General features: G+C 67.8%; 416 protein-coding genes, 6 tRNA genes, 12 pseudogenes, 2 riboswitches and 1 other annotated feature (2 of these 437 running past the window's edge). Of the genes and pseudogenes, 287 read left to right on the plus strand and 147 right to left on the minus strand.

Features of this window, described 5'->3' with window-relative positions; all coding sequences use genetic code 11:
* From ACWPXE_RS11990 to ilvC, 6 genes are all read left to right on the plus strand, one after another.
* A protein-coding gene (locus ACWPXE_RS11990; RefSeq protein WP_454018056.1) for a cupredoxin domain-containing protein crosses the window boundary here: on the plus strand, positions 1-67 show its 3' end. It extends 422 nt beyond the left edge of the window; the window shows 67 of its 489 coding nt (coding positions 423-489); its start codon lies off the left edge, out of view; its stop codon occupies positions 65-67.
* Between the two features lie 80 nt (positions 68-147).
* Positions 148-1,140 (plus strand): tRNA (adenosine(37)-N6)-dimethylallyltransferase MiaA, encoded by a 993-nt coding sequence (gene miaA, locus ACWPXE_RS11995; RefSeq protein ID WP_454018057.1) that lies wholly within the window; start codon positions 148-150, stop codon positions 1,138-1,140.
* 18 nt (positions 1,141-1,158) lie between these two features.
* Positions 1,159-2,373: an aminotransferase-like domain-containing protein gene (locus ACWPXE_RS12000; RefSeq protein WP_454018058.1), complete on the plus strand. Its 1,215-nt coding sequence runs from the start codon at positions 1,159-1,161 to the stop codon at positions 2,371-2,373.
* Between the two features lie 304 nt (positions 2,374-2,677).
* Positions 2,678-4,441, plus strand: a complete 1,764-nt coding sequence (locus ACWPXE_RS12005; protein ID WP_237903892.1) for an acetolactate synthase 3 large subunit — start codon at positions 2,678-2,680, stop codon at positions 4,439-4,441.
* 50 nt (positions 4,442-4,491) lie between these two features.
* A complete protein-coding gene (ilvN, locus tag ACWPXE_RS12010; RefSeq protein ID WP_014239995.1) occupies positions 4,492-4,998 on the plus strand; it encodes an acetolactate synthase small subunit in 507 nt (168 codons plus the stop codon).
* Between the two features lie 175 nt (positions 4,999-5,173).
* On the plus strand, positions 5,174-6,193 hold the full coding sequence (gene ilvC, locus ACWPXE_RS12015; protein ID WP_014239996.1) for a ketol-acid reductoisomerase: 1,020 nt from the start codon (positions 5,174-5,176) through the stop codon (positions 6,191-6,193).
* Between the two features lie 184 nt (positions 6,194-6,377).
* Here ilvC and phoU (ACWPXE_RS12020) read toward each other — a convergent pair whose 3' ends face one another.
* Positions 6,378-7,082: a phosphate signaling complex protein PhoU gene (gene phoU / locus ACWPXE_RS12020; protein WP_454018059.1), complete on the minus strand. Its 705-nt coding sequence runs from the start codon at positions 7,080-7,082 to the stop codon at positions 6,378-6,380.
* A 182-nt stretch (positions 7,083-7,264) separates the two neighbouring features.
* On the opposite strand from phoU (ACWPXE_RS12020), the gene ACWPXE_RS12025 reads away from it, so the two are divergent.
* The 5 genes from ACWPXE_RS12025 (at position 7,265) to mrdA (ending at position 12,716) form a co-directional block, all read left to right on the plus strand.
* Positions 7,265-7,807 (plus strand): TIGR00645 family protein, encoded by a 543-nt coding sequence (locus ACWPXE_RS12025; protein WP_454018060.1) that lies wholly within the window; start codon positions 7,265-7,267, stop codon positions 7,805-7,807.
* A gap of 465 nt (positions 7,808-8,272) precedes the next feature.
* On the plus strand, positions 8,273-9,313 hold the full coding sequence (locus tag ACWPXE_RS12030; RefSeq protein WP_014240000.1) for a rod shape-determining protein: 1,041 nt from the start codon (positions 8,273-8,275) through the stop codon (positions 9,311-9,313).
* Between the two features lie 90 nt (positions 9,314-9,403).
* A complete protein-coding gene (gene mreC / locus ACWPXE_RS12035) occupies positions 9,404-10,273 on the plus strand; it encodes a rod shape-determining protein MreC (protein WP_038528588.1) in 870 nt (289 codons plus the stop codon).
* Entirely contained in the window at positions 10,270-10,782 is a 513-nt protein-coding gene (mreD, locus tag ACWPXE_RS12040) for a rod shape-determining protein MreD (protein WP_454018061.1), read from the plus strand. The genes mreC and mreD overlap by 4 nt, the downstream gene beginning before the upstream one ends.
* 56 nt (positions 10,783-10,838) lie before the next feature.
* Positions 10,839-12,716, plus strand: a complete 1,878-nt coding sequence (gene mrdA, locus ACWPXE_RS12045; protein WP_149167937.1) for a penicillin-binding protein 2 — start codon at positions 10,839-10,841, stop codon at positions 12,714-12,716.
* Between the two features lie 24 nt (positions 12,717-12,740).
* Here mrdA and ACWPXE_RS12050 read toward each other — a convergent pair whose 3' ends face one another.
* Positions 12,741-14,441 carry a methyl-accepting chemotaxis protein gene (locus tag ACWPXE_RS12050; RefSeq protein WP_454018062.1) on the minus strand — a complete coding sequence of 567 codons (1,701 nt, stop codon included), beginning with the start codon at positions 14,439-14,441 and terminating at the stop codon, positions 12,741-12,743.
* Between the two features lie 222 nt (positions 14,442-14,663).
* On the opposite strand from ACWPXE_RS12050, the gene ACWPXE_RS12055 reads away from it, so the two are divergent.
* Positions 14,664-15,341 (plus strand): DedA family protein, encoded by a 678-nt coding sequence (locus ACWPXE_RS12055; RefSeq protein WP_454018063.1) that lies wholly within the window; start codon positions 14,664-14,666, stop codon positions 15,339-15,341.
* A gap of 17 nt (positions 15,342-15,358) precedes the next feature.
* Here ACWPXE_RS12055 and ACWPXE_RS12060 read toward each other — a convergent pair whose 3' ends face one another.
* Positions 15,359-16,021, minus strand: a complete 663-nt coding sequence (locus ACWPXE_RS12060; protein ID WP_237904943.1) for a LysE family translocator — start codon at positions 16,019-16,021, stop codon at positions 15,359-15,361.
* 230 nt (positions 16,022-16,251) lie between these two features.
* Between ACWPXE_RS12060 and ACWPXE_RS12065 the strand changes: the two genes are divergently transcribed.
* From ACWPXE_RS12065 to deoA, 8 genes are all read left to right on the plus strand, one after another.
* The gene (locus ACWPXE_RS12065) at positions 16,252-17,250 is read left to right on the plus strand and encodes a BMP family lipoprotein (protein ID WP_454018064.1); all 999 of its coding nucleotides are present in this window, start codon (positions 16,252-16,254) and stop codon (positions 17,248-17,250) included.
* Positions 17,251-17,401: 151 nt separating this feature from the next.
* Entirely contained in the window at positions 17,402-18,937 is a 1,536-nt protein-coding gene (locus tag ACWPXE_RS12070) for an ABC transporter ATP-binding protein (protein WP_454018065.1), read from the plus strand.
* A 115-nt stretch (positions 18,938-19,052) separates the two neighbouring features.
* On the plus strand, positions 19,053-20,201 hold the full coding sequence (locus ACWPXE_RS12075) for an ABC transporter permease (protein WP_454018767.1): 1,149 nt from the start codon (positions 19,053-19,055) through the stop codon (positions 20,199-20,201).
* Positions 20,194-21,168 carry an ABC transporter permease gene (locus ACWPXE_RS12080; protein ID WP_454018066.1) on the plus strand — a complete coding sequence of 325 codons (975 nt, stop codon included), beginning with the start codon at positions 20,194-20,196 and terminating at the stop codon, positions 21,166-21,168. The genes ACWPXE_RS12075 and ACWPXE_RS12080 overlap by 8 nt, the downstream gene beginning before the upstream one ends.
* A complete protein-coding gene (gene cdd / locus ACWPXE_RS12085; RefSeq protein ID WP_454018067.1) occupies positions 21,168-21,596 on the plus strand; it encodes a cytidine deaminase in 429 nt (142 codons plus the stop codon). Before ACWPXE_RS12080 ends, cdd begins: the two co-directional genes overlap by 1 nt.
* Before the next feature lie 15 nt (positions 21,597-21,611).
* Positions 21,612-22,445, plus strand: a complete 834-nt coding sequence (locus ACWPXE_RS12090; RefSeq protein ID WP_349595438.1) for a purine-nucleoside phosphorylase — start codon at positions 21,612-21,614, stop codon at positions 22,443-22,445.
* Entirely contained in the window at positions 22,442-23,305 is an 864-nt protein-coding gene (gene deoC / locus ACWPXE_RS12095; protein WP_454018068.1) for a deoxyribose-phosphate aldolase, read from the plus strand. The genes ACWPXE_RS12090 and deoC overlap by 4 nt, the downstream gene beginning before the upstream one ends.
* Before the next feature lie 37 nt (positions 23,306-23,342).
* On the plus strand, positions 23,343-24,665 hold the full coding sequence (deoA, locus tag ACWPXE_RS12100) for a thymidine phosphorylase (protein WP_454018069.1): 1,323 nt from the start codon (positions 23,343-23,345) through the stop codon (positions 24,663-24,665).
* A gap of 9 nt (positions 24,666-24,674) precedes the next feature.
* On the opposite strand, the gene ACWPXE_RS12105 is transcribed toward deoA, so the two are convergent.
* Positions 24,675-26,729: an FAD-dependent oxidoreductase gene (locus tag ACWPXE_RS12105; RefSeq protein ID WP_454018070.1), complete on the minus strand. Its 2,055-nt coding sequence runs from the start codon at positions 26,727-26,729 to the stop codon at positions 24,675-24,677.
* A 213-nt stretch (positions 26,730-26,942) separates the two neighbouring features.
* Between ACWPXE_RS12105 and ACWPXE_RS12110 the strand changes: the two genes are divergently transcribed.
* Positions 26,943-27,836 carry a DMT family transporter gene (locus ACWPXE_RS12110; protein WP_454018071.1) on the plus strand — a complete coding sequence of 298 codons (894 nt, stop codon included), beginning with the start codon at positions 26,943-26,945 and terminating at the stop codon, positions 27,834-27,836.
* Positions 27,837-27,840: 4 nt separating this feature from the next.
* Here the strand turns inward: ACWPXE_RS12110 and ACWPXE_RS12115 are convergent, their stop codons facing one another.
* Positions 27,841-28,218: an STAS domain-containing protein gene (locus tag ACWPXE_RS12115; RefSeq protein ID WP_454018072.1), complete on the minus strand. Its 378-nt coding sequence runs from the start codon at positions 28,216-28,218 to the stop codon at positions 27,841-27,843.
* A 161-nt stretch (positions 28,219-28,379) separates the two neighbouring features.
* A riboswitch (TPP riboswitch) is annotated at positions 28,380-28,477 on the plus strand.
* Positions 28,478-28,546: 69 nt separating this feature from the next.
* Between ACWPXE_RS12115 and ACWPXE_RS12120 the strand changes: the two genes are divergently transcribed.
* The 6 genes from ACWPXE_RS12120 to ACWPXE_RS12145 all read left to right on the plus strand — a co-directional run bounded on the left by ACWPXE_RS12120 (position 28,547) and on the right by ACWPXE_RS12145 (position 36,277).
* The gene (locus ACWPXE_RS12120) at positions 28,547-29,689 is read left to right on the plus strand and encodes an ABC transporter substrate-binding protein (RefSeq protein ID WP_454018073.1); all 1,143 of its coding nucleotides are present in this window, start codon (positions 28,547-28,549) and stop codon (positions 29,687-29,689) included.
* A 7-nt stretch (positions 29,690-29,696) separates the two neighbouring features.
* Positions 29,697-30,581 (plus strand): branched-chain amino acid ABC transporter permease, encoded by an 885-nt coding sequence (locus ACWPXE_RS12125; RefSeq protein ID WP_014240019.1) that lies wholly within the window; start codon positions 29,697-29,699, stop codon positions 30,579-30,581.
* Positions 30,574-32,313 carry a branched-chain amino acid ABC transporter ATP-binding protein/permease gene (locus ACWPXE_RS12130; RefSeq protein ID WP_454018074.1) on the plus strand — a complete coding sequence of 580 codons (1,740 nt, stop codon included), beginning with the start codon at positions 30,574-30,576 and terminating at the stop codon, positions 32,311-32,313. The genes ACWPXE_RS12125 and ACWPXE_RS12130 overlap by 8 nt, the downstream gene beginning before the upstream one ends.
* Complete coding sequence (locus ACWPXE_RS12135; protein WP_454018075.1) at positions 32,313-33,020, plus strand: ABC transporter ATP-binding protein; 708 nt, start codon at positions 32,313-32,315, stop codon at positions 33,018-33,020. Before ACWPXE_RS12130 ends, ACWPXE_RS12135 begins: the two co-directional genes overlap by 1 nt.
* 148 nt (positions 33,021-33,168) lie before the next feature.
* Positions 33,169-34,377, plus strand: a complete 1,209-nt coding sequence (locus tag ACWPXE_RS12140; RefSeq protein ID WP_454018076.1) for a hypothetical protein — start codon at positions 33,169-33,171, stop codon at positions 34,375-34,377.
* Between the two features lie 151 nt (positions 34,378-34,528).
* On the plus strand, positions 34,529-36,277 hold the full coding sequence (locus tag ACWPXE_RS12145; RefSeq protein WP_454018077.1) for a chloride channel protein: 1,749 nt from the start codon (positions 34,529-34,531) through the stop codon (positions 36,275-36,277).
* Positions 36,278-36,299: 22 nt separating this feature from the next.
* On the opposite strand, the gene ppk2 is transcribed toward ACWPXE_RS12145, so the two are convergent.
* Both ppk2 and ACWPXE_RS12155 read right to left on the minus strand, forming a co-directional pair.
* On the minus strand, positions 36,300-37,262 hold the full coding sequence (gene ppk2 / locus ACWPXE_RS12150) for a polyphosphate kinase 2 (protein ID WP_454018078.1): 963 nt from the start codon (positions 37,260-37,262) through the stop codon (positions 36,300-36,302).
* 114 nt (positions 37,263-37,376) lie between these two features.
* Positions 37,377-38,204 carry a polyphosphate kinase 2 family protein gene (locus ACWPXE_RS12155; protein WP_454018079.1) on the minus strand — a complete coding sequence of 276 codons (828 nt, stop codon included), beginning with the start codon at positions 38,202-38,204 and terminating at the stop codon, positions 37,377-37,379.
* Positions 38,205-38,434: 230 nt separating this feature from the next.
* On the opposite strand from ACWPXE_RS12155, the gene ACWPXE_RS12160 reads away from it, so the two are divergent.
* Together ACWPXE_RS12160 and ACWPXE_RS12165 are read left to right on the plus strand one after the other, a co-directional pair.
* The gene (locus ACWPXE_RS12160; protein ID WP_454018080.1) at positions 38,435-41,782 is read left to right on the plus strand and encodes a maltotransferase domain-containing protein; all 3,348 of its coding nucleotides are present in this window, start codon (positions 38,435-38,437) and stop codon (positions 41,780-41,782) included.
* A gap of 90 nt (positions 41,783-41,872) precedes the next feature.
* Positions 41,873-42,196: a hypothetical protein gene (locus ACWPXE_RS12165; RefSeq protein WP_454018081.1), complete on the plus strand. Its 324-nt coding sequence runs from the start codon at positions 41,873-41,875 to the stop codon at positions 42,194-42,196.
* Between the two features lie 13 nt (positions 42,197-42,209).
* Here the strand turns inward: ACWPXE_RS12165 and ACWPXE_RS12170 are convergent, their stop codons facing one another.
* Entirely contained in the window at positions 42,210-42,923 is a 714-nt protein-coding gene (locus ACWPXE_RS12170; protein ID WP_454018082.1) for an EAL domain-containing protein, read from the minus strand.
* A 201-nt stretch (positions 42,924-43,124) separates the two neighbouring features.
* Complete coding sequence (locus ACWPXE_RS12175) at positions 43,125-45,443, minus strand: xanthine dehydrogenase family protein molybdopterin-binding subunit (protein WP_454018083.1); 2,319 nt, start codon at positions 45,441-45,443, stop codon at positions 43,125-43,127.
* A gap of 154 nt (positions 45,444-45,597) precedes the next feature.
* On the opposite strand from ACWPXE_RS12175, the gene ACWPXE_RS12180 reads away from it, so the two are divergent.
* The 3 genes from ACWPXE_RS12180 to ACWPXE_RS12190 all read left to right on the plus strand — a co-directional run bounded on the left by ACWPXE_RS12180 (position 45,598) and on the right by ACWPXE_RS12190 (position 47,799).
* Positions 45,598-46,296 carry an SOS response-associated peptidase gene (locus ACWPXE_RS12180; RefSeq protein WP_454018084.1) on the plus strand — a complete coding sequence of 233 codons (699 nt, stop codon included), beginning with the start codon at positions 45,598-45,600 and terminating at the stop codon, positions 46,294-46,296.
* Positions 46,297-46,435: 139 nt separating this feature from the next.
* Positions 46,436-46,825 carry a thermonuclease family protein gene (locus ACWPXE_RS12185; protein ID WP_454018085.1) on the plus strand — a complete coding sequence of 130 codons (390 nt, stop codon included), beginning with the start codon at positions 46,436-46,438 and terminating at the stop codon, positions 46,823-46,825.
* 194 nt (positions 46,826-47,019) lie between these two features.
* The gene (locus ACWPXE_RS12190; RefSeq protein ID WP_035672802.1) at positions 47,020-47,799 is read left to right on the plus strand and encodes a PhyR family response regulator anti-anti-sigma factor; all 780 of its coding nucleotides are present in this window, start codon (positions 47,020-47,022) and stop codon (positions 47,797-47,799) included.
* A gap of 95 nt (positions 47,800-47,894) precedes the next feature.
* Here ACWPXE_RS12190 and ACWPXE_RS12195 read toward each other — a convergent pair whose 3' ends face one another.
* From ACWPXE_RS12195 to ACWPXE_RS12210, 4 genes are all read right to left on the minus strand, one after another.
* Positions 47,895-48,152 (minus strand): GlsB/YeaQ/YmgE family stress response membrane protein, encoded by a 258-nt coding sequence (locus tag ACWPXE_RS12195; protein ID WP_014240033.1) that lies wholly within the window; start codon positions 48,150-48,152, stop codon positions 47,895-47,897.
* 143 nt (positions 48,153-48,295) lie between these two features.
* Entirely contained in the window at positions 48,296-48,952 is a 657-nt protein-coding gene (gene rpe, locus ACWPXE_RS12200) for a ribulose-phosphate 3-epimerase (RefSeq protein WP_454018086.1), read from the minus strand.
* A gap of 125 nt (positions 48,953-49,077) precedes the next feature.
* Positions 49,078-49,497, minus strand: coding sequence for a winged helix-turn-helix domain-containing protein (locus ACWPXE_RS12205; RefSeq protein ID WP_454018087.1), 420 nt, complete (start codon positions 49,495-49,497; stop codon positions 49,078-49,080).
* A 139-nt stretch (positions 49,498-49,636) separates the two neighbouring features.
* Entirely contained in the window at positions 49,637-50,650 is a 1,014-nt protein-coding gene (locus ACWPXE_RS12210) for a zinc-binding alcohol dehydrogenase family protein (RefSeq protein WP_454018088.1), read from the minus strand.
* 132 nt (positions 50,651-50,782) lie between these two features.
* On the opposite strand from ACWPXE_RS12210, the gene ACWPXE_RS12215 reads away from it, so the two are divergent.
* From ACWPXE_RS12215 to ACWPXE_RS12240, 6 genes are all read left to right on the plus strand, one after another.
* A complete protein-coding gene (locus tag ACWPXE_RS12215; RefSeq protein ID WP_454018089.1) occupies positions 50,783-51,160 on the plus strand; it encodes a winged helix-turn-helix transcriptional regulator in 378 nt (125 codons plus the stop codon).
* The gene (locus ACWPXE_RS12220; protein WP_454018090.1) at positions 51,157-52,275 is read left to right on the plus strand and encodes an NnrS family protein; all 1,119 of its coding nucleotides are present in this window, start codon (positions 51,157-51,159) and stop codon (positions 52,273-52,275) included. Before ACWPXE_RS12215 ends, ACWPXE_RS12220 begins: the two co-directional genes overlap by 4 nt.
* 92 nt (positions 52,276-52,367) lie before the next feature.
* Positions 52,368-53,288, plus strand: a complete 921-nt coding sequence (locus ACWPXE_RS12225) for a hypothetical protein (RefSeq protein WP_454018091.1) — start codon at positions 52,368-52,370, stop codon at positions 53,286-53,288.
* A 122-nt stretch (positions 53,289-53,410) separates the two neighbouring features.
* Positions 53,411-54,277, plus strand: a complete 867-nt coding sequence (locus ACWPXE_RS12230) for an NAD(P)-dependent oxidoreductase (protein WP_454018092.1) — start codon at positions 53,411-53,413, stop codon at positions 54,275-54,277.
* A gap of 6 nt (positions 54,278-54,283) precedes the next feature.
* A complete protein-coding gene (locus ACWPXE_RS12235) occupies positions 54,284-55,039 on the plus strand; it encodes an SDR family oxidoreductase (RefSeq protein WP_454018093.1) in 756 nt (251 codons plus the stop codon).
* 3 nt (positions 55,040-55,042) lie between these two features.
* Positions 55,043-56,038, plus strand: a complete 996-nt coding sequence (locus tag ACWPXE_RS12240; RefSeq protein WP_454018094.1) for a threonine ammonia-lyase — start codon at positions 55,043-55,045, stop codon at positions 56,036-56,038.
* Here the strand turns inward: ACWPXE_RS12240 and ACWPXE_RS12245 are convergent.
* Positions 56,010-56,891, minus strand: a complete 882-nt coding sequence (locus ACWPXE_RS12245; protein ID WP_454018095.1) for a class I SAM-dependent methyltransferase — start codon at positions 56,889-56,891, stop codon at positions 56,010-56,012. The two genes, ACWPXE_RS12240 and ACWPXE_RS12245, sit on opposite strands and share 29 nt — an antisense overlap.
* A 165-nt stretch (positions 56,892-57,056) precedes the next feature.
* Entirely contained in the window at positions 57,057-57,197 is a 141-nt protein-coding gene (locus ACWPXE_RS12250) for a hypothetical protein (protein WP_237903857.1), read from the minus strand.
* A gap of 167 nt (positions 57,198-57,364) precedes the next feature.
* Here ACWPXE_RS12250 and ACWPXE_RS12255 point away from each other — a divergent pair, with 167 nt between their 5' ends.
* Positions 57,365-58,123: an HAD family hydrolase gene (locus ACWPXE_RS12255; RefSeq protein ID WP_454018096.1), complete on the plus strand. Its 759-nt coding sequence runs from the start codon at positions 57,365-57,367 to the stop codon at positions 58,121-58,123.
* Here ACWPXE_RS12255 and ACWPXE_RS12260 read toward each other — a convergent pair.
* The 6 genes from ACWPXE_RS12260 to ACWPXE_RS12285 all read right to left on the minus strand — a co-directional run bounded on the left by ACWPXE_RS12260 (position 58,075) and on the right by ACWPXE_RS12285 (position 63,278).
* A complete protein-coding gene (locus tag ACWPXE_RS12260) occupies positions 58,075-59,283 on the minus strand; it encodes an NnrS family protein (RefSeq protein WP_454018097.1) in 1,209 nt (402 codons plus the stop codon). The two genes, ACWPXE_RS12255 and ACWPXE_RS12260, sit on opposite strands and share 49 nt — an antisense overlap.
* A 143-nt stretch (positions 59,284-59,426) precedes the next feature.
* Positions 59,427-59,993: a hypothetical protein gene (locus ACWPXE_RS12265; RefSeq protein WP_038528507.1), complete on the minus strand. Its 567-nt coding sequence runs from the start codon at positions 59,991-59,993 to the stop codon at positions 59,427-59,429.
* 129 nt (positions 59,994-60,122) lie between these two features.
* Entirely contained in the window at positions 60,123-60,662 is a 540-nt protein-coding gene (gene mog, locus ACWPXE_RS12270) for a molybdopterin adenylyltransferase (RefSeq protein WP_454018098.1), read from the minus strand.
* Between the two features lie 32 nt (positions 60,663-60,694).
* A complete protein-coding gene (ccoG, locus tag ACWPXE_RS12275) occupies positions 60,695-62,158 on the minus strand; it encodes a cytochrome c oxidase accessory protein CcoG (RefSeq protein WP_454018099.1) in 1,464 nt (487 codons plus the stop codon).
* A gap of 184 nt (positions 62,159-62,342) precedes the next feature.
* The gene (locus ACWPXE_RS12280; protein ID WP_454018100.1) at positions 62,343-62,834 is read right to left on the minus strand and encodes a YbaN family protein; all 492 of its coding nucleotides are present in this window, start codon (positions 62,832-62,834) and stop codon (positions 62,343-62,345) included.
* A gap of 18 nt (positions 62,835-62,852) precedes the next feature.
* A complete protein-coding gene (locus tag ACWPXE_RS12285; RefSeq protein ID WP_454018101.1) occupies positions 62,853-63,278 on the minus strand; it encodes a YqaA family protein in 426 nt (141 codons plus the stop codon).
* A gap of 202 nt (positions 63,279-63,480) precedes the next feature.
* Here ACWPXE_RS12285 and ACWPXE_RS12290 point away from each other — a divergent pair, with 202 nt between their 5' ends.
* Complete coding sequence (locus tag ACWPXE_RS12290) at positions 63,481-65,811, plus strand: PAS domain S-box protein (RefSeq protein ID WP_454018102.1); 2,331 nt, start codon at positions 63,481-63,483, stop codon at positions 65,809-65,811.
* A gap of 11 nt (positions 65,812-65,822) precedes the next feature.
* Here ACWPXE_RS12290 and pyk (ACWPXE_RS12295) read toward each other — a convergent pair whose 3' ends face one another.
* On the minus strand, positions 65,823-67,265 hold the full coding sequence (pyk, locus tag ACWPXE_RS12295; protein ID WP_454018103.1) for a pyruvate kinase: 1,443 nt from the start codon (positions 67,263-67,265) through the stop codon (positions 65,823-65,825).
* 334 nt (positions 67,266-67,599) lie between these two features.
* On the opposite strand from pyk (ACWPXE_RS12295), the gene rpsM reads away from it, so the two are divergent.
* From rpsM to ACWPXE_RS12320, 5 genes are all read left to right on the plus strand, one after another.
* A complete protein-coding gene (gene rpsM, locus ACWPXE_RS12300; RefSeq protein ID WP_454018104.1) occupies positions 67,600-67,968 on the plus strand; it encodes a 30S ribosomal protein S13 in 369 nt (122 codons plus the stop codon).
* A gap of 15 nt (positions 67,969-67,983) precedes the next feature.
* Positions 67,984-68,382: a 30S ribosomal protein S11 gene (gene rpsK / locus ACWPXE_RS12305; protein WP_012974490.1), complete on the plus strand. Its 399-nt coding sequence runs from the start codon at positions 67,984-67,986 to the stop codon at positions 68,380-68,382.
* Between the two features lie 131 nt (positions 68,383-68,513).
* Positions 68,514-69,533: a DNA-directed RNA polymerase subunit alpha gene (locus tag ACWPXE_RS12310; RefSeq protein ID WP_094304322.1), complete on the plus strand. Its 1,020-nt coding sequence runs from the start codon at positions 68,514-68,516 to the stop codon at positions 69,531-69,533.
* Positions 69,534-69,701: 168 nt separating this feature from the next.
* Positions 69,702-70,124: a 50S ribosomal protein L17 gene (gene rplQ, locus ACWPXE_RS12315; RefSeq protein ID WP_094304321.1), complete on the plus strand. Its 423-nt coding sequence runs from the start codon at positions 69,702-69,704 to the stop codon at positions 70,122-70,124.
* A 161-nt stretch (positions 70,125-70,285) separates the two neighbouring features.
* Positions 70,286-70,864 (plus strand): YqaA family protein, encoded by a 579-nt coding sequence (locus tag ACWPXE_RS12320; RefSeq protein WP_014240057.1) that lies wholly within the window; start codon positions 70,286-70,288, stop codon positions 70,862-70,864.
* A gap of 61 nt (positions 70,865-70,925) precedes the next feature.
* On the opposite strand, the gene ACWPXE_RS12325 is transcribed toward ACWPXE_RS12320, so the two are convergent.
* Entirely contained in the window at positions 70,926-71,189 is a 264-nt protein-coding gene (locus tag ACWPXE_RS12325) for a hypothetical protein (protein ID WP_014240058.1), read from the minus strand.
* A gap of 124 nt (positions 71,190-71,313) precedes the next feature.
* Between ACWPXE_RS12325 and ACWPXE_RS12330 the strand changes: the two genes are divergently transcribed.
* The 3 genes and pseudogenes from ACWPXE_RS12330 (at position 71,314) to ACWPXE_RS12340 (ending at position 73,622) form a co-directional block, all read left to right on the plus strand.
* On the plus strand, positions 71,314-71,706 hold the full coding sequence (locus ACWPXE_RS12330) for a hypothetical protein (RefSeq protein WP_454018105.1): 393 nt from the start codon (positions 71,314-71,316) through the stop codon (positions 71,704-71,706).
* 28 nt (positions 71,707-71,734) lie between these two features.
* Positions 71,735-72,196: pseudogene (locus ACWPXE_RS12335) on the plus strand (AAA family ATPase); the annotation flags it as partial.
* A 121-nt stretch (positions 72,197-72,317) separates the two neighbouring features.
* Positions 72,318-73,622, plus strand: coding sequence for a replication-associated recombination protein A (locus ACWPXE_RS12340; protein WP_454018106.1), 1,305 nt, complete (start codon positions 72,318-72,320; stop codon positions 73,620-73,622).
* 410 nt (positions 73,623-74,032) lie between these two features.
* On the opposite strand, the gene ACWPXE_RS12345 is transcribed toward ACWPXE_RS12340, so the two are convergent.
* Complete coding sequence (locus ACWPXE_RS12345; RefSeq protein WP_454018107.1) at positions 74,033-74,389, minus strand: helix-turn-helix domain-containing protein; 357 nt, start codon at positions 74,387-74,389, stop codon at positions 74,033-74,035.
* Between the two features lie 156 nt (positions 74,390-74,545).
* Between ACWPXE_RS12345 and ACWPXE_RS12350 the strand changes: the two genes are divergently transcribed.
* Both ACWPXE_RS12350 and ACWPXE_RS12355 read left to right on the plus strand, forming a co-directional pair.
* Positions 74,546-74,806: a hypothetical protein gene (locus ACWPXE_RS12350; protein ID WP_454018108.1), complete on the plus strand. Its 261-nt coding sequence runs from the start codon at positions 74,546-74,548 to the stop codon at positions 74,804-74,806.
* A gap of 816 nt (positions 74,807-75,622) precedes the next feature.
* Positions 75,623-76,531 (plus strand): recombinase family protein, encoded by a 909-nt coding sequence (locus tag ACWPXE_RS12355; RefSeq protein WP_454018109.1) that lies wholly within the window; start codon positions 75,623-75,625, stop codon positions 76,529-76,531.
* Positions 76,532-76,809: 278 nt separating this feature from the next.
* Here ACWPXE_RS12355 and ACWPXE_RS12360 read toward each other — a convergent pair whose 3' ends face one another.
* Positions 76,810-78,588: an SLC13 family permease gene (locus ACWPXE_RS12360; protein ID WP_454018110.1), complete on the minus strand. Its 1,779-nt coding sequence runs from the start codon at positions 78,586-78,588 to the stop codon at positions 76,810-76,812.
* 561 nt (positions 78,589-79,149) lie between these two features.
* On the opposite strand from ACWPXE_RS12360, the gene ACWPXE_RS12365 reads away from it, so the two are divergent.
* The gene (locus tag ACWPXE_RS12365) at positions 79,150-83,781 is read left to right on the plus strand and encodes a chemotaxis protein CheB (protein WP_454018111.1); all 4,632 of its coding nucleotides are present in this window, start codon (positions 79,150-79,152) and stop codon (positions 83,779-83,781) included.
* A gap of 40 nt (positions 83,782-83,821) precedes the next feature.
* Here ACWPXE_RS12365 and ACWPXE_RS12370 read toward each other — a convergent pair whose 3' ends face one another.
* A complete protein-coding gene (locus ACWPXE_RS12370; RefSeq protein WP_454018112.1) occupies positions 83,822-84,313 on the minus strand; it encodes an OsmC family protein in 492 nt (163 codons plus the stop codon).
* A gap of 81 nt (positions 84,314-84,394) precedes the next feature.
* Entirely contained in the window at positions 84,395-86,968 is a 2,574-nt protein-coding gene (gene mgtA, locus ACWPXE_RS12375) for a magnesium-translocating P-type ATPase (protein ID WP_454018113.1), read from the minus strand.
* Between the two features lie 261 nt (positions 86,969-87,229).
* Between mgtA and ACWPXE_RS12380 the strand changes: the two genes are divergently transcribed.
* Both ACWPXE_RS12380 and ACWPXE_RS12385 read left to right on the plus strand, forming a co-directional pair.
* Entirely contained in the window at positions 87,230-87,817 is a 588-nt protein-coding gene (locus ACWPXE_RS12380; protein WP_454018114.1) for a recombinase family protein, read from the plus strand.
* A gap of 7 nt (positions 87,818-87,824) precedes the next feature.
* Entirely contained in the window at positions 87,825-88,625 is an 801-nt protein-coding gene (locus ACWPXE_RS12385; protein WP_454018115.1) for a DUF4158 domain-containing protein, read from the plus strand.
* On the opposite strand, the gene ACWPXE_RS12390 is transcribed toward ACWPXE_RS12385, so the two are convergent.
* Entirely contained in the window at positions 88,593-89,183 is a 591-nt protein-coding gene (locus ACWPXE_RS12390) for a recombinase family protein (RefSeq protein ID WP_454018116.1), read from the minus strand. The genes ACWPXE_RS12385 and ACWPXE_RS12390 overlap by 33 nt on opposite strands.
* A 131-nt stretch (positions 89,184-89,314) precedes the next feature.
* On the opposite strand from ACWPXE_RS12390, the gene ACWPXE_RS12395 reads away from it, so the two are divergent.
* On the plus strand, positions 89,315-92,308 hold the full coding sequence (locus ACWPXE_RS12395; protein WP_454018117.1) for a Tn3 family transposase: 2,994 nt from the start codon (positions 89,315-89,317) through the stop codon (positions 92,306-92,308).
* 202 nt (positions 92,309-92,510) lie between these two features.
* Here the strand turns inward: ACWPXE_RS12395 and ACWPXE_RS12400 are convergent, their stop codons facing one another.
* Positions 92,511-92,699 (minus strand): hypothetical protein, encoded by a 189-nt coding sequence (locus tag ACWPXE_RS12400; protein ID WP_454018118.1) that lies wholly within the window; start codon positions 92,697-92,699, stop codon positions 92,511-92,513.
* Positions 92,700-92,773: 74 nt separating this feature from the next.
* On the opposite strand from ACWPXE_RS12400, the gene ACWPXE_RS12405 reads away from it, so the two are divergent.
* Positions 92,774-93,700, plus strand: a complete 927-nt coding sequence (locus ACWPXE_RS12405; protein WP_454018119.1) for a DUF1003 domain-containing protein — start codon at positions 92,774-92,776, stop codon at positions 93,698-93,700.
* A gap of 163 nt (positions 93,701-93,863) precedes the next feature.
* Positions 93,864-95,095 (plus strand): IS3 family transposase gene (locus ACWPXE_RS12410; RefSeq protein ID WP_454018120.1). Its coding sequence is split into 2 segments (ribosomal slippage): positions 93,864-94,158 and positions 94,158-95,095, totalling 1,233 coding nucleotides; the frame shifts between segments, so codons are not numbered across the junction.
* Positions 94,148-94,264 (plus strand) — a sequence feature (AL1L pseudoknot). It overlaps the preceding gene by 117 nt.
* A gap of 29 nt (positions 95,096-95,124) precedes the next feature.
* Here the strand turns inward: ACWPXE_RS12410 and ACWPXE_RS12415 are convergent.
* Positions 95,125-95,307, minus strand: a pseudogene (locus ACWPXE_RS12415) (IS5/IS1182 family transposase); the annotation flags it as partial.
* 68 nt (positions 95,308-95,375) lie between these two features.
* Here ACWPXE_RS12415 and ACWPXE_RS12420 point away from each other — a divergent pair.
* A pseudogene (locus ACWPXE_RS12420) lies at positions 95,376-96,607 on the plus strand (IS256 family transposase).
* A gap of 37 nt (positions 96,608-96,644) precedes the next feature.
* Here the strand turns inward: ACWPXE_RS12420 and ACWPXE_RS12425 are convergent.
* Positions 96,645-97,605, minus strand: a pseudogene (locus ACWPXE_RS12425) (IS256 family transposase); the annotation flags it as partial.
* 738 nt (positions 97,606-98,343) lie between these two features.
* On the opposite strand from ACWPXE_RS12425, the gene ACWPXE_RS12430 reads away from it, so the two are divergent.
* A complete protein-coding gene (locus ACWPXE_RS12430) occupies positions 98,344-98,928 on the plus strand; it encodes an ABC-three component system protein (RefSeq protein ID WP_454018768.1) in 585 nt (194 codons plus the stop codon).
* Positions 98,929-98,974: 46 nt separating this feature from the next.
* Complete coding sequence (locus ACWPXE_RS12435; protein ID WP_372441577.1) at positions 98,975-99,154, plus strand: ABC-three component system middle component 8; 180 nt, start codon at positions 98,975-98,977, stop codon at positions 99,152-99,154.
* Between the two features lie 757 nt (positions 99,155-99,911).
* On the opposite strand, the gene ACWPXE_RS12440 is transcribed toward ACWPXE_RS12435, so the two are convergent.
* Positions 99,912-100,970 (minus strand): IS630 family transposase, encoded by a 1,059-nt coding sequence (locus ACWPXE_RS12440; protein ID WP_454017415.1) that lies wholly within the window; start codon positions 100,968-100,970, stop codon positions 99,912-99,914.
* 94 nt (positions 100,971-101,064) lie between these two features.
* On the opposite strand from ACWPXE_RS12440, the gene ACWPXE_RS12445 reads away from it, so the two are divergent.
* Both ACWPXE_RS12445 and ACWPXE_RS12450 read left to right on the plus strand, forming a co-directional pair.
* Positions 101,065-102,117 carry a DUF2326 domain-containing protein gene (locus tag ACWPXE_RS12445; protein WP_454018121.1) on the plus strand — a complete coding sequence of 351 codons (1,053 nt, stop codon included), beginning with the start codon at positions 101,065-101,067 and terminating at the stop codon, positions 102,115-102,117.
* Positions 102,118-102,323: 206 nt separating this feature from the next.
* Complete coding sequence (locus tag ACWPXE_RS12450) at positions 102,324-103,160, plus strand: universal stress protein (RefSeq protein ID WP_454018122.1); 837 nt, start codon at positions 102,324-102,326, stop codon at positions 103,158-103,160.
* Positions 103,161-103,399: 239 nt separating this feature from the next.
* Here the strand turns inward: ACWPXE_RS12450 and ACWPXE_RS12455 are convergent, their stop codons facing one another.
* The 6 genes from ACWPXE_RS12455 to ACWPXE_RS12480 form a co-directional block, all read right to left on the minus strand.
* The gene (locus ACWPXE_RS12455; RefSeq protein WP_454018123.1) at positions 103,400-105,151 is read right to left on the minus strand and encodes a hypothetical protein; all 1,752 of its coding nucleotides are present in this window, start codon (positions 105,149-105,151) and stop codon (positions 103,400-103,402) included.
* Positions 105,138-105,506 (minus strand): hypothetical protein, encoded by a 369-nt coding sequence (locus ACWPXE_RS12460; protein ID WP_454018124.1) that lies wholly within the window; start codon positions 105,504-105,506, stop codon positions 105,138-105,140. The genes ACWPXE_RS12455 and ACWPXE_RS12460 overlap by 14 nt, the downstream gene beginning before the upstream one ends.
* Positions 105,503-105,958, minus strand: a complete 456-nt coding sequence (locus tag ACWPXE_RS12465) for a hypothetical protein (RefSeq protein ID WP_454018125.1) — start codon at positions 105,956-105,958, stop codon at positions 105,503-105,505. Before ACWPXE_RS12465 ends, ACWPXE_RS12460 begins: the two co-directional genes overlap by 4 nt.
* An 86-nt stretch (positions 105,959-106,044) precedes the next feature.
* Positions 106,045-108,372, minus strand: a complete 2,328-nt coding sequence (locus ACWPXE_RS12470; RefSeq protein WP_454018126.1) for a hypothetical protein — start codon at positions 108,370-108,372, stop codon at positions 106,045-106,047.
* Positions 108,373-108,437: 65 nt separating this feature from the next.
* Positions 108,438-110,648, minus strand: a complete 2,211-nt coding sequence (locus ACWPXE_RS12475; RefSeq protein WP_454018127.1) for a hypothetical protein — start codon at positions 110,646-110,648, stop codon at positions 108,438-108,440.
* Between the two features lie 404 nt (positions 110,649-111,052).
* A complete protein-coding gene (locus ACWPXE_RS12480; RefSeq protein ID WP_454018128.1) occupies positions 111,053-112,111 on the minus strand; it encodes an IS630 family transposase in 1,059 nt (352 codons plus the stop codon).
* 332 nt (positions 112,112-112,443) lie between these two features.
* Between ACWPXE_RS12480 and ACWPXE_RS12485 the strand changes: the two are divergent.
* Positions 112,444-113,358: pseudogene (locus ACWPXE_RS12485) on the plus strand (replication-associated recombination protein A); the annotation flags it as partial.
* Between the two features lie 7 nt (positions 113,359-113,365).
* On the opposite strand, the gene ACWPXE_RS12490 reads toward ACWPXE_RS12485, so the two are convergent.
* The gene (locus ACWPXE_RS12490) at positions 113,366-113,842 is read right to left on the minus strand and encodes a hypothetical protein (RefSeq protein ID WP_454018129.1); all 477 of its coding nucleotides are present in this window, start codon (positions 113,840-113,842) and stop codon (positions 113,366-113,368) included.
* 84 nt (positions 113,843-113,926) lie between these two features.
* Here ACWPXE_RS12490 and ACWPXE_RS12495 point away from each other — a divergent pair, with 84 nt between their 5' ends.
* The 3 genes from ACWPXE_RS12495 (at position 113,927) to ACWPXE_RS12505 (ending at position 116,326) form a co-directional block, all read left to right on the plus strand.
* Entirely contained in the window at positions 113,927-114,838 is a 912-nt protein-coding gene (locus ACWPXE_RS12495; protein ID WP_454018130.1) for a hypothetical protein, read from the plus strand.
* 67 nt (positions 114,839-114,905) lie between these two features.
* Complete coding sequence (gene crcB, locus ACWPXE_RS12500) at positions 114,906-115,307, plus strand: fluoride efflux transporter CrcB (RefSeq protein ID WP_014240063.1); 402 nt, start codon at positions 114,906-114,908, stop codon at positions 115,305-115,307.
* Positions 115,307-116,326: an RluA family pseudouridine synthase gene (locus tag ACWPXE_RS12505; RefSeq protein ID WP_454018131.1), complete on the plus strand. Its 1,020-nt coding sequence runs from the start codon at positions 115,307-115,309 to the stop codon at positions 116,324-116,326. The genes crcB and ACWPXE_RS12505 overlap by 1 nt, the downstream gene beginning before the upstream one ends.
* A 10-nt stretch (positions 116,327-116,336) precedes the next feature.
* On the opposite strand, the gene ACWPXE_RS12510 is transcribed toward ACWPXE_RS12505, so the two are convergent.
* Complete coding sequence (locus tag ACWPXE_RS12510; protein ID WP_454018132.1) at positions 116,337-117,026, minus strand: GntR family transcriptional regulator; 690 nt, start codon at positions 117,024-117,026, stop codon at positions 116,337-116,339.
* An 83-nt stretch (positions 117,027-117,109) separates the two neighbouring features.
* Between ACWPXE_RS12510 and ACWPXE_RS12515 the strand changes: the two genes are divergently transcribed.
* The 4 genes from ACWPXE_RS12515 to ACWPXE_RS12530 all read left to right on the plus strand — a co-directional run bounded on the left by ACWPXE_RS12515 (position 117,110) and on the right by ACWPXE_RS12530 (position 120,305).
* Positions 117,110-118,333, plus strand: coding sequence for a benzoate/H(+) symporter BenE family transporter (locus ACWPXE_RS12515; RefSeq protein ID WP_454018133.1), 1,224 nt, complete (start codon positions 117,110-117,112; stop codon positions 118,331-118,333).
* 57 nt (positions 118,334-118,390) lie between these two features.
* Positions 118,391-119,086, plus strand: a complete 696-nt coding sequence (locus ACWPXE_RS12520) for an HAD-IA family hydrolase (RefSeq protein WP_454018134.1) — start codon at positions 118,391-118,393, stop codon at positions 119,084-119,086.
* A 21-nt stretch (positions 119,087-119,107) separates the two neighbouring features.
* The gene (locus tag ACWPXE_RS12525) at positions 119,108-119,806 is read left to right on the plus strand and encodes an ATP12 family chaperone protein (RefSeq protein ID WP_014240068.1); all 699 of its coding nucleotides are present in this window, start codon (positions 119,108-119,110) and stop codon (positions 119,804-119,806) included.
* A 100-nt stretch (positions 119,807-119,906) separates the two neighbouring features.
* A complete protein-coding gene (locus ACWPXE_RS12530) occupies positions 119,907-120,305 on the plus strand; it encodes a COG4315 family predicted lipoprotein (protein WP_454018135.1) in 399 nt (132 codons plus the stop codon).
* A gap of 70 nt (positions 120,306-120,375) precedes the next feature.
* On the opposite strand, the gene ACWPXE_RS12535 is transcribed toward ACWPXE_RS12530, so the two are convergent.
* The 3 genes from ACWPXE_RS12535 to ACWPXE_RS12545 form a co-directional block, all read right to left on the minus strand.
* Positions 120,376-120,969, minus strand: a complete 594-nt coding sequence (locus ACWPXE_RS12535) for a PRC-barrel domain-containing protein (RefSeq protein ID WP_454018136.1) — start codon at positions 120,967-120,969, stop codon at positions 120,376-120,378.
* Positions 120,970-121,129: 160 nt separating this feature from the next.
* Entirely contained in the window at positions 121,130-122,035 is a 906-nt protein-coding gene (ygfZ, locus tag ACWPXE_RS12540) for a CAF17-like 4Fe-4S cluster assembly/insertion protein YgfZ (protein WP_454018137.1), read from the minus strand.
* A gap of 157 nt (positions 122,036-122,192) precedes the next feature.
* Positions 122,193-122,600: a GreA/GreB family elongation factor gene (locus tag ACWPXE_RS12545; protein WP_454018138.1), complete on the minus strand. Its 408-nt coding sequence runs from the start codon at positions 122,598-122,600 to the stop codon at positions 122,193-122,195.
* Between the two features lie 318 nt (positions 122,601-122,918).
* Between ACWPXE_RS12545 and ACWPXE_RS12550 the strand changes: the two genes are divergently transcribed.
* The 4 genes from ACWPXE_RS12550 (at position 122,919) to ACWPXE_RS12565 (ending at position 127,863) form a co-directional block, all read left to right on the plus strand.
* The gene (locus tag ACWPXE_RS12550) at positions 122,919-124,454 is read left to right on the plus strand and encodes an ABC transporter ATP-binding protein (protein ID WP_454018139.1); all 1,536 of its coding nucleotides are present in this window, start codon (positions 122,919-122,921) and stop codon (positions 124,452-124,454) included.
* Positions 124,455-124,662: 208 nt separating this feature from the next.
* Positions 124,663-125,763: an ABC transporter permease gene (locus ACWPXE_RS12555; protein ID WP_454018140.1), complete on the plus strand. Its 1,101-nt coding sequence runs from the start codon at positions 124,663-124,665 to the stop codon at positions 125,761-125,763.
* Positions 125,760-126,692 carry an ABC transporter permease gene (locus tag ACWPXE_RS12560; RefSeq protein WP_174438170.1) on the plus strand — a complete coding sequence of 311 codons (933 nt, stop codon included), beginning with the start codon at positions 125,760-125,762 and terminating at the stop codon, positions 126,690-126,692. Before ACWPXE_RS12555 ends, ACWPXE_RS12560 begins: the two co-directional genes overlap by 4 nt.
* A 94-nt stretch (positions 126,693-126,786) precedes the next feature.
* Entirely contained in the window at positions 126,787-127,863 is a 1,077-nt protein-coding gene (locus ACWPXE_RS12565; RefSeq protein ID WP_014240078.1) for a BMP family ABC transporter substrate-binding protein, read from the plus strand.
* 76 nt (positions 127,864-127,939) lie between these two features.
* Here the strand turns inward: ACWPXE_RS12565 and ACWPXE_RS12570 are convergent, their stop codons facing one another.
* Positions 127,940-128,350, minus strand: a complete 411-nt coding sequence (locus tag ACWPXE_RS12570; protein WP_454018141.1) for a hypothetical protein — start codon at positions 128,348-128,350, stop codon at positions 127,940-127,942.
* 262 nt (positions 128,351-128,612) lie between these two features.
* Between ACWPXE_RS12570 and ACWPXE_RS12575 the strand changes: the two genes are divergently transcribed.
* Together ACWPXE_RS12575 and ACWPXE_RS12580 are read left to right on the plus strand one after the other, a co-directional pair.
* Positions 128,613-129,092 carry a hypothetical protein gene (locus ACWPXE_RS12575; RefSeq protein WP_237903830.1) on the plus strand — a complete coding sequence of 160 codons (480 nt, stop codon included), beginning with the start codon at positions 128,613-128,615 and terminating at the stop codon, positions 129,090-129,092.
* Between the two features lie 68 nt (positions 129,093-129,160).
* Positions 129,161-129,757, plus strand: coding sequence for a hypothetical protein (locus ACWPXE_RS12580; RefSeq protein WP_237903829.1), 597 nt, complete (start codon positions 129,161-129,163; stop codon positions 129,755-129,757).
* A gap of 16 nt (positions 129,758-129,773) precedes the next feature.
* Here ACWPXE_RS12580 and ACWPXE_RS12585 read toward each other — a convergent pair whose 3' ends face one another.
* On the minus strand, positions 129,774-130,325 hold the full coding sequence (locus ACWPXE_RS12585; protein ID WP_454018142.1) for an NUDIX domain-containing protein: 552 nt from the start codon (positions 130,323-130,325) through the stop codon (positions 129,774-129,776).
* Between the two features lie 68 nt (positions 130,326-130,393).
* Positions 130,394-131,296: a GGDEF domain-containing protein gene (locus ACWPXE_RS12590; RefSeq protein ID WP_454018143.1), complete on the minus strand. Its 903-nt coding sequence runs from the start codon at positions 131,294-131,296 to the stop codon at positions 130,394-130,396.
* A gap of 187 nt (positions 131,297-131,483) precedes the next feature.
* On the opposite strand from ACWPXE_RS12590, the gene prs reads away from it, so the two are divergent.
* The 4 genes from prs to ACWPXE_RS12610 all read left to right on the plus strand — a co-directional run bounded on the left by prs (position 131,484) and on the right by ACWPXE_RS12610 (position 137,634).
* Positions 131,484-132,377: a ribose-phosphate diphosphokinase gene (gene prs / locus ACWPXE_RS12595; protein ID WP_454018144.1), complete on the plus strand. Its 894-nt coding sequence runs from the start codon at positions 131,484-131,486 to the stop codon at positions 132,375-132,377.
* A 77-nt stretch (positions 132,378-132,454) separates the two neighbouring features.
* Positions 132,455-134,062, plus strand: a complete 1,608-nt coding sequence (locus ACWPXE_RS12600) for an MBL fold metallo-hydrolase (RefSeq protein ID WP_454018145.1) — start codon at positions 132,455-132,457, stop codon at positions 134,060-134,062.
* Between the two features lie 100 nt (positions 134,063-134,162).
* A complete protein-coding gene (locus ACWPXE_RS12605; RefSeq protein WP_454018146.1) occupies positions 134,163-134,669 on the plus strand; it encodes a hypothetical protein in 507 nt (168 codons plus the stop codon).
* Positions 134,670-134,793: 124 nt separating this feature from the next.
* Positions 134,794-137,634, plus strand: a complete 2,841-nt coding sequence (locus ACWPXE_RS12610) for a bifunctional diguanylate cyclase/phosphodiesterase (protein ID WP_454018147.1) — start codon at positions 134,794-134,796, stop codon at positions 137,632-137,634.
* A gap of 6 nt (positions 137,635-137,640) precedes the next feature.
* Here ACWPXE_RS12610 and ACWPXE_RS12615 read toward each other — a convergent pair whose 3' ends face one another.
* Positions 137,641-138,810, minus strand: coding sequence for an SDR family oxidoreductase (locus ACWPXE_RS12615; protein ID WP_454018148.1), 1,170 nt, complete (start codon positions 138,808-138,810; stop codon positions 137,641-137,643).
* A gap of 179 nt (positions 138,811-138,989) precedes the next feature.
* On the opposite strand from ACWPXE_RS12615, the gene egtB reads away from it, so the two are divergent.
* The 6 genes from egtB to thiD all read left to right on the plus strand — a co-directional run bounded on the left by egtB (position 138,990) and on the right by thiD (position 145,408).
* Positions 138,990-140,261 carry an ergothioneine biosynthesis protein EgtB gene (egtB, locus tag ACWPXE_RS12620; RefSeq protein ID WP_454018149.1) on the plus strand — a complete coding sequence of 424 codons (1,272 nt, stop codon included), beginning with the start codon at positions 138,990-138,992 and terminating at the stop codon, positions 140,259-140,261.
* Positions 140,261-141,235, plus strand: a complete 975-nt coding sequence (gene egtD, locus ACWPXE_RS12625) for an L-histidine N(alpha)-methyltransferase (protein ID WP_454018150.1) — start codon at positions 140,261-140,263, stop codon at positions 141,233-141,235. Before egtB ends, egtD begins: the two co-directional genes overlap by 1 nt.
* A gap of 78 nt (positions 141,236-141,313) precedes the next feature.
* Positions 141,314-141,772 carry a hemerythrin domain-containing protein gene (locus ACWPXE_RS12630; protein WP_454018151.1) on the plus strand — a complete coding sequence of 153 codons (459 nt, stop codon included), beginning with the start codon at positions 141,314-141,316 and terminating at the stop codon, positions 141,770-141,772.
* A 120-nt stretch (positions 141,773-141,892) separates the two neighbouring features.
* Positions 141,893-143,053 (plus strand): dihydropteroate synthase, encoded by a 1,161-nt coding sequence (gene folP / locus ACWPXE_RS12635; protein ID WP_454018152.1) that lies wholly within the window; start codon positions 141,893-141,895, stop codon positions 143,051-143,053.
* Positions 143,054-143,183: 130 nt separating this feature from the next.
* Positions 143,184-144,551: a phosphoglucosamine mutase gene (glmM, locus tag ACWPXE_RS12640; RefSeq protein ID WP_454018153.1), complete on the plus strand. Its 1,368-nt coding sequence runs from the start codon at positions 143,184-143,186 to the stop codon at positions 144,549-144,551.
* 41 nt (positions 144,552-144,592) lie between these two features.
* Positions 144,593-145,408, plus strand: coding sequence for a bifunctional hydroxymethylpyrimidine kinase/phosphomethylpyrimidine kinase (thiD, locus tag ACWPXE_RS12645; RefSeq protein ID WP_454018154.1), 816 nt, complete (start codon positions 144,593-144,595; stop codon positions 145,406-145,408).
* A gap of 21 nt (positions 145,409-145,429) precedes the next feature.
* Here thiD and ACWPXE_RS12650 read toward each other — a convergent pair whose 3' ends face one another.
* Entirely contained in the window at positions 145,430-146,824 is a 1,395-nt protein-coding gene (locus ACWPXE_RS12650) for an aminotransferase-like domain-containing protein (RefSeq protein ID WP_014240095.1), read from the minus strand.
* 180 nt (positions 146,825-147,004) lie between these two features.
* Between ACWPXE_RS12650 and ACWPXE_RS12655 the strand changes: the two genes are divergently transcribed.
* On the plus strand, positions 147,005-147,331 hold the full coding sequence (locus ACWPXE_RS12655; protein ID WP_454018155.1) for a YgaP family membrane protein: 327 nt from the start codon (positions 147,005-147,007) through the stop codon (positions 147,329-147,331).
* Between the two features lie 13 nt (positions 147,332-147,344).
* On the opposite strand, the gene ACWPXE_RS12660 is transcribed toward ACWPXE_RS12655, so the two are convergent.
* On the minus strand, positions 147,345-147,668 hold the full coding sequence (locus tag ACWPXE_RS12660) for a hypothetical protein (RefSeq protein ID WP_454018156.1): 324 nt from the start codon (positions 147,666-147,668) through the stop codon (positions 147,345-147,347).
* A 443-nt stretch (positions 147,669-148,111) separates the two neighbouring features.
* Between ACWPXE_RS12660 and ACWPXE_RS12665 the strand changes: the two genes are divergently transcribed.
* From ACWPXE_RS12665 to ACWPXE_RS12690, 6 genes are all read left to right on the plus strand, one after another.
* Entirely contained in the window at positions 148,112-148,837 is a 726-nt protein-coding gene (locus tag ACWPXE_RS12665) for a Bax inhibitor-1/YccA family protein (protein ID WP_454018157.1), read from the plus strand.
* 264 nt (positions 148,838-149,101) lie between these two features.
* Positions 149,102-149,350 carry a DUF1127 domain-containing protein gene (locus ACWPXE_RS12670; RefSeq protein ID WP_454018158.1) on the plus strand — a complete coding sequence of 83 codons (249 nt, stop codon included), beginning with the start codon at positions 149,102-149,104 and terminating at the stop codon, positions 149,348-149,350.
* Positions 149,351-149,354: 4 nt separating this feature from the next.
* On the plus strand, positions 149,355-149,771 hold the full coding sequence (locus ACWPXE_RS12675; RefSeq protein ID WP_454018159.1) for a GNAT family N-acetyltransferase: 417 nt from the start codon (positions 149,355-149,357) through the stop codon (positions 149,769-149,771).
* 9 nt (positions 149,772-149,780) lie between these two features.
* Entirely contained in the window at positions 149,781-150,575 is a 795-nt protein-coding gene (locus tag ACWPXE_RS12680; protein WP_454018160.1) for a PhzF family phenazine biosynthesis protein, read from the plus strand.
* Positions 150,576-150,617: 42 nt separating this feature from the next.
* A complete protein-coding gene (locus ACWPXE_RS12685) occupies positions 150,618-151,073 on the plus strand; it encodes a MaoC family dehydratase (RefSeq protein ID WP_014240103.1) in 456 nt (151 codons plus the stop codon).
* Between the two features lie 92 nt (positions 151,074-151,165).
* A complete protein-coding gene (locus ACWPXE_RS12690) occupies positions 151,166-152,449 on the plus strand; it encodes an Hsp70 family protein (protein WP_454018161.1) in 1,284 nt (427 codons plus the stop codon).
* Positions 152,450-152,603: 154 nt separating this feature from the next.
* Here ACWPXE_RS12690 and glnA read toward each other — a convergent pair whose 3' ends face one another.
* Positions 152,604-154,013: a type I glutamate--ammonia ligase gene (glnA, locus tag ACWPXE_RS12695; protein WP_014240105.1), complete on the minus strand. Its 1,410-nt coding sequence runs from the start codon at positions 154,011-154,013 to the stop codon at positions 152,604-152,606.
* A 272-nt stretch (positions 154,014-154,285) separates the two neighbouring features.
* Complete coding sequence (locus ACWPXE_RS12700) at positions 154,286-154,624, minus strand: P-II family nitrogen regulator (RefSeq protein WP_014240107.1); 339 nt, start codon at positions 154,622-154,624, stop codon at positions 154,286-154,288.
* Between the two features lie 326 nt (positions 154,625-154,950).
* Here ACWPXE_RS12700 and ACWPXE_RS12705 point away from each other — a divergent pair.
* The 38 genes from ACWPXE_RS12705 to ACWPXE_RS12890 all read left to right on the plus strand — a co-directional run bounded on the left by ACWPXE_RS12705 (position 154,951) and on the right by ACWPXE_RS12890 (position 191,550).
* A tRNA-His gene (locus tag ACWPXE_RS12705) sits at positions 154,951-155,026 on the plus strand.
* 109 nt (positions 155,027-155,135) lie between these two features.
* Positions 155,136-155,211 (plus strand) — tRNA-His (locus ACWPXE_RS12710).
* Between the two features lie 129 nt (positions 155,212-155,340).
* A complete protein-coding gene (locus ACWPXE_RS12715) occupies positions 155,341-156,807 on the plus strand; it encodes an NAD(P)H-hydrate dehydratase (RefSeq protein ID WP_454018162.1) in 1,467 nt (488 codons plus the stop codon).
* A 105-nt stretch (positions 156,808-156,912) separates the two neighbouring features.
* Positions 156,913-158,478, plus strand: a complete 1,566-nt coding sequence (locus tag ACWPXE_RS12720; RefSeq protein ID WP_454018163.1) for a malonyl-CoA decarboxylase — start codon at positions 156,913-156,915, stop codon at positions 158,476-158,478.
* A gap of 173 nt (positions 158,479-158,651) precedes the next feature.
* A tRNA-Leu gene (locus tag ACWPXE_RS12725) sits at positions 158,652-158,736 on the plus strand.
* Positions 158,737-158,827: 91 nt separating this feature from the next.
* Positions 158,828-160,162, plus strand: a complete 1,335-nt coding sequence (gene tig, locus ACWPXE_RS12730; RefSeq protein ID WP_454018164.1) for a trigger factor — start codon at positions 158,828-158,830, stop codon at positions 160,160-160,162.
* Between the two features lie 102 nt (positions 160,163-160,264).
* Positions 160,265-160,900, plus strand: a complete 636-nt coding sequence (clpP, locus tag ACWPXE_RS12735) for an ATP-dependent Clp endopeptidase proteolytic subunit ClpP (RefSeq protein ID WP_145684838.1) — start codon at positions 160,265-160,267, stop codon at positions 160,898-160,900.
* 216 nt (positions 160,901-161,116) lie between these two features.
* Positions 161,117-162,385, plus strand: a complete 1,269-nt coding sequence (clpX, locus tag ACWPXE_RS12740; protein WP_145625755.1) for an ATP-dependent Clp protease ATP-binding subunit ClpX — start codon at positions 161,117-161,119, stop codon at positions 162,383-162,385.
* Positions 162,386-162,670: 285 nt separating this feature from the next.
* The gene (gene lon, locus ACWPXE_RS12745) at positions 162,671-165,085 is read left to right on the plus strand and encodes an endopeptidase La (protein ID WP_237903809.1); all 2,415 of its coding nucleotides are present in this window, start codon (positions 162,671-162,673) and stop codon (positions 165,083-165,085) included.
* 164 nt (positions 165,086-165,249) lie between these two features.
* The gene (locus ACWPXE_RS12750) at positions 165,250-165,522 is read left to right on the plus strand and encodes an HU family DNA-binding protein (protein ID WP_237903808.1); all 273 of its coding nucleotides are present in this window, start codon (positions 165,250-165,252) and stop codon (positions 165,520-165,522) included.
* 106 nt (positions 165,523-165,628) lie between these two features.
* Positions 165,629-165,703: transfer RNA gene (locus tag ACWPXE_RS12755), tRNA-Val, on the plus strand.
* 164 nt (positions 165,704-165,867) lie between these two features.
* Positions 165,868-165,944: transfer RNA gene (locus ACWPXE_RS12760), tRNA-Asp, on the plus strand.
* A gap of 344 nt (positions 165,945-166,288) precedes the next feature.
* Entirely contained in the window at positions 166,289-166,657 is a 369-nt protein-coding gene (locus tag ACWPXE_RS12765; protein WP_014240120.1) for an NADH-quinone oxidoreductase subunit A, read from the plus strand.
* Entirely contained in the window at positions 166,648-167,190 is a 543-nt protein-coding gene (locus ACWPXE_RS12770) for a NuoB/complex I 20 kDa subunit family protein (protein ID WP_014240121.1), read from the plus strand. The genes ACWPXE_RS12765 and ACWPXE_RS12770 overlap by 10 nt, the downstream gene beginning before the upstream one ends.
* A gap of 24 nt (positions 167,191-167,214) precedes the next feature.
* Positions 167,215-167,844, plus strand: a complete 630-nt coding sequence (locus tag ACWPXE_RS12775; RefSeq protein WP_454018165.1) for an NADH-quinone oxidoreductase subunit C — start codon at positions 167,215-167,217, stop codon at positions 167,842-167,844.
* Between the two features lie 68 nt (positions 167,845-167,912).
* Positions 167,913-169,061 (plus strand): NADH-quinone oxidoreductase subunit D, encoded by a 1,149-nt coding sequence (locus ACWPXE_RS12780; protein ID WP_038531004.1) that lies wholly within the window; start codon positions 167,913-167,915, stop codon positions 169,059-169,061.
* Positions 169,058-169,675, plus strand: a complete 618-nt coding sequence (nuoE, locus tag ACWPXE_RS12785; RefSeq protein ID WP_137114334.1) for an NADH-quinone oxidoreductase subunit NuoE — start codon at positions 169,058-169,060, stop codon at positions 169,673-169,675. The genes ACWPXE_RS12780 and nuoE overlap by 4 nt, the downstream gene beginning before the upstream one ends.
* A 10-nt stretch (positions 169,676-169,685) precedes the next feature.
* Positions 169,686-170,978 carry an NADH-quinone oxidoreductase subunit NuoF gene (gene nuoF, locus ACWPXE_RS12790; protein WP_014240125.1) on the plus strand — a complete coding sequence of 431 codons (1,293 nt, stop codon included), beginning with the start codon at positions 169,686-169,688 and terminating at the stop codon, positions 170,976-170,978.
* 15 nt (positions 170,979-170,993) lie between these two features.
* On the plus strand, positions 170,994-173,066 hold the full coding sequence (nuoG, locus tag ACWPXE_RS12795) for an NADH-quinone oxidoreductase subunit NuoG (RefSeq protein ID WP_454018166.1): 2,073 nt from the start codon (positions 170,994-170,996) through the stop codon (positions 173,064-173,066).
* The gene (gene nuoH / locus ACWPXE_RS12800; protein WP_014240127.1) at positions 173,059-174,069 is read left to right on the plus strand and encodes an NADH-quinone oxidoreductase subunit NuoH; all 1,011 of its coding nucleotides are present in this window, start codon (positions 173,059-173,061) and stop codon (positions 174,067-174,069) included. The genes nuoG and nuoH overlap by 8 nt, the downstream gene beginning before the upstream one ends.
* Before the next feature lie 94 nt (positions 174,070-174,163).
* Complete coding sequence (gene nuoI / locus ACWPXE_RS12805) at positions 174,164-174,652, plus strand: NADH-quinone oxidoreductase subunit NuoI (protein WP_014240128.1); 489 nt, start codon at positions 174,164-174,166, stop codon at positions 174,650-174,652.
* Between the two features lie 36 nt (positions 174,653-174,688).
* Positions 174,689-175,303 (plus strand): NADH-quinone oxidoreductase subunit J, encoded by a 615-nt coding sequence (locus tag ACWPXE_RS12810; RefSeq protein WP_035673018.1) that lies wholly within the window; start codon positions 174,689-174,691, stop codon positions 175,301-175,303.
* A 2-nt stretch (positions 175,304-175,305) separates the two neighbouring features.
* The gene (gene nuoK, locus ACWPXE_RS12815; protein ID WP_014240130.1) at positions 175,306-175,614 is read left to right on the plus strand and encodes an NADH-quinone oxidoreductase subunit NuoK; all 309 of its coding nucleotides are present in this window, start codon (positions 175,306-175,308) and stop codon (positions 175,612-175,614) included.
* Between the two features lie 9 nt (positions 175,615-175,623).
* Positions 175,624-177,726, plus strand: coding sequence for an NADH-quinone oxidoreductase subunit L (gene nuoL / locus ACWPXE_RS12820; RefSeq protein ID WP_454018167.1), 2,103 nt, complete (start codon positions 175,624-175,626; stop codon positions 177,724-177,726).
* 24 nt (positions 177,727-177,750) lie between these two features.
* Complete coding sequence (locus ACWPXE_RS12825) at positions 177,751-179,277, plus strand: NADH-quinone oxidoreductase subunit M (protein WP_353859098.1); 1,527 nt, start codon at positions 177,751-177,753, stop codon at positions 179,275-179,277.
* A gap of 10 nt (positions 179,278-179,287) precedes the next feature.
* Positions 179,288-180,736 carry an NADH-quinone oxidoreductase subunit NuoN gene (gene nuoN / locus ACWPXE_RS12830; protein ID WP_454018168.1) on the plus strand — a complete coding sequence of 483 codons (1,449 nt, stop codon included), beginning with the start codon at positions 179,288-179,290 and terminating at the stop codon, positions 180,734-180,736.
* Entirely contained in the window at positions 180,733-181,530 is a 798-nt protein-coding gene (locus tag ACWPXE_RS12835; RefSeq protein ID WP_454018169.1) for a biotin--[acetyl-CoA-carboxylase] ligase, read from the plus strand. The genes nuoN and ACWPXE_RS12835 overlap by 4 nt, the downstream gene beginning before the upstream one ends.
* A 3-nt stretch (positions 181,531-181,533) precedes the next feature.
* The gene (locus tag ACWPXE_RS12840; RefSeq protein ID WP_454018170.1) at positions 181,534-182,307 is read left to right on the plus strand and encodes a type III pantothenate kinase; all 774 of its coding nucleotides are present in this window, start codon (positions 181,534-181,536) and stop codon (positions 182,305-182,307) included.
* Positions 182,304-184,022 carry a ribonuclease J gene (locus ACWPXE_RS12845; protein ID WP_454018171.1) on the plus strand — a complete coding sequence of 573 codons (1,719 nt, stop codon included), beginning with the start codon at positions 182,304-182,306 and terminating at the stop codon, positions 184,020-184,022. Before ACWPXE_RS12840 ends, ACWPXE_RS12845 begins: the two co-directional genes overlap by 4 nt.
* Positions 184,023-184,055: 33 nt before the next feature.
* Positions 184,056-184,460, plus strand: coding sequence for a methylmalonyl-CoA epimerase (gene mce / locus ACWPXE_RS12850; protein ID WP_094306013.1), 405 nt, complete (start codon positions 184,056-184,058; stop codon positions 184,458-184,460).
* Between the two features lie 17 nt (positions 184,461-184,477).
* Positions 184,478-184,726, plus strand: a complete 249-nt coding sequence (locus tag ACWPXE_RS12855) for a DUF1467 family protein (protein ID WP_454018172.1) — start codon at positions 184,478-184,480, stop codon at positions 184,724-184,726.
* A gap of 25 nt (positions 184,727-184,751) precedes the next feature.
* Complete coding sequence (locus tag ACWPXE_RS12860; protein ID WP_454018173.1) at positions 184,752-185,351, plus strand: DNA-3-methyladenine glycosylase I; 600 nt, start codon at positions 184,752-184,754, stop codon at positions 185,349-185,351.
* A 413-nt stretch (positions 185,352-185,764) separates the two neighbouring features.
* Positions 185,765-186,649 carry a hypothetical protein gene (locus ACWPXE_RS12865; RefSeq protein WP_454018174.1) on the plus strand — a complete coding sequence of 295 codons (885 nt, stop codon included), beginning with the start codon at positions 185,765-185,767 and terminating at the stop codon, positions 186,647-186,649.
* Between the two features lie 8 nt (positions 186,650-186,657).
* A complete protein-coding gene (locus ACWPXE_RS12870; RefSeq protein WP_454018175.1) occupies positions 186,658-187,056 on the plus strand; it encodes a hypothetical protein in 399 nt (132 codons plus the stop codon).
* 124 nt (positions 187,057-187,180) lie between these two features.
* Positions 187,181-188,494 carry a proline--tRNA ligase gene (gene proS / locus ACWPXE_RS12875; protein ID WP_454018176.1) on the plus strand — a complete coding sequence of 438 codons (1,314 nt, stop codon included), beginning with the start codon at positions 187,181-187,183 and terminating at the stop codon, positions 188,492-188,494.
* Between the two features lie 151 nt (positions 188,495-188,645).
* Positions 188,646-189,893, plus strand: a complete 1,248-nt coding sequence (locus tag ACWPXE_RS12880) for a lipoprotein-releasing ABC transporter permease subunit (protein ID WP_454018177.1) — start codon at positions 188,646-188,648, stop codon at positions 189,891-189,893.
* Positions 189,886-190,581, plus strand: a complete 696-nt coding sequence (locus ACWPXE_RS12885) for an ABC transporter ATP-binding protein (protein ID WP_454018178.1) — start codon at positions 189,886-189,888, stop codon at positions 190,579-190,581. Before ACWPXE_RS12880 ends, ACWPXE_RS12885 begins: the two co-directional genes overlap by 8 nt.
* A gap of 111 nt (positions 190,582-190,692) precedes the next feature.
* Entirely contained in the window at positions 190,693-191,550 is an 858-nt protein-coding gene (locus ACWPXE_RS12890; protein ID WP_454018179.1) for a dienelactone hydrolase family protein, read from the plus strand.
* Positions 191,551-191,565: 15 nt separating this feature from the next.
* Here ACWPXE_RS12890 and ACWPXE_RS12895 read toward each other — a convergent pair whose 3' ends face one another.
* Complete coding sequence (locus tag ACWPXE_RS12895) at positions 191,566-192,453, minus strand: EamA family transporter (RefSeq protein ID WP_454018180.1); 888 nt, start codon at positions 192,451-192,453, stop codon at positions 191,566-191,568.
* Positions 192,454-192,534: 81 nt separating this feature from the next.
* Positions 192,535-193,137: a hypothetical protein gene (locus ACWPXE_RS12900; protein WP_454018181.1), complete on the minus strand. Its 603-nt coding sequence runs from the start codon at positions 193,135-193,137 to the stop codon at positions 192,535-192,537.
* Positions 193,138-193,326: 189 nt separating this feature from the next.
* Between ACWPXE_RS12900 and dnaE the strand changes: the two genes are divergently transcribed.
* The 18 genes from dnaE to gloA all read left to right on the plus strand — a co-directional run bounded on the left by dnaE (position 193,327) and on the right by gloA (position 211,576).
* The gene (gene dnaE, locus ACWPXE_RS12905; RefSeq protein WP_454018769.1) at positions 193,327-196,809 is read left to right on the plus strand and encodes a DNA polymerase III subunit alpha; all 3,483 of its coding nucleotides are present in this window, start codon (positions 193,327-193,329) and stop codon (positions 196,807-196,809) included.
* Positions 196,810-196,857: 48 nt separating this feature from the next.
* Positions 196,858-197,037 carry a hypothetical protein gene (locus tag ACWPXE_RS12910; protein WP_454018182.1) on the plus strand — a complete coding sequence of 60 codons (180 nt, stop codon included), beginning with the start codon at positions 196,858-196,860 and terminating at the stop codon, positions 197,035-197,037.
* Complete coding sequence (locus ACWPXE_RS12915) at positions 197,034-197,309, plus strand: type II toxin-antitoxin system RelE/ParE family toxin (RefSeq protein ID WP_454018183.1); 276 nt, start codon at positions 197,034-197,036, stop codon at positions 197,307-197,309. Before ACWPXE_RS12910 ends, ACWPXE_RS12915 begins: the two co-directional genes overlap by 4 nt.
* Before the next feature lie 199 nt (positions 197,310-197,508).
* Positions 197,509-198,303 carry a 30S ribosomal protein S2 gene (gene rpsB, locus ACWPXE_RS12920; RefSeq protein WP_145678218.1) on the plus strand — a complete coding sequence of 265 codons (795 nt, stop codon included), beginning with the start codon at positions 197,509-197,511 and terminating at the stop codon, positions 198,301-198,303.
* A 115-nt stretch (positions 198,304-198,418) separates the two neighbouring features.
* Positions 198,419-199,348 (plus strand): translation elongation factor Ts, encoded by a 930-nt coding sequence (gene tsf, locus ACWPXE_RS12925; RefSeq protein WP_183180758.1) that lies wholly within the window; start codon positions 198,419-198,421, stop codon positions 199,346-199,348.
* A gap of 54 nt (positions 199,349-199,402) precedes the next feature.
* Complete coding sequence (pyrH, locus tag ACWPXE_RS12930) at positions 199,403-200,158, plus strand: UMP kinase (RefSeq protein ID WP_454018184.1); 756 nt, start codon at positions 199,403-199,405, stop codon at positions 200,156-200,158.
* A gap of 4 nt (positions 200,159-200,162) precedes the next feature.
* Positions 200,163-200,720 carry a ribosome recycling factor gene (gene frr / locus ACWPXE_RS12935; protein WP_014240153.1) on the plus strand — a complete coding sequence of 186 codons (558 nt, stop codon included), beginning with the start codon at positions 200,163-200,165 and terminating at the stop codon, positions 200,718-200,720.
* Positions 200,721-200,724: 4 nt separating this feature from the next.
* Positions 200,725-201,462, plus strand: a complete 738-nt coding sequence (locus ACWPXE_RS12940) for an isoprenyl transferase (RefSeq protein ID WP_454018185.1) — start codon at positions 200,725-200,727, stop codon at positions 201,460-201,462.
* Positions 201,407-202,255, plus strand: a complete 849-nt coding sequence (locus ACWPXE_RS12945; protein ID WP_454018186.1) for a phosphatidate cytidylyltransferase — start codon at positions 201,407-201,409, stop codon at positions 202,253-202,255. Before ACWPXE_RS12940 ends, ACWPXE_RS12945 begins: the two co-directional genes overlap by 56 nt.
* Before the next feature lie 7 nt (positions 202,256-202,262).
* Entirely contained in the window at positions 202,263-203,453 is a 1,191-nt protein-coding gene (locus tag ACWPXE_RS12950; protein WP_454018187.1) for a 1-deoxy-D-xylulose-5-phosphate reductoisomerase, read from the plus strand.
* Between the two features lie 54 nt (positions 203,454-203,507).
* Positions 203,508-204,641, plus strand: a complete 1,134-nt coding sequence (gene rseP, locus ACWPXE_RS12955) for an RIP metalloprotease RseP (protein WP_454018770.1) — start codon at positions 203,508-203,510, stop codon at positions 204,639-204,641.
* 29 nt (positions 204,642-204,670) lie between these two features.
* On the plus strand, positions 204,671-207,040 hold the full coding sequence (gene bamA / locus ACWPXE_RS12960) for an outer membrane protein assembly factor BamA (protein WP_454018188.1): 2,370 nt from the start codon (positions 204,671-204,673) through the stop codon (positions 207,038-207,040).
* Between the two features lies 1 nt (position 207,041).
* Positions 207,042-207,620 (plus strand): OmpH family outer membrane protein, encoded by a 579-nt coding sequence (locus tag ACWPXE_RS12965; RefSeq protein ID WP_014240159.1) that lies wholly within the window; start codon positions 207,042-207,044, stop codon positions 207,618-207,620.
* Between the two features lie 196 nt (positions 207,621-207,816).
* Positions 207,817-208,287, plus strand: coding sequence for a 3-hydroxyacyl-ACP dehydratase FabZ (gene fabZ / locus ACWPXE_RS12970; RefSeq protein ID WP_035673111.1), 471 nt, complete (start codon positions 207,817-207,819; stop codon positions 208,285-208,287).
* Complete coding sequence (gene lpxA / locus ACWPXE_RS12975; RefSeq protein ID WP_454018189.1) at positions 208,284-209,072, plus strand: acyl-ACP--UDP-N-acetylglucosamine O-acyltransferase; 789 nt, start codon at positions 208,284-208,286, stop codon at positions 209,070-209,072. The genes fabZ and lpxA overlap by 4 nt, the downstream gene beginning before the upstream one ends.
* Positions 209,073-209,124: 52 nt before the next feature.
* Positions 209,125-209,967 (plus strand): LpxI family protein, encoded by an 843-nt coding sequence (locus ACWPXE_RS12980; RefSeq protein WP_454018190.1) that lies wholly within the window; start codon positions 209,125-209,127, stop codon positions 209,965-209,967.
* Positions 209,964-211,184 (plus strand): lipid-A-disaccharide synthase, encoded by a 1,221-nt coding sequence (gene lpxB / locus ACWPXE_RS12985; RefSeq protein ID WP_454018191.1) that lies wholly within the window; start codon positions 209,964-209,966, stop codon positions 211,182-211,184. Before ACWPXE_RS12980 ends, lpxB begins: the two co-directional genes overlap by 4 nt.
* Entirely contained in the window at positions 211,181-211,576 is a 396-nt protein-coding gene (gene gloA, locus ACWPXE_RS12990) for a lactoylglutathione lyase (RefSeq protein WP_014240164.1), read from the plus strand. Before lpxB ends, gloA begins: the two co-directional genes overlap by 4 nt.
* Before the next feature lie 6 nt (positions 211,577-211,582).
* Here the strand turns inward: gloA and ACWPXE_RS12995 are convergent, their stop codons facing one another.
* Positions 211,583-212,110, minus strand: a complete 528-nt coding sequence (locus tag ACWPXE_RS12995; RefSeq protein WP_454018192.1) for a GNAT family N-acetyltransferase — start codon at positions 212,108-212,110, stop codon at positions 211,583-211,585.
* A 122-nt stretch (positions 212,111-212,232) separates the two neighbouring features.
* Between ACWPXE_RS12995 and ACWPXE_RS13000 the strand changes: the two genes are divergently transcribed.
* Positions 212,233-213,153: a LysR substrate-binding domain-containing protein gene (locus tag ACWPXE_RS13000; RefSeq protein WP_454018193.1), complete on the plus strand. Its 921-nt coding sequence runs from the start codon at positions 212,233-212,235 to the stop codon at positions 213,151-213,153.
* Between the two features lie 56 nt (positions 213,154-213,209).
* Positions 213,210-213,818 (plus strand): glutathione S-transferase family protein, encoded by a 609-nt coding sequence (locus tag ACWPXE_RS13005; protein WP_454018194.1) that lies wholly within the window; start codon positions 213,210-213,212, stop codon positions 213,816-213,818.
* Between the two features lie 4 nt (positions 213,819-213,822).
* On the opposite strand, the gene ACWPXE_RS13010 is transcribed toward ACWPXE_RS13005, so the two are convergent.
* The 3 genes from ACWPXE_RS13010 to gltX form a co-directional block, all read right to left on the minus strand.
* The gene (locus tag ACWPXE_RS13010) at positions 213,823-214,029 is read right to left on the minus strand and encodes a hypothetical protein (protein WP_454018195.1); all 207 of its coding nucleotides are present in this window, start codon (positions 214,027-214,029) and stop codon (positions 213,823-213,825) included.
* Positions 214,022-215,335, minus strand: coding sequence for a citrate synthase (gene gltA, locus ACWPXE_RS13015; protein WP_038528311.1), 1,314 nt, complete (start codon positions 215,333-215,335; stop codon positions 214,022-214,024). Before gltA ends, ACWPXE_RS13010 begins: the two co-directional genes overlap by 8 nt.
* Positions 215,336-215,429: 94 nt before the next feature.
* A complete protein-coding gene (gltX, locus tag ACWPXE_RS13020) occupies positions 215,430-216,842 on the minus strand; it encodes a glutamate--tRNA ligase (RefSeq protein WP_454018196.1) in 1,413 nt (470 codons plus the stop codon).
* Positions 216,843-217,021: 179 nt separating this feature from the next.
* Between gltX and ACWPXE_RS13025 the strand changes: the two genes are divergently transcribed.
* Positions 217,022-219,184 (plus strand): ComEC/Rec2 family competence protein, encoded by a 2,163-nt coding sequence (locus ACWPXE_RS13025; RefSeq protein ID WP_454018197.1) that lies wholly within the window; start codon positions 217,022-217,024, stop codon positions 219,182-219,184.
* A gap of 25 nt (positions 219,185-219,209) precedes the next feature.
* Here the strand turns inward: ACWPXE_RS13025 and lexA are convergent, their stop codons facing one another.
* The 8 genes from lexA to ACWPXE_RS13065 all read right to left on the minus strand — a co-directional run bounded on the left by lexA (position 219,210) and on the right by ACWPXE_RS13065 (position 225,334).
* A complete protein-coding gene (gene lexA, locus ACWPXE_RS13030; protein WP_035680784.1) occupies positions 219,210-219,908 on the minus strand; it encodes a transcriptional repressor LexA in 699 nt (232 codons plus the stop codon).
* 156 nt (positions 219,909-220,064) lie between these two features.
* A complete protein-coding gene (locus tag ACWPXE_RS13035; RefSeq protein WP_454018198.1) occupies positions 220,065-221,282 on the minus strand; it encodes a molybdopterin molybdotransferase MoeA in 1,218 nt (405 codons plus the stop codon).
* On the minus strand, positions 221,282-221,776 hold the full coding sequence (gene moaC / locus ACWPXE_RS13040) for a cyclic pyranopterin monophosphate synthase MoaC (RefSeq protein WP_137114364.1): 495 nt from the start codon (positions 221,774-221,776) through the stop codon (positions 221,282-221,284). Before moaC ends, ACWPXE_RS13035 begins: the two co-directional genes overlap by 1 nt.
* Positions 221,773-222,234, minus strand: coding sequence for a GNAT family N-acetyltransferase (locus tag ACWPXE_RS13045; protein WP_454018199.1), 462 nt, complete (start codon positions 222,232-222,234; stop codon positions 221,773-221,775). The genes moaC and ACWPXE_RS13045 overlap by 4 nt, the downstream gene beginning before the upstream one ends.
* 35 nt (positions 222,235-222,269) lie before the next feature.
* Positions 222,270-223,058, minus strand: a complete 789-nt coding sequence (gene trpC / locus ACWPXE_RS13050; RefSeq protein ID WP_454018200.1) for an indole-3-glycerol phosphate synthase TrpC — start codon at positions 223,056-223,058, stop codon at positions 222,270-222,272.
* Positions 223,055-224,128: an anthranilate phosphoribosyltransferase gene (gene trpD, locus ACWPXE_RS13055; RefSeq protein ID WP_454018201.1), complete on the minus strand. Its 1,074-nt coding sequence runs from the start codon at positions 224,126-224,128 to the stop codon at positions 223,055-223,057. The genes trpC and trpD overlap by 4 nt, the downstream gene beginning before the upstream one ends.
* Positions 224,125-224,715, minus strand: coding sequence for an anthranilate synthase component II (locus tag ACWPXE_RS13060; RefSeq protein WP_454018202.1), 591 nt, complete (start codon positions 224,713-224,715; stop codon positions 224,125-224,127). The genes trpD and ACWPXE_RS13060 overlap by 4 nt, the downstream gene beginning before the upstream one ends.
* Before the next feature lie 154 nt (positions 224,716-224,869).
* Entirely contained in the window at positions 224,870-225,334 is a 465-nt protein-coding gene (locus ACWPXE_RS13065) for an STY0301 family protein (protein ID WP_454018203.1), read from the minus strand.
* Positions 225,335-226,013: 679 nt separating this feature from the next.
* On the opposite strand from ACWPXE_RS13065, the pseudogene ACWPXE_RS13070 reads away from it, so the two are divergent.
* Together ACWPXE_RS13070 and ACWPXE_RS13075 are read left to right on the plus strand one after the other, a co-directional pair.
* Positions 226,014-226,657: pseudogene (locus ACWPXE_RS13070) on the plus strand (divergent polysaccharide deacetylase family protein).
* 27 nt (positions 226,658-226,684) lie between these two features.
* Positions 226,685-226,840 (plus strand): heavy-metal-associated domain-containing protein, encoded by a 156-nt coding sequence (locus ACWPXE_RS13075; RefSeq protein ID WP_454018204.1) that lies wholly within the window; start codon positions 226,685-226,687, stop codon positions 226,838-226,840.
* A gap of 86 nt (positions 226,841-226,926) precedes the next feature.
* On the opposite strand, the gene ACWPXE_RS13080 is transcribed toward ACWPXE_RS13075, so the two are convergent.
* The 6 genes and pseudogenes from ACWPXE_RS13080 to ACWPXE_RS13105 all read right to left on the minus strand — a co-directional run bounded on the left by ACWPXE_RS13080 (position 226,927) and on the right by ACWPXE_RS13105 (position 232,090).
* The gene (locus tag ACWPXE_RS13080; RefSeq protein WP_454018205.1) at positions 226,927-227,619 is read right to left on the minus strand and encodes a hypothetical protein; all 693 of its coding nucleotides are present in this window, start codon (positions 227,617-227,619) and stop codon (positions 226,927-226,929) included.
* A 229-nt stretch (positions 227,620-227,848) separates the two neighbouring features.
* The gene (locus tag ACWPXE_RS13085; protein ID WP_454018206.1) at positions 227,849-228,094 is read right to left on the minus strand and encodes a hypothetical protein; all 246 of its coding nucleotides are present in this window, start codon (positions 228,092-228,094) and stop codon (positions 227,849-227,851) included.
* The gene (locus ACWPXE_RS13090; protein WP_454018207.1) at positions 228,076-228,651 is read right to left on the minus strand and encodes a hypothetical protein; all 576 of its coding nucleotides are present in this window, start codon (positions 228,649-228,651) and stop codon (positions 228,076-228,078) included. The genes ACWPXE_RS13085 and ACWPXE_RS13090 overlap by 19 nt, the downstream gene beginning before the upstream one ends.
* 7 nt (positions 228,652-228,658) lie before the next feature.
* Positions 228,659-230,168 (minus strand): annotated as a pseudogene (gene trpE, locus ACWPXE_RS13095) (anthranilate synthase component I).
* 891 nt (positions 230,169-231,059) lie between these two features.
* Positions 231,060-231,269: pseudogene (locus tag ACWPXE_RS13100) on the minus strand (peptidylprolyl isomerase); the annotation flags it as partial.
* The gene (locus ACWPXE_RS13105) at positions 231,203-232,090 is read right to left on the minus strand and encodes a SurA N-terminal domain-containing protein (protein WP_454018208.1); all 888 of its coding nucleotides are present in this window, start codon (positions 232,088-232,090) and stop codon (positions 231,203-231,205) included. The gene ACWPXE_RS13105 and the pseudogene ACWPXE_RS13100, both read right to left, overlap by 67 nt.
* 215 nt (positions 232,091-232,305) lie before the next feature.
* Between ACWPXE_RS13105 and tpiA the strand changes: the two are divergent.
* From tpiA to ACWPXE_RS13135, 6 genes and pseudogenes are all read left to right on the plus strand, one after another.
* Positions 232,306-233,059 (plus strand): annotated as a pseudogene (gene tpiA / locus ACWPXE_RS13110) (triose-phosphate isomerase).
* A 127-nt stretch (positions 233,060-233,186) separates the two neighbouring features.
* Positions 233,187-233,594 carry a preprotein translocase subunit SecG gene (secG, locus tag ACWPXE_RS13115; RefSeq protein ID WP_454018209.1) on the plus strand — a complete coding sequence of 136 codons (408 nt, stop codon included), beginning with the start codon at positions 233,187-233,189 and terminating at the stop codon, positions 233,592-233,594.
* A 78-nt stretch (positions 233,595-233,672) separates the two neighbouring features.
* Positions 233,673-235,300, plus strand: a pseudogene (locus tag ACWPXE_RS13120) (CTP synthase).
* A 141-nt stretch (positions 235,301-235,441) separates the two neighbouring features.
* The gene (locus ACWPXE_RS13125) at positions 235,442-236,140 is read left to right on the plus strand and encodes a dienelactone hydrolase family protein (RefSeq protein WP_454018210.1); all 699 of its coding nucleotides are present in this window, start codon (positions 235,442-235,444) and stop codon (positions 236,138-236,140) included.
* 102 nt (positions 236,141-236,242) lie between these two features.
* Positions 236,243-237,070, plus strand: a complete 828-nt coding sequence (gene kdsA / locus ACWPXE_RS13130; RefSeq protein ID WP_454018211.1) for a 3-deoxy-8-phosphooctulonate synthase — start codon at positions 236,243-236,245, stop codon at positions 237,068-237,070.
* 280 nt (positions 237,071-237,350) lie between these two features.
* Positions 237,351-237,752 carry a ComEA family DNA-binding protein gene (locus tag ACWPXE_RS13135; protein ID WP_454018771.1) on the plus strand — a complete coding sequence of 134 codons (402 nt, stop codon included), beginning with the start codon at positions 237,351-237,353 and terminating at the stop codon, positions 237,750-237,752.
* Here the strand turns inward: ACWPXE_RS13135 and pqqE are convergent.
* The 6 genes and pseudogenes from pqqE to pqqA form a co-directional block, all read right to left on the minus strand.
* The gene (gene pqqE / locus ACWPXE_RS13140; RefSeq protein WP_454018212.1) at positions 237,731-238,837 is read right to left on the minus strand and encodes a pyrroloquinoline quinone biosynthesis protein PqqE; all 1,107 of its coding nucleotides are present in this window, start codon (positions 238,835-238,837) and stop codon (positions 237,731-237,733) included. The genes ACWPXE_RS13135 and pqqE overlap by 22 nt on opposite strands.
* Before the next feature lie 4 nt (positions 238,838-238,841).
* Positions 238,842-239,123 (minus strand): PqqD family peptide modification chaperone, encoded by a 282-nt coding sequence (locus ACWPXE_RS13145; protein ID WP_454018213.1) that lies wholly within the window; start codon positions 239,121-239,123, stop codon positions 238,842-238,844.
* Between the two features lie 8 nt (positions 239,124-239,131).
* Positions 239,132-239,908: a pyrroloquinoline-quinone synthase PqqC gene (gene pqqC / locus ACWPXE_RS13150; RefSeq protein WP_454018772.1), complete on the minus strand. Its 777-nt coding sequence runs from the start codon at positions 239,906-239,908 to the stop codon at positions 239,132-239,134.
* Positions 239,905-240,348, minus strand: coding sequence for an MBL fold metallo-hydrolase (locus ACWPXE_RS13155; protein WP_454018214.1), 444 nt, complete (start codon positions 240,346-240,348; stop codon positions 239,905-239,907). The genes pqqC and ACWPXE_RS13155 overlap by 4 nt, the downstream gene beginning before the upstream one ends.
* Before the next feature lie 220 nt (positions 240,349-240,568).
* Positions 240,569-240,832, minus strand: a pseudogene (locus ACWPXE_RS13160) (pyrroloquinoline quinone biosynthesis protein B); the annotation flags it as partial.
* A gap of 69 nt (positions 240,833-240,901) precedes the next feature.
* On the minus strand, positions 240,902-240,982 hold the full coding sequence (gene pqqA / locus ACWPXE_RS13165) for a pyrroloquinoline quinone precursor peptide PqqA (protein ID WP_014240199.1): 81 nt from the start codon (positions 240,980-240,982) through the stop codon (positions 240,902-240,904).
* Positions 240,983-241,304: 322 nt separating this feature from the next.
* Here pqqA and eno point away from each other — a divergent pair, with 322 nt between their 5' ends.
* The 6 genes from eno (at position 241,305) to ACWPXE_RS13195 (ending at position 248,413) form a co-directional block, all read left to right on the plus strand.
* On the plus strand, positions 241,305-242,582 hold the full coding sequence (eno, locus tag ACWPXE_RS13170; protein ID WP_454018215.1) for a phosphopyruvate hydratase: 1,278 nt from the start codon (positions 241,305-241,307) through the stop codon (positions 242,580-242,582).
* Positions 242,583-242,805: 223 nt separating this feature from the next.
* Positions 242,806-243,711 (plus strand): tol-pal system protein YbgF, encoded by a 906-nt coding sequence (ybgF, locus tag ACWPXE_RS13175; protein WP_454018216.1) that lies wholly within the window; start codon positions 242,806-242,808, stop codon positions 243,709-243,711.
* Between the two features lie 8 nt (positions 243,712-243,719).
* Positions 243,720-244,826: a tRNA lysidine(34) synthetase TilS gene (gene tilS / locus ACWPXE_RS13180; RefSeq protein WP_454018217.1), complete on the plus strand. Its 1,107-nt coding sequence runs from the start codon at positions 243,720-243,722 to the stop codon at positions 244,824-244,826.
* A gap of 338 nt (positions 244,827-245,164) precedes the next feature.
* A complete protein-coding gene (gene ftsH / locus ACWPXE_RS13185) occupies positions 245,165-247,102 on the plus strand; it encodes an ATP-dependent zinc metalloprotease FtsH (RefSeq protein ID WP_014240204.1) in 1,938 nt (645 codons plus the stop codon).
* Positions 247,103-247,289: 187 nt separating this feature from the next.
* Complete coding sequence (locus tag ACWPXE_RS13190) at positions 247,290-248,081, plus strand: rhomboid family intramembrane serine protease (protein ID WP_454018218.1); 792 nt, start codon at positions 247,290-247,292, stop codon at positions 248,079-248,081.
* A gap of 107 nt (positions 248,082-248,188) precedes the next feature.
* Positions 248,189-248,413 carry a DUF2061 domain-containing protein gene (locus tag ACWPXE_RS13195; protein WP_454018219.1) on the plus strand — a complete coding sequence of 75 codons (225 nt, stop codon included), beginning with the start codon at positions 248,189-248,191 and terminating at the stop codon, positions 248,411-248,413.
* Between the two features lie 61 nt (positions 248,414-248,474).
* Here the strand turns inward: ACWPXE_RS13195 and ACWPXE_RS13200 are convergent, their stop codons facing one another.
* The gene (locus ACWPXE_RS13200) at positions 248,475-249,005 is read right to left on the minus strand and encodes a redoxin family protein (RefSeq protein WP_454018220.1); all 531 of its coding nucleotides are present in this window, start codon (positions 249,003-249,005) and stop codon (positions 248,475-248,477) included.
* A gap of 110 nt (positions 249,006-249,115) precedes the next feature.
* Entirely contained in the window at positions 249,116-250,642 is a 1,527-nt protein-coding gene (gene hutH / locus ACWPXE_RS13205) for a histidine ammonia-lyase (RefSeq protein ID WP_454018221.1), read from the minus strand.
* A 243-nt stretch (positions 250,643-250,885) separates the two neighbouring features.
* On the opposite strand from hutH, the gene ACWPXE_RS13210 reads away from it, so the two are divergent.
* Positions 250,886-252,577 carry a type I secretion system permease/ATPase gene (locus tag ACWPXE_RS13210; RefSeq protein WP_269145343.1) on the plus strand — a complete coding sequence of 564 codons (1,692 nt, stop codon included), beginning with the start codon at positions 250,886-250,888 and terminating at the stop codon, positions 252,575-252,577.
* A 55-nt stretch (positions 252,578-252,632) separates the two neighbouring features.
* A complete protein-coding gene (locus tag ACWPXE_RS13215; RefSeq protein ID WP_454018222.1) occupies positions 252,633-253,994 on the plus strand; it encodes an HlyD family type I secretion periplasmic adaptor subunit in 1,362 nt (453 codons plus the stop codon).
* Between the two features lie 102 nt (positions 253,995-254,096).
* Here ACWPXE_RS13215 and ACWPXE_RS13220 read toward each other — a convergent pair whose 3' ends face one another.
* Together ACWPXE_RS13220 and ACWPXE_RS13225 are read right to left on the minus strand one after the other, a co-directional pair.
* Complete coding sequence (locus ACWPXE_RS13220; RefSeq protein WP_454018223.1) at positions 254,097-254,603, minus strand: response regulator; 507 nt, start codon at positions 254,601-254,603, stop codon at positions 254,097-254,099.
* A 157-nt stretch (positions 254,604-254,760) separates the two neighbouring features.
* Positions 254,761-255,549 (minus strand): hypothetical protein, encoded by a 789-nt coding sequence (locus tag ACWPXE_RS13225; RefSeq protein WP_454018224.1) that lies wholly within the window; start codon positions 255,547-255,549, stop codon positions 254,761-254,763.
* 276 nt (positions 255,550-255,825) lie between these two features.
* Here ACWPXE_RS13225 and ACWPXE_RS13230 point away from each other — a divergent pair, with 276 nt between their 5' ends.
* On the plus strand, positions 255,826-257,199 hold the full coding sequence (locus ACWPXE_RS13230) for a hypothetical protein (RefSeq protein ID WP_454018225.1): 1,374 nt from the start codon (positions 255,826-255,828) through the stop codon (positions 257,197-257,199).
* 73 nt (positions 257,200-257,272) lie between these two features.
* On the opposite strand, the gene ACWPXE_RS13235 is transcribed toward ACWPXE_RS13230, so the two are convergent.
* The gene (locus tag ACWPXE_RS13235) at positions 257,273-258,052 is read right to left on the minus strand and encodes an alpha/beta fold hydrolase (protein ID WP_454018226.1); all 780 of its coding nucleotides are present in this window, start codon (positions 258,050-258,052) and stop codon (positions 257,273-257,275) included.
* Between the two features lie 171 nt (positions 258,053-258,223).
* Between ACWPXE_RS13235 and murJ the strand changes: the two genes are divergently transcribed.
* Positions 258,224-259,774, plus strand: coding sequence for a murein biosynthesis integral membrane protein MurJ (gene murJ / locus ACWPXE_RS13240; protein WP_454018227.1), 1,551 nt, complete (start codon positions 258,224-258,226; stop codon positions 259,772-259,774).
* 3 nt (positions 259,775-259,777) lie between these two features.
* Here murJ and ACWPXE_RS13245 read toward each other — a convergent pair whose 3' ends face one another.
* Positions 259,778-260,620, minus strand: a complete 843-nt coding sequence (locus tag ACWPXE_RS13245) for a sulfurtransferase (protein WP_454018228.1) — start codon at positions 260,618-260,620, stop codon at positions 259,778-259,780.
* 196 nt (positions 260,621-260,816) lie between these two features.
* Here ACWPXE_RS13245 and fliN point away from each other — a divergent pair, with 196 nt between their 5' ends.
* Complete coding sequence (gene fliN, locus ACWPXE_RS13250; protein ID WP_014240218.1) at positions 260,817-261,119, plus strand: flagellar motor switch protein FliN; 303 nt, start codon at positions 260,817-260,819, stop codon at positions 261,117-261,119.
* Between the two features lie 112 nt (positions 261,120-261,231).
* On the opposite strand, the gene ACWPXE_RS13255 is transcribed toward fliN, so the two are convergent.
* Positions 261,232-261,513: a DUF2312 domain-containing protein gene (locus ACWPXE_RS13255; protein WP_014240219.1), complete on the minus strand. Its 282-nt coding sequence runs from the start codon at positions 261,511-261,513 to the stop codon at positions 261,232-261,234.
* A 187-nt stretch (positions 261,514-261,700) separates the two neighbouring features.
* On the opposite strand from ACWPXE_RS13255, the gene ACWPXE_RS13260 reads away from it, so the two are divergent.
* Complete coding sequence (locus ACWPXE_RS13260) at positions 261,701-262,933, plus strand: diaminopropionate ammonia-lyase (protein WP_454018229.1); 1,233 nt, start codon at positions 261,701-261,703, stop codon at positions 262,931-262,933.
* Between the two features lie 127 nt (positions 262,934-263,060).
* Positions 263,061-264,242, plus strand: a complete 1,182-nt coding sequence (locus tag ACWPXE_RS13265) for an aminotransferase (RefSeq protein WP_454018230.1) — start codon at positions 263,061-263,063, stop codon at positions 264,240-264,242.
* A gap of 6 nt (positions 264,243-264,248) precedes the next feature.
* Here the strand turns inward: ACWPXE_RS13265 and ACWPXE_RS13270 are convergent, their stop codons facing one another.
* Positions 264,249-264,914 (minus strand): ATP-dependent Clp protease proteolytic subunit, encoded by a 666-nt coding sequence (locus ACWPXE_RS13270; protein ID WP_014240222.1) that lies wholly within the window; start codon positions 264,912-264,914, stop codon positions 264,249-264,251.
* Positions 264,915-265,132: 218 nt separating this feature from the next.
* On the opposite strand from ACWPXE_RS13270, the gene ACWPXE_RS13275 reads away from it, so the two are divergent.
* The 10 genes from ACWPXE_RS13275 to ACWPXE_RS13320 all read left to right on the plus strand — a co-directional run bounded on the left by ACWPXE_RS13275 (position 265,133) and on the right by ACWPXE_RS13320 (position 279,997).
* On the plus strand, positions 265,133-265,921 hold the full coding sequence (locus ACWPXE_RS13275) for an alpha/beta hydrolase family esterase (RefSeq protein WP_454018231.1): 789 nt from the start codon (positions 265,133-265,135) through the stop codon (positions 265,919-265,921).
* A gap of 101 nt (positions 265,922-266,022) precedes the next feature.
* Entirely contained in the window at positions 266,023-266,877 is an 855-nt protein-coding gene (locus ACWPXE_RS13280) for an ABC transporter ATP-binding protein (RefSeq protein WP_454018232.1), read from the plus strand.
* Positions 266,878-266,884: 7 nt separating this feature from the next.
* The gene (locus ACWPXE_RS13285; RefSeq protein ID WP_454018233.1) at positions 266,885-267,694 is read left to right on the plus strand and encodes an ABC transporter permease; all 810 of its coding nucleotides are present in this window, start codon (positions 266,885-266,887) and stop codon (positions 267,692-267,694) included.
* Positions 267,695-267,727: 33 nt separating this feature from the next.
* Positions 267,728-268,747, plus strand: a complete 1,020-nt coding sequence (locus tag ACWPXE_RS13290; RefSeq protein ID WP_454018234.1) for an ABC transporter substrate-binding protein — start codon at positions 267,728-267,730, stop codon at positions 268,745-268,747.
* 121 nt (positions 268,748-268,868) lie between these two features.
* Positions 268,869-269,300, plus strand: a complete 432-nt coding sequence (locus ACWPXE_RS13295; RefSeq protein WP_035673230.1) for an ArsC/Spx/MgsR family protein — start codon at positions 268,869-268,871, stop codon at positions 269,298-269,300.
* A gap of 51 nt (positions 269,301-269,351) precedes the next feature.
* Complete coding sequence (locus ACWPXE_RS13300; RefSeq protein ID WP_454018235.1) at positions 269,352-271,442, plus strand: ATP-binding protein; 2,091 nt, start codon at positions 269,352-269,354, stop codon at positions 271,440-271,442.
* 13 nt (positions 271,443-271,455) lie between these two features.
* Positions 271,456-273,408 carry a response regulator gene (locus tag ACWPXE_RS13305; RefSeq protein ID WP_454018236.1) on the plus strand — a complete coding sequence of 651 codons (1,953 nt, stop codon included), beginning with the start codon at positions 271,456-271,458 and terminating at the stop codon, positions 273,406-273,408.
* A gap of 145 nt (positions 273,409-273,553) precedes the next feature.
* Positions 273,554-276,175, plus strand: coding sequence for a response regulator (locus ACWPXE_RS13310; protein ID WP_454018237.1), 2,622 nt, complete (start codon positions 273,554-273,556; stop codon positions 276,173-276,175).
* A gap of 14 nt (positions 276,176-276,189) precedes the next feature.
* Complete coding sequence (locus ACWPXE_RS13315) at positions 276,190-278,079, plus strand: response regulator (protein ID WP_454018238.1); 1,890 nt, start codon at positions 276,190-276,192, stop codon at positions 278,077-278,079.
* 232 nt (positions 278,080-278,311) lie between these two features.
* On the plus strand, positions 278,312-279,997 hold the full coding sequence (locus tag ACWPXE_RS13320) for a cache domain-containing protein (RefSeq protein ID WP_454018239.1): 1,686 nt from the start codon (positions 278,312-278,314) through the stop codon (positions 279,995-279,997).
* A 19-nt stretch (positions 279,998-280,016) separates the two neighbouring features.
* Here the strand turns inward: ACWPXE_RS13320 and ACWPXE_RS13325 are convergent, their stop codons facing one another.
* Together ACWPXE_RS13325 and ACWPXE_RS13330 are read right to left on the minus strand one after the other, a co-directional pair.
* Complete coding sequence (locus tag ACWPXE_RS13325; RefSeq protein ID WP_454018240.1) at positions 280,017-280,892, minus strand: alpha/beta hydrolase; 876 nt, start codon at positions 280,890-280,892, stop codon at positions 280,017-280,019.
* Positions 280,893-280,969: 77 nt separating this feature from the next.
* Positions 280,970-281,614 carry a dienelactone hydrolase family protein gene (locus tag ACWPXE_RS13330; RefSeq protein ID WP_454018241.1) on the minus strand — a complete coding sequence of 215 codons (645 nt, stop codon included), beginning with the start codon at positions 281,612-281,614 and terminating at the stop codon, positions 280,970-280,972.
* A 155-nt stretch (positions 281,615-281,769) separates the two neighbouring features.
* Between ACWPXE_RS13330 and ACWPXE_RS13335 the strand changes: the two genes are divergently transcribed.
* Entirely contained in the window at positions 281,770-282,273 is a 504-nt protein-coding gene (locus ACWPXE_RS13335; protein ID WP_454018242.1) for a cupin domain-containing protein, read from the plus strand.
* Between the two features lie 19 nt (positions 282,274-282,292).
* Here ACWPXE_RS13335 and ACWPXE_RS13340 read toward each other — a convergent pair whose 3' ends face one another.
* The gene (locus ACWPXE_RS13340) at positions 282,293-283,744 is read right to left on the minus strand and encodes an FAD/NAD(P)-binding protein (RefSeq protein WP_454018243.1); all 1,452 of its coding nucleotides are present in this window, start codon (positions 283,742-283,744) and stop codon (positions 282,293-282,295) included.
* Between the two features lie 220 nt (positions 283,745-283,964).
* Between ACWPXE_RS13340 and ACWPXE_RS13345 the strand changes: the two genes are divergently transcribed.
* From ACWPXE_RS13345 to ACWPXE_RS13355, 3 genes and pseudogenes are all read left to right on the plus strand, one after another.
* Positions 283,965-284,279: a hypothetical protein gene (locus ACWPXE_RS13345; RefSeq protein ID WP_454018244.1), complete on the plus strand. Its 315-nt coding sequence runs from the start codon at positions 283,965-283,967 to the stop codon at positions 284,277-284,279.
* Between the two features lie 910 nt (positions 284,280-285,189).
* A pseudogene (locus ACWPXE_RS13350) lies at positions 285,190-287,190 on the plus strand (PAS domain-containing protein); the annotation flags it as partial.
* Between the two features lie 160 nt (positions 287,191-287,350).
* On the plus strand, positions 287,351-287,686 hold the full coding sequence (locus ACWPXE_RS13355) for a response regulator (RefSeq protein ID WP_454018245.1): 336 nt from the start codon (positions 287,351-287,353) through the stop codon (positions 287,684-287,686).
* A 16-nt stretch (positions 287,687-287,702) separates the two neighbouring features.
* On the opposite strand, the gene ACWPXE_RS13360 is transcribed toward ACWPXE_RS13355, so the two are convergent.
* Positions 287,703-288,230 (minus strand): isopentenyl transferase family protein, encoded by a 528-nt coding sequence (locus ACWPXE_RS13360; RefSeq protein ID WP_454018246.1) that lies wholly within the window; start codon positions 288,228-288,230, stop codon positions 287,703-287,705.
* A 95-nt stretch (positions 288,231-288,325) separates the two neighbouring features.
* Positions 288,326-288,610 (minus strand): hypothetical protein, encoded by a 285-nt coding sequence (locus tag ACWPXE_RS13365; RefSeq protein ID WP_454018247.1) that lies wholly within the window; start codon positions 288,608-288,610, stop codon positions 288,326-288,328.
* A 92-nt stretch (positions 288,611-288,702) separates the two neighbouring features.
* On the opposite strand from ACWPXE_RS13365, the gene cutA reads away from it, so the two are divergent.
* Complete coding sequence (gene cutA / locus ACWPXE_RS13370) at positions 288,703-289,017, plus strand: divalent-cation tolerance protein CutA (protein ID WP_454018248.1); 315 nt, start codon at positions 288,703-288,705, stop codon at positions 289,015-289,017.
* A gap of 121 nt (positions 289,018-289,138) precedes the next feature.
* On the plus strand, positions 289,139-290,353 hold the full coding sequence (locus ACWPXE_RS13375) for an MFS transporter (protein ID WP_454018249.1): 1,215 nt from the start codon (positions 289,139-289,141) through the stop codon (positions 290,351-290,353).
* 4 nt (positions 290,354-290,357) lie between these two features.
* Here ACWPXE_RS13375 and ACWPXE_RS13380 read toward each other — a convergent pair whose 3' ends face one another.
* The 4 genes from ACWPXE_RS13380 to ACWPXE_RS13395 all read right to left on the minus strand — a co-directional run bounded on the left by ACWPXE_RS13380 (position 290,358) and on the right by ACWPXE_RS13395 (position 293,808).
* A complete protein-coding gene (locus ACWPXE_RS13380; RefSeq protein WP_454018250.1) occupies positions 290,358-291,020 on the minus strand; it encodes an SPOR domain-containing protein in 663 nt (220 codons plus the stop codon).
* A gap of 157 nt (positions 291,021-291,177) precedes the next feature.
* Positions 291,178-292,467, minus strand: coding sequence for an O-acetylhomoserine aminocarboxypropyltransferase (locus ACWPXE_RS13385; protein WP_038528179.1), 1,290 nt, complete (start codon positions 292,465-292,467; stop codon positions 291,178-291,180).
* A 19-nt stretch (positions 292,468-292,486) separates the two neighbouring features.
* Positions 292,487-293,005, minus strand: coding sequence for a CoA-binding protein (locus ACWPXE_RS13390; RefSeq protein ID WP_454018251.1), 519 nt, complete (start codon positions 293,003-293,005; stop codon positions 292,487-292,489).
* Positions 293,002-293,808: an enoyl-CoA hydratase gene (locus ACWPXE_RS13395; RefSeq protein WP_454018252.1), complete on the minus strand. Its 807-nt coding sequence runs from the start codon at positions 293,806-293,808 to the stop codon at positions 293,002-293,004. The genes ACWPXE_RS13390 and ACWPXE_RS13395 overlap by 4 nt, the downstream gene beginning before the upstream one ends.
* A 259-nt stretch (positions 293,809-294,067) precedes the next feature.
* Between ACWPXE_RS13395 and ACWPXE_RS13400 the strand changes: the two genes are divergently transcribed.
* From ACWPXE_RS13400 to ACWPXE_RS13425, 6 genes are all read left to right on the plus strand, one after another.
* Entirely contained in the window at positions 294,068-294,538 is a 471-nt protein-coding gene (locus tag ACWPXE_RS13400; RefSeq protein WP_145678146.1) for a PaaI family thioesterase, read from the plus strand.
* 196 nt (positions 294,539-294,734) lie between these two features.
* Positions 294,735-295,199, plus strand: coding sequence for a 50S ribosomal protein L13 (gene rplM / locus ACWPXE_RS13405; RefSeq protein ID WP_014240247.1), 465 nt, complete (start codon positions 294,735-294,737; stop codon positions 295,197-295,199).
* A 4-nt stretch (positions 295,200-295,203) separates the two neighbouring features.
* On the plus strand, positions 295,204-295,686 hold the full coding sequence (gene rpsI, locus ACWPXE_RS13410) for a 30S ribosomal protein S9 (protein ID WP_014240248.1): 483 nt from the start codon (positions 295,204-295,206) through the stop codon (positions 295,684-295,686).
* A gap of 134 nt (positions 295,687-295,820) precedes the next feature.
* Positions 295,821-296,873 carry an N-acetyl-gamma-glutamyl-phosphate reductase gene (argC, locus tag ACWPXE_RS13415; protein ID WP_454018253.1) on the plus strand — a complete coding sequence of 351 codons (1,053 nt, stop codon included), beginning with the start codon at positions 295,821-295,823 and terminating at the stop codon, positions 296,871-296,873.
* Between the two features lie 35 nt (positions 296,874-296,908).
* The gene (locus ACWPXE_RS13420) at positions 296,909-297,427 is read left to right on the plus strand and encodes a gamma carbonic anhydrase family protein (protein WP_183182090.1); all 519 of its coding nucleotides are present in this window, start codon (positions 296,909-296,911) and stop codon (positions 297,425-297,427) included.
* A 213-nt stretch (positions 297,428-297,640) separates the two neighbouring features.
* Entirely contained in the window at positions 297,641-298,228 is a 588-nt protein-coding gene (locus ACWPXE_RS13425) for an OmpA family protein (protein ID WP_454018254.1), read from the plus strand.
* Positions 298,229-298,395: 167 nt separating this feature from the next.
* Here ACWPXE_RS13425 and ACWPXE_RS13430 read toward each other — a convergent pair whose 3' ends face one another.
* Positions 298,396-300,195 carry a PHA/PHB synthase family protein gene (locus ACWPXE_RS13430; RefSeq protein ID WP_454018255.1) on the minus strand — a complete coding sequence of 600 codons (1,800 nt, stop codon included), beginning with the start codon at positions 300,193-300,195 and terminating at the stop codon, positions 298,396-298,398.
* Positions 300,196-300,452: 257 nt separating this feature from the next.
* On the opposite strand from ACWPXE_RS13430, the gene ACWPXE_RS13435 reads away from it, so the two are divergent.
* From ACWPXE_RS13435 to glpX, 6 genes are all read left to right on the plus strand, one after another.
* The gene (locus ACWPXE_RS13435; RefSeq protein WP_454018256.1) at positions 300,453-300,821 is read left to right on the plus strand and encodes a hypothetical protein; all 369 of its coding nucleotides are present in this window, start codon (positions 300,453-300,455) and stop codon (positions 300,819-300,821) included.
* A gap of 361 nt (positions 300,822-301,182) precedes the next feature.
* Positions 301,183-301,635 (plus strand): MarR family winged helix-turn-helix transcriptional regulator, encoded by a 453-nt coding sequence (locus tag ACWPXE_RS13440; RefSeq protein WP_454018257.1) that lies wholly within the window; start codon positions 301,183-301,185, stop codon positions 301,633-301,635.
* Positions 301,632-302,978, plus strand: a complete 1,347-nt coding sequence (locus tag ACWPXE_RS13445) for a multidrug effflux MFS transporter (protein WP_454018258.1) — start codon at positions 301,632-301,634, stop codon at positions 302,976-302,978. The genes ACWPXE_RS13440 and ACWPXE_RS13445 overlap by 4 nt, the downstream gene beginning before the upstream one ends.
* Before the next feature lie 154 nt (positions 302,979-303,132).
* Positions 303,133-304,407, plus strand: a complete 1,275-nt coding sequence (locus ACWPXE_RS13450) for an LL-diaminopimelate aminotransferase (protein WP_035673297.1) — start codon at positions 303,133-303,135, stop codon at positions 304,405-304,407.
* Entirely contained in the window at positions 304,407-305,714 is a 1,308-nt protein-coding gene (locus ACWPXE_RS13455) for a homoserine dehydrogenase (RefSeq protein WP_454018259.1), read from the plus strand. The genes ACWPXE_RS13450 and ACWPXE_RS13455 overlap by 1 nt, the downstream gene beginning before the upstream one ends.
* A gap of 44 nt (positions 305,715-305,758) precedes the next feature.
* On the plus strand, positions 305,759-306,751 hold the full coding sequence (glpX, locus tag ACWPXE_RS13460; RefSeq protein WP_014240259.1) for a class II fructose-bisphosphatase: 993 nt from the start codon (positions 305,759-305,761) through the stop codon (positions 306,749-306,751).
* A gap of 60 nt (positions 306,752-306,811) precedes the next feature.
* Here glpX and ACWPXE_RS13465 read toward each other — a convergent pair whose 3' ends face one another.
* Positions 306,812-307,906 (minus strand): glycerol dehydrogenase, encoded by a 1,095-nt coding sequence (locus tag ACWPXE_RS13465; RefSeq protein ID WP_454018260.1) that lies wholly within the window; start codon positions 307,904-307,906, stop codon positions 306,812-306,814.
* A gap of 212 nt (positions 307,907-308,118) precedes the next feature.
* Between ACWPXE_RS13465 and recJ the strand changes: the two genes are divergently transcribed.
* The 4 genes from recJ to ACWPXE_RS13485 all read left to right on the plus strand — a co-directional run bounded on the left by recJ (position 308,119) and on the right by ACWPXE_RS13485 (position 311,517).
* Positions 308,119-309,918 carry a single-stranded-DNA-specific exonuclease RecJ gene (gene recJ, locus ACWPXE_RS13470; protein ID WP_454018261.1) on the plus strand — a complete coding sequence of 600 codons (1,800 nt, stop codon included), beginning with the start codon at positions 308,119-308,121 and terminating at the stop codon, positions 309,916-309,918.
* Between the two features lie 123 nt (positions 309,919-310,041).
* Positions 310,042-310,117 (plus strand) — tRNA-Glu (locus ACWPXE_RS13475).
* A 232-nt stretch (positions 310,118-310,349) separates the two neighbouring features.
* Positions 310,350-311,189, plus strand: coding sequence for an aldo/keto reductase (locus tag ACWPXE_RS13480; RefSeq protein WP_454018262.1), 840 nt, complete (start codon positions 310,350-310,352; stop codon positions 311,187-311,189).
* 121 nt (positions 311,190-311,310) lie between these two features.
* A complete protein-coding gene (locus ACWPXE_RS13485; RefSeq protein ID WP_454018263.1) occupies positions 311,311-311,517 on the plus strand; it encodes a hypothetical protein in 207 nt (68 codons plus the stop codon).
* Positions 311,518-311,611: 94 nt separating this feature from the next.
* Here ACWPXE_RS13485 and oxlT (ACWPXE_RS13490) read toward each other — a convergent pair whose 3' ends face one another.
* Entirely contained in the window at positions 311,612-312,913 is a 1,302-nt protein-coding gene (oxlT, locus tag ACWPXE_RS13490; RefSeq protein WP_454018264.1) for an oxalate/formate MFS antiporter, read from the minus strand.
* Between the two features lie 488 nt (positions 312,914-313,401).
* On the opposite strand from oxlT (ACWPXE_RS13490), the gene ACWPXE_RS13495 reads away from it, so the two are divergent.
* From ACWPXE_RS13495 to ACWPXE_RS13525, 7 genes are all read left to right on the plus strand, one after another.
* Entirely contained in the window at positions 313,402-314,331 is a 930-nt protein-coding gene (locus ACWPXE_RS13495) for a histone deacetylase family protein (protein WP_454018265.1), read from the plus strand.
* 156 nt (positions 314,332-314,487) lie between these two features.
* Positions 314,488-314,958, plus strand: coding sequence for a GNAT family N-acetyltransferase (locus tag ACWPXE_RS13500; protein WP_174451724.1), 471 nt, complete (start codon positions 314,488-314,490; stop codon positions 314,956-314,958).
* A 260-nt stretch (positions 314,959-315,218) separates the two neighbouring features.
* On the plus strand, positions 315,219-316,244 hold the full coding sequence (locus ACWPXE_RS13505) for a 2-dehydropantoate 2-reductase (protein WP_137114415.1): 1,026 nt from the start codon (positions 315,219-315,221) through the stop codon (positions 316,242-316,244).
* A gap of 99 nt (positions 316,245-316,343) precedes the next feature.
* Positions 316,344-316,799, plus strand: coding sequence for a CBS domain-containing protein (locus tag ACWPXE_RS13510; RefSeq protein WP_014240276.1), 456 nt, complete (start codon positions 316,344-316,346; stop codon positions 316,797-316,799).
* Between the two features lie 261 nt (positions 316,800-317,060).
* Positions 317,061-318,233 (plus strand): Re/Si-specific NAD(P)(+) transhydrogenase subunit alpha, encoded by a 1,173-nt coding sequence (locus ACWPXE_RS13515; RefSeq protein WP_454018266.1) that lies wholly within the window; start codon positions 317,061-317,063, stop codon positions 318,231-318,233.
* 13 nt (positions 318,234-318,246) lie between these two features.
* Positions 318,247-318,696 (plus strand): NAD(P) transhydrogenase subunit alpha, encoded by a 450-nt coding sequence (locus ACWPXE_RS13520; RefSeq protein ID WP_454018267.1) that lies wholly within the window; start codon positions 318,247-318,249, stop codon positions 318,694-318,696.
* A 2-nt stretch (positions 318,697-318,698) separates the two neighbouring features.
* Positions 318,699-320,093 carry an NAD(P)(+) transhydrogenase (Re/Si-specific) subunit beta gene (locus ACWPXE_RS13525; protein ID WP_237903699.1) on the plus strand — a complete coding sequence of 465 codons (1,395 nt, stop codon included), beginning with the start codon at positions 318,699-318,701 and terminating at the stop codon, positions 320,091-320,093.
* Positions 320,094-320,169: 76 nt separating this feature from the next.
* On the opposite strand, the gene ACWPXE_RS13530 is transcribed toward ACWPXE_RS13525, so the two are convergent.
* Positions 320,170-320,871 carry a CBS domain-containing protein gene (locus ACWPXE_RS13530; RefSeq protein ID WP_454018268.1) on the minus strand — a complete coding sequence of 234 codons (702 nt, stop codon included), beginning with the start codon at positions 320,869-320,871 and terminating at the stop codon, positions 320,170-320,172.
* 522 nt (positions 320,872-321,393) lie between these two features.
* Between ACWPXE_RS13530 and ACWPXE_RS13535 the strand changes: the two genes are divergently transcribed.
* The 5 genes from ACWPXE_RS13535 to sucD all read left to right on the plus strand — a co-directional run bounded on the left by ACWPXE_RS13535 (position 321,394) and on the right by sucD (position 327,580).
* Complete coding sequence (locus ACWPXE_RS13535; protein ID WP_035673347.1) at positions 321,394-322,083, plus strand: GntR family transcriptional regulator; 690 nt, start codon at positions 321,394-321,396, stop codon at positions 322,081-322,083.
* 41 nt (positions 322,084-322,124) lie between these two features.
* Positions 322,125-323,882, plus strand: a complete 1,758-nt coding sequence (gene oxc, locus ACWPXE_RS13540) for an oxalyl-CoA decarboxylase (protein WP_237903697.1) — start codon at positions 322,125-322,127, stop codon at positions 323,880-323,882.
* Positions 323,883-323,994: 112 nt separating this feature from the next.
* Complete coding sequence (gene frc, locus ACWPXE_RS13545) at positions 323,995-325,272, plus strand: formyl-CoA transferase (RefSeq protein WP_454018269.1); 1,278 nt, start codon at positions 323,995-323,997, stop codon at positions 325,270-325,272.
* A gap of 234 nt (positions 325,273-325,506) precedes the next feature.
* Positions 325,507-326,703 (plus strand): ADP-forming succinate--CoA ligase subunit beta, encoded by a 1,197-nt coding sequence (gene sucC / locus ACWPXE_RS13550; protein WP_454018270.1) that lies wholly within the window; start codon positions 325,507-325,509, stop codon positions 326,701-326,703.
* A gap of 1 nt (position 326,704) precedes the next feature.
* Positions 326,705-327,580 carry a succinate--CoA ligase subunit alpha gene (gene sucD, locus ACWPXE_RS13555; RefSeq protein WP_454018271.1) on the plus strand — a complete coding sequence of 292 codons (876 nt, stop codon included), beginning with the start codon at positions 326,705-326,707 and terminating at the stop codon, positions 327,578-327,580.
* Between the two features lie 276 nt (positions 327,581-327,856).
* On the opposite strand, the gene ACWPXE_RS13560 is transcribed toward sucD, so the two are convergent.
* Complete coding sequence (locus tag ACWPXE_RS13560) at positions 327,857-328,744, minus strand: LysR family transcriptional regulator (RefSeq protein WP_454018272.1); 888 nt, start codon at positions 328,742-328,744, stop codon at positions 327,857-327,859.
* Between the two features lie 104 nt (positions 328,745-328,848).
* Here ACWPXE_RS13560 and ACWPXE_RS13565 point away from each other — a divergent pair, with 104 nt between their 5' ends.
* Together ACWPXE_RS13565 and oxlT (ACWPXE_RS13570) are read left to right on the plus strand one after the other, a co-directional pair.
* Complete coding sequence (locus ACWPXE_RS13565) at positions 328,849-330,066, plus strand: MFS transporter (protein ID WP_454018273.1); 1,218 nt, start codon at positions 328,849-328,851, stop codon at positions 330,064-330,066.
* 456 nt (positions 330,067-330,522) lie between these two features.
* Complete coding sequence (gene oxlT / locus ACWPXE_RS13570; protein ID WP_454018274.1) at positions 330,523-331,785, plus strand: oxalate/formate MFS antiporter; 1,263 nt, start codon at positions 330,523-330,525, stop codon at positions 331,783-331,785.
* A gap of 91 nt (positions 331,786-331,876) precedes the next feature.
* Here oxlT (ACWPXE_RS13570) and ACWPXE_RS13575 read toward each other — a convergent pair whose 3' ends face one another.
* Complete coding sequence (locus ACWPXE_RS13575; protein WP_454018275.1) at positions 331,877-332,065, minus strand: hypothetical protein; 189 nt, start codon at positions 332,063-332,065, stop codon at positions 331,877-331,879.
* Between the two features lie 204 nt (positions 332,066-332,269).
* Positions 332,270-332,382: riboswitch (TPP riboswitch) on the plus strand.
* 116 nt (positions 332,383-332,498) lie between these two features.
* Here ACWPXE_RS13575 and thiC point away from each other — a divergent pair.
* A complete protein-coding gene (gene thiC, locus ACWPXE_RS13580; protein WP_454018276.1) occupies positions 332,499-334,340 on the plus strand; it encodes a phosphomethylpyrimidine synthase ThiC in 1,842 nt (613 codons plus the stop codon).
* An 84-nt stretch (positions 334,341-334,424) separates the two neighbouring features.
* Here the strand turns inward: thiC and oxlT (ACWPXE_RS13585) are convergent, their stop codons facing one another.
* The 5 genes from oxlT (ACWPXE_RS13585) to gcl all read right to left on the minus strand — a co-directional run bounded on the left by oxlT (ACWPXE_RS13585) (position 334,425) and on the right by gcl (position 341,253).
* Positions 334,425-335,723 carry an oxalate/formate MFS antiporter gene (oxlT, locus tag ACWPXE_RS13585; protein WP_454018277.1) on the minus strand — a complete coding sequence of 433 codons (1,299 nt, stop codon included), beginning with the start codon at positions 335,721-335,723 and terminating at the stop codon, positions 334,425-334,427.
* 254 nt (positions 335,724-335,977) lie between these two features.
* Positions 335,978-337,240 carry a glycerate kinase type-2 family protein gene (locus tag ACWPXE_RS13590; protein ID WP_454018278.1) on the minus strand — a complete coding sequence of 421 codons (1,263 nt, stop codon included), beginning with the start codon at positions 337,238-337,240 and terminating at the stop codon, positions 335,978-335,980.
* 232 nt (positions 337,241-337,472) lie between these two features.
* The gene (gene glxR, locus ACWPXE_RS13595; RefSeq protein WP_454018279.1) at positions 337,473-338,381 is read right to left on the minus strand and encodes a 2-hydroxy-3-oxopropionate reductase; all 909 of its coding nucleotides are present in this window, start codon (positions 338,379-338,381) and stop codon (positions 337,473-337,475) included.
* 79 nt (positions 338,382-338,460) lie between these two features.
* The gene (gene hyi / locus ACWPXE_RS13600) at positions 338,461-339,258 is read right to left on the minus strand and encodes a hydroxypyruvate isomerase (RefSeq protein ID WP_454018280.1); all 798 of its coding nucleotides are present in this window, start codon (positions 339,256-339,258) and stop codon (positions 338,461-338,463) included.
* 225 nt (positions 339,259-339,483) lie between these two features.
* Positions 339,484-341,253 carry a glyoxylate carboligase gene (gcl, locus tag ACWPXE_RS13605; protein WP_454018281.1) on the minus strand — a complete coding sequence of 590 codons (1,770 nt, stop codon included), beginning with the start codon at positions 341,251-341,253 and terminating at the stop codon, positions 339,484-339,486.
* 198 nt (positions 341,254-341,451) lie between these two features.
* Here gcl and ACWPXE_RS13610 point away from each other — a divergent pair, with 198 nt between their 5' ends.
* Positions 341,452-342,072, plus strand: a complete 621-nt coding sequence (locus ACWPXE_RS13610; protein ID WP_454018282.1) for a thiamine phosphate synthase — start codon at positions 341,452-341,454, stop codon at positions 342,070-342,072.
* 170 nt (positions 342,073-342,242) lie between these two features.
* Entirely contained in the window at positions 342,243-342,932 is a 690-nt protein-coding gene (locus ACWPXE_RS13615; RefSeq protein ID WP_449225961.1) for a GntR family transcriptional regulator, read from the plus strand.
* 64 nt (positions 342,933-342,996) lie between these two features.
* Here the strand turns inward: ACWPXE_RS13615 and pyk (ACWPXE_RS13620) are convergent, their stop codons facing one another.
* Entirely contained in the window at positions 342,997-344,472 is a 1,476-nt protein-coding gene (pyk, locus tag ACWPXE_RS13620) for a pyruvate kinase (RefSeq protein ID WP_454018283.1), read from the minus strand.
* A gap of 192 nt (positions 344,473-344,664) precedes the next feature.
* Here pyk (ACWPXE_RS13620) and ACWPXE_RS13625 point away from each other — a divergent pair, with 192 nt between their 5' ends.
* Both ACWPXE_RS13625 and ACWPXE_RS13630 read left to right on the plus strand, forming a co-directional pair.
* Positions 344,665-345,417 (plus strand): NUDIX hydrolase, encoded by a 753-nt coding sequence (locus tag ACWPXE_RS13625; RefSeq protein ID WP_454018284.1) that lies wholly within the window; start codon positions 344,665-344,667, stop codon positions 345,415-345,417.
* Between the two features lie 247 nt (positions 345,418-345,664).
* Positions 345,665-347,413, plus strand: coding sequence for a pyruvate, phosphate dikinase (locus ACWPXE_RS13630; RefSeq protein ID WP_454018285.1), 1,749 nt, complete (start codon positions 345,665-345,667; stop codon positions 347,411-347,413).
* A gap of 86 nt (positions 347,414-347,499) precedes the next feature.
* On the opposite strand, the gene ACWPXE_RS13635 is transcribed toward ACWPXE_RS13630, so the two are convergent.
* Positions 347,500-347,949 carry a CBS domain-containing protein gene (locus tag ACWPXE_RS13635; protein ID WP_454018286.1) on the minus strand — a complete coding sequence of 150 codons (450 nt, stop codon included), beginning with the start codon at positions 347,947-347,949 and terminating at the stop codon, positions 347,500-347,502.
* A 344-nt stretch (positions 347,950-348,293) separates the two neighbouring features.
* Here ACWPXE_RS13635 and ACWPXE_RS13640 point away from each other — a divergent pair, with 344 nt between their 5' ends.
* A complete protein-coding gene (locus tag ACWPXE_RS13640; protein WP_454018287.1) occupies positions 348,294-349,043 on the plus strand; it encodes a sulfite exporter TauE/SafE family protein in 750 nt (249 codons plus the stop codon).
* Between the two features lie 22 nt (positions 349,044-349,065).
* Here ACWPXE_RS13640 and ACWPXE_RS13645 read toward each other — a convergent pair whose 3' ends face one another.
* Positions 349,066-349,617, minus strand: coding sequence for a gamma carbonic anhydrase family protein (locus ACWPXE_RS13645; RefSeq protein WP_454018288.1), 552 nt, complete (start codon positions 349,615-349,617; stop codon positions 349,066-349,068).
* Between the two features lie 137 nt (positions 349,618-349,754).
* Here ACWPXE_RS13645 and ACWPXE_RS13650 point away from each other — a divergent pair, with 137 nt between their 5' ends.
* Positions 349,755-349,985 (plus strand): FmdB family zinc ribbon protein, encoded by a 231-nt coding sequence (locus tag ACWPXE_RS13650; RefSeq protein ID WP_237903676.1) that lies wholly within the window; start codon positions 349,755-349,757, stop codon positions 349,983-349,985.
* Positions 349,986-349,993: 8 nt separating this feature from the next.
* On the opposite strand, the gene ACWPXE_RS13655 is transcribed toward ACWPXE_RS13650, so the two are convergent.
* Positions 349,994-351,535, minus strand: coding sequence for a sigma 54-interacting transcriptional regulator (locus ACWPXE_RS13655; protein ID WP_454018289.1), 1,542 nt, complete (start codon positions 351,533-351,535; stop codon positions 349,994-349,996).
* Positions 351,536-351,686: 151 nt separating this feature from the next.
* Between ACWPXE_RS13655 and ACWPXE_RS13660 the strand changes: the two genes are divergently transcribed.
* Positions 351,687-353,117 (plus strand): D-amino acid dehydrogenase, encoded by a 1,431-nt coding sequence (locus ACWPXE_RS13660; protein WP_454018773.1) that lies wholly within the window; start codon positions 351,687-351,689, stop codon positions 353,115-353,117.
* A gap of 5 nt (positions 353,118-353,122) precedes the next feature.
* Here the strand turns inward: ACWPXE_RS13660 and ACWPXE_RS13665 are convergent, their stop codons facing one another.
* Positions 353,123-353,872 carry a hypothetical protein gene (locus ACWPXE_RS13665; protein WP_454018290.1) on the minus strand — a complete coding sequence of 250 codons (750 nt, stop codon included), beginning with the start codon at positions 353,870-353,872 and terminating at the stop codon, positions 353,123-353,125.
* Positions 353,873-354,001: 129 nt separating this feature from the next.
* Here ACWPXE_RS13665 and ACWPXE_RS13670 point away from each other — a divergent pair, with 129 nt between their 5' ends.
* Positions 354,002-354,574 carry a type 1 glutamine amidotransferase domain-containing protein gene (locus tag ACWPXE_RS13670; protein WP_454018291.1) on the plus strand — a complete coding sequence of 191 codons (573 nt, stop codon included), beginning with the start codon at positions 354,002-354,004 and terminating at the stop codon, positions 354,572-354,574.
* Positions 354,575-354,620: 46 nt separating this feature from the next.
* On the opposite strand, the gene ACWPXE_RS13675 is transcribed toward ACWPXE_RS13670, so the two are convergent.
* On the minus strand, positions 354,621-355,283 hold the full coding sequence (locus ACWPXE_RS13675) for a LuxR C-terminal-related transcriptional regulator (protein WP_237903671.1): 663 nt from the start codon (positions 355,281-355,283) through the stop codon (positions 354,621-354,623).
* A gap of 353 nt (positions 355,284-355,636) precedes the next feature.
* Between ACWPXE_RS13675 and ACWPXE_RS13680 the strand changes: the two genes are divergently transcribed.
* From ACWPXE_RS13680 to ACWPXE_RS13755, 16 genes are all read left to right on the plus strand, one after another.
* Complete coding sequence (locus tag ACWPXE_RS13680) at positions 355,637-356,338, plus strand: LuxR C-terminal-related transcriptional regulator (RefSeq protein ID WP_237903670.1); 702 nt, start codon at positions 355,637-355,639, stop codon at positions 356,336-356,338.
* 121 nt (positions 356,339-356,459) lie between these two features.
* On the plus strand, positions 356,460-357,926 hold the full coding sequence (xdhA, locus tag ACWPXE_RS13685) for a xanthine dehydrogenase small subunit (RefSeq protein ID WP_454018292.1): 1,467 nt from the start codon (positions 356,460-356,462) through the stop codon (positions 357,924-357,926).
* The gene (gene xdhB, locus ACWPXE_RS13690) at positions 357,919-360,273 is read left to right on the plus strand and encodes a xanthine dehydrogenase molybdopterin binding subunit (protein WP_454018293.1); all 2,355 of its coding nucleotides are present in this window, start codon (positions 357,919-357,921) and stop codon (positions 360,271-360,273) included. Before xdhA ends, xdhB begins: the two co-directional genes overlap by 8 nt.
* A complete protein-coding gene (locus ACWPXE_RS13695; RefSeq protein WP_454018294.1) occupies positions 360,266-361,108 on the plus strand; it encodes an urease accessory protein UreD in 843 nt (280 codons plus the stop codon). The genes xdhB and ACWPXE_RS13695 overlap by 8 nt, the downstream gene beginning before the upstream one ends.
* A gap of 42 nt (positions 361,109-361,150) precedes the next feature.
* Entirely contained in the window at positions 361,151-362,416 is a 1,266-nt protein-coding gene (locus ACWPXE_RS13700; RefSeq protein ID WP_454018295.1) for a glycosyltransferase, read from the plus strand.
* Positions 362,417-362,453: 37 nt separating this feature from the next.
* Positions 362,454-362,756, plus strand: a complete 303-nt coding sequence (locus tag ACWPXE_RS13705; RefSeq protein ID WP_014240308.1) for an urease subunit gamma — start codon at positions 362,454-362,456, stop codon at positions 362,754-362,756.
* A gap of 11 nt (positions 362,757-362,767) precedes the next feature.
* Positions 362,768-363,073 (plus strand): urease subunit beta, encoded by a 306-nt coding sequence (locus ACWPXE_RS13710; protein ID WP_454018296.1) that lies wholly within the window; start codon positions 362,768-362,770, stop codon positions 363,071-363,073.
* A 26-nt stretch (positions 363,074-363,099) separates the two neighbouring features.
* Positions 363,100-364,809, plus strand: a complete 1,710-nt coding sequence (ureC, locus tag ACWPXE_RS13715; protein ID WP_454018297.1) for an urease subunit alpha — start codon at positions 363,100-363,102, stop codon at positions 364,807-364,809.
* Between the two features lie 18 nt (positions 364,810-364,827).
* A complete protein-coding gene (locus ACWPXE_RS13720) occupies positions 364,828-365,691 on the plus strand; it encodes a glutamate racemase (RefSeq protein ID WP_454018298.1) in 864 nt (287 codons plus the stop codon).
* Positions 365,688-366,281: an urease accessory protein UreE gene (gene ureE, locus ACWPXE_RS13725; protein ID WP_454018299.1), complete on the plus strand. Its 594-nt coding sequence runs from the start codon at positions 365,688-365,690 to the stop codon at positions 366,279-366,281. The genes ACWPXE_RS13720 and ureE overlap by 4 nt, the downstream gene beginning before the upstream one ends.
* A 49-nt stretch (positions 366,282-366,330) precedes the next feature.
* A complete protein-coding gene (locus ACWPXE_RS13730) occupies positions 366,331-367,077 on the plus strand; it encodes an urease accessory protein UreF (protein WP_454018300.1) in 747 nt (248 codons plus the stop codon).
* Complete coding sequence (ureG, locus tag ACWPXE_RS13735) at positions 367,074-367,712, plus strand: urease accessory protein UreG (RefSeq protein ID WP_014240314.1); 639 nt, start codon at positions 367,074-367,076, stop codon at positions 367,710-367,712. The genes ACWPXE_RS13730 and ureG overlap by 4 nt, the downstream gene beginning before the upstream one ends.
* A gap of 100 nt (positions 367,713-367,812) precedes the next feature.
* Positions 367,813-368,697: a PRC-barrel domain-containing protein gene (locus ACWPXE_RS13740; protein ID WP_454018301.1), complete on the plus strand. Its 885-nt coding sequence runs from the start codon at positions 367,813-367,815 to the stop codon at positions 368,695-368,697.
* Positions 368,698-368,725: 28 nt separating this feature from the next.
* Entirely contained in the window at positions 368,726-369,148 is a 423-nt protein-coding gene (locus ACWPXE_RS13745; RefSeq protein WP_454018302.1) for a YgaP-like transmembrane domain, read from the plus strand.
* Between the two features lie 302 nt (positions 369,149-369,450).
* Complete coding sequence (fabI, locus tag ACWPXE_RS13750) at positions 369,451-370,236, plus strand: enoyl-ACP reductase FabI (protein ID WP_014240318.1); 786 nt, start codon at positions 369,451-369,453, stop codon at positions 370,234-370,236.
* Positions 370,237-370,597: 361 nt separating this feature from the next.
* Complete coding sequence (locus ACWPXE_RS13755) at positions 370,598-371,008, plus strand: bacteriohemerythrin (protein ID WP_237903660.1); 411 nt, start codon at positions 370,598-370,600, stop codon at positions 371,006-371,008.
* Between the two features lie 15 nt (positions 371,009-371,023).
* Here the strand turns inward: ACWPXE_RS13755 and hutG are convergent, their stop codons facing one another.
* Complete coding sequence (gene hutG, locus ACWPXE_RS13760) at positions 371,024-371,848, minus strand: N-formylglutamate deformylase (RefSeq protein WP_454018303.1); 825 nt, start codon at positions 371,846-371,848, stop codon at positions 371,024-371,026.
* 174 nt (positions 371,849-372,022) lie between these two features.
* Entirely contained in the window at positions 372,023-372,373 is a 351-nt protein-coding gene (locus ACWPXE_RS13765) for an ArsR/SmtB family transcription factor (protein ID WP_014240322.1), read from the minus strand.
* 301 nt (positions 372,374-372,674) lie between these two features.
* Between ACWPXE_RS13765 and ACWPXE_RS13770 the strand changes: the two genes are divergently transcribed.
* The 5 genes from ACWPXE_RS13770 (at position 372,675) to ACWPXE_RS13790 (ending at position 377,559) form a co-directional block, all read left to right on the plus strand.
* The gene (locus ACWPXE_RS13770; RefSeq protein ID WP_454018304.1) at positions 372,675-373,145 is read left to right on the plus strand and encodes a hypothetical protein; all 471 of its coding nucleotides are present in this window, start codon (positions 372,675-372,677) and stop codon (positions 373,143-373,145) included.
* Positions 373,146-373,247: 102 nt separating this feature from the next.
* Complete coding sequence (locus ACWPXE_RS13775) at positions 373,248-374,450, plus strand: hypothetical protein (protein ID WP_454018305.1); 1,203 nt, start codon at positions 373,248-373,250, stop codon at positions 374,448-374,450.
* 49 nt (positions 374,451-374,499) lie between these two features.
* Positions 374,500-375,747: a glycosyltransferase family 4 protein gene (locus ACWPXE_RS13780; RefSeq protein WP_454018306.1), complete on the plus strand. Its 1,248-nt coding sequence runs from the start codon at positions 374,500-374,502 to the stop codon at positions 375,745-375,747.
* A gap of 127 nt (positions 375,748-375,874) precedes the next feature.
* On the plus strand, positions 375,875-376,711 hold the full coding sequence (locus ACWPXE_RS13785) for a hypothetical protein (RefSeq protein ID WP_454018307.1): 837 nt from the start codon (positions 375,875-375,877) through the stop codon (positions 376,709-376,711).
* Positions 376,708-377,559: a glycosyltransferase family 2 protein gene (locus ACWPXE_RS13790; RefSeq protein WP_454018308.1), complete on the plus strand. Its 852-nt coding sequence runs from the start codon at positions 376,708-376,710 to the stop codon at positions 377,557-377,559. Before ACWPXE_RS13785 ends, ACWPXE_RS13790 begins: the two co-directional genes overlap by 4 nt.
* Before the next feature lie 23 nt (positions 377,560-377,582).
* Here ACWPXE_RS13790 and ACWPXE_RS13795 read toward each other — a convergent pair whose 3' ends face one another.
* The 3 genes from ACWPXE_RS13795 to ACWPXE_RS13805 form a co-directional block, all read right to left on the minus strand.
* Positions 377,583-378,050, minus strand: coding sequence for a helix-turn-helix domain-containing protein (locus ACWPXE_RS13795; protein ID WP_014240329.1), 468 nt, complete (start codon positions 378,048-378,050; stop codon positions 377,583-377,585).
* A 120-nt stretch (positions 378,051-378,170) separates the two neighbouring features.
* Positions 378,171-378,968, minus strand: coding sequence for a colanic acid biosynthesis glycosyl transferase (locus ACWPXE_RS13800; protein ID WP_454018774.1), 798 nt, complete (start codon positions 378,966-378,968; stop codon positions 378,171-378,173).
* 29 nt (positions 378,969-378,997) lie between these two features.
* The gene (locus tag ACWPXE_RS13805; RefSeq protein ID WP_454018775.1) at positions 378,998-382,072 is read right to left on the minus strand and encodes an SLBB domain-containing protein; all 3,075 of its coding nucleotides are present in this window, start codon (positions 382,070-382,072) and stop codon (positions 378,998-379,000) included.
* Positions 382,073-382,277: 205 nt separating this feature from the next.
* On the opposite strand from ACWPXE_RS13805, the gene ACWPXE_RS13810 reads away from it, so the two are divergent.
* The gene (locus tag ACWPXE_RS13810) at positions 382,278-382,925 is read left to right on the plus strand and encodes a putative metalloprotease CJM1_0395 family protein (protein ID WP_454018309.1); all 648 of its coding nucleotides are present in this window, start codon (positions 382,278-382,280) and stop codon (positions 382,923-382,925) included.
* Positions 382,926-382,949: 24 nt separating this feature from the next.
* Here ACWPXE_RS13810 and aguB read toward each other — a convergent pair whose 3' ends face one another.
* A complete protein-coding gene (gene aguB, locus ACWPXE_RS13815; RefSeq protein WP_454018310.1) occupies positions 382,950-383,846 on the minus strand; it encodes an N-carbamoylputrescine amidase in 897 nt (298 codons plus the stop codon).
* A 384-nt stretch (positions 383,847-384,230) separates the two neighbouring features.
* Here aguB and ACWPXE_RS13820 point away from each other — a divergent pair, with 384 nt between their 5' ends.
* Entirely contained in the window at positions 384,231-384,755 is a 525-nt protein-coding gene (locus tag ACWPXE_RS13820) for a MarR family winged helix-turn-helix transcriptional regulator (protein WP_454018311.1), read from the plus strand.
* 56 nt (positions 384,756-384,811) lie between these two features.
* Here ACWPXE_RS13820 and ACWPXE_RS13825 read toward each other — a convergent pair whose 3' ends face one another.
* Complete coding sequence (locus ACWPXE_RS13825) at positions 384,812-386,122, minus strand: pentapeptide repeat-containing protein (RefSeq protein ID WP_454018312.1); 1,311 nt, start codon at positions 386,120-386,122, stop codon at positions 384,812-384,814.
* Positions 386,123-386,304: 182 nt separating this feature from the next.
* Here ACWPXE_RS13825 and phoU (ACWPXE_RS13830) point away from each other — a divergent pair, with 182 nt between their 5' ends.
* Positions 386,305-387,015 carry a phosphate signaling complex protein PhoU gene (gene phoU, locus ACWPXE_RS13830; RefSeq protein WP_014240338.1) on the plus strand — a complete coding sequence of 237 codons (711 nt, stop codon included), beginning with the start codon at positions 386,305-386,307 and terminating at the stop codon, positions 387,013-387,015.
* A 39-nt stretch (positions 387,016-387,054) separates the two neighbouring features.
* Here phoU (ACWPXE_RS13830) and ACWPXE_RS13835 read toward each other — a convergent pair whose 3' ends face one another.
* Both ACWPXE_RS13835 and ACWPXE_RS13840 read right to left on the minus strand, forming a co-directional pair.
* Complete coding sequence (locus ACWPXE_RS13835; RefSeq protein ID WP_237903649.1) at positions 387,055-387,279, minus strand: ChaB family protein; 225 nt, start codon at positions 387,277-387,279, stop codon at positions 387,055-387,057.
* Positions 387,280-387,501: 222 nt separating this feature from the next.
* Positions 387,502-388,317 (minus strand): helix-turn-helix domain-containing protein, encoded by an 816-nt coding sequence (locus ACWPXE_RS13840; protein ID WP_454018313.1) that lies wholly within the window; start codon positions 388,315-388,317, stop codon positions 387,502-387,504.
* A gap of 515 nt (positions 388,318-388,832) precedes the next feature.
* Here ACWPXE_RS13840 and ACWPXE_RS13845 point away from each other — a divergent pair.
* From ACWPXE_RS13845 to ACWPXE_RS13865, 5 genes are all read left to right on the plus strand, one after another.
* Entirely contained in the window at positions 388,833-390,401 is a 1,569-nt protein-coding gene (locus tag ACWPXE_RS13845; RefSeq protein ID WP_454018776.1) for a Do family serine endopeptidase, read from the plus strand.
* Positions 390,402-390,504: 103 nt separating this feature from the next.
* Complete coding sequence (locus ACWPXE_RS13850; protein ID WP_454018314.1) at positions 390,505-391,263, plus strand: glycosyltransferase family 2 protein; 759 nt, start codon at positions 390,505-390,507, stop codon at positions 391,261-391,263.
* A 31-nt stretch (positions 391,264-391,294) separates the two neighbouring features.
* Positions 391,295-391,630: a lipid-A-disaccharide synthase N-terminal domain-containing protein gene (locus tag ACWPXE_RS13855; protein WP_014240342.1), complete on the plus strand. Its 336-nt coding sequence runs from the start codon at positions 391,295-391,297 to the stop codon at positions 391,628-391,630.
* Positions 391,627-393,312 carry an ArnT family glycosyltransferase gene (locus ACWPXE_RS13860; RefSeq protein ID WP_454018315.1) on the plus strand — a complete coding sequence of 562 codons (1,686 nt, stop codon included), beginning with the start codon at positions 391,627-391,629 and terminating at the stop codon, positions 393,310-393,312. Before ACWPXE_RS13855 ends, ACWPXE_RS13860 begins: the two co-directional genes overlap by 4 nt.
* Before the next feature lie 155 nt (positions 393,313-393,467).
* Positions 393,468-393,851: a hypothetical protein gene (locus ACWPXE_RS13865; protein ID WP_175426363.1), complete on the plus strand. Its 384-nt coding sequence runs from the start codon at positions 393,468-393,470 to the stop codon at positions 393,849-393,851.
* Here the strand turns inward: ACWPXE_RS13865 and ACWPXE_RS13870 are convergent.
* The gene (locus ACWPXE_RS13870) at positions 393,823-394,791 is read right to left on the minus strand and encodes an ROK family protein (RefSeq protein ID WP_454018316.1); all 969 of its coding nucleotides are present in this window, start codon (positions 394,789-394,791) and stop codon (positions 393,823-393,825) included. The genes ACWPXE_RS13865 and ACWPXE_RS13870 overlap by 29 nt on opposite strands.
* 256 nt (positions 394,792-395,047) lie before the next feature.
* On the opposite strand from ACWPXE_RS13870, the gene ACWPXE_RS13875 reads away from it, so the two are divergent.
* From ACWPXE_RS13875 to ACWPXE_RS13905, 7 genes are all read left to right on the plus strand, one after another.
* Entirely contained in the window at positions 395,048-395,842 is a 795-nt protein-coding gene (locus ACWPXE_RS13875; protein ID WP_454018317.1) for a hypothetical protein, read from the plus strand.
* A 401-nt stretch (positions 395,843-396,243) separates the two neighbouring features.
* Complete coding sequence (locus tag ACWPXE_RS13880) at positions 396,244-397,149, plus strand: branched-chain amino acid ABC transporter permease (protein WP_014240349.1); 906 nt, start codon at positions 396,244-396,246, stop codon at positions 397,147-397,149.
* A gap of 4 nt (positions 397,150-397,153) precedes the next feature.
* Complete coding sequence (livM, locus tag ACWPXE_RS13885; protein ID WP_454018318.1) at positions 397,154-398,671, plus strand: high-affinity branched-chain amino acid ABC transporter permease LivM; 1,518 nt, start codon at positions 397,154-397,156, stop codon at positions 398,669-398,671.
* Entirely contained in the window at positions 398,671-399,555 is an 885-nt protein-coding gene (locus tag ACWPXE_RS13890; protein WP_059398775.1) for an ABC transporter ATP-binding protein, read from the plus strand. Before livM ends, ACWPXE_RS13890 begins: the two co-directional genes overlap by 1 nt.
* 3 nt (positions 399,556-399,558) lie before the next feature.
* The gene (locus tag ACWPXE_RS13895) at positions 399,559-400,269 is read left to right on the plus strand and encodes an ABC transporter ATP-binding protein (protein ID WP_014240352.1); all 711 of its coding nucleotides are present in this window, start codon (positions 399,559-399,561) and stop codon (positions 400,267-400,269) included.
* Positions 400,269-400,628 (plus strand): DUF6867 family protein, encoded by a 360-nt coding sequence (locus tag ACWPXE_RS13900; protein WP_035673562.1) that lies wholly within the window; start codon positions 400,269-400,271, stop codon positions 400,626-400,628. Before ACWPXE_RS13895 ends, ACWPXE_RS13900 begins: the two co-directional genes overlap by 1 nt.
* Before the next feature lie 173 nt (positions 400,629-400,801).
* The gene (locus ACWPXE_RS13905; RefSeq protein ID WP_149165791.1) at positions 400,802-401,902 is read left to right on the plus strand and encodes a branched-chain amino acid ABC transporter substrate-binding protein; all 1,101 of its coding nucleotides are present in this window, start codon (positions 400,802-400,804) and stop codon (positions 401,900-401,902) included.
* Positions 401,903-402,016: 114 nt separating this feature from the next.
* Here the strand turns inward: ACWPXE_RS13905 and ACWPXE_RS13910 are convergent, their stop codons facing one another.
* Positions 402,017-402,268 carry a hypothetical protein gene (locus ACWPXE_RS13910; RefSeq protein WP_035673567.1) on the minus strand — a complete coding sequence of 84 codons (252 nt, stop codon included), beginning with the start codon at positions 402,266-402,268 and terminating at the stop codon, positions 402,017-402,019.
* 136 nt (positions 402,269-402,404) lie between these two features.
* Here ACWPXE_RS13910 and ACWPXE_RS13915 point away from each other — a divergent pair, with 136 nt between their 5' ends.
* The 3 genes from ACWPXE_RS13915 (at position 402,405) to ACWPXE_RS13925 (ending at position 405,063) form a co-directional block, all read left to right on the plus strand.
* Complete coding sequence (locus tag ACWPXE_RS13915) at positions 402,405-402,680, plus strand: hypothetical protein (RefSeq protein ID WP_454018319.1); 276 nt, start codon at positions 402,405-402,407, stop codon at positions 402,678-402,680.
* Positions 402,681-403,103: 423 nt separating this feature from the next.
* Complete coding sequence (locus tag ACWPXE_RS13920) at positions 403,104-404,144, plus strand: OmpA family protein (RefSeq protein WP_109068296.1); 1,041 nt, start codon at positions 403,104-403,106, stop codon at positions 404,142-404,144.
* Positions 404,145-404,418: 274 nt separating this feature from the next.
* A complete protein-coding gene (locus ACWPXE_RS13925) occupies positions 404,419-405,063 on the plus strand; it encodes a response regulator transcription factor (protein ID WP_237903639.1) in 645 nt (214 codons plus the stop codon).
* On the opposite strand, the gene ACWPXE_RS13930 is transcribed toward ACWPXE_RS13925, so the two are convergent.
* Positions 405,040-406,503 (minus strand): ATP-binding protein, encoded by a 1,464-nt coding sequence (locus tag ACWPXE_RS13930; protein WP_454018320.1) that lies wholly within the window; start codon positions 406,501-406,503, stop codon positions 405,040-405,042. The genes ACWPXE_RS13925 and ACWPXE_RS13930 overlap by 24 nt on opposite strands.
* A gap of 151 nt (positions 406,504-406,654) precedes the next feature.
* Here ACWPXE_RS13930 and ACWPXE_RS13935 point away from each other — a divergent pair, with 151 nt between their 5' ends.
* Both ACWPXE_RS13935 and ACWPXE_RS13940 read left to right on the plus strand, forming a co-directional pair.
* On the plus strand, positions 406,655-406,954 hold the full coding sequence (locus ACWPXE_RS13935) for a 4Fe-4S dicluster domain-containing protein (protein ID WP_454018321.1): 300 nt from the start codon (positions 406,655-406,657) through the stop codon (positions 406,952-406,954).
* A gap of 85 nt (positions 406,955-407,039) precedes the next feature.
* Entirely contained in the window at positions 407,040-407,480 is a 441-nt protein-coding gene (locus ACWPXE_RS13940; RefSeq protein ID WP_454018322.1) for a DUF4383 domain-containing protein, read from the plus strand.
* A 19-nt stretch (positions 407,481-407,499) separates the two neighbouring features.
* Here the strand turns inward: ACWPXE_RS13940 and ACWPXE_RS13945 are convergent, their stop codons facing one another.
* The 5 genes from ACWPXE_RS13945 to radA all read right to left on the minus strand — a co-directional run bounded on the left by ACWPXE_RS13945 (position 407,500) and on the right by radA (position 412,725).
* Positions 407,500-408,189, minus strand: coding sequence for an RluA family pseudouridine synthase (locus ACWPXE_RS13945; RefSeq protein ID WP_454018323.1), 690 nt, complete (start codon positions 408,187-408,189; stop codon positions 407,500-407,502).
* 42 nt (positions 408,190-408,231) lie between these two features.
* The gene (locus ACWPXE_RS13950; protein ID WP_454018324.1) at positions 408,232-408,942 is read right to left on the minus strand and encodes an SDR family NAD(P)-dependent oxidoreductase; all 711 of its coding nucleotides are present in this window, start codon (positions 408,940-408,942) and stop codon (positions 408,232-408,234) included.
* A 90-nt stretch (positions 408,943-409,032) separates the two neighbouring features.
* A complete protein-coding gene (purF, locus tag ACWPXE_RS13955) occupies positions 409,033-410,481 on the minus strand; it encodes an amidophosphoribosyltransferase (protein ID WP_449225803.1) in 1,449 nt (482 codons plus the stop codon).
* Between the two features lie 100 nt (positions 410,482-410,581).
* A complete protein-coding gene (locus ACWPXE_RS13960; RefSeq protein ID WP_454018325.1) occupies positions 410,582-411,268 on the minus strand; it encodes a CvpA family protein in 687 nt (228 codons plus the stop codon).
* Positions 411,269-411,324: 56 nt separating this feature from the next.
* Positions 411,325-412,725 carry a DNA repair protein RadA gene (gene radA, locus ACWPXE_RS13965; RefSeq protein ID WP_454018326.1) on the minus strand — a complete coding sequence of 467 codons (1,401 nt, stop codon included), beginning with the start codon at positions 412,723-412,725 and terminating at the stop codon, positions 411,325-411,327.
* Between the two features lie 158 nt (positions 412,726-412,883).
* Between radA and map the strand changes: the two genes are divergently transcribed.
* Positions 412,884-413,711 (plus strand): type I methionyl aminopeptidase, encoded by an 828-nt coding sequence (map, locus tag ACWPXE_RS13970; protein ID WP_454018327.1) that lies wholly within the window; start codon positions 412,884-412,886, stop codon positions 413,709-413,711.
* Positions 413,708-414,298, plus strand: a complete 591-nt coding sequence (locus ACWPXE_RS13975) for an NUDIX hydrolase (RefSeq protein WP_454018328.1) — start codon at positions 413,708-413,710, stop codon at positions 414,296-414,298. The genes map and ACWPXE_RS13975 overlap by 4 nt, the downstream gene beginning before the upstream one ends.
* A 3-nt stretch (positions 414,299-414,301) precedes the next feature.
* Here ACWPXE_RS13975 and ACWPXE_RS13980 read toward each other — a convergent pair whose 3' ends face one another.
* The 10 genes from ACWPXE_RS13980 to rpsF all read right to left on the minus strand — a co-directional run bounded on the left by ACWPXE_RS13980 (position 414,302) and on the right by rpsF (position 422,808).
* The gene (locus ACWPXE_RS13980) at positions 414,302-414,520 is read right to left on the minus strand and encodes a hypothetical protein (protein WP_145626600.1); all 219 of its coding nucleotides are present in this window, start codon (positions 414,518-414,520) and stop codon (positions 414,302-414,304) included.
* A gap of 116 nt (positions 414,521-414,636) precedes the next feature.
* Positions 414,637-415,428, minus strand: coding sequence for an ABC transporter ATP-binding protein (locus ACWPXE_RS13985; RefSeq protein WP_454018329.1), 792 nt, complete (start codon positions 415,426-415,428; stop codon positions 414,637-414,639).
* A gap of 8 nt (positions 415,429-415,436) precedes the next feature.
* Entirely contained in the window at positions 415,437-416,213 is a 777-nt protein-coding gene (locus ACWPXE_RS13990) for an MlaE family ABC transporter permease (protein ID WP_014240372.1), read from the minus strand.
* Entirely contained in the window at positions 416,213-417,349 is a 1,137-nt protein-coding gene (gene alr, locus ACWPXE_RS13995) for an alanine racemase (protein ID WP_454018330.1), read from the minus strand. Before alr ends, ACWPXE_RS13990 begins: the two co-directional genes overlap by 1 nt.
* The gene (locus ACWPXE_RS14000; RefSeq protein WP_035673601.1) at positions 417,327-418,859 is read right to left on the minus strand and encodes a replicative DNA helicase; all 1,533 of its coding nucleotides are present in this window, start codon (positions 418,857-418,859) and stop codon (positions 417,327-417,329) included. Before ACWPXE_RS14000 ends, alr begins: the two co-directional genes overlap by 23 nt.
* 182 nt (positions 418,860-419,041) lie before the next feature.
* Positions 419,042-420,295, minus strand: a complete 1,254-nt coding sequence (locus tag ACWPXE_RS14005; protein ID WP_454018331.1) for a class I SAM-dependent methyltransferase — start codon at positions 420,293-420,295, stop codon at positions 419,042-419,044.
* 246 nt (positions 420,296-420,541) lie between these two features.
* Entirely contained in the window at positions 420,542-421,108 is a 567-nt protein-coding gene (rplI, locus tag ACWPXE_RS14010; protein WP_454018332.1) for a 50S ribosomal protein L9, read from the minus strand.
* Complete coding sequence (locus ACWPXE_RS14015; protein ID WP_454018333.1) at positions 421,108-422,064, minus strand: DUF2232 domain-containing protein; 957 nt, start codon at positions 422,062-422,064, stop codon at positions 421,108-421,110. Before ACWPXE_RS14015 ends, rplI begins: the two co-directional genes overlap by 1 nt.
* Positions 422,065-422,097: 33 nt before the next feature.
* Positions 422,098-422,370 (minus strand): 30S ribosomal protein S18, encoded by a 273-nt coding sequence (gene rpsR / locus ACWPXE_RS14020; RefSeq protein WP_014240379.1) that lies wholly within the window; start codon positions 422,368-422,370, stop codon positions 422,098-422,100.
* Positions 422,371-422,808, minus strand: coding sequence for a 30S ribosomal protein S6 (rpsF, locus tag ACWPXE_RS14025; RefSeq protein ID WP_014240380.1), 438 nt, complete (start codon positions 422,806-422,808; stop codon positions 422,371-422,373). It abuts the gene before it with no gap.
* A 393-nt stretch (positions 422,809-423,201) separates the two neighbouring features.
* Here rpsF and fabD point away from each other — a divergent pair, with 393 nt between their 5' ends.
* From fabD to mltG, 5 genes are all read left to right on the plus strand, one after another.
* Positions 423,202-424,158, plus strand: a complete 957-nt coding sequence (gene fabD / locus ACWPXE_RS14030; RefSeq protein WP_454018334.1) for an ACP S-malonyltransferase — start codon at positions 423,202-423,204, stop codon at positions 424,156-424,158.
* 8 nt (positions 424,159-424,166) lie between these two features.
* Positions 424,167-424,904, plus strand: a complete 738-nt coding sequence (gene fabG, locus ACWPXE_RS14035) for a 3-oxoacyl-[acyl-carrier-protein] reductase (RefSeq protein ID WP_454018335.1) — start codon at positions 424,167-424,169, stop codon at positions 424,902-424,904.
* A 169-nt stretch (positions 424,905-425,073) separates the two neighbouring features.
* Positions 425,074-425,313 carry an acyl carrier protein gene (locus ACWPXE_RS14040; protein ID WP_014240383.1) on the plus strand — a complete coding sequence of 80 codons (240 nt, stop codon included), beginning with the start codon at positions 425,074-425,076 and terminating at the stop codon, positions 425,311-425,313.
* Positions 425,314-425,400: 87 nt separating this feature from the next.
* Positions 425,401-426,663 (plus strand): beta-ketoacyl-ACP synthase II, encoded by a 1,263-nt coding sequence (fabF, locus tag ACWPXE_RS14045; protein ID WP_454018336.1) that lies wholly within the window; start codon positions 425,401-425,403, stop codon positions 426,661-426,663.
* Positions 426,664-426,689: 26 nt separating this feature from the next.
* Positions 426,690-427,691 carry an endolytic transglycosylase MltG gene (mltG, locus tag ACWPXE_RS14050; protein ID WP_454018337.1) on the plus strand — a complete coding sequence of 334 codons (1,002 nt, stop codon included), beginning with the start codon at positions 426,690-426,692 and terminating at the stop codon, positions 427,689-427,691.
* 49 nt (positions 427,692-427,740) lie between these two features.
* Here the strand turns inward: mltG and ACWPXE_RS14055 are convergent, their stop codons facing one another.
* Together ACWPXE_RS14055 and ACWPXE_RS14060 are read right to left on the minus strand one after the other, a co-directional pair.
* Complete coding sequence (locus ACWPXE_RS14055; RefSeq protein WP_149165813.1) at positions 427,741-427,968, minus strand: hypothetical protein; 228 nt, start codon at positions 427,966-427,968, stop codon at positions 427,741-427,743.
* Between the two features lie 263 nt (positions 427,969-428,231).
* Complete coding sequence (locus ACWPXE_RS14060) at positions 428,232-430,208, minus strand: lytic transglycosylase domain-containing protein (protein WP_454018338.1); 1,977 nt, start codon at positions 430,206-430,208, stop codon at positions 428,232-428,234.
* A 78-nt stretch (positions 430,209-430,286) separates the two neighbouring features.
* Between ACWPXE_RS14060 and dapA the strand changes: the two genes are divergently transcribed.
* From dapA to ACWPXE_RS14075, 3 genes are all read left to right on the plus strand, one after another.
* Entirely contained in the window at positions 430,287-431,162 is an 876-nt protein-coding gene (gene dapA / locus ACWPXE_RS14065; protein ID WP_454018339.1) for a 4-hydroxy-tetrahydrodipicolinate synthase, read from the plus strand.
* A 66-nt stretch (positions 431,163-431,228) separates the two neighbouring features.
* Positions 431,229-431,696, plus strand: coding sequence for an SsrA-binding protein SmpB (gene smpB, locus ACWPXE_RS14070; protein ID WP_454018777.1), 468 nt, complete (start codon positions 431,229-431,231; stop codon positions 431,694-431,696).
* Entirely contained in the window at positions 431,693-432,721 is a 1,029-nt protein-coding gene (locus ACWPXE_RS14075) for a methyltransferase (RefSeq protein WP_454018340.1), read from the plus strand. The genes smpB and ACWPXE_RS14075 overlap by 4 nt, the downstream gene beginning before the upstream one ends.
* Here the strand turns inward: ACWPXE_RS14075 and ACWPXE_RS14080 are convergent, their stop codons facing one another.
* The 5 genes from ACWPXE_RS14080 to ACWPXE_RS14100 all read right to left on the minus strand — a co-directional run bounded on the left by ACWPXE_RS14080 (position 432,722) and on the right by ACWPXE_RS14100 (position 437,228).
* Positions 432,722-433,588, minus strand: coding sequence for a helix-turn-helix transcriptional regulator (locus ACWPXE_RS14080; protein ID WP_454018341.1), 867 nt, complete (start codon positions 433,586-433,588; stop codon positions 432,722-432,724).
* Positions 433,589-433,653: 65 nt separating this feature from the next.
* Positions 433,654-434,205, minus strand: coding sequence for a YbhB/YbcL family Raf kinase inhibitor-like protein (locus ACWPXE_RS14085; RefSeq protein WP_454018342.1), 552 nt, complete (start codon positions 434,203-434,205; stop codon positions 433,654-433,656).
* A 91-nt stretch (positions 434,206-434,296) separates the two neighbouring features.
* A complete protein-coding gene (gene hemB, locus ACWPXE_RS14090) occupies positions 434,297-435,310 on the minus strand; it encodes a porphobilinogen synthase (RefSeq protein ID WP_035673731.1) in 1,014 nt (337 codons plus the stop codon).
* A 63-nt stretch (positions 435,311-435,373) separates the two neighbouring features.
* Positions 435,374-436,222: a metallophosphoesterase family protein gene (locus ACWPXE_RS14095; RefSeq protein ID WP_237903618.1), complete on the minus strand. Its 849-nt coding sequence runs from the start codon at positions 436,220-436,222 to the stop codon at positions 435,374-435,376.
* A 25-nt stretch (positions 436,223-436,247) separates the two neighbouring features.
* Positions 436,248-437,228, minus strand: a complete 981-nt coding sequence (locus ACWPXE_RS14100) for a diacylglycerol/lipid kinase family protein (RefSeq protein ID WP_454018343.1) — start codon at positions 437,226-437,228, stop codon at positions 436,248-436,250.
* Between the two features lie 167 nt (positions 437,229-437,395).
* Between ACWPXE_RS14100 and ACWPXE_RS14105 the strand changes: the two genes are divergently transcribed.
* The 8 genes from ACWPXE_RS14105 to ACWPXE_RS14140 all read left to right on the plus strand — a co-directional run bounded on the left by ACWPXE_RS14105 (position 437,396) and on the right by ACWPXE_RS14140 (position 445,112).
* Positions 437,396-438,472, plus strand: a complete 1,077-nt coding sequence (locus ACWPXE_RS14105) for an enoyl-CoA hydratase/isomerase family protein (protein ID WP_454018344.1) — start codon at positions 437,396-437,398, stop codon at positions 438,470-438,472.
* A 408-nt stretch (positions 438,473-438,880) separates the two neighbouring features.
* A complete protein-coding gene (locus ACWPXE_RS14110) occupies positions 438,881-439,354 on the plus strand; it encodes a MarR family winged helix-turn-helix transcriptional regulator (protein WP_014240398.1) in 474 nt (157 codons plus the stop codon).
* Positions 439,355-439,684: 330 nt separating this feature from the next.
* Positions 439,685-440,440 carry an ABC transporter ATP-binding protein gene (locus ACWPXE_RS14115; RefSeq protein WP_454018345.1) on the plus strand — a complete coding sequence of 252 codons (756 nt, stop codon included), beginning with the start codon at positions 439,685-439,687 and terminating at the stop codon, positions 440,438-440,440.
* Entirely contained in the window at positions 440,433-441,155 is a 723-nt protein-coding gene (locus tag ACWPXE_RS14120; RefSeq protein ID WP_454018346.1) for an ABC transporter ATP-binding protein, read from the plus strand. The genes ACWPXE_RS14115 and ACWPXE_RS14120 overlap by 8 nt, the downstream gene beginning before the upstream one ends.
* Positions 441,156-441,198: 43 nt before the next feature.
* Positions 441,199-442,413, plus strand: coding sequence for an ABC transporter substrate-binding protein (locus tag ACWPXE_RS14125; protein WP_454018347.1), 1,215 nt, complete (start codon positions 441,199-441,201; stop codon positions 442,411-442,413).
* Between the two features lie 107 nt (positions 442,414-442,520).
* Positions 442,521-443,408, plus strand: coding sequence for a branched-chain amino acid ABC transporter permease (locus ACWPXE_RS14130; RefSeq protein ID WP_149165824.1), 888 nt, complete (start codon positions 442,521-442,523; stop codon positions 443,406-443,408).
* A 3-nt stretch (positions 443,409-443,411) separates the two neighbouring features.
* Positions 443,412-444,395 (plus strand): branched-chain amino acid ABC transporter permease, encoded by a 984-nt coding sequence (locus ACWPXE_RS14135; protein ID WP_454018348.1) that lies wholly within the window; start codon positions 443,412-443,414, stop codon positions 444,393-444,395.
* Positions 444,396-444,434: 39 nt separating this feature from the next.
* Positions 444,435-445,112 (plus strand): L-2-amino-thiazoline-4-carboxylic acid hydrolase, encoded by a 678-nt coding sequence (locus tag ACWPXE_RS14140; RefSeq protein ID WP_454018349.1) that lies wholly within the window; start codon positions 444,435-444,437, stop codon positions 445,110-445,112.
* 50 nt (positions 445,113-445,162) lie between these two features.
* Here the strand turns inward: ACWPXE_RS14140 and ald are convergent, their stop codons facing one another.
* On the minus strand, positions 445,163-446,281 hold the full coding sequence (ald, locus tag ACWPXE_RS14145) for an alanine dehydrogenase (protein WP_454018350.1): 1,119 nt from the start codon (positions 446,279-446,281) through the stop codon (positions 445,163-445,165).
* Between the two features lie 365 nt (positions 446,282-446,646).
* On the opposite strand from ald, the gene ACWPXE_RS14150 reads away from it, so the two are divergent.
* Positions 446,647-447,213, plus strand: coding sequence for a phasin family protein (locus tag ACWPXE_RS14150; RefSeq protein ID WP_237903608.1), 567 nt, complete (start codon positions 446,647-446,649; stop codon positions 447,211-447,213).
* A gap of 79 nt (positions 447,214-447,292) precedes the next feature.
* On the opposite strand, the gene ACWPXE_RS14155 is transcribed toward ACWPXE_RS14150, so the two are convergent.
* Positions 447,293-448,423, minus strand: partial view of a bifunctional metallophosphatase/5'-nucleotidase gene (locus ACWPXE_RS14155; RefSeq protein WP_454018351.1) — the 3' portion only. 387 nt of this gene lie beyond the right edge of the window; only the last 1,131 of its 1,518 coding nucleotides appear in the window; its start codon lies off the right edge, out of view; it ends in the stop codon at positions 447,293-447,295.

Raw genomic sequence — 448,423 nt, forward strand, 5'->3', positions numbered from 1 at the left:
TGACCTGGCCTGCCACGAACCGCTGCACAGCAGCTTCGGCATGACCGGGACGATCAGGGTTCGCTGAGGCCCCGCACCGGTCGTCCTTGCCAAGCCGAGCCTTCCCCTGCCATACGCTGTAGCCGGAGGAACGTCAGGCAAGGCGACATGGCAGAGGACAGCCCGCGCAACCGGGATGTGCAGCACCGGCATGTGGTGGTGATCGGCGGCCCGACGGCGTCGGGCAAGTCGGGCATGGCGCTCGACATCGCCCTGGCGCGCAACGGCACGGTCATCAACGCCGACAGCATGCAGCTCTACGCCGAGCTGGACGTGCTGACCGCCCGTCCGGGGGCGGAGGATCTGGCGCAGGCGCCCCACCGGCTCTACGGCGTGCTGCCGGCGGCGGAGCGCGGGTCCGCCGCGCGCTGGCGCGACATGGCGCTGGCCGAGATCGCCGCCGCTCACGCCGCCGGACGGCTGCCCATCGTCGTAGGCGGCACCGGCCTCTACCTGCGCACGCTGATGGAGGGCTTGAGCGCCGTTCCCGCCGTCCCGGACGAGGTCCGCAAGGCCGCCCACGCCCGGCTCCAGGAGCTGGGCGGCGAGGCGTTCCGCGCGGAGCTGGTGGGCCGCGACCCGGCCTCGGCCAAGCTGAACCCTGGCGACACCACCCGCCTGACCCGTGCCTGGGAAGTGCTGGAGGCCACTGGCCATCCGCTCTCCCACTGGCAGACCCAGCGGGCCGAGGGCGCGCCGGAGGGTCTGCTGTTCTCCGTGCTGGTGATCGACCCGCCGCGCGACGCGCTCTACGCCAATTGCGACCGCCGTTTCCGAGTGATGATGGGGCAGGGGGCGCTGGAGGAGGTGCGGCGTCTGGACGCGCTCGGCCTCGAACCCGATCTGCCGGCGATGAAGGCGTTGGGCGTGCCGGAGCTGCGCGACTGCCTGCGCGGTGCGCTGACGCTCGACGAAGCCATTGCGCTGGCTCAGCAATCGACGCGCCGCTACGCGAAGCGGCAGGTCACCTGGTTCCGCCACCAGCTCGCGGCGCGGCCTCCGGCCTCCGCGCTGCATGGCTGCCATACGATCAATTCGCTCTACACAAGACCACTTAGTGAAGCAATACTGACCTATCTTGAAACGACGTTGCGTCGTTGACCCTCAGGAGGATTGAAAGTGACGGTCGATTGGGGAAACGTGTTTGCCGGTCGCGTCGCCGGTATGGGAGCTTCGGAAATCCGGGAGCTGCTGAAGCTGCTCGAACGGCCGGAAATCATCTCCTTCGCCGGGGGCATCCCGGACCCCGATTTCTTCCCGACCGCGGCCATCGCCCGCGCCTATGAGAAGATCTTCCAGTCCAACAGCGGGGCCGGCGGCGCGCTTCAGTACACCATCAGCGAGGGCTTCACGCCGTTGCGCGAGTGGATCTGCTCTTACATGGGCCGTCGCGGCATCCAGGCCGGGCTGGACGAGGTGCTGGTGACCAGCGGGTCGCAGCAGGCGCTGGAGTTCGTCGGCAAGCTGCTGATCGGTCCGGGCGAGAAGATCCTGGTGACCCGCCCGACCTATCTCGGCGCGCTCCAGGCCTTCTCGCCCTACGAGCCGCAGTATCTTTCCGTCCCCGGCGACGCCGAGGGGCCGGACCTCGCCGCGGTTGAGGCGGCGCTGGAGCAGAAGCCGAAGTTCTTCTACCTCGTCCCCGACTTCCAGAACCCCAACGGCACGACGATCTCGCTGGCCCGCCGCGAGGCGTTGCTGGACCTCTGTGCCAAGCACGGCGTGCCGATCGTCGAGGACGCGGCCTACACCGAGCTGCGCTACGAGGGCGAGCCGATCCCGTCGATCGTCGCGCTGGACGCCGCCCGCAACGGCGGCAAGATCACCAACGTGCTGTTCTGCGGCTCCTTCTCCAAGACGATGGTGCCGGCCCTGCGCGTGGGCTGGATCAACGGCCCGGCCGAGGTCATCAACCGGCTGGTCCTGATGAAGCAGGCCGGAGACCTGCACACCAGCACCATCAACCAGATCGTGCTGCACGATGTGGTGTCGCAGAACTTCGACAGCCACATCCGCCGCCTGCGCGCCGCCTACAAGGAGCGCCGCGACGCCATGTTGACCGCGCTGGACGAGTTCGCCCCGGCCGGGGTGACCTGGACCAAGCCGGAAGGCGGCATGTTCGTCTGGATCGAGCTGCCGGAGGGCACCGACGGAGTGGACTTGCTGGCCCGCGCCATCAAGGACGCCAACGTCGCCTTCGTCCCCGGCTCGGCCTTTCACGCCGACCGATCGGGCAAGAACACGCTGCGCCTCAGCTTCTCCAACAACAACCCGGAGCGCATCCGCGAAGGCATCCGCCGCCTCTGCGGTCTGCTTCAGACCGTCGCGGCGTAACCCCGCCAGTCTTTGCGCAACGGCCTGCCTCCGCACCCGCGGGGCAGGCCGTTCGCGTTTGCGGGCGGCTTTGCGGGGAGGGCGGTCTTTCCAGCTTGCGAAATATTTGGAAAAACTGCGGCAAAAAATCTTTTCGATCATTCGCAAAATGGGTTGACCAAAGACGGACGGATTGTCTAGTTTGCCGGTCCCGGCCTTCGCCTTTGGGGATAACCCCTTGTTTTCCCAGCAGGCCATCGCCGGGGTTTGAGAAGGAACAGGGCCGCCCGAGAAAAGAGGGGCCCCCATTGGAAGGTCGTGAGCTATGCCCGAACAGAAGCTGACCGGCGCGCAGATCGTCATCAAGGCCCTGAAGGATCAGGGCGTAGACATCATCTTCGGTTATCCGGGCGGCGCGGTACTTCCGATCTACGACGCCATCTTCCAGCAGAACGACATCAAGCACATCCTCGTCCGGCATGAGCAGGCCGCTGTGCACGCCGCGGAAGGTTACGCCCGCTCCACCGGCAAGGTGGGCTGCGTGCTGGTGACCTCCGGCCCCGGCGCCACCAACGCCGTGACGGGCCTGCTGGACGCGCTGTGCGACAGCATTCCGCTGGTCTGCCTGTCCGGGCAGGTGCCGACCCACCTGATCGGCAACGACGCCTTCCAGGAGGCCGACACCACCGGCATCACGCGCCCCTGCACCAAGCACAATTACCTGGTGAAGGACGTCAACCAGCTGGCCCGCACCATGCACGAGGCCTTCTACGTGGCGCGCAGCGGCCGTCCCGGCCCGGTGCTGGTCGACATCCCGAAGGACGTGCAGTTCGCCGACGGCACCTACGTCCCGCCGACCGAGGTGAAGCACAAGACCTACCGCCCGCAGGTGAAGCCCGAGATCGCCCGCGTGGAGGAGGCCATCGAGCTGATCGCCACCGCCAAGCGTCCGATCTTCTACACCGGCGGCGGCGTGGTGAACGCCGGCCCGATCGCGGCCAAGCTGCTGACCCAGTTCGTGAAGATGACCGGCTTCCCGATCACATCGACCCTGATGGGGCTGGGCGCCTTCCCGGCGTCGGACCCGCAGTGGCTGGGCATGTTGGGCATGCACGGCACGTACGAGGCGAACCTCGCCATGTACAACTGCGACGTCATGATCAACATCGGCGCCCGCTTCGACGACCGCGTGACTGGCAAGCTGTCGGAATTCGCGCCGGGCTCGAAGAAGATCCACGTCGACATCGACCCCAGCTCGATCAACAAGAACGTCGCGGTGGACATCCCCATCGTCGGTGACGCCGGCGCCGTTCTGGAGGACATGATCCGTATCTGGAAGGCCCGCCAGAAGCGTGCCGACCAGACCGCCCTGAAGGAGTGGTGGGGTCAGGTCGAGGGCTGGCGAGCCCGCAACTGCCTGAACTACAACCGCACCGAGGCGGTCATCAAGCCGCAGTACGCGCTGGAGCGGCTGCGCGAGGCGCTGCGCGGCAAGAACCACTATGTGACGACCGAGGTCGGCCAGCACCAGATGTGGGCCGCCCAGTTCCTGCCCTTCGACGAGCCGAATCGCTGGATGACCTCCGGCGGCCTGGGCACCATGGGCTACGGCCTGCCGGCGGCGATCGGCGCGCAGCTCGCCCATCCGGACGCCATCGTGGTGGACGTGTCGGGCGAGGCGTCCTTCCTGATGAACATGCAGGAGATCGGCACGGCGGTGCAGTACCGCGCCCCGGTCAAGATCTTCATCCTGAACAACAAGTACATGGGCATGGTGCGCCAGTGGCAGGAGCTGCTGCACGGCTCCCGCTACTCCAACAGCTACTCCGAGGCGCTGCCCGACTTCGTGAAGCTGGCGGAAAGCTGGGGCTGCGTCGGCCTGCGCGCGACCACGGTGGCCGAGGTGGACGAGGTCATCGAGAAGATGCTGGCCGTCACCGACCGCCCCTGCATCATCGACATCGCCGTGGACCCGAAGGAGAACTGCTTCCCGATGATCCCCGGCGGCAAGGCCCACAACGAAATCCTGTTCGGTCCGGAGGACAGCCCGTCCGACGCCACGCCGGAAGACGGCATGGTGCTGGTCTGATCGCGGCGACCAAGACGAACGGTTGAAGGCCCTCTGGCGGAGTACGGATCGTGGAAGAGAAGATCGAGAAGCACACCATCGCCGTGCTGGTGGACAACGAGCCGGGCGTGCTGGCCCGCGTCATCGGCCTGTTCTCGGGCCGCGGCTACAACATCGAAAGCCTGACGGTGGCGGAGGTGAACAACGCCGACCACCTGTCGCGCATCACCCTGGTCACCTCCGGCACCCGCATGGTGGTGGAGCAGATCAAGGCCCAGCTCGACCGGCTCGTGCCGGTGCACAAGGTGCACGACCTGACGGACGAGGGGCCGTCGGTGGAGCGCGAGTTGGCGCTGGTCAAGGTCGCCGGCACCGGCGAACGCCGCATCGAGGCGCTGCGCCTGGCCGACATCTTCAAGGCGAAGGTCGTGGACGCCACCCTGACCTCCTTCGTGTTCGAACTGACCGGCACGACGGCGGAGGTCGACGACTTCGTCGGGCTGATGGCCCAGCTCGGCCTCGTCGAGGCCAGCCGCACCGGCGTCGTCGCCATGTCGAAGGGAGCCACCGGGTTCTGATCCCGGCCCTTACCGGCGGGCTATGAGGCTACCCATGACAGGGAGACGACCCAGCCCGCCGTCCTTTTGCAGGTCTGCCGAACAGTCTTGTGCTTGACGCGGCCCTTTCGCCGGTGGAGTAATTCCGCTGCGCAAAACTCGCACCACCAGATCGAAAAATCCAAGGAAGATCACCATGCGCGTCTATTATGATCGTGATGCCGACGTGAACCTGATCAAGGGGAAGAAGGTCGTCATCGTCGGCTACGGCAGCCAGGGCCACGCCCACGCCAACAACCTGCGTGACAGCGGTGTGAAGGACGTGCGCATCGCCCTCCGCCCGGGTTCGGCCACCATCAAGAAGGCTGAGGCCGCCGGCTTCACGGTCATGGCTCCGGGCGAGGCCGCCGCCTGGGCCGACGTGGTGATGATCCTCACCCCCGACGAGCTGCAGGCCGACCTGTACCGTGACGACCTCGCCAAGAACCTGAAGGAAGGCGCCGCCCTGGCCTTCGCGCACGGCCTGAACGTGCACTTCAACCTGATCGAGCCGCGTGCCGACCTCGACGTGTTCATGATCGCGCCGAAGGGCCCCGGCCACACCGTCCGCGGCGAGTACCAGCGCGGCGGCGGCGTGCCCTGCCTCGTGGCCGTGCACCAGAACGCCTCGGGCAACGGGCTGGACATCGCCCTGTCCTACGCCTCGGCCATCGGCGGCGGCCGCGCCGGCATCATCGAGACGACCTTCAAGGAAGAGTGCGAGACCGACCTGTTCGGCGAGCAGGCCGTGCTCTGCGGCGGCCTGACCGAGCTGATCAAGGCCGGCTACGAGACGCTGACCGAGGCCGGCTACGCCCCGGAGATGGCCTATTTCGAGTGCCTGCACGAGGTGAAGCTGATCGTCGACCTCATGTATGAGGGCGGCATGGCCAACATGCGCTACTCGATCTCCAACACCGCCGAATACGGCGACTACAAGACCGGCCCGCGCATCATCACCCCGGAGACCAAGGCCGAGATGAAGCGCGTTCTGGAGGACATCCAGACCGGCCGCTTCGTCCGCGACTGGATGCTGGAGTGCAAGGCCGGCCAGCCGTCCTTCAAGGCGACCCGCCGCCGCAACGCCGAGCATTCGATCGAGCAGGTCGGCGAGAAGCTGCGCGCCATGATGCCCTGGATCGCCGAGCGCCGTCTGGTCGACAAGTCCAAGAACTGATCGGTTCCTGGATCGAGAAACGGGAAAGCGCGCCGTGAGGCGCGCTTTTTCGTTTTTGGAGAGTTCTGCATTGGTTTGCCCCCCTCCTAGCCTCCCCCCGCTTCGCAGGCGGAGGAGCCGAATTCCCTCCCCTGCGCAGCGGGGGAGGGCCAGGGTAGGGGCAAGTGCAACCGCCTGGGAAGCCTCACACATCCCCCCGCGACCGGTCCGCCTTGGGCCGCTCGTCGAGCAGCGGCCGGCCGGTGTGCACGAAATGCACCACCTCCGCAATGTTGGTCGCGTGGTCGCCGATGCGCTCCAGGCTCTTGGCGATGAACAGCAGGTGCATGTGGGCGGTGAACATCTCCGGCAGGCGGGCCGCCGACAGGTTGATGCTCTCGCACAGGCTGGTGTAAAGCGCGTCCACCTCGTCGTCTGTGCGCCAGACGCGCAGCGCCAGCTCGACGTCGCCGTCCACATAGGCGTCCACCGCGGTGGTCAGGCGCTGGCGCACCAGGCGGCCCAGGTTGGGCAGGGTGCTCATCGCCGGGGACTCGGGGAACTCCGCCACGGCGACGGCGCGGCGGGCGGTGTTGGCTGCGTGGTCACCCACCCGCTCCAGGTTGCCGGCGATCTTCAGGGCGGCGATCACCTCGCGCAGGTCGTCGGCCACCGGCTGGCGAAGCACCAGCATGCGCATGCAGTTCGCCTCGATCTCGTGCTCGTAGCTGTCGAGGCGCGCGTCGGACTCCACGATGGCGCGGGCCTGCTCCGGGTTGCGCTGGGTCAGGCAGGTCAACGCGCCGTCGAGCTGGGTTTCCGCCGCCCCAGCCATCTGCACGATGCTGGCCTTCAGCCGCTTCATGGCGTCTTCGAACGCGGTGACGATGTGCGGGGCGGGGTTCTTCATGGGGGCGGGCCTTATCGGTGCGGCGGACGGCCGGGACGTTACCGTTTCGTGGCGTCGCGAACCAGCTTTCTTCCAACAATCCCGTGTGGCGGACGCGGCATGGGAACGGTTGATTTCGCATGTGCGAAATGGCAAGAGTCCGGCCTCCTACCCCTTATGACCAAGCACGGACGCCGACCGTCATGATCGAACGCCGTTTCGAACAGATCATCTTCGCAAGCCGCTGGCTGCTCGCCCCCTTCTATCTGGGGCTCGTCGTGTCGCTGGTGCTCCTGCTGGCGAAGTTCACCCAGGAGATCTTCCACATCGTCCCGCATGTGCTGGAGATGCAGGAAAAGGACGTGCTGCTGGCCGTGCTGACCCTGATCGACCTGTCGCTGGCCGGCAACCTGCTGCTGATGGTGATCTTTTCGGGATACGAGAACTTCGTGTCGAAGATCGACGTGGCCGACCACAAGGACCGTCCGGAATGGATGGGCAAGGTCGACTTCGGCGGGCTGAAGCTGAAGCTGATCGCCTCCATCGTGGCGATCTCTGGCATCCACCTGCTGAAGAGCTTCATGAACATCGACAACACCAGCAAGGAAAACCTGATGTGGATGGTCATCGTCCACATGACCTTCGTGGTGTCGGGCGTCCTGCTGGCCCTGATGGACCGGTTGGAAGGGAGCCATCACGGAGCGCACGGCAAGGCTGCGACCACGGCGAAATCCGACCATCATTGAGGCCGCCGGAGAGGGCCGGCACCAGGGTGCCGGAGCGGTTTCAAACCCGACACAAAGCCGTTGCGGCGGGTTGGGAATCAGCCTAAGGATACCCCCGCCGCGAGCGGGGCGGTTTGGCCGGACGCTGGAGGTTTCCGCCTCCTGTTGACGGAAAATTAACCCTGACGCGGCAGTGTGGCGGGCACCGGAGGACGGCGTTCCGCCAGCACTTCGGGGACTGGACATTCCGCCGGGACCGGCCTTGCCTCAAGGACCGCCTCCCATCGACCAGAGCGCCGGACCGGCGCCGGCGACCGCCCCACGGGCGCCGGCAACAGGGCTCGGCAAGGCGTGCCGGTTGCACTCTCCGCTTGAGCGCGAAGGGGCATTCGTCTATGGAACCGTTGGCGGGCGTGGCCCTCCGCACCGGAGCGGGCACATCGCCGGCAAGGCCGTCTCAACCGCATTGAAGAGTTAGTCGGGTCCATGCTTTCCAAACTCCTCGGCGTGCTTTCCGCCGACATGGCGATCGATTTGGGGACGGCCAACACCCTGGTCTATGTCAAGGGCCGTGGCATCGTTCTGAACGAACCCTCGGTCGTGGCCATCGCCAACGTCCGCGGCAAGAAGCAGGTGCTGGCCGTCGGCGACGAGGCGAAGATGATGCTGGGCCGCACGCCCGGCAACATCCAGGCCATCCGCCCCCTCCGCGACGGCGTCATCGCCGACTTCGAAGTCGCCGAGGAGATGATCAAGCACTTCATCCGCAAGGTGCACAACCGGCGCAGCTTCGCCAGCCCGCAGGTCATCATCTGCGTGCCGTCGGGCTCCACCGCCGTGGAGCGCCGCGCGATCCAGGAATCGGCGGAGGCCGCCGGCGCCCGCCGCGTCTTCCTGATCGAGGAGCCGATGGCCGCCGCGATCGGTGCCGGACTCCCGGTGACGGAGCCGACCGGTTCCATGGTCGTGGACATCGGCGGCGGCACCACCGAGGTGGCCGTGCTGTCGCTGGGCGGCATCGTCTATTCCCGCTCCGTCCGCGTGGGCGGCGACAAGATGGACGAGGCCATCATCGGCTACATCCGCCGCACCCACAATCTGCTGGTCGGCGAAGGCTCGGCGGAGCGGATCAAGAAGGAAATCGGGTCGGCCTGCCCGCCGGAAGACGGCGAGGGCCGCATCCTGGAGATCAAGGGCCGCGACCTGATGAACGGCGTGCCCAAGGAACTCATCATCTCCGAGCGGCAGATCGCCGAGTCCCTGGCGGAACCGGTGTCGGCCATCGTCGAGGCGGTGAAGGTCGCGCTTGAGCACACGGCGCCGGAACTGGCCGCGGACATCGTGGACAAGGGCATCGTGCTGACCGGCGGCGGCGCCCTGCTGGGCAACCTGGACTTCGTCCTGCGCCACGCCACCGGCCTGCCGGTGTCGATCGCCGACGACCCGCTGTCCTGCGTCGCGCTGGGCACCGGGCGGGCGCTGGAAGAGATGAAGACGCTGCGAAACGTCTTGGTCAGCGCCTACTGATTGGTGTATTGCTCGCTTGGGTTCCCCCGGTGGTACGTCCATTCGCCGGCGTAGCCGGGGGCGGATCGCGTACCTGGACGGGATGATCCTGTGAAGCCTCGCAATTCCGGTTCCGTCGTGCGCCTCGCCGCCCCCTTGCGGGCGCTCGCCCAGCGCTTCTCCTTCCTGTTGCTGGTGCTCGCCTCCGTCGCCCTGATGATGGTGGGCCGGATCGACGCGCTGTCGGTGGACAGCGCGCGCGCCAGGGTGACCGACGCCTTCGCCCCGATCCTCGACGCGATCTCCCGCCCCGCCGCCACCGCCGCCCATGTCGTGGAGTCGGTGGTCGAAGTGCAGAACGCCTTCGAAGAGAACCAGCGGCTGAAAGCGGAGAACGCGCGGCTGCTGCAGTGGAAGCAGGCCGCGCTGCGGCTGGAGGCGGAGAACATCAGCCTGCGTTCCCTTCTCAAGGCGACGCCAGAACCGTCGTCCTCCTTCATCACGGCGCGGGTCATCGCCGCTCCGGGCAGCTCCTTCCTGCGCACGCTGGTGGTCACCGCCGGCCGCCGCGACGGGGTGCGCAAGGGGCAGGCGGCCATCGCCGGCAGCGGGCTGGTCGGCCGGGTGATCGAGGTCGGGGAATGGTCGGCCCGCGTCCTCCTGCTGACCGACATCAACACGCGCATCCCCGTGGTTCTGGAGCGCTCGCGCCAGCGGGCGGTGATGGCGGGCGACAATTCCGACCAGACCCGGCTCCTCTACCTGCCGCCGGAAGCGCCGGTGCAGGTTGGCGAGCGGGTGGTCACCTCCGGTCACGGCGGGCAGTTCCCGCCGGGCCTGCCGGTGGGCGTGGTGTCCTCGGCCGGTGAACGTGGCGTCCGGGTGCAGCCGAACGTCGATCTGTCGCGGGTCGAGCACCTGCAGCTGGTCGAGTTCAGCCTGCCGGGAAGCGAGGCGGAACCGTCGTCCGAGTCGAAATGACGCTGACCTTGTGGCAGCGGTTGGACAAGACGGGACGGAATCTCGCCCCGTTCGCGGTGACGGTCATGCTGGCGCTGGCCGGGATGATTCCGGTGCCGCTGCCCGGCTATGCGTCGGTGGCGCCTTTCCTGACCGCCATCGCCGTCTATTATTGGGCGATCCACCGGCCCGACCTGATGGGGCCGGGCACCGCCTTCCTGATCGGCTTGCTGCAGGACCTGCTGACCGGCGGGCCGCTGGGGGTGAACGCGCTGGTGCTGGTGCTGGTCCATTGGGCGGTGTCCAGCCAGCGGCGTGTGCTGGCGTCGAGCACCTTCGCCCTGATGTGGTTCGGCTTCGGGCTGGTCATGATGGGCGTGGCCTGCACTCAATGGCTGGCCTTTTCGGCGCTCCAGGCGACGGTGCTGCCGTTCCGGCCGGCGCTGTTCCAGGCGCTGCTGACCATGGCCTTCTTCCCGGCCATCGCCTGGATGCTGATCCGCGTGCACCGCGCGTTTCTTCAGGGATGATGGGCAGGGATAGCCGGCAGGGATGATCTGGCAGGGGATGTGAGCCTTTGACTGCGATGGACCGCGACACCGACCGCTACCGCCTGCTGACCCGCCGCGCCGCCGTGCTGGGCGGGCTGAAGCTCGCCGGTCTGTCCGCTCTGGTCGGGCGGCTCTATTACCTGCAGGTGGTGGAATCCGCGCGCTTCACCATGCTGGCGGAGGAGAACCGCATCAGCCTCCGGCTGGTCGCCCCGTCGCGCGGCACCATCGTCGACCGGTTCGGCGCACCGCTGGCGGTGAACCAGCAGAACTACCGCGTCGTCGTGGTGTCGGAGCGCACGCGCAACATCCAGGATACGCTGGACAAGATCTCCAAGATCGTCCCGCTGACCGACGGCGACCGCCGCCGCGTGATGCGCGAGCTGCACCGCAAGCGCCGCTTCGTGCCGGTCACCGTGCGTGAGAACCTGACCTGGGAACAGGTCGCCACCATCGAGATGAACACGCCGGACCTGCCGGGCGTCGCCATCGAGGTCGGCGAGATCCGCCACTACCCGGAGGCGGAGGCGACTGCGCACATCCTGGGCTATGTCGGCGCCGTGTCGGAGGCGGAGCTGAACGGCGACCCTGTGCTGTCGCTGCCCGGCTTCCGCATCGGCAAGGCCGGGATGGAGAAGTATCACGAGAAGGCGCTGCGCGGCACGGCGGGGACCAGCCAGCTTGAGGTCAACGCGGTCGGGCGCGTCATCCGCGAGCTGTCGCGCGACGAGGGGCAGCCGGGCCGCGAGGTCCAGCTGACCATCGACATCGGCCTTCAGAAATTCGTGCAGCAGCGGCTGGCGCAGGAGGTCAGCGCCTCCTGTGTGGTGATGGACGTGCACACCGGCGGCATCTACGCCCTGTGTTCCCACCCCAGCTACGACCCCAACCAGTTCACCATGGGCATCAGTGCCGAGCTGTGGGAGGAACTGCTGTCCAACCAGGCAACTCCGCTGAACAACAAGGCCGTGGCCGGGCAATACCCGCCGGGCTCGACCTTCAAGCCGGTGGTGGCCCTGGCGGCGTTGGAGTCCGGGTTGATCAGCCGCAACCACTCGGTGTTCTGTCCGGGCCACATGGACCTCGGCGACCACCGCTTCCACTGCTGGAAGAAGGGCGGGCACGGCACGGTGGACGTGGTCGGCGCGCTGCGCCATTCCTGCGACGTGTGGTTCTACGACGTGTCGCGGCGCATCGGCATCGACCGCATCGCCGAGATGGCCAACCGCTTCGACATGGGACAGTTGACCGGGCTGGACCTGCCCCACGAGCGGCCGGGCCTGATCCCGTCCATCGACTGGAAGAAGGGCGCCTTGGGAAAGCCCTGGGCGCAGGGCGAGACGCTGATCGCGGCGATCGGGCAGGGCTACGTGCTGTCCACACCGATGCAGCTCGTCGCCATGACCGCGCGGCTGGCCAACGGCGGCTTCGCGGTGAAGCCTCACCTGACCAAGCAGATCAAGGCGTTGTCGGGCGAGCAGACGAGCTGGCCGCCGATCGGGGTGAAGAAGGAGAACCTCGACCTCGTCCTGCGTGGCCTCTACGAAGTGACCAACGCGCCGAACGGCACCGCCTACAAGTCGCGCATCACCGAGCCCGGCTATGAGATGGCCGGCAAGACCGGCTCCGCCCAGGTCCGCCGCATCACCATGGCGGAGCGCAGCACCGGCGTGAAGAAGAACGAGGACCTGCCCTGGCGGGAGCGCGACCACGCGCTGTTCATCTCCTACGCGCCGGTCAGCTCCCCGCGCTACGCCTGCGCGGTGTTCGTTGAGCACGGCGGCGGCGGGTCCACCGCGGCGGCGCCGATCGCGCGCGACATCCTTCTGGAATGCCAGAAGCGCGATCCGGGCCGCGCCACCGTTGCGGAGAGCGCTCCGCCGCCCCCGCCGCCGGGCGACACCCGGGGCTGAGGGGCGTTCCGAACGCGCGGCTGTCTATGCCGCGCGCACCTCGGCCAGGAACTGGTCCACCTCGCGCTTCAGGCCGACCGCACGTTCGGCCAACTGGTCGGCGGCTCCCTTCACGCTGTGGGTGGCGGCGCTCGTCTCCGCCTCCGCCTGCTGGATGCCGACGACATTGCGGGACACTTCCGCGGTGCCGTTGGCCGCTTGCTGGGCGTTGCGGCTGATCTCGCCCGTCGCCGCGCTCTGCTGCTCGACGGAGGCGGCCATCTCCGCGGTGGAACGGTCGATGTCCTCGACCTGGGTGATGATCGCGCGCATGGCGTCCACCGTCCTGTTGGAGGCGCTCTTCACCGCGGCGATCTGGTTGCCGATCTGCTCCGTCATCGCGTGGGTCTGGTTGGCCAGGTTTTTGACCTCGCTCGCCACCACGGCGAAGCCCTTGCCGGCCTCGCCCGCGCGGGCGGCCTCGATGGTCGCGTTCAGAGCCAGCAGGTTGGTCTGGGAGGCGACGGAGTTGATGGCGGCGACGATCTGGTCCACCTGCTCGATGGCTCCGGACAGGGAATCGAGCTGGGTCTGCGCCAGATCGGCTCCCTCCGCCGCAGCCTTGGAGCGGGCGGCGGCGCGGGACACGCGCTCTGCCAGCTCGTGAATGGAGGCGGACATTTCCTCCGACGCCGCGGCGACGGTCTGCACGTTGGCGCTGGCCTCTTCCGACGCACTGGCCACGGCGCCGCACTGGGCGCTGACTTCCTCGACCGCGGCGGAGAGCTGGGAGGCGGTGGCCTGAAGCTCCGTCGCGGCGCCGCCGACGTCGTTGACGATGACCCCCACCCGCGCTTCGAACCGGCCCGCAAGGTCGAGCATCGCCGCCCGCTTCTCCGCCTGGGAACTGGCTGCGGCCTCCTTGGCCTCGCGCTCCATCGCGCGGTTGCGGATCAGGTTGGTCTTGAACACCTCCGCTGTGGCGGCGATCTCCCCGACCTCGTCCTTGCGTCCGGTGCCGTACAGCAAGGTATCCAGGTTGCCGTCGGCAAGGCCGCGCAGGCAGGCGACGATGGCTTTCACGGGTCGGACGATGCCGAACTGGGACACCGTCCAGCCGAGCAGAAGCCCTGCCAGGATGCCGATGGCGGCGGCGGTGACGAGCTGAACCGACCGGGATTCCGCCAGGGCGGACGCATCCTGCGACAGCCGCGACGCCTTTTCGTCGGTGTAGCTGGTGTAGGCGATGGTCAGACTCTGAAGTGCCCGCGCGGCGGTCGCGCTTGCATCCACCGACGCCAGGATGTCGCGCTGATTTTGGGTCAGATCGCTGCCGCCCCTGATCCGGCGAGCAACGGCGATCGTGTCTTCAAGTTCCTTGTAATAGAGCGCCAGGGCGCTCTCGAACGAGGACAGCATACGGCTCTGCTCCGCGTCGCTGGTTCCCTTGACCTTGGCAAGCAGCCCGCTCACGGCCTCGCGCGTCTTGCCGATGGACGGGAGAACCTGCTCCAGATCGCCGGGATTGGCAGCCAGCCGGTACTCGTCGCGGTTCAGTTCGACAACCATCCGGTTGATGCGCGCGCCCAACTTCATTTCTTCGCCGGCCAACTGGATTTCGTCGGTAGCGCGGCTCAGCGCGTCCAGACCGGCGATCGATGTGGCGGTGATGCCTGCGCAGATCGCAGCCAGGAAAACGATGATGGAGAGGATCTTGGTGGAAATCTTCAGATTGCCAAGCTGCATTTGGAAATTCCGCCATAAAAGCCCGGGTGACCCCGCGCAGGACGGGGCCTGCAAGGGGGCAGGTATGGAAGTGATTCTTATAAAATTCAGGGCGTCTGCGCTTTGATGTCGGTCAAGCAGGAAAGGAAAAGGTGGTAACCCTCTCTTTCGCCCCATTGACGGGCCAGGAACCGTCTGCCGCTGAACCCTGTTCCAGAAAGACAAAAGATTGGATGGGCTGAAATGGCGGACGGGCTGACCAATTGGCTGGTGGATGTGATGCACACGATGAATTATGTGGGCATCTTCCTGCTCCTGGTCCTGGCGCGGGTGATTCCGCCAGTTCCGGCCGAGTCGGTTATTCCATTGGCTGGCATCGCGGCGGCGCAGGGCGAGTACAATCTACTCGGCGTCGCCCTGGCCGGTGGGTTGGGCTCGCTGGCCGGGCAGCTGGTCTGGTTCCTGCCCAGTCGGCTGATGGGACGCGACCGGCTGGAAGCCTTTTTAAAACGCTACGGCCACTGGCTGACGATCCACCCCAAGAAGGTCCGACGAAGCACGGAGTGGTTTGGAAAGCATGGCGGCATCGCCGTCTTCCTGACCCAGCCGGTGCCGGGCGTGCGGACGCTGATCTCGATCCCGGCGGGGGCCTGCCGGATGTCGATCCCGCTCTACTGCCTCTATTCCGGGGCCGGGTCGATCCTGTGGACCCTTCTGCTCGCCTGGACCGGCTACATGCTGTCCCGCTGGCCCTTCGCGCACAGCCTCGTTGGCTATTTCACCGTGGGGCTGCTGGTGGTCCTGGTCGGGCTGTACCTGTACCGGCTTATCAGCCATTTCCAGGGCATCCGCCGCGCCCAGAGGTCGTCGCGCGGCCCGGACGGCGATCCGCCGGTGGCGGGAGCCCCGCTCAGCCCCTAGAACTCAGCCCACAAGGGTCAGCCCATGGCCCAGCCGGCCATGCCGGTGACGGCCATGCCGAGCGCCCAAATGCCGAAGGCCGCCAGCGCCACCCCCGTGCAATGGTTCAGCCGGGTCAGCCCGCGGTCGGAGATGCGGTGGCGCACGGCGGCGACGCCCATGGACAGGGTGAACCACCACAAGGACGCGCCGATGAAGACCCCGGCCACCAGTGTGGAAGCGTCCACCCGACCCAGATTGCCGCCTAGACCGAAGCCGGCGAAGATGGCGATGAAGGCCATGATGGTCGCCGGATTGGTCAGGGTCAGCGACAGGCCGGTCATGAAGCCGCCGAGGAAGGACGGCGTGTCGGGCGCGCTGGCGGCCTCGCGCTCCTCGTCCTCCGGCTTCTGGCGGAAGGTGCGGATGGCGACGACGATCAGGAAGATGCCGCCGACGAGCTGGAAGGCGATCTCGTGCCCTTGCAGGAAATCCAGCGCGGCGGACACGCCGAAGGCCGCGATGGCGCCGTAGATGGTGTCGGCCACGGCGGCGCCGAAGCCGGTGAAGAAGCCCATCAGCGGCCCGTGCTGGAGCGTGCGGCGGATGCAGAGCAGGCCAATGGGACCGACGGGGGCGGCGATGGCGATTCCAAGGACGATGCCCTGCAGCAGCACCACCAGACCATGCACGCCGATCACCTCGTCCAATCTGCGATTCCCTCCTCCGAGACCCTCCTTCGGGCAATGGCGGGCGTGATAGCGGGCCACCGCCCTTCCGTCAACCGGCGTTGCGGGAGGAGGTCCCATACGGGCTGTGACCTGCGGCGGAATTCCCCACGCCATGTGCCCCCTGTCACCGGGCGGGAGGAGCCGCTATCCTGGCCGCCACGACCCGGCAAGCGGGCGAACCGGAACGGGGAAGCGGAACGATGACGATGACGCGCATTCTGACCATCCTGGCCCTGTCGCTGACGGCGGCGACCGTTCCCGCCGCGGGCCCGGCCCTGGCGGCGGACGAGTTCATGCCGGCGGTGGTGTTCGACCAGGGCGGCAAGTTCGACAAGTCCTTCAACGAGGCGGCCTACAACGGGGCGGAGCGCTTCAAGAAGGAGACCGGGATCGTCTACCGCGAGTTCGAGGTCACCAGCGAGGGCCAGCGCGAGCAGGCGTTGCGCAACATGGCGCGGCGCGGCGCCACCGTCATCACGGCGGTCGGCTTCTCCCAGTCCGCCGCCGTGGACAAGGTGTCGCGGGAGTATCCCAACACCAAGTTCTGCCTGGTCGACGACAAGCTGGACCTGCCCAACGTGCAGTCGGTGACCTTCAAGGAGCATGAGGGCTCCTTCCTCGTCGGCATGCTGGCGGCGATGGCCTCGCAGAGCGGCAAGGTCGGCTTCATCGGGGGCATGGACATCCCGTTGATCCGCAACTTCCTGACCGGCTACGAGCAGGGCGTGAAACATGTGAAGGCGGACGGCGAGGTCTTCACCAACATGACCGGCACCACCCCCGCCGCCTGGAACGACCCCACCCGCGGGGCGGAGCTGGCCAAGAGCCAGTTCGGGCGCGGCGCCGACGTGGTCTTCGCGGCGGCCGGGGCGACCGGGCTGGGCGTTCTCCAGGCCGCGGCGGACGCCGGCAAGCTGGGGGTCGGGGTGGACAGCAACCAGAACTGGATTCACCCGGGCAAGATCCTGACCTCGATGGTCAAGCGGGTGGACGTGACCGTCTACGACTGCATGAAGTCGGCCAAGGACGGCAGCTGGACGGCGGGCCACCGCGTCGTCGGGCTGAAGGAGGAGGGCGTCGGCTACGCGCTCGACGAGAGCAACCGCAAGCTTGTCACGGCAGAGATGGAGAAGGCCGTCGAGGACGCCAAGCGGAAGATCATCGCGGGTGAGCTGGTGGTGAAGCCGTATCAGCCGTGAGCTGATTTTCTGCGTCGTCGACCGTTGCCCCCACCCTGACCCTCACCCGCTGGGCGGGGAGGGAAATCGGCCCTCTCCCGCCCAGCGGGGGGGGGAGGGGACCCGCGAAGCGGGGAGGGTGGGGGCGAGAACCTCTCCATAGAAGATCCCCATGCCCCAACACCCTCCCGCCCTCGAAACCCGTGGCGTCAACAAGTGGTTCGGCGCCAACCACGCCAACCGCGACGTGTCGCTGGCCGTGCCGAAGGGCACCATCCACGGCGTGATCGGCGAAAACGGCGCTGGCAAATCGACGATTATGAGCATCGTCTACGGCTATCTTCCCGCCGACGGGGGTACGATCCTGGTGGACGGCCGCCCGGTGGCGGTGCGCAGCCCGCGCGACGCTCTGGCCGCCGGGATCGGCATGGTCCACCAGCATTTCATGCTCGTCGATCCCTTCACCGTGCTGGAGAATGTCCTACTGGGGGCGGAGGGCGGCGTCACCTTGGCCGCCGGGATGGCGCGGGCCCGGACGGAGTTGACCCGGCTCGCCCGTGACTACGGGCTGGAGGTGGACCTCGACCGCCCGGTCGGCGAGCTGCCGGTGGGGGCGCAGCAGCGGGTGGAAATCCTGAAGGCGCTCTACCGCGGCGCCGACATCCTGATCCTCGACGAGCCGACCGGCGTCCTCACCCCGCAGGAGACCGACCACCTCTTCCGCATCCTCCGCGCGCTGCGCGAGCAGGGGAAGACGGTCGTCATCATCACCCACAAGCTGCGCGAGATCATGGAGCTGACCGACAACGTGACGGTCATGCGCCGCGGGCAGGTGGTGGCGAACGTCGCCACCGCCGACACCAGCCGCGAGGCGTTGGCGGTGCTGATGGTCGGGCGCAAGGTGCTGCTGCGGGTGGAGAAGGCGCCGGCCACGCCCGGCTCGGCGGTGCTGGAGGTCTCCGGCCTGCGCGTGCGCGACGGCGCCGGGGTGGAGCGGGTGAAGGGTGTCGGCCTGACCGTGCGCGCCGGGGAGATCGTCGGCATCGCCGGTGTCTCCGGCAACGGCCAGTCCGAACTGCTGGAGGCGCTGGCCGGCATGCGCCCGCCGGCGGGCGGCTCCGTCCGCCTGCGCGGGGTGGAACTGGCCGACAAGCCCGACCGCTTCACCGCGCGGGGGCTGCGGGCGCTCGGCGTCGGCCATGTGCCGGAGGATCGGCAGCGGGTCGGCCTCGTCACCGGTTTCGAGGCGCAGGAGTGCGCGATCCTCGGCCATCAGGGCGATCCGGCCTTCAACGGGCGGCTCCTGATGGACCGCCGCGCTTTGTTCGACCGCTGCGCGGCGGAGATGGACGCCTACGACGTGCGTCCGCGCGACCCGCGCCTGCCCGCCGCCAACTTCTCCGGCGGCAACCAGCAGAAGATCGTGCTGGCCCGCGAAATGGAACGGAACCCTGACCTGCTGCTGGTCGGCCAGCCCACCCGCGGCGTGGACATCGGCGCCATCGAGTTCATCCACCGCCGTCTGGTGGCGCTGCGCGACCAGGGCAAGGCGATTCTGCTGGTATCGGTGGAGCTGGACGAGATTCGCGCCCTGTCCGACCGCATCCTGGTGATGTTCGACGGCCATTTGGTGGGCGAGGTCGCCCCGGACGAGGCGGACGAGCGGCGTCTCGGCCTGATGATGGCCGGGGTGGCGGAAGCAGCGTAAGGTTGACCCCGAACGCTCCCGCTTGCGCTGGCCCCGTGCGCGGGGCACTTTCCTGTGGGCAGGGACGTTCGAGCCGTCCGGCTTGTGAACGGGCGTGACCACGGATGGAGCCGGGATGGCGCAGGACGCGGCGCAGGGGGTGACGGGCCGGGGCTTCGGCCGGCCGGGCGAGGTTCCCGGCTGGGTCGGCTACGCGCTTCTGCCGCTGCTGAACCTGCTGGCCGCCCTCGTCCTGTCCGGGCTGGTCATCCTGGTGATCGGGGAGAATCCGCTGGACGTGCTGGCGCTGCTGGTGACCGAGGCGGTCGGCTATCCCGAGGCCATCGGCTACACCCTCTACTACACGACCAGCTACATCTTCACCGGGCTGGCGGTCGCCATCGCCTTCCATTGCGGGCTGTTCAACATTGGCGGGGAAGGGCAGGCCTATCTCGGCGGGCTGGGGGCCGGGCTGGTCGGGCTGGCGCTGACCGGCTGGCCCTGGCCGGTGGCGGCGCTCGGCGCGATGGCCGTGTCGGCGCTGTTCGGAGCGGTGTGGGCAGCGGTTCCCGGCTGGCTCCAGGCCAAGCGCGGCAGCCACATCGTCATCACGACGATCATGTTCAACTTCATCGCCGCCGCGATCATGACCTATCTGCTGGTGGACGTGCTGATCCGCCCCGGATCGCAGTCGCCGGAAACGCGGGAGTTCGATCCGGGTGTCTGGCTGCCGACCATGGACCGGGCGCTCGGCTGGATCGGCGTCGCCATCCCGGCCTCGCCGCTGAACCTGTCCTTCCTGTGGGCGCTGGCCTGTTGCGGGCTGTTTTACCTGTTCCTGTGGCGGACCCGCTGGGGCTACGAGATCCGCACCGTCGGGCGGAACGAGCGCGCGGCGGTCTACGCCGGCATCTCCCCGGCGCGGAACATCATCCTCGCCATGGCGATCTCCGGGGCGCTTGCCGGCTTCGTCGGCGTGAACGAGATCATGGGGGTGCAGCACCGCATCCTGCTGAACTTCACCGGCGGGGTGGGCTTCGTCGGCATCGCCGTGGCGCTGATGGGGCGCAACCATCCGGTGGGGATCATCCTGGCGGCGCTGCTGTTCGGCGTGCTGGCGCAGGGGGGCGGGCAGGTGTCCTTCGAATACCCCACCGTGAACCGGGAGCTGGTGATGGTCATCCAGGGCCTCGTCATCCTCTTCGCCGGGGCGCTGGAAAACCTGTTCAAGCCGCGGGTCGAGGCGCTGTTCCGCCGCCGCGGCGGAGGGGCGGCGCATGGATGACGCCCTGCTCGTCGTCCTGCTGCTGGCCGACGCCACCGTCCGCGTGGCGACCCCGTTGGTGCTCGCCGCCTTCGCGGCGCTCTACAGCGAGCGGGCGGGGGTGGTGGACATCGGGCTGGAGGGCAAGATGCTGGCCGGCGCCTTCTTCGCTGCCGCCATTGCGTCGTCCACCGGCAGCCCCTGGCTGGGCTTGGGCGCCGCCGTCGCGGCCTCGGTGGCGCTGGCGCTGGTCCACGGCTTCGCCTGCATCACCCACAAGGGCAACCAGGTGGTGTCGGGCATGGCGATCAACATCCTGGTCGCCGGGCTGGCGCCGACCCTGGCCTACGCCTGGTTCCGCCAGGGTGGCCAGACCCCGCTGCTGCCGGGAGAGGCGCGGCTGCCGCAGGTCCATCTGCCGGGTGTGGAGGCGCTGTCCGGGATTCCGGTCCTCGGTCCCGTCTACCGGGAGCTGATCGACGACGCCAACGTGCTGATCTGGCTGACCGTCCTGTTGGTGGTGGCGACCCACTGGGTGTTCACCCGCTCGCGCTTCGGGCTGCGGCTGCGCGCGGTTGGGGAGAACCCGTCGGCGGTCGACACGGCGGGCCTGTCGGTCACGCGGCTGCGCTATCAGGCGGTGATCATCACCGGGGTGCTGACCGGCATCGCCGGCGCCTATCTGTCCACCGCCCACGGCGCCGGCTTCGTGCGCGACATGACGGCGGGCAAGGGCTATCTGGCGCTGGCCGCGCTGATCTTCGGAAAGTGGCGGCCCTGGCCGACGCTGTTCGCCTGCCTGCTGTTCGCCTTCACCGACGCGGTGCAGGTCCGCCTGCAGGGCGTGCCGCTGCCGGTGGTGGGGGTGATCCCGGTGCAGTTCATCCAGATGCTGCCCTATGTGCTGACCGTGCTTCTGCTCGCCGGCTTCGTCGGCCGGGCGGTGGCGCCCAAGGCCAGCGGCGTCCCCTACGTGAAGGAGCGGTGATGAGCGACCCGCAGGATTCCCTGATCGCCGATTCCCTGATTGCTGCTGCCCGCGACGCGATGGCGCAGGCCTACGCGCCCTATTCTCATTTTTCGGTCGGTGCGGCCATTTTGGGCGAATCCGGGCGCATCCACGCCGGGGCGAATGTGGAGAACGCCGCCTACCCGCAGGGGCAGTGCGCCGAGGCCTCGGCCATCGGGGCGATGATCCTGGCCGGGGACCGAAGCATCCGGGCGATCGTCGTGATGGGCGGCCAGACCGGCGACGGCCGGCTGTGCACGCCCTGCGGCGGCTGCCGCCAGCGCCTGCGCGAGTTTGCCAAACCCGACACGCCGATTCATGTCTGTGGACCGGAAGGGCCTCGCCAAACGTTTCGGTTGGACGAGTTGCTGCCGCACTCCTTCGGCCCCGACAATCTCGACTTCTAAGGGGAACAGACCGCCATGACCGCCGCACGCGCCGCCGCGGAAATCCTGCACCGGGTCCCCGGCTTCCGCCCGCGGGTGGGGATCGTGCTCGGCTCCGGCCTGGGCGGGGTCGCCGACCGGATCGAGGGGGCGACCGTCATGCCCTACGGCGACCTGCCCGGCTTCCCGCTGCCCAGCGTGGAGGGGCATATGGGCCGGCTGGTGCTGGGCCATCTCGGCGGGCAGCCCGTTGCCTGCATGCAGGGGCGCGTCCACGCCTACGAGGGCAATGGCTTCGACGCGCTGAAGACGGCGGTCCGTGCGCTGAAGCTGGCTGGCTGCGACACGCTGGTGCTGACCTGCGCCGCCGGCTCGCTGCGGGTGGAGGTCGGGCCGGGACGGCTGATGGCGATTTCCGACCACATCAACATGCTGGGCGCCAACCCGCTGACCGGCCCCAACGAGGACAGCTTCGGCCCGCGCTTTCCCAGCATGACCGACGCCTGGGACCCGGCCCTGCGCGCGCTGATGCGGCGCCGGGCGCTGGAGCTGAACATCGATCTGGTCGAGGGCGTGTACGCCGCCTATCCCGGCCCCTCCTTCGAGACGCCGGCCGAGGTCCGGATGTTGAAGGTCCTGGGGGCGGACGCGGTCGGCATGTCCACGGTGCCCGAATGCATCGTCGCGCGGCATTGCGGCCTTCGGGTCGTGGGCTGCGCGGTCATCACCAACCTGGGGGTGGGACTCGGCGACGGGCCGGTGGACCATGACCAGACCCTGCGCGCCGCCTCGGCTGCCGCCTCCGACCTGGAGCGGCTGCTGACCGGCTTTCTCGACGGGCTGAACGTAGACGAAGGACGCCGGTCATGAAACTTCCCGCCGATCTGCAACGGGCGCTCGACACCGCGGCCGCCGTCAAGGCCGACGCCAAGGGGGCCGGCCGCGCCATCGGCCTGCTCGACCTGACCAGCCTGAACGACGACGACACCGACCAGACGGTGGAGGCGCTGTGCAAGCGCGCCGTTACCCCCGCCGGCAAGGTCGCCGCGGTGTGCGTCTGGCCGCGCTTCGCCAAGACCGCGCGCAAGGCGCTGAAGGGCAGCGGCGTGAAGATCGCCACCGTCGTCAACTTTCCCTCGGGGGAAGCCGACGCGGCGACGGTGGCGGCGGAGACCAAGGCGGCCATCAAGGACGGCGCGAACGAGATCGACGTGGTGCTTCCCTACCGCGCGTTCATCGACGGCGCCCGCACCCAGCCGATGAACGTGATCCGCGCCTGCCGCGAGGCCTGCGGGAGCGACGTGACGATGAAGGTGATCCTGGAGTCCGGCTGCTTCCCCGACCCGGAGCTGCTGGCCTGGGCCGCCCGCGACTCCATTGCCGCCGGGGCGGATTTCCTGAAGACCTCCACCGGCAAGGTACAGCCGGCGGCGACGCTGGAGGCGGCGGCGCTGCTGCTGCACGTCATCCACGAGTCGGGCAAGCCGGTGGGCTTCAAGGCGGCGGGCGGCATCCGCGACGCCGATGGGGCGGCGGCCTTCCTGGCGCTCGCCACCGCGATCCAGGGCAAGGGATGGGCCAAGCCGGAGACCTTCCGCTTCGGCGCGTCGGCGCTGCTGGACTCGCTGCTCGCCACCGCCGGCCATGGCGGCGGCAAGGGTGAGGGCAAGGACGGCAAAGACGGCAAGGGCGGTGGGGCGGTTGCCCAGCCGGCCACCGCCGGCTATTGATCCGCGCGACAGACCAGACCACGGAACGGACGCACGGATGCTTCCCCAGGAACTGATTCGCAAGAAGCGCGACGGCGCACGCCTGGACGCGGCGGAGATCGGCGCCTTCGTGCGCGGCATCACCGACGGCTCCGTCACCGAAGGGCAGGCGGCGGCCTTCGCCATGGCCGTCTTCTTCCGCGGCATGACGCTGGAGGAGCGGGTGGCCCTGACGCTGGCCATGCGGGATTCCGGGACGGTGATGCGCTGGGACCATCTGGACCTGCCCGGTCCGGTGGTCGACAAGCATTCGACCGGCGGCGTCGGCGACAAGGTCAGCCTGATCCTCGCCCCGGCGCTGGCCGCCTGCGGCGGCTTCGTGCCGATGGTATCGGGGCGCGGTCTGGGCCACACCGGCGGCACGCTCGACAAGTTCGAGAGCATCCCCGGCTACCGCGCCAAGCCCGACCGGGCGACGCTGGAGCGGGTGGTGAAGGAGGTCGGCTGCGCGGTGATCGGCGCCACCGACGACATCGCCCCCGCCGACCGCCGGCTCTACGCCATCCGCGACGTGACGGCGACGGTGGAGACCATCGACCTGCTGACCTCCTCGATCCTGTCGAAGAAGCTGGCGGCCGGGCTGGACGCGCTGGTGATGGACGTTAAGTTCGGCTCTGGCGCCTTCCTGCCCGACATCGCCAAGGCGCGTGAGCTGGCCGACAGCCTCGTCACCGTGGCCGAGGGCGCCGGGCTGCCCACCGTCGCTCTGCTGACCGACATGAACGAGGTGCTGGGCCTGACCGCCGGCAACGCGCTGGAAATGCGGGAGTGCATCGACATCCTGCGCGGCGGCATGGCCGACTCCCGGCTTTACGAGGTCACTGCGGCCCAGGCCGCCGAGCTGCTGGTGCTGGCCGGGCTGGTCCCCGACGCCGCCGCCGGCCGCGCCCGCTTCGACCAGGCGATGGCGAGCGGGCAGGCCGCCGAGCGCTTCGCCCGCATGGTCCACGCGCTGGGCGGCCCGGCGGACCTGCTGGACGCACCGGACCGCTATCTGGACGCCGCCCCCGTCGTCCAGCCGGTCTTCGCCGAGCGGGCGGGCGTGGTGGCGGCCATCGATGTGCGGGCGGTCGGCATCGCCGTGGTGGCCCTGGGCGGTGGGCGGACCAAGACGACCGATCCCATCGACTTCGCCGTCGGGCTGGCCGACGTCGCCGGGCTGGGCGCTTCGGTGGGGCCGGCGGAGCGTCCGCTCGCCGTCGTCCACGCCCGCAGCGCGGCGCAGGCGGAGGACGCGGCGGCGCTGCTCCGCCGCGCCTTCACCGTGGCCGACAGCGCTCCGCCGGCCGGGCCGCTGATCGCCGACCGCATCCGGCTGTAGGGGGCGGCTTTACGCGGCGCGGCGTCCGTTCTCGGCCTGCCGCGCCCGCACCGGCCCGACCAGAGCCTCCGCGGCAAGGCGGCCAGAGATGACGCAGGCCTCGACCCCCGGACCGGGGAAGACCCCACCGCCGGCCAGCAGCAGGCCGGGCACCAGCGACTTGGCGGGAAGCGCCGGATCGGTGCCGTAGATCGCCCCCTCCGTGGTGTGGGCGTAGCGGGCGAAGGTGGCGGCGCTGGCCTCTTGCCGGTGCAGGATGTGGCGCTCCAGATCCGGGATCACGACGGCGGCCGCGGCGATCATCGCGTCGCCCTCCCGCATCTTCCGCGCGCGGTAGTCGGGGGTGGAGCGGTCCCAGGCGTCGCCCGCCGGGTCCAGCCGCATCAGCGTCAGCGCCGCGCAACCCGGCGGCGCCAGGGTGGCGTCATGGGCAGAGGGCAGGGCCAGCGCCATCCCGGCATCCGTCAGAAACGTCATGGCCGGCAGGTCCGGGCGGATGTCCAGCGCCAGCGTGACCAGGAAGGCGGAGGTCGTGGGACGCAACGCCCGGCATCGCTCCACGCAATCGGCGGGCAGATGCTCCTCCCCCACCAGCTCCAGCAGGGTCCGCCGGGCGTCGGCGTTGGAGATCACCGCGGCGGCGGCGATGCGCTCCCCGTCCATGATTTCGACCCCGGCGGCCCGGCCGTTTTTGACCAGGATGCGGCGGACGGGGATGCGCAGCCGGACCTCGCCGCCGTTCGCGCGGATCGCCTCGACCAGAGCGTCGGCCAGCCGCTGCGATCCGCCTTCCGGATAGGCGCCGCCGTCGAAGACATAGCCGAAGATCGGCGCCATCTGGGTGGCGCCCAGCCGCTCCGGCCGGTCCGACAGGTAGCCGGTCAGGCTGGACAGCAGGGCGCGGGCTCCGGCGTCGGGCACGTAATGCTCCAGCATCTCCAGAAAGCCGCGGTCCTGCCAGTGGAAGGCCTGCGGGCACTCGAGCGGGTAGGCGCGCATCGCCGCGACGTCGCGCGGGATGTGGGGCAGGCCGGTTTCGGCGCAGCCGCGGTAGAGGTCGCGGTACACCCCGCGCATCTCCTCCAGAAAGGCGGCGGCTCCGGCGGCGCTGCCGGGATGCTCCCGCGCGATCAGGGCGGCCAGCCCCGCAGCGTCGCCGGGCAGCGGCTGAAGGGCGCCGTCCCGGACGACGCCGCGGGTTACTGGGTGCCAGCACACGCGGTCCGCCACGCCTACCGTGCGCAGCAGATGCCCGACCGGGCCATCCGGGCGGGTGCCACTGATGTCGTGCACCCCGGCGTCAAAGGTGAAACGCCCCACTGTCCCGTCGCGCAGATGCACTTTGCGGTCCCAGGAGGAGCAATAGCCGCCCGGGCGGTCGTGCGCCTCCAGGACGGTGACGCGAACCCCGGCCTCCGCCAGCAGGGCCGCCGCGGTCAGCCCGCCGATGCCGGCGCCGACAACGACGACACCGTCCTTTTGTCCGAGGACGGCGGGCGCGGGCCAGGGGTGAGGCTCCCGTTCGGCCAGACGGCGGGCGACGGCCCGGTTGACCAGCCAGTCCGGCAAGTGGCGATTCCCCAGAATGCCGGCCAACGTGGCGAGGGCGGAGGTGACGACGCCGACCTCCGTCGCGACGGCGAAGCCGGCGGCGCCGGCCAGGAAGCCCACGCCCCACAGCGCGGTGACCGCCTTGTTGACGGCGACGAACTGCGGCAGGTGCCACAGGCCGGGCGGTGTCGTCTCACGGGCGTAGGGCAGGGTGAAGGGACGGCCCAGCGCGAGCGAGGCGAAGGCCATGCCGGCGAGGGCGAGATGGACGGTCATCCCCATACGCTCCAGCGGTCCGATGAGGAGCAGCACGGCGAAGAAGACGGCGGCGACCAGTTCCGGCGCCTTCGGCGATCCGGCACGCCAATCATAGGCGCAGAGCGTCAGGCTGAGCAGCAGCGCCGCCAGCGCGGCCGCCGCATGGCCCGTCGGCTGCAGAGCGCCGAAGACGATCCAGGGCGAGAAGCCGACGAGGACGCGGATCGATTGGGAGATCGGCTTGGACAGGAGCATGGCGGACCTTTGCGGTGGTGACGCCCGCCAGACTGTCCACCGCATCGGCCGGGGCCAGCGCCGATCCGCGAAAGGCCGGGTTCGCTTCGCCAAACGCCCGAACGTCGATTCACGAAGCGTGAAACGCCGGCACCCCTCCGGGCGGCGCCGCGCGGGCCAGACCTGCGGTTGCGGCATTGGGCAGCATCATGGTTGCTCAGATACTGTGCAATCATGACCCAAGCCGCCGCTCTTCCCGCCGCCGCCAGTGACGACACACGCCACGCCATCGGCTGCTTCCTGCTGGCCATCTTCCTGTTCGCGGGCATGGACACGCTCATCAAATACTTGAGCAGCGGCTACCCGGTGGCGCAGCTCATGTTCGCGCGGTCGGTGGTGGCGGTGGTGCTGGTCGGCGGCATTTCGGTGGCGCGCGGCGGCTGGGGCGGGATGCGCACGCGGCGCCCGGTCGCCCATGTCTTCCGCTCGCTGGCCGGGCTGCTGTCGATGGGCTGTTTCTTCTACGCCTTCAAGCATCTGCCGCTGGCCGAAGTCTATGTGCTGAGCTTCGCCGGGCCGCTGTTCATCACGGCGCTGTCGATGCCGCTGCTCGGCGAGCCGGTGGGCTGGCGGCGCTGGGCGGCGGTGCTGGTCGGGTTCGGCGGCGTGGTGGTGATGGCCCGCCCGGAGGCCGATGCGCCGCTCCTGCCGATTTTTGTCGGCGTGGCCGCGGCCTTCTTCTACGCGCTGGCGATGATCGCGGTGCGCGGCCTGTCGCGGACGGAGAGCAACACGGCCATCGTCGTCTATCTGCTGCTGACCACCACGGTGGTGAGCGGTGTGGCGGCGATCCCTGACTGGGTGCAGCCGGGCGGGTTCGACCTCGGGCTGATGCTTCTGGTCGGCACACTGGGCGGGGCGGCGCAGGTGCTGATGACCCAGGCCTTCCGCCTGGGTCGCGCCGCGGTGGTGGCGCCCTTCGAGTATACGGGGATGATCTGGGCGACCCTGCTTGGTTTCCTGGTCTTCGGCGACGTGCCGACCCCCACCGTGCTGGCCGGGGCGGGGATCATCATCGCCAGCGGGCTCTACATCCTCTATCGGGAAACGCTGCGCCGCAGCGACTGACGGGTCAGGCGGCGGCGGGAAGAGCCAAGCAATCATCCGGGGAAAGCGGCGGGGCGGTCAGCGCGATGATCCGGCTGCGTTCCAGCACGCGCCGGATGCGCGGCGGATGATTCTCGAAGGCGATGGCGCCGCCGCGGTCGAGCACCGCATTGCGGAGCGCCAGCAGAATGCCGATGCCGCAGGAATCGAGGAACTCCACCCGTCCCAGATCGACGCGCAGCGTCAGGGCCTGTGCGTCCGCAACGCGGCGGAGCAGGGGCGTCAGGCCGGGCAGGGCCGCGTGGTCGACCCGCCCCGACAGGATGGCGCGCAGCCCGTATCCGCCCTGTGCCGTGGCGAAGGGGTGCAAGGTGACGGTGCTGTGCGACGGGATGGGCCGCATGCTTCGTGGCGACTTTCCGGTTGGGGCGACGGTCCGGCGCGGGCCGGGGGCGGTGGAAGGAACCACGGGAAACGCGACTCTCCGGTGTCTGTTCCGTTGCCAAATTGTGAAAAGGCGCCGGGCTGCCGCTTGACAGCCGGGCGCCGGGCTCACACTGTGCACACGAACGGCTGGGGTGCCTGCCGCAAGGCGGGCTGAGACCACACCCATCGAACCTGATCTGGGTCATGCCAGCGAAGGGAGCCAAGCGTTCGAGGCTGTGCCGCCGCTATACCCCTGGCCTCCTCGTCCTCGCGCGGTTCTTCGCCGGGCAGGAGGAGACACATCCATGCGGCGCTTCCTTTCCATTCTCTCGGCAACCGCCGTCTCGGCGTCGCTCCTGTCGGGGACGGTGCTGGCGGGCGAGGCCTCGGTCCCTGTGCTGGTGCCGCTGACCGGCTTCCTGTCGCTGGAAGGCACGAGCCAGCGCAACGGCGCCGTCCTGGCGCTGAAGGACGCGCCCGCGGGAGTGGCGGTGCGGTCGGAGGTGATCGACACCGGCACCTCGCCGGAGGCCGCGGTCACGGCGTTGGAGCGCGCGGCGGGCGGCAAGGTCACGGCGGTGGCGGCCAGCATGCTGGGCACGCAGATGCTGGCGATGCTGCCGCTGGCCCAGGATTACGGCATTCCGCTGGTCACCGTGTCGGGCACGGCGAGCATCACCGAGCAGGGCAACCCCTGGGTCTTCCGCTTCTTCCCCGGCGACGCCGTGACCAAGGAGGCCCACGCCCGCTACGTGACGGAGGAGCTGGGCAGGAAGCGCCCGGCGGTGATCTATCAGACGACCGCCTACGGACAGAGCGGCAAGGCCCATCTGGAGCAGGCTTTCAAGAAGCTCGGCGTCGAGCCGGTGTTCGAGGAGGGGGTGGACCCCGCCGCCAAGGATCTGCTGCCGGTCCTGACTAAGGCGCTGGCCGCCAAGCCCGACGTGCTGGTGCTGCACCTCCATTCCGGCCCGACCGCCCTGTTCATCCGGCAGGCGGCGGCCAACGGGGTGGCGGTGCCGATCGTCGCCGGCTCCGCCATGCACCAGCCGAGCACCGCGGCGCTTCTGGAACCGGCCGAGTTGAAGGGCGTTTGCGCCGAGACGGCGGCCTCGCCGATCTCCGGCGGCAGCCCGGAGGTGGAGGCCTTCACCACCGCCTACCGCGCCGCCTTCAACGCGGAGCCGGATGCCTTCGCGCTCGGCCAATATGATGGCATCCGCATGGTGCTGGCGGCGGTGCAGGGCGGTGCTGACAGCGCGGAAGCGGTGCGCAAGGCCCTGTCCGCCGGTACCCACCAGGGACTCGCCATGACCTACCGGTCAGACGGCAAGGGCAACATGGCGCATTCCGCCGTGATCGTCTGCTACGACGGCGCCTCGCGCGTGCCGGCGATCGCCAAGCGCTACGACAACCTGACCGGCGTGGTGTCCGGCATGGTGAAGTGAGCGGGCCTTGATCACCCTGCAGCTTCTCGTCAACGGCCTCGCCCTGGGTGCGGCCTACGCGCTGGTCGCGCTGGGCTTCGTGCTGGTGCTGAACGCCACCGCGGCGGTGAATTTCGCGCAGGGCGATCTAGTGATGGCCGGCGGGCTGCTCGGCGTGGCGCTGGCGCCGCATCTGCCGGGTTATCTGCCGCTGCCCGGACTGCTTCTGCTGCCGGTGGTGCTGGTGCTGATGGCCGGGCTGGGGCTGCTGCTGGCGGCTGCGGCCTATCTGCCGCTGCGCCGCCGCCCGCCGGTGGCGGTCTTCATCAGCACCATCGCGGCGGGGATCATCCTGCAAAACGGCGCCTCCGTCCTGTTCGGGCCGGAACCACGGGCGGCACCGCCGCTGCTGAGCGGGGGAACGCTCGACCTCGGCGGGCTGGTGGTGGCGGAGCAGTCGCTGGCCATCATCGCCGTTGCCGCTCTGCTCATCGCCGGGCAGCAGTGGCTGTTCGGGCGGACCCAGCTCGGCCGCCGCCTGCGCGCTACGGCGCAGGACCCGGAGATGGCGCGGGCCTGCGGCGTGCCGGTGACGGCGATGATCCTGATCACCTTCGCGCTGGGCACCGCCTTCGCCGGGGCGGCGGGGCTGCTGCTTGCCAACCGCTACTTCGTCACGCCGACGGCGGGCGGCGACCTGATCCTCAAGGCCTACATCGCCGTGACCATCGGCGGCTGGGGTTCCGTCCCCGGCGCGGTGGCCGGCGCGCTGCTGATCGCGCTGTTCGAGGTGGGGGTGTCGTCGGTTCTGTCCTATCCGGTGGCGCTGGGGCTGCTCTACGCGACGCTGCTGGTCATCCTGGTCGCCCGTCCGCAGGGGCTGTTCGGTGAGGCGGCGCGGCGCCGTGCGTAGGATCGTGCATAAGGTGTGGGCGCTTGCCCCCACCCTGACCCTCCCCCGCTGGGCGGGGGAGGTGATTGGGGTCGCGGTGCTGGTGGCGTACGCGCTGCTGTACGCGTCGCCGTACGGGCTGCGCGTGCTGACGGTGGCGGGGGTGTACGCGCTGGCCGCTATCGGGTTCCAGATCGTCTTCGGACTTGGCGGTGCGCTTTCGCTGGCCCACGGCGCCTTTTTCGGGATCGGGGCCTACGCCACCGGCATCTTGGGCAGCCAGTGGGGGTGGGGCTTCGCCGCGACCTTCCCGGTGTCTCTTCTGGTGCCGCTGCTGCTGGCCCTGCTGGTCGGGCTGCCGGTGCTGCGGCTGGAATCCCATTACTTCGCGCTGGCGACGCTGGGCATCGCGCAGGTCGTCCATCTGCTGGCGGTCAACAGCCCCGCCCTGACCGGCGGCGCCAACGGGCTGCCGGGCGTGCCGGGCATCGTCCTGTTCGGCTGGGCGGTGCCGCGCGGGCTGCCGCTGGCGGCGGTGGTCTGGGGCTTCGTGGCGCTGGGCGGGCTGCTCGCCTGGAGGCTGGTGCGAGGGCGCTGGGGACGGGCGCTGACTCTGGTTCGCGACGACCCGCTGGCGGCGGGAGCGCTGGGTCTGGACGTCGGCGGGCTGCGGTTGGCCGCCTTCGCGCTGAGCGCCGTCTATGCCGGGGCGGCAGGCGCCCTGGCGGTGCACACCCAGCGCGTCGTCTCGCCGGAAGTGTTGGAGTTCCCCGTCATGGTCTCCGTCCTCACCATCGCCGTGGTCGGCGGGCGCGGGCGGGTGGCCGGGGCGATCCTGGGAGCGGTGCTGCTGCTCCACCTGCCGGAGTGGTTCCGCTTCCTGGAGCGCAGCTATCTGATCGTCTATGGGGTGGCGCTGCTCGCCACCATCGTGCTGGCCCCGCATGGGTTGACCGGCCTGCTCGATCGGCTGTTCCCGGCCCGCCCAGTGCTCTTGCCGAAGCCCAAAGCTCCGCCGGAAATGGCCATTCCGAATGGGCCTTTGCTGCGGGTGGACGGGTTGACCAAGGGCTTCGGAGGGGTGCGGGCGGTGGACGGCGTGTCGCTGACGCTGGAGGCCGGGACCATCACCGGGCTGATCGGCCCCAACGGCTCCGGCAAGACGACGCTGGTCAATCTGATCTCCGGCCTTGAGACGCCGGACGGCGGGCGGGTGCTGCTGGGCGGGACGGATCTCGCTGGAAAGCGGCCCGACCGCATCGCCCGCGCCGGGATCGCCCGCACCTTCCAGGCGGTCAGCCTGCCGGAGGGCGCCAGCGTCCTGGCCGCCGTGGCCGCGGCGCGGCTGGAGCGTGACGGCTCGATCGCCCAGGCCGAGGCCCATGCCCTGTGGGCGCTGGAGCGGCTGGGTGCTGCGGACCTCGCCGCCAAGCCCTGCGCCGGCTTGCCTGCGGCGCTGCGCCGCCGGGTGGAACTGGCCCGCGCGCTCGCCCGCCAGCCTGCCGTCCTGCTGCTCGACGAACCGGCGGCGGGGCTGACCGACGGGGAGAAGGCGGAACTGGCCGGTCACCTGCGCGCCATCGCCGCCACCGGCACCGCGCTTCTGGTGGTGGAGCACGACATGGGCTTCCTGCTGCCCCTCGCCGGTCATGTGTTGTGCCTGGACCAGGGGGGCCCGCTCTACGCCGGCCCGCCGGAGGGCGTGCGGAACGATCCTGCCGTGATCGCCGCCTATCTGGGGGAGGGGGCGTGATGAATGCACCCCTGCTGCATGTCGAAGGGCTGACCGCCGGCTATGGCGGGGCGGTGGCGGTGGACCGGCTGTCGCTGTCCGTGGCGGCGGGGGAGGCCGTGGCCTTGCTGGGCGCTAACGGGGCGGGCAAGTCGACGCTGCTCAAGGCCATCCTGGGCCTCGTCCCGGCGACGGGCGGGCGTGTCTGGCTGGCTGGGGAGGAGATCTGCACCCTCGCCCCGGAACGGCGGGTGCGTCGCGGGCTGGGTTATGTGCCGGAGGGGCGGCGCGTTTTCCCCGGCATGAGCGTGCGCGACAATCTGGAGGTGGCGAGCCGGCTGGGCCGGGCCGAGCGCGCCCGCGACCTGGAGCGCGCCTTCGCCCTGTTCCCAGCGCTGGAGGGCAAGGCGGAGGAACGGGCGTGGCGTCTGTCCGGCGGGCAGCAGCAGATGCTGGCGGTGGGCCGCGCGCTGATGGGCCGCCCGCGGGTCCTGCTGCTCGACGAGCCGTCGCTCGGCCTGTCGCCCAAGCTGGCGGGGGAGGTCTTCGCCGCCGTCCGCGCCATTGCCGCGACCGGAACGGCGGTTCTGGTCGCCGAGCAGAGCGCCGCCCGCGCCATGTCCGCCGCCGGGCGCGTTGTCCTGCTACGGCTCGGCCGGGCGGTGCATGACGGGCCGGTGGAAACCCTTCCGGCCGACGCGCTGCGGGACGCCTTTCTAGGCGGCTGATTTCAGTGCGGAGGGTGGCGCCGGACGCAATTCGGCATTGCGGCAACAGGCCGGGATCTTTGTCGTGACTTTCTCGTCTTGCGCTTGCCGATCCCAAACGGCGGGGCTAGCTTCCGGCGTCGCACCGCCCGTAAGGATTACCTCTGCCATGCTGGACAAAGCCGTCGCTGCTGCACTCTCCTCCCTTCTTCTGCTGGGCGCCGCCGCCGTCCACGCCGATGGGGCGCAGGTGGCGGAGCTGGTCCCCGTGAACCCGCCGACCATGTATTACCCGGCACCGTCCTCCGGACCCGCGCCGACGCCCCGCACCGTCGCTCCTTCGGCGCCGTCGGCTCCGGCCGCCGCCGATCCGAATGAAAAGACCGGACCGGCCGAGCTTGAGGACGGCTGGGAAGGCGGCCCGTCGCGCGACCGGGATGGCAAGTTCGCCTATTGCGCCATCGAGGGCCGCTTCGACACCGGCCATGTCCTGATGATCGCGCGCAACGTCAAGGGCGAGGTCAACCTGGGCATGGGCATCCCAGGCGCCGAGTTGCCGAACGGCGAGCAGTGGAAGGTCAAGGTCGTGGTGGATGGCAAGCTGACGCGCGAACGGCGCGCGCTGGCGCCCAAGCCGGACATGCTGGTCATCCCCAACGGCAAGGACGAGGAGCTTTACACCGCCCTGATGAACGGCAAGGAGGTGGTCTTCGCCTCCGACGCCGACCGCATGGCCTTCGCGCTGAAGGGCACCAAGAAGGTGCTCACCGACCTGAAGACCTGCGTGGACAAGGCCGGCGCCGTTCCGCCCATCGACACCCGCACCAAGAAGGTCGCGACCCGCCCCGACGAACTGCCGGAAGGGCTGGCCGACCTGCTGAAGGCGGCCGGCGTGCGCGACGTCAAGCGCGTGTCGCTGGAAAACGTGCCGAAGGGCGAGCGTCCCGCCGACATGGCTTGGCGCATCGGCCCGATCGTCGGCGGCATCCGCGAGCGGATGGTGGAAGAAGGGTCCAAGCTGGAGGATCTGTCCGCCGGCTATGTCGACGCGATGAAGAAGCGCTGCGAGGGCGGCACGCCGACCGCGTCGCTGAGCGCCGTCGAGGACCTGCCCGGCCTGATGCTGCGCACCGGCTCGGTCGATTGCGCGCTGAAGGAGGGCAAGATGCACGTCTCGTTGACCTTCTTCCTGTCGCCCGGCCGCCTGTTCACCATCCTGTTCCACGAGGCGCAGGAGGCCGACATCGGGCTGGCCGACAAGGTGCGCGACAATCTGGCGGAGGTGCTGCGCCGCCTCGCCGTCAACCCGCCCGCCGCCCAGCCTTCGGCTCAGCCGTCCGGCGCCTCTCCGGCTGCGGCCCAGACGGGCAAGCCCTAAAGGGTTAGGGCCGCGCCGCGCGGTTGACGGCGCGGAGGCAGGGCACACATTGACCGGCATGCCGGATGACATGACGGGAATCCGGGGCGCCGCGGGGGAAGCGGCCGGCGCCCTGACCAGAGCACGAAACCCCGGCCGGCGGTTCCTCAGGGTGCTGACACGGCGGAGCCTGCGCGACAGCGTCCTGGGCGTGCTGATGCTCGCCGGGGCCATCGGCGCCGGGGTCGGGCTGGCCGTGGCCCTGCTGCACGAGGCCGTGGTCTGGACGCAGTCCTTCGTCTTCTCGGTGGAGCATGGGCAGGATCTGGGCGAGGCCGCGCTGGCCGACCCCTGGCGGACCCTGCTGGTCCCCGCAGTCGGCGGCCTGTTGCTCGGCGTGATGGTGAAGCTGGTGCGGCGCTGGCGCTCCAACGACATCGTCGACCCCGTCGAGGCGAACGCGCTCTACGGCGGCAAGATGTCCCTGATCGACAGCCTGCGCCTGACGCTCGCGACCCTGCTGTCCAACGGCTCCGGTGCGTCGGTGGGGATGGAGGCGGCCTACACCCAGGCGGGGGCGGGCATCGCTTCGACGCTCGGGCAGAAGCTCCGTCTGCGGCGGGCGGACCTGCGCACGCTGGTCGGCTGCGGGGCGGCGGCGGCCATTTCCGCCGCCTATGGCGCGCCGCTGGCTGGCGCCTTCTACGCTTTCGAGCTGGTCATGGGCGGCTACACCATCGCCACGCTGGCCCCGATCGGGGCAGCCTCGGTCGCCGCGGTGGCGGTGGCCCATTGGCTGACCGACCCGTCCCCGGCCCTGTTCTTCGGCCGCCCGGTGGCGGTGGAGGGCTGGGACTATGTCGCCTGCGGGGTCCTCGGCTTCCTGGCGGGCTGGCTCAGCATCCTCGCCATGCAGGCGGTGACGGTGGCCGAGCGGGGCTTCCGCGCCTTGCCCATCCCCGTCTGGGGGCGCCCGGCGCTGGGCGGCCTCGCCCTGGGCGCGCTGGCTCTGGCGGTGCCGCAGGTGCTGGGCGCCGGACCCGGCGCCGACCCGTCGCAATTGGCCCGCGGGCTGGAGGCCATGGCGGTCCTGCTGGTCGCCAAGATCGTCGCGTCGGCCCTGTCACTCGGTTCCGGGTTCCGCGGCGGTCTGTTCAGCGCCTCGCTGCTTCTCGGCGGGTTGTTCGGTGGCCTGGCCTATGGGGTGGTCGAGCTGCTGGTGCCGGGGCTGGGGCTCGACCGGATGCTGCTGGTGCTGGCCGGAATGGGTGCGGTGGCGGCGGGCATCATCGGCGCGCCGGTCACCATGGTGCTTCTGGTGCTGGAGGCGACGCAGGACTTCTGGGCGGCGTCCGGCGTGCTGATCGGCGTGGTGGTGTCGACCACCGTGGTCCGGCAGGCCTTCGGCTACTCCTTCGCGACGTGGCGCTTCCACCTGCGCGGCGTGCCGATCCGCGGCGCCTACGACGTCGGCTGGGTGTCGGAGCTGACGGCGATGCGGCTGATGCGCGGCGACGTGAAGACGATCCTGACCACCCAGACCCTGGACACGCTGCGCCGCTTGCACCCGCTGGGCGCCGCCAAGACCGTCTTCGCGGTGGAGCCGGACGGCTCCTACGCCGGCATCATCGACATGGGCGCCGTGCACGACCCGTCGCTCGGTGACGAGGACGCGAAGACGCCGGTGGGCGAGCTGGCCAAGCACGCCGACGACTTCCTGCGGCCGGGCGACGACGTGCGCAGCGTGCTCCAGCGCTTCTGCAGCGCCGAGGTGGAGGCCCTGCCGGTCGTGACGTCGCCCACCGACCGCCGGATCGTCGGCTACGTCACCGAGGCTTACGCCCTGCGCCGCTACAGCCAGGAGCTGGAGCGGCAGCGCGGCGAGGAGCTGGGCGAACGCAGCCTCTACGGGCGGGACTGACCACTGTGCCTTGGGGCGGCGGTCAGTACACCTCCGGCACCCAGTTCTGCTTCGACTTCTTCGGCCGCTTGTAGCCGTCGTCGCTCTGCCGCGGCGGCAGATCCAGCTCGACCGGGGCAATGTCCTGGTAGGGGATCTGCTGCAGCAGATGGTGGATGCAGTTCAGCCGGGCCTTCTTCTTGTCGTCGGCGTCGACAATGTACCAGGGTGTCAGCTTCTTGTCGGTGTGCTCCAGCATGGCGTCCTTGGCCTTGGAGTACTCGACCCAGTGCTTGCGCGATTCGAGGTCCATCGGGCTGAGCTTCCAGCGCTTGATCGGGTTGCGCATCCGCTCGGTGAAGCGCTTCTCCTGCTCCTCGTCGCTGACCGAGAACCAATACTTGATCAGGATGATGCCCGACTGGACCAGCATCTCCTCGAACAGCGGGCAGGCGCGCAGGAACTCCTGGTACTCCGCGTCGGTGCAGAAGCCCATGACATGCTCGACGCCGGCGCGGTTGTACCAGCTGCGGTCGAACAGGACGATTTCACCCTTGGCGGGAAGCTGCGCCACGTAGCGCTGGAAGTACCATTGCCCGCGCTCCTTCTCGGTCGGCGTGCCGAGCGCCACGATCCGGCAGACGCGGGGGTTGAGGCTCTCGGTGATGCGCTTGATGACGCCGCCCTTGCCGGCGGCGTCGCGCCCCTCGAACAGCACGCAGACCTTCAGGCCGTTGACCCGCACCCATTCCTGCAGCTTGATCAGCTCGAACTGCAGCCGGGCCAGTTCGTCGATGTACTTGACCTTCTTGCCGCCCTTCGACGGCTTGCCGCCGCCCAGCTCGCGCCAGTGGGACTCGATGGCCGCGACCTCCTTGGCGTCGCGCAGCACCTCGCCGCCGGTGGCCGGCACCCCGAGGCCGAGGTCCTTCAGCTTCAGCGCCTTGCGCTTCTTCCGCGGCTTTTCCTCCGCCCCGGCCCCGGCACCCGTCTTGACCTCGTCCATCGAACGCACCCTGCTTATTGTTTTACCCGCCAACCAACGCTAGGAGATGCCAGCGCGTCAGGCAACCGCCTGCGCGCCCACCGCGACGAAGTGACCGGGGGCAGGGGCCTGTTTTCAGTCCTTCCCGTTGCCGTCGAAGGTCAGATGCACGCCCAGAACCTCCGCGGCGATCCGGGCGACGGTCAGGTCGATGGGCGGCGGCGCGACGTTGACGCCGCGGCTCAGCGCCTCCGTCACGATCTCCATCACCTTCAGGCGGGCGTGCCATTTCGAGTTGGCGGGAACCGCCTGCCAGGGCGCCGTCTCGGTCGAGGTCTTCTCGAACATCGCCTCGATGGCCTTGCTGTAGTCGTCCCAGCGGGCGCGGTTGCGCAGATCCTCCTCGGTCAGCTTCCAGCGCTTGTAGGGGTTGCTCAGCCGCTCGCGGAAGCGGTTGAGCTGCTCGTCGGGCGTGATGTGCATGAAGATCTTGATGATGCGGACCCCGTCGTCGGTCAGCATCTTTTCGAACTGGTTGATCTCGTCGTAGGCGCGCTTCCACTGCTCCTTGTCGGCGAAGCCCTCCACCCGCTCCACCAGCACGCGGCCGTACCAGGAGCGGTCGAAGATGGCGAAGGTGCCGGGGGCGGGCAGCTTGGTCCAGAAGCGGTAGAGGTAGTGCTTGCCCTGCTCGTCCGCCGTCGGGGCGCCGATCGGCCAGACGTGGAAGCCGCGGGGGTCGAGCGGTTCGGTCAGGCGGCGGATGCAGCCGCCCTTGCCGGCGGCGTCCCAACCCTCGAACACCAGGATGGCGCGGCGCTTCTCGTGCCAGTAGGTCTGCTGGATGTGCAGCAGGTCCTTCTGGAGTTTGGCGAGGCGGCGTTCGTAGTCGTCCTTGCTGCCGATGCCCTCCGCCGTCATATCGAGCTTGTCGAGACGAATCTTGCCGTTTCCGTTGCCCATGCACGCACCTTTCGAAATGTCTGGCCCAAGTTTCAGATTTCGGAACCTTCGCGCTTCGCAGGGGTTGAGCGCGTGCGCCCCGCAGGGCGCGCGTTGCAACCTCGCGATGGTCCTTCCGGTGATGGTCTTTCGGCCGGTGACGGTCTTCTGGACGATCCACGGGAGGCGCCACGCTTGTCAACCAGCGGCGACCGGCTGGCGTGCCGCTGCCGACCAGGAGGAATTCCCCGATGGCCACCGCCGGACCGCGCATCTACAACCTGTTTCCCACGCTCGTCGGCCCGATGCGCGACTGGGCCGGGCATCTGCCCCGCATCCAGGGGATGGGCTTCGACTGGCTGTTCCTGAATCCGATCCATTACCCGGGCTTCTCCGGCAGCCTCTACGCCGTGAAGGATTATTACCGGCTGCACGACCGCATCCAGGGCGGCGCGCCGGAGCATCCGGACGAGCTGCTGCGCGGCTTCATCGCCGAGGCGGGGCGGCACGGCCAGTCGGTGATGCTCGACCTCGTCATCAACCACACGGCCAAGGACGCGATCCTGGTCGGCGAGCATCCGGACTGGTACCGGCGCGACGCCAACGGCGACCTTTACAGCCCGCGGGCCGTCGACCCGGTGGACCCGTCGCGGGTCACCATCTGGGGCGACCTCGCCATGCTCGATTATGAGCGGGCCGATGTGCGGGCGGGGCTGACCGACTATTGGACGCGGTACCTGCGCCATTGCATCGGGCTGGGCGTGAAGGGCTTCCGCTGCGACGCCGCCTACCAGATCCCGGCGGAGGTGTGGAAGACGCTGATCGACCGCTCCCGCGCGGCCGATCCGGAGGTGAAGTTCTTCGCCGAGACGCTGGGTTGCACGGTGGAGCAGGTGCGCGACCTGTGCGGGGCGGGTTTCGACTTCCTGTTCAACAGCGCCAAATGGTGGGACTTCAAGTCCGACTGGCTGCTCGACCAGTATGACGAGTTCCGCTGGATCGCCCCCTCCATCGCCTTCCCGGAAAGCCACGACACCGACCGTCTGGCGGCCGAGGTCGGCAGCCAGGACACAGAGCGGCTGGCCGCCCAGTTGAAGATGCACTACCTGTTCGCCGCCTCCTTCTCGACCGGCGTGATGATGCCGGTGGGGTACGAGTACGGCTTCACCCGCAAGCTGGACGTGGTGAGCACCACGCCGGACGATTGGGAGGACCCGAAGCTCGACCTGACCGGCTTCATCGGGGCGGTCAATGCCATGAAGGCGGACAGCCCGGCGCTGAACGTCGAAGGGCCGCAGCGGCGCGTCACCTCTCCCCACAATCCGGTGATCGGGCTGATCCGCGACACCAGCGGCTGGGCCAACGGGAGCGGAGAGGGTTGCAACGTCCTGCTCATCAACCCGGACGAGAACCAGCCGCACGCCATCGACCCCGGCCCGCTGCTGGCCAGCAGCGGTGGCGGTTTCGCCGATTTCGAGGACGTGACCCCTGAGGCCGAGCCGCTGCCCTTCGAGCCGGGCCGCGATCTGCGCCTGCGCCCGCTGGAGATGCGCGTCTTCCGCGCCCGCCCGGCGCAGAGCCGCCCCATCGAGCTGAACCATCTGGGAGAGCGCGGGGCGGAGCATGACGCCGGCACCCGCGCCTGGATGGACGAGCTGGCCTCCCGCCGCGTCACCATCGAAAACGTCTATCCGGAGTTGGACGGCGGTCGTTTCCCGGTGAAGCGGGTGGTCGGCGACGTGATGGAGGTGTGGGCGGACATCTACACCGACGGCACCTTCGTCCTCGGCGCCGCCGTCACCTACCGCCCGGTCGACGAGGAGGAATGGCGCGAGGTGCCCATGACCTTCGTCGACAACGACCGCTGGGTGGGCAAGCTGCCGCTGACCCGCAACACGCGCTACCAATACAGCATCCTGGCGTGGCGCGACGTCTGGGAGAGCTGGCGCGCCGACTTCAAGAAGAAGCACGACGTCGGGATGGACGTGAGCCTGGAACTGATCGAAGGCCGCCGCTTCGTCGAGCACGCGGTCGGGCAGAATGAAGGAGAGGGCCGCGCCGCGCTGGAGCGGGTGGTGGAGCGGATGACCAGCCTCCATGGGCCGGAGCTGATCGCCTACGCCCTGTCGGACGAACCGCGCCACGCCATGGCGAAGTATGGCGAGCGGCAATATCTGTCCCGCTACGGCTGCGACCTGGAGGTCTATGTGGACCGCACCGCGGCCCGCTACTCCGCGTGGTTCGAGATCTTCCCGCGCTCGGCCTCGCCGGACCCGTCGCGGCCCGGTACCTTTGACGACGTGTCGACCATGCTGCCCTTCATCCGGGGCATGGGCTTCGACGTGCTGTACTTCCCGCCGATCCACCCGATCGGGCGCAGCTTCCGCAAGGGACGCAACAACACGCTGAACCCCGGCCCGAACGATCCCGGCGTACCCTACGCCATCGGCGCGACGGAGGGCGGGCACGCCGACATCGACCCGATGATCGGCGACTTCGACGGCTTCCGCCGTCTGGTCAAGGAGGCGCGGCGGCACGGCATCGAGATCGCTCTGGACTTCGCCGTCCAGTGCTCCCCCGACCATCCCTGGATCAAGTCGCATCCGCAATGGTTCTACTGGCGCCCCGACGGCACGATCCGCTACGCCGAGAACCCGCCGAAGAAGTACCAGGACATCGTCAACGTCAGCTTCTACCGCGAGGCCTATCCGGACCTGTGGTATGCGCTGCGCGACGTCGTGCTGTTCTGGTGCGACGAGGGGGTGCGCATCTTCCGCGTCGACAACCCGCACACCAAGCCCTTCCCCTTCTGGGAATGGATGATCCGCGAGGTGCAGGACCGCTTCCCCGACGCGCTGTTCCTGGCCGAGGCCTTCACCCGGCCCAAGCTGATGCGGCGGCTTGCGAAGATCGGCTTCACCCAGTCCTACAGCTACTTCACATGGCGCAACACCAAGGCGGAACTGACCGAGTATCTGACGGAGCTGACCCAGGGCGAGTCCAAGGACTACATGCAGCCCAACTTCTTCGCCAACACGCCGGACATCCTGCCGCCGATCCTGGTCCATGGCGGGCGGCCCGCCCACATGATGCGCGCCGTGCTGGCCGGCACCTTGTCGGGCGTCTACGGTCTCTACGCCCCGTATTTCGTCTGCGAGGCCGACCCCTATCCGGGCAAGGAGGAGTACAACCACTCCGAAAAATACGAGATCCGGCATTGGGATTGGAACAAGCCCGGCAACATCGTCGACTACGTCACGCGGCTGAACAAGATCCGCGCGGAGAACCCGGCGCTCCATAAGTTCACGAACCTGAAGTTCTACAACGCCTACGACGACAACATCCTGCTCTTCGGCAAGATGACGGAGAGCAAGGACAACGTCATCCTGATCGCGGTGAACCTCGACCCGCACAACGGCCATGGCGGCACCATCGAGGTTCCGTTGTGGGAACTGGGGCTGGACGACGGCGCCCATGTCCAGGTGGAGGATCTGTTCACCGGCCAGCGCTTCACCTGGATCGGCAAGTTCCAGCATGTCTGGCTCGATCCGCAGCAGAACCCGGCGGCGATCTGGCGCATCCGTCCGCCGGGGCGGTGACGGGAAGGGGGCGCGTAGAGCCCCCCTACACCACCAACCCACCGAAACGCTGGCGTTCCCGCCCAACCCAAGCTAGAACCGCGCCGGTCCGTGACGGTTCTTCCTTGTGGGGGACGGGTGCAGTACCGACTCGACGACGAGGCGTCCCTGTGTTCGATCGACATCCTGGCTCAGGCGGTCGAGCGCATCTGCGTCAAAGGCGTGCTGGAGTTGCGCATGCTGCGCAACGCGCTCCGCGAGGCGGCCACAAGCCCGACCCCCGACACGGTGAAGTTCGCCTTTGCCATGTTCTCGCGGGTGGACCGCGACTATCGCCGCCTGATCGCGCACGAGGCGCTGACCCTCGCGACCGAGCAACGGGGGCGTTACGCCGCCCCCCGGCCGCGGGCGGTGCGCCGCCCGCGGATGCTGTGATCGGCCACTGTTCTCAGGCCACCGCCGGTTCGAAATCCATGGCGGGTGACACCAGCCGTTCCACCGCCGGGCGGGCGAACAGATAGCCCTGCATCAGCGTGATCCCCAGATCGCGCAGCGCCTTTGCCTCGCCGGGCGTTTCGATGCCCTCGGCCACCGGGGTGATGCCGAGATCGCGGCACACGGTGAGGATCGCGCCGACGATGCTGCGGCGGGTGCGGTCGGTGTCGATCGAGCGTGTCAGTTCCATGTCCAGCTTGATGATGTCCGGCTGGAACTCGGCGAGCAGGTTCAGGCCGGAGTAGCCGGACCCGAAATCGTCGATGGCGGTGTGGAAGCCCTGGCGCTTGTATTCGGTGAAGATCGACTTCAGATGGGCGCCGTCGACGACCCGCTCATTCTCCGTCACCTCGAAGATGATGCGCTCCGGCGGGAAGCCGGTACGCTTGGCGGCGGCGAGCGTGGCGCGGATGCAGGCTTCGGGCTGATAGACGGCGTTGGGCAGGAAGTTGATCGACAGCCGGGTGTCGGGTTGCTGGTCCATGCCGAGGCTGGCGGCCAGCTCGATGGCCTTGACCCGACAGGCCTGGTCGAAGGCGTAGCGGTTGGCATCGGTCACCTGACCCAGCACCCAGCCGGCCCCCTGACCGTCAAGGCCACGCACCAGCGCCTCGTGCGCCCACGGACGCCCGCCGCCGCCGACATCGACGATCGGCTGGAAAGCCATGGTGAAATCGAACCCCAAACCCTCGGTGCATTGCCCGCCGCACCCGCCGACCCTGATCCGCTCCGCCGTCATGCCCGTTTCTTTCGTGGGGTGATTCTATGTTAATTCATTATAGCATCTATATTGACTCAAATTTGTTCAACGCAAGGTGTGACATCGGGTCTGGAAATAGGGCCTATGACGTCGTTACTCCGTTCTTCGTCATTCCGCAGCGGCTTTACTATGCGTTTGGATCGTGGTCCATACGGACAGCGGGGTCGCCGGCATGTCGATGTGCTCGATTCCATAGTCGGAGAGCGCGTCCACCAGGGCGTTGATGACCGCGGGCGGTGCGCCGATGGCCCCGGCCTCGCCGGCGCCCTTCATGCCCAGCGCGTTGGTGGTGCTGGGCACGCAATTCAGCTTGATGCGGATGTCCGGCACATCCACCGCGCGCGGCATCTGGTAGTCCATGAAGGAGCCGCTGAGCAGCTGGCCGCTGTCCGGGTCGAAGACCACCCGCTCCTGAAGCGCCTGCCCGATGCCCTGGGCGACGCCGCCATGGACCTGACCCATGACCAGCAGCGGGTTCACCACCGTGCCGAAATCGTCGACGACGGTGTAGCCGACGACCTCGACCACCCCGGTGTCGGGATCGACCTCGACCTCCGCCACATGGCAGCCGTTGGGGAAGGTGTTGGCCGGCGGGGTCCAGCGGGCCACCTCGGTGAAGGCGATGGGGCCTTGCGCGGCGGCTTTGGCGGCCACCTCCTTGAAGGAGACGCTGCGGTCGGTGCCGACGACGCTGAAGCGGCCCTCGACGAACTCAACGTCCACCGCGGCGGTCTCCAGCAGATCGGCGGCGACCTCGGTCGCCTTGGTCACCACGCGTGCCGCCCCCTCGGCCAGGGCCGCCCCGCCCACCGGGACGGAGCGGGAACCGCCGGTGCCGGCCCCCCAGGACACGCGGTCGGTGTCGCCCTGCACGACCTCCACATCCTCCGGCGGGACGCCCAGCCGGTCGGCGATGATCTGCTTGTAGGCGGTCTCGTGGCCCTGGCCGTTGGTCTGGGTGCCGATCATCAGGACGATGCGCCCGTCGCCGTTGACCTGCACCGTCGCCTGCTCCGCGCCGCCGCCCGCGCAGGCCTCGATGTAAGTGGCGATCCCGGCCCCGCGCAGCTTCCCGCGCGCCTTCGCCGCCGCCTTGCGGGCGGGCAGGCCGGCGTGGTCGGACAGCTCCAGCCCGTCGCGCAGATTCTGCTCGAACTCGCCGGTGTCGTAGGTCTGGCCCATCGGGGTGGCGTAGGGCATGGCGGCGGGCGGGATGAAGTTGCGCCGCCGGATCTCCGCCGGGCCGAGGCCGGTGACGCGCCCGGCATGGTCGATCAGCCGCTCCAGCAGATAGGCCGCCTCCGGACGACCGGCGCCGCGGTAGGCATCCACCGGCTGAGTGTTGGTGAAGACGCCCTTGACCCGCACATAAACCGCCGGCGTGGTGTAGGAGCCGACGAGCATCGCCGACCCGGCGTCGGTCGGGATGAAGGGGCCGTAGTTCGACAGGTAGGCCCCCAGGTTGGCGACGGTGTCCACCCGCAGCCCGAGGAAGCGCCCGTCGCCGTCCAGCGCCAGCCGGGCGCGGCTGACATGGTCGCGCCCGTGGTCGTCGCTGAGGAAGCCCTCCGTCCGCTCCGCCGCCCACTTCACCGGCCGGTTCAGGCGGCGCGCGGCGAACAGGCAAACCATGTATTCCGGGTAGTTGAACAGCTTCATGCCGAAGCCGCCGCCAACGTCGGTGGTGATGACGCGGAATTTCTCCTCCGGCAGGCCGAACAGTTGGGCGAACTGCTTGCGCAGCCCGTGCACGCCCTGGCTGGTGACGTAAATGACCAGCCGGCCGGTCTCCGCCTCCACCGCGGCGAGGCAAGCGCGGCCCTCCATCGGGTTGGCGACGACGCGGTTGTTGACGATCTCCAACTCCACCACGCGGGCGGCCTTGGCAATCGCCGACTCCACCGCCTCTTCCTCGCCCTGCTCCCAGTCGAAGCAGAGGTTGCCCGGCGCCTCGTCCCACACCTGCGGGCGGCCCGCTTCCAGAGCCTCCGCCGTGCCGGCGATGGCGGGCCGGTCGTCGTAATCGACCATCACCAGCTCCGCAGCGTCGCGGGCGGCATCCAGCGTTTCGGCCACCACCACGGCGACCGGATCGCCGACGTGACGCACGCGTCCCTTGGCCAGCGCCGGGCGGGGCGGGGCGACGTAGGGCGAGCCGTCGCGCTGGGTCAGCGCCGCGGCGCAGGGAATCGGCTGGACGCCGTCCGCCTCCAGGTCGGCGACTGTGAAGACGCCGAGCACCCCCGGCTGCGCCGCCGCCTCCGCCGCGTCGATCCCGCGGATGTCGGCGTGGGCGTGGGGGGAGCGCACGAAGACCGCGTAGGTCTGGCCGGGAAGCGACACGTCGTCGGTGTAGCGCCCGCCGCCGGTCAGCAGGCGCGCGTCTTCGGTGCGGGGGACCGGCTGGCCGATGCCGAACTTCATCATGGGGCGGGGTCTTTCCTGTTGCGCGGGCCTGTCGCGTGGAGAAACACCCGGAGAAGATAGGCGGAGCCTTGGCCGGCGAAAACCCTCGGTTGGGCATAAGCCGGCGGTGGCGTGGGGGCTCCGGGCCACCTATTCTTAGGCCATGTGCGGACGCATGATACTCGCCACGCCGGCCGCGGAGGTTCAGCGGCTGTTCGGCTTCCCCGAACTGCCGAACCTCCAGCCCCGCTGGAACGTGGCCCCCACCCAGCCGGTGCCCGCCGTGCGGCGGGAGGAGGATGGGCGCCATCTGGTGACCCTGCGCTGGGGCCTCGTGCCCTTCTGGGCGGACGACCCGTCCATCGGGGCGCGGCTGATCAACGCGCGCGGGGAGACGCTGGCCGAGAAGCCATCCTTCCGGGAGGCGTTCCGCAAGCGGCGCTGCCTGGTTCCCGTGGACGGTTTCTATGAGTGGAAGGCCGAGGGCAAGCGCAAGCAGGGCTACGCCATCCGCCGCCGCGACCGCGCGCCCTTCGCCTTCGCCGGCCTGTGGGAGCGCTGGAACGGCCCGAAGGGCGGCCCGGCCCCTGCGGAGCCCTTGGAGACGCTGACCATCGTCACCACCACGGCGAACGCGGTGCTGAAGCCGCTGCACGAGCGCATGCCGGTGATCCTCGACGAGACGAGCTGGGACCTGTGGCTGGACCCCGCCGCCCCGCTGCCGATGCTGGAGGGGCTTCTGAAGCCGGCGCCCGACGCGCTGCTGGAGGCCCATCCGGTGGGACCGCGCGTCAACAACGTGCGCAACGACGACGAGGCGTGCGCGGCTCCCTTGGACGATGCACCGCCCGATGACGCGCCGACCCTGTTCTGAGTGGCTCGCTTCTTTGGTGGCAATTCTTCTCATCGGCTCAACCGATACGGTGTATGCCCAGGGAGGGACGACCAAAGGCAAGGTCGCCAACACCCCCAATGAAACGTTAAAAGGACAGGGTGTCGCCATGGAGGGCGATATGCTTTCCATCAAGGGTGCACCGGTTCGCCTCATGGGGATCGACGCCCCCGACGTCGGGCAGAAATGCCGGAACCGTTACGGGCATGAGCTGGACTGCTTCCGCATCGCCACCGCGGTGCTGGCCAGCCTGATCAAGGACCAGGAGGTGACCTGCACCATCGCCGAACGCGACCGCAACGGCCAGCAACTGGGCGAATGCCGGGTTCTCGGCGTCGATCTGGGGGCGGCCATGGTGGCGCGCGGCTGGGCCTTCGCCTACCGCAGCCTGTCGCCGGCCTACGCCTCCAGCGAGGCCTTCGCGCAGAGCCGCCGGCTCGGCCTGTGGGCGGGGCAGGTGGAGAAGCCCTGGCAATGGCGGTCCCGCCAACAGCGGGAGCAGGCGCGGTAGGCCCAGCGATGCGGTTCGGCCATGTGGCCTCTGCCAACGGGGGAAGGGGGACTCGGCCTTTTTTTCGGTTCGCCCTCCTTGGGGGGCGTGATAGTGTTTCAGAGTGTTAACAAGTTATGAATCAAGCCGACCGGCCAGCGCCCCTCGGTGCCGAAGGCCGGAAGGACCCACCCACCGGCGCGGAAGAACGGGTCATGCGAGTCTACGCACGCCAGCTTTACGATCATCTCCCCTACCTGCGCCGCTACGCGCGCGCGCTGACCGGAGCGACCGAACGCGGTGACGATCTCGTGACGCGCTGCGTCGAGGTCGCCGTGATGGCCCCGTCCCGCTTCGGACTGGAAGCCGGGGCGCGGGTGCCGCTCTATGCCCTGCTGAATCTGCTGTTCGACGAGGACGGGGACGGGCTGCCGACCCCGTCGCCGCACCCCATCGAACGGGCGCTGGCGTCCCTGCCGGAAGGCGAGCGGCGCATGTATCTGCTGATCACGCTGGAGGGGCTGACGGTTCCCGAAGCCGCCCAGGTGCTGCAGATCCCCGCGCCGGAGGGTCAGGACCGGCTGACCGTCGCCCGCGACAAGGTGCGCAACGCCCTGACCCAGCGGGTCCTGGTGGTCGAGGACAACCCGATCCTGGCGATGGAGATCGGCTCGCTGGTCACCGACATGGGCCACGTCGTCTGCGGCACCGCCAACAACGAGCAGGAGGCCCTGGAACTGCTGGAGGCCGAGAAGCCGACGCTGGCCCTGCTCGACGTCCGGCTGGCCGATGGCGGCAGCGGGGTCGAGGTCGCCCGCCGGCTGCGCCAGAAGCGCGCCATGCGGACCATTTTTGTCACGGCCTTCGACGGCGACTTGGAGGAGGCGGACGCCCGCCATCTCGGCCAGATCGTCCGCAAGCCCTTCACCAACGAGGCGATCCAGGCGGCGATCTCCCGCGCGGTCTTCATGCCGAGCCCGGTGGCCCTGGCGTAACAACTGCGGTCCGGTGATCTGCAGTCCGGATGGAAAAGCGAAAGGGCGGCCCCGTCGGGCCGCCCTTTGCGTGTGCGGTGTGGTGTGCCGCAGTCTCAGACGGTGGTCCGGCGCCCGGCGATCATGCGGTAGATGGCCAGGATGATGATGGCGCCGACGATGGCGCCGATGAAGCCGGCCCCTTCGCCCGCCCGGTACCAGCCCACGGCCTCGCCCAGATAGGTGGCGACGAAGGCACCCGCGATGCCGAGCAGCGTGGTGATGATGAAGCCGCCCGGATCACGGCCCGGCATCAGGAACTTGGCGACGATGCCGGCCAGGAAGCCGATGATGATCGTCCACAGAATACCCATAACCTCTCTCCCTCCAGTATCGATGTCCTCGATCCCACGCAGCCATAACGCCCAGAACGGCGTTTGGTTCTGCCCGAAGGAGGACCCTCTTGCGGATAAACCCACCTGGAGCATGGCCGGGAGGGAGAGGGGTGGGCCGGAGATCAGCTCCGGAGAGCGCGGATGTTGGCGGCGTAGCGGTCCGGCCCGCCGGTGAAGGTGGCGGTTCCGGCGACCAGAACGTCGGCGCCCGCCTCGATGGCGATGCGGGCGGTCTCGCCGTTGATGCCGCCGTCCACCTGGAGGTCGATGGGCTTGCCCAGCGCGTCGATGCGGCGGCGCAGCTCATGGATCTTGGGAAGCTGGCTGGCGATGAAGCTCTGCCCGCCGAAGCCGGGGTTGACCGTCATGACCAGGACGAGATCGAGGTCTTCCAGCAGATAGTCGACGGCCTCCAGCGGGGTGGCCGGGTTCAGCGACAGGCCGGCCTTCTTGCCCAGCGACTTGATGAGCTGGATGGTGCGGTGGACGTGCGCGCCGGCCTCCGGATGGACGGTGATGATGTCGGCGCCGGCGTCCGCGAAGGCGGCGATGTAGGGGTCCACCGGGGAGATCATCAGATGCACGTCGAAGGGCTTCGCCGTGTGCGGGCGCAGCGCCTTCACCACCGCCGGGCCGATGGTGATGTTGGGAACGAAATGGCCGTCCATCACGTCGATGTGGATGTAGTCGGCGCCCGCCGCATCGATGGCGCGCACTTCCTCGCCCAGCCGGGCGAAATCGGCGGAGAGGATGGACGGGGCGATCTTGACCGGGCGCATGGCGGACATCCTTGGCGTGAACGGTGCAGGGAAGGGTGGTGGAAAATCCGCCTTCCCATACCACGGCTCCTCCGTCGCCCCAACCCCTCTCGCCGTTCCGGCCCTCTCGCCGTCCGGAGGAACCGTCAGGCCGGCTTGCAGCCGGGCTTCAGCCCCGGATCGCCGGAGAAGCTCCCGTCGTCCGCCGGGTCGCTTCCCGCGCCATACCCGGCGTTGAGCATCCCCTCCAGCGCCTCCAGCCGGGAGGTGGCGGCGGCGAAGGCGTCGCGCTCGACCGCGCGGTAATGCTCGATCACCCGTTCGCCGAAGGCGGTCAGCGCGGTCCCGCCGCCATGCTTGCCGCCCACCGCGGCGGAGACCACCGGTTCGGCGAAGATGCGGTTGAGGTCGTCGACCAGCAGCCAGGCACGGCGGTAGGACATGTTCAGCGTCCGCGCCGCCGCGGAGATGGAGCCGGTGTCCCGGATCCGCTCCAGCAGCATGATCTTACCCGGCCCGACCGAGCCGCCGGTGTCGAAGTCGATGCGGATGCGCAGGCGGGTCATGGCGCCATCCAAGACGCACCGGTCTCTCCGGCCCTCTTTCGGCCTCCGAGCCATCTCACCCCGGCCATGCGCGCTCCTCCGCTCCGCGTCCTTTTGAGCGGGAGACTGACCGTCCCCCGCCCAAAAGGCAAGGCGCGGATCAGAAGCCGGCCAGCACGATCTTGCCCTTGGCCCGCCCGCTTTCGAGCAGGGCGTGGGCGCGCGTCAGATTGGCGGCGTTGATGATGCCGAACGTCTCGGCCAGCGTCGTGCGGACGGTGCCGGCGTCGACGAGGCGCGACAGCTCGCTGAGCAGCGCGTGCTGGGCGGCGATGTCGGCGGTGCCGAACACCGGCCGGGTGAACATGAACTCCCAATGCAGCGACACGCTCTTACGCTTCAGCACCATGACGTCCAACCCCGCCGGATCGTCGATCAGCGCGACGCGGCCCTGCGGGGCGATCAGGGCGGCGATCTCCGGCAGATGGGCGCCGGTGTCGTTGGTCGAGAAGACGAAGGCGGGGGCGCCGATGCCCAGCGCCTCCACCTGGGCGGCCAGCGGCTTGCGGTGGTCGATGACGTGATGGGCGCCCAGGTCACGGCACCAAGCCTGCGTCTCCTTGCGGGAGGCGGTGGCGATGACCGTCAGGTCGGTCAGCTGCCGGGCGAGCTGGATGGCGATGGAGCCGACGCCGCCGGCCCCGCCGACGATCAGGATGGCGTTGGCCGCCCCCGGCACCGGACGCCGCACGTCCAGCCGGTCGAACATCGCCTCCCACGCGGTGATGCTGGTCAGCGGCAGGGCGGCGGCCTGGGCGAAGTCGAGGCTGGCCGGCTTCGGCCCGACGATGCGCTCGTCCACCAGATGGAATTCGGCGTTGGTGCCGTCGCGGTCGATGGCCCCGGCGTAGAAGACGGCGTCGCCCGGCTTGAACAGCGTGGCCTGCGGCCCGGCGGCGACCACGACACCGGCGGCGTCCCAGCCCAGCACCTTCATGGCGCCCGGTGCGGGCGGCATGTTGCGGCGGACCTTGGTGTCCACGGGGTTGACCGAGACGGCCTTGATCTCGACCAGCAGGTCGCGGCCCCGGGGCTCGGGGGGGGGGCGCTCGACGTCGATCAGGGCGTCGGGGGCGTCGATGGGCAGGGATTGGGTGAAGGCGACGGCGCGCATGGCCTCAAGTCCTTGTACTTCTTGTTGCGTGCTTGTTGCGGCGTGTTGTGCTCTGCCGACAGACTTGCGCCTTGCAGCACCGACGCGCAAGAATGCACATAAAACGCACATAGTGTCGAAAAGGATACCGTCATGGCCCGCGTTCCCCACGCCAATCTGGACTGCTCGCCGGGCTGCCCGGTGGAGGGCGTGCTCGCTCTCATCGGCGGGAAGTGGAAAGGGCTGATCCTTTACCATCTGCTGGACGGCACGCTGCGCTTCAACGAAATCCGCCGCCGCGTGCCGAACGTCACCCAGCGCATGCTGACCACCCAGCTCCGCGAGCTGGAAGCGGACGGGCTGCTGGTCCGCACCGTCTATGCGGAGGTGCCGCCGCGTGTCGAATACAGCCTGTCGCCGCGCGGGCGGAGCCTGGAGCCGATCATCCTGGCGCTGAAGGCCTGGGGCGAGGAGCATCTGCGGCCCACCGCCGTGGTTTCTGACGCCGCTTCCGCCGTCGTCGCGGCATGAGCGCCTTCGTCCCACCGCCCCCGCAACGTCCCTGGGGGCACCGCCTGTTCTTCCCCGCCGCCGCCCTTTACGGGGCGCTCAGCGTGCCGCTGTGGGTGGCCGGCTATTTCGGCTGGCTCGGCATCGGCTGGACCCCGGCGCTGCACGCGCACGAGATGCTGATGGGCTACGCGCTGGCGGTGGTCGGCGGCTTCCTGCTGACGCGCCCGTCCGGGATGGCGCTGGCCGTCGCCTTCGCCGCGTGGCTGGCCGGGCGGTTGGCGGTGCTGGGCGGCCTGCCGCCGGAGGTCGCGGCACCGCTGGCGCTGGCCTATCCGGTGGCGCTCTTCGTGATCGCTGGCGTGCCCTTCCTGCGCGCCGCCAAGAGCGGCCACAACATGCTGTTCGGCCCGGTGATCGGCGCCTTCGCGTTGGCCGAGGCGCTGGTCTGGTGGGGCGGTGACGGCGGGCGGACGGGCGCGCTGTTTGCGCTTCATCTCGTCGGCATTCTGATGCTGGTGATGGGCGGGCGCATCATCCCGTCGGCCACGGCGGGGGAGGTGCGCAAGCAGGGCGGGACGCTGGTCGAGCGGGTGCAGCCGCGCCTGGAATGGGCCGGCGTCGCCGGGGCGGTGCTGGCCGCCCTGACCGTGGCCGCCGGGTTCCCGTCCGGCCCGCTGGCCTGGATCGGGGCGGCGGGCGCGGCGCTGGCCGGGGTGACCGCCTGGGCGCGTCTGGCGCGCTGGCGGACGGGCGCCGTGCTGAAGCGGCCGGACCTGTGGAGCCTGCATCTGGGCTATGGCTGGCTCGGGCTCGGCTGGCTGTTCCTGGGTGTCGAGCGGCTGGCCCCGCTGACCGGCGGGGCGGGCTGGCACGTGATCGGGGCGGGCGCGCTCGGCACGCTGGCCGCCTCCATGATGGTGCGCGCGACCCTGCAGCGGGAGGCGCTGCCGCCGGACTTCTCCCGGCCCGCCACCGCCGCCATCGCTCTGGTCGGCCTGTCCGCCGCGCTGCGCGTCGCCGCGGCCAGCACGGCGCCGGACCTGCTGATGCCTGCGGCGGCGCTGGCCTGGATGGGCGCGCATCTTCTGGTGTTGTGGGTGCTGTTGCGCGTGCCGAAGCGGATCAGGGCGTGACTTTGGCGCCCTGATGTTTGGCGTTCCGGTTCTGGTCTTCGCGCACCGCCATCGCTATGGTGCGCCGGGTGCAACTGACGTCGGCGCGTTCCATGGAAACCTTGCCGTTCGAGGCCGAGACCGCTGTCGTGGTCTGCGCCGATCATGGTGTGTTCGAGCTTCTGGTCGGGCTTCTGCTGTCGCTGCGCCCGCTGGACCGCCGGCGCTACCGGGTCTGCCTGATCGATGTCGGGCTTACCGCCGCGCAACGCGATCATGTGGCGCCGCTCTGCGACCGCATCGCGCCGGTGCGGGACGATCTGGTGGTCTGGCCGCACCCGCAGCTCGTAACCCAACTGGACCGGCAGATCCCCTTCTGGAAGGCGATGCTCTGCCGCCCGTTCCTGCGCGACTATTTCCCCGGTTTCCAGTGCTACCTGCATTTGGACGCCGACGTCTGGGTTCAGAATTCCGCCGCGCTGGACGCCGCCGTCGAGGGCGTGCGCGGCGGGCGCGCCGTGATCGTCCCCGAGGCCGACGCGGCTTATCCTTTCCTGGCGTCGCACACCGCCAACGCCCATGCCGTGGCGGAGCGCACCAAGCTCATCACCCGCTTCTTCGGGGAGGAGGTCGCCGCGCTGGCCGGTTCGCTGCCCTATTACAATCTGGGCTTCTACGGGCTTCACCATGACGCGCCCCATTGGGACCTGTTTCGCGACAGCCTGCGCGACGCGACGCGGACCACCTTCCACTTCCTGTGCGAGCAGATCGTCCTGAACATCGTGATGTTCCAAGTGCGGACCACGCTGCTGCTGCCGGCGACGGCCAACTGGATGTGCAGCATGGCCGTGCCCGTGCGCGGAGCGGACGGGCTGTGGCGTTCGCCCGTCTACCCCCACACGCCGATCGATCTGCTGCACCTGACCGGCACGGACAAGCTGGAGCGCTACCGACCGCTGGGGCTGCTCTACGACGGTGGGCGCTATCTGGAGGGCATCGCCCACTTGGCGGCTCCGCACGCGCAGGTCGGCTGAGCGCCGGCCCGTCCGTCGCGGAAGCGCACAACGGCTTGACGGTCCCCGTCCCACCCCCGACACTCCGACGCAACGGCCTCGGCTGAGGGCCATGAGAGGCGGGCGAAGCCGCAGGGGGGATGATGAGCGACGCGTTGGAACCGGCCCGCAGCGCGGGCGTCGTCGGGCTCGGCTCCATGGGCATGGGGGTGGCGTTGTCGCTGCTCCGCGCCGGCTTCCGGGTCGTCGGCTGCGACCTCGACGCCGCCAAATGCATGAGCCTCGTCACCCATGGCGGGGAGGCCGCGGGCTCGCCCGCCGATGTCGGGCGCCGGGTGGACCGCGTCATCGTCCTGGTCGCCACGGCGGAGCAGGCGGAAGAGGTGCTGTTCGGCGCCGAGGGCGTGGCCGGCACCCTGGCGAAGGGTGGCGTGGTCATCCTGTCCACCAGCGTCCCGCCGGACATGGCCGCCGCCGTCGGGCGCCGTCTCGCCGAGCGGGACCTGCTGATGCTGGACGCGCCGGTCGGAGGCGGCCCGGTGCGGGCAGCGGAGGGCCGCATGGTGGTGATGGCCTCCGGCCCCGAGGACGCCTTCGCGCGGGCCGAAGACCTGATCGCCGCCGCGTCGGGCACGCTCCACCGCGTCGGCACGGAGCACGGGCAGGGCTCCGCCGTGAAGGCCGTGGAGCAGATGCTGACCGGAATCCACGCCGCCGCGGTGGCGGAGGCCACGGCCTTCGGTGTCCGCGCCGGGGTCGACCCACAGCGGCTGGCCGAGATCCTCGCCGCTGGTCCCTTCCACATCCCGTCGCAACGGCCGCTGGGCATCGTCGGGGCGGACCTGGGCCATGTGATGGACGCCGCGCGGAGGCTGGCCGTGCCGACCCCGCTGGCCGCCTCCGCCCTGCAACTCTTCACCATGGCCGCCGCGGTCGGGCTGGGACGCGAGGGCGACGGCGCGCTCGCCCGGATTTTCGACCGGCTGGCCGGCAACCATCAGGAGGGCTGACGCATCATGTCATCGACACAGAACTCCCTGGTCGTCACCGGCGGCGGCCGGGGCATCGGGGCGGCGGTCGCCCGCATGGCCGCGCAACGCGGCTACGCCGTCACCTTCTCCTACATCGGCAACGCGGCGGCGGCCGAGGCCACGTTGGCGGCGATCCGCGAGGCCGGCGGGCACGCCCAGGCGGTGCGGGGCGATGCCGCCCGCGAAGACGATATCCGCGCCCTGTTCGACGCCGCGGAGGACCGCTTCGGCCCCACCGCCGGGCTGGTCAACAACGCCGGCATCATCGGCCCCTACGGGAGGCTCGACGAGGCCGCCCCGGACGACCTGCGCCGCATGCTGGACATCAACGTGACCGGCGCGGTCCTCTGCGTGCGGGAGGCGGTGCGTCGCATGTCCACCCGCCACGGCGGGAAGGGGGGAAGCATTGTCAACGTCGGCTCCATCGCCGCCGTGCTGGGGTCTCCCAACGAGTATGTGGGCTACGCGGCCAGCAAGGGCGCGGTGGACAGCCTCACCGTCGGCCTCGCCCGCGAGGTCGCGAAGGAGGGCATCCGCGTGAACTGCGTGCGGCCCGGCCTGATCGACACCGACATCCAGATCATCCCCGGCATCGGCAACCGGCTCGACAACCCCGCCCTGATCCCGCCCGCCGGGCGCGCCGGGACGGCGGACGAGGTGGCCGAAACCGTGCTGTGGCTGCTGTCCGACGCCGCGTCCTACGTGACCGGCGCCCTTCTCAACGTCTCCGGAGGCCGCTGAGCCATGCCCGCGTCGAATTCCTTTGCCATCGGCCACCAGGACATCGTGGAGGCCGCGGCGCGGTTGGACGGCTTCGCCGTGCGCACGCCGCTGCTGGAGAACGCCCTGCTGAACGAGCGGGTCGGCGGGCGCGTGCTGTTGAAGCCGGAGGTTCTTCAGCGCAGCGGCTCCTTCAAGTTCCGCGGCGCCTTCAACCGCCTGTCCCAACTGACGCCGGAGGAGCGCCGGGGCGGGGTGGTCGCCTGGTCGTCGGGCAACCACGCCCAGGGCGTCGCGGCGGCGGCGGCGCTGCTCGGCATGCCGGCGGTCATCGTCATGCCCAGCGATGCCCCGGCTTTGAAGATCGCCAACACCCGCGGCTACGGCGCCGAGGTGGTGCTCTATGACCGCTGGACCGAAAGCCGCGAAGGCATCGCCACGGCCATCGCGGAGGAGCGGGGTGCGGCCACCGTGCCGCCCTACGACCACCCGCAGATCATGGCCGGGCAGGGCACGGTGGGACTGGAGATCGCCGCCCAGGCGCAGGCCATCGGCGCGGTTCCCGATGACGTGATCGCGCCGTGCAGCGGCGGGGGGCTGATGTCCGGGGTCGCGACGGCGGTCCGCCACACCTTCCCCGACGCCCGCCTGTGGGCGGCGGAGCCGGCGGGCTTCGACGACGTGGCGCGCTCGCTGGCCGCCGGGGAGCGGGTGGAGAACGCCGCCGGGCAGCGCTCCATCTGCGACGCGCTGCTGACCCCGACGCCGGGTGCCCTGACCTTCCCGATGATGAAGGACCTGCTGTCCGGCAGCCTCGCCGTCACCGACGCCGAGGTGAAGGCCGCCATGGCCTACGCCTTCACCGTGCTGAAGCTGGTGGTCGAGCCGGGCGGGGCGGTCGGGCTGGCCGCCGTGCTGACGGGCAAGCTGCCGGCGGCGGGCCGCACCGTCGCCGTGGTGCTGAGCGGCGGCAACGTCGACGCGGCGACCTTCACGGACGCTTTGGCGTTGTCGTCGTGACGACGTTGCGCTCCAGCACGTAATAGACGGCGCCGGGGGCGAACTTCTTGCGGACCGAGTCGCGGTGGTAGGCGATGTTCCACCGCGTCAGCGCGCAGGCCGCCTCGTCCAGCCGCACCAGCAGCGGGTTGCCGTAGGGCAGGGAAACGCCCATCAGCGGCCCCAGCCGTTCGGTCAGCGGGAAGGAGCAGAAGCGGCGCTGCCGCACCGTGAAGCCCAGCCGGGCGAAGCGCTCCTCCAGCCACTGGACGGGGAAGCCGCGCTCGTTCGCGGTCAGGCCGCGGCGGGGCCGCCGCCAGTCGCCCATGGTGCTGATCGGCTCGCGCAGGATGAACAGACCGCCGGGGGCGGTGACGCGGGCGAACTCGGCCAGCAGGGCGCCGGCGTTCGGGATGTGGTGCAGCGTGTGCAAGCAGACGGTCAGGTCGTTCGCCCCGTCCGCGCAGTCGATGCGCCCGCCCAGCGTGGGGCGGCGGTACTCGGCGGGGGTACCGGCGATGTCGGTCCGCCAGAAGCGCTCGATGGGCTCCACGGCCAGGAAGCGGTCCACCTGCCTGGCGATCGGCGCCACGTCGTCCCCCGCGGCGCAGCCGAAGGCCAGCGCCTGCCGGAAGCGCCGCCCGGCCAGGAAGCGGAAGGCGTGGCGGTGATTCAGCGCGTGGTATTCGTAGCGGTAGCTGGGCCGGTCGGGCGCCGTGCGCGCGAAGTCCTCCGCCGGGTCCCGCGCATCGACCCCGTACCAGTCGGCGATCCGGGCTGCGTCGAAGTCGTCGCCGTAGAGGGCGGCGCCGGAGAAATACTGTTCCTCGAAACTGGCGGACTCGAAACTTGCGGACTCGAAACTTGCGGTCATGGGGGCTGAGGCTCCGCTGGATGGACCGCGCGACGATAGCGCGACGGTTCTGGCGGAAACATTCAGCTTGCCCGCCTAGGACGGAGGGGCAGTCCTATGGCGGAGCGTGATCGCGGGGCGCGAAGGGAGCGCCTCCGGTCGGTGGGGCCTATCCTTAAGAGGGGGCTACAGCCGGATGTCGCTCTGGAACAGGCCGAGGTCGAGATGTTCCATCGGCACGCGGCGGGCGCGGCGGCGGCTGAAACGCTTTACGGCGTAGCGGGCGCGACCGAAGAGGGCGGCGTAGCTCTTCAACGTCTTGGGCATGTCCGTTCTTCCCAATCTGTGTAGGGGGTGAACGGATCACAGCTATGACGGGTCCATGTGACAAATTCTATCGCACCGCACACCGCGCCGAGGAACGCCGGACCGCGCCACCTGTTCGAGAAGGAATACCCCCAAAGACACGGGCAACCCATGGTGAGGAGGCGGCGATGAGCGGCGTTCTGAGGGCCGTCATTTTCGACGTGGACGGCACATTGGTCGACTCGGTGGATCTGCACGCCCACGCCTGGGTGGAGGCGATCCGGCATTTCGGCTACCACGCGGAGTTCGACGCGGTGCGCTCCCAGATCGGCAAGGGTGGGGACCAGCTGATGCCGGTCTTCGTGCCGGAGAAGGATCTGGACCGTATCGAGGACGAGCTGGACCATTTTCGGCACGAGCTGTTCGCCCGCAAATACATGCCGAAGGTCCGCGGCTTCCGCCGGGTGCGCGGCCTGTTCCAGCATCTCCACGCCGAGGGTCTGCGCATTGCGCTCGCCTCCTCCGCCAAGGGGGACGAACTGGAGCGCTACAAGCGCGCGGCGGAGATCGAGGACTTGGTGGACGTGGAAACCTCGTCCGACGACGCGGAGCGGTCGAAGCCGCATCCGGACATCTTCGAAGCGGCTTTGGAAAGGCTGGGCCTACCGGCGGCGGAGGCCGTGGTGGTCGGCGACAGCCCCTGGGACGCCAAGGCCGCGGGCCGGGCCGGGCTGACCGTGGTGGGTGTTCTGTGCGGCGGCTTCGCGGAGCAGGATCTGCGCAAGGCCGGCTGCGCGGAGATCTTCCGTGATCCGGAAGACCTCCAGCGCCGCTTCGCCACCAGCCTCATCGGGAAACGCAGCCCACGCGCCATGGGCCTTCTTCAGCCCGGTGGACCTCAGCCGGGGCGGCCGTCGGCCCGCGGGGCGAGCAGGATGGGGGCGTAGACGTAAAGGTAGCAGGCGAAGGCCGCGATCCAGGCTGCGCCCGCGCCCTCCAGGGCGGTCCAGTAGAGGCCGCCCGGCAGTTCGGGGGCCAGCACCCGCAGCAGTGCTGCGGCGGTCAGCAGGATGTAGCCGGCCACGGTCGGGCGGGTCACCACCAGCATTCGCCCGGTGTGGCCGAGCGTGGCCCGCGTCATGACGGCCAGGATCATCGTGGCGAAGGCCCCCGCCGTCAGGGCATGGACCCAGGCGGAGCTTTCCACGCCCGCCCCCAGAAGATGCGCGGCCTTCAGCGCCAGCGCCGCCGGCACCCAGGCGTAGCCGAGATGCAGCACCCACAGGATCGGCTGGTCGAGCGTCTTCGCCGGCTGCCAACCCGTCAGCCGCAGGGCGTGGGCGAGCGCCGCGACGAGCGCCAGCAGACCGGCGACGGCGCTGCCCGGCAGAGCGAGGTCGGCGGGTATCATCAGCAGGGTCGAGACGAGCGTCACCTTCTCCACCCAGGGGCGGGAGACGACGGTGCCGTCCAGCCCGCGCAGCCGCAGGGCGTTGCGGGTGAAGGCCGGGACGATGCGCCCGCCGATCACCGCGATCATCATCAGCACGATACCGATGGCCAGCGTCTCACCCAGCGCGGTGCCGCCGGACAGCACGCCCAGCCAGTCCAGATGGAACAGCAGGTTGGCAACGGTCAGCAGGCCCAGCAGCGCGAGGAAGGCGGTGTTGCGGATCTTGCCCGCCGCCACCAGCGGCCCGGCCAGCGCGATGCCGAGCGCCGGCAGGAAGGCGAGGTCGAGGATGGCCGCAACCGGCAGCGGCACGCCGATGAAGGGCAGCAGCGCCACCCGCCCGGCCAGCCACAGCGCCGTTAGACCGGCGAGCGGTAGGCCGGACAGCGCCTTGGTCCCCGTCCAACTCGGCACCGCGGTCAACAGGAAGCCGGCCACCGCGGCGACCACGAAGGCGAACAGCATCTCGTGCGCGTGCCAGGAGGCCGCCGGGACGGCGCCGTCCGGCCAGGATCCGGTCGCCAGCACGGCGATCCAGGCGGCCAGCAGGACGGGCGCGGCAAGGCCGGAGAGCAGGAAGAAGGGCCGGAACCCATAAGCGAAAATCAGGGGGACCGGAGGGCGGTCCGGCTGGTCGGCAACGGAACTGGTCATGGCGTTCCCCGCGCGTTGGAGGCATCGGTCATGCCGTCACACTGCGCCGGGGGCGGTCACCCTTCTTTGACCGCCGTCAAACAGAAACCCTCCAAACCAAAATCTGGCACGTTGGAGAAAAAGCCGCGGAGAAAAAGCCGCGGTCAGACCGTGATGCCGTTTTCGGCCATCAGGCGTTTCAGCGCGTCGCGGGCGGGCGCGTCCAGCACGGGAAGGCCGTCGCGGGCGGTCAGCACGAAAGCGCCGGGATCGGCCAGGGTGCGCAGGGCGAAACCGCCCACGCGCGGCGGGCCGCTGCTCAGCGGCGCGTCCTCGTAGATCGGCGAGAAGGTGCAGCCCAGAAGCATGGCGCGGGCGATCAGCGCCTCGTCCGACGACCCGCCCGACGCCGGGCTGTTGATGCCGAAGAGAAGCCGCTCGGCCTCGCCGCTGGTGACGAGCCCGCGTTCCTGAAGGATGTCCACCATGGCCGAGGTGGTCATCACCGGGGCGGCGCGGCCCTTCCAGCAGAAGCGCCCGTCATCCCATCCGATGTCCAGGCAGCGGTAGATCATGTGCGGATCGGCGCCGCCGGGCGACCCGGCGACGATGTAGTTGACCCGAAGCAACCCGTTCCACGCCCCGGCCGGAGCGACAATGCAGGAAACACCGCGCCGGGTCAGGCGCAGATAGGTGTCGTTGATGCCCGAAGGCTCGAAATCAAACAGCATGGCTGGCTCACCTTGATCGGGGACCCCGCTCCCCTCGAACGAAAAAGGTGAGCACGGGTTCCCGCAAGGCAACATGGCCATGCGTATGGTATTCCTCTCCGCACGCGCAAAAAGGGTATAGGCAAAAGCTCAGGACTTCGGGCGGAATGCCTTGCAGACCAATGGGTCAGTGTCGATGCGCGCCGCGCCGATCAGATCGAGGCAATACGGAATTGCCGGGAAGACCGCCATCAGGCAGTCGTGAATGGCCGAAGGCTTGCCCGGAAGGTTCACGATCAGGCTGCCGCCGCGGATTCCGGCGGTCTGGCGCGACAGGATGGCGGTCGGCACCACGGTCAGGCTGACCGACCGCATCAGCTCCCCGAAGCCGGGCATCATCTTTTCGCAAACCTGCTCCGTCGCCTCCGGCGTCACGTCGCGCGGGGCAGGGCCGGTGCCGCCGGTGGTGACGATCAGGTCGCAACGCTCCCGGTCGGCCAGCTCGATCAGGGTGGCGGCGATGCCCTCGCGGTCGTCGGGGATGACGCGGGCCACCGGCTCCCAGGGGGAGGCGACGATGCGCGTCAGCTCCTCCCGGATGGCCGGGCCGCCCTTGTCCTCGTAGATGCCCTGGCTGGCCCGGTCGGACACGGTGACGATGCCGATGCGGGCGGGCTTTGCGGAGGTCATGGGCGGCGGTCCTTATGGAATGTCCGGCAGGCTTACTTGCTGCCCGGCGCGAGGAACACGCTCTTGTAGCTGTCCCGGTCGCCGTTGTTGGTGTCGGTCAGCTGGAAGGTGACCGGGGTGGAAGCGTCCGGCACGGACTCGCGCGGCACCGTGACGTAGACGCGGTAGGTCGCCACGCTGTCCGGGGAGGCGGAAATGTGGCTGACCGCGCTGCCGCTGTCCTCGTCGCGCTCGCCCACCACCTTCACCTCGGCGCCGGCGATGCCGGCGGCAGCCAGCGTGTAGGAGCGGTCCTGGCGGGTCTTGTTGGAGACCTTGAAGGTGTAGGCGTTGCGGATGGTGCCGTCCTGCAGCGTGACGAACAGCGGAGCGCGGTCGCGCTGCACGGCGATGTCCAGCCGCGGGCGCAGCGCGTAGCTCCAGGCCATGGCGCCGGTGATCACCAGCATCAGCAGGCCGTAGACGATGGTGCGCGGGCGGATCAGCCGCCACTGGTAGGTCTTGCCCTGGGCGCGGGTGTCCTGGGCGGCCAGGCTGTCGAAGCGGATCAGCCCCTTTGGCAACTCCTGCGACACCATGATGTTGTCGCAGGCGTCGGCGCACAGGCCGCAATTGATGCAGTCCGCCTGCTCGCCGGTGCGGATGTCGACGCCGACCGGGCAGACCTGCACGCACTGGCCGCAGTCGATGCAGTCGCCGAAGCCCTTGGTCCGGCGCTCGTCCCAGCTCTGCGACTTGCGCTTCGGGCCGCGGGTGTCGCCGCGCAGCGTGTCGTAGGTGACGACAAGGCTGTGCTCATCCAGCATGGCGGTCTGGATGCGCGGCCACGGGCACATGTAGTAGCACATCTGCTCGCGCGTCCAGCCGGCCATGACGTAGGTCATGCCCGCGAACAGGGCGAAGAAGCCCGCCGCCTCATAGGTCGCGTTGAAGGTCAGCAGATCGACGGCCAAGCGCGGCGCGTCGGTGAAGAAGGCGACGAAGCCGAAGCCGGTGATGACGGACAGCGCCAGCCAGCCGGCGTGCTTGCCGGTCTTGCGCAGGACCTTCTTCGCGGTCCAGGGCGCCTTGTCCAGGCGGATGCGCTCCGCCCGGTCGCCTTCGAAGGCGCGCTCGATCCAGACGAACAGGTCGGTCCACACCGTCTGCGGGCAGGTGAAGCCGCACCACACGCGCCCGGCCAGCGCCGTCGCCAGGAACAGCCCCAGCGCGGCCACGATCAGCACGCCGGTGAGGTAATAGATCTCCTGCGGCCAGATCTCGATCCAGAAGATGAAGAAGCGCGGCGTCGTCAGGTCGAACAGCACCGCCTGGGCCGGCGCGTCGGGGCCGCGTTCCCAGCGAATCCAGGGGGCGATGAAGAAGACCGCCAGAAGCACCCAGGTCAGGATGGTCTTCCAGCGCCGGTAGCGTCCGGAGACGGCCTTCGGGTGGATCTTCTTCTGGCTTTCGAAGAACTGGATTTTCGCCGGCGTGACAGCGCTTCCGTCTGGCATATCGTCTGCCTTGGCTCCGGATAGGGACGCAAGACCGGACAATAGCGGACAGGACCCGAGCGCCTCTTGATCGGGATCAAGACGAGAACGGATTTGAAAAATCCCTATGGATAATAAGGATTTTTCAGCGGCGCTGGTGACCGGCCGGGATTGCCGGCTGTAATACGTCCATCGGCCGATTGGCTCAAGCTTCGTTTCGCAATGCGGAAACGTTTCCGTCCTCCGCCGCCACCGCACTGTCGAGTGCCGCATCCTCCGCTGCCGGAGTGGATGGGGAGGGGCGGGTGACGATGTAGACGGCCACCGCCGCCATGCAGGTGCCGGCCAGGATGGGAACCAGCGGGCGGCTGGCGGTCAGCACCACGATCGCCCAGCTCACGCTCATGCCGATCAGCGCCGCCGCCTTCGCCTTGCGGGGGATCGCCCCCTCGGACTGCCAGTCGCGCAGCAGCGGGCCGAAGCGCGGGTCGCGGTACAGCCGGTCGCGCAGGGCGGGGCTGCTCTTGGCGAAGGCCCCGGCGGCCAGCAGAAGGAACGGGGTGGTCGGCAGGAGCGGCAGCACGGTGCCCGCGATGCCCAGCCCGACCGCGGCGTAGCCCAGCGCCAGCCACAGCCGGCGCCGCAGGGGGGAGGCGCAGACGGGTGCGTCCTCCACAAGGGCGGTCTGGTCGTCCATGGGGTGAATGTAGGACGCTCACACGGCCAGGACCAGCACCGCGTAGCGGGCCGCCTTGCCCGCGGTGACCAGCAGCAGGAAAGCCCGGATGTCCACCCGCAGGATGCCGGCCACCAGAGTCAGCGGATCGCCGATGAAGGGCATCCAGGCCAGCAGCAGCGACCAGACCCCGAAGCGTTGGTACCAGCGGGTGGCCCGCGCCACCATGGAGGCGGGAACCGGGAACCAGCGGCGGTCCTGGAAATGCATCAGGTAGCGCCCGAGCGCCCAGTTGACCACGGACCCCAGCACGTTGCCCGTCGTGGCGAACAGCAGAAGCGCCAGATGGTCGTAGTTGCCGGTGGCGTGCATGCCGACCAGCAGGATTTCCGACTGGGCCGGAAAGATGGTTGCGGCCAGGAACGCGGTCAGGAACAGCCCGCCGTAGGCGGCAAACTCGGACATGCGGCGGTCGGTCCTTCCGGGCCGGGGGGTGGCGGAGGCTAGAACATGGGTGCGCATACAGGAATGCGGGAGGCGCCATGGTGCAGCCGCGATAAACTGGTGTAGATTCATTTTGTATGAATTCGCAGCGGATGGACTCGGAACGCCTGACCAGTCTCATCCGGCGGGCGTCATCTTTGGGAATGAAGGGGAGTGTTCGCGGATGGCCGCTGCCGGCCTTGCCCGCTTCGATGCCGACGGGCGCCTGATCTGGGCCAACGCCGTGTTCCGGGCGTCGCTGGGCGGTTGTCCGGGGGACAGCCTCGACGCCCTTCTGGGGGCGCTTCCGTTGCGTGGGGACGCTGCCGCGGTGGCGGACCGGTTGCGTGCCGGAGAGACGGTGGCGCTTGCGGCTGCGCCGGGTGAAGGACGCGGACTCCTGATTCCGGCGGAGGGCGAGGGCGGCGAATTGGTGTTGACCCTTGCCGGTGATGGCGGCGCCCCGCAGGAGGATACCGGCTTCTTCGGCCTGGAAGACCTGCTGGGCGACCGGGCCGGCGAGGCGGAGCGGGCGATCATGCAGGCCATCGCCGTTCCCCTGGTGGTGACCCGGCTGTCGGACGGCTTGGTGATGGCGGTCAACCAGCCCGCCGGCTTGCTGTTCGGGGTGCCGCTCGACGACGTGGTCGGGCGCAGCTTCGCCAAGGCCTACTACACCGAACCGGCGGAGCGGGACCGGCTCCTCGTCGCCCTGCGCGACGGTGCGGGCGGCGTGGACGGCTTCGAGACCCGGCTGTGCCGGCCCGACGGCAGCGACCTCTGGGCGATGGTCTCCGCCCGGCGGTTCCGTTTCCGGGGCGAGGAGGCCATGCTCGCCTGCATCAGCGACATCTCCGCCCGCAAGCGCACCGAACAGGCGCTCGAAGCCCAGTGGGACCAGAGCCGGGCGGTCCTGAACGGGCTAGGCCAGGGTGTGATGGCCTTCGACCGGGGGCTTCGGCTGGTCGCCTGGAACGGGCGTGTCACGGAGTTGCTGGGGGTGGAGCCGGAATTCCTGAGCTATCACACGCCCTACGCGGCCATTGCCCGGCGGGTTGGGCAGGGGGTGGCCTTTGGGCCGGTGAGCGTGTGCCCCGACGCCCTGACCGGGTCCGGGACCGGCCCGTCCGCGGCCCTCGAGGTGCCGCTTCCCGCCCGCACCGCCCCGGACGAGCGGTCCTGGGAGTGCACCCGTTCCGACGGTCATGTGCTGGAATGCCTGATCCGGCCTCTGCCCGACGGCGGATTCGTCGTCACCTATACCGACGTGACCGAGCGGCGGAACGCCGAGCGGGAGATCATCGCCAGCCGGGAGCTGTTCGAACTGGCGATCCGGGCGGCGCGCGAGGGGATCTGGCAATGGGACGTGCGCACGGGGGATTTGTGGCTGTCGCCCTACTGGTGGGGAATGCTCGGCTACGGCGAGGACGAGATGGTCAACACCGCCGCCCGCTGGACCGAGCTGATCCTGCCCGAGGATCGCGAGTTGTCGGCCCGGATGGCCCGCGACCTGATCAACGGCGCGATGGGCGAATGCCAGTTCATCCTACGCTTTCGCCACAAGCGCGGCACCGTGGTTCATATGCTGAGCCGCGCCATCCGCGTTCTTGGTCCGGACGGCGAGCTGTTCCGCATCGTCGGTTCGCACACCGACGTGTCGGACCGCGTCCATGCGGAGGAGCGCGCCCACGCCGCGCGGGAGGAGGCCGAACGCGCGCTCCATGACTTGAAGGAGGCGCAGGCCCATCTGATCCAGTCCGAGAAGATGGCGGCGCTGGGGTCGCTGGTGGCGGGGGTGGCGCATGAAATCAACACCCCCATCGGCATCGCCCTGACCGGCGCCTCGCTGATGGCGGAACGGACCCGGGTCATCCGGCGCGATTTCGAGGCGGGAACGCTGCGCCGGCCCGACTTCGCCGATTTCCTCGACATGGCGGGGGAGGCGGCGCACCTGATGCTGCTGAACATCGACCGCGCCGCCCAGCTCATCCAGAGTTTCAAGCAGATCGCCGTCGATCAGGCGAGCGAGGAGCGCCGCGTCTTCGATCTGCGCGACTACATCGACGAGGTGCTGCGCAGCCTGGGCGTCCGCATCAAGCGGGCGGCCCACGGCGTGGAGGTGGATTGCCCGGCGGATCTGCTGATCGACGGCTATCCGGGCGCGCTCAGCCAGGTGCTGACAAACCTCGTGATGAACTCGATCATCCACGGCTACGCCCCGGGCCAGCACGGGACGCTGCGCGTGACTGCGCGCGCGGTGGGGGGCGACGAGGTGGAGCTGATCTATGCCGACGACGGGCGCGGCATCCCGTCCGAACTCCATGGCAAGGTGTTCGAGCCCTTCTTCACAACCAGCCGCGGCACGGGCGGCAGCGGGCTGGGGCTGAACATCGTCTACAACATCGCCACCCGCCGGCTGAGGGGCCGCATCGCGCTCGACAGCGCGCCGGGCCGCGGCGCGGCCTTCACCCTGCGCTTTCCCCGCGTCGCGCCGGCGGAGCGTCCGCCGGCCTGACGGCTTTCCCCTTACTGCGCATCCACCCAGGCGATGCGCAGGATGTTGGTGTTGCCGGGGGTGCCGAAGGGAACGCCGGCGGTGATGACCAACCGCTGCCCCTCCACCGCCAGCCCGTCCTCGTAGGCGCAGCGGGCGGCCTTCTGGACCATCTCGTTGAAGTCGGCGACGTCGGCGGAATGCACGCTGTGCACCCCGTAGGCGAGCTGGAGCCGCCGCGCCGTTTCCAGGTTGGAGGTCAGGCACATGATCGGCACCTCCGGCCGCTCGCGGGCGGCGCGCAGCGTGGTCGAGCCGCTGGTGGTGTAGGTGACGATGGCCGCGGCCTGGATGGTGTGGGCGACCTGCCGCGCCGCCGCGGTGACGGCGTCGGTCGAGGTCTGCTGCGGGTCCGGGTGCTGGGCGTCGGTGATGGTGCGGTAGAGCGGGTCCTGCTCGACCCGGCGGGCGATGCGGTCCATCATCGACACCGCCTCGATGGGGTAGGTGCCCGCCGCGGTCTCCGCCGACAGCATCACCGCGTCGGCCCCGTCATAGACCGCGGTCGCCACGTCCGACGCCTCGGCGCGGGTCGGGGCGGGGGCGCCGATCATCGACTCGAGCATCTGGGTGGCGACGATCACCGGCTTGCCGGCCTTGCGCGACTCGCGGATGATCCGCTTCTGGATGCTCGGCACGTCCTCCGCCGGCATCTCGACGCCGAGGTCGCCGCGGGCGACCATGACGCCGTCCGACAGTTCGACGATGCGCTCCAGATGCTGGATGGCCTGCGGTTTCTCCATCTTCGACAGCAGGGCGGCCCGCCCGGCGACCAGCTTGCGCGCCTCGGCCACGTCCTCCGGCCGCTGCACGAAGGACAGCGCCACCCAGTCCACCCCCTGGTCGAGCGCGAAGGCCAGATCCTCGTGATCCTTCGGAGTGAGTGGCGTCAGCGGCAGGACGACGCCCGGAACGTTCACGCCCTTGCGGTCGGACAGGCGGCTGCCGGATAGCACGACGCAGTCGGCGTGGTCGGGGCTGCAATCGACGACGCGCAGGCGGACCTTGCCGTCGTCCACCAGCAGCTCGGCTTCCGGCTCAAGCGCGGCGAAAATTTCCGGGTGGGGGAGGCCGACACGGGTCGCGTCGCCCGGCTTGGTGGAGAGGTCGAGGCGGATGCGGTGCCCCGGCTCGACGGTGATGGGGCCGTCGGCGAAGGTGCCCAGCCGCAGTTTCGGTCCTTGGAGGTCGGCCATCACCGCGATGGGATGATCCAGTTCCGCCTCCAGCGCGCGCAGCGTGGCGAGGCGCTGGCCGTGGTCCTCGTGCGTGCCGTGGCTGAAATTGAGGCGGAAGACGTCCACGCCCGCCTCGAACAGCGCGCGGATCATCTCCGGCGTCGCGGTGGCCGGCCCCAGCGTGGCGACGATCTTGGTCAGGCGGAAGCGCCGGAAGGGGATGCCTTTGCGGGTCATGGGTCTGCCTTCTGATATGTTCCGTTCGGGGTGTTCCGTTCGGGGCGGGCCGTTCATCTCAAGTTCTGCCGTCCGGCTTGTCAACCGCGGTCCGCCTCCCCACAATGGTCGGGCCCTGGGAAAAGCACGGTAACGCCGCAGAACGGCCTTGACAGATTTCCGGCTTTTTCTATAGTCGCACCCTCCCGCGGCCCAACCGGCCCGGCGGGAGACATTGTGCGTCCCGTATCCGTGTTTTGCCTCCGGGCCTTCGGGCCCCGGCGTCCGGATCGGGGATCAATCGGTGTGTAGGCGGCCCATGAGGGCTGCCGTTGAGATATCGAGGAGAGCAGGCGTGGCGCGTATCGCTGGCGTCAACATCCCCGCGCAGAAGCGCGTGGAGATTGCGTTGACCTACATTCATGGCATCGGCCCCTTCAAGGCCAAGGAAATCTGCACGAAGCTGGAGATCCCGACGGAGCGCCGTGTGAACCAGCTCACGGACGACGAGATCCTCAAGATCCGCGAGACCATCGACGCCGACTACCGCGTCGAGGGCGACCTGCGCCGTTCGGTCGCCATGAACATCAAGCGTCTGATGGACATGGCCTGCTACCGTGGCCTGCGTCACCGCAAGGGCCTGCCGGTCCGCGGCCAGCGCACCCACACGAACGCCCGCACCCGCAAGGGTCCGGCCAAGCCGATCGCCGGCAAGAAGAAGTAAGAGGACGCACGGACCATGGCCAAGCCCTCAGCCGCTTCGCAGCGTCTTCGTCGTCGCGAGCGCAAGAACATCACCGCCGGCGTCGCTCACGTGAACGCCTCCTTCAACAACACGATGATCACCATCACCGACGCGCAGGGCAACACCATCGCCTGGTCGTCGTCGGGCACGATGGGCTTCAAGGGTTCGCGCAAGTCGACCCCCTACGCCGCTCAGGTCGCCGCCGAGGACGCGGGCCGCAAGGCCCAGGAGCACGGCATGAAGACCCTCGAGGTCGAGGTGAAGGGGCCGGGTTCGGGCCGTGAGTCGGCGCTGCGCGCTCTGCAGTCGATCGGCTTCCAGATCACCTCGATCCGCGACGTCACGCCGATCCCGCACAACGGCGTCCGTCCGCCGAAGAAGCGTCGCGTCTAAGAAGCATCGCTACTCCGCACCCGCGGGGACCCGCCGTTCCGGGACAGGCGCCGCAGCCATCGCGGCGCCATCGGATGGGAACGGCCGGTCTCCGCGGACGTGTGTCCACCCCGATGGCATGAGGTAATACCGTGGCTCTTCAGAAGAACTGGCAGGAACTGATCAAGCCGAACAAGCTGGACATCCAGCCCGGTGACGACGCCGACCGCGTGGCGACCGTCGTGGCCGAGCCGCTGGAGCGTGGCTTCGGTCTGACGCTCGGCAACGCGCTGCGCCGCGTGCTGCTCTCCTCGCTGCAGGGTGCGGCCGTCACGGCGATCCACATCGACGGCGTGCTGCACGAGTTCTCCTCGATCCCCGGCGTGCGCGAGGACGTGACCGACATCGTCCTCAACATCAAGTCGATGGGTCTGCGCATGGGCGGTGACGGCCCGAAGCGCATGCGCCTGCGCGCCGAAGGCCCCGGCGAGGTGAAGGCCGGCATGATCGAGACCGGTGCGGACATCCAGGTGATGGACCCGGACCTCGTGATCTGCACGCTGGACAACGGCGCGCGCCTGAACATGGAACTGACGGTCGAGACCGGCAAGGGCTACGTCCCGGCCAGCCAGAACCGTCCGGAAGACGCCCCGATCGGCCTGATCCCGGTCGACGCGCTGTTCTCGCCGGTCCGCAAGATCTCCTACAAGGTCGACAACGCCCGCGTCGGGCAGGTCACCGACTATGACCGCCTGTCGATGGTCGTCGAGACCAACGGCGCCGTGAAGCCGGACGACGCGGTGGCGCTCGCCGCCCGCATCCTCCAGGACCAGCTGCAGCTGTTCATCAACTTCGAGGAACCGACCCACGCGGTCGCCGAGGAGAAGCACGAGGAGGTTCCGTTCAACAAGAACCTGCTCCGCAAGGTGGACGAGCTGGAGCTGTCGGTCCGTTCGGCCAACTGCCTCAAGAACGACAACATCGTCTACATCGGCGATCTGGTGCAGAAGACCGAGGCGGAGATGCTCCGCACGCCGAACTTCGGCCGCAAGTCGCTGAACGAGATCAAGGAAGTGCTGGCCCAGATGGGTCTGCACCTCGGTATGGAAATCCCGAACTGGCCGCCCGAGAACATCGAAGAGCTGGCCAAGCGTCTGGAAGAGCCGTACTAAGTCTCGAACGTTTTACCCCCACCCTTGCCTCCCCGCCCAGCGGGGGCAAGGGTGGGGGAGTTCCCAGGGCCACCAACCGGCCCGCCCCGCGCCGTACCAGCCGAAAACTGGGCGGTCGGGTTCACCACCGGCTCCCCGAGGGGGGCCACGCCATGAAGGAGGACCGTCATGCGTCACGGCGTTTCCGGACGTAAGTTCAGCAAGACCACCAGCCACCGCAAGGCCATGTTCTCGAACATGGCGAACGCCCTGATCAAGCACGAGCAGATCAAGACGACCCTGCCGAAGGCCAAGGATCTGCGCCCGATCGTCGAGCGTCTGATCACGCTCGGCAAGAAGGGTGGCCTCGCCAACCGCCGTCTCGCCTTCGCGCAGCTGCGCGACGACGCGATGGTGACCAAGCTGTTCACCGTCCTGGCCGACCGTTACAAGGACCGCCAGGGTGGCTACAGCCGCGTCCTGAAGGCCGGCTTCCGCTACGGCGATGCCGCCGCCATGGGCGTGATCGAGCTGGTCGACCGCGACGTCGCCGCCAAGGGCCAGGATTCGGGCCCGGTGGAGATCAAGGACGAGGTCGAGGCCGAGGGCTGAGCCCGCGGTTGAGTTTTCGTGAAATCTTGTCGCCGCCGTTGCCCAGCGGGTGGCGGACGACGATATAGGTGACTGACCGGCCCTCCCTTCGGGTTCATCCCCGGAGGGAGGGTTTCCGGTTTCCGGGTTCCGACACTTCGGGAGGGCGCCGCGCGCGCGGTATGCTGAAACCTCTCTACAACCGGATTCTCAAGCTCTCCGCCCGCAAGGACGCCGTCTGGTGGATGTCCGCCGTCTCCTTCGCGGAAAGCTCCTTCTTCCCTCTGCCGCCCGACGTCATGCTGGTGCCGATGTGTCTGGCGGAGCCCAAGAAGCTCTGGCGCTACACCAACATCTGCGCACTGGCCTCGCTGATCGGCGGGCTGTTCGGCTACGCGGTCGGATTCTACCTGTTCGAGAGCATCGGACGGTTGATCATCGACCTCTACAACGCGCAGGAGTCGTTCCAGCGCTTCCAGGACATGTTCGCCGAATTCGGCCCCTGGTTCCTGATCCTCAAGGGCATCACGCCCATACCCTACAAATTGCTGACGATCACCGCGGGATTCGCGCACCTCGACCTGACGGTGTTCATCCTGTGCTCGATCGTCGCGCGATTCTCGCGATTTTACATGATCGCGATCCTGCTGCACTTCTACGGGCCGCAGGTGCGCGACATCATCGAGAAGCGGCTGATGCTGGTGACGACCGTTCTTCTGGTTATCATCATCGGCGGATTGCTCAGCTTCAAATTCGTGTGAGCGGCGCGGGGCCCGGCCCCGCGCGTCACCCGCATTTGACTCCCATTCAGCCCGGCCGGAATCAATCCGGCATGCCGCGGTCCTGGCGGTTGCGCTCCGACGGGGGCAGGGCGTTGCGCTCGCGGCGGTCGCGCATGACCATCACGCCGATGGCCAGCGCCATGCCGATGCCGGCCAGCAGCGGCAGGACGACCTCGCCGGCGCTGACGGTGGGCATGGCGAGCATGCGCACGACGAGCAGCAGCAGGCCGCCGATCAGCAGCGCCACGAAGACGGTGGTCGATGTCCGGCGGCGCGGAGACGGGCCGGGATTGTTGGGACTCATTTGAGGCATTCCCTTATCGCTTGCGTTCCCGGCATAGTGGGCGCCGAGCCCGCGGCATGGTCCATGCGGGGGACCATCCGCCAACGTCCGGGGTCACGCAAGAACAATGGGAGTCAAAGCCGAGATGTTCCGTCCGAAACTCATTCTGGGGCCGGTGCTGGCCCTCGCCCTGGTTGCGCTCGCCGCCTGCGCGGACGCGCCGGGGCGCTCATCCGGCGCCGCCGTGGGCGGTGCTCCGGCGGCCTCCACCACTCCCTCCACCGGCGCGCCGGCCACGCCGCGCCCGGCCCGCGGGGTCGAGGACCCGTCGCTCCGTCTCGACGGCGGCGTCGGCAGCGACGACTCCTGCCGCGCCCAGTGCGAGCGCAGCAACAACTCCTGCATGGACTCGGTCGCCGCGCGCACGCAGAGCGGGCTCGACCGTCCGGACCGCGGCGGCATCTTCTCGCCGAGCGACAACTGCCAGCATTCGCTGCGCATGTGCTACCAGCGCTGCGGCGCGGCCACCAACCAGTGACCGTTTCCGCAAGGTTCATGGGCTACCGATGAGCAAGCGCGGCGACTCCGGAGCCACCGGCGGCCTTTTCGAGGCGGGCGCGCCCCGCCCGCTGGCCGACCGGCTGCGCCCGCGCAGCCTGGGCGAGGTCGTCGGGCAGGAGCATCTGCTGAAGCCCGACGGGCCGCTGGGCCGCATGGTCGCCGCGCGCCGGCTGGCCTCGATGATCCTGTGGGGGCCACCCGGCTGCGGCAAGACGACCATCGCGCGGCTGCTGGCGCTGTCCACCGACCTGCATTTCGAGCCGCTGTCGGCCGTCTTCTCCGGCGTGGCCGACCTGCGCAAGGTGTTCGACGCCGCCAGGGCGCGGCGCGCGGCCGGGCAGGGCACGCTGCTGTTCATTGACGAGATCCACCGCTTCAACCGCTCCCAGCAGGACGGCTTCCTGCCCTATGTGGAGGACGGCACCGTCACTCTGGTCGGCTTTGCGGGATTGAAAAATCCCGGCTTTTGGCGCTTGCATAATTGAGCTGCTGCCGGGGGCGCGCGAGGGTGAAGTATGCAACCGATAGGATGTTGTTCGCTCGCCCGATCCTCGCCGCTCGAGTGGATGTACAGATGAGAACACGCTGATGAACTCGTCTCTCCTTGATGCCATAGCTCCCAAGCCGCTCGCGGAGCGATTGCGCCCTAAGCGCCTCGCTGAGGTCATTGGTCAGGATCACCTGCTTGGGCCGGAGGGAGCTATCGGCAGGATGGTCGCGGCCAAGCGCCTGTCATCGATGATCCTTTGGGGGCCGCCGGGTGTTGGCAAGACAACCATTGCCCGACTGTTGGCGGAGGCCGTCAATGTGCATTATGAGACCCTTTCCGCGGTCATGGTTGGTATTCCTGAACTGCGGAAAGTCTTAGCGTCGGCAAAGGAGCGCCACAGCGTCGGCGCATTAACGCTTTTGTTCGTGGACGAAATCCATCGCTGGAACAGAGCTCAGCAGGACGCGCTCCTTCCTTATGTCGAGGACGGAACCGTAATTCTTGTCGGCGCAACCACAGAAAATCCGAGCATGTCGTTGGTCGGGGCTTTGCTGTCTCGTGCAACGGTCCTTGTACTGAACCGATTCGACGACGGCGCCCTCGAACATCTGATTCGGCGCTCCGAATCCGAAGTTGGCCGAGCGCTTCCCGTCACCGAAGATGCCAGAGCGGCTCTCCGCTTGATGGCCGACGGCGATGGCCGGTATTTGATAAATTTGATCGAACAGATTTACGATCTTCAACCGCAAACGCCATTGGACGTCGTTGCCATGGGCGCAACGCTTCAGAAGCGTGCCCCTCTCTACGACAAGGCGCAAGACGCGCATTACGGCCTGCTCAGTTGCTTCCACAAGGCGCTGCGAGGGTCGGACGTGGACGCGGCCATGTACTACGCGGCGCGGATGATCACCGGTGGCGAAGATCCCAGCACGATTTTTCGCCGATTGGCCTGCTGTGCATCGGAGGATGTCGGCATGGCCGATCCCCAGGCGCTGCCACAGGTCATGGCGGCCTGGGACGCTTTTGAGCGCATCGGATGGCCCGAGGGGCGCTTGTTCATGGGACAGGCGGTCGCTTATGTCGCTACAGCACCGAAATCGAACGCAGCTTATCTTGCTTTCAACGCCGCACTGGAACTTGCCGCGTCGTCTGGATCACTGGCGCCGCCGAAGCACTTGATCAATGCCCCAACTAAAATGATGAAAGAAATGGGGTTCAAAGAGGGCTATAGGTATGATCACGATTGGCCTGATGCTTTTTCTGGGCAAGAGTTCTTCCCACCAGAACTCGTGAAATCGAAGCGTCCGGAACTCTATCAACCCAATGAGCGCGGCTTTGAGCGGGAAGTTAAAAAACGCCTGACCTATTGGGCGCGGCTTCGGGAAAAGCGGGGCGGCGATTGAGTCTTCTCCGAAACAATGGTTCCTCTGCTGTTTGCGCGGACAACCGGCGAGCGCATCATGGAAAGGAGTGTTGCGCTCGAAATCGTGTGGACCATGAACACGCTCTCTCTGAGAGCGCCGCCCTACGATGATGATCAACCGCGCAGCAACGTAGACGCTCAGGTGCGTCGGCCACCAGGGCGCCCCCGGCTCTGCAGCCGGGGGTCGTCAAGGTTGGTGGCGGTCATCGGCTCCCCAGCCTGTACCGCGAGTCGGATCGTTTGCTCGTTGTTCGAACAAGTCAAGGTTGGTGTCGAAGTACCCCGGGGGTATGGGGGCAGAGCCCCCATGCAGAGAGACTGCCGCCCACAGCGCGCTGTTTTGCCATGGAGACGAACGTGAGCGGCGGCTCCGGCCAACGTGTTTTATCGTCAGTTCCGCCGCTCACGCTTGTCTGCCAACACCTCAACTTGTCGGACTGCGATCTCCAAGTCGGAGTCGGCCAGGCTATCCGCTAAAACGAGCAAGCGTGCGCGCATCTCGGCACGCCAGGGCGAGGTGGCCGCCGTTGTCTCGGCGTTTTCAAACAGGCTGGCCAACGGCAGATCGAGCAGACGGCCAATCTGCTCCAACATGCCCAGACTCGGAAACGCTTTGCCCCGTTCCAGGTTTGAGACCGTTTCGACGGTGCGCGCAATCGCCTCGGCAACCTGTTCCTGCGTAAGGTTCAGGGCGACGCGGCGGGCGCGCACCCGCATGCCGATGATGCGCTTCAGGTCGTGGGTCATGACCCGAACTGTCCTTTCGGGCACGACGCTTGACCATAGGGCTTGATTTCGGCTTATGTCCGCTACCCGAAAAGAAACATCGGGCTGACGGGCTGGCTCGGCATCGCCCGCGGCAGACGGGCCCGTTTACCCGCACAGGAGCGCAGGATTAGCACCATGATGGCGGTGGATCAGTTTCAATTGGCATGGAGGCAGACACTTGAGTGGCTTAAGGATTGCGACCGATCCGCTTGGGATGGGTACGAGGTCGGGCTTCTTCTGCAGAAGGCCGGGATCAAGTTCAACTGGCGCTTGATCAACCGGGCGATCGACACCGGTGAACAGGAATGGCAGGAGGCGCAGCAAGCGTTGCTGGACAAGGTGGTGGCTTTGGGGTGCCCGGACAGTCTGTCGGCGGCAATCCGTGCGATCGAGTAAGATGGGGACACGATCGCCGCGGCGACTGCCAGCGGGGCGATGATGCTGTCCAAGGACGGATGCGCGGCAAGGCGGGTGAGCGGCGGCGGCGGTGGTCTCCCTCGGAAGCGAGGGCCATGGGGTTCGCGGAAACGCGCCTCACCGTCCGACGGAAGTCGCCAGCCCCCGCTTCCCTTTGTCAGAAGCCGGTCGCCGCGTGACGGGCGGCGGCTGACCGCCTTGGTCACGTTCTTATCCCGCGGCGGCCAACACTCCGTCCGAATTCGCCGCCTATGGTCCGGCACGGGGTCACTTTCACCGATCGCCAATGCGCAAAAGGCTGGCGATGCTAGAGATCGGCAGGGTCGCTACCGAAACCTCGGAGTCGCCAACGCGCGCCGCCCGACAACGGCTTTATGGTCCCGTTATCAGAGTGTTAGTGTCGTTGTCGGGTAGATCAGTTTAGAAGCCGGCTTTCCCCGGCTTCCGCTCCGGATCGGCCGGCATTTTGCAGACCAGATCCGTTTAGAAGAGAGTGGATCGGTTTAGAAGCGCACCGCCGCCGCCGAGATCGGCGGCTCCAAGCGCGCCAGGGCGCTCGATCCCAGCCTGATCGCCTGGCCATTCCTTCGCTGCCCGTCGTCTGGTTTCGCGGCCCTCGGGCCGGCGCCCTTGCTCATGTCGCCTATCCTCGCGAGACGCTCCCGATCATGGGGCGACCGCCCGCGTGGTCGCTGTAAAGAAATTGTCGCGCCTTGAAACGGTCGTTTACTCTCGTTCTCCATAACTTTACAAAAGGGGTGTCCGGGGGTCTTTTTCCGGCTTGGGAGAAGGGGTATGGCCCTCATCGGCTACGCGCGTGTCTCGACCGACGAGCAGACCACCGCCGGCCAGCTGGACGCGCTACGCGCCGCCGGCTGCACGGAGATCTTCGAGGAGAAGGCGTCAGGCGCGTCCCGGGCCCGGCCGGAGCTGGCGCGGGCTCTGGCCCGCATCGCCCGCGGCGACACGCTGGTCATCTGGAAGCTCGACCGGCTCGGCCGCTCGCTGGCCCACCTGCTGGAGGTGATCGAGGATCTGCGCGGCCGCGGCTGCCACTTCCGTTGCTTGACCAGCCCGATCGACACCGCCAGCCCGCACGGCACGCTGGTGCTGCAGATGCTCGGCGCCGTGGCCGAGTATGAGCGCTCGCTGATCCGCGAACGCACGCGGTCCGGGCTGGCGGCGGCCAAGGCACGCGGCCGGGTCGGCGGCAATCCCAAGCTGAAGCAGGGCGACACAGCGACCGCGCAGCGCCTCGCCGACCGGCAGCGCCAGCTCTACCTGCTAGAGCTGACCCGCACGGCGGAGGAGTGGCTGCCCACGGTGCGGCGTCTCCGGCCGTCCCGCTCCTGGGCGGCGGTGACCCGCGCCGTCAATGCCAAGCTGCCGCCGGCCCGGCACTGGACGGCCGAACGGCTGCGCCGTGCCGTCCGCGCCTTCGTCGCCGAGGGGCTGGCCGACCGGGCGCTGTTGGACAAGGTGCCGTCGGTGCGCGGGGATGACCGGCTCATGGTGCTGGTCGCCGGCATCGCCCGCGCGAACCCCAAACTGTCGCTGCGGGCCATCGGCGCCCAACTGGAGGCGATGCGGGAGACCACGCCGCGGGGTGGGCGCACCTGGGCGGCGGCCTCGGTCAAGAGCCTGCTGGACCGCGCGCGGGCGCAAGGGTTGCTGGAGCGCGAGCATCGCGTGGCGGTGAAATAGCCCACGCATCGGATCATGATCCTGACCGGGAGTGCGTCCGTGCCTTGTTTGTGGTGCGCAGCATCGTGCGACGGCCCCCGTGATCCCGCCAGACTGAGTGAGCAAGACATCGCGCCGACCCGCCAGGTTGCCGCCACGCCAGTGTGATCCGGCCAGACCAGCTTCCGACGAACCGGGCGCGTTTCACCTTGAAGCGGCTCATGGCCGCGTCATTTCCTGAACGACCGTTTGAATTGGAGCGCGCCTTTCGGCCCGGGTGGATGGCAATGCCACCACCGTCACCTCAACCGCCAGACCAGCGGAATGAGAACGGACCCGACGACGACGACGATCACTGAGAGCGGCAGGCCGAGCCGCCAGTAATCACCGAAGCGGTAGCCGCCGGGCCCCATGACCAGCGTGTTGCATTGGTGCCCGATCGGGGTAAGGAAGTCACAGGCGGCACCGACGGCCACGGCCATCAGCAGGGGATCGGGATTCATGCCGAGCCTCTGCGCCAGGCTCACCGCTATCGGTGCCATGATCAGTGCCGTCGCCGCGTTGTTGAGGAAAGGCGTCAGTGTCATCGCCGTCACCAGGACGAGCGTGACCACCCCGGCCGGAGGCAAGGCCCCGGCGATCACGGCGAGTCCTTCGGCAACCAGATCCGCCGTGCCCGTGCGGTCGAACGCGTCGCTGATCGGGATCAGACAGGCGAGCAGGACCAGGATCGGCAGTTCGATCGCCTGATAGGCCTCCCGCAAAGTCAGGACACCGAACAGCACGATCAGCACCGCGGCCCCAAAGAAGGCCGCCATCACCGGAATCAGGTCGAGCGCAACCGTCCCCACGGCGAGCGCGAGCAGCACGAGCGGCAGGTACTCCTGGCGCCGCCGCTCCAGCCCTGTCGCCCGGTCGACGAGCGGCAGGCAGCCAAGACCGCGCAAGGTCTCCGGCATGGCGTCCACGCTTCCCGCCAGGACGAGGACGTCGCCGGCCTGGAAGCGGAGATTGCGGAGGCGCGTGGCGATCAGGTCGCCGTGGCGGCTGATGCCGAGAAGGTTCACGCCGTGCCTCTGGCGCAACCCCAACTCCGCCGGCGAGTGCGCGATCAGAGGCGAGTTCGTCATCACGACGGCCTCGACCACACCGATATCGCTGGCCGGCAGTCCTTTGGACAACCCCTTGCCGGCCCCTTCGAGACGCAGGCCCGCGTCGCTCATGATCGCCTTCAGAGTGTGTGGGTCGCTTTGCAGGACAAGAATATCGTCGGCGAACAGCGTCCAATGCCCCGCGGGGACGTAACGCCTTTCCAATTCGCGAATGATGGCGATCACGCTGACGCCACCCTCGCCGAGGGCCTCCAGATCGGCCACCGTTTTCCCAACCAGAGGCGACGTGACCGGCAGGCGCACCTCCGAAAGATAGGGATCGACGTTGAAGGCCGCCGCCGCCGGCTTCGCCCCCTGGCGTCCGCCCGGCAACAGCCGCCAGCCGATCACCAGGAAGGCAAAGCCCATCATCACGATGCCGAGGCCGACCGTCGCGAAATCGAACATGGCGAATGGCGTGCCGGTAAGTTCGGCGCGCACGCGCGAGACGAGGATGTTGGGGGATGTGCCGATCAGCGTCACGAGGCCCCCGATCAGCGATCCGAACGCCATCGGCATGAGGAGCTTGGAGGCCGGGGTGCCGCTGCGCCGGGCGACCTGCATGGCGATCGGCAGAAAGATCGCCAGGGCACCGATGTTCTTCATGAAGGCGGATAGGACGGCGACACTGCCCGTCAGAACCGCCACCTGCATTCCGGTCGTCCGCATGTGGGGCTCCAGATTCCTGACGGCCCGTCCGATCACGCCCGACTTGCCGACCCCTGCACTGACGACGAGCGCCGACGCGACGATCACCACCACCGGATCGCTGAACCCGGCGAAGGCCCGGTCCGGCGGGACGACGCCGCCCGCCATCGCGACGAGAAGTCCGAGCAGCGCCGCCAGATCGTAGCGCAGCCGGTTCCAGACGAACAACGTCACCAGCCCGATGAGGATCGTGACGGCCAGAACCTGATCAAGGGTCAAAGGCGGCCTCGCTTCGCTGGAACCGGTTTCGGGCGACGGCCCCGTCCGCCGGCGGCGCTTGCGATGCAGCCGGTGGCCGTGCCAGGAATGTGACCAAGGGAGATGGTCATGCCACAACAGTCCACGGCGGATTGCGTACCATATAAAGGCGGCGGGCGCGTCACCGTATCGGTTGGGAGCAACGGCGGCATGCCAAGTGTCCATCGAGGCCAGGGCCGATGATCGCCCTTCCGGTTCGGGTAAAAAACGTCACGTCGGTGCGGGACGCTCCCGTGGAAATCTTGCCAACCATTGGACGTCTCGCCAATGCTTCATGGATCGAGAAATAATTCCCACGAAAGTCGACCGATGCCTCGGAAATACGACGTAAGCTTGTTGACTTTCCTAGCGAAGACGCGCTGAATTCTACTATCTCTGCGATGCCGGCTCTTTAACCCGTTTGTCGACGGCTCCCGCCGGCTTGGATACCGACAGCCGATCGATGCGTCGTTCGAATCGCACGCCGGAAACGCACAATGCCGAGGTCTTGGGGCGCGGGGCCCGTTCGGCGGACTTGAGGGCATGATGACCGCTCCCAGCGACCTCACCGGGCAGGACGACGCGCAAACCGGTCCTGGGAAAACCACGCCAGTCAAGCGTTCGGGCGGCCCGGTCGCCGTCGTCGGAATCGGCGCGTCGGCGGGCGGGTTGAAAGCCATCACCGCCCTGCTGCAGGCCGTCCCGGAGGCGAGCGGGCTGGCCCTGGTCGTCCTTCAGCACCGCACGCCGAACAACGAACGGCTGATGGTCGATCTGCTGGAGAAGGCCACGCCGTTGCCGGTCCGCACGGCCGAAGACGGAATGCCGGTCGAGGCGGACCACATCTACGTCGCCCCGGCGGGCCGCATGCTGTCCATGACACGGGGACGCTTCGCCCTCGGCACGGCGGCGAACGAAGCGGCCGCGCTGCCGATCGACGTCTTCTTCCGGTCCCTGGCCGCCGAATGGGCGCAGGGCGCCATCTGCGTCGTGCTGTCCGGGTCGGGGGCCGACGGCACGACCGGGTTGAAGGCGATCAAGGAGTGCGGCGGTCTGGTCGTCGTCCAGGACCCCGCGACGGCGGCGTTCGAGGGCATGCCGAGCAGCGCGATCGCGACTGGTCTGGCCGATTACGTGCTGCCTCCGGAGCGGATGGCCGAGGCGCTGCTCCGCTACGTCCGCCAGCCCTACGTCCGCGACGGCGGCGGGGACGACGACGATTCCCGATCCGAAATCCCCCAATCCGACGGGGAGGACTTCGACCACATTCTCGAACTGATGCGGGCGCGGAGCCGCCACGACTACCGGGCCTACAAGACGCGCACGCTGGCGCGGCGCATCGAACGGCGCATGGGCATCCACCAGATCGACAGCATGCGCCACTACCGCGAGTTCCTGGGAACCCATCCCGGCGAGGTCGAGCAGCTGTCGCGCGACATCCTGATCAGCGTGACCCGCTTCTTCCGCGATCCGGAAGCCTTCGACGTCCTCAACGAGGTCATTCTCGGCCCGCTGGTGCGAAGCCGCAGCTCCGACCGGCCGATCCGGGTCTGGGTCCCCGGCTGCGCCACCGGCGAGGAGGTCTACTCCATCGCCATGCTTCTGATGGAAGCCTGCGCGGCGGCGAACCGATCCTGCGACGTCAAGGTGTTCGGCACCGACATCGACGTGCACGCGCTGGACGTCGCACGAACCGGCGTCTACCCGGAAACCATCGCGGTCGATGTCTCGGCGGAGCGGCTGGCCCGCTTCTTCACCCGGGTCGATGCCGGCTACAAGGTCAACCGGACGCTGCGGGAAACGGTCACCTTCGCCGTTCAGAACATGATCAGCGACCCGCCCTTTTCCAATCTCGACCTGATCAGTTGCCGCAATGTCCTGATCTACATCGACCCGAAGGTCCAGCGGTCGACCCTCGACCTGTTTCATTTCGGACTGGACGAAGGCGGCGGCCTGTTCCTGGGGTCGGCCGAGACCATTGGGCCCCGCACCGACCTGTTTGCGCCACTGTCCAAGAAATGGCGCCTGTACCGCAAGCTCGGCACTGGCCGCCGGCACAGCCCGGCCCTGCCGAGGACCGTCGGCGTGCCGGTGGGGACGATCCCGGTGCCGCCCGTCACGGCGCGGGTCAGCCCGGCCGAGATCACCCGGCACGCGCTGCTGCTCGCCTATGCGCCTGCGGCCGTGCTGATCGACCAGCAGCACCGCATCCTCTACCTGTACGGCCCGACCAGCGATTTCCTCGACCTGCCGACCGGGGAAATGCCACAGGACCTGATGGCCATGATGCGCGGCGACCTGCGCCTGAAGGTGCGCGGCGCCGTGAAGCGCGCCCTGGAGTCGGGGCAGCGGGTGACGCTCAAGGGGGTCCGGCAGACGCGGGGCGGCGTCCTGTCCCTGCTCACCGTCACCGTGGCCCCGGTCCGCCCGCCGCAGGCGCGGGAGGACCTGCTGCTGATCACCTTCGTCCGGGACACGGTGATGGAGCCGGCATCCCTGGCCGGGGGCGGGGCCACCGACGACCTGCAGGCGTCCGTCGAAGCCTCCGTCGTCGAGCAGCTCGAACACGAGCTGAGGGTGACCCGCGAGGACCTGAGCGCCACCATTCTGGAGTTGGAGGCGTCGAACGAGGCCCTGCGCGTGGCCAACGAGGAGATCCTGTCGATCAACGAGGAGCTGCAATCCTCCAACGAGGAGATGGAGACCTCGAAGGAGGAACTGCAGTCGCTGAACGAGGAGCTCGGCACGCTCAACAGCCAGCTCCACGAGAAGGTCGACGAGCTGGAATCAGCGACCAACGACCTGACCAACCTGCTGACCAGCACCGACATCGCCACGCTGTTCCTGTCGCCCGATCTGCGGATCAAGCGCTTCACGGCCCCGGCGACGCGCCTGTTCTCGCTCATCCCGACGGACATCGGGCGGCCGGTCACCGACGTGTCGCGCCATTTCAACGATCCGGATCTGATGGACGATGTCCGCAAGGTCCTCGACACCTTGTCGCCCCTGGAGCGCGAGGTGCGGACCGAGAGCGGCAACACGCTGCTGCGCCGGGTCCATCCCTACCGCACGCAAGACAACCGGATCGAGGGGACGGTCATCACCTTCAGCGACGTCACGGCGCTGAAGCGCACCGCCGCCATCCTCGCCGGGCGGGTCGGGCAGCAGAAGCTGGTCGCCGACCTGGGCCGCAAGGCGTTGGGCGACGAGGCCACGGGCGCCCTGCTGCAGGCCGCCTCCAGCCTGATTGCCGAAACGTTCGGCGCCGACAGCGTCGGCATCTTCGTCCCCTCGGCGGGGGGAGGGACGTTGCGGATGCTGGAGGGCTGCGGCTGGGACCCGTCCGGGATCGCGCCCGGTGGGGAGGTGCCGGGCGATCCCTCGTCGCACCTCGGCCGGATCCTGCGGTCCAGGCAGTCTCTCGTCGTCGGCGATTTCGCCACCGACCGGCGGGTGTCCGGCGGTCCCCCCGCCCCCGGAATCGCCAGCGGCATCGGCGTCGCCTTCGGCGGCGACGGCGCGACGGTGCCGGCCGTCCTGGCGCTGTACAGCCGCCAGCCGAACCGGTTCGGCGACGACGACGTGGAGTTCGTGCAGGCCGTCGCCACCATCCTGGGCCTCGCCATGGAGCGGGCGGCCATCCAGGACGCGGTGCGGACCGCCCGCGACTTCGCCGAATCCATCGTCGACACCGTGCGGGAGGCGCTGCTGGTGCTCGACGCCGGCCTGACGGTGGCGGCCGCCAGCCAGGCTTACTACCGCATGTTCGCCACCACGCCGGAGGCGACGCTGGGGCATCCAATGGGCGCGTTGGCCGACGGGCTGTTCCGGGACGCCGCGCTGGAAAGGCGCCTGAAGGCGATGATCGCCGACGGATCCACCATCGAAGCGCTGGAGATCTCCGCCGGACACGACGCCGAGGGACCGCGCGCGCTGGAGATCAACGCCCGCCCGCTGAACCGTTCGGAGCGTCCGCTCATCCTGTTGGGCATCGAGGACGTGACCGGACGCAACCGCGCCCGGCAGGCGCTGGACGCCGCCAAGGCGGTGGCGGAGCAGGCGAGCGCCGGCAAGACCCGTTTCCTGGCCGCCGCCAGCCACGACCTGCGCCAGCCCGTGCAGGCCGCGGTGCTGTTCCACCACCTGCTGTCCGGCCAGGACCTCCCGCCGGCCTCGGCGCGGCTGCTGACCAGCCTGGGCAACACCCTGACCGCCCTTCACCTGATGCTGGAGGAGATCCTGCACGTGTCGCGCCTGGACGCCGGCGTGGTCGACGTCCAGGCGAAGCCGTTCCGGCTGCGCACTCTGATCGGCCGCCTGGTCGAGGAGTTCGGGCCGCTCGCCGACGCCGCGGGGCTGACGCTGCGTTCGGTCGACACCGGCGTCACCGTCCGCAGCGACCCGAAGCTGCTGGGACGCATCCTCCAGAACCTCCTCGCCAACGCCGTGAAGTACACGGACCGCGGGCGCATCCTCATCGGATGCCGCCGTGCCGGCGGCGCGGTGCGCATCCAGGTCTGGGACACCGGGCGGGGAATCCCCGAAGGGCAGCTCAAGGCGATCTTCGAGGAGTTCCATCAGGTCGGCAATCTCGGCCGCGACCGCCGCCAGGGGCTTGGCCTCGGCCTGTCGATCGTGGACCGCCTCGCCCTTCTGCTCCACCACCCGATCGGCGTGCGATCGGATCCGGGCCGGGGATCGGTCTTCGAAATCGTCGTTCCCCTCGCCGACGACGCCGAAGCGATGGAGGAGGCCGCCACCGAACCGCCGCTCGACGGCGCCGGGCGGCGTGTGCTGGTGATCGACGACGACCCCGTGGTGCTCGACAGCATCCGGCAGTATCTCGAACGGTATGAGTTCGACGTGTTCGGCGCGGTGGACCGGGCGGCGGCATTGGTGCTGTTCACCCGGCAGCGCCCGCCCGATCTGGTCATCGCCGACTACCGTCTCGCCGGTGTGGAAACCGGGGCGGATGCCATCAGGCATCTGAGGGACGCTTTCGGACTCGCCATGCCGGGAATCATCCTGACCGGCGACACCTCGCCGGAACGCATCCGGGAGGCCAGCCGCAGCGGCTTCTCCCTGCTGCACAAGCCGATCGCTCCGCCGGACCTCGCGGCGGCCGTGCGGAATGCGTTGGCGGGCGACTCTGCCGACGGCGAGGCCACCCCCTGACGGCTCCGGGAGTTCAAGGCCCGATATTCAGGTCCAAAATTCAGGCCGGAAGCGTGTCTGGGGCGTTGTCGGCCAGGGCGACGTCCAGATGAACGGGGTTGTGCAGGGTGTTGGCGACCGGCGACCACAGCGTCGCGTGCCTGACCAGAGCGGCCAGCACGTCGCGCGGGGCATCGGCGTCCAGATGGACGGTCACGCGGATCGCCTCGAAGCCGATCGGCCCCGGTTCGGCGTTGCCAAGGGTCCATCCGGCCGTGCTGTCGATCTCCGCCTCGACCACCAGCTCCAGCCGGTGCACCGGGATGTGGCGCGCGACAGCGTCGGCGTGGATGCCGGCGGACAGACAGGAGCCGAGGGCGGCCAACAGCGCCTCCGACGGGGTCGGGGTGCCGCCGCCCCCGACCGGCGGGCCATCCGGAAGATTGCGGATGTGGTTCCGTTGCTGGAAGCGATCCTCGGCGACGGTCCGGCACCGCAGCGTCCGAACTGCGTCCGGATGTCTCTTTTCGGGCTCCGAGTAGCAGCGGAACAAAAAGTCCGATTGAGAGTGTCGATCGTCGGTTGGTGATTGTTGGGGGCGCCTGCAAGGCGCCTCGGAGAGGGCAGGAGGCGATCAATGCCGCAATGAGACTCGGCCTCGCGTGCCGTGCTGTGGAGCGACATAGCGGAAGAACACCCGCTTGATGATCTCCACAAGGACCAGATAGGTGACAACGGCGGCCACCAGGAACAGATAGAAGGATGCCGGCGGCGCTACGAAGCCGAAGAAGGATGCCAGCGGTGTCAGCGGCAGCAGCGCGCCGACGGCGGCGGCTCCCAGCGTCAGCCCGGCCAGGATCGCATTGGGTCGGCTGAGCCAGGGGCTGCGGCGGGTGCGGATCACGAAGATGACCAGCACCTGGGTGGCCAGGCTCTCCACGAACCATCCGGTCTGGAAGAGCGCCTCCTCGGCATTGAAGAGGTGAAGCAAGGCGTAGAAGGTCAGGAAATCGAACAGCGAGCTGACCGGACCCAGCACCAGCATGAAGCGCTGGATCAGCCGCAGATCCCACTGCACCGGCAAGGCCAACGCCTCCGCCTCCACGTTGTCGAGCGGAACGCCGGCCTCCGACGCATCGTACAGCAGGTTGTTGAGCAGCACCTGGGTCGGCAGCATCGGCAGGAAGGGCAGGAACAGCGAGGCTCCCGCCATGCTGAACATGTTGCCGAAATTCGAACTGCTGCCCATCAGGATGTACTTGGTGACGTTCTGCACCGTCCGGCGCCCCTCCATCACCGCCTCGTGCACCACCGACAGATCGTGGTCGAGCAGGATCAGGCCGGCGGCCTCCTTGGCAACGTCGGCGGCGCTGTCCACCGAGATGCCGACGTCGGCGGCATGGAGGGCCGAGGCGTCGTTGATCCCGTCGCCGAGGAAACCGACCACCCGGCCGGACCGCTTGTAGGCCAGCAGCACGCGTTCCTTCTGCGCCGGCGTCACCCGGCAGAACACGTTGACCTTGGGGAGGCGGGCGCGCAACGCCTCCTCGCTCATTGCCCGCAGATCGTCGCCCGTGATCAGGCCGGTGACGGGCAGGCCGAGTTCGGCACAGACGTGCCGCGTCACCCGCTCGTTGTCGCCGGTCAGGATGCGGACAGCCACCCCGGCCCCGGTCAGATCGCGGATCGCCGCCATCGCGCTTGCCTTGGGCGGATCGAGGAAAACCGCGTAGCCGGCGAAGGCCAGTTCGCTTTCGTCTCCCAGCGCGGCGGAGGTATGCTCCGGTCCCATCGCCTTGGAGGCGATCGCCAGCACCCGGAACCCGTCCTCTCCCAGCTTCTGGAACAGGGCATCCAACGCGGCCCGCGCCGCCGGGTCGAGCGGCTTCTCGACGCCTCCCTCTCCTTCGTAATGGGTGGATTGCCGCAGAACGTCTTCCGGCGCCCCCTTGACCACCAGCAACCGCTCGGTGCCATCGGTGACGAGAACCGAGACGCGCCGCCGCTCGAAGTCGAAGGGCACCTCGTCGATCTTTTGCCAGCCGGTCACATCCAGGGTGCGGAAAGCGATGATGGCCTCGTCCAGCGGGCTCTTGATGCCGCTTTCGAAATGGCTGTTCAGGTAGGCGAGGCGGAAGACCCGCTCGCTCTCCTTGCCGCGGAAGTCCAAGTGGCGGACCATGCGGATCGTCGCCTCGGTCAGCGTCCCGGTCTTGTCGGTGCACAGCACGTCCATGGCGCCGACGTTGTGCATGGCGGCCAGCCGTTTGACGATGACCCGGCGCTGCGCCAGCCGCATCGCCCCGCGCGCCAGCGTGACGGTGACGATCATCGGCAGCAGTTCCGGCGTCAGCCCGACCGCCAAGGCCAGGGCGAACATCAGGGACTCCAGCCAGGGCCGGTGGAACAGCACGTTCACGGCCAGCACGAACAGCACCAGGAAGATCGTCAGGCGCAGGATGAGGAAACCGAACTGACGGATCCCCAGCTCGAAGGCGGTGGGCGGCGGGGGCGCCTGCAGGGTGCCGCTCAACTGGCCGAACGCCGTGGCGTCGCCGGTCCGGCAGACCACGGCGATGGCACTGCCGCTGATCACCGAGGTGCCCATGAAGACGGTGTTGAGCGCCTCGCCGGCATCCTGGACTGGAGCGGCGGGTGCCTCGGCGCGCTTCTCCGCCGGGTAGGGCTCCCCGGTCAGCATGGCCTGGTTGACGAACAGGTCGCGCGTTTCGATGAGGCGGCAGTCGGCTGGAACCAGATCGCCGGCGGCCAGACGCACCACGTCGCCAGGGACCAGCTGATCCACCGGCTCCGACACCTCCACGCCATCCCGGCGGACCTGGACGCGCACGGCGACGGTGCGGCGCAACGCCTCCACGGCATTCTCGGCTCGCACCTCCTGGACAAAGTCCAACGTGACGCTGAGCACGACCATGACGATGACGATGACGAAGCTGGTGACGTTGCCGGTGGCTGCCGACAGGCCGCTGGCGAACAGCAGGATCAGCACCAGGGGGTTGAGGAAACGGGTCAGGAATTGCAGCCACAACGGCCGGCGACGGTGGGCCATCGGTTGGTTGAGACCGTATTGGCGACGGCGGCCCTCCACCTCGGTCCGGCTCAACCCGGCGACGGTTGTTTCAAGGCTTTCGAGAACGGCAGAGATCGGCCGGTTCCAAATCTCATCCCGGATGGTGCCCTGGCCCACTGGCGCGCCCTCGGCTGTGCGGCATGCGCCATGGTAAATGACCACTGATGGTGAAGAAATGACGCGAACGATCAGCCCAGCTCTTCAAGACTGGACCCAAAGAGGCCCACAGCGCGGTGGCTTAGGCATCGGGAAACACCTGTTTTCCGACAGGCTCCCCCGCCTTGCCGCAGACCGGCTCGTTGGCCCGGCTTTTCTGTGCGACAAACCTTGTCGGAATGATAGGCTGCACGGAAACCACCGCAGCGAGGTTTTCCGTACATGCTGGCCGGCTACATGCGTGTCTCCTCCGACAGCGACCGGCAGAGCACGGCCTTGCAGCGCGATGCCCTGATCGCCGCCGGCGTTGATGCCCGCCACCTGTTCGAGGACAAGGCGTCGGGCGCGCGCGATGATCGTCCCGGCCTCAAGGCGTGTCTCGCCTTCCTGAAACCCGGCGACACGCTGGTGGTGTGGAAGCTCGACCGCCTCGGCCGCTCGTTGCCCCACCTGCTCGACATCGTGACCAGCCTGCGCGACAACGGCGTCGCGTTCCGGTCGCTGACGGAGGGTATGGACACCAACACGCCGCATGGGGAGCTTCTGTTCCATATCTTCGGGGCGCTTGCGCAATACGAGCGTGCCTTGACCCGCGAACGAATACAAGCGGGACTAGCAGCCGCACGTCGGCGCGGCCGGCATGGTGGTAGGCCCCTTGCCATTGTACCCGAGAAACTGGACGCGGTCCTCACCGCCCTCGATGGTGGCGCCAGCAAGGCGGCGGTCTGCCGTACCTTCGGCATCCCCCGGAGCACGCTCATCGACACGCTGGCCCGCATCGGCTGGACCGGCCCCGGCTCGACTCGGTGATCATCGAATGCCGGTCAGCTTTCTGACGCCCGAACAAGAGCGGCGGTACGGCCGCTTCAACGGCGTTCCGACCCAGGAACAGCTCGATCGCCATTTCCATTTCGACGACGCCGATCTGGCGATGATCGGGCGCCGCCGATGGGACTACATGCGCCTCGGCTTCGCCGTGCAACTCGGCACGGTGCGCTTCCTCGGCACCTTTCTTGCCGATCCGACCGAGGTGCCGATGGAGGTGGTCGCCACCCTGGCGCGACAAATCGGTGTCGCCGATCCGGCGTGCCTTGGTCGGTATCGCGACGGAAAGGCACGCTGGCACCACGCGGCCGAGATCCGACACGTCTACGGCTATCGCGAGTTCGCTGAGCCCGCCGTGCAATGGCGGCTCCTGCGTTGGCTCTACGCGCTGTGCTGGACGGGAACCGACCGGCCGACCGCCCTGTTCGACCAGGCGACGGCCTGGCTGGTAACGCACAAGGTGCTGCTGCCGGGGGCGAGCGTGCTCGAACGGACCGTCGCGCGGGTGCGCTCCCGCGCCAACAGCCGCCTGTGGCGCCTGCTGGCGGCCCGGATCACGCCCGAGCAGAAAGCGCGGCTCGACGCCCTGCTGGTGGTGTCGGAGGGTGGGCGACAGAGCCCAATGGACCGGCTCCGCTCGGGACCAACCCTGCAAAGCACCAACGAATTGGTGCGCGCGATCGAGCGCCTCGACGAGGTACGGCGCCTCGTGGCTGGTCTGCCACTCACCAACCATCTGCCGAAAACCCGCATCCTGGGGTCATCGCAGAATCTGTTCAAAATCGTACGCTAAGCGGCGGGCTCGGGAGAGCAAGCGGCTGACCGTGGCGGGATGGACGCCGAAGAGCCGGGAAACCTCGGCGGCGGACTTCCTCCCCGATGTCACCATCTCAATGATCTCGCGGCATTGGGCGGTCGTGAGCTTCGGGCGCCGGCCGCCGCGCCGCCCCTGATTTTTGGCGGCTTCCAATCCCGCCCGGGTGCGCTCGCGGATCATGGCGCGCTCGAATTCGGCGAAGGCGCCCAGCATCTGCATTATCATGCGGCCAGCCGGGCCGGTGGTGTCGACGGCCTCGGTGAGCGAGCGGAATCCGGCTTGCGCCTGCTCGATCCGCTCCAGGATCAACAGCAGGTCCTTCAGCGACCTGGACAGCCGGTCGAGCTTCCAGACGACAACCACGTCGCCGGGACGCAGCTGGTCAAGCAGCCGATGCAACTCGGGCCGGTCCCAGCGGCCGCCCGATCCCGCCTCCTGGAAGACACGCATGCACCCAGCCGCCCGCAGGGCGTCCACCTGGGCCGAGGCGTCCTGCCCTTCCGCTTTCGACACGCGCGCGTAGCCCAGCAGCATCGCACCGTCCTTGCACAAACCCGTTGCCTTGGATACGAGTTTGGCAACAGGATTGTGCAACCAGCAAGCCTTTGTTCTACCGTTCCCCTCCAGACCGGTGCGCAGACGGCCGTTTGCGCAATGCCCATCCCATGCCCCGCCGCCAGCTTCTATCCCCTCAGACGCGAGCCGCTCTGTTCGATCCACCGTCGGAGCCGACCGCCATCACGCGCCTGTACACCCTCTCGCCGGACGATCTGGCGCACGTGCGTCGCCGGCGCCGTCCCTGGAACCGGCTCGGCTTCGCGATGCAGCTGGCCTACCTGCGCCATCCTGGACGGGCACTGGGAATTGGCGAGGAACCACCGACCGCCATGCTCGCTCACATCGCCGGACAGGTCGGGGCCGATCCGGCATTGTTCGTCGACTACGCCCGGCGGGAGGAAACCCGGCGCGAGCATTTGGCCGAACTGCAAGCGGCCTTCGGGCTGTCGCCCTTCGGCTTGGCCGACTATCGGGCCATGTGGCGTGTGGCATCCGAGGTGGCCCGCGGCACCGGCCGGGGCGACGCCATCGCCTTGGCTGTAGTGGAAGAGCTGCGGGCGCGCCGCGTCCTGCTGCCGGTCGCCACCGTGGTGGAGCGCCTCGGCCTCGCCGTCCGTGCCAGGGCTCGAGCCGCCGCTTATGCCAGTCTGATCCGCGGGTTGGAGGATCGACAGGCCGAGCGCCTCCTGGCGCTCCTGAAGGTGACGGAACCGGAGGGCCGCACCGGCTTGACACAACTGCGCGAGTGGTCGGAGGCGCCTTCCGCGGCGAACCTGGTTCGTCTGGCGGAGCGCTTGGCAACGGTGCGGGCCATCGGCATCGAAGCGGATCGGGCGCGGCGCATTCATCAAGTCCGCTATGCCATCATCGCCGGCGAAGCGGGAATCATGGATGCGCAGCACCTGTCGCGCCTCGGCCCGGAACGCCGTCTTGCCGTCCTGACCGCCTTCGTCATCGAGCAGGAGGCCCGGCTCAGCGACGCCGCCGTGGAGATGTTCGACCGGCTGATGGGAGCCCTGTTCCGGCGCGCCGAGCGCAAGCGCACGGAACGGCTGACCGACCGGGCCAAGGAGCAGGAAAGCCTGGTCTGGATGCACGCGGTGAGCGGCCGGGCTCTCGTCGCCGCCCGACGAAACGGGACCGATCCGTTCGCCGCCATCGAGGCGGCCGTGGGGTGGGAAGCCTATGAGAAGAGCGTCGATCACGCCGTCGGCGTCGCCGAGACCGCCGACGAAGGCAACAGCCTGCCCGAGGTGGTGGAGCGGCATGCGTCCGCCCGGCGGTTTGCCCCGACCTTCCTGCAAACCTTTGCCTTCCGCTCGTACCGCAAGTCCGATCCGCTGCTCAAGGCGGTCGACGCCATCAAGGCACTGTATGCGTCGGAAGGCCGGCCGCCCCTGGCGAAGGACGCGCCGGTCTCCTTTCTCCAGCGCCGTTGGCGCCCCCTCGTGCTGCCACAGGGTAAGAACCTCAATCGCCGCGCCTATGAAATGGCCGTGTTCGCGCATCTGCGCGAACGGCTGCGTGCCGGCGATGTCTGGATCGAGGGCGCCCGCGCCTATCGACGGTTCACCGACTTTCTGCTGCCCCGGCCAACGTTCGAGGACCTGCGCAGCACCGAGAGCCTTGACTTGCCCATCCCGGTGTCGTGGCCGGACTATGCCACGGAGCGGACGAAGCTCCTGGACGACCGGTTGCGCGAGGTTGCCACGTTGGCTGAAGCCAACCGATTGCCGGACGTCACGCTGGAGGACGGCCGCCTGACCATTTCGCCGCTGTCCCGCGCCGTACCCGAGGCTGCGGGCGCTCTCGCCAAACGGCTGTCCGCGCTCCTGCCGCGCATACGGATCACCGAGATCCTGGCCGAGGTCGACCGCTGGACCGGATTCACCAGCAGCTTCACCCATGTGCGCACCGGCGAGCCGGCCTTCGACCGCGCCGCGGTGCTCGGCACGGTGCTGGCGGATGGCACCAATCTGGGGCTGTCGCGCATGGCCGAGGCGTCGCGGGGCTTGAACCATGCCCGGCTGATCTGGGCGGCGGAGTGGCATGTGCGCGACAAAACCTACGCCGCTGCCCTGGCCACCGTAGTGAACGCCCACCACGCCCACCCGATGGCCCACCACTGGGGGCCGGGCGACACCTCGTCGTCGGATGGGCAGTTCTTCCGGGCGGGCGGCCGTGGCGAGGCGCGCTCCGACGTGAACGGCCGCTATGGCGACGACCCCGGCGTGCTGTTCTACACCCATGTCTCAGATCGGTTCTCTCCCTTCCACACGAAGGTGATCTCGGCCACGGCGGGCGAGGCGGCCCATGTGCTGGACGGCCTTCTGATGCACGGCAGCGCGCTGTCCATCCGCGAGCACTACACCGATACGGCCGGCGCGACCGATCATGTGTCGGGACTTTGCCATCTTCTGGGGTTCCGCTTCGCCCCTCGCGTCCGCGATCTCAAGGAGCGTCGGTTGTATGTGATTGACCGCACGGCCGATTACGGATTGCTGACGCCATTGATCGGCGGCCCGGTGCGCCTGCACCTCGTCGAGGAATCCTGGGATGACCTGCTGTGGCTGGCCACGTCCGTGCGCACCGGGACCGCAGCGCCGTCCGCCCTCTTGCGCCGCCTCGCGGCCTACCCGCGGCAGAACCAGCTCGCCAAAGCGTTGCGCGAGGTCGGCCGCATCGAACGCACACTGGCAACCTTGGACTGGCTGAAGGACCCGGACCTCCGCCGTCGCTCCCATGCTGGCCTGAACAAGGGGGAGGCGGAGCATTCGCTCAAGCGGGCCGTCTTCTTCCATCGTCTGGGCGAACTGCGCGACCGGACGTTCGAGAACCAGAGCCATCGGGCCTCGGGGCTCAACTTAGTGGTCGCCGCCATCGTGCTCTGGAACACCGTTTATCTGGGTCGCGCCGTGGACGCGCTCCGCGCAGCCGGCGAAGACATTCCCGCCGACCTGTTGGCACATGTGGCGCCACTCGGCTGGGAGCACATCGCGCTCACCGGAGACTATGTCTGGGCCGACGACCACGTGGATTCCTCGGCAGCGTTCCGACCGCTCCGGCGAATTCCCGCTTCGTTCCAGAGGGTCGCCGCTTAGCGTACGATTTTGAACAGATTCTGCGATGACCCCACTTATCGCGCTCTCCTCCGGAACAGTGGCTCTGGCTTCATCGCCGCTGGCCCAACCCATAAACGGGCGTCTTCCTGACGGTTGCGTTCCGAGGTCCAGGGACGGGCAACCGCCGTCCGCAAGTCCCATCACGAACTCGACGTCCGGTTTCCGCATGGGATCATGGCCCCTAACCCAGTGCCGGAGGCGGATTTCCCTCGGCCCTGTTGAGCTGGGCGGCCAGATCGTCCGCTTCGTTGAGGCTGAGGTGATCTTGAGCCCGGCCGTTGACGGAGGCCACCTTGCCACTGCACAGATCGATCACCATCCACCCCGTGCCGGTCCGGTCGATGGTGAAGTCGTAGATGGGCTTGTTCATGTCAGCGCTCCTTTCGGGCGAGGACGGACACCGCGGTGCCGCGGGTGCTCACTCAATTCCGATGGGCAATTCCGATGGGCAGGGTGCCGAACACACCGGCGATGGGCAGGGTGCCGAACACACCGGCGATTGAAGAAGGCGGCCGATCGTTCCGCTTCGGCGAACGACAGGCCGCGTCGCAGAGGCTCGTCGACCAACTCGCCATCATGAACGGCGGTGTTGACAACCATCCAGCCATCGTAATCGAACCGGGGCGCATACTTCGGCATCACGCCGATCTTAAAAGATATCATCATGCTCCTAATGTGATGCGTCAGAAGTCCCCCGCGTCTGCGCAAACGTACACCCGCCGATATTTTCATGCGGCGTCCCAAGCCGTTGCCGGCCTGGCGAGTGGAAAATGGAAGGATTGCACAATGGATGAAGAACTGCGCCACCTTGCCGAGGAATTCCTGAACACCGGCTACGATTCGCTCAGCGAGCGCGAGCGGAAAGTGATTTCACACATCGCCCGACGCCACCACGTCGCGCAAAACGTCAGCCACGCTTTCGAAGAGAAGCTGACCTTCGGCGACCGGCTCGCTGACAGGGTTGCGGCGATTGGCGGCTCCTGGGCGTTCGTGAGCGGGTTCGGCCTGCTCATCATCGCTTGGACGATCGTCAATTCCGGCATTCTGGTCCGGTTCAGCGATCAGTTCGATCCTTATCCCTACGTGTTCCTGAACCTGATCCTGTCCATGCTCGCGGCCCTCCAGGCCCCCGTGATCATGATGTCGCAGAACCGTCAGGCGGCGAAGGACCGGCTCGCCGACGGTCTCGACTACGAGGTCAACCTCAAGGCGGAGGTGGAGATCATGCGGCTCCACGAGAAACTCGATCACCTGCGGATCAACGCCGTCCTGGCCCGGCTGGATGAGCAAAAGGAGCAGATCATGCTCCTGCAGCGCATCGTGGAGGCCAAAGCCGACGCGGAGCGTGGCTCGGGTGTTCCATCGCCGTGATGCTTCACGGCCGCATCGGGTCAGAACACGGGGCCATGGATGAACGCGAACAGCAGCACCGCCAGCAGGAGAAGAACGGGGATCACCAACGGCGGCACGAAGTAATCCACTGAACCGCGCCAGGTTTCCCGGAGGCTCCGTTTCTTGAGAGACTGGGGTCATCATGACGAAACCGGCATCACCCAAATACGCTCCTGAAGTCCGCGAACGCGCGGTTCGGATGGTCTTCGAGCACGAAGGCGAGCACGCCTCGCAGTGGGCGGCGATCAGCTCGATCGCGGCGAAGATTGGCTGCAACCCCGAGACACTGCGCGGCTGGGTCCGGCAGGCCGAACGCGACCAGCGCAAGCGGCCCGGTCCGACGACGGACGAACTGGAGCGGATCAAGGCGCTGGAGCGTGAGGTCCGGGAACTGCGCCAAGCGAACGAAATCCTGCGCAAGGCATCGGCGTATTTCGCCCAGGCGGAGCTCGACCGCCCGTTTCGGAAATGATCGCCTTCATCGACGCGCATCGCGCCGTCCACGGGGTCGAGCCGATCTGCAAGGTGCTGCCGATCGCCCCGTCCACCTATCACGCCCACGCCGCCCGGCGGGTCGATCCGGCCAAGGCGCCGGCCCGCTCGCAAAGAGACGCGGAGCTGGGTTTGGCTATCCGACGGGTCTGGGACGAGAACTTCCAGGTCTATGGAGTGCGCAAAGTGTGGCGGCAGCTGCGGCGGGAAGGCCTTGACGTGGCGCGCTGCACGGTGGCCCGGCTGATGAAGCGCATGGGCCTGAAGGGAGCGATCCGCGGCAAGGCGGTGCGGACCACGATCAGTGATCGCGCGTCGCCATGCCCGGCTGACCGGGTAAACCGCCAATTCCAGGCGCCACGCCCGAATGCTCTGTGGGTGGCTGATTTTACGTATGTCGCCACATGGCAGGGCTTCGTCTACGTAGCCTTCGTCATCGACACGTTTGCCCGCCGGATCGTGGGCTGGCGGGTGTCGCGCACCGCCCACGCCGGCTTCGTGCTGGACGCCCTGGAGCAGGCGCTCCATGAGCGCCGGCCGGCCAAGGGCAGCGGCCTCATCCACCACTCGGACCGCGGATCGCAATACGTGGCCATCAAGTACACTGAGCGTCTCACCGACGCCGGCATCGAGCCCTCCGTGGGCAGCGTCGGCGATTCCTACGACAACGCCTTGGCCGAGACCATCAACGGCCTCTACAAGACCGAGGTGATCCGGCGCCGTGGGCCATGGCGCACCTTGGAAGCCGTCGAGTTCGCCACCCTGGAATGGGTGGACTGGTTCAACCACCGCCGCCTGCTCGAACCCATCGGCAACATTCCTCCTGCCGAGGCCGAAGCGCGCTACTATGCTCAAACCGAGGGCGTCGCCTTGGCGGCGTGACTCAAACCGAATGGCCTCCGGGAAACCCGGCGCGGTTCACCACCCGGCGTTCGGCGTGGCGCCGCTTTCCACTGCTCGATCGCCGCCTCGCTGACCCAGAGTGTGAGGCTGCCACGCTGGCGCAGGGCGGCATCGTACTCGGCCCAATTCGTCACGGTGCGCTTCGGCCGGGGAATGTGATGGCGACGAGCGGCATTGGCCTTGTGCGGCATAGCGGGCGACGGGAGTATCCGGAATTTCGTGCTCGGCGGGGTTATCCTGAAGCGAAAGGAGCCCCTGCATGGCACAACGCAAAGAGCCCGTTATCCCGGATGCCATCCTCGACCAGTTGCTGGCTGGTACTGACGCCAAGACGGCGTTCGATCCGAACGGCCTGCTCGACCAGCTGAAGAAAGCGCTGACGGAGCGGGCGCTGAAGGCGGAGCTGGATCATCACTTGGCCGGTGACAAGAGCGGCAACCGTCGCAACGGCTACGGCCGCAAGACGGTGCTGACCGAGGGCGGATCGATGGAACTGGCCATTCCACGCGACCGAACGGGAACGTTCGATCCGGCGCTGATCGCCAAGTACCAGCGGCGGTTTCCCGGCTTCGACGAGAAGATCATCTCCATGTACGCGCGGGGCATGTCGACACGGGAGATCACCGGGCATCTACGGGAACTCTATGGCATCGAGGTCTCGGCCGACCTGATCTCCACGGTGACGGACGCGGTGATCGAGGAGGTGACGGCTTGGCAGAACCGGCCCCTGGAGGCGATCTACCCGCTGGTGTTCCTGGATGCCATCCGGGTCAAGATCCGGGATGAAGGCCTGGTGCGCAACAAGGCCATCCATGTGGCCATCGGCGTGCGGGCCGACGGCGCCAAGGAGGTGCTGGGCCTGTGGATCGAGCAGAACGAAGGCGCCAAGTTCTGGCTGCGCGTGCTGAACGAACTGAAGAACCGGGGCGTCGAGGACATGCTGCTGGCCGTGGTCGACGGGCTGAAGGGTTTTCCCGAGGCGATCGCCGCCGCCTATCCCGAGACGATCGTCCAGACCTGCATCGTCCACCTGCTGCGCCACAGCATGGAGTTCGCATTCTGGAAGGACCGCAAGGCCATCGCCGCCGCGCTGAAGACGGTCTATGACGCCGTCGATGACAAGGCCGCCGAGGTGGCCCTGACCGCCTTCGAAGACGGCCTTTACACGGCCCCTGGGGGGAAAAGTATGCGGCCATCGGCAAGGCGTGGCGGCGGGCGTGGCAGGAGGTCATTTCCTTCTTCGCCTTTCCCCGCGAGGTCCGGCGTATCCTCTACACCACCAATGCCATCGAGGCCTTGAACTCGAAGCTGCGCCGAGCGGTGCGGGCCCGGGGGCATTTCCCCAATGACGAGGCCGCGCTGAAGCTCCTGTTTCTCGTCTTGAACCGCGCCGAGAAAGACTGGAAGATGCCGCCGCGGGAATGGACGGCCGCAAAGGCACAGATGGCCGTCATCTTCGGCGAGCGGTTCGCAAAAGCGATGAACGCCTGATATTCAATCCGCCCCGCCGAGCACGAAATTCCGGATACTCCCAGTTACGCCAAGCCAGAGCGATCGCCGGATACCTGGTGCCCCAGGGGCCGGCGGCGAACGCCTCCAGGGCCCGCTCCCCAGCATCCGCACCGGTGGCCCGGTAAACCTCCTTCAGCGCCGCCGCGACCGCCCGACGGTCCTTCCAGGACACGAAGTCCAGGGACCCGCGAATGAGGTGAACGATGCAGGTCTGCACCTGGGCCTGCGGGAAGACGGCGGTGATCGCCTCGGGAAAGCCCTTGAGGCCATCGACGACAGCGATCAGCACGTCCTCCACGCCCCGGTTCTTCAACTCGCTCATCACGCGCAGCCAGAACTTGGCGCCTTCGGTCTGCTCGATCCACAGCCCCAGCACCTCCTTGGTGCCGTCGGGCCGGACGCCGAGCGCGACGTGGACCGCCTTGTTGCGCACGGTGCCCTCGTCGCGCACCTTGACCCGCAGCGCGTCGAAGAAGACCAGCGGGTAGAGCGGCTCCAATGGGCGCTCCTGCCAAGCCGCCAACCTCCTCCAGCACGGCGTCGGTGACGGCGCTGACCAGGTCGGGGGAGACTTCGATGCCGTACAGTTCGCGCAAGTGTCCTTGGATCTCCCGCACGCTCATGCCGCGGGCGTACATCGAGATGATCTTCTCATCGAAGCCCGGAAAGCGGCGCTGGTATTTGGCGATGAGCTGCGGGTCGAAGGTGCCGAGCCGGTCACGTGGCACGGCGATCTCGATCTTGCCGGTGTCGGTGAGCACCGTCTTGCGGCCATAGCCGTTGCGGCTGTTGCTCCGGCCGTCCGGCTCGCCGCTCTCCAGGTGATGGTCGATCTCGGCGTTCAGCGCCCGCTCGGCGAGCGCCTTCTTCAACTCATCGAGCAGGCCATCCTTGGCAAAGGCACTCTTCGGATCGGCGCCGGCGAGCAGTTGATCAAGCAGCGCGTCCGGAATGCTGGGCTGTTTGCGTCGTGCCATACAGGGCCTCCTTGGGTCCCGAAGTTATGGCCCGTACACGAAATTTCAGACAGTCCCACGAAGCCGCCAGACATTGGACGGAACAGCCTTGTTCTCCCCGGCAGGTTCACAGACAGACGCCGCAGCCCACGGCTCGTGCGGCCCCGCTCTTCGCTTGGGGTCTCACGTCAAGCCAATCGGTGCCGCTCTGGCTATCGACTGTGCCTGCCCGACCTCACGAAGCCCGGTGCGGTTCGAACCACCAGCCAGCGTTGGATGCAGACCCCTCTGGACAACTGGAATGCCAGGGAACTAACCTTCTGCGCGCCAAAACCGGCGTCACTTGCGAGCTGCACGTCCACTATGATGCGCCGGGATTATCGCCTCCATGAACTGAACGATGCCGAATTCGAACGTCTCGTCGTTCGGGTCTGCACACGCTGGCTCGGGGAGGGGGTGTCCCCGTTCGCGCCGGGAAAGGACGGTGGCCGGGATGGCAAGTTCTTCGGCACAGCGAACTCCTTTCCGAGCGCAGCCAAGCCGCTGGTCGGACACGCCGTCCTTCAAGCCAAGCACGCCGCCGCGCCAAACAAGTCGTGCTCAGACAGTGACTTCGGACCAATGCTGAAGAAGGAATACAAAAAAATCCGACGTCTGATCGGTGAAGGCATCTGCGACCATTATCTGCTGTTCACAAACCGCAAATACACGGGCGGCGCTGACGAAAAGTACATTAAGGAGTTGAACGGGCTTGGGCTTATGTCCGCGCACATCATTGGCGTGGAGCGCCTCCATCTTGCGTTGGACGATCATTCTGACATCCGAGACACACTACCGAATCGCTATGATCCGTCACCTTTCCGGTTTGATCCCGATGACCTTGTTGAGGTGATTGGAGCACTCCATACATTCACGAAAGACGGCGACGCCTCTTCTTTCCAGAGTGCATTTGACTTTGAGAAGCTCAAGATCCTTGAGAAGAACAAGATCAATGGCGTTACAAGGGAGTATTACGAGCAGAGTATCGTGGGAGGCTCGATGCCCCACTTTGACCGTGTGGCCCAGTTTCTTGGAAATCCTCGGAACGAAGATTTTGCGGCGCTTTATCACGACTCAGCCGACGAAATAAAACAGAAGATTATTATCAAGCGCAACGAGTTTGGCGCGTTCGATGAGGTTTTCCAATTCATGTATGAACGCATTCAGGAGAAGAAGGTCGAGCTGAAGGGGAAACGTCGGCTGATCACCATCCTGCTCCACTATATGTATTGCAATTGTGATATCGGTTCCAAGGAAGCCGCTGCCGAAGAAACCGCCATGGTACCCGCCGATGCTGACGCCTAGGAAACACCTAAACCTGGATACATCGGTGTTGCGGGTGTCGAGCTTGATGCTCCGTGAACTCCAGAAGCGTGGGGTGATCGAGTTCGAGAAGCTTCGTTCCACCATCCTGAAACGGGTCGGCCCCGATGGAGAATTATCATTCCTTCCGGCCCTGGATCTCCTCTACCTTCTCGGTCGCGCTGATTACCATCTCAAGAATGACACCATAGAATATAAGACAGACTGACATGCAGATTGGACGCATATATTCCAACAAGCCAGACATCTTCTTCCCCATAGATTTCAACTACGGGGATAATGCAGATGTGATCAACATTATTATCGGAGAGGTGCGTCGACCGCAGGATAAGAAGCGCGACTCCCATAATCTTGGGAAAACCACGCTGCTTCACCTCATCGACTTCCTCATGCTGAAAGGACTGTCACAGGAGCATTTCCTGTCGAAGCATCAGGAGCTGTTCGCCGACTTCGTGTTCTACCTGGAAATAGCCCTCAATTCCGGAGACTACGCGACGGTCCGCCGTGGCGTATCGGATCCCAATCTGATCAGCCTCGCCCGCCATGGGGAACCGAACCAGGATTTCACCGACACGCCGAACGACGGATGGGCGCATTCCGATCTTCCCATTGTTGAGGCGGTGACTCTCCTCGACGCTTGGCTCGATCTCCGCGTCTTGAAGCCTTATGATTATCGCAAGGCCATCACCTATTTCCTGAGGTCGCAGCAGGACTGGAGCGACGAGCTTCAACTGCAAAAGTTCCAGCTCGGCCGCGACCTCTACTGGAAGCCCTTTGTCGCTCACTTGTTCGGCTTTAAAGGGGGAGCGGTCCAGAGAAAATATGAACTTGACGACACCATCCAGAAGCTGAAGCAGAAGCAGGCGGACCTTCAAGCCGAGGTCCAGTTCAAGGAAGACGACCTGCCGGAGTTGGCCGCAAAGCTTTCATACCGATGGCGCATGAAGGCTTCCATTGCTTGGAATTCATGCGAATTGCGGCCACCAGTGGAACCATGTGGCGGCGCGGATACGGTCGGGATCATCGGCGAGACCGCAGCAGCGATCGGCGAGTGCTTGATCGAGGGCATCGAGATCCTCGAAGTAGGTGTTGGCGATCGTCTCGTTGGTCAGTGGCCAGAGATGCTCGGCGGGCTGCAATTCGGGGGAATACGGGGGTAAGAACTCCAGCGTGATGCTCTCCGGGATGTCCAGCGAGCCGGCGACATGCCAGCCCGCGCCATCGAGGACGATGAGCACCTGCTTGGTGGGCCCGGCCCCGACCTCGCGGGCAAAGGCGTCCAGGATAGCACCGAACATGGGCGCATCGAGGCCATCGACGAGAAACCAGATCACCTGTCCGGTGCTCGGCCGTACGAAGCCCGCGAGATACATCCACTCGAAGCGCTGGTGGCCGCGCGCCACCGGCCGGCGGCCGCGCGGCGCCCACACTCGGCGGAGCACCGGCTTCAGCCCGACGCGATGCTCATCCATCGCCCACACCTCCAAGGGTGTGTCCGGGTCTTCCTGCTGGAGGGCCTGCACACGGCGGCGGAACCGGGCCTTGAAGACCTCCTGGGCCAAGGGATCGGCTTCGGCATGGCGGGGGCGCGGTATTTGGCGGGTGAAGCCGAGCCGGCCCAGATAATCGGTGCCGCGCCGGGGTGAGACGAGCCGGCCAAGCATGCCGGCGATCCACTGGGCGACCGAGTGGCCCGTCCACAAACCGCGGCCGGGCGGCGGATCGGCCAGGCTAGTCCTCAGGCTTTGTCGCTGGTTTTCGTCGAGCAGCGGTCTGGCGCCGGGGTTGAACTGGCGCTGGTCACCCAGCCCCGCAACCCCGGCCTCGTTATAGCGTCCCACGATGACGCTGACCCAGCGCGGCGTGTACCCCGTCACCTCGGCCACGAACTGGGCCGAGCGCCCACTGGTCAGCAGCCAGATGATTTGCAGATGCGTCCGCTCCGTCGCATCCGTCGCGGCCTTGTACAGCCGATGCAGCTCATCGGCGTCAAGGTGATGAACCAGGTGAACCTTGCTGCCCATGCCAAATCAGGTGGATCGGGCTCGCCTCAAAGGAAGCCTTCACACGCCGTCGGTATCAGTCCTTCACCAGCAAGTGGATGAACTGGAGAGGCAATTGGACTCCTTCCAGTTCGACGCCCAGGAGCGCCGGATTGTGCAGGAGCTTGTCGAGTCGGTGGAGCAGGAGGTGGCCGAACTCAACGAAACCATCTACAACATCCGATACGATATCAAGCAGATCGACAACTCGCTGGGGCATAAAGATAAATTCGATCTGAAAGAAGTCGAGGCCATATTCAAGGAAGCCGAGTTGTATTTTCCGGATCAGATTAAGAAGCAGTATGAAGATCTGGTTGGCTTTAAGAAGAAGGTGACGCGCGAGCGGGACGCCGCGCTCCGTGCGCGCCGCAAGCAACTGAGCGAGCAGATGCGCGCGGCGGAGGAGCGAAAAGCTACACTCGACGCGTCCCGGGAGGAGCAGCTCCGGATCCTTCGAAACACGGACACCATCGACAAGTTCAAGACGCTCCAGAAGGAGCTGACCAAGCAACGGGCGCAACTCGTCTACCTTGAGGGGCAGCGGAGCCGCCTGGACAGCGTCGCGGATGCTGCCCGACAGGTCCGAGAGGCCGAGCGCGAGCGGGGGCGCGTGGTCGACGAGATCAAGGCGATGGTGTTGAAGCCGACTCCAATCTACGAGAAATTCACCAGGATCTTCAATGATTACTGTCAGCAAGTTCTGAACAGGGAGGGAATATTTTATTTTCACGTCAACAACAGCAACAACCTTCAGTATGAGATCAGCCTTGGCCTGACCGGACAGAAGGGTAAATCATCAAGCCAGGGAGAGGGGACTAGCTACAAAAAGCTGGTGTGTGCACTCTTTGATCTTGCTCTTCTTAAGGTCTATGAGAATATGCCATTCTTTCATTTCGTCTATCACGATGGAATGTTCGAGTCTCTCGACGATCGTAAAAAGCTTGCTTTCCTTGATGTGGTCAGAAAACAAGTCGCCAATAAAAAGACCCAGTACATCATGACCGTCATCGCCTCGGATCTTCCACGAACGGATAAGGGCCAAGTGATCGATTTCTCTGAAAAGGAGGTTGTGCTGAGATTGCACGATGATGGACCTGAGGGCCGTCTGTTCAAAATGGGTGAGTTCTGATTTTCCTCGCAGCATCCTGAACGGCGGCACCGCCGCGCTCGATCCGGCGGCGATGACAATGCGCTGCCCGAGGGGACGTCCGGAGCGGGACGCACAAGCGGTGCCGATGGACGATTTTCCATCGCGACCAAGCCGCCGGCTCGTTGCCAGCGAACGTGCGGCGGACCATGTCATTTCCATCCGGTGCAGCGCGGGAGGGCGGTGCCATGCGAAGCATCCTCGTGCCACTTGAGGAAAGCGACGTGCTGGCCTCGGTGCTGCAGATGGCGGCGGTGGCGGCCCAGGAATGGAGCAGCTACCTGGAAGGGTTGTATGTCCGACGCGAGTTTGCGGGAACCATACCGCTGGACAGCGGCGTTCCGGTGCTCATCGAGGACCTGCGCCGCGATGAGTGGGACCGGGCGCAAAGAGCCCACGCGCTGTTCAACACGGTCATGGGCGAGCGGAACATTCCCGTTGACGGCCGCGCCGGTGCCCCAGGGCCGATGGCTCACTTCCGCGCCGAGACGCCGCCCGGTGAGGCCTTCGTGGCCCGCCACGCCCGCCTGTTCGACCTCACCGTCCTGGGGCAGCCCGCACGCGGCATGGCGGCACCCCGCATAACGACCATCGAGGCCGTGCTTTTCGAGAGTGGTCGGCCGTTGCTGCTGGCGCCGCCGCTGCCGCCGGAGCGGTTGGGTGAGACCGTTGTGATTGCCTGGAACGGCAGCACCGAGACGGCACGCACGCTGGCCTTCGCCCGGCCCATTCTGGAGCGTGCCCGGCGGGTCGTCGTGCTGTCGGTGGAGGGCGGCATGGTCGATGGCCCGGACGGCGACGACGTGGTCCGTTCCTTGGACCGGACGGGGATCGTCGCGCAGGCGCGTCACGTGCCGCAGCACCATGGAACCGGGGAGACCATTCTGGAGGAAACCCGCGCGCTGGGTGGGGACCTTATCATCAAGGGCGCTTACACGCAGAGCCGGTTGCGCCAGATGATCTTCGGCGGCGCTACCCGCGTGATTTTGGAGATGGCCCACGTTCCCGTGTTCATGGCCCATTAGCAACCGACCAGCCGCCGGAGGGCAAGCGGCGGGCAAGCGCGGTTGCGTCCTGACGATCTGGCGATCTACTTTGTCGGTGTAAGGGCTTTTTCCGGGGAACGACCTTGCCGGATGCAAGGCGTACGTTGAGCGGGCGGTGGCGTGAGGACCCGAACGCCACCTGCCACCCCGGCCCGGACGGTGAAACCGTCCGTCTTTGACCCAAATAGACCCAGTCGCGACCGGGGCGCCGGCCTTTCTCAATCGTCGGCGTTCCACGGATCCCGCCGCCCGTTCGACGTCGAACGAGAAACCGCGGCGACCACATTGTCCGTCCCGTTGCCCCGGCTTACAGGTGCCGGTAGAGCCCTCAAATGCGGAGGTGCGGCCGTCGGACGCACCGTTGCCGGTGGCTGGAGGCGCGAATCCTGGAGGATCGCCTTGACCACCTCCTCGAGCAAAGAGGCTTGATCGTGCAGTGCCCCGAGGTCAGCAAACCGCTGGGCCAGTTGGATGATCAGAGCGGCTCGCTGGGACGGCAGGCCTCGGAGCACCAACGTGTGTTCCCGGATCAGCCGCAATGATTCCTTGTTGGCGCTCCAATACACCAGCTGCGCAAGTTGGAGGTAATGCTCAATTGTGGTCGTAATGAGCGTGTGGCCCGCCGCCTCAGCCACCCTAACGAGAACCGTTTGTTCCACATCCTGCGTCCATCGGAAATTGGACGCTTCGAAATGCTCGGTCCACAGGCGAAGGGCGAGCCGGGTCAGGAACAGGGCTCGCAGCCTGTGCCCGGACAGCGGGCTTCCCGCCGCCGAGAACGCCGCCTTCACGTATTTTCCAACCGTTTCCGGCATCAGCCCTTGTCCGTCGTGGGTCAAAAACAGGGTGTCAGGCTCGCAGTAGGCCACATCACGGCCGTGACACGTGTTCACGATCGTTTGCCGATGGCCCCAGATGCACCAGGTCAGTAGATCGTAAAGCAGGTCATGCGGGAACGGGACATTCCGGGTCTTGGCGCCCTTCCCGGTGACGATGACGGAAAAGGTTTCGCGCTGCTTGCGCCCAGCAAAGTCCTCATCGATCCATCGTCTCAGCTGGTCTCGCTCCGCCTTGGAGCAATTCTGCAAAGACCGTCCTCTCGGGAGAGGAGCACCTTCGACCGTCAAGGCATCCTGGATTTGGCTTATTGACAGGCCAGCCACCTCCGCGCGGCGCAGACCGGCTTCCGCCATGACCCGGCCGATCAGCCAGTCGCGTTCGCCCAGCACATCCGACCGCCAAGCCTGCTTTTTGTCCGGGGGGCGGTTGCGAAGGTGCATAAGGATGTCTCGCTCCAGATCGTCGTCGACATGACCGCGCGGCCGCCGCACCGAGCGACCAGACGGTGGGGCGAACTCCCATGTCTTCAGTCTTCGCTTGCGTGCTCTGGCCCTGCCGAAGGGATCGGAGGGCGCCGGCTGCCCCCCGCGCTCGGTGAACGGACATTTCGGTCCACTACGCCCGTTAAGCCCCGGATCCGGCCCGACGAACGTCCAGCCTCGCGCGATTCTGTCCCGAATGTCCGAAGGCAGGAGGATGAGAGGAACCGAGGTTGGCACCAGGTTGTAAAACCCGAAAATCACTTGGCATTTGTGCGCGATGCGCGTCGCGGAACCGCCGCGCCGTTCGCCCCTGCCGCTCTGCGCGAGCTCCTGCAAATCCGAATAGAAGCGGATCAGAGAGTCGTCGTTGGCCTGCCACCAAGCTATGCCGAAGACGTCGAGGGCCGCCCACCATTCGCGGAGGATCTTGGCTTCCTCGACGATCGATCCCCGGGCGAATCCGGTGCGGCACATTCGTGCGAGATGGTAATGCACCGGAATGCACACCTCCCCGGTCCGTTCGTGGAGGATGGCAAACCCCGGCGCCGCTTGCCCCCGCAGTTTGAAGTCGTTTGGAGCCAGCCGCAAACGATACAGGCGGGTGGGATAAGGCGATCGCTCGGGGAAGGCCGCATCACAGTCCGCCAATGACCTTCTCCATGGCTGTGGCCAGCCCGTGTATCCGGGCGAACACGTTGTGCGCCGCGTCGCCGGCACGGCCGGAAAAGCGATAGGCCGCGGTGATCAGATCGATGGCCCGGTTGACCAAACCGCGCGACCACTGGTTTTCCGTGCAGATGATCGAGCATTTCATGACGGACGTGTAGAGCCCCGACGACAGAAGGGCGCAGGGACGGTCGCCAGCGTCGCGCCGGCACCGGACCATGTTGATGTCGGCAACGGCCAACGGCGTGCCGTAGCCGTTTCCTCGCAATGCCGGGAGCATTTGCACGGAGGTCTGGTCGCCGGCGGCATCCCCGAGTGCTCCACAGAACCGGATCATTGGGGCTTCGCCTGTTGTGCCTGCCGCAGATCGTCCATAAGCCGGTCGAGTTCGGAGAGCAGCTGGGCGTTCTGCAATGATAGGGCGGCGTTCGCGTCGTTGAGCGTGCGGTTCAGCGCCTCCAATTCGGCGAGCCGGTCGGCTGTGCCAGGCGGGCGTAGCAGGCGTTTGATCCGTGCAAGGGCCTCGTCCCGGCGCCGGGTGAGGTCGGGATGTCGACGTTCAGGTGCGGCGCTCCACGTTCCGAGGTCGCCACTGGGGCCCCTCCACGCCCTGAACGCGCGGGCGTTAAGAGGAACGATCACGTCATCCCATTGGCCTTGCGGCTTGCGCTTGGAAAGCTTGGCGCGCGCGATTTCCTCCTCGCTTGCGGGCACCCAGGCGGCCCGGAGGATGTCGTCGGGAACCCCGTGGACCGCCCACGTTTCGACGAGGGTGACCTTGCGCTCCATCTGGTCCCGGAGTGCGGCGGACCGCTGGACGGAGTATAGGCGGGCCTTAGCTTCCGCCGTTCGTGGACCGGTTGCGCGTTTTGCGGTCATCGTGTCGCCCGGCTCGCCCGCACGGTCCGGGCAATGTCCAGAAACTCGCCCAACAACTGATTGGCCTTCTCGGCCGCCGTGGCCTCGACCAGGATTTCCCGTTTGTTCTCACTCAGGGCAACGCCCAACGGGCACCCCATGCAGGTCGGGATGGACGCGTAGGCGTAGTCGGGGCGCAGGTCGGAGGCCATTCCCACGAGAGCGCGCTTCTTGATCAGGCACGCCGCCCGCGGGGCGTCGCCGGTATGTCCGTGACGGAACCGGCACAGGGCATACCCTCCAGGCACCGGCTCAAGGTAGAATGAAGCGGCGACCTTGAGGATCTGGCCACGGAACCCCGCCCGGACCTCAGATGGGTTGAGGTTGCTGTCGGGCTTGTCCAACCGGATTTTCTTCGCCGCTTCCTGAACGAGGCGCTCGATGTCCTGCCGCATGACGGTGGCGCCACCGCCGATCGGGTCCTCGTCCCCGTCAAACACTTGAAGGTGGCGTTGGACCAGGAAATCCTGCCGCACCTCCTCCCAGCTGTCGTAGCGCTCTTTAAGAGCACCCTTCAGCAGACGAGCTTCGGTCGCCACCGCTTGGTGGCGCTGCGCATCGGTCGTGGCATCCACGCGCTCCGCCGCGGATTGGGCGGCGGCCCGGGCGATGGCCACTTTGTACGCCTTCGTCGCCGCCCGCTGGATGTCCGCCAGGCGAACGAGATGTCCCCTGGCCAGCTCGGTCAGGTAGTGGCGTGTCATCTCCGGGTTGTAATGACGCAAATGTCGACTGATGGCGTCGAAATTTCCATAATAGTTTCCCCAATAATAGTACATTGCGAAGCTGCGGCGCAGTTGATGTGGCTGTGGAGCCCAGGCGCCGCTGCCCGAGCCGGGTGCGTCTGTGATCCCGAGCGCTTCGGCAAAATCGCCTAGCAGTCGTCCCAGATACATCCCGACGGGCAAGCTGCGCCCATCGTGCGTATTGACTTCAATCGCCAGGAGCCATTGTTCGCCGGATGTGCGGCGCGTGGATTGCGACAAGCGTGTTAAGATATCAATGGCTCTTGCGACAATGGCCGGAACCGGAATGTCGTCAAGGTCACGCAGTGTCTTGGCGATGTAGGAGGTGATCCACCATTGCCCGTCTTGGTCCTGGTGCGCGCAATCGGCCCGAAGGCTCACCAACTCGATTTTCCGGCGAGCGCTGAAGGCACCGATAATGATAATGCAGCCGGCGACCACCAAGCGCAGCGCTTGAAAAATGCCCATTTCCGCGGAACCGGGGGAGGTTTTCCACGTCGGAGCGAGTCGCGGCGCTCTCGGACCAAGCGGGTGCTGGTCAATCAACGCTTGAATGGCCGGCCGCGCCCGCTTGTAGATGTCGTCCAGATGTCGTGGGGGGGAGACCGCTCGAAGGAGCGCGGGTATCTCCTGCACCACATTCATAACGGGCGGCGCATAATCCAGCACCCACACGGACGCCGCTTCGATGAGGCGCAGCCACAACTCCGGTGCGATCGTACCCGTACGCCCCCCTTGCGGCACCCCAAGACCAGCGACGATGTCGTCCACCGACGCACGGGCGAATGGTTCGAACCCGAGAGGGTCGTGTGGCAAGGCACCGGAGTGGGACAAGCGCGCCAGATGGTCCCAACTTCTCAGAAAGAGCTTCATGCTGGCCGCCGACGCTATCCGCCTGAGCGCCAATGTTACGGTGGCGGTCGAGTCGGGAACCTGCAAACCCGACGCGTTCAGGAATGACACGCGCTTTGCAATGACGGTGGTGATGCCCAACTGCTCGACGACCGACTCGACCTCGACGCCGGTGCGACGCGCATAGTCTGCTATGGAAACCGGGGCGGGGGCCAAGGCGGATTGCCGGGAGAGTCGATTGAAACGATCCGCTAAGGGGATCAGGTTGAGCGCGCCGCCGGCGGCAAACCGGCGGCAATACTGTTGAAATAAAACATCGCCGGTGGACGCGCCATGGGCGTCCTTGCGCCCCAGGGCGTTTAGGGATGTGATTCCCAAACTGCTTCGCCACCGCACAATCCACCAGAATGTATGCACCTCCGCCACCACATTACCGGCTGATTTTGGGTTTCCAAGCTCGCCGGCTAACAACTCCAAAGCCAACACTTTGGCGGTGACCAGATCATGGGAATGGCTGGCGTCGGTCGAACGGACGCCTCCCGCGCCGACCACCGTGTCGAAGTTGATATCCACGTCAGCGTTTCTCACCAATGCCCGGTTCTCGGTGCACAGGCGCCAGACGTTGTGAGCCAGATCACGGTCGGAACCCTGATGCCAGCCGTCGCTGGAATCGTGGCGTGTGGCCACGAGCGCATCCGGAATGGCGTGTGCCCGGAGGACAGTCGACGGGGCCACGGATGGGGCGGGTGTGGTCATTGCCCGGGTCCAAAGTAAGGCAGGGAGAGGCGGCCGTCGCGGACATCGCGCGCGGCGGCGCGCGCGACTCCGCGATAGGTGCGCATCATTCCCTGCTGTTGCAGGACGCGCCCCATGGCCCGCACCGCGACGAGCAGGGGAAGAAGCGCCCGGTTGAAGTGCGCAATGTTCCGCGTGGTCGCGCGGGCGCGAATCAGCCCGCGATAGGCCAGGGCAATCTCGCGCATGGTGTCTGTGGTCAGGGCGAGGCGCCTGTATGGCGCCCTCATGCCCCTGGCGTCCGCCTCGGGATCGACCGGCGCCAAGCCTAGGGCTCCGGCGATGCCCGCACGCTCGGCGTGTTGACGCGCCTCTGCGAGCATAGCCTCCGTTAGGCCCAGGGCCTCGGCGGCGGCGCGTTGGTCCAACAGCCGAAGACCGAGTGATTGCAGCGCATTTTGGTACTGTCGGATGCTTGCATCCAGTTCGCGCTGGACCCACGTCGAATTCAAATAGCTCGCGCGCAAGACGTTGGTGCCATCCGAATGATGATTCGCCACAGAACGGGCCGCCAATTTCCCATGTTCGCTGTTCGCTATGCGAATGTAGCTTTTGCGAATCTTTCGTAAGGTGATTCCCTTGCGAATGCCCAGGTGCTCAGTGTCGACGTGAATTGTTTCCGGCTTTGCCAGGCCGCGCCCTGTGGTGCATGGTATCAACCAGAATGACGCCACCGCCGCCTCGGATGGCACTCCGTGGCGCGCTAAATCGGCCAGTGCCGATTCCCTAATTCGGGCATAGCGATCGAGAAGTCTCCCTGTGCTGTCCGCGCCGTCCATACACAGGACGCCGCTCAACGTCCGCTTTGGATCGTCGGCCGCAGCCACGCTCGCGAACGCCTCGATGGCACACGACGCCTGCCAACCGTCAAGGATCGCGTCGGCGCCCTCACCGATGGCGGCGATCACCTCGTGACCGGCTCGCGTCTTATAGGCCGTGACAAAGCTGCCAGCACCGAAGTACGAGTGACTCTTGGTCCTGAAGATAACCGGGTTTCTCGCCAGTTCTTGCGTCGGTTGCAAATTCCATCCGGTATCACAAACATAAAGTCCGATGGCCGATCCGGTAAGTTTGTACGAGGGCAGAAACAACCCTGTCAGTGTGACTGGAGGGATTCGGTTCGTTTTTGTCGAGATGGACAGTCCAATTTTCCGCCACAGGCGGATGTCCCAGGCTGGATCGTCGCGAAAGGAAGCGATAAGCCTCGATCGATGTCCCTCATTGTTGTACCCGTGAGCCCAATCCGGACCCAGGACAACCGCTTCCAGCTTTTGCAGAAGTTTCCGCGCCGCAGCAAATTCGGCCTCTTCACACCCGGGTATCGACGCGCCCGCCAGGATTCGGCGTGTCACCCAGTAACGTCGCTCCTCTTCGGCGAACACTCTTCGGAAGTCTTCGCGGGCCAGAGCGATGGCCCGGCGCTCGCGATCTGGAGCGCTCAAACCGGCCAGTTCGGGCCATTCGCTTTCCCCCAGACTGAGTTCTGGCCGAGCGATGCGTGTGTTACGCCGTTGTCGCCACGAGAAGCCCTCCGGCACACCGCCCAAGGTCGGGTTCTGTTGGAAAAAGGTAAGGGCACCACGGATCCAACCATCGATGGACCTCTGAGATGCGTTCCCCACCGCGATGTCATTCGTCCACTGAAAAAACACCGACCGGAAGCGATTCAGATATTGCTGCTGTCCATATTGAAATCGATCTTCCGGCGCGGAGGCGTTATTGTCGGGGTTTGCCGTAAATGCTCGGCGGATTTTGTAGGCGTCGGAGTTCTCGGGGCATGATGCTAGATAATAGAAAAATCTTAGAGGACCATATTGTGAGTAGGACGCGTTAGCCTCCAATCGTTGCATCAGGCCGCGACCAAACACTTTTTCGACATGCTCTCTCATGTTTCCGGTTGGCGATACGAAGGGGGCCCTGGTTGAGAGAGGTCTCCTCTTTTTCTTCAACACCAATGTGGGCAGGTCCATGGGAATGCCGTGCGTTCCGGCCATCGCCTCCAGCAAGAGTCCGGCTTGCCAGCCCAGATGCTCCGGAACCTCAATCCGCCAATCCAAGAACACGCGACGAAGCTGGCTTCCGGTAACCGTCCCGTGCCCAGCCAATGCAGAATGGACGGCTTGGGCATCCAATCCGATCGGAGAACAAAGCGAACGCAGGAAGAGCAATATTCCTATTTTTGCGTGCGCTCCATCCCAAATAGATATCACTCGTAACAATGCTCGAGGATAGTAGTCACGCAGATAAAGAATTAATTCTGCTATTTGTATGTAGAGCGACCCACCTTTCTGCCCAGTGAAAGCAAGGTAAAGAGGCTTCTCAAATGGTATATTGCACCTTTCTCAAATTGCTTCTAATGCTAGGTATGTAAGTTTTTCTTCTTTGAGATAATTCTCTGTGCAGACTGAGCCGTCAAAGCCCCAGAGCAGATCCTCGCACATTCGGGAAAGAGCCTCCGGGTTATCTGCTTGGCCCGTGCGTATGGCAGTGAGGACAGCCGACGCGCTCGGATCGGCTCTCTCCGCTGCGGAAGTCATACCGATGGCGCATGAAGGCTTCCATTGCTTGGAATTCATGCGAATTGCGGCCACCAGTGGAACCATGTGGCGGCGCGGATACGGTCGGGATCATCGGCGAGACCGCAGCAGCGATCGGCGAGTGCTTGATCGAGGGCATCGAGATCCTCGAAGTAGGTGTTGGCGATCGTCTCGTTGGTCAGTGGCCAGAGATGCTCGGCGGGCTGCAATTCGGGGGAATACGGGGGTAAGAACTCCAGCGTGATGCCCTCCGGGATGTCCAGCGAGCCGGCGACATGCCAGCCCGCGCCATCGAGGACGATGAGCACCTGCTTGGTGGGCCCGGCCCCGACCTCGCGGGCAAAGGCGTCCAGGATAGCACCGAACATGGGCGCATCGAGGCCATCGACGAGAAACCAGATCACCTGTCCGGTGCTCGGCCGTACGAAGCCCGCGAGATACATCCACTCGAAGCGCTGGTGGCCGCGCGCCACCGGCCGGCGGCCGCGCGGCGCCCACACTCGGCGGAGCACCGGCTTCAGCCCGACGCGATGCTCATCCATCGCCCACACCTCCAAGGGTGTGTCCGGGTCTTCCTGCTGGAGGGCCTGCACACGGCGGCGGAACCGGGCCTTGAAGACCTCCTGGGCCAAGGGATCGGCTTCGGCATGGCGGGGGCGCGGTATTTGGCGGGTGAAGCCGAGCCGGCCCAGATAATCGGTGCCGCGCCGGGGTGAGACGAGCCGGCCAAGCATGCCGGCGATCCACTGGGCGACCGAGTGGCCCGTCCACAAACCGCGGCCGGGCGGCGGATCGGCCAGGCTAGTCCTCAGGCTTTGTCGCTGGTTTTCGTCGAGCAGCGGTCTGGCGCCGGGGTTGAACTGGCGCTGGTCACCCAGCCCCGCAACCCCGGCCTCGTTATAGCGTCCCACGATGACGCTGACCCAGCGCGGCGTGTACCCCGTCACCTCGGCCACGAACTGGGCCGAGCGCCCACTGGTCAGCAGCCAGATGATTTGCAGATGCGTCCGCTCCGTCGCATCCGTCGCGGCCTTGTACAGCCGATGCAACTCATCGGCGTCAAGGTGATGAACCAGGTGAACCTTGCTGCCCATGCCAAATCAGGTGGATCGGGCTCGCCTCAAAGGAAGCCTTCACACGCCGTCGGTATCAGGCGTACGATGAAGAGGCGTACACTGCGTCGGCGCTCGTTCACCCCCGGTCCGCTGAGTCCCGCGAGGGCGCGATTCACGCCGGGCAGGCTCCGAGCGGCGGCTTTGATCAGCCACAGCCTACTCGGGCAGGAGGCGTTGTGTGAGGATGCGCGGCGGTGTGTCACTTGGCCCTCTCTTTAAGAGATGGGAGTGAGCATGCGATGACTATGACATGAGGCTGAATCTAGGGTCATCAATCACACACTCGATTTTTCCGGGGTAGAAAAATCTTCGCCACCACCGAGAATCCGTCCTTCGAGCTGAACGCGGCGCTGCTGTCGCGTGCCCAGGTCTTCGTGCTGAACCGGCTGGACGACGCGGCGCTGGAAAAGCTGCTGTCGCGGGCCGAGGCGGAGATGGGCCGTCCGCTGCCTCTGACGCCGGACGCGCGGTCCGCGCTGAAGGCGATGGCCGACGGCGACGGGCGCTTCTGCCTGAACCTCTGCGAGGAGCTGTTCGCCCTGCCGGTGCCGGAGGACGGGGCGCTTCTCGACAACAACGCGCTCGCCACCGCCATCCAGCGCCGCGCCCCGCTCTACGACAAGGCGCAGGAGGGGCATTACAACCTCATCAGCGCGCTGCACAAGTCGCTGCGCGGTTCGGACACCGACGCGGCGCTCTACTGGTACGCCCGCATGCTGGAGGGTGGGGAGGACCCGCGCTACATCGCCCGCCGGCTGACCCGTTTCGCGGTGGAGGACATCGGCATGGCCGATCCCAACGCGCTCGCCCAGGCCACCGCCGCCTGGGAGGCCTACGAGCGGCTGGGCAGCCCGGAGGGCGAACTGGCCATTGCCCAACTGGTCATCTATCTGGGGACGGCGCCCAAGTCGAACGCCGGCTACACCGCCTACAAGAGCGCGGTGCGCGCCGCCAAGGAAACCGGCAGCCTGATGCCGCCCAAGCACATCCTGAACGCCCCGACCAAGCTGATGAAGCAGATCGGCTACGGCAAGGGTTACGAGTACGACCACGACACGGCGGACGGCTTTTCCGGCCAGAACTACTTTCCGGACGGCATGGCGCGGCGCGCCTTCTACCAGCCGGTCGAAAGAGGTTTCGAGCGCGAGATCAAGAAGCGCCAGGACTACTGGGCGCGCCTGCGTGAGCGCAAGGCCGCAGACGGGGCCTTGGGAGGGGACGAGTAGCCGCGTTTCACGGCTTCGGATAGGCGACCCCAAGAATCCAGGCCGGCGCCTCCGGCGGACCGGAAACCTCGAACACATAGGTCACGGTTTCACTGGTGAAGGGCCGCGCGCGAACGCAGCGCCCGGCGCCGTCGGTTTCTTCGCACCGCATCGAGGGGACCTGAACGCTCAGCGTCTTGCCGTATTGGGTGCTGCCGATCTCGTCGCCGCACAGCAGTTGTCCCGGATGGCCGGTCAAGGCCTGCCACGCTGCGTCCCAGGCCCGGCGGTCGGCAAACATCGGCGTGCCGATGCTCTGCCCGGCCTTGGGCGGTGGCACCGCGCCCAGAATGTGTCGCGCGAGACGGCCGCCCTCCGCCATGTTGCGGTCGGGATCGGCCGAAAGCCGGACGCTTGGGATTTCCAGGCAGGGAGCGCTCCGTGCCGGTGCGGCGAACAAGAGCAAACCGGCGATGAGCAGTCCGGCGATCTTGAGGGTGGGCATGGGGATACTCCAGTGCAATGGTCCTGCGCTGACAGTCGGACGTTCCGTTTTCAGCATCGTGAAATTGGATTGGGGCGATCAGGAATGACGACGGACGCCGCGGTGCCGGACTTGGGGCGCTTCATCGCCATCGACTGGTCGGGCGCCGCGGGTAAGCGCTACGCCGGCGTCGCCGTCGCCGAATGCCGCGCCGAAGGGCCGCCCCGGATCGTCGCGCCCGCCGACCGGCTGTGGTCGCGCTCCGCCGTGTTCGACTGGCTGCTCGACGGGCTGGAGCGCGGGCCGGCGTTGGTCGGCATCGACTGCGCCTTCTCACTGCCCTTCGACGTGGCCCGGCGCTATTTCCCCAACCCCGAGGCGGCGACGGCCTTCGACCTGTGGGACCGGGTGGAGGCGGTGGCCGGGGCGGAACCGGACTTCGCCGGGGGCAGCTTCGCGGCGCACCCGGACTATGGCACCGATTTCTGGCGCGCCGGGACGCAGCCGGACTGGTACCGCGACCCGCACCGCCTGACCGAGCGGGTGTGCCGCGCCGATGGCTACGGCAGCCCGCAGAGCCCCTACAAGCTGATCGGCGCCAAACAGGTGGGGAAGGGCGGTCTGGCCGGGATGCGGATGCTGCGCGCCCTGAAGCGGGCGGCGCCGGACCGGGTGGCCGTCTGGCCCTTCGACCCGCCGTTGCCGGGGCGCACCGTCTTCTGCGAGATCTACCCGCGCCTGTTCCTCATCCGCGCCGGCTTCGGGCTGCGCAAGATCCGCGACGGGGCGGCGGTCGACGCCGCGCTCGCCGTCCTCGGTGCGCCGCCCGCCGGCCTGTCCGGAGCGGTGACCGACCATGACGCGGACGCGCTTGTCTCCGCGGCGGGGCTGCGCTGGCTGGCAGGGCGGGAGGAGGTGTGGAGTCCACCGGCCATGGACGCGCGGGCGCGGCGGCAGGAGGGCTGGATCTTCGGCGTGGGCGACCGGAATGCGGGAGTTCCTGCGCCCGGCGCGTGACAAGCCGCCGCAATTCTGGCTCTAATCCGCGCGGGATGCCCGTCGTCCCGTCCGTTCCGGAGGTTTCGTGATCGCATCACCGTCCACGCTCGCCGCGGTCGCCGTCGGTGGTGCCGTCGGTTCCATGGCGCGCTATCTGCTGATGACGGCGGTCGGCCATTGGCTGGGCACGCAGTTTCCCTACGGGACGCTGATCGTGAACGCCGTGGGCTGCTTCACCATGGGCGCGCTGGCGGAGCTGGCCGCGCTGGTGTGGTCGCCGTCGCCGGAGCTGCGGGCGCTGCTGATGGTCGGGGTGCTGGGGGGATTCACGACCTTCTCCTCCTTCACGCTCGACGTCGGGCTGCTGGTGGAGCGGAACGCCCTGCCGGCGGCGGCGGGTTACATCCTGGCCTCGATGGTGCTGACCATCGCGGGTTTCTTTGCCGGCCTCGCGGTCGTGCGTTCTCTTGTTTCGGTGCCCGTTTGATGAGTGAGAACAAAACCCCCAGCGTGGAAACCCGGACCGTGACGTCCGACGAGGCCGACGTTCGCCTCGACCGCTGGTTCAAGCGCCATTTCCCCGACGTGGGGCACGGCTATCTGCAGAAGCTGCTGCGCACCGGCCAGATCCGCGTGGACGGCAAGCGGGCGGAGACCTCGACCCGGCTCGCCGCCGGCCAGTCCATCCGCATCCCGCCGCTGGCCGACTGGGCCAAGCCGGAGGGCGCCGCCGCGGCCCCCGCGCCGAAGAAGCCGGCCATGTCGGACAAGGACATCGCGGCGCTCCAGACGCTGGTTCTCTTCAAGGACGGCGATGTCATCGCGCTGAACAAGCCGGCCGGGCTGGCCGTTCAGGGCGGCACCAACACCACCAAGCATCTCGACGCCATGCTGGACGCCCTGCGCTTCGACGCGAAGGAGCGGCCGAAGCTGGTGCACCGGCTGGACAAGGACACCTCGGGCGTCCTGCTGCTGGCGCGCAACACCTTCGCGGCGTCCAAGCTGACGGAGCAGTTCCGCGGCCGCGACGTGCGCAAGATCTACTGGGCCGCCACGGTCGGCGTGCCGAAGCCCTACCAGGGCAAGATCGACCTCGCGCTGGCCAAGGAAGGCGGGCCGCAGGGCGAGCGGGTGGCCGGCGACGAGGACGACGGCAAGCGCGCCGTCACTTACTACTCGGTGCTGGAGAATCTGGGCAAGCAGGCGGCCTTCGTCGCCATGTGGCCGCGCACCGGCCGCACCCACCAGCTCCGCGTCCACATGAACGCCATCGGCACGCCGATCCTGGGCGACGGCAAGTATGCCGGGCAGGGGGCCTATCTGCCGGGCGCCGAGGTCCAGAAGAAGCTGCACCTGCACGCCCGCCGCCTGATCCTGCCGCACCCGCGCGGCGGCAACCGGATGATCGACGTGACGGCGCCGCTGCCCGACCACATGCTGACGACCTGGAAGTATCTGGGCTTCAGCGCCAGCCTGAAGGGCGATCCGTTCGAGGGGGTCGAGTAGGGGCGGGGGTTTACCCCGCTTCGCGCCCCTCCAGAAACGCCGTAAGCTGCTCCGCCGCCTGCCCGACATGCTCGGTGACCAGCCGGCAGGCCGCATCCGCGTCCCCCGCCCGGCACGCCGCCAGGAGCACTCGGTGCTCATCCTGCGACCGCGGCCGATAGCCCAGCGCCGCGAACTGGAAGCGCAGGTAGCGGTCGGCGGCCAGCAGATGCTGCTCCGTCAGCGCCAGCAGCCGGGGGCGTCCGGCCCGCGCGTAAAGCGTCATGTGGAAGCGCCGGTTCAGCTCGCCCATGCGGCCGGGATCGGCCTCCCCGTCCATCTCCGCGATCAACTCTTCCGCCTGATCGAGGTCCGCCGCCGTCAGGCCGGGCAGCGACAGGCGCAGCGCCATCGGCTCCAGAGCCATGCGGATCGCCCCGATGTCGGCGCCGTCCGCCGCCGAGATTTCCGCGACGACCGCCCCGCGGTGCGGGTGGAACTCGGCCAGCGCCCGCGCCTCCAGTTGACGCAGCGCCTCGCGCACCGGCATGCGGCTGACCCCGAAGGTTTCCGCCAGCTCCTCCTGTCGCAGTGGCGTGCCCGGCGCGATGACCCCGGTCAGGATCGCCTCGCGCAGCGTCGCCTCCACAAACTCCGTGGTGGTGCGGTGGCGCGGCTGCGCGCGCGCCACGAGGCGCGACAGCCCGTCGTTGACCGCCATGCGTGATCTCCCCTTGCCAGGATATTGGATCCAATCTATCACCGTTCCCATCGTTCTGCATCCCCGATGGAGAGTTTCGCGCCATGTCCTCTTCCGACACCGTCCCGGCGACGGGCCTTTCGACGGGGCTTTCCCTGCGCGCTCTCGGCGCCGGCCTGCTGGCAGCCCTGGTCGGCTACGCCAGTTCGGTGGCGGTGGTCATCCATGGCCTGACCGCGGTGGGTGCCGGCACGGAGCAGGTGGTGTCAGGCCTCGTCCTGGTCGGATTCGCCATGGGGCTGACGGCGATGGGTCTCAGCCTGCACCGGCGCAAGCCGATCAGCATCGCCTGGACGACGCCGGGCATGGCGCTGCTGGCCGCCACCGGCGCGGTGGAGGGTGGGTTCCCCGCCGCGGTGGGGGCTTTCGTGGTGACCGGCGTGCTGATCGTCCTGGCCGGGCTGTGGTCGCCGCTCGGCCGCTGGATCGCGGCGATTCCGAAGCCACTGGCCAACGGCATGCTGGCGGGCATCCTGCTGAAGCTGTGCTTGGCCCCCTTCCTGGCGGTGTCGCAGGCGCCGGGGATGGCGCTGCTGGTACTGGCGACCTGGGCGGTGGTGGGGCGGGTGGCGCGTCTCTACGCCGTGCCCGCCGCGGTGGCGGTGGCGCTGGGGGCGATGGCGCTGGACTCCTCCGGCAGTTTGGCCGGCGGGGCGGCGCTGTTCGGCGCGCTGTGGCCGAGCGTGACCTTCGTCCAGCCGGTGTTCACCTGGGAGGCAATGGTCGGCATTGCCCTGCCGCTGTTCGTCGTCACCATGGCGTCGCAGAACATCCCCGGCCTTGCCGTTCTGGCGACCTACAACTACGCGCCGCCGACCCGTCCGATCTTCCTGGCGACGGGGGCGGCTTCCGCCCTGACGGCGCTGGGCGGTGCTCCGACCGTCAACCTCGCGGCGATCACCGCGGCGCTCTGCGCCAGCCCGGACGCCGACCCCAATCCGGCGCGGCGCTGGCAGGCCGCCTTCGTCGGCGGCATCGGCTACATCCTGTTCGCAGGGCTGGCCGGGGTCACGGCGGTGATGGTCACCCGCTCCCCGCCGATCCTGATCGAGGCGGTGGCCGGGCTGGCACTGGTCGGCGCCTTCGGCTCCGCCCTGATGGGCGCCGTGCAGGTGGAGGCGAACCGCACCGCCGCGCTGGTCACCATGCTGGTCACCGCCTCCGGCCTGTCCTTCGCCGGGGTGGGCTCGGCCTTCTGGGGCCTGCTGCTGGGCGGGGCGGTCCACCTGCTCCATTGGCGCTCCCCGGTGTCGCAGCCGGCAAAGTGAGTTGCGCTTTCCCAATGCGAGCCGCATAAGTCCGGTACGACCCGCGTCCCGGAGGCGATGCCCGTGAGCAGCTCAGAGAATGCCCGTCCCCTGCGGCTGGCCCTGTTCGATTGCGACGGCACGCTGGTGGACAGCCAGTTCGCCATCATCGACGCCATGACCACCGCTTGGGCCGCCCACGGGCTGGGCGAGCCGGACCCGCTGGAGGTGCGCCGCATGGTCGGGCTGCCGCTGGTGCAGGCGGTGTCGCAACTGCTGCCGAACCTCGATACCGAGCGCCATGTGGCCGTCGCGGAAAGCTACAAGGACGCCTTCGCGGCGCTGCGCCACCGCGGCGACCTGCAAGAGCCGCTGTTCCCCGGCCTGCGCGACACGCTGGACGCGCTGGAGGCTGAGGGCGTGCTGCTCGGCGTGGCGACCGGCAAGTCGCGCCGTGGACTGGACGCCGTGCTGGCCCACCACGGGCTGGCGCACCGTTTCGTCACGCTTCAGACCAGCGACATCGGTCCCGGCAAGCCGCACCCCGACATGGTCTACCGCGCCCTGGCCGAAACCGGGGTGGAGGCAGCGCGGACGGTTGTGATCGGCGACACCACCTACGACATTCAGATGGCCCGCAACGCGCGGGTCGCGTCGGTCGGCGTCTCCTGGGGCTATCACGCGGTGGCCGAGCTGGAGGGCGCCGGGGCCGACCGCATCGTTCACCGCGGGCGCGAGGTGGCCGGCGCCGTGCTGGACCTGTTGCACCGTTAAGAGAGCATTCGAAGGACCCTGATGAAGCGCTTCTACAAGACCGCCTCCGTCGACGAGGCCGCCGGCGGCGGCTTCGAGGTGCGCCTGGACAACCGCCCGATCCGCAGCCCGGCCAAGGCGCCGCTGGTCTTCGCGAGCTGGCCGCTGGCCCAGGCCGTCGCCGCCGAATGGGACGCGCAGCCCGAGGACATTGCCCCGGACAGCATGCCGCTGATGCAACTCGCCAGCACGGCGGTGGACCTGATCGGCAAGGGGCGCGCCGCCATCGTCGACGGCGTGGCCGCCTATGCGGAGACGGACCTCCTCTGCTACCGCGCGGAGCATCCCCGGAACCTGGTGGAGCGGCAGGCGCAGCGCTGGCAGCCGCTGCTCGACTGGGCGACGCTGCGCTACGACGCGCCGCTGCACGTCAACGCCGGGCTGATGCCCAAGCCGCAGCCGCCCGAGGCGCTGCGCGCCCTGCGCAACGCGGTGGAGGCCTACGACGACTGGACGCTGTCGGCGCTCCAGACCGCGACCGGCTCCTGCGGCTCTTTGATCGTCGCCTTGGCGCTGGTCGAGGGGCGCATCGACGCCGAGGAGGCGTTCGAGGTATCGCAGCTCGACGAGACCTTCCAGATCGAAGCCTGGGGCGAGGATCCGGAGGCGACCAAACGCCGCGCCGCCCTGCGCGTTGACATCGCCGCCTGCCGCCGTTTCGTCGATCTGCTGCGGGCCTGATCATCCTTCGGGTGGGGACGGAATAAAGCGCCGCGACGGGCGTCCTGTCAGTGAGGGCCGGGTCCGATTGCCCGCCCCATACGACAGGGAGGTTCCGTCCATGCACCGCTTCACCCGTTTCACCGCTGCCGCGGCGATCACGCTGGCGCTCGGCCTCGCGGCACCGTCCGCCTTCGCGCAGGGCGCCATGCCTGCCAAGACCGGCCAGTCGTCCGGCGGCCCCGTGCTGACCGACAGCAAGGGCATGACGCTGTACGTCTTCGACCGCGATTCAGGGGGTAAGTCCGCCTGCAACGGTCAGTGCGCCACCAACTGGCCGCCGCTGATGGCCCCGGCGGGTGCCAAGCCGATGGGCGACTATTCCGTCGTCACCCGCGACGATGGCTCCATGCAGTGGGCCTACAAGGGCAAGCCGCTCTATGGCTGGGCGAAGGACGGCAAGCCGGGCGACACCACCGGTGACGGCGTGAACAACGTCTGGCACGTCGCGCGCCCGTAAATGCGGCCCTAAACAGGGAAAAGCCCCCGCGACGCTTGGCCGCGGGGGCTTTTCATGACCGAACCGGCAGTTATTGGCCGGTGCCCGACGGGGCGGCCGGCGGCGTGCCGGTGGCTCCGCCCGGGGCGGTCATGGTGCCGGAGGTGCCGGTGGAGGAGCGGCTCGCCGCGCCGTTCACCGTGTCGCCGGCCTTGTCCTTGTTGCGGTTCAGCGAGGTGGTGGTGTCGGAGTACTCGAACTCCGGCATCTCCTTTACCTGGTCGCGGGTCATGCCCGAGAGCTGGACGCGCTCCTGCTGGGCATCCCAGTTGGCGTTGCCGATGTCCACGGCGATCTGCTTTTCGCCGATGCCGAGGAAGCCGCCCGAGGAGATCACGAGCTGACGGGCTTGGCCGTTGCTGTCGAGGATGATGTCCTCGACCTCGCCGACCTTCTCGTTGTCGGTGCCGTAGACGTTCTTGCCCATCATGTTCTCGGCGCTGGCAAGCGTGCCGCCGGTCAGGCCGGAAGCGCTGCCGGTGGTGGCGCTGCCGCTCTTGTTCATCTCGGTCGCGGTCGGGGCGCCGGTGGTGGGGCTGCCGGTGGTCGGTGACGTGGTCTGCGCCATCGCCGTGCCGGTCATCAGCGCCAGGACGGACGCAGCCGCGATGATTTCCCTACGCATAACTCACTCCTCTCCGTGTTTCGGCGTTTCTGTCGAGTGCCTTGGTTTGTCTCGGTAAGGCAGTTCGACAACAGGGCCTCGGCGGGAATGGTCACGCGGAAAATCGAAAAAATCTTTCGGCTAGTCCGTGCAAGTTTCGGGAATAAAAGTCGCGAAGAACTCAAAAGCTTGCCCAGACTGGCTTTGCCGGAGTGACTGTGGCCTCTCCGGCTGTCAAGATCAATCCGTCTTGCCCCGCACGGGTGATGTCTTCCAGTCGCAACAAGGCAAGCGCCGTGGAGCCATGGCCGCTGCGGATCTCGCCGACCTCCTTGCCCTCCAGCGTCACCGGCGTGCCGGGGGCGGGCAGGGGGCCCTCCAGCGTCACCGGGAACAGCTTCTTCTTGATCAGGGCGCGGTACTTGGTGCGGGCGGTCAATTCCTGCCCCATGTAGCAGCCCTTGTCCCAGGAGATGGCGTTGAGGTCGTCCAGATCGTTCTCCAGCGGCAGCGCCTTGTCCGGAGTGAGGTCGCGGCTGCCCTCCGGAACGCCGAGCGACAGGCGCAGCCGGTCGTAGTCCTCCGCGCTGCGCGGAACGAAGCCCGCCGCCTCCAGCGCCGCCGCGGCGCCCTCGCGCGGCAGGAAGGCGCGGGCGCCCAGCGCCGGCAGGCGCGGGTCGGTGAAGGCGACGCCGCCCGCGAAGGGGATCGCGGCCCCGACCTCCTCCGGCAAACCCAGCCGCGCAAGCGCGTCGCCGCCGAACAGGACGACGGCCAGCATGGCGCCGGCGCGGTCCTCCAGGGTGATCTTGGAGCGCAGCTTGTACATCTTCAGGCGGCGCAGGAATTCCTCGCGCCGCTCCGTCTCGGGGTCGAGCAGAAGGGCGCCGTCCGATTCGGCGATGCGGAAGTCGTGCAGGAACTTGCCCTGCGGGGTCAGGAACAGGGCGTAGACGGCGCGGTCCGCTGCGACGCGGCGCACGTCGTTGGACACCAGCCCTTGCAGAAAGGCCGCCCGGTCCTCGCCCGCGACCGCGATGACGCCCCGGTCCTCCAGGATCGCGTAGCCCGCCTGTTCCGCCGTCATGCCCTTGCTCCGATTGTCCCGTTCAAGTCCCCGATAGTTGGGCGAAGGGGGCAGGGGAGGCAAGGGTGGCGAGAGGTATGCCCTTGCATGGCGCGTCCGCCTTTTCCGCGGACGCGCCACGGTGCAAGCCGTGGTCGATGGACCGTCAGGCGGGCTGTCAGGCCGCCGGAGGATCGATCCGCAGGACCTGCACCGACTTGGTGCGGCCGTCGAGCGTGCCGTAGGCGATGGATTGCCCCTCGGACAGGCCGAGCAGGGCGGCGCCCACCGGGGTCAGGATCGAGATGCCGTCCTGGCGCCGGGTCGCTTCGTCCGGTGTGATGAGTGTGGCGGTGTGCCGCGTGCCCCGGTCGTCCGCGAATGTGACCCGGCTGCCGAGCCGGACGAAGGGCGTGCCGCCGCTATCGGGGGAATCCGCGACATTGGCGCGGTCGACCTCGCGCTGGAGGAAGTCGATGACGCCGGCGGGTCGGCTGAGATGGGCGAGAAGGACGTCGAGGCGCCCGAGATCCTGAGGGGTGATTCGGATCGGTGGCGGATCGCCGAGCATCGACTTGCGGTTCATTCCAAAAGCTCCATAAGCAAAGGCCGCCGGAAGTGGCGGCCCTTTCCATAGCTGATGACGACGGCGGCCTCTTGTCAACCGTGCGGCGGCGTGGCATCTGTCCGTGTGCGAAGCAACTGCTGAATTGTTGGGTCATCTGCCGCTTTGTTGGGCTGCGACAGGCGCCCGAAACGGGGCGAATGACCGCAGGCTGGGCAATCGCTTCCCCTGTTGACGGCGAACAGCCTTGACGGGCAAGACTCTCCGAAAGTGGCATGGCTTTGGCAATGCCCTGCCGACTTCACTCCTACCCGGTCCGCCTCCTTGGATTCCCCATCCGTGTCATCCCCTCCGCACCGGCTCGAACTGCGCGGCATCACCAAGCGCTTTCCGGGATGTCTGGCAAACGATCAGGTCGATCTCGTCCTCCGGCCGGGGGAGATCCACGCGCTGCTGGGCGAGAACGGCGCCGGCAAGTCGACGCTGGTGAAAATCATCTACGGCGTGCTCCACGCCGACGCCGGCCAGATCCTGTGGAACGGGCATGACACCCACATCCCCGATCCGGCGGGCGCGCGCCGGCTGGGCATCGGGATGGTGTTCCAGCATTTCTCCCTGTTCGACACGCTGACGGTCGCCGAAAACATCTCGCTCGGCCTCGACCAGCCCGGTCCGATGGACGCGCTGTCGGCGCGCATCGCCGAGGTATCGGAGCGTTACGGCCTGTCGCTGGACCCGCGCCGCCACGTCCACAACCTGTCGGTCGGCGAGCGGCAGCGGGTGGAGATCGTGCGCTGCCTGCTCCAGGACCCCAAGCTGCTGATCATGGACGAGCCGACCTCGGTCCTGACGCCGCAGGAGGCGACCCGCCTGTTCGAGACTTTGCGCCGTTTGGCGGCGGAGGGCTGCACGATCCTCTACATCAGCCACAAGCTGGAGGAGATCCGCGCGCTCTGCGACACCGCCACGGTGCTGCGCGGCGGGCGCGTGGTCGGAAGCTGCGACCCACGCCGGGAGACGGCGCGCAGCCTCGCCGAGATGATGATCGGCACCGAGCTGTCGACTCCGGAGCGGTTGCCGCAGGGGGAGGCCGGGGCACCGAAGCTCCAGGTGCGGCATCTTTCCACCACCTCCGACAACCCCTTCGCCACCAACCTGAAGGACGTGTCGTTCGAGGTGCGGGCCGGCGAGATCCTGGGCATCGCCGGTGTCGCCGGCAACGGGCAGGCGGAGCTGATGGCCGCGCTGAGCGGCGAGGCGCTGGTGCCCGACCCGGCATCGGTCGCCATCGAGGGGCGGCCCGCCGGGCATCTCGGCCCGCGCGAGCGGCGCCTGCTCGGCCTTGCCTTCGTGCCGGAGGAACGGCTGGGCCGCGGCGCCGTGCCGGAGCTGAGCCTGTCGGAGAACGCGCTGCTCTCCGGCTACGCCCGCGAGCCGCTGGTGCGCAGCGGGCTGGTGCATTTCGGGCGCGCCCGCTCCTACGCCGAGCGGATCATCGGCGCCTTCAACGTGGTCACCCACGGCCACCGGGCGGAAGCGCGGTCGCTGTCGGGCGGCAATCTCCAGAAATTCATCATCGGCCGCGAGATCCTGCAGAAGCCGCGCTTGCTGGTGGTCGGCCAGCCGACCTGGGGCGTGGACGCGGGTGCTGCGGCGGCGATCCACCGGGCGCTGATCGACCTCGCGCGGGCGGGTGCGGCCGTCCTGGTGATCAGCCAGGACCTGGACGAGCTGTTCGTGCTGAGCGACCGCATCGCCGTGCTGTTCCACGGCCATTTGTCCGAAAGTCGCCCCACCCACCACACCAGTGTGGAGGAGATCGGCCTGCTGATGGGCGGCCTCTTCAACCACCCGCCCGACGAGGATGAGGAGTGATGGGACCGACGCTTTATCCCCTCTCCCCTCTGGGGAGAGGGAAGGGTGAGGGGGATGCCCTTTTGCCGAACGCCGCGCCCTGCGCAACCCCCTCACCCCAACCCTCTCCCCGCTCCCGGCGGACCTTTGGTCCGCCTGCCGCGCCAGCGCAAACTCTGTTTGCGCGTGAGCGGAGGGGAGAAGGGGCAATCCTCGGCAAGGTGCGGGCATGACCCTCCTCCGTCTCGAACCCCGCGGCGAGGCGTCGCGCGCGATGGTCTACGCCACGCCGCTGCTGGCGGTCGCGCTCACGCTCGTCAGCGGCTTCCTGCTGTTCTGGGCGATGGGCTTCGACCCGGTGAAGGCGCTGCACGCCTTCTTCATCGCGCCGCTGATGTCGCTGCGCGGCCTGGGCGAACTGGCGGTGAAGGCGACCCCCTTGGTGCTCTGCGCCATCGGCCTCGCCATCGGCTTCCGCGCCAACGTCTGGAACATCGGGGCCGAAGGGCAGCTCACGCTCGGCGCCATCACTGGGGGCGGTCTGGCGCTGGCCTTCTACGGCGAGGGCGGCTGGTGGCTGCTGCCGCTGATGATCGTCGCGGGCATGGCCGGCGGCGCCTTGTGGGCGGCGATCCCCGCCTTCCTGCGGGTGCGCTTCAACGCCAGCGAGATCCTGACCAGCCTGATGTTGAACTATGTGGCGCTGCATCTGCTGAACTACCTGATGCACGGCCCCTACCGCGACCCGGACGGCTTCGCCTTTCCGGAATCCCGCCTGTTCGAGGCCGACGCGGTGCTGCCGCTGCTGGTCGCCGGGACGCGCGTGCATCTGGGGTCGCTGTTCGCCCTGCTGGCGGTGGCGGCAGGCTGGTTCCTGATGGCGCGCACCTTCATCGGCTTCCAGATCAAGGTCATCGGCCTGACCCCGACGGCCGCGGGCTACGCCGGCTTCAACCAGAAGAAGATCATCTGGCTGACGCTGCTGCTGTCCGGCGCGCTGGCCGGTCTGGCCGGTCTGGGCGAGGTCGCCGGGCCGATCGGCCAGATGAATCCGACCATCTCCCCCGGCTACGGCTACACCGCCATCATCGTCGCCTTCCTGGGGCGGCTGCACCCGGTGGGCATCCTGCTGGCCGGCTTCCTGATGGCGCTATCCTTCATCGGCGGTGAGGCGGCGCAGATCGCGCTCGGACTGCCCAAGGCCATCACCGGCGTGTTCCAGGGCATGCTGCTGTTCTTCCTGCTGGCGACCGACGTGCTGATCCGCTACCGCGTGCGCTTCGGCGCGAAACGGGCCGCAGGGACTGTGGTGGGGAGGGCCGCGGCATGAGCGCCGAACTGGCTCTTCTCGGCCCGATCCTCGCGGCCATGCTGGCCGCCGCCACGCCGCTGCTGTTCGCCGCGCTGGGCGAGCTGGTGGTGGAGAAGTCCGGCGTCCTGAATCTGGGTGTGGAAGGCATGATGCTGGTTGGTGCCGTCTGCGGCTTCGCCGTGGCGGTCCAGACCGGCAGCTCCACGCTGGGCTTCGTCGCCGGGGCGGCGGCGGGGGCGGGCATGGCGGCGCTGTTCGGCGTGCTGACCCTGCTCCTGCTCGCCAACCAGGTGGCGACCGGCCTCGCGCTGACGCTGTTCGGCGTCGGCCTGTCGGCGCTGATCGGGCAGGGCTTCGTCGGCATCCCCATTGCCGACGTGCCGGAACTCTACATCCCCGGCCTGACCGACCTGCCGGTGATCGGCAAGGCGCTGTTCGGGCAGGACGCGCTGGTCTATCTGGCGCTGGCGGCGGTACCGGCGGTGCACTGGTTCCTCTACGCGACGCGCAAGGGGCTGATCCTGCGCGCGGTCGGCGAGAACCACGCGGCGGCCCACGCGCTCGGCTACAAGGTCATCCGCATCCGCTTCCTCGCCGTGCTGTTCGGCGGTGCGATGAGCGGCATGGCCGGGGCCTTTCTGTCGCTCGACTACACGCCGATGTGGGCGGAGGGAATCTCCTCCGGGCGCGGCTGGATCGCGCTGGCGCTGGTGGTCTTCGCCACCTGGAAGCCGGGCCGTGTGCTGCTTGGCGCCTGGCTGTTCGGCGGGGTGACCATTGCGCAGCTCCACGTCCAGGGGCTGGGAATTGACATTCCGTCACAACTCTTGTCGATGCTGCCTTATCTGGCTACCGTCATCGTCCTGGTGGTGATTTCACGCGATGTCGCCCGAATCCGGCTGAACGCGCCGGCCAGCCTCGGGAAGGTTTTCCATCCCGATGCCTGATGGGCCGACGCCTGACGGGCTCCGGGATGTTTGCAAGTCTTACGTTCGTGCTCAATCAATTGGATCAGGGAGCAAACACGTGAACAGAAGGACCATGGGCAAGGCCCTTATGGGTCTGGCCACCGGCGCCGCCATGCTGGCGCTGGGCGTCGGCGCGGCCGACGCGCAGGAGAAGATGAAGGTCGGCTTCGTCTATGTAGGTCCGATCAGCGACCACGGCTACAGCTACCAGCACGACCAGGGCCGTCTGGCCGTGGAGAAGGAACTGGGCGACAAGGTCACCACCACCTTCGTCGAGAATGTGCCCGAGGGCGCCGACGCCGAGCGCGTGATCGAGCAACTCGCCTCCTCCGGCCACAAGCTGATCTTCACGACCTCCTTCGGCTTCATGAACCCGACGCTGAAGGTCGCGCAGCGCCATCCCGACGTGAAGTTTGAGCACGCCACCGGCTACAAGCGCTCGGCCAACGTCGCCACCTATTCCGCGCGCTTCTACGAGGCCCGCACGGTCATCGGCCAGATCGCCGGCAAGATGACCAAGTCGAACATCATCGGCTACATCGGCTCCTTCCCGATCCCCGAGGTGGTCAGCGGCATCAACGCCTTCACCATCGCCATGCGCGAGGTGAACCCGAAGGCCGAGGTCCGCGTCGTCTGGGTGAACAGCTGGTACGACCCCGGCAAGGAAGCCGAGGCCGCCAAGGCCCTGATCGACCAGGGCGCCGACGTGATCTCGCTGCATACTGACAGCCCGGCGGCCATTCAGGTCGCGCAGGAGCGTGGCCTGTGGGTGTTCGGCCAGTCGTCGGACATGACCCGCTTCGGCCCGAAGGCGCACCTGACCGCCATCGTCGACGACTGGCGCGAGTATTATGTGAACCGCGTCAAGGCGGCTCTGGACGGTTCCTGGAAGTCGCAGGACACCTGGGGCGGCTTCAAGGACCACATGCTGTTCCTGGCCCCCTACAACCCGGCGCTCCCGGCGGATGTCGTCGCGGCGGCCGAGAAGACCCGCACCGACATCATGGAAGGCAAGCGCCACTCCTTCCAAGGCCCGGTGAAGGACCAGTCCGGCAAGGTCGTGATCGCCGAGGGCAAGCAGGCCACCGACGAGCAGATCCTGAAGATGGACTGGTACGTCGAGGGTGTGCAGGGCAAGGTTCCGAAGTAAGCGGAACCGGTCGCCAAGAAAGAAAAGGGGAGGCTTCGGCCTCCCTTTTTTGTTGCCCGCTTTTATGGGCCGCCGCTCAGCCCGGCTGGCGGCCCAGCGCCGCCCAACCGGCGGGGGCGAGGCGCATCACCTCCGGTCCACTGCCGGCGGGGTTGGGCTCCATCGTCACCAGCTCCCGGTTCTCGAACCAGACCCAGCGGGGAACCTCCGCCGCGGTGGGGACCCAGCCTTCGGCCATCCGCTCCAGCACCGCCAGATCGGCGGCGGCGATCGGGAATTTCGGCTTCGCCGGGGCACGGTTGGGCGCGGCAGGGGCGGGCTGGGGCGCCGCCGGGGCGTCCTGCCCGGCGCGGGCGGGTATCCAGGCCGTCTGGAAGGCGGTCAAAGCCTCGTTCAGTTCGCCGCGCAGCGGCTCGGACGGGCAGCGCAGGTAGCGGTCCAGCAGGGCGTGCAGGGCTTCGGCGGAAGGGAGCAGGGTTGCGGGCATGGGGCGGTTCCGTGATCGGCGTGGTCCGGCACCGCAGCCATAAACGCAAGGGGCTGGAAAAGAAAGGCTCCGCCGCTTCAGGGAGCGCGGCGGAGCCTGTCGAGGAGGCACAATCCCCTGTGCTGCCTGACTTCAAACACGCTCGCCGGGCCACCGGTTCCATCTTCCCTTCCGGGGTGACCCGCAAGGAAGCGGTCCGAAAGCCGGGACGATGCGTTGACAGCCGCAGGACGGGCTCTCGCGTCGGAAAGGGAAACGCATCGTGGGGAACGGATTCCGGAAGGCGTCGCAGGTCATTTATTTCCTGGCGACCGGCGTGTTGATGCTGTTCGCCATGGTGTTCATCGGCGTGGCCGCCTATGCGGTGTTTCACAGCCTTCTGCTGCTCGACATCGAGGCGACGACTCACGGGCTGCTGGACGGCGTGGGCATGATCGTGCTGGCCATCGCCGTCTTCGAGATCGCCAAGTATCTCTATGAAGAGGAGTTGGAGCACGACCGTGAGTTGCGGCACGCCGACGAGGCCCGCCGCACTCTGACCAAGTTCCTGACCACCATCATCATCGCCGCCAGCCTGGAAGGGCTGGTGCTGGTGTTCGAGGCGCGGACCTCGGACATGAGCGACATGGTGTATCCGGCCATCCTCCTGATGGTCATCGTCTTCATGGTGCTCGGGCTTGGGCTCTACCAGCTGATCAGCCGACGGGCGGAGACCATCGACCCGAAGGAGGGGGATTCCTGACCGCCCCTCGCGTTCCAACATTGCTGGGAGGAGTTGTTGATCCCTCCCAGCCAGAGCGGAGCGCCCCCATGTTCGACCCCGCCCAGATCGGCCGCATCTCTCCCGTGGAGCAGGCCGACGCCCTGCGCACCCTGATCGCCGTCTTCGCCACCGCGGTGGTGCGGCCCGGCGAGAAGGCGCCGCGCAACGCCGTCAGCGCCGAGATCGTCGACATCCTCGACGAGGTGCCGGCGGAGCGGGTGGAGGCCGTGGCCCAGCTCTTCACCATGATGGCGCTGCGGCTGCGGCGGAAGGGGCGGCCGCGCCGCACCGCCTTCCGCCTGACGCTGGAAACGGCGTTGCTTGCCCGCTCCTACGTCGGGGAGCCGGCGCCGCAGAACGAGACCAGCTACCTGTCGTCCGACCGGCCCGGCCTGGGGACGATCGACCATGCCTGCAACGAGATGCTGGAGCGCATGGCCGGCGTGCCGGATGAGGAGCAGCGGGCGTGGCTGACCGCGCAGGTGATCGCCACCGGTCTGATCGACGCCGATCGCCGCCACCGGCTGGGCGGCCCGGACCGCGACCTGGGTGACATGGCGGTGGCGGAGTTCCTGCTGCGCACGGCGGCCCAGTATCTCGCGGCCACCGCTGTCCGCACCCCGCCGGGCGATAGCAAGGGCTGAGACCAGCGGGGCGGGCTCATTGCAGGGCGATGATCGCGGCCATGGTTGCGTAGCGCTCGATCGACTGGGAGGAGGGCGAGCGTATCGCTTGCCGGGTGATGGCGAGCTGGTTCTCGTGCGAGACTGGCTGGCGCACCCCCAGATGGGCGACAACCTTGGCGAGCGGCACGACGTGGGCCGAGGACAATTCCCAGTTCACGATGGCGCCGCCTGCCGGGCGCCCGGGCGTGACGGCGGACTGCGCGACCCGCAGAGTGATGGAGGACGCCAGCGACTCCAGCCCGGTCACCGGAACGAAATACAGCGTGAAGCTCCGCGAGGTGGGGCGCCAGGGCTCCGCCGCCCGGCAATCGGGGAAGGCCAGGCCGGTCTGATCGTGGAACAGGCGCTGGAGCGCCGCGAGCGGGCTGGTGACGCTCTCGTAGCCGCCGCCGGGAACCGCCCATTGACCTGCGGCGTCGACGATCCGCGGTTCCGCCGGGCCACGGCCCCACCAAGTGCTGACCTCGCGCCGCCGGACGATCAGGACCTTCGTCCCCTCCAGAAACGCCACATGGACATGGCGCATCGCCTGTTCCCCCGCATCCCGTTGACTTCGCAGCCGGAGACGGGCGGGAAGGGCGGGGCGTGAACGGCTTAAGGAGAGGGAACCACGCGGTTCCGCCCTTCGGCCTTCGCCCGATAGAGCGCGGCGTCGGCCACCCGGAGCGCGTCGTCGATGCCGTTGGGAGCGCCAGGCATCACAGGGGCGACGCCGAAGCTGGCGGTCATGCGGAACGAATCGCCATCCGGCCCCATCTCCTGCGCGGCGACGCGCTGGCGCAAGCGTTCCGCCACGACCGACGCATCCGTCAGCGCGGTGTTGGGAAGCAGAACCACGAACTCCTCCCCGCCGTAACGGCCGATCAAGTCGCCGGGGCGCAGGGCGCCGTCCAGCGTCTGTACGAACCGCTGCAAGGCCGCGTCGCCGGCGGCGTGGCCGCGGCTGTCGTTGATGCGCTTGAAATGGTCGATGTCGGCGATCAGCAGGGACAGGGGCTGCCGGGACCGCAGCGCCCGCCGGATCTCCTCATCCGCACGCTCCAGAAGGGCGCGCCGGTTGGCGACGCCGGTCAACGGGTCGGTCTGCGCCTGAGCAATCAGCAGCCGGTGCATTTCGGTGATGCGGCCGCCCGCCTTCAGTCGCGCCTTCAGGTGGGCGCGGTTGACCGGCTTGTGGATGAAGTCGTCCGCCCCGGCGTCCAGCGCCTTCATCTCGTAGAAGGGTTCGTCATGGGACGTCATCAGGATCAGGTAGCTGTAGGCGGTGCGTGGATCGGCCTTCAGAAGCCAGCACACCTCCAGCCCCGACAGCCGCGGCATCTCCCAATCGATGATGGCGATGTCGAAGGATTCGGCCTGGGCAAGGTTCAGCGCTTCCCGGCCGTCCCTGGCGAGGATCACGTCATGGCCATAGGACGCCACCTGCTCCGAGAGCATGGTGCGCATCAGGACCGTATCGTCGGCGATGAGCACGCGCATGGCGGGAAACTGCCTCATACCTTCGTCTGCGGTCAATGAGTGGAAGACCGCCGCGGCGTCATTTTCAGGCGTCCGTCCCTGCCGTCCTATCGCCTTCACGGTAACGTTGCGCCTAAGGTCGTGGTCGCCCCGCTGCGGCCCTTGCGGCATAGTACGGGCCGAACGGGGCGCCCATGTCCGGGCGCGCAACGCAAGAGGGGACAGCATGGCCCGCTATACGGGCGTCTACGGATTTCCGGAATCGGCCGACGGCGCGCGGCGTCTGGCCGAGGCTCTGAACGTTCCCTGCCACATCGCCGAGCTGCACCGCTTTCCCGATGGGGAAAGTCTTGTCCGTATGCCCGAACCGGTCGAGCGGGCGGTGGTCTACCGCTCGCTCGACCGTCCGAACGACAAGCTGGTGGAACTGACGCTGGCCGCCTCCGTCCTGCGCCGCCAGGGCGCCACGGAGCTGTGCCTCGTCGCCCCCTACATGGCCTACATGCGCCAGGACGCGGTGTTCCGCCCCGGCGAGCCGGTGAGCCAAGCCGTCGTTGGGGATTGGCTGGGCCGGCTGTTCGACCGCTTCGTCTGCGTGGAGCCGCACCTCCACCGCACCCACACGCTGGACGAGGTGTTCGTCGGGCGCCCCTCTGTCTGCCTCAGCGGTGCCGGGGCCATCGCCGAGCGGCTGCGCCGTGACGGGACCGCGCCCGACGCCGTGATCGTCGGCCCGGACGAGGAGGCCGCCCCGTTGGTCGGGGCGGTGGCCGGGCCGCTCGGCCTCACCGCCCTGGTCGGGCGGAAGGAGCGGCGCGGCGACCGCGACGTGACGGTGACGCTGCCCGCCGACGAACCGCTGGCCGGACGGCCCGTGGTGATCGTCGACGACGTCATAAGCTCCGGCGAGACGATCTTCTCCTGCGCGCGGGCCGCGCGGGCCGCCGGGGCGGCTTCCGTCCGGGTGTTCGGAGTCCACGCCCTGTTCGACGCCGCGGTGGCTGCCCGCTTCGAGGCGGAAGGGCTCGGCACGCCGCTGTCCTGCGACGGGGTTCCGCACCCCAGCAACGACCTGCCGCTCGCCCGGCTGATCGCCGACGCGCTGCTGGCACCCTGTTAATGGCACCTTGTTGACGGCCCGGTAACCCTTCTTCAGGCAGGATGGAGGGATAGGGCACATGAAGGCGGAGTTTCGCCATGGCACTGTCCCTCACCTTCCACGGCGCCGTCGGCACGGTCACCGGTTCCTGCTTCCGCATCCGGACCGGCGACGGCGACCTGCTGATCGACTGCGGCCTGTTCCAGGGCACCAAGACGGTCAAGGAGCTGAACTACCGGCCCTTCCCCTTCAAGCCGTCCGCCGTGAAAGCGGTCTTGCTGACCCACGCGCACATCGACCACTCCGGCCTGCTGCCGAAGCTGGTCCGCCAGGGCTTCAAGGGGCGGGTGCACACCACCGCCGGTACCGCCGACCTGCTGGCCTACATGCTGCCCGACAGCGGCTACATCCAGGAGACGGAGGTCGACCGTCTGAACCGCCGCAACCGCCAGCGCGGGCGCCCGACGGTCGAGCCGATCTACACCCAGGCCGACGCCCAGGCGGCCATCCGCCACCTGCACGCGGTCGATTACGGGGAGTGGGTGAAAGTGCTGCCCGGCATCCGCGCCCGCTTCTGGCAGGCCGGGCACATCCTCGGCTCGGCGTCGGTGGAGCTGGAGGTGACGCGCGGCGGAACGGTGGAGACGATTCTGTTCTCCGGCGACCTCGGGCCGGGCGGCAAGTCCTTCCACGCCGACGCGGAGGGGCCGCCGCGGCCCGACTGGATGGTCCTGGAGACCACCTACGGCAACCGCGAGCGGGTCGAGGTGGGCGAGGCCGAGCGGCAGGCCCTGCTGCGCGACGAGGTGCGGGCGGCGCTCGGCGCGGGCGGCACCCTGCTCATCCCGGCCTTCGCGGTCGAGCGCACGCAGGAGCTTCTCTACGACCTCCACCGGCTGTTCGATCGCGGCGAGATCCCCTTGGTCGACGTGTTCCTCGACTCGCCGTTGGCCGACGCGGTCACCGGGGTGTTCCGCCGCCATCTGGCCGATCTCGGCACCGACGGCGATCCCTTCGCCCGGCCCAACCTGCACCGCGTGCGCTCCGTCGCGGAAAGCCAGAAACTCAACGCGATCAAGGGTGGCGCCATCATCATGGCGGCCAGCGGCATGTGCGACGCCGGGCGCATCCGCCATCACCTGAAGAACCATCTGTGGCGCCCGGAGGACACGGTCCTGCTGGTCGGTTACCAGGCGCCGGGCACACTGGGCCACCTGTTGCAGCAGGGGGCGGCGAACGTCCGCATCCATGGCGAGGAGATCGCCGTGCGCGCCCGCATCCGGTCGCTGGACGTCTATTCCGGCCACGCCGACCGCAGCAGCCTGCTGGCCTGGGTGGCGGCGCGGCAGGGGGTGGGGCGCGGCCTGTTCCTGGTGCATGGCGAGGAGGAGGCGCGCGCCGGCCTGCGCGACGCCCTGGTCCGCCGTGGCTGGGACCCGGCGCTGATCCGTCTGCCCGAGCTGGACGAGGTGGCCGATCTGACCGCCGCCGTCCCGGCACTGGCGCCTGCCATGGCCCAGGGCGGTCCGCCGCGGCTGGAGCCGGAGGCTGTGGCCGCCGGGCGGGATTGGCACAACCGCTACGCCGCCTTCCTGTTGGACCTGCACCGGGCGCTGGACGCGGCGCCCGACGACGCGGCGCGGGAGGCGCTGCTCCGCGGGGTGGGCGACCGCCTGCCGCAGGCGGCGGGGCCGCCGGCAGGCTGATCGGCCTGCCCACGGTCGGGCGGCGCATGCTATAGATCGGTGATGGCAGATCGGTGACGGCAGACTGGTGACGGCCGCGAAACAAAGGGATGGCGGGGCGATGGGGAAGGTGGCGAACATCGTGGTCCAGATGGCGCGGAAGCTGACCGACGACAACGCCCGGCTGGGCCGTGTTCGCAACGCCGGCAAGCCCAAGACCTTTCCCCATTTCCGGGAGATCCGGAACGCGTACCTGGACATCCAGGGGTTGGTCTTCTCCATCCAGGAGCGGTTGCAGGAGGCGGGGGACGAACTGCCGCCCAACTTTCCGCAATGGGTAATCCGGCAGAAGCTGACCGCCATCGCCCATTTCACCGACATCAGTTACGCCTTCGTCAGCGACCCGCCCTTGGCGCTGACCAGCTCGCTCGGCGCCTTCGATGTGCTTCAGGCGGAGCAGAAGGCCTTTTCGGAAACGCTGAACGCCTTCGACATGATGCTGATGGAAGCGGGCATCGACGACAAGACTGCCGACGAGTTGGACGCCACCCGCACGAAGATTGAGCAGATCCTGGGCATGATCGAGACGCTTCTGGAGAACAGTCCCAAGGTGCTGCAGGAGTTTTGAGCGTCCCCGCACGCGAAGGGCGATTGCGGAAATATTTATACGCTTTTCGCACGGCTGCATTCTGGTTAAGGTCTACCGGCGCGCGTCGTTTCCTCCGGCGGGTTCCGGGTGGGCGGCGGGCGGCATGGGCGCCCCCGAAGGGCGCCGCAGCGGCGTGACAGGCAGCTTCGGTACGGCCATGCAGAGGTCTTCAAGCCCCGATCCGATCGACCTGGCGCCCAGCGGGTTCGCCACGGATTCGGTGGCTGTTCCGAAGCGTCTTCCCCTGCTGGCCCTGCTGGCCGCGCTTCTCCTGACCGCCCTGGCTTGGCACGACACCCGGCAGCGCGTCGCCGCGGACGCTGACAGCCGCTTCGCCCTGCGGGTGGAGGAACTGCACCGCCGGTTCGAGAACCAGATCCAGGTCTATGTTCAGGTGACGCGCTCCGCCGCCGCCCTGTTCACCGCCTATCCGGAGGTGAAACGCGCGGAATGGAACCGCTTCGTGGACGGGCTGCACCTCGTGGAGCGCTTCCCCGGCATCACCGCCGTCGCCTTCGCACGGGTTGCCGACCAATGGACGAGCCCGGAGCTGGTGACGGAAGCCCGGATGGACGGGCTGCGAAACTTCCGCATCTGGCCGGAAGCGACCGGTCCGGTCCGGCTCGTCACCCTTTACGCCGCTCCGGTCAGCGAAAGCACCCTGCGCACGCTCGGCTACGACCTGCTGTCGGAACCGGTCCGTCGCGCCGCCGCGGAGCAGGCGCGGGACAGCGGCGAGCCGGCGGTCACCCGCGCCGTCGCCCTGCGGCTCGACGAGGGGGAAGCCTCGCCGCCCGCCTTCATCGTGTTCCAGGCCGTCTACCGCGACGGGCTGAGCCCCGCCACGCAGGAGCAGCGGCGGGCCACCCTCGCTGGGCTGGTGATGACCCCGATCCACGTCGCTCCGCTGGCCGAGTCCGTGTTCGGACGGATGAACGACATCGCCGCGACGGTGTTCGAAGGGCGGCGGGAGTTTCCGCTCTACCGCAGCCGCCCGGAGCCGTCGGAGCAGCCGTTGCTGACGGCGAGCCGGGACGTCACACTGGGCAGCCGCGTCTGGTCGGTCCAGTACGAAAGCCGTTCAAGCTTCGAGGACGCTGTGGACAGCTGGAAGCCGACGCTGGTCCTGGCGACGGGGCTGTCGCTCAGCGTTCTCCTGTCCGCCCTGCTGTGGGCGCTGGCCGCGACGCGCGACCGGGCGCTGGTGATCGCCCGGCGCATCACCGCCTCGCTGCGCCGTCGCGAGACGGAACTGGATCTGCTGTTCAATCAGGCGCCGCTGGGCATCGCCCTCATCGGTCCGGACGCCAAGATCACTGACTGCAACCCGGCCTTCGCCCGCGCGGTCGGGGTGGGGCGTGACGGGCTGATCGGAATCGACACGAAGCTGCGCGCTCAGGACCCGGCGGTGATCGCCGCCATCGACTCCGCCATCGCCGGGGAGAGCGTGCGGCTGGAGGTCGACCGGCTGCTTCTGGCCGGTGGTCGGCACAGCCATTTCTCCCTTCACCTCCAGCCGGTGTCCACCCCCGGCGACCCGCCCTTCGTCATGGCCTTCGTGGAGGACATCGGCGACAAGCGACGGGCCGAGCAGCACATTCACTATCTGGCCCATTACGATCCGCTGACCGGCCTGCCCAACCGGGTCCTGCTGTTCGACCGCATCGCCCAGGCCGCCCGGCAGGCGCGACGCGACGGTGGCAAGGTCGCCGTTCTGTTCATCGATCTGGACCATTTCAAGGTGATCAACGACAGCCTGGGCCACTCTTTCGGTGACGAGGTGCTGCGGTCGGTGGCGCGGCGGCTGCACGGCGGGATGCAGCCGACCGATACGGTGGGTCGGCTGGGCGGCGACGAGTTCCTGATCGTCGTGCCGACCATCCAGAAGGCCGCGGAGGCCGCTGCGGTGGCGGACAAGGTGCTGGCTCAGCTCGCCGCGCCCTTCGCCATCGGCGGGCGGAACTTCGTGGTGTCGCCCAGCATCGGCATCAGCCTGTTCCCCGACGACGCGGAGGACGCCGAGGGACTGATCCGCTGCGCCGACATCGCGATGTACAACGCCAAGGACGCCGGGCGGAACGCCTACCGTTTCGTCACGCGCGAGATGGGCGCGCGGTCCCGCGAGCGTCTGGATCTGGAGGCGGCGCTGCGCCGTGCCCTGCAGAATCGGGAGCTGTTCCTCGTCTACCAGCCGCAGCTGCGCATTTCCGACGACCTCGTGGTCGGGGTGGAGGCTCTGTTGCGCTGGCGCCACCCGGAAGCCGGCCTCATCATGCCCAACCGTTTCCTGCCGGTGGCCGAGGAGACCGGCCTGATCCAGGCCATCGGCGATTGGGTGCTGGACGAGGTGTGCGCCCAGATCGGCCGCTGGCGCGACCAGATCGGTCTGGCGGTGCCGGTCGCCGTGAACGTCTCTGCACAGCAGTTCCGCGACGGCCAGCTTCCCGCCAAGGTGGCCGCCGCGCTCGACCGCAACGGCCTCCAAGGGTGGGAACTGGAGATCGAGGTCACCGAAGGCACCCTGATCGACGACATTCCGTCGGCCATCGCGACGCTGCGCGCGCTGAAGCAGCGTGGGTGCCTGATCGCGCTGGACGATTTCGGCACTGGCTACTCCTCGCTCAACTACCTGCACCGCTTCCCGATCGACAAGCTGAAGATCGACCGGTCCTTCATCCACGATCTCGAGCAGGACGGGGCCGGCGATTCCATTCCGCGGGCCATCGTTGGGCTGGGCCGCAGCCTGGGCCTGTCGGTGGTCGCCGAGGGTGTGGAGACGGAGGCGCAGCTCCAGCTTCTGCGCAGTCTCAAATGCGAGAGTTTCCAGGGCTATCTGTTCAGCCGCCCGGTCCTGGCGGAGGAACTGGAACCGATCCTGGCGCGGCGTGGCGCCCGCGGCCATCCCGCGTCGAAGGTGGAGCCGATGGCCAGGGAGCCGGTGTAGCGGCGGTCAGCGGGGAAAGGTCACCACACCTTCCTCCGCGGCTTGCCAGGCGGGCTTCGCGTTGTGGCCGATGGTGCTGCGCTCCTCGTCCATCCGGTCGCGATGGTGCTGCATCGATCGGTGGTGGCGGTTCAGCCCGGCTGCATCGCCGTCGCCCGACCCGTCATTGTCCCGCACCCAACCGCGCGCCACCGCCGTTCCGGCCAGGATCCCGAAGCCGGCGACCACCGCGGTGGTGATCCAGGGGTGCATCCTGGCCTCGGTGTAGAGGCTGGTTTCGCGCACGAAGCGATGCCGGCCGGCGCGCTCCCGTCCGTCGTCGCCGTGGCTGTGCAGGGCGTCGTTGCGCGGGCGGAGCGGCCCGCCGGAGCGGATGACCCGCGGCAGGGTCCGCTCCATGATCCGGTCGGTGAGCCGCGGCGCGAAGGTCTCCGCCAATGCGAACAGCTTGGCACCGCCGCCGACATAAAGGTCACGCATCGGCCGGCGGGCGCAATGCAGGATGGCCTTCGCCACGACCTCCGGCGCGTAGACCGGGGGCGGGTTGTTCGGCTCCACCTCCATCAGGTTCAGGGCGTGGTCCTCGTAGAGGCTGTCGACGGCCGCCGGCTTGATCAGGCTGACCGAGATGGGCGCGCCCTCCGCCTCCAACTCCATGCGAAGCGCGTCGGTGAAGCCCTTCACGGCGTGCTTGGTGGCGACATAGGCGCCCTGAAGCGGGATGGCGCGGTCGGACAGCACGCTGCCGATGTTGATCAGCGCCCCGCCGTTCCGCCGCAGGTGAGGGATGGCGGCCAGCGAGCCGTTGACCACGCCCCAGTAGTTCGTCTCGAACAGGCGGCGGTGGTCGTCCGGGGCGGTGTCCAGGAGCTTGCCGATGATCGCCACGCCGGCGTTGTTCACCCAGGTGTCGATCCGGCCATAGCTGCGGACCGCCGCGTCGGCCACGCGCCGCAGGGCGTCGGGGTCGGCCACGTCGGCGACGCAGTGGATCGCGTCCCCGCCCGCGGCGCGAATCTCCTCGGCCGCCTGGGCGAGCGCGTCGCGGTCGCGGGCGACCAGCACGACCTTTGCGCCCTGCCGGGCGGCCATGCGGGCGGTGACCAGACCGATGCCGCTCGACGCGCCGGTGATGATGATCACCTGCTCGTCAATGGGTTTAAGCCGCGGTTGCATGGGTGCCGTTCCTCCATCGTTCGATTGTCGGAATCCGTGCGTCATCCGCTGTGAACAGGCGGTGTGGCGGAGCGTTGCCGCCGGGTGGTGCGTCCGGGCCACTCCGAAAGGAGGGTTGGCGGGTCAGCGAAGCGGCACAGCTTTACCGGGACCTGTCAGGCGGGGAGGACACAGCGCCCATGCTCAAAACAGCCGCCAAAGCCGGCGGACTCGCCGACCGATTCCGCCGGGTGCGCGCCACCTCGGCGGAACTGGCCGTCGGGCTGTCGCCGGAGGATCAGGTGGTGCAGTCCATGCCGGACGCCAGCCCGGTCAAATGGCATCTGGCCCACACGACGTGGTTCTTCGAAACCTTTCTGCTGATCCCGAATTTGCCGGGCTACCGGCCCTTCGATCCGGCCTTCGGCTACCTCTTCAATTCCTATTACGAGGCCGTCGGCGCCCGCCATCCGCGGCCCCGGCGCGGTCTGGTGACGCGGCCCGGCGTGGCCGAGGTGGCGGCCTTCCGCGACCATGTCGACGCCGCCATGCTGACCCTGCTGGAGCGTGGCGACGCCGAGCGGCTGGCCCCGCTGGTGACGCTCGGTCTTGCGCACGAGGAGCAGCATCAGGAACTGATCCTGATGGACCTGCTGCACCTGTTCTCCTGCAACCCGGTCGCGCCGGCCTATCGGCCCTTCCGCTCGGCCTTGCGCGGCACCGCCCATGAGGGGCGCTGGATCGCGGTGGACGGCGGGATCGTCGCGGTCGGCCACGGCGGCGAGGGCTTCGCCTTCGACAACGAGGGGCCGCGGCACGAGGTGCTGCTGCGCCCCTTCCGCCTGTTCTCCCGCGCGGTGACCAACAGGGAGTGGCTGGCCTTCGTCGAGGACGGCGGCTACCGCAACCCGGCGCTCTGGCTGTCCGACGGCTGGACCACAGTCAACGCGGAGGGGTGGGAGGCGCCGGCCTACTGGCGGCGTGGCGAGGATGGCGGCTGGCGGGAGTTCACCCTGTTGGGCGAGCATCCGCTGGACGAGGACGCCCCGGTCTGCCACGTCGGCTTCTACGAGGCCGACGCCTTCGCCCGCTGGGCCGGCAAGCGCCTGCCGACGGAGGCCGAATGGGAAACCGCCGCCGGCAACATGCTGGGCATCGGGCTATCCCCAACCGGCAACACGCTGGGCAGCGGCCTGCTGCGCCCGGTGGCCGCCGTGGCGGGCGATGGCCTCACCCAAATGTTCGGCGATGTCTGGGAATGGACGTCCAGCGCCTACAGCGGCTATCCGGGCTTCCGTCCCGCCGCCGGGGCGGTCGGCGAATACAACGGCAAGTTCATGGCCAACCAGTATGTGTTGCGCGGCGGATGCTGCGCCACGCCGGACGGCCATGCCCGCGCCACCTACCGGAATTTCTTCTATCCGCACCAGCGCTGGATGTTCAGCGGCGTGCGCCTCGCGGAGGACGCCTGATGACCGCAATTTCCGCCGCCCGCGCCCATCCGGCACAGGGGCCGGCGCAGGACGATGTGTTCCTGTCCGATGTGCTGGAGGGTCTGTCCCGCCCGGACAAGAGCCTTCCCTGCAAGTACTTCTACGACGCCGAAGGCTCGGCCCTGTTCGACGCCATCTGCACGCTCGACGAATATTACCCGACGCGGACCGAGACGGCGCTGCTGCACGACCGTGCCGAGGAGATCGCCGCTCTCGCCGGGCGCGGCGCCACCCTGGTGGAACTGGGCAGCGGGTCGAGCGTGAAGGTGCGCATCCTGCTCGACGCGCTGGACGCGCCGGCCATGTATGTGCCGGTGGACATCAGCCGCGACCATCTGATCGCCGCCGCCGCCCGGCTGGCCGGCGACTACCCGGCGGTGACGGTGGTGCCGGTGGCCGCCGATTATGTGCGGGGCTTCGCGCTGCCGCGGGGCGTCGCACCGGAGCGGACGATGGCCTTCTTCCCCGGCAGCACCATCGGCAATTTCCGGCCCGCCGAGGCGATGACCTTCCTGAACGGCCTCGGGCGGCGGCTCGGTTCCGGAGCGCGGCTGCTGATCGGGGTGGACCTGCGCAAGGACCCGGCGGTGCTGGAGGCCGCCTACGACGACGCGCGCGGTGTGACCGCCGCCTTCAACATGAACCTGCTCGCCCGCATCAACCGCGAGCTGGACGGCACCTTCGATCTGGACCGCTTCGCCCATGTCGCCCGCTACGACACCGCGCGCGGGCGGATCGAGATGCATCTGCGCAGCCTGGACGACCAGACCGTCCGCATCGCCGGCCATCCCATCCGCTTTGCCCGCGGCGAGACGATCCACACCGAGAACTCCTACAAATACTCCGTCCCTGGCTTCCGCCGCCTCGCCGCCCGCGCCGGCTGGCACACGGAGCGGAGCTGGACCGACGAGCAGAGCCTGTTCAGCCTGCACTGGATGGTTCGGCATGGCTGACCCCGTTTGGCACCGGGAACACCATATCCGGAGCAGGGTTGAGTCCCGTCGAGACACCGCAACAACGGGACAGGCCCCATGACCAGCATCTTCGACCGGATCAAGCAGGACCACGACACCATCCGCCGCCTGCTCGACGCGGCCGAGAAAGCGGACGGCGACGGGCGCGCCGCCTACGAGGACTTGCAGCGCGAGCTGTGGGCCCATGGCAAGATCGAGGAGGCCGTCTTCTACCAGTCGCTGTCCAAGGCGAAGAACACCAAGCAGGAAACCACCGAGGGACTGAACGAGCACCACATCATCAACGGCTTCCTCGACGAGCTGAACGCCATGCCCGCCGACAGCACGGCCTGGAAGGCGAAGCTCCAGGTGCTCGGCGAAATCACCCGCCACCACCTCGACGAGGAGGAGGAGGAGCTGTTCGAGGAGGCCAAGAAGGCGCTCGACGACAAGCGCGCCGAGGAACTCGGCAGCATCTACGGGGAGCGCAAGAAGCAGATGCTGGCCGCCCTGGCCCCGTTGCCCAAGAGCGCATAACCAGCGCGTGACGCCAAGCGCGACGGCGTTCGGAGTGAAAGAGTGGACCGCAGTCTCTTGCGTCGGGGCTTCCCGCCGTGACAGGCTGCGGTCTTCCGTTCCGCTGCACGAACCGTCGCCATGCCCCCGATCGCAAAGACCCCGATCGCCAAGCCCGCCCCGAAATCCGCCGCCGGCTCGCTCGCCTCCTTCGCGCCCTGGGCGGGGGAGGGCGGCGTCCGCGTCTATCTGAGGCCGGTCGGTCTGCTGCCCATCGCCGCCTGGAGCGCCGGTGCGGCGGTGCCGCTGGCCGGCGGATGCTTTTCCTTCGCCACCGCCGAACTGATCGTCCGGCAGGGCGCGCGGATCGAGCGGGCCTTTGCACCGCTGACCGAGATCATGGCCTGGGGGTGGGAGCGCGGCACCGCCGTGGCGCAGAGCCTGGACAAGCGGCTGGGCGCGCTGACCCGCGGGCGGGCGCCGTTCGCTGGGCTGGACCTCGGTCGCCCGCGCATCATGGCGATTGTCAACGTGACGCCGGACAGCTTTTCCGACGGCGGCGACTTCTTCGACGCCGGGACCGCCATCGCCCACGGCGAAGCGATGCTGGGGGCCGGGGCCGACCTGCTGGACGTCGGCGGCGAGTCCACCCGACCCGGCTCCGCCCCCGTGTCGCCGGAGGAGGAGGAGGCCCGTGTCCTGCCGGTGGTCCGCCACTTCGCGGCCAAGGGCGCCGTGGTCTCGGTGGACACGCGGCACGCGCGGGTGATGCGCGCGGCGCTCGACGCCGGGGCGGCGCTGATCAACGATGTGGCCGGGCTGCGCGACCCCGGCGCGCTGCCGCTGGTGGCGGAAAAGGCGGCCCTCGTGGTCGTCATGCACATGCGGGGCGAACCCGGCACCATGCAGCAGAATCCGGTTTATGAGGACGCGGCGCTCGACGTCTTCGACTGGCTGGAGGAGCGGGTGGAGGCCTGCCTCGCCGCCGGGGTGGCGCTGGAGCGCATCGCCATCGATCCCGGGATCGGCTTCGGCAAGACGGTGGAGCACAATCTCGACATCCTGCGCCACACCGCCCTTTATCACGGGTTGGGCTGCGCCCTGCTGATCGGGCTGTCGCGCAAGACCCTGATCGGCAAGCTGTCGCGGAGCGAGCCGCCGAAGGAACGTCTGGCCGGTTCGCTGGCCGGGGGGCTGGAAACGCTGAACCAGGGCGCGCAGATCCTGCGTGTGCATGACGTTCCCCAAACGATCCAGGCGCGCGCCGTCTGGGAGGGGCTGCATCCTGCAAGGGTGCCGTGATCGAAGCGCGCACGTAACCCTTTGGCGTCTGCGCGGAAGGGTTCTTGACCCTGCCCCCCGCGGCAAGCGATGACCTTCTCACCACATCCGCGATTGCGGTACAGTGACTGGCCTATTCCTGAGGGATTTCATGACGCGACACCTGTTCGGCACCGACGGCATCCGTGGCACCGCCAACATCGACCCGATGACGGCGGAAACCGCCCTGCGCGTCGCGATGGCGTCCGCTTTGCAGTTCCGCCGGGGTGACCACCGGCACCGTGTGGTGATCGGCAAGGACACCCGTCTGTCGGGTTATCTTCTGGAGCCGGCGCTGACCGCGGGCTTCATCTCCATGGGCATGGACGTGGTGCTGCTCGGCCCGCTGCCGACGCCCGCCGTCGCCATGCTGACGCGCTCGCTTCGCGCCGACCTCGGCGTGATGATCTCCGCCTCGCACAACCCGTATCAGGACAACGGCATCAAGCTGTTCGGGCCGGACGGCTACAAGCTGTCGGACGCGGTGGAGATCGCCATCGAGACGCGCATGGGCCAGCCCTTCGCGCCGGACCTCGCCGGCTCGGCCGATCTCGGCCGCGCCTCGCGCCTTGAGGATTCGACGGGCCGCTACATCGAGTATGTGAAGAACACCTTCCCGCGCGGCCTGCGGCTGGACGGGCTGAAGATCGTCGTGGACTGCGCCAATGGCGCCGCCTACCGCGTTGCCCCGAAGGTGCTGTACGAGCTGGGGGCCGAGGTGATCCCGGTCGGGGTCAACCCGGACGGCCTGAACATCAACAAGGACTGCGGCGCCACCGCCACCCGGACCCTGCAGGAGCAGGTGGTGGCCCATGGCGCCCATCTGGGCATTGCGCTGGACGGCGACGCCGACCGCCTGATCATGGTCGACGAGGCCGGGCGCGTCGTCGACGGCGATCAGGTCATGGCGCTCATCGCCTCCTCCTGGGCACAGGCGCAGACGCTGAAGGGCGGCGGCGTGGTCGCCACGGTGATGTCCAACCTGGGCATGGAACGGCACCTCCAGGGGCTGGGCATCGCGCTGGTCCGTACCCCGGTCGGCGACCGCTATGTGGTGGAACATATGCGCGAGCACGGCTACAACGTCGGTGGGGAGCAGTCGGGGCACGTCGTGCTGTCCGACTATTCCACGACCGGCGACGGGCTGATCGCCGCACTCCAGGTCCTGGCGGTGCTGATCCAGTCCGGCGGCCGGGCGGCCAGCGAGGTCTGTCAGGTCTTCGCCCCGGTGCCGCAGAAGCTGACCAACGTCCGCTTCGCCGCCGGTTCGAAGCCGCTGGAGATCGCCTCCGTCCAGGCGGCGATCCGCGACGGCGAGGCGCGGCTGAACGGGTCGGGACGCATCCTGATCCGCAAGTCGGGGACCGAGCCGGTGATCCGCGTCATGGCGGAAGGCGACGACGAAGGGCTGGTGCACGCGGTGGTGGCCGACATTGCCGGCGCCATCACGGACGCCGCCCGGCTGGAGACCGCCTCCTAAGGCCCACCCTCCAACCAGACGACCAGACGGAAGCAATCCCGATGCAGGCCCACCCGATCAACGGCCGTGTTCTCATCGTCGCCGGGTCCGATTCCGGCGGCGGTGCCGGCATCCAGGCGGACATCAAGGCGGTCAGCGCGCTGAACGCCTTTGCCATGACCGCCATCGCGGCGCTGACCGCGCAGAACACGACGGGGGTCTATGGCGTGCTGCCCGTTGACCCGGCCTTCGTCGCCCTGCAGATGAAGGTGGTGCTGGAGGACCTGGGGGCCGACAGCATCAAGATCGGCATGCTCGCCAACGCCGCCGTCATCGAGGCGGTGGCCGACGAGTATGAGGCGCGGGCCATCAACGTTCCGCTGGTCGTCGATCCGGTGATGGTCTCGAAAAGCGGCCATTTCCTGCTGGAGCCGGACGCTGTGCAGACCCTGCGCAAGCGCCTGCTGCCCCATGCGGAACTGGTCACTCCCAACCTGCCGGAGGCGGAAGCTCTGACCGACATCCCGGTGCGCAACCTGGACGATATGCGCCGCGCCGCCGAGATGATCCGCACCTTTGGGCCGAAGGCCGTACTGCTGAAGGGCGGTCATCTGGAGGACGAGCGGCTGTGCGATCTGCTGCTCACCGAGGACGGCGAAGAAGTGTTCGAGGGACGGCGCATCCACACCCCGCACACCCACGGCACCGGCTGCACCCTGGCCTCGGCCATCGCCGCCGGCGTCGCCCAGGGATTGGGCGTGCGCGATTCGGTGGCCCGCGCCCGCGCCTATGTGGACGAGGCCATCCGCTCCGCCCCCGGTTTCGGGCACGGCCACGGCCCGTTGAACCACCTGCACACGGTCCGGCCGTTCCCGTAAGGGCGCGGCCGTTCCGTCTCCTCACACGATCGACAGCATCGCTGTCTGCGGATTCTCGAGCAGGTCGGCCAGCGTGCGCAGGCCGCGCGCCAGCTCGTCCCGGCTGTGCGGGTGGCAGAGGCCCAGCCGCACGGCGTGGGGCGCGCTGGCCCGGCCCACGGCGAACACGTCGCCGCCGGTCACCTTCACGCCGCGGCGCATCGCCTCGGCGATGAAGTCGTCGCGCCGCCAGGGCTCGGGCAGGACCAGCCAGAGATGCTGCGCCGACGCGTGTCCGCAGACGGCGCTGGCAGGCAGGATGGAGCGGGCGATCTGCTGGCGCGCGATGGCTTCCCCGCGCTGGGCTTCGGCGATGCGGTCGGCGCTGCCGTCGGTGATCCAACGCGTCGCGACCTCCGGCGGCAGGGGCGGGGAGGAGTATTGCAGGGCGCGGATGACCGCCTCGACCCGCGGCACCAGGGCCGGCGGAGCGACGACGTAGCCGACGCGCAGGCCGGCCGACACGCTCTTGGACAGGCTGTTCACGTAGACGGTGACGTCCGGGGCGATGGCCTGGATGGGCTTCACGTCATGCACCAGGAAGCCGAACACGTCGTCCTCCACCAGCATCACCCCGTAGCGGCGGGCGATCGCCGCGATCTCCATGCGTCGGGCCTGCGGCATGACGGAGGCGGTGGGGTTGTGCAGGGTCGGCACCAGATACAGCGCCTTGGGCGCCAGACGGCGGCAGGCGCTGTCGAAACTGTCTGGGACCACGCCATGGTCGTCGATGGCGATGCCCTCCAGATGGTAGCCCTCGACCGCGCTCAGCGTCTTCATGCCGTAATTGGTCAGCCGCTCCGTCAGCACGACATCGCCGGGACGCGCCACCGCGGCCAGCGCCACCGCCATGGCGTTCTGCGCGCCGGTGGTCAGCAGGACGGTGTCGGGTGAAGCCGCTGCCCGGTGCTGACGGGTGAGCCATTGCGCCCCGGCGGCGCGGTGGGCGGGTAGGCCGGCGTGCGGCGCGTATTCCAGCAGCGCCCCAAGATTCGGCGACGCGCCGATGGCGGCCAGGGTGGCGCCCATCATCGGCACCGACATCGGGTGCTCCGGAGTCACGACCGTCATGTTGATAACCGAGGGTTCGGGCCGCGGAGTCCAGCTGAAGGGGTCGGAGGGGGGCATGTGCCGCTGCCCCTGCACGAAGGTACCGCGCCCGACCTCGCCGCCGATCAACCCGCGCTTCTCCGCCTCCGTGTAGGCGCGAGTGATGGTGCCGACGGTGACGCCGAGGCGGTAGGCGAGGTCGCGGTGGGTGGGGAGCCGTGTACCCGGAGCGAGCCGGCCGCCGGCAATGTCATCGGACAGGGCATCGGCGATTGCGCGGTAACGGGGGCCTTGCCGGCCCTCCAGATCAGGAACCCAATTTGTCATAGGGACAATGATGACATTGTACCGATCCTTCGGCAAGTGTCACCGCATTGTCGCCATTGTGCGTGTCCGGTTGCGCTGCGCGTCCGGGAACCCGGATGGCCGGGCGGGCGTTGCAGTCAGGACCGCCCGGCGCTGCTTCGGCATCCCTTTCGCGCCGGGCACAGCCGGGAGAACGCAGGCATGAGCGCCGAAAACGCCATCCGACACACCTACGACCGCTTCTTCGGGGGCGAACGGAATCTCGGGCCGCTGGAACGCGCCGTGTCCACCGGCCTCGGCCTCGTCATGGCGGCGGGCGGCGTGCGCCGCGGCGCCGACGTGCGGGGCGCCATCATGGGGCTGGCCGGCGCCGCCCTGGTGGCCCGCGGCATGAGCGGCCATTGTCCTCTGAAGGCCATGGTGGCGGACGAGGATCACGACCGCCTGTCCGGTCCGCGCGCAGAGCGTTACAGCCCCGGCGAAGGGCCGCTGGAGCGCACGCCGGCCCGCACCGGGTCCTATTCCTGACGCAACGTGATGGTCATGAGGACGAGGAAGCGGCACGACGGCGCCGCTTCCACTCCTTCCAACGCCGTTCGCCGCGCACCAGCGCGCGGTTGATCGGCGGGCGAAGGAACGGAACGTCGTAAGCGAGCAGAACGAGGCCGAGGGGCAGCATCCAGATGCCCAGCACGGGCAGGAAGCTGAACAGGCCGCCGAGAATCAGCAGCAGCCCGGCGGGGACGCGCACCCAGGTCGCCCGCGGCTCGCGGAGCCAGGCCAGCGTCCGCGCCATGGAGTCGGGAAGCTTCTCCTGGATGCGATCCACCCGCCGTTCGAGGCGTCTGTGGTGCTGGTCGCTCAACGCGGCACTCTCCATCTTGTTGATCCGGCTCTGGTGGTTGTTGAAGGATGAGGCGGCGCCCCGGCTTCCCGGACCCGCCGCTCCCAAGCCGCCATATGGGAACAGCCAGGCGTGTTCCAAGCTCCCGTTCGTGTGGAACCTGTGAGGGACGGGTATCTTGAAAGGCGGCGGCCACACGGCCAATTATTAGGACAATCAGGGTCCGGGCCCCTCTGGCAGCCGAGTCATCGGTTATGAGGTGGGGGCTGCGATGTCGGATCTCTTCATCTGCCTTTGCGCCGACGGGCGTAACCGCATCTGGAGGGTTCTTCGATGGACAGCGCAGCCATCCCTTCCCGCCGCCGCTCAAGCGCGGACGATCCGCTGCCATGTGCCCACCGCCGGTCGGAGGCTTGCCGGTCAAAGGCCCGCCGGTCAGAGGCTTGAACGAGGGAGTTTTCGCAATGTTCGACCAGTATCCCAACCAGAGTCGTTGGGGCGCGGGCGCCGCGGGCGTGGACCGTGCGGCGTTCGACGAGGGCCTGCGCAAGCACATGCTGCGGGTTTACAACTTCATGATGCTCGGCCTGGGCGTGACGGGGCTTGTGGCGCTGTTCGTGGCGAGCACGCCGGCGCTGTACGTTCCGATCTTCACGACCCCGCTGAAGTGGGTGGTGATGCTGGCGCCGCTGGCCTTCATCATGGTGCTGTCCTTCCGCTTCCACGCGATGTCGGCCAGCGCGCTGCAGGGGCTGTTCTGGGCCTTCTGCGCGGTGATGGGCGTGTCGATGGCGTCGATCTTCCTGGTCTTCACCGGGGCCAGCGTGGCGCGGGTGTTCTTCATCACCGCGGCGATGTTCGCGGCGATGAGCCTGTGGGGCTACACCACCAAGGCCGACCTGTCGAAGATGGGCTCGTTCCTGATGATGGGCCTGATCGGCATCGTCATCGCCAGTCTGGTCAACATCTTCGTCGGCTCCAGCGCGCTGCAGTTCGCCGTCTCGGTCATCGGCGTGGTCATCTTCACAGGCCTGACCGCCTACGACACCCAGCGCATCAAGGAGGAGTACGCCGAGGGCTACGGGCACGAGGGCAACACCAAGCTCGCCGTCATGGGCGCTCTCTCACTCTACCTCAACTTCATCAACCTCTTCCAAATGCTCCTCCAACTCATGGGCAACCGCGAGTAACGGGACCCCTTCCGGCGCCAGTCAGGGGGGCCACACCGGGCCGGCCGCTTTCCGCGGCCGGCCTTTTTCATGCCCGGACGGTGAGGTCGCCGGAGGGTGGGCTCGTTCAGGGGTGTGCGTCACTGGGGGGTGTGGCCGTCGGGATACATCCGATATCGGAAATGTAATGGTGACAATAACGACATTGACCGGGACGATTGTGTCGACATAATCCCCATTGTCTCGATTGTTCGGGGCTGAATGTTTTGACGAAGGAGGTTCATCATGCGCACCACGGAAGCGACCCGCTCGTCCGGATCGTCCTCGTTCACGGCCGTCTTCAAGGTCATCGCGCGCGCCCTCACCGTCGGCATCCGCCCCGTCTGGTTCGTGATGGAGGCCGGTCTGAACGGCTATGAACGGTGGCGGCAGCGGCAGGCGCTGATGCGGCTGGACGATCATCTGCTGAAGGACATCGGCGTGTCCCGCGCCGACGTGGACAGCGAAGTCAGCAAGCCGTTCTGGCGGGGTTGATGCGATGAGCGCCGATGCGATCCTCTACGCCGTCGAGCCCGACCTGACCGCCGACGCCTTCATCGACGTGCTCCACCGCTCCGGGCTGGCCGAACGCCGGCCCGTGGCGGACCGCCCGCGGGTGGAGGCGATGCTGCGCAACGCCGGCTTGATCGTCACCGCCCGCGACGCGGACGGGCAATTGGTCGGCGTCGCCCGGTCCGTCACCGATTTCGCCTTCTGCTGCTACCTGTCCGACCTCGCCGTCGACCGCGCCTGTCAGGGGCGCGGCATCGGCAAGGAGCTGATGCGCCGGACCCGCGCCGCGGTGGGGGAGGGCGTGACCTGCCTTCTCCTGTCGGCGCCCAAGGCGGTCACCTTCTATGAGGCGGCGGGGATGGAGCGGCACGCCCAGGCGTTCCTGTTCACCGAGAAACCCTAAGGAGGCACCGTGCGCCTTCCCCTGTATCAGGTCGATGCCTTCGCGGACGCGGTGTTCGCGGGCAACCCGGCGGCGGTCGTGCCGCTGGAGGACTGGCTTCCCGATGCGACGCTCCAGGCCATCGCGGCGGAAAACAACCTGGCGGAAACCGCCTTCCTCGTCCGTCGCGGCGACGGTTACGAGATCCGCTGGTTCACCCCGACGGTCGAGGTGGACCTGTGCGGCCACGCCACGCTGGCCTCGGCCTTCGTCATCGCGACGATGCTGGAGTGGGGCTGCCCGCGCATCGACTTCGCCACCCGGGAAGTCGGAACCCTCAGCGTCACCCGCAACGGCGACCTCTATACGCTGGATTTCCCCAGCCGCCCGCCGGAACCGCTGGCCGGTCCGCCGGCCGGCCTGCTCGACGCGCTGGGCGGGCCACCGCCGACGGCGCTGCTGAAGGCGCGCGACCTCGTGGTCGTCTATGACGACGAGGCGACGGTGCGCGGCCTGACCCCCGACATGAGCGCCCTGGCCCGGCTGGAGGATTTCTACGCGGTCATCGTGACGGCGCCGGGCAGCGGTGGCGTGGACTTCGTCTCCCGCTTCTTCGCGCCGGCCCAGGGGATTCCCGAAGACCCGGTGACCGGCTCCGCCCATTGCACGCTGATCCCCTACTGGGCGCGGCGGCTGGGCAAGGAGCGGCTGAAGGCCCGGCAGGTCTCGGCCCGCGGCGGTTCCCTGTCCTGTGAACTGGGCGGCGACCGTGTGAAGATCGCCGGGAAAGCGGTTCTCTATATGGATGGCGCCATCTACATTTAGCGCCGTCCATACGAGGACCAATGGAACGGGAGGGCAGCGGGCATGGCGGGGCGTTACTTCGAGGATTTCCGCGTCGGTGACGTGATCGACACCGAAGGGGCGACGGTCACCGACAGCCAGATCATGGATTTCGCCCAACGCTTCGACCCGCAACCCTTCCACATGGACGCGGTGGCCGCGGCGGAGGGGCCGTTCGGCGGGCTGATCGCCAGCGGCTTCCACACCTTGTCCCTGACCTTCCGGCTGTTCCGCGACACCGGGGCCATCACCGGCACCAGCCTGGGCGGCTCGGGCGGCGACGAACTGCGCTGGCTGCGCCCGGTGCGGCCCGGCGACACGCTGCGCGTCCGGGTCGAGGTGGTGGAGGCCATCCCGTCCCGCCGCGGCGACCGTGGCACGGTCCGGCTGGCCTACACCACGCTGAACCAGCATGGCGAGGCGGTGATGACCATCACCCTGAACCACATCGTGGCCACCCGCAGCGTTCCGGCCGAATAAGAAGGACAAGCGCGGCCTGTTCCGTCGCGCGTCTTGATCCGCAGGCCCGGCCCCTGTATAGCCTCGCCCCTTCCATCACGGCGGGGGTTCCCATGACGGCTTGCGGCCTCGATTTCGGCACGTCCAACACGACGCTCGGCGTGCGGACGGCGTCCGCGGCTGCCGGCACGGGAGGGAGCGGCTACGGTCTGCTTGCCCTCGACGGGGCGCGGACGACTCTGCCCAGCGCCGTCTTCTTCGATTTCGAAGCCGATGCGGTGACGGTCGGGCAGGCGGCCATCGACTCCTACGCGTCGGGCGTCGAGGGGCGTTTGATGCGCTCCATCAAGTCGATGCTGGGCACCGACCTGATCGACGCCGACACCGCGCTGCGCAAGGGCCGGATCACCTTCCGCGCGGTCATCGCCACCTTCCTGGCGGCGGTCAAGGAGCGGGCGGAGACGGCGCTCGGCGGCGAACTGACCGATGTGGTGCTGGGCCGCCCGGTGCATTTCGTCGACGGCGACCCGGCGGGCGACGCCGCGGCGGAGGAGGCGCTGGGCGAGATCGCCCGCTCCGTCGGTTTCCGCGGCATTTCCTTCCAATATGAGCCCATCGCCGCCGCGCTCGACTACGAGCAGCAGGTGGAGCGGGAGGAACTGGCCCTGATCGCCGACATCGGCGGCGGCACGTCGGACTTCTCCATCGTCCGCATCGGGCCGGAGCGGCGCGGGCGGGCCGACCGCAGCGCCGACATCCTGGCCAACGACGGCATCCGCGTCGGCGGCACCGACTTCGACCGCGACCTGTCCCTGGCGACGGCCATGCCGCTGCTGGGCCATGGCAGCGCCATGAAGCGCCCCGGTCTGCTGGCCCCCAAGCATCTGTTCTTCGATCTGGCGACCTGGTCGAAGATCAACTTCCTCTACACCGCCAAGGCGATGGCCGACCTGGAGCGCCTGAAGCGCGATTCCGCCACCCCGGACCGCATCGAGCGGCTGATCGGCGTGGTCGAGCACCGGCTGGGCCATGCCCTGGCCATGGCGGTGGAGCGCACCAAGATCGCCCTGTCCGACGGGCCGGAAGCCGGCCTGTTGCTGGATTGGGGCGGCAGCGGCATGACGCGCCCGGTGTCGGTAGTCGAGTTGAACGAGGCGACGGCGATCCTGGCCGGCCGCATCGGCGGGCGGGTGCGCGCCTGTCTGGCCGAGGCCGGCACGCTGCCTGCGGAGATCGACGCGGTGTTCCTGACCGGCGGCTCCACGCTGCTGCCGCAGGTGCGGGCAGCCATCCTGGCCGAGCTGCCCGGCGCCCGCGTGGTGGAGGGCAACATCTTCGGTTCGGTCGGCACCGGCCTGACCATCGAGGCGGCGCGGCGCTTCGGCGGCACCGCCTGAGGTTTCCCTCAAGTCCCGGACACGAAAAAGCCCACCGGCGGTGTCGCCGGTGGGCTTTTTCGTGCTCTGCTCCACGGTTCGGTCCTCCGGTGGTGCCCGCCGCGCCGCGAGGGCGGGGCGGACACCGGAAACCGGCGGACCGAGGTCCGAAGGATCAGACCGAGTAGTACATCTTGTACTCGATCGGGTGCGGCATGGTCTCGAAGGCCAGCAGCTCCTCGGTGCGCAGGTCGATGTAGGACTCGATCATGTCCTTGGTGAACACGTCGCCCTTCTGCAGGAAGGCGCTGTCGGCCTTCAGGCTGTCCAGGGCCTCGCGCAGCGAGCCGCAAACCGTCGGAACCTTGGCCAGCTCTTCGGCCGGCAGGTCGTACAGGTTCTTGTCCATCGCCTCGCCCGGATGGATCTTGTTCTGGATGCCGTCCAGACCGGCCATCAGCAGGGCGGCGAAGGCCAGGTACGGGTTGGCCGACGGATCCGGGAAGCGGACCTCGACGCGCTTGCCCTTCGGCGAGGCGACGTACGGGATGCGGCAGGAGGCCGAACGGTTGCGGGCCGAGTAGGCCAGCAGAACCGGAGCCTCGTAGCCCGGGACCAGACGCTTGTAGGAGTTGGTCGTCGGGTTGGTGAAGGCGTTCAGCGCCTTGGCGTGCTTGATGATGCCGCCGATGTAGTACAGCGCCAGCTCCGACAGGTCGGCGTACTGGTTGCCGGCGAACAGCGGCTGGCCTTCCTTCCAGATCGACTGGTGCATGTGCATGCCCGAGCCGTTGTCGCCGAAGACGGGCTTCGGCATGAAGGTCGCGGTCTTGCCGTAGGCGTGGGCGACGTTGTGCACGACGTACTTGTAGTACTGCATGTTGTCGCCGGTGCGGACCAGCGTGTCGAACTTGATGCCCAGCTCATGCTGCGAAGCGGCCACCTCGTGGTGGTGCTTCTCGACCGGCACGCCCATCTCGGCGAGGACGCTCAGCATCTCGGCGCGCAGGTCCGAGCCGCTGTCGACCGGAGCGACCGGGAAGTAGCCGCCCTTGACGCCCGGGCGGTGGCCCAGGTTGCCGTCCTCATAGTCCTTGTCCGAGGTGTACGGGCCTTCCTCCGAGTCGAACTCGTAGGACACCTTGTTCATCTCGACCTTGAACTTCACGTCGTCGAAGACGAAGAACTCGGCTTCCGGGCCGAAGTAGGCGGTGTCGCCGATGCCGGCCGACGCCATGTACTTCTCGGCGGCCTTCGCGATGCCGCGCGGGCAGCGGGCGTAGGGCTGGCCGGTCGACGGCTCGTACACGTCGCAGAGGATGTTCAGCGTCGGCTGGGCCGAGAACGGGTCCATGACGGCGGTGGTCGGGTCGAGCTGGAGGATCATGTCCGACTCGTTGATCGCCTTCCAGCCGGCGATCGAGGAGCCGTCGAACATGATGCCGTCCTCGAACACGTCCTCGTCGATGGTCGAGACGTGCTGAGCGGTGTGGTGCAGCTTGCCGCGCGGGTCGGTGAAGCGGAGGTCCACGTACTTGACGTCGTGTTCCTTGATCAGGTCGAAGACCTTGCTGATGTCGGACATATCTCTTTTTCCACGCTTAAGAGGTTTGGGTCCCGCTGCGTCAAACCGACCGAGGGGCGGGTGACGGCGCTCGCGGCGGACGTTATGTCATGCCTTTCCCAAGCGCACAACGTGACAGCACAAAAAGTCGCGCCCGGTGGGGCTTCCACGCACGGATCGTTCCGCTCGCGGTTGCGACGGTCTGCGTCGGCCAGATCTGCGTCGGCCGGCTTTGCGTCGGTTGTGGGCGGGGCTGGTTCATGGTGGCCGGTGGTCGGGTTTTCGGGACGCGATCAGATCGCGTCGCCTCCCTTCTCGCCGGTCCGGATGCGGACAACTTCTTCCACGGGGGTGACGAAGATCTTGCCGTCGCCGATGCGGCCGGTGTGGGCGGCCTGCTGGATCGCCTCGATCGCCCGCTCCACCAGGGAGTCCTCCATCACCACCTCGATCTTCACCTTCGGCAGGAAGTCGACCACATACTCCGCGCCGCGGTACAGCTCGGTGTGCCCCTTCTGACGGCCGAAGCCCTTGGCCTCGGTGACGGTGATGCCCTTGATGCCGACTTCGTGAAGGGCTTCCTTCACTTCGTCGAGTTTGAACGGCTTAATGATGGCTTCGATCTTCTTCATGGGTCTCTCGTGTACGAGGTGCCAACGTCGGCAGGCACCGTCCACGGCTCTGCCGACGGTCCGAAGTAAAGCACGTTGCGTGCCAATCGGAGGGGTTGCGATCCGGCTGCGTGGGATGCCGGGCCGCAGCGGGCCGATGCCACCGCGGGCGGCACGCAACTGCCAACGGATAGGGCGAAGTGAACAATATTTGTGCACAAGCTGCAAGCAATCCGCGCAGCCACACCCTTTCGGAGGGGCTAGTGCCGGCTTTTCAGATTGATCAATGCGGTGGAAAATAGAGCTTGACCCGACCCGTCCCTTGGGGCAAATAGGCGACCCCGGTGGCGGTGGTAGCTCAGTTGGTAGAGCTCTCGGTTGTGGTCCGAGCGGTCGTGGGTTCGAGTCCCATCCATCGCCCCAGTCCCCCTTGACGGTGGATGCGCTTGCCTCGTGAGGAGTTCACGTCAGCATTGCATCGATCGGTGCGGCGGGTGGGGTGTTTGCGGACGGTTCATTCCGTCCCCCGGTGGCGGTGGTAGCTCAGTTGGTAGAGCTCTCGGTTGTGGTCCGAGCGGTCGTGGGTTCGAGTCCCATCCATCGCCCCAGTTCTTCCTTCCAATTCCTGTGCCATTCAGGCCATTCCTTTCATTCCTCCTGTGCCCGGCTATGCTGCGGCCGTCGCGGTGCTTATTGTGCCGGGTGACGGTGATGCGGGGTTGCGGCGGGTGGAGGCGATGGACGAACTGCTTTCCGTGGCGGAGATGTACCGCGCCGACGCGCTGACCATGGCGGGCGGCGTGCCGGGGCCTGTGCTGATGGAAGCGGCGGGGGCCGCGGTTGTGCGCGCGGTCTGCGAGCGCTGGGCGCCGCACCCGACGGTCGTCCTGTGCGGGCCGGGCAACAACGGCGGCGACGGGTTCGTCATCGCGCGTCTTCTTCTCGAAGCGGGTTGGCCGGTGCGGCTGGCCCTGCTGGGGTCGCGCTCCGCCCTGCGCGGCGACGCGGCGGTGGCGGCCGGGCGCTGGACCGGGCCGGTGGAAGCCGCCGACCCGTGGCTGCTGGAAGGCAATCCTCTGGTGATCGACGCGCTGTTCGGAGCCGGGCTGGCCCGTCCGCTCGACGGCATGGCGAAGGAGGTGGTCGAGGCGATGGCAGGGCGCACCGTCGTTGCCGTGGACGTGCCGAGCGGCCTGCACGGCGACAGCGGCCAAGTGATGGGGGTGGCCCCGCAGGCGGCGCTGACCGTCACCTTCTTCCGCCGCAAGCCCGGCCACCTGCTGCTGCCGGGCCGGGTCCTCTGCGGGGAGGTGGTGGTCGCCGACATCGGCATTCCGGACAGCGTGCTGGACGCCATCGCGCCGCAAACCCTGGTGAACGGCCCTGACCTGTGGCGACAACGCTACCCCTGGCCGCGGCTCGACGCGCACAAATACGCGCGGGGGCACGCCGTCGTGCTGGGCGGGGCGCGGATGACCGGCGCGGCGCGGTTGTCGGCAAGAGGGGCTCTGCGCGCCGGGGCGGGGCTGGTCACGGTGGCCTGTCCGCCCGACTCGATGCCGGTCTACGCCGCCGGCTCGCCCAGCCTGATCGTGACCGATGTGGCGGACGGTGGCGCCTTCGCGAGGCTGCTGGCGGACCCGCGGAAGAACGCGGTGCTGCTGGGGCCGGGCGCCGGAGTCGGGGATGGCACACGGGGCCATGTCCTGGCCGCCCTGGGCGCCGGCAAGGCCTGCGTGCTGGACGCCGACGCGCTGACCAGCTTCGCCGAGTCGCCCGCCGACCTGCTCGACCGGCTGAACGGGCGCTGTCTGCTGACCCCGCACGAAGGCGAATTCGCCCGGGTCTTTCCGGATATCGCGGCGCAGGAGGGCGGCAAATTGACCCGCGCCCGTGCCGCGGCGGCGCGCTGTGGCGCGGTCGTCCTTTTGAAGGGTGCCGACACGGTGGTCGCGGCACCGGATGGGCGGGCCGTCATCAACGCCAACGCTCCGGCCGATCTGGCGACCGCTGGGTCGGGGGATGTGCTGGCGGGCATCGCGCTCGGGCTGATCGCCCAGGGGATGGACGCGTTCGACGCCGCCTGCGCCGCGGTCTGGCTGCACGGCGAGGCGGCGAACGCCTTCGGACCGGGTCTGATCGCCGAGGATCTGCCGGACGCGCTGCCGGGGGTGTTGAGGCGGCTCAAGGCGGGCGCGCGCTGACCCGGCGTCCCCAGGGCATACATACGCCTGGACAGGGGGCTTACCCTTAAGGCCGGGCTCAAGCTATGGCTTGCCGAGAGCGCGCCCGCACGCCAGACTCTGGGTATGAGCGAGACGCCCGAGATCAAATCCGCTGAGACCCGGTCCAGCCCGTCCGGCCCAGCCCAGCCCCCCGCCATCGGGGTGGGAACGCCGCCGGGCCTGCTCGACCGCACCCTGGACACGCTGCGCGCGGGCTGGCGCGAGATCGCCGCCTCCGCCCGCGGGGTGGTCGGCGCCGCGCCGCGCGCCAATCTGCCCAAGGAAGACGCGGAGCGGCTGAAGGAACAGATCGAAGCCTGCCTGGAGGGCCGCGGCGGCGAGGTGTCGGCGCGGGCGCGGGCGGCGCAGCTCGGCCGCACTTATCTGGCGCTGGACGGGCAGGGGCGGCGCAATTTCCTGATGATGCTGGCGCGCGATTTCGACGTGGACCGCGCTGCCGTCGACCAGGCGATGGCGACCTTCCAGACGGCGGGCGACCCGGTGTCGCGCGGCCATGCCGAGCGCGCCCTGCGCCGGGCGCTGGAGCCGCCGCGGCTGCGCCTGCTCACCCAGTTCAACGGCCTGCCGGAAGGGGTGAAGTTCCTGGTGGACCTGCGCGCCGAGCTGATGGAGATGGCGCGCGGCGAGCCGCTGCTCCAGGCGCTGGAGGACGATCTCAAGAGTCTGCTGCGCAACTGGTTCGACGTCGGCTTCCTGGAGATGCGCCGGATCACCTGGGACAGCCCGGCCTCCCTTTTGGAAAAGCTCATCAAGTACGAGGCGGTGCACGAGATCAGCGGTTGGCGGGACCTGAAGGACCGCCTCGACTCCGACCGCCGCTGCTTCGCCTTTTTCCACCCGCGCATGCCGAACGAGCCGCTGATCTTCGTCGAGGTCGCGCTGGTCCAGGGCATGTCGGACAACGTCCAGGCGCTGCTCGACCCCTCCGCCCCGGTCTGCGACCCGAAGAGCGCCGACAGCGCCATCTTCTATTCCATCTCCAACGCCCAGGTCGGGCTGGCGGGAATCAGCTTCGGCAACTTCCTCATCAAGCGGGTGGTGGACGGGCTGACCGGGGAATTCCCCAACATCAAGTGCTTCGCCACCCTGTCGCCGATTCCCGGTTTCCGCCGCTGGCTGGACCGGGAACTGGCCGAGCGCGGCGATTCGCTGCTCAGCCCGCCCGAGGCGGAACGCATCGCCGAGGCCATGACCAGTCATCCGGGAAACGGCGAATCGGAGACGGACAGCGACGCGGACGAGCGCCCGGTGCTGGCCGGAGCCCTGGCTCTGCCCTCCTGGCACACCGACGAGGAGCTTCAAAAACAGCTTCGCGGCCCGTTGATGCGGCTGTGCGCGCACTACCTGACGACGGCGCGCGCGTCGGACCGCCGCAGCGAACGGCCGGGCGCGGCGCCGGCGCGGGCGCTCGATCCGGTCGCGCACTTCCACCTCAGCAACGGCGCCCGCATGGAGCGGCTGAACTGGCTGGGCGACCGGTCGCCCAAGGGGTTGCGGCAGTCCTGCGGGATGATGATCAACTACCGCTACAAGCTGGGCGAAATCGACGCCAACCACGAGGCGTACCGGGGGGAGGGCAAGGTCAACGCCTCCTCCTCCATCCGGTCCCTGGGGAAGGGGGGCGGATGAGGCGGCCTGCCGTTCGCCGGGGCGCTTCCCTCGGGGCTTCCCAGGCCACCCACCAATGGCGTGCGGAACGGCGCCCATTTTGCCTGTTTGCGGCGCGAACCCTGTGCTATAGAGCGGACTTCGCCGGCAGTCCGTCGGGTGTTCCGCACCCGTCGCGGGCTGTCTATGCCATTGCGGGCGTGGCGGAACTGGTAGACGCGCCGGATTTAGGTTCCGGTGACTTCGGTCGTGGGGGTTCGAGTCCCTTCGCCCGCACCATGGCAACAGCTTGGACCGCATGGGAACACACGGTTTCGGGCCGCCCGGACGGGCGCCGCCGGGCCGGACAACGAGATAGGCTTTCGTTCCGATGAACATCACCGAGACCAGCGCCGACGGCCTGAAGCGCGAGTACAAGGTCGTCATTTCCGCCCAGGATATCGAACAGAAGGTGCAGGGCCGGCTCGAAGAGCTGCGCCGGACGGTGCAGCTCCCCGGCTTCCGTCCGGGCAAGGTGCCGGTTGCCGTGATCAAGCAGCGCTACGGCGGCAGCGTGCTGGCCGAGGCTCTGGAGGATGCGATCGCCGACAGCTCGCGCCAGGCGCTGAGCGAGCGCGGCCTGCGCATCGCCATGCAGCCGAAGATCAACGTCGAGAAGTACGAGGACGGCGGCGACCTGTCCTACACCATGGGCGTCGAGCTTCTGCCGGACATCGAGCCGGGCGATCTCAGCGGCCTGGAGCTTGAGAAGCCGGTCGCCACGGTCGAGGATTCGGCCGTTGACGAGGCGCTGACCCGTCTGGCCTCCGCCCATTCGGTGCAGGCCCCGGTCACCGAGGACCGCGCGGCCGAGAAGGGCGATATCGCCGTGATCGACTTCGCCGGTTCGGTCGATGGCGAGGCCCTGCCGGGCATGGATGGCAAGGACTACCCGCTGGAGCTGGGCGCCAACCAGTTCGTTCCGGGCTTCGAGGACCAGCTGATCGGCGCCAAGGCTGGTGAGCACCGCACGGTGAAGGTCACCTTCCCGGCCGACTACCCGCACGACCGCCTGAAGGGTGCGGACACCGTGTTCGAGGTGGACGTCAAGGAGCTCCGCAAGAACGTCCCGGCCGAGGTCAACGACGACCTCGCCAAGGAGTTCGGCATGGAGAGCCTGGAGAAGCTGCGCGAGGCCGTCGGCGACCGCATCAAGGGCGAGTACGCCAACGTGTCGCGCCTGCGCGTCAAGCGCCAGCTCCTCGACAAGCTGGCCGAGGCGCACTCCTTCGAAGTCCCGCCGGGCATGGTGGACGTCGAGTTCGAGGGCATCTGGCAGCGCCTTCAGCAGGAGCTGAAGAACGGCACCGCCGGTGAGGACGCCGGCAAGCCGGAAGAAGAGCTGAAGACCGAGTACCGTGGCATCGCCGAGCGCCGCGTGCGCCTGGGCCTGCTGCTGTCGGAAATCGGCCGCCGCAACGACATCCAGGTGACCCAGGACGAGATCAACCGCGCCCTGATTGCGGAAGCCCGCCGCTTCCCCGGCCAGGAGCGTCAGGTTTTCGAGTTCTTCAAGCAGAACCGGGAAGCGCTGGAAAACCTCCGCGCCCCGATCTTCGAGGACAAGGTCGTCGACTACATCCTGGACCAGGCCAAGGTGAGCGAGAAGCCGGTGTCCGCCGAAGAGCTGATGAAGGACCCCGACGAGGAGGCCGAGGCGGCCTGATCGTCAGAAAGGTTGAGGGGCGGCCTACCGGTCGCCCCTTTCCATTCCTATATGTAGACTGCTCAGACGACTAACCGAGCTGCGGGAGCAGGGAAGACCACCATGTACGACTTCGAACCGAAGATGAATGCTCTGGTCCCGATGGTCATCGAGCAGACCAACCGGGGCGAACGAGCGTACGATATTTACTCGCGCCTGCTGAAGGAACGGATCATCTTCTTGATCGGTGGCGTGAACGACGCCGTCGCCAGCCTGATCTGCTCGCAGCTGCTGTTCCTGGAATCGGAGAACCCGAGCAAGGACATCGCGCTCTACATCAATTCGCCGGGCGGCTACGTCTCGGCCGGCCTCGCCATCTACGACACCATGCAGTACATCCGTCCGCAGGTGTCGACGGTGTGCATGGGGCAGGCGGCCTCGATGGGTTCGCTTCTGCTCGCCGCCGGCGCGCCGGGCAAGCGCTTCTCGCTGCCGAACAGCCGGATCATGATCCACCAGCCGTCGGGCGGCGCCCAGGGCCAGGCCTCGGACATCGAGATCCAGGCCCAGGAGATCCTGAAGCTGCGCTCGCGCCTCAACGACATCTACGTCAAGCACACCGGCCAGTCGCTCGACACCATCGAGGCGGCCATGGAGCGCGACAAGTTCATGTCTCCTGAGGAAGCCAAGGCGTTCGGCCTGATCGACGAGGTCGTGGAAAAGCGCCCCGGCTCGGTCGGCGACGGCAGCGCCGCCTGAGGGCACGCACGAACTAATGATTGATTGCGCCGGTTCCCTGTTGTTGAATGATGGGGAACCGGTCCGATGGATCGGGTTCGAAGGATGAGTGAGCGGATGCGTTAACCTTGTCGCGGGCCTTCCCCGTGACAACCTTTGAAAGGACCGGCGTCGGGGGACGCCGCAGGCGGTTGACAGGTTATACGGATCAGTCCCCCGCGAGATGACGGAGTACCGATGAGCAAGTCCAGCAGCGGCGATTCGAAGAATACGCTCTACTGCTCCTTTTGCGGCAAGAGCCAGCACGAGGTCCGCAAGCTGATTGCCGGTCCGACGGTGTTCATCTGCGATGAATGCGTCGAGCTGTGCATGGACATCATTCGCGAGGAGAACAAGACGACCCTCGTGAAGTCCCGCGACGGCGTGCCGACCCCGCGCGACATCCATGCGGTACTGGACGATTACGTGATCGGCCAGCATCACGCGAAACGGGTCCTTTCTGTTGCGGTGCACAACCACTACAAGCGGTTGGCGCACGGCACGAAGCACAACGACGTCGAACTGGCGAAGTCCAACATCCTGCTGGTCGGCCCCACGGGCTGCGGCAAGACGCTGCTCGCCCAGACGCTCGCCCGGATCATCGACGTTCCCTTCACGATGGCCGACGCCACGACCCTGACCGAGGCGGGCTATGTCGGTGAGGACGTCGAGAACATCATCCTCAAACTGCTCCAGGCCGCCGACTACAACGTCGAGCGGGCGCAGCGCGGCATCGTCTACATCGACGAGGTCGACAAGATCAGCCGCAAGTCCGACAACCCGTCGATCACGCGCGACGTGTCGGGCGAGGGCGTGCAGCAGGCCCTGCTGAAGATCATGGAAGGCACCGTCGCTTCCGTGCCTCCGCAGGGTGGCCGCAAGCACCCGCAGCAGGAGTTCCTGCAGGTTGACACCAGCAACATCCTGTTCATCTGCGGCGGCGCCTTCGCCGGTCTGGACAAGATCATCGCGCAGCGCGGCAAGGGCACCTCGATCGGCTTCGGCGCCGACGTCCGTGGTCCGGACGAGCGTTCGACCGGCGATATCCTGCGTGAGGTCGAGCCCGAGGATCTGCTGAAATTCGGCCTGATCCCCGAGTTCATCGGCCGTCTGCCGGTGGTCGCAACCCTGTCCGACCTGGACGAAGCGGCTCTGGTCGAGATCCTCACCAAGCCGAAGAACGCCCTGGTCAAGCAGTACCAGCGCCTCTTCGAGATGGAGGACGTCCGTCTGGAATTCTCCGACGACGCCCTGCGCACCATCTCCCATAAGGCGATCCAGCGGAAGACCGGCGCCCGTGGCCTGCGTTCGATCATGGAGTCGATCCTGCTCGACCCGATGTTCGATCTGCCGGGTCTGTCGGGGGTGGAAAGCATCCTGGTCAATAAGGAAGTGGTCGAAGGGCGCGCCAAGCCGCTTTACGTCCACGCCGAGCGCCGCGGGGAGCAGCAGGCACCGGGTGCCTGAGTTCGTCACGACCGATCAGTATCGGATACGGGGAAGGGCGCCTTTGGGCGCCCTTTGTCGTTTCCAGCTTTTGCAGGCATCGAGGGCACCAGCCGGGCCGCGGAGCGGTCGGACCGGCATGTCGCACCGCCATACGGAATTGGGGTTCTGGCCCTTGAAGGGGGGCTATGGCTGTGCCACGTTAGAAAAAGTGCCGGTTTTCGATCCCTGTGCTCATCCCCCGAGGCGGGGCTCTTCCCAGGCCCATCCCGGGCTGACGGCGTCCCAATGAAAGAGGCCCAATCAATGTTCGAAATCCCTCGTGGTGCCCTCTATCCGGTCCTGCCGCTCCGCGACATCGTGGTTTTCCCCCACATGATCGTGCCTCTTTTCGTCGGCCGTGAGAAATCCGTGCGCGCCCTGGAAGACGTGATGAAGGACGACAAACAGATCCTTCTCGTCACCCAGAAGAATGCCGCGCAGGACGATCCGACGCCGGCCGATATCTACAGCGTCGGCACCGTTGGGACCGTGTTGCAGCTGTTGAAGCTGCCCGACGGAACGGTGAAGGTGCTCGTGGAGGGCGGCCAGCGCGCGTCCATCACCAAGTTCGCCGAGAACGAGGATTTCTTCCAGGCCCACGCCGACCTCGTCGAGGAAAAGGTCGGGGAAAGCCAGGAGCTTGAGGCGCTGGGACGCGCGGTCGTCTCGCAATTCGAGCAGTACATCAAGCTGAACAAGAAGATCCCGCCGGAGGTTTTGGTCTCGATCAACCAGATCGAGGAACCGGGGAAGCTGGCGGACACCGTCGCCTCCCACCTCGCGCTGAAGATTCCGGAGAAGCAGCAGCTCCTGGAATGCGCCACGGTGTCGGAGCGTCTGGAGCGGGTGTATGCCTTCATGGAAGGCGAGATCGGCGTCCTGCAGGTCGAAAAGCGCATCCGCAACCGCGTCAAGCGGCAGATGGAGAAGACTCAGCGCGAGTACTACCTCAACGAACAGCTCAAGGCGATCCAGAAGGAACTCGGTGAGACCGAGGACGGCCGCGACGAGTCGGCCGAGCTGGAAGAGAAGATCAACAAGACCCGCTTCTCCAAGGAAGCCCGCGACAAAGCCCTGGCCGAGCTGAAGAAGCTGCGCTCCATGAGCCCGATGTCGGCCGAGGCGACGGTGGTGCGCAACTACCTGGACTGGATGCTCTCCATTCCGTGGAAGAAGCGTACCAAGGTGAAGAAGGACCTGAAGCTCGCGCAGAAGATCCTCGACGCCGACCATTACGGCCTGGAGAAGGTCAAGGAACGCATCCTCGAGTATCTCGCGGTCCAGAACCGCATGAACAAGGTGAAGGGGCCGATCCTTTGCCTCGTCGGCCCCCCCGGCGTTGGCAAGACCTCGCTGGGCAAGTCGATCGCCAAGTCCACGGGGCGCAACTTCGTGCGCATGTCGCTCGGCGGCGTGCGGGACGAGGCCGAGGTCCGCGGTCACCGGCGCACCTACATCGGCTCGATGCCCGGCAAGGTCATCCAGGGCATGAAGAAGGCAAAGTCGTCCAACCCGCTGTTCCTGCTGGACGAGATCGACAAGCTCGGTGCCGATTGGCGCGGCGATCCGTCGTCGGCCCTGCTGGAGGTCCTCGATCCCGAGCAGAACGGCACCTTCAACGACCATTACCTTGAGGTCGACTACGACCTCTCGGACGTGATGTTCGTCTGCACGGCCAACACGATGCGCATGCCGCAGCCGCTGCTGGACCGTATGGAGATCATCCGCGTTGCCGGCTACACCGAGGACGAAAAGGTCGAGATTTCCAAGCGCCACCTGATCGAGAAGCAGGTGGAGGCCAACGGTCTGAAGAAGGGCGAGTTTGCCATCTCCGACGACGCGCTGCGCGACCTGATCCGCTATTACACGCGGGAGGCCGGTGTCCGTAGCCTGGAGCGCGAGATCGCCAACCTCTGCCGCAAGGCCGTGAAGGAGATCCTGATGAAGGGGTCCGCCGGCGCCAAGGTCTCGGTCACCCGCCGGAACCTGGACAAGTATGCCGGTGTTCGCCGCTTCCACTTCGGTGAGGCGGAGCTTGAGGATCTGGTGGGCGTCACCACCGGCTTGGCCTGGACGGAAGTCGGCGGCGAACTGCTGTCGATCGAGGCGGTCAGCCTTCCCGGCAAGGGGCGGGTGACCACCACCGGCAAGCTCGGCGACGTCATGAAGGAGTCGGTCCAAGCGGCGGAAAGCTACGTCAAGTCGCGGGCCACCGCCTTCGGCATCAAGCCGACGCTCTTCGAGAAGCGGGACATCCACGTCCACGTGCCCGAAGGCGCCACCCCGAAGGACGGTCCGTCGGCGGGTGTGGCGATGATCACCTCGATCGTCTCGGTCCTGACCGGCATCGCGGTCCGCAAGGACGTGGCGATGACCGGCGAGATCACCCTGCGCGGCCGGGTGCTGCCCATCGGCGGCCTGAAGGAGAAGCTGCTGGCCGCTCTGCGCGGCGGCCTCAAGCATGTGCTGATCCCGAAGGACAACGAGAAGGATCTCGCCGAAATTCCGGACAACGTGAAGCGCGGCCTGGAAATCATCCCGGTCAGCACGGTCGACGATGTTCTGAAGAACGCCCTGGTTCGGGAACTCGAGCCCATCGAGTGGAAGGAACCGGAGGCGGTCGAACCGGCGGTCGCCAAGCCGCAGCCCGACGGCGGCGGCGAGGTGCTGCGTCATTGATCATGCTCCGCGTTTAAAGCGCCTTTAAAGGCCTACCAAGCTTCGCATCGCCCGCCCGTCTGCAATTGACGGGCGGGCGATGTCGCGTTTATCGTTTGAATGCGTGAAGTCATTGGGTGGCTTTGCTTCCACTTTCTTTGCCGGACTGAAATGGGGGGAAGTAAGTGAACAAGAATGATCTGGTGGCGCACGTCGCCGATGCCGTGGGTTTGTCTAAAACCGACGCGACCAAGGCGGTCGACGCTGTTTTCGACGGCATCGCCGACTCGCTCAAGAACGGGGAGGAGGTTCGACTGGTCGGTTTCGGCACCTTCGCGGTTTCCGAACGCGCGGCCGGCGAGGGCCGCAACCCGCGCACGGGCGAGAAGATTGCCATTCCCGCGTCGAAACAGCCGAAGTTCAAGCCGGGTAAGACCTTGAAGGACGGGTTGAAGTGATGACGTCTTGAACGGATAGGGCATTCCGGGCATAGTGCGCGCCGGTCAGCACAGGCTGGCCGGCTTTGCGTTGTCTGGAGCGCCAATCCGGTCAACGACGCGGCGCGGGCGATTAGCTCAGCGGTAGAGCATCTCGTTTACACCGAGAGGGTCGGGGGTTCGAAACCCTCATCGCCCACCATCGCGCCCGATCCTTCCAGCACGTCCTTTTCAAATTCGTGATTGACAGGTCAGGCGTCGGGCGGCTAGAAACCGCCCATCGGCGACGGGGCGTGGCCCCGGAAACTGCGCTGCGATCCTATGACATGGACGCCTGTTTTTGCGCATTTCACATCGCCGCGTTGCGCGGGTGTAGCTCAGTTGGTTAGAGCGCCGGCCTGTCACGCCGGAGGCCGCGGGTTCAAGTCCCGTCACTCGCGCCATTCCCTCCCTTTCCATTCTCTTTTTTGCAAAGAAAACGAAGCCTTCACGGCTTTACCGGCAGGCTTGCGGTCCCCATATCCGATTAGCTCGACCCGCATATCCGATAAGCCGGATAGAGAGAAGGGTCATTTAAAAAGTTTGGTAATACCAAGGACATCCGCTCATTTCCGCAGAGTGGATTCGTTGGCCGAAAGCGATTCAAAGCGCTTTCCTTGATCACGCTCTCGTCATATATTCCGCCCCGTCTGATGGGCTAATCCAAGGCATTCCAGCCACGACACCGCGCGTCGGCCGATTACCGGCCGTACCGGCGATCGTGGCGTGGGCTTATGGGAGGACCGCGGTGACCAACCCGCTGATCATTGAGTACCTTCCGATCCTGGTGTTCCTGCTGATCGGTATCGCGCTGGCCGTGGTGATGGTTGGCGCGTCTTACGTCATCAGCCCGAAGAATCCGGATTCGGAGAAGCTCTCCCCCTACGAGTGCGGCTTCGAGCCGTTCGAGGATGCCCGCACGAAGTTCGACGTGCGGTTTTACCTGGTCTCCATCCTGTTCATCATCTTCGACCTTGAGGTCGCCTTCCTGTTTCCGTGGGCCGTGGCGCTCGGGGACATCGGCCTCTTCGGTTTCTGGTCGATGATCGTGTTCCTTGGGATTCTGACCATCGGCTTCATCTATGAGTGGAAGAAAGGAGCTCTGGAATGGGAGTAGAGGCTGCCAAGCTGGCGCCGATTCCGCCCGGACCGGAACAGGACGCCTATCTCCGCGCGGTCACCGAGGAGATCCAGGAAAAGGGTTTCATCACGGCGAAGTACGAGGACGTGCTCGCCTGGGCCCGCACCGGTTCCCTGTGGCCGATGACCTTCGGTCTGGCCTGCTGCGCGGTGGAGATGATCCACGCCTACATGAGCCGGTACGACCTGGACCGTTTCGGCGTCATTCCGCGCCCCAGCCCGCGCCAGTCCGACTGCATGATCGTGGCCGGCACGCTGACCAACAAGATGGCCCCCGCGCTGCGCAAGGTCTATGACCAGATGCCGGAACCGCGCTGGGTGATCTCGATGGGCTCCTGCGCCAACGGCGGCGGCTACTATCACTATTCCTACTCGGTGGTGCGCGGCTGCGACCGGATCGTTCCGGTCGATATTTACGTGCCGGGCTGTCCTCCGACCGCGGAAGCGCTGGTCTACGGCATTCTGCAACTCCAGAAGAAGATCCGGCGCGGCAACCGCATCGCTCGCTGAATAAGAAAAAGGCAGGTCCTGGCCATGTCCGAACAGGCGTTGAAGGAACTTGGGGACCATATCGCCGCGACGCTCGGCGATGACGTCCTGAAGGTCGAGCTGAAGCTTGGCGAGCTGATGGTGACCGTCCGCCGGCCCTCGCTCATCAAGTCGCTCACCTTCCTGCGCGACGATCCGACCTGCTCGTTCGAGCAGCTGCTCGACGTCACCGCTGTGGATTGGCCGGAGCGGGAGGAACGCTTCGAGGTCGTCTACATCCTTTTGAGCTACAAGCACAATCGGCGCCTCCGCGTGAAGGTCACCACCGACGAGGATACCCCGGTGGCCTCCGCCGTGCCGGTGTACAGCGCGGCCGGCTGGTTCGAGCGTGAAACCTGGGACATGTTCGGGATCTTCTTCTCCGACCATCCGGATCTGCGCCGCATCCTGACCGACTACGGTTTCGAAGGTCACCCGTTGCGCAAAGACTTCCCGATGACGGGCTATGTCGAGTGCCGCTACGACGAAGACCAGAAGCGCGTCGTCTACGAACCCGTCCGCCTGACGCAGGATTTCCGCATCTTCGACTTCCTGTCGCCCTGGGAAGGCATGACGAACGTGATGCTGCCCGGCGACGAGAAGGCCCAGGCCCCTGACACCGGGAGCAAGCCGTGACCATCGCCACGTCCGCACACCCCTCCGCCGGCCAGTCCGGCGGCAAGACCCAGATCAAGCCCTACACCATGAACTTCGGGCCGCAGCACCCTGCGGCCCACGGCGTGTTGCGTCTGGTGATGGAGCTGAACGGCGAAGTCGTCGAGCGCTGCGACCCGCACATCGGCCTGCTGCACCGCGGCACCGAGAAGCTGATCGAGTACAAGACCTACCTGCAGGCCGTTCCGTATTTCGACCGCCTCGACTACGTCAGCCCGATGTGCATGGAGCACGCCTATGTGCTCGGCATCGAGAACCTGCTGCAGATCAAGGCGCCGCTGCGCGCCCAGTACATCCGCGTTCTCTTCTCCGAGATCACGCGCATCCTGAACCACATCCTGTCGATCACCACCGGCGCGCTCGACGTCGGCGCGATCACGCCGGCGCTGTGGGGCTTCGAGGAACGTGAGATCCTCATGGAGTTCTACGAGCGTGTGTGCGGTGCGCGCTTGCATGCGAACTACTTCCGTCCCGGCGGCGTCGCCTGGGATTTGCCCGCTGGCCTGACCGACGACATCTGGGAGTTCACGGAGCGCTTCCCGAAGTTTGTTGACGACATTGACAATCTGCTGACGAACAATCGCATTTTCAAGCAGCGGACCGTCGACATCGGCGTCGTCACCAAGGAAGAGGCGTTCAACTGGGGCTTCACCGGCCCGATGCTGCGCGGCTCGGGCGTCGCCTGGGACCTGCGCAAGTCGCAGCCCTACGAAGTCTACGACCGCATGGACTTCGACGTGCCGGTCGGCCTGACCGGCGATTGCTGGGCGCGCTACCTCGTCCGCATGGAGGAGATGCGCCAGTCCAACCGCATGATCCGCCAGTGCCTGAAGGAGCTTCCCGACGGTCCGGTGCGCGCGGAGGAGCGCAAGGTCTCTCCGCCGCCGCGCGGCGAGATGAAGCGGTCGATGGAAGCGCTGATCCATCACTTCAAGCTCTTCACCGAGGGCTTCCACGTCCCGGCGGGCGAAACCTACACCGCCATCGAGGCGCCGAAGGGCGAATTCGGCGTGTATCTGGTGTCGGACGGCACGAACAAGCCGTACCGCTGCAAGATCCGCGCACCGGGCTTCGCCCACCTGCAGGGCCTCGACTTCATGTCGAAGGGCCACATGCTGGCCGACGCGGTGGCCAACATCGCGTCCATGGACATCGTGTTCGGAGAAATTGACCGATGAGCGCCCCGGCTCACGACCCGGCCAAGGAGCCGGCCTCCTTCGCCTTCAATCCGGAAAATCTGGAACGGGCGAAAGCCATCATCGCGAAGTACCCGGCGGGCAAGCAGGCCAGCGCCTGCATGCCGCTGCTCGATCTGGCCCAGCGCCAGAGCGACGGCTGGCTGCCGCGCGTCGCCATGGACGCCGTCGCCGACCTGCTCGGCATGCCGCGCATCCGCGTGTACGAGGTCGCGACCTTCTACACGATGTACAACAAGACCCCGGTCGGTAAGCACGTCATCCAGGTCTGCACGACCACGCCGTGCTGGCTGCGCGGGTCGGACGACATTGTGCACACCTGCGAGCGCAAGCTGGGTATCGGTGTCGGCGAGACCACCGCGGACGGCCAGTTCACGCTGCGCGAGGTCGAGTGCTCGGGCGCCTGCGTCAACGCGCCGGTGGTCCAGATCGGCGACGACTACTATGAAGACGTCAGCCCGGAACACATGGAAACGATCATCGACGCTCTCAAGGGCGGCGAGATCCCCAAGCACGGCTCGCAGATCGGCCGGCAGTCCTCCGAACCGGTGGGCGGCCCGACGACTCTGAAGGCCTTCACCACCACGGCCGATTGAGGGGGATGCGATGCTTCGCGACGAGGACCGCATTTTCACCAACCTGTACGGCTACCAGAGCTTCGGCCTGGACGCCGCCCGGAAGCGTGGTGACTGGGACAACACCAAGGCCCTGATCGCCCAGGGCAAGGAATGGATCATCGAGCAGGTCAAGGAGTCCGGCCTGCGCGGGCGCGGCGGCGCCGGTTTCTCGACGGGCATGAAGTGGTCCTTCATGCCGAAGAACGTCACGGACAAGCCGGTCTACCTCGTCATCAACGCCGACGAGGGCGAGCCCGGCACCTGCAAGGACCGCGACATCCTGCGCCACGATCCGCACAAGCTGATCGAGGGCTGCCTGATCGCCGGTTTCGCCATCGGCGCGTCGGCCTGCTACATCTATATCCGCGGCGAGTTCTACAACGAGGGCTCCAACGTCCAGCGCGCCATCGACGAGGCGTACGAGGCGGGGCTGATCGGCAAGAACGCCTGCGGCACCGGCTACGACTACGACATCTACATCCACCGCGGCGCGGGTGCGTACATCTGCGGCGAGGAGACGGCGCTCATCGAGTCCATCGAGGGCAAGAAGGGCCAGCCGCGCAACAAGCCGCCGTTCCCCGCCCAGGCCGGTCTCTATTCCTGCCCGACCACGGTGAACAACGTCGAATCCATCGCGGTGGTTCCGACCATCCTGCGCCGCGGCGCCGCGTGGTTCGCCGGTCTCGGCCGTCCGAAGAACACCGGCACCAAGCTCTTCTGCATCTCCGGGCACGTCAACAAGCCGTGCAACGTGGAAGAGGAGATGGGCATCCCGCTGAAGGAGCTGATCGAGAAGCACGCCGGCGGCGTGCGCGGCGGGTGGGATAACCTGCTGGCGATCATCCCCGGCGGTTCGTCGGTGCCGCTGCTGCCGAAGTCGATCTGCGACACGGTGCTGATGGACTTCGACAGCCTGCGCGATGTGCGCTCGGGCCTGGGCACCGCGGCGGTGATCGTGATGGACAAGTCCACCGACGTGGTGAAAGCCATCGCCCGCCTGTCCCAATTCTACGCCCATGAGAGCTGCGGCCAGTGCACGCCGTGCCGCGAGGGCACCGGTTGGATGAACCGCATCATGCAGCGCATGGTGACCGGCAACGCGCGCGTCGAGGAAATCGACATGCTGCTGGAGGTCACCAAGCAGATCGAGGGGCACACCATCTGCGCGCTCGGCGATGCCGCGGCCTGGCCGATCCAGGGCCTGTTCCGGCATTTCCGGCCGGAGGTCGAGCGCCGCATCCTCGACTACCGCAACGCCGCCAAGTCCTTGGCGGCCGAGTAAGGAGCCCGGTTTCCAATGCCGAAACTCACCATCGACGGGATCGAGATCGAAGTCGAGCCGGGCACCTCGATCCTGCAGGCCTGCGAACAGCTGGGCATCGAGATCCCGCGCTTCTGCTACCACGAGCGTCTGAGCGTGCCGGCGAACTGCCGCATGTGCCTCGTGGAGATGGAGCGCGCGCCGAAGCCGGTGGCCGCCTGCGCCATGCCCTGCGGCGACGGGATGGTCGTCAAGACCAACACCGAGCTCGTGCACAAGGCCCGCAAGGGCGTCATGGAATTCCTGCTGATCAACCACCCGCTGGACTGTCCGATCTGCGATCAGGGCGGCGAGTGCGATCTCCAGGACCAGGCGATGGCCTACGGTTTCGACCGTGGCCGCTACGGCGAGAACAAGCGCGCCGTCCAGGACAAGTACATGGGGCCGCTGATCCGGACCGAGATGACGCGCTGCATCCACTGCACGCGCTGCATCCGCTTCGTGAACGAGATCGCCGGCGTTCCCGACCTCGGCGCGGTGAACCGCGGCGAGCACATGGAGATCACCACCTTCGTCGAGAAGGCCATTGGGTCGGAGCTGTCGGGCAACCTCGCCGACGTCTGTCCGGTGGGCGCTCTGCTGTCCAAGCCCTACGCCTTCACGGCCCGTCCGTGGGAGTTGCGCAAGACCGAGACGGTTGACGTGCTGGACGCGGTCGGCTCGAACATCCGCGTCGACACCCGCGGCCCCGAGGTGATGCGCGTCCTGCCGCGCGTCAACGAGGACGTCAACGAGGAGTGGATCGCCGACAAGACCCGCTTCGCCTATGACGGGCTGAAGCGCCAGCGTCTCGACCGCCCCTACGTCCGCAAGGACGGCAAGCTCCAGCCGGCGACCTGGGCCGAGGCCTTCCAGGCCATCGCCGCCAAGGTCAAGGGCGTCCCGGGCAACCGCATCGCCGCGATCGCCGGCGATCTGGCCGACACCGAGTCGATGCTGGCGCTCAAGGAGCTGATGGCGGGCCTCGGCTCGGCCAACATCGACTGCCGCCAGGACGGCGCCCTGTTCGACACGTCGTCCCGCGCGGGCTACCTGTTCAACAGCGGCATCGCCGGGATCGAGCGGGCGGACGTCATCCTGCTGGTCGGCACCAACCCGCGTTGGGAAGCCACCATCGTCAACGCCCGCATCCGCAAGCGCTACCTGATGGGTGGCCTGAAGGTCGCGGTGATCGGCGAGGCCCGCGAGCTGACCTACCCGTACAGCCATCTCGGCACGGGCACCGACGCCCTGCAGCAGCTCGTCGACGGTACGCACGCCTTCGCCGACGTGCTGCGCGGCGCCAAGAACCCGATGGTCATCCTCGGTGCCGGCGCCTTCCGCCGCAAGGACGGCGCCGCCGTCCAGGCCGCGGTGCGCAAGCTGGCCGAGACCTTCAACGTGGTTCAGGACGGCTGGAACGGCTTCAACGTGCTGCACACGGCGGCGTCCCGCGTCGGCGGCCTCGACATCGGCTTCCTGCCGGGCGAGGGCGGTCGAGGCACCGCCGGCATCGTCGAGGGGGCAGGGAAGGGCGAGATCGACGTGGTGTACCTGCTGGGCGCCGACGAGATCGACACCGCCGCGCTCGGCAACGCCTTCGTGGTCTACCAGGGCCACCACGGCGACAAGGGCGCCCACCGCGCCGACGTCATCCTGCCGGGTGCCGCCTACACCGAGAAGAACGCCCTCTACGTCAACACCGAGGGTCGTCCGCAGCAGGCGCGACTCGCCACATTCCCGCCCGGCGAGGCGCGGGAGGACTGGAAGATCCTGCGCGCGCTGTCGGAACAGCTCGGCCACAAGCTGCCCTACGACAGCCTGACGCAGATCCGTCGCCGTCTGGCCGAGGTCAACCCGGTCTTCGCGGCGGTCGGCACCGTCACGCCGGCCGCCTGGGCGCCGTTCGGCGCGGAGGGCGCGCTCGACGCGGCCCCGCTCCAGTCGCCGGTCGCGAACTACTACATGACCGACCCGATCAGCCGCGCCTCGGTGACCATGGCTCGTTGCGCCGAGACGTTCGTGAAGCCCGCCGAGAGCGCTCAGGAGAGGACCGGTACCCATGGCTGAGTTCTGGAGCGGCTTCCTGCTGCCGCTGATCATCATCGTCCTCAAGATCCTGGCGATCGTCGTGCCGCTCCTGGTCGCCGTGGCCTTCATGACCTACGCCGAGCGTAAGATCATGGGCGCCATGCAGCTCCGCCAGGGTCCGAACATCGTCGGCCCGTTCGGGCTTCTGCAGCCTTTTGCGGACGGCCTGAAGCTGTTCGCGAAGGAGCAGATCCTGCCGGTCGGCGCGAACCGCTTCGTGTTCTATCTGGCGCCGATGCTGACCTTCTTCCTGGCGCTGGTCGCCTGGGCGGTCATTCCCTTCGACTACGGCATGGTGCTGGCCGACATCAACGTCGGTATCCTGTACCTGTTCGCGATCTCGTCGCTGGGCGTGTACGGCATCGTGATGGCCGGCTGGGCATCGAACTCGCGCTACGCCTTCCTCGGCGCGCTGCGCTCGGCGGCGCAGATGGTGTCCTACGAGGTCTCGATGGGCCTCGTCATCATCTCCGTCCTGCTCTGCGTCGGCTCGCTGAACCTGACGAAGATCGTCGAGGCACAGGAGACGATCTGGTTCGCCATCCCGCTGCTGCCGATGTTCGTCATCTTCTTCATCTCGGCGCTGGCGGAAACCAACCGGTCCCCCTTCGACCTGCCGGAAGGCGAGTCGGAACTGGTAGCCGGCTTCATGGTGGAATATAGCTCGGCCCCCTTCGCGCTCTTCTTCCTTGGCGAATACGCCAACATGATCCTGATGAGCGCGATGACCAGCATCCTGTTCCTGGGAGGCTGGCTGCCGCCGCTGCCGTTCGCGCCCTTCACCTGGATCCCCGGCCCGATCTGGTTCGCCCTGAAGATCGCCTTCTGCCTGTTCGTCTATGTGTGGGTCCGCGCGACCATGCCGCGCTACCGCTACGACCAGCTGATGCGTCTGGGGTGGAAGGTATTCCTGCCGTTCTCGCTGCTGTGGGTCGTGCTCACGGCCGGCGTGCTGGTGACGTTCGGCTGGCTGCCGAAGTGACCGGCGCCTGAACGGACCATCGGATCGAGTTTCAAAGAGAAAGCGCGGGCGCTACCTGGAACGGGGCGCCCGCTAGGAAGGAGACGAAGAGGCCATGGCGTTCCTCGATCGTGCGGCGCGCAGCCTGTTCCTGACCGAACTGTTGGGCGGCCTCGGGCTCACCCTGCGCTACATGTTCAAGCCCAAGGTGACCCTGAACTACCCGTTCGAAAAGGGCCCCATCAGCCCCCGCTTCCGCGGCGAGCACGTCCTGCGCCGGTATCCCGGCGGCGAGGAGCGCTGCATCGCCTGCAAGCTGTGCGAGGCGGTGTGTCCGGCCCTGGCCATCACCATCGAGGCCGAACCGCGTGAGGACGGCAGCCGCCGCACCACGCGCTACGACATCGACATGACGAAGTGTATCTACTGCGGCTATTGCCAGGAGGCTTGCCCGGTGGACGCCATCGTGATGGGCCCGAACTTCGAGTTCTCCACCGAGAACCGTGAAGAGCTTTTCTACAACAAGCAGAAGCTGCTGGCGAACGGCGACCGCTGGGAAGCGGAAATCGCCCAGAACCTCGCGGCTGAGGCGCCGTACCGGTAAGTCGTTGCAGTGCGGTAAGCGGAAACGGGGATAACGATGATTGTTCAAGGCATCGCCTTCTACGTCTTTGCCGCGCTGCTGGTGGCCTCCGGTGTGATGGTCATCTCGGCGCGGAATCCGGTTCATTCGGTCCTTTATCTGGTCCTGGCCTTTTTCCAGGCCGCCGGCCTGTGCGTGCTGCTCGGGGCCGAGTTCATCGCGATGATCCTGGTGATCGTCTATGTGGGCGCGGTCGCGGTCCTGTTCCTGTTCGTGGTGATGATGCTCGACATCAACTTCCGCGAGCTGCGGGCGGGCGCGCTCCAGTACCTGCCGATCGGCGGGCTGATCGGTCTCATCCTGCTGGCCGAACTGGCCGCCGTGCTCGGCGGCTGGATCATCGCGCCGGCGGCGGAGAAGGCCGCATCGGCTCCGGTCGCGGCGATGGCTGGAGCGACCAACACCGAGCAGCTCGGCCAGCTGATCTACACCCACTACGTCTATCTGTTCCAGGCGTCGGGCATCGTGCTGCTGATCGCCATGATCGGCGCCATCGTCCTGACCCTGCGTCAGCGTGAGGGTGTCCGGAAGCAGAACATCGGCTCCCAGCTCGCCCGTCGGCGCGAGGACGTGGTCGCCATCCGCAAGGTGCCGACCGGGGAGGGCGTGTGATCATGGAAATCGGTCTCGGGCATTATCTGACGGTCTCGGCCATCATCTTCACGCTCGGCGTCCTCGGCATCTTCCTCAACCGGAAGAACGTCATCATCATCCTGATGTCGATCGAGATGATGCTGCTCGCCGTGAACCTGAATCTGGTGTCGTTCTCGGTCTTCCTGAACGATCTGGTCGGGCAGGTCTTCTCCATGATCATCCTGACCGTCGCCGCCGCCGAGGCGGCCATCGGTCTCGCCATCCTGGTGGTGTACTTCCGCAACCGCGGATCCATCCGGGTCGAAGACATCAATCTGATGAGGGGCTAAGGCAGCGCCATGGAAGTCCTTGTCGTATTCCTCCCGCTCCTGGCGTTCCTCGTCGCGGGTTCCATCGCCCTGTTCGGCGGGCCGAAGGCGGAGCCGGCGCACGCCGGCGGCCACGATCATCATGGGCATGACCACGGTCATGGCCACGACGCCCATGCGCATGATGCCCATGCGCACGACACGCACGCTCACGACGAGCATCACGATGACGGCCACGACGACCATCATGTCGTCGCCGGGCCGCCCACCGTGGGCGACCGCGCCGCGCAGTTCGTCACCACCGGTGCCGTCCTGCTCTCCGCGATCCTGTCCTGGGTGCTGTTCTTCGACGTCGCCGTCGGCGGGCATCCCCGCACGATCGAGCTGATGAGCTGGATGCGCAGCGGTAGCCTGGACGTGTCGTGGGCGCTGCGCGTCGACCAGCTCACCGCGGTCATGCTGGTGGTGGTCAACACCGTGTCGTCGATGGTCCACCTCTACTCCATCGGCTACATGGCCGAGGACCCGCAGAAGCCGCGCTTCATGGGCTATCTGTCGCTGTTCACCTTCGCCATGCTCATGCTGGTGACGGCCGACAACCTCGTGCAGCTCTTCTTCGGCTGGGAAGGCGTGGGTCTCGCCTCCTACCTGCTCATCAATTTCTGGTACGAGAAGCCCTCGGCCAACAACGCGGCGATCAAGGCCTTCCTGGTCAACCGCGTCGGCGACTTCGGCTTCGTGCTCGGCATCTTCGCGATCTTCGTGCTGACGGGCTCCGTCCAGTTCGACGCGATCTTCGCCAAGGCGCCGGAGCTGGCCGGCCAGACGCTGCATTTCCTCAGCTGGAACTTCGACGCGCTGACCATCACCTGCCTGCTGCTGTTCATCGGCGCCATGGGCAAGTCGGCCCAGCTCGGCCTGCACACCTGGCTGCCGGACGCCATGGAGGGCCCGACCCCGGTGTCGGCGCTCATCCACGCGGCCACCATGGTGACCGCCGGCGTGTTCATGGTCTGCCGCCTGTCCCCGGTCTTCGAATACGCCCCAACGGCGCTGGAGATCGTGGCCGTGGTCGGCGCCCTGACGGCCTTCGTCGCGGCGACCATCGGGTTCACCCAGTTCGACATCAAGCGCGTCATCGCCTATTCGACCATGAGCCAGCTCGGCTACATGTTCTTCGCCGCGGGCGTCTCCGCCTACGGCGCCGCGATGTTCCACCTGTTCACGCACGCCTTCTTCAAGGCCCTGCTGTTCCTCGGCGCCGGCTCGGTGATCCACGCCCTGCACCATGAGCAGGACATGCGCAACATGGGCGGCGTCTGGCGGAAGATCCCCTTCACCTACGCGGTGATGTGGATCGGCAACCTCGCGCTGGCCGGTCTGCCCTTCTTCGCCGGCTACTACTCCAAGGACATGATCCTGGAGGCGGCCTTCGCCTCGGCCAGCCCGGTCGGCAAGTTCGCCTTCGCGCTCGGCATCGCCGCGGCCCTGCTGACCGCCTTCTACTCCTGGCGTCTGCTGTTCATGACCTTCCACGGCAAGCCGCGGATGGAGAAGTCGGTCTTCGACCACGCCCATGAATCGCCGATCGTCATGCTGATCCCGCTGGGCGTGCTGGCGGTGGGCGCGCTGTTCGCCGGCTTCGGCTTCCACGAGCTGTTCATCGGCCACAGCATGGAGCATTTCTGGGGTAAGACCATCCTGGTGCTGGCGGACAACAACAGCATCGAGGCGGCCCACCACCACACCCCGGGCTGGGTCAAGCTGGCTCCGCTGGTCGTCGGCCTGATCGGCATCGCGCTCGCCTACATCATGTACATGGCGATGCCGGGCCTGCCGGAGAAGGTCGCCACCACGTTCCGTGGCGTGCATCAGTTCCTGTACAACAAGTGGTACTTCGACGAGCTGTACGACCGCCTGTTCGTGCGCACGGCCAAGTATCTGGGCTACGGCCTGTGGAAATCCGGCGACGGCGCCGTGATCGACGGTGTCGGTCCGGATGGTATCGCCGCCGCCACCCGCGACGTCGCGGCGCGCGCCAGCCGCCTCCAGTCCGGCTACGTCTATCACTACGCCTTCGCGATGGTGATCGGTGTGGTGCTGCTGGTCGCCTGGCTCTCGGTGTTCGGTTGAGCGGTTTGAAGGGGAACAAGAACAATGGCTAGCTGGCCGCTCCTGTCGTTCACGACCTTCCTGCCGCTGGCCGGTGTGGCGCTCATCCTGCTCTTCTGCAGGGGCAACACGCCGGATGTGGTTCGGAACGTCCGTTACGTCGCGCTCTGGACGACGGTCATCACCTTCGTCCTGTCGCTGTTCATCTGGTTCAACTTCGACCCGCGCAACCCGGGCTATCAGCTCGTGGAGAAGGCGGCGTGGATTCCCGAGTTCGGGATCTCCTACCACATGGGTGTGGACGGCATTTCGATGCTGTTCGTCATCCTCTCGACCTTCCTGATGCCGCTCTGCATCCTCTCCTCCTGGGAGGCGGTGCAGACCCGGGTGAAGGAATACATGATCGCCTTCCTCGTGCTGGAAACCCTCATGGTGGGGATGTTCTGCGCGCTGGATTTCGTCCTCTTCTACATGTTCTTCGAGGGCGTGCTGATCCCGATGTTCCTGATCATCGGTGTCTGGGGCGGCGCGCGGCGCGTCTACGCGGCGTTCAAGTTCTTCCTCTACACGCTGCTCGGCTCGGTCCTGATGCTGCTGGCCATCCTGGCCATGTACTTCGCGGCCGGCACGACGGACATCCCGACGATCACGGCGACCCACTTCCCGCGCAACATGCAGCTCTGGCTGTGGCTGGCCTTCTTCGCGTCCTTCGCGGTGAAGGTGCCGATGTGGCCGGTGCACACCTGGCTCCCCGACGCCCACGTCGAGGCGCCGACCGCCGGGTCGGTCATCCTGGCCGGCGTGCTGCTGAAGATGGGCGGCTACGGCTTCCTGCGCTTCAACATCCCGATGCTGCCCGAGGCGACCGAGTATTTCGCCCCTATGGTCTACGCCCTGTCGATCGTCGCGGTGATCTACACCTCCCTCGTCGCCCTGGCGCAGGAGGACATGAAGAAGCTGATCGCCTACTCGTCCGTCGCCCACATGGGCTTCGTCACCATCGGCATGTTCGCGCTGAACCAGCAGGGCATCGAGGGCTCGATCTTCACGATGCTGTCGCACGGCATCGTCTCGGGCGCGCTCTTCCTCTGCGTCGGCGTGGTCTATGATCGGTTGCACACCCGCGAGATCGCCCGCTACGGCGGTCTGGTGAAGAACATGCCGAAGTACGCGGTGGTCTTCCTGTTCATGACCATGGCCTCGGTCGGCCTGCCGGGCACCTCCGGTTTCGTCGGCGAGTTCCTGGTCCTGCTCGGCGCCTTCCGCGACAACACCTGGGTCGCCTTCCTGGCCGCCACCGGCCTGATCCTGGGCCCGGCCTACGCGCTGTGGCTGTTCCGCCGCGTCGTGTACGGCAAGCTGGTCAAGGCGGACGTCCGCGCGATGTTCGACCTGAACACCCGCGAGGTTGCCATCTTCCTGCCGCTGATCGCCGTGGTGCTGTGGATGGGCGTCTACCCGAACAGCTTCCTGAACGTCACTTCGGCGTCGGTCGGGCAGCTGATCCAGACCTACCAGACCAAGCTGGCCGCCGCTCAGGGCGGGGCCGACGTCTCCGTCGCCGCGCGCTAGAGGTTCCGACATGACCGCTGTGTTTCCCGACATCTGGCCGGCCCTGCCGGAAATCTTCCTCGCCTGCGCCGGCATGGCCCTGCTGCTGATCGGCGTGTTCCGCGGCGACGGCTTCACGCGCCCCATCGGCTACATGACGATGGTGGCGCTGCTGCTGGCCGCCATATTGTCCATGGGCTACGGCACCGGCCGGGTCGTCACCTTCAACGGCCTCTTCGTGATGGACGCCTTCGGCGTGTTCATGAAGGTGTTGATCCTTGTCGCCGCCTCGCTGTCCGTTCTCCTCGCGCTCGGCTTCAACGAGCGCGAGAAGATGGCCCGGTTCGAGTTCCCGGTGCTGATGCTCTTCGCCACGCTCGGCATGTTGATGATGGTGTCGGCCAACGACCTCATCTCCCTCTATGTCGGGCTGGAGACGCAGAGCCTCGCGCTCTACGTCATCGCGGCCTTCCGCCGCGACAGCGCCAAGTCGTCGGAAGCGGGCCTGAAGTACTTCGTGCTCGGCTCGCTCTCGTCGGGCATGCTGCTGTACGGCGCCTCGATGGTCTACGGCTTCGCCGGCACGACCTCCTTCGACAAGATCGCCGCCCTGTTCGCCGGTGGCGCGCATCCGTCGGTGGGCGTCATCATCGGTCTGGTCTTCGTCGCCGCTGGCCTGGCCTTCAAGATTTCCGCCGTTCCGTTCCACATGTGGACGCCGGACGTCTACGAGGGTGCGCCGACTCCGGTCACGGCCTTCTTCGCCGCCGCCCCGAAGGTCGCCGCCATCGCGCTGTTCACCCGCCTGCTGATCGAGCCGTTCGGTCATCTGGCCCACCAGTGGCAGCAGATCATCATCGTCAGCTCGATCCTCTCGATGTCGCTCGGCGCCTTCGCGGCGATCACCCAGAGCAACATCAAGCGGCTCATGGCCTACAGCTCCATCGGACACGTCGGCTACGCCCTGGTCGGACTCGCGTCCGGCACCCAGGAGGGCGTGCGCGGCGTACTGATCTACATGGCGGTCTACGTCGTCATGAACATCGGCACCTTCGCTGTCATCCTGTGCATGAAGCAGCAGGGCCGCATGGTCGAGGAGATCAAGGACCTCGCCGGCCTGTCGCGCACCAACCCGCTGCTGGCGGGCGCGATGGCGGTGTTCATGTTCTCCATGGCGGGCATCCCGCCGATGGCCGGCTTCTTCAGCAAGCTCTACGTCTTCCTCGCCGCCATCGAGGCGCAGCTCTACACGCTGGCGGTGATCGGCGTTCTGACCAGCGTCGTGGGCGCCTACTACTACCTGCGCATCATCAAGATCATGTACTTCGATGAGCCGGTGGAGGCGTTCGACAAGATCGGTGACGACGGGATGACCGGCATCCTGATCGCCACCGGCCTGTTCACGCTGCTGTTCTTCGTGGTTCCGGCCCCGATCCTGAACTACGCGGCGGCGGCGGCGGCCTCGCTGTTCGCCGGATGACGGCAGGCAATGAAGCGGAGGCGGCGCGCTTGCGCTTGCCTCCGGGCTTCCGGGTGATGGCCTTCGACTCCGTCGGCAGCACGAACGACGAGGCGAAGGCCTTCGCGCGTTCGGGGGCTGCCGAAGGCACAATCGTCTGGGCGAAGCGGCAGGACTCCGGTCGCGGCCGTCGCGGCCGGGCCTGGACCTCGCCGGAAGGCAATCTTTACAGTTCGACCATTCTGCGTCCCTCGCGCCCGCCGGCCGAGGCGGCGCAGATTTCGTTCGTGGCGGCGCTCGCCATCGCCGACACCGCCGCCGCCGTCCTTCCCGATCCCGATGGCGTGCGCTGCAAATGGCCGAACGACGTTCTGGTGCATGGCCGCAAGCTCTCCGGCATCCTGCTCGAGTCGGAGGCTGCTGCCGGGGGAGGGGTGTCCTGGCTGGTGCTCGGCGTCGGCATCAACCTGCGGCATTTTCCCGACGGAACGGACTACGCGGCCACGTCGCTGGCGGCGGAGGGCGCTCCCGCGGCGCTGCAGCCCGCGGCGCTGCTGGAAATCTATGCGGAGCAATTGGCGCGCTGGTACGGCGTCTGGGCGGAGCATGGCTTCGGCCCGGTGCGCGCCGCTTGGCTGAAGCGGGCGCGGGGTCTGGGCGAGCCCATCGTCGTCCGTCTGCCGGACCGCACATTGACCGGCACCTTCGCCGATCTGGACAGCGACGGCGTTCTGTTGCTTGATCGGGATGACGGGGCGGGGCGCCAGCGCATCGCCGCCGGAGACGTGTTTTTCCCACCCGCGGTGGAGACCTGAGAGATGCTGCTCGCCATCGACGCCGGAAACACCAACGTGGTGTTCGCGATCTATGAGGGCGACCAACAGCGCGGCCTGTGGCGCACGGCGACCGACAAGAAGCGCACCGCCGACGAATACATGGTCTGGCTGACCCACCTGATGGCGCTGAAGGGCATGGGTCCGGCGGACATCGACAGCGCCATCATCGCCAGTGTGGTGCCCGGCGCCACCTTCAACCTGAAGCGTCTGTGCAAGGACCATTTCGGCTGCGAGCCGTTGGTGGTCGGCCAGCCGGAGGTCGATCTCGGCACCCGCGCGCTCGTGGATCGGCCGGATGAGGTCGGCGCCGACCGGCTGGTCAACACGGTCGCGGCGGCGGCCACCTACCAGACGCCGCTGATCGTCATCGACTTCGGAACCGCGACGACCTTCGACGTGGTCGACCGCGACGGCAACTACCGCGGCGGCGTCATCGCTCCCGGTCTGAACCTGTCGCTGGAGGCGCTCCAGATGGCGGCGAGCAAGCTGCCCCGCGTCGAGATCCAGCAGCCGGGCCACGTCATCGGAACCAACACCGTCGAGTGCATGCAGTCCGGCGTCTTCTGGGGTTACGTCGGCCTGATCGAAGGGCTGGTCAACCGCATCCGGGCGGAGTACGGCGAGCCGATGACGGTCGTCGCGACCGGAGGGCTGGGTGTGCTTTTCGCCAAGGCAACCCATGTAATCGAACACACCGACGGCGAACTCACGCTGCGCGGCCTCCTCCTGATCCACAAGCGCAACACGGCCCAATGACCCAACCCGACTCCGCTCCCTCCGTCCACCCGGTCGAGGGAGACGGCGACCTGTTCGCTCCCGAGGACGACGCGCTCTACTTCCTGCCGCTGGGCGGTTCGGGCGAGATCGGCATGAACCTCAACCTCTACGGCCATCGCGGCAAGTGGTTGATGGTGGATCTCGGCATCTCCTTCGCGGACGACACGATGCCGGGGTTGGACGTCATCATGCCGGACCCCGCCTTCATCGCGGAGCGCCGGCATGACCTCGTGGGCATCGTGGTGACGCACGCGCACGAGGATCACCTGGGGGCGATCCAGTATCTGTGGCCGCAGCTCCGCGTGCCCGTCTACTGCACGCCCTTCACCGCCGCCGTGCTGCGCGCCAAGCTGCACGAGCGCGGGCTGGCCGGGGTGGTGCCGGTTCACGAGGTGGCGCTGGGCAGCACCATCGAAGTCGGCCCCTTCTCCGTCGAGTATGTGACGGTTACCCATTCGATCCCCGAGCCGAACGCCCTGGCGATCCGCACCGCCGCCGGCACCGTGCTGCACACCGGCGACTGGAAGCTCGACCCCGAACCGCTGGTGGGGGAGGCGGCCGACGAGGAGCGGCTGCGCGCCATCGGCGACGAGGGCGTGCTGGCGCTGGTCGGCGACAGCACCAACGCTCTGGTACCCGGCAGTTCCGGGTCGGAAGGAAGCGTGCGCAAGACTCTGACCGAGCTGATCGGGCAGTTTCCCGACGTGCGCGTCGCGGTGAGCTGCTTCGCCACCAACGTCGCGCGGCTCGAGAGCATCGCCCACGCGGCGGCGGCGCACGGGCGCCACGTCGCGCTGGTCGGGCGGTCGATGTGGCGAATCAACGAGGCGGCCCGCTCCAACGGCTACCTCGCCGACGTGCCGGCCTTTCTGACCGAGCATGACGCCAACTACGTGCCGCGCGACAAGCTGGTGCTGGTCTGCACCGGCAGCCAGGGGGAGCCGCGCTCCGCGCTCGCCCGCATCGCATCGGACGACCATCCGCAGGTGTCGCTCCAGCGCGGCGACGTGGTGATCTTTTCCTCCCGCGAGATTCCGGGTAACGAGCGGGCTATCGGCCGCATGCAGAATTTGCTGGTCGGGCAGGGCATCCGCATCGTCACCGCCGACGAGGCGCCGGTCCATGTGTCCGGCCACCCGGCGCAGGATGAGCTGGTCCGCATGTACCAGTGGGTGCGCCCGCGCATCGCCATGCCGGTCCACGGCGAGCAGCGCCACCAGTTGGAGCACGCCAAGTTGGCCCGCGCCTGTCAGGTGCCGGAGGCGCTGGTCCCCAGTAACGGCGACCTGATCCGGCTGACGCCCGACGCGCCGCCGCGGGTGGTGGCACAGGTCCGCTCCGGCCGCATGGCGCTGGACGGCAAGCGGCTGATCCCGCTCGACACCGGGCTGATGCGGGCGCGCCACCGGATGGTCCACAACGGCGCCGCCGTCGTCACGCTGGTGATGAACGGCAAGGGCGAGCTTGTGACCGCGCCGCAGATTGCGGTGATGGGGTTGCTGGACGACTCGGCGGACCGCGACATGCTGCTCGACGTGGTGGACGCGGTGCGCGAGGCCGTCGCCGAGATGCCGAAATCGGCCCGCTCCGACGACGAGCAGGTGCGCGCCGCCGCCCGGATCGCCGTCCGCCGCTGCTTCAACGCGACGCACGGCAAGAAGCCGGTGACGGACGTGCATCTCGTCCGTGTATAAGCGTTTCCGACTTTACGCCTTTCGGGAGGACCCATGATCGGGAAGCTGAACCACGTCGCCATCGTCGTACCGGATCTGACGGCGGCGACCGCGCTCTACCGCGACACGCTGGGCGCCGCGGTGTCCCAGCCGGTGGACCTGCCGCCGCACGGCGTCACCGTCGTCTTCGTCACCCTGCCCAACACGAAGATCGAGCTGCTCCATCCCTTCGGCGAGAAGTCGCCGATCGCCGGCTTCCTGGAGAAGAACCCGTCCGGTGGCATCCACCACATCTGCTACGAGGTGGACGACATCCTGGCCGCCCGCGACCGGATGAAGGCGCAGGGCGCCCGCGTTCTGGGCGACGGCGAGCCGAAGATCGGCGCACACGACAAGCCGGTTCTGTTCCTGCACCCCAAGGACTTCTGCGGGACCCTGGTCGAGCTTGAGCAGGCCTGAGACGAAGGGAGGCTGCGATGGGCTGGGTGACGGGCATCAGCGTCTATGTGGTCGTCTGGTGGGTGGTGCTGTTTGCGGTGCTGCCCTGGGGCGTGCGCACCCCCGCCCGGCCCGAGCCGGGCATGGCGAGCAGCGCGCCGGAGCGCCCGCGCATCCTCCTGAAATTCGCCGCCACGACGCTGGTCGCGGCGGTGGTGTGGCTGGTCATCTTCGGCATCGTGCAGTCGGACCTGATTTCCTTCCGCGAGATGGCCAAGCCGCACTGATCCCATTCCCGGATGGAGCCTTCGCGTGAGCCTGACCTATTGCGACGCGGCGCCCGGCCACGCGCATCACGGCCCCTACCACGACACCGAGTACGGGTTTCCCAGCGCCGACGACCAGGTGCTGTTCGAGCGGCTGATTATGGAGATCAATCAGGCGGGCCTGTCCTGGCTGACCATCCTGAAGAAGCGCGAGGCCTTTCACGCCGCCTTCGACGGCTTCGACATCGACCGCGTCGCCGCCTATGGCGAGGCGGAGCGGGAACGGCTTCTCGCCGATCCCGGGATCATCCGCAACCGGCTGAAGATCGACGCCGCCATCGAGAACGCGCGGCGGATCGTGGCCCTGCGCGGGACGCACGGGTCGTTCGACGGCTGGCTGCGCGCCCACCACCCCTTGAGCAAAGCGGAGTGGGTCCGGCTGTTCAAGCGCACCTTCCGCTTCACCGGCGGCGAGATCACCGGCGAATTCCTGATGAGCCTCGGCTATCTGCCGGGCGCACATCAGCCCCGCTGCCCGGTCTGGTCCGAGGTCGCCGCGCTCGATCCTCCCTGGATGATCGCCGTTCAGCAGGGGTTCGCAGGATACGACGCTCATAAAACGGGCACAGCAGCGCCTATGACGTAATCAACCGCCTAGGTCTTGGGCGAAATCTGCGAATTCTTTTCTGACGACTTGGTTTAGTCCAAATTCCGTCTTGTCATAGGGTGGTGCCGGGTTCAATGTACTTTGTGTGACGAGAGGGGTTCTTCCCTCTTTTCCGACGCCTGGTGGCGATTCCTCCCTAAACCTCGGGCCGCGCCGCGATCGCCGCGCGGTCCTTTTTTCGTCCTGGTCGGCTCACGATCTCCCCGCCGACGTTCGTTCGTAGGTGGACGGAGCGTTGTGCTTCGGTACAGAATGAATTAACCCTTTATCGGCTATAGCTGATCCACTGTGCAGGAAGCGGGCAAGCGTCCGTTCCGACTTTCGATTCAAGCGCGTCGGCATTCGCAGCCGGGCTTGCGACCGTCAGCGGGGAGAACGATGTCGAGGCGCCGATGACCGCGGGTGACAATGAGAAATTCGAGCAGTTCGCGGCCATTCTGACCACCGAACTTCTCGACCGCACTCGCAAAAGTCTTGAACTGCTGACCCCCGAAGAGCAGCCGGCGGCCAAGCTCCCCTTTGCGCTGACCCCGTCCTTTCAGGAAATCTACGCCGAACTGGTGCGCGTCGGGATCTTCCCGGTGCTGCTCAGCCGCCGTCCGGTGCGGGCCATCGTCGGCGATGTGGATTGGCCGCGGGACGGGCGCGACTATCTGCTGACCGTGCTCGACGACCGCTCCAACGCCGTCTTCACCGCCTGGGATTACGCCTGGGACGCGCTGTGGGACGAGCGGAAGGTGGGGGCGGACAGCGGCGGGTCGGCGCCGGCCAAGAAGAAGGGCTTTTTCGCCTCGCTGTTCGGACGGAAGGCGGACAAGCCGGAAAGGAAGACCGGCGAGCAGGGCGCGGAAGGCGATGTCATGGCCGGCCTCTACACCATGCTGAACGAGCAGGCGGAGCGTCGCGGCTACCTGCCGCTGTTCCATGACGACATCAAGGTGTTGAAGGGGCTGATTCGCGTCAAGCCGGCGCGCATCTTCCAGGCCTGGAAGGAGATCAACCAATACCATCACCAGGAATTCTACCTGTCGGGCCAGGATCAGGCCAAGCCGGGGGTGACCTCGGACTGCCTTCAGAAATGGCATTACAACCTGCCGGACCGGATCGGCGAATTCCTGGTGCTGAAGGCGGCTGTCGACATGGAGTTCGTGAACAAGCCCTTCCTCGGCAAGTACATCCGGCAGTCGGCCCGCACCCAGGAGGAGGCCGAGAAGGGCATGCCCTATCTCGCTACCTACTGGAAGTCCATGAAGCAATCCGCACCCGCCCAAGGCTGAGGTCCGTCATGATCCGCCGCTCCGTTCCCCTTCTCGTCGCTTTTCTGACGCTTTCCACTGGGGCGGCGGCGCAGCCGGTCGACCTGTCCGCATGCCGGTTCCTCACGGCCCATCGTCCTGCGGCGGGGGTGGAGTACACGCCGGGCGTTGACGTGAATGGCAAGGCGGTGGCTCCCGCCGACCTGCCGGGCTCGGCGGGGGCTGCGCCGCCGCTGGAGCGGTTCGACATCCCGGTGACCATCGACTTTGCCCGCCGCATGGGCTTCCCGGTGCCGCAGGGTGGGGCGGCGCCGGGCGTCGAGGTTGGCTATCTGACTTGGTACGCCAACCGGCTCTTCTTCAACGGCCAGCCCATCGGCGCACCGAGCGAGGCGGAGGTCTACGCCTATTGCCGCACCGTCCGATAGGCCGGTCCACCCCCGGATGCACGCCGTGACGATGGACAAGCGCGCGGTGGCTTCCTAAAGTCCCTGTCCCTGTTGCGGCCCGGCGTACCGCCGGACGAATCCCCTCGAAACCGAGAGCAGAGCCATGCGGCTGTCCACCTTCTTCCTGCCGACCCTCAAGGAGACCCCGACCGAGGCGCAGATCGTCTCGCACCGCCTGATGCTGCGGGCCGGGATGATCCGCCAGACCAGCGCCGGCATCTACGCCTGGCTGCCGCTGGGCCACCGGGTCCTGAAGAAGATCGAGCAGATCGTCCGCGAGGAGCAGGACGCCGCCGGCGCCCAGGAACTGCTGATGCCGACCATCCAGTCGGCGGAGCTGTGGAAGGAAAGCGGACGCTACGACGATTACGGCAAGGAGATGCTGCGCATCACCGACCGCCACGACCGCGAGATGCTGTTCGGCCCGACGAACGAGGAGATGATCACCGACATCTTCCGTGCCTTCGTGAAGAGCTACCGTCAGCTTCCGCTAAACCTCTACCACATCCAGTGGAAGTTCCGGGACGAGATCCGCCCCCGTTTCGGGGTGATGCGCGGGCGCGAGTTCCTGATGAAGGACGCCTACAGCTTCGACATCGACCCGGTCAGCGCCCGGCGCTCGTACCAGAAGATGTTCCTGGCCTATCTGCGCACCTTCGCCCGCATGGGGCTGAAGGCCATCCCGATGCGCGCCGACACCGGCCCCATCGGCGGCGACCTGAGCCACGAGTTCATCATCCTGGCCGAGACCGGCGAGAGCGGCGTCTTCTGCCACAAGGATTGGCTGACCCTGGACGTGCTGCAGAACGCGCCGGGCTTCGACGAGGACCTGCAGCCTTTCTTCGACACCTACACCTCGATCTACGCGGCGACCGACGAGAAGCACGAGCCGGGCAACTGCCCGGTCGCGGAGTCGGATCTGGTGTCCGCGCGCGGCATCGAGGTCGGCCACATCTTCAACTTCGGAACCAAGTACTCGAAGCCGATGAACGCCGTCGTCGCCGGTCCGGGCGGCGAGCCGGTTCCGGTGGAGATGGGCTCCTACGGCATCGGCGTGTCGCGCCTGATGGGCGCCATCATCGAGGCCAGCCACGACGACAACGGCATCATCTGGCCGGACGCCGTGGCGCCCTTCAACGTCGGGCTCGTCAACCTGAAGGTCGGCGACGCCGAGACCGACCGCGTCTGCCAGGAGCTGTACTACAAGCTCCGCGCCAACGGGCTGGACGTGCTGTACGACGACCGCGACGAGCGCCCGGGCGTGAAGTTCGCCGACATGGACCTGATCGGCCTGCCGTGGCAACTCGTCGTCGGGCCGCGCGGCCTGAAGAACGGCGTGGTCGAGCTGAAGCGCCGCGCCACCGGCGAGAAGCAGGAGCTGTCGGTGGAGAGCGCGCTGGAGAAGCTCTCGGCGTAACACCGTGGGGCGGGGGAGCGGGCGCCTTGGAAGGTCGCCCTTTTCCTGCCACGGTTAAGCACTTATGTTGCGGGGCGGCGGACTGGTTGCGGTCCGCCGCCTTTGCTTTTGCCGGGCCTCCGTCGCCCGCCCTTCGCTCATCGGGAGCCGCATGATCTTCTCCGCCTTCGAACGCATGGTCGCGATGCGCTATCTGCGGGCGCGCCGCCAGGAAGGGTTCATCTCGGTCATCGCGGGATTCTCGCTGCTGGGCATCGCGCTCGGCGTGGCGACGCTGATCATCGTGATGTCGGTGATGAATGGCTTCCGGGCGGAGCTTCTGGGCCGCGTGCTCGGCCTGAACGGCCACCTGAACGTCTACAGCGTCCGCGGCGGCCCGCTGCCCGATTACGACCCGCTGGTGCAGCGCCTCCAGGGCGTGCCCGGCGTGGTCGGGGTGACGCCGACGGTGGAGGGCCAGGCGCTGGTCTCGGTGCGCGGCGTCGCTTCCGGCGCGGTGGTGCGCGGCGTGCGGCCGGAGGATTTCCGGGTGCGGCCGACGCTGTCGCGCAACATCGTGCGCGGCACGGTGGAGGCCTTCGGAGAGGACAACATCGCCATCGGCATCCGCATGGCGCAGCGGCTGGGGCTGGCAGTCGGCGACCAGATGACCCTGATCGCGCCGCAGGGCAACGTCACCGCCTTCGGCACCGTGCCGCGGATGCGCAGCTTCACCATCGGCGCCGTGTTCGACGTCGGCATGTTCGAATACGACAACAGCTTCATCTTCCTGCCTCTGCCGGAGGCCCAGGCCTTCTTCCGCACGGGCGAGGCGGTGACCTCGCTGGAGGTCTTCGTCAGCGATCCGACCCAGATCCGCGCGGCACGCGACGCCATCCAGTCGGCGGTGGCCGGGGTGGGGCGGGTGGTCGACTGGCAGCAGTCCAACGCCAGCTTCTTCACGGCGCTCCAGGTCGAGCGCAACGTGATGTTCCTGATCCTGTCGCTGATCATCACGGTGGCCGCCTTCAACATCATCTCCAGCCTGATCATGCTGGTGAAGGACAAGGGACGCGACATCGCCATCCTGCGCACCATGGGCGCCACCCGCGGCATGATCATGCGCATCTTCTTCCTGTCCGGTGCCTCGGTGGGGGTGGCGGGGACGCTGGTGGGGGTGGCCCTGGGCGTGTCCTTCGCGCTGAACATCGAGACGATACGCCAGGGCATCCAGGCACTGACCGGCACCAACCTGTTCAACGCCGAGATCTATTTCCTGTCGCAATTGCCGGCGAAGATCGACTGGTCGGAGGTGATCCAGGTCACCTTCATGGCGCTGGGCCTGTCCTTCGCCGCCACCGTCTACCCGTCCTGGCGGGCGGCACGCCTCGATCCGGTGGAGGCCCTGCGCTATGAGTGAGCCGATGCTGGAACTGTCGGGGATCGTCCGCACCTTCGAGCAGGCGGGGACGGAGCTTCATGTGCTGCGCGGGGCGGAGCTGACCGTCCATGCGGGCGAGCTGGTCGCGCTGGTCGGCCCGTCGGGCGCCGGCAAATCGACCCTGCTGCACATCGCCGGCTTGCTGGAGCGGCCGACGGCGGGCACTGTGCGGATCGCCGGGACCGACGTGTCCGCCCTGGACGACGGGAGGCGGACGGAGGTGCGCCGCCGCTCGGTCGGCTTCGTCTACCAGTTCCATCACCTGCTCCCGGAATTCTCCGCGCTGGAGAACATCGTGCTGCCGCAGATGATCAACGGCGTCGCCAAGCGCACCGCCCGCGAGCGCGCCCTGGAGCTGCTCCGGATGGTCGGGCTGGAGCCGCGCGCCGGCCATCGTCCAGCCCGCCTGTCGGGTGGCGAGCAGCAGCGGGTCGCCATCGCCCGCGCGCTGGCCAACGGGCCGGGCCTGCTGATCGCCGACGAACCCACGGGCAACCTCGACCCGCACACGGCGGAGGGGGTGTTCGCCATGCTGACCGCCATCGTGCGGCAGGCGCGGGTCGGCGCGCTGATCGCCACCCACAACCTGGAGCTTGCGAACCGCATGGATCGGGTGCTGGAAATGAGCGACGGGCTTTTGGTTGAGCATCGGTCCAACCCGGCCTGATCACTAAAAACTGATCCTCGGGGAGTTGTCAGTCCCGGTTCCGCACCCCACACTCCGGCACAGGCTTGGCCAGCTCAGGCTTAAGGTCAAAACCGATCGGAAGGGTGAGGGATGGACCAGAAAATCATCGACCTGTACGACGAGTACACCCACAGGCCGCTGCCGCGCCGCGTCTTCCTGGAGCGGCTGGCGGTGCTGGCGGGCAGCGCGGCGGCCATTCCGGCGATCCTCTCCCAGATCGAGCCGAACTACGCCCTGGCCGCCGAGATTCCGGAGGACGACAGCCGAATCGCCACGGACCGCGTCACCTTCCAGGGGGCGACCGGCGACGTTCAGGCCTACCGGGCCCGCCCGAAGCTGGCGGAGCAGGCGCCCTCGGTGGTGGTGATCCACGAGAACCGTGGCCTGAACCCCTACATCGAGGACGTGACGCGGCGGCTGGCGGTGGCCGGCTTCGTCGCCATGGCCCCGGATCTGCTGTCCCCGCTGGGCGGCACCCCGCAGGACCCCGACCGTGCCCGCGAGATGATCGGCCAGCTCGACCCCGACAAGACGGTGAACAACCTGATCGCGTCGATGAGCGACCTGATGGCCTACCGCTACTCCAACGCCAAGGTGGGGGCCATCGGCTTCTGCTGGGGCGGTGGCATGACAAACCGGCTGGCCATCAAGGCGCCGGACCTCAAGGCAGGCGTCGTCTTCTACGGCCCGGCGCCCGACCCGGCGCTGGTCACCACGATCAAGGCGCCGCTCCAGCTCCACTATGCTGGGCTGGACAACAATGTGAACGCCAAGGTGCCGGCCTACGAGGAGGCCCTGAAAAAGGGCGGCAAGTCCTACGAACTCTTCATGTACGACAACGTGAATCACGCCTTCCACAACGACACGTCGGCGGAGCGCTACAACAAGGAGGCGGCGGACCTCGCCTGGGGCCGGTCCGTGGAGTTCCTCAAGAAGAACCTGACCTGAGCGATCAGGCCTTTGTCAGGGCCGATGGGTGGCGGGCCGTGCAGAGGGCAGCTTCAGCACGGCCACCGCCAGCCCGGCAAGCACCAGAAGCGCGCCGGCCATCTTCAGCGGGGTGAAGCTCTCCCCCAGGACCAGCGCGCTTGAACTCATGCCGAAGACCGGCACCAGCAGCGAGAAGGGCGCCACCAGGCTCGCCGGGTAATGGCGCAGCAGGAAGCCCCAGGCGGCAAAGCCGAACAGCGTCGCCCCGAAGGCGATGTAAGCCACCGCCCCGACGCCCAGCGGCGTCAGATGGGTCAGGGCCTGCCACGCCCGGTCCGGCCCCTCCAACCCCAGCGACAGCAGCAGCAACGGGATCGGCGGCACCACGCTGACCCACAGCATCATGCGGAACAGGTCCGGCGCCCTGGCCTGCTTCATCAGCAGGTTCGCCACGCCCCAGGTGGCCGCGGCGGCCACGACCAGCCCCAGCCCGAGGAGCGAATCGCCCGCCGGCATCTCCAGCGCGATCAGGCCGATCCCGGCGAAGGCCACCGCCATGCCCAGCACCTGCTTCGGACCGGGCCGCTCCCCCAGCACCAGCGCGGCGAACAGGGCGGTGAAGAAGGCCTGCGACTGCAGCACCAGCGAGGACAGTCCCGCCGGCATGCCGATGTCCATCCCGACGAACAGCAGCGAGAACTTCACCACCCCCAGCACCATCCCGATGCCCAGGATGAAACGCCAGGGCACCGGCGGACCGCCGCGAACCCCCAGCACGAGAAGCGGCAGAGCCGCCAGCGCGAAGCGCAGGGCGCAGAACAGGATCGGCGGGAAATCCGCGAGGCCGACCTTGATGGCGACGAAGTTGAAGCCCCAGATTGCCGCGACGGCAAGGGCCAGAGCGATGTGGGCGGTGCGCATGGGGCCGAGGCTAGACCCGCAAGGCGCGGCGGTCAACGCGGCGCAACAGCACGCAAGGAGGGTGGGATCGCTCGCTGTGCTTTACTTCTCCGTGTGAAGGATGCGGCACTCGTCCAGCGCGGCCAGCGCCCAGGAGGAGCCGCCGAGATTGACGTCGCCGATCTCCGTCCCGCCGCCGTCCCGCTGCAGCGTCACCGCGCGCGACCGCATGAAGGGCTCGAACAGGTCCTCGTACTTCGGCAACTCGACCGGCACCACCACGCCGCCGTCGGGCAGGGGGCTGGCCTCCAGCGCCATGGTCTCGCCGTCGGGGAAGATGGCGGTCAGGCGGCTTTCCGTGTCCTTGCCGGCCTGGGCGTGCTGGTCGGCGTTGACCAGCATGGCCGCCCCCTTCGCCGTCGCCCGGAAGGAGAGGGGGGAGGAGTCGTCCGCCCGCGTGGCGTAGCAATAGGCCGAGCCGGTCTTGGTCGCCGGATGCGCCCGCACGACCCAGCCCTTGTTCTGCGCGACGACGCGCCCCGGCGCGTCGGACAGGGGGGAGGCGGGCGTAACGGTCGGCGGCGGCCGGTGGGTCTGCTCCGCGGACGGTGCGGGGGCGCCGGTGGTCTGGCAAGCCGTGAGGAGCGTGGCCGCCAGCACCGCCAGGACGGCGCTGGAGCGGATGCGGCGCATGGAACGGGTCATTCTCGGATCGTGGCTCTGCCTCTTTCGATAGCACGAACACGCATGATCGGGGAATCTTCCCTTACCCTCGACAGGGTTGGCGCATCGCCGCATGGCCGGGCCCGCGCTTGGTCCCTTGCAGTGCGGGGCCGGATGCGCGACGACTAGGGGAGACGTCCCCCTTCGCTGGAACCGGTGCCCATCTCCGCCATGCCCCACGCCGACTTCATCCACCTGCGCGTCCACTCCGCCTATTCCCTGTCCGAGGGCGCCATCAAGGTGAAGGAGCTGGTCAAGCTCTGCCAGAAGAAGGGGATGCCGGCGGTCGCCGTGACCGACACCGGCAACCTGTTCGGCGCGCTGGAGTTCGCGCTGGCCGCCGCGGATTCGGGTGTGCAGCCGATCATCGGCACGGTCCTGGGCATCACCCGAGTCGGACCCGCCAACGGCAAGCCGGGCCTGCCGGGCAAGGCGGCGTCGGTCCCCGACCAACTCGTCCTGCTCTGCCAGACCGACGAGGGCTACCGGAACCTGATGAAGCTGGTGTCCAAGGCCTTCCTGGAATCGGATCCGATGGCCGGGCCGCAGATCCCGCTGGACGCGCTGGAGGGCCATTCCGCCGGGCTGATCGCGCTGACCGGCGGTCCCGGCGGCTCGGTCGGGCGGCTGCTGGGCGAGGGGCAGAAGGATCTGGCGCTCGACGTGCTGGAGCGGCTGAAGCGGCTGTTCCCCGGCCGGCTCTATGTCGAGCTTCAGCGCCACCGCGACCATTTCGCGGTGATCGAGGACGCCATCGAGCCGGCGCTGATCGACCTCGCCTACGCCCACGACCTGCCGCTGGTCGCCACCAACGATTGCTATTTCGCGACCGAAGACATGTACGAGGCGCACGACGCGCTGCTCTGCATCGCCGAGGGTGCCTACATCGGTCAGACCGAGCGCCGCCGCCTGACCCCCGACCACCGCTTCAAGTCGGCCGAGGAGATGCGGGACCTGTTCAAGGACCTGCCGGAGGCGGTGGACAACACGGTCGCCATCGCCCGGCGCTGCTCCTTCCTGCTGAAGCCGATCAAGCCGATCCTGCCGCCCTTCCCCTGCGAGGGCGGCCGCGACGAGGGGGAGGAGCTGCGCGCCCAGTCCCGCGAGGGTCTGGAGATGCGGCTGAACAGCGTCGTCTACACGCCCGACATGACGCCGGAGCAGCGCGCGGAGACCCGCAAGACCTATTTCGAGCGGCTGGAGTTCGAGCTGGACGTCATCGTGTCGATGAAGTTCCCCGGCTACTTCCTGATCGTGTCGGACTTCATCAAGTGGGCGAAGACGCACGACATCCCGGTGGGTCCGGGCCGCGGTTCGGGCGCCGGCTCGGTCGTTGCCTGGGCGCTGACCATCACCGATCTGGACCCGCTGCGCTTCGGCCTGCTGTTCGAGCGCTTCCTGAATCCCGAACGCGTGTCGATGCCCGACTTCGACGTGGACTTCTGCCAGGACCGCCGCGAAGAGGTGATCCGCTACGTCCAGGACAAGTACGGCTACGACCGCGTCGCCCAGATCATCACCTTCGGTAAGCTCCAGGCCCGCGCCGTTCTGCGCGACGTCGGGCGCGTGCTGCAGATGCCCTACGGGCAGGTGGACAAGATCTGCAAGCTGGTGCCGAACAACCCGGCCAACCCGGTGACGCTCCAGCAGGCGCTCGACAGCGAGGAGATGCTGCGCCAGGCCCGCGACGGCGACGAGACGGTGGCGCGCCTCGTCAACATCGCGCTGAAGCTGGAGGGTTTGTACCGCCACGCCTCGACCCACGCGGCGGGCGTGGTGATCGCCGACCGGCCGCTGCACGATCTGGTGCCGCTGTACCGAGACCCGCGCTCCGACATGCCGGTCACCCAGTTCAACATGAAGTTCGTCGAGCAGGCCGGTCTGGTGAAGTTCGACTTCCTCGGCCTGAAGACGCTGACCGTGCTGAAGACGGCGGTGGACCTGATCCCTGAGAAGCCGGACCTGACCACCGTCACGCTGGACGACCCGCGAAGCTACGAGATCCTGGGGCGCGCCGAATCGACCGGCGTGTTCCAGTTGGAAAGCTCGGGCATGCGCGACGTGCTGCGCCGGCTGAAGCCGAACCGGCTGGAGGACATCATCGCGCTGGTGTCGCTCTACCGCCCCGGCCCGATGGACAACATCCCCAAATACATCAAGGTGAAGAACGGGGAAGAGCAGCCCGACTACATGAATCCGGCCCTGGAGCCGATCCTGAAGGAGACCTTCGGGATCATGATCTACCAGGAGCAGGTCATGCAGATCGCCCAGGTGCTGTCCGGCTATTCGCTGGGCGGCGCCGATCTTCTGCGCCGCGCCATGGGCAAGAAGATCAAGGAGGAGATGGACAAGGAGCGCGACAAGTTCGTCGTCGGCGCCAAGGGCAAGGGCGTGGACCCCGATCAGGCCAGCATGATCTTCGATCAGGTGGCCAAGTTCGCCGGCTACGGCTTTAACAAGAGCCACGCCGCCGCCTATGCCCTGGTCGCCTACCACACCGCCTATCTGAAGGCGAACCACCCGGTGGAGTTCATGGCGGCGTCGATGACGCTCGACCTCGGCAACACCGACAAGCTGAACGTCTTCCGGCAGGAGCTGGTGCGGCTGAAGATCAAGCTGCTGACTCCGGACATCAACAAGTCCGACAGCATCTTCGGGGTGGAGGCGCTGCCCGACGGCACCAAGGCGGTGCGCTACGCGCTGGCCGCGGTGAAGGGCGTCGGCCTGCCGGCCATGAAGGCGGTGGTGGAGGAGCGGCGGAAGAACGGCCCCTACAGGAGCCTGTTCGACTTCGCCCGCCGCCTCGACCTGAAGACCATCAACAAGCGCCAGCTCGAAAACCTGACCTGCGCCGGCGCCTTCGACGGCATCAACCCGAACCGCGCCCAGGTGCACGCGGCGCTGGAGACGCTGATCCGCTACGCCCAGGCCGAGGCGGCCGAGCGCGACAGCGGCATCGGCAACCTGTTCGGCGGCGCTGGCGGAGGCCTGAAGGAGCCGGACCTGCCCAAGGTCAAGGAGTGGGAGCCGCTGGAGAAGCTGAAACACGAGTTCGGCGCCATCGGCTTCTACCTGTCCGCCCACCCGCTGGACGCCTTCGCCGGTCCGCTGGCCCGCATGCGTGTGGTGCGCTCGGCGGACCTCGCCACGGCAGTGACCGGCGGCGGCTCGACCCGGCGCAGCGTCGCCGGCATCGTGGTCAGCCGCAAGGAGAAGACGGCGAAGTCGGGCAACCGTTTCGCCTTCGTGGAACTGTCCGACGGCAGCGGCGGCTATGAGGTGACGGTCTTCTCCGAGGTGCTGGCGACCAACCGCGACCTGTTGGAGGCCGGACGCCCGGTCCTGATGACCGTGGACGTCCAGATGAACGGCGAGGACATCCGTCTGACCTGCCAGGAGGTGAAGCCGCTGGAGGACGCCGTCGCCCAGGTCTCCGACGGTTTGAAGGTGGTGGTGCGCGACGGCGGTCCGGTGGAGAGCATCCGCGGCATGCTGGAGCGGCTGGCCCGCGGCAAGGGAAAGATCCACCTGCTGGTGGAGATCGACCCGTTGAAGGAGGTGGAGATCCAGCTTCCCGGTTCCTTCAACATCACCAACCAGAGCCGCGCCGCGCTGAAGGCGGTGCCGGGCGTGGTGGAGGTGGTGGAGCTGTAATCGGGTGCACAGCTGGAAAAGGCCGTGCCGGGATGTCATATTCAAGCCATGCCGAACCTCGCCCGCCAGATCGACGATGAAGCCGCGGAATCCGACGCCCTGAAGGCTGCGGTGGCAAAGGCGCGCGCAGACCGGCGCGGCGTGCCGCACGAGCAGATGCGGGAATGGCTGTTGCGGATGGCCGAGGGTGAGTTCGGTGCGGAGCCACCGGAAACTCGCGACCTGTGACGGTCGTCTGGCGAGCGGCAGCGCGTGCTGATCTCGTCCGCATTTTGCAATACATCTCGCAGGAAAATCCGATCGCCGCGCGGCGCTTGGCCCAGGAGTTGGTTCTGGCGGGAGATAGCCTGCAGGTTTTTCCGCGACGCGGTCGCCGGGGCTTGGTCGAGGGTACGCGAGAACTGGTCGTCGTCCGTCCCTATGTCATCGTCTACGACATCGGCGAGGACGAAACCGTTTCGATCCTGCGGCTTTGGCACAGCGCTCAAGATCGCGGTTAGCCGCTGAAAAAACAGGATCGCGCTCCCGACCGAATTGCCAAACCGGTGTTGCCAAAGCGGTTCCGGCGGGCTATGTAAGCGCCGTCGTCAAAACCTCACGCGGGCTGGCGGTCCCTCGGCTTTACCCCGATGGCCCGATCCGGTGTCCTGTCAAACGGACAGTGCCCGCGGCGGAGCAACCGGAAAAGGACTTTTCCAAATGGCTATTCCGTCTTTCACCATGCGCCAGCTGCTCGAAGCCGGCGTCCACTTCGGTCACCACACCCGCCGCTGGAACCCGAAGATGGGCACGTACATCTTCGGCGTGCGCAACGGTGTGCACATCATCGACCTGGAGCAGACCGTCCCGGCGCTGCACCGCGCCCTGCAGGCCGTCCGTGACGTCGTCGCCGGCGGCGGCCGCGTCCTGTTCGTCGGCACCAAGCGCCAGGCCCAGGAGAAGGTGGCCGAGGCCGCGTCGAAGTGCGGCCAGTACTACGTCAACCACCGCTGGCTCGGCGGCATGCTGACCAACTGGAAGACCATCTCCCAGTCGATCAAGCGCCTGCGCGAGATGGAAGAGCGCCTGGGCGGCGACACCTCGGGCCTGACCAAGCGCGAAATCCTCGAGCTGACCCGTGAGCGCGACAAGCTGGAGCGCGCGCTGGGCGGCATCAAGGAGATGGGCGGCCTGCCGGACGTCCTCTTCATCATCGACACCAACAAGGAGTCGATCGCGGTCAAGGAAGCCAACAAGCTCGGCATCCCGGTCATCGCGGTGATCGACAGCAACTCCGATCCGGACGGCGTGGCCTTCCCGATCCCGGGCAACGACGACGCCCTGCGCGCCATCGACCTGTACTGCGAGCTGGTGAACGGCGCCGTGCTCGACGGTCTGCAGGCCGAGATGAGCGCCGCCGGCATCGACGTCGGCTCCAGCGAGGAGGCTCCGGCCGAGCAGCTGCCGGAAGCCGAAGCGGAAGAGGCCGCGCCGGCTGAGCAAGCCCAGGCCTGATCCCGGTGATACGGGGCAGCCGGGCCTTATGACCTATGGCCCGGCTGCCTTTTTTATGAGTTGTTTGGATCAACCCGATCCGCTTGGATCTGTTCGGAAGGAAGAGGGCGAAACCATGGCCGAGATTACCGCCGCGCTCGTCAAGGAACTGCGCGAGAAGACCGGCGCGGGCATGATGGACTGCAAGAAGGCGCTGGCCGAGACCCAGGGCGACCTCGAGGGCGCCGTTGACTGGCTGCGCAAGAAGGGCCTCGCCGCCGCCGCCAAGAAGTCCGGCCGCGTCGCCGCCGAGGGTCTGGTCGCCGTCGCCACCGCCGGCACCGCGGGCGCCGTCGTCGAGGTGAACGCCGAGACCGACTTCGTCGCGCGCAACGACAAGTTCCAGGCCTTCTCCCTGAAGGCCGCCGAGCTGGTCCTGTCCGGTTCGGGCGACGTCGAGGGCCTGAAGGGCACCGCCTATCCGGACGCCGGCCGCACGGTCCAGGAAGAGCTGACCAACCTGATCGCCACCATCGGCGAGAACATGAACATCCGCCGCTCGGCCAAGCTGTCGGTCCCGGCGGGCGTTGTCGTGTCCTACGTTCACTCGGCCATCGCGCCGGGCCTCGGCAAGATCGGCGTTCTGGTCGCCCTGGAGTCGACCGGCGACGCCGCCAAGCTGAACGATCTGGGCAAGCAGATCGCCATGCACATCGCCGCCGCCCGTCCGGACGCCCTGGACATCGCCGACGTCGACACCTCCGCCCTGGAGCGTGAGCGCAACGTGCTCGCCGACCAGGCCCGCGCCTCGGGCAAGCCGGAGAACATCGTCGAGAAGATGCTCGAAGGCCGCATCCGCAAGTACTACGAGGAAGTGGTGCTGCTGGAGCAGACCTACGTGATCGACGGCGAGACCAAGGTCCGCAAGGTGGTTGAGAACGCCGCCAAGGACGTCGGCGCCCCGGTCAAGGTGACGGGCTTCGTCCGCTTCGCGCTGGGCGAGGGCATCGAGAAGGCGGAGAGCGATTTCGCCGCCGAAGTCGCCGCCGCCGCCGGCCAGAAGTAAGGACCCGGCGACCCGCCGCACGCACTCTTCACACCAACCGGGAGAAAGCCCCCCATGGCCCAGACCACCGGGACCACCGAGCCGGCTGACGGCATCCGCTTCAAACGAGTCCTGCTGAAGGTGTCGGGCGAGGCGTTGATGGGTCAGCGCGACTACGGCCTCGACCCGGAGGTGGTCAACCGCGTCGCCAATGAGGTGAAGGCGGTGATCCAGCTGGGCGTCCAGGTCAGCCTGGTCATCGGCGGGGGCAACATCTTCCGCGGCGTGAAGGGTGCGGCGAGCGGCATGGAGCGCGCTTCCGCCGACTACATCGGGATGCTCGCCACCGTGATGAACGCCCTGTCGATGCAGAGCGCTCTGGAGCGGATGGGTGTCGCGACCCGCGTGCAGTCGGCCATTCCCATGTCGTCTGTGTGCGAGCCGTACATCCGGCGCCGCGCCATCCGGCACATGGAGAAAGGCCGCGTGGTGATCTTCGCCGCCGGCACCGGCAACCCCTTCTTCACCACCGACACCGCCGCCGCTCTGCGCGCGTCGGAGATGGGCTGCGATGCCCTGCTGAAGGGCACGCAGGTGGACGGCGTCTACACCGCCGACCCGAAGAAGGTGAAGGACGCCGAGCGTTACGAGCGCCTGAACTATCTCGAAGTCCTGGCGAACGATCTGCAGGTGATGGACGCTTCCGCGATCTCCCTGGCGCGTGAAAGCCACATCCCCATACTCGTGTTCTCGATCCACACACCCGGTGCCTTCGCCGAAGTGATGCAGGGCCGGGGCAAATTTACGATCATCAACGAAGAAACGGAGTGAGCCCGTGGCTGCGCCCGATGCATCGGATCTCAAGCGCCGCATGGAAGGAGCGCTTGAGGCGTTTCGCAAGGAGTTGAGCGGTCTGCGCACCGGCCGCGCCTCCGCCAGCCTGCTTGAGCCCGTCACCATTGAGGCTTACGGCGCCAGGATGCACCTCAAGGAGGTCGGCACCGTCAGCGTGCCGGAGCCGCGCCTGATCGTCGTGCAGGTGTGGGACCGCGGCATGGTCAAGGCCGTGGAGAAGGGCATCCGCGATTCGGGCCTCGGCCTGAACCCGCAGACGGAAGGCCAGTCGATCCGTGTGCCGCTGCCCGACCTGACGCAGGAGCGCCGCAAGGAGCTGGCCAAGGTCGCCCACAAGTACGCCGAGCAGGCCCGCGTCGCCGTGCGCAACGTGCGCCGCGACGGCATGGACGGCCTGAAGAAGGCCGAGAAGGCCGGAGACATCTCGCAGGACGAGCACAAGGGGCTCGGCGAGAAGGTCCAGGCGCTCACCGACCAGTACATCAAGCTGGTCGACGATGCGCTTGCGGCGAAAGAAAAGGACATCATGCAGGTCTGACGGCATGCGCGACGCGGAAGACAGCCGCCCCCTGCGCCCGCCCGCGCACGTGGCCGTGATCATGGACGGCAACGGGCGTTGGGCGAAGTCCAGAGGGCTGCCCCGCACCGCCGGCCATAAAAAGGGCGTGGACGCCGTCCGCCGGACGGTCGAAGCCGCGGGCGACCTGGGGATCGGCTATCTGACGATCTTCAGCTTCTCGTCCGAGAACTGGCGTCGGCCGGAGGAGGAGGTGTCCGACCTCATGCAGCTCCTGCGCTTCTACCTGCGCAGCGAGATTGCCGACCTCCACCGAAACGGCGTGCGCCTGCGCGTCATCGGCGACCGGGCCCGCTTGTCCAAGGACATTGTCGGCCTGATCGAGAACGCCGAGAATCTGACCCGCGACAACCGCAGGCTGACCCTCGTGGTGGCGTTGAGCTACGGCTCCCGCCAGGAGATCACGCTGGCGGCTCGGCGCTTGGCCGAAGAGGTGAAGGCGGGGACGCTCGATCCTGCGGACATCACCGAGGACCGGCTGTCCGAACGCCTGTTCACCGCCGACATCCCGGACCCCGACCTGATCGTCCGCACCAGCGGCGAGAAGCGCATCAGCAACTTTCTGCTGTGGCAGGCGGCGTATGCCGAGCTGGTCTTTGTGGACACGCTCTGGCCTGACTTTTCCAAGCGTGACCTGGAGGCGGCGATTGAAGAGTTCCACCGACGGGAACGTCGCTTCGGCGCAACCACCGGCACCCGTTAAATCCGGAGACCTGAAGACGCGCGCCATCTCGGCGCTCGTTCTGGCTCCGCTTGTCCTGGCCGCGGTCTGGGCCGGCGGCTGGATTTTCCACGCCCTGATCGCGCTCGGCGCCGTGGCCTCCGCCGTGGAGTGGAGCAACCTCGTTCCCTGCCGCCGCAAGGCTGCTGCCATCGCGTTATCGGTGGCCGGCGTCCTGCTGGCCCTGGCCGCGCAAATCGCCGCCGGGCCGTGGGCGGCCGTCGTCATCGCCATCCTGGCCACCGCCGGTGTCGCGCTGGCCTCGGGCGGGCCGGATCGCGGTCTGTCCGGAGGCGGCGTCCTCTACATCGTGGCCGGTCTGGCCGGTCTGATGTGGCTGCGCGACGATCCGGAGTCCGGCCTCGCCCTGTTCCTCTTCACCATGCTCGGCGTCTGGGCGACCGACATCGGCGCCTACGCCGCCGGACGCACCATCGGCGGGCCGAAGCTGGCCCCGCGCATCAGCCCGAAGAAGACATGGGCCGGTCTGATCGGCGGCATGGCCTCCTCCGCCCTGGTGGGGTGGGGGGTGGCTCTGGCGGCCGGCGCGCAACGGCCGTTGCTGGCTCTTGCGGTGGGCGCCGTTCTGGCTGTGGTGGCGCAAGCGGGCGACCTCTTCGAATCCGCGGTCAAGCGCCGTTACAACGTGAAGGACAGCGGCCATCTCATTCCTGGTCACGGCGGAATCCTGGACCGCATCGACGGGCTGCTCGCCGCGGCCCCGGTGCTGGCCCTGTTCCACGCGACCATCGGCACGGCAATCGCATGGTGGTGACGGGGTCATGGTTGTGAAGGCTGAAGAGGCGGGGAGCGCGCCGCGCCGCGTGACGATCTTCGGTTCGACCGGATCGGTCGGCACGCAGACGGTGGACCTCGTCGCCCGCGATCCGGAGCGCTTCCCGGTGGAGGCGCTGACCGCCAACCGCAACGTCGCCCTCCTCGCCGAGCAGGCGCGGCAACTCCGCCCGAAGCTGGCCGTGGTCGCCGACCCCGCCGCCTACGCCGACCTCAAGGAGGCGCTGGCCGGCACCGGCGTGGAGGCCGCCGCCGGCCCCCAGGCGGTGGCCGAGGCCGCCGAGCGTCCGTCCGACTGGGTGATGGCCGCCATCGTCGGTGCCGCTGGGCTGGAGCCCACGCTGGCCGCCGTGCGCCGCGGCGCCTGCGTCGCCTTCGCCAACAAGGAGGTGCTGGTCTGCGCCGGCGCCCTGATGATGGAGGAGGTGCGCCGCCACGGCGCCAACCTGCTGCCGGTGGACAGCGAGCATTCGGCGATCTACCAGGTCTTCGACTTCGACCGGCTGGACAGCGTCCAGCGCCTGATCCTGACGGCCTCCGGCGGCCCCTTCCGCACCAGGGACCGGGCTTTCATGGCGGCGGCGACGCGCGAGCAGGCGGTCGCCCACCCGACCTGGGAGATGGGCGCCAAGATCTCCATCGACAGCGCCACCATGATGAACAAGGGGCTGGAGATCATCGAGGCGCATTTCCTCTTCGGCGTTCCCGAAGAGAAGATTGACGTCCTGGTCCACCCCCAATCGGTCGTGCATTCGCTCGTCGAGTATGTGGACGGCTCGGTCCTGGCGCAGCTCGGCACGCCGGACATGCGCACGCCGATCGCCTACGCGCTCGGCTGGCCGGCGCGCATCCCGACGCCCGCCGAACGGCTGGACCTCGTCAAGGCCGCAACCTTGACCTTCGAGGCGCCGGACCCCGAGCGATTCCCGGCCCTGAGGCTCGCCCGGGCCGCCTTGCAAAGCGGTGGGGCCGCTCCTACTATTCTCAGTGCCGCCAACGAGGTGGCCGTGCAGTCGTTTCTCGACCGCCGGATCGGCTTTCTCGACATCGAACGGATCGTCGAGGGGGTGTTGGGCACGCTGCCGCACCGGCCGCTCCGCGACCTTGGCGCGGTGCGCGACACCGACGCCGAGGCGCGCCGCGTGGCGGCCGACCGGGTCGCGGCCCTGGCACGCTGAGTCTTTTTCCGGGCGCGGGCCGCGAAGGAACCGCTCCGGGATGCAAAGGATGTGATGGACGTCATGGGCGGCTTCGGGACCACGCTTCTGTCTTTTCTGCTGGTCCTCACCGTGCTCGTGTTTGTGCACGAACTCGGTCACTACCTCGTGGCGCGCCGCAACGGCGTGCGGATCGAGGTCTTCTCCATCGGTTTCGGGCCTGAGCTGTTCGGCTGGACCGACCGCTCCGGAACGCGCTGGAAGTTCAGCGCCATCCCTCTCGGCGGTTATGTGAAGATGTTCGGCGACGCCGACCCGGCGAGCACGCCCGGCGCCCACACGCAGAGCATGAGCGCCGAGGAGCAGGAGGTCTCCTTCCACCACAAGCGGCTCGGCCAGCGGGCGGCCATCGTGGCGGCGGGACCCATCGCGAATTTCCTGTTCGCCATCGTCGCCCTGACCATCCTCTTCGCCACCGCCGGCCAGTCCTTCACCCCGCCGGACGTCGGCGGCGTGCAGCCGGGCAGCGCCGCGGAGCGCGCCGGGCTGCAGCCCGGCGACCTGATCGTCTCGATCAACGGCAGCGGCATTCAGCGATTCGAGGAAATCCGGCAGATCGTCTCCATGCAGCCGGGAGCGCCGCTGGAGATGGTTGTGCAGCGCGACGGGCGTTCGGTCAACCTGACAGCGACTCCGGACGTGCGCGAGGTCACCGACCGACTCGGCAACACCCACCGCATCGGCCAACTCGGCATCATGCGCGGCGGAGCGGAGACGAAGCGCCACGACCCGCTGACCGCGCTGTGGCAGGCGGGACGGGAGGTCGTCGGCATGGTCTCCGGCACCTTCGTGGCGCTGGGACAGATGATCGAGGGTTCGCGCGGCACCGAGGAGCTGGGCGGACCGCTGCGCATCGCCCAGATGTCCGGCGAGGTCGCGCAATCCGGCTGGTATCCGCTGATCTGGTTCATGACCTTCCTGTCCGTGAACCTCGGCATGATCAATTTGTTTCCGGTTCCGCTGCTTGACGGCGGCCATCTGATGTTCTACGCCCTTGAAGGACTCCGTGGGCGTCCTCTCGGACCTAAAGCGCAAGAATACGGTTTCCGCATCGGGCTTGCTTTGGTATTAACGCTCATGGTTTTCGCCACGTGGAACGATCTCGTTCAGCTTCGCGTGGTGGATTTCTTTAGGGGGCTCATTTCCTGAGGGATGCCCCCAAAGCCAGGGAGCGAGCTTTGCGGGTGTCGAGCAGGGTTCTGGCGTTCGGCCTGATGGCCGGTTGCGCCATGACGACGGTTTCTCTTGCCCTTTCCCACGCAGCCTGGGCCCAGGCGGGCGCGCCCAAACCGGGCGCGGCGAAATCCGCCGCGTTCGGCGATGGGACGCTGGTGGCGCAGATGTTCTCGGGCGGCACCATCCGGGACATCCGGGTGGAAGGCGTTCAGCGCATCGAGCCGACGACGGTCCGCTCCTACCTCGCGGTGGCGCCCGGCGATCCCTTCGATCCCGACCGCATCGACCAGTCGCTGAAGGCCCTGTTCAACACGGGCCTGTTCGCCGACGTCGTGCTGAAGCGCGACGGCGATGCGCTGGTGGTGCAGGTGGCGGAAAACCCGATCATCAACCGCATCGCCTTCGAGGGGAACCGGCGCATCGAGAAGGAGAACCTGGAGAAGGAAATCCAGCTCCGTCCCCGCGTCGTCTACACCCGCACGCGTGTCCAGAGCGACGTGCAGCGCATCCTGGACATCTACCGCCGCCAGGGCCGCTTCGCCGCGACGGTCGAGCCGAAGATCATACAGCTCGACCAGAACCGCGTCGATCTGGTGTTCGAGATCAACGAGGGTGTGCGCACCGGCGTGCGCAGCATCACCTTCATCGGCAATGAGAAGTTCTCCGACGGGACGCTGCGCGAGGCGATCCAGACGCGGGAAAGCGCCTGGTGGCGCTTCATGACGTCGGACGACAACTACGATCCGGACCGCCTGAACTACGACCGCGACCTGCTGCGCCGCTACTACCTCAAGGAAGGCTACGCCGACTTCCGCGTCGTCTCCGCCGTGGCGGAGCTGACGCCTGACCGCGAGGACTTCGTCATCACCTTCACGGTGGACGAGGGCGAGCGCTACAAGTTCGGCAAGATGGACATCAGCACCTCCCTGAAGGCGTTGGACCCGGAGCAGCTGCGCAGCGTGCTGAGCACGCGCGAGGGCGACTGGTACAACGCGCAGGAGGTGGAGAACACCATCACCAAGCTGTCCAACGCCGTTGGTGACCTGCAATACGCCTTCGTGGACGTCCGCCCGCGCATCTCGCGCAACCGCGAGAACCAGACCATCGACATCGTCTACGACATCGTCGAGGGGCCGCGCGTCTTTGTGGAGCGCATCGACGTGACCGGCAACGTCCGCACGCTGGACAAGGTGGTCCGGCGCGAGATGCTGCTGTCCGAAGGCGACCCGTTCAGCACGACCAAGCTGCGCCGCTCCGAGCAGCGCATCAAGGACCTGGGCTATTTCGAGCGCGTCAACATCACCACTGCGGAAGGCTCGGCCCCCGACCGCACCGTAATGAACGTCGAGGTGACTGAGCAGTCCACCGGTGAAATCTCCATCGGCGCCGGCTACTCGACCTCGGACGGTCCGCTGGCCGACTTCTCGATCCGTGAGCGCAACCTGCTGGGCCGCGGCCAGGATCTGCGCTTCGGCGCCACCGTGTCGGGCAGCCGCCAGGAATACGACGTCTCCTTCACGGAGCCTTATTTCCTGGACCGTGACCTGTCCGCCGGTTTCGACCTGTTCCGCATCACCCGCGATTACCAGGACGAAAGCTCCTTCGACGAGAAGAGCACCGGCATGGCCCTGCGCATGGGCTATCCGCTGACGGAGAACCTGCGCCAGCGCGTCTACTACCAGCTCCAGAACACCGACATCACCAGCGTTCCCAGCTCGGCCTCCCGGTACATTCAGGACCAGAAGGGTTCGCGCCTGACCTCGCTGATCGGGCAGGAGTTGACCTACGACCGCCGTAACAGCCGCCTGAACCCGACCGAAGGCTATTACATCCGGTTGACGAACGATCTCGCGGGTCTGGGTGGCGACGCCCGCTTCCTGCGCAACCGTCTCGGCGCTGGCTATTACCTGCCGCTGTTCGACGACAGCTGGGTCGTCAGCGCCACCGGCGAGGTCGGCTACATTGTCGGCATCGGTGACGACGGCATTGCCCTGTCCGATCGCTTCTTCATCGGCGGTGACACGCTGCGTGGTTTCAACACCGCCGGCATCGGCCCGCGCGACCTGCGCACCGGCGACGCCTTGGGCGGCACCCGCTATTACCGCGGGTCGGTCGAAATGAGCTTCCCGGTCGGCCTGCCCGAGGAATTCGGGCTGAAGGGCCATGCCTTCACCGACGTCGGCACGCTGGGCAAGGTCGACATCAACGATCCGCTCGTCCCCGACGACGAATCGGTCCGCCTGTCGGTCGGCACCGGCTTGTCCTGGCGCTCGCCCTTCGGGCCGATCCGCCTTGACTTTGCGGTCCCGATTCTCAAGGAAGATTACGACAAGAAAGAGATCTTCCGCTTCAGCTTTGGAACCAGGTTCTAACATGCAGTTCAGCAAGCTCAGGGCGCTGGTCGCCGCCGGTGCGGTGTTGGCGGGCGTCGCGATGGCGACGCCGTCCTTCGCCCAGGACAAGCCGACCGACAACCTCAAGGCGCCGGTCATCGCCGTGGTCGACGTGCAGAAGATCATGCAGGAGTCGAACGCCTCCAAGGGCGTCTCGAAGTCCTTCGAATCGCTGCGCGAGACCTACCAGAAGGAAATTGCCTCGCTGGAGGACAAGCTGCGCAAGTCCGAGGAGGAACTGCGCAAGCAGCAGACCGTGCTGGCTCCGGACGCGCTGGCCAACAAGCGCCGCGACTTCGAGAAGCAGGTCGGCGAGGTCCAGAAGACGGTGCAGAGCCGCAAGCGCGCCCTGGAAAACGCTCTGAACGAGGCGATGGCCGTCGTCCACAAGAACATGGTGGAGATCGTGGCCGACGTCGCGCGCGAGCGAGGGGCCAACCTGGTCCTCGCCCGCCAGCAGTTCGTCCTGGTCGACACCCAGCTCGACGTCACCGACGTCGTGCTGGAGCGGGTGAACAAGAAGCTGCCCCAGGTCGCGCTGACCGTTCCCAAGCAGTAAGGCGCGTCGGAACGAGCCGCCACGCTTCCGCAGGGAGGCGTGGCGGCTTTTTGTTTGCGCAAAGGGGGGAGCCGGAATGCCGTCGGCGTCGGGATTGCCAAATCCCCGGAAATGGGGCACAAGGGGCTTCGTCCTGGGCCGCCGCAGGCGCGGCGCGGGGCGTTCTCGTGGATTTTGAAAGGCGGGCGGCCGGACCATGGATGTGACGGCGGACAACAAGAAGATAGCCGACCTCGACATCATGCGGATCATGGAAATGATCCCGCATCGCTATCCGATTCTGATGATCGACCGGGTGATCGACATCACTCTGGGCGAAAGCGCCACCGGCGTGAAGAACGTCACCATCAACGAGCCGTTCTTTCAGGGGCACTTCCCGTCGCGACCGGTGATGCCGGGCGTGATGATCATCGAGGCGATGGCGCAGACCTCCGCCGTGCTGGTGGTCGCCACGCTGGGCAAGGAGTCCGAGGGCAAGCTGGTCTATTTCATGACCGTGGACGAGGCGCGTTTCCGCCGCCCGGTCACGCCCGGCGACACCATCCACATCCACGTAACCAAGCAGCGCCAGCGCGCCAACGTGTGGAAGTTCAAGGGCGAGGCCAAGGTCAACGGTGTCCTGGTCGCCGAAGCCGTCTATTCCGCCATGATCCTGGACGAGAAATGAGCGTTTCCATTCACCCGACGGCGGTCGTCGATCCGGCCGCCAGGCTGGGCGAAGGCGTTTTCATCGGTCCCTTTTGCGTGGTCGGGCCGGATGTCCAACTGGGCGACCGCGTGCGGCTGACCTCCCACGTGGTGGTCGAGGGCCGTACGCGCGTCGGCGAGGACTCGGTGGTCTATCCGTTCGCGTCCATCGGCCACCGCCCGCAGGACCTGAAGTTCAAGGGTGAGCCGTCCGAACTGATCATCGGGCGCAACAACCAGATCCGTGAGCATGTCACCATGAGCCCCGGCACCGAGGGCGGCGGCATGGTCACGCGGATCGGCGACAACGGCCTGTTCATGGTCGGCGTCCACATCGCCCACGACTGCGTCGTCGGCAACAACGCGGTCCTGGCGAACAACGCCACGCTGGCCGGCCATGTGGAACTGGGCGATTTCGTGACCATCGGCGGGCTGTCGGCGGTTCGCCAGTTCGTCCGCATCGGCTCGCACGCCATGATCGGCGGCATGTCCGGCGTGGAGAAGGACGTGATCCCCTACGGCCTCGTCATGGGCGACCGGGCGCGTCTGGCCGGCCTGAACCTCGTCGGGCTGGAGCGTCGCGGCTTCCAGAAGGACGAGATTCACGCCCTGCGCGCCGCCTATCGCTTGCTGTTCGGCAACGAGGGCACCTTCGCCGAGCGCATGGAGGAGGTCGGGCGCGACCTGGGGCAGCAGGCGCTGGTCGCCGACGTTCTGACCTTCGCACGGGCCTCGCGGTCGCTCTGCCAGCCGCGCGAGGGCTGAGGAGCCGTCCGGGCTCCGTTTCCTTGTTCTGTTCCGTGGGAGAGTCCCGGCCATGTCGCAGCCTCTTCCCAAGCTCGGCATACTGGCGGGCGGCGGCACGTTGCCGGCCCGCATCGCCGCCGCGGTGCGCGGCCAGGGGCGCGAGGTCTTCGTCGTCGCCTTCGACGGCCACACCGACCCCGCCACCGTCGTGGGCCTTCCTCATCTGTGGAGCCGCTTCGGCGCCGCCGGCAGCATCATCGACCGGTTGAAGAAGGAAAAGGTCGGGGAGCTGGTCTTCGCCGGACCGGTGCGCCGGCCGTCATTCACCGAGCTTCTTCCCGACTGGTACACCACCAAGTTCCTCGCCAAGGTCGGCACCCGCGCGCTCGGCGACGATGGGTTGCTGCGCTCCGTCGCGCGCGAACTCGAAGGGGAGGGGTTCCGCGTGGTCGGTCTGCACGAACTCCTGGGCGAGCTTCTGACCCCGGCTGGGCCGGTGGGCCGGCTGCGTCCGGACGGCGAGGCGGAGCGCGACATCGCCCGCGCGGTCGAGGTCGCCCGCACACTCGGCGCTCTGGACGTCGGACAGGGCGCCGTGGTGCAGCAGGGGATCGTGCTCGCCGTCGAGGCCATCGAGGGCACCGACGCCATGCTGGCCCGCTGCGCCGGGCTGGCGCGGCCCGGCGCGGGCGGCGTGCTGGTCAAGGTGAAGAAGCCGCAGCAGGACCGCCGCCTTGACCTGCCCACCATGGGGGTGACGACCGTGGAGAACGCCGCCCGCGCCGGTCTGCGCGGCATTGCCGTCGAGGCGGGCGGCAGCCTGCTGGTGGACCGCGCCGCGGTGGCCGAGGCTGCCGACCGGCTGGGTCTCTTCGTCGTCGGCATCACCGTTGCGTCGGAGGCCCGGTCGTGAGCGATCCGCTGATTTTCCTGATCGCCGGGGAGCCCTCCGGCGACGCGCTGGGCGCGCGGCTGATGGCCGCCTGCAAGCGGCTGACCGGCGGGCGGGTGCGCTTCGCCGGCATCGGTGGCGAGAAGATGGTCGCGGAGGGGCTGGAGAGCCTGTTCCCGATGGGCGAACTGACCCTGTTCGGCGTGTTCGAACTGCTGCCCCATCTGCCGAACCTGCTGCGCCGCATCGACCAGACGGTCGCGGACATCCTGCGGCTGCGGCCCGACGCGGTGGTGGGCATCGATTCGCCGGGCTTCACGGTGCGGGTGTCCAAGCGGGTCAAGGCACAGGCGCCGGAGATTCCGCTCATCCACTATGTGGCGCCCACCGTCTGGGCCTGGAAGCCGAAGCGCGCCGCCAAGTACGCGGCGATCTATGATCATCTGCTGGCTATCCTGCCCTTCGAGCCGCCCTATTTCGAGAAGGAAGGGCTTCCCTGCACCTTCGTCGGCCATTCGGTGGTGGAGAGCGGCGCCGGGCATGGCGACGCGCAGCGCTTCCGGGAGACCCACGGGCTGGCACCGGATGCGCGGATCGTCGCCGTCCTGCCGGGAAGCCGGAAGGGGGAGGTGTCCCGCCTCCTCCCCGACTTCCGCGCCACGCTTGAGCGCTTGCTGCCGTCTCATCCGGAACTGGTCGCCGTGGTGCCGACCGTGGCGACGGTGCGTGACCGCGTGGCGGCGGAGGTGGCGGGCTGGCCGATGCCCACCATCCTCGTCGAGGGCGACGGCCCGAAATACGATGCCTTCGCCGCGGCGGAAGCCGCGCTGGCGGCGTCCGGGACGGTGGCGCTGGAACTGGCGTTGGCGCGCCTGCCGACGGTGATCGCCTACCGCCTCAATCCGGTGACGGTGGCCTTGTACCGGCGGCTGATCCGGGTCAAATACGTCAATCTGGTCAATCTGATGCTCGACCGCATGCTGGTGCCGGAACTGCTTCAGGAGGACTGCCGCCCCGACCGATTGGCGTCCGAACTGGGGCGTCTGCTCGACGATCCGGCCGCCCGCGCGGCGCAGATCGACGGGGTGATGGAGGTGGCGCACTGGCTGGGGCAGGGCGGAACGCCGCCCAGCGAGCGCGCTGCCCAGGTCGTGCTGGAGGTTTCTGCCGGCCAGCCGCATAAGACGAGGCCGGATAAGACAAGAGCGCAAGAACCCGCTTGGGAGAAGAGACCATGAGCCAATTCCGCCTGCTGCACACGATGCTCCGGGTCTATGATCTGGAGAAGTCGCTGGACTTCTACACCCGCCTGCTCGGCATGAAGCTGCTGCGCCGCAACGATTATGAGGGCGGCCGCTTCACGCTGGCCTTCGTCGGCTATGGCGATGAGAAGGACACCGCCGTCCTGGAGCTGACCCACAACTGGGACCAGGCCGAGCCCTACGCCATCGGCACCGCCTATGGCCACATCGCGCTGGGCGTTCCAGACATCTACGCCACCTGCGAGCAGCTCGCCAAGGAAGGCGTCAAAATTCCGCGCCCGCCCGGCCCGATGAAGCACGGCACCACCGTGATCGCCTTCATCGAGGACCCGGACGGCTACAAGGTCGAGCTGATCGAGACGAAGTAACCGGTCTCACAGCGTTTTGTAGAAGAGGACGGTGTCATGGAAGGCGCCGTCCGCTTCCACCGTGTAGCCGGGAATCAGCCCGGCCCGCTGCCAGCCCGTCGCCTCGTAGAAAGGCTCGCCGCGGTCGCCCTTCAGCGTGTCGAGCACCAGAAGCGACCGCTCCAGACCACGGGCGGTGTCCTCCACCGCCGCCATCAGCCGTCGCGCGACTCCGTTCCGGCGGTAGCGGGTGAAGACGAGCAGCTTCTGCACCTCGGCGCGGTGCGCGCCGTTCGGCTTGCTGCAGAGCGCCAACTGCACGCTTCCCAGCAACTCTCCCTCCGGCCCACGGGCGATCAGCAGACGGTGCGCGCCGCCCGACAGCAGCTTGGCCACGCCGCCCCAGAAGGCCCGCTTCCAGTGAGGGGCCAGCGGGGCGTGGTAGCCCACCGAAGCGCCGCTGTTCACCGCGTCCTCCAGAAGCGCTTCCAGTTCCGCGCGCAGGCGGCCGTCATCGAGAGTGGAGATGTCGGTGATGGACAAGGTCATGGTCATGGGAAGTGCCGGGATGGTTCGGTGTCTGCGCCCAAGCCTGCCCGCCGCTCCCCCGGTCCACAATTGACTTCGCAGGGCATGGGTGTGAGGAATCCTCACATCGACCTCCGGAGACGCCACCGATGCCGCGCCTTCCCTTTACCGCCTTGGCCGCCTTCGAAGCGGCGTCCCGCCACGGCAGCATGACGCGCGCCGCCGACGAGCTTGGCCTGACACATGGCGCGGTCAGCCGACAGGTGGGTGATCTGGAGAAGCGGCTGAATGTCCGTCTGTTCGATCGCACCCCGCAGGGGCTTCACCTGACCGACGCCGGGCGCGATCTCGCGCAGGCCTGTACCGCCGGGCTGGGGCGGGTTCAGGAGAGTTGGGACCGCATCGCCGGACAAGGGCCGGAACGGCTGCGCATTGCCGCGCCGCGCACTTGGGCGGCCTTGTGGCTGGTGCCGCGTCTGGGGCGCTTCCTGGATAGCCGGGCGGGCCTGCGGCTGGACATCGAGGGGGGCAACACGGATCGCGCGTCGGAGGCCGAGGCGGGCTGGGCGGTCATCCGCTACGTGCGCGGCGGCGATCCGGGTCCCGACGGGACGCTGCTGTCGGAAGAGCCGCTGTTCCCGGTCTGTGCGCCGTCGCTGGCCGAGCGGCTGTCCGGTCCGGCCGACCTGTCCCGCCAGACGCTGCTGCATTATCAGGCGTCGCCGGACTGGAGCCTGTGGCGCTCCGGCAGCGGGGTAAGTCTGTATGGAGCGGGCAGCCTGAGCTTCTCGGAATCGGTGATGGTGATCCAGGCGGCCATGGCTGGGCAGGGGATTGCGCTGGGGCGCCCATCGCTGGTGCTGGAGGCGCTGGAAGCGGGACGGCTCGTCTGCCCCTTCGGACCGGCGGTGCCTTGCGGCGACCGCTACGTGCTGACCGCCCCGGCCGAAGGGCGGGGGCGCGGCGTGCTCCGCGCCTTCCGGCACTGGCTGCTGGCGGAGGCCGCGGCGGATCGGTCGCGGCTGGAGCGGCTCGGCATACCGTGTCCGCAGGGCCGCGCTGGCGCCTGACTCCGTTTCGTGTTTATATCCGCTATCGGATGGATTTGGAGCGGAGACACGCCCCCATGCTGCGCCTTTACGACAACCTGTCTTCCGGAAACGGCTACAAGTGCCGGCTTCTGCTGCACAAGCTCGGCATCCCCTATGAGCGGATCGAGTTGGACATCGACCGGGCGGAAACCCGCACCCCGGAATTCCTGGGCCGGAATCCGAACGGCCGCATCCCGACCCTGCAATTGGAGGACGGCACCCATCTGCCGGAATCCAACGCGATCCTGTGGTATCTGGCGGAAGGCACGCCCTATCTGCCTGACGACCGCGAAGGCCGCGCGCGGGTCCTGCAATGGATGTTCTTCGAGCAGTACAGCCACGAACCGAACGTCGCGACCGTGCGCTTCTGGATCACCCACCATGTGGAGATGACGGAGGAGCGCAAGCTGGGGCTGGTGACCAAGCGCCGGCTTGGCTACGACGCGCTGGGCGTCATGGAGGGGCATCTGGCGGAGCGCCGCTTCTTCGTGGGCGATCGCTTCAGCATCGCCGACATCGCGCTCTACGCCTACACGCATGTGGCGGAGGAGGGTGGTTTCGATTTGTCCGCTTATCCGGCGGTGCGCGCATGGATGGAGCGTGTGGCGGCGGAAGGGCCGCACATCCCGATCACCCAGGGCTAAGAGGTCAGATCAGCACCACCGCGGCGATCATCGCCACAATCACCGCATAGAGGACGATGCGGCGAAGCCGCCGCGACAGCGGCGGCTTGTTGTCGTTCGCGACCGGCTGGCCCTGACGGACCCGCCGCGCCGGAACGATGAACGCAGCCGGGCTGCGGGCGGCTCCGTCGGAGCCACCCGTCCCGATGTGTGCTGTCGGCCGGTTAGCCACGCTCGGCCAGCGGGATGAAGTCCCGCTTGGTCGCGCCGGTGTAGAGCTGACGCGGACGGCCGATCTTCTGGACCGGGTCCTCGATCATCTCCTTCCACTGGGAGATCCAGCCGACGGTGCGCGCCACGGCGAACAGCACGGTGAACATGCTGGTCGGGAAGCCCATCGCCTTCAGGATGATGCCCGAGTAGAAGTCGACGTTCGGGTACAGCTTCTTCTCGACGAAGTACGGGTCCTCAAGGGCGATCTTCTCCAGCTCCATCGCGATGTCAAGGAGCGGCTCGTCCTTGATTCCCAGCTCGGCCAGGACCTCATGGCAGGTCTTGCGCATGACCTGGGCGCGCGGGTCGTAGTTCTTGTAGACCCGGTGGCCGAAGCCCATCAGGCGGAAGTTGTCGTTCTTGTCCTTGGCGCGGCGGACGATCTCCGGGATGCGATCGACGGAGCCGATCTCCTCCAGCATCTTCAGCACGGCCTCATTGGCGCCGCCGTGGGCCGGACCCCACAGCGAGGCGATGCCGGCGGCGATACAGGCGAACGGGTTGGCGCCCGACGAGCCGGCCAGACGGACGGTCGAGGTCGAGGCGTTCTGCTCGTGGTCGGCGTGCAGGATGAAGATCTTGTCCATGGCCTTGGACAGGACCGGGTTGACCTTGTACGGCTCGCACGGCGTGCCGAAGGTCATGTAGAGGAAGTTCTCGGCGTAGGACAGATCGTTGCGCGGGTACATGAACGGCTGGCCGACCGAGTACTTGTAGGCCATCGCGGCGATCGCCGGGATCTTGGCGATCAGGCGGTGCGCGGCGATCTTGCGCTGCACCGGGTCCTCGATGTCCGTCGAGTCGTGGTAGAAGGCCGACAGCGCGCCGACGACGCCGCAGAGAACCGCCATCGGGTGGGCGTCGCGGCGGAAGCCGCTGTAGAAGCGGGTCAGCTGCTCATGGACCATCGAGTGGCCGCGCAGGATGCCCTCGAACTCTTCCTTCTCGGCGGCGTTCGGCAGGTGGTTGTTGAGGAGAAGGAAGCAGACCTCCGGGAAGGTCGCGTGCTCGGCAAGGTCGTCGATGGCGTAACCGCGGTGCAGCAGAACACCCTCATCACCGTCGATGTAGGTGATCTTGGACTCGCAGCTGCCCGTCGAAGTGAAACCCGGATCGTAGGTGAAACAACCGGTCTCGGCGTAGAGCTTGCGGATGTCGATCACGTCCGGACCCGTGCTTCCCTTCATCACGGGCAGGCTGACCTGCTTGCCAGTCCGGTTGTCGATCAGGGTGAAGGTATCGGCCTTGTCCGCGGTTTGGGTCATCTCGGCACGTCCTTATCTTTAGGGTTGGGGCTTAACGCCCTTTTCGAATGCGCGCAGCATAGTTCTATGCCGGGCGGATATCAACGCACGGAAGTTAGCCCCGTGCTGCAGTTGCGGCATCCTTCATCCGGGCCAGCGTTTCCGCGCGGCCCAGGATCTCGGCCACTTCGAAGATGGGCGGCGACACGGTGGAACCGGTGAGCGCGGCGCGCAGCGGCTGGGCGATCTTGCCCAGCTTTTCGCCCCGCTCCTCGGCGAAGGCGCGGACCAGCCCTTCCAGGGCGGCGGCGGTGAAGTCGGCTTCGGCCTCGAAGCGGGCGGCGAGGTCGGTCAGGACGCCGCGGCCCTTCTCGTCCAGCAGCGCGGCGGCCTTGTCGTCCATCGCCAGCGGCCGCGCGGCGAGGTAGAAGCGGGCGCTCTGGGCGAGATCGACCACGGTGCGGGCGCGCTGCTTCAGCCCGTTCATGGCGCGGGTCAGCAGGTCGCGCTCCGACTCGGTCAGCGCGCGGCCAAGCTCGGCCTCCAGCCGCGGGGTAGCCAGACCCACGAGGCGGGCGTCGTCGGCCTGCCGCATGTAGTGGGCGTTCAGGTTCTCCAGCTTGGCGAAGTCGAAGCGCGAGGGGGAGCGCCCGATGCCCTCCAGGTTGAACCACTCCACGGCCTGCTCGGTCGAAATGATCTCGTCGTCGCCGTGCGCCCAGCCGAGCCGCAGCAGGTAGTTGCGGATCGCCTCCGGCAGGTAGCCCATGTCGCGGTAGGCGTCGACGCCCAGCGCGCCGTGGCGCTTCGACAGCTTGGCGCCGTCCGGACCGTGGATCAGCGGGATGTGGCCGAATTCCGGCAGGTCCCAGCCCATGGCGTTGTAGATCTGGATCTGGCGGAAGGTGTTGGTCAGGTGGTCGTCGCCGCGGATGACGTGGGTCACGCCCATGTCATGGTCGTCCACCACCACCGCCAGAAGATAGGTCGGGGTGCCGTCGGCGCGCAGCAGGATCAGGTCGTCGAGCTGGGCGTTCTGCACCGTCACCTCGCCCTGGACGCGGTCCTTCAGGACCGTTTCGCCCTCCTGCGGCGCCTTCAGGCGGATCACCGGCTTCACGCCGGCCGGCGCCTCGGACGGGTCGCGGTCGCGCCAGCGCCCGTCGTAGCGCACCGGCTGGCCGGCCGCCTTCTGGGCGGCGCGCATCTCCTCCAGTTCCTCCGGGCTCGCGTAGCAGTAGTAGGCGCGGCCGGCGGCCAGCATCTGCTGCGCCACCTCGGCGTGGCGGTCCTTGCGGGCGAACTGGCTGACCGCGTCGCCGTCCCAGTCGAGGCCGAGCCAGGACAGGCCGTCAAGGATGGCGTCCACCGCGGCGTCCGTCGAGCGCTGGCGGTCGGTGTCCTCGATGCGCAACAGGTACGTGCCGCCATGGTGGCGGGCGTACAGCCAGTTGAACAGCGCGGTGCGGGCACCGCCGATGTGGAGAAAGCCGGTGGGCGACGGGGCGAATCGGGTGACGACGGTCATGGGTGGCTCAATTCCAGGTTCGGCGCTGCTACAGTGCTGCGGCCGCCGCGCTGTGGCTGCTGCGGTGCGACTGCGGTGGTGCGGTGGTGTAACACATTAACGGCGCCGGAGGCATTTGCCTTGCGCGCATAGGCGACAGTATGGCCCACGGGGTTGAAGAGGGCGCAGACGAAGGTTTGGTGGCGGAGGAGGGCGATGCCGGTCCTGTCCGTCGCGGCGTCGGCGCGCGCCTTTCCGCGGCGGCTCTGGAATGTCTCGCCGCGGAGCGGGAGCGCTGGGCGCTGTGGCTGCCAGTGGGGACGGGCGCGGGCGTGGCGCTGTATTTCGGCCTGCCCGCCGAGCCGCCGTTCTGGCTGGGGCCGGGCGCTGCGGTCGGTTGTCTGCCTCTGCTGTGGCTGGCGCGGCGGCGTCTGGCGCCGGTCGTTCTGCTGCTGGGGCTGTTGAGCGTCGCTCTGGGCTTCGCCGCGGCGCAACTTCACAGCGTGGTGGCGGCGGCGCCGATGCTGACGCGCGAACTTGGACCGGTGCAGGTCACCGGGCGGGTGCTGGCGGTCGAACGGCAGCCCACCGGCACGCGGCTGATGGTCGGGGAGCCGATGGTGGAGCGGCTGGCCCCGGAGGCGACGCCGGAGCGGGTCCGCTTGTATCTGCCGGCCAAGTTGACGTCGCCGGAGGCCGGGAAGGTGGTGCGGCTGCGCGCCATGCTCCACCCGCCGGCCGCCCCGGCGGAGCCAGGGGCGTTCGACCTGCAGCGGCGGGCCTATTTCGAAGGCTTCGGTGCGGTCGGCTTCGTCATGGGCGCCCCCGTCGCGCAGGAGGCGCCGCCGCCCGGAGGTTGGCGACGGGTGACCGTGGCCTTCGAGCGGGCGCGCGCCGCCATCGCCGAGCGGGTGCGCGCCGTCGTGACCGACTCCGCGGAGGCCAGCGTCACCGCCGCCCTGCTGAACGGCGACGCCGCGGCGATTCCCGAGCCGATGATGGACGCCTTCCGCGACAGCGGCCTGGCGCATCTCCTGTCCATTTCCGGCCTGCATGTGGGCATTGCCGCGGGGATCGTCTTCTGGGTGGTGCGGGCGCTGCTGGCGCTGGTTCCCTGGGTGGCGCTGCGCTGGCCAATCAAGAAGATAGCGGCGCTGGCCGGCATCCTGTCGGCGATCCTCTACACGCTGCTGGTGGGGGCGCCCTTGCCGACGCTGCGGTCGGTGCTGATGACCGGCCTCATCATGGGCGCGGTCATTGCCGACCGATCACCGATCAGCATGCGGTTGGTCGCTTTCGCTGGCATCGTCACCGTCCTCTACGACCCGGAGGGGATGCTGGGGCCGAGCTTCCAGATGTCCTTTGCGGCGGTCGTCGCCCTGATCGCTGCCTTCGAACGCTTCACGCCCTGGGCGGTGCGGCAACGGCGCGAGATGGGCTGGCTCGGCCGGGGAGCCATGACTCTGGGCGGCATCGCTTTTTCCAGCGTGGTGGCGACCGTCGCGACAACGCCATACGGGCTCTATCATTTCCAGCAGGTCGCCTTTTACGGCGTACTGTCCAACATGGTGGCGATCCCCATCACGACGGTGTGGATCATGCCCTTCAGCCTGCTCTCCTACCTGCTGCTGCCCTTCGGGCTGGAGGGGCCGGCGGTGGCGGCGATGAACTGGGGCGTCCGGCTGGTCATCGAGACGGCGGAGCGGACCGCGGCGCTGCCCGGAGCGACGGCGTTTCTGCCGGCCATGCCGGACGCCGCCATCGCGGCGGTCACGCTGGGCGGGCTGTGGCTGGCCATCTGGACGGGACGCTGGCGCTGGCTGGGGCTGGTGGCCTTGGCTGGCGGGCTGGTCGCCCCGGCCGTAGCGCCGCGGCCCGACATTCTGGTGTCGGAGGACGGAACGCTGATGGCCGTGCGCGGCGCTGAGGGGATCCTCAGCCTGTCGACCGCCAGCGACGGGCGGGTCGCCAACACGTGGAGGCGGCGCGACGGCATGGAGAAGCCGGAAGAAAAAGCCGGGCAGGATGTCTGGCCGCTTGTCGGGGTGAGCCTGGACAGACGGCTGCGCTGCGACGCCTTGGGGTGCCTCTACCGTGCGCAGGGGAAGACGGTGGCGCTGCTGCGACAACCGGACGCCTTACCGGAGGATTGCGCTGTGGCCGATGCGGTGGTGACCGCAACCCCGTCGCGCGGGTGTCGGGCGCCGCTGGTCATCGACCGTTGGGGACTGCGGCGGGAGGGTGCGCACACGCTCACCCTGTCGGACAAGGGCATCCGGGTGGAAACCGTCCGGGGGCAGCGCGGCGACCGCCCTTGGACGATGGGGGGAAAGCTGCCCGACGGAAAGACCGGGGCGCGCTGAACCGCCGCCCCGGAGCATCCTGCCGTCAGTACTTCCGCACCAGCCCGACGAGGCGGCCCTGCACCCGAACCCTGTCGGCACCGAAGATGCGGGTCTCGTAGGCGGCGTTGGCCGGTTCGAGCGCCACGGTGTTGCCCTTGCGGCGCAAGCGCTTCAGCGTGACCTCGGCGTCGTCCACCAGGGCTACGACGATGGAGCCGTTGTCCGCGCTGTCGCAGCGCTGGATGACCACCGTGTCATGGTCGAGGATGCCGGCCTCCACCATGGAATCGCCAGCGACTTCCAGCGCGTAGTGGTCGCCCATGCCGAGCATGGCGGCGGGAACGTCCACGAAGGCGGAACCGTCGCGCAACGCTTCGATGGGCGTGCCCGCGGCGATCCGGCCGTAGAGCGGAAGCTGCACGGATTCGGACGCCGGGTTCGCCTCGCGTCCCGCGAAGCTGAAGTCGCCCTTGATGACGTTGGGCTGGAACTTGGCGCGCGGCGGCCGGGTGCGGGCGGTCTCAAGCCCCTCCGGCAGGCGCAGCACTTCCAGCGCGCGGGCGCGGTGGGGCAGGCGGCGGATGAAGCCGCGCTCCTCCAGCCCCGTGATGAGGCGGTGGATGCCCGACTTGGACTTCAGGTTGAGAGCGTCCTTCATTTCGTCGAAGGAAGGGGACACACCGCCCTGTCCGAGCCGCTCGTTGATGAAAAGCAGCAATTCATGCTGCTTGCGCGTGAGCATTTGTGCCTCCCGGCCGGTTCCGCACTAGATATGGAACAAAAGCAAAACGTTCCATCTTGTTCTAGTTTGGTTCTTAACCCCCGTCAAGCCCTACGGATGAAATCAATCGCAAATCGACGGACAGGACTCCCAAATGGATTTCCCGTGCGGAACGGATTAAAGCGACAGGACACCGCCACTCAGCGGGATCACCGTCACGCGGTCGCCCACGGCGGCGGCGGTTGCCTGCGGCTCGCGGACGATCAGGGCGTCGGCCTGGGCCAGCCGGGACATCATCGCGCTGTCCTGGCGCGGGAAGGGGGTGGCGACGGGCTCGCCGTCCGCTCCGGTGGACAGGGTGGCCCGCAGGAAATCGGTGCGGTCGTCGTTGGCCTTCAGCGGCGCGCCGAGCCGCGCCGCGAGCGTGGCGTTCTCGGCGGGCAACCCTTGGAGACGGCGAAGGATTGGCACCAGGAACAGCAGGGCGGCCACCCCGGTGGACACCGGATTGCCCGGCAGGCCGAGCAGCGGAACGCCGTTCGCCGTCCCGAAAATCAACGGTTTGCCGGGTTTCATGGCGACCCGGTAGAAGTCCAGCGACAGCCCGCCCAGCACGTCGCGCACATGGTCGTGCTCGCCTTGCGAGGCGCCGCCCGTGGTCACCAGCAGGTCGCAGCCGGCCGCCCCGGCGGCCATTACGGCGAGATGCTCCGGATCGTCCTTGGCCACGCCGAGATTGTGGGCGAGCCCGCCCTGGCTGGCGACCAACGCGCACAGGCCGAGCGCGTTGGAGCTGACGATCTGACTCGGTCCCAGCGGATCGCCGGGGAGGGCGATCTCGTCCCCGGTGGCGAGCACGGCGATCCGTGGGCGGCGGTGGACGCGCAGCCAGGGCAGGTTGGCCGCGGCGGCCAGGGCGACGTCGCGGGCGGTGAGCAGCCGTCCCTTGGGAAGCAACTCCTCTCCGGCAGTGAAGTCCAGTCCGGCGGGGCGGATGAAGCGCCCCTTGGGCACGGCGCGCCCGACGCGCACGCGGTCCCCGGCATCTTCGCAATCCTCCTGCATCACCACGGCGTCGGCCCCGGCGGGCAGGGGCGCGCCGGTGAAGATGCGCACGGCCTCGCCCGCTCCGACCGATCCGGCGAAGGCGTGGCCGGCGGCGGACTCGCCGATGCGGCGCAGGGTGACGGGAGCTTCCCCCGATGCCTGGGTGATGTCGGCGGCGCGGACGGCCCAGCCGTCCATGGCGGCGGCGGCGAAGGGCGGCTGGGTCAGCCGGGCGACGGCGGGCTCCGCCAGGACGCGCCCCAGCGCGTCGGGCAGTGGCACCGTCTCCGCCGGTAGGGCGGTGAAGGCGGCGAGGATGCGGGCGCGGGCTTCACCGACCTGCAGCATCAGACCGCGCTCCCCCATTCCCCGCTCTTGCCGCCGGCCTTGTGCAGCAGCTTGACCTCGGTGATGGTCATGCCCCGGTCCACCGCCTTGCACATGTCGTAGACGGTCAGCGCCGCAACTGACACGGCGGTCAGCGCCTCCATCTCCACGCCGGTCTGGCCCCTGAGCTTGCAGGTGGCGGTGATGTCCACGGCGTTGCGCTCGGGATCGCAGGTCAGGTCCACCTTGACCGAGGTCAGCATCAGCGGGTGGCACAGCGGGATCAGGTCCGGCGTGCGCTTGGCCCCCATGATGCCGGCCAGCCGGGCCACCGACAGCACGTCGCCCTTCTTGACGCCGCCCTGGAGGATGAGCGCCAGCGTTTCCGGCTGCATCAGGACGGAGCCGCGGGCGGTCGCCGTGCGTTCCGTATCCGCCTTGTCGGACACGTCCACCATGACCGCGCGGCCTTCGGCGTCGAAATGGGTGAAGCCGCTTGCGGGCTGGTCGGTCATAGGGGTTTCTCCATGAACAGGCTCAGCGGGTCCGGACCGTAGGGGCCGAACGGGGCGCAGTCGGCGAAGCCCTGCTTGCGGTAGAGGGCAATGGCCTCGTCCTGATAAACGCCGGTCTCCAGCCGCAGCAGGGACAGGCCTGCGGCGCGGGCCTCGTCCTCGATGCGTTCCAGAAGGCGCCGACCGATCTGGCCACCGCGCGCGGTCGGCTGGACGAACATCCGCTTGACCTCGCCATAGCCGCCCTCGGTGTCGATGCGCATGGCGCCGCAGCCGACCACGGTTCCCGAACGCCGGGCGACCAGGAAACGGATGTCCGGCTTGGCCAGCGATTGCAGGTCGAGCAGATGGTTGCTCTCCGCCGGGTATAAATCGCCCAGATAGCGGTCCAACTCCTCGATGAGCTGAACCACCTCGCCCTGGAGCGGGCTTTCACGGGCAATGGTCACGTTCGGCACGGCGTCGCTCCTCCCCATTGCTTTTTTATTTGGTGTCAGGCGAGAAGGGCGCGGGTGGCCGCGGTCACATCCTCCTGCCGCATCAGCGATTCACCGACCAGGAAACAACGCGCGCCCACCGCCGCCATGCGCGACAGGTCCGCCGGGCTGTAGAGACCGCTTTCGGCGACCAGCATCCGGTCGGCGGGTACGTGGGCCGCCAGTTCCTCGGTCGTGGCGATGTCCACAGCCAGAGTCTTCAGGTTCCGGTTGTTCACGCCGAGAAGCGGGGTCTTCAGCGCCAGCGCGCGGTCCAGCTCCTCGCGGTTGTGCACCTCGACCAGCACGTCCAGGCCCCAGGCGATGGCGGCGTCCTCGATCTCCGCGGCCTGCGCGTCGCTCAGCGCGGCCATGATGATCAGGATGCAGTCGGCGCCGAGCGCGCGGGATTCGGCGATCTGGTAGGGATCGACCATGAAGTCCTTGCGCAGGACCGGCAGGTCCACCGCGGCGCGGGCGGCCAGCAGATAGTCGTCGCAGCCCTGGAAATAGGGCTCGTCGGTCAGCACCGACAGGCAGGTGGCGCCGCCCTCGCGGTAGGCGCGGGCCAGGGACGGCGGGTCAAAGTCCGGGCGGATCAGGCCCTTCGACGGGCTGGCCTTCTTGATCTCGGCGATCAGGCCGTAGCGGCCCCCGTCCACCGTGCGGCGCAGGGCGCGGATGAAGCCACGCGCCGGGTCGGCGCCGCGGGCGTCCTCCTCCACCGCGGACAGCGGACGGGCGGACTTGCGGGCTTGGACCAGCGCGCGCTTGTCGTCGCAGATGCGGGTCAGGACGTCGCTCATGGCGCGGCAACCGGTTCGTTGGCGATGGAGGAATTCGTGATGGACACAAGGCGCTGGAGCACGGCGCGGGCGCCGCCGCTGTCGATGGCGTGGCGGGCCTGCTCGACACCTTCCTTGAGGTCGCCGGCCTTGCCCGCCACATGCAACGCGGCGGCGGCGTTCAGCAGGACGATGTCGCGGTAGGCGCCCTGGGCGCCGTCGAACAACGCGCGGATGGCCTCGGCGTTCACGTGGGCGTCGCCGCCCTTGAGAAGCTCCGGCCGGGCGCGGAAGATGCCGGCCTGCTCCGGCTCGATCTCGAACACCGTGACCTCGCCGTCCTTGAGTTGGGCGACGGTGGTCGGGCCGGTCGTGGTGATCTCGTCCAGACCGTCGGAGCCATGGACGATCCAGGCGGCCTCCGACCCCAGCCGCTTCAGCACATGGGCCAGCGGCTCCACCCACTGCTTCGCGTAGACGCCGAGAAGCTGGCGCTTGGCGCTGGCCGGGTTGGACAGCGGACCCAGCAGGTTGAAGATGGTGCGGGTGCCCAGCTCCACGCGGGTCGGGCCGACGTTGCGCATGGCGAGGTGGTGGCGCGGCGCCATCAGGAAGCCGATGCGCGCGTCCCACAGGGCCTTGCGCACCAGCCCCATGTCGCAGTCCAGATTGACGCCCAGGGCACCCAGCACGTCGGCGGCGCCCGACTTGGACGACATGGCGCGGTTGCCGTGCTTGGCCACCGGCACGCCGCAGGCGGCGATGACGACCGCGGCTGCGGTGGAGATGTTGTAGGTGCCCGACCCGTCGCCGCCGGTGCCGCAGGTGTCGATGGTGCCGTCCGGGGCCTCCACCGGGATCGCCTTGGCGCGCATGACGCGGGCGGCCCCGGTGATCTCGTCCACCGTCTCGCCGCGCACGCGCAGCGCCATCAGGAAGCCGCCCATCTGCGACGGGGTGGCGTTGCCCGACATGATGATGTCGAAGGCCAGCGAGGCTTCCGGCTCGCTCAGGGCGTTGCCGGCGGCGACCTTGGCGAGGATGGCCTTCATGTCGGTCAGGTCGCCGTGCGGCGCGGACGGCGTGCTCATGCGGCGGTCTCCAGCCGGCGGGTGGTGTTCAGGAAATTCTCCAGGATCTTGTGCCCGTGCTCGCTCTCGATGCTTTCCGGGTGGAACTGCACGCCGTGGATCGGCAGCTCGCGGTGGGACAGCGCCATGATCAGGCCGTCCTCCGTCTCGCCGGTCACCTCCAGGCAGGCGGGCAGGGTGGCGCGCTCGACGATCAGCGAATGGTAGCGGGTGGCCCGGAAGGGCGAGGGCAGGTCCTTGAGGACGCCGCGCCCCTGGTGGAACATGCGGTCGACCTTGCCGTGCATCGGCACCGGCGCGCGCAGCACGGTGCCGCCGAAGGCCTGCCCGATGGCCTGATGGCCCAGGCACACGCCCAACAGTGGAACGCCGGCCTTGGCGGCGGCGTCGATCAGCGGCAGGCAGATGCCCGCCTTGTCCGGATCGCAGGGGCCGGGCGACAGCACGATGCCCTCGGGGCGGAGCGCCATGGCCTCCTCCACCGTCAGGCTGTCGTTGCGGCGGACGTCCGGTTCGGCGCCCAGTTCGCCCAGGTAATGGACGAGGTTGTAGGTGAAGCTGTCGTAATTATCGATGAGCAGCAGCATGGGGCGCCCCGGCATCCTTCCGGCCTGTCGTTTCCGGTCCGTCGGTTTCGGCCCGATCGTCCCGGAATAGCGTTCCGGCCTTGTTCCAAGGCGGGTACCCTAGCGGCTGAAGCCATGGATTTCCAGCCCGTCCGAACCTCGATTTGGCGGAGAATCAGCGGCAGAGGAACTGCGGCGCCGTCGCGGGCTTGTCCAGGACGATGCCGCGCGCGTCGGTCTCCTCGGTGATCTGGCAGCGGCGCACCGTGCGCGGCAGGTCGATGGCCAGCGTTGCCTGTGTCCCGGCATAGCGGCAGATCAGGAAGACATTGTTGCGCCGGGCGGCGGGAAAGTCCCATTGCCGGACTTCCGAGCGGCCCCGCCGGAGGCTGCGGTCCGGCTCCAGCGCCGCCGGGGCGGGGGCGGCCATCTGCGTCGGCCGCTCGCCCTCGACCAGAGCGACGCCGACGAAGGCGTGTTGGTCCTTCGCCGGGTAGGGCGACCAGCCGCCGGGCGCTTCCGGCTGGGCCTGCACGGCCAGGCTGGCTGGGCAGCGGACCTCGTTCGCGAGGGCAGGGCCGGCGGTGGCGGTGACGAGGATCGTCAGGAGGATTATCAGGGGGATCAAGGTGCGGGGCATGGCGGGTCACAGCATAGTCCCAGCCGGTGAAGGCCTCCACCCCGCTCCGCTGTTGCAGCGACGGAGCGGCGGTGCCACCTTGCGCGCAAACCGGAAACCAGGGTTCGAGATTCCTTCCCATGGCCAAGAAAACGCCGCGCAAGCCCCAGAAAGCCGCGGCACGGAAGCCATCGCCGAAAACGCCTGCCGCCGCATCCGGACGGACGGCATCGGGGCGCGCCGTCTCGCCGGTCCTGCTGGCGCTGGCCGGCGTGATCGCGGTCTTCGCGGTGGCGCTCGGTGCGCGCTTCATCATCGGGCGCGACGCGCCGGAGACGGCCGTCGTGGAGCGGGAAGCGCAGGTCATCGCCCCGGCCGTTCCGCCTGCCGTCACGCCGGTCAAGCCGCCCCCGCCCAAGGTCGCGGAAATTCCCTCCCCGCCGGAGCCGCCGGCCCAGCACGAGCCCGAACCCGCGCCTGCGCCGACTCCGCAGGTGAGCGAGGCCCCGGCGCCCGTTCCGGTTCCGGCACCGCCCCCGCCGCCGGCCCTGACGCCGAAGCCGGGGGTGGCGATGCTGCCGCCTCCCGTCGCCCCGCTGGACCGCCCAAGGTGGCGCCCGGATCGCCGCTGTGGAAGAAAAACGCGCTGCCCTTCCGCGCCCCGCCGGGCAAGCCGGCCATCGCCATCGTCATCGACGACATGGGTGTGGACCGCAAGCGTTCGAACCGCACGGTGTCGCTGCCGGCGCCGCTGACGCTGGCGTGGCTGCCTTACGCCCACGAGCTGCCGGCCCAGGCCCGCGCCGCCCGCGCCGCCGGGCACGAGCTGATGCTGCATCTCCCCATGGAGCCCAGCGGCTCCGCCGATCCGGGACCGCAGGCGCTGCGCGTGTCGCTCGACAAGGGCGAAATCCTGCGCCGGACCAAGGCGGCGCTGGACAGCTTCGACGGCTATGTCGGGGTGAACAACCACATGGGCAGCCGCTTCACCGCCGATTCCGCGGCCATGGCGCCCGTGCTGGGGAGATCGCGCGCCGCGGCCTGTTGTGGCTGGACAGCCGGACCACCGCGAAGAGCGCCGGCCTGACCCTCGCGCGGGAGTTTCAGATGCCCTTCGCCGGGCGCGACATCTTCCTGGACAACGAGATGACCGTGTCGGCGGTGCGCAGCCAGCTCGCCAAGACGGAGCAGGTGGCGCGCAAGCAGGGCTACGCCATCGCCATCGGCCACCCGCACGATGCGACAATCGACGCACTGGCCTCCTGGATGCCGGAGGTGCAGAAACGCGGCTTCGTCCTGGTTCCGGTCAGCGCCGTCGTGCGCGCCCACCACACCGGCGGGTGACCGCCGGTCCCGCTTGAGGAGAGTTCCATGGCTGATACCTACAAGGTCGGCGGCATGACCTGCGGCGGCTGCGCCCGTTCCGTCACCAACGCCATCGGCAAACTGGCGCCGGGGGCCGCCGTGACGGTGGACCTCGACGCCGGCACCGTGGCCGTGGAGGGGGAGTTGCCCCGGAGACGGTAAGGAGGGCCGTGGAGGGCGCCGGCTTCGATTTCAGCGGCCAAGCCTGAGGAGGCGTCAGGCGCATTCAGCCGGGCCGGTCAAAGAACCTATTTCAGGACGATCCAGATCCCGGTGAAGGTGTAGCCCCCGCCGGTCATCGTTCCATCGGCGGCGATGGTCCAGGCATTGATGGTCGCGTCGCCGGGATCGTAGAAGCCGTTCGTTCCACGCGTCAGCCAATGCATGCTTTTGCCCTGAATCACGCAGAGCAGGTGCACTTCATCGGAATTCGGAGCGGCGTAGTCCACACCGTTGAGTACGCCGTTGCCCCCTTCGCCGTTGACCGTGGCGCTCAGCATGCAGCGGCGCACCTCGTCATCGAAATCCTGGAGAAGAAGACTGGCCATCGTCTGGCAGGTGGATGCCCTTGTGTTGGCATCCTTGATGATGTTGACGGTGACGGTCAGCCCGAACTGCTTGGCGACGTAGGCAAGAGCGGACGGCGAATTCTGCAGATTGGGGCCGTCCTCGTAGGCGACGCTCATCGACCCCAAAGAGCCGGCGATGTCGAGATCGCCTGTGATCTTGTAGATCTTGCCCGCAAGAGCATGACCGACCTCGTTTCCATTGATGGTGACCGGGGGCGTCAGCATTCTCGTTCTGGGCGTGCTGTGGCACAGCGTAATGGGATAATTGACGCTTGCCACGGACGGAAGGGCGATCAGCGCGGCCGTCAGTGCATAGGCGCCGCAAGCATTGCTTTCGCCGGGTTGCGCGAAATTGAAGGCGATGTTGGGCATCGGACTGGTCCTTTGTCGACTCGAACTCTGCCTCCAGGACGGCCCGGCGCGGATCGTCGTGAAATGCCATCCGCCGATGGCTTGAGCGTCATCGGCGACCAAGTTCCGCGGATCAAAGGTGCTGGGGGGATGGTGCGCGCCATCACAAGGGGCGGCGCGGTCGCCGAGGCGGACCCGCCTTGGCAGCGGTGAGGAAGTCCGTGGAGGGAACCGGACTCGATTTCCGCGATCAGGCCGTCTGTGGACGGCGCAGGCGCCAGACCAGAAGGACGCCGGCCCAGGACAGCGACACCACCAGGGCGACGCTCAGCGCCACGGTGCGCCCGGCGGGTTCGGCCAGCAGATGGGCGGTGGTCAGCGCCAAGGCGAGGCCGGGGTTGGTCAGCAGCGCGCTGCGCATCGCCGCGGCGACCACGCCGCCGCCCATGCGGCCGTGCAGGATCACCGTCAGGCTGGTCAGGGCGATGGGGAACACGGCGGCGATCCGGTGGCCGCCGGGCCGATGCTGTGGCTGAGCGTGGTCACCGTCGCAACCAGAAGGCCGACGAGACCGGCGCGGGCCGGAATGTCGTACCAGCGCGATCGCGCTGTCCGGACCACCTTGTCCGCCGGAATCGGGGCGGAGACCACCCAGGCGGCGATCCCGTAGCAGGCCAGCGTCAGCAGCAGCGCCAGCGGCAGCGTCCACACGACGGCGGAGCGCAGAGTGGACGCCATGGCGATCCAGAAGACGGAACTGGCGATGACCGTCGCCGGCATGCTCCAGAGCGGGGCGATCCGCACCAGAAGCGCCAGATAGAGGACGATCGTCGCGTTCCCGACCATTCCCGACAGGGCGGCGTCGGCGACGAAGCCGTCGCCATGCTCCATCGCGAGCATCACGAAGGCCGGTCCGGTCGAGACGGGCAGGGCGGTGATCATGCCGCCGTAGAAGGGGCCGGCCTTCTCCGCTGCCAGCGAGGCGGCGACGACGACCAGGGCCGCCGCCACGATCTTGATGATCAGCGGCAGCAGCAGCGCATCGAAGGGCATGCGGTCCTTACCGGGCGGAGGTCTCGCGGACGGTTTCCTCCGCGGCGCGGATCAGGGCCATCGACTTGTTGACGGTCTCCTGATACTCGGCCTCCGGATCGCTGTCGGCGACCACGCCGCCGCCGGCCTGCACATACATCATGCCGTCCTTCAGAACGGCGGTGCGCAGCGCGATGCAGGTGTCCATGGCGCCCGACGCGCCGAAATAACCCACGCAGCCGGCGTAGACGCCGCGGCGGGCCTTCTCCAGCTCGTCGATGATCTGCATGGCGCGGACCTTCGGCGCGCCCGAGACGGTGCCGGCCGGGAAGCCGGCGATCAGCGCGTCCAGCGCGTCGTGCTTCGGGTCGAGGTCACCCTCGACGTTGGAGACGATGTGCATGACGTGGCTGTACAGCTCCACGATCATCTTCTGCGTCACCTTGACGGTACCGGTGCGCGCCACGCGGCCCACGTCGTTGCGGCCGAGGTCGAGCAGCATCAGATGCTCGGCCAACTCCTTGGGGTCGCTCAGCAGGTCCTCGGCCAGCGCCTGGTCCTCCGCCGCCGTGGCGCCGCGCTTGCGGGTGCCGGCGATGGGGCGGACGGTCACCTTGCCGTCGCGCACGCGCACCAGGATCTCCGGGCTGGAGCCGACGACCGACAGCTCGCCGAAGTCGCAGTGGAACAGGAAGGGCGACGGGTTCAGACGGCGCAGCGTGCGGTACAGCGCCAGCGGCGACGGCTTGAAGGGGAAGCGGATGCGCTGGGACGGCACGACCTGGAAGATGTCGCCGGCCCGGATGTACTCCTTCGCCCGCTCCACGATCGCGTGATACTCCTCGCGCGTCGTGTTGGAGGTCCAGGCGAGCGGCAGCCCGTCCTTGGTCCGCGGCTCCCGCCGGTAGGGCAGGGGGCGCTCCAGGTCGGCCACCGCGTCCATCAGACGCTCGCGGGCGTCACCGTAGGCGGCATTGCCGTCGACCCCCGGCTTCGGCCAGACTGGAGTGACCAGCGTCACCGAATCGGTGTGGCTGTCGAAGATGGCGACGATGCTCGGCCGCGACAGGATGGCGTCGGGAATCCCTAGCTCGTCCGGGTTGTCGTCCGGCAGGCGTTCCATCAGCCGGACCATGTCGTAGGTCAGGTAGCCGAACAGGCCGGCGGCCATCGGCGGCAGGGCGTCCGGCAGGTCGATGCGGCTCTCGTTGATGAGGGCGCGCAGCGACTCCAGCGGGTCGGTGTCGATGGGCTCATAGGCGTCGCGGTCGTGCAGGGCGTTGCGGTTGACCTCCGCCCGGTCGCGGCGGCAGCGCCACACCAGATCGGGTTTGAAGCCGATCACCGAGTAGCGGTCGCGCCGCGATCCCGCCCCGCGCTCCGCCGATCGAAGAGGAAGCCGAAGGGGCGCCCGTCGGCCAGCTTCATGTAGGCGGAGACGGGGTCTCCAGATCGCTGACCAGCGTGGTCCACACCACCTGCGGCTTGCCGGCCTCATAAGCGGTGTGGAAGGCGGCGAATTCCGGCTGAACCTTCACGGGACGGGCCTCGGCTGAGTGGGGCGATTGAGTGTGGTTAGTTGCCGCTGGCGAAGAACTGGTCGATGCGGTTGCGGTGAACCTCGACCGGGTAGCTGTTGCGCAGTGCGTTGCCGAATTGGGCCATGATGTCGCTTTCCAGCCCTGGGCGACGGTGCTCTCCACGGTCGCCAGCGTGGCGTCGGCCGCCGCCGGGTCCGCCGGGATGATCTCCTTCAGGCGGGCGACGACCTGGCTGTCGGCGGTGGCGCCGGTCGCCGTCTCGCCGGGCTTCACCTCGAACAGCTTGCGCACCAGTTCGCCCGGCAGCCCCTCGACCGAACGGGCGTCGCGGGTGAAGGGCGTGGTCATGGCGAAGCTGGCGCCGGACTGGCTGGCGACGTCCTGCGCTGCGGCCTCCGAGCCCTGCTTCAGCTTGGCGGCGATGTCCTGGGCCTTCTCGGCGGCCAGCTTGGCGCGCTTGTCGTCCTGCCAGCCGGCCACGGCCTGATCGCGCACCTCGGCCAGCGGCTTGGCGCGGCCGGCGTCACGCCGTCGACACGCACGGCGTAGAAGACGTTGTTGGGGGCTTCGGTCAGGTTCGAGGTGGCGCCGGAAGCGAGCTGGAAGGCGGTCTGCACCATGGCGGCGAAGTTCGGGCGGCCGGGGCTGCGTCCTTGCCGTCCGGCGCCTTGCCGCTGCTGTCCACCGCGGCGATCTTGGCGATGGGCAGCGACTGGGCCTGGGCGACCTCCTCCAGCGGGCGCCGCTGGCGAGCTGGTCCTCGACCCGGTTGGCGATGGAGTAGAGCGAATCCATCGCCTTCTCCTTGCGCAACTTGGCCAGGAGCTGGTCGCGGGCCTCCTCGAAGCTCTTGGTGGCGCCCGGCTGGATGGCGGTGACCGTCAGGACGTGCCAGCCCAACCCGCTGCGCACCGCGTCGCTGACCGCACCCTGGGCCAGCGCGAAGGCGGCGTCGCCGATCTCCGGCAGCTCGTTGCGGGTGACGTTGTCGAGCGTGATGACGTCGGTCCCGGCGTCCTTGGCGGCGACGGTCAGTCCCTTGGTCTTGGCGGCCTCGGCGATCTGCTTCGCCTTCGCCTCGTCGTCGGCCAGGACCATCCCCACGGTGCGCCGCTCCGGCGTGCCGAGTTCGTCGGCGCGCTCGTATAAGCGGCGCGCAGCTCGTTGTCGGGGATCTGGATGTCCTTGGCGATCTCGTCGGCGGAGAGTTGGGCGATGCTCAGCGACCGGTATTCCGGCGCTGTGAAACGGACCTGATGATGGTTCTCGTAATAGCGGGTCAGCTCCGCCTCGTCGGGCACGCCGACGTCGCCGATGGCGGCGTTGGGCAGGGTGACCACCTCGGCCACGCGGCGCTCTCCGCGGAAGCGGTAGAGGTCCTGGACCAGCGGCTTCGGCGGGGTCACCCCTGCGCCGACCGCACCGGCCACCAGCTCGCGCGCGGTCTCGCGGCGCAGCAGGGCGACGTAGCCGTCCTCGGTCAGCTGGTTGTTGCGCAGAACGCTGCGGAACTGGGCCGGGTCGAACTGGTTCTGCGCGTTGCGGAAGGCCGGCTCCTCGGCGATGCGCTGGCGCACCACGTCCGGGCCGACCGAGATCCCGGCGTCGCGCGCCGCCTGATCGTAGAGCGCGCGCTGCACCAGCGCCGACAGCGACTGGTCGAGCAGGCCGAACTGGCGCGCCTGCTCCGTCGTCAGGTTGCCGCCCACCATCGGGCGCAGCCGTTCCATCTGGCGACGGAACTCCTGATCCAGCTCCGCCCGGTCGATCTCCACCTTGCCGACGGAGGCGACGGTGCTGGAAATCCCGCCTGTGCGGATCATGTCGCCGATGCCCCAGGCCGCGAAGCTGACGATGAGGAGCACGAACAGGATCTTGACGACCCACGAACCGGCGTAAGTGCGGATGAACTGAAGCATGGGACCCGAAGTGAGTGCGCAAAGGACGGCCCTGCGGCCGGGGCGGCATCATAGGCACCCCGCGAAAGCCCGGCAACACCCCATTTCCCCGAGATTCCCCATCGGAAAGAACCCGTTGGACGGGTGGAAATACCACGCACTCCTTGCTAGACAGGGGGCGCACTTTGAAAACGAACACCCGCACCAACAAACGAGAGCCGGAGGACGTAAACGCCATGGCCGCACGCCGCAAACTGATTGCTGGGAACTGGAAGATGAACGGGCTGAAGGCCGACGGGCTCGACCTCGCCTCGGACCTCGCCGGGCGCCTGACGGGGCCGGGACGGTTGCCTTCGACATGCTGGTGTGCCCGCCCTTCCCGCTGCTGTTCCCGGTGGGCGACGCCATTTCCGGCAGCCCGCTGGCGCTGGGCGCGCAGGACTGCCACGCCAAGACCTCCGGCGCGCACACCGGCGACGTCAGCCCGGCCATGCTGACCGACGCCGGCTGCCGCTACGTCATCCTCGGCCATTCGGAGCGCCGCGCCGACCACGCCGAATCCGACGCGCAGGTCGCCGCCAAGGCGGCGGCGGCCCACAAGGCGGGCCTGATCGCCATCATCTGCGTCGGCGAGACGGAGGCCCAGCGCGACGCCGGGCAGGCGAACAGCGTCGTCGCCAGCCAGCTCAAGGGTTCGATCCCGGAGGGCGCCACCGCGGCGAACACCGTCATCGCCTACGAGCCGGTCTGGGCCATCGGCACCGGCAAGACCGCGACCCCCGACGACGTCAAGGCGATGCACGCCCACATCCGGGCGGAGCTGGCCGGCAAGACCGCCGATCCCGACGCGGTGCGCGTCCTCTACGGCGGCTCGGTGAAGCGGGCAACGCGGCGGAACTGATGGCGGTGGAGAATGTGGACGGCGCGCTGGTCGGCGGCGCCGCGCTGAAGGCGGACGATTTCTGGGCGATCGCCACCAGTTGCCGCTAGCATATCGCGCAGGACCGCGTTAAAACAGTGGGCGCGCGCCACGGGCCCTTGCCAAGGTCCGTGGCGCGCTGTTGGTTTGGGCGGTCCCTGCGGACCGCTCCGGGAAGGGATCAAGGGAACGGGCTGCATGGAATCGGTGCTTCTGGTCATTCACCTGCTGATCGCCCTGGCGCTGGTCGGGGTCATCCTGATCCAGCGGTCGGAAGGCGGCGGTCTCGGCATCGGCGGCGGCAACATGGGGGGCATGATGTCCACCCGCGGCACCGCCAATCTGCTGACGCGGACCACCGGCATCCTGGCGGGCTGCTTCATGGCGACCAGCCTGGTCCTGGCGGTCCTGGCGGGTGCGCACCGGGCGCCGACCTCGATCATCGACACGATGCCGGCCCAGCCCGTGGCCCCGGCGGCCCTGCCCAGCCGGCGGCGCCGGCGCAGCCCCCGCCGGTCGCCCAGTAACAGCGGCCCGGCAAAACGCGACGCGGCTCCGGCCGGGTCCGACGTGAGGCGGCCTCCCCGAAGCCGCCTCTTTCTTTGAGGATCGTCGATCTGGGCAGCGCCCGGGGGACGGTCCGAATTCGGGAACGGATCAGGCTCTGAAGGTCTTCGGACGGACATGACTCGCTACATCTTCATCACCGGTGGCGTCGTTTCCTCGCTGGGCAAAGGTCTGGCGTCGGCGGCGCTTGGGGCGCTTCTCCAGGCGCGCGGCTACAAGGTGCGGCTGCGCAAGCTGGACCCGTACCTGAACGTGGACCCCGGCACGATGAGCCCGTACCAGCACGGCGAGGTCTATGTGACCGACGACGGCGCTGAGACCGACCTCGACCTCGGCCATTACGAGCGCTTCACCGGCGTGGCCGCGCGCCGTGGCGACAACATCACCACGGGCCGCATCTATTCGAACGTGATCGCCAAGGAGCGCCGCGGCGATTATCTGGGCGCGACCGTGCAGGTGATTCCGCACGTCACGGACCAGATCAAGGACTTCATCGGCGCCGACACGACCGACGAGGACTTCATCCTCTGCGAGATCGGCGGCACGGTGGGCGACATCGAGTCGACCCCTTCCTGGAAGCCATCCGCCAGTTCGGCAACGAGGTCGGTCCGGAGAACGCCCTGTTCATCCACCTGACCCTGCTGCCCTACATCCCGACGGCGGGCGAGCTGAAGACCAAGCCGACCCAGCATTCCGTGAAGGAGTTGCTGGGAATGGGCATCCAGGCCAACATCCTGCTCTGCCGCGCCGACCGTCCGATCCCGGAGAACGAGCGCAAGAAGATCGCGCTGTTCTGCAACATCCGGCCGGAGCGCGTGATCGCCGCCCTGGATGTCGATCTGATCTATCAGGTGCCGGTCAGCTACCACGAGGAAGGCTTCGACACCCAGGTGCTGGCCTATTTCGGCCTGCCGACCGAGGGCAAGCCGGACCTGTCGCGCTGGACCAGCATCGTCGAGCGCGTGCGCAAGCCGCAGGGTGAGGTGACCATCGCCGTCGTCGGCAAGTACACCAGCCTGCTCGACAGCTACAAGTCGCTGGCCGAGGCGCTGACCCACGGCGGCATCGCCAACAACGTGAAGGTCAAGCTCGACTGGATCGACTCGGAGATCTTCGAGGACGACAGCGCCGTGCAGCGGCTGGAGAACGTCCACGGCATCCTGGTGCCGGGCGGCTTCGGCTCGCGCGGCACGGAAGGTAAGATCCGCGCCGCCCAGTTCGCCCGCGAGCGCAAGGTTCCCTATTTCGGCATCTGCTTCGGCATGCAGATGGCGGTGATCGAATCGGCCCGCAACATGGCCGGGATCGTCGACGCCGGCTCGACCGAGTTGGGCAAGCCCGGCAACCCGGTGGTCGGCCTGATGACCGAGTGGATGCGTGGCAACAGCCTGGAGAAGCGCACGGAAGGCACCGATCTCGGCGGCACCATGCGTCTCGGCACCTACCCGGCGAAGCTGGTCCCCGGCAGCAAGGTCGCGGAGGTCTATGGCACCACCGACATCACCGAGCGTCACCGCCACCGCTATGAGGTGAACGTCTATTACAAGGACCGGCTGGAGAAGGTCGGCCTGTTGTTCTCCGGCCTGTCGCCGGACGGTGAGCTGCCCGAGATCGTCGAGATCCCGGACCATCCCTGGTTCATCGGCGTCCAGTTCCACCCGGAGCTGAAGTCCAAGCCCTTCGACCCGCATCCGCTCTTCACCTCCTTCATCAAGGCGGCGATCGAGCAGAGCCGGCTGGTGTGATGTGACCATACGGGGGAGGGCATTCCTCCCCGCGTGTTCCGGTTCCGGGTTTCCGGTGGGTATAGTGACAGCGGCGGCCGAGCCAACGGCCGCCGCTTTTGCGTTACGGGCCAGGGAAAAACCAAGGGAAGGGACACAACCATGACCGACATCAGCATCCCCGCCGGCGACGGCGGCAGCTTTTCCGCCTATGTGGCCAAGCCGGCGGGCGGCGGGCCGGCGCCGGGACTCGTCGTCATCCAGGAAATCTTCGGGGTCAATCAAGTCATGCGCGACCTGTGCGATGGCTTCGCCGCCCAGGGCTGGCTGGTCGTCTGCCCGGACCTGTTCTGGAGGCAGGAGCCGGGGGTGCAGATCACCGACAAGACCCAGGAAGAGTGGAACCGCGCCTTCGCCCTGATGAACGGCATGGACCAGGACAAGGCGGTGGACGACCTGAAGGCCACGCTGGCGTGGCTGCGCCGGAATACGGACTGCACCGGCAAGGCCGGGTCGGTGGGCTACTGCCTGGGCGGCCGGCTCGCCTTCATGATGGCGGCGCGTTCCGATCCTGATGCAAACGTCAGCTATTACGGCGTCGGTCTGGACGGTCTGACCGGCGAGGCGGCGAGCATCGCCAAGCCGCTGCTGATGCACATCGCTGAGAAGGACCAGTTCGTCCCGGCGGAGGCGCGGGACAAGGTGCTGGCCGCGGTGAAGGACAACCCGAACGTCACCGCCCACGTCTATCCGGGTGTGGACCACGCCTTCGCCCGCGCGGGCGGCGCCCATTTCGATGCGCAGGCGGCGGAGCTGGCCAACGGACGTACGGCAGCCTTCTTCAAGCAGCATCTGGGTTGACTCCATTCCGGTTGACCGGGGTTGCCGATATCTGGGAAGGAAGGAGCAGCGCGAGGGGGCCTCAGCATGCGTCCCCTCGCATTGCTTTTTGGAGAGCACGGGATGACCACCGCCAAGACCGTCCAGATCGGCAACCTGACCATCGCCAACGACCGGCCCTTCACCCTGATCGCCGGCCCGTGTCAGATGGAAAGCCGCGACCACGCGCTGGAGACGGCGGCGGCGCTGGTGGAGATGACCGGCGCGCTGGGCATCGGGCTGATCTACAAATCGTCCTTCGACAAGGCCAACCGCACCTCCATCAGCACGGCGCGCGGCCTCGGCATGGACAAGGCGCTGCCGATCTTCGCGGAGATCAAGGAGCGGTTCGGCTGCCCGGTGATCACCGACGTGCACGAGGCCGACCAGTGCGCCGCGGTGGCCGAGGTGATGGACGTCCTCCAGATCCCCGCCTTCCTCTGCCGCCAGACCGACCTGTTGATCGCCGCGGCGAAGACGGGCCGGGCGGTCAACGTGAAGAAGGGCCAGTTCCTCGCCCCCTGGGACATGAAGAACGTCGCGGCGAAGCTGGTGGCGTCGGGCAACGAGAAGGTGCTGCTGTGCGAGCGCGGCGCCAGCTTCGGCTACAACACGCTGGTGTCGGACATGCGGTCCCTGCCGATCATGGCGGAGACCGGCTTCCCGGTGGTTTTCGACGCCACCCACTCCGTTCAGCAGCCGGGCGGGCAAGGCACCACCTCCGGCGGCCAGCGCGAGTTCGTTCCGGTGCTGGCCCGCGCCGCCATCGCCGTGGGCGTCGCCGCCGTCTTCATGGAGACCCATGAAAATCCGGACTGTGCGCCCAGCGACGGCCCGAACATGGTCCCGCTGAAGGACATGCCGGCCCTGCTGGCGCGCCTCCAGGCCTTCGACCGTCTGGCGAAGGTCTGACGAAAGGACAGGTTTGGGAACGGCTTGCCGGTCCTGGCGTTGCCCAGGCACCACGGGCGCCGCGCTTACGGTGGAGCGCCCGCGGATAAAGCCATGGAGCAACGCCATGAAGCCGATCCGCCTGTGCGCCATCGCCGCTTTCGCCAGTGTCGGCGCGATGATCGCCGTTCCCGCCCTCGCGCAATCGACCGCGCCGTCCGCAACGCCTTCGACCACGCCCATGCCGCAGGCCAAGCCGGCCATGCCGCCAGGCCACAGCGGCACCACCACCGCGCCGCCGATGGGCAGCGGGTCGTCATCGTCGACGGCGAAGGCCAAGGTCATCGACCTCAACACCGCCGGCAAGGACGAGCTTCAGACCTTGCCGGGAATCGGCGAGGCGCGGTCCGAGGCGATCGTGAAGAACCGCCCTACCGTTCCAAGGACGAGCTGGTCAGCAAGAAGATCGTCCCGCAGAACGTCTACGACGACATCAAGGGCCGCATCGCCGCGGTCGGCGGCTCAAAGACCAGCGCGTCGGCGACGACCGCTCCGAAGAAGTGAGCCTAAATTCCTCTCCTCCTCCGCTCACGCGCAAACGAAGTTTGCGCTGACGCGACAGGCGGACCTTTGGTCCGCCGAAAGCGGGGAGAGGGCTACGATGGCTTTACAGGGATGGTTTTACAGGCTGAAGCTCCGGTAGGTGATCGGCGCCTCGGCCGTGCCGCCGTCCGTCCCTGTGATGTCCGCCAGCCGGCCGTGATGCTCGGACAGGTCGCACACCGGGTCGGTGTTGTCGGCGCTTCCGGTCAGCGCCAGCGCCTGACAGCGGCAACCGCCCCAGTCGATCTCCTTCTGGTCGCAGCTCCGGCAGGGTTGCGGCATCCAGTCGGTGCCGCGGTAGCGCTGGAAGGCGGCGGAGTTGGCCCAGATGTCGGCCAGGGGGCGCTCCGTCACCCGGTCGAACGTCATGCCGGGGATCGTCTCGGCGGCGTGGCAGGGCAGAACCGAGCCGCTGGGCGTTACGTTCAGGAATTTGCGGCCCCAGCCCCCCATGCAGGCCTTGGGGCGCTTGGCGTAATAGTCGGGCACCACGTAATCGACGACCAGCCGGCCCTTCAACTCCGGCAGGCGGGCGCGCACCCGCTCGTCCATTCGGACCAGTTGCTCGCGGGTCGGCATCAGGGCGGCGCGGTTCTTCAGCGCCCAGCCGTAATACTGGACGTTGGCGATCTCGATCCGGCCGGCCTTCAGCTCCAGCGCCATGTCGAAGAAGTCGTCCACCCGGTCGATGTTGTGGCGCTGCACGATGGCGTTGACGGTCAGCGCCATGCCGGCGTCGGTGACCGCGCGCGCCACCTCCAGCTTCTTCGGTTGGCCGCCGGGGAAGCCGCTGATCAGTTCGGCCTTGGCCGGCACTGTGTCCTGGAAGCCGATCTGCACATGTTGGAGCCCGGCGTCGCGCAGCCGCTCCAGCCGCGCCCGGTCGAGCAGCACCGCCGAGGTGATGAGGTTGGCGTAGAGCCCGGCCGCGGTGGCGTGGGCGATCAGCGCCTCCAGGTCCTTGCGCGCCGTCGGCTCGCCGCCGGAGAAATGCACTTGGATGATGCCGAGTTCCGCCGCCTCGTCGAGCACGCGGCACCAGGCGGCGGTGTCCAGCTCGCGGCTGGCCGGGTCGAGGGCCAGCGGGTTGGAGCAGTAGGCGCAGCGCAGCGGGCAGCGGTGCGTCAGTTCCGCCAGCAGGGCCAGCGGCGGTTCGAGTCCGGTCGTGGCGCCACAGAAGGTCATCGGGTCAGGAACCCTTCGTGATCATGTCGCCCAACACTTCCAACACATCCGCGGCGATCTCCTCCCGCGGTGCGTCGAATTGTGCGGCCAGCGTCGCGATGGCCGCGCCCACCGTCACCGGAGGTTGGGTCCCCGGAGACTGTGCAGTGACGGCCCGCACCACCTCCAGCGCCACCTCGTCCAGGATCAGCACGCGCTCCGGCCCCAGAAGCTGCCAGTGGCCGCGCACCCGGTCCTGGCGGAGAATGACGCCCGGAGCCAGCCGAACCCGGTCCTCCTCGCTCACGCCGTCTGTCATCGCGCGTAGACCGGCGGTTCCATGTCGTCCGGCACGAAGGCGCCGGGCGGGATCAGGCCGGGCGACACATAGGCGTGGTGCAGCGCGTCCAGCTGCGCCCAGAGAAGCTCCGCCTTGTGGCGCAGCGCGGCGATCACCTGCTGCTGCTGCTCCAGCGTACGGGCGTTGTCGAGCACGTATTCGAGCCCGAACTCGACGTCGCGCGGCGCCTCGTCCAGCCGCTTGCGGAAGTAGGACAGGGTGGCGTCGTTGGCGAAGGCGTAATAGGCCTCGAACCCGGCGATGCGCTCGCGGTGGATGGCCGGGGCGAACAGCTCGGTCAGGGACGAGGCGACGGCCTCCAGCGTTGATTTGCTCGACACGAAATTGACGTAGGAATCGACGGCGTAGCGGGTCGCCGGCAGGATGCCCCTCAGCGAGGTGACGTAGTCGCGGTCCAGCCCCAGCCCGTCGGTCAGACGCAGCCAGCGCTCGATCCCGCCGACCTTGCCCTCCTCGCGCTGGCGGCTCTCGCCGAAGCCGTCATGGTCGAGCACGCGCTGGATCCAGATGCGGCGCAGCGCCGGATCGTCCATCCGCGCCATCAGGGCCAGATCCTTCTTCGGGATGCAGACCTGATAGTAGAAGCGGTTCAGCGCCCAGGCCTGGACCTGCCCGCGCTTCAGCTTCCCGCCGTGCAGCAGTTTGTGGAAGGGGTGGAGGTCGTGGTACTGGCGCTCGCCGATGGCGCGCAGCTCGCGTTCCAGGTCCTCGCGCGACAGCGCTGACGTCATAGCGTGAACTCCATCCCGTCGTGGGCGATCTCCCAACCTTCGGCTGTGGCGGCGGCCCGTTCGGGCGAGTCGTCCAGCAGGGCCGGGTTGGTGTTGTTGATGTGGACGAAGACCTTGCGCTGCACGCCCAGCCCCGCGAAGGCGGCGATGGAGCCGTCCGGGCCGGACATCGCCATGTGGCCCATGCGCTGGCCGGTCTTGCTGCCGGTGCCGGCGCGGATCATCTCGTCGTCGGTCCAGGTGGTGCCGTCGAACAGCACCAGCGGCGCCCCGCGCAGCCGGTCGGCCAGCCAGCCCGGCATCGCCGAGCAGCCGGGGATGTAGAAGAACTCCCCGTCGCCGTTGCGGTCGCGGATGCGCAGAGCCACCGTGTCCTCCGCCACCGAGCCGAAGCCGGCGGCGGACGGGTCCTCCAGATAGAGCGCGACCTTGCCGGGCACGGCGAAGGCTTCGATCTCGAAGGGGAAGGGGTTCCGGCGGCGTCGGCGGGAACCCAGGGCCGGTCCAGCGCCATGGCGCGGCGCGGCGCAAGCTCCGGGTTGACCACACGGAAGACGGCGTTCGCCTCCAGCACGCGGTGCACCCGGTCGGTGGCGTAGACGGCCAGCGGCTGGGATCGCGCAGCGTCAGCAGGCCCGCCACATGGTCGATGTCGGCGTTGGTCAGCACCGCCGCGGCGATGGGGCTGTGCCGCACGGCGGTCCGCGGGTGCAGCGCCGGGTTGGCAAGGATCTGCTGGCCGATGTCCGGCGAGGCGTTCAGCAGCAGCCAGCGCCCGTCGCCACCGCTGACGGCGAGCGATGACTGGGTGCGCGGGCGGGCCGCCGGGTCGCCGGAGCGGGCGCGGCGACAGCCCGCGCAGTTGCAGTTCCACTGGGGAAAACCGCCGCCCGCGGCGGAGCCAAGGACGAGGATCGTCAGCATGGGGTGCCTTTCCTAATCAAGGCGGCCCGAATCAGGCGGCGGTCGTCACGCATGGGAACCGGCCGGCGCTCAGAGACGGGCGCAGGCGTAGGCGTTGATTTCGGTGCCGACGGCGATTTCGACGATCTGGGGCTTGCGCCAGGTCTTCATGGTTGGGTCCTCCGCGCTTGGATTGGCCTTGGGGTGATTCCCAGGGCTGTTGCCGCCCGCCGCGGGCGGCCCCGCTAGCGAACGTTAGAACGCTACGGGTACGGGACAAGGTGGTCTATGCGACTTTGGAAGCAGGTGCGCTGCACAACCGGATAGGGGTGCTTCACCGTCCGGGCGTCCTTCCGCGCGTTGTTGCGCCCCAGCGGCCTTGCATCCCCCGCACGCAGGGCTATCAAGCCCGCGCGCTTCTTTTTCGCCTGGAAAGATCATCCGCCTGGAAAGATCATCCAGTGGACGCGCGCAACGCGGAGGAAGGACAAACATGAGCGCCATTACCGAAATCCACGCCCGCGAGATCCTCGACAGCCGTGGGAACCCGACCGTCGAGGTGGACGTCCTGCTCGAATCCGGCGCCTTCGGCCGCGCCGCCGTTCCGTCGGGCGCCTCGACCGGCGCGCACGAGGCGGTGGAACTGCGCGACGGCGACAAGTCCCGCTACGGCGGCAAGGGCGTGCTGAAGGCCGTGGAGTCGGTCAACGGCGAGATCTTCGACGCCATCGCCGGCCTCGACGGCTCCAACCAGCGTGCCCTCGACCTCGCCATGATCGAGCTGGACGGCACCCCCAACAAGGGCCGGCTCGGCGCCAACGCCATCCTCGGCGTCTCGCTCGCCGTCGCCAAGGCGTCCGCGGAAGAGGCCGCCCTGCCGCTGTTCCGCTACGTCGGCGGCGCCTTCGCCAACCTGCTGCCGGTGCCGATGATGAACATCATCAACGGCGGCGCCCACGCCGACAACCCGATCGACATCCAGGAGTTCATGGTCATGCCGGTCGGCGCCGAGAACGGCGCCGAGGCCATCCGCATGGGCTCGGAGATCTTCCAGGCGCTCAAGAAGAAGCTCAAGGACGCCGGCCACAACACCAACGTCGGCGACGAGGGCGGCTTCGCCCCCAACCTCGCCTCGACCGAGGACGCGCTGGGCTTCGTCATGAAGGCGATCGAGGCCGCCGGCTACAAGCCGGGCGACGACGTCATGCTGGCCATCGACGCTGCCTCGACCGAGTTCTTCAAGAACGGGAAGTACGAGCTGGCCGGCGAGGGCAAGTCGCTGGCGCCGGAGCAGATGGTGTCCTACTGGGCCGATCTGGTCGGCCGCTACCCGATCATCTCGATCGAGGACGGCATGGCGGAGGACGACTGGGAGGGCTGGAAGGCGCTGACCGACGCCATCGGCAACAAGGTGCAGCTGGTCGGCGACGACCTGTTCGTGACCAACCCGGTGCGTCTGGCCGACGGCATCCGGAAGGGCGTGGGCAACTCGATCCTGGTCAAGGTCAACCAGATCGGCACGCTGTCGGAGACGCTGGAAGCCGTGGACATGGCGCACAAGGCCGGCTACACGGCCGTTCTGTCGCACCGCTCGGGCGAGACCGAGGACAGCACCATCGCCGATCTGGCGGTCGCCACCAACTGCGGCCAGATCAAGACCGGCTCGCTGTCGCGCTCCGACCGGCTGGCCAAGTACAACCAGCTGATCCGCATCGAGGAGATGCTCGGCACCGCCGCCCGCTTCGCCGGACGCGGCATCCTCAAGGCGTAAGACGCTTTCAGGAGTTTCCTTCGAGAAGGGCCCCTTTCCGGATTGCCGGGAAGGGGCTTTTTTCTGTGTTCTCTTCCGGGTACGCGCCCGGTGCGCGGGAGATTTCCAAATCACCACCGTGCAAGGGGCGCGCGCTTCTGGTAAACAGCCGCCATAGTTTCGCCCGCTTGGGCCGGCACCCTCTTAACGACGGCTTTTCCCGCCCGGACAGGACCCTCGACGCATGACCAAGACCACTTCTTTCGCCGCCCTGCTGCTTGGCGGCCTGCTGTGCAGCGGTTCCGTCTTCGCGCAGACGGCTTCGCTGCAGGACCGTCTGGACCGGCTGGAGTCGGGGGTGGAGGCGCTGGGCGGGCGCGTCGAGGTGGCGCAGGCCTATCCGGGCAACTCCTACACGCGGGGGCAGACCGCCGAGATCCAGCCGTCCCTGGCCGCCGATTTCGAAGTGCGGCTGCAGAAGCTGGAGCGCGCCCTGTCGGAGCTGACCGGGCGCTATGAAGAGGCAACCTATCAGATCTCGCAGATGAAGGACCGGCTGGAGCGGGTCAACAGCGACATCGATTTCCGCCTGAAAGAGCTGGAGAGCAAGGGTGGCGGGGCGGCCAGCGACCCGTTCGGCGGCCCGGCCAAGCCCAGCGCGGCGGCTCCGGCCGCGGCCTCCAGCGCCGCCAAGGCGCCTGAGAAGACGGCTGACAAGCCGGCGGAGAAGCAGACCGCCGCCGTGGCGCCGCTGCCCGCCAACTCAACCCCGGAGAAGCAGTACGAACACGCCTTCGAGCTGCTGCGCCAGTCGGACTATGACAAGGCCGAAAAGGCCTTCAGCGATTTCCTGGCGAAGAACAAGTCCCACCAGCTCGCCGGCAACGCCCAGTATTGGCTGGGTGAGACCTACTACGTCCGCAACAAGTTCCAGGACGCCGCCGTCGCCTTCGCCGAGGGCGTACAAAAGTATCCGAAGAACAACAAGGCGGCCGACAATCTGCTGAAGCTCGGCATGTCGCTGCAGCAGCTCAACCAGAAGAAGGACGCCTGCACGGCCTTCAACCAGTTGATCACCAAATTCCCGGAGGCATCGGCCAGCGTGAAGCGCCGCGCCGACACTGAGCGCCGTCGTCTGAACTGCGCCTGACGGGTGCGGTGAACGCGTCCGACCCGGCGGGGCCGATTTCCGCGGGGCCGATCTCTGCGGGTGAGTTCGCCGCCCGCATGGACCGGCTGGGCGGCTTCGAGACGCGGCCCCGCGTGGCCGTGGGCGTGTCCGGCGGGGCGGACAGCTTCGGGCTGGTTCTGCTCGCCCAGCGTTGGGCGGCGGAGCGGGGCGGGGATGTCCTTGCGCTGATCGTCGATCATGGATTGCGCGCGGAATCCGCAGCGGAGGCCACTCGGGTGGGCGGCTGGCTCCAGGCCCGTGGCGTCGCCCAGGCCATTCTGCGCTGGGACGGCGAGAAGCCGGCGACCGGCATCCAGGAGGCGGCCCGCGCCGCGCGCCACCGCCTGCTGGCCGAGCGCTGTCGCGACGAGGGTATCCTTCATCTGGCGCTCGCCCACCACCGTGACGATCAGGCGGAGACGGTGCTGCTGCGCTTCGCCCGCGGCTCCGGAATCGACGGGCTGGCCGGCATGGCGCCGGTGCGTGCTGCGGGGGCGGTGCGGGTGATCCGGCCGCTGCTGGACCTGCCTCACGAGCGGCTGGTGGCGACCTGCCGCGCCTTCGGCCAGGAATGGATCGAGGACCCGTCCAACCGCAACCCGCGCTTCGCCCGCGCCCGCCTGCGCGCGGCGGGGGAGGCGCTGACCGCCGAGGGATTGGACGCGCCGCGTCTGGCCGACCTCGCCCGCCGGGCCGCCCGGGCCCGCAACGCGCTGGAATCGGGAACCGCCGCCCTGCTGGCCGAGTCCGTGGAGGTCCATCCGGAGGGCTGGCTGCGGCTGGATCCGAAGGCTCTGCTGGAAGCGCCGGAGGAGCTTGGCATGCGCGCGCTGGTCCGCTGCATCGCCGCGACGGGGGGCGCCGCCTACCCGCCGAAGGACGAGGCGGCGGAGCGCCTGTTCGCCGAGATCGCGGGGGAACGCTTCCGGGGACGCACGCTGGGCGGCTGCCGCATCCTGCCGCGGAAGGGGCATTTGGTGATCGCGCGGGAGCCGGTCGGGGTCACCGAACGGCTGAGCCTTACCCCCGGCGGAGAGGTCTGGTGGGATCGCCGATCGCCGTTCGGCTGGCGGCGGGGGCGGGCGGGGCGGTGACCGTGGCAACATTGGGGCGGGAAGGGTGGCAAAGGGTGCGGTCCGCAGGCCCGGATCTGGGCCGTATCAGCCTGCCCGAACCGGTCCGCGAGACGCTGCCGGCGCTGTGGGACGGAGACGGGCTGGCGGCGGTGCCGCATCTGGGCTTTTCGCGGCCCGGATTCCCCCTTTCGGCGGTTGCTTTGCACGCACCCGGGGTGGCGTTGGCCGGCCCAGCTTTTCCGGTTGTTTCGGACCGTGTCGGCATTATTTAATCTGGGAACGTGCCCGTAAGCCCGGGAGGGGTGGCTCCGCATCAGCCTACCTTTCCGCGCAGGGTTCGCAGAAAGGCTTTTGACGTGAACAATTTCGGCAAGAATCTCGCGCTCTGGATCATCATCGGGCTGCTTCTGGTGGCCCTGTTCAACCTGTTCCAGAGCTCTTCCACGCGCAGCCCGCAGACGACGGTTCCGTTCAGCGAGCTTCTCGCCGAAGTGGACCGCGGCCAAGTGGCCGACGTCACCATCAAAGGAAACCAGGTCTCCGGCCACTTCACCGACGGCCGGTCCTTCAGCACCTACGTCCCGCCCGAAGCCGGGCTGGTCGAGCGGCTGACGCAGAAGAACGTGCGCATCAGCGCCGTTCCGGACGACAGCAACGTGCCGTCGCTGTTCTCCGTCCTGCTGTCCTGGTTCCCGATGCTGCTGCTGATCGGCGTCTGGATCTTCTTCATGCGTCAGATGCAGTCGGGCGGCGGCAAGGCCATGGGCTTTGGCAAGTCCCGCGCGCGCCTGCTGACGGAGAAGGTCGGCCGGGTCACCTTCGACGACGTCGCCGGCATCGACGAGGCCAAGCAGGAACTGGCGGAAATCGTCGAGTTCCTGAAGGACCCGCAGAAGTTCCAGCGTCTGGGCGGCAAGATCCCGAAGGGCGTGCTGCTCGTCGGCCCGCCGGGCACTGGTAAGACCCTGACCGCGCGCGCCGTGGCGGGTGAAGCCAACGTGCCCTTCTTCACCATCTCCGGCTCCGACTTCGTCGAGATGTTCGTGGGTGTCGGCGCCAGCCGCGTCCGCGACATGTTCGAGCAGGGCAAGAAGAACGCCCCCTGCATCATCTTCATCGACGAAATCGACGCCGTGGGCCGCCATCGTGGCGCCGGCCTGGGCGGCGGCAACGACGAGCGCGAGCAGACCCTGAACCAGCTGCTGGTCGAGATGGACGGCTTCGAGGCGAACGAGGGCGTCATCCTCATCGCCGCGACCAACCGTCCGGACGTGCTCGACCCCGCGCTGCTGCGTCCGGGCCGCTTCGACCGTCAGGTCGTCGTTCCGAACCCTGACGTGCTGGGCCGCGAGAAGATCCTCAAGGTCCACATGCGCAAGGTGCCGCTGTCCCCGGACGTCGACGCCAAGGTCATCGCGCGCGGCACCCCGGGCTTCTCGGGCGCCGACCTCGCCAACCTCGTCAACGAGGCCGCGCTGCTCGCCGCCCGCATCGGCAAGCGCGTCGTCGGCATGGCCGAGTTCGAGGCCGCCAAGGACAAGGTCATGATGGGCGCGGAACGCCGCTCCATGGTCATGACCGAGGATGAGAAGAAGCTGACCGCCTATCACGAGGCCGGTCACGCCATCGTCGCCATCCACCAGCCGGACAGCGATCCGGTGCACAAGGCCACCATCATCCCGCGCGGCCGCGCCCTGGGCATGGTGATGCGCCTGCCGGAAGGCGACCGCATCTCGCTGTCCCAGGCCAAGCTGCACGCCGACCTGCGCGTCGCCATGGGCGGCCGCATCGCGGAAGAGCTGATCTTCGGCAAGGACCGCGTGACCACCGGCGCGTCGGGCGACATCAAGATGGCGACCGACATGTCGCGCCGCATGGTCACCGAATGGGGCATGAGCGACAAGCTGGGCCCGCTGCTCTACGGCGAGCCGACGCAGGAGGTCTTCCTCGGCCACTCCGTCACCCAGCACAAGAACATGTCCGACGCCACGGCCCGCACGGTGGACGAGGAAATCCGCCGGATCGTCGACGAAGCGTACGGCGAGGCCCGCCGCATCCTGACGGAGAACATCGACCAGTTGCACACCATCGCCAAGGGCCTGCTGGAGTACGAGACCCTGAGCGGTGAGGACATCGCCCGCCTGCTGCGCGGCGAGCCGCTGATCCGCAACGATGAGCGGGAGGGCTTCTCCCCGGCCCCGCCGAAGCAGCCGACTCCGACTTCGGGCCGCCGCCCGTCGGTGCCGACCACCAAGGAAAGCGGCGGGATGGACCCGGAGCCCCAGGGCACCTGATGCCCGGCGCCTGATCCGCACCACAGCTTTAGTCAGCGAAACCGGCGCTCCGCAAGGGGCGCCGGTTTTTCTTTGCCGACCATTTTCCTGGTGCCTTCCGGCTGTACGCGTTTCCCGTACGTCTTGGCGGAACCAAGGGACGGGACCATCGTACTGAACAGGGTTGTCTCAACCGAAAGCGCCGCCGATGCTGTTCCTGCCCATCTACGACGACAACCCGACGCGGCGGACGCCGGTCGTCACCATGGCGCTGATCGCGCTGTGCGTGATGGTGTTCCTGTGGCAGCTTTCGCTGGGCGCGCGGGGCGGAGACCTCGCCGTCTATTCCTTCGGCCTCGTTCCGGCGGTGCTGTTCGGTCACGCTGAATTGCCGGAGCCGTTGCGGGTCGTTCCGCCCTGGATGTCCGTCATCACCTCCATGTTCATGCATGGCGGCTTCCTGCACCTCGCCGGCAACATGCTGTACCTCTGGATCTTCGGCAACAACGTCGAGGACAGCATGGGGCGAGGCCGCTTCGTGGTCTTCTACCTGCTGTGCGGAACGGCGGCGGCCTTGGCCCAGAGCTTCGCCGCCCCAACGTCCGAGGTGCCAATGGTGGGGGCGAGCGGAGCCATCGGTGGGGTGCTCGGCGCCTATCTGGTGCTGCACCCGCGGGCCAATGTCGGCGTTTTCTTCTGGTTCATCATCATCGTGCGCGTCATCAGCGTCCCGGCGGTGCTGGTGCTGGGCTTCTGGTTCGTCGGGCAGATCCTGAGCGGGGTCACCACCCCGACCTCCGACGACAGCGGCGGGGTGGCCTTCTGGGCGCATGTCGGCGGGTTCGTCATGGGGGCCGCGCTGATCCCCTTCTTCAAGCGGCCCGAGGTGCGGTTGCTGGAGCCCCAGCACAGCCGCCCCTTCGCGGTCGTTCCGCCCGGCACCCGGTTGCGTCGTGGCAGCGTGCCGGAAGCGGGCGACCGCCGCCGTCCCTTTCGATGATTAATAGGGAAAATCTATTGGTCTGGTGGGATCATTCGATTGGACCCTTCGTCACCCGACACTCATGCTGAGGCTGAACAAAAACGGCGGTGTTCGGGAGTTCCGCGATGATCAAGACCTTCAGCTTTGCCTGCATCCACTTCACGGTGGCCTTCACGGTCGGCTATCTGATGACCGGCAGCATCGCGGTGGGCGGCGCCTTGGCTGTAGTGGAGCCGCTGTGCAACACGGTGGCCTATCACCTGCACGAACGGGCCTGGGCGGCCCATGAACGGCGCAAGGCACAGACGGCCGAGGCGGAGCCGGCGGAAGGGACCGCCGTTCCGGCCTGAAGGGATCGGTGGTTATCCCCTCTCCCCAGAGGGGAGAGGGCTAAAGAAACGGAATACCGGCTCAGCGCGACTGCAGGTAGGCCAGCACCGCTTCCGGAGCGGATTCGCCGTAAGGATCGCCGCCTTCGCCGGCGTCGTTGATGCCCGGCTCCTCGAACAGCTTCTCGATCACGCCGTCGGTCACCACCATGGCGTAACGCCAGCTCCGCATGCCGAAGCCGACATGGTCCTTGTTGATCAGCATGCCCATGCGGCGGGTGAAGTGGCCCGAGCCGTCGGGGATCAGCTTGACGTTCTTCACGCCGAGATGCTTGCCCCACTGGAACATCACGAAGGCGTCGTTGACGCTGAGGCAATAGACCTCGTCGACGCCCAGGTCGCGGAACTCCGGATAGAGCGCGTCGTAGGTCGGCACTTGCTGGTTGGAGCAGGTCGGGGTGAAGGCGCCGGGCAGGGAAAAGACGACGACGCGCTTGCCGGCGAACAGCTCGTCGCTGGCGACGTCCTGCCAGCGGAACGGGTTGGGGCCGCCGACGCTTTCGTCGCGCACGCGGGTCTTGAACACGACCGAGGGGACTTTGCGTCCTTCCATGATGGTCTCCGGATCGAAGTGAAGCGGTTGCTGTGGGATGATTCGAACCTTAGCCCTTCAACGGATTGACGAAAACCAGTCGGAGCAGCCTGCGCGGTCTTGTCTCAGCATCAGGGCAGGAGGTTCTCCGCGAAGGGGCGGAAGACCCCCTCCGTGACCAATCGCTTCGCCGCCGCGATGTCCGGGGCCATCGCGCGATCCTCCGTCCACACCGCCACGCGGGCGCGCAGCAGCCCCCGCGCGCGCTCCAGCGCGGGGGAGGAGGCCAGCGGCGCCCGCAAGTCGATCCCCTGGGCCGCGGCCAGCAGCTCCACCGCCACGATCCCCGCCAGATTATCGGCCATGTCCGACAGGCGGCGGGCGGCGTGGGTCGCCATGCTGACATGGTCCTCCTGGTTGGCGGAGGTGGGCAGGCTGTCCACGCTGGCCGGATGGGCCATCTGCTTGTTCTCGCTGGCCAGCGCCGCCGCGGTGACCTGGGCGATCATGAAGCCGCTGTTCAGCCCGCCGTCGGCCACCAGGAAGGGCGGCAGGCCCGACAGGTGGGTGTCCATCAGCAGCGCGATCCGCCGCTCCGACAGCGCCCCCGTCTCGGCGATGGACAGGGCCAGCACGTCGGCGGCCATCGCCACCGGCTCGGCGTGGAAGTTGCCGCCCGACAGGATGTCGCCGCTGTCCGGGAAGACCAGCGGGTTGTCGGAAACCGCGTTGGCCTCGCGTTCCAGCACACCCGCGGCGAAGCGCAGATGGTCGAGCACCGCGCCCATCACTTGTGGTTGGCAGCGCAGGCTGTAGGGGTCCTGCACCGTCTCGTGCCCCTCGCGGTGGGAGTCGCGGATGCCGCTGCCCTGGAGGAGGGTGCGGTAGACGGCGGCCACGTCGCGCTGGCCGGGCTGGCCGCGCAGGTCGTGGATGCGCGCGTCGAAGGGGCCGTCGCTGCCCAGGGCGGCATCGACGCTGAGCGCCCCGGCGACCAGGGCGGCGGCGAAGCCGTCCTCCGCCGCGACCAGCCCGGCCAGACCCAGCGCCGTGGACACCTGCGTGCCGTTCAGCAACGCCAGCCCCTCCTTGGCCTCCAGCGCCAGCGGCGCCAGCCCGGCGCGTGCCAGCGCCTCGGCGGCGGGCAGCCGCTCGCCGTCCACGTCGGCCTCGCCCTCGCCGATCAGCACGCCGGTCAGGTGGGCCAGCGGCGCCAGATCGCCGGACGCCCCCACGGAACCCTTGGCCGGCACCACCGGCAGGACGCCGCGGTTGTAGAGCGCCAGCAGCGCCTCGATCACCACCATGCGCACGCCGGAATGACCGCGCGCCAGCGCGTTGACCTTCAGCGCCAGGATCAGCCGGACCACGCCCGGCGGCAGGTCCGGCCCGGTGCCGGCGCTGTGCGACAGGACCAGCCGCCGCTGCAACTCGCGGACCTGTTCCGGGGGGATGCGCTTCTTTGCCAGCAGGCCGAAGCCGGTGTTGACGCCGTAGACCGCGCGCTCCCCGCCCGCCGCATCCGCCACCGTGCGGGCCGAGGCTTCGATGGCGGTGCGGCAGCCGGGCGCCAGGGCCAGGATGGGCGGGTCGCGCAGGATGCGGCGCAGGTCGGGCAGGGCGAGATGGCCAGGGGCGAAGGTCAGCGTGTCGGTCATGCGGCGTTCCTTGAAACGGGGCGGACAGGGCAGTCCTTCACATGAGGCGCCGTTGTCGTTTGCGCAAAGGGGGTGGTTTTCAGTGGCATTCCTGTGATGTCCCTCAATCTTCAGATTTCATTTACCAAAAACGCGCCAACTGACCTCGCCTGCATCCAGTGGGCACTGCCGCAAACGGTGACAATTGGAGGGCTGTAAATGCCTCGCTTGTTTTCTCGCGGGTCTGAAAAGACCAATAAAGATATGGCTCACGGGGGACGTTACTTCACCCGGGTACTCGTTGGTGCATTTGTCTTCAGCGCTACCATCAATCTCCTGATGTTGGCGATGCCACTTTATTCCCTTCAGGTCTTTAGCCGGGCCATTCCGTCCGGCAACATCGATACGCTGGTCATGCTGACGGTCATCGTCGTCCTGGCCCTGACGTTGAGCGCCGCCATGGAAACGGTGCGGGCACGCATCCTGGCCCGCGCGGGCAACGCGCTGGAGGTCACCTGGCGCCGTCGGCTGACCGCCGACGTGCTGGACGCTTCGGGCCGCGGCCGTCCGGACACCGCCCCGGTCAGCGACCTCATGGAGGTCAAGGGCGCGATGAGCCGTCCGTCGCTGCCGGCCCTGATGGACCTGCCCTGGGTGCCGCTGTATGTCATCGGCATCTACCTGATCCACCCGCTGCTCGCCGTGATCCTGGTCGCCGCGATGGTCATCATGACGGCGCTCGGCTATCTGAGCAACTGGGCGGTCCGCCACTTCGCCGAAGACAGCAAGGCCCCGGCCAGCCGCTCGCAGCGTCTGTTCGACTCCCTGCTGTCGCGGTCGGAGACGGTGCGCGGCCTGCGCATGGGGCCGAGCGCGCTGGACGCCGTGGCCCGCGATGCCATGACCACCTCCGCCCTGCAGGGCCGCTCGACCGAGCGCGCCGCCGCCATCGGCGCCTTCACCAAGTGGGTCCGCATGGTCATCCAGATCGCGGTGACCGGCGTCGGCGCCCTGCTGGTGATCGAGCAGCACCTGTCCTTCGGCGGCATGATCGCCACCTCCATGCTGGTCGGCCGCGCCCTCGCCCCGGTCGAGCAGACCGCCGGCGCCTGGGGCCAGATCCAGAAGTCCTACCAGGCCTTCCGCCGCCTGTTCCCGCTGCTGAAGCGCCTGTCCCTGGAGCCGGAGCGCCCGATGATCCCGGTGGAACGCGAGCGCCTGACCGTCGAGAACCTGCTGTTCGTCTCCCCCCGCGACCAGAAGCCGATCCTGCGCAGCGTCACGCTGGCGGTCGAGCCGGGCCAAACGGTGTGCATCGCCGGCCCCAACCGTTCCGGCAAGTCGGTCCTGGCCCGTCTGCTGGCCGGCGTGGCGATGCCGTCGGCGGGCACCGTGCGGCTGGGCGGTCTGGCCGTCGCCTCGCTGAACCCGGAAACCCCGGAGCAGGGCATCGGCTACATGGCGCAGGGCGCCGATCTGCTGCCCGGCACCATCGCCGAGAACATCGCCCGCTTCACCGAGACGACGCGGGAGAAGGTCGAGGACGCCGCCAAGCGCGCCGGCATCCATTCCTGGGTCGAGAGCCTGCCCGGCGGCTATGAGACCGAGGTGACCGACCCGCTGTTCCCGATCACCGGCGCCTCGGCCCGCCTGATCGCCCTGGCCCGCGCCGGCTACGGCCGCCCGTCGCTGATGGTTCTCGACGAGCCGTCGGCCGGCATGGACGAGATCGGCCACAAGGCGGTGCGCGAGTTCATCGTCGAGGCCAAGAACAGCGGCGTCACCACCATCGTGCTGACCCATTCCCCGGCCTTCGTCGACATCTCCGACAAGACCTTCGTTCTGAAGAACGGCATGGCGGTGGAACTGCCGCAACGCCAGCAGGAGCAGCAGGGTCCGAACTGGAGCCGCCTGCGCAACATCGGCCCGGCGCCGGTGCAGAGCGCCGCCGGCTGACGCCGGAACCTCCAGACCAGCACCCAGCCCTTCCGGCGATTAAGGACCGATTGTTATGACCGACACCACCATGAACACCTACAAGACGAAGACCATGACGTCGATCGGCGCGCTGCGCGCGCTGGTTCCCGACACCCGGGTCAGCGGGCTTCTGGCCGGCGGCTTCATGGTGCTGGCGGTGGGCTTCGGCGGGATGACCGCCTGGGCCGCGCTCGCCCCGCTTCACAGCGCCGTCATGGCCTCCGGCGCTCTGGCTCCGGAGACCGGCCGCAAGATCGTGAAGCACACCGAGACCGCCCAGATCGAGGAGATCCTCGTCAAGGAAGGCGACACGGTGAAGGCCGGTCAGGTCCTGATGCGGCTCGACAGCACCGAGGCGGCGACCCGGCTCCAGGTGCTCAGCACCTCCTGGCTGGAAACCCAGGCGCTGGAAGCGCGCCTGACCGCCGAGCTGTTCGAGCAGCCGGCCATCGAATGGCCGGAGGAACTGCTGCGCCGCCGCGGCAGCGACCGCACGGTCGAGAAGCTGATGGGCAACCAGGAGACACTGTTCCAGGTCCGCCGCAACCAGCTCGACACCGAGGCCAAGCTGACCAAGGAGCGCGTCGCCACGCTGCGCGAGGAGGGCAAGAGCCTTCAGGAGCAGCGCAGGTTCCTGGCCCGCGAGATCCAGCTCATCGAGGACGATCTGGTCATCACCCAGGGCCTGCTGTCCCGCGGCAACGCCACCCGCACCAAGCTGGTCGAGCAGCAGAAGGAAGAGGCGCAGCTTAAGGGCCGCGACCGCGAACTGGAGGCCCGCATCGCCCAGGCCAACCAGGCCGCCGTGGACGCCGAGGGCGACCTTCTGCGCCGCCGCAACGACTTCCGCGAAAAGGTGCTGGTCGATCTGGAGAAGTCCCGCGGCGACGTCATCCGCCTCGCCGAGCAGATCCGCGACGCCGCCAACCGGCTGGAGACCCGAGCGATCAAGGCTCCGGACGCCGGCACCGTCGTGATGCACAGCCATTGGGCCGCCGGCGGCACGATCACCGCGAACGAGCCGATACTGGACATCATCCCGGACGGCCGCGCCCTGCTGGCCGAGGTGAAGGTCCAGCCGAAGGACATCAAGTCGCTGACCGTCGATCTGCCGGTGAAGGTGCAGTTGACCGCCTATGACAGCCGCGTCGTCGGCTCGCTGGACGGCACGGTGACCTACGTCTCGGCCGACCGCGTGATGGACCCGATCACCCGGCAGGAGTCCTACATTGCGCGGATCAAGCTGAAGGACAGCGACTCCCATCAGGTCCACAACCTGACGATCAAGCCGGGCATGCCGGTGGAGGCGCGCATCCTGCTGTCCGCCCGCACCCCGCTCGACTATCTGGTTCAGCCGTTGTCGCACTCCTACGTGAAGGCGTTCATCCAGGAGTGAGGCAGGGGTAGGGAGCGTCACGCTCCGCGAGGGTTCGAAAAAGGAAAGGGCGGCTTCCCACGGGGGAGGCCGCCCTTCCTTGTTTGACGAAGCGGGATGGTATCAGCCGCGCGGGCCGTGCAGGCGCCGCGCCGCGAGGTCCAGAGCCAATTTCAACTGGGCCAGCGAATAGGGTTTGTTGACCACGCCCAGCGGATAGGTCTCGGTGATGCGGGCCATGATCGCGTGGTTGGCGTAGCCAGACAGGAAGATGGAGCGGATGCCGTAGTTGGCGCGCAGGCGCCGCGCCGCTTCGATCCCGTCGCCGCCGGCCAGCCGAACGTCCATCAGTGCCACGTCGGGACGCTCGCGCCCGGCGATGGCCACCGCCTCCTCCTCGGTGCGGGCGGTGCCGCAGACGATGTGGCCGAGATCCATAGCAGCCATCCCCACCGCCTCGGCAGCCAGGGATTCGTCCTCCACGATCAGCAACCGCAGGGGGCGGATCGCTGCCGGGGTGTCGCGTCGGGTGGAATCTTTCCGGTCGGCCTGGGCGGCCGGGCCACAGCGGTGCCGCCATTCCAGGCGGGGCGACGGTCGTGCCAGCGTGTCCACATCATCCCGTGCCATAACCACCCCCATGCGTCACCGCAGGTGTTATTGGTAAAGATTCATTTACCAAATAAAGTGGTAGCTGCACCCATTTTGGAGTTCAAGGAAAATCGGTGTGATGTGGGTGCGTTCGGACGAGGTGCGACCTTCCCGCAACAATGCGGCGAAGGAGGAGTCAGCGCTTGGGCCGGCTCAGCCAGTCCACGTTGCCGCTGCGGGGAGCGGCGCCGTTGGTTCCGGAACTCCCTTTGCGACCGGACAGGGGCGAGAGCCAGGAGGGAGCCGGGGGCGCGTCGGGAACGGGGTCCGGTGCCACCGGGCGCTGCGGCGCCGGGGCCGGCGCGCGCGGCACGAAGGGCGACAAGACGGGCGCCGGAGCCAACGGTGGTGGCGGCGAGACCTCGCGCACCGGTTCGGAAGCGAAGGACGGGGCCGGCTCGTCGGACGGCGGCGGCGCGTAGGTTTGCGGCGCGGTCTGTGGGGAGGAAGTCTGCGGGGAGGAAGTCTGCGGGGAGGAAGTCTGCGGGGAGGAAGTCTGCGGGGAGGAGGTCTGCGGCGAGGATGGCGGTGCTGCCGGAGACCCGGTGGCAGACGGGGGACGCGGTTCGGCGACGGCCCGCGTCGGGCGGTCGTCATCGTCCACCGGGCCGGTCTGGGTGTTGATGCGCCGCGCCTCGTCGCGGATGGACAGCAGAGTGGACACCGCGAACTGGAGCAGCGGCGCCATCGTCTCGGAGTTCGCCAACTCCTCCGCCGTCAGGGCGGCGAAGCGCTGGCGCACCTGCTCCACCGCGTCCTCAATGCTGTCACGCAGGGCGCCGGTGTCCTGGAGGACGCGTTCCAGATCCTCCCGGAGGGCCGAGATCTCGCAGGCCTGACGCAGCTCGTGAAAGCCGATGGGAGTCCCCGGCGTCCGCCCGGAGTCGGCGGTCCGCTGATCCTGAGATCGGAAATCATAGGGCATCTTCGCCAAACGCCGGGCCCTATCCTGCAATCCAGGCGGAGACCAAGGAAGGTTGCCGTGTCACAGGTTTAATGCGGTTGAACATGGTTGGAAACCGTTTGCGCACCCCAATCGCTTGTACTATTTTTTCCGCACCGGGGGGAACGGAATCCTGCGGTATCACAAATCCTACCCACCCCTCCCCAGAACCACGCATGCCGGGTACTCACGGTGTCGATTGATCGCGCGGAACTGGAACGGCTCCTTGCCGATCGTCCGACTGGAAACCGCTCGGCCATGCAGGCCGTCCGCGAAAGCTACGCCGACATCGGCCTGATGCGCGAGCGTGGCCTGTCCTGGGCGGACATCTCCGACGTTCTGGCGAAGCTGGGCGTTACCGCCCGCGACAACCAGCCGATCTCGCCCGTCACCCTGCGCTCCGCCTTCTTCCTCGTGGGGAACGAGGGACGCGACGGAGTTGCGGACGGGGAGAATGCGGGTGAGACGACCCCGCGCGAGACTCTGGACGCGGTGCACCGCGCTGCCCTGGCCGCTGGACAACCGTCGGACGGCGAGGATGCGGCGCTTGAACCGGAACCGGAACCGGCCGAACCGGACATGGCGGACCGCGCGACCGATGGTTTGTCGGAAGCCGCCGTGCCGGACCCGGAACTCCCTCCCGATCCTGAACCGGAGCCGATCCCCGTTCCGGAACCGGAGTCCGCCGGTGCGCCGGAGGACGCGACTCCAACACCGGTTCCGGACGTCTCGGCCATACAGGCTCCGCTTCCCAAAGCTCCGGACCTTAACGTTTCAACACCTCAAGATTCGACAACGAATAGACCCTGGAAAGGCGATCGCATGCTGGGCACCATCTTCGTTCTCAACGACCGCGGTGGCGTCGGCAAGACGCTGCTGTCTCACCACCTGATGGCGACCGCCATGCTCGAAGGCCTTCAGCTCAAGGTCGTCGAATATGAGGTGAACGAGCGCCTGAACCGCCTGTTCGGCCCGGAAGTGGTGGAGCACCGTCGCATCACCCAGGACTTCATGAACATGATGGGCTCGGGCGACGGCTTCTACGAGTTCTGGGACCAGATCGGCCCGGAGCTGCAGCGCGGCGGCCGCCTCTTCGACTTCGGCGGCAACATCTCCCAGTGGTTCTTCAACTGGGCCGAGGTGTCGGGCTTCGACTACTATGTTGGCGAAGGCGAGCGGCTGACCTTCATGGTGCCGGTCACCGTCGATCTGGCTTCGCTGTCCACCGGCATGAACACGCTGGAGCGCATCGCCACCATCGCCCCGAAGGCCAAGCGCGTCCTGGTCGAGAACGGCTTCTCCGGTCCCTTCTCGCAGCTCGACGACAGCCAGTACGCCCGCCGCAAGGCGGAGATGGTCGAGCGCGAGGGCGTGGAGGTCATCTCCATGGCGCCCTGCACGGCCCCGGCCTGGGCGCGCCTGACCGGCCATCGCATCGACGAGGTGGCGCAGATGACCCGCGAGGATCTGGTGAAGCTGGGCATGACCCCGCCGGTCGCCTCCCGCTCGCTGATCATCATCCATGAGTGGCTGCGCACGATGCGGCAGGCGCTGTCGCCCTATCTGCGCGACGCCTTCAACCAGTCCGCCGGCCCGGCCGCCAAGACCGGAGCCCGTCAGGGCGCGCTCTGAGCGGACGACGCATCGCCGGCATGTGAGAACGGGGGCCTTCGCGGCCCCCGCTTCTTTTTGTCGAACGAAGAAATTACGCGAAGGCTTCGACCAGCGCTGCGAACTCCAGGGGGCGTTCGGCGTGGAGCCAGTGGCCCGCGCCCTCGATCATCTCGATGGCGGCCTTGGGGAAATGGCGTCGGATGGCCGCGTGGGTCTCCGGCACGATGTAGTCGGAGCGGGTGCCCCCGATGAACAGGGTGGGGCCGTCGTACCGGGCGTCACCCAGATCCGGGAAGCCGATCAGGTCGCTCATGCGGGCGCCGATGGCGTCGAGGTTGATCCGCCAGTGAAACGACCCCTGCTCCAGAACGAGATTTTGCAGCAGGAAGGAGCGCAGGGGGGCTTCCGGCACCGCATCGACCAACTGCGCCTCGACCTCCGACCGGCGGGTGCAGCCTTCCAGCTTGGCCTGCTTCATCGCCGCCACGAAGGGGGCGTGGGTGTGGGTGTAGGCGACCGGCGCGATGTCGGCCACCGCCAGACGCTCCACCCGGTCGGGATGGTTCAGCGCCAGGGTCATCGCCACCTTGCCGCCCATGGAATGACCGACCACCGACGCCCGTGCAAAGCCGCGGTCGTCGAGGAAGCGCAGCACGTCCGCGGCCATTGCCGGGTAGGTCATCTCGTCCGACCAGGGGGCGCCGCCGTGGTTGCGCAGGTCCAGGGCGTAGACCCGGTGCCGCTCCGCGAAGCGCTTCGCCAGGGTCTGCCAGTTGCGCGCCGACCCGAACAGGCCGTGCAGGACCAGCAGGGGGGTGCCGCCGTTCGCTTCGCCGGCTTCCAGATAGGTGAGGGGAAGACCCTGGGCCATGGACGTTCCGCTTGTCTGAAGGGGAGGGATGGGACAATGGGTGGGCGGCGATCCTAGCAGACCGTTTCCGCCCGCCGCCTTCAAATTCCACACGGGCTGGCATGCCGAAAGGCGTGACGCTGGCCGGGAAAACGCTAGGATGGCGCCGCTCATCAGAGGACCCGTACCACCGTGCTCCGCAACATCCTGTCCGTCGGCGGGCTGACGCTGGTCAGCCGAGTCCTTGGTTTCCTGCGCGACGTTCTGACCGCAGCGCTGCTCGGCGCCGGGCCGGTTGCCGACGCCTTCTTCGTGGCGTTCCGGCTGCCCAACCATTTCCGCGCCCTGTTCGCCGAGGGGGCCTTCAACTCCGCCTTCGTGCCGCTGTTCTCCGCCAAGCTGGTGCAGGACGGGCAGGCCGCCGCCAAACGCTTCGCCGAGGAGGTGATGAGCCTGCTGCTGGTGGTGCAACTGCTGTTTCTGGCCGGCATCCTGGCGATCATGCCGCAGTTCATGACGGTCTTCGCGCCGGGCTTCTCCGACGAGCCGGAGAAGTTCCGGCTGGCCGTCCTGTTCACCAGCATCACCTTCCCGTACCTGCTGTTCATCTCGCTGGAATCGCTGCTGGCCGGCGTTCTGAACAGCATGGGGCGGTTTGGGGCGGCGGCGGCGGCGCCGATCCTGCTCAACCTGTGCCTGATCGCGGCGATGGTGCTGGCCGCGCCGCTGCTGCCGACGGTCGGCCACGCCCTGTCCTGGGGCGTCTTCGCCGCGGGGCTGGCGCAGTTCCTCTACCTGTATTGGGAGGCGAGCCGGGCCGGAATGGGGCTGCGTCTGGCCCTGCCGCGCCTGACGCCCGACGTGAAGCGGTTCCTGACCGTGCTGGGTCCGGCGGCTCTGGGCTCCGGCCTGACGCAGATCAACCTGTTCGTCGACACGCTGATCGCCTCGCTGCTGCCCACCGGGGCGGTGTCCTACCTCTATTACGCGGACCGGCTGAACCAGCTGCCGCTGGGCGTCATCGGGATCGCGGTGGGCACCGTTCTGCTTCCGGAAATGGCCCGGCGCATCAAGGGCGGGGACGAGCCGGGCGCGGTGGAGAGCCAGAACCGGGCGGTGGAACTGTCGCTGGTGCTGACCCTGCCGGCTGCCGCCGCCTTCCTGGTCGCCGGTCTGCCCATCGTGTCGGTTCTGTTCCAGCACGGTGCCTTCGGCCCGACCGACGCGGCGCAGTCCGCCGCGACCCTGCAAGCCTACGCGCTGGGCCTGCCGGCCTTCGTGGTGATCCGCAGCCTCGTCAACGGCTTCTACGCCCGGCACGACACGGCGACCCCGGTGCGGGTGGCGCTGGCCGCGACGGCGGTCAATGTGGCGCTGAAGCTGGCGCTGATGGGGCCGCTGGCCCAGGTCGGGCTGGCGGTGGCGACCTCCGTCGCCGCCTGGGTCAACGCCGGGTTGCTGGCGTGGCTGCTGACCCGGCGCGGGCTGTTCAAGGCCGACGCCCGGCTGCTGCGCAACCTGCCGCGCATGGCCGTTGCGGCGCTCGCCATGGGCGGCACGCTGTGGCTGGTGCAGACCCAACTCTCGCCCTGGCTGACCGCCCATGGCCTGTTCGAGCGGCTGGGCGGGCTGGTGCTGCTCGGCCTTGCCGGCTTTCTGGTCTACGCGGTGCTGGCGATCGCGCTGGGCCTGCTGCGCCGGTCGGACCTCGGGCGGTTCCGCCGGCGCCGCAAGAGCGTTTGATGCCTAAGCCGCCGGCCCGTTCTTGACAGGGCGGGCCGGGTCGGCGGTCCATTCCGACATCGACCCGTCATAGAGGCGGACCCCGTCGATCCCCGCCACCTCGCTCAGCGCGAACCAGGACACCGAGGCGAGGTGGCCGGTGTTGCAGAAGGTGATCGTCGCATCGCCGGTCCCGGCTTGATCCGCAAGCGCCTTCACCACGTCGGCGGGGAGGAAGCGCTTCTCGGCGGCGGAGTAGAAGGCGCTGTTCTCGATCAGCACCGCCCCCGGCAGCGTGCCCGGAACGCGGGTTTGCGGGCTCTTGGCCTTGCCCTCGAACTGCTCGGCGGAGCGGGAGTCCAGCAGCGGGACGGCTCCGCCGGCCACCGCCGCCGCGACCACGGGCAGGGGCGCGCGCAAGTCCTCGCGGGGGGCCGCGGTGAAGGTGGCTGCAGGACGGGTGGCGGCGGTCGTGGCGACGGGATTGCCGGCGTCGCTCCAGGCGGCGAAGCCGCCGTCCAGCACCGACATGCGGTCATGGCCCAGCGTCTTGAACGTCCAATAGACGCGCGTCGCGTTCCCCATGTCGGCGGCGCTCAGGCCGCTGGCGACCAGCACGACGTGATCCCCGTTGCCGATTCCCAATCCGCCGATCAGCCCTTCCAGAACGGGGACATCGGGCAGCAGGCCCGGAACGCCGTCCACCGTGGCCCGCCAGCCGGCCTTCGCGTAATCGGAATGGACCGAGCCGGGGATGAAGCCGCCCGACGGCGGCGTACGCACGTCCAGAACCACGAGGTCGGGGCGGTCGAGGGCGTCCTTCAGCCAGGCGCTGTCGACCAGCGGGCGTTGGGAATCGGTCGTCATGGCTCTGCCTTCGCGGCTGGTTTCACGTCGGGAGAGCAGGGTATCAACACATGGCAGCGCAGGAAAACCAAATCTGCGCTGTTGTATCCCATCCTTGTCGCAAGGCCTCGTGACGGTCGCCGTTGCCCCGGCGCGCCCGGTGCGGTAACTCTAATCGGTTGGAAGGGTCCGGTGACCCGGGGTGAAGGAGTGCGGCATGGCCAACATCGACGATCTGCTGGGCGCCGGCTCGTCCGACGACATGAGCAGCGACGCCTTCGCCATCGGCGACGCGCCGGTCGAGATCAAGGTGGTCATCGGCACCGCCATGCTGCGTGTCCGCGACCTTCTGAAGCTGGGCCGCGGCGCCGTCGTGGAGCTGGACCGGCACTTGAAGGACCCGACCGACGTCTATGTGGAGGGCGTCCTCGTCGCCCGCGGCGAGGTGGTCATCGTGGACGACAAGATCGGCGTCACCCTGACCGACTTCGTGAAATCCAGTCGCGAGTGGAAGCGCTAAGCTTTTGGCGCTTTGATGCGCTTACGCAACGACATGTTCCGGGAGCGAAACGTCATGTTGCGCCCCCGGAACAATCATGATGCGGCTTCGCAACGATCCTTTATTTAAATCGTCACTCGGCCGGCTCGGGGACCACGATGTCCAACGGCGTGCCGGTGGCGTGGGCGTAGAGCATCAGGTCGTTCAGTAGCTCGGCCTCCTGCTCGCCGGCGTCCTTGCGGCGGATGGCGACCAGCTTGTCGAGCGCCTTGATGTTGAAGCCGGCGGATTTGACCTCGCTGCGCAGGTCCTTCAGGTCGGCCTTCAGGCCGTCGATCTCGTCCATCAACCGCTCCATGCGATCGGCGAACTGCTTCAATTGGTCGGCGGCGGTGGTGTTGAAACCGGTCGTCACGACGGAACCATCTCCTTCAGGAACGGGAACCCCGCCGCCTTCGGCGCGCTGGCCGGACCGCGGGGGGAGGCGCTGTTAGCACAGCTCGCGGCGCTTTGTCCGGGGACAACGCGCGTGGCTTGACGCGGCGTGGCCGGCAATGCTTTCGTGACTGCGGCCGTCCTTGCGGCGCTGGAGAGCGAACACGATGTCCGACCTGCCGCCGCTTGGCACCCCGCGTCTTTTTTCGAATCCGCGCGCCGACACGGACCAGCCCTACGGCTCCGCGGAACGGGCGATCCTGAGCCGCGCCGCCTTCCAGGACGCGATGACGGAGATCGGCGCCTGGCCGGGGTACGCCCCGACCCCGCTGCGCTCGCTGAGCGGGCTGGCCCGCGCCGCCGGCATTGACCGCATCTGGTACAAGGACGAGAGCAGCCGCTTCAACCTGCACAGCTTCAAGGCGCTGGGCGGCGCCTACGCCGTGCTGCGCCTTCTGGTGCGCGAGGTGCAGGCCCGCGTGCCCGGCGTGCCGGTGACCGCGCTGGATCTGGTGGTCGGGCGCTACGCCAAGGTGACCCGCGGCATCACGGTGACCACGGCGACCGACGGCAACCACGGCCGCTCCGTCGCCTGGGGCGCGCAGGTGTTCGGCTGCGGCTGCGTCATCTACATTCCCGGAAACTGCTCGCAAGGGCGGCAGCAGGCCATCGAGTCCTTCGACGCCCGCGTCGTCCGTGTCGCGGGCAACTACGACGACGCGGTGCGGCAGGCCGCGGTGGACGCGCGGGAGCATGGCCGGCACGTCGTCTCCGACACCTCCTACACCGGCTACATGGACATCCCCCGCGACGTGATGCAGGGCTACACCGTGATGGTGGAGGAAGCGATCGGCCAGCTTCCGGCCAGCGAGCGCCCGACCCACGTCTTCGTGCAAGGCGGGGTGGGGGCCTTGCCCGCCGCCGTCTGCGGCCATCTGTGGGAAAGCTTGGGCCGCCAGCGCCCGCGCTTCGTGGTGGTGGAGCCGCACGCCGCCGACTGCCTCTACCAGAGCGCCGTCAACGGCCGTCCGACGCCGTCCAAGGGCGATCTGGAGACGCTGATGGCCGGGTTGGCCTGCGGTGAGGTGTCCCTGCTGGCCTGGGCGATCCTGGAGCGTGGGGCCGACGATTTCCTGACCGTCCCCGACGACGCGGCGGTGGCGACCATGCGCCTGCTGGCCGAGGGTCGGCATGGCGGGCGGCCCATCGTGGGCGGGGAGTCCGGCGTGGCCGGTCTGGCCGGCCTGCTCTGCGCCGCGGCGGACCCGGCGACCCGCGCCAGCCTGGGCCTCGCCCCGGATGCCCGCGTGCTGGTCTTCGGATCGGAGGGGGCGACCGACCCCGAGGTCTATGAGTCCCTGGTGGGCCGAAAGCCGGACGCGGTGCTGGGCGGCGCCTGACCCCTGCTTTGCCTCCGCTTGGCCTGCCATGCGTGGTCTTCCCGCGCTGGTCCCTTGCGTGAGCCCGGCGACGCGGTCCACCATGGCGCCCCATAAAAATCGGACCTCGCAGACTGGACATCAGGGAATGGACCGCAGAGACGTCAACCCGCTCGTCGCCGCCACCGAGGCCCCGCCCATCGCCGAGGCGTGGCGCTGGGTCGAGGGCCGCAGCTTTCCGGCGGACAAGCCGCTGATCGACCTCTGTCAGGCGGTGCCCGGCTACCCGCCCGCCGACGCGCTGACCGCCCATCTGGCCGAGCAGGTGCGGGCGCCGGACACCGCGCGCTACACCGCCATCGACGGTATCCCGCCGCTGACCGCGGCGCTGGCCCGGCGCACCGGCTCGCTTTATGGCGCGGAGGTCGCGGCGAACGAGGTGCTCATCACCGCCGGCTGCAACCAGGCCTTCGCGGTGGCGGTGATGGGGCTGGCGCGGGCCGGCGACAACGTCATCCTGCCCGCTCCCTGGTACTTCAATCACAAGATGACGCTGGACATGCTGGGCATCGAGGCCCGGCCGCTGGCATTGCGCGAGGAGAACGGGCTGGTCCCCGACCCGGCGGAGGCCGAGCGGCTGATCGACGCCGGCACCCGCGCGCTGGTGCTGATCTCCCCCAACAACCCGACCGGCGCCATCGCCTCGCCCGAGGCCATCGCAGCGCTGTACGAACTGTGCGAGCGGCGCGGTGTGACGCTGCTGCTCGACGAGACCTACCGCGACTTTCCGGATTGGGAGGGGCGGGCGCCGCACGGACTGTTCCAGCGGCCCGGCTGGCAGCGCACGCTGGTCCAGCTCTACAGCTTCTCCAAGGTCTACAGCCTCGCCGGCTATCGGGTCGGCGCGGTAATCGCCGACGCCGGTCTGCTGTCCCAGGCACGCAAGGTCATGGATTGCCTCGCCATCTGCGCCCCGCATGTCGGGCAGAAGGCAGCGCTGTACGGGCTGGAGAACCTGGACGGCTGGGTGGCGGAGAAGCGGGGCGACATCCTGGCCCGCGTCCACGCCTTCCAATCGGCGATGGAGGCCAGCGGCACCGGGTACCGCATCGCCAGCATCGGGGCCTACTTCGCCTATGTCCGGCATCCCTTCGCCGGCAAGCGCGCCCGTGAGGTGGCCGAGGGGCTGGCGCGCGATCACAACATCCTGTGCCTGCCCGGCTCCATGTTCGGTCCCGGCCAGGACGATTACCTGCGCTTTGCCTTCGCCAACGTCGACGCGGCTGTCATGCCGGAGATCGCGCGGCGTCTCGTGGAAAGCGAAGCGTAAAAGACGTTAGCGGATCAGGTGGGTGACGATGTTGGCGCCCACCGCCGCCAGATGGTCGGCGTTGTCGCGGTAGTCGAGGCTGCCGGAAAAACCGCCGGCGGCCCGCACCCGCTCGATCCAGGCCGGGGCGGCGCCCAGCGCGACCAGACGCTTCACCATCTGGTCGGTGGAGCGCAGCGTCATGCGGCCGTTCTCGGCCAGACGCGGGGCGTGCACCATGAACTCGGCGGTCGGCGCGGCGTAGCGCGGGTAGCCGGCCAGATAGAGGCCGACGCACATGCTCTCGCAGGACTGCCCGCCGGCCACGCGGGTGGCGACGGCACGCCCGGCCTGCCGTTCCGCCAGCATCAGGTCGATCATGCGGTAGCCCGCCGTCGTGAAGCCGCCGGGGCTGGACAGTTCGACCACCACCGGCTGGCCGGCCGGCACGCTGCGCAGCGCGTCGGAGAAGCGCTGCTCCACGGCCGGCGTGATGATGCCGTCCAGCCGCAGCGTCGTGGAGTCCACCTGATCGACGCGGACCAGTGTGGCGTCGGGGAAGTCGGAGGCGACGGGGGGCGGCACTGGGTTCGGACGGTTCACCGACAGGCTGTCGGCGGTCGCGGCTCCAGACGAGCCGACGGCCAGCAGCAGCCCCAGAACCATCATGCGTGCAGTCGCGCGAACCGGCATCGAAACCTCCTTGCTCTGGGAAGGAGGGTGCCGGGAAATGCTTGCGTGATGGTTAACGCCAAGCCTGCCCAAAGGTGCAACGACCCTCGCCGCAGACTGTTTATGGAGGAAGGCGATCGTTCGGTCTGTGAATGGTGAAACAATTTTGCGCATTTTGCGCCGCGGCCATGCTGGTTCTGTGGTCCTTTCAGGGCTTATCGGCGGAATTGGTTAATAATGTGGCGCCGCAGCAATTGTCGCGCGGCTGCGGAGCGCCGGCCCCGGCAACGGCGCCCGACCATGTGACTCTGGACGGGGCGGCGCGCGGCGTGATCGTGGCCGTGCCGGATGGCTACCGCCCTGAGCGTCCGCACAGCCTCGTCGTTGCCTTTCACGGGCGGACCAACAGCAACGCCGAGGTGCGGCGCTACTTCGGCCTGGAAGGGCAGGCGGGGGAGCCGGCGATCATCGTCTATCCTGCCAGTCTGAAGGATTCCCGCGGCTTGAACGTCTGGTCCGATTCCGGCGACTCACCGGACCGGCTGCGCGATTTCCGTCTGTTCGACGCCGTTCTGGAGAGCATGGCGGCGCGCTATTGCATCGACATGGGCCGGGTGTTCGTCGTTGGCCATTCGCTGGGCGGGTCTTTCGCCAACAGCCTCGCCTGCGCGCGGGGCGGGGTGATCCGCGGCTTGGCCAGCGTCGGGGGCGGGTCCGCGCGGCCCAAGGACTGCGGCGGGCCGGTCGCCGCCATGGTCCTGCACAACCCGCGCGACGAGCTGGTTCCGGTCTCAGAAGCGTTGCGCCTGCGCCGGGCGCTGCTGGCCCAGGACGGGTTGCCGACGGGCAGCGAGCCGGACGAGCCGCACCGCTTCAACTGCCGGCGCTATGGCGCCGAGGGCGAGGAGAACCCGGTTCTGTGGTGCCCGCTGGCCGACGACCGGACACGCAACGGGCGCTTCTACCCGCATCAATGGCCGCAAGGGGTAGGGGCGGCGATCATGGCCTTTTTCGCGCGGCTGGATTGAATCATATCGTCCGCGGAAACGATTGTTTGCGGCACCCATTGCCGCAACCGCTTCATTCCGCCAAGATGCCGTGAAAACAAACTCAGGGATGGAACGCATTGATGTCAGACAGCGCCGCCGTGGCGGCCGCCCTGCGGACGGAGGGGGCGGACAAGGCCGCGCTCCGCCTGGACGGCGTGACCTGCACCTTTCCATCGCCCGACGGACGCGGGCAGACCTACACGGCGGTCCAGGGCGTGACCCTGTCGGTCGCCGCTGGGGAGTTCGTGTCCATCGTCGGGCCGACCGGCAGCGGCAAATCCACCATCCTGAACGTTGCGGCGGGCCTGCTCGCCCCCAGCGCCGGGCGCGCCCTGACCTTCGGGGCGCCGGTCGACGGCATCAATCCACACGCCGGTTACATGTTCCAGGCGGACGCGCTGATGCCCTGGAAGTCGGCGCTGGAGAATGTCGCCGCCGGGCTGGAGTTCCGCGGTGTGCCGCGGCGCGAGGCGGAGGAGCGGGCGCGCCCCTGGCTGGCCCGCGTCGGGCTGGAGCGCTTCGGCGACCGCTACCCCCACCAGCTTTCCGGCGGCATGCGCAAGCGGGTGGCACTGGCCCAGACGCTGATCGTCGATCCGAAGATCGTGCTGATGGACGAGCCCTTCTCGGCGCTCGACATCCAGACGCGGCAGTTGATGGAGAACGAGTTGCTGGACCTGTGGTCGGCGGACCGCAAGTCCGTGGTCTTCATCACCCACGACCTGGAGGAGGCCATCTCCATGTCCGACCGGGTGCTGGTGCTGTCCGCCGGCCCCGGCGCCCGGCTGATCGGCGAGTACCGGGTGGACCTGGAGCGTCCGCGCGACGTGGCGGAAATCCGCATGACGCCGCGCTTCCTCGACCTGCACCGGGAAATCTGGGGGCAACTCCGCGAGGAAGTTCTCAAGGGCTACGCCCAGACCAAGTTGACGTGAGGACCCCATGGCCGTGGCCCGTGTGAAACGTCTGCCGAGCCGCCCGGTGATCCTGCTGCTGCAGGTCGCCGTTCTGGTCGGCTTCTTCCTGCTCTGGCACGTCCTGACCGCGACGAAGATCCTGAGTCCCTTCTTCTTCGGCACACCGCTGGCGGTGCTGGAGCGCACCTGGAGCGACTTCGCGTCCGGCGTGATCTGGTACCATCTCGGGATCACGCTTCTGGAAACCGCGCTGGCCTTCGCCATCGGCACCATCGCGGGCATCGCTTTCGGATTCTGGTTCGCCCGCGCGCCCTTGGTCTCCATCGTCTTCGACCCTTACATCAAGGCGGTCAACGCGCTGCCGCGGGTGGTGCTGGCGCCGATCTTCGCGCTGTGGCTGGGCCTCGGCATCTGGTCGAAGGTGGCGCTGGGGGTGACGCTGGTCTTCTTCATCGTCTTCTTCAACGTCTACCAGGGCGTAAAGGAGGTCAGCCCGGTCGTGCTGGCCAACGCGAAGATGCTGGGGGCGAGCAACCGGCACCTGTTCCGGCACGTCTATCTGCCGTCCGCCCTGTCCTGGGTCTTCTCCAGCCTGCACACCGCGGTCGGCTTCGCCATGGTCGGCGCGGTGGTGGGTGAGTATCTCGGCTCCGCCGCCGGCCTCGGCTACCGCATCCATCAGGCGGAGGGGGTGTTCGACACGGTCGGCGTCTTCTCCGGCATGCTGGTGCTGACGATCTTCGTCGTGGTGATCGACGCCGTGGTGACCGTCATCGAGAAACGCCTTCTGCACTGGCGCCCGCAGGAGGCGCAGACGACCAACGCGCAGGGATGACTGCGCCAAGCTCATAAAATCGGGAGGGAAGCCATGCGTATGAAAAGCGTGATCGCGGCCGCGGCGGTGGTCCTGGCCTTCGGCATCGGCGGGGCGAACGCCCAGCAGGTCGAGAAGAAGGACCTGAAGCTGGCGGTCGGCGGCAAGCCGCTGCTCTATTACCTGCCGCTGACGGTGGCGGAGCGGCTCGGCTACTTCAAGGAGGCCGGGCTGAACGTCGAGATCAATGACTTCGGCGGCGGCGCCAAGAGCCTCCAGGCGCTGGTCGGCGGTTCGGCGGACATCGTGACGGGCGCCTTCGACCACACGGTGCAGATGCAGGCCAAAGGCCAGCCGATCACCGCGGTTGCCCTGCTGGGCCGCTATCCCGGCATCGTCCTCGCCGCGGTCAACAAGGCCGGCACGATCACGTCGATCAAGGAGCTGAAGGGCAAGAAGATCGGCGTGACCGCTCCCGGCTCCTCGACCAACTTCATGGTCAACTACCTGCTGACCCAGCACGGCATGACGCCGGAGGATGTGTCCTTCATCGGTGTCGGCGGCGGCCCCAGCGCGGTGGCCGCGGTGAAGCGTGGCGAGATTGACGCCATCGCCAACCTCGACCCGGTGATCAGCCAGTTGGAGGCCGACGGCGACGTCACCACCATCGCCGACACCCGGACGGAGAAGGGCACGCTGGACACCTACGGCGGGCCGTACCCGGCGGCGGTGCTCTACACCACGCCGGATTTCATCAAGGAGAACCCGAAGACCACCCAGGCGCTGGTCGACGTCTTCGTGCGGACGCTGAAGTGGCTGGATCAGGCCAAGACCGAGGACGTCCTGAAGGTCCTGCCGCCGGAATACTTCCTCGGCAACCAGACGCTCTACGCCCAGGCGTTCGAGCATTCGAAGCCGACCTACTCGCCCGACGGCCGCTTCTCCCAGGAGGGGGCGGAGGCCGCCTACAAGGTGCTGAAGGCTTTCGACAAGGCCGTGGCCACGACGGACATCGACCTGTCCAAGACCTACACGAACGCCTACGTCGAGGACTCGCTGAAGCGCATAAAGTGATTGGCGAACAGCCGAGCCGTTCGACAATCCGGGGGTGCGACATTCCGTCACCGGCACCCCCGGTCCCCGCGCCGGTAGACTGGACCTAATTCGTCCTGTTTCGATGCGGAGCACCAACCCCATGACGGAAGTGATCTTTTACGGTCTGTCCGGCTGCACGGCGAACGCCAAGCAGAAGCTTCAACTCCAGGCCGCCGGCCACACGCTGGTGGAGCGCGATCTGGCCGCCGAGCCGCTCACCGCCGAAACCCTGCGCCCCTTCTTCGAGGACCGTCCGGTCGAGGACTGGTTCAACCGCCGCGCCGCCGCCGTGAAGACCGGCGCCGTGAAGCCCGACGAACTGGACGAGGAGTCGGCGCTGGCCGCCCTGCTGGCCGACCGCGACCTGATCCGCCGCCCGCTGCTCCAGGTCGGGGCGGACCGCAAGGCCGGATTCGACCCCAACACGCTGCACGCCTGGATCGGCCTGACCGCGTCCGGCGAAAGCTGCGACGACAAGCATTCGCGCGGCGTCTGCGACCACGGCCATCACCATTTCCCGAAGCAGGGCTGAGCGCGGAATCAACTGGCGGGGGGACCGGGCGTAATGGTTGAATGCCGGGTTATGGACCGGCCCGACCAAGAGCTTGCGGAACTCCTCGACACCCTGGGCGCGCGGCTGTCCGCCGCGCCGCCCGGCGCGCTGGCTCATCTGCGTGAGCCGTTGCGGGTGCTGCGGGACCAGCTCGACGCCGTCGTGGAGAGTCCGGCGAGCCGTCACCCAGGAGAGCGCGAGACGCATTTCCGTGCGCTGCTGTCCGACGCCATCGGTTGCGTGTCTGAAGGCTTCGTGCTGTTCGGCGCCGATGGGCGGCTGGTGCTGTGCAACGACCGCTACCGCGCCGCCTACCCGCTGCTGTCCGACCATCTGGTTCCCGGCGTCCGTTTCGCCGACCTGCTGCGCGTCGCGGTCGAGCGGGGGGCGGCCGGCGACGATCTCGGCGACCCGTCCGACTGGATCGCCGAGCGGCTGAACCGCCACACCCGCAGCGGGCCACCGACCGACCACCAACTCGGCGACGGGCGCTGGTACCGCATCAGCGAGCACGCCACGCGCTTCGGCGGTGTGGTCAAGATCCTCACCGACATCACCGAGCTGAAACGCCACGAGGAGGCGCTGGCCGACAGCGAGGCGCGCTACCGCCGGCTGGTCGAGATGGCGCCCTATGGCATCCTGATCTGGGACGGGCTGCGGCTGCGCTTCGCCAACCGCTCCGCCGCGCTGATTCTGGGCAACGGCGATCCCGAGGCCATGCTGCGCATCCCGCTGGTCGAGGCGACGGAGTTCGACGGGGTGCAGCGCCTGTTCGACTGGCTGCCACCGCCCGGCAGCGGCCTGGAGGCACCGCCGCCGGTCGAGGCCCGCTTCGTCACGGCGCAGGGCGCCTTGCGCGAGCTTGAGGTCGGCATCCACCCCTTCGCGGTCGAGGGAGAGGCGGCGTGGTTCCTCGTCCTCACCGACATCACCGGGCGCAAGCAGGCGGAGCGCGCCATCCAGCAGGCGCAGAAGATGCAGGCCATCGGCCAATTGGCTGGCGGCATCGCCCACGAGTTCAACAACATGCTGACGGCCATCGGCGGCTTCGCCCAGATGGCGCGCCGCGCTCCTCAGGACCGGCCGCGGGTCGAGCAGTGCCTGACCGAGATCGTCAAGGCGACCGACCGCGCCTCCGGCCTGACCGCCCAACTGCTCAGCTTCGGGCGGCCCGGCCAGACCGACGCTGCGCGCCCCGTGCGCGTCGGCGCGGTGATCGACGATCTGCGCCGCTTCCTCGGCCCCACGCTGGGCGAGCGCCACCCGCTGCGGATCGAGGGCGCCGGGGGCGGGGTGGTGGTGACCATCGATCCCGCCCTGCTGCACCAGTCGCTGCTCAACCTCGTGCTCAACGCCCGCGACGCCATGCCGGAGGGCGGGCCGATCACCATTGCGGTGGAGCGGACGGACGATCTCGGAGTCACCATCACCGTTGGCGACACCGGTTGCGGCATCGATCCGGCGGTGATCGACCGCATCTTCGAACCCTTCTTCACCACCAAGGAGCCGGGTGCGGGGACCGGGCTGGGGCTGGCGCTGGTCTATTCAACGGTCGCGCGGGCGGGCGGCGCGGTGGAGGTGGACACGGATCTGGGGCGCGGCACCGTCTTCACGCTCCGCTTCCCGGTGGAGGACGTCGCGGAATCGCAGGACGCGGACGCTCCCGGTCTGGACGCCTTCGGTCTTGACGACGCCTTTTCCCTCGACGCGGAGGACGACGAGATGGAGGGGCTGTCGATGGCCGCCACCGTCCTGCTGGTGGAGGACGAGGCGCAGGTCCGCGACTTCATCCGCCTGACGCTGGAGGATATGGGCATGCGGGTGGTCTGCGCCGCCGACGGCAGCGAGGCCCTGCGCGCCTACGCCGACCATGGCGGGGCCTTCGACCTGCTGGTGACCGACCTCGTGATGCCGCAGGTCGGCGGGGCGTCCGTGGCCCGCGCGCTGCGCCGGGAGAATCCGGACCTGCCGACCGTCCTGATGTCCGGCTACCCGCCGGAAACGGAAAGCCTGGACGATCTGCTGGCCGACCCGAAGTCAGGCGGGCGCCGCATCGTCTTCCTGCGCAAGCCGATCAACCCGGACGAGTTGGCCGACACGATCCACGCGCTGCTGATCTGATGGCAGGGCATCGATGAGCGCCGTTCCGCCGCCTTCCTCCCGACCGACCGACGGCATTCCCATCGGCGTCTACGACGTCGACGCACTCCTCGGCGAGCTGAGCGGCGACGCGTCCGAAGAGTCGCCGGAGTCCGCCGTCTGCGTCCGGGTCGAGGAGATCTTCGCCCCCGCCGCGCGATTCCTGATCGCGGAGGAGTTGGCGGAGTTCCTGGAGGCACGCGGCATCACCCCCACCGAATTCCTGCACAAGGTGGAGCCGCAGCGTTCCTTCCTCGACTGGCCGCGCCGCGCCCAGGTGCTGGAGCGGGTGGCCCAGCGGCAGGCCCGCCCCGGCCGCCGCTCCCCCGCCATGCGGCTGGAGGAGCTGAAGCGGCTGGAGCAGGAAGTGCTGGCCATCACCGCCCGGCGCGCCCACAGCGGCGTGGCCCTGTCCATCGACGCCAAGCAGTTTGCCATCACCGTGGCCCAGACCACGGCGCGGACGCCGGGCTTCGCCGGGCGCCACACCATCGATTGCTGGCTGTCCGCCTGGCTGGGTGAGGGGCGCAACCACGAGCTTCGGCTGGTGCGAATCCTCTCGCTCGACGGGGACGGGTTGTCTGGCGAGGGCATTGCCATCCTCGACCAGATCGTCGGGGAGATGCTGGCCAACGGGCTGGTGATCGAGGCGCTGTTCGGCTGGGCGGACGGACTGCGCGGCGTGCTGGACGCCATGGCGATGGTCTGGCGGGGCGAGGCGCCGTCGCACCCCGACGCCCCGGCGGTCCTGCACCGCCTGTCCGCCTTCGTCGCCCGCCATCAGGCGCGCGCCGCCCGGCTGGGGCTGGAGGCCGGGGTTCACCATGCGCTGCTCGGGGACGCGCCGCTGTCCGGCACCAAGGCGGAGCCGGACAGTGTCGCGGCGGTGCTGGACGAGCTGTCGGCGATCAGCCTCCTCGCCGCCCGCCTGACGGTGAAGGGCGGGGTGATCGGCGGGGAGCGCACGACCCGGCTGATCGACCGGCGGGTGGCGCTTCTGCTGTCCGGCGCGCGGCTGGAGGCGGTGCTGCACGCCAAGAGCCACTACGCCCGCATCGTCGATCTTCTGGCCTTCGAAGGGGCGGTGTCGGGGGAGCGCAGCCGGCGGATGATCGTCGCCCACCTGCGCCGCCATCTCGAGGCCCGCGACTTCACCCAGCGGCTGTTCGAGACGGCCCGCACGCCGCGCGCCCGTATCAAGGCGCTGGCCGACCTGCAACGGCGCGTGGGGCGCTCCACCCTGCCGGATGGCCTGCGCGAGCGCTACGTCCGCATGCTCGACGAGATCCAGAACACCTTCCTGCGCACCAACAAGGTCTTCGCACGCATCGCCAAGGACCGCCCGCCCCACGTCGACGAGGTCATGGAATTCGCCAGCCTGCTCGCCGAGGGCGCCTTCACCGAGGGGAAATGCGTGGCGGCGGCGCGCGAGCTGGTCGGGCATCATGTCCGCTCCACCGCCTTCCTGCGCGGTTACCTCGCCCGCTGCAAAGACGCGACGGAGCAGAGGGCCGACCGCTTCGCCCAGTTCTTCGCCACATTGGCCGACGCCGGCCTGCCGATGCGCGCCATGAACACGCTGCGCGTCCTGCTGGCCGACGACGAGCCGGCCGCCCGCGGCTATGTCGAGATGATCCTGCGCGACCTCGGCATCACCGACCTGACCATCGCCCAGGACGGGCGCGAGGCACTGACCCGATTCGAGGAGCGGCAGGGCGCCTTCGACCTCATCGTCTGCGACTGGAAGATGCCGCGCCTGTCGGGATTGGAGTTCCTGAAGCTGGTCCGCGCGGTGCGTCCCGACATGCCCTTCCTGATGGTCACCGCGCTCGCCACCATCATCGCGGTCGAGGAGGCCATGGCCCACGACGTCACCGCCTACATCGCCAAACCCTTTTCTCCCGAACAGCTCGAAGAGAAGATCCTGGTTCTGGTGAACCGGCGCTGAGCGGTGGAAATCGTATGCTCACGGTAGAATCCGATTGTACGAAGGCGAACAGCGAAACGGGCTGTTAACGGCTCCCCTCCTATTACGGGTCTATGCAGATCGCGCCTTGCGCGGCGGTACACCCATGACGATGGAGCGGGGCTCCGTGGATCTTTCCGGCCGGGGCGGGCTGCCCCCCACCGACACCGACCTCGACGTCCGTGCCGTCCGGCCGGGCGGGGAAGCGGCGCCACGCCGCGGGCCGGGCGGGCTGACCGACCTGCTGTTCCTCATGCTCGGCGCCGCCGGCCTGCTGGCCGTGATGATGCCGGAGGAGGGGCGCGACCGGCTGATGCTGCCGCTCGGCGTCATGACGCTGGCGATGGCGGCGCTGGCCGTGCTGTCGGTGCGCCGCGCCCGCGCCGCGGCGGCGGCCCTGGACCGCTCCGCCCGCCTGCTGCGCGCCGCCAACGAGGAGCTGGCCGCCAGCCGCCAGCGCTTCCGCGATTTCGCCGAGGCCGCGTCCGACTGGTTCTGGGAAAGCGCTCCCGACCACCGCTACACCTACGTGTCCGAACGGCTGCCGGAGATCCTCGGCGATCCGGCGCCGGTGTTCGGCGATTCGCTGCTCGATCTCGGTGCGCTGGTCGAGGACACCGACACCTGGCTGGACCATCTGGCCGACATCGAGGCCGGGCGGGCTTTCCGCGACCTGGAGGTCACGCTGCGCGACGGGGCGGGCGACACCCGCGTCTTCCGCATCAGCGCCCAGCCCTTCACCGACGCGGACGGGCGGTTCGCCGGCTACCGCGGCACCGGCATCGAGACGACCGCGGAGACGCTGGCCCTGGTCGAGGCGCGCTTCATGCAGTCGGTGGTGCACGACGCGCTGTCCAGCATCTCCGAGGGCTTCGTGCTGTTCAGCCCGGACGACCGCCTGATCTTCTGCAATGAGCGTTACCGCAGCGCCTATCCGAATCTGGCCGATGTGCTGGTGCCCGGCACCGCCTTCAAGGACATCCTGCGCGCCGCCGCCGAGCGCGGCGGGTACGAGGGCGACGACCGCGAGATGGCCGACTGGATCGCCGAGCGGATGAAGCGCCATCTGCTGCACACCGATCCGGTGGACGGCCGCCTGTCCGATGGGCGCTGGTACCGCATCAGCGAGCACGCCACCGGCTCCGGCGGCATCGTGAAGATCCTGATGGACATCACCGAGCTGAAGCGGCGCGAGGAGCAGCTCGCCGGGCAGACGGAGCGGCTGGAGGCCACCGTCAGCGCGCTCAGCGAGAGCGAGAAGCGCTACCGCCAGCTGGTCGAGCTGGCCCCCTACGGCATCGTCATCTGGGACCGCCGGGCGATCCGCTTCGGCAACGCCGCCGCGGCGTCCATCCTGGGGGTGGGCGGCAGCGGCGGGCTGGAGGGCTTGGACCTCAACCGCTTCATCGTCGAGGCGGAGACGGTGACGACGCGCCTGGGGCTGGGCGCGGAGGGCGACCACCAGCGCGTGGAATGCGCGATCGCCCGCCCGTCGGGCGAGCAGCGCCATGTGGAAATCGGCGCCTTTCCCGCGGTCTACCAGCGGGAGCCGGCGGTTCTCCTGGTGCTGAACGACGTGACCGAGCGCCGCCGCGCCGAGGCGGAGCTTCAGAAGTCGCAGAAGATGGAGGCGGTGGGCCGCATGGCCGGCGGCATCGCCCACGAGTTCAACAACATGCTGACCGCCATCGGCGGATTCGCCCGGCTGGCCGAGCGGGCGCCGGACGATCCGGGGCGCGTCACCACCTGCGTGCGGGAGATCGCCAAAGCATCCGACCGGGCGGCCGCGCTGACCGCCCAGCTTCTCGACTTCTCGCGCCGCCGTCCGTCGGACGAGACGGAGGTGGTGGCGCTGGCGCCGCTGGTGCGCGATCTGAAGGTCTTCCTGAAGCCGCTGATGAGCGCCGGCATTGACCTGGACATCCGCATCGGCGACGGAGACGCCCACGCCGTCGCCAACCCGGTGATGCTGAACCAGGCCATCCTGAACCTCGCCCTCAACGCACGCGACGCCATGCCCGACGGCGGGCGCCTGACGATCGCCCTGGACAGCGCCCTGCCGGATGTCGGCTTCTTCGGGCGGCACGGCGCGCTGGCGCACGGCCGCTACGCCGTGATCCGGGTCATCGACGAAGGCTGCGGCGTGCCGGAAGCGGTGCGCGACCGCATCTGGGAGCCCTTCTTCACCACGAAGGAGCCCGGCAAGGGCACCGGCCTCGGCCTGTGGATGGTCTACGGCACCGCCCGGCAGGCCGGCGGCGCTGTGGAGATGGAGGTCGGGCCGGACGGGCGCGGCAGCGTCTTCTCCATCCATCTGCCCGCCGTTCCCGCCCCGGTGAAGGCCGGTTCGCTGGTGGAAGGGCTGGGGCTGGGCGAGGACGAGGGTGCCGCCATCCTGCTGGTGGACGACGAGGATTCCGTGCGCACCTATGCCCGGCTGGCGCTGGAGGAGGCGGGCTGCACGGTGACGGAGGCGGTGGACGGGCTGGACGCGCTGGAGCGCTGGGACGAATGCGGCGGGCTGTTCGACGCCGTGGTGTCCGACATGTCGATGCCCCGCATGAACGGGCTGGAACTGAGCCGCGCCCTGGCGGAGCGCAACCCCGACCTGCGCATCCTCTTCCTGACCGGCTACGCGTCCCATGAAACGGCGGCGGACATGACGGCACAGCCGGGCCGCCGGATCGTCATGAAGCCAGTGGCCCCGGACCGCCTGATCGAGGCGGTGCGCGGGCTGCTGGCCGAATGAGACGGGGTTAGGGCATGGCATCGGACCAGAGCATCGCGGACGGCCGGGACAGCGGTCGTGACCTGGACACGGATGGCGGGAGCGACATCGCCGTCTGCCGGACCCCGGAGGACTTCTACACCCCGCAGGGCCGCGACAGCATCGGCCGGCATTGCCAGCGCTACTTCGACGAGAACGCGCTGACCCCGACCGAGCTTCTGCATTCCCCTCGCCACCAGCAGAGCCTGTCGAACATCCCGACCTTCGTCGCCATCCTGCAGCAGGCGGAACGGGCGATGGACCGCAAGGGCGCGCTGACCGCCCTGGTCAACGAGGTCGCCCGGCTGACCCGCGAGCGGCTGAAGGACGCCCAGCCGCCGGACCTGACGCCGGCCACCTACGCCGCCACGGCGGAGCGGCTGATCGCGTCCCGCGACGCCTTCACCGGGCGGTTCATGGTCGATGCGGCGCTGACCACGCATCTGTACCAGGGCCGCAGCTTCGCCGAAAAGGCGCGGCTCCTGCTGGAGCTGGCGGACGGCCTGGAGGACGCCGACGCGCTGGCACCGCTCGACCGGCTGCTGGGCGAGATCCTGCGCAGCGACACCGGCACCGCGTCCTGTTCCCTGGACGCGCCCTTCGTGGACCGGGTGGACATGATCGTGACGCTGATCGCCGGAGACAAGCCGCTGCCCGACGAGGCGCCGCCGGTCTTCAAAGGGCTTGAGACGCTGGTGCGCCGCACGGCCATGCCGGTGCTGAGCGACAGCCTGATCGTCGCGCTGCGCCGCGAGTTGTCGAAGCCCGACCGCTTCACCATCACCAGCGCCGGCGACCTGTTCGGGGTGGAGGCGGTGCAGCGGGAAATCATGGCGCTGAGCCAGGTGTCGCAGCGGTTGCGCACGGGGGAGGGCTATTTCGGCGGCGCCCGGACGGAGGCGGCGCTCCAGCGGCGCAGCGCTCTGCTTGTCAACGAGGACACGCTTCCCGAGATCACCAAGGGGCGGACGCTGATGCAGAAGCTCCGCATCCTGTTCGTTCTGCAGAAGATGCCCCTGTCGCCCAGCGCCGAGCGGGCGGTGAACGGTTATCTGACGCAGTTCTTCGAGGGACGGGACTTCGCCGGGCGCCTGCTCGACTGCTGGAAGGAGAAGACCGAGAAGCTGAAGGGGCTGGCGGAGGTGCAGAAGCTCGTGCTGGACAGCGCCTTCGCGGAGGACGCCCGCGAGCATATGGCCGGACAGATCGACGAGATCCAGAACGCCTTCATCCGCACCCAGCGCCTGTTGAGCTCTCTTCAGGGCAAGGACGAGCCGACCCCCGACACGGTGCTGGAGATGGTGCGGCTGGCCGGCGACGGCGCCTTCTGCCGCGGCAAGAGCCGGGCCGCGGTCGCCAAGGCGCTGTACCGGCAGGTGCACCGGCCGCGCTTCGTGCGCTCCTTCCTGCTGGGGGCCACGGGCGGCAAGGAGCGCTCGGCCCGCGCCTCCTGGATGCGCGGGGCGCTGGGGGTGATCGGCGTGCCCTTCATCGACCTCGGCGCCATCCGCGTTCTGGTCGTCGACGATGAGGACGGGCCGCGGCACTTCGTCGAATCGGTGCTGCGCGACCTCGGCATCGGCCACATCGACACGGCGGCGGACGGCCAGGAGGCGCTGCTCCGGCTGGCCGGGGACGGGACGTACGACCTGATTGTCTGCGACTGGATGATGCCGAAGGCCAGCGGCCTCGACGTGCTGCGCCGGGTGCGCGAGGTGCGGCGCGATCTGCCCTTCCTGATGGTGACGGCGCTCGCCACGCTGAAGGCGGTGGAGCGGGCGCTGGCCCATAATGTCAGCGCCTATATCGCCAAGCCCTTCACTCCGGAGCAGCTCGAGGAAAAGGTCTTTCTCGTCCTGACCCAGAAATCAGCCCCCGGCGCCTGACCGCGACAGAACACGTCCAGGCGTGATAATTTTCAAACCTCGCAAGGGGCATCAATTTTCTGACAGAACAAACAAAATGTCTGCAACGAAAGGTCTATGATCAACGCTGAGTCTTTGGGTTCGATCAAGTAAAACTATTAATGAATGAGTCACGATTTTTCTTATAGCATTCCGATGGCCGAACGGCCGGCGCGCAATCGGTCATCAGCGCGCATTTGTCGGAAGGGTTGTCATGTTCGATAATGTGTCCATCCGCTCGAAGCTTTGGGGGTTGGTGGCTCTGGCGAGCATCGCGTCGGCGGCCGTCGTCGGCGCCGGCCTCTGGCTGAATTACCAGCGCATGCACGAGGACCGCGTCCAGTCCCTGCGCTTCATGGTGGAGGCCGCCCACAGCATGGCCGCCGCCTACGAGGCGGAGGCCGCCGCCGGCCAGATCACGCGGGAAGAGGCCCAGGCCCGTTTCAAGCGGTCGCTTCTCGGCATGCGCTACGGCGGGCAGGAGTATCTGTTCGCGATCACCCTGGACGGCTTCGGCTTCGCCCATCCCAGCCCGAAGCTGATGGGGCAGGACGTCTCCGGCGTGAAGGACGCCAAGGGCGCGCCGATCCTGATGGACATGGCGCGAATCGCCAGGACAACGGGGGAGGGGACCTACGGATACTTCTGGAACGTCGCCCCGAACAGCGAGGAGACGGCGGCGAAGCTGTCCTACATCAAGATCTTCCAGCCCTGGGGCATCTACATCGGCACAGGCGTCTTCATCGACGACATCCGCGGCGCTTTCCTGAGCACGCTGTGGACCGTTCTGGCGGTGGCCGGTCTTCTGGCGGTGCCGGCGGTCTGCCTGATTGCGCTCGTCGGTGTGCGGCTCAGCGCCACGATCCGCAGCCTCAGCGCCCGCATGCACGCCCTGGCGGACGGTGATCTTTCCGTCGCCTTTCCCGAGGCGACCCGCCGCGACGAGATCGGCGCCATGGCCAGCGCCGCCCGCGTGTTCCTGAGCAACGCCGAGGAGAAGAAGCGTCTGGAGGCCGATCAGGCCGCCACGCTGCGCCGCTCGGAGGAGGACAAGCGCCGCACCCTCGCCGGCCTCGCCGAGCGGTTCGAGCGGAGCGTTGGCGAGGTGATGAAGTCGGTGTCGCTCGAAACCGAGGAGATGGAGCGCGAGGCCCAGGAGATGACCCGCGCCGCCGGGCAGACCGACCGGTTGGCCGGCGCCGTGGCGACGGCGACGGAACAGACCTCGGTCAACGTTCAGACGGTCGCGGTGGCGACGGAGCAGCTGTCGGGTTCGGTGGGGGAGATCAGCCGCCGCGTCGCCGACGCCTCGCGCATTGCGCGGGACGCCGCCATCGCGTCGGAGCGGGCGACCGGCAAGGTGACCGGGCTGGCCGAGGCGGTCGGGCGGATCGGCACCGTGGTGAGCCTGATCAACGACATCGCGGCGCAGACCAACCTCCTGGCGCTCAACGCCACCATCGAGGCGGCCCGCGCGGGCGAGGCCGGCAAGGGCTTTGCAGTGGTCGCCGGCGAAGTGAAGAGCCTGGCCAGCCAGACCGCCCGTGCCACCGAGGAGATCGCCGCCCAGGTCGCCGGCGTCCAGTCTGCGACCGGCGAGGCGGTGGCGGAGATCGGCGGCGTGGCGCAGGTGATCGAGCAGGTGAACGGCATCGCCACGATCATCGCGTCAGCGGTGGAGGAGCAGGGGGCAGCGACCCAGGCGATCAGCCGCAACGTGCAGCAGGCCGCCGACGTCACCCGCGAGGTGGCACGGGACATCTCCGGCGTCACCGCCGCCGCCGACCAGTGCGGGAAGATGGCCTACGCGGTGCTGGAGGCGTCCCGGCAACTGGCCCAGCAGTCGGAAACCCTGAACGGCGAGATCGGCGGCTTCCTGCGGACCCTGCGCACGCAGTGAACGGCGGCGCGCCGGGACGTCAGTCGGCGGCGGCGCGCGTGTCCGCGTCCGTGACCGCTGCCGGAGCCGTCCTCTTCGGCACCGTCTTATCCAACGCCTGTTTCTCCAGAACGGCCGTTTCCACCCAGTCCGCAACGTAGCGGGCGACCGATTCCCAGCCGGGTTCGAGCATCATGCTGTGCCCCATCTCCGGGAAGAACACCGGCTCCGTCCGGAAGGCGCGGGCGGTGGCCCCGACCTGATCCTTGGGGATCAGCCGGTCCTCCTCCGCGCCCAGCACGGCCACGCGGGCGCCGCGGGCCGGCAGGAGCGGGAAGGGAATCCAACCGCCGATGTCCAAAAGCACGCGCTGCGACTCCTCCTGCATCAGAGGCTCGTAGCGCTTGGCCAACTCCAACGGCACCCGGTCGGAGAACATGGCGCGGCGCACCGCCTCCGCTTCGATGCCGTTGGAGAAGGTCATCAGCATGCCCATCTGCTGGAACACGTAGGGATCGCTCCAGGCCAGCCGCATCGTGGACTCCAGCAGGCCGTGCGGCGGGGCGGAGGCCATCAGGACCGCCCCCGGGAAGCGGCGGCGGATCAAGGCCCGCTGGACCACCATGCCGCCCATGGAATGGCCGACCAGCACCGGCGGCGCCGAACAGGCCTCCACCGCACTCAGAACATCATCCACATAGTCGGCGATACCGAAACTGCTCAGGCGCTCCCGCCCCTCGCTGGCGCCGTGGCCGCGCAGGGACACGGCGTGCGCCTCCCAGCCCTGCTCGGCGAACCAGGGCAGGAAATGCTCGTCCCAGATCCAGCCGCCGCAGAAGGCGCCATGGACGAACAGCAGGGGCACGGGCTTCACCGGTCCGGCAGGGCGGCGGCTGAGGATTTCGAGCTGGGGCATGGGCGGTCCGATCCGGGTGCTGCGACGCGGCAGGGAAACCAGAGGTAGCCCGCATCGCTTCCGCTGTCGACCCGCGCTCAGCCGTTGGCTGCCTTGAGAAGATGGGTGGTGAACCAGGAACGCGCGGAATCGGCCACCTGATCCAGTTTCCCCGTCTCCTCGAACAGCCTGCCGGCCCCCGGCACGACCTCCAGTGCCTTGGTGCAGTGCAGCCGGGTGAAGGCATCGTTGTTGAGGTCCAGCGCCGGTGCGTCCTTGCCGCCGACCACCAGCAGGGTGGGGGCGGCGACAGCGTTCAGCCATTCCTCCGCCAGATCGGGCCGCCCGCCGCGGCAGACCACGGCACCAACGCCATCATGCTCTGCGGCGCGCCCGGCCGCGATCAGCGCCGACGCCGCTCCGGACCCGGCGCCGAAGAAGCCGATGGGCTTGCGCTCCACCGCGGTGGTCGCGCGCAGGTGGCGGACGGCCAGCAGCAGGCGCTCGGATTGGCGGTGGACGTCGAATTGGTTGGCCGGGTCGGCCTTCTCCCCCTCGGTCAGCAGGTCCATCAGCAGCGTGGCGAATCCGGCCTCGCGCAATCGTGCGGCGACGCGGACGTTGCGCGGGCTCATCCGTCCGCTGGAGGTGCCATGGGCAAAGATTACCGCCGCCGCGAAATCGGCGGGCGCGTCGAACCGGCCCGCAAGGCCGAGCGGTGGAATGTAGAGCGTCGTCTCCATGCGCCTTTCCCCCTTTCGTTGGGCCTTGCCCCGCTGAGGTGCCCGGCCGGTGGCTTAACAGGCCGGATGGTCGGTCCGTGCCCGATGGCCTACAGTGACGATCTCCGACCGAATCCAGAGATCGGTATCGTTCCCCGGTGAAGGGAGACCCACCTTTGTCAGACGAAGCCCCGCCCAACGCGCCGCCCAACGCACCGCCCACTGCCCCAGTCCTCGACCCCGCCGCAGTCGGGGCGAAGCTCGGCGCCACCGACTATCCGGAGCCGTTCCGCGCGGCGGTTGCCGGGCGCCTGCGCAAGCGGCTGGGCAACCCGCTGGGGATCACCAACTTCGGCGTGAACCTGACCCGGCTGGAGCCGGGCGCCGCCTCCGCCCTGCGGCACTGGCACACCCGCCAGGACGAGTTCGTCTATGTGCTGGACGGCGAACTGACCCTGGTCACCGACGCCGGAGAGACGGTCCTGCGTCCCGGCATGTGCGCCGGCTTCCCGGCCGGAAAGCCCAACGGGCACCAGCTCGTCAACCGCTCCGACGAGCCGGCGACTTACCTGGAGGTCGGCGACCGCAGCGCGGGGGACGAAGCGCATTACCCGGACGAAGATCTGCGCTACGACAGCGTGACGGATCTCTTCACGCATCGCGATGGCACCCCCTGGTGAGCGGGGGGCTCCCATCCGGTCAGGGCACCGCCCGCGCGCCGAGAAACGCCGGCTCCGCCAGTGGATAGGCGGATCGCCGCAACTGGGTGATGTGCTGGGCGGCCTGGGCGCATTGGCTGCGCAGTTCGGGCACCGCGGTCATCTCCCAGAAGGGCGGCCGGCTGACCGGGCCGAGCGCGAACAGCCGGTCCGACGCCTGCCCATCCTCGCCGATCAGGGCGCCGTCCATGGTGACGTCCAGCCCCAGCCGCAGCGGATCGGGCCGCGCCAGACCGCGCGTCAGCAGCGCTTTGACCAGCGGATGGGCGATCCGGTTGAAGTCGCACTCGGTGCCGGTGGCGTTGACGATGGCCCCAACTGTCCGGGTCCAGACGGTTCCCTCCGCCGCGCGGGCGCGGACGGTCGCTTCCACCCCGTTCGGAACGAGGCTCAGCGTCTGAAGGCGGCCGGCGCGGATGGTCAGCCGCCCGTTGGCGCAGAGGGCGGCGATGCGGGCCGCCACCTCGGGCGCGATGCGGTGGCGATGGACCTCCCAATAGGGGCGGACATGGCGCAGGAAGCGCCGCCGCTCCTCGGTCGGCAGGTGGCTCCAGATCAGGTGATGGTAGGGCCGCAGCGCGTCGAAGGCCGACCGCCAGTCGAACCCGGTCTCCCGCGCGCGGCGGACGTCGGCCTTCAGGGCAATCAGCACGTCCAGCACGGTGTGCGGCATCACCTGCGGGTGGATGAAACTCTTGAAGGGCCGCGTCTCCTCGTGCGTCTGGGGCAGCAGGCCGCGGCGCGACAGGGCGACGATCGGGCCGCGGTGCCCCTGGTCCTCCAGCGACAGCACGGTGTCCACCATGGTCAGTCCGGTCCCCAGGATCAGAACGGGTGCGTCGGAAGCGATCGTGCCCAGCGCCGGCCAGTCCCAGGGCGAGGCCACGTAGCGGCTGGAGGCGTAGACCTCCGGCGCCGGGACCGGCGGCGGCGAGGGAGCGAAATTGCCGACGCAGAGAACCGCCGTGTCCACCGACAGGCTGGTCCCGTTGCCCAGCCGCAGCCGGGTGCCCCGCGCGTCCGACGCGATGTCCACCGCCTCCGCCTGCGACACGGTGAGCGAGACGTGGGGCGGGGCCATAGCCACGGCCTCCCGCAGGACGTCCTGGATGTAGGCGCCATAGCGGGCGCGTGAGACGAAGGCGTGGCCGCTGGGCGGCGCCGCCCCGGCCCCGTCATCCTGCGCCCACAGCCAGCGGAGGAAGTGCCGCGGGTCATCCGGATAGGCGCTCATGTTGTAGGCGCGCACGTTCAGCAGATGCGCAGCGTTGGGCGTGGAGTAGGCGAGGCCGGCGCCGACGCTGGGCGTGCGTTCGATCAGGTGCAGGCTGGTCGGCTCATCGGCGCGACGCATCAGATGCGCGGCGAGGACGCTGCCGGTGAAGCCGGCCCCGATGATGGCGATGCGGCGTTTCGAAGGGCGTGCTGACAACGTCGGCGCTCCTCTGCTCTGGCCGTACAAAAGGGGCGGTGATCCGGCGCTGCGGCGCCGGGAGGCCCAGCCGGCCACTGTTCGGTGCAGGATTGTACAGGTCAACCGCTATTCCGGTGTATCATCTCCCTCCGGACAGCGCTGGCGGAATCATGGTTAACAAGAAATTAACTATAAGCAGAGAGGGTTTCGTACGTTCGAACCATGTACGGCAGGACCGATGCGCAACCACCCTTTCCGACCCGCCCATGCCATTTCGCCCAATGCCATGCCGGACGAGGCCGACCAGGCTCCGTCCGCGGCGCGTGAACCCGACGTGCAATTGGCCGCCATGGTGCCGCAGAGCGTCAAGCGCGCCGTCCGCCGCCGCGCGGAGGAGGAGGGAACGACCGTCCGCAGCGTCCTTCTGCGCGCCCTGAAGCACGCCGGGATCGCTGAGGTGGAGGAGTCGGAGATCGCCGACCGCCGCATCGCCGCCGGGGCCGAACGCTCCGGCGTGTGGAAGGCCACCCGTACCCCCACCAGCGCCCGTTGACGGGAGCATCCCGCATCCCGCACGGTCTTACGGCATCATTTACCGAAAGCCGTCCTGCATGAGCCTTCTTCACCGTCTGTTGCTGCTCGTCTTCGTGGCGATGATCCCGGCGGCCGTCATCGAGGTGAAGAACGAGTTGGCCCTGCGCGCCGCGCGGGAGGCCGAGGTGGGGCGGGACGCCCTGCACCTCGCCGCGCTGTTCGAGGCGGAACAGCACCGCATGATCGAAGGGCTGCGGCAGGTGCTGAGCACGCTGGTGAAGGCCGACCCGGCGCGCGCGCCCGGTTCTCCGGCCTGTCAGGCGCTGATGGACGATCTGCGCGCGTCGTATCCCGGTCATCTCGGCATCGTGATCGCCGGGCTGGACGGGGTGGTGCGCTGCTCGACCGACCGCACCTCGCTGGGGATTTCCATCGCCGACCGCGACTATTTCCGCGACGCGCTGGACAGCGGCCGGATGACGCTGGGCGAGCATGTCTTCCGCCGGACGGATGGGCGCTCCGCCATGCCCGTCGCGCTGGCCTTCAAAGACGCGGAGGGCCGGGCCGCTGGCGTTGTGACGGCGATGACCGACATCTCCTGGATCGCCGATTTTCTGTCCAAGCGGCCGCTGTCCGACAGCGCGCGGATCACGCTGGTGGATCGCCGCGACCGGGTGGTTGCCCAAGTGCCGCCCCTGCCCAGCCAGACGGGGCCGAACCAGACGGATGCGAATGGCACGCTGTCCCCATCCGTTATCGCGCTGCTCTCCCGCGAGGCCCCCGGCGTCGCCGAGGTGACTGGGCCGGACGGCCGGCCGCGCATCGTCGCCTATCAGCCGACCGGCCGGAGCCTGGATGGCGTCGGCGTCGTGGTCTGCCTCGACAAGGGCGAGGCGCTGGGACCGATCCGCGGCGCGATGGTTCAGGCGATGACGGGCATCGCCACCGTGCTGCTGCTGACGCTGCTCGCCGTCTGGTGGGGTGCCAGCCGGTTCCTGCGGCGGCCGGTGGCAGCCCTGGTCGCGACGGCGGAGCGCTGGAAGGCCGGCGACCTGACGGCGCGCAGCGGTGTGGCGAAGCAGTCGTCCGAACTCGGCACGCTGGCCCGCGCCTTCGACGGCATGGCCGAGGAACTGGCGCGCCAGCAGCAAATCCGGGAGCAGGCCAACGCGCGGGTCCACAAGATGGCCGCCGTTCTGGGCAGCACCACCGACGGCGTGTTCGAGGTGGATCGCAACTGGCGCATCACCTTCATCAATGAGCGCGCCCGGACGTTGATCTCGGGGGGACGCGACCTGATCGGCCAGGATTTGTGGGACATCTTCCCGGAGGTCGCCGCCAGCGCGTTCGGCGAGAACTACCGCCGCGCCATGCGGGATCAGACGCCCGTCGAGTTCGAGGAGTATTGCACGGCCTTCGAATCCTGGTTCGCCGTGCGGGCCTTCCCGTCGCCCGACGGGCTGGCTGTCTTCTTCCAGGACACCACCGCCCGCAAGTGGGGGGAAGCGGCGCTGACCTCCGCCAACCGGGAGAAAAGCGCGCTGCTCGCCCAGCTGAACGGCCTGCTGCAGAACGCGCCTGTCGGCTTCGCCTTCTTCGACCGCGAGCGCCGCTACATCCGCATCAACGAGCAGTTGGCCGTTAGCAACGGCATCCTGGCGGAGGCCCATATGGGCCGCACGCTGGCGGACCTTCTTCCCGTCATCGGGGCCAGCGTCGAGCCGCTGATCGACCGGGTCTTCGACACCGGCGAGCCGATCCCTTACCGGGAAGTGATGGGGGAGACGCCCAAGGAACCGGGCGTTACGCGCCATTGGCTGATCGCCCTGTTCCCCGTGCATGAGGGGATCGAGGTCGCGGCGGTCGGTGCCGTCGTGATGGAGGTCACCGACCTGCGCCGGGCCGAGACGGCGCGCCGGCAGAGCGACGAACGGTTCCGGTCGGTCTTCGAACTGGCCGCGGTGGGCATCGAGCGGGTGGGGTTGGATGGCCGCATCCTCGATGTCAACGCCAAGATCTGCGACATCGTCGGCTACCCGCGCGAGGAGTTGCTGCGGCGGACGTACCGCGACATCACCGACCCGGCGGACCTGCCGACGGAGGATCGGCTGATCGAGCGGCTGCTGTCCGGCGAACTGGTCAGCTACGCCCTGGAGAAGCGCTACCGCCGCAAGGACGGCGGGGCGGTGTGGGTGCGGGTGACCTCGTCGCTCGCCCGGATCACCGGCACGGAGCCGGCCTACCGCATCACCGTCGCCGAGGACATCACCGAGCGCAAGGCGATGGAGGCCGAGCTGCGTTCCGCCCGCGACGAGGCGGAGCGCGCCAACCTCGCCAAGTCGAAGTTCCTGGCCGCGGCCAGCCACGATCTGCGCCAACCGCTCCAATCGCTGTTCTTCTTCGCCGCCGCCCTGTCGGCCCATGTCGGGTCCCCCGCGGGCAGCAAGATCCTGACCCATCTGGAGCAAGGGCTGGACGCGCTGAAGGGGCTGCTGGACAGCCTGCTCGACGTGTCGCGCCTCGACGCCGGGGTGGTGACGCCGGTGTTCGAGGATTTCGACGTGGCGGAGGTGCTGGACCCGATCCGCGCCGCCTACGCGCCGGTCGCCGCAGGCAAGGGCATCGGCTGGCAGGTGGAGGTCGCCGCCGGGCGGGTGCGCAGCGACCGCACGCTGCTGGGCCGGCTGCTGCGCAATCTGGTCGAGAACGCCATCCGCTACACCGACAGCGGGCTCGTGCGGGTGCAGTGCCGGCCGGACGGGCGGTTCCTGTCGATCGTCGTCCAGGACACCGGAATGGGCATTCCCGACGACCATCTGGAGCGGATCTTCGAGGAGTTCCATCAGGTCGGCAACCCGGAGCGGGACCGCAACCAGGGGCTCGGCCTCGGCCTCGCCATCGTGCGGCGCCTGTCACGGCTGCTCGATCATCCGGTGGAGGTGCGTTCCGCGGTGGGCAAGGGCTCGGCCTTCCGGGTTCTGGTGCCGATGGGCGAAACGGTGGTCGCCGCCGCCGCGGGGCGGGGGTGCGGCACCGGGGATGGGGCAGGGCCGCCTCGCGGTGCTGGTGGACGACGACGCCATCGTGCTGATGGGCCTTCAGCTGATCCTGACGGAGTGGGGGTATGCGGTGCTGGCGGCGGGCAGCGCCGATCAGGCCATGGAGCGTCTGTCGGCACAGACCCGCGTTCCCGACATCGTGATCGCCGATTACCGGCTGCGCGAGGGGCGGATCGGAACCGAGGTCATCCTGCGCGTGCGCGAGCGCTACGGCAGCGGAGTTCCCGGGGTGATCCTGACCGGGGAGACGGCGCCGGACTGTCTGCTGGACGCCACCGCCCACGGGCTGACGGTGATCCACAAGCCGGTGACCCCCCGTGAACTGGCGGCGGCGGTGGACCAGCAATTGAAGGCCGTGCCGGCGTGAGGCGTGCGCTGGGACCTTATCGCGTAAGGCCCCAGCGCCGGTACCACGCGTTCAGATCCCGCGCGGAGTCGATCCGGATCTTCGGCAGGTCGGCCTGATCGAAGGTCCGCAGGTTTCTCGCCCGGTTTCTCGGGGTGGTGACAGCGATGTGGCGGATCATCTCCCACTTGATGCTGTCCCGGCGGCCCTCCAGCGCGCCGCGCCGTTCCCGTTCGAACAGGGTTCGGCGGAAGTAGCGCAGCAGGCTGAGCGGCATGGGCACGTCCAGTTGGATCAGGCCCGTCGCCCGCCGGAAGCGCTGCGGAATGCAGCGTGAGTAGTTGCCCTCCATGACCCAACGCTCGCCGGCGATGGCCGCGTCGTGCAGGGCGACGAACTCGTCGGTCGGGCGTGGCCGCCAATCCGTGTCGGGGGCATGGTACAGCCGGTCGAGATGGACGACGGGAAAGCCGTTCCGCCGCGCGATCGCTTCGGCAAGCGTGGATTTTCCGCTGTTGGACGGCCCGAGAATGCAAATGCGGGGGCCGAGGTCGGAGAGCTGCATGGAGTGATACCGTCACGAAACGAAGCCGGTCGGGCCGCGAGCGTTCGCGGACCGCAACATGGTGCGCATGGGGTGGATCGTCACCCGTCCGGCGGTCACTCCGCCTGGACGAGTTCCTTCGTGGCGGGGCGGGGGGCGAGGGCGGAGCGGCCGGCGTCGGTCAGGCGGCAGACCAGCCAGTCGGGCTTCAGCGGATTGTGGAACCAGCGCTCGGCCCAGCCGGACTTCAGACAGCTTTCGATGGTCTGGCGCTTGACCCGTTGGCCGTCGCCGTCGAACAGGGGCAGCTTGCCGCCGGGCTGGTCCAGGCCGTTGCGCAGCCACGCCGCCTGCGCCTCGGTGGGGCGGCGTCGGGACGTGGTGCGTCGGGGTGCGGCCATGGTTCGTCGCCTCGGAAGATGTTGCGGCCTGGCTGTTGCGCCCTGGCGGCCTGTGGCAAGATTCGGGCACTCTACATCGAAAGGGTTCGGCCATGGAATTCGTCTTCGCCTACATCACGGCCGGATCGCGGGACGAGGCCCGATGCATCGGCCGTGCGCTGGTCGAGGAGCGGCTGGCCGCCTGCGCCAACATCCTGGACGGAATGACCTCCATCTATCGCTGGCAGGGCGTCATCGAGGAGGCCACGGAAACGGTGCTGATCGCCAAGACGCGGGCGGAGCTGTTCGACCGGCTGGCCGCGCGGGTGCGGGAGCTGCACAGCTATGACGTGCCCTGCGTGGTCGAGCTGAGGGTGGGGCGCGGCAACCCGGCTTATCTGGACTGGCTGCGCGACGAGACCGCCTGAGCCCCGACGACAGCCGTCGCATGCCGGCCATGACGGCGGCGCATTGGACCGCCTCCGACCCGCGTGCCAGTTTCGCAAGGGTTGCTTTCAAGCGCAAATCATCCGGATGCGGAGAATTTCCATGACCGACACATCGGCGCGGCTGTCGATCGGCTTTTCCTGGATCGGCCACGCGCTGATGCACATCGTAACGGCCCTGTTCCTGACGGTCGTCCTGGTGTTGGAACGGGAATGGAAGCTGCCCTACGACGAGCTGATCCGGCTGTGGACGCTGGGCGCGCTGATGATCGGCGTCGGCGCGCCGCTGGCCGGCTGGCTGGGCGACCGCTGGAGCGAATGCCGGATGATGGCGGTCTTCTTCCTGCTGACCGGGGCGGGGACCATCGCCTGCGGCCTGACCGACGGTCCGGAGGCGTTGTTGTGGGCGCTGGCGGTGCTTGGCCTCGGCGCCTCCATCTACCACCCGGTGGGCATGGCCTGGATGGTCAAGAACGCCACCAACCGCGGCAAGGCGCTGGGCTACCAGGGCATCTTCGGCACCATCGGCATCGCTTCGGCGGCCGTGGTGGCCGGCGGCCTGACGGAATGGCTGGGCTGGCGCTCGGCCTTCCTGATTCCGGGGGCGATCTGTCTGGGGCTGGGCGTGGCGCTGGCCCTGCTGATCGCGCTGGGCAAGGTCGAGGATCGCCAGGGCGACGTGAAGCCGATCCCCAAGGCCTCGCGCGGCGACGTGATCCGCGCCTTCTTCGTTCTGTCGGTGACGATGATCTGCGCCGGCCTGATGTTCAATGCCATGCAGGTGGTGCTGCCCAAGCTGTTCGAAGCACGGCTGAGCGACCTGCTCGGCGGCAGCACGCTGGGCGTCGGCGGCGTGGTGACGGCGGTCTATCTGTTCGCCGCCCTGCCGCAGCTCGTCGGCGGGCATCTGGCGGACAAGTACCCGCTGAAGCGCATCTACACCCTGTGCCTGCTGGTCCAGGTGCCGATGATGGCGGCCGTGGCGGTCCTGGCCGACCTGCCGCTGGTCGGTGCGGCGGCGCTGGTCGTCGTGGCCTCCCAGGTGCAGATCCCGGCAGAAAACCTCCTGCTTGCCCGCTACACCCCGGAGAAGCACCGCGGGCTGGCCTACGGAGCCAAGTTTATCCTGTCCTTCGGCGCCGGCCCCCTGGCCGTTCAGCTCGTCGCCCTGGTCTATGAGCGGACGGGCGAATTCGTCATGCTCTACATTACGCTGTCGGTTCTGGCGCTGATCGCCTTCGCGGCGGCGCTGCTGCTGCCGCGCGACCGTGACGCTCCGGCCAAGCCCGCCACGGTCCCGATGGCGGCAGCGGAGTAACGGGTCACATTTTGTCCGGCAGGCTGGGGTAGGGCGCATCTCCGGGCAGATCGGCGACCACCGTCCGCCCCTTCCAGGTCAGGAGCCATGCGTCACCAACCCCGGCGGCGCGGATCTCGGCCAGCCGGCGCAGGGCGGTCGGGCGGTCCTCCGGCGGCAGGACGAGGCGGTGGATGCGCCGGCCCTGCACGTCGGCCGCCACGATGTCGGCCTCCGGATGGCCCAGCCGCGCGCGCTGGGCTTCCGCCTGCCCACGTTTGGAAAAGCTGCCCGCCACCACGAGAAAGCGCCGTTCGGCGGGGCGCGGCATCGGCGGCAGCACGGCGATCTCCACCTCCGCCGTCACGGGAAGCGGCGCGGGCGGTGGCGTTGCGGGGACGGGCGACGGTTCCGGTTCCGGAAGGGGGACCGGCACGCTCTCGGCACTGCGGACAACCGGCACGATCACAGGCTTGCAGACATAACCCTGGCTCAGGACGCGGAAGGTCGCGCAATCCTGCTGCAGCATGGCCGACAGCATGTGGTCGGTGCTGCTCTTGCTGGTTCCGACATACAGCAGCCCGTCGACCGCGAAGGACGCGGCGGTCATAGCCACCGGTGCCCCCGCGCAGCCGCCCAGCCCCACCAGCGCGACCGCCGCCACTCCCCGCCTGAGCCGTCCGCTCATGCCCCGCTTCCCCACCCTGTTCGCGTCAGGGTCGGTGCTATGACCTGCGGAGGTCAATGGAACGGCCAGCGCTCAGCCCTTCGCGTCGCGTCTACCTCTTGCGGGGTATCCTCCGTCCGCCGGGGCGAAACCCGCGTCGGACGGAGGGATGCCGGCATCAGGCGGCGGACAGTGCGCGGTCGAGGTCGGCGATGATGTCCTCGACGCTCTCCAGTCCGATCGACAGGCGCAGCACGTCCGGACCGGCGCCCGCCTGGGCCTGACCTTCCGGCGACAGCTGGCGGTGCGTGGTGGAGGAGGGGTGGATGATCAGCGACCGGCTGTCGCCGATGTTGGCGAGGTGGCTGAGGAGCTGGACGTTCTCCACCACCTTCACGCCGGTGTCGAAGCCGCCCTTGACGCCGAAGGTCAGCACGGCGCCGGCCCCCTTTGGCAGATACTTCTTGGCGAGCGCGTTGTACTTGGACGATTCCAGACCAGCGTAGCTGACCCAGCCGACCGCCGGATGGCTTTCCAGGAACTGCGCGACCTTCAGGGCGCTGTCGCTGTGGCGCTGCATGCGCAGCGGCAGCGTCTCGATGCCGTTCAGCGTCAGGAAGGCGTTCAGCGGCGCCTGGCTCGGCCCGAGGTCGCGCAGGCCGACGGCGTGGCCGTGGATAGTGAAGGCCAGATGACCGAAGGTCTCCTGGAACTTCAGCCCGTGATAGCCGGCGTCCGGCTCCGACAGGGCGGGGAACTTGCCGGACTTGCCCCAGTCGAAGGTGCCGCTGTCGATGACCACGCCGCCGACCGAGGTGCCGTTGCCCGACAGGAACTTCGTCGTGGAATGCACGACCAGCGTGGCGCCCCACTGGATCGGGTTGATCAGGTACGGCGTCGCCAGCGTGTTGTCGACGATCAGCGGAATGCCGGCCTCGTCGGCGATCTTGGCGATGGCCTCAAGGTCCGTGACCACACCGCCGGGGTTGGCGAGGCTTTCCACGAAGATCGCCTTGGTCTTCGCGGTGATGGCGGCGCGGACGTTCTCCGGCTGGTCGGTGTCCACGAAGACGGACTTCCAGCCGAAGGCGCGCGGGAAGCTGGTGCCGAGCTGGTTCAACGTGCCGCCGTAGAGCTTGCGCGAGGCGACGATCTCGTCGCCCGGCTCCATCAGCGGGAACAGGGCAAGCAGCTGCGCGGCGTGGCCGGAGGAGGTGGCCGTGGCCCCGGCGCCGCCTTCCAGGTTGGCGAGCCGCTCCTCCAGCACCGACACCGTCGGGTTGGTCAGGCGGGAGTAGATGAAGCCGACCTTCTGGAGGTTGAACAGCGAGGCCGCGTCGTCCACGTCGTCGAAGACGAAGCTGGTGGTCTGGTAGATCGGCGTCTGCCGCGCCCCGGTGGCGGGGTCGGGGGCGGCGCCGGCGTGGATGGCGCGGGTTTCGAAACCGAAGGACTTCTGCTCGCTCATGATGGCTTCCTCTGCCTTTTTACATCAGTTTTTTGAAGGATTTGGCCGGTGCGGCCTTCTTGGATGTCAGGATGTTGGAGTTGACGCCGATGCGCCCGATCTCGTGGAACAGGCGCTGAAGCTCGATCTTGGGACAGCGGTTCATGACCACGGTCAGCCCCGCCGCCTCGGCCCGCGCCGCCGCCTCGTCGTTGCGGACGCCGAGCTGCATCCACACCACCTTGGCGCCGATGGCGATGGCCTCGTCCGTCACGCCTCCGGCGGCGGTGGCGTTGCGGAAGACGTCCACCATGTCCGGCGGCTCCGGCAACTCCGACAGGCTGGCGTAGACCCGCTCACCGAGGATGGTCTGGCCGGCCAGCTTCGGGTTGACCGGGATGACGCGGTAGCCCTTGTCGCGCAGGTACTTCAGCACGATGAAGCTGGCCTTCACCGGGTCGTTCGACGCGCCGACCAGGGCGATGGTCTTCACCCGATCCAGGACTTGGCGGATGAACTCGTCGCTATAGCCGTCGTGCGAGGGGATGGGGCCGCTCATTGGCCGCACCACACCGGAGGGCGCTTCTGCAGGAAGGCGTCGATGCCCTCCTCGGCGTCGCGGGCCAGCATGTTCTCGGTCATCACGCGGGCGGCGTAGGCGTAGGCCTCCTCCACGTCCAGTTCGATCTGGCGGTAAAAGGCCTCCTTGCCGATGGCCAGCGTCAGCGGCGACTTCGCGGCGATCTTGCCGGCGGCCTCCGCCACCACGGCGTCGAGCCGGTCGGCCGGCACCGCACGGTTGACGAGGCCGATGCGCGCCGCCTCCTCGGCGCCGATCAGGTCGCCGAGCAGAAGCATCTCCATGGCCGCCTTGCGCCCCACGGCGCGGCTCAGCGCCACCATGGGGGTGGAGCAGAACAGGCCGATGTTCACGCCCGGCGTGGCGAATCGCGCGGTGTCGGCGCAATAGGCGAGGTCGCAGGTGGCGACGAGCTGGCACCCCGCCGCCGTGGCGATGCCGTGGACCTTGGCGATCACCGGCTGGCGGATGCGGCTGACCGTCAGCATCAGTCTGGAGCACTGGACGAACAGCGATTCATAGGCCGCGCGGTCCGGATTGGCGCGCATCTCCTTGAGGTCGTGCCCGGCGCAGAAGGCCGGCCCGGCCCCGGCCAGCACCACGGCGCGGACCGTGGAGTCCTGGTGAATGGTGTCCAGCTCCGCCTGCAGCGCGCCCATCAGCCCGACGGACAGGGCGTTGCGCGCTTGTGGACGGTTCAGCGTCAGGGTCGCGACTCCGTCGCGGTCCTCGCGGAGAACCAGCGGCGCGTCGTCGCCGATGAGGGGCGGGGTGTCGTTCATCGCTGTCCAATCCTCCCGGATGTTTTGATCGTTGGCGGGAACAGTACCCCGACCGCCCCCGCCACGGAACCGGGCGTGTGGTCTGTTCATCTAACGGTGCCAAGGCGGACAACTCAACCTATTTGTTGATTGGATTTGTAGATTTAATGCCGTTTGGCATTGGGTGGTTGTGTGAAATGGGCGCCGCCGCGATGCGCTTGGCGGGCCGGGGAATGTCCGCCATGATCGGGCCTCCATAAGAAAACCCATGGGTGAGGGAATGAGCGCGCCGGTCGTGTCCGCCGAGGAACTGGAAGCCCTGATTCGCGAGGGCGTGCCGCTGGTCGGCAATTATGGAATCACCATCGAGCAACTCGGCGCCGGGACCGTGCGCATGAAGCTCCCCTACAACGACAGCTTCGTCCGTCCCGGCGGCACGGTGACCGGGCCGGCGATGTTCGGGCTGGCCGACGTGGCGCTCTACGCCGCCGTGCTCAGCCTGATCGGACGGGTGGAACTGGCGGTGACCACCAGCATGACCATCAACTTCCTGCGCCGCCCGGCGCCGGTCGCCATCACCGCGGATTGCCGGATCCTGAAGATGGGCAAGCGGCTGGCCTACGGCGAAGTCCTGCTGTTCTCCGAGGGCGATCCGGAGCCGGTCGCCCACGCCACCGGCACCTACTCGATTCCGCCACACGACCCTGTGACGCTCGCGGTATCTGGATACCATGATCCGGAAAGCGTCTGAAATCATCAATAATATCAATGGCTTTGCTTTCGGGGTAAAATGATACCGCGTTCTTAGGCCGTTGATACGAAACAGATATTTTTCCGTTGACAGAGTGCCCCTGCACTGCGTACAAAACCGGCCGCTTCGGCGCCCCGGGGATTGAACGTCCAGTTTCGGTGGCCCGCCGATCCACGTTTAGTCAACGAGTGTGGCGATGAAGACCTTCAATCTGAAGCCGACCGACATCGAGAAGAAGTGGTACGTCGTCGATGCCGACGGCCTCGTTCTCGGCCGGCTTGCCAGCATCCTGGCGAACATCCTGCGCGGCAAGAACAAGCCGACCTTCACCCCGCACATGGATTGCGGCGACCATGTCGTCGTGATCAACGCGGAGAAGGTCAAGCTGACCGGCAACAAGCGCCAGGACGACATCTTCTACTGGCACACCGGTTATCCGGGCGGCATCAAGGGCCGTTCCAAGGGCCAGATCCTGGACGGCAAGTACCCGGAGCGCGTGATCGAGAAGGCCGTGGAGCGCATGGTTCCGCGCGGTCCGCTCGGCCGCAAGGTGATGACCCACCTGAAGGTCTACAAGGGCGCCGCCCACCCGCACGAGGCGCAGCAGCCGGTCGCTCTCGACGTTGCGGCCATGAACCCGAAGAATAAGCGGAGCGCGTAATCCAATGGCTCAGGTTACCACCACCCTTTCCGGCCTGAAGGACATCGCTGCCGCTCCGGCCGCCGCCTCCGCCGAAGTGGTCGCCCCGAAGCTGGACGCCCAGGGCCGCGCCTACGCCACCGGCAAGCGCAAGGACGCCGTCGCCCGCGTGTGGATCAAGCCGGGCTCCGGCAAGATCGTCATCAACGGCCGCGACCAGGAAGTCTACTTCGCCCGCCCGGTGCTGCGCATGATGATCGCCCAGCCGTTCGGCATCACCGACCGCGCCGACCAGTTCGACGTGATGGTCACGGTGGCCGGCGGTGGTCTGTCCGGTCAGGCCGGCGCGGTCCGTCACGGCATCTCCAAGGCGCTGACCTACTTCGAGCCGGCGCTCCGTCCGCCGCTGAAGGCCGCCGGCTTCCTGACCCGCGACGCCCGCGTCGTCGAGCGTAAGAAGTACGGCAAGGCCAAGGCCCGCCGCAGCTTCCAGTTCTCGAAGCGCTAAAGCCTACCGCGGACCCGCGTTACTGCTGTACAAGCGAGGGGCGTCCCGACGGGGCGCCCCTTTCTTGTTTCAGTTCTGTTTCACTCGTCTTCACGGTTCGTGCCCATCCCCGTGCGTCAAAAGGAACAGCGTCCATGGCCAACAGCACTTCCCCCATTCGCGTCGGCATTCTCGGTGCGTCCGGTTACACCGGCGCCGAGCTGGTGCGCATGCTTCTCCGCCATCCCGGCGTGGAGATCTGCGCGCTGACGGCCGAGCGACAGGCGGGGAAGCCCATGGCGGAGGTGTTCCCGCATCTGGGCCAGTTCAACCTGCCCGGCCTCGTGAAGATCGAGGAGGTCGCCTGGGACAAGCTGGACGCCGTCTTCTGCGCCCTGCCGCACGGCACCACGCAGGAGGTCATCGCCGGCCTGCCGCGCCACATCAAGGTGGTGGACCTGTCCGCCGACTTCCGCCTGTCCGACCCCGCCGAATACGCCACCTGGTACGGGCATGAGCACCGCGCCGTGGAGCTTCAGAAGGAGGTCGCCTATGGGCTGACCGAGTTCAACCGGCAGGGCGTGCGCAAGGCCCGCGTGGTCGCCAACCCCGGCTGCTACCCCACCTGCTCGCTGCTGCCGCTGCTGCCGCTGCTGATGGACGAGATGATCGAGCCGGGCGGGATCGTGATCGACGCCAAGTCGGGCGTCTCCGGCGCCGGGCGCGACGCCAAGCAGCAGAACCTCTTCACCGAGGTGTCGGAGGGCTTCAACGCCTACGGCGTCGGCCACCACCGCCACATGCCGGAGATCGAGCAGGAGCTGCGGCTGGCCGCCGGGCGTCCGGTGACGGTCAGCTTCACGCCGCATCTCGTCCCGATGAACCGCGGCATGATGGCGACGATCTACGTCCGCATGGCCGACGGGGTCGCCGCCGACGACCTGCGCGCCACCCTGACCGCGCGTTACGAATCGGAGCCCTTCGTGAACGTCACGGCGGCGGGCATCGCCCCGTCGACCCGCCACGTCCGCGCCTCCAACCAGGCGCTGATCGGCGTCTTCCCCGACCGCACCCCGCGCGGCGCCATCATCGTCTCGGTCATCGACAATCTGGTGAAGGGCGCCTCCGGCCAGGCCATCCAGAACATGAACGTCATGTTCGGCTTGGGCGAGACGACCGGCCTGGAGCAGGCCCCGCTGTTCCCGTGACCGAAGAGAAACAGCCTGAGGAAAAGTTGCCTGCGATGTCCGGCCTGATATTGCCCTTCCAGGGCACGCATCCGAAGATCGACCCCAGCGTCTATGTGGCGCCGACGGCCTCGGTCATCGGCGACGTGGAGATCGGGCCGGGCAGCAGCGTCTGGTTCGGCTGCACGATCCGCGGCGACGTGAACGAGATCCGAATCGGTGCGCGCACCAACATCCAGGACGGTACCGTGATTCACGTCGCGTCGGCGGGGCAGGGGACCTACATCGGCGACGACGTGTCGATCGGCCACATGGCCCTGTTGCACGCCTGCACGCTGGAGAGCGGCTGCTTCATCGGCATGCAGGCCTGCGTCATGGACGGTGCCTACGTCGAGTCGGGGGCCATGGTGGCCGCCGGGGCTCTGGTGACCCCCGGGAAGCGTGTGGCAACGGGGCAACTTTGGGCCGGAAGTCCCGCAAGACCCGTGCGTGCACTAACGGAAAAGGACCTTTCCTTCTTCCCGGTAAACGTCAGAAACTACGTGCGGCTTGCTCAAATCTACAGAGAGGGCTAATACCTCTTTAGTGCGTCGCAGCACTGTGGCATACTAGCAACAGTGACACCGGCACGAAACGTGTAGGACTTCCGGAGGGTATGTTTGTACGTGGACAAACCCCACATGTTTCGCGTTTTGTCACGTTACATGCACGCGATATGTCCTATCGTTTGTGCGATTCGTCCTCCGCGAACCAAGCGGTAGGGAGTGTGTCTCTAAGGGAGTGGAGAAATGAACAGCTTCTTCCGCGCTACCATGGCCGTCGTGCCGGCCGCCGTCGTCGCTTTCGGCCTGACCGCCGGGGCTCAGGCCCAGAGCGCCGACACCACCGAGTGGTGCAACCCGGTCATCGGCTGGAACGACACCCCGGTCCGCACGGCGGATGGCGGCTACGCCACCCACCAGGGCAGCTTCAAGTGCCCGCCGGCCGCCGCTCCGGCGGTTGCCCCGGCCCCGGCCGCCCGCGCCCAGACCGAATACCTCGTGTTCTTCGACTGGGATAAGGCCAACGTCACCCCGGCCGCCGATCGCGTGATCGGCGATGCGGCCGCCGCCATCGGCAAGGGCGCCAACGCCCGCGTCCATGTCGTCGGCCACACCGACACCTCGGGTTCGCCGGCCTACAACCAGCGTCTGTCGGTGCGTCGCGCCGAGGCGGTGAAGCAGGCCCTCGTCTCCAAGGGCATCGCCGCCGGCGCCATCACCACCGAGGGCAAGGGCGAGAGCCAGCTCCTGGTGCAGACCGGCCCGAACGTCCGCGAGCCGTCCAACCGTCGTGCGCAGATTCTGCCGCGCGGTGCGAACGCCCCGTCGTCGTAAGGCGCAGGTTCCCTTTCGGGACACGAGCCCCGGACCTCGGTCCGGGGTTTTCGCCGACCAAGGAAAAGGCCCCGGACACTTGTCCGGGGCCTTTTCTTATTCGGGCCCTCTGTCCCTTTCGGTCCGGACATCCGGAGAGCGGCGGACCGCTCTCCGGAGACGGGTCCTCAGACGATGCGCACCTTGGCGTAGGAGCCGGGTGCGTCTTCCAGAACGGGCAGACCACCCTTTGCCGGATCGCGCGCCGGGACCTTGCCGTCGGAGAAGGTGGAGACCCAGTTGTTCCACTCCGGCCACCAGGAGCCGGGGGTCTGCTCCGACGACGCAAGCCAGTCGTCCGAGGCCTTCGGCAGCTTGGCGTTGGTCCAGTAGCAGTACTTGCCGGCGGCCGGCGGGTTCACCACGCCGGCGATGTGGCCGGAGGCGGCCAGCACGAACTTCACCGGGCCGGAGAACAGGTGGGCGCCCATGTAGGTGGACTTCCACGGCGCGATGTGGTCCTCGCGGGCCGACAGGAAGAAGGACGGGGTCTTGACGTTGCGCAGGTCGATCGGCACGCCGCCCAGCGACACCGCGCCCGGCTTCGCCAGCAGGTTCTTCTGGTACATGTTGCGCAGGTAGAAGCTGTGCATGGCCGCCGGCATGCGGGTCGAATCGCTGTTCCAGTAGAGCAGGTCGAACGGGAACGGGTCCTTGCCGAGCAGGTAGTTGTTCACGACGAACGACCAGATCAGGTCGTTGGCGCGCAGCATGTTGAAGGTGGTCGCCATCTTCGAGCCGTCCAGGTAGCCCTGTTGGGCCATCTGGCTCTCGATCATGGTGAGCTGCTCCTCGTCGATGAAGACCGACAGCTCGCCGGCTTCGGTGAAGTCCAGCATGGTGGTGAAGAAGGTGGCCGACTTGATGCGGTCGTCCTTCTTGGCCGCCATGTAGGACAGGGTGGAGGCCAGCAGCGTGCCGCCCAGGCAATAGCCGATGGCGTTCACGTCCTTCTCGCCGGTCACCTTCTCGATGGCGTCGAGCGCGGCCAGCACGCCTTCGAACATGTAGTCTTCGAAGCCCTTCTGGGCCAGCTTCTCATCCGGGTTCACCCAGGACAGGACGAAGACGCTGTGGCCCTGGTCCACCGCCCACTTGATGAAGCTGTTCTTCTCGCGCAGATCGAGGATGTAATACTTGTTGATCCAGGGCGGCACGATCATCAGCGGCCGCTTGTTCACCTCCGGCGTGGTCGGGGTGTACTGGATGAGCTGCATCAGATCGGTCTGGAAGACGACCTTGCCCGGGGTGACGGCGATGTTCTTGCCGACCTGGAAGGCGTCGTAGTCGGTCATGGAGATGCGCAGCTCGCCCTTGCCGCGCTCCAGGTCCTTCAGCAGATGCTCAAGCCCCTTGACGAGGTTCTCGCCGCCCGTCTCGATGGTCGTGCGCAGCACCTCCGGGTTCGTCATGACGAAGTTGGAGGGCGCCATCGCGTCGACGAACTGGCGGGTGTAGAAGTCGACCTTCTTGGCCGTGTGATCGTCCAGCCCATCCACCTCGTTGACTGTGGACTGCATCCACCGGGCCGACAGCAGGTAGGACTGCTTGATGAAGTCGAACAGGGTGTTCTCGTCCCAGGCCGAATCCTTGAAGCGGCGGTCGTCCTTCGCCGGGGCGATGACCGGCTGGGCCTCCTGGCCGAAGAAGCGCTGGGTGGTGCGCTGCCACAGGGTCAGGTAGTCCTGCCACAGCGTCATCTGCGCCTTCATCAGCTTGGCCGGGTCGGCCATCATGCGCGTGGTCATTTCCAGGAACGCATGGCCGACGCCCATCGGGTCGGGGTTCTTCGCGCCAACGCCGTCCGAGGCCTGACGGGACAGGAATTCGGTGACCAGCCGCTGGCTCTGCTCGGCGATGCGGGTCATCGCCCGCGACATCTCCACCGGGTCGGGAAGCTTGACGTCAGGGGCCTGGTTTTCGGCCATTGGTGCGGTCCTTCTTCTTTAGGCGAGTTTTAGGCTTCAGGAGGGACGTTGTGCGGTTTATACAGTGCCTGCCGGAAGTCTGTTCGGTCGGAGTGCGTTCCGGTCCTGGCATCCCGGACAGCTTATGCCATGTCCGTTCGAGCCGGGGTCCGTCATACACCTCTCGTATGAAGATTTCATTTCGCCCACCACCGTTCAAGCGGCCGGATGGGTTCGGATGTGGGGTTCGCAGAATGGAAACGGGTATCCGACGAGGCATGGTGGCGAAGACGGGCCGGTTTGCCCCCGCCCTGTCCGTTCTGGTTGTCTTGGGTCTCTCCGCCTGCAGCGACCGCGTGCTCGACACTGGGCTGCTCGGCGCCGTGACCGGCCGCGACGTGCCCAGCCAGGAGTCGCCGGTGCGCGGCATGTCCGGTGAGAACCGGGAATACCCCAATCTCGGCACTGTTCCGCCGCGCCCGACCGACCTGCGGACGGAAGCGCAGCGCCAGCAGGATCTGGACCGTCTGGCCCAGGACCGCGAGGCCGCCAAGAACATGCCGACCCCCATGGACGTTCCCCCGCCGCCGGACATCACGCCTGGACAGCCAAGCGCCGGGAAGCCCGCCTCCGGGAAACCCAATTGAGGGCAGGGGTGTAGCAAAAGGCTGACGCTGCCAGTAATCCGTAAGTATACCTATGCGGAGCGTCCTTCGGCCTTTGATGGCGTTCCTATGAGCGAAAGGGACGCACCGGCCTTCGTCCCGTCGATGCGCAGTTACGATGGCGGTGGCGCGGACCACGGATCACCCATTGCTGCTGCCAAGGTGAAAAAACCTACGTCCTGCGGTGGTGGGTCCGCAACAGATTTTCAAACTGCGACTATTTGGCGCGTCGGCTTTCCTTCACGTCGAGTGAATGGCGCGTTGAACGGCCATGGCGCCGCGGCATGACCGCCCTGCGCCGCCCGCGGTTGCTGGAAATTATAAGGCGCCCTTACAATAAGGCATGCTTGATGAATCCCCCTTCGGAATGATCCTGATCGACTGCGCGCGGCTTCTGCGCGCGCGGTTCGACCGTGCCCTGGACGACGCCCGGCTCGGCCTCACGGCGGGGGAGGCGCGGGCGCTGGTTTATGTCTGCCGCCACCCCGGCTCGCGCCAATCGGTGCTGGCAACCCACATGTGGGTGGAGCCGATGACCCTGGTCGGCTTCCTCGACCGGCTGGAAGCGCGCGGGCTGGTGGTCCGCGAGCCGGACCCGGCGGACCGCCGCGCAAAGATCGTCCAGCCGACCCCGCAGGCCGAGCCGCTGGCGCTCCAGGTTCTGGAGGCCTTCCGCACCGAGCGCGAGTCGGCCATGGCCGACCTCTCGGCGGAGGAGATCGTCCTGCTCAAGGACATGCTGGGCCGCCTGCGCAACCGCATGATCGCCGACGACCGTGGCGGGGCCGGCCGATGAGCCACACCCCCGTGCAGACCGACGCGCCCGCCATGACGGAGACGCGGACGGCCGTCATCGGAACGCTGATCGTCACGCTGGGGCCGCTCAGCCTCGCGCTCTACACGCCGGCCTTGCCGATGCTGGTGGAGGCCTTTCAGAGCACCCCGGCGGCGCTGAAGCTGACGCTCTCCGTCTATTTCTTCGGCTTTGCCTTTTCCCAGCTCGCCTGCGGGCCGCTGTCCGACGCCTACGGGCGGCGGCCGGTCGCTCTGGCCTTCTTCGTCACCTACGTCCTGGGCAGCGTGGTTGCGGCGCTGTCGGGCAGCATCGAATGGCTGCTGGTCGGGCGGGCCCTGCAGGGCATCGGTGCGGCGGCGGGCATCGCCATTTCCCGCGCCATCGTGCGCGACCAGTTCACCGGCCAGCGGTCAGCGCGCATCCTGAACATGATCGGGCTGATGCTGGCCATCGTGCCGGCGGTGGCGCCGACGCTGGGCGGGGTGATCCTGGGCACGGTGGGCTGGCACGCCATCTTCGTGGTGATGACGCTCTACGGCCTCGCCGTGCTGACGGTCTTCGCGCTGGGCACGGCGGAGACCAACCGGACGCGCGACCGCTCGGCGGCGCGGCCCGGCCCGGTGATCCGCAACTACCGGACCCTGCTGACCGACCGGCGCTTCATGCGGGCGGGGCTGGTGCTCGGCACGACGCTGGGCGGCCTCTACACCATGGCGGCGCTGCTGCCCTTCGTGATGATCGAGCGGGTGGGGCTGAGCCCGACCGTCTTCGGCTTTGCCATGCTGCTGCAGACCGGCTCCTACACGCTGGGGGCGACCCTGGCCGGGCGGCTGCTGCGCCGGGTGGACGCGATGCGGCTGATCCCCTACGGGCTGGCCTGCGTGGCGGTGGGCGGGCTCGGCTTCGCCCTGGCGCCGCTGACCGGCGTGCCGACCGTGGCGAGCGTGATGGGGCCGACCGCCGTCTGGGCCTTCGGCATCGCCCTGGTCATGCCCGGGGCCACCAGCGACGCCCTGGCCGGCTTCCCCCGCATGGCCGGGGCGGCCTCGGCGCTGATCGGCTTCATGCAGATCGGCGGCGGGCTGGCCGGCACGGCAGTGGCCGCGCTGTTCGCCGATCCCTACACCGCGACGACGGCCATCATGCCGGGCCTCGCCGCGCTGTCGCTGCTCTCCTACGCGCTGCTGCGCGTGCCGGCGTCCCGGCGCGGCCGCCCGGCCGAGCCCGCCCGACCGGAGGATCTGGAGGTCGCCGTGGACCCGGTCGCCCTGGTCGGCGCCGGGGGCGAGGAGATCGAGGAAGCGCTGCACCAGCGTCGGACGTCCAGCCGCAAGGGAGGCTGAAGACGGGCTTCGGCGTCCGGTATGCCTCAGGCAACGCAGGAATGCGGCCGGACGCGAATTTTACCTCGCTTCTGAAGATGCGGGGCGGTAGATAAGTGGTCCCGGTCCGCAAATATGGGTTCGTGGCGTGGCCGGACAAGGCTTCGGAGCGTCCATGAGCGATTCAGAATTCCACCGGATCAAGCGGCTTCCGCCCTACGTCTTCGCCGAAGTGAACGCCATGAAGGCGCGAGCCCGAGCTGCCGGCGAGGACATCATCGACCTCGGCATGGGCAACCCGGACCAGCCGACGCCCCAGCACATCGTCGATAAGCTGATCGAGGCCGTGCGCGATCCCAAGACGCACCGCTACTCGAACTCCCGCGGCATCCCCGGTCTGCGCAAGGCGCACGCGGCCTATTACAAGCGCCGCTTCAACGTGGACGTCGATCCGGAGTCGGAGTGCATCGTCACCATCGGCTCGAAGGAAGGCTTGGCCAACCTCGCCCAGGCGATCACCAGCCCGGGCGACATCATCCTGGTGCCGAACCCCAGCTACCCGATCCATCCCTTCGGCTTCATCCTGGCCGGCGCCTCGGTGCGCCATCTGCCGGTGGGGCAGGCCAACGGCACTTCCACCGACATCGACAGCTTCATGAACATGCTGGAGCGCGCCGTGCGCCACAGCGTGCCGAAGCCGCTGGCGCTGGTGCTGAACTACCCGTCCAATCCGACGGCGGAGGTGGTCGGGCTCGACTTCTACCGCCCGATCGTCGAGTTCTGCCGCAAGCACGGCATCTACATCCTGTCGGATCTGGCCTACGCCGAGGTCTTCTTCGACGGTGACCCGCCGCCCTCGATTCTTGAGATCCCGGAGGCGCGCGAGGTGGCCGTCGAGTTCACCTCGATGTCAAAGACCTATTCGATGGCTGGCTGGCGCATCGGCTTCGCCACCGGCAACAAGAAGCTCATCACCGCGTTGGCCCGCATCAAGTCGTACCTGGACTACGGCGCCTTCACGCCGATCCAGGTCGCCGCGACCGCCGCTCTGAACGGCCCGCAGGAGTGCGTGGAGCAGGTGCGCACCATGTACCGCCAGCGCCGCGACGTGATGATCGAGGGTCTGGCCTCGGCCGGCTGGACGGTGCCGAGCCCGTCGGCCTCAATGTTCGCCTGGGCGCCCATCCCGGAGCCCTTCGCCCATCTCGGCTCGCTGGAATTCTCCAAGCTGCTGCTGCAGGAGGCCAAGGTGGCCGTGGCGCCGGGCATCGGCTTCGGCGAGTACGGCGACGGCCATGTCCGTCTGGCGCTGGTGGAGAACGTCCACCGCATCCGTCAGGCGACCCGCAACATCAAGGAGTTCTTCCGCTCCAACGCCGCCGGTGCGGCGGCGAGCAAGGATCCGGCGGCGCGCGCCGCCCTCCTCGACCCGGAGAAAGCGAAAGTCTGATGTCCGACTCCCACAAAACAGGCCCCCTGAAAATCGCCGTCGCGGGCCTGGGCACGGTCGGCGCGGGCGTTCTGAAGCTTCTGGAGCGGCAGGCCGACCTGATCGAGCAGCGCTGCGGTCGCCGCATCGAGGTGGTGGCGGTCAGCGCCCGCTCGCGCGGCAAGGACCGCGGCGTCGACCTGTCGACGGCCGAATGGTATGACGACCCGGTGGCGCTCGCCGCCCATCCCGGCGTGGATGTGGTGGTCGAACTGATCGGCGGGTCCGAGGGGCCGGCGAAGGAGACCGTCGAGCTGGCGCTGGAGCGGGGGCGCCACGTCGTCACCGCCAACAAGGCGCTGCTCGCCCATCACGGCACCACGCTGGCGGCCAAGGCGGAGGCCGCCGGCCTCGCCATCGGCTTCGAGGCGGCGGTGGCCGGCGGCATCCCGATCATCAAGGGGCTGCGCGAAGGGCTGGCGGGCAACCGGGTGTCGGAGGTGCACGGCATCCTCAACGGCACCTGCAACTACATCCTGACCGAGATGCGCACCACCGGCCGCGACTTCGCGGACGTGCTGGCCGACGCGCAGAAGCTGGGCTATGCGGAAGCCGACCCGAGCTTCGACATCGACGGCGTGGACGCGGCCCACAAGCTGGCCATCCTGACCTCGGTGGCCTTCGGCACGCCGGTGGACTTCAAGAGCGTCCATGTCGAGGGCATCCGCCACGTCTCGGCGGTGGACTTCGACTACGCCGACGCGCTTGGCTACCGGATCAAGCTGCTGGGCATCGCCCGGCGCACCGACCGCGGGATCGAGCAGCGTGTGCACCCCTGCATGGTGCCGAAGGCGGCGCCCATCGCGGCGGTGGACGGCGTGTTCAACGCCGTGATCGCCCAGGGCGACTTCGTGGACCGCGTGCTGTTCGTCGGCCGCGGCGCCGGCGAGGGGCCGACGGCGTCGGCCGTGGTCGCCGACCTGATCGACATCGCCCGCGGGCGCTCCACCCCCACCTTCGGCGTGCCGGCGGCCCAGCTTTCCGAGGCCCAGCCGTCCCCGATGGAGGCCCGCCGGGGGTCGTACTACGTACGCCTGATGGTCGTGGACCGTCCCGGCGTGATAGCGGATGTTGCGGCGGCCATGCGCGACCAGAACGTCTCCATGGAGCAGTTCCTGCAGCGCGGGCGCGCCCCCGGCGAAGCGGTGCCGGTGGTCCTGACCACCCACGACACCGACGAGGCGGCCATGCAGCGCGCGCTTGCCACCATCTCCGCCAAGGAGTCGGTGGTCGAGCCGCCGCGCATGATCCGCATCGAACAGTTTTGACCGAACCATAGAAGAACCGAGCATCGATTCGGGGGAGAACAACCATGTCCGTTCATGTCGACCTGTCCGGTATGGACCGGAACCTGGCTCTGGAAGCCGTCCGCGTCACCGAGGCCGCCGCGCTGTCCGCGTCGCTGCTGATGGGCCGCGGTGACGAGAAGCTTGCCGACCAGGCCGCGGTCGACGCCATGCGCCAGGCGCTCAACACCCTCTACATCGACGGTACCGTCGTGATCGGCGAGGGTGAGCGCGACGAGGCGCCCATGCTCTACATCGGCGAGAAGGTCGGCGCCGGCATCGGCCGTGGGCCGAAGGTCGACATCGCGCTCGATCCGCTGGAAGGCACCACCATCTGCGCCACCGGCGGCCCGAACTCGCTGGCCGTCATCGCCATGGCGGACGAGGGCGGCTTCCTGAACGCGCCCGACGTCTACATGGACAAGATCGCCGTCGGCTCCGGCCTGCCGGAAGGCGTGGTCGATCTCGACGAGACGCCGGCCAACAACCTCAAGGCCCTGGCCAAGGCCAAGGGCACCGAGGTGCAGGAACTGCTGGTCTGCATCCTTAACCGTCCGCGCCACGCCGAGCTGATTGCCCGCGTCCGCGAGGCCGGCGCGCGCATCATGCTGATCAACGACGGCGACGTCTCGGGCGTGATCGCCACCAGCCAGGCCGGCACCGGCGTCGACATGTATGTCGGCTCCGGCGGCGCGCCGGAAGGCGTTCTGGCCGCGGCGGCGCTGCGCTGCATCGGCGGTCAGTTCCAAGGCCGTCTGCTGTTCCGCAACGACGACGAGAAGGCCCGCGCCGCCCGTTGGGGCGTCAAGGACCTGAACAAGAAGTACAGCCTGACTGAGCTGGCCAGCGGCAACGTCATGTTCGCCGCGACCGGCGTGACCGACGGCGCCATGCTGCGCGGCGTCCGCCGCTTCCCCGGCGGTGCGACCACCCACTCGGTGATCATGCGCTCCAAGTCGGGCACCGTGCGCTACGTTGAGGCGCACCACAACCTGCAGCGCAAGCCGTCCATGGCGTAAGGCCAAAGCCACAAGGAAAAGGGGCGCGCGGCATTCCACCGCGCGCTCCTTTCTTACGGGCTACAGGCCCTTCCGCCGCCGTCCCTCGGCGTCGGCGGCCTTCATGGCGGCCAGGACGCGTTGCGGGGTGATCTCGTGCGGCTCGTTGTGGATGGTCTCGCCCTCCGCGCAGGCCCGTTCCGCCGCCAGCAGGAGTCGCTCGTCCGACACGCCGGCAAGGCCGATCTCGGCCAGCGTCGTCGGCAGCCCCACCGCCTTGCAGAAACCGTAGACCTCGTCCAGCACCGCGGGCGGCCGGTCGGTCAGGATCAGCAGCGTCAGCGTGCCGAAGGCGACCTTCTCGCCGTGCCAGCAATGGTGCGTTTCCTCCAGCGCGGTCAGGCCGTTGTGGACGGCGTGCGCCGCCGCCAGCCCGCCGCTCTCGAAGCCCAGTCCGCTCAGCAGCGTGTTGGCCTCGACGATGCGCTCCAGCGCTGGGGTGACCACGCCCTGCTCGCAGGCCGATTTGGCGAGCACGCCATACTCCAGCAGCGTGTCGTAGCACAGCCGGGCCAGCGCGAAGGCGGTCATCGGGCCAACGCGCCCGGTCATGTTGCCGCCGCGCTTGATGCGGCAGTCCTCCGCCTCGAACCAGGTGGACAGGGCGTCGCCCATGCCGGAGACGAGGAAGCGCACCGGGGCGCTCGCCACCACGCCGGTGTCGACCAGCACGAGGTCGGGGTTGCGCGGCAGCACGAGGTAGCGCTTGAAGGCCCCCTCCGGCGTGTAGATCACCGAGAGGGCGCTGCACGGCGCGTCGGTGGAGGCGAGCGTCGGGACGATGGCGGTGCGCGCGTCCAGCGCGTGGGCGACCGCCTTGGCGGTGTCGAGCGCCTTGCCGCCGCCGATGCCGACCACGACGTCAGCGCCCATGGCGCGGGCGAGGCCGGTCAGCCGCTCGATCTCCTCGTCGGAGCACTCGCCGCGGAATTCCTGGATGTTCATCTCGACGCGCCCGGCGGCGGCCTCGACCAGCCGGCCTTTCAGCGTCTTCAGGACGAAACTGTCGGTGACGGCCAAAACCGTCTTACCCAGCCGGGCCAGATCCTCGCCCAGGCTGTCGAGGGCGCCGTTGCCCTGGACGTAGCGGGCCGGAAAGATCGCCGTGGTGATCATGGTTCCCTCCTCCGCATGGTGTTGACCGCAGTGGAGCAGGACGCCTCTCCACCCGCAATGACCTGCCTCAAGTTGCGGTGCGGCAAGGCCGCTTGCCACCTTTGCGTACGGACGCGACGACCCCAACGCCACCGATGGGGCCCATCCGCTGGCCCGCATGTCCCCCATCTGCTATGGCTTCGGCCTTTCCGATCCGTGGCATCCTGGGCAGCATGACCGACACTGTTCCCCCCTTCCTGAACGTCGCCCATTCCCTGTCCGGCAAGCGCTGGCAGGCGCGGCCTTACGACGAGCGGCTGGCCTGGGGGCTGGCGCAGGGGCGGGGGCTGCCAGAGATCGTCGGGCGGGTGCTCGCCGCCCGCGGGGTGACCGAAGAGGCGTGCGACGGCTTCCTGAACCCGACGCTGAAGGCGCTGCTGCCCGACCCCTCCCGCTTCAAGGACATGGACGTCGCGGCGGAGCGCATCGCCCGCGCTGTCATGGACGGCGAGCCGGTGGCCGTCTTTGGCGATTACGACGTGGATGGTGCCACCTCCTCCGCGCTGCTGCGGCGCTTCTTCCGGGCGGTGGGGGCGGACCTGCGGATCTATGTGCCCGACCGCATGAAGGAGGGCTACGGCCCCAACGGCCCGGCGCTGCTGCGGCTCAAGGCTGAGGGCGTACGGCTGGTCGTGACGGTGGATTGCGGGATCTCCGCCTTCGCGGCGCTGGAGGCGGCGGCGGAGGCCGGGCTGGAGGTGGTGGTCCTCGACCATCACGCGGCGGAACCGCGCCTGCCGCCGGCCGTCGCCCTGGTCAACCCGAACCGGCTGGACGAGGACGGCGCCTACCGCACGCTGTGCGCGGCGGGGGTGACCTTCCTGGCCGTGGTGGCGGTGAACCGGGCGCTGCGCAGCGCCGGATTCTACACCGGCCGCAACGAGCCGAACCTGATGGAATGGCTCGACCTCGTGGCGCTGGGCACGGTGTGCGACGTGGTGCCCCTGACTGGGCTGAACCGGGCGCTGGTGGCGCAGGGGCTGAAGGTGATGGCGCGGCGCGCCAACCCAGGCCTGTCCGCCCTGTCCGACGTCGCCGGGGTCAAGGAGAAGCCGGACGCCTACCACGCCGGCTTCGTGCTCGGCCCGCGGGTCAACGCGGGTGGGCGGGTCGGCGCCTCGGACCTCGGGGCGCGGCTGCTCTCCACCGACGACCCCATGGAGGCCATGGAACTGGCCCAGAAGCTGGAGGCTCACAACGCCGAGCGCCGCGCGGTGGAGCAGGGCGTGCTCGCCGACGCCCTGGCCCGGCTGGAGGAGCATGCCGAGGAACTGGCCGAGCTGGTCTTCGTGGCGGGGGAGGGCTGGCACCCCGGCGTGATCGGCATCGTCGCCAGCCGCCTGAAGGAGCGCTACAGCCGTCCTGCCTGCGTTATCGCCCTGGAGGAGGGGGCGGACGGCACGGTGATCGGCAAGGCTTCGGGCCGTTCGGTGCGCGGGGTTGATCTCGGGGCGGCGGTGATCGCCGCGCGGCAGGAAGGGCTGCTGATGGCCGGCGGCGGCCACCGCATGGCGGCCGGCTTCACCGTGGCGGGCGACAAGCTGGCCGACCTGCAGGCCTTTCTGACCGGCCGCGTCGCCGAGCAGGTCGCCGCGGCCCCACTGGTGCCGACGCTGGAACTGGACGGCGCGCTGTCCGTTGGAGCGGCGAACACGTCGCTGGTGGACCGCCTGAACCAGCTCGGCCCGTTCGGCACCGGCAATGCGGAGCCGCGCTTCGCCGTCACCGACGCCCGCGTGGTGCGGGCCGACGTGGTCGGGGCGAATCACGTCCGCTGCATTCTCCAGGGCAGCGACGGCGCCCGGCTGAAGGCCATCGCCTTCCGCGCGCTGGAGAGCGAGATGGGAAAAGCCCTGCTGATGGGCCGCGGAACGCCCTTCCACATCGCCGGTGTCCTGCGTATCGACCGCTGGAACGGGGCGGAGGGAGTCCAGCTCCTGATCGACGACGCCGCACCCTCCCAAACCATGTGAATGCAAACAAATTCGGCGTGGAGATGGTGCATGGGGGGCATACGCGAACGGGGTAGAAAGGAGTTGGAAAAAACGCTTGCGCTCGGCCCGTCATCCCATTAGTAATCCCGCCACGCCAACGACGTCCCCATCGTCTAGAGGCCTAGGACACCGCCCTTTCACGGCGGCGACAGGGGTTCGAATCCCCTTGGGGACGCCACCTTCTCACAGGTTGGCACCGGTTTCGAAAGCTCAGCCCTTGGCTGAGCTTTTGTCGTTTCAGGCGTCATTTGTCCGGCGCCTTTGCTGGCTGCAGGTGATCCCTTCGCCGAGACGTGGTCGCCGGCTTCTCCCGCCCGTCGAAATAGCGCCAAGGGGCGGTTTCCTGGGGTGGCTCCGTGGACTAACGTTCTTCACGCCCTTCGACGGGGCCAAGGGAACGGGAGACATCCATGACCATTCCGACGACACGCCTTCCTTCGGGAACCGCCGTTCCGGTGCTCGGTCAGGGCACTTGGTACATGGGCGAGGACAGCCGCGACCGCGCGCGGGAGGCGGCGGCGCTGCGGCTCGGCCTCGACCTCGGCATGACGCTGATCGACACGGCGGAGATGTACGCCGACGGCGGGGCGGAGGAGGTGGTCGGCGAGGCCATCGCCGGGCGCCGCGACGAGGTGTTCCTGGTCAGCAAGGTGCTGCCGATGAACGCCAGCCGCCGCGGTACAGTCGCGGCCTGCGAACGCAGCCTGAAGCGTCTGCGCACCGACCGCATCGACCTCTACCTGCTGCACTGGCGCGGCAGCCACGATTTCTCCGAAACCATCGAGGCCTTCGACACGCTGATGCGCGACGGCAAGATCGGCCAATGGGGCGTCAGCAATCTGGATCTCCAGGACATGGAGGAACTGGTCGGCACGCCGGGCGGGGAGGGGGTGCAGACCAACCAGCTTCTCTACAACCTGACGCGCCGCGGCATCGAATACGACCTGCAGCCCTGGTGCCGCGGCCGGGGCATCCCGATCATGGCCTATTCGCCGATCGAGCAGGGGCGGATGCTGCGTCATCCGCAGCTTCGCCGCGTCGCCGACCGGCACGGCGCGACCCCGGCCCAGGTCGGGCTGGCCTGGCTGCTGCGTCAGGACGGGGTGATCGCCATCCCCAAGGCGTCGGACCCTGCCCATGTCCGCGACAACCGGGCCGCCGCCGACCTGCGGCTCGACGAGCAGGATCTCGCGGACCTCGACCGGGCCTTCCCGCCGCCCCGTGGGCCGCGCCCGCTGGAGATGCTGTAGCGCGGCGAAGCGCCGCGCTTTGGGTGGCGGACTCGATTCCCCTGGCCGAACGGCCTATGTATGCTGCATTGCGGAATCAGGCACGCCTGACTCCGCGTGCGGCTCATCCGGGAATCAAAGCATGCTCGCCATCGTTCTTCTGTCCATGCTGCTGTCAGGCTTCGCCATTGTTGTGGCGCGAATTCTGACCGCCGATGTCGCCACCGCCGGCATGCCGGCCCGCGATCCCTGGTCGCCCGGCCATCTGCGCTGGGTCAAGAAGGCGCACGAGAAGCAGGAAGAGATCGAGGGGGGGCCGTCCTGGGCATCGTTCCCGCGCGGGCTCTGACTTTTTTTCCCACAAACCTTTTCCCCACAAGCAAATCGGGCCGGGAAATCTCCCGGCCCGATTGCGTTCGGGTGCTGATGGTGCGTCCGTTGCCTTACTGGGCCGGCTCCGCCGCCAGCTTCGAGGCCGGCAGGCTCTCGGTGATCTGGCGGGCGCGCATCGGCTTCAGGACGAAGATGGCCAGCAGGGCGGCGATGCCGTTGACCGCGGCGGCGAAGAAGAACACCGCCTGCCAGCTGCCGGTCGAGGCGACCGCCACGTTGGCGAAGGGAACGACCAGCGACGCGGTGCCCTTAGCGGTGTACAGCAGGCCGGCGTTGGTGGTGGCGAACTTCGAGCCGAAGGAGTCGCCGCACAGCGCCGGGAACAGGCTGTAGATCTCACCCCAGGCGAAGAACACCAGACCCGTCAGGATCACGAAGGCGACGGGGTTGTGGCCCCACTGGTTCAGCGCCAGGATGCCGACGCACTCCAGGGCGAAGGCGATGAACATCGTGTTCTCGCGGCCGATGTGGTCCGACACCCAGCCGAAGAAGGGGCGGGTGACGCCGTTCAGCACGCGGTCGATCGACAGGGCGAAGGTCAGTGCCGGCAGGGTCAGGCCCATGATGCTGACGGGAACGCCGTCCAGGTGGAAGTCCTTGGCGATCGGGCCGAGCTGCGCGGTCGCCATCAGGCCGCCCGCCGCCACCATCACGAACATGGCGTACATGACCCAGAAGACCGGGGTCTTCAGCATCTGGACCGGGGTGTAGCTCTCGCGGGTCTGCGACACCGACGAGCGGGAGACATCCGGAACCTGCCCCTTCTTCGGCGCCGCCAGGAACCACGCCAGCGCGAGGATCACCGCGCCCTGGCCGATGCCGAAGGTCAGGAAGGTGGCTTGATAGCCCGAGGAGTGGATCATGTTGGCGATGGGAACGACCGTGAGGGCCGAGCCGGCGCCGAAACCGGCGGCGGTCAGGCCGGCGGCGAGACCGCGGCGGTCGGGGAACCACTTCAGCGCGTTGCCGACGCAGGTGCCGTAGACGCCGCCGGCACCAATGCCGCCCAGCGCCGCGCCGAGATAGAGCATGGCGAGCGAGTCGGCCACCGAATTGACCGCCCAGGCCACGGCGCAGAGCACGCCGCCGATCAGGACGACGATGCGCGGGCCGAACTTGTCGACGAACCAGCCTTCGACGGGAACCAGCCAGGTTTCCATGACGACGAAGATGGTGAAGGCCACCTGGATGGCCGCACGGCCCCAGCCGTGCTTCTGGTCGATGGGCTCGACGAACAGAGTCCAGCCATACTGCAGGTTCGCGATCATCGACATGCAGATGACGCCGATGACGAGCTGGAACCAGCGGCCACCGAGGGGCCCCTTCGGGGCCTCCGTGAGGGCTTGGTGCATTTCTCTCCTCCTAGAAGCGATCTCTTTGCGAAGCGGTCTTTTGCTTTTTTGAGTCGGGTTGTTTTTGTTCTTTTGACCGGAGATTTTCCCGTGGTGTGCCGGGTCGTCTCCATCGCCTTGGCTTGACCGTCGAACCGACCGCTTGGTGTGGGCGGTTTAAGCTCGCGGGGTGAGCGTTTTTGGCATTAGAGATATGGTATGCCAGATACAGTTTCCGGCGCAAGCTGTTTGTCAGCGTAACAAACAGACTCGGCGTGCGAGGGCCGCTCTACCACTTCCGGAAGCGTTGATGGCCTTTGTCTGAATGGGGGTTCTTACGCTTGGACGGTGGTGGTGCTGACGGTTGGTTAGCAAAGCGATTTGGCCCGTTCTGGTATCTGGTATACATGTAAGGCAAGAGCGCGCGTCGACTCGGGATGACATTCCGCTTCGTGCCGTCGCGCGAGCGACCAGCTTCAAATCATCGGTACAGGGGAGGAGAAGACTCGATGACCACCGCCATTTTCACCCATCCGGACTTCCTGGCGCACGACACCGGCCCGGGGCACCCGGAGCGTCCCGAGCGAATCGCCGTGGTGTGGGAGGTTCTGGACCGCGACGAGTTCCGCGATCTGCCCCGCTTCGAGGCCCCGGAGGCGGAGGTCGAGCAGCTGCGCTGGGTGCACGACCCGGCCTATGTGGACGCGGTGCTGAACGCAGTCCCGGACAGCGGCCATGCCCGGCTGGACGCCGACACCGTGCTGTCCCCCACCTCACGCTCGGCGATCCTTCGGGCCGCCGGCGCGGTCTGCGCGGCGGTGGACGCGGTGCTGGACGGGACGGCGAAAAACGCCTTCTGCGCCGTCCGCCCCTGCGGCCATCACGCCGAGCCGGCCCGCGCCATGGGCTTCTGCGTCTTCAACAATGTGGCGGTCGGCGCCGAGCACGCCCGCAAGCGGCGGGGCCTGACCCGCGTCGCCGTGGTCGATTACGACGTGCACCACGGCAACGGCACCCAGGCGATGTTCTGGGACGACGCCGACCTGTTCTTCGCTTCGACCCACCAGTCGCCGCTCTATCCCGGCACCGGTTCGTTGAGCGAGACCGGAGTCGCCGACAACATCGTCAACGCGCCACTGCCGCCCCACTCCGGGACGGTGGAGTTCCGCCAAGCCATGGAGCGCCGCATCCTCCCCGCGCTGGAGGAGTTCCGGCCGGAGCTGATCCTGATCTCCGCCGGATTCGACGCCCACGCCCGCGACCCTCTGGCGTCGCTGAACTTCACCGGCCCTGATTTCGAATGGGCGACGCGCAAGCTGGTGGAGGCGGCCGACCGGTTGTGCGACGGCCGCGTCGTGACGGTGCTGGAGGGCGGCTACGATATGGTGGGGCTCGCCGAGGGGTGCGCCGCCCATCTCCAGGCTCTGATGCGCGCCTGACCTTAGGCTTGGACGGCGAAGCCCGGGTGATTTCGAGGGACTTTGCGCAACTGCACCATAAGGTCAGTTGCTTCCTGTACGGATTATCTGGTATACCAAATACCAGAGAGACGAACAGAGTCCCTCGAACACACAAAAAAACGGGAGTTACGCACGATGGACCAGCGGATCGCCGAACAGAACGCTGCCGACCAGCACACCATCGAGATCACTCTGGCGAAGACCGACGCCGACATCGCCGACAGCTATGCGGTGGTGAAGGAACTGCGCACCCACATGACCGACCCTGACGCCTACGCCGCCCAGATCCGCCGCCAGATGGAGGACGGCTACAACATGGCGCTCCTGCGCATCGACGGCGAGGTGGCCGGCTGCGGCGGCTTCCGCGTTCATGAGACGCTGTCGCGCGGTCGCTATATGTATGTTGAGGACCTTGTCACCTCGCCGAAGCACCGTTCCTTCGGTCTGGGCGACAAGCTGTTCGATTGGCTGGCCGGTCAGGCCCGCGAAAAGGGCTGCGCCCAGATGGAAATCATCTCCGGCGTCCAGCGCGGCGACGCGCACCGCTTCTATCACCGCAAGCGCATGACGGTTAAGGCGTTCCAACTCGTCCTGCCGCTCACCTGATCCCACACGCCGGATGGACCCGCGAACCGGGCGTCCGGACGGGCCGGGCGTCCGGTTTTCCATGCTCGAACTTTCGTTGGAAAACCCAGGATTCTCGCCCGATTCCGGATCATGCCCCTCCCTCGACAGGGACTATTTTGCCAGTTGACATCTGGTATCTGGTATACCAAACTCCGTATTTGTTCGGTGTGCTGATTGATTGGGGTTACTGCAAAGGCTGCGCGGCGCGCGGCCGATAATTGGGGGAGAGGAAACGGGTTATGAAGATCTGCATCTTTGGGTCCGGGGCCATCGGCGGGTATCTGGGTGTGCGTCTCCACCAGGCCGGCGCGGATGTCAGCCTCGTGGCGCGCGGCGCCCACCTCACGGCCATGCGTGAGAACGGCGTGAAGCTGATCGTCGGAGAGGAAGAAACGGTCGTCCACCCCCGCTGCACCGACAACGCGGCGGAACTCGGCCCGCAGGACTACGTCATCATCGGTCTGAAGGCCCACTCCGTTCCCAGCGTCGTCAACGCCATCCAGCCGCTGCTCGGCAAGGACACCGCCGTGGTCACCGCGGTCAACGGCATCCCCTACTGGTACTTCTACAAGAACGGCGGCGAGTTCGAAGGCCGCGTGCTCGACACTGTCGATCCGGGCGGCATCCAGTGGAACGGCCTGAGCCCGGAGCGCGCCATCGGCTGCGTTGTCTACCCCGCGACCGAAGTCGTCGAACCCGGCGTCATTCAGCACATCTACGGCGACAAGTTCTCGCTGGGCGAGCCGGACGGCAGCCAGTCCGACCGCGTGAAGAAGCTCAGCGCGGCGATGGAGGCCGGCGGCCTGCGCGCCCCGGTGCTCGACCGCATCCGCGATGAGATCTGGCTGAAGCTGTGGGGCAACCTCTGCTTCAACCCGATCAGCGCGCTCACCCACGCCACGCTGGACGTCATCTGCTCCGATCCGGAAACCCGCGCCGTCGCCAAGGCGATGATGCTTGAGGCCAAGGAGATCGGCGACCGTCTGGGCGTGCATTTCCGGGTGGATGTGGAGCGCCGCATCAACGGCGCCGGCGCGGTCGGCGCGCACAAGACTTCCATGCTCCAGGATCTGGAGCGCGGCCGTCCGATGGAGATCGACGCCCTGCTGTCGGTGGTCCAGGAGATGGGCCGCATGGTCGGCGTGGCGACCCCGACCATCGACGTGGTCCTGGCCCTCGTCCGCCAGCGCGGCGAGATCGCCGACTGCTACACCCGCCCGCAGCGGGCGTCGTCCGAGGCCGCACCCGCGGTCGCCGCCCAGTAGGGCGGACACCGTCCGGCCCCGCACACAGAAACCAACGCCCCCAACGACGCAGCGAAGCAACGCCGAGGGGCCGGACAATCGCTTCACAGGAGGAGCGTCATGAGGGTTGAAGACATTCTCCGCCGGAAGGGGACGCGCATCGGCACGGTGCGCATCAACGAAACCGTGGAAACGGCGTTGCGTCTTCTGAAGGCCGAAAACACCGGCGCGCTGGTGGTCAAGGACGTCTGCCGGACCGAGGGCAACACGGTCGTCGGGGTGATTTCCGAACGCGACATCGTGCGCAGCCTGACCGACCGCGGGCCGGGCATCCTGTCCCTGCCGGTCACGGCGGTGATGAGCCACCATCCCGTCTGCTGCGCGCCGGGCGATTCCGTCCGCCACGTGCTCCAGCTGATGGACGAGCACACCATTCGTCACGTCCCCGTTCTGGACGGTGCCTCGCTGGTCGGCGTGGTCAGCGTGCGCGATCTCATCAAGGCGCAACTCGACGCCGCCCCGCCGGACGCCGGGGCGGGCGAGGTCGTCAGCTATCCCGTCGCCGCGGCTCAATGACGGACGACGGTGCCCCAGGCGGTCGTGCCCGGGGCAACCTTCCCATGTCGGCGGCGGTGATCCGGAGGCGGTCACCCGCATCCATCCCGGGTGACCGCTCCGCCGCCCTGCAGGCCTGACGCTGGACCACGCCTCGTCGCTGGCCGGCACCGACATCATTCGAGATTTTGACCGGCGGGCCGCCCGCCGAGGCCGCCCGCCGTCGAGGCCGGAGCGCTGACGCCTCGTCCTGCCGATTGCTTTGGAAGGCAATCAACAACCATGAAAATCGCCATACCCAGGGAGCGGCGCGCGGGCGAGAATCGCGTCGCGGCGTCTCCGGAAACCGTCAAGAAGATCAAAGGTCTCGGTCTCGACGTCGTGGTCGAGACCGGGGCCGGTCTGGGCTCGAACCTGCCGGACCGGGTCTATCAGGACGCCGGCGCGGAGATCGCGCCGGACGCCGCGTCGGCGCTGGCCGACGCCGACATCGTGCTGAAGGTGCAGCGCCCGCTGCTGGCCGGGGAAGGGGACCTCGACGAGCTGGCGCTGATCAAGCGCGGCGCGCTGCTGTTCGCCATCCTCAACCCCTACAACAGCCGCGACCATGTGGCGGCCTACGCCGCAGCCGGGGTGAACGCCTTCGCCATGGAGTTCATGCCGCGCATCACCCGCGCCCAGGTCATGGACGTGCTGTCCTCGCAGGCCAACCTCGCCGGCTACAAGGCGGTGGTCGATGCCGCCAGCGAGTATGGCCGGGCCTACCCGATGATGATGACCGCGGCGGGCACGGTGCCGCCGGCTCGCGCCTTCATCATGGGCGTCGGCGTCGCCGGGCTGCAGGCCATCGCCACGGCCAAGCGGCTGGGCGCCATCGTCTCGGCGACCGACGTGCGCCCGGCGGTCAAGGAGCAGGTGCAGAGCCTTGGCGGCAGCTTCGTCGCGGTCGAGAACGAGGAGTTCAAACAGGCCGAGACGTCGGGCGGCTACGCCAAGGAGATGTCGGACGACTACAAGCGCCAGCAGGCGGCGCTGGTGGCCGAGCACATCAAGAAGCAGGACATCGTCATCACCACGGCGCTGATCCCCGGGCGCAAGGCGCCGATCCTGGTGACGCGCGAGCATGTGGCGTCGATGAAGCCGGGCTCGGTGCTGATCGATCTGGCGGTGGAGCAGGGCGGCAACGTCGAGGGCTCGGAGCTGGGCAAGGTCGTCGTCACCGACAACGGGGTGAAGATCGTCGGCCACGCCAACTACCCCAGCCGCATCGCCGAGAGCGCCTCGCTGCTCTACGCCAAGAACCTCCTCGCTCTGCTGCAGTCGCTGCACGACAAGGAGAAGGGCGTCACGCTCAACTGGGACGACGAGATCGTGAAGGCCATCGCGCTCACCCGCGATGGGCAGGTCGTCCATCCCGCCTTCGCGGACGCGGTCCGCGAAGTCCAGACCGTCTGAGGAGGCGGCTTCCATGGAACATCCCGATCCCGCGAGCCAGATTGAGGCCTTCCGCCACTCGCTCCTCACGCTGACCAACCAGACGGCGGAGCTTCAGGTCCAGGTTGCCCAGATGACCCACGCGATGCCGATCCCGGCGCCCGTCCTGGACGCGGCGAGCCACGGCAACTTCTTCATCACCGGCCTGACGGTGTTCGTGCTGGCCTGCTTCGTCGGCTACTACGTGGTGTGGCGGGTGACGCCGGCGCTGCACTCGCCGCTGATGGCGGTGACCAACGCGGTGTCCTCGGTGATCATCGTCGGCGCCCTGATCGCCGCCGGCCCGGCCGGCCCAATCAATTCTGTGGGCGGCTTCTCCAAGATCATGGGCTTCCTCGCGGTCATCCTGGCCAGCGTCAACATCTTCGGCGGCTTCCTGGTCACCCAGCGCATGCTGTCGATGTTCAAGAAGAAGGGCAAGTAACCATGGAAACCCTGTCCGCCCTTCTCTATCTGGTCGCCTCGGTCTGCTTCATCATGGCCCTGCGCGGCCTGTCCAGCCCGGAGACCTCCCGCCAGGGCAACTTCTTCGGCATGGCCGGCATGACCATCGCCGTGCTGACCACGCTGGCCCTGCCCATCGTCCAGTCCTACTGGATGATCGTGCTCGGCATCGCCATCGGCGGCGGCATCGGCTACGTCATCGCCAAGAAGATCGAGATGACCGCCCTGCCGCAGCTCGTCGCCGCCTTCCACTCGCTGGTCGGTCTGGCCGCGGTGTTCGTGGCGCTGTCGGCCTTCTACTCGCCCGAGGCCTACGGCATCGGCGTGCCCGGCGCCATCGCCAAGGGCTCGCTGGTCGAGATGGCGCTGGGCACCGCCATCGGCGCCATCACCTTCACCGGCTCGATCGTCGCGTTTGCCAAGCTCCAGGGTCTGGTCACCGGCAAGCCGCTGGTCTTCCCCTTCCAGCACCATCTCAACGCCGGCCTCGGCATCCTCACCATCCTCCTCATCGTCTGGCTGGTGCAGAGCAACGCCGATGCCCCGATGTGGCTGATCGTCGCCGTGTCGCTGGCGCTCGGCCTGTTGCTGATCCTGCCGATCGGTGGCGCCGACATGCCGGTGGTGATCTCGATGCTGAACAGCTATTCCGGCTGGGCGGCGGCGGGCATCGGCTTCACGCTGCAGAACAACCTGCTGATCGTCACGGGCGCGCTGGTCGGCTCGTCGGGCGCCATTCTGTCCTACATCATGTGCAAGGGCATGAACCGCTCGATCTTCAACGTCATCCTGGGCGGCTTCGGCGGCGACAGCGGGGCGGCGTCGGCGGCGGCCGGCGGCGGTGAGCGCGGCACGGTCAAGGCCGGCTCGCCGGAGGACGCGGCCTACATCATGAAGAACGCCCAGTCGGTGATCATCGTCCCCGGCTACGGCATGGCGGTGGCCCAGGCCCAGCACGCGCTGCGCGAGATGGCCGACCTGCTGAAGAAGGAGGGCGTCGAAGTCAAGTACGCCATCCACCCGGTAGCGGGGCGCATGCCCGGGCACATGAACGTGCTGCTGGCCGAGGCCAACGTGCCCTACGACGAGGTGTTCGAGCTGGAGGACATCAACCGCGACTTCGGCACCGCGGACGTGGCCTTCGTGATCGGCGCCAACGACGTGACCAACCCGGCGGCCAAGACCGATCCGCAGTCGCCGATCTACGGCATGCCGATCCTCGACGTCGAGAAGGCCAAGACGGTGTTCTTCATCAAGCGCGGCATGGCCGCCGGCTACGCCGGTGTCGAGAACGAGCTGTTCTTCCGCCCCAACACCATGATGCTGTTCGGCGACGCCAAGAAGGTCACCGAAGAGGTCGTGAAGGCCACCGAGTAAAGGTCTGCTGAAAGGAAAAGCCCCTTCCCGGACGAAACGGGAAGGGGCTTTTTTTGTTGCCGCATCGGCGATTGGCTCAGAAGCCGACCGCGCCTTCGGCGACATGATCCACGATGATCAGGTGATTTTCCACGCGGGTGACGCCGGGGGTGTTCTCGGCGGCGACGCGAATGGCGTCACGTTGCGCCTCGGTGCGCACGCTGCCCCAGAGATGCACCACGCCGTTGCGCACGACGATGTTGTCGCTGATCTCCGGCGCCCAGGGCTGCGCCCGCAGGGTTTCCAAAAGCCGGTCGCGCACGACGCGGTCGTCCGCGGCGGTGGGGGAGACGTCCGGCGCGATGCTGGCCAGGACGTGCAGCAGGTTGGCGCGGCTGACGATGCCGACCAGCGTGCCGTTGTTCAGCACCGGAACGCGCTTGATGCGGTTGCCCTCCATCAGGCGGACCACCTCGTCGAGCGGGGTTTCCTCCGTGACGAAGATCAGCGACTCGGTCATCGCGTCGCGCACGTGGCGGCCGTGGGACTTGGTGTAGTCGGCGGCCTGGTTCGGCGCGCCCGCGAACATGGCAAGCCACCAGGAGGGCCGGCGCACCGTGCCGGTCTCCATCCGGCGCAGCAGGTCGCCCTCGCTGATGACGCCGAGCAGGCGCCCGTTCGAATCGCAGACGGGCAGGCCGCTGATCCGGTTCTCCAGCATGCGCTTCGCGGCTTCGGTCACCGTGGCGTCGGGACCGATGGTGATGACCTGACGGGTCATGATGTCCGCTGCTTTCATGGCTTTCCTCCGTTCGCCTGATTCGTTGACCCAGCCAACATACACACACTGGAAGTGCGGTGAAACTGTCTGGTGTACGGTATACCAATTTGCCGCAGGTCGATTTGGCCGGCGGAAAAAAGAAGGCTCCGCTGGCAGGAAGCCGCGGAGCCGTCAGGTGGGGGAATCTACAGGGAGGAATGCGTGTAGTTCCAAGGACGTTTGTACCCCCAGCGGTCCATTCGGGCTATAATGGATTCGGTATACCAGTTATGCAGGGTTTGGATACCGTATACGATATGCCAGTTAGTGGCAAAGGGTGCAGAATTGCCCCGCCGTCGCAGACGAAGTGCCGCGGCGTCGTTCATCGAAGAAACAGTCCGCGATCCGAACATATCCGCTTGTCATGAACTGGCATCTGGTATACCGTATCACCAATCCAAGCCGCTTCCCTCTCCGGGGCAATGAAAGCGCGGCCCAAACCCCGTCACCGGGGGGAACTCCGGGGCAACCGGGGGCGGAGAGAGAGGGACGGGAACAGCCATGCAGACGATGAGTTTCTCGGTCGCACCCCTGGATCAGGGGATGAGCTTCAAGGCCAAGGCCTACCAGTCGCTGCGCCAAGCCATCACCCAGATGGACATCTACGGCGGGCCGAGCGAGATCCGCCTCGACGAGCGCCAGCTCTGCGAGGCGCTGGGCGTCAGCCGCACCCCGGTGCGCGAGGCCATGGCGCTGCTGGAGCAGGAGGGCTTCATCCGCTCGATGCCCCGGCGCGGCATCTTCGTGGTGCGCAAGACCAAGGCGGAGATCATCGAGATGATCACCGTCTGCGCGGCGCTGGAGGGCATGGCCGCCCGCCTCTTCGTCGAGCGCGCCGACGAGCGCGGCATGGCCGACCTGCACGAGACCTTCGACCGCTTCGCCGAAGGCGAGCTGGCCGACCACGTGCTGGAGTATTCCGATGCCAACGTCGCCTTCCACCAGTCGATCATCCAGGCCTCGGGCTGCACGCTCATCGCCGACCTGACCGACCGCTTCTTCATCCACATGCGGGCCATCCGCCGCGTCACCATGCGCCGCGGCGGCCGGGCCGAGACGTCCATCGTCGAGCACCGCGACATCATCGACGCCCTGACCCGGCGCGACGCCGACTTGGCCGAGCGGCGGGTGCGCGAGCACACGCTGGGGCTGGCCCGCCATGTCGAACAGCACTGCGATTTTCTCGATTGACCGATCGTGAACCGAATAAGAGTCGGGGAGGAGTAACCCTTATGTCAGCCGTCACAGTCCTCAACAACCAAGCCACGGCCGCCACCGATGCGGAACCGGCGCTGACGGATGGTTTCCAGCTCGTCATCGATGCCCTCAAGCTCAACGGCATCGAGAACCTCTACGTCGTGCCGGGCATCCCGATTTCCGACCTGCTGCGCATGGCCCAGGGCGAGGGGCTGCGGGTCATCTCCTTCCGCCACGAGCAGAACGCCGGCAACGCCGCGGCGATCGCCGGCTTCCTGACCAAGAAGCCGGGCGTGTGCATGACCGTCTCGGCGCCGGGCTTCCTCAACGGCCTGACCGCGCTGGCCAACGCCACCACCAACTGCTTCCCGATGATCCTGATCTCCGGCTCGTCGGAGCGCGAGATCGTCGATCTCCAGCAGGGCGACTACGAGGAGATGGACCAGCTGGCCATCGCCAAGCCGCTGTGCAAGGCGGCCTTCCGCGTGCTGCACGCCCAGGACATCGGCATCGCCGTGGCCCGGGCCATCCGCGCCGCGGTGTCGGGCCGTCCGGGCGGCGTCTACCTCGACCTGCCGGCCAAGCTGTTCTCGCAGGTCATGGACGCCGCCGAGGGCGCCCGCTCGCTGGTCAAGGTGGTCGACGCCGCCCCGGCGCAGCTGCCCTCGCCGGACTCGGTGGCGCGCGCTCTGGAGGTGCTGAAGGGCGCCAAGCGGCCGCTGATCATCCTCGGCAAGGGCGCCGCCTACGCCCAGGCCGACGAGGCGGTGCGCGAGCTGGTCGAGAAAAGCGGCATTCCGTTCCTGCCGATGAGCATGGCCAAGGGCCTGCTGCCCGACACCCACCCGCAGTCGGCGGGGGCGGCGCGCTCGATGGTGCTGAAGGACGCCGACGTGGTGGTCCTGGTGGGGGCGCGCCTGAACTGGCTGCTGTCGCACGGCAAGGGCAAGACCTGGGGCGAGCCGGGGTCGAAGACCTTCATCCAGATCGACATCGAGCCGCGCGAGATGGACAGCAACGTGGCGATCGTGGCCCCGCTGGTCGGCGACATCGGGTCCTGCGTGTCGGCCCTGACCGCCGGGATGGCCAAGGGCTGGACGCCGCCGCCGGCGGAGTGGACGGGGGCTGTGTCGGCGCGCAAGGAGGCGAACATCGCCAAGATGGCGCCCAAGCTGATGAGCAACGCCTCGCCGATGAACTTCCACGGCGCGCTCGGCGCGCTGCGCCGGGTGGTGCAGGAGCGGCCGGACGCGCTGCTGGTGAACGAGGGGGCGAACACGCTGGACCTGGCGCGCGGGATCATCGACATGCACCAGCCGCGCAAGCGCCTGGACGTCGGGACCTGGGGCGTGATGGGCATCGGGATGGGCTTCGCGGTGGCCGCGGCGGTGGAGTCGGGCAAGCCGGTGCTGGCGGTGGAAGGCGACAGCGCCTTCGGCTTCTCGGGCATGGAGGTGGAGACGATCTGCCGCTACAACCTGCCGGTGTGCATCGTGGTGTTCAACAACAACGGCATCTACAAGGGGACGGACGTGAACCCGACGGGCGGGTCGGACCCGTCGCCGATGGTCTTCGTTCCGGACTCGCGCTACGACAAGATGATGGAGGCCTTCGGCGGCGAGGGCGTCAACGTGACGACGCCGGACGAGCTGTACCGCGCGGTCAGCGCGGCGATGGACAGCGGCCGGCCGACGCTGATCAACGCGGTGATCGACCCCAACGCCGGGTCGGAGAGCGGCAACATCGGCAGCCTCAACCCCACCAGCGCCGTCCGCAAGGGTCCTAAGACCTGACGATCGAGCGGTAACCAAGGACGCCGGTTCTCCGGTTCCAGGCCGGGCGGCCCTGCCAGCGAGGGGTGGGGCCGCCCTTTTCAGACACAGAGCACCACCGGGAGGAACGACGATGGGAAAAGCTCTTGAAGGCGTGCGGGTTCTGGACTTTACCCACGTTCAGTCGGGTCCGACCTGCACGCAGCTTCTGGCGTGGTTCGGCGCCGACGTCATCAAGGTCGAGCGTCCGGGCGAGGGCGACATCACGCGCGGCCAGCTGCGTGACGTGCCCGAGGCCGACAGCCTCTACTTCACCATGCTGAACCACAACAAGCGGTCCATCACGCTGGACACCAAGAACCCGGACGGCAAGCGCGTCCTGGAGGATCTGGTGCGCATCTGCGACGTGATGGTCGAGAATTTCGCCCCCGGCGTGCTCGACCGCATGGGCCTGACCTGGGAGCGCATCCAGGAGCTGAACCCCCGCATCATCGTCGCCTCGGTCAAGGGTTTCGGCCCCGGACCCTACGAGGACTGCAAGGTCTACGAGAACGTCGCGCAGTGCGCCGGCGGCGCGGCCTCGACGACCGGCTTCGACGACGGCCCGCCGATGGTCACCGGCGCCCAGATCGGCGACAGCGGCACCGGCCTGCATCTGGCGCTTGGCATCGTGACGGCGCTCTACCAGCGCACCCAGACCGGGCGCGGCCAGAAGGTGCTGGCGGCCATGCAGGACGCCGTGCTGAACCTCTGCCGCGTCAAGCTGCGCGACCAGCAGCGGCTGGAGCGCGGCCCGCTGAAAGAGTACCCGCAGTACCCCAACGGCGCGTTCGGCGACACCGTGCCGCGCGCCGGCAACGCCTCGGGCGGCGGCCAGCCGGGCTGGATCCTGAAGTGCAAGGGCTGGGAGACCGACCCCAACGCCTACATCTACTTCATCACCCAGGCACCGGTCTGGGCGAAGATCTGCGACGTCATCGGCAAGCCGGAATGGGTCACCGATCCGGATTACGCGACGCCCGCCGCGCGCCTGCCGCGCCTGAAGGACATCTTCGCGACCGTCGAGGAATGGACCATGACCAAGACGAAGTTCGAGGTCATGGAGATCCTGAACCAGTACGACATCCCCTGCGGCCCCATCCTGTCGATGAAGGAGCTGGCGGAGGATCAGTCGCTGCGCGAGACCGGCACCATCGTCGAGGTCGATCACCCGACGCGCGGCAAGTACCTGACGGTGGGCAACCCAATCAAGCTGTCGGACAGCCCGACCGAGGTGACGCGCTCGCCGCTGCTGGGCGAACACACCGACGAGATCCTGCGCGAGGTTCTCGGCTTCGACGAACGCCGCATCGGCGAGGTTCGCGACAGCGGCGCGCTGGGGCTGGTCGTTCCCCGCATGGCCGCCGAGTAAAGACAGCCGTGGCGAGGGCGTTCCGTCAGGGCGCCCGCTCCATGCAGCACGGATAACAGGCGCACGCAGTCCCGAAGAGCGGGGGCGTTGACGCACACATCCGGTGAGCCGCAGGCTCACACCGTTATTCTTCCACGGATTCAGCACAGGACGCAGGGTGCCGGCGCGGGACGCGTCAGCGCCGATGCCGGCCTGCGCCCCGCACCCTTCCATTTTAAACACCCGAAGACAGCCATGAACATCCATGAGTATCAGGCCAAGGGCCTGCTGAAGACGTACGGCGTCGCGGTGCCCCGCGGCGGCGTCGCGTTCTCTCCCGAGGAGGCCGAGACCGTCGCCCGTGAGCTGGGCGGCCCGGTGTGGGTCGTGAAGTCGCAGATCCACGCGGGCGGCCGCGGCGCCGGCCGCTTCAAGGACAACCCCGAGGGCAAGGGCGGCGTCCGCGTCGTCAAGTCCATCGAGGAGGTCGGCAAGAACGCCGCCGAGATGCTGGGCCACGTTCTGGTCACCAAGCAGACCGGTCCGGACGGCCGCGAGGTCAAGCGCCTCTACGTCGAGGAAGGCGCCGACATCAAGCGCGAGCTGTATCTCGGCATGCTCGTCGACCGCGCCACCGGCCGCGTCACCATCATGGCGTCCACCGAAGGCGGCATGGAGATCGAGGAGGTCGCCCACAACACGCCGGAGAAGATCGTCAAGGTCGCCATCGACCCGGCCACCGGCATCCAGGGCTATCACACCCGCAAGGTCGCCTTCGCGCTGGGCCTCGAAGGCAAGCAGGTCGGTGCGGCGGCGAAGTTCCTGACCGCCATGTACCGCGCCTTCACTGAGCTGGACTGCGCGATCGTCGAGATCAACCCGCTGATCGTTACCGGCACCGGTGAGATCCTGGCGCTCGACGCCAAGATGGCCTTCGACGACAACGCCCTGTTCCGTCACAAGAACGTGGCCGAGCTGCGTGATGTCGCGGAGGAGGATCCGGCCGAGGTCGAGGCGGCCAAGCATGACCTGAACTACGTCAAGCTGGACGGCAACATCGGCTGCATGGTCAACGGCGCCGGTCTGGCGATGGGCACCATGGACATCATCAAGCTGTACGGCGGCGAGCCGGCCAACTTCCTCGATGTCGGCGGCGGCGCCACCAAGGAGCGCGTCACCGCGGCCTTCAAGCTGATCCTTTCCGATCCCAATGTGAGCGGAATCCTGGTCAACATCTTCGGCGGCATCATGCGCTGCGACGTCATCGCCGAAGGCGTCGTCACGGCGGCCCGCGATGTGAAGCTGCATGTGCCTCTGGTCGTCCGTCTGGAAGGCACGAACGTCGAGCTGGGCAAGAAGATCCTTGCTGAGTCCGGTCTGCCGATCCTGTCGGCCGACAACCTCGCCGACGCCGCCGAGAAGGTGGTCAAGGCCGTGAAGGAGGCCGCGTAAGATGGCTGTTCTCGTCGATAAGAACACGAAGGTGATCTGCCAGGGCTTCACCGGAGCCCAGGGCACCTTCCATTCCGAGCAGGCGATCGCCTACGGCACCAAGATGGTCGGCGGCGTCACCCCGGGCAAGGGCGGCACCAAGCACCTCGACCTGCCGGTCTTCGACACGGTGGCCGACGCGGTCGAGAAGACCGGCGCCAACGCCAGCGTCATCTACGTGCCGCCGCCCTTTGCCGCCGACGCCATCCTGGAGGCGATCGACGCCGAGATCCCGCTGGTGGTGTGCATCACCGAGGGCATCCCGGTGCTCGACATGGTGCGCGTCAAGCGCGCCCTGAGCAACTCCAAGACCCGTCTGATCGGGCCGAACTGCCCGGGCATCATCACGCCCGACGAGTGCAAGATCGGCATCATGCCGGGCCACATCCACAAGCGCGGCAAGATCGGCATCGTCTCGCGCTCGGGCACGCTGACCTACGAGGCGGTGGCGCAGACCACCGCGGCGGGTCTGGGCCAGACGACCTGCATCGGCATCGGCGGTGATCCGGTCAACGGGACGAACTTCGTGGACAGCCTGGAGCTGTTCCTGAAGGACCCGGAGACCGAGGGCATCATCATGATCGGCGAGATCGGCGGCGACGCCGAGGTCAAGGGCGCGGAGTTCATCCGCGACTCCGGGACCAAGAAGCCGGTCGTCGGCTTCATCGCCGGGCGCACCGCGCCTCCGGGCCGCCGCATGGGCCATGCCGGCGCGGTGATCTCCGGCGGCAACGACACCGCCGACTTCAAGATCGACTTCATGAAGTCCGTCGGCATCGCCGTCGCCGACAGCCCCGCCAGCCTGGGTTCCACCATGCTGAAGGTCTTCAAGGGCTGATCCGTTTTCTTCGCAGTGGTGTTTCCCCGAAGTGACTGGCCGCGCCGGCAACGGCGCGGTCTTCTTTGTTGTGTATTAGGGCGGGGAAGGGGGCTGTTTCCGCAATGTGGAAAGCTGAAAATGAGGCATTGCGGTGAGTGGTCGGACCAGTCATCTTGGTCTTGCACAGGGTGCTTCACCCTTTGTATCGGGCGGGTTGTTGCTCTGCATTTATGCGAGCCTCTCGAAATCACTGGCCGTGCTGGCAACAGCACGGCCATTTTTTTTCTCACTTGCTTATTGATCCGCTGACAGCGCGAGCGTCAGGAAGCCGGCGATGTAATCCACGCCCTCCTCGCCGCGGCGGACGCCGAGATGAATGCTCTTGCCGATCCCCTCGGTTCCCAAACGCACACTGCGGATGGGCAGGCCGGCACCGTCCTCCCGCACCAGCCAGTCCGGCAGGACGGTAACCCCACGCCGGGCGGCGACGAGCTGGAGCATCAGGTCGGTCGACTCCACGGTCTTGTGGCGACGCGGACGGCAATGGGCGGGGACGAGAAAGCGGGTGTAGACGTCCAACCGTTCCAGGCTGACCGGGACCGTGATCAATTCCTCCGCACAAAGGTCTTCCGGCTGCGCCCCATCCCGCGCGGCGAGCGGGTGCGCGTCATGCACCACGAGGACGAGTTCGTAATCGAAGACCGGTGTGAACAGGACGTCGGCGGTCTCGATGGGGTCGGGCGTGATCAGCAGATCGATCTCGTTGTCGAGCAGCGCAGCCAAGCCGTCGAAGCGGAAGGCGGTGCGGACCTCGAAATCCACGTCCGGCCATTGGGTGAGATAGCGGGCGGTCATCCGCATCAGCCAAGCTTGGCAGGGATGGCATTCCATGCCCACCCGGAACGCCCCGCGGCGGCCCGACGCGAAATCGGCGAGAACCCGTTCGGCGTGCTCGAACTGCGGCAGCAGGCGCTGCGCCAGCGCCAAAAGATGCCGGCCAGCCTGGGTGAAGCGGAGGCTCCGCCCCTTCTTCATCCAGATTTCGACGCCGCAGCGTTCCTCGAATTTGCGCATCGTGTGGCTCAGCGCCGACTGGCTGAGATTCAGGCGTTCGGCGGCGGCGGTGACGCTGCCCGCCCGATCCACCTCCCGCAGGATCGCGAGGATCTGGCGGTCAATCATTCATGACTCCGGCTCATCCAATCATGAGAACATACCACTTCTATTCATGATGGCGGGTCGGTAAGCCTGGGGCAACCGCGACAGAGCCAGTCCCGAGGACCGTCATGAGCCAAGCCGACACCACCCCTTATGCACAGGGCCTTTACGCTTACGGGACGGCGAACGTTCTGCGGCTGGCGGCGGCGCAAGCGCTGGCCGGCGCCAACGCGGTGGTCGTCTACGCGACGGGAGCCATCGTCGGGAACACGCTGGCGCCCAGCTCGGCACTGGCCACGCTGCCGCTCTCCGTCTTCGTCGTGGGCATGGCGGTCTGCACCATTCCCGCCGGGGCCATTGCCCGGCGCCGTGGGCGGCGTGCCGCCTTCCTGGCGGGGACGGGGTGCGGCGTGCTCGTCGGGCTGCTCTCCGCCCTGGCGGTGATTCTGGGGAACTTCTGGCTGTTCTGCGCGGCGATGATCCCCGGCGGCGCCTACGCCGCCGTGGTCCTCTCCTTCCGCTTCGCCGCGACCGATTGCGTCGAGCCGGAGCGGCGGCCGCGGGCCATGTCGGCCGTGATGGCGGGCGGGGTGTTCGCCGGGGTGATCGGACCGCAGCTCGTCACCGTCACCATGGATGTCTGGCCGCCGCACCTGTTCCTAGCGACCTTCCTTGCCCAGGCCGCCGTGGCGGCGGTGTCCGCGCTGGTTCTGGTCGGCGTGCGGCTGCCGATGCCGACTGCGGCGGAAGCCGCCGGGGGACGGCCGCTCGGCGTCATCGCGCGCCAGCCGCGATTCGTCACCGCCGTGCTGTGCGGGGTCGTCTCCTATCTGCTGATGAACTTCATCATGACGGCGGCCCCGCTGGCGATGCGGCTGTGCGGCCTGTCGCAGGAGGTGTCCAACCTCGGCCTGCAATGGCATGTGATCGCCATGTACGCCCCGAGCTTCGTCACCGGACGTCTGGTCGAGCGGTTCGGCGCATCCCGGATCGTGTTCGCCGGCCTGGGCCTGATCGCCGCTTCCGCAGCGGTCGGGCTGGGGGGCATCGATGTGGCGCATTTCTGGGTCAGCCTGATCCTGCTGGGGGTCGGCTGGAACTTCGGCTTCCTCGGGGCCTCCGCGCTCGTTCTGGAGTGCCACCGCCCGGAGGAGAAGACGCAGGTGCAGTCGCTCAACGACTTCATCGTGTTCGGCACGATGGCCCTGGGGTCCTTCGCGTCCGGCGGGCTGCTGGCGGCGTTCGGCTGGGATTCGGTGCTCTGGGTGTCCTTCGTGCCGCTGGCGGCGGCCATCGCGGCGCTTGTGGTCACGGCCTCGTCCCGCGCCGCGTCCGCGACCGTCTGAAGACGACGATCGGCGCCTCGCTCATCCAATCGTGAGAACGCCACGGAGGCCCGCCCGCAGGCTGGGGCTGACCCTTCCGGCCGTCCGGTTTTCGGAAGCCCGGAAAATTTTCGGATGAAAAGCGCAGCACGTCAAAAGTTCGTGTTGCCAACAATCGTGTCTCTGGCATACCATATGCCGTATCTGGAGCGCCACGAACGCAGGGACAGCGTGACCGGCTCTCCAGCACACCAATGAACCATGACTCACATCGGCACGGAACAAGGCCGCCCATGACGCGGCGATGCGGACGCTCGCTCGGACACCGCCTCGCCCGCCCAAGGGGACCCTCATGCCCGGTATCAAAGCGTCGCAATCCCACGGGAGGGAATGATGGTTGGATCGACAGAATCCCAGAGGCCAGCTTTTAACAGTTCCGGCGGCTCGCAGGCGCCCATTTCCGAAGGCGCGCGTTGGATGCAGATCGTCGTCGGCATCGTCTGTATGGTGGCCGCGGCCAACATCCAGTATGCCTGGACGCTGTTCGTGCCGGAAATCCAGGCCACCCATGGCTGGACCCGCGCCTCGATCCAGACCGCCTTCACCGTCTTCGTCGTCGTCCAGACCTGGCTGACCCCCATCGAAGGCTACTTCATCGACCGTTACGGCCCCCGCGCCATCGTCGCCTTCGGCGGCGTGATGACCGGCCTCTCCTGGATCGTCGACAGCTACGCCGGCTCGCTCGGCATGCTCTATGTCGGCTCGGCCATCGGCGGCATCGGCGTCGGCTGCGTCTACGCCACCTGCGTCAACAGCGCCCTCAAGTGGTTCCCGGACAAGCGCGGCCTCGCCGTCGGCCTGACCGCGGGCGGCTACGGTGCCGGCTCGGCCGTGACCATCCTGCCGATCGCCAACATGATCCACTCCTCGGGCTACCAGGCGACCTTCTTCTGGTTCGGCCTGCTGCAGGGCACGATCATCCTCATCGCCGCCTACTTCCTGCGCGCCCCGCAGAAGGATCAGGTCAAGGCCTCGACCAAGGTCCTGCAGTCCCGCCGTGACTACACGCTCAAGGAAGCGCTGCAGACGCCGGTCTTCTGGGTCATGATGCTCATGTTCATCTGCACCGTGTCGGGCGGTCTGATGGCGGTGGCCCAGCTCGGCGTGATCGCCCACGATCTGGGCGTGAAGGAAGCCCCGATCAGCCTGTTCGGCATCACCATGGCGGCTCTGCCCTTCGCGCTGATGCTCGACCGCGTGATGAACGGCATCTCCCGTCCGCTGTTCGGCTTCGTCTCCGACCACATCGGCCGTGAAGCGACGATGTTCATCGCCTTCACCTTCGAAGGACTCGGCATCCTGATGCTCAGCCGCTTCGGTCACGACCCGATCATGTTCCTGATCCTGTCGGGTCTGGTGTTCCTGGCCTGGGGCGAAGTGTACAGCCTGTTCAGCGCCACCTCCGCGGACACCTTCGGCACCAAGCATGCGGCGAAGATCTACGGTGTGCTGTACTGCGCCAAGGGTGTGGCGGCTCTCCTGGTCCCGCTGGGCAACCTGCTGATGGAGGCCACCGGCACCTGGGCGACCGTTCTCTACATCTGCGCCACCATGGACCTCATCGCGGCCTTCTGCGCCATCGCGGTCCTGCGGCCCATGTTGCGCAAGCACCATGCCCGAAACGCCGAACTCGCCGCCCAGCAGGGTCCTGGTGGGCTGGCGGTGCAGCCCGGCCACTGATCGGTCCGCGAAGGCCCCACGGTTTCGCACCACGGGTGACTTTATCTTGGACGATGGCCGCCGCGCGCACCCCGCGCGGCGGCCTTCTTTTTTACTCCAGGAAGAAAGGGCGGTTGTGCCCCTCGCCGGACTGGTTGAAGCGGTCCGACGACCAAAGGCCGTCCGGCTGCTCGTCCTGGGGATCGGAAGTCCACTCGTCCTCCTCCCGCATCAGCAGGGTCAGGCCGTGGCCCATCAGGCCGGCCAGGGCGACGAAGGCGATCAGTTGGGATTCGAGCATGGGACGGGCTCCGGGCACTCGGGAGGGGGCGTTGCTTTTTGTTGTTGTGATGCAGCATAGCGACCCGGCTCAGGCTGCGCAATAGGATTTTGTATACCAGATAATGGATACCAGAATCGCGCCACGTGCATTGATGGGGATGGCTTCGCTGTGAATCGCGCCCGGAATCGCGTTGACGTGGGTGGGGCGGATGGTTCAGCATGGCGACGTTCCAAGGGGAGCCCCATAGCACGGGGCTGAGATGATGCCGTAAGGCGCCGAACCCTTTGAACCTGATCCGGGTCGTACCGGCGTAGGGACAGGAACAAACGGGCCACGGTCACGCGCATCCCCATCGCGCACCCCTTCCTGGGGACCGCTCCGGTCGTCCGTTCTGCCGCTCCGTCACACCCGGGTCTCCAACGATCCTATGTGCGATGGAGATCCACAGCAGATGCCCGACTCTCTTCCCCCCGCTTCCCAAAAGGCCGCGCCGTCCGACCATTTTTCGGTGACGACCGGTCCGCTGCCGTCCTCCAGCAAGGTCCATGTGGCCGGGGAGCGTTTCCCCGACCTGCGCGTGGCGATGCGCGACATCCATGTCGGCGGCGGCGAGCCGCCGGTGCGCGTCTACGACACCTCCGGCCCCTACAGCGATCCGGCCGTACAGACCGACATCCGCCGCGGCCTGGCGGAGCTGCGCCGCTCCTGGATCGAGGCCCGCGGCGACGTCGAGGCCTATGAGGGCCGCGAGGTCCGTCCGGAGGACGACGGGCTGCGCGTCGGGGAGGCGCGCGCCGTGCCCGTCTTCGACCGCGCCGGACGCCGTCCGTTGCGCGGCAAGCCGGGCCGGACGGTCACGCAGATGGCCTACGCCCGCGCCGGCATCGTCACGCCGGAGATGGAATACATCGCCGTTCGCGAGAATCTGGGCCGGCAACGGCTGGCCGAGGCGGCGGCGCGGGACGGCGACGACTTCGGCGCCTCCATCCCCGACCATGTGACGCCGGAGTTCGTCCGCGACGAGGTGGCGCGCGGGCGGGCGATCATCCCATCCAACATCAACCACCCCGAATCGGAGCCGATGATCATCGGCCGCAACTTCCTCACCAAGATCAACGCGAACATCGGCAACTCCGCCGTCGCGTCCTCGGTGGGGGAGGAGGTCGACAAGATGGTCTGGTCGATCCGCTGGGGCGCCGACACCGTCATGGACCTGTCCACCGGCCGCAACATCCACACCACCCGCGAATGGATTCTGCGCAACAGCCCGGTTCCCATCGGCACCGTGCCGATCTATCAGGCGCTGGAGAAGGTCGGCGGCAAGGCCGAGGACCTGACCTGGGAGATCTTCCGCGACACGCTGATCGAGCAGGCGGAGCAGGGGGTGGACTATTTCACCATCCACGCCGGCATCCGTCTGGCGCACATCCCGCTGACCGCGAAGCGCACCACCGGCATCGTGTCGCGCGGCGGCTCGATCATGGCGAAATGGTGCCTGTCGCATCACCGCGAGAGCTTCCTCTACGAGCGGTTCGAGGAGATCTGCGAGATCATGAAGGCGTACGACGTCGCCTTCTCGCTGGGTGACGGTCTGCGCCCCGGCTCCATCGCCGACGCCAACGACGCTGCCCAGTTCGCCGAGCTGGAGACGTTGGGCGAGCTGACCAAGATCGCGTGGAAGCACGACGTGCAGGTGATGATCGAGGGGCCGGGCCATGTGCCCATGCACAAGATCAAGGCCAACGTCGACAAGCAGCTTGCGCTGTGCGGCGAGGCGCCCTTCTACACGCTCGGGCCGCTGACCACCGACATCGCGCCGGGCTACGACCACATCACCAGCGCCATCGGTGCCGCCATGATCGGCTGGTTTGGCACGGCGATGCTCTGCTACGTCACGCCGAAGGAGCATTTGGGGCTGCCGGACCGCGACGACGTGAAGGTGGGTGTGGTCACCTACAAGATCGCCGCCCACGCCGCCGACCTCGCCAAGGGCCATCCCGGCGCCCAGGAACGCGACGACGCCTTGTCGCGCGCCCGTTTTGAGTTCCGCTGGCGCGACCAGTTCCACCTGTCGCTCGACCCGGAGACGGCGGAGCGCTTCCACGACCAGACCCTGCCGGCGGAAGGGGCGAAGGTCGCGCACTTCTGTTCGATGTGCGGACCGAAGTTCTGCTCGATGAAGATCACGCAGGAGGTGCGGGAATACGCCAACTCCGGCATGGCCGAGATGTCGGAGAGCTTCCGCGCCAAGGGCGGGGAGATCTACCTGGAGGAGGGGCAGGCGGCGGACTGACCTCCCAAATCGAAAAGGGGGCGCCCTTGCAGGCGCCCCCTCGCTTCGGCTCCTTCCCCAAGGCGGGGGGAGGGGAAGAGAGCGTCAGGACATGGCCGTTACGCTTCGGCCGCCCGACGCGGTCAGCGACTCCGCCGCCATGCGGTTGCGCATCGGGCGCAGGACGAACAGGGCCAGCACCGCGGCCAGCGCGTTGACGGCGGCGGCCAGCAGGAAGACAGCGTGCCAGCTTCCCGTCGCGTCGGCGATGATGTTGGCGAAGGGGATCAGCAGCGCCGCCGTGCCCTTGGCGGTGTAGAGCAGCCCGGCGTTGCTGGCGGCGAACTTCGACCCGAAGGTGTCGGCGCAGCAGGCCGGGAACAGGCTGTAGATCTCGCCCCAGGCGAAGAAGACCAGACCGGTCAGCAGCACGAAGGCCACCGGGTCGCGGCCGTAGAGGCTGAGCGCGACGATGCCCACCGCCTCGATGGCGAAGGCGATGAACATGGTGTTCTCGCGCCCGATGTGGTCGGACACCCAGCCGAAGAACGGGCGGGTCAGCCCGTTCAGCACCCGGTCGATGGACAGGGCGAAGGTCAGGGCGGGCAGAGTCAGGCCGAGGATGCTGACCGGCGCGTGGGCCAGCCCGAAGTCCTGGGCGATCGGGCCGAGCTGAGCGGTCGCCATCAGCCCGCCACCGGCCACCATCACGAACATGGCGTACATGACCCAGAAGACCGGCGTGCGGACCATCTGACTCGGCGTGTACTGCCGCTGCGCGGGCGGGGCGGCGAAGCCGCCGCGGGCGAGAGGGGCGGAGGGCGGGGCGACCAGCAGCCAGGCGAGCGCGAAGACCACCAGCCCCTGGCCCAGCCCGAAGGCCATGAAGGTCGCCTCGTAGCCCGAGGTCTCGATCATCGTGGCGATGGGCACCACCGTCAGGGCGGAGCCGGCTCCGAAGCCCGCCGCAGTGATGCCGGCGGCCAGACCGCGCCGGTCGGGAAACCATTTCAGTGCGTTGCCGACGCAGGTGCCGTAGACGGCGCCCGCCCCGATGCCGCCGATGGCCGCCGCGACGTAGAGCACGAGCAGCGAATCCGCCACCGCGTTCAGCGCCCAGGAGGCGGCGCAGAGCACCGAGCCGAACAGCACGACGATCCGCGGGCCGAAGCGGTCCACGAACCAGCCCTCGACGGGCACCAGCCATGTTTCGGTGACGATGAAGATGGTGAAGGCCACCTGGATGGCCGCACGGCCCCATCCGTGCTTGTCGTCGATGGGTTCGACGAAGAGGGTCCATCCGTACTGCAGATTGGCGATCATCGACATGCAGATGACGCCGGCAAGCAACTGCATCCAACGCCCGCCGACAGGCAGGGCGCTTTGCGCACCGGTTTGGCGCATATGGTTCCTCCCGGATGGTCCGCGATCTCGTTCTTGTCCTGGCGCGCGCGGGGTGCGTTCGGTGCCCGACCGCTTCGCTTTATCCTTCGAACAGGGCAATCCGGATGCATGCCGTTGGCATGCCAGACGCCATATTCGTGATGCCTTGACGGTGAGTGTGGCGGATAATCCGTGGAGTCATCAACAAATTTTCGTGAGCGGGCGCCGCCCTGGCCATAAGTGATATATTAAATCGGCCGGCGGCGCCCCACCCGTCACAGGACCAGAACAGCGCGGAAGTCGTTGACGTTGGTCAGGGTCGGCCCGGTCACCAGCAGGTCGCCGAGCGCGCTGAAGAAGCTGTAGCCGTCGTTGTCGGCCAGCCGTTCCTTGGCGTTGACACCGGCCTCGGCGGCGCGGGCCAGCGTGTCGGGGGAGAGCAGGGCGCCGGCGTTGTCCTCCGTCCCGTCGATGCCGTCGGTGTCGGCGGCCAGAGCGTGCACGCCCTTCATCCCGTCCAGCGCTACGGTCAGCGCCAGAAGGAACTCGGCGTTGCGCCCGCCGCGCCCCTTGCCGCGCACGGTCACCGTGGTCTCGCCGCCGGACAGCAGGACGCAGGGCCTGGCCGCCGGCTGGTCGTGCTCGACGATCTGGCGGGCGATGCCGGCATGGACGAGCGCCACCTCGCGCGACTCGCCCTCCAGGGCGTTGCCGAGGATGACCGGAGTGACGCCGGCCTTGCGGGCGACCTCCGCCGCGCGCTCCAGCGCCATCTGCGGGGTGGCGACGAGGATCGTGCTGACGCGCTCCAGCCGCGGGTCGCCGGGCTTCGGGCTCTCGTCGCGCCCAGCCAGCAGATGGTCCATGACCGGCTGCGGCGGGGTGATGCCATACTTCTCCAGCACGGCCAGCGCGTCGGCGTAGCTGGTCGGGTCCGGCACGGTGGGGCCGGAGGCGATCACCGACAGGTCGTCGCCCGGCACGTCGGAGATGACCAGCGAGACCACCCGCGCCCTGGTCGCCGCAGCCAGCCGCCCGCCCTTGATCGCGGACAGGTGTTTGCGCACGCAATTCATCTCGGTGATGTTCGCGCCGGAGCGGAGCAGCGCCTTGGACACCGCCTGCTTGTCGGCCATCGAGATGCCCGGTGCCGGCAGAGCGAGCAGGGCGGAGCCGCCGCCGGAGATCAGGCAGAGCATCAGGTCGTCGGGGCCGAGCGAGGCGGCGATGTCGAGGATGCGCTTCGCCGCCTGCTGGCCGGCCTCGTCGGGGACGGGGTGCGACGCTTCGACCACCTCGATCCGCTCGCAGGGCAGGTTGTGGCCGTAGCGGGTGACGACCAGACCGGACAGCGGACCCTTCCAGTGATCCTCAACCGCCTTCGCCATGGAGGCCGCGGCCTTGCCGGCACCGACGACGACCGTGCGGCCCTTCGGCGGCTCCGGAAGATGCGGCGGCACGCACAGCGCCGGCTGCGCCGAGGCGACGGCGGCGCGGAACATGTCGGTCAGAAGCGCGCGGGGATCGGTGGTCGTCATGGTCTGGTTCTGTCCCTTCCCTGAGCCGCGCCGTTCACCGGCGCCGGTCCTCATGTGCTGGGAATGCTAACGGATTTGGCGCGGGGGGCAATGGGGAGGAAAGCCCCTATAACCCTCTCCCCTCTGGGGAGAGGGGAGGGTGAGGGGGATGTGCTTTTGCCGGACGATCCGGCACGTACAACCCCCTCACCCCAACCCTCTCCCCAGAGGGGAGAGGGAGTATCGAGCAACCTCACTCCGCGGGTTCGGTCACGCGGTGGTTCTGGCCGATCTCGTGGTTGGCGAGCAGCTCCAGGGCGCGGACCATGCCGGAGTGGTCCCAGGCCTTGCCGCCCTGGGCGGCGCAGGCGTTGAACAGCTCCTGGCAGGTCGCCGTGTTGGGCAGCGACACACCGAGCGCGCGGGCGCCGGACAAGGCCAGGTTCAGGTCCTTCTGGTGCAGCTCGATGCGGAAGCCCGGATCGAAGGTGCGCTTCACCATACGCTCGCCATGCACCTCCAGGATGCGCGAGGAGGCGAAGCCGCCCATCAGGGCCTGACGGACCTTCGCCGGGTCGGCGCCGGCCTTGGACGCGAACAGCAGTGCCTCGCCCACCGCCTCGATGGTCAGTGCGACGACGATCTGGTTGGCGACCTTCGTCGTCTGGCCGTCGCCGTTGCCGCCGACCAGCGTGATGTTCTTGCCCATTTTCTCGAACAGCGGCTTCACCGTCTCGAAGGCCTTGTCCGGGCCGCCGACCATGATGGTCAGCGAGGCGGCCTTGGCGCCGACCTCACCGCCGGACACCGGGGCGTCGAGGTAGTCGCAGCCCAGCTCGTTGATGCGCTGGGCGAAGGCCTTCGTCTCGATCGGGGAGATCGAGGACATGTCCACGACGATCTTGCCGGCGGACAGCCCCTCGGCGACGCCGTTCGGGCCGAACAGGGCTGCCTGCACATGGGGGGTGTCGGGGACCATCGTGAAGATGATGTCGGCCTTCTGCGCCACCTCGCGGCTGGAGCCGCAGGCCGTGGCGCCCTTGGCCAGCAGGTCTTCCGGGGCCGGGTTGATGTCGTAGACGAACAGGGTGTGGCCGGCGTCGGCCAGATGAGCGGCCATGGGACGGCCCATGATGCCGAGACCGATGAATCCAACGTTCATGGCTGTGTCCTCAAATCTTCTGTGTTCGGGCGGTCGAAACGGGGTGGGCGATCAGGTGGCGGTCATTAGGCGGCGGCCCTCAGGCGGCTACGGTCTCGCCGGGGGTGGCGGCGCGCATCCAGCCCAGCCCTTCGCTGGTCCCCTTGGCCGGCTTGTACTCGCAGCCGACCCAGCCGTCGTAGCCGATCCGGTCGAGCGCCGCGAAGACGAAGGGGTAGTTGATCTCGCCGGTGCCCGGCTCGTTGCGGCCCGGATTGTCGGCGATCTGGACATGCGCGATCTTCGGCAGCAGGCGCTGGATGGTCGGGACGAGATCGCCCTCCATGATCTGCATGTGATAGACGTCGTATTGGATGAAGAGGTTGTCGTAGCCGACGGCCTCCAGAATCCGTTCCGCCTGCGCGGTGTTGGTCAAATAGAAGCCCGGAATGTCGCGGGTGTTGATCGGCTCGATCAGGAAGCGGATGCCGGCCTGCTTCAGCGCCTTGGCGGCGAAGGACAGGTTGTCGACGAAGGTGCGCTCCAGCGCGTCCGCCGCTACGCCCGCCGGGGCCTTGCCGGCGAGGCAGTTGATCTGCTTGCAGCCCAGCGCCGTGGCGTATTCGATGGCGCGGCCCACCCCGTCCTGGAACTCGCCCACGCGGTCCGGCAGGACGGCGATGCCGCGCTCGCCCGCGTCCCAATCGCCCGCCGGCAGGTTGTGCAGGACCTGGGTCAGCCGGTTGGCGGCCAGCCGCTCGACCAGCGCGTCCTTCTCGAAGGCATAGGGGAACAGATACTCGACGCCGGTGAATCCGTCCTTCGCCGCCGCGGTGAAGCGGTCGAGGAAGGGCAGCTCGTTGTAGAGCATCGTCAGGTTGGCGGCGAACTTGGGCATGTCTCTCTCCCGGATGTTCGTTTCGGGCCGGATGTTCGTTTCGGGCCGGATGTTCGTTACGGACTTGGCCGGTTGGCGGTCAGGATCGAAGGGTGACGGTGGGGCGTCAATGCAGGGATGACGCTTTTTCACCCTGCGGAACTGTGGATCTGGCGGAGCCGCTTGCCCCCACCCTGACCCTCCCCCGCTTCGCAGGGGAGGGGATTTGGGCGCGCGGCGTGTCGATCAGACCCGCACCAGCTCCGGCTCGTCCGCGGGTACGTCCAGCACGTCCTCGAACTCGGTGATGTTGTTGATCTCCGTGCCCATGGCGATGTTGGTGACGCGCTCCAGGATGACCTCGACGACCACCGGGACCTGGAACTCGTCCATCCACTGCTGCGCCTGGGCGAAGGCGGATTGCAGGTTGTCCGGGTCGGTGACCCGGATGGCCTTGCAGCCGAGGCCCTCGGCAACCGCGACATGGTCAACGCCGTAGACTCCGATTTCCGGGGCGTTGATGTTCTCGAAGGAGAGCTGGACCTGGAAGTCCATCTGGAAGGCGCGCTGCGCCTGCCGGATCAGCCCGAGGTAGCTGTTGTTCACCAGAACATGGATGTAGGGCAGCTTGAACTGGGCGCCCACCGCCAGCTCCTCGATCAGGAACTGGAAGTCGTAGTCGCCGGACAGAGCGACGATCTTGCGCTTCGGATCGGCCACCCGCACACCGAGCGCCGCCGGCAGGGTCCAGCCGAGCGGGCCGGCCTGACCGCAATTGATCCAATGGCGCGGCTTGTAGACGTGCAGGAACTGCGCGCCGGCGATCTGCGACAGGCCGATGGTCGAGACGTAGCAGACGTCCTCGCCGAAGGCGCTGTTCATCTCCTGATAGACGCGCTGCGGCTTGATCGGCACGTTGGCGAAGTCGGACTTGCGCAGCATGGAGCGCTTGCGGACTTGGCAGGTCTTCACCCACTCCGACCAGTCGCGCAGCTTGCCGGCGGCCTTCCACTCCTTCGCCACCTCGATGAAGAGGTCGAGAGCGGCACCGGCGTCGGACACGATGCCCAGGTCCGGCGCGAAGACGCGGCCGATCTGGGTCGGCTCGATGTCCACATGCACGAACTTGCGGCCCTTGGTGTAGACGTCGACCGAACCGGTGTGGCGGTTGGCCCAGCGGTTGCCGATGCCCAAAACGACGTCGGACGCCAGCATGGCGGCGTTGCCGTAGCGGTGGGCGGTCTGCAGACCGACCATGCCGGCCATCAGCGGGTGATCGTCCGGAATGGCGCCCCAGGCCATCAGGGTCGGGATGACCGGCAGGCCGGCGATCTCGGCGAACTCGACCAGACGGTCGCTGGCGTCGGCGTTGATGATGCCGCCGCCGGCCACCAGCAGCGGACGCTCCGCCGCGTTCAGCATGGCCAGCGCCTTCTCGACCTGGGCGCGGGTCGCCGCCGGCTTGTAGGTGGGCAGCGGCTCGTAGGCGTCGGGATCGAACTCGATCTCGGCCATCTGCACGTCGATCGGCAGGTCGAGCAGCACCGGGCCGGGGCGGCCGGAGCGCATCAGGTGGAAGGCCTGCTGGAAGGCGTAGGGGACCTGGCCCGGCTCCAGCACGGTGACCGCCCACTTTGCGACCGGCTTGGCGATGGACGGGATGTCCACGGCCTGGAAATCCTCCTTGTGCAGGCGGGCGCGCGGCGCCTGGCCGGTGATGCACAGGATCGGAATGGAGTCGGCGGAGGCCGAATAGAGGCCCGTGATCATGTCGGTGCCGGCGGGGCCGGAGGTTCCGATGCAGACGCCGATGTTGCCGGCCTTGGCGCGCGTGTAGCCTTCGGCCATGTGCGACGCGCCTTCGACATGGCGCGCGAGAACGTGGCCGATGCGGCCGTTGCGTTGCAGCGCCGCGTAGAACGGATTGATGGCCGCTCCGGGGACGCCAAAGCAAACGGACACGCCTTCTTTTTCCAGGACATGCACCGCCGCTTCAATCGCCATCATCCTAGCCATGGCTTGGTCTCCTCCCTCGCGTAACGGGTCGCTGTTGCGTTGGATTGAGCTTTCATCAGCGGGGCGGCTATTGGCAAAGTGTTGGCGAATCCTTTCCGCGTGATGGAAATCGCGCCGAACGGGGCAGTCCTTCACGGCGCAGTGGACAATTATGCTGCACTTGCACAGTCCCGATGGCGCTGTCATCGTGGTTGGATGATGGCGATCCCGAGTCCCCGCCTCCTGGCGATCACGGACCGGCGGCAGGCGGCGCAGCCCCTGCCGGATCTGGCGGCGCGGCTGTTCGCTGGGGGCTTGCGCTGGCTGTCGCTGCGCGAGAAGGATCTCGACGAATCCCGGCAGATCGCCCTGGCGCACGCGCTGGTGGAGCGGGCGCGGCCCTGGGGGGCGGTGGTCACGCTGCATGGCGACCCGGATCTGGCGCTGGCCGCGGGGACGGACGGGGTGCATCTGCCGGAGGGGGGCGACGTGGCGGCGGCGCGACGGCGGCTCGGCCCCGGCGCCCTGGTCGGGCTTTCCACCCACGACGCGGAGGGGATTCGGCGGGCCGCGGCGGGCGGGGCGGACTACGTCACGTTGTCGCCCATCTTTCCGTCGCCGAGCAAGCCGGGGTACGGCCCGCCGCTTGGGACGGAGGGGCTGAGACGCTTGGCCGCGGAGAGTCCCCTGCCGATCATCGCGCTCGGCGGCGTGGAGTTGGGCAATATCGGAGACTGTCTGGTCGCGGGAGCCGCCGGAGTGGCGGTCATGGGTGCGGTGATGCGGACACCGGACCGCCTGTCCGGTCTGCTCAAGGCCTTGAAAGGCGGACAACCGTAAGGATGGGAGCCGGGCGAAGCCGTCCTTTCCTTATCGTGGTCCTGGACTTTTCAGTCCGAAATGTGCATCTGGTATCTCATATACGAAAACGATGCGATGCCTTTCGCACGACCGGGCCGGCGCACAGTGGGGTGTTTCCGGACGGCCAGCATTGAGGAACGGTGCCGACCATGAACCCTCCGCCGATCAACGTCCAGCCGCTCGACACCGGATCGACCTTCCGTGCTCAAGCGTATCATGCGTTGAAGCAAGCCATCTCGCAAATGGACATCTACGACCATAACGAGGAGATCCGGCTTGAGGAGCGGCAGCTCAGCGAGTTGCTGGGCGTCAGCCGGACGCCGATCCGCGAGGCGCTGACCCTGTTGGAGCAGGAGGGGTTCATCCGGCTCCAGCCGCGCCGGGGCATCTTCGTCATCCGCAAGACCAAGGCCGAGATCGTCGAGATGATCCAGGTTTGGGCGGCGCTGGAGAGCATGGCCGGGCGGATGGTTGCGACGCAGGCCACCGACGAGGACATCCGCACCCTGTGGGATCTGTTCCGCAACTTCGAGATGCGGAACCCCAAGGAGCATGTCAACGAATACTCCGACGCCAACATCGCCTTCCACAAGAGCATCATCCGGCTCAGCGGGTCCAAGCTGATTCAGGAGATGACCGACAACCTGTTCATCCACATCCGCGCGATCCGCAAGCTGACCATCGGCCAGGACAACCGGGCGGAGCGGTCGATCAACGACCACAAGGAAATCATCAAGGCCCTGGAACGCCGCGACGTCGATCAGGCCGAACACCTGATCCGCGACCACACGCTGGGTCTGGCGGCGCACGTCGAGAAGCATTGCGATTTCCTGGAGTGAGGGGCGACTTCCTGGAGTGAAGGTGCCCCGCCCCCGGTGAGGAGGGAAGGGCACCGATACGGGATCAGGCCGGCACGTGGGTCTTGACCGCGGCGGCAGTTTCGGCCGCGCTGTTCAGACCGTTCGCGGTGATCGTGACCACGCGCAGGCTGTTGGTGGTGCCGGGCGTTCCGAAGGGGACGCCAGCCGTCACGATCAGCGACTGGCCGGGCGTGCCGATGCCTTCCTGGGCGGCGACGAGGCTCGCCCGCTCGACCATCTCCGCGAAATTCGCCACGTCGGCGGTCCAGACCGGATGCACGCCCCAGGCCAGCGACAGCAGCCGGGCGGTCCCGCGTTCGGCGCTGAGGCCGAGGATCGGCACGGTCGGCCGCTCGCGCGAGGCGCGCCGCGCGGTGGAGCCGGTGCTGGTGAAGGTGGCGATGCCGGCGGCCGAGATGGTCTCGGCGATCTGGCGCGCCGCGGCGGACAGGGCGTCCGGGGTGGTCGCCTCCGGGCTCGGATGCTCGGAGTCCATGATGCGGCGGTAGAGGGGGTCGCGCTCGACCCGGCGGATGATGCGGTCCATCATCGCCACGGCCTCCACCGGATGCTTGCCCGACGCGGATTCCGCCGACAGCATCACGGCGTCCGACCCGTCATAGACGGCGGTCGCCACGTCCGACGCCTCGGCGCGCGTCGGCGTCGGCTCGGTGATCATGGATTCCAGCATCTGCGTGGCAACAATCACCGGTTTGCCGGCGGCGCGGCTCAGGCGGATCATCCGCTTCTGCAGGCCGGGCACGTCCTCCGGGGGCAGTTCCACGCCGAGGTCGCCGCGGGCCACCATCACCGCGTCCGACAGGGCGATGATCTCCTCCAGCCGGGGCAGGGCGGCGGGCTTCTCCACCTTGGTCATGATGTGGGCGCGGTCGCCGATCAGGGCGCGCGCTTCCAGGATGTCCTCGGGCCGCTGCACGAAGCTGAGGCCGATCCAGTCCACGCCCAGCGTCAGGCCGAACTGCAGGTCGCTGCGGTCCTTCTCCGACAGGGCGCTGAGGGCCAGCGTGGTGCCGGGGACGTTCATGCCCTTGCGGTCGGACAGCGTGCCGCCGACCATGACCTCGGTCTCGGCGTGGTCGGGGCCGCAGCTCAGCACGCGCAGGCGCATGCGCCCGTCGTTCAGCAGAAGCTCGTGGCCCGGCTCCAGGCTGGCGAAGATCTCCGGATGCGGGACGCAGACGCGGCTGCGGTCGCCGGGGGTCGGGTCCAGGTCGAGGCGGAAGCGGTCGCCGCCGGCCAGGATCACCGCCACCTCCTTGAAGGTGCCGACGCGCAGCTTCGGGCCCTGAAGATCGAGAAGCACGCCGATGGGGCGCCCGACCGTCTCCTCGACCGCGCGGATCTGGCGGTAGCGCTCGGCGTGGTCGCGCTGCGTGCCGTGGCTGGCGTTCAGGCGGAAGACATCCACGCCGGCCTCGGCGAGGACGAAAATCTGGCTGTAGGTCGAGCTGGCCGGCCCCAGAGTGGCGACGATCTTGGTGCTGCGGTTGCGCTGCATGGCGCGGGCCTCCTGAGAGGGCGATGACTTGACAATGACTGGGTGGTGCTTGGAGTGATGCTGCGGCCGGGGCGGGGCGGGGGTCAAACCGGCGCTATGGCTTTTCCACATAGCGGGAAGTCACACGGTTGGTTTGACCGGGAGTGAGCCGTCGGCGGACACTGAACGCCCGCGATCAGCCAGGACGATGCCATGAACACGCCTGTCGAGCCGCTTTCCGCCGCCAGCCTGATCCTTCTGCGCGACAGCGTGGATGGGCTGGAGGTCTTCATGATCCAGCGCCACCGCGACCTTCGCTTCGCGCCCGGCGCCACGGTGTTTCCCGGCGGGCGGCTGGACGCGGAGGACAGCGAGCTTCCCTGGCGGGAGCTGTCGCTGCCGCTGACCGACGACATGCCGCAGCGGATGGCCGCGATCCGCGAGGCGTTCGAGGAGTGCGGGCTGCTGATGACCGGCGGCCCGGTGGACGCTGCTCTTCTTGACGGGCTGCGCAGCGCGTCGGGAGGGACCTTCCTGGGCCGGCTGCTGGCGGCAGGGCTGGAACCGGACGTGGCGGCGCTGGTGCCCTTTGCCCGCTGGGTCACGCCGGAGAGCGTGTGGCGGCGCTACGACACGCTCTTCTTCCTCGCCAAGGCGCCGCCGCGCCAGACCGCCGTGGTCGACGGGGTGGAGGCGGTCGCCGGATTCTGGGGCACCCCGCGGGCCATCCTGGCCGAGGCGGAGGCGGAACGGCTGTCGTTGGTCTTCGCCACCCGCATGACCCTGCTGCGTCTGGCCGGCTGCCGCACGGTCCGCCACGCGATGGAGGAGGCCGCGCGCTTCCATCCCCTGACCCCCATCCTGCCCCGTCCCGCCGACACCCCCGAGGGGCCAGCGTTGTGCATCCCGGAAGGTCTCGGTTACCCCCTGACCCGAGTTCCGCTGGAGCAGGCGCGGCTGGGCTGAGCGCCCAGGCCGTCCGGGGTTCGCGTCGCGCATTTCTGGTGAACAATTCGCCTAAAATTCCGCTATGCGGAATTTCCCGTGCCTTTTTTCGCCGCCGAAGCGTTATCGTCGCAAATGCGACTATTTGTGCATTGCACTCAGTTCGTAAAATGGCATTATGAGGAAATAAGATATCTGTTTGACCGGAAAAATTTTCTGTTCATGTCCATAGGGTGCCTGAACACCACGCCGACGCGAGGATAGGTCCATGCTCCACCAGTCCATCATCCAAGGCTCCACCGATACCAGCGGCGCCATCGCCGTCGGTGCCGCCGTGGTTGCCGGGCACCCGGCGCTGCCGGCGGCCAATGGACAGGCGGCCAATGGACAGGCGATCACTGGGCAGCGGTGGGTCTACGCCTTCGGCTGCGGCGGTGCGGAAGGGCACGGCGGCATGCTGGCGGAGCTGGGCGGCAAGGGCGCCGGGCTGGCCGAGATGGCGCGGCTGGGCGTGCCGGTGCCGCCGGGCTTCACCATCGTGGCGGAGGCCAGCCGCCGGCACCGCGCCGGGCAGGGCGGCTTTCCCGCCGGGCTGACGGCTCAGGTCGAGGAGGCGCTGTCCCGGCTGGAAAGCGTCGCGGGCGCGCGCTTCGGCGGGTCGGAGAACCCGCTGCTGGTGTCCGTCCGTTCGGGCGCGCGGGCCTCGATGCCCGGCATGATGGACACCATCCTGAATCTCGGCCTGACCGACGCGACGGTGAAGGGGCTGGCGGCGTGCAGCGGCGACGCCCGCTTCGCCTACGACTGCTACCGTCGGCTGATCCAGACCTACGGCACAGTGGTGCAGGGGGTGGGCGCCCACGCCTTTGACGCGGCGCTGGAGGCCTACAAGGAGGGGCGCGGGCTGACCCGCGACGCCGACCTGGGCGCCGCCGACTGGCGCGCCGTGGCCGCCGCCTACCGCGAGCTGATCGAGCGCGAGGCGGGGGAGCCCTTCCCGCAGGACGCGCGGACCCAGCTCTACGCCGCCATCGGGGCCATCTTCCGCTCCTGGAGCAACGCCCGCGCCGTGGCCTTCCGGGCGGTGCACGGCATTCCCGACGATTGGGGCACCGCGGCGACCGTGCAGGCGATGGTGTTCGGCAACCGCGGCATCGCCTCCGGCACCGGCGTCGCCCACAGCCGCGATCCCTCCACCGGTGAGGCCGCACTGTGCGGCGAGTTCCTGCCCGACGCCCAGGGCGAGGACATTGTGTCCGGCCTGCGCACGCCGGGGCCGTTGGCCGGGACGGACGCCTCGCTGGAAGCCGTCGCCCCCGAGGCCTTCGCCGAGCTGGGCCGCATCGCCGACCGACTGGAACGCCATTTCGGAGACATGCAGGAGATCGAGTTCACCGTCCAGCAGGGCCGCCTGTTCATCCTCCAGTCGCGCTCCGGCAAGCGGACGCCGGAAGCGGGAGTGCGCATCGCCACAGAGATGGCGCAGGCCGGCATCATCTCGCGGGCCGAGGCGGTGCGGCGCGCCGACCTGCCGGCGCTTGCGGACAGCCTGCGGCCCATCGCCGATCCGGACGCCCCCCGCGAGGTGATCGCCCGCGGTCTGCCGGCCTCTTCCGGCGCTGCCACGGGTGCGGCGGTCTTCACGTCGGACGAGGCCGTCCGGCTGGCGGCGGAGGGCGTGGCGGTGGTGCTGTGCCGTCCGGAAACCTCTCCCCACGATGTGCACGGCATGCAGGTGGCTTGCGCGGTGGTGACCGCCCGCGGCGGAGCGACCAGCCACGCCGCCACCGTCGCCCGCGCCATGGGGCTGCCCTGCGTCACCGGAGCGCGCATGCTGCGCGTCGATCCGGCGGCCGGCGTGATGACGGTGGGCGACCTGACCATCCGGGCGGGTGAGATCATCACTGTGGACGGCGGGGCGGGCCATGTGATCCTGGGCAGCGTGCCGATGATCCGCCCCGAGCCGCCGGAGGCCGTGGCGCTGCTGCTGCGCTGGGCCGAGGGCATCGGCGAGTGATGGCTTGAAGCCATGAAAAAGGCCCGTCGTCCGAGGGAACGACGGGCCTTTTGGCTGGGGCCTTTTTGCTTCCGCCGGGTTCGCGGTCAGTGGGCGTAGACCGGGGATTCCTGAGTCGGGGGTTGGGTGTGGGCGACCATCTCGGTGAGCTGGAGCTTGGTGAAGTCGCGGGCGCTGACGACGCCGACCAGCGTGGAGCCGTCGAGCACCGGGAGATGGCGGATGTGGTGGCGGTCCATCAGTTCCAGTGCGTGGACGAGGCTGTCGTCGGGCGAGCAGGTCTGCGGCGCGCGCGACATCAGCATGAAGACCGGCGTCTTCAGGACCGATGCGCCGCGCTCCAGCAGGGCGTAGACGACGTCACGTTCCGACAGCATGCCGGCCACGGCGTTGCCCTCGGTCCGGCAGACGTCCTTGACCACCAGAGCGCTGATGTTCTCCGACCGCATCAGCCGGATCGCCTCCTCGATGGTTTCGCCGGAACGGACGGTGACGACGCGGGATTCCTTGGTCCGAAGAATGTCGGCGACTTTCATGGCGAGCCCTCCACCAGACAGCGGGTTGCGTAAGCGCGCCCTGCACGGAGACCCCCGCGGGGGACCGGAGCTTGACCGGTGGAACCGCGTCGGGCCGGTCGAAGGCCGTCGGCGGCACCTGGGCATCGGGCAGTGGCAGGCGATGGATATTTGGTATACCAGATGCCACGGCGCGTCAATGGCTAATATAGCAAACAATCAGTGGAATCGCATTTTGTGTGACGATGTCGCCGAACCGCGCGGCCACACCCTTGGCGCTTGCCCGCCTCCTATGGCGTTTGTCAGGGTGCCCACAACGATAGCTGGCATGCCAAATACTTAGAAAAGCTGACGGTGGGGGTGCGATGCTTGCCATGGTGCTGCTGATGGTCGCGGCGTTCGCGTCGGGCGTTCTCAACGCGGTTGCCGGGGGCGGGGCCTTCATCACTTTCCCGGCGCTGCTGTTCGCCGGGGTGCCGCCGGTCAGCGCCAACGTGTCGAGCACCGTCGCCCTGTTCCCCGGCCAGATGGCCAGCGCCTGGGCCTACCGCAACGAGATCCGCGGCGTGACGGAGGTCAGCGTCACCGCCTTCTCCGTGGTCAGCCTCGTCGGCGGCGTGGTCGGGGCCGTCCTGCTGCTGACCACGCCGGACCGCGCCTTCGCCGGGCTGGTGCCGTGGCTGCTGCTGTTCGCGACGGCGGTCTTTGCGGTCGGCAGCTTCATGCCGGCCCTGGCCGCCCGGCTGCGGCTGGGGGGCCGTTCCGTGCTGGTCGTCCAGTTCGTCATCGCCGTCTATGGCGGCTATTTCGGCGGCGGGATCGGCTTCCTGATGCTGGCGGCGCTGACCCTGTTCGGCCTGCGCGACATCCACGCCATGAACGGGCTGCGCATCCTGCTGGCCGCGCTGATGAACGGCGCGGCGGTCGCGGCCTTCTGCCTGTCCGACGCGGTGTCCTGGCCGGAAACCGCCATCATGGCGGTGTCGGCTATCGCCGGCGGCTACGTCGGTGCCCATGCGGCGAAGCGGGTCAGCCGCGACGTGATGAAGTGGGTGGTGGTGTCGATCGGCGTGGGGCTGACCCTGTACTTCTTCATCAAGGGCGCCGGAGCCTGAGGGCGCCCCACACCGGGTCTTGTCAGGGCTGGCCGGGAACGGCGATGGGACGCAGCCCCTTGGCGTAGCTCTTCCACCGCTCCTGGTAGACGGCGGCGGGGGCGCGCATCCGCTCCACATCCTCGTCCGACAGCGTGCGCACCACCTTGCCCGGCGCGCCGAGCACCAGCGAGCGGTCGGGGATTTCCTTGCCCTCCGCGATGAAGGCATGGGCGCCGATCAGGCAGTCACGGCCGATGCGGGCTCCGTTCAGGACGGTGGCGCCGATGCCGATCAGGCTGCCGTCGCCGACGGTGCAGCCGTGCACCATCGCCAGATGGCCGATGGTCACGTTCTTGCCGATGAGCAGCGGGAAGCCGGGATCTACGTGGAGGACGGCGTTGTCCTGGACGTTGCTGCCGACGCCGATGTGGATGCGCTCCTCCTCGGCGCGCATGACCGCGCCCCACCAGACGGACACGTCCTCCTCCAGCAGGATGTCGCCGACGACGGTGGCGCTGGGGGCCACCCAGCAGTTGGGCGACAGGTGCGGGACCTTGTCGTTGAAGGCGTAGATCACCCGTTCCTCCTTCATTCTTCGTGTGGGCCTTCGTATCGGCATCCTACCGCGGAACGGATCGGCGGCGTGAGAATGCTGCACTGCGCTATACCCATAAGAAAATTGCGTGATATGATGGGTGTGCCTGGTTCCCGACCTGTGTGAGGACTCCCATGCCGCTCTACTCCTACCGCTGCACCGCCTGCGACCACGACTTCGAAGCGCTGGTGCGCTCATCGGACACGCCGGTCTGCTCCTCCTGCGGATCGGCGGCGCTGGAGCGGAAGGTGGCGCGCATCGCGCCGGACACCAAGGCCGACAAGTTCCTCAAGACCGCCCGCGGTGCCGCCGCTGCGGAGGGCCATTTCAGCAACTACAGCAAGGCGGAACGCTCGCGCATTTAGCGCGGCGCTCATGTCCCGTCCGGAATCCCGTATTTCCGCAGCTTGTTCGCGATCATCGTGTGCGAGGTGTGGAGCCGGGCGGCCAGCTTGCGGCTGGACGGGTAGCGCGGGTAGAGGCGGCGGAGCAGGCCGCGCTCGAACGCCGCCGCCGCCTCGTCCCAGTTGGACGGCTCGGCGGGCTCGCCACCGGTTTCTGCGTCCATGCGCGCCCCGGCCAGTTCCAGGTCGGCGGCGTCGAGATAGGCGCCGTCGCTCATCGTCACGGCGCGGAAGATGACGTTCTCCAACTGGCGGACGTTGCCCGGCCAGGGGTTGGCGAGCAGGGCGGCGCTGGCGGCCACGGTCAGCCGGCAGGGCGGCCGGCGCGCCTGGGCGCAGGCACGGGCGATGAAGTGCCGGGCGAGCAGAAGGATGTCGTCGCCGCGCTCGCGCAGCGCCGGGACTTGGAGCGACAGCACGTTCAGCCGGTAGAACAGGTCCTCGCGGAAGCTGTGCTCGACGACCATGGCGTCGAGGTCGCGGTGGGTGGCGCTGACCACGCGCACGTCCACCGTCTGCTCGCGGTCCCCGCCGACGCGGCGGAAGCGCCCGTCGTTCAGGAAGCGCAGCAGCTTGGCCTGGAGGTAGGGCGACATCTCCCCGATCTCGTCGAGGAAGACGGTGCCGCCGTGGGCCAATTCCAACAGGCCGGGCTTGCCGCCGCGCTGCGCTCCGGTGAAGGAGCCGGGGGCGTAGCCGAACAGTTCGCTCTCCGCCAGACTCTCCGGAACGGCGGCGCAGTTCAGCGCCAGGAAGGGCTTGTCGCGGCGCGGGCTGGCGCGGTGGCAGGCGTGGGCGATCAGCTCCTTGCCGGTGCCCGTCTCGCCCAGGATCAGCAACGGCGCGTCCACCGCCGCGACCCGCGCCGCCCGCGCCTTCAGCGAGCGGACCGGGGCGGACTCGCCGAGGATGCGGTCGAAGCCGCCCTCGTCGAAGTTTTGCAGCGCGTTCAGCCGCTCGCCCAGCCGGCTCGGCGCGAACAGGGTGACCACCCCGCCGGCGGGGCGCCCATCCTCCACGATGGGCGTGGCGTCCAGCAGGAAGGGCTGGCCGTTCAGCGTGACCTCCTGCCCGGCGGCGAGGCGGAAGCCGTTGTCCACCAGGAGATCGGACAGCTCCGCATCGCCGAACAGCCGCCCGAAGTCGGCGCCGGTCAGGGCGGCCTCGCTGCGCCCGGCGACCGTCGCGGCGGCGGCGTTCGCCACCACGATGCGGCAGGCGCGGTCCACCGCCAGAACCGGGTCGGGCAGGGCGGCCAGCAGGGCGTCCAGGTGCAGCCGTCGCCGCGTGCCGGGCAGGATGTCGATGGGGGTGACGGACTCTACCCCCAGCACGGTGCGCAGCGCGGCGTCGAGCGCGCCGAAGCCCGGCACGTCCAGTTCCGGTGCGTCGATGTGGATATGCGGCGGGTCCACCTCCACCGCCACGACGTTCAGGCGCCGCTTGGCGAGAACGGCCAGGATCTCGTGGGCGATGCCGACCCGGTCGGCAAACAAGACGTCGATGCGCATGGCTCTCCCCGGTCGAGGGGTGAGTGTACCACAATGGGCGCATCTGTAAACTTCCATGTACGTCGTAACGTTTTCTGTACGGATGCAGCAAGCAATTGTTTTGCCCAGTTTATCCAGGGTCCAGGAAGCGCATCTCCGGTGATGTGTAACGATTCGTGTACGGCTTTGTCCGGCGCGCAACCGTCCGCCCCAGTGTTTCCGCGGCTTCCGGCACTTGGCATCGGGTTTGCGAGGCAAGAGCGAACAAATCCGTGATCTCGGGAGCCTTCACATGCGCGTCATCGTCCTCGGCAGCGGCGTCATCGGCGTTTCCACCGCTTACTTCCTGGCGAAGGCCGGGCACGAGGTCACGGTGGTGGACCGGCAGCCCGGCCCGGCGCTGGAGACCAGCTACGCCAATGCGGGCGAGGTGTCGCCGGGCTACTCCGCGCCCTGGGCGGCGCCGGGCCTGATGGCGAAGGCCGTGAAGTGGATGCTGATGAAGCACTCTCCGCTGGTGATCCGGCCGAAGCTGGACCCGGCGATGTGGTCCTGGTGCCTGAAGCTGCTGGCCAACGCCAACGAGCGTTCCTACGAGATCAACAAGGGCCGCATGGTCCGGCTGGCCGAATACAGCCGCGACTGCCTGCGCGCCCTGCGCGACGAGACCGGCATCCGCTACGACGAGCGCGCCAAGGGCACGCTCCAGGTCTTCCGCACCCAAAAGCAGGTGGACGCCGCCGCCACCGACATGGCCGTGCTGGACCGCTTCAAGGTGCCCTACAGCCTGCTGGACGTCGAGGGCTGCGCGGCCGTCGAGCCGGCGCTGCGGCTGGTCAAGGAGAAGATCGTCGGCGGCCTGCTGCTGCCCGGCGACGAGACGGGCGACTGCTTCCGCTTCACCAACGCGTTGGCCGCGATGGCGACGGAGCTGGGGGTGGAGTTCCGCTACAACACCGGCATCCGCAAGCTGGAGAACGACGGGCGCCGGGTTACCGGCGTGGTCACCGACGCCGGCACGCTGACCGCCGATTCTTACGTCGTCGCCATGGGCAGCTACTCCCCGATGCTGGTGAAGCCGTTCGGGCTGGACCTGCCGGTCTATCCGGTGAAGGGCTATTCGCTGACGCTGCCCATCGTCGACCCGGCGGGTGCTCCGGAATCCACGGTGATGGACGAGACGCACAAGATCGCGGTGACCCGCCTGGGCGACCGCATCCGCGTTGGCGGCACGGCGGAACTGACCGGCTTCGACCTGACGCTGCGTCCGGACCGCCGCGGCCCGCTCGACCACGTGGTGAGCGACCTGTTCCCGACGGGCGGCAACCTCTCGAAGGCGGAGTTCTGGACCGGCCTGCGCCCGAACACGCCGGACGGCACGCCCATCGTCGGCCCGACCCCGGTGCGCAACCTGTTCCTCAACACCGGCCACGGCACGCTCGGCTGGACGATGGCCGCCGGCTCGGGCCGGGTGGTCGCCGACGTGGTCGGCGGGCGTCGGACGGAGATCGACATGGACGGGCTGACCGTCGCCCGCTACGGCCGTTCCGCTGCTGCGGCCAGCCGCCCGACGGTTGGCGGCGTGGCCCACCCGACGGCCTGACGGGCCTATTCCCGACGCGCCTGGGCCCCCTGGTTCAGGCGCGCGGTGTTGAATTCCTTCATGCGTGCCGCGTCGAACGAGCCGAGCGCCTTCACCTGATCCGGCGTCGCCTGCAATGTGACGGAGGTCAGGCCCGGCTCCAGCGCCGCCGCTTTCCAGGCCACGGCGTAAGGGCCTTCGCCCTCCGGTTCGGGCGTCACCACGACGGCCTTGAGCGCGCCGTTGCGGTCGAACACCAGATCCTCGACCGTGCCGAAGAAGCCAGCCTCCGTCGCTCCGCCTTCTGTGTTGGCCGGCTGGCCGAGCAGGGCGGAGACGCGCCAGTCACCGGGACGGCTAGCCGCCTGCTGCTGGCGGCGGATCAGGTCCAGCGTGTCGGGGCCGGTGACCGGATAGGCCAGGACTCCGTCCACCGATCCGGGCATGAGCTGGTGCCAGGGCACAGTGAAGCGCGCCTCGCCGACGTCGAGCATGCCGCTGGCCTCGATCACCGCGCTTTCCAGCCGTCCGTCCGGGCCGACGACGAGATCCACCACCTGCCCAAGCTCCTCGCCGAGCAGCCCCTCGACGTCCGTCCCGACGATCACGCCGGCCCGCCAGCCCTGGTAGAGCCGGGGATAGGATGCTTCCGCGGTCCGCACCGTTTCGGCGGACTGGGAAGGTTGTGCCTGGACAGGTTGAGGAACGCCCAGAGTCAGGGACGTGGCGATGGCGAACGCGGCGAGGATGCCCGCCGAAGTGCCGCTGTAACGCATGGGTCTGTGCTCCCGATTGTGACGCGCGGTCCGTCAAAGGGAACATGGGGGGGGCGCGGCGGTTCCGGAGGGAACTCCCCAGAGGTACGCCGGTTGCTGACCGGACAGGCCAACCGAGGAGGTGATCCCATGGCAGGAAAACTGGAGAAGAAGACCGTCGCCGTTCTGGCGACCGACGGCTTCGAACAGGTCGAACTGACCGAGCCGGTGAAGGCGCTGCGCAACGAAGGCGCCGAGGTGCGGATCGTGGCGCCCCAGGGCGGCCAGATTCAGGGCTGGAACCACCACGACAAGGCCGACCGGGTGGAAGTGGACGTCACGCTCGATCAGGCGGACCCCGGCACCTTCGACGCTCTGGTGCTGCCGGGCGGCGTCATCAACCCCGACGCGCTGCGGCTGGAGCCCAAGGCCATCGATTTCGTGCGCAGCTTCGTCCAATCGGGTAAGCCCATCGCCGCGATTTGTCACGGCCCCTGGACGCTGATCGACGCGGGCGGCGCCAAGGGCAAGCGCATGACCTCCTGGCCATCGTTGAAGGCCGATCTCGGCAACGCCGGGGCGAACTGGGAAGACAGCGAGGTCGTCACCGACCAGGGTCTGGTGACCTCGCGCAAGCCGGACGATCTGCCGGCCTTCTGCCGCAAGATGGTGGAGGAGTTCGCCGAAGGCCGCCACGGCTCCCACCGCAGCGCGGCGGAGTGAAAATGCACCGTCCCCTCCCCCTGCGCTGGGAGAGGGGACAAACTCTCTAAACGGACGCCAGCGGCGACAGGCCGTTCTGGATCGCCCACACCGCGGCTTGCGTGCGGTTCTGGGCGTTGATCTTCCGCATCACGTTCTTGAAATGCATCTTCACGGTCGATTCCGTGATGTGCAGGTTGCGCGCGATGGCTTTGTTCGACTGCCCGGCGAGCAGACAGCGCAGGATCTGAACCTCGCGCTTCGACAGTTCGTTGCTGGCGGGCTGGGCGCGCTCCGGCTGCGGGCGCTCGCTGTTGGCGTTGGCGATCAGCAGACTGGCGACGTGGGTCGGATAGACCACCTCGCCCAGCATGACCAGTTGCAGGGCGCGCAGTAGGGACTCGCTCGACATCGACTTGTTCAGATAGGCGTCGGCGCCCGCTTTCAGCGACAGCGACAGCGTGCGGTCGGCGATGGCGTCGGCCAGCACGGCGATGCGGGCGCTGGTGGCGGCGCGCAGGCGCTTCACCCCGCCGGCTTCGTCGTTCGTCGCCTCCCCCAGGGCCACCACGATCAGGTCGGGCTGCACACCTTGCGCGATGGCCGCCTCGGCATCCTCCACTGTCGCGGCGTGGTGGCAGACGCGGAACGGGCCGCCGCTGATGAGCGTTCCCAGCGCCGCCGAAAACAGCCGATCATGGTCCACGAGCATGACGTTCCAGGTTCTCATCGAAACTCCTCCGTGACGCCACCCGTGACGAGCAGCGCACAACGCCAATCGTTGTCCGTTTTCGCCTGGGAAAAGGGAAAAAAGCCGTCTTTATTGTATCGAAAAAGCGTGCTTTACGCTGGTTGTCCCGATGATTTATACGGATGGTCAGGGAGCGGCGCAAGATGCTTGGAAGAAGCTCGATACGAATGAATCATAAATGGCTTCGAAACGATAGAAATTCGCATAGCGCTGCTTCCGCAAAGTCCAAAAGAGGTACCTTTATACTTTTCCGCTGGACAGAAAGCCGAGCTGGATTGGGGCGCTTTTGTTTTCCAAGTCGGCTTTCGGCGGCTTGATGGGGTAGCAAAGCAATGGAAGTTCAGCTGCAGACGCGCGGCAAGGAGCGGTCGGTGGCCGGCAGGGCGCAAACGTTTTTGGTGGTGGACGATCACCCCCTGGTGCGGCACGGCTTCGCCCTCTCGGTGGGGGAGATCCACCCGGACGCGCAGGTGCTGGAGGCTGGTTCGCTGGACGAGGCGATGGCCATCGCCGACCGCACGCCGGATCTGACGCTGGTCCTGTTCGACCTCAACCTGGGCGACCGCAGCGGGCGCGACGGTGTGCGCCGCATGGTCGAGGTGCTGGGGCGCCGCCCGCTTCTGGTCATCTCCGGGTCGGACGAGGTGGCGGACATCGTCGACAGCGTGCGGCTGGGGGCCAGGGGTTACATCCTGAAGACCAGTTCCACCGCGGTGCTGGAACACGCGATCTCCCTGGCTCTGACCGGGGAGACCTTCCTGCCGTTGCCGCGCGCCGTCCTGTCCGGCAACGTCGCGGCGGAGGTCGCGCGTCCTTCGGGCCAAATCCTTGACCGGCTGACCGACCGGCAGCGCGACGTGTTCCAGCTTCTGCTGGCCGGCCATTCGAACAAGGAGATCGCGCGGGAGCTGGGCGTGCTGGAAGGCACCGTGAAGGTCCATGTGCGGGCCATCATGCAGAAGCTGGGCGTGCGCAACCGCACCCAGGTCGCCGTCGTGGCCGCCCGCAGCGGATGCTTCCCCGAAGACGTCTGACGCCTTCCGAAGAAGCCGTTTATCCATCCGAACCATGCCTTTATGGCTAGACGGCCGGCCCGCCATTGCGGCCTGCGGAGACTTTCCGGCACTATGACGGAAACGCCCGACAGGAGGGACAATGACGGGCTCTGTGCGTTTCGTGCTCGGCGGACGGGTGGTGGAGGTGCGGGACGCCGATCCCACCACCACGGTGCTGAACTGGCTGCGCGCCAACGGCCGCCCCGGTTCCAAGGAGGGCTGCGCCGAGGGTGATTGCGGTGCTTGCACGGTGGTGCTGGGCGATCTCGCCGCGGATGGGCGCGTCCGTTACCGTGCCGTCAACGCCTGCATCCTCTTCCTGCCGATGATTGACGGCAAGCTGCTGCTGACCGTCGAGGATCTGGCCGGCGAGGACGGGCAACTGCACCCCGTCCAGGCGGCGATGGTGGACAAGCACGCCTCGCAATGCGGTTTCTGCACCCCCGGTTTCGTGATGGCGCTGTTCGCGCTCCATCATGACGGGCGCGTCGCATCCGGCGGCCTGACCGATGGGGCGATCCACGACGCGCTGGCCGGCAACCTGTGCCGCTGCACCGGCTACCGCCCGATCCTCGACGCCGCCAGGACCATGGCGGCGGAGCGGACCGACGACCGCTTCGACCGGGCGGAGGAGGGCATCGCCACCCTGCTGCGCTCCATCCAGCGCGACGGGTCCCTGACCGTCACCCAGGGCGCTGCCAGCTTCCACGCGCCGCGGAGCGTCGATGAACTGGCGGCCCTGTTCGCCGCGCACCCGAACGCCACGCTGGTGGCCGGGGCGACCGACGTCGGGCTGTGGGTGACCAAGCAGGGGCGCAACCTGCCCACGCTGATCCATCTCGCCCAGGTGCGGGAGCTTCACCGGATCGGCGAGGGGGCCGACGCGCTGGAGATCGGCGCGGCGGTGACCTACACCGACCTGCTGCCGGTTCTGGAGCGCCGTGTGCCCGAGCTGGCCGCTCTGGTCACCCGCATCGGGGCGGCGCAGGTGCGCAACTCCGGCACGCTGGGCGGCAACGTCGCCAACGGCTCACCCATCGGGGACAGCATGCCGGCCCTACTGGCGCTGGGCGCCTCGCTGGTGCTGAACCGGGGCGGGGTGCGGCGGGAGCTGCCGCTCGACCGCTTCTACCACGGCTACCGCAAGAACGACCAGAAGCCGGGCGAGTTCGTCGAGCGCATCCGCATTCCCCTGCCGCGCGAAGGCCAGCGCTTCGCCACCTGGAAGGTGTCCAAGCGGCGGGACCAGGACATCTCCGCCGTCTGCGCCGCCTTCCTGCTGACGCTGGACGGAGAGGGAGGGGTGGCGGAGCTGCGCACCGGCTACGGCGGCATGGCGGCGACCCCGGCCCGTGCCCCGGCGCTGGAGGCGGCGATGGCCGGGCAGCCCTGGACGGCGGACGCCGTGGCGGCGGCCCTGCCGGCGCTCGACGGCGACTTCCGCCCCATGACCGACATGCGGGCCGGCGACCGCTACCGGGCGCTGGTGGCGAAGAATCTGCTGATGCGCTTCCTTCTTCACACGACCGGGGCCGAATTGCCCTCCCTGGAGGCCGTGCATGGCTGACGGCGGCACCATCCAACCGATCCGCGGTGGCGTCCACCGGGGCATCGAGCATGAAAGCGCCCGCAAGCATGTGATGGGCGCCGCAGCCTACACCGATGACATCCCGGAACTGCCCGGCACGCTGCACGTCGCGGTGCGGCTGTCCGAGCGGGCGCACGCGCGCATCCTGGGCATGGACCTGTCGCGGGCGAAGCAGGCGCCGGGGGTGCACGCGGTCCTCACCTACGCCGACGTTCCGGGGGATGGCGACATCGGCACCGTCCAGCGCGGCGATCCCATCCTGGCCGACGAGCTGGTGACCTACGCCGGGCAGGCGGTGGTCGCCGTGGCGGCGGAGACGCTGTTGCAGGCCCGCGCCGCCGCCCGGCTGGTGGAGATGTATTACGAGGATCTGCCGGCGGTGCTGACCGCCGAGGCGGCGCTGGACAAGGGCAGCTTCGTCTCGCCGCCGCTGACCTTCCGGCGCGGCGACGCGGCGGCGGAGGTCGCCGGGGCGCCGCACCGGCTGACCGGCACGCTGGAGGTCGGCGGCCAGGACCATTTCTATCTGGAAGGCCACATCGCCTACGCCATCCCCAAGGAGGACGGCGACCTGCTGGTCCATTCGTCGACCCAGCACCCGGCCGAGGTCCAGCACGCCGTCGCCCAGGTGCTGGGGCGGCCGATGCACGGCATCGCCGTGGAGTGCCGGCGCATGGGCGGTGGCTTCGGCGGCAAGGAGAGCCAACCGGCGCAGATCGCCGCCATCGCCGGCCTGCTGGCGAACACCACGAAGCGTCCCGTGAAGTTCCGCCTGGACCGCGACGACGACATGCTGATGACCGGCAAGCGCCACGACTTCTTCGTGCGCTACGACGTCGGCTTCGACGGCGAGGGGCACATCCAGGGTCTGGAGATGGACCTTGCCGGGCGCTGCGGCGTGTCGCTGGACCTGTCCAACGGCGTGGTGGACCGCGCCATGTTCCACGCCGACAACGCCTACTACCTGCCGGCGGCGCGGGTGACCGGGCATCGCTGCAAGACCAACACGGTGTCCAACACCGCCTTCCGCGGCTTCGGCGGGCCGCAGGGCGTCATCGCCATCGAGCATGTGGTGGACGAGATCGCCCGCTCCCTCGGCAAGGATCCGCTCGACGTGCGCCGCGCCAACCTCTACGGCGGGCCGGGCCGCGACACCACCCATTACGGGATGCCGGTGGAGGAGCCGGAGATCCTGGCCGAGCTGATGGACCGGATCGAGCGGGACGGCGACTACCGCCGCCGGCGGGAGGAGATCGACGCCTTCAACGCCCGCAGCCCGGTGCTGAAGAAGGGGCTGGCGGTGACCCCGGTGAAGTTCGGCATCTCCTTCACCGTCAAGCACCTGAACCAGGCGGCGGCGCTGGTCCATGTCTACACCGACGGGTCCATCCAGGTGAACCACGGCGGGACGGAGATGGGGCAGGGCATCCACACCAAGATGGCCCAGATCGCCGCCCAGGAGTTCCAGATCGACGTGGACCGGGTGCGGGTCACCGCCAGCGCCACCGACAAGGTGCCGAACGCTCCGCCCACCGCGGCGTCCGCCGGCACCGACCTGAACGGCATGGCGGTGCGCATCGCCGTAGGGACCATCCGCGACCGGCTGGTGGCGTTCCTCGCCCAGCACTGCCACACCACGCCCGACAAGGTGGAGTTCCGCGACAACGCCGTCTTCGCCGGGAACCACGCCATGACCTTCGCGGAGGTGGCGAAGCTCGCCTATCTGAACCGGGTGTCGCTGTCCTCCACCGGCCATTACGCCACGCCGAAGATCTGGTGGGATCGCGAGAAGTGCGAGGGGCGGCCCTTCTTCTACTTCTCCTGCGGCGTCGCGGTAACGGAGGCGCTGATTGACACGCTGACCGGCGAGTACAGCTTCCCCCGCGCCGACGTGCTGCACGACTGCTCGGGCAGCATCAACCCCGCCATCGACCTTGGGCAGGTGGAGGGCGCCTTCGTCCAGGGGCTGGGCTGGGTCACGTCGGAGGAGCTGTGGTGGGACGGCGAGGGACGCTTGCGCACCCACGCGCCCAGCACCTACAAGATTCCGACCTCGCGCTCGCTGCCGGAGGATTTCCGGGTGGCGCTCTACACCGACCGCCCCAACCGGGAGGACACGGTGTTCCGCTCCAAGGCGATCGGGGAGCCGCCGCTGATGCTCGGCATCTCGGCGTGGCTGGCGTTGAAGGACGCCGTCGCGGCGGTGGGCGGCCACCGGCTGCCCGTGCGCCTCGACGCGCCCGCGACGCCGGAACGCGTGCTGTTGGCGGTCGAGGATGTAAAGGCCCAAAAGTTGAAAGTAGGGATGGGTTCCACCGGTGGCTGATGCGTTGATGAAGAAGGTCGCCGTCCATGGCGCGGCGACGGTGCGGTTCGAGCATCGCCATGGGGCCACGCGCCTCGCCACGCTCTACCACCACGACCCGCTGCGGGTGCTGCTGCCCGACCCGCGGGCTGGAGACCTGCCCATCGCGGTGCTGGTCACCACCTCGGGCGGGCTGGTCGGCGGCGACCGGCTGGACGTCGCCCTGTCGGTGGGACCGGGGGCGGCGGCGCTGGTGACGACGCAGGCGGCGGAGAAGGTCTACCGCTCCGCCGGGCAGGACTGCCGCATCGACACCCGCGTGACCGTGGAGTCCGGCGGCTGGCTGGAATGGATGCCGCAGGAGGCCATCGTCTTCGAGGGCTCCCGCCTGCGCCGACTGACCCGGTTGGAACTGGAGAGCGACGCCCGCCTGATCGCCGGGGAGATGCTGGTCTTCGGGCGCGCCGCCTTCGGCGAGACGGTCACCCGCGGCCTTGTCCGCGACGCCTGGGAGGTGGTGCGCGACGGCCGCCTCGCCTGGGCCGACGCCCTGCACATGGACGGCGACCTCGCCGAGACGCTGGCCCACCCGGCGGGCTTCGGCGGGGCCGGAGCCTGCGCCACGCTGCTCCACGCCGCCCCCGACGCTGCGACCCGGCGCGACGCGCTGCGCGAGGCGGCGGAGGGGCTGGAGGGCGTGCGGGTCGGCGCCACGGCCTTCGACGGGCTGCTGGTCGTCCGCATCCTGGGCGGCGAGGCGCTGGCGGTGCGCGGCGCCTACGCGGCGCTGTGGTCCCATCTGCGCTCCGCGGCGGCGGGCCTGCCGGTCAGATTGCCGCGGCTGTGGGAGGTCTGAGTCCCCTTGTCAAAGGGGGATTGCCGGCGTAGCTCCGGTCCCATGCGCTTCACCATCGTCACCTACGGGTCCCAGGGCGACATCCGTCCTTACGTCGCTCTTGGGAAGGGTCTGCGGGCCGCCGGGCACTCCGTCGCCTTTCCCGCCGACCGCGAGTTCCGCGAAGTGATCGAGCGGCATGGCCTGGACTACAGCCCGCTGTCCGGCGATCTGCGCGCGGTGACGGGCAGCCGGGAGGCGGACGGGCTGTTCCGCGACGGCATCAACCCCGTCAAGATGATGCGGGCGCTGCTGCGCCTCGGCCAGGACCACGCGCTGGACTGGACGCGGGAATATTGGGAGGCGGCGCGGGGAAGCGACGCGATCATCGCCTCCGGCCTCGCCTTCTACGCGGGCGTCGCGGTGGCGGAGAAGCTGGGCGTTCCGGTCGTCGGGACGGCGTTGCAGCCGATGGCGCCGACGCGGGCCTTTCCACCGCCGATGATGCCGCCCCGGCGCTTTCCCGGCGTCGTGAACTACGCCCTGCATCTGGCGATGATGCAGCTCGTCTGGCAGACCTTCCGGGCGCCGACCAACCGGGCGCGGCGCGCGGTTCTGGGCCTGAAACCCTCCTTCATCGGGCCGGGACCGTTGCTGATGACGGCGAAATGGCCGATGCCCTACGCCTTCTCGACGCATGTGCTGCCGCGGCCGGACGACTGGCCGGACTTCATCCGGGCGACCGGATTCTGGTTCCTGGACGAGTCCGACGCCTACACGCCGCCGCCCGACCTCGCGGCCTTTCTGGAGAGCGGCCCGCCGCCGGTCTATGTCGGATTCGGCAGCATGGCCGGGTTTGATCCCGCCGAGACGACGCGGCTGGTCGTCGCGGCCCTGAACGGACGGCGCGCGGTGCTCTCCGCCGGGTGGGGCGGGATCGACTGCTCGGCCTTGCCGAGGACGGTCCATGGCCTGGAGTCGGCGCCGCACGATTGGCTGTTTCCGCGGATGTCCGCCGTCGTCCATCACGGTGGCGCCGGCACCACGGCGGCAGGCCTGCGCGCCGGCGTGCCGGCGGTGGTGGTCCCCTTCATGGGAGATCAGCCGTTCTGGGGTGCCCGGCTCCACGATCTCGGCGTCGCGCCACCGCCGCTTCCCCGCCGGACGCTGACCGCCGAGGGACTTGCCCGTGCCATCGAGGCGACCGGCGATCCGGGCCTGCGCGGCCGGGCCGCGGCGCTCGGCGCCCGCATCCGGGCCGAGGACGGCGTTGGAAACGCGGTGCGATTCATCGAAGAGGGATTGGCGCACCGCAGCAACGTGGCATAATCCCGCCAACCCAATGGGAAGGCGGAGAGACAGCCCCATGAACCTGACACCGCGCGAGAAGGACAAGCTTCTCGTGGCCATGGCCGCCATGGTGGCGCGCCGCCGGCTGGAGCGTGGCGTGAAGCTGAACCATCCCGAGGCGGTGGCCCTCATCACCGACTATGTGGTGGAGGGTGCCCGCGACGGGCGCACCGTGGCCGAACTGATGCGCGACGGCGCGACGGTGATCACCCGCGATCAGGTGATGGACGGCATCCCGGAGATGATCCACGAGATCCAGGTCGAGGCCACCTTCCCCGACGGCACCAAGCTCGTCACCGTCCACCAGCCGATTCGCTAAGGGGAGCGTCGATGAAACCCGGTGAAATCATCCCCGCCGCGGGCGAGATCGAACTCAACGCCGGCCGCGACACGGTGGAGTTGGACGTCGCCAACGCCGGTGACCGCCCGATCCAGGTCGGCTCGCACTATCACTTCGCCGAGACCAACGAGGCGCTGACCTTCGACCGTGAGACGGCGCGCGGCTTCCGGCTTGACATTCCCGCCGGGACGGCGGTGCGCTTCGAGCCGGGGCAGACGCGGCGCGTGCGGCTGGTCGCCTACTCCGGCAACCGCGTGGTCATCGGCTTCAACGGCAAGGTCAACGGCAGCCTGTAAAGGGCGCCAGCGGAGGGCATCAGACAATGGCGCATCGCATCGACCGGGCCGAATACGCGGCTCTCTACGGCCCCACCGTGGGCGACCGTGTCCGGCTGGCCGACACCGACCTGATCGTGGAGGTCGAGAAGGACCACACCGTCTATGGCGAGGAGGTCAAGTTCGGCGGTGGCAAGGTGATCCGCGACGGCATGGGGCAGGCTCAGACCTCGCGCCAGGGCGGCGCGGTGGACACCGTCATCACCAACGCGCTGATCATCGACCACTGGGGCATCGTCAAGGCCGACATCGGCATCATCGGCGGGCGCATCGCCGGCATCGGCAAGGCCGGCAACCCGGACGTCCAGCCGGGCGTGACCATCGTCGTCGGGCCGGGGACCGAGGTCATCGCGGGCGAGGGCAAGATCGTCACCGCCGGCGGCATCGACGCCCACATCCACTTCATCTGCCCGCAGCAGGTGGACGAGGCGCTGAACAGCGGCGTCACCACCATGCTGGGCGGCGGCACCGGCCCGGCGGCGGGCACGTCGGCCACCACCTGCACGCCGGGACCGTGGCACATGGCCCGCATGCTCCAGGCGGCGGAAGGGCTGCCGATCAACCTCGGCTTCTTCGGCAAGGGCAACGCCAGCCGTCCCGACGCGCTGCTGGAGCAGATCGCGGCGGGCGCCTGCGGCATGAAGCTGCACGAGGACTGGGGCACCACCCCGGCGGCCATCGACACCTGCCTGACGGTGGCGGAGGAGACGGACATCCAGGTGGCCATCCACACCGACACGCTGAACGAGTCGGGCTTCGTCGAGAACACCATCGCCGCCTTCAAGGGCCGCAACATCCACGCCTTCCACACCGAGGGGGCGGGCGGCGGTCACGCGCCGGACATCATCAAGGTGGCGGGCCTGCCAAACGTGCTGCCCAGCTCCACCAACCCGACGCGGCCCTTCACGGTGAACACGGTGGACGAGCATCTCGACATGCTCATGGTCTGCCATCACCTGTCGCCCCGCATCCCGGAGGACGTGGCCTTCGCCGAAAGCCGCATCCGGCGCGAGACCATCGCGGCGGAGGACATCCTGCACGACCTCGGCGTCTTCTCGATGCTGAGTTCGGACAGCCAGGCTATGGGCCGGGTGGGTGAGGTGATCATCCGCACTTGGCAGACCGCGCACAAGATGAAGGTCCAGCGCGGGCGTCTGGCCGAGGAGAGGGGCGAGAACGACAACTTCCGCGTCAAGCGCTACATCGCCAAATACACCATCAACCCCGCGCTATCGCACGGCATCGCCCATGTCGTCGGCTCGGTCGAAGTCGGCAAGCTGGCCGATCTGGTGGTCTGGTCGCCGGCCTTCTTCGGCGTGAAGCCGGACATGGTGCTGAAGGCCGGGACCATCGCGGCGGCGCTGATGGGCGACCCTAACGCCTCTATCCCGACGCCGCAGCCGGTGCATTACCGCCCGATGTTCGGCGCCTACGGCCGCGCGATGCAGGCCAGCTCCCTGACCTTCGTCAGCAAGCTGTCGCTGGAGAACGAGGCGCTGCGCTCGCTCGGCCTGCGGCGCGAGCTGGTCGCGGTGACGGGGGTGCGGGCCGTCGGCAAGAAGCAGATGATCCACAACGATTCCACACCCCACATCGAGGTCGATCCGGAAACCTACGAGGTGCGCGCCGACGGCCAGCTCCTGACCTGCGAGCCGGCGGACGTGCTGCCCATGGCGCAGCGGTACTTCCTGTTCTGAGTGTGGGGTGACGGGTTCGTGATTGGTGTCTTCGATTCCGGGCATGGCGGTCTGACGGTGCTGCGCGCGCTGGTGGCCGCCGCTCCCGGGCGTCCCTTCGTCTATCTCGGCGACCATGCCGCCGCTCCCTATGGTCCGCGCAGCGAGGAGGACATCTACCGCCTGACGGTCCAGGGGGTGGAGCGGCTGTTCGCCGAGGGCTGCGGGCTGGTCGTCCTGGCCTGCAACACGGCGGCGGCGGTGGCCCTGCGGCGGATGCAGCGGACGTGGCTGCCCGTGGCCCATCCGGGCCGCAACGTGCTGGGCGTCCTGGTGCCGATGGTCGAGGCGATCACCCGCGTGCCCTGGATGCAGGACGGCCCCGCCGCCGACTGGCGACCGGAGCCGCGGACGGTCGGCGTCTTCGCCACTCCGGCCACCGTCACGTCGGGCTCCTTCCCGCGCGAGATCGGCAAGCGGGCGCCTGACGTGCGGGTGGTGCAGCAGGCCTGCCCGGACCTCGTCCCGCTGATCGAGCGCGGGGCGGGGGACGCGGAACTGGCTCCGGCGGTGCGCGGCTATGTGCGGGCGCTGCTGGCGCAACTCGGCGGCCAGCCGCTGGACGCGGCGGTGCTCGGTTGCACCCATTACCCGCTGGTGGCGCATCTGTTCGCGGAGGCGCTGCCGCCGGGGGTGGAGGTGCTGTGCCAGCCCAGTCTGGTCGCCCGGTCGCTGGACAATTACCTGGAGCGCCACCCCGAATACGCCCCGGCCCCGGCCCCGACCGCTGGCGAGGCGGCGGGCGCCCTTCGTTTCTTCACCACGGGAGCGGCGGAACCGGTCGGCGCCCTCGCGGGACGTTTCTTCGGCCGGCCCACACCCTTCGAACGGCTTTCTCCATGACCGACACGCTCCGCCGCGCCACCCGAGTCCACGCCCGCGGCCATTGGCCCGCCGAGCGCGAGGCCGGCACGGTGACCCTCGCCTTCGACGACCGCCATCGGCGGCGCATGGTGATGACGGACGATGCGGGTGCCGACTTTCTGCTGGACCTGCCGCGCGCGGTCGCGCTCGACCATGGCGACGGGCTCGAACTGGGCGACGGCGCCTTCCTGCGCGTGGTCGCCGCCGACGAGGAGCTGATGGAGGTGCGCTGCGGCGGCGGGACGGAGGGCTTCGCCCGCATCGCCTGGCACCTCGGCAACCGCCACCTGCCGGTGCAGATCGTCGGCGAGACCATCCGCCTGCGCCGCGACCATGTGATCGAGGACATGCTGAAGGGGTTGGGAGCCAGCGTCGCGGCCATCCAAGCGCCCTTCGCGCCGGAGGGCGGGGCGTACTCGGGGCAGGGGCATGGCCATTCGCATGGGCATGATCACTCCCACGACCATGGGCACGACCACGACCATGGTCATTCGCATTCTCACAACCATTCGCACTCTCACGGGCACTCCCATTCCCACAGCCACTCCCACGGCCATTCGCATGACTGAGGGCGCTTGCCCCCTCCCTAACCCTCTCCCGCTTCGCGAGGGAGGGGATTTGAGCGAGGATAGGCACCCTCTCCCGCGCAGCGGGGGAGGGTCGGGGTGGGGGTCCGTCTCGGCCACCCACCTCACCAAGCTCCTCGCCTGGCTGTCGCCGTCCTTCCCGGTCGGCGGCTTCTCCTACAGCCACGGCATCGAGGCGGCGGTGGAGCAGGGCCTCGTCCGCGATCGCGACACGCTGGCGCGCTGGATGGACGGCATCCTGCGCCACGGCGCCGGGCGCACCGACGGCATGCTCTTCGTGGCCGCCCATCGCGCCGTGCTGGCGGGCGACGAGGCGGGCTTCGCCTGGGCGGTCGAGCGCGCCGACGCCATGCGCGCCTCCTCGGAAACCGCGCTGGAGAGCCGCGCGCAGGGGCGGGCCTTCCTCATCGCCGTGCGCGCCGCGTGGCCGCTGGAGGGGATGGAGCGCTGGGACCAAGTGATCGCCGGCACCGGCCGCCCGGTCGCCTACGCCGTCGCGGTGGCGCTGGCTGCCGCGTCGATCGGCGTGCCGGAAGGCCCCGCCCTGTCGGCCTATCTGCACGCCTTCGCCGCCAACCTCGTCTCCGCCGGGGTGCGGCTGGTGCCGCTGGGGCAGACGGACGGGCAGAAGGCCCTGGCGGCGCTCGATTCCGTGGTGCACTCTGCGGCGGAGGCCGCGCTGGCCGCCCCGCTCGACGATCTGGGCAGCCGCGCCATGGCCGTCGATTGGACCTCCATGATCCACGAAACCCAATACACGAGGTTGTTCCGCTCATGACCGCCCCGATTTCCAAGAGCCATGGTGGCCCCCTGCGCGTGGGCATCGGCGGGCCGGTCGGCTCCGGCAAGACGGCGCTGACCGACGCGCTGTGCAAGCGCATGCGCGACGACTGGGAGGTCGCGGCGATCACCAACGACATCTACACCAAGGAGGACGCCGAATTCCTCACCCGCTCCGGCGCGCTGAAGCCGGACCGGATCATGGGCGTGGAGACCGGCGGCTGCCCGCACACGGCGATCCGCGAGGACGCCTCGATCAACCTCGCCGCCGTCGACGAGATGAACCGCAAGTTCCCGAACCTCGACCTGATCTTCGTGGAATCGGGCGGCGACAATCTGGCGGCCACCTTCTCGCCGGAACTGGCGGACCTGACCATCTACGTCATCGACGTGTCGGCGGGTGACAAGATTCCGCGCAAGGGTGGTCCGGGCATCACCCGGTCGGACCTGCTGGTCATCAACAAGATCGACCTTGCCCCGCTGGTCGGCGCCAGCCTGGAGGTGATGGACCGCGACGCCAAGAAGATGCGTGGCGACCGGCCCTTCGTCTTCACCAACATCAAGACGGGGCAGGGGGTGGACGCGGTCCAGTCCTTCATCGTTCAGCGGGGCGGGTTGCCGCTTCCGGGCTGACCGCTTCGCGGAAGAAGCATTCGCGGAACCTCCGCCTTGGCCGTGCTGTTTTCCAAGCGTGAGAACCACACGCACGGAAACCAAGCCGGAGGCACCCACGATGAAACGCCTGCTCCTCAGCGCCGCCATGATCGCGGGGGCGCTCGGGCCTTGGCCGGCGCTCGCCGAGACCTGCCCGGAGGGGGTGAACCGGCTGGGCCAGCGCATCGGCGCGCTGGAGGCCGCCGGCAACCAGTCCCCCGCCTCCATCAGCCCGCAGGAGATCGGCCAGCTCCGCGCCCTGCGCCAGACCGCCGAGCGCGCCGGGCAGCGGGGCGGCGAGCCGGCCTGCCAGACCATCCTGGGCGAGGCCGACGCCTTGCTGCGCGCGGTCGAGCATCCGCGCGTGGTCGCCGCCGACGACCTGTCGAAGGCCAAGCTGCACAACGCCAGCGGCGAGGAGATGGGCTCCATTTCCGAACTGGTGGTCGATCCGAACACGGGGCGCGTCGCCTACGCCGTGGTCGAAGCCGGTGGGTTCCTCGGTCTGGGCGAGCGCAACTTCCCGGTTCCCTGGGCATTGGTCCAGCCGGCGCAGGCCGGCGATGGCTATGTCCTGAACGTGACCAAGGATCGGCTGACCGCGGCGCCGCAGTTCACCCGCTCCAACCGCCCGGACATGTCGGACCGGCAATGGGCGGTGGCGCTGCACACCTATTACGGGGTCCAGCCCTATTGGATGCGCGACGGTGCGGCCCTCGCCGCGGTTGGTATGCCGGAGGGCGGCGCTACGGGATCGCCGCAGCTTCAGTCGGAAGTGCAGCGCCTGTCGCAGGAGGTGGACCGGCTGAACCGCGAGCTGTCGCAGGCCCGCACGCTGGCCGATACGGCCCGCAAGCCCGACGGGACGGCACAGCCGGGCTCGTCCGGTTCGACCGGCGGCACACCGGCGCCGGACCAGGGCGGACACCAGGGCGGGTCCACGCCGCCCGCCCCGCAGCAGTGACCATAGAAAAAGATCGAGGAGAGCAGCGATGGCGATGACGAGCCAACAGGGCATGGGCAGCCGCGACGCGGCCCTGCCGGACGATCTCGAACGCATGATCAACGTCGGGCACACCGAACGCCTGGTGTCGCTGGTCGGCGGCGGGCTTCTCGCCGTGCTCGGGCTGCGCCGTCCGACCGTCGGTGGGGCGGCTCTGGCTCTGGCCGGCGGCGCCCTGGTCGCCCGCGGGCTGACCGGCTATTGCCCGGCCAAGGCGATGATGGAGGATTTGGGCGGCTATCACCACGGGGCGGGCACCCCCGCCGAAGACGTGGATCAGGGTGTCCACCGGTACTCGCGCCATCCCGGTGACATCTACGACGACGCCGACGAGAAGGAGAAGGTGGACGAGGCGTCGATGGAATCCTTCCCGGCCAGCGATCCGCCATCCTTCACGCCCGGCGCCGTTTGATCGTCTCCGGTTCCATAAAAGCTGGTCCGATGAAAAGGCCCCTCCAGAAGGTGGGGCCTTTGTTTTTGTTGCGGTATTCGGTATGAATACGCAAGAAAGAGGTATGGATTACCGCTGCGGACTTCGCGTCTTCGCTGTGTGAAGGCTGTGTTACGGATAAACAAAGCGATAATGTCGGATATATTGCGACTTTAACAAGTTGCCTATGACCTTCGATTGCATTATGGTGCGTTGCACAATTCGAGTGATCCGATCTGGCGCACTCTGAATCCGGCCACCTTGCAATCCGGGAAAGCCAGCCTATGACCACGATCATCCCCGCCGCCGCCACTCTTGAAGGCAAGAAGGGCCTCGTGCTCGGCATCGCCAACGATCAGTCGATCGCGTGGGGCTGCGCCCGCGCATTCCGCGCTCTGGGCGCGGATCTCGCGGTCAGCTACCTCAACGACAAGGCGAAGCGCTTCGTCGAGCCGCTGGCTCAGCAGCTCGAAGCGGAGATCTTCGAACCGGTGGACGTCACCGGCGAGGGCGAGCTGAAGGCCATCTTCGAGAAGATCGAGCAGAAGTGGGGCAAGCTGGACTTCGCGCTGCATTCCATCGCCTTCGCTCCGAAGGACGACCTGCACGGCCGTGTCGTCGATTGCTCGCGCGAAGGTTTCCAGATGGCGATGGACGTGTCCTGCCACTCCTTCATCCGCATGGCCCGCTACGCGGAGCCGCTGATGAAGGACGGCGGCTCGCTGTTCACCATGTCCTATTTCGGCGCCAACCGCGTGATCGACAATTACGGCGTCATGGGTCCGGTGAAGGCCGCCCTGGAAGCCAGCGTGCGCTATCTGGCGGCGGAACTGGGCCCGAAAGGCATCCGCGTCCACGCCATCTCCCCCGGCCCGATCAAGACCCGCGCCGCCTCCGGCATCGCGCATTTCGACGAGCTGATGGAGAAGGCTGCGGAACGCGCGCCGGAGCAGCGCCTCGTCACCATCGAAGAGGTCGGCTACACCACAGCCTTCCTGGCGACCGACGGAGCCAAGGGCATCACCGGCAGCACCACCTATGTGGATTGCGGCTATTCGATCGTCGGCTGATCGGACGTTGTTTGACAGGTAAGTTGGGGCGGCTGATCGTCGCCTCTTCTTCGTAAGATCGATGTGAAGGCAGGCGGAAACATGACGTTTCCCCTGCCTTTTCACGTCTTTGTTTTGGTGCGGCAAAATGCCATGTGACGATCGTATGCGTTCGTTTTGTAGAAAATGCGCCCATAATGCAGGCAAAGGCCGCTGGTCGCGGAGTCGGCGGTAACAAGGGGCGCGGCGTCTGGTATTTACGGTTCCTTGACGGTTTGCGCACCTTGATCTTCAGTTGCGCAGATACGGCGCGCTTCCCTTCAATGCGGTGGCTTTCGGCGGAATTGCCCGGTGGCCGCGGAAGACAGGGTGCGGAGGGTTCATGAGTGTCATTACGTGGAGGCGGCAGCTCAGCGTCGGCCAGCCGTCCATCGACGAAGATCACAAGCACCTGATCGAGTATCTGAACGAACTGGACGCCGCGTTGAATTCGCGCAGCTTCATGCCGGTGCGCGTTGCCAAGATCCTTATGAAATTGCTGGAATACACCCAGCAGCATTTCGCCCGCGAAGAAAAGATCATGCAGGCCGTGCATTACCCGAAGTTCGAGGAGCATGTCCGCCAGCATCACGAGGCGGTGCGGACGCTGAGTGAACTGTCCGCGGTCTTTACGCGGGACCCGACGCATCAGAACGCCGAGCGGATCTACACCTTCACCGCGAACTGGCTGGTCCACCACATCATCATGCAGGACACGCAGCTGACGCCCTATGTGCGGGGCGTCTGGGTCTGAGGGCCGGGCAGGGCGTTACAGGAAGGCGCTGCGCCGCCGGCCGGCGGCGTTCTCCCACGCCCACTCGACGACAAGGCTCAGCAACCGCTCCAGAGTCGGACGCAGCTGACGCGCCGACTCCTCGCGGAAGCCGAAGGGAGCCTCTTCGTCCATGTAGGTGAGCTGCGACAGTTCGAGCTGGATCGAATGGATGTTGTCGGCGGGATTGCCGTAGCGGCGGGTGATGAAGCCGCCCTTGAACCGCCCGTTCTGCACCGAGGAGAAACGCCCGGTCGCGGTGAGCACGTTCATCACACGGCCGACCAGTGCCGGCGAGGCGCTGGTCCCCTCCGCCGTGCCCAGGCTGAAGTCCTGGATCTGCCCGTCGAAGAAGCGCGGCACGCGTGACCGGATGGAATGGGCGTCGAACAGCACCGCCACGCCGAAGCGTTCCTTCAGCGCCTGAAGCTCGCCGTTGAGCTGCTCGTGATAGGGGCGCCAATAGGCGGCGATCCGCCGCCGCACCTCCGCCGCGTCCGGCTCCTGTCCCGGGTGGTAGACCGGCTGGTGATCGAAGGTGGTGAGGGGACAGAGTTCGGTGCTGCTGGCGCCGGGGGCGGGAAGGGCGCTGTCGGGATCGCGGTTGAGGTCGATCACATAGCGCGAGAGGATGGGCTTCAGGAAGCCGATGCCCAGCGCCGGGGCGAAGTGATAGAGCCGGTCGAGATGCCAGTCGGTGTCCGGCATCGCCAGGGCGGAGTCGGTCATGGTGGCCGCGATGTCCGGCGGCACGACGGTGCCGACATGCGGGATGCTGAGCAGGACGGGGGTTTCCCCCGGCTGGAAGCGGAACGTCTCCATGCCAACACCCTTTGTTTCCTGGCCCGATTCTTCAAGCCATTCGTGCAACAACGGTTTGATGCGCCGCAGCATGATCGGAACTATGCGGCGCAACCGGCATGGCGGTCAAATCCTATTGCGTATTTGTTATAAAGGCTTCAACAGGTTGTGGCGGCCGGGGCCGCCGCAACCGCCTTACGCTTCCAGATCCCCTTCGCTTTCCTCCGCCACATGGTCGACCATGTCCGACAGGACGCGCCGTATGTGCTCGTCGGTGATCAGGTAGAAAACGCGGTTGCCGCGCCGTTCCGCCTGGATCAACCGTCCCGCCCGCAGCAGGCGGAGGTGATGGCTGACCAGGGACGGCGACAGGCCCAGCGCCGCCGCCATGTCGCCGACCGAGGTCGACGTGTCCAGGCAGGCCAGGATGATGCGCAGCCGGCTGGGGTCGCTCATCAGGCGGAACATGTCGGCCAGTTCGGTGGTCTGGTCTTCGGACAGGCGGAGATGCGCCGGCTTGTCCTTCGGTGCTGACCCTTTTTGCATGCCGCGTTGATTCCCGCTCGTAAGGTTTTTATCGGTGGTTGCCGCTCTTACAAAGTATAGGTCGGCGGCCGCGTCAATCCCATAGGTCGGCGAAGCGGTGCCCGAAGTCGCTGAGCGGCGGCATCTTACGTATGGCCTATCGCTCGCCTGTTGACCTTGGGCGGAGGCTCGGGAACAATTCGGCCACAAGCACGACGGTCTGGGGCAAGGCCGCACAGGATGCCTTCAACGATCCAATGAACGGGATCGAAGAACGGTCGAACGAACGACCGAAACGGGCAGGATCGAGGGGGAGGAAGCCATGACGTCGCGCCGACAGGTTCTGCTGCCGCTTGCGCTGGCCCCGGTGGCCGGCTGGGCGATTTGGGCCACCAACGCCAGCGAACCCATGCATCCCGCCGGACCGTTCCATCTGCCGCTGGACGACACCACGGCTTTGTGGCGGGATCTGGTGCAGGTCCGCATGGAGGGGCCAGCCGCCAATCCGGTCTTTCCGACCCGCGTCAAGGCGTTGGAGGGAAAGCTGGTGACGGTGCGTGGTTTCATGGTGCCGCTGAGCGACGCGCCTTCCCACAACCGCTTTATCCTCGCCGCCAATCCCATCTCCTGCCCGGCCTGCCACAGGCCCAGCCCTTCCACGATGCTGCACGTCCACAGCCAGATCCCGATCCGCGAATCGCAGGCGCCGGTGCTGATGACCGGCACGTTGCGGCTGAACCCTCTGGAGGGGTTGTTCTATCGCCTCGATAGGGCTGAGTTGCGCTACGCCTGATCGTTGCGGTTCCAATCGGTTATTCCTTTTTTCGGCGAGTCATGAAATCCTGACACCTGTTCGAGTCGGGCGGGTGACGGGAAACGCGTGGCCGGAAGGATTGTGGCTTCGTGGCGTGCCGCCGGGTTGTTCCTGGCGCTCGTCCTCTACGGCCTGCTGAGCGCGCCGGCACCGGCAGAGATCCGCCCGGCGGAGGCGGCCATTGGCGCGCTGCTGGTGCTGGGTGTCGGGGTGCTGCGCCCCCTGTGCGTGGCGACGGGCCAGACATTGCTGGAGCGTGCTTCGCCACCATGGGAGATGCCTGCGGTCCTGGCGCTGTCGGTGCTGTTGTGGTGCCCGCTTGTGCGCGGCGTGTGGCTGGACTGGGCGCCGGGCGACATGATGCGCGACGTGGTGCCGCTTCTTTATCTTTTCCTCCCGGTGCTGCTGGTGCCGATGCTGCGCGCCGCTCCCGACCGTGCGGTCGGCCTTCTGGCCGGTGGTCTTGCCGTGGCCGGTGTGGGGTTCGCGTTGCGTTGGTGGAAGCAGGCGGACTGGGGCTTCGGCGCCGTCGGCTTGCGGGCGATGGCGGATGGCGGCGTCTATCTGCTGAACGCGCCATCGGTCCTGTTCGCCGCGATTGCGCTGCCGGCCTTCGGAATCGGAATGCTGACGCAGGGTGGGTGGCTGCGGCGTGCCGCCGGTGTGGCTTCGATTCTGGGTGGCCTGTTGTGTCTGGTGGCGCTGGCCGGAGCGGTGCACCGCATGGCGTTGGGGCTTGCCGCCGTGGCCTTCGCCGCTCTGGGGCTGTGGTGGTTGCGCCGGGCACCCTTGGCTGGGTTGGGCTTGGCGGTGGCGGCGCTGCTGTCGGTGGCGCTGTTTCCCGAGACTTTGTTCGGCGCTCTGGGGCAGGCGGCTGAGAAAACCCGGCTGGCCGGGGCCAACACCCGGTGGGAAGAGGCGGAGGCCGCCCTCGGGCAGGCCCTGTCCTCTCCGGCCGCCTTCCTGTTCGGGCAGGGGTGGGGGGCGCTCCTCGCCAATCCTGCGGTCGGCGGATGGCACGTGTCCTACACCCACACGCTCGTGACCTATGCCCTGGCCAAGACCGGGGTGATCGGCCTGTGCGCCCTGATTGCCTATCTCGGCGGACTTGCTCCGCGTGTGCTGGCGCTCCTCCGTTCCGATCCTGCGCTCGGCTGGGCGGTGTCGGCGCCGCTGCTGATGGCGCTTGGGGCGCACACCAGTTTCAAATACCTCGACACCGGTCTTTTGCTCACCTTGGCCGTGCTGGCGGCGGAGCGCGGGAAGCGGTTGCCGCCGCGTTGAAGGAAATGCATACTTATGCGTGTTGAACAATTGCAGAGATCCCACCTCCGTGGATTCTCCATCCATCCTGTTCGTCAACCGTGTGTTTCCTCCGGACAAGGGAGCGACCGGGCGTTGCATGTCCGACTTGGCGGGGCGGATGGCGGCAATGGGCTGGCGGGTCACCGTCGTCGCGGACGGGTGCGGACCCAGCGATGCGCCGCCGGGTGTCGCCGTTCGCCGCACCGGTGGGGATGCTCCGCATGCTGAACGGGCGGTGCCCAGAGCCCCGCGACTGACCGCCCGCGGTTATCTCGCCGCCGCGGTTCGGCTGATTCAGCGGGCGTTGCGCCTGCCGCGGCACGACGTCGTGGTGACCATGACCGATCCGCCCCTGTTGGGCTGCGCCGGTCCGCTGATTGCCGCCCGACATGGCGCGGCGTCCCTTCATTGGAGCCAGGATGTGTTTCCGGCACTGTTGCCGGTGCTCGGCATCCACTTGCCGGAACCGCTGATGCGGATGACGGAGCGGGCGAGTGCTCGGGCGCTTTGCAGCCACGACGCGGTGGTCGCCATCGGGCGCTGCATGGCGGGACGGCTGGCGGCGGCGGGGGTGCCGGCGGAACGGATCACCGTCCTGCCGAACTGGTCCGATCCGCGCATCCGGCCGGTGCCGCGCGCGGACAACCCGTTCCGGCGGGAGCATGGGCTGGGCGGCTGTTTCACCGTGGCCTATTCCGGAAACATGGGGCTGGCCCATCCGATGGATCCTCTGCTGGATGCGGCGACTCTGCTGGCGCGCAGCGATCCCGGCATTGCGATTCTGTTGATCGGGGAGGGGCGGCGACGGGCCGCCGTGGCGGAGACGGTGGAACGGCGCGGGCTGACGAACGTCCGGTTGCTCCCGCTCCAGCCGCCGGACCGTCTGGCCGAAAGCCTGTCCGCGGCCGATCTGCATCTGGCGACCATGGACCCGCTGGCCGAAGGGCTGCTGGTGCCCAGCAAGGTGGCCGGCGCGCTGGCGGCCGGCCGGCCTTGCCTGTTTCTAGGGCCGGCGGGCAGCGATGCAGCGGCCATGCTGGAGGGCTGCGGGCAAAGGTTGGCGCCGGACGACGTGGCGGGGCTGGCCGCCGCGATCCGCCGCTATGCCGGCGATCCGCTGTTGTGTGCGGCACACGGGGCACGCGCGCTGACCGTCGCATCGGCTTGGGACGCCACGGCGGCGGCCCGGCGATTCGCATCGCTGGCCGAGATGCTGCGCCAGACGAGGCTGCGCGGCGCGACCGTTCCGCCCGGGCGGGGCCTCCCCCATGCCTGATGGAATGCCGCTGCGCCGCTCCCCGTTGGAGGCCGAAAGGGTGGAATCGGGACTGCGGCTGCGGCGGTTCCTGCGGACGTTTCGGGAGGGCTGGCCGATTCTGCTCGTTGGGACGGTTTTGGGTGTGGTGGCGTCCGTGACAGCCTTGCGGCTGGTGGTTCCGCAATACACTGCGGTGATGGTGATCGGGCCGACCGCGCGCGTCGGTGCGGCGGCCATGGGGGCGCGGTTGCCCGTTCTGATCGGCAGGGAATCCGCCGCCGCCGCGTCGGAACCCGGTCCGGGGGACGAAATCCTCTCGGATTTCGCGCGTTACCTCCAACTGTTCACCTCCATTCCGGTGGCGGAGCGGATGATGGCGGATCCGCTGCTGCTGCGTGGTCTGTTTCCCGACCGTTGGGACGGGGAGGTGGAGGCTTGGCGCCCCGCGCCCGGTCCCATGGCGTCCGCCAAGCGGATGTTCCTGGCGCTGGTCGGCTGGTCGGACTGGGTGGAACCCGATGCGGAGCGGGTGGCGAGCGCTCTTCAGGACCGACTCACCGTTGACATGGTGGGCAGCGGGCCGATGCGGCGGCTGCGCCTTCGCCACGCCGACCGCGCCATGGCGCTGCGGATTTTGTCCGCCGCCGCCCAGGCGACCGACGCCCATCTGCGGGCGGAGGCGTCCCGGCGCAGCGCCGCCCAGATCGCCCACGCGCGTGCCCGTCTGGCCGGGATCACCGTGGCGGAACACCGGCAGGCCCTTGCCAACTTGCTGTCTGAGCAGGAACGGATCGCCATGATGATCGAGGTCGATCTGCCGCTGGCGGCGGACGCCATCGAACCGCCCGCTGCGGCGCAGCGCCCGGATTGGCCGAATCCCCTGCGCGTGGTTCCCATGGCGGCGTTGGTGGGGCTAATGGCCGGGGCGATCACCGTCAGCCTGCGGCGCCTGTGGCGGGCCGGGGGAGAGGCGGTTCCATGATCCCCGTGTCGGTCGTGGTGATGACCCGCAACGAGGCGGTCAACCTTCCCCTCTGCCTGTCCGCACTGGGGAGTTTCGCCGAGCGCTTCGTGGTGGACAGCGGCAGCACCGACGGAACGCCGGCCATCGCCGAGGCGGCGGGCGCACGGGTCGTGCCCTTCCGGTGGGACGGGCGGTATCCGAAGAAGAAGCAATGGTGCCTGGACCAACTGCCGTTCCGCCAGGACTGGGTCCTGTTCGTCGATGCGGACGAGCGACTCGGCGGCGCGCTGGTGGAGGAGATCGCGGCGCTCATGAGCGCGGGGCCGCGGCATGCCGGCTACTTCATCGATGGGCATCCGGTGTTTCTTGGCCGGCGCCTGCGCTTCGGCGCGCGCAACCGGAAACTCGTCCTGTTTGACCGCCGGAAGGCGCACTTTCCGACTGTGCCCGACCTCGACGTTGCTACCATGTGGGAGGTCGAGGGCCATTATCAGCCGGTGATCGCCGGCACCGTCGGACGGCTGCGCCACAGCCTGACCCATTCCGACGACAAACCGATCGCGGCGTGGTTCGACCGGCACGCCCGTTACGCTGATTGGGAGGCGGCGCTGCGGACGGATGGACGGATGGTGGACCTGATTCGGCGGGAATCCGGCGCGCGCCGTTGGCTGAAGGCTTGGTTCGGCGTGGTGCCGGCGCGCCCGCTCCTGGTCTTTCTGTATGGGTATGTTTGGCGTTTGGGGTTCTTGGACGGCAGTCCGGGATTCCAACACGCGCTGGCGCGGGCCTTTTACTATTGGCAGATCGGCCTGAAGATCGCGGACGCGAGGCGGCGTGCCGGGCCTCCCGCGTCCACCGATGACTGAGGGTCGAACGACGGTGCCGTGCCTTACACCGCTTCGTCCAGGGCGCGCTCGCCGCCGAGGGCCTTGAGAAGGTCGAAGGTGCGCTTGCGCACGGAGGAGTCCTCGATGCGGTAATAGGCCCGGACCAGTTCCAGGGTTTCACGGCGGGCCATCGACTCGAACTCTTCCGTCTCGGACGGCGGTACGTCGGGCGACGGGGTGGCGATGTGCTCCGGCGACGGCATGTCCTCGAAGAAGTAGCTGACCGGGACGCCCAGAACCTGCGACAGGTTGAACAGGCGGCTGGCGCTGATGCGGTTGGACCCGCGCTCGTACTTCTGGAGCTGTTGGAAGGTGATCCCGACCGCCTCGCCCAGCTTCTCCTGGCTCAGGCCGAGCAGAGTGCGGCGCAGCCGAAGCCGGGCGCCGACATGAATGTCGATGGGGTTGGGACCCTCGCCACGGCGTGACAGTGTGTGGGCGGGCGATAGCTTGGATTTCGTGGCACTCATAATAGACCCTCAGTATGGAGGTGGACGTCGCCACCAGGGAAATTGGTTAGTTCAGAAAGTAAATTCTATGCAACTTTTCGTGCGCATCAACAGCTAGATGCGTGAAACAGTCGGCAAAGCTTATGAAAGAAACGATCGTTCATTTGATGGGAAACGATATTTCGCGTAAAGCCATGGAATTGTCTGGCGCAAGGTAATGGCAAGCCATTGTAATCCCCATATTGTTGCGTTGGCCGTTCGGCCCAGCCCAAGCAGCTCGCGGCGGATGATTGCCTGCTCCCGCCGGCCACGCGCCGGGTCCTGCCGGGACCGCCCGCCGGGGGCAAAAATGCATACCGGAAGTGGCAAGCGGTGGGCCGGGTCCCCTCGCTTGAGGACCGTCAAGGTGAACGCATAGTCGGCGGCCAGCGCGTGCCGCAGATCGAATCGGACTCCGGGCAAGGCAGCCATTCGGTAGACCATGGCTTGGTGATGCGTGAACATGCCCAGCAAGGCGCGGCGGTGCGAGCGCGCCGGCTTCACGACCAGCCTCCCGCCGGGAAGCTCCTCCAGCGCGTCCCCATAGAACAGGGCGGCATCCGGACGCGCGGCCAGGATGGGGATAAGCCGCTCCAGAACCCGACCGTCGGCCAGCCGGTCGCCGGCGTTGAGGAACAGGATGTGGCTGCACGGAGAGGCGCAGGAGGAGGACCGCTCGGCAATGGCATCCAGCGCGACGTTCATGGCGTCGTACAGGCCGCGGTCAGGCGACGAGCGCCACCAGGCCGCTTCGTCCCCATGGCGGGCCAACCATGCGGCCGTCCCGTCCGTGGAAGCGCCATCCGCCACGAACCAGTCGTAGGCCGCCACGGTCTGGGCGCGCAGGCTGGCGTGGGTGCCGAGCAGGCCGGGCAGGTCGTCGCGGACCACGGTGACCACGGCCAACCGGACCGTTTCCGCTTCATCCGTCACTCGGAGATCACCGCGATGGCCGCCGCCGAAATGGCGAGCTGACCGAGGATGGTGCCCATGTTCTTGGAGAACTCCATCAGATCGAACGGCTTCGGGTCGCGCGGCACCACGATGGACGAGCCGGGCGGGATCGCCGTAACGGTGTGGTTCCAAGAGGAGAGGGACAGCGGCTGCGCCCGCCCGTCCGGCAGAACCAGGAAGATGCGGGCGTCGTCGGCGTTGCGGCTCGCGCCACCCGCCTCCCGGAGATAGGCTTCGGCGGTCTTGCCGCTGACGAACTGCGCGGCGGTCGGATGAAGCACCTCGCCGGTGACGGTCACGGTGAGGGGGCGTTTCGGAATCAGGATGCGGTCGTCCGGCTCCAGCAGCACGTCCAGTTCGGGCCGCTGGCGCAGCACCAGTGGGTCGGCCTCGACGACGATGCGGCCCAGCGGCTCCACCCCGCGCAGCTGGGTCGCGAGCTGCCGGGCCAGCCCGACCACGTCCGAGCGCGCAGCCTCGCCCTTCTCGACCTCCTGCACCATCCAGCGTTCCAGGTCGCGGGCCTGCTGGTCGAACCAGGCGCGCTCGCGCTTGCGCTCGCTGTCGCGCAGGAAACTGGTCCCGGCAGGATAAGCTTCCTCCGTCAGGCCGCCGGCCCGGTCGATCAGCGACGACAGCGTCTCGCCGCGCGCGACGTCGTAAGCGCCGGGGCGGCGCACTGCGCCGGAAATGGTGACCGCCCGCGCCTCCAGTGCCTGGGGTTTGGGATTGACGCGCAGGCTGTCGCCCGGATGAAGCGCCGTCCGGGCTGTCGCACCGTCGCGGAGGTCCAGGCGGCGGCGCTGGCCGGTGGTGGTGGTGATTTCCAGGCTGGCGAGATCGGCGGTCGCGGCGGGGCCGCCGGCGGTTGCCAAAAGGGCCTCGACGGTCGCCGTCTCCGCCACGGGATAAGTGCCGGGTGTTCGCACGGCGCCCCGCACCTGCACCCCGCGTTCCCTTACCAGCCCCGCGATGTCGCCGGGGAGCGGCGGTTCGGCGTTGGGCGGTTCGGTGTTGGGTGGTTCGGCATCAGGTGGTCCGGTGTTGGTCGGGAGAGTCTCGGGCTTGCGTTCCTTGTCCGGGGAACTGGTCAGCGCACGGACCTCGGCGGTGGAGAGCAGGCGTACCCGATCGCCGTCAGAGAGCGCGCGGTTGGCCTGTCCGGATGTCACCTCCTGTGGCGAGAAGGGAATCAGTCGATGGGCGAGGGTGCGGCGGTCGAAGCGCTCGATCACGCCCAGCAGGGGATAGACGTCCCGCTTCAGCGCATCGCCGCCGGTCAAGGCGTCGCGCAGCGTGGCGCCTCCGGCCAGAGGGCGGACGCCGGGGCGGCGGGCATGGCCGGTCAACTCGTAGACCGGCTCGTCGGGTTCCACAATGCTCCCTGCCGCCACCGGGCGGTGTTGCGATGCTCCGCCGAAGGGGGGCGCGTAGGCGCCGGACTCCGGCCCGCCCGCGGCGAGCGCCAGCTCCGCGGCGCTGCCCCGTCCGTTGGAGGGGTAGAAGCCGGGGCGGGAGACGCCGCCCATCAGCAGGGTGGAATGCTCAAGCGCGAAGACGAGCAGGTCGGGAACGGCTTCGAACAGGGGCGGGCAGGGGCCGCGTCCGCCGGTCAGCCGCGCCGCCGCCCGCGCCTGCGGACCGTTGGCAAGCGGCCCGTCCGGCTGCGCCGTCAGGGCGCGGGCCAGCACCACAAGGCCGCGGCACGCGTCCGGGGCCGGCTCGCGCGCGCCGCGCAGCAGCTCCAGCACCGGTTCGGAGGTCAGGAAGTCCACATCGTCCGCGCCCAGCACGTAAAGGACGTCGCCCTCGGCAAGGGGGCGGCGGTCACGGCCGCCGAGCACGGCTCCCAAATCGACCGGTCGCAGGACGCGCGTGCGGTTGCCCGGATGAACGGAGGCGAGCACGGCAAAGGGAAGATAGGGCGCCGGTCCGAGATCGGCCGCGGAAACCAGAGCCCCGATGCTTGGGGTCCGCTCCAACGCCCGGGCGCCGGGGCGCAGGACATGGCCGTCCAGCCGCAGGTCGCCGCGCCGATCCTCCCGGCGGGGTGCCAGAAGCAGCAGGTCACCGTCGCCCAGTTGGGTGGCGTCCGCGTCGGACAGCTCCTCCGCCCGTTCCTCTCCGTCCGGACCGATGGCGTAGCGAAGCGCCCGATGCGCGCCGGGCCGCAGAAGGCCTCCCGCCATCTCCCGCGCCACGGCGATCGGCAGGCGGTCCTCGCCGGGGGGAAGCTCATAGACGCCGGGACGTTTCAGCGGCCCGGCCAGCGCCACCGTGGGGCCGAGCGGCGGCACGAAGACGCGGTCGCCGTCGCGCAACCGAATGCCCGCGTTCGCGCCATCCCCGGTCATGAACAGGTCGTACAAGTCGATGGGCAACCCGGTCGAAGGGGCGTCTGCCGCGGCGTGCGCATGAAACAGGTGGATGCGACGGAGCGAGCCGCCACGTGTGACACCGCCGGCGCCGGTCAACGCGTCGATCAGCGTGGCGAAGGCACTAATCTCCTGACGGCCCGGACGAGCCACGGCGCCGGTCACCAGGACGCCGATCCTCCGGATTTCCGTCACCGAGACGTACACCTCGGTGTTCGGAAAGGAGGCCGTCACCGCGTCGGCCAGCTGGGCGCGCAATTCCGCAAGGGTCAGTCCCTGGGCCACGACGGGCCGTACGTCGTCGACGGTCAGCAGCCCCGCCCCGTCGATGAGGTGGCGCTTGCTGGAGGATTTCTGGCCACGCAGGGACACCAGAAGTTCGTCGCCCGGACCCAGCGTGTAGTCCGCCTGCACGCCGCCCGATCCGTCGCGCGGCGGCGGAGCCTCGCCGAACTGGTCGTAGCCGAACTGGAGAAGGAGGGAGCCCGCCCGCTCGCTGTAGGCGGCCTCGATCGGTGACAGGGAATCCGGGCCGGGAGCGGGACGGCTGGCGCCGGCGCGAGGCGGTGGGATCGCCTGGGAGGGGGGGGCCGTATTGCGGGCGTGGAGCACCGGGGATGCCGGCTCCGCGGCCGACACGGCGAGCGCCCAGACCGTCAGCGCCGACAACGACACCAAAAGGGAGAGGATTCTGCGCGCAGAGTCACACATCGATGGTGCTGGCACCGTGGTCAGATTCCGTTTTGGCCGTCAAAGCCTGATGCAATGAATACTAATGCGTGCATATCTCAGAAAAGGCAACGGCCAAGCTGCGTTGCCGTGCCGCCATGCTGCGTGTAGACTGCGGAGCATCGCGTGGAGCGCGCAGGAGCCGCGGCCCATGGTTGCCGGTGTATCGACCAGTGGCGTTTATGGCGTGCCGCTCCTGCGGCCCGGCCAAGCGGCGCGTGACCGGACCCCGGACGGTGCCCAGGCCGCAGATCACGACACCGTCCGGACAAGCGCGTGCCAGCCCGGCACGCTGACCGACGATCAGCAGCGGCAGGTCCAGGAACTCAAGCGCATCGATGCCAGCGTCCGCCAGCACGAGGCGGCGCATCAGGCGGCGGGCGGCCCTCACGCGGGCGGTGCCTCCTTCACATTCACCCGCGGACCGGACGGCAAGAACTACGCGACCGCCGGCGAAGTGCAGGTGGACGTCGGCGCGGAGAGTGATCCCGAAGCCACCGTGCGCAAGATGGATACGGTCAAGGCGGCGGCTTTGGCGCCATCCGACCCCTCGGCACAGGACCTTCGCGTCGCCCAGCAGGCCGATGCCGCGAAAATGCAGGCGCAGCAGGAATTGCGGCGGAGGGGTTCGGATCCGGTCGCGCGGAGCGACGGTTCACCCAACGGGCAGGACAGCGGAGATGACGGTGCGAGGCCAAGCGACACCGCCGCGCCGGCCTTGGCGGCGCGTGGCGCGGCGGCATATGCGTCGGCCTTCGGCATTGGCCAGCGGAGCGGCACCGCCGGCATCAGGGTGTGATGCCGGGCGGCCCGGTTCCGGGTTTCAGCGGCGGACGGGGGACTCGCCGTCAAGGGTCAGCAGCGGGCCGTAAAGCTCCGGCCGGCGGTCGCGGAAGATGCCCCAGGACGCGCGCTGCGCGGCGATGCGGTCGAGATCGAAGCTGGCGGTCAGGACCGTCTCGCTGTCGCGGTCGGCCTGCGCAACCAACTCCCCGGTCGGTCCGGCGATGAAGGAGGAGCCGTAGAAGGTGATCCCGCAGGTGTCACCCTCTTCCCGGCCGATGCGGTTTGAGGCGACCAGGGGCATCAGGTTGGCTCCGGCATGGCCCTGCATGACCCGCGTCCAGTGGGCTTGGCTGTCCAGCGAACCGTCCTGCGGCTCGGACCCGATGGCGGTGGGGTAGAACAGGATCTCCGCCCCCTTCAGCGCCATGGCGCGGGCCGATTCCGGGAACCACTGGTCCCAGCAGATCGCGCAGCCGATGGCGGCGTAGCGGGTCTTGTAGACTTGGAAGCCGGTGTCGCCGGGGTTGAAATAGTATTTTTCCTGATAGCCCGGACCATCCGGGATGTGGGACTTGCGGTAGACGCCGAGGACCGTGCCGTCCGCATCGATCATCGCAAGGGAATTGTAATAGGCGTTCCGCGCCCGCTCGAAGAAGCTGGTGGGGATGACCACGGAGAGTTCACGGGCGAGCGCGCTCATCCGCGCGATCACCGGGTGATCCTCGACCGGGTGGGCGAGGGCGAACAAATCCTGCTTCTGGTCCTTGCAGAAATAAGGCGTTTCGAACAATTCCTGCGGCAGGATGATCTGGGCGCCGCGCGCCGCCGCGTCGCGCACGAGGCGCTCGACGCCATTCACATTGGCGTCGCGGTCCCAGCCGCAGGCCATCTGGGTCGCCGCGACGGTGACGTTGCGTCCGGTGGTGGGGCGCATAAGCTGGTGCTCCTGTGCTCTTGCGTGTGCTGTGCCGTGTTAGTGGGCGGATGGCCGGGCGCGCAACCCAATCTCCGCCCTGTCACAAACGTTTCAGAGTCATTCGCGTTTCAGGGCCGGCACATTTCAGGGCCGGCAGGTTTCCAGGCCGGGCACCGCCGCCCTTGCCGCGTGTCGGGCGTAGAACTCGGCAGTCATACGCATAAATATGAAAACGTCGACGAAAGATCGCGGGCCGGTTATAAGACATATTGTTGCATGCACGAGAAATTTAAATCCGCAATTGTTTTGCGATTTTTCCGAGAGAAGATATGATCGGGCAAGTTGATTTCGTCCGCAGCGCCGCACCACGGCCTGACGGACGTCTGCCGAGAGATCGTCGTCATGGTTGGGCGTTTCAAGAGACAGGAACCCATCGTCGCTGAGCCGCAAGGGGAGGATGCCGACGCGCTTCCCCCGTCCGTCATGACCTTGCCGCGCGCCGTGCGGGAGGTGCATCGCGCCATCGCGCGTGCGCTGCAGATCCGCATCGCCGACCATGGCGTCAGCATGGGGCAGTGGTATTTTCTTCGCGCCCTGTGGGAGGAGGACGGGCTGACCCAGCGCGAATTGAGCCAGCGGGTCGGCATGATGGAACCCACTACGGTGACGGCGCTGAACAACCTGGAGCGCTGCGATCTCGTCCAGCGAGTGCGCAACCCCCACGACCGCCGCAAGGTGAACATCTACCTGACGCCAAAGGGAAAGGCGTTGCGCGCCGACATCCTTCCGGGTGCGGAGGAGATCGAGGAAACCGCCACCCAGGGCATCTCGCCGCGCGAACTGGAACTGACTGTCAGCGTGCTGCGCCGGGTGTCTGCAAATCTCGGCGGATTGCCCCCCGTCGGCGGAGACGACGATCTGGGGTAGGCGCGGTGGCAACCGAACAGGGGGCGACCCGACGAGTCCGGAGCCGATCGTTCCGGTCAGTCGTCCGGATCGGGGGGCGGCGGCAGGCTGGCTCCGGTCAGGTTGGCGCCGGTGAAGCGTGCGTCGCGGATGTTCGCGTCGCTGAGAATCGCGCCGGTCAGGTCGGCGTTGGAGAAGTCGCAGCCGGCCAGATTAGCCCCGCGCATGTTGGTGCGGATGCAGGAGGCTCCCGTGAAGTTGCTGCCGGTCAGGTTGGCCGCCCATAGCCGCCCGGTCGGCCGTCCGTCCGGACCTTTGATATCGACCCAGCCGATGCCCGCCCCGTCGAACCGGGCGCCGGACAGGTTGGTGCCGCGAAGGGTCGCCCCGTCGAGGATGGCGCCGCTGAAGTCGCTGTCGGTCAGGTCGGCGGTGGAGATGTCGCACATGATGAGCAGCGAATCGCGCATCTTGGCGCCGACCAGCCGCACGCCGCGCAGATTGGCGCCCGACAAATTCACGCCGTGAAGGTCGATGTGCGACAGGTCCGCCCCGCTGAGGTCGGCGCGCGATCCCATGGCGCCGTTGGTGTTGATCCAGGTGTAATGATTGTGAAGCGCTTCCTGGATCTGGATCGAGAAATTCTCGGCGGAGCGCGCCATGTTGGCACCGGTGGTGTCCGCCCCGGCAAGGTCGGCCCCTTCCATTTTCGCGCCCTGGAGGTCGGCGTTGCGCAGGTTGGCGCCGGCCAGAACCGCACCGTTCAGGTTGGCGTCGCGCAGGATGGCGCCCTGGAGGTTGACGCCGGACAGATTGCAGCCGCGCAGGTCGGCGCGGGCAAGATTGCAGTTCTTCATGGTGGAGCGCATCAGCGTCGCCCCGGCCATCAGCGCACCTTCGCAGTCCGCCCCATTCATCGACACGTCGGTCAGGTCGGCGCCGGACAGGTTGGCGTTCGACATCATCGCGTCGTCCATGTCGCTGCCGGACAGGTCGGACCGTACGAAGTCCAGGCCCTTGCTGCCGTTGGCCCCATTCCCGCCGTAGAGCAGAGCGCCGCCACGCAGGTCGGCTTCCTTCAGAATCGCCCGCTTCAACTTGGCGCCGCGCATATGGGCGCCGCGCAGATCCGCCCGGTAGAGGTTGCAGCCGGTCAGGTCGGCCTTGGTCAGGTGGGCGGCGAACAGGTCGGCGTGGCTGAGATTTGCGTTGGACAGGTCGCAGTGGGCCATGTTGGCCCCGGACAGCTTGCCCTGCGTCAGTTCCACCCCGGCGAGATTCGATCCCTCCAGGTTGGTCATGGTCAGGTTGGCGCGATTGCCGCCCGACCGGTTCTTCAGCCAACGCTCGTGCTTTTCCAGCACGGCGACCAACTCATGTGGCGTCATGACCCCGTCCGACAATCGGCCCGTTCCCGGCGCGGCGCAGGGGGATGGGCGCGGTTACTCCAGCGCGTTAGCAGTGTCATAAGATAATCTCGTTTAATTGTTAACATGCTGTTCCGTTGCCGGACGCGATGCGACGCCGGACCGGTGCGGTGTGGCGAAGAAACAAGGGAAAGAGGCTCGGAATGACCGGCGGACATACGGTGGCGGCCTTCGACGCCGAACTGGCGCGCCTGCACCAGATCGTCGTGACCATGGGGCGGCTCGTGGAGGAGCAGTTCGCCGCCGCGCTGGAGGCCATTGCGGAGCGTGACGCCGGCAAGGCCGCGCAGGTGATCGAGGCCGACGCCGAGATCGACCGGCTGGAACTTGAGCTGGAAGCGCTGAGCGTGCGGTTGCTGGCGCTGCGTCAGCCGATGGCGAAGGATTTGCGCGACATCGTATCGGCGCTCAAGATCGCCTCGAACCTGGAACGCATGGGCGATTTCGCGAGTTCGGTCGCCAAGCGTGCGGTCACGTTGGCGGGCCTGCCGGTGGAACCGCCCGTCGCCTCGCTGTCCTGGATGGGCGAGACGGTGCTCGGCATGATCCGCGACGTGGTGGCCGCCTATGACGGTCAGGATGCCGAGCGCGCGATGGCCGTCCGCAATCGGGATGGGCAGGTGGATGCGGCCTACACCAGCCTGTTCCGCGAATTTCTGACCTACATGATGGAGTCGCCGGCACAGATCACCGGCTGCACCCATCTGCTGTTCGTGGCGAAGTCCATTGAGCGGGCCGGAGACCACGCCACGAACGTGGCCGAAAACATCTGCTACATCGTTCAGGGACGCTTGCCGTCCGAGGAACGGGCCAAGGGCGACCTCAGCAGCTACACAGTGGTGGAGAAGGAATAATGTGCGCCAGGGGGAAGAGAACCCTTGGACCCTGAAGCCTCAATGCTTGGGGCGCCAGCCGCTGCCGTCCGGTTCGTAACGCCGCCGGACCGCAGCCCAGGCGACCTTATGGGCCAGCAACTCGCGCTGCATGGCATGGCGAGCCTCCGGCGACCGGCAGCCCTGCCAGGTGTGATTGAAGGCCGACCGGTAAATGTCCTGAGCGGGCAACGGCAGGCATCGCTTCACCGATTCGGGCAGCTCGGCGTTTCTGCGGAAGGTCATGGGGCGTTCCTCCGGCTTATGATTGCTTTGTTGCACTCATTATAGCCGCTATTCCACTGGAGGCCGTAGGGCTTTTTCCTGCGGCGTTGGAGGTAGGCGGTGTTTTCGACGGCCTAGACCGAAGGTCCGGGGGGCATGAAAAAAGCCCTTCTCCGATCGGCGGAGAAGGGCTTTTTCAACAACTCAAGCAGCGTTGCGAAGACCCGTTCTGATGGCCCTGACTTACGGCGTGCGGCGTGCTGTGCGATGCGCCGGGATCGGAATGGGCCGGATCGCCTGCTCTTCGCGACGGCTGGCCGACATATCGATCTCGATGCGGGCCAAGGCCTTGCGCAACTCGTGCACCGCTTCCGACAACGTCTGGATCGACGCTTCGCCCGGCTGTTGGCGCCAGCCGCGGTAGGCGTTCAGGCAGCCGCGCGCGGTGTCGCGCAGCCGCGCTTCGACGGCATCGACCGGCGGAGGGTTGGTCCCGGCGGGGGCTTCCATCCGCCGCAGCGGGCTGGGAGGCGGGCTGGGGAGCGGAGGGTACCGCCGCCGGCTGGACCGGAGCGGGCTGGCGAGCCGGCTGCGGCTCCGGACGGTTGAGACGCAACGTCTCGGTCTGAGCCGGAGCGGACGGCTGGGCCGGGGTGGGCTGGGGAGCCGCTGCCGCCGGAGGAGACGCCGGAGCCGGGGCTGAGGGGCCTCGACCGGGGCGGGGGCTGCGGCGCGGCGCGCCGGTTTGACCGGAGCCGGAGCTTCCGAAGCAACAACTGGAGCGGGTGGCGGCTCTTCCGCCATCGCGTCGCCGGCCGGCGCTTCCGCCACGTCGTCGGCGGCCGCGCCTTCCTCAACGACCGGCGCGTCCTTCTCCCCGGCCGCCTCGGCCTTGCGGATGATGTAGGAAATGGCGCTCGGCGTGCATTCGAATTCACGCGCGATTGCCGACAGGGTTGCGCCGGAACGGTAACGCTCAAGAATCTGCGGCCACGCCGACTGGGGGATTCGTCCGCGCTTCTTCGGAGCCTCCGGTTCGGACCCGGTTTCTGCGTTCATTATGTCGCTCGGTTGCCAAAGTGAATTTTGAGTCATGCGTACGCTGCTTGGGCCGTATCGCGCGCCTTCTGACGCCGCGGCACGCGGGCGCGTGCACGAGCATCACGTCAGGAGCCGTTTTTGCGTGCGATGTTGTCGGTACGGATGAATATCGGGAACTTGCTGGGAAAATGCCAGAAGAACTTTGCGCCGCATGGAAAAATTGCGCTTAGGCTGGTTGCCGGAGCCTTAGTCCGAAGGCTGGATTGCCTTGTGGTTGCTGTTCGCGCGAAGCGCATAGGAACATCCGCTGACGAGAATTTTAAAAACTGTATTTCATGAATCGGTCGTGCAGGGACCGGTTGCAAAGGGGTTTGAAAAACCACGGCGGTCCGGAATGCGTTGCGGAGCGTTCTGTTGACATGAAGCGCCCATCGCAAGGCGCGCGCTGTCCGACTGGCGGAGTTTCTTTCATGCCGCATTCCATCGATCGATTCCGGCCCTTGTCCGGCTCCGTCCCGCGCCAAGCCGGATTGATGTCCGGATTGACGTCTGGATCCGCATCACGATTGGCGGCATCCGCGCCCGCGGGTCTTGTCGCCGTCCTTCTCGTCCTGGCGACTCCGGCGTTTGCGCAGGATGCGGGGGGAGCACCTCCAGCCCCGGCCGCGCCGCCGCTGGCGTCCGCCCTGCCGCCCAACGCACCCCCGACCTTCGCCGATCTGGCGGAGAAGCAATTGGACGCGGTGGTTTTCATATCCACGACGCAGACGCCGCCACAAAGTGGTCCGCAGGCGGGACCGCGCGGACCGGAAGTTCCCGGCTTTCCGCCCGGTTCACCTTTCGAAGAGTTCTTTCGCGAGTTTCGCGACCGCCAGCGCGGCCAGCCGCAACAGCAGCAGGCGCCGCGCCCGACGGCAGCGTTGGGTTCCGGCTTCATCATCGACCCGGCGGGCTTCGTCGTCACCAACAGCCATGTGGTGTCCGAAGCGACGGAGATTTCCGTCACCATGCACGACGGCACGAAATTGCCGGCGAAGCTCGTCGGCGTGGACGGGCCGACCGACCTTGCCGTTTTGAAAGTGGAGAGCAAGAAGCCGCTGGTCTTCGCCCCCTGGGGCGACAGCGAGGCGTTGCGGGTCGGCGACTGGGTGGTCGCCATCGGCAACCCCTTCGGCCTCGGCGGGTCGGTGACCGCAGGCATCCTGTCCGCACGGCAGCGGGACATCCAGCAGGGACCCTACGACGACTATCTGCAGACCGACGCTTCGATCAACCGGGGCAATTCCGGTGGGCCGCTCTACAACCTCAACGGTGAGGTGATCGGCATCAACACGGCCATCTATTCGCCGACCGGCGGCTCGGTGGGCATCGGCTTCGCCATTCCGTCCTCCGTCGCGCGGCCGGTCGTCGAGCAGTTGCGCGACCATGGGCAGGTGCGCCGCGGCTGGCTGGGCGTCCAGGTGCAGAGCGTGACACCCGACATTGCCGAAAGCCTGGGCATGCAGGAGCCGGCGGGCGCCCTGGTGACCAGCGTATCGCCGGAAGGCCCGGCGGGGAAGGGCGGCGTCCGGCAGGGAGACGTCATCACCCGCTTCAACGGTGAGTCCATCGAGCAGATGCGCGAACTGCCGCGCGTCGTCGCCGCCACCAAGATCGGATCGGCTGTGCCGCTGGAACTGGTGCGCGAGGGCAAGGCCGAAACCCTGACCGTGACGGTGGGCGAGTTGGAGCCGCAGGAGCAGGTTGCCATGTCCGGGTCGAGCGGAGCGCCGCGCCCGGAAACGACGGTCGACAGCAAGCAGGTGCTCGGGCTGACCCTGTCGCAACTGACCCCCGGCCTGCGCGACAGCTTCTCCATCAACCCCGACGTCGAGGGCGTGGTGGTGACCGAGGTCGGCGATGCCAGCGCCGCCAGCGAGCGCGGCATCGAGGCCGGCGACGTCATCGTGGAGGCCGGGCAGGAGCCGGTGAAGACGCCGGAGGACCTGAACCGTCTGGTCGACGACGCGCGCAGCCAGGGCCGCAAGACCGTGCTGATGCTGCTCAGCCGCGACGGCGACCTGCGCTACGTGCCGATGCCCATCGAAGACCGCAAGGGCTGAGGGCGGCCAGAGGCCGTCCCCAGGGCTGTCCCAACCTTTTCCTCTACCGTTTGCCGGGCGGCGGGAGTAATTTGCCCGCCACTTGGCGAATGGGATTAATCCAGTGAGCGTAGATTCCGAGGGCCGTCCGCCCGTGCGGCTGTCGGTCGTGGTTCCGGTCTTCAACGAGGCCGAAAACGTCCTTCCCCTTCTCGAAGAGATCGAGCGCGCGCTGTCGCCCGCCGGCGTGCTGGGCGGTGACTTCGAAGTGATCTATGTGGACGACGGCTCCAGCGACGACACGCTGACGCGCCTCGCCCCCGTGGTCGCCGCGGGCCGCCTGCGGCTGGTCCGCCATGTCCACCGGTCCGGGCAGAGCGCGGCCGTGCGCACCGGGGTCAAGGCGGCGCGCGGGGTGTGGATCGCCACCCTCGACGGCGACGGCCAGAACGACCCCGCCGATATTCCCGCCCTGTTTGCCCTGGCCGCCAAGGGTGGTCCGGACGCGCCGGTTCTGGTCGGTGGCCTGCGCAAGAAACGGCAGGACACGCTGTCCAAGCGTCTGGCCTCGCGTTTCGCGAACGCTGTGCGGCAGTCCTTCCTCCAGGACGGCTGCACCGACAGCGGCTGCGGGCTGAAGCTGTTCCGCCGCGACGCCTTCCTTGATCTGCCCTTTTTCGGGGCGATGCACCGCTTCCTGCCCGCCCTGTTCCGGTCGCACGGCCATCCGGTGGCCTATGTGCCGGTCAACCACCGCCCGCGGGAACGCGGAGTTTCCAAATACACCAACTGGCGCCGCGGGCTGATCGGCGTGGTCGATCTGCTGGGCGTCTATTGGCTGAAGCGGCGCACCGCGCTGTCGCCCGCGGTCGAAGACCGCTAACCCTCCCTTCCTCCGGACCGGTCGCCGCCCGATGCTCGAACGCGCCATCGCCTGGTACCAGAGTCAAAGCACCGCCGACCTGATCTGGGTCGGCGTCGGCTTTTTTGCGCAGGCGCTCTTCATGATGCGCTTCGTCGTGCAATGGATCGCCAGCGAGCGCGCCCGGCGCAGCATCGTGCCGGACCTCTTCTGGTATTTCTCGATCGGCGGCGGGGTTCTTCTCTTGGCCTATTCGATCCAACGGGGTGATCCGGTGTTCATGTTCGGGCAGGGGCTGGGCCTCATCATCTATTTCCGGAACCTCTACTTCGTCTTGAACAACCGACGGAACGGCGGAGCGGACGGCAACGCGGCGGGCACGCCGTGAGCGCGCTGCCGAACGCCGCGGCCGCCCGCCTGCCGGTCCTGGCCTATCTGGCCCTCGCGGTGATCAGCGTCCTGCTGTTCCTGCCCGGCTTCTTCGATCTGCCGCCCTTCGACCGCGACGAGGCGCGCTTCGCCCAGGCGTCGCACCAGATGCTGGAAAGCGGCGACTATGTCGACATCCGCTTCCAGGACGAGGCGCGCCACAAGAAGCCGGTGGGCATCTACTGGCTGCAGACCGCGGCGACCCGGCTTGTCGACGGGCCAAGCGGGATGCCGAAGGAAATCTGGACCTTCCGCATCCCGTCGTTGATCGGGGCGGTTCTGGCGGTTCTGGCAACGGCCTGGATCGGAGCGCGGATGTTCGGCGGGACGGTCGGGTTCCTCGCCGGGCTGATGATGGCGTCCTGCGTCGTGCTGGGCGTCGAGGCCCGCATGGCGAAGACCGACGCGGTGCTGCTCTCGACCATCGTGATCGGGCAGGCGGCGTTGGCCAGCCTCTATCTGAACCGCCATGCGGAGCGGTCCGGCTGGGCGGCGCCGCTCGCCTTCTGGATCGCCGCGGGGATCGGCATCCTCATCAAAGGACCGATCGTCCTTCTGGTGTCCGGCACCACGGCGCTGGTGCTGGCGGTGCTGGATCGCCGGGCCGGCTGGTTGAAGCGGTTGCGCCCGCTGGTCGGCCTCGCCATCGTGGTCGCCATCGCGGCGCCCTGGCTGATCGCCATCACGGTGAAGACCAAGGGTGCCTTCTTCGCCGAGTCGGTCGGCCACGACATGATGGGCAAGGTGGTGAGCGGGCAGGAGGCGAAGGGGCTGCCGCCCGGCTATTACCTGGGCACCTTCTGGGTGACCTTCGCGCCCTGGTCCTTCCTGGCGCTTCTGGCCGTTCCCTGGGCGTGGCGCCACCGCAAGGGGACGGGGCCGGTGGCGGACGCCGTGCGCTTCTGCGTTGCCTGGATCATCCCGAGCTGGCTGGTCTTCGAGGCGGTGCCGACCAAACTTCTGCACTACACGCTGCCGGTCTTCCCGGCCATCGCCATCCTGACCGCCGCCGCGGCGCGCGAGCATTTCCTGCGCCGCGCCGAGACGCCGCGGTGGGGACTGTTCTCGGTCGCCACCGTTTTCGGGGCCGTCGGCTTCGGTGCCCTGACGGTCGCGGTCGCGGTGATCCCCTATCTGGTCGATGGGCGCGTCGACCCGGTGGCCGTCGCCATGCTGCCGGTGGTGCTGGTGCTGTACGCGTTGGCCGTACGCCTGTTCGCCCAGCGCCGGGAGACTCCGGCCTTCGCGGCGGGTCTGGCGGCGGCGGCGGTGCTGTACGCGGGCACCTACGGCGCGGTCCTGCCGGGCATCGACGGCGTGTGGATCAGCCGGCAGGCGGCGCGGACGGTCGCGGCGGTGCGCCCCTGCGCCGACAGCGTGGTTGCCTCCGCCGGCTATTCGGAGCCAAGCCTCGTCTTCCTGCTGGGGACCGACACGCGCCTGACCCATGGGGCGGGCGCCGCCGCCCATCTGGCGGAAAACCCGTCCTGCGGGCTGGCCCTGGTGACGGACCGGGAGGAAACGGAGTTCCGCGCCGCCCTGAAGGGGGCGGAGCCGGTGCCGCTCGGCCGTTTCACCGGCTTCAACTACAACACCGGCAAGCGGCTGACCCTGACGCTTTACGGCGCGGCACGGCCCTGAACGCACCGGAATGGGGTGTCCTCCGGATAGAGGTTGCCGGATGGAGGCTGCGGGCTGAGTAACCCGCCTCCTCCCTGGACATGCGCGGCCGCATCCGGCGGAATCCGTCTTCCACACGCAAACGGATGGAAGGCCGCCGTGTCATGCTTCGAACGATGACTGTAGCGACCCTCGCGGTGCTGGCCTTTGCTGCACCCGCCGAAGCGCAAAGGCAGGAGTACCCCTCCTGGGTGTATGAGGAGATGGTCCCGACCGGCCCGCACATGCGCCGCATGGAAGAGGCTCAACCGATCCCCGGGGCGCGGCCGTCCCATTGGGGCGCCATGGGCAACGGCGAGCAGTTCCGCGCCGGTTCGCGCGGCTACGGCACCGATCCGGCCCGCGCCACCCCCTCCTACTCCCGGACCAATTCGCTGACGCCCCCGGTCCGCGACGGGCGTGGCGCGGCAACGGCGGCTCGGCGTGGCGGTGGCGGCGACAATGTGCCGGGCACCCCGCGCGAGGTGACGCTCAATCCGGAGTACAATTTCGAGCGTTGATCGCGGCCTCCTCGGGCCGCCACAGCCAGGCGGCCCCGCGGACCCCGCTCGAATCGCCATGGATGGCTCGGCGGACCGGCGTGTCCAGACTGTCCGTAAAGGCCCAGCGCGCGATGACCGGGGGAAGGGCGGCGTAGAGGAGGTCCAGGTTGGACAGCCCGCCGCCCAGCACAATCACGTCCGGATCCAAGACATTGACGATGCTTGCCAGCCCTCGCCCCAGCCGGTCGACCAGCCGGTCGAAGGTGGCGCGGGCCGCGGCGTCCCCGCGATCCGCCAGCGCCGCGATGGCCTCCGCGGTCAGGTCCGCCCCGGTGACCCGTTGGTGGTTGGCGGCAACGGCAGGGCCGGACACGAAGGTTTCCAGGCAGCCGGACTTGCCGCAATAGCAGGCCGGTCCGGGCCGCTCCTCGTCGGTTGGCCAGGGCAGGGGATTGTGGCCCCATTCGCCGCCGATGGCGTTGCGGCCGCGCAGCGGACGGCCATCCACAACGATTCCCGCCCCGCAGCCGGTGCCGAGGATCGCCGCGAAGACCACGCTGCAGCCGGCGCCGGACCCATCCGCCGCCTCCGATACGGCCAGACAGTTGGCGTCGTTCTCGACCCGCACCGGCCGTTTGAGCGCTTCGGCCAGATCCTGGTCGAACGGCTTGCCGATCAGCCAGGTCGAGTTGGCGTTCTTCACCAGCCCTGTCGCCGGAGAGACGGCGCCGGGAATGCCGATCCCGACGGTGGCTCCCGCCGACCCCGTCGCGCTCTCCAGCCGCGCCACCAGATCGGCGATGGTCCGCACCGTCGCCTCGTAGTCGCCGCGGGGGGTGGGGACGCGGAAACGGGCACGCTCCTCGCCGGCCGCGCCGAGCGCGATCCCCTCCGTCTTCGTGCCGCCGAGGTCGATGCCGATGCGGATGAGCGAAGAGGGGGTATCGGTGCGCTTCATTGGGAAACTGTCCTGATGTGTGGCCTGTGTCACAGATGGACGCCGGAGCTGTTGCAATACTGGGAAAGACCGGCAACCCGCAAGCCAAGCAACCATCCGACCTCACCGGCGACTGCCGGCCACAGGCTGGGACAAATGGTCTTTGCTCGGGCGATATGGGTTGACCGTCTGTCGGGATCTTGTAGAACCAGCGAAGGAGAGGGCGTGATCCGTCGGATTCCGCCCGTCAATCAGGGCCACCGGAGCCGGACCAACGATGAATCGCCAGCGCGCCGCCCATCGCATTCCTTCCTTCACCTTGCGCAGCGCCGCCGCCGTCGGCCTTGCCGTGCTGTTTGCCGGCACCGCGCTGCCGGCCGTCGCCAAGGAGGCGGCGAAGCCGGCTGCTGAAAAAACGGCTGCGAAGGCCACCGCGAAGCCGGCTGCCGCGAAAAGCACTGCTCCCAAGAGCACCGCGAGCAAGCCCGGCGCCTGCTACAGCCGCGCCGAGCACGCTGCGGAGCAGACCATCCGCATGCACACCGAGATGATGGTGGTCGGGCTGACCTGCCAACAGGTGAATCCGGACAAGAAGCCGTTCAACCTGTACCAGGACTTCACCGTCAAGAACCGTTCGCTGATCTCCAACTCGGAAGCGTCGATGATCGACCACTTCCGCAAGAAGGGCGGTGGCAACGCGACGCGGCAGTTCGACATGTTCCGCACCGAACTGGCGAACGAGGTCAGCCGCCGCGCTGCGGTGATCGGCACCGGCCTCTATTGCGCCAACTTCGTTGACCGCTCCAAGGCGGCGATGGACCTGACGGCGGACGACATCCGCGTCCTGACCGCCGATGAAAAAAGCGCCGGCCTGATGCATTTGTCGTCAAAGCCGTTGTGCGATGTCCAAGTCGTCAGCAACCCGGACGTGAACTACGACGTTGCCCAAGCCCCCGCCTCGCGCAGCGGCGGCGCGGCGACCGCGTCCAAGTCCACCGGCAAGGCGACGGCCAAGGCGCCGGGGAAGCCCAAGGAGCCGGCGAAGGCCCAGGTGGTCTCCGCCAAGCGCTGACCGGCCAGTATCGATGGTGAGGCCGGACGTCATGGATTGACCGGCATCATGCATCGCAGCAGTGGCACAGTTGTTGCGAAGCCCTCTTCACCACAGTGAAGAGGGCTTTTTTCATGCGATGCATTCGCTATGGTAGAAGGCAAGCGCAAAGTTCACGGAACTGACATGAATCGATATTGCAAATTCTCGGAAAATTGGTATTACCGCAGATAGAGTGCGGGTTTGCCCTCTTGCTCTGTTGAGAGCCGCTGGGCTAACGTTCCGCTCACACAACAATCTTGGCCCCGCGCTCAAGAGCCCGGGTAAGCCAATTCGGGGAGTGGCACTTCACGTGACTGGTGTACGAGCGCGCTTGTCTCGCTCGCCGAAGCCTGCGCATCGCGCCGAGGCGAGGTAAGACAATGGAATATTTTCTTCAGCAGTTGATCAATGGCCTGTCGCTGGGCGCCATCTATGGCCTCATCGCGATCGGATACACGATGGTGTATGGCATCATCGGCATGATCAATTTCGCCCACGGCGAGATCTACATGATCGGCGCCTTCGTGGCCCTCATCACCTTTCTGGCCATCGGGAGCCTGGGGATCACCTGGGTTCCGCTGGCCCTTCTCGTCATGCTGGTCGCATCGATGCTGTTCACCGCCGTCTACGGATGGACGGTGGAGCGCATCGCCTACCGCCCGCTGCGCAGCTCGCCGCGTCTGGCGCCGCTGATCTCGGCGATCGGCATGTCGATCTTCCTGCAGAACTACGTGCAGATCCTGCAGGGCGCCCGCAGCAAGCCGCTGCAGCCGATCCTGCCGGGCAACCTGACCCTGATGGACGGGGCGGTGTCGGTCAGCTACGTGCGTCTGGCGACGATCGTCATCACCATCGCCCTGATGTACGGCTTCACCCAGCTCATCACCCGGACCTCGCTCGGCCGCGCCCAGCGCGCGTGCGAGCAGGACAAGAAGATGGCGGGCCTGCTGGGCGTCAACGTCGACCGCGTCATCTCCCTGACCTTCGTCATGGGCGCCGCCCTGGCTGCTGTGGCGGGCATGATGGTCCTGCTGATCTACGGCGTGATCGACTTCTACATCGGCTTCCTGGCCGGCGTTAAGGCCTTCACCGCCGCGGTGCTCGGTGGCATCGGCTCGCTGCCGGGCGCCATGCTGGGCGGCGTGGTCATCGGCCTGATCGAAGCCTTCTGGTCGGGCTACATGGGCAGCGAATGGAAAGACGTGGCGACCTTCACGATTCTCGTGCTCGTCCTGATCTTCCGTCCGACCGGCCTGCTGGGCCGTCCGGAAATCGAGAAGGTGTGAGGCCATGACCGCGATTTCCATGTCTTCGCCGCGGGCCATCGCCTGGCCCGCGATCCTGAAGGAGGCGGCGATGACCGCCTTCGTCGCCCTTCTCCTGACAATCCCGCTGGTCGGCCTGCGCACGGTGGACCGCCCCACCGGCCTCGGGCTGGAGACCCGCTGGAACGAGGTGGCCGCCGCCGTCGGTCTGGTCTTCCTCGGCCGTCTCGGCCTCTGCCTGATCCGCGAGGGCCACGCAGTCACCGTCCTGGTCCTGGCCGCCGCCGCCACTGCGGCTGGCTTCTTCATCGCCATGCCGACGGAGGCCTTGCGGGTCATCCTGATCGCCGGTGGCGCCGTCATCGCGATCCGCGCCATCCTGGCGATCCGAACCGGCCGCTCCAAGCTGTCGCAGGCGGAGCGCGACAAGCGGATGGACCACATCGCGGCGCAGGTGCAGCACGCCTCCCGCTGGCTCGGTCCGATCGCCGTCGTCGTGGCGCTGGCCTTCCCGTTCACGCCGCTGGCCGACCGCCAACTGCTGGACATCGGCATCCTGCTGCTGACCTACGTCATGCTGGGCTGGGGGCTGAACATCGTCGTCGGCCTCGCCGGTCTGCTCGACCTCGGCTATGTGGCCTTCTACGCGGTGGGCGCCTACTCCTACGCGCTGCTGGCCCATTATTTCGGCTTCAGCTTCTGGGTCTGCCTGCCGCTGGCCGGTTTCCTGGCGGCGATGTCGGGTGTGCTGCTGGGCTTCCCGGTCCTGCGTCTGCGCGGCGACTATTTCGCCATCGTGACGCTGGGCTTCGGCGAGATCATCCGCATCATCCTGATCAACTGGTACCAGTTCACCGGCGGCCCCAACGGCATCTCCGGCATCCCGCGCCCGAGCTTCTTCGGCCTCGCCGACTTCACGCGGACTCCGGCGGAGGGCACCGCGGCCTTCCATGAGATGTTCGGCCTGGAGTTCAGCCCGCTGCACCGGATCATCTTCCTCTATTACCTGATCCTGGTGCTGGCCCTGGTGGTGAACCTGTTCACCATGCGCGTCCGCAAGCTGCCGCTGGGCCGCGCCTGGGAGGCGCTGCGCGAGGACGACATCGCCTGCGCCTCGCTGGGGATCAACCGCACGAACATGAAGCTGGCGGCCTTCGCCATCGCGGCGATGTTCGGCGGCTTCGCCGGGTCCTTCTTCGCCACCCGTCAGGGCTTCATCAGCCCGGAGAGCTTCACCTTCATCGAATCGGCGATCATCCTCGCCATCGTGGTGCTGGGCGGCATGGGCAGCCAGATCGGCGTCGTCGTGGCCGCCTTTCTGGTCATCGGCCTGCCGGAAGCCTTCCGTGAACTGGCCGACTACCGCATGCTGGCGTTCGGCATGGGCATGGTGCTGATCATGCTGTGGCGTCCGCGCGGCCTGTTGGCCCACCGCGACCCGACCATCCTCCTGCACGGCCGTCCCAAGGGCGGAGCCGGCGGTCCCGCCGCGGGCACCGCCGCCGCCGGCGGCCAGGGCATCGCCGGGGGGAGCGCGAAGTGATGACGACCCAATCCATGACCACCACGCCCCTGCTGACGGTCGAACACCTCACCATGCGCTTCGGCGGCCTGGTGGCGGTCAACGACGTCTCCTTCGCGGCCAACAACGGCGAGATCACCGCGATCATCGGCCCGAACGGCGCTGGCAAGACCACGCTGTTCAACTGCATCACCGGCTTCTACACCCCCACGGTGGGCCGGCTGACGCTGCGCCACGCCGACGGGAAGGAGTTCCTGCTGGAGCGGATGCCGGGCTACCGCATCTCGCAGAAGGCCAGCGTCGCCCGCACCTTCCAGAACATCCGCCTGTTCGGCGGCATGAGCGTCCTGGAGAACCTGATCGTCGCCCAGCACAACAAGCTGATCCGCGCCTCGGGCTTCTCCATCGCCGGCCTGCTCGGCCTGCCGTCCTACACGAGGACAGAGCGGGAGGCGGTCGATCTGGCCAAATACTGGCTGGACCGCGTCCGCCTTCTGGAATTCGCGGACTGGGAAGCGGGCAATCTCCCCTACGGCGCCCAGCGCCGGCTGGAGATCGCCCGCGCCATGTGCACGGAGCCGGTGATGCTCTGCCTGGATGAGCCGGCGGCGGGACTCAACCCGCGCGAGTCGGGTGAACTGGCCGATCTGCTCACCTACATCCGCGACGAGCACAAGATCGGCGTCCTGCTGATCGAGCATGACATGAGCGTGGTGATGACCATTTCCGACCATGTCGTGGTGCTGGATTACGGGCGGAAGATTTCCGACGGGGATCCGGCCTTCGTGAAGAATGACCCGGCGGTGATCCGCGCCTATCTGGGCGAGGAAGAGGACGAGGAACTGCCGCCGGAGATCAAGGCTGACCTGCCAGAGGTCGCCAAGCGAGCCGAGGAGGGGGCCTGAGCCATGCTGAAGGTATCGGGCGTCCACACCTTCTACGGCGCCATCGAGGCGCTGAAGGGAGTCGACATCGAGATCGGGGCCGGCGAGATCGTCTCGCTGATCGGCGCCAACGGAGCCGGAAAGTCCACGCTTCTCATGACCATCTGCGGCAGTCCGCGCGCCCGCATGGGCCGGATCACCTTCGAGGGGCAGGACATCACGCAGATGCCCACCTACGAGCTGGTCCGCCTGGGCATCGCCCAGTCGCCGGAAGGCCGCCGGATCTTCCCGCGCATGAGCGTGCTGGAGAACCTGCAGATGGGCTCCATCACCGCCAAGCCGGGCAGCTTCGCCAACGAGCTGGAGCGGGTGCTGACGCTGTTCCCGCGCCTGAAGGAGCGCATCAGCCAGCGCGCCGGCACCATGTCGGGCGGCGAGCAGCAGATGCTGGCCATCGGCCGTGCTCTGATGAGCCAGCCGCGTCTGTTGCTTCTCGACGAGCCGTCGCTGGGCCTCGCCCCGCTGGTGGTGAAGCAGATCTTCCAGGCGGTGAAGGACATCAACCGCGAACAGAAGATGACCGTGTTCATGGTCGAGCAGAACGCCTTCCATGCGTTGAAGCTCGCCCACCGCGGCTATGTGATGGTCAACGGCAAGGTCACCATGTCGGGGACCGGTGCGGAACTGCTGGCGAACGAGGAAGTTCGCTCGGCCTATCTGGAGGGAGGTCACTGATGGACGGCGTTCTCGGGTCCTCTCTGCCGGTCTTCCTGGGCCTGACGGTCCTGGTGTTCGGCGGCTGCGGCGTTCTGACCGGCCAGACCCTGGCCGAAGGCTGGAAGCCGCTGTCGAGCGCCATCGCCTACTCAATCCTGCTGGGCTTGGGCGACCGATTCCTGGTCTGGGGCCTGTTCGGCGGCCAGCTCCTGTCGGTGTATGGATTCGTGGTGCACACCCTGGTGATCGGCGCGATCACCCTGACCACATACCGCATTTCGATGGCGCGCCGGATGGTGTCCCAGTATCCTTGGCTGTACGAGCGTTCGGGTCCCTTCGGGTGGCGCGAGCGCGTCGGCGGAACGCTCGCCCAGTGATTGCGAATTCCATGGGTCCGATCGGGACTGGGACGCGGGTGAAACTGTCGCACTTGGCGATGATCGGACTATAGTGGAACCTTGTCGGCACCGGCGCCCCCAGCCCTTGGGGGACCGGTGAAAAGGCCCCGGCGGGGCCGGCGTACGACTCATAACAGGGAGCCAACGAAACTATGAACTACAAGCTTTCCCTCCTCGTTGCGGTTGCGGCGACCGCTATGACCGCCTCGGTGGCGAAGGCCGACATCGCGGTGGCGACCGCCGGCCCGATCACCGGCCAGTACGCCACCTTCGGCGAGCAGATGAAGAAGGGCATGGAGCAGGCGGTTGCCGACATCAACGCCGCCGGCGGTGTCCTGGGGCAGAAGCTGAAGCTGGAAGTGGGCGATGACGCCTGCGACCCGAAGCAGGCCGTCGCCGTGGCGAACCAGCTCGCCAAGGCAGGCGTCAAGTTCGTCGCCGGCCACTTCTGCTCGGGCTCCTCGATCCCGGCCTCGCAGGTCTATGCCGAGGAAGGCGTCCTGCAGATCTCCCCGGCCTCGACCAACCCGAAGCTGACCGAGCAGGGCCTGAAGAACGTTCTGCGCGTCTGCGGCCGTGACGACCAGCAGGGCCAGATCGCCGGCAAGTATCTGCTCGACAACTACAAGGGCAAGAACGTCGCGATCCTGCACGACAAGTCGGCCTACGGCAAGGGGCTCGCCGACGAGACGCAGAAGGCGCTGAACGCCGGCGGCCAGAAGGAGAAGGTCTACGAAGCCTACACGGCGGGTGAGAAGGACTACTCGGCGCTGGTGTCCAAGCTGAAGCAGGAGGCCGTCGACGTCGTCTATGTCGGTGGCTACCACACCGAGGCCGGCCTGCTGGCCCGCCAGATGAAGGATCAGGGCCTGAACGCTCCGATCGTGTCGGGCGACGCGCTGGTGACCAACGAGTATTGGGCGATCACCGGTCCGGCCGGCGAGAACACCATGATGACCTTCGGTCCGGATCCGCGCGAGATGCCGGAAGCCAAGGAAGCCGTGGAGAAGTTCCGCAAGGCTGGCTATGAGCCGGAGGGTTACACCCTCTACACCTACGCCGCCCTGCAGATCTGGGCGGAGGCGGCCAAGCAGGCCAACTCGACCGACTCGGCCAAGATCGCCGACGTTCTGCGCAAGAACAGCTACAACACGGTGATCGGCAAGATCGGCTTCGACGCCAAGGGCGACGTGACCTCGCCGGCCTATGTCTGGTACCGCTGGAACAACGGTCAGTACGCCCAGGTCAAGTAAGCCGGGGCCTACGTCCCGGACGTACGATCTGGTTTCCTCAGGGAAATGAAGTCGTGCAAAGGCCCGGCGGGAAACCGCCGGGCCTTTTGCGTGGCGTGGTGCCCGCGGTGTAGTTCAGAGGGTGGCCGGCTGCGCCGTCATCGAAGGAGCCATTGGAGGGGACGTCGGAGGAGGGGCCAAAGCCGGGGAGCGCTCCGCCAGAAGCCTCTCCGAGGTGTTCATCACGTCGCGCCAGAAGGCAGCGGCGCGCAGGTTGTTCGCAGCCGTGAGTTCGACGAGGCGGACGCGGCTGATGCGGATGGCGGACTCGCCCAGTTCTTCCACGAGGCGGGTCGCGAACAGGAGCACGTCGTGATCGATTTTCATGACGGTATCAACACGCCGGATCGGCGGTTTGTTCCGCAGGTGCGAAGGGGGTTGTTGCAGCATCGCTACATCACGGCTTCGGTATGCGTGGCGCGCACAACGGACACTCGCCAACCGGGGGCGGTTTGGTGTTTGAATGGTCCGCCGTATCCGCAAGGTTGGCGGGTTTGACGTTTTTGGGTTTTGGAGATCGGATATGCGCAGAAAGCGCGAAGTCGTCGAAGGCCAGATGTTCCGCAAACTGGGTCCCGGCGGTGGCATCTGGCAGGTGATCGCCATCCGCAAGGATGGGTTGGGCACCCAGCACGCCCAGCTTCAGCGGTCCGACGACCACAAGACCCTGAAAACCCTGGCGGTTTCTGCCCTTCTTGACCCCACCCAATTCGAAATGGTCGCCGAACCGCAGGATTGAACGGGACGCCGGCGCCGGTTGCGCCGGCCTCTTACCAATGACGTCGTGGGTATGTGCCCCTGCCGAAGGCGGGGTACTTTTGTGTGTCTGGGTTTGTTTGTGTTAACCGCAAACATACCCCAAAGGTCATGTCTCCCATCCAATGGGGTTAGGAAGAATTCAGCGTGCGATTGCTTTGTTCTCGAAGGAATATGAAGAGTGCGACGAACGTTCGGGTAATGCAGAAATGCAACATCTCTGTGCATCTTGTCGCAGAGGACTTGTGACGGTGGGTGGTAGCTGATATCTCGAAGTCATGACGTTTCAACCGCCGACGGAATGCGGCGGGCTCGCCCGATCGAAGGCTGGAGTCACCAGACACCCGCCCTTCGAACGGTTCGCTTCGACAGCCCCGGCAACGCCGTGCACAAAGGAAAGAAGAAAATGACTCTGCGTGGGATTCTGCTCGGAACGGCGCTCGCGGCGATGCTGCCGACCGCCGCCATGGCCGCGACCGAGGGCTTTTACGTCGGCGCCGGCGCCGGCGTGAACTGGACGCGCGATGCCGATCTGCGCTTCGAGAACACCCCGACGGATGCCAGCACCAGCTTCAAGCTGGGCGGCATCGGCGACATCTCCGCCGGCTACGCGACCGCCGCCGGCCCGCGCGCCGAGCTGGAGTTCGCTTGGCGCTGGCGCAACGCGATCGACAGCACCGACAGCTCCAACGCGGCGGTGAACGGTCTGGGTGGCAAGGCCAGCTCGCTCGCCTTCATGGGCAACGTCCTGTACGACATCAACACCGGAACCGCCTTCACGCCCTACATCGGCGTCGGCGCCGGTATCGCCCAGGTCCGTTTGGATCTCGGCGGTTTCGATGACCGCGACTGGGTGTTCGCCTACCAGGGAATCGCCGGCGTGTCCTACGCCCTGAGCCAGAACCTGGCCCTGACGCTGGATTACCGTTACTTCGCGACGCTCGATCCGAAGTTCGATCTGGGCGGCCCGGCCGGCCTCGCCAGCTCCACTGTGAAGGGCGAGTACCAGAACCACACCATCATGGCCGGCCTGCGCTACACCTTCGGTGCTCCGGCGGCGGCCCCCGCGGCGGCCCCCATCGCTCCGGCGGCTCCGGTGCAGGCGCAGCCGCAGTCGGAGTATCTGGTGTTCTTCGACTGGGACAAGGCCAACATCACCGCGGCGTCCGACAAGATCATCGGCGATGCCGCTGCCTCGGCCGGCCAAGTGCGGGCGGTCAGCATCCATGTGGTCGGCCACACCGACACCTCGGGCTCGCCGGCCTACAACCAGCGGCTCTCGCTGCGCCGCGCCGACGCGGTGAAGAACGCGCTGGTCGGCAAGGGCGTCGCCGCCAACCAGATCACCGTCGAGGGCAAGGGCGAAACCCAGCTCCTGGTGAACACCGGTGCGAACGTCCGCGAACCGTCGAACCGCCGCGCGCAGATCCTCATCCGCGTGCAGTGATCCGGTAGGCCGCCGGTCCCGTACGGGACCGGTCGGCACGGTCAGGACCGGGAGAAGGGCGCCGCCTCCGCGGCGCCTTTTTCGCATCTGCGGCAGAAGCACGCGCGGCATTGCGGAATCATGCATCAATTGTGGCGTGAAACCTCCTGTCGGCGTATGAGGTTCATACCGGAAGCCGCACTTTGGTTTGAGACGACCGAGTCCGGTCCGGTCCCAGCGGACCCTGTCCCATTGGGTCGTCTCCACCAGCCGCCTCCGCCGAAGCAGGGTTGTCATGCAGGTATTGATCGCCGACGATCACTCCATCGTTCGCAGTGGCCTGACCCATCTGGTCGGTGAGTTGGACGAACAGGCCAACGTGGCGGCGGCGACCAGCTTCGGCCAACTGACGCAACTGCTGGACCAAGGACCTTACGACCTCGTCATCATGGACCTGCGCATGCCGGGCCTCGGTGGGCTGGACGATGTGGAGGCGGTGGTGAAGCGCGTGGCTCCGGTGCCGGTCGTCGTCTTCTCGATGATCGACTCGCCGGACGAGATGCGCGCCGTGCTGTCGCGCGGGGTGCGGGCCTTCATCCCGAAGTCCACCGACGACGTTCTGGTCGTGAACATCCTGCGGCTGGTCATGGCCGGCGGGTCCTACGTTCCGCCGGTGCTCGGCATGCCGGGGATCGCCCAGACGCCGGCTGCGGCGAAGCCGCATGAGCCGAGCGTCTTCGACGGCATGACCCGCCGCCAGCTGGAGGTTCTCGATCTGCTGGCCCAGGGGCTGTCGAACCAGGAGATCGGGGAGCGGCTGGGCCTGAACCTGTCCACCGTCAAGACCCACGTCACCGGCGTGCTGAAGGCGCTCGGTGTGGGCAGCCGGACCCAGGCTGTGCTGCTGGTCAAGGAATCAGGCCGCGACCGTCTCGTGTAGGCTGCGGACCAGGGGTACCCCCACGGCGAACACCGTTCCGCGCCCTTCGACGGAGCGAAGCTCCAGCGGGTGGCCGAGCAGCCGGGCCAGCCGGTCGACGATGGCCAAGCCCAACCCGATCCCCTCACTGCGGTCGCGGTCGGGCCGGTCGAGCTGGACGAATTCCTCGAAAATGCGCCGGCGGTCGGCCTCGGCGATGCCTCGGCCCGTGTCGTAGACCTCGATCCACGCCGTGCCGCCGCGGTGCCGGCACCCCATCAGCACGCCGCCCCGCTCGGTGTAGCGCACCGCGTTGGTGAGCAGGTTGCGCAGGATGCGTTCCAGAAGGAACGGGTCGGTCCGCACGGAGAGGTCCGTCGGCACGACGCGCAACCGCAGCCCCTTGTCCTCGGCGATCCCGGTGAACTCCGCCTCCAACTGGTCAAACAGGACGGACAGCTCAATGTCGGCGGGCTTTGGCTCGACCACGCCGGATTCCAGCTTCGAGATGTCCAGGATGGCATTCAACAGGTCGTGCATGGACCGTTGGGCCAGCCGCAGATCCTTCACCAGCGCCAGTGCGCGGGGCTTGTCGAGCTGCCGCTCCAGCATGCCGGTGAACATGTTGATCGCCTGAAGGGGCTGCTTCAGGTCGTGCCCGGCGTGGGCGAGGAAACGCGACTTCGCCAGATGGGCCTGCTCCGCCGCGACCTTCGCGGTGTGCAGTTCGGCGGTGCGGGCGCGCACCTGCGCCTCCAGCGTGACGTTGGTCTGCTCCAGCGCCTGGGTCATGCGGGTGATGTCCGCGAACTGGCGTTCCACCTGTCGCACCATCGGGCGGAAGATCACCAGAACCTCGGCGCATAGGGTCAGCAGCGTCAGAATCAGGGCGGCGAAGCCCAGATTGTGCAGGGTGGTGAAGCCACGCTCGCCCGCCTCCTGGTAGCGCGCCACCATGTCCTCCAACCCCGCCAACAGCGGGCCGAGCGCTTGGTGAGTGACAAGGTCGGCCTCGGGCATGTCGGGGGGCAGGCCGGCGGGACCGGCGGCGATCACGGCGCGGAGCGCGGCGATGTGGCGGAGAACCAGATCGTTCAGCGGCTCCGGTCCGTCGAAATAGAGGCGGCGCACATCCTTGCCCATGGCCGGCCCCTCATCGGTGCCGGTCAGGCGGCGGTGTGCGCTCTCGAACATGTCGGTCGCCTCGGCCAGGCGGCCGGTCAAAGCGCTCCGCTCGGCATCGGTCGGGGCGTTGCGGAGTTGCTCCACCAGCAGTGCGGTGCGCTGGGACAGCATGCGCTGGCGGCCCGAGATGTTCACCACCTCCAGCATGTCGGCGTGCTGGTCGATGACCCGCTCGGTCATGACGAAGCCGGCCAGCGTGCACAGCGCGATCACCCCGAGCGCCAGCCCGTAGCGTAGCGTCATCCAGCGCGCCGTGGTGTTGCCGATGGGGACCATGCCGTCCGTCCTTCCGGTGCGGTGCGGACCTTGACGATGGTCAAGGTCGGGTGGTGAACGAAAGGTCAGTGTACCGCCATCACCGATGCCCGGCATTCGCGAATGCGGCAATGACCGTGCAATGGAATAGGATTGGGGGAGGGCGACCGTCATGGCGATCAGTCGCGCGGATCTGTTCCGGGGGCGCTTCCGCTCCGAACCGGGGCCGTCCCAGCCGCCAGCAGCGCCTTCCCAGGCATTGGAAGCGCGCATCGGCGCGGGCTGCCTGTCCTACAGCGGAATCGACTGCCGAATGTGCGGCGACCATTGCGACCACGGTGCAATCCGCTTCCGGCCGCTGGGCCGCGGCCGCTGGCTGCCAATCATCGAGGAGGGGGGCTGCACCGGTTGCGGCGACTGTGCGGGCGTGTGCCCGGTCAAGGCCGTGACCATGGAGGCGGTCGCCGCCTGAGATTGCGGCCGGATCAAGGGAACGCTGCTTCTAAACCCTCTGTTGGTAAGGCGGATTCATCCCCTGTCTGCCAACGGAGAGACACATGTGGTGGCGCAACGTAACGCTGGTCTATGCCGCGGCCTTCACGGCCATCGGCATACTGGGCTTCATTCCGACCTTCCTGTCCCCACCCCCGGAAGGCATGACCCTCGCCGTCGAATCCTTCCACGGCTATCTGCTCGGGCTTTTCCCGGTGAACCTGCTGCACAACATCGTGCATCTCCTGTTCGGCCTGTGGGGTTTCTTCGCCTACTTCTCCAGCCGTCTGGCTTCGCGCAGCTATCTGCGCAGCGTGGCCGTGGCCTATGCCGTCCTGACCGTCCTCGGCTTCATTCCGGGTCTGAACACGCTGTTCGGGCTGGTGCCGCTGCACGGCAACGACATCTGGCTGCACGCCGTCCTCGCCATCGTGGCCGGCTATGTCGGCTTCATGGTGCACGAGACGGAGGCCCACACGGAGAAGCGCGCCGAGTGGCGGGCGTAACGGCCCGGCGGCCCGGCTGTCAGGCCGGGTCGTCTCCTTGAAAGCCGCAGGCGGCGAGCGCCGCGCGCATGTGAGGCGGAACCGGCGCCACCGCGCCGACCGCTTCGCGGGAGGGGTACAGGGGGAGCGAAATGGCCCGCGATTGCAAATGCAGCGGATGCCCCTCCGGACCGCCATATTGCGGATCGCCCAGCAGCGGGCAGCCCAGCGCCGTGGCGCAATGCACGCGAATTTGGTGCGTGCGCCCGGTGTGCGGCTTCAACTCCAGCCATGTGGTGCCGTCGCCGCGACCGAGGACCCGGTAATCGGTAATGGCGCTCTGCCCGTCGTCGGCCACGACGATGCGCCAGCCGCCGCTCTTGTTGGTCACCTTCTTCAACGGCAGTTCGATCCGCCCCTGCTCCTCCGGCGGGGTGCCGGCAACGACCGCCCAATAGGTCTTGTCGACCTTGCCGTCCTGAAACAGCTTGCCCAGCTTGCGCAGGGCCTTCGGGTGCCGCCCCAGGATCAGGCAGCCGGAGGTGTCGCGGTCCAGCCGGTGGGCGAGCCCCGGCGGCTTCGGAAAGCCGAAGCGCAGGGCGTCGAAGTGGCGTTCCAGGTTCGGACCGCCGCCTGGCCCGGCGTGGACGGGCAGGCCGGCGGGCTTGTCGATGATGAGCATGAGCCCATCGCGGTAGAGCACGCGGGCCTGGATTTGTTCGGGTGTCATGCCGGGGTCAGCCTCAGGCGCGTGAAAGGAGAAATGCGCAAGTCACCCCTGTGCCGACACCACCTCGCCATGGCGGGTGCAGGATGCCTCCGCCAGCGCCACGAAGGGCTCGGTCACGTCGTCCGGCTGGGCCAGCTTGGTCTGGTCCTCGCCGGGGAAGGCCTGCATGCGCAGCTTGGTCGCCACGATGCCGGGATCGACCAGATTGACGCGCAGGTTCGACGAGGCGATTTCCATCGCGTAGGTCTTCACCATCATCTCCAGCGCCGCCTTGCTGGCCCCGTACGGGCTCCAGTAGGGGTAGGGCGCGTTCGCGGCGCCCGAGGTCACGAAGATGGCGCGCCCCGCGTCGGACGCGCGCAGCAGGCGGTCGAAGGAACGGATCAGGCGGAAGTTGGCCGTGACGTTCACGTCCATCACGCGCTGCCACAGCTTCGGATCGTAATGGGCGACCGGCCCCAGCGCTTCCAGGACGCCGGCGTTGCTGACCAGGATGTCGAGCTTCCCGAACCGCTCGAAGATCGAGTAGCCAAGCTGGTCGATCTTGTCGAACTGCCGCAGGTCCAGCGGGACCAGCGTGGCGTTCCGGCCGGTGGCCTGGAAGATTGCGTCGTCGGTCTCCTCCAGACCGCCGACGGTGCGGGCGGCGAGGATGACGTGGGCGCCTTCGGCGGCGAAGCGCTTGGCGACGGCGGCGCCGATGCCGCGCGAGGCACCGGTGATGAGGGCGGTGCGGCCGGAAAGACGGGACATGGCGGCGACTCGACGATGTTCGGTAGCGGGATTGGCAAACGGGCCGGTCCGCTGGGTTGCGGCCGGCCCGTCGCGGCGGCGGTCAGGCGGTCAGGCGCGGATGCGGACGTTCGCCTCGACCGGCGGGTGGTCCAGCGCATCGGTCAGCGCGATCGGATAGTCGCCGGTGAAACAGGCGTCGCAGAAGGTCAGATTCTGCGGGTCGCGGCGCTCCGCACCCATGGCGCGGTAGAGACCGTCCAGGGAGATGAAGGCAAGGCTGTCGGCCTGGATGAAGTCGCGCATCTCCTCCACCGACATGCGGTGGGCGAGCAGCTTGCTCTGTTCCGGCGTATCGATGCCGTAGAAGCAGGGGTGCGAGGTCGGCGGGCTGGAAATGCGCATGTGCACCTCTTTCGCCCCGGCGGCGCGCACCATCTCGACGATCTTCTTGGAGGTCGTGCCGCGCACGATGCTGTCGTCCACCAGCACCACCCGCTTGCCCTCAATCATGGCGCGGTTGGCGTTGTGCTTCAGCTTCACGCCCAGATGGCGGATCTGGTCGGTCGGCTCGATGAAGGTGCGGCCGACATAATGGTTGCGGATGATGCCCAGTTCGAAGGGCACGCCGCTCTGCGTGGCATAGCCGAGGGCCGCAGGCACGCCGCTGTCGGGAACCGGCACCACCACGTCGGCCTCGATCCCCGATTCGCGGGCCAGCTCGGCGCCGATCCGCTGGCGGGCGTTGTAGACGGAGGATCCCTCCATCACGCTGTCGGGACGCGCGAAGTAGATGTATTCGAAGATGCAGAAGCGGCGGCCCTGCGGCTGGAAGGGGCGCAGGCTCTGCACGCCCTGCTCGTTCAGAACGACCATCTCGCCCGGCTCGACGTCGCGCACATAGTCGGCGCCGACGATGTCCAGGGCGCAGGTCTCGCTGGTCACGATGTAGGTATCGCCAAGCTTGCCCAGGACCAGAGGGCGGACGCCCAGCGGGTCACGCACGCCGATCACCTCGTTCGGGGTCAGCGCCACCAGGGAGAAGGCGCCTTCGACCTGCCGCACCGCCTCGATCAGACGGTCGACCGGCGAGCCGCCGCGGGCGATGGCCATCAGATGGACGATGGTCTCGGTGTCGGTGGTGGACTGGAACAGGCAGCCGCGGCGGACGAGCTGGCGGCGCAGCGTGTGCGCGTTGGTCAGGTTGCCGTTGTGGGCCAGCGCGAAGCCGCCGAACTCGAAGTCGGCGTAGAGCGGCTGGACGTTGCGGATCGTCGTATCGCCCGTGGTGGCGTAGCGGACGTGGCCGATGGCCTGCGGGCCCTTCAGCTTGCCGATGATGGCTTCCGACGAGAAATGATCGCCGACGAGGCCCAGCGTGTGTTCCAGATGGAAGCGGTCGCCGTCGTGGCTGACGATGCCGCAGGCTTCCTGGCCGCGATGCTGCAGCGCATGCAGGCCGAGCGCGGTGATGGCCCCCGCCTGCGGATGGCTGTGGATGCCGAACACGCCGCACTCCTCGCGCAGCTTGTCGTCGTCGAACGGATGCGTCGTCAGCATCGGAAGATCCTCGTCATACACAGCATCACCAAAGGGCATTGCCCCGGCGGCCTCTTTGCCAGCGGGGCGTTACTCACAGGCACTCTGCACCATGCGGCGTTCAGCGTGCGTTCTGGATCAGTCGCTCGAGGTCGCCGCGGTCCCGGTCCTTATAGCCGGTATCGGATTGCGACGCACCACCGGTCTTCGGCGCTCCGGGCACCGGCGTGGACAGGCGGTCCAGCGCTTCCTTGGCCTCCACCGCCTGCCGCGCGCGCTCCCGCGCCATGTCCATCTGGCCCAGCCCGTCCTTGCGCAGCGACTCCGGCATCACCTCGTAGATCATGGCGGCGCCCGACAGCAGCATCGGCCGGGTCTTGGCGCTCTGCAGCCAAGCCGGATGCTCCGCCGGGTTCGGCACCAGCCAGGCGAAGAAGAGATAGGCGACGGAGGCGAGGATTGCACCCTTCAGCAGGCCGAAGACGAAGCCCAGCGAGCGGTCGAGCGCCGAAAGGCCGGAATTCTGTACCCCGCGCGACACGACGCGGCCCAGGATTGTCAGAACCACAAGGCTGACGACGAACAGCGCCACCGCCGACGCGGCGTAGGCGGCCATCTCGACGTGGATGTAGGTCTGCGCGATGGGCAGAACGTGGGGCAGGGCGTTCAGCGTGATCAGCGCCGCGCCCACCCAGGCCGCGACCGACAGCACCTCGGCCACCATGCCGCGGGTGAAGGCCAGCAGGGCCGACAGCAGAAGCACCACGATGACGGCCAGATCCGCCGGGTTGATCGGGAAGGTGTCCATAACGCCGCTACGCCTCGTGCGCTTTCGCTTCAGATGCTCGTGTCAAATCAGACGCTCTAATCCCGGCCGCGCGGCGAACGGGGTCCCGATCCGGCCTGGAACAGCGGCAGCAGTTCGCTGAGCTGCTGCAGTTCGACCGATTTCAGGCCGGTATCGCCGCGCCCCGGCTTCTTGCCGTTCCGTCTAGCCGGAAAGATCGCCGTTGAAAACCCCAGCTTCGCGGCTTCCTTCAGCCGGGCGTCGCTCTGGCCCACGGCGCGCACCTCGCCCGACAGGCCGATCTCGCCGAAGACCACGGCGTCGGCGGGCACCGGCTCCCCGGTCAGGGAGGAGACGAGCGCCGCGGCGACCGCGAGGTCCGCCGCCGGTTCGGTGATGCGCAGCCCGCCGGCCACGTTGAGATAGACGTCGTTGGCGCCGATCTGCACACCGCAGCGCGCCTCCAGCACCGCCAGGACCATGGCGAGCCGCGCCGAGTCCCAGCCGACCACCGCGCGCCGCGGCGTGCCGAGCGGGGAGGGGGCGACCAGCGCCTGGACCTCCACCAGCACCGGGCGGGTGCCCTCCATGCCGGCGAAGACCGCGGCGCCCGACACGTCGCCGCGCCGTTCCGCCAGGAACAGGGCGGAGGGGTTGGCGACCTCGCCCAGCCCGCCGTCGGTCATCTCGAACACGCCGATCTCGTCCGTCGCGCCGAAGCGGTTCTTCACCGCGCGCAGGATGCGGAACTGGTGGCCGCGCTCGCCTTCGAAATAGAGCACCGTGTCCACCATGTGCTCCAGCACGCGGGGACCGGCGATGGTGCCTTCCTTGGTGACGTGGCCGACCAGCAGCAGGACGCAGCCGCGCCGCTTGGCCACGCGGATCAGCTCCTGCGCGCTCGCCCGGACCTGGGCGACGGTGCCGGGGGCGCTGTCCAGATTGTCCACATACATGGTCTGGATCGAATCGATGACGACCACCTCCGGCCCGTCCGTTCCGTCGAGCGAGGCGACGATGTCGCGCACGCTGGTCGCCGAGGCGAGTTGGACCGGTGCGGCGGCGCAGCCCAGCCGGACGGCGCGCAGGCGGACCTGATCCACCGCCTCCTCGCCGGAGACGTAGGCGCAGCGGTGTTCCTGCGACAGCCGGGCCATCGCCTGGAGAAGTAGGGTCGACTTGCCGATGCCGGGATCGCCGCCGATCAGGATCGCCGATCCGGGGACGAGGCCGCCGCCGCAGACGCGGTCGAATTCCTCGATGCGGGTCATGCGGCGCGGCGGCGCCTCGCTGGACCCGGCCAGTCCCACAAAGTCCAGCCGGCGTCCGCGCGCCACGCCCAATCCCTTGGGGGCGGCTTCCGGTGCGGCTTCCTCGACGAGGGTGTTCCATTCGCCGCAGGCGTCGCAGCGACCCGCCCATTTCGGGAAGGACGCGCCGCAAGCCTGACAGACGTAGCGGGTGGTTGGCTTTGCCAAAGGTCTAGCGATTGGTTGGAGCGGCAGCGCCCCACATATAGCAAGCTGACGTTCTAAATCCTATGGCAGAGGTGATAAAAAGCTGGGGCTTTTCTCGGCCGTTCCGGTGGTAGGTTCTGTCCCGGAATCACAATGAACAACGGATGTGAGGTGACACGGTGGCGGACAAGGACGCGCGGAAGATCCCGCTGCACGGGCCGGAGGAGTTCGAGGGGATTCGCAAGGCCGGGCGGCTGGCCGCGGCGACGCTCGACCACATCACGACCCAGGTGGTGCCGGGGGTCAGCACGGGCCATCTGAACCGTCTGATCGAGACCTTCATGCGGGACAATGGCGCGATCCCCGCGACCCTCGGCTATCACGGCTATCCGGCGGCGAGCTGCATCTCGCCGAACCATGTGGTGAATCACGGCATTCCGTCCGACGACAAGACGTTGGTCGACGGCGACATCGTGAACATCGACGTGACGGTGATTCTGGACGGCTGGTACGGCGACACCAGCCGCATGTTCTTCGTCGGCGACAAGATCGGGGTGAAGGCGCGCAAGCTGGTGGACATCACCTACAAGGCGATGATGGCCGGCATCGCGCAGGCCAAGCCGGGCAATCATCTGGGCGACATCGGCCACGCCATCCAGACCCTGGCCGAATCCCACCGCTACGGCGTGGTGCGCGACTTCGGCGGGCACGGCATCGGCCGGGTGTTCCACGACGCGCCCCATGTCGACCATTTCGGCAAGCGCGGCACCGGGGTTCTGCTGGTTCCGGGCATGGTCTTCACCATCGAGCCGATGCTCAACGCCGGCAAGCCGGACGTGAAGATCCTGTCGGACGGCTGGACCACCGTCACCCGCGACCGCTCGCTGTCCGCCCAGTTCGAGCATCAGGTCGGCATCACCGAGACGGGCTGCGAGATCTTCACCCTGTCGCCTGCGGGCTTCACCCAGCCGCCCTACGGGACCGTTGCCGGGGCCGTCGCCGCATGAGCGGGGACTTGAAGCCCTGGACGGTCCTGGAACGTCGGACCTTGCTCGATGCCGGGCCTTTCCTCAAGGTGCACGCCGAGACCATCGAGACGCCGGAGGGCCGGCGGGTTGAGAATTTCTATCAGGTCGAGCAGACGGACTTCGTCCAGATGTTCGTCGAGGACGAGGATGGGCGCGTCCTGATGCTGCGCACCTACAAGCACGGCCCGCGCCGCGTCAGCCAGACCTTTCCCGCCGGTGCCCTGAATCCCGGTGAGGAACCGCTGGGCGCGGCGAAGCGGGAGTTGCTGGAGGAAACCGGCTATGCCGCTGAGGACTGGACCGCGCTCGGGTCCTACGTGGTGCAGGGCAACCAGCGCGGCTGCGTCTGCCATATGTTCCACGCCCGCAACGCCCGGAAGGTGGCTGAGGCGGACTCCGGGGACCTGGAGGAGATGCGGTTGGAGCTGCTGACCCGCGCGGAGCTGTTCGCCGCGGCGGCAGAGGGCGATTACGCCCTGCTGCCGGTCATCGCCATGCTGGGCGCCGTCCTGCTGCCGGAACTGCGCGACAACCTCGCACGGTCGGCGGCGCGTCCAGCGCCGTAAAGCTCATTTCCCGTCGGTCGGGCCGGCGAAGAAATGGGCGAGCGCGTCGGCTCCTTCGAGCGACAGCTGGTTGTCGTTCTTGAGGAGCTGTTCGTGGGCGTTCTTGATGGTCTGCACCGTCTCTTCGTTGGTCAGCAGCCCCTTGGCCTGGAGCGTCTCCAGAATCTTGGCGCTCAGCATGAAGCTCGCGAAGGCCAGTCCGTTCGTGGTGATGTCCGCCATGCTCGTCTCTCCGATGGGATGCCGGCCTGTCGTGGCCCGCGTTCTTTCTGGCCGACCCTACCGGGCGGCAGGTTAATTTTGCACAAACCGGTGACCGGCTCCGCCGACCGGTCGCGTCAGAGCGCCCGCACCTGCATCTTGATCGGCCCTTCACCCCGGCCGTGGACGAACTGGTCAACATAGGGGTTTCCGGAGTGGTCGATGTCGTTGGCGTGACCGGTCCAGATGATCCGGCCCTGGTGGATCATCGCCACACGGTCGGCGATCTTGCGGGCCGAGGCCATGTCGTGGGTGATGGTTACAGCGGTGGCGCCCAGATCCTTCACGCATTTCACGATCAGCTCGTTGATCACGTCGGCCATGATCGGGTCGAGGCCGGTCGTCGGCTCGTCGAAGAAGATGATTTCCGGCTCGTCGGCGATGGCGCGGGCGAGGCCGACGCGCTTCTGCATGCCGCCCGACAATTCTGACGGGAACAGCTCGCCCACCTCCGGGCCGAGACCGACCGCGCCCATCTTGGCGATGGCAATGTCCTTGGCCTTGGCGCGCGGCATGTGCTCGCCCTGGATCAGGCCGAAGGCGACGTTCTCCCAGACCTTCAGGCTGTCGAACAGGGCGGCGCCCTGGAACAGCATGCCGAACTTGTGCAGCAGCTTCTCGCGCTCGCGCGGGCGCAGCCTGGTCGTCTCCTCGCCGTCGACGCGGATGGAGCCGCTGTCCGGCGACAGCAGGCCGAGGATGCATTTCAGCATCACCGACTTGCCGGTGCCGGACCCGCCGATGACGACCAGCGACTCGCCGCGCCCGACTTCCAGGTCGATGCCGTTGAGCACGACCTTCTGACCGAAGGCCTTGTGCACGTTCTTCAGCAAAATCTTCGGCGGATGAGCGGGGGGAACCTGGGACATGGAGTCGCTCACTTCGTCGAGAAGAAGATGCCGGTGATGAGGTAGTTCCACACCAGGATCAGAATGGATGCCGACACCACCGCGTTGGTCGTCGCCGCACCCACGCCCTGGGCACCGCCGCGGGAGTGATAGCCGTGGTAGCAGCCCATCAGCGACACCATGAAGCCGAACACCGCCGCCTTGACGAGGCCGGAGATCACGTCGACCGGTTCCAGGAACTCCCAGGTCCGGCCGATGTAGGAGGCCGGGTTGAAGTCCAGCCGGTAGACGCCGACCAGGAAGCCGCCGAACACACCGATGATGTCAGCCACCAGCACCAGCAGCGGCAGCATGGCCAGCCCGGCGATCAAGCGCGGCGCCACCAGGTACTTGAAGGGGTTGGTCGACAGGGTCGACAGCGCGTCGATCTGCTCGGTCACGCGCATGGTGCCGATCTCGGCGGCCATCGCGGCGCCGATGCGCCCGGCGACCATCAGGCCGCCCAGCACCGGCCCCAGTTCGCGCGTCACCGACAGGGCGACCACCGTGGCGATGGCGCCCTCCGCCTGGAAGCGGGAAAAACCGGAATAGCTCTGCAGCGCCAGCACCATGCCGGTGAACAGCGCGGTCAGCCCGACCACCGGCAGCGAGTAGTAGCCGATGTCGATCATCTGGCGCAGGATCTGCCGCGGGTAGAACGGCGGACGCACACAGTGCGACAAGGCGGCGCCGGTGAACATGGCGAGCTTTCCGGTGGCTTCCAGAAAGATCAGGAAGGCCCGTCCGGTGGCGGCAAGGAAACCCATCAAGCGACCTCAGGCGGCGGCGGGTCGCGGTAGACCCTGTGGTAACGCGCGCCCAGCGAGGTCAGGATTTCGTAGCCGATGGTTCCGCCTTCGCTCGCCACGGTGTCCACCGGGCGGTTCGGGCCGATCAGCTCCACCAGCCCGCCGGGCGTCACCGCCTCGTCGGGAAGGTGGCTGACATCCACCGTCACCAGATCCATCGAAACACGCCCAACCACCGGAGCGGCCACGCCGTTGACGAAGACATGGCCGCGCCCGCTGAGCGAGCGCAGATATCCGTCGGCATAACCCACTGCGATGGTTGCGATTTTTCCTCTCGCCGCAACGCGGTGCGTGGCACCGTAGCCAACGGTCATAGGGCTGTCAACGTTGCGCACCTGTAGCAGCCGGGCGTCGAGCCGGATCGTGCCCCGCATCGGGTTGGCCGCGGCGGGCGTCGGATTGACGCCGTAGAGCGCGCAGCCGGGCCGCACGAGGTCGAAATGGAAGGCCGTTCCGTGGAAGATCCCGGAGGAATTGGCGAAACTCGCCTCGGCCGCGGGTAGCCGCCCGACCGCCGAACGGAAACGCCCGAGCTGCTGGCTGTTCATCACCGAATCTTCGTCGGCGCAGGCGAGGTGGGTCATCCACACCCGGACGTCCACCCCCTCCAGCCGGGAGAGGTCGCCGACCAGCGTGTCCAGCTCGTCTGGACCGAGCCCGAGTCGATTCATGCCGGTGTCGATGTGGACGACGGCGGGCAGGGCCGTTTCCCGCGCCCTGGCGTGGGCCTGCCACGCGGCGATGTCGCCCAGATGGTTCAGAACCGGCAGGATGCGGTGGGCCGTGAAGTCGGGTGCGGTGCCCGCGGGCAGGCCACCCAGCGACAGGACGCGGGCCTCTGCGGGCGCCACGGCGCGGACGGCCAGCGCCTCCTCGAACTGCGCGACCACGAAGGTCCGGCAGCCGGCGGCGGCGAGCGCCGGAACGACCCGCTCCACCCCCAGCCCATAGGCGTTCGCCTTGACCACGGCGGCGCACTCGGCGGGCGCCACCCGGTCGCGGAGCTGCGTCCAGTTGGCGACCACCGCACCGAGGTCGATGGTCAGAACGGCGCCGGCGCGTGCCAGCGGATCACTCAGTGGGGCCGAAGTCATGGGTCGTGTCGAGGTCGCCGAATCTGGTGAATTGGCCATCGAAGAACATGCGGACGCTGCCGATCGGGCCATGGCGCTGCTTGGCGATGATCGCCTCCGCGGTGTTGTGCACCTCGGCGTAGCGCTTCTGCCAGTTGGCGTAGCGGTCGTTGTACTTGTCCTCCGTCTCCTCCGGCCGGCGGGCCGGCTCGGCGCGCTCAAGATAGTACTGTTCGCGGTAAACGAACATCACCACGTCGGCGTCCTGCTCAATGGAGCCCGATTCGCGCAGGTCGGCGAGCTGCGGCCGTTTGTCCTCACGCATTTCCACCGCGCGGCTGAGCTGGGACAGCGCCAGCACCGGCACCTCCAGCTCCTTGGCGATGGCCTTCAGGCCGCGGGTGATCTCCGAGATTTCCTGCACGCGGTTCTCGTTGCCCTTGGTCGAGCCGCCGCGCAGCAGCTGGAGATAGTCCACCACGACCATGCCCAGCCCGTGCGTGCGCTTCAGCCGGCGGCAGCGGGTGCGCACCGCGGCGATGGTCAGGGCTGGCGTGTCGTCCACGAAGAAGGGAACACGGCTGAGCTCCTGGCTGGCCGCCACGAACTTGGGGAAGTCGCTGTCCTTGATCTCGCCGCGGCGGATCTTGTCGCCCGAAACCTCGGCCTCGCCGGCAAGGATACGGGTGGCGAGCTGCTCCGCCGACATTTCCAGCGAGAAGAAGCCGACCGGCGCGCCTTCGCCGCCGTTGGTGCGCATGTGCGCCTTGGCGGCGTTGAAGGCGATGTTGGTGGCCAGCGCCGTCTTGCCCATGGAGGGGCGCCCGGCGAGGATGATGAGGTCCGACGGGTGCAGGCCACCCAGCTTGCGGTCCATGTCGCGCAGGCCGGTGGTCACGCCGGTGACGTGGCTGGACCGCCGGAAGGCCGTCTCCGCCGTGGCGATGGCCGCCTTCAGCGACTCGGAGAAGGCGACGAAGCCGCCGCGCACGTCGCCGGTCGAGGCAAGGTCGAAGAGCTGCTTCTCCGCCGTCTCGATCTGGTCCATGGCGTCGATGTCGAGGTCGTGCTGATACGCCTCGTTCACCATGTCCGTGCCGACCTCGATCAGCTGCCGGCGCAGGAAGAGGTCGTGGATCGTCTTGCCGTAATCGCCCGCGTTGACCACCGTCACGACGTTGGCGGCGAGCTGCGCCAGATAGCCGGCGCCACCATCCGGTGCCAATTCGACGTCGTTGTCGAAATAGGCCTTCAGCGTCACCGGATTGGCAATCTGGCCGCGCTCCACCATCTTGGCGATGGCCGAAAAGATTCGCTGGTGCGCCGGGTCGTAGAAATGCTCGGCGCGCAGGAACTCGCCGACCTTCTCATACGCCTTGTTGTTCACCAGGATGGCGCCGAGCAGCGCCTGTTCCGCCTCCTCGTTGTGCGGCGGCGTGCGGTATTCCGCCGTCGGCTTCACGGCAGCGGCGCGGGACAGCCCGCCGTCGAGGGGGCGCGGCTCGAAAAGCTGGGTGGTCTTGTCATCCATGGCAGCACTTTAGCAAAGGGCGGGGCGCAAAGCTGTGCGATCGGGTTAAGGATACCCACATTCCTGTGAGTAACTTTTGCCCACAGCCGGTGAAAGCTGGGGGTAAGGGGAAATTCAAACGTTCTATCAAGAGCTTGGGCCAGAGCAAAACCTGTGGGCCGATGTGGCGCGGACACCTCTGGTCAAGCGTTGCTGGCACCGACGTTCCGGCCGGTGCGCAGGGGCCGGGGCACGGCGTCGGCCAAGGCCGTTTCGGCGCGCTGCATATAATCGCGGACGAGCGGAACGGCGCCCAGCGAGCGGGCGAGCTGCATCTGGAAAACCATGTGCCCCTGGTAGCGGAAGCTGATCTCGGCCCCCGCCAGATAGAACTCCCACATCCGGCAGAAGCGTTCGTCGTACATCGCGCGGGCGTCCTCCCGCCGGGCCGCGAACCGCTCCCGCCAGTGGCGCAGCGTCTCGGCGTAGTGAAGGCGCAAAATCTCGACGTCGGTGTTCCACAGCCCGGCCTTTTCCACCGCCGGGATCACCTCCGACAGGGCGGGCGAGTAGCCGCCGGGAAAGATGTATTTGCGGAACCACGGGTTGGTTGAGCCCGGCCCATCCGACCGGCCGATGGCATGAAGCAACGCCACCCCGTCCTCGGCCAGCAGGTCGCGCAGCTTGGCGAAGAAGGCCGGATAATGGGGCACCCCGACATGCTCGAACATGCCGACCGAGACGATGCGGTCGAAACGTCCTTCCATTTGCCGGTAGTCCCGCAGCTCGAAGCGGACCTGACCGGCCAGCCCGGCATGGGCCGCCCGCTCCCGCGCCACGGCGAGCTGTTCGCGGGACAGGGTGATTCCGGTGACCTGGGCGCCGGTCATGCGGGCGAGGTAGAGCGCCATGCCGCCCCAGCCGCAGCCGATGTCCAGGACCCGCATGCCCGGCTGAAGCAGCAGCTTCGCCGCGATGTGCCGTTTCTTGGCCTCCTGCGCCTCTTCCAGCCCGGTGCCGGGTGTGGGGAAGTAGGCGCAGGAATATTGCAGGTCGCGGTCGAGGAACAGATCGAAGAAGGACCGCGACAGGTCATAATGATGGGCCACGTTGCGCCGCGACCGCCCTAGGGGATTGCTCTGCTGGATGAGCCGTAGCGCGGGGAAGAGGGTTTCCCGCAGATTGCCCAGAACGCCCTGGACATTGTCCGTCCCGGCGCTCAGGAGCGCCAGGAAATCATAGACGGAGCCGCCTTCGATTGTCAGGCGGCCGTCCATGTAGGCTTCCCCGAATCGCAACCGCGGGTTCACCACGAGGTCGCGGTGCAGCGCCTTGTCGTGCAGACGCAGCGTGAGGGACGGCGTGCCGACCCCCACCCGGTGCCTCCGCCCGTTGGCGCTGACGATGTCCAGAGCGCCGGCGGTCAGGGCCGGGCTGAGCAGGCGGGCTAGCAGCATCGCGCATCTCCGCATCCGTCGCACACGACTCGGTCCGGTACCTTCGCCGCGAGCGAATCACCGGAAACGAGAGTCGGAGTTCGGAGCGGGGGGAGGCAACCCGCCGGACGGGGCAGGGGCGGGGCGTCCGGCGCATCCGGATGGAGGAGGCCGGATAATCCGGGGCGCCAAAAGCGGAAAAGCCGCCTCGCCCCTTTCGGGGCGGGCGGCTTCCGGACGAGCGGAACGGTCTCGTTGAGCGGGCGGTCAGCCCTCCTCGGAAACCTCGGTCTCGGCGGCCTCGGGGGCCTCCTCGATCTCGTCCTCGTCGTCGCGCAGGTCGGCCGCGGTGACCATGCCGCCGCGGGAGCGCTGCAGTTCAGCCTCTTCCTGCGAGCGGGCGACGTTCACCGTGACGGAGATGCTCACCTCGGGGTGCAGGACGACGCGCAGCTTGAACAGGCCCAGAGTCTTGATCGGGGTCTCGATCGACACCTGCTTGCGGTCGACCTTGTAGCCGGCGGCGTCAAGGGCGTCCGCAACGTCGCGCGGCGTCACCGAACCGTACAGCACGCCGGTTTCGCCGGCCTGACGGATCACGACGACCGATACGTCGTTCATCTTGGTGGCCACCTGCTCGGCGTCCTTGCGGCGCTCCAGGTTGACGGCCTCCAGGTGGGCCTTCTGCTTCTCGAAGAACGCCATGTTCGCCTTGGTGGCGCGCATGGCCTTCTTCTGCGGCAGCAGATAGTTGCGGGCGAAGCCGGGACGCACCTTCACGACCTGGCCCATCTGGCCGAGCTTCTCGACCCGCTCCAGCAGAATAACTTCCATCACTCGTCCTCCTGATCGGGGCCGGCGGGCCGGAGACGGCGACGCAGCCCAATCCATTGCTCGATCATGCCAAGACCGACCATCAGCACGATCGGCCAACCGAAAAGAAACAGGAACATGTAGAACCCGACGAGGATCGGCAGCTTGGCCGATCGGCTTCGGGCGAACACATGCACCACCGAAAGCCCGGCAAAGGCGAATGGCAAGGCCAGGATCAGCGCGGCGTTGACCGCAAGGAACCCGACCGGGTCCGACGCCAGCGAGGCCGCCACCATGGCCAGCAGGAACGCGGTGGCGAGCCACCGTGGCAGTTCCAGGTCGTCCAGCCGCATGGCGGGGCGCCGGTTGCGGCCGAACCGCATCAGGACGCCCTGCGCCAGGGCTCCGTTGACGATCGTCATGACGAGCCATGAGATCACCGCGAAGCCCGGCAACACCTCGGCCATCCAGATGTCCTGCGGGTCCGGGGCCTGCTGGCCCTGCGCGGAGAACATCTGGTCCGCCATGCGGCTCAGCGTTTCCCGCACTGCGCCCTCCAGCCCGCCGGGCTGATCGAGCGTCAGAACCGCAGCGCCCAGAAGGCCCGCCAGTCCCATCCCGGTCAGCGCCATCAGGAGCCGGCCCGGAGGATACCATTCAAGACTCCCGTCGGGAGCCGCCCGCGCCAGCAGCGCCTGCCGCACCACCAGGATGACCGGGACAGCCGCGGTCACCAGATAGGCGAGAGACACCAGGACGCTGGACGACACCGCCAGGACCGCCACCGTTCCCACCGCACCGGCGAGAAGGGAGGCGGTGGAGCCGAGCCACAGTCCCGCGAGGAACAGCGGCAGCGGCGCCAGATAGCCCAGGATCAGCGCCCCGAACCCGCCGAACAGGACGGCGAGATAGAAGAAAGCGCTGACCACGCCGACACCGATGGCAGCCGCCAGAGGGGCGGCCAGGGGCGAGGCCATGGGATTGCCTTTGCCTGTTGTCCGCTTCGGTCCTTACTTCACCACGTAGGGAAGCAGGGCCAGGAAACGGGCGCGCTTGATGGCGCGGGCGAGTTCGCGCTGCTTCTTCGCGGAAACCGCGGTGATGCGGCTCGGCACGATCTTGCCACGCTCGGAGATGAAGCGGGACAGGAGCTTGACGTCCTTGTAGTCGATCGCCGGGGCGTTCGCGCCCGAGAACGGGCAGGTCTTGCGGCGGCGGAAGAACGGACGGCGGGGACCGCCACCGGTGCGGGCCGGAGCGCCCGAGGTCTGCTTGTCGGACATTTAGGCGTTCTCCCCTTCGGCAACGGTGGGCTCCTGGCGACGCGGCGGGCGCGGGCCACGATCCTCGAAGCGGCGCGGGCCGCGGTCGCCGCGATCGCCGCGGTCACCACGCTCGCCGCGGCTCTGCATCATCACCGACGGGTTGGCGTCCAGCGCATCGACGCGGACGGTCATGAAGCGCAGCACGTCCTCGTTGATGCCCATGTTGCGCTCCATCTCGAGGACGGCGGCGGCGGGGGCATCAAGGTTGAACAGGGTGTAGTGACCCTTGCGGTTCTTCTTGATCTTGTAGGTGAGCGTCTTCAGACCCCAGTATTCGGTCTTGGCGACCTGGCCGCCATTGTCGCGAATGATCTGGGCGAACTGCTCGCCGAGCTGCTCGGCCTGGGCGGCCGAGATGTCCTGGCGCGCGATCAGCACGCACTCGTAAAGAGCCATTATACTCCCCATGGCTGTTCATGGTCCGGCGCTGCACCCCATCCCCTATGGACAGGATCAGCCGCCCGGGCCTAGCCGACGGCACGCGGGCCACCGGCAAGGAGTTATGAAGCGGCGCAGTATGCATAAAAGCACTATCCCGACAAGCGGAAACACGAGCCAGCCGACGATTCCGGCGCTCCTGCCTTTGATGTGCCTTGGAATGACCCTTTTCTCCGTTCGCCTTTGCATCGCAGCAATGAAAAAACGCCGAAAAAGCAACAGAAAGGCACCAATTCGACCTCGCCAACGTTGAGCATCGCTTGACTTGCCCGAAAGGCCGGGTATGACTGTCGCCGAATTCAACGGCAGCGCCGCGGGTGGCGCGCCTTTTTACTAGGGTTCCCAGACAGCATGACCAGGGCGTTCGTCTTTCCGGGCCAGGGCAGCCAAGCCGTCGGCATGGGCCGTGAGCTGGCCGAGGCGTTCGAGGTCGCGCGGCTCACCTTTGAAGAGGTGGACGACGCGCTGAACCAGCGCCTGTCCCGCCTGATGTTCGAAGGCCCCGAGGCCGACCTGACGCTCACCGAGAACGCCCAGCCGGCCCTGATGGCCGTCAGCGTCGCCGTTCTGCGGGTGCTGAAGGACCAGGGCGGGCTCGACCTGACCAAGCACGCGGCATTCGTTGCCGGCCATTCGCTCGGCGAGTATTCGGCCCTGTGCGCCGCCGGCGCCTTCACGCTGGCCGACACCGCGCGCCTGCTGAAGCTGCGCGGCCAGGCCATGCAGAAGGCCGTGCCGGTCGGGCAGGGCGCTATGGCCGCCCTGCTGGGCGCCGAGCTGGAGCAGGCCCAGGCCATCGCCGCTGACGCCGCCAAGACCCCCACGGGGCAGAACGAAGTCTGCACCGTCGCCAACGACAACTCGTCGGGTCAGGTGGTGATCTCCGGTCATGCCGAGGCCATTGAGCGCGCCATCGTGATCGCGGCGGAGCGCGGACTGAAGCGCACCGTGCGCCTGCCGGTCAGCGCGCCCTTCCATTGCCCGCTGATGCAGCCCGCCGCCGACGCCATGGCCGAGGCCCTGGCCAACGTGACGATCGCCGCGCCGGCGGTTCCGGTGGTCGCCAACGTGACCGCGTCGGCCGTGTCGGACCCCAACGAGATCCGCCGCCTTCTGGTCGAGCAGGTGACCGGCATGGTTCGCTGGCGCGAGAGCGTGCTCTATATGAAGGAGCAGGGCGTCGACACGCTGGTTGAACTCGGCTCCGGCAAGGTGCTGTCGGGTCTCGCCAAGCGCATCGACAAGGAATTGGCCGGAACCTCCGTTCAGGGCCCGGTCGACGTCGAATCGTTCCTGAAGACCCTGTGAGGCATTCCATGTTCGACCTGACCGGAAAGAAGGCCCTGGTCACCGGCGCCTCGGGTGGCATCGGGGCGCAGATCGCCCGCGCGCTGCACGCGCAGGGCGCCACCGTCGCCCTGTCCGGCACCCGCGTCGCCCCGCTGGAGGCGCTCGCCTCCGAGTTGGGCGAGCGCGCCCTGGTGGTGCCCGGCAACCTCGCCGACGCCGCCGGGACCGAGCAGCTCGCCAAGGACGCGGAGGCCGCCCTCGGCCAAATCGACATCCTGGTGAACAACGCCGGCCTGACGCGCGACCAGCTGGCCATGCGCATGAAGGACGACGACTGGCAGTCGGTGCTGGACGTCAACCTGACCGCCGCCTTCCGCCTGTCGCGCGCCGTGCTGCGCGGCATGATGAAGCGCCGCTGGGGCCGCATCATCGGCATCACCTCGATCGTCGGCGTCACCGGAAACCCCGGCCAAGCCAACTACGCCGCCTCCAAGGCCGGCATGATCGGCATGTCGAAGTCGCTGGCCGCGGAGGTCGCGTCGCGCGGCATCACCGTGAACTGCGTCGCGCCGGGTTTCATCACCACGGCGATGACCGACGCCCTGAATTCCGAGCAGAAGGACAAGCTGCTCACCGCCATTCCTTCCGGCCGCATGGGCGAGCCGGGGGAAATCGCCGCCGGAGTCGTGTACCTGGCGAGCGATGAGGCCGCCTATGTCACCGGCCAGACGCTGCACATCAACGGCGGCATGGCCATGATCTGAGGCGGATTCGCTGCCTGAACCACAGGTTCGGACCGGCGCCCGCGGGCGCTGGTCAAGGCTGTAAAAATGTGTTATCGGACGGGGCTTTTTGTGGCAGGAAGGCACGCAGCCGCGTGTTGAGCCGGCCGAATTCGCCCGAGCGGTCTCAAGGATTGGAAGGTCTAAAAAAATGAGCGATGTCGCCGAGCGCGTTAAGAAGATCGTTGTGGACCACCTCGGGGTCGAGGAGTCGAAGGTGACGGAGAACGCCTCCTTCATCGACGATCTCGGCGCCGACAGCCTCGACACGGTCGAGCTGGTTATGGCTTTCGAGGAAGAGTTCGGCTGCGAGATTCCGGACGACGCCGCCGAGAAGATTCTGACGGTGAAGGACGCCATCGACTTCATCAAGGCGAACGCCGCCGCCTGATCAGGCGCTGGCGCGAGAGGGCCAGGCAGCTTTTCAAAGTGGCCTGGCCGTCGCTGAGTTTTCCGAGGAAAGGTCAAGGAATACCCCATGAGACGTGTCGTCGTTACCGGCCTTGGTCTGGTCACGCCGCTCGGTGTCGGCCACAAGCTCAACTGGGAGCGTTTGACCGCCAGCCAATCGGGCATCCGCGCCATCACGGGTTTCGACGCCTCTGATCTGGCCTCGAAAGTTGCCGGGGAGGTCCCGCGCGGGGATGGTGAGGGGTTGTTCAACCCCGATGCCTTCGTTCCGCCGAAGGACCAGCGGAAGATGGACGATTTCATCATCTTCGCCATCGCCGCCGCCCACGAAGCGATCAAGGATTCCGGCTGGGTTCCCCAGACCGAGGAAGAGCGCGAACTCACCGGCGTCATGGTGGGCTCGGGCATCGGTGGTCTGCCGGGCATTGCCGAGGGTGCCGTCACCCTGGCCGAGAAGGGCCCGCGCCGCATCTCCCCCTTCTTCATTCCGGCCTGCCTCATCAATCTGGCGTCCGGTCACATCTCCATCCAGCACGGCTTCAAGGGTCCGAACCACGCGGTGGTCACGGCCTGCTCGACCGGCGCGCACGCCATCGGCGACGCTTCGCGCCTGATCATGCTGGGTGATGCGGACGTGATGGTCGCCGGCGGCACGGAAGCAGCGGTCAGCCGCCTGGGCGTCGGCGGTTTTGCCGCCATGCGCGCCCTGTCCACGAATTTCAACGACACGCCGGAAAAGGCGTCGCGTCCTTACGACAAGGACCGTGACGGCTTCGTGATCGGCGAGGGCGCCGGTGTGGTTGTCCTCGAGGAGTTGGAGCACGCCAAGAAGCGCGGCGCTCACATCTACGCCGAAGTGGTCGGCTATGGCATGTCCGGCGACGCCTACCACATCTCCGCCCCGGCGGAGGACGGCAACGGCGGCTTCCGCGCCATGCGCAACGCGCTGAAGCGGGCCGGGATGGAGCCGTCGGAAATCGATTACGTGAACGCGCACGGCACCTCGACGCCGCTGGGCGACGAGATCGAGCTGGGCGCGGTGAAGCGTCTGTTCGGCGCTGCGATGGACAACGTCGCCATGTCCTCCACCAAGTCGGCCATCGGCCACCTGCTGGGGGCCGCCGGCGCGGTCGAGGCGATCTACTCGATCAAGGCGATCAACCACAGCTTGGTTCCGCCGACGCTGAACCTTGAGAACCCCTCGGAGAGCTGCCTCGGCGTCAACCTCGTTCCGAAGGTTGCGCAGGAGCGCCGCGTGCGGGCCGCGCTGTCGAACTCCTTCGGCTTCGGCGGCACCAACGCCTCCCTGGTCTTCAAGGAATTCGCCTGAGCGGCGAAGCATCGCGGAGACCGCCGATGGGTTGGGGCCTCCGAATCGCGGCGGGGGCGTTGACCGTCCTCACCGCGGGCAGCGGGTTGGTGTTCTGGGGTGCCCTCCGTGTGATGGCCCCCGGACCCCTTGAGCACGCCGAGACGGTCGTCATTCCGCGTGGGAGCGGGCTGGAAGCCATTGCGCTGACTCTCGAAGACGCGGGGGTCGTCGAGTCTCCGATTCTCTTTCTGCTCGCTGCCAAGCTCCAGGGGCCGCTGAAGGCCGGCGAGTACGCGTTCCCGGCGGGCATCAGCATCGATGGCGTGCTGGAGATGCTGCGCCAGGGCAAGACCGTGGTCCGCCGCTTTACGGTGCCGGAAGGGCTGACCTCCGCCCAGGTGGTGGCTCTGCTCGATGCCGAGCCGACGCTGACCGGCGAGTTGAAGACGGTTCCGAAGAACGGGACCGTACTGCCTGAAACCTATCACTATTCCTACGGCGATTCGCGTTCGGCCCTGGTCGAGCGGATGCAGCACGCGATGACCCAGGCCCTGAACGACGCCTGGAAGAACCGTGGTCCGGACCTGCCTTACGAGACTCCGCAGCAGGCGCTGACCATGGCGTCCATCGTGGAGAAGGAAACCGGTGTCGCGGCTGAACGCGCCAAGGTCGCAGGAGTCTTCGTCAACCGCTTGGAGACCGGCATGAAGCTCCAGTCGGATCCGACGGTGATCTACGCGCTGACCGATGGCAGCGGGGAGTTGGGGCGGGCCTTGACCCGTAATGACTGGAAATTCGAGTCGCCCTACAACACCTACGTCGCGGCAGGGCTCCCGCCAGGGCCGATCGCCAACCCGGGGCGGGCCTCCATCCAGGCGGCTTTGCACCCGGAAAAACACGACTTCCTGTATTTCGTCGCCGATGGCACCGGCGGGCATGTCTTTGCGAAGACTTTGCCGGATCACAATCGCAACGTCGCCAAATGGCGCGAGGTGCAGCGCCGGCAGTCGGGCGGTGCGGGCAACGGGGACACGCCGCAGGATTAGCGGTCCCCTGTTCCCGAACGGGAGGCCGACCCGAACGCAACACCCTTGATCAGGCGGCGTTCGACGCCACCACTTCAAGGGCGACGACACCGCCCAGGGCGCCGTAGCTCTTGCGGGCGGCGCGCATCTTCTCCAGCGATTCCATGAGGCTTTCCTCGGCGAAACCAGGGGCGAGCTGCGCCAGTTCCTGTTCCGTCAAGGTGATGAAGGCGTCTAAAAGGCGCGCGTGGATGCGGCACGCCTGGCGGACTTCATCGGCGACCATCGGTGCTGGCATGGTAGGCTCCCAATCACGGAATAAAGAGAAACACGGTCCGTCCGTGCGTGGGAATTCTGTCGGGTTGTGGTTAATAGAGCATTAAATGCAATTCATCTTCCGGATAGGAAGAAGAGTTACCACTTCAGACGAAAATGACGAAATTTGGACGATTTCGATTTTGGTATGTGGCAGAGATAAGCCGACTTTTGTGACTTTCGAATATTCGGCTTTGATCAATGTGGCTGTCTCTCGTCCGGCGTGGGCGAGAGACAGCCGGGAGATCAGCGGCGGATTTCCTTGTCCAGGTTCAGCTCGGCCTTGGCGCCCTGGATGCGCGCCCGGTAGACCAGCATGGCCTCCATGACCCGCTGGACGTAGTTGCGGGTTTCGTAGATCGGGATCAATTCCAGCCAGTCCACGGCGTCGATGGCTTCGCCGCGCGGGTCTCCGTAGGTGTCGATCCATTGGCGCACGCGGGTCGGGCCGGCGTTGTAGGCGGCGATGGCCATGATGTAGGAGCCGTTGAAGCGATCGATCATGTCCGCCAGATAGGTCGAGCCGAGCCGCACATTGTAGTCCGGGTCGCTGATCAGCTTGGCGTTGTCGTGCTTGACGCCGAGCTTGCTGGCGACCAGCTGAGCCGTTCCGGGCATGAGCTGCATCAGGCCGCGCGCCCCGGCCGACGACACCACGCGGGTGTTGAAGGTGCTCTCCTGCCGGATGATGGCGTGCACCAGGGCGATTTCCGGAGCTGACGGGCGGCTCTCGATCATCGGGTAGCCGGCTTCCACCAGAAACACGTCGTTCTGCGCGGCGTCCTTCGCGGCGGCGACGGCCAGGTCGCGGCGCCCGACCTCGCGGGCCAGCTTGGCGGCCAGCACATAATCCGCCGGCTCCTTGGCGTCGAGGCTGATGCGGCGCAGGAAGGCGGTCACCCGCTCGTCGGTGTTGCCCTCGATCTCGGCCAGCAGCTTGGTCACGCGCACCACCTCCCGCCGTTCGAAGGCGGTGGCGTCGGCGTTGGACACGCGCGGTTCGGCGGGCAAGGCGATGCGCCCGTTCCCGGCGTGGCGGGCGGCGAGCTGCCCGTAGAAGGTCGTCCCGTACTGGGCGGCCTTCGAGTACCAGTCCTTGGCCTGCGCCGTCTGGCCCAGCGCTTCCGCCGCACGCCCGCACCAGTAGGCACCGCGCGCCTTGCTGATTGGTGCGCCGACGGAGCGGTAGAGCTTGTGGAAGTGGTTGAAGGCGCTCGACGGATCGTCGAGGAAGCGCAGCGCCAGGAAGCCGGCGAGGAATTCCGCCTCCGCCGCGCCGCTGCCCTCGGTCTGTCCATGAGCCGTCACCAGACGGTAGGCGAGGTTGTGGTCGCCGTTCACCATGGCGCGGCGGGCCAGGATGTGGCGCTCCGTCCACCAAGCCTGCGGACGGCCCATGTCTTTGGGCGCCTGGACGATGATCTCCAGCGCTCCGGCGTCGTCGCCCTTGCGGCGGCGGTAGCGGGCACGGTCGAACAGCAAGCCGGGGTCATTGCGCAGCGAGGCGGGCACGCGGGCCAGCGCCGCGTCGGCGTTCTTGGCGTCGCCGTCCAGCGCGATCCGCGCCTCGATCAGCAGGTCGTAGGCTTCGTCGAAGAAGGGCAGCATGCGGCGCACCGCGGCTTCCTGGCGCTCCCACAGCAGCCGGTCGATGCGCGCCTTGTGCTCCTGCGGACGCAGATGAGAGCGGTAGCGGGCCAGGAACTGCTCCTCGTCCGCGGACGTGAAGTTCGCCTCCACCCAGCGGTCGCGCACCATCCGCACCGCCCGCTCGGCGTTGCCGGTCGCCAGCAGCGTGTCGGCGTGGCGCATGAAGCCTTCGTTGGACAGGGGCGGGTACTGCTTGAACCAAGCCAGCACCCGGTCCTCGTCCAGATCGATGGGCATCGCCTTTTCCGCCTGACGGCGAAGCTGCGCCTGGTTGGGCCAGTCGCCGTTCTCGCGGATGAAGGCGGCGATCTCGTCGAAGCTGCCGCCGCCGGGAGTCGCCAAGGCCATCCAGCGGATCACTTTGGCCGGCAACTTGTTGGAGGCTTGGGCGGCGATGCGCAGCGCCTCGTCGTGGCGGTCGTTGTCGGCCGCCTTGAAGGCCTGCCGGTAGACGGCGAGGTCCTGCGCCGTCAGGCTGGCCGCCCCGGCGGGCTGGGCCAGCACGATCAGCCCCAGCAGGGCGGCGGCAATGGCGGAACGGGTGGCGGAACGGGTGGCATGTCGGATGATCATCCGGGCGCTCTTGCTCGGGGGAACGGGTGCGGCTAAGGTGCGCGACACTTTTCTTGAAGTCCGTCGGAGGTGGCAGGCATGTTGTACGGTTCCATCGTCGCTCTTTTGACCCCGTTTAAAAACGGGAAAGTGGACGAGGCCGCCTTCCAGTCCTTCGTCGAGTGGCAGGTTGCGCAGGGCACCCACGGTCTCGTGCCGTGCGGCACCACGGGCGAGTCGCCCACCCTCTCCCACGAGGAGCACAACCGGGTCGTCGAGCTGTGCATCGAGGCCGCGGGCGGGAAGGTTCCGGTCGTCGCCGGCACCGGGTCGAACTCCACCGAGGAGGCGATCTCGCTGACCCAGCATGCGAAGAAGGCCGGCGCCACCGCGGCGCTGGTGGTCACGCCCTATTACAACAAGCCGACGCAAGAAGGTCTGTACCAGCATTTCAAAGCGATCCATGACGCGGCGGATTTGCCGATCGTTATCTACAACATTCCCGGCCGCAGTGTCGTGGATATGTCGGTGGCAACCATGGCCCGCCTCGCCAAGCTGCCGAACATCATCGGCGTGAAGGACGCCACGGCGGATCTGGCCCGCCCGGTCCGCCTGCTGCAGGAGGTCGGTCCCGACTTCATCCAGCTCTCGGGCGAGGACGCGACGGCACTGGCCTTCAACGCGCAGGGCGGCGTCGGCTGCATCTCGGTGACGGCCAACATCGCGCCGGCCCAGTGCGCCGCGATGCAGGACGCATGGCGGAAGGGCGATCTCGCCACCGCCTACAAGTACCGCGACCTGCTGACCCCGCTGCACGATTCCATGTTCGTGGAGACGAGTCCGGCCCCGGTGAAGTACGCCGCCAGCCTGCTCGGCAAGTCCTCGGACGAGGTTCGCTTGCCGATGGTTGCCGCGTCGGAAAGCACGCGGACCACCGTCCGCGACGCGATGAAGAAGGCCGGGCTGCTGTCCTAAGGGACGGCAGCACCCCGCCCTAGGGAAGGAGGATCCGTGGCCGCCCGCGAGCCCGAACCAAGGCGCATGGCGGCACAGAACCGCCGCGCACGCTTCGACTATTTCATCGAAGACACCCTGGAGGCCGGTCTGATCCTGACCGGCACCGAGGTGAAGTCGTTGCGCGGCGGCCGTGCCAGCATCAACGAGGCGTACGCCGGCCTCAAGAACGGTGAACTGTACCTGTTCAACGCCTACATTCCGGAATACGGGCAGGCGGGCCGCTGGCTTCAGCACGAGACCAAGCGCCCGCGCAAGATGCTGGTGCACCGTCGCGAGCTGAGCAAGCTCATGGGCGCCATTAAGCAGAAGGGGATCACGCTGATCCCGATGACCGTCTATTTCAACGACCGCGGCATTGCCAAGGTCGAGGTTGGCCTCGCCACTGGCAAGAAGAAGCATGACAAGCGCGAGTCCGAGAAGGAGCGGTCGTGGCAGCGCGACAAGGCGCGCCTGATGCGCGACAAGGAGGGGATAAAGGGAAAAAGCTTGTGAGCCGATTGTCCAACCGCGCGACCGACCGCGATTCCACCGTGGCCGGCGTTGCCGCGGAGGCCCTGGCCGAGCGCCGCCCGCAGGGCCGCATCCTGGTGGCCGGCGACACCGACGGCGCCATGGAAGCGGCCTTGGCCGACGGCGGGGCGGAGGTCGTCTCCTGGCACCGCTTGGCGCTGGACGGCAAGTTGGCCACGCCCTGGCCGGCAGACGGTGCCTTCGATGGCGGGGTCCTGCGCCTGCCGCGCGGCTGGGCCGCCTTCGAGATGGCGTTGCACGCCCTGGCAGCCCGCTTGCCGGCAGGGGCGCCGCTGTGGATCGCCGGCAGCAACGACGAAGGCATCACCTCCGCGCCGAAGCGCTTCGACGGGCTGGCCGAAGGCGTGGAGACGCTGACCATCAAGCGCCGCGCCCGCCTGCTGGAAACCCGCCGGACCAGCGATTCGGCCAAGGGCAATCTGGAGGATTGGCGGGAGACCGTCACCCTGCCGCTGCCGGGGCGCGACGAGGCGTTGGATCTCGTGTCCTATCCCGGCCTGTTCGCCCATGGCCGTCTCGACAGCGGCACGGAATGCCTCCTCCAGGTCCTGCCGGAGATCGCGGCGGGCACCGCCGTCCTGGATTTCGGCTGCGGCGCCGGGGTGATCGCGCGGGCGGTGCGGGAGCGCACGCCGGACGCCCGGCTGACCCTGCTGGACATCGACGCGGTGGCTCTGCACGCCGCCCGCCAGAACGTGCCGGACGCGGAATGCGTGTTGAGCGACGGGCTGACCGGGCTCGGCGCGCGGGAACGCTTCGGGCTGATCGTGTCGAACCCGCCGCTCCACCGCGGCAAGGACGAGGATTTCGGAATGCTGGAGGCGCTGGTCGCCGGCACCAAGCAGTATCTGAAGCTGCGCGGCTCGCTGGTCGCGGTGACCCAACGGACGGCGGGAGTCGGCAAGCTGTTCAAGACGGCCTTCGGCCACGCCGATCTGCTGCTGGAAACACCGCAGTTCCAGGTGTGGAAGGGCACGCCGAAGTAATCAGCGACCATCGCCACGCAGGTCCGACGGGTTCGCGCCCGTAACGGCCCGAACCCGTCGGGCGAAGTGGGAGCGGGAGGTGTAGCCAACGGCTTCCGCCGCTTCCTGCACGGACATCCCGTCACTTTCCAGCAACCGAAGGGCGTGAGCGACACGCTCCTCCGTCAGGATGCGCCGTACGGAGGCGTCTTCATCGGCAAGGCGTCGGCGCAAGGTCCCCGTGCTGAGGCCCATCTCGACAGCGACGCTCCTGGCTGTCCAAGGCTGGTCGGGATAGGCGCGGACCAATTGGCGGACCGCGTCGGCCGTGCCACCGGGCATTCCGTGTCCGAGCCACCAAACACAGTCGTCCAGAAGGGCCAGCAGGACTTCCATGCAGCGGTGCTCGACGAGGCGTGGGCTGAGCGCGGCGCCCGCGGCCAAGCCGGCGGCGGCGTGCTCCACCGCGCTGACCAGAGCGGGCGTCAGGGCCACGCGGAAGTCGCGCGGATGCTGCCGGGTGCCGGCCCGTGCGGTGGGATGGGCGTCGAGAAGCCGCCGGACCATGTCCCCCGGGAACTCCAGGATCAGGGCGCGGTAATGCCCGGTCGCCTCGCTCGGGGCGTTCACCACCGTGCCGATCCAGCCGGGCGGCAGCAGCATCGCCGAACCCTTCGGAAAATGGTGGGTGCCGCGGGTGTCGGTGACCTCCTTGGCACCGTCGATCACCACGATCAAGGCCGTGCGTTCTATGCGGACGTCCGTGATGCGTTCGCGGTTGCGGGCCACGAACGCCCACAGTTCGGGGCGGTGCGGGCGATCGCCGGAGCCCGGTCGGATGTCGCGGGCGGCGTAGCGGGACAATGCAGGAAGGAGGTCCGGTGTCATGGCGGCGTCCAGTCTAGGAGGCGCCGGGACGCGCGGGCAAGGTCCGCTGCGCTCCTTCCGCACGCTCATCGACCGTAGCGCGCGGTCAGCGTGGCCTTTTCCAGGCGGTTCGCGTTCAGTAGAAAGCCGACCATGGCGCCCGACGAGTTCGCGTCGAGCGGAAGGCTGTCCGTCTTCAATGCGTGGACGGTGAAGACGTAGCGGTGTGGTGTGTCGCCGACCGGCGGACAGGCACCGCCGTAGCCCGGCGTGCCGAAGTCGGTGCGGCTTTGCAACGCTCCGGCCGGAAGCAATCCCGTGTCCGGATTTCCGGCCCCGGCCGAAAGCCGCAGGGTGGTGGCGGGAAGGTTAAAGACGATCCAATGCCACCAGCCGCTGCCTGTCGGCGCGTCGGGGTCGTAGGCGGTGACAGCGAAGCTGCGTGTGCCGGCCGGTGCGTCCTTCCAGGCCAACGCTGGCGAGAGATTTTCCCCTGTGCAGCCGAAGCCGGCGAAGACATGCCGCTCGCCCAGAGGTGCCCCGTCCTTGATGTCGGGGCTGGTCAGCTCGAAAGCGGTGGCCGGGGCGGCGCCCATGGCAAGGATGGCGGCGAGCAGGAGAGCGGAACGATTGTGCATGGGGAAACTCCATCGGTCGGCGATGGCCACATGCTATAAAAGCGTCCGCACACCCGTGCGCCCGAACAGCCCAAAGACGAGCCCGAACGGCTCAGCCTTCCCTCAACCGCCGCGCCGCGTCCACGGCGCCGTAGGTCAGGATGGCGTCGCAGCCGGCGCGCTTGAAGCCGGTCAGGGTCTCCAGCAGAGCCTTGTCGTAATCCAGCCAGCCGTTCTGCGCGGCGGCGCGCAGCATCGCGTATTCGCCGGAGACGTGATAGGCGAAGGTCGGAACCGCGAAGGTGTCCTTCACCCGACGGATGACGTCCAGATAGGGCAGGCCCGGCTTCACCATCACCATGTCCGCCCCTTCCTGCAGGTCGAGGGCGACCTCGTGCAGGGCCTCGTCGGTGTTGGCGGGGTTCATCTGGTAGGTCTTCTTGTCACCCTTCAGGAAGCCGCCGGAATTCACCGCGTCGCGGAACGGGCCGTAGAAGGCCGAGGCGTATTTGGCGGCGTAGGAGCACAGCCGCACCAACTCATGCCCATGGCTGTCCAGCCGGTCGCGGATCAGGCCGATGCGGCCGTCCATCATGTCCGACGGGGCGACGATGTCCACGCCGGCGTCGGCCTGAGACAGCGCCTGCCGGGCCAACACCTCGACCGTCTCGTCGTTCTGGATGTAGCCGTCGCGCATCAGCCCGTCGTGGCCGTGGGTGGTGTAGGGGTCGAGCGCCACGTCGCCCAGGATGCCGACATGCGGCACCGCGGCCTTCAGCGCGCGGATGGCGCGGTTCATCAGGTTGTCGGGGCGGTAGGCCTCCGCCGCGTCCTCCGACTTGCCTTCGGCGCCGACGACCGGGAACAGGGCGACGCAGGGGATGCCGAGATCGCCGGCCGCGGCCACCGCTTCGGTCAGCAGGTCGATGGTCAGCCGCTCCACGCCGGGCATGGAGGCCACGGGCACCCGCTGATTCTGCCCCTCGATGACGAAGACCGGCCAGATCAGGTCGTCCACGGTCAGGCGGTTTTCGGCGACGAGGCGGCGGGTCCAGGCGTCGGCGCGATTGCGGCGAAGCCGGGTGCGCGGGAAGGACGCCGGGGACCGGAAATGCGAAGCGGACATGCGGGGGACCTGATGTGCTCTTAAAACTTGCGGCGCGATCCTACGCCGCATGGCCGCCGCGACTCAAGCCGCACCGCTCACAGGTCTGAATCCCGAGTCCTGCATCTCCATGACCCAGCGGTGCCCGTCCTTGCGCCATTGCGAGACGAGGCCGCCGGTGAAGGCCGCTCCCTCCCAGGACCGCACCTCGAAGGTGACGCGCGGCGGTTCGATGGCGATGAGGTTGTAGGCGTTGGCCTCGTTGCGCAGGCGTGTGGAGGTCGCGGTGGAGGCCTGGGCGACCAGGATGGAGCGCGCCACCTGGGTGTGGTGGGTCATGATGTCGCCGGAATAGGCGCGGTGCAGGTGCCCGGCCAGCAGCAGGTCGACCCCGCAGCTTTCCAGCGCCGGCAGGGCCAGCTTGTGCCGCCCGACCAGCTTCGTCTTCGGCGCGTCGGGCGGCGGCAGGAAGGGGTGGTGGGTGAACAGCACCTTGAAGACGGTGTCCGGCACCTCGCAGAACACCTCGCGCACGCGCTTGATCTGCGCCTTGTTCATGCGCCCCTCGGAAAAGTCGGTGATGACCGAGCGCGCCGTGTTGATCCCCAGCACGGCGATTTCCGAATCGATGTGGAAGGGGCTGAGGTCGGTGGTGATGTAGCGCTTGTAGTTGCCGAACGGGTCGAGGAATCGGCGCACCACGTTGTAGACCGGGATGTCGTGGTTGCCCGGCACGACCAGATAGGGGAAGGGCAGCTTCTCCAGGAAGGCCCGCGCCTCCAGGAAATGGCGGGCCTTGGCGCGCTGGACCAGATCGCCGGAGATGACGATCAGGTCGGGCTGCGCCACCGTCAGGTCGGCCAGCAGGCCGTCGACCACCAGCGGGTCGATCCGCCCGAAATGCAGGTCCGAGATGTGGGCGAGCTTCTTCACGACACCTCCCCGGCAGTCATTCCCGTCACGCGCCGTCCGCCGTGCCGTCGCCTTCGGGCGCCGCCTTGGGCAGCAGGACCTTCAGCGCCTTGGGACGGATGCGGTAGTTCAGCGGCGGTTCCATCTGCAGGATTTCACCGTCGTTGACCATCTTCAGCCGCCGCCGCCGGCTGTGCACCGTCAGTTGCGTGGCCGTCAGCGTTTCCAACTCCTCATCCTGCTGCCAAGTTCCGAGCATGGTGCGGCCCATCAGCCGCAGCAGCCCCCAGGGGTCGCGCTGCCGCGCCACATAGACGCCGAGCTTGCCGGAATCGAGACGGTCGCGGCGCAGGAGCATGCTGCCCGCCTCGCCGTCGAAGGGGTTGTTGGAGACAACCAGAATCGGAGTGCGCACGCGGCGCGGCCCCTCGCCCCAATCGATCCGCACGTCGAGCAGGGGCAGGCGGCGGAAGGTGCGGACCATGGCGAGCGCCATCGCCGGCCATTTCAAAAGTCGGTGCCGCTTGCGCTTCTCCTCGCGCTCCTGCACCACCTGGGGATAGAAGCCGAGGACGGAGCTGTTCAGGTAGACCTCGCCGTTCACCTCCGCCACGTCGATGCTGCTCACATCGCCGGCGGCCAGGGCCTCGTACGCCTCGTCGAGGTCCAGCGGGGTTTTCAGATCGCGCGCCAGCAGGTTCATGGTGCCGAGCGGCAGGATGCCCAGGATCTTGCCGGTGGGCAGGATCATGTTGACCGCGGTGTGGATGGTCCCGTCGCCGCCGCCCACGATGACCAGCTCCGCGTCGGAGTCGATTGCCTTGCGGATTTCCGATGCGCAGTCGGCCGGCTCCACCGCGGTCAGCGACACCTCCGCCCCGTGCCGCTCGAAGGCGCTGCGGATCGCCGCCACCGTATCGTCGATCGGCTGTCCGGCCAGCGTTCCCGCGGACCGGTTGAGGATGATGGCCGTCTTGCGGCCCGCTCCCTCCCGACGTGACGCTTGCGCTGCTGAGGCTGCCATCATGGAACTGTCCCGCTCATGACTGTGGGTGCGGCAACGGCTGAGGCGGGGGCGGTGTTCCGCGACGCTGCGCTGCGAAACCGCGGTTTGACACGCCGCCCGCCGCCCGTATCATCGCCCGAAACCGATCAATTCGCCCCACAAACGAACAAATGGAAACGACCGGAACCATGAGCGACCCTGCCGAGATCCAGTTCGCCGAGATCCTTTTCGAACGCCGCGGCTCCATCGGGCTGGTGACGCTGAACCGCCCGAAGGCGCTGAACGCCCTGACGCTGGGCATGATCCGCCTGTTCGATCCGCAGTTGCGCGCCTGGATCGCCGATCCCGAGGTCAAGACCATCGTCGTGCAGGGCGCGGGAGAGAAAGCCTTCTGCGCTGGCGGCGACGTGGTGAACCTGTACGAGACGGGCAAGGCCGCCAAGGCGGGGCAGGACGACGGCGCGTCCATTCGCGCCTTCTTCAGCGAGGAGTATGTCCTCAATCGCCTGATCCACACCTGCCCGAAGCCCTATGTCGCGCTGATCGACGGCATCAGCATGGGCGGCGGCGTCGGCCTGTCGGTTCACGGTTCCCACCGGATCGTGACCGAGCGGACGATGTTCGCCATGCCGGAGACGGGCATCGGCCTCTACCCGGACGTCGGTGGCACCTATTTCCTGCCGCGCCTGCCCGGACAGGTCGGCATCTGGCTGGGCCTGACCGGCGACCGTCTGAAGGCGGCCGACATGATCGAGGTCGGCGCCGCCGACGCCTTCGTGCCCAGCGCCAAGCTGGAGTCCCTGATCGCCGAGCTGGCCGACGCCGTGCCGGCCGACGAGGCGGTTGCGCGCCATCGCGAGGAAGCCGGCGAACCGCCGGTCGCCGCCAACCGCGCGGCCATCGACCGCTGCTACGCCCATGATGGCGTGGAGGCCATCGTCGCCGCTCTGGAGGCCGAAGGCACGGAATGGGCGGCTGGCCAGCTCGCCACGCTGAATCGCGTATCGCCGACCAGCCTGAAGGTGACGCTGGAGGCGCTGCGCCGCGGCGCCAAGCTGGACTTCGACGGCTGCATGATCCAGGAGCTTCGCCTCAGCCTCGCCTTCCTCGCCCGCCACGATGTCTACGAAGGCATCCGCGCGGCGCTGGTCGACAAGGACCGGAATCCGCGCTGGTCGCCCGCTTCTCTGAGCGAAGTGACGGCTGAAGAGGTGGCCGGTTACTTCGCCGAACCCGTTGGCGGGGATTTGCGCTTTACCGAATGAAGAGGACCGCCCCCCTTTATTGCACTCTGAACGTGCACGGATGCGGGCACATTCCGCGCGTTTCTGCGTTAGTATCGGGGAAATCCTTGCGGGACTTGTCTCAAACCTGACCGTTGTTGTTGCCTGACGGTTGTTGTCGGGGGTCGGATGGGACGGGTCGGCTTGCTGCCCGGTTCGCCGGGGGGAACGCCGCCGGGGTGCCTGGATTCCAGGCACCTCCTGGCACGCGACGGGGCTTGGCACGGCAGGACGGGGGTATTCCGCAGAGCCAGGCTGTTCTACAACCCGGGCTGTGCTTTTGGGGCATTATTGAGGTGATTGCCGGACAATGATCGGTTAATCTCCCCTTAAGGACCCCGGAAAGGCCACAGGTCGGCCCATGTCCGGTACGAGCCAAAGGAGACCGCGGTGCGCAAACCCTATTATGAAAGCATCCTCTTGATCGAACGGCTTCACCGCCACTTTCTCGAGGTGCTGAAGACCGAGCTTGACCGGCTCGGTATCCAGGACATCAACAACGTCCAGAGCCTGATCCTGTACAACATCGGCGAAGACGAGATGACCGTCGGCGAACTGACGGCGCGCGGCTACTATCTCGGCTCCAACGTGTCCTACAACGTGAAGAAGATGGTCGAGAACGGCTATCTCGGGCAGGAGCGTTCGCCGCACGACCGCCGGTCGGTGCGCGTCCGCCTGTCGGAGAAGGGCCTCGATCTCCGCGAGAAGATCAGCCGCATGTTCGAGCGCCACCTGACGGCGCTGGAGAAGGCCGGCTTCAGCGACGAGGAGCTGGTCAAGGCGAACGAGACCCTGCGCAAGCTCGAACGCTTCTGGTCCGCGTCGCTTGACTACAGCGGCTTTCCGCTGACCTCGGCGGCCTGATCCACGACCGCCTGAGTCGTATCGGTACCGCGGTTTCCGGCTCCTGCGTCGAAAGAGAAAGGCACGCTTCCGGTTTCAAGTCCGGGGGCGTGCCGCGAGTCGGTGTGCGGCCCTGCGTGGCCGCTTTTTTCATGCCCCCGTTTGGCCTCCCACGGCCCCCTTTTGCCGACGGTTCTGCCGTCCGGCCACGCTTTGTCACACCTTCGATGCTTCCGGATGGACGGGATTAAGTTCTTTCCGTAAGCTGTACGTGTGACAGATTGCTGCTAACCTGAACCAAACAACAGACGGTCTCGCGGAAGGCTGCTGAAAACAGGAAATGGGGAGGATATGGCAAGTGACGTCATTCTGGAGACGCGCGGACTGACCAAGGAATTCCGGGGCTTCGTCGCCGTCCGCGACGTCAGCCTGCGGGTGAAACGGGGGTCCATCCATGCGCTGATCGGTCCCAACGGGGCCGGAAAAACGACCGTTTTCAATCTGCTCACCAAGTTTCTTCAACCCAGCAATGGGAACATCCTGTTCAACGGGCGCGACATCACCGCGGTGAAGCCGGCGGACGTGGCGCGCCTGGGCATCATCCGCTCCTTCCAGATTTCGGCGGTGTTCCCGCATCTGTCGGTTCTGGAGAATGTGCGCGTCGGGCTGCAACGGCCGCTCGGCAACTCCTTCCACTTCTGGAAATCGGAATCGGTGCTCGACCGTCTGAACGGGCGGGCGATGGAACTGCTGGAGGATGTCGGGCTGACCGGCTACGCCCACCGGCCGGCGGCAGAGCTTCCCTATGGCCGCAAGCGCGCGCTGGAGATCGCCACGACGCTCGCCCTGGAGCCGGAAATGCTGCTGCTCGACGAGCCGATGGCCGGCATGGGGCACGAGGACATCGACCGCATCGCCGCGCTGATCAAGCGGGTCTCGGCCAATCGCACGATCCTGATGGTCGAGCACAACCTGTCGGTGGTCGCCAACCTGTCGGACTGGATCACCGTCCTGGCCCGCGGCGAGATCCTGGCCGAAGGCCCCTACGCCGAGGTGTCGCGTCACCCGAAGGTTCGGGAAGCCTATATGGGGAGCGGTCATGCCTGACGGCGCAACGGTGAAGACCGCGATGTTGGAGGTCTCCGATCTCCACGCCTTCTACGGTGAAAGCCACGTCCTGCACGGCGTGAACCTGGAGGTCCGCCAGGGCGAGGTGGTGACGCTGCTGGGCCGCAACGGCGCCGGCAAGACGACCACCATGCGTTCCATCATGGGCATTGTCGGCCGGCGCACCGGCGCCATCCGTTTCCAGGGGCAGGAACTGATCGGCATGGCGCCGCACAAGATTCCGCGCCTCGGCATTGGCTATGTGCCGGAGGAGCGCGGGATCTTCGCCTCGCTGAACGTCGAGGAAAACCTGACGCTGCCGCCGGTCGTGAAGGACGGCGGCATGACGGTCCAGCAGATCTACGAGCTGTTCCCCAACCTGCAGGGCCGGGGTACGACCCAGGGCACCCGCCTGTCGGGTGGGGAGCAGCAGATGCTGGCCATTGCGCGCATCCTGCGCACAGGCGCCACCATGATCCTTCTCGACGAGCCGACGGAAGGGCTGGCCCCGGTGATCATCGAGCAGATCGGGGTGGCCGTCCGCAAGCTGAAGCAGCGCGGCTTCACCGTCCTGATGGTGGAGCAGAACTTCCGCTTCGCCGCCACCATCGCCGATCGCCATTACATGATGGAGGAAGGTCATGTGGTGGACATGATCCCGAACAACCAGCTCGCCGCCAACATGGAGAAGCTGCACACGTATCTGGGTGTCTGAATCAACAAGCAGAAACGCTCGAATTCGAACGGGGAGGAATGGAATGATTGCACGTCTGCTTGCCGGAGCGGCGCTTGCCGCGCTGGCCGTCGGTTCCGCGCAGGCCCAGCAGGGCAAGATCTCCGGAGACGTCGTGAAGATCGGCGTCCTCAACGACCGCTCCGGCCTCTACGCCGATTTGGGCGGCGAGGGCTCGGCGGTCGCCGTCCGCATGGCGGTCGAGGAGGTGGGCGGCAAGATTCTTGGCAAGCCCATCGAAGTCGTCTCGGCCGACCACCAGAACAAGCCGGACATCGGCTCCAACCTCTCCCGCGAATGGATCGACCGCGACGGGGTGGACGTCATCGTCGACGTGCCGAACTCCGGCGTCGCCCTGGCGGTGCAGGAGGTGACGCGCGAGAAGAAGAAGATCTTCCTGATGCAGGGGCCGGCGACCTCGCGCCTGACCGGCGACGCCTGCTCGCCCACCGGCTTCCACTGGGCCTACGACACTCGCGCGCTGGCCGTCGGCACCGGTCAGGCCATTGTGAAGGAGGGCGGCAAGAGCTGGTTCTTCCTGACCGCCGACTACGCCTTCGGCCACCAGCTCGAAACCGACACGGCAGCGCAGGTGAAGAAGGCCGGCGGTACGGTCGTCGGCGCTGTGCGCGCACCGCTGAACACGGCGGACTTCTCCTCCTTCCTGCTGCAGGCGCAGTCGTCGGGCGCGCAGGTCATCGGCCTCGCCAACGCCGGTGGCGACACCATCACCTCGATCAAGCAGGCGTCGGAGTTCGGGCTGACGCAGAACGGGCAGCAGAAGCTGGCCGGGCTGCTGATCTTCCTGTCGGACGTGCACGCGCTGGGCCTCCAGGTCGCCCAGGACCTCGTCCTGACCACCGGCTTCTACTGGGACATGGACGACGAGAAGCGCGCCTGGTCGGAGAAGTACAAGGCGAAGACCGGCAAGATGCCGACCATGGTGCAGGCCGGCAGCTACTCCTCGGTGAAGCACTACTTGAAGGCCATCGAGGCGGCGGGGACCGACGACGGGCCGACCGTCGCCGCCAAGATGAAGGAGATGCCGGTCAACGACATGTTCGCCAAGAACGGCAAGATCCTGCCGAACGGGCGGATGGTCCACGACATGTATCTGGCCCGCGTGAAGAAGCCCAGCGAGTCCAAGGGGCCGTGGGATTACTACGAGATCATCCGCACCATCCCCGGCGACGAGGCCTTCGCCACCCTGGCGGAAAGCGGCTGCAAGCTGCCGGGCTGATCCCCGCCCGCCCTGGCGCCCGGTTTCCCGCCATCGCGCGGGGCCTGGGGCCGGGGCGATCACCCGCCGCGCAGAACGGTCGGAGAACGGCCGGAGGCGAACCACACATGTCCACCATCTTCGGCATCCCGCCCCAGGCGCTGTTCGGGCAGCTTCTGCTGGGGCTGATCAACGGGTCCTTCTACGCGCTGCTTAGCCTCGGGCTGGCGGTCATCTTCGGCATGCTCAACGTCATCAACTTCGCCCACGGCGCCCTTTACATGCTGGGAGCGTTCGTGGCGTGGCTGCTGCTGACCACGGCGGGGATCGGCTATTGGTGGGCGCTGCTGCTGGCGCCGCTGGTGGTCGGTGCCTTCGGCGTGCTTTTGGAAAAGACGCTGCTCAGCCGCCTCTACAAACTCGACCATCTCTACGGGCTGCTGCTGACCTTCGGCCTCGCGCTGATCGTGGAGGGGATTTTCCGCCATTTCTATGGCGTGTCGGGCCAGCCCTACCCGATCCCCGACCTGCTGCGTGGCGGGCAGAATCTTGGATTCATGTTCCTGCCCAACTACCGCGGCTGGGTCGTCGTCGCCTCGCTGGTCGTTTGCCTCGCCACCTGGTACGCCATCGAGCGGACGAAGCTCGGCGCCTACCTGCGCGCCGCAACCGAGAATCCGGTGCTGGTCCAGGCCTTCGGCATCAATGTGCCGCTGATGATCACGGCCACCTATGGCTTCGGCGTCGCTCTGGCCGGGCTGGCCGGCGTGCTGGCCGCCCCGATCTATCAGGTGTCGCCGCTGATGGGCTCCAACCTCATCATCGTCGTCTTCGCCGTGGTGGTGATCGGCGGCATGGGGTCGATTCTGGGGGCGGTGCTGACCGGATACGGTCTGGGCCTGTTGGAAGGTCTGACGAAGGTGTTCTATCCGGAGGCGTCCAACATCGTCGTCTTCGTCATCATGGCCGTGGTGCTGCTGATCAAGCCCGCCGGCCTGTTCGGGCGGGAGAGGTGACCCATGGCGACCGAGATCCACGCCGTCCGCCGCGACACCGCGGCTTCCGCCACCGGGCGACCGGCCATGCCGGGTCTGCTGGCCCTGGCCGTGCTGCTGCTGGTCCTGATTGCCGCGCCCTACGTGCTGTACCCCGTCTTCGTGATGAAGGTGCTGTGCTTCGCGCTGTTCGCCTGCGCCTTCAACCTGCTGATCGGCTTCGCCGGTCTGCTGAGCTTCGGCCATGCCGCCTTCTTCGGCGGCGCGGCCTACATCACCGCCCACACGGTGAAGGTCTGGGGGCTTCCGCCGGAACTCGGCATCCTGCTGGGAACGGCCTTCTCCGCAACGCTCGGGCTGGCCTTCGGCGCGCTGGCGATTCGGCGGCAGGGCATCTACTTCGCCATGATCACGCTGGCCCTGTCGCAAATGGTCTTCTTCATGGCGCTGCAGTTCAAGTTCACGGGCGGCGAGGACGGCATCCAGGCGGTGCCGCGCGGGCATCTGTTCGGGGTGATCGACCTCAGCCAATCGATGTCGATGTACTACACGGTGTTGGCGGTCTTCCTGTTCGGCTTCGTGGTGATCTGGCGCACCGTCCATTCGCCCTTCGGGCAGGTCCTGAAGGCGATTCGCGAGAACGAGCCGCGCGCCATCTCGCTCGGCTATCGCACTGATCATTACAAGCTGATGGCCTTCGTCCTGTCCGCGGCGCTGGCCGGTCTGGCCGGCGGCACTAAGGCGATTGTCTTCCAACTCGCCACGCTGACCGACGTGCAGTGGCAGATGTCCGGCGCGGTGGTGCTGATGACCCTGCTGGGCGGCATCGGAACGCTGTTCGGCCCGGTGGTCGGGGCGGCGCTGGTGGTGACGCTGGAGAATTATCTGGCGGCGAGCAACCTGCCGGTGCCGGTGGTGATCGGCGTGATCTTCGTCGCCTGCGTGCTGCTGTTCCGCCGCGGCATCGTCGGGGAGATCGCTGCCCGCTTCGCCGAAAAACGCCCGTGAGCCAGAAGAAAATTGCAATTCTTTATTTGGGAGCACCGAATGGTTGAGGCCGTCCATCCATTTTACGAGAATCATCGCAGCGCGATGGAGGCCGCCATGCGCCATCGCCTCGATCTTGCCGAAGCGATGTTGGGCGAGCACCTTCATCCATCCAGCGTTGATGGAATCAAGAGGGAGGTGATGGACGAGTTCGCCATCGTGCTCACGCAAATGCCCTATGTCGGGGGCACGGACAGTCGCATGAGCGACTTCTTCATGCGTCTCCTGGGCTTCATGGCCATCAGCCGGGTGCTCCGGCGGCACGGCGTGCCGCTGTCCGTGATCGGCGACATTGAGCGGGACACCTACAAGGCCCAGCTGCTTACCGTGCCCGAAGCGGAACGCCTCGCCTCGGGGCGTCAATTCATGTCACCAGAAAATCAGGCGTTTCTCCGTGAACAGGCGGAGAAAAGCCGTCAGGAGCAGTTTCCCGAAGATTTCGTCTACGACTTCGTCGAGCCGGGTCCAGGAGACCGTTTCGAGTTCGGCATCAACTACAAAGCCTGCGGTTTCTGCAAGTTCGCGGCCCGCCATGGCGACAAGGACCTTCTGCCAAACATCTGCGGTCTCGATTTCGACGCCTACGCGACGCGCGGCATCCATCTGGAAAGAACGCAAACCCTGGCCGGCGGCGCCAGCCACTGCGATTTCCGATTCTCGCGGCTCCGATTGGCCTGAATGCCCGCTTTCGGAGGGGGCGATAACGGTCGCCCCCTCCGGGAACGGAATTAAAGCCGCAGGGCCTCCTCCGCCGGCTGGTAACCCAGCCCCTGGGCGTCGGCAACCGCCTTGCAGGTGATCGCCCCGGCGTGGATGTTCAGCCCGGCGCGCAGGTGCGGGTCGCGCGCCAGCGCCGCGCGGTACCCCCGGTTGGCGAGCGCCAGCGTGAAGGGCAGGGTGGCGTTGTTCAGCGCGAAGGTCGAGGTGCGCGCGACCGCCCCCGGCATGTTGGCGACACAGTAATGGACCACCCCGTCCACCAGATAGGTCGGCTCTGCGTGGGTGGTCGGGTGCGAGGTCTCGAAGCAGCCGCCCTGGTCGATGGCGACGTCCACCACCACGGCGCCCCGCCGCATCCGCTCCACCATCGCCTTGGTCACCAGCTTCGGTGCCTCGGCCCCCGGCACGAGAACCGCGCCGATGACGAGGTCGGCGTCGAGCACATGCTCCTCGATCGTGTCGACGGTCGAATAGAGCGTCTGAAGCTTCGCGCCGAACTGCAGATCCAACTCCTTCAGCCGGGGCAGCGACTTGTCGATGACGATGACCTTCGCCTCCAGCCCCATGGCCATGCGGGCGGCGTTGGTGCCGACCACGCCGCCGCCCAGCACCACCACCTTGGCAGCCGGAACGCCGGGCACGCCGCCGAGCAGGACGCCGCGCCCGCCCTGAGCCTTCTCCAGGCAATGGGCGCCGGCCTGCACCGACATGCGGCCGGCCACCTCGCTCATCGGCGCCAGGAGCGGCAGGCCGCCGCGGGAATCCGTCACCGTCTCGTAGGCGATGGCGACGGCTCCGGATTCCAGCAGCAGCTTGGTCTGGTTCGGATCGGGGGCGAGGTGCAGATAGGTGAACAGGATCTGCCCCCGGCGCAGCATCGCGCATTCCTGCGGCTGGGGTTCCTTCACCTTCACCACCATGTCCGCGCGGGCGAAGACGGTTGCGGCGTCCGGTACGATCTCCGCCCCGGCGGCTTCATAGTGCTCGTCGTCCAGCCCGATGGCGGCGCCGGCTCCTGTCTGAATCAGCACGCGGTGACCGTGATGAACCAGTTCGCGGACCGAAGCCGGGGTCAATCCGACGCGGTATTCATGGTTTTTGATTTCCGTCGGCACGCCGATGAGCATGGGCATCCTCCGCGGGTGGGCCGGTGCCGGACCAGGACGGGCAGCGCGCCGGCTCAGGGTTTCTTACCTCAGAATTTGGGGTGTGTTCCGGCCATCCGCATCTCACTTGCCGTGCTGCTTGGTGATTTTCTTTGGATCAATTAAAACACTCCATGAAATTTTATATGAAACTCTATTCAATAAACCTTGGCACAGACTTCTCTGTATCCGCAAAAAAGTAGGTAAGGTTAGTTTTTAGAGTTGTGGAACTATTATTCGGCGCCATGGTATATGGATGTTTGTGTCGCACTGCACAAAAATCGCGGCACTCAAGAAAAGTGGGGGGAGCGTCCGATTCGGACGGAACGAAACCAGGAGCAAGGCAGATGGCTTCAGAGAAAGACGCGCAGACCATCGCGCGCGACACCGCCGCCAAAGGCCGGAATGTTGCCGAGGACACCACCCGCCGCATGGCGGAAACCGCCGCGGAAACGACCCAGCGCGGCGCCGATACGGCCAGCGACATGATGGGAAAGGCGACCCAGGTGGCCGGCCAGGTCGCCGGCCAGACCTCCGATCAACTCAACCGCATGATGGGCCTGTCCGCACAAGCCCAGGGCGAGGTCGCCCAGCAGGCCCGCGAGAATATGGACGTCATGACGCAGTGCGGGTCCGTGCTGATGGACGGGATGCAGTCCATCATGCGCGAATGGATGGGCTTCGCCCAGGAGGCCATGGCCCGCAACGCGGAAGGCATCAACGCGATGATGCGCAGCCGGTCGGTCCAAGACCTCTACGCCGCGCAGAGCAGCATGGTCAAAGACGAGATGGAACTTCTGCTGAACCGCAGCGTCAAGGTGTCGGAGCTGTCGGCAAAAACCGCGAACGACGCGGTGCGGCGGCTGAACGCGCGGGCCGAAGGGGCCGCGCGCCACGTTCGCCGCAGCGCCTGACGCTTCACCAACGATCCATCCTGGCCTTGCGCCCCCGGACCAGTCGGTCCAGGGGCGTTCTTTTTTGTGCGCGCGCGGGTCACTTCGCGACGATGCGGCCTTCGACCTTCGGGGCGACCGTCTTCTTCGCCTCCACGTAATCCATGACCATCGTCGCCATCAGCACGGCGCCGGAGGCATCCACCACCGTCCGGCCGCGGGTCAGCGCGGCGTAGCCGTCGCCGCCCTTCAGCATGTAGTCGTTGGTCGCCACGCGGTAGGTCCGGGCGGGGTCGAGCGGCTGGCCGCCCACCGTCACGCCGGTCACGCGTGTGCCCGACGGCAGCTTCGGGTCATAGGTGAAGGTCAGGCCCGACACCTGGGGGAAGCGCCCGGCCTTGTCCTCCACCTTCGACACGCCATGCTCCAGCGCGGCCAGAATATCGGCGCCGGACAGCAGCGTCAGCACGGCGACGTTGCCGAAGGGCATCTCCGCGAAGATGTCCTTGCGGGTCAGCGAACTGCCTGCCGGGTGCAGCGTGTCGGCGCGGATGCCGCCGCCGTTGGTGATGGCGACGTCGGCCTTCAGCCCGTCGCGCAGCGCGTCGGCGATCAGGTTGCCCATCGTCGTCTCCTGCGAACGGACGACGTCCTTGCGGCTGTCCAGGTCGGTTTCCGTCCGCCCGATCACCCCGGCCAGCGTGGTGTCGAGCTGGTCGGTGTAGCGTTTGACCAGCGCTCCGACCTCCGCGTCCGGGGCCACTCCGGCGGTGCTGACGAAGCGCCAGCCGGCGGGAGCGACGGTGGTCGCCGGCCCCTTGTCGGTCGCTTTGGTGCTGACCGCCAGATCGATGACGCCGAGATAATGGCCGTCCGCCCCGGCCTTCAGGATCAGGGTCGATCCTTCGTAGAAGCTGATCGGGTCGTGGTCGTGGCCGCCCAGCAGCAGGTCGATGCCCTTCACCTTGACGGCCAGATCACGGTCCTCCGTGATGGTCTGGTGGGTCAGCGCCACGACGACGTTCGCCCCCTCGTCGCGCAGCGCCTTCACCGCCAGGGCCGCGGCGGCCTGCACGTTGGTGAAGGTGGCCTCCGCCCCTCCACTGGACAGATGCGCGGTTTCCGGGGTCAGGATGCCCAGGAAGCCGACCTTGACGTCGCCGACCGTCTTCGTCCAGGTGGCGACCGAGCCAGGAAGCGGCTGGCCGTCCGGACCGGCGATGTTGGTGCC

The sequence above is a fragment of the Azospirillum sp. Marseille-Q6669 genome, assembly GCF_965111635.1.

Bases quoted from the DNA above. Each gene is read 5' to 3' on its own strand.
- miaA (WP_454018057.1), top strand. From the start codon at position 148: ATGGCAGAGGACAGCCCGCGCAACCGGGATGTGCAGCACCGGCATGTG.
- ACWPXE_RS12005 (WP_237903892.1), top strand. From the start codon at position 2,678: ATGCCCGAACAGAAGCTGACCGGCGCGCAGATCGTCATCAAGGCCCTG.
- ilvC (WP_014239996.1), top strand. From the start codon at position 5,174: ATGCGCGTCTATTATGATCGTGATGCCGACGTGAACCTGATCAAGGGG.
- phoU (WP_454018059.1), bottom strand. From the start codon at position 7,082: ATGAAGAACCCCGCCCCGCACATCGTCACCGCGTTCGAAGACGCCATG.
- ACWPXE_RS12025 (WP_454018060.1), top strand. From the start codon at position 7,265: ATGATCGAACGCCGTTTCGAACAGATCATCTTCGCAAGCCGCTGGCTG.
- ACWPXE_RS12030 (WP_014240000.1), top strand. From the start codon at position 8,273: ATGCTTTCCAAACTCCTCGGCGTGCTTTCCGCCGACATGGCGATCGAT.
- mreD (WP_454018061.1), top strand. From the start codon at position 10,270: ATGACGCTGACCTTGTGGCAGCGGTTGGACAAGACGGGACGGAATCTC.
- mrdA (WP_149167937.1), top strand. From the start codon at position 10,839: ATGGACCGCGACACCGACCGCTACCGCCTGCTGACCCGCCGCGCCGCC.
- ACWPXE_RS12050 (WP_454018062.1), bottom strand. From the start codon at position 14,441: ATGCAGCTTGGCAATCTGAAGATTTCCACCAAGATCCTCTCCATCATC.
- ACWPXE_RS12055 (WP_454018063.1), top strand. From the start codon at position 14,664: ATGGCGGACGGGCTGACCAATTGGCTGGTGGATGTGATGCACACGATG.
- ACWPXE_RS12065 (WP_454018064.1), top strand. From the start codon at position 16,252: ATGACGATGACGCGCATTCTGACCATCCTGGCCCTGTCGCTGACGGCG.
- ACWPXE_RS12070 (WP_454018065.1), top strand. From the start codon at position 17,402: ATGCCCCAACACCCTCCCGCCCTCGAAACCCGTGGCGTCAACAAGTGG.
- ACWPXE_RS12075 (WP_454018767.1), top strand. From the start codon at position 19,053: ATGGCGCAGGACGCGGCGCAGGGGGTGACGGGCCGGGGCTTCGGCCGG.
- ACWPXE_RS12080 (WP_454018066.1), top strand. From the start codon at position 20,194: ATGGATGACGCCCTGCTCGTCGTCCTGCTGCTGGCCGACGCCACCGTC.
- cdd (WP_454018067.1), top strand. From the start codon at position 21,168: ATGAGCGACCCGCAGGATTCCCTGATCGCCGATTCCCTGATTGCTGCT.
- ACWPXE_RS12090 (WP_349595438.1), top strand. From the start codon at position 21,612: ATGACCGCCGCACGCGCCGCCGCGGAAATCCTGCACCGGGTCCCCGGC.
- deoC (WP_454018068.1), top strand. From the start codon at position 22,442: ATGAAACTTCCCGCCGATCTGCAACGGGCGCTCGACACCGCGGCCGCC.
- deoA (WP_454018069.1), top strand. From the start codon at position 23,343: ATGCTTCCCCAGGAACTGATTCGCAAGAAGCGCGACGGCGCACGCCTG.
- ACWPXE_RS12105 (WP_454018070.1), bottom strand. From the start codon at position 26,729: ATGCTCCTGTCCAAGCCGATCTCCCAATCGATCCGCGTCCTCGTCGGC.
- ACWPXE_RS12110 (WP_454018071.1), top strand. From the start codon at position 26,943: ATGACCCAAGCCGCCGCTCTTCCCGCCGCCGCCAGTGACGACACACGC.
- ACWPXE_RS12115 (WP_454018072.1), bottom strand. From the start codon at position 28,218: ATGCGGCCCATCCCGTCGCACAGCACCGTCACCTTGCACCCCTTCGCC.
- ACWPXE_RS12120 (WP_454018073.1), top strand. From the start codon at position 28,547: ATGCGGCGCTTCCTTTCCATTCTCTCGGCAACCGCCGTCTCGGCGTCG.
- ACWPXE_RS12135 (WP_454018075.1), top strand. From the start codon at position 32,313: ATGAATGCACCCCTGCTGCATGTCGAAGGGCTGACCGCCGGCTATGGC.
- ACWPXE_RS12140 (WP_454018076.1), top strand. From the start codon at position 33,169: ATGCTGGACAAAGCCGTCGCTGCTGCACTCTCCTCCCTTCTTCTGCTG.
- ppk2 (WP_454018078.1), bottom strand. From the start codon at position 37,262: ATGGACGAGGTCAAGACGGGTGCCGGGGCCGGGGCGGAGGAAAAGCCG.
- ACWPXE_RS12155 (WP_454018079.1), bottom strand. From the start codon at position 38,204: ATGGGCAACGGAAACGGCAAGATTCGTCTCGACAAGCTCGATATGACG.
- ACWPXE_RS12160 (WP_454018080.1), top strand. From the start codon at position 38,435: ATGGCCACCGCCGGACCGCGCATCTACAACCTGTTTCCCACGCTCGTC.
- ACWPXE_RS12170 (WP_454018082.1), bottom strand. From the start codon at position 42,923: ATGGCTTTCCAGCCGATCGTCGATGTCGGCGGCGGCGGGCGTCCGTGG.
- ACWPXE_RS12175 (WP_454018083.1), bottom strand. From the start codon at position 45,443: ATGATGAAGTTCGGCATCGGCCAGCCGGTCCCCCGCACCGAAGACGCG.
- ACWPXE_RS12180 (WP_454018084.1), top strand. From the start codon at position 45,598: ATGATACTCGCCACGCCGGCCGCGGAGGTTCAGCGGCTGTTCGGCTTC.
- ACWPXE_RS12185 (WP_454018085.1), top strand. From the start codon at position 46,436: ATGCTTTCCATCAAGGGTGCACCGGTTCGCCTCATGGGGATCGACGCC.
- ACWPXE_RS12190 (WP_035672802.1), top strand. From the start codon at position 47,020: ATGCGAGTCTACGCACGCCAGCTTTACGATCATCTCCCCTACCTGCGC.
- ACWPXE_RS12195 (WP_014240033.1), bottom strand. From the start codon at position 48,152: ATGGGTATTCTGTGGACGATCATCATCGGCTTCCTGGCCGGCATCGTC.
- rpe (WP_454018086.1), bottom strand. From the start codon at position 48,952: ATGCGCCCGGTCAAGATCGCCCCGTCCATCCTCTCCGCCGATTTCGCC.
- ACWPXE_RS12205 (WP_454018087.1), bottom strand. From the start codon at position 49,497: ATGACCCGCCTGCGCATCCGCATCGACTTCGACACCGGCGGCTCGGTC.
- ACWPXE_RS12210 (WP_454018088.1), bottom strand. From the start codon at position 50,650: ATGCGCGCCGTCGCCTTCACCCAATCCCTGCCCATCGACGCCCCCGAC.
- ACWPXE_RS12215 (WP_454018089.1), top strand. From the start codon at position 50,783: ATGGCCCGCGTTCCCCACGCCAATCTGGACTGCTCGCCGGGCTGCCCG.
- ACWPXE_RS12220 (WP_454018090.1), top strand. From the start codon at position 51,157: ATGAGCGCCTTCGTCCCACCGCCCCCGCAACGTCCCTGGGGGCACCGC.
- ACWPXE_RS12225 (WP_454018091.1), top strand. From the start codon at position 52,368: ATGGAAACCTTGCCGTTCGAGGCCGAGACCGCTGTCGTGGTCTGCGCC.
- ACWPXE_RS12230 (WP_454018092.1), top strand. From the start codon at position 53,411: ATGAGCGACGCGTTGGAACCGGCCCGCAGCGCGGGCGTCGTCGGGCTC.
- ACWPXE_RS12235 (WP_454018093.1), top strand. From the start codon at position 54,284: ATGTCATCGACACAGAACTCCCTGGTCGTCACCGGCGGCGGCCGGGGC.
- ACWPXE_RS12240 (WP_454018094.1), top strand. From the start codon at position 55,043: ATGCCCGCGTCGAATTCCTTTGCCATCGGCCACCAGGACATCGTGGAG.
- ACWPXE_RS12245 (WP_454018095.1), bottom strand. From the start codon at position 56,891: ATGACCGCAAGTTTCGAGTCCGCAAGTTTCGAGTCCGCCAGTTTCGAG.
- ACWPXE_RS12250 (WP_237903857.1), bottom strand. From the start codon at position 57,197: ATGCCCAAGACGTTGAAGAGCTACGCCGCCCTCTTCGGTCGCGCCCGC.
- ACWPXE_RS12255 (WP_454018096.1), top strand. From the start codon at position 57,365: ATGAGCGGCGTTCTGAGGGCCGTCATTTTCGACGTGGACGGCACATTG.
- ACWPXE_RS12260 (WP_454018097.1), bottom strand. From the start codon at position 59,283: ATGACCAGTTCCGTTGCCGACCAGCCGGACCGCCCTCCGGTCCCCCTG.
- ACWPXE_RS12265 (WP_038528507.1), bottom strand. From the start codon at position 59,993: ATGCTGTTTGATTTCGAGCCTTCGGGCATCAACGACACCTATCTGCGC.
- mog (WP_454018098.1), bottom strand. From the start codon at position 60,662: ATGACCTCCGCAAAGCCCGCCCGCATCGGCATCGTCACCGTGTCCGAC.
- ccoG (WP_454018099.1), bottom strand. From the start codon at position 62,158: ATGCCAGACGGAAGCGCTGTCACGCCGGCGAAAATCCAGTTCTTCGAA.
- ACWPXE_RS12280 (WP_454018100.1), bottom strand. From the start codon at position 62,834: ATGGACGACCAGACCGCCCTTGTGGAGGACGCACCCGTCTGCGCCTCC.
- ACWPXE_RS12285 (WP_454018101.1), bottom strand. From the start codon at position 63,278: ATGTCCGAGTTTGCCGCCTACGGCGGGCTGTTCCTGACCGCGTTCCTG.
- ACWPXE_RS12290 (WP_454018102.1), top strand. From the start codon at position 63,481: ATGGCCGCTGCCGGCCTTGCCCGCTTCGATGCCGACGGGCGCCTGATC.
- pyk (WP_454018103.1), bottom strand. From the start codon at position 67,265: ATGACCCGCAAAGGCATCCCCTTCCGGCGCTTCCGCCTGACCAAGATC.
- rpsK (WP_012974490.1), top strand. From the start codon at position 67,984: ATGGCCAAGCCCTCAGCCGCTTCGCAGCGTCTTCGTCGTCGCGAGCGC.
- rplQ (WP_094304321.1), top strand. From the start codon at position 69,702: ATGCGTCACGGCGTTTCCGGACGTAAGTTCAGCAAGACCACCAGCCAC.
- ACWPXE_RS12320 (WP_014240057.1), top strand. From the start codon at position 70,286: ATGCTGAAACCTCTCTACAACCGGATTCTCAAGCTCTCCGCCCGCAAG.
- ACWPXE_RS12325 (WP_014240058.1), bottom strand. From the start codon at position 71,189: ATGAGTCCCAACAATCCCGGCCCGTCTCCGCGCCGCCGGACATCGACC.
- ACWPXE_RS12330 (WP_454018105.1), top strand. From the start codon at position 71,314: ATGTTCCGTCCGAAACTCATTCTGGGGCCGGTGCTGGCCCTCGCCCTG.
- ACWPXE_RS12340 (WP_454018106.1), top strand. From the start codon at position 72,318: ATGAACTCGTCTCTCCTTGATGCCATAGCTCCCAAGCCGCTCGCGGAG.
- ACWPXE_RS12345 (WP_454018107.1), bottom strand. From the start codon at position 74,389: ATGACCCACGACCTGAAGCGCATCATCGGCATGCGGGTGCGCGCCCGC.
- ACWPXE_RS12350 (WP_454018108.1), top strand. From the start codon at position 74,546: ATGATGGCGGTGGATCAGTTTCAATTGGCATGGAGGCAGACACTTGAG.
- ACWPXE_RS12355 (WP_454018109.1), top strand. From the start codon at position 75,623: ATGGCCCTCATCGGCTACGCGCGTGTCTCGACCGACGAGCAGACCACC.
- ACWPXE_RS12365 (WP_454018111.1), top strand. From the start codon at position 79,150: ATGATGACCGCTCCCAGCGACCTCACCGGGCAGGACGACGCGCAAACC.
- ACWPXE_RS12380 (WP_454018114.1), top strand. From the start codon at position 87,230: ATGCTGGCCGGCTACATGCGTGTCTCCTCCGACAGCGACCGGCAGAGC.
- ACWPXE_RS12385 (WP_454018115.1), top strand. From the start codon at position 87,825: ATGCCGGTCAGCTTTCTGACGCCCGAACAAGAGCGGCGGTACGGCCGC.
- ACWPXE_RS12390 (WP_454018116.1), bottom strand. From the start codon at position 89,183: ATGCTGCTGGGCTACGCGCGCGTGTCGAAAGCGGAAGGGCAGGACGCC.
- ACWPXE_RS12395 (WP_454018117.1), top strand. From the start codon at position 89,315: ATGCCCCGCCGCCAGCTTCTATCCCCTCAGACGCGAGCCGCTCTGTTC.
- ACWPXE_RS12400 (WP_454018118.1), bottom strand. From the start codon at position 92,699: ATGAACAAGCCCATCTACGACTTCACCATCGACCGGACCGGCACGGGG.
- ACWPXE_RS12405 (WP_454018119.1), top strand. From the start codon at position 92,774: ATGGGCAGGGTGCCGAACACACCGGCGATGGGCAGGGTGCCGAACACA.
- ACWPXE_RS12430 (WP_454018768.1), top strand. From the start codon at position 98,344: ATGTCCGCGCACATCATTGGCGTGGAGCGCCTCCATCTTGCGTTGGAC.
- ACWPXE_RS12435 (WP_372441577.1), top strand. From the start codon at position 98,975: ATGCTCCGTGAACTCCAGAAGCGTGGGGTGATCGAGTTCGAGAAGCTT.
- ACWPXE_RS12440 (WP_454017415.1), bottom strand. From the start codon at position 100,970: ATGGGCAGCAAGGTTCACCTGGTTCATCACCTTGACGCCGATGAGCTG.
- ACWPXE_RS12450 (WP_454018122.1), top strand. From the start codon at position 102,324: ATGCGAAGCATCCTCGTGCCACTTGAGGAAAGCGACGTGCTGGCCTCG.
- ACWPXE_RS12460 (WP_454018124.1), bottom strand. From the start codon at position 105,506: ATGATCCGGTTCTGTGGAGCACTCGGGGATGCCGCCGGCGACCAGACC.
- ACWPXE_RS12465 (WP_454018125.1), bottom strand. From the start codon at position 105,958: ATGGAGCGCAAGGTCACCCTCGTCGAAACGTGGGCGGTCCACGGGGTT.
- ACWPXE_RS12480 (WP_454018128.1), bottom strand. From the start codon at position 112,111: ATGGGCAGCAAGGTTCACCTGGTTCATCACCTTGACGCCGATGAGTTG.
- ACWPXE_RS12490 (WP_454018129.1), bottom strand. From the start codon at position 113,842: ATGCCCACCCTCAAGATCGCCGGACTGCTCATCGCCGGTTTGCTCTTG.
- ACWPXE_RS12495 (WP_454018130.1), top strand. From the start codon at position 113,927: ATGACGACGGACGCCGCGGTGCCGGACTTGGGGCGCTTCATCGCCATC.
- ACWPXE_RS12505 (WP_454018131.1), top strand. From the start codon at position 115,307: ATGAGTGAGAACAAAACCCCCAGCGTGGAAACCCGGACCGTGACGTCC.
- ACWPXE_RS12510 (WP_454018132.1), bottom strand. From the start codon at position 117,026: ATGGCGGTCAACGACGGGCTGTCGCGCCTCGTGGCGCGCGCGCAGCCG.
- ACWPXE_RS12515 (WP_454018133.1), top strand. From the start codon at position 117,110: ATGTCCTCTTCCGACACCGTCCCGGCGACGGGCCTTTCGACGGGGCTT.
- ACWPXE_RS12520 (WP_454018134.1), top strand. From the start codon at position 118,391: ATGCCCGTGAGCAGCTCAGAGAATGCCCGTCCCCTGCGGCTGGCCCTG.
- ACWPXE_RS12525 (WP_014240068.1), top strand. From the start codon at position 119,108: ATGAAGCGCTTCTACAAGACCGCCTCCGTCGACGAGGCCGCCGGCGGC.
- ACWPXE_RS12530 (WP_454018135.1), top strand. From the start codon at position 119,907: ATGCACCGCTTCACCCGTTTCACCGCTGCCGCGGCGATCACGCTGGCG.
- ACWPXE_RS12535 (WP_454018136.1), bottom strand. From the start codon at position 120,969: ATGCGTAGGGAAATCATCGCGGCTGCGTCCGTCCTGGCGCTGATGACC.
- ygfZ (WP_454018137.1), bottom strand. From the start codon at position 122,035: ATGACGGCGGAACAGGCGGGCTACGCGATCCTGGAGGACCGGGGCGTC.
- ACWPXE_RS12545 (WP_454018138.1), bottom strand. From the start codon at position 122,600: ATGAACCGCAAGTCGATGCTCGGCGATCCGCCACCGATCCGAATCACC.
- ACWPXE_RS12555 (WP_454018140.1), top strand. From the start codon at position 124,663: ATGACCCTCCTCCGTCTCGAACCCCGCGGCGAGGCGTCGCGCGCGATG.
- ACWPXE_RS12560 (WP_174438170.1), top strand. From the start codon at position 125,760: ATGAGCGCCGAACTGGCTCTTCTCGGCCCGATCCTCGCGGCCATGCTG.
- ACWPXE_RS12565 (WP_014240078.1), top strand. From the start codon at position 126,787: ATGGGCAAGGCCCTTATGGGTCTGGCCACCGGCGCCGCCATGCTGGCG.
- ACWPXE_RS12570 (WP_454018141.1), bottom strand. From the start codon at position 128,350: ATGCCCGCAACCCTGCTCCCTTCCGCCGAAGCCCTGCACGCCCTGCTG.
- ACWPXE_RS12580 (WP_237903829.1), top strand. From the start codon at position 129,161: ATGTTCGACCCCGCCCAGATCGGCCGCATCTCTCCCGTGGAGCAGGCC.
- ACWPXE_RS12585 (WP_454018142.1), bottom strand. From the start codon at position 130,325: ATGCGCCATGTCCATGTGGCGTTTCTGGAGGGGACGAAGGTCCTGATC.
- ACWPXE_RS12590 (WP_454018143.1), bottom strand. From the start codon at position 131,296: ATGAGGCAGTTTCCCGCCATGCGCGTGCTCATCGCCGACGATACGGTC.
- prs (WP_454018144.1), top strand. From the start codon at position 131,484: ATGGCCCGCTATACGGGCGTCTACGGATTTCCGGAATCGGCCGACGGC.
- ACWPXE_RS12600 (WP_454018145.1), top strand. From the start codon at position 132,455: ATGGCACTGTCCCTCACCTTCCACGGCGCCGTCGGCACGGTCACCGGT.
- ACWPXE_RS12605 (WP_454018146.1), top strand. From the start codon at position 134,163: ATGGGGAAGGTGGCGAACATCGTGGTCCAGATGGCGCGGAAGCTGACC.
- ACWPXE_RS12610 (WP_454018147.1), top strand. From the start codon at position 134,794: ATGGGCGCCCCCGAAGGGCGCCGCAGCGGCGTGACAGGCAGCTTCGGT.
- ACWPXE_RS12615 (WP_454018148.1), bottom strand. From the start codon at position 138,810: ATGCAACCGCGGCTTAAACCCATTGACGAGCAGGTGATCATCATCACC.
- egtB (WP_454018149.1), top strand. From the start codon at position 138,990: ATGCTCAAAACAGCCGCCAAAGCCGGCGGACTCGCCGACCGATTCCGC.
- egtD (WP_454018150.1), top strand. From the start codon at position 140,261: ATGACCGCAATTTCCGCCGCCCGCGCCCATCCGGCACAGGGGCCGGCG.
- ACWPXE_RS12630 (WP_454018151.1), top strand. From the start codon at position 141,314: ATGACCAGCATCTTCGACCGGATCAAGCAGGACCACGACACCATCCGC.
- folP (WP_454018152.1), top strand. From the start codon at position 141,893: ATGCCCCCGATCGCAAAGACCCCGATCGCCAAGCCCGCCCCGAAATCC.
- glmM (WP_454018153.1), top strand. From the start codon at position 143,184: ATGACGCGACACCTGTTCGGCACCGACGGCATCCGTGGCACCGCCAAC.
- thiD (WP_454018154.1), top strand. From the start codon at position 144,593: ATGCAGGCCCACCCGATCAACGGCCGTGTTCTCATCGTCGCCGGGTCC.
- ACWPXE_RS12650 (WP_014240095.1), bottom strand. From the start codon at position 146,824: ATGACAAATTGGGTTCCTGATCTGGAGGGCCGGCAAGGCCCCCGTTAC.
- ACWPXE_RS12655 (WP_454018155.1), top strand. From the start codon at position 147,005: ATGAGCGCCGAAAACGCCATCCGACACACCTACGACCGCTTCTTCGGG.
- ACWPXE_RS12665 (WP_454018157.1), top strand. From the start codon at position 148,112: ATGTTCGACCAGTATCCCAACCAGAGTCGTTGGGGCGCGGGCGCCGCG.
- ACWPXE_RS12670 (WP_454018158.1), top strand. From the start codon at position 149,102: ATGCGCACCACGGAAGCGACCCGCTCGTCCGGATCGTCCTCGTTCACG.
- ACWPXE_RS12675 (WP_454018159.1), top strand. From the start codon at position 149,355: ATGAGCGCCGATGCGATCCTCTACGCCGTCGAGCCCGACCTGACCGCC.
- ACWPXE_RS12685 (WP_014240103.1), top strand. From the start codon at position 150,618: ATGGCGGGGCGTTACTTCGAGGATTTCCGCGTCGGTGACGTGATCGAC.
- ACWPXE_RS12690 (WP_454018161.1), top strand. From the start codon at position 151,166: ATGACGGCTTGCGGCCTCGATTTCGGCACGTCCAACACGACGCTCGGC.
- glnA (WP_014240105.1), bottom strand. From the start codon at position 154,013: ATGTCCGACATCAGCAAGGTCTTCGACCTGATCAAGGAACACGACGTC.
- ACWPXE_RS12700 (WP_014240107.1), bottom strand. From the start codon at position 154,624: ATGAAGAAGATCGAAGCCATCATTAAGCCGTTCAAACTCGACGAAGTG.
- ACWPXE_RS12715 (WP_454018162.1), top strand. From the start codon at position 155,341: ATGGACGAACTGCTTTCCGTGGCGGAGATGTACCGCGCCGACGCGCTG.
- ACWPXE_RS12720 (WP_454018163.1), top strand. From the start codon at position 156,913: ATGAGCGAGACGCCCGAGATCAAATCCGCTGAGACCCGGTCCAGCCCG.
- tig (WP_454018164.1), top strand. From the start codon at position 158,828: ATGAACATCACCGAGACCAGCGCCGACGGCCTGAAGCGCGAGTACAAG.
- clpP (WP_145684838.1), top strand. From the start codon at position 160,265: ATGTACGACTTCGAACCGAAGATGAATGCTCTGGTCCCGATGGTCATC.
- clpX (WP_145625755.1), top strand. From the start codon at position 161,117: ATGAGCAAGTCCAGCAGCGGCGATTCGAAGAATACGCTCTACTGCTCC.
- lon (WP_237903809.1), top strand. From the start codon at position 162,671: ATGTTCGAAATCCCTCGTGGTGCCCTCTATCCGGTCCTGCCGCTCCGC.
- ACWPXE_RS12770 (WP_014240121.1), top strand. From the start codon at position 166,648: ATGGGAGTAGAGGCTGCCAAGCTGGCGCCGATTCCGCCCGGACCGGAA.
- ACWPXE_RS12775 (WP_454018165.1), top strand. From the start codon at position 167,215: ATGTCCGAACAGGCGTTGAAGGAACTTGGGGACCATATCGCCGCGACG.
- ACWPXE_RS12780 (WP_038531004.1), top strand. From the start codon at position 167,913: ATGAACTTCGGGCCGCAGCACCCTGCGGCCCACGGCGTGTTGCGTCTG.
- nuoE (WP_137114334.1), top strand. From the start codon at position 169,058: ATGAGCGCCCCGGCTCACGACCCGGCCAAGGAGCCGGCCTCCTTCGCC.
- nuoF (WP_014240125.1), top strand. From the start codon at position 169,686: ATGCTTCGCGACGAGGACCGCATTTTCACCAACCTGTACGGCTACCAG.
- nuoG (WP_454018166.1), top strand. From the start codon at position 170,994: ATGCCGAAACTCACCATCGACGGGATCGAGATCGAAGTCGAGCCGGGC.
- nuoH (WP_014240127.1), top strand. From the start codon at position 173,059: ATGGCTGAGTTCTGGAGCGGCTTCCTGCTGCCGCTGATCATCATCGTC.
- nuoI (WP_014240128.1), top strand. From the start codon at position 174,164: ATGGCGTTCCTCGATCGTGCGGCGCGCAGCCTGTTCCTGACCGAACTG.
- ACWPXE_RS12810 (WP_035673018.1), top strand. From the start codon at position 174,689: ATGATTGTTCAAGGCATCGCCTTCTACGTCTTTGCCGCGCTGCTGGTG.
- nuoK (WP_014240130.1), top strand. From the start codon at position 175,306: ATGGAAATCGGTCTCGGGCATTATCTGACGGTCTCGGCCATCATCTTC.
- nuoL (WP_454018167.1), top strand. From the start codon at position 175,624: ATGGAAGTCCTTGTCGTATTCCTCCCGCTCCTGGCGTTCCTCGTCGCG.
- ACWPXE_RS12825 (WP_353859098.1), top strand. From the start codon at position 177,751: ATGGCTAGCTGGCCGCTCCTGTCGTTCACGACCTTCCTGCCGCTGGCC.
- nuoN (WP_454018168.1), top strand. From the start codon at position 179,288: ATGACCGCTGTGTTTCCCGACATCTGGCCGGCCCTGCCGGAAATCTTC.
- ACWPXE_RS12835 (WP_454018169.1), top strand. From the start codon at position 180,733: ATGACGGCAGGCAATGAAGCGGAGGCGGCGCGCTTGCGCTTGCCTCCG.
- ACWPXE_RS12840 (WP_454018170.1), top strand. From the start codon at position 181,534: ATGCTGCTCGCCATCGACGCCGGAAACACCAACGTGGTGTTCGCGATC.
- ACWPXE_RS12845 (WP_454018171.1), top strand. From the start codon at position 182,304: ATGACCCAACCCGACTCCGCTCCCTCCGTCCACCCGGTCGAGGGAGAC.
- mce (WP_094306013.1), top strand. From the start codon at position 184,056: ATGATCGGGAAGCTGAACCACGTCGCCATCGTCGTACCGGATCTGACG.
- ACWPXE_RS12855 (WP_454018172.1), top strand. From the start codon at position 184,478: ATGGGCTGGGTGACGGGCATCAGCGTCTATGTGGTCGTCTGGTGGGTG.
- ACWPXE_RS12865 (WP_454018174.1), top strand. From the start codon at position 185,765: ATGACCGCGGGTGACAATGAGAAATTCGAGCAGTTCGCGGCCATTCTG.
- ACWPXE_RS12870 (WP_454018175.1), top strand. From the start codon at position 186,658: ATGATCCGCCGCTCCGTTCCCCTTCTCGTCGCTTTTCTGACGCTTTCC.
- proS (WP_454018176.1), top strand. From the start codon at position 187,181: ATGCGGCTGTCCACCTTCTTCCTGCCGACCCTCAAGGAGACCCCGACC.
- ACWPXE_RS12880 (WP_454018177.1), top strand. From the start codon at position 188,646: ATGATCTTCTCCGCCTTCGAACGCATGGTCGCGATGCGCTATCTGCGG.
- ACWPXE_RS12885 (WP_454018178.1), top strand. From the start codon at position 189,886: ATGAGTGAGCCGATGCTGGAACTGTCGGGGATCGTCCGCACCTTCGAG.
- ACWPXE_RS12890 (WP_454018179.1), top strand. From the start codon at position 190,693: ATGGACCAGAAAATCATCGACCTGTACGACGAGTACACCCACAGGCCG.
- ACWPXE_RS12895 (WP_454018180.1), bottom strand. From the start codon at position 192,453: ATGCGCACCGCCCACATCGCTCTGGCCCTTGCCGTCGCGGCAATCTGG.
- ACWPXE_RS12900 (WP_454018181.1), bottom strand. From the start codon at position 193,137: ATGACCCGTTCCATGCGCCGCATCCGCTCCAGCGCCGTCCTGGCGGTG.
- dnaE (WP_454018769.1), top strand. From the start codon at position 193,327: ATGCCCCACGCCGACTTCATCCACCTGCGCGTCCACTCCGCCTATTCC.
- ACWPXE_RS12910 (WP_454018182.1), top strand. From the start codon at position 196,858: ATGCCGAACCTCGCCCGCCAGATCGACGATGAAGCCGCGGAATCCGAC.
- rpsB (WP_145678218.1), top strand. From the start codon at position 197,509: ATGGCTATTCCGTCTTTCACCATGCGCCAGCTGCTCGAAGCCGGCGTC.
- tsf (WP_183180758.1), top strand. From the start codon at position 198,419: ATGGCCGAGATTACCGCCGCGCTCGTCAAGGAACTGCGCGAGAAGACC.
- pyrH (WP_454018184.1), top strand. From the start codon at position 199,403: ATGGCCCAGACCACCGGGACCACCGAGCCGGCTGACGGCATCCGCTTC.
- ACWPXE_RS12940 (WP_454018185.1), top strand. From the start codon at position 200,725: ATGCGCGACGCGGAAGACAGCCGCCCCCTGCGCCCGCCCGCGCACGTG.
- ACWPXE_RS12950 (WP_454018187.1), top strand. From the start codon at position 202,263: ATGGTTGTGAAGGCTGAAGAGGCGGGGAGCGCGCCGCGCCGCGTGACG.
- rseP (WP_454018770.1), top strand. From the start codon at position 203,508: ATGGACGTCATGGGCGGCTTCGGGACCACGCTTCTGTCTTTTCTGCTG.
- ACWPXE_RS12965 (WP_014240159.1), top strand. From the start codon at position 207,042: ATGCAGTTCAGCAAGCTCAGGGCGCTGGTCGCCGCCGGTGCGGTGTTG.
- fabZ (WP_035673111.1), top strand. From the start codon at position 207,817: ATGGATGTGACGGCGGACAACAAGAAGATAGCCGACCTCGACATCATG.
- lpxA (WP_454018189.1), top strand. From the start codon at position 208,284: ATGAGCGTTTCCATTCACCCGACGGCGGTCGTCGATCCGGCCGCCAGG.
- ACWPXE_RS12980 (WP_454018190.1), top strand. From the start codon at position 209,125: ATGTCGCAGCCTCTTCCCAAGCTCGGCATACTGGCGGGCGGCGGCACG.
- gloA (WP_014240164.1), top strand. From the start codon at position 211,181: ATGAGCCAATTCCGCCTGCTGCACACGATGCTCCGGGTCTATGATCTG.
- ACWPXE_RS12995 (WP_454018192.1), bottom strand. From the start codon at position 212,110: ATGACCATGACCTTGTCCATCACCGACATCTCCACTCTCGATGACGGC.
- ACWPXE_RS13000 (WP_454018193.1), top strand. From the start codon at position 212,233: ATGCCGCGCCTTCCCTTTACCGCCTTGGCCGCCTTCGAAGCGGCGTCC.
- ACWPXE_RS13005 (WP_454018194.1), top strand. From the start codon at position 213,210: ATGCTGCGCCTTTACGACAACCTGTCTTCCGGAAACGGCTACAAGTGC.
- gltA (WP_038528311.1), bottom strand. From the start codon at position 215,335: ATGACCCAAACCGCGGACAAGGCCGATACCTTCACCCTGATCGACAAC.
- gltX (WP_454018196.1), bottom strand. From the start codon at position 216,842: ATGACCGTCGTCACCCGATTCGCCCCGTCGCCCACCGGCTTTCTCCAC.
- lexA (WP_035680784.1), bottom strand. From the start codon at position 219,908: ATGCTCACGCGCAAGCAGCATGAATTGCTGCTTTTCATCAACGAGCGG.
- ACWPXE_RS13035 (WP_454018198.1), bottom strand. From the start codon at position 221,282: ATGCTGCAGGTCGGTGAAGCCCGCGCCCGCATCCTCGCCGCCTTCACC.
- moaC (WP_137114364.1), bottom strand. From the start codon at position 221,776: ATGACCGACCAGCCCGCAAGCGGCTTCACCCATTTCGACGCCGAAGGC.
- trpC (WP_454018200.1), bottom strand. From the start codon at position 223,058: ATGAGCGACGTCCTGACCCGCATCTGCGACGACAAGCGCGCGCTGGTC.
- trpD (WP_454018201.1), bottom strand. From the start codon at position 224,128: ATGAGCACGCCGTCCGCGCCGCACGGCGACCTGACCGACATGAAGGCC.
- ACWPXE_RS13060 (WP_454018202.1), bottom strand. From the start codon at position 224,715: ATGCTGCTGCTCATCGATAATTACGACAGCTTCACCTACAACCTCGTC.
- ACWPXE_RS13065 (WP_454018203.1), bottom strand. From the start codon at position 225,334: ATGCCCCGCACCTTGATCCCCCTGATAATCCTCCTGACGATCCTCGTC.
- ACWPXE_RS13075 (WP_454018204.1), top strand. From the start codon at position 226,685: ATGGCTGATACCTACAAGGTCGGCGGCATGACCTGCGGCGGCTGCGCC.
- ACWPXE_RS13080 (WP_454018205.1), bottom strand. From the start codon at position 227,619: ATGCCCAACATCGCCTTCAATTTCGCGCAACCCGGCGAAAGCAATGCT.
- ACWPXE_RS13090 (WP_454018207.1), bottom strand. From the start codon at position 228,651: ATGCCCTTCGATGCGCTGCTGCTGCCGCTGATCATCAAGATCGTGGCG.
- ACWPXE_RS13105 (WP_454018208.1), bottom strand. From the start codon at position 232,090: ATGCTTCAGTTCATCCGCACTTACGCCGGTTCGTGGGTCGTCAAGATC.
- secG (WP_454018209.1), top strand. From the start codon at position 233,187: ATGGAATCGGTGCTTCTGGTCATTCACCTGCTGATCGCCCTGGCGCTG.
- ACWPXE_RS13125 (WP_454018210.1), top strand. From the start codon at position 235,442: ATGACCGACATCAGCATCCCCGCCGGCGACGGCGGCAGCTTTTCCGCC.
- kdsA (WP_454018211.1), top strand. From the start codon at position 236,243: ATGACCACCGCCAAGACCGTCCAGATCGGCAACCTGACCATCGCCAAC.
- ACWPXE_RS13135 (WP_454018771.1), top strand. From the start codon at position 237,351: ATGGGCAGCGGGTCGTCATCGTCGACGGCGAAGGCCAAGGTCATCGAC.
- pqqE (WP_454018212.1), bottom strand. From the start codon at position 238,837: ATGACCTTCTGTGGCGCCACGACCGGACTCGAACCGCCGCTGGCCCTG.
- pqqC (WP_454018772.1), bottom strand. From the start codon at position 239,908: ATGACGTCAGCGCTGTCGCGCGAGGACCTGGAACGCGAGCTGCGCGCC.
- pqqA (WP_014240199.1), bottom strand. From the start codon at position 240,982: ATGAAGACCTGGCGCAAGCCCCAGATCGTCGAAATCGCCGTCGGCACC.
- eno (WP_454018215.1), top strand. From the start codon at position 241,305: ATGAGCGCCATTACCGAAATCCACGCCCGCGAGATCCTCGACAGCCGT.
- ybgF (WP_454018216.1), top strand. From the start codon at position 242,806: ATGACCAAGACCACTTCTTTCGCCGCCCTGCTGCTTGGCGGCCTGCTG.
- ACWPXE_RS13190 (WP_454018218.1), top strand. From the start codon at position 247,290: ATGCTGTTCCTGCCCATCTACGACGACAACCCGACGCGGCGGACGCCG.
- ACWPXE_RS13195 (WP_454018219.1), top strand. From the start codon at position 248,189: ATGATCAAGACCTTCAGCTTTGCCTGCATCCACTTCACGGTGGCCTTC.
- ACWPXE_RS13200 (WP_454018220.1), bottom strand. From the start codon at position 249,005: ATGGAAGGACGCAAAGTCCCCTCGGTCGTGTTCAAGACCCGCGTGCGC.
- hutH (WP_454018221.1), bottom strand. From the start codon at position 250,642: ATGACCGACACGCTGACCTTCGCCCCTGGCCATCTCGCCCTGCCCGAC.
- ACWPXE_RS13210 (WP_269145343.1), top strand. From the start codon at position 250,886: ATGGCTCACGGGGGACGTTACTTCACCCGGGTACTCGTTGGTGCATTT.
- ACWPXE_RS13215 (WP_454018222.1), top strand. From the start codon at position 252,633: ATGACCGACACCACCATGAACACCTACAAGACGAAGACCATGACGTCG.
- ACWPXE_RS13220 (WP_454018223.1), bottom strand. From the start codon at position 254,603: ATGGCACGGGATGATGTGGACACGCTGGCACGACCGTCGCCCCGCCTG.
- ACWPXE_RS13225 (WP_454018224.1), bottom strand. From the start codon at position 255,549: ATGCCCTATGATTTCCGATCTCAGGATCAGCGGACCGCCGACTCCGGG.
- ACWPXE_RS13230 (WP_454018225.1), top strand. From the start codon at position 255,826: ATGCAGGCCGTCCGCGAAAGCTACGCCGACATCGGCCTGATGCGCGAG.
- ACWPXE_RS13235 (WP_454018226.1), bottom strand. From the start codon at position 258,052: ATGGCCCAGGGTCTTCCCCTCACCTATCTGGAAGCCGGCGAAGCGAAC.
- ACWPXE_RS13245 (WP_454018228.1), bottom strand. From the start codon at position 260,620: ATGACGACCGATTCCCAACGCCCGCTGGTCGACAGCGCCTGGCTGAAG.
- fliN (WP_014240218.1), top strand. From the start codon at position 260,817: ATGGCCAACATCGACGATCTGCTGGGCGCCGGCTCGTCCGACGACATG.
- ACWPXE_RS13260 (WP_454018229.1), top strand. From the start codon at position 261,701: ATGTCCGACCTGCCGCCGCTTGGCACCCCGCGTCTTTTTTCGAATCCG.
- ACWPXE_RS13265 (WP_454018230.1), top strand. From the start codon at position 263,061: ATGGACCGCAGAGACGTCAACCCGCTCGTCGCCGCCACCGAGGCCCCG.
- ACWPXE_RS13270 (WP_014240222.1), bottom strand. From the start codon at position 264,914: ATGCCGGTTCGCGCGACTGCACGCATGATGGTTCTGGGGCTGCTGCTG.
- ACWPXE_RS13280 (WP_454018232.1), top strand. From the start codon at position 266,023: ATGTCAGACAGCGCCGCCGTGGCGGCCGCCCTGCGGACGGAGGGGGCG.
- ACWPXE_RS13285 (WP_454018233.1), top strand. From the start codon at position 266,885: ATGGCCGTGGCCCGTGTGAAACGTCTGCCGAGCCGCCCGGTGATCCTG.
- ACWPXE_RS13290 (WP_454018234.1), top strand. From the start codon at position 267,728: ATGCGTATGAAAAGCGTGATCGCGGCCGCGGCGGTGGTCCTGGCCTTC.
- ACWPXE_RS13295 (WP_035673230.1), top strand. From the start codon at position 268,869: ATGACGGAAGTGATCTTTTACGGTCTGTCCGGCTGCACGGCGAACGCC.
- ACWPXE_RS13300 (WP_454018235.1), top strand. From the start codon at position 269,352: ATGGACCGGCCCGACCAAGAGCTTGCGGAACTCCTCGACACCCTGGGC.
- ACWPXE_RS13305 (WP_454018236.1), top strand. From the start codon at position 271,456: ATGAGCGCCGTTCCGCCGCCTTCCTCCCGACCGACCGACGGCATTCCC.
- ACWPXE_RS13315 (WP_454018238.1), top strand. From the start codon at position 276,190: ATGGCATCGGACCAGAGCATCGCGGACGGCCGGGACAGCGGTCGTGAC.
- ACWPXE_RS13320 (WP_454018239.1), top strand. From the start codon at position 278,312: ATGTTCGATAATGTGTCCATCCGCTCGAAGCTTTGGGGGTTGGTGGCT.
- ACWPXE_RS13325 (WP_454018240.1), bottom strand. From the start codon at position 280,892: ATGCCCCAGCTCGAAATCCTCAGCCGCCGCCCTGCCGGACCGGTGAAG.
- ACWPXE_RS13330 (WP_454018241.1), bottom strand. From the start codon at position 281,614: ATGGAGACGACGCTCTACATTCCACCGCTCGGCCTTGCGGGCCGGTTC.
- ACWPXE_RS13345 (WP_454018244.1), top strand. From the start codon at position 283,965: ATGCGCAACCACCCTTTCCGACCCGCCCATGCCATTTCGCCCAATGCC.
- ACWPXE_RS13355 (WP_454018245.1), top strand. From the start codon at position 287,351: ATGGGCCTTCAGCTGATCCTGACGGAGTGGGGGTATGCGGTGCTGGCG.
- ACWPXE_RS13360 (WP_454018246.1), bottom strand. From the start codon at position 288,230: ATGCAGCTCTCCGACCTCGGCCCCCGCATTTGCATTCTCGGGCCGTCC.
- ACWPXE_RS13365 (WP_454018247.1), bottom strand. From the start codon at position 288,610: ATGGCCGCACCCCGACGCACCACGTCCCGACGCCGCCCCACCGAGGCG.
- cutA (WP_454018248.1), top strand. From the start codon at position 288,703: ATGGAATTCGTCTTCGCCTACATCACGGCCGGATCGCGGGACGAGGCC.
- ACWPXE_RS13375 (WP_454018249.1), top strand. From the start codon at position 289,139: ATGACCGACACATCGGCGCGGCTGTCGATCGGCTTTTCCTGGATCGGC.
- ACWPXE_RS13380 (WP_454018250.1), bottom strand. From the start codon at position 291,020: ATGAGCGGACGGCTCAGGCGGGGAGTGGCGGCGGTCGCGCTGGTGGGG.
- ACWPXE_RS13385 (WP_038528179.1), bottom strand. From the start codon at position 292,467: ATGAGCGAGCAGAAGTCCTTCGGTTTCGAAACCCGCGCCATCCACGCC.
- ACWPXE_RS13390 (WP_454018251.1), bottom strand. From the start codon at position 293,005: ATGAGCGGCCCCATCCCCTCGCACGACGGCTATAGCGACGAGTTCATC.
- ACWPXE_RS13395 (WP_454018252.1), bottom strand. From the start codon at position 293,808: ATGAACGACACCCCGCCCCTCATCGGCGACGACGCGCCGCTGGTTCTC.
- ACWPXE_RS13400 (WP_145678146.1), top strand. From the start codon at position 294,068: ATGAGCGCGCCGGTCGTGTCCGCCGAGGAACTGGAAGCCCTGATTCGC.
- rplM (WP_014240247.1), top strand. From the start codon at position 294,735: ATGAAGACCTTCAATCTGAAGCCGACCGACATCGAGAAGAAGTGGTAC.
- rpsI (WP_014240248.1), top strand. From the start codon at position 295,204: ATGGCTCAGGTTACCACCACCCTTTCCGGCCTGAAGGACATCGCTGCC.
- argC (WP_454018253.1), top strand. From the start codon at position 295,821: ATGGCCAACAGCACTTCCCCCATTCGCGTCGGCATTCTCGGTGCGTCC.
- ACWPXE_RS13420 (WP_183182090.1), top strand. From the start codon at position 296,909: ATGTCCGGCCTGATATTGCCCTTCCAGGGCACGCATCCGAAGATCGAC.
- ACWPXE_RS13425 (WP_454018254.1), top strand. From the start codon at position 297,641: ATGAACAGCTTCTTCCGCGCTACCATGGCCGTCGTGCCGGCCGCCGTC.
- ACWPXE_RS13430 (WP_454018255.1), bottom strand. From the start codon at position 300,195: ATGGCCGAAAACCAGGCCCCTGACGTCAAGCTTCCCGACCCGGTGGAG.
- ACWPXE_RS13435 (WP_454018256.1), top strand. From the start codon at position 300,453: ATGGTGGCGAAGACGGGCCGGTTTGCCCCCGCCCTGTCCGTTCTGGTT.
- ACWPXE_RS13440 (WP_454018257.1), top strand. From the start codon at position 301,183: ATGCTTGATGAATCCCCCTTCGGAATGATCCTGATCGACTGCGCGCGG.
- ACWPXE_RS13445 (WP_454018258.1), top strand. From the start codon at position 301,632: ATGAGCCACACCCCCGTGCAGACCGACGCGCCCGCCATGACGGAGACG.
- ACWPXE_RS13450 (WP_035673297.1), top strand. From the start codon at position 303,133: ATGAGCGATTCAGAATTCCACCGGATCAAGCGGCTTCCGCCCTACGTC.
- ACWPXE_RS13455 (WP_454018259.1), top strand. From the start codon at position 304,407: ATGTCCGACTCCCACAAAACAGGCCCCCTGAAAATCGCCGTCGCGGGC.
- glpX (WP_014240259.1), top strand. From the start codon at position 305,759: ATGTCCGTTCATGTCGACCTGTCCGGTATGGACCGGAACCTGGCTCTG.
- ACWPXE_RS13465 (WP_454018260.1), bottom strand. From the start codon at position 307,906: ATGATCACCACGGCGATCTTTCCGGCCCGCTACGTCCAGGGCAACGGC.
- recJ (WP_454018261.1), top strand. From the start codon at position 308,119: ATGACCGACACTGTTCCCCCCTTCCTGAACGTCGCCCATTCCCTGTCC.
- ACWPXE_RS13480 (WP_454018262.1), top strand. From the start codon at position 310,350: ATGACCATTCCGACGACACGCCTTCCTTCGGGAACCGCCGTTCCGGTG.
- ACWPXE_RS13485 (WP_454018263.1), top strand. From the start codon at position 311,311: ATGCTCGCCATCGTTCTTCTGTCCATGCTGCTGTCAGGCTTCGCCATT.
- oxlT (WP_454018264.1), bottom strand. From the start codon at position 312,913: ATGCACCAAGCCCTCACGGAGGCCCCGAAGGGGCCCCTCGGTGGCCGC.
- ACWPXE_RS13495 (WP_454018265.1), top strand. From the start codon at position 313,402: ATGACCACCGCCATTTTCACCCATCCGGACTTCCTGGCGCACGACACC.
- ACWPXE_RS13500 (WP_174451724.1), top strand. From the start codon at position 314,488: ATGGACCAGCGGATCGCCGAACAGAACGCTGCCGACCAGCACACCATC.
- ACWPXE_RS13505 (WP_137114415.1), top strand. From the start codon at position 315,219: ATGAAGATCTGCATCTTTGGGTCCGGGGCCATCGGCGGGTATCTGGGT.
- ACWPXE_RS13510 (WP_014240276.1), top strand. From the start codon at position 316,344: ATGAGGGTTGAAGACATTCTCCGCCGGAAGGGGACGCGCATCGGCACG.
- ACWPXE_RS13515 (WP_454018266.1), top strand. From the start codon at position 317,061: ATGAAAATCGCCATACCCAGGGAGCGGCGCGCGGGCGAGAATCGCGTC.
- ACWPXE_RS13520 (WP_454018267.1), top strand. From the start codon at position 318,247: ATGGAACATCCCGATCCCGCGAGCCAGATTGAGGCCTTCCGCCACTCG.
- ACWPXE_RS13525 (WP_237903699.1), top strand. From the start codon at position 318,699: ATGGAAACCCTGTCCGCCCTTCTCTATCTGGTCGCCTCGGTCTGCTTC.
- ACWPXE_RS13530 (WP_454018268.1), bottom strand. From the start codon at position 320,871: ATGAAAGCAGCGGACATCATGACCCGTCAGGTCATCACCATCGGTCCC.
- ACWPXE_RS13535 (WP_035673347.1), top strand. From the start codon at position 321,394: ATGCAGACGATGAGTTTCTCGGTCGCACCCCTGGATCAGGGGATGAGC.
- oxc (WP_237903697.1), top strand. From the start codon at position 322,125: ATGTCAGCCGTCACAGTCCTCAACAACCAAGCCACGGCCGCCACCGAT.
- frc (WP_454018269.1), top strand. From the start codon at position 323,995: ATGGGAAAAGCTCTTGAAGGCGTGCGGGTTCTGGACTTTACCCACGTT.
- sucC (WP_454018270.1), top strand. From the start codon at position 325,507: ATGAACATCCATGAGTATCAGGCCAAGGGCCTGCTGAAGACGTACGGC.
- sucD (WP_454018271.1), top strand. From the start codon at position 326,705: ATGGCTGTTCTCGTCGATAAGAACACGAAGGTGATCTGCCAGGGCTTC.
- ACWPXE_RS13560 (WP_454018272.1), bottom strand. From the start codon at position 328,744: ATGATTGACCGCCAGATCCTCGCGATCCTGCGGGAGGTGGATCGGGCG.
- ACWPXE_RS13565 (WP_454018273.1), top strand. From the start codon at position 328,849: ATGAGCCAAGCCGACACCACCCCTTATGCACAGGGCCTTTACGCTTAC.
- oxlT (WP_454018274.1), top strand. From the start codon at position 330,523: ATGCAGATCGTCGTCGGCATCGTCTGTATGGTGGCCGCGGCCAACATC.
- ACWPXE_RS13575 (WP_454018275.1), bottom strand. From the start codon at position 332,065: ATGCTCGAATCCCAACTGATCGCCTTCGTCGCCCTGGCCGGCCTGATG.
- thiC (WP_454018276.1), top strand. From the start codon at position 332,499: ATGCCCGACTCTCTTCCCCCCGCTTCCCAAAAGGCCGCGCCGTCCGAC.
- oxlT (WP_454018277.1), bottom strand. From the start codon at position 335,723: ATGCGCCAAACCGGTGCGCAAAGCGCCCTGCCTGTCGGCGGGCGTTGG.
- ACWPXE_RS13590 (WP_454018278.1), bottom strand. From the start codon at position 337,240: ATGACGACCACCGATCCCCGCGCGCTTCTGACCGACATGTTCCGCGCC.
- glxR (WP_454018279.1), bottom strand. From the start codon at position 338,381: ATGAACGTTGGATTCATCGGTCTCGGCATCATGGGCCGTCCCATGGCC.
- hyi (WP_454018280.1), bottom strand. From the start codon at position 339,258: ATGCCCAAGTTCGCCGCCAACCTGACGATGCTCTACAACGAGCTGCCC.
- gcl (WP_454018281.1), bottom strand. From the start codon at position 341,253: ATGGCTAGGATGATGGCGATTGAAGCGGCGGTGCATGTCCTGGAAAAA.
- ACWPXE_RS13610 (WP_454018282.1), top strand. From the start codon at position 341,452: ATGGCGATCCCGAGTCCCCGCCTCCTGGCGATCACGGACCGGCGGCAG.
- ACWPXE_RS13615 (WP_449225961.1), top strand. From the start codon at position 342,243: ATGAACCCTCCGCCGATCAACGTCCAGCCGCTCGACACCGGATCGACC.
- pyk (WP_454018283.1), bottom strand. From the start codon at position 344,472: ATGCAGCGCAACCGCAGCACCAAGATCGTCGCCACTCTGGGGCCGGCC.
- ACWPXE_RS13625 (WP_454018284.1), top strand. From the start codon at position 344,665: ATGAACACGCCTGTCGAGCCGCTTTCCGCCGCCAGCCTGATCCTTCTG.
- ACWPXE_RS13630 (WP_454018285.1), top strand. From the start codon at position 345,665: ATGCTCCACCAGTCCATCATCCAAGGCTCCACCGATACCAGCGGCGCC.
- ACWPXE_RS13635 (WP_454018286.1), bottom strand. From the start codon at position 347,949: ATGAAAGTCGCCGACATTCTTCGGACCAAGGAATCCCGCGTCGTCACC.
- ACWPXE_RS13640 (WP_454018287.1), top strand. From the start codon at position 348,294: ATGCTTGCCATGGTGCTGCTGATGGTCGCGGCGTTCGCGTCGGGCGTT.
- ACWPXE_RS13645 (WP_454018288.1), bottom strand. From the start codon at position 349,617: ATGAAGGAGGAACGGGTGATCTACGCCTTCAACGACAAGGTCCCGCAC.
- ACWPXE_RS13650 (WP_237903676.1), top strand. From the start codon at position 349,755: ATGCCGCTCTACTCCTACCGCTGCACCGCCTGCGACCACGACTTCGAA.
- ACWPXE_RS13655 (WP_454018289.1), bottom strand. From the start codon at position 351,535: ATGCGCATCGACGTCTTGTTTGCCGACCGGGTCGGCATCGCCCACGAG.
- ACWPXE_RS13665 (WP_454018290.1), bottom strand. From the start codon at position 353,872: ATGCGTTACAGCGGCACTTCGGCGGGCATCCTCGCCGCGTTCGCCATC.
- ACWPXE_RS13670 (WP_454018291.1), top strand. From the start codon at position 354,002: ATGGCAGGAAAACTGGAGAAGAAGACCGTCGCCGTTCTGGCGACCGAC.
- ACWPXE_RS13675 (WP_237903671.1), bottom strand. From the start codon at position 355,283: ATGAGAACCTGGAACGTCATGCTCGTGGACCATGATCGGCTGTTTTCG.
- ACWPXE_RS13680 (WP_237903670.1), top strand. From the start codon at position 355,637: ATGGAAGTTCAGCTGCAGACGCGCGGCAAGGAGCGGTCGGTGGCCGGC.
- xdhA (WP_454018292.1), top strand. From the start codon at position 356,460: ATGACGGGCTCTGTGCGTTTCGTGCTCGGCGGACGGGTGGTGGAGGTG.
- xdhB (WP_454018293.1), top strand. From the start codon at position 357,919: ATGGCTGACGGCGGCACCATCCAACCGATCCGCGGTGGCGTCCACCGG.
- ACWPXE_RS13700 (WP_454018295.1), top strand. From the start codon at position 361,151: ATGCGCTTCACCATCGTCACCTACGGGTCCCAGGGCGACATCCGTCCT.
- ACWPXE_RS13705 (WP_014240308.1), top strand. From the start codon at position 362,454: ATGAACCTGACACCGCGCGAGAAGGACAAGCTTCTCGTGGCCATGGCC.
- ACWPXE_RS13710 (WP_454018296.1), top strand. From the start codon at position 362,768: ATGAAACCCGGTGAAATCATCCCCGCCGCGGGCGAGATCGAACTCAAC.
- ureC (WP_454018297.1), top strand. From the start codon at position 363,100: ATGGCGCATCGCATCGACCGGGCCGAATACGCGGCTCTCTACGGCCCC.
- ureE (WP_454018299.1), top strand. From the start codon at position 365,688: ATGACCGACACGCTCCGCCGCGCCACCCGAGTCCACGCCCGCGGCCAT.
- ureG (WP_014240314.1), top strand. From the start codon at position 367,074: ATGACCGCCCCGATTTCCAAGAGCCATGGTGGCCCCCTGCGCGTGGGC.
- ACWPXE_RS13740 (WP_454018301.1), top strand. From the start codon at position 367,813: ATGAAACGCCTGCTCCTCAGCGCCGCCATGATCGCGGGGGCGCTCGGG.
- ACWPXE_RS13745 (WP_454018302.1), top strand. From the start codon at position 368,726: ATGGCGATGACGAGCCAACAGGGCATGGGCAGCCGCGACGCGGCCCTG.
- fabI (WP_014240318.1), top strand. From the start codon at position 369,451: ATGACCACGATCATCCCCGCCGCCGCCACTCTTGAAGGCAAGAAGGGC.
- ACWPXE_RS13755 (WP_237903660.1), top strand. From the start codon at position 370,598: ATGAGTGTCATTACGTGGAGGCGGCAGCTCAGCGTCGGCCAGCCGTCC.
- hutG (WP_454018303.1), bottom strand. From the start codon at position 371,848: ATGGAGACGTTCCGCTTCCAGCCGGGGGAAACCCCCGTCCTGCTCAGC.
- ACWPXE_RS13765 (WP_014240322.1), bottom strand. From the start codon at position 372,373: ATGCAAAAAGGGTCAGCACCGAAGGACAAGCCGGCGCATCTCCGCCTG.
- ACWPXE_RS13770 (WP_454018304.1), top strand. From the start codon at position 372,675: ATGACGTCGCGCCGACAGGTTCTGCTGCCGCTTGCGCTGGCCCCGGTG.
- ACWPXE_RS13790 (WP_454018308.1), top strand. From the start codon at position 376,708: ATGATCCCCGTGTCGGTCGTGGTGATGACCCGCAACGAGGCGGTCAAC.
- ACWPXE_RS13795 (WP_014240329.1), bottom strand. From the start codon at position 378,050: ATGAGTGCCACGAAATCCAAGCTATCGCCCGCCCACACACTGTCACGC.
- ACWPXE_RS13810 (WP_454018309.1), top strand. From the start codon at position 382,278: ATGGTTGCCGGTGTATCGACCAGTGGCGTTTATGGCGTGCCGCTCCTG.
- aguB (WP_454018310.1), bottom strand. From the start codon at position 383,846: ATGCGCCCCACCACCGGACGCAACGTCACCGTCGCGGCGACCCAGATG.
- ACWPXE_RS13820 (WP_454018311.1), top strand. From the start codon at position 384,231: ATGGTTGGGCGTTTCAAGAGACAGGAACCCATCGTCGCTGAGCCGCAA.
- ACWPXE_RS13825 (WP_454018312.1), bottom strand. From the start codon at position 386,122: ATGACGCCACATGAGTTGGTCGCCGTGCTGGAAAAGCACGAGCGTTGG.
- phoU (WP_014240338.1), top strand. From the start codon at position 386,305: ATGACCGGCGGACATACGGTGGCGGCCTTCGACGCCGAACTGGCGCGC.
- ACWPXE_RS13835 (WP_237903649.1), bottom strand. From the start codon at position 387,279: ATGACCTTCCGCAGAAACGCCGAGCTGCCCGAATCGGTGAAGCGATGC.
- ACWPXE_RS13840 (WP_454018313.1), bottom strand. From the start codon at position 388,317: ATGAACGCAGAAACCGGGTCCGAACCGGAGGCTCCGAAGAAGCGCGGA.
- ACWPXE_RS13845 (WP_454018776.1), top strand. From the start codon at position 388,833: ATGTCCGGATTGACGTCTGGATCCGCATCACGATTGGCGGCATCCGCG.
- ACWPXE_RS13855 (WP_014240342.1), top strand. From the start codon at position 391,295: ATGCTCGAACGCGCCATCGCCTGGTACCAGAGTCAAAGCACCGCCGAC.
- ACWPXE_RS13865 (WP_175426363.1), top strand. From the start codon at position 393,468: ATGACTGTAGCGACCCTCGCGGTGCTGGCCTTTGCTGCACCCGCCGAA.
- ACWPXE_RS13870 (WP_454018316.1), bottom strand. From the start codon at position 394,791: ATGAAGCGCACCGATACCCCCTCTTCGCTCATCCGCATCGGCATCGAC.
- ACWPXE_RS13875 (WP_454018317.1), top strand. From the start codon at position 395,048: ATGAATCGCCAGCGCGCCGCCCATCGCATTCCTTCCTTCACCTTGCGC.
- ACWPXE_RS13880 (WP_014240349.1), top strand. From the start codon at position 396,244: ATGGAATATTTTCTTCAGCAGTTGATCAATGGCCTGTCGCTGGGCGCC.
- livM (WP_454018318.1), top strand. From the start codon at position 397,154: ATGACCGCGATTTCCATGTCTTCGCCGCGGGCCATCGCCTGGCCCGCG.
- ACWPXE_RS13890 (WP_059398775.1), top strand. From the start codon at position 398,671: ATGACGACCCAATCCATGACCACCACGCCCCTGCTGACGGTCGAACAC.
- ACWPXE_RS13895 (WP_014240352.1), top strand. From the start codon at position 399,559: ATGCTGAAGGTATCGGGCGTCCACACCTTCTACGGCGCCATCGAGGCG.
- ACWPXE_RS13900 (WP_035673562.1), top strand. From the start codon at position 400,269: ATGGACGGCGTTCTCGGGTCCTCTCTGCCGGTCTTCCTGGGCCTGACG.
- ACWPXE_RS13905 (WP_149165791.1), top strand. From the start codon at position 400,802: ATGAACTACAAGCTTTCCCTCCTCGTTGCGGTTGCGGCGACCGCTATG.
- ACWPXE_RS13910 (WP_035673567.1), bottom strand. From the start codon at position 402,268: ATGAAAATCGATCACGACGTGCTCCTGTTCGCGACCCGCCTCGTGGAA.
- ACWPXE_RS13915 (WP_454018319.1), top strand. From the start codon at position 402,405: ATGGTCCGCCGTATCCGCAAGGTTGGCGGGTTTGACGTTTTTGGGTTT.
- ACWPXE_RS13920 (WP_109068296.1), top strand. From the start codon at position 403,104: ATGACTCTGCGTGGGATTCTGCTCGGAACGGCGCTCGCGGCGATGCTG.
- ACWPXE_RS13925 (WP_237903639.1), top strand. From the start codon at position 404,419: ATGCAGGTATTGATCGCCGACGATCACTCCATCGTTCGCAGTGGCCTG.
- ACWPXE_RS13930 (WP_454018320.1), bottom strand. From the start codon at position 406,503: ATGGTCCCCATCGGCAACACCACGGCGCGCTGGATGACGCTACGCTAC.
- ACWPXE_RS13935 (WP_454018321.1), top strand. From the start codon at position 406,655: ATGGCGATCAGTCGCGCGGATCTGTTCCGGGGGCGCTTCCGCTCCGAA.
- ACWPXE_RS13940 (WP_454018322.1), top strand. From the start codon at position 407,040: ATGTGGTGGCGCAACGTAACGCTGGTCTATGCCGCGGCCTTCACGGCC.
- ACWPXE_RS13945 (WP_454018323.1), bottom strand. From the start codon at position 408,189: ATGACACCCGAACAAATCCAGGCCCGCGTGCTCTACCGCGATGGGCTC.
- ACWPXE_RS13950 (WP_454018324.1), bottom strand. From the start codon at position 408,942: ATGTCCCGTCTTTCCGGCCGCACCGCCCTCATCACCGGTGCCTCGCGC.
- purF (WP_449225803.1), bottom strand. From the start codon at position 410,481: ATGCTGACGACGCATCCGTTCGACGACGACAAGCTGCGCGAGGAGTGC.
- ACWPXE_RS13960 (WP_454018325.1), bottom strand. From the start codon at position 411,268: ATGGACACCTTCCCGATCAACCCGGCGGATCTGGCCGTCATCGTGGTG.
- ACWPXE_RS13975 (WP_454018328.1), top strand. From the start codon at position 413,708: ATGAGCGGGGACTTGAAGCCCTGGACGGTCCTGGAACGTCGGACCTTG.
- ACWPXE_RS13980 (WP_145626600.1), bottom strand. From the start codon at position 414,520: ATGGCGGACATCACCACGAACGGACTGGCCTTCGCGAGCTTCATGCTG.
- ACWPXE_RS13985 (WP_454018329.1), bottom strand. From the start codon at position 415,428: ATGTCCCAGGTTCCCCCCGCTCATCCGCCGAAGATTTTGCTGAAGAAC.
- ACWPXE_RS13990 (WP_014240372.1), bottom strand. From the start codon at position 416,213: ATGGGTTTCCTTGCCGCCACCGGACGGGCCTTCCTGATCTTTCTGGAA.
- alr (WP_454018330.1), bottom strand. From the start codon at position 417,349: ATGACTTCGGCCCCACTGAGTGATCCGCTGGCACGCGCCGGCGCCGTT.
- ACWPXE_RS14000 (WP_035673601.1), bottom strand. From the start codon at position 418,859: ATGGATGACAAGACCACCCAGCTTTTCGAGCCGCGCCCCCTCGACGGC.
- ACWPXE_RS14005 (WP_454018331.1), bottom strand. From the start codon at position 420,295: ATGCTGCTAGCCCGCCTGCTCAGCCCGGCCCTGACCGCCGGCGCTCTG.
- rplI (WP_454018332.1), bottom strand. From the start codon at position 421,108: ATGGAAGTTATTCTGCTGGAGCGGGTCGAGAAGCTCGGCCAGATGGGC.
- ACWPXE_RS14015 (WP_454018333.1), bottom strand. From the start codon at position 422,064: ATGGCCTCGCCCCTGGCCGCCCCTCTGGCGGCTGCCATCGGTGTCGGC.
- rpsR (WP_014240379.1), bottom strand. From the start codon at position 422,370: ATGTCCGACAAGCAGACCTCGGGCGCTCCGGCCCGCACCGGTGGCGGT.
- rpsF (WP_014240380.1), bottom strand. From the start codon at position 422,808: ATGGCTCTTTACGAGTGCGTGCTGATCGCGCGCCAGGACATCTCGGCC.
- fabD (WP_454018334.1), top strand. From the start codon at position 423,202: ATGACCAGGGCGTTCGTCTTTCCGGGCCAGGGCAGCCAAGCCGTCGGC.
- fabG (WP_454018335.1), top strand. From the start codon at position 424,167: ATGTTCGACCTGACCGGAAAGAAGGCCCTGGTCACCGGCGCCTCGGGT.
- ACWPXE_RS14040 (WP_014240383.1), top strand. From the start codon at position 425,074: ATGAGCGATGTCGCCGAGCGCGTTAAGAAGATCGTTGTGGACCACCTC.
- fabF (WP_454018336.1), top strand. From the start codon at position 425,401: ATGAGACGTGTCGTCGTTACCGGCCTTGGTCTGGTCACGCCGCTCGGT.
- mltG (WP_454018337.1), top strand. From the start codon at position 426,690: ATGGGTTGGGGCCTCCGAATCGCGGCGGGGGCGTTGACCGTCCTCACC.
- ACWPXE_RS14055 (WP_149165813.1), bottom strand. From the start codon at position 427,968: ATGCCAGCACCGATGGTCGCCGATGAAGTCCGCCAGGCGTGCCGCATC.
- ACWPXE_RS14060 (WP_454018338.1), bottom strand. From the start codon at position 430,208: ATGATCATCCGACATGCCACCCGTTCCGCCACCCGTTCCGCCATTGCC.
- dapA (WP_454018339.1), top strand. From the start codon at position 430,287: ATGTTGTACGGTTCCATCGTCGCTCTTTTGACCCCGTTTAAAAACGGG.
- smpB (WP_454018777.1), top strand. From the start codon at position 431,229: ATGGCGGCACAGAACCGCCGCGCACGCTTCGACTATTTCATCGAAGAC.
- ACWPXE_RS14080 (WP_454018341.1), bottom strand. From the start codon at position 433,588: ATGACACCGGACCTCCTTCCTGCATTGTCCCGCTACGCCGCCCGCGAC.
- ACWPXE_RS14085 (WP_454018342.1), bottom strand. From the start codon at position 434,205: ATGCACAATCGTTCCGCTCTCCTGCTCGCCGCCATCCTTGCCATGGGC.
- hemB (WP_035673731.1), bottom strand. From the start codon at position 435,310: ATGTCCGCTTCGCATTTCCGGTCCCCGGCGTCCTTCCCGCGCACCCGG.
- ACWPXE_RS14100 (WP_454018343.1), bottom strand. From the start codon at position 437,228: ATGATGGCAGCCTCAGCAGCGCAAGCGTCACGTCGGGAGGGAGCGGGC.
- ACWPXE_RS14105 (WP_454018344.1), top strand. From the start codon at position 437,396: ATGAGCGACCCTGCCGAGATCCAGTTCGCCGAGATCCTTTTCGAACGC.
- ACWPXE_RS14115 (WP_454018345.1), top strand. From the start codon at position 439,685: ATGGCAAGTGACGTCATTCTGGAGACGCGCGGACTGACCAAGGAATTC.
- ACWPXE_RS14120 (WP_454018346.1), top strand. From the start codon at position 440,433: ATGCCTGACGGCGCAACGGTGAAGACCGCGATGTTGGAGGTCTCCGAT.
- ACWPXE_RS14125 (WP_454018347.1), top strand. From the start codon at position 441,199: ATGATTGCACGTCTGCTTGCCGGAGCGGCGCTTGCCGCGCTGGCCGTC.
- ACWPXE_RS14130 (WP_149165824.1), top strand. From the start codon at position 442,521: ATGTCCACCATCTTCGGCATCCCGCCCCAGGCGCTGTTCGGGCAGCTT.
- ACWPXE_RS14135 (WP_454018348.1), top strand. From the start codon at position 443,412: ATGGCGACCGAGATCCACGCCGTCCGCCGCGACACCGCGGCTTCCGCC.
- ACWPXE_RS14140 (WP_454018349.1), top strand. From the start codon at position 444,435: ATGGTTGAGGCCGTCCATCCATTTTACGAGAATCATCGCAGCGCGATG.
- ald (WP_454018350.1), bottom strand. From the start codon at position 446,281: ATGCTCATCGGCGTGCCGACGGAAATCAAAAACCATGAATACCGCGTC.
- ACWPXE_RS14150 (WP_237903608.1), top strand. From the start codon at position 446,647: ATGGCTTCAGAGAAAGACGCGCAGACCATCGCGCGCGACACCGCCGCC.